A 461,373-nucleotide genomic window follows, 5' to 3' on the forward strand; every position below is an offset into this window, starting at 1 on the left:
ATTGTTCGCACTCACCCGGAAAACGGCCGCAAGGCGTTGTTCGTCAGCGAGGGGTTCACCACCCGCATCGTTGGTTTGCCGGCAGACGAAAGCAAGCAACTGCTCGACGAGCTCTACGCCCACAGCGTGCTGCCGCAAAACATCTACCGCCATCAATGGCAGGCCCACGACCTGGTGTTCTGGGACAACCGTTCGCTGATTCATCTCGCCGCCGGATGCCCAAGCTACCTGCGCCGCAAGTTGTATCGCACCACCATCCAGGGCGACGCGCCTTTCTGATTTGTCGGAGAAACTCTCATGTCCAAACGTCTTCCATTTGCACCGCTGGCCGCGGCCATTGGCCTGGGTTTCAGCCTGATCGCCGGCGGCCTGGTGGCGCCGACCGTGGCCCACGCTGAAGGTGAAATTCGCATCGCTGAGCAGTTCGGCATCGTTTACCTGTTGCTCAATGTGGTGCGCGATCAAAACCTGATCGAGAAGTACGGCAAGCAGGAAGGCATCGACATCAAGGTCGACTGGACCCAGCTCTCCGGCGGGGCGGCAGTCAACGATGCGTTGCTCTCCGGTTCCATTGATATTGCCGGTGCGGGCGTCGGTCCGCTGCTGACCATCTGGGACCGCACCCACGGCAAGCAGAACGTCAAAGCCGTCGCCTCCCTCGGCAACTTCCCGTACTACCTGGTGAGCAACAATCCCAAGGTCAAAACCATCGCTGACTTCACCGAGAAGGACCGCATCGCGGTACCGGCGGTCGGCGTGTCGGTGCAGTCACGCATCCTGCAATACGCGGCCGCCAAGCAGTGGGGCGACAAGGAATTCAATCGCCTCGACAAGTACACCATCGCCGTTCCGCACCCCGACGCCACGGCGGCGCTGATTGCCGGCGGCACCGAGTTGACCGGACACTTTTCCAACCCGCCGTTCCAGGATCAAGAGCTGGCCAACCCTAACGTCCACGTTGTGCTGAACTCCAATGACGTGCTCGGCCCGAACTCGCCGACGGTGCTGTTCGCCACTGAGAAATTCCGCGACGAGAACCCGAAAACCTACAAGGCGTTCGTCCAGGCGCTGACTGAGGCGGCCGAGTTTGCCCAGAACGATAAAGGTGCGGCGGCGGACACGTACATCCGTGTCACCAAGGCCAAAATCGATCGTGCCGCGCTGCTGAAAATCATCGATAACCCGCAGTTCGAATTCAGCGTCACGCCGAAAAATACTTACCCGCTGGCCGAATTCCTCTACCGCGTCGGCGCGATCAAAAACAAACCGGACTCGTGGAAGGACTACTTCTTCCAGGACGCCAAACCGCTGCAAGGGAGCTGACCGAGATGAACGCCCCTTTGCAAGGCCACACGGTCAGCAAACCGATCGCGGCAGCCCAAGCGCTGCTGTCGGTCGACAACGCCAGCCTCGAATACCGCACGCCTCAGCGGGTGGTTCGTGCGACCCATCAGGTCAGTTTTGAAATCGATCCGGCGGACCGCTTTGTGCTGCTCGGTCCGTCCGGTTGCGGCAAATCAACGTTGCTCAAGGCGGTCGCCGGGTTCATTCAGCCGTGTGAAGGGGAAATCCGTCTTCAGGGGCAAACCGTTCATGCCCCGGGGCCGGACCGGATCGTGGTGTTCCAGGAATTCGATCAACTGCCGCCGTGGAAAACCGTCAAACAGAACGTGATGTTTCCGCTGCTTGCCTCGAAAACCCTCAAGCGCAAAGAGGCCGAGGAGCGAGCGCTGCACTACCTGGACAAGGTCGGTCTGGCGGCGTTTGCCGACGCCTACCCGCATACCTTGTCCGGCGGCATGAAAGCGCGGGTGGCGATTGCTCGTGCGCTGGCCATGCAGCCGAAAATCCTCTTGATGGACGAACCCTTCGCCGCCCTCGATGCGCTGACTCGCCGCAAGATGCAGGAAGAATTGCTGCTGCTCTGGGAAGAAGTGCGCTTCACGCTGCTGTTCGTCACGCACTCCATTGAAGAAGCGTTGGTGGTGGGCAATCGGATTCTGCTGCTGTCGCCGCATCCGGGGCGGGTGCGGGCGGAAGTCCACAGCCATCAATACGACTTGCACAGCCTCGGCGGCGTGGCCTTTCAGGAGTCGGCGCGGCGCATTCATCGGTTGTTGTTCGATGAAGGTCAGTCCCCGCAAACCGAGCGTGAGCTGGATTTCTCCGACATCCGCATCGCTTATTGAGCCATTGAGAGGAGTGCCCGATGAGCCTTTTATCATCCCCGCGTGAAGAGTTTGAAACGGTGTTGCCGCCGCTGACGAGCGTGCCGCTGGAACGTGAATTACCGCTCGGTCAGCGCCTCTGGCAACAGGGCTGGGTGCGTAAAAGTCTGATCCTGATTTTGCTCGCGGTGCTTTGGGAAGTGGTTGCCCGTGTTCAGAACAACGACCTGTTGCTGCCCAGTTTTCTGCAAACCGGCAGCGCGCTGTATGACGGTTTGCTCAGTGGCGAGTTGCTGGGCAAGGTGTGGATTTCCCTGGTGGTGCTGCTCAAGGGCTACCTGATCGGCATCGTCCTGGCGTTTGCCCTGACCACCCTGGCGGTGTCGACGCAGTTCGGTCGCGATCTGCTGAGTACGTTGACCTCGATGTTCAACCCGCTGCCGGCGATTGCGCTGTTGCCGTTGGCGCTGCTGTGGTTCGGCCTGGGACAGAACAGTCTGATTTTTGTGTTGGTGCATTCGGTGCTCTGGGCGCTGGCCTTGAACACCTATGCCGGGTTTCTTGGCGTCTCGGAAACCCTGCGCATGGCCGGGCGTAATTACGGCCTCAAAGGCATGCGCTTCGTGCTGTTCATTCTGATCCCGGCAGCACTGCCATCGATTCTCGCCGGGCTGAAAATCGGCTGGGCTTTTGCCTGGCGCACGCTGATCGCCGCTGAGTTGGTGTTCGGTGCCACCAGTGGCAAGGGCGGCTTGGGCTGGTACATCTTCCAGAACCGCAATGAGCTGTACACCGACAAGGTGTTTGCCGGGTTGGCGGTGGTGATCCTGATCGGCTTGCTGGTGGAAAACCTGGTGTTCAGTACGCTGGAGCGGGTCACGGTGAAGCGTTGGGGGATGCAGCGTTGAACAATGTTTGATCTGCTAGCATTGCGTCTGACTCAATCCAGATCAGACACGAGTGCTCAGCATGCAACTCCCGGACATGAACTTGTTGGTCGCCCTCGACGCCTTGCTCGACGAGGGCAGTGTGGTGGGCGCCGCGCGGCGCATGAACCTCAGCCCGGCGGCGATGAGCCGGACGCTGACGCGCATTCGCGAGGCCATCGGCGATCCGATTCTAGTGCGCGCCGGCCGTGGTTTGGTGCCGACGCCCAAGGCGCTGGCGTTGCGCGAGCAGGTGCGTGACGTGGTGGAGCAGGCCGCGCTGTTGTTTCGTTCGGCCGATGCGGTGGAGCTGGGCACGTTGCGCCGTCGGTTCAGCATTCGCGCCAATGACTTTTTCGTCGGTGTTTACGGCGGGAAACTGTTCGACACCCTGGATCGCCAGGCGCCGCACTGCGAACTGCGTTTTGTGCCGGAAGGCGATGGCGATGATGAGGCGCTGCGCGAAGGGCGGATTGACCTGAGCATCAGCAATACCCGGCCATTGACCCCGGAAGTGAAGATTCAGAATCTGTTCTCTACTCATTTCGTCGGCCTGGTTCGTGAAGACCATCCGCTGTTCAACGAAGAGATCACGGCCGAGCGTTTCGCCGGGTTTTCCCATATCAGCATGTCCCGCCGCGGCATCGCCCGTGGCCCGATTGATACCGCGCTCAATGCGTTGGGGCTGGAGCGGCGGGTGGCGGTGATTGCGCCGAGTTTCCATGCCGCGATGTTTGCCTTGCCTGATTCCGATTTGATTCTGCCGGTGCCCAAGGAGGCATTGCTGAGCGTCCTGCGACTGGGCCTGAAGCTGCGTTCCTTCACCCTGCCGATTCCGCTGCCGACCATAATGCTGACCCAGTCTTGGCACCCACGTTTCGACAAGGATCCGGCCCATCGCTGGCTGCGCGAGACCCTCAAAACCTGCTGCGACGAGACGTGGCTGGCCGCACGACCCACCTCAAGCTGATCACGGATCTACTGGGTCGCGAAAGCGGTGTATCAGTCACCATTGATGCTGAATGTGATGGCCCCTTCGCGAGCAAGCCCGCTCCCACAGGGTTCTGTATTGCTGCATCAAACGCACTTATAAGCTGCCAATAAGTCAATTTTCGTAAAGTCCCGCGCTTCTTAAAATGCTTCGGTATTCAAACCCCGGAGCTTGCAGTCATGACTTCCCTCACGGTCACGGCACCTCTCGCCGCGGCCAGCCCGGCTGCCGTCACGCCACTTGTCTTTGGTCCGCGGATCATCATCGGTCTGGTGGGCGTGTTGTTGGCAGTGCTGGTGTCAGGCCTGAACGAAATGGTGACCAAGGTTGCCCTGGCCGACATTCGCGGCGCGTTGGCCATCGGCTACGACGAAGGCACCTGGCTGGTCGCCAGTTACACCGCGACCTCGGTGGCGGCCATGGCTTTTGCGCCGTGGTGCTCGGTGACGTTCTCGCTGCGACGGTTCACCCTCTGCGCCATCAGTGCATTCACCCTGTTGGGCGTGTTGTGCCCGTTCGCTCCAAACTACGAAAGCCTGCTGGTCATGCGCACCTTGCAAGGCCTGGCGGGCGGTGCGTTGCCGCCGATGCTGATGACCGTCGCGCTGCGTTTTTTGCCGGCCAACGTGAAGCTTTATGGTCTGGCCGGTTATGCCCTGAGCGCGACGTTCGGCCCAGGGCTCGGCACTCCGCTGGCCGGGTTGTGGACCGAACACGTCGGATGGCAGTGGACCTTCTGGCAAATCATCGCACCGTGCCTGATCGCCACGGTCGCGGTGGCGTATGGCTTGCCCCAGGACCCGTTGCGCCTGGCGCGCTTCAAACAATTCAACTGGCGCGGTTTGCTGCTGGGTTTTCCGGCGATCTGCATGCTGGTGATCGGCATTTTGCAAGGCAATCGGCTGGACTGGTTCGAGTCGAGCCTGATCTGTGGATTGCTCGGTGGCGGGTTGCTGCTGTTGGTGCTGTTCCTGATCAACGAATGGTCACAACCGATGCCGTTTTTCAAGATGCAGATGCTCGGTATCCGCAATCTATCGTTCGCTTTGCTGACCTTGGCCGGGGTGTTGGTGGTGCTGCTGGCGGTGATCATCATTCCGTCCAGCTATCTGGCGCAGGTGCAGGGTTATCGCCCGGTTCAGACTGCGCCGATCATGTTGCTGGCGGCGTTGCCGCAGTTGATCGCGCTGCCGTTGGTGGCGGCACTGTGCAACCTGCGTTGGGTCGATTGCCGCTGGGTGCTGGGGATCGGCCTGAGCATGCTGGCGCTGTCCTGCATCGGTGGGTCGCAGCTGACGTCGGTGTGGATTCGCGACGACTTCTATGGGCTGCAACTGCTGCAAATCTTCGGTCAGCCGATGGCGGTGCTGCCGTTGTTGATGCTCTCCACCGGCAGCATCAGCCCGATGGAAGGGCCCTTCGCTTCGGCCTGGTTCAACACCGTAAAAGGCCTGGCGGCGGTGATCGCCACCGGTGTGCTGGAGGCGTTGACCACTTCAAGGCTGCATTTCCACTCGATGATGCTGGTGGACAACCTCGGCAACTCACCCCTGGTCGACAGCGACAGCGCGGGCCTTGCCCACCGGCTGCATGAGCAGGCCGTGGTGCTGACGGCATCGGATCTTTATCTGTGCATGGCCGGCGTCGCACTGGCGCTGATCCTGCTGATTTTCTGGCTGCCGACGCGGATCTATCCGCCGCGCGCGCCGACTTGAATGCTTCACTGAAACAGAAGGTTTTTATGACGACTCAATCAAAGCAAAAAGTGGCCGTTGGCGTCGCCGCGGTGGTGGCGCTCGGGGTGCTGGTTTATTGGCTGGCGCCCGGCCTGTTCGGCAAGCGCACCCAGCAGAACACCAATGACGCCTTTGTCTCGGCGGATTTCACGCTGGTGGTGCCTCGCGTGGCTGGCTTCATCAAGGAAGTGCTGGTGGAGGACAACCAGCAGGTCAAGGCCGGGCAGTTGCTGGCGTTGATCGATGACCGTGATCTGCGTGCCGCCGCCCAAGCGGCAGACGCTGAAACCCTGGTGGCCAGGGCGCAACTGCAAAATGCCCGTGCGACCCTTGAACGTCAGGCTTCGGTGATCGCTCAGGCCCAGGCCACGGTCGTGTCGACCAAGGCTGAAATGGCCTTCGCCGAGCATGAACTGAATCGCTACAACCATCTCGCCGGGGTGGGCGCCGGCACGGTGCAGAACGCTCAACAAGCGCGGACTCGCATCGATCAGGCTTCCGCGCGGTTGGCTATCGTGACGGCGATGCTGGCGGCGGAGCGCAAGCAGGTGGAAGTCCTCACCGCCCAGCGTGACGCGGCTGAAGGAGGGTTGAAACGGGCGCAAGCGGCGCTGGAAATGGCCAGCTACGAGCTCTCCTACACCCGCATCGTTGCACCTCAGGACGGTATGGTCGGCGAGCGCGCCGTTCGGGTCGGTGCCTATGTCACGCCGGGGAGCAAAATCCTCGCGGTGGTGCCGCTTGCGCAGGCCTATGTGGTCGCCAATTTTCAGGAGACCCAACTGACCGACGTGCAGCCGGGGCAGGACGTGCAAGTGCGTGTCGACAGCCTCGGCGGCGAGGTCCTGAGCGGTCGCGTCGAGAGCATCGCACCGGCCACGGGTGTGACGTTCGCCTCGGTTAAGCCGGACAACGCCACCGGTAACTTCACCAAGGTGGTGCAGCGGATTCCGGTGAAAATCGTCCTTGATCCGGGTCAGGCATTGGTCGAGCGGTTGCGCGTGGGGATGTCGGTTGAGGCGAGTATTGATACTGCAAGCGCCAGCGCCGATGAGCATGAGGTCGCGCAACGATGAAGGTTTTCATTGATAGGGCTGACGTCTTCGCGAGCAAGCTCGCTCCCACATTGGATCTGTGTAATGCACGCAATCTCTGCACAAGTGGAGATCCCCTGTGGGAGCGAGCCTACTCGCGAAGAGGCCGCCAGCCTCAACTCACCCTTTGTGCCTTGTTCGTCATGAGCCTTTCAGCCTGCACAGTCGGCCCGGATTTTCAAAAGCCTCAGGCACCGCAAATCGCCGAGTGGTCGACACCATCCAAGTCCGCCGCCAGCCAAGCCATCGCCGAGACCATGGACGAACGCTGGTGGGAGGTGTTCCACGACCCGAAACTCTCGGCCCTGACTCAACGCGCCTTGACCGACAACCTCGACCTGAAACTCGCCAGCAGCCGTTTGCAGCAAAGCCGCGCTGTGCGTCAGGTGATCACCGCCGACCGTTACCCGAATACCGCCGCCACTGGTAGCTACGGGCGTAAACGCAACAGCGGCGAAGGCTTGAACGATCCGTCGGGACACAATGGCGACTCGGCTTACAACCTGTGGGACGCAGGCTTCTCCGCGTCCTGGGAACTGGATTTCTGGGGCCGTGTGCGCCGCGAAACCGAAGCCGCCGATGCCACCCTGGAAGTCGCGGAAAACGACCGACGCGGCGTGCTGCTGTCGGTCCTGGCCGAGACCGCTCAGGACTACATTCAGCTGCGCGGTGTGCAACGCACGCGAGCCGTCACCGAGCAGAACCTCGACGTCGCCCGTCATAGCCTGAAACTCTCGCAGCTGCGCCTGGCCGACGGTGTCGCCACCGACCTAGACGTTGCCGAAGCTGCCGCGCAAGTTGCAGCCATCGAATCGCGCCTGCCAGCGCTGGAGCAACGCCAGTCGCAACTGATCAACGCCTTGAGCCTGTTGATGGGCGAGCCGCCGCAAGCGCTGTCTGCCGAGTTATCCACAGACGCCCCGGTGCCACTAACCCCGCGTCAGGTCGCTATCGGCCTGCCGTCGCAACTGGCCAAACGCCGCCCGGACATCCGCCAGGCCGAAGCCCGCCTGCATGCCGCGACAGCGAGCATCGGTGTGGCCAAGGGTGATTTCTATCCGCGGATAACCCTGTCGGGCAACATCGGATCGCAAGCCATGCAGCTCAGCGATTTCGGCTCCTGGGGCTCGCGTTCGTTCGGTATCGGCCCGCAATTCAGCCTGCCGCTGTTTGACGGTGGTCGCCTGCGCGGCGTGCTGCATTTGCGCGAAGCCCAACAACAGGAAGCGGCTATCGCCTACCAGCAAACCGTGCTGCGCGCCTGGCATGAAATCGACGATCAACTGACGGCTTACAACGCCAGCCAACTGCGTCGCGACAGCCTCGCCGAAGCCGTCCGCCAGAACCAGATCGCCCTACGTACCGCGCAACAGCAATATGTGGAAGGGGTGGTGGATTTCGTGAACGTGCTGACGGTGCAAGGCGCGTTGCTGGCGACTCAGGAGCAGTTTGTGGAGAGTTCGACCGGGGTGTCGCTGGCGATGGTCGGGTTATACAAGGCGTTGGGTGGGGGATGGGAGTCGGTGTATCCGTTGGCTAGCGTCGTTACCAGTAATCCGGTTTGATGGCAGGCGTTTTACGGGTAGGCACGCGTTCCGGGAACTGGTGTGACTGCAACTCTTCTGCGGAGATGACTCGACGCATCCAATGGGAATGTTCCTTTAGCGAACCTGGTGAAGGACAGTTCAATTCAGCTCGATGAGGAAGAATGACCCCGATAGTTATGTCAGGAAAATCTTCGCGAATAGCTTTAAGGGCTGGAGTCATGTCTGTGTCGCTGGAAACCAGTACGAGTTGTTCAATACGGTCATGCACTTCAAGAGCGGCTTGCTTGGTAGCAGTGCGGTACATGCTGATCGCGATGTGAACATCCGTTTCTTTCTCTTCAAGCTTCCAAATGTCGACCTTGTCTTGACGTGAAGCACCTGTTTTCCTGTCTATGAAGCGCGGAGCTTTCGCCGGCTCGAGCGAGTGCCGGCCATAGTGCACTGCTACTTTGGTCGCTTTCAGTGCTCGCACATAGGAGTCTTGAGCCTCTTTCGAGATTCTGCCCCGAGTGGCGAGTATCGGTTTGACGGAAGAAGTGAAGTAATCAACGGAGATGATTGAGCTTTGCGGGTTTTCGATATGTGCGACATGGGCCAGCAGGTCTTTGAGGTTGAGCCACTTATAGGGAGTGCCCGCGAGCAACCCGTAAAACAGATTGTAGCCATCAACAAAAAAAGCGGTGCGCACTAACTTAATCCTCAAAAACGAAAAAACCGGCCTAGGCCGGTTTCTTCACCCCAACTGCCAGAGAACTGAATCTCTACGTACGGGGTTGAGTTGGAGCAATCCTAAGTCGTGCTCGCCACGCACGTCAACCACCGATTGACCAGGAGCTGCACGACGGCATGCACTCCAGCGCCGGCGAGTCAGTTTTGATCACCGGCCTAGGTGATGGTCAAGGCGTTGTTGGCCTGATCTATTAGTGATTGCTACAGGAAGAGTGTCGAGGTGCTGCATTTCGATAAAAGTTTGAAGTGTCCACCGCTGCTCTCCGTATCGATTGAATGTATGTTCCCAATTTGATGTGGGATTTATTACCGAAAGGTACTGAAGGAAAGCCCAAGTATCTGTGCTGAGAAATTTGTCTATTTTGAAACAGCACATTTCTATCAAAGGACATCTATCTGCTTGACGCCCACCCACGCTGTCATAGACTCCGCTCATCCGTCAGGGAGATACGGTTATGCGACTTGTTCGTGTGTGGGTTATTGGATTGACCTTTGTAACGTGCGTAGCACAGGCGCAAACACCTGCGCCAGATGATCCGCTGCTGGACAGCAGCGGCAGTGCAAACACCAGCAGCGAGGCCCGTGGCGTGCTGCGTGCCCGGGATCAGGCGGTGCTCGCCAGTGAGTTGTCCGGGCGTATTGTCGAGTTGCCGTTCAGTGAGGGCGAGTCGTTCAAGAAGGGCGACACCCTGGCACGTTTTGACTGTTCGGCTTATCAGGCCCAGCTCAATGCTGCCCTGGCTGCCAGCCGTGGCGCTGGTGAAGAGCTGTCCCACAACAAGCAACTGGCGACGCTGAATTCGGTCGGGCGTTTTGAAGTGGCGCGGGCCGAGGCCAAGGTCAGCGAGACTCAGGCGCAATCCCAGGTTTATCAGGTTCAGGTCAAACGCTGCAGCGTGCTGGCGCCGTTCGATGGCCAGGTCGTCGAGCGCAAGGAAATGGCTCGTCCACTGGTGCCGGTTCGGTGACACCCCGCCATCTTTCATGCGTCTCGGTGCGGCTCGACCCTCATCAGCCAAATGCTCGCTCAACTCGACAACCACATCGTGATCTGTGAAGCACCGCCGCTGGATGCGCTATTGCGCAGCGACTTGCCCGACGTCGAGCGTCGCACATGGTGCCGGGGATGATCGGGGCTAGTGTGCTCGATGATGAGTTGCCGTTTGCTGGTCGAGAGGACTTCATCGCATGGCGGTTGGGGCGGTTGCTGCAAGCAGGGTTGGCGCAATGCCGGACGTTTGGCGGGTTGGCGGTGAATTACAGCGAATTGCCGACGGCTATGGCCGGGCGGTTGGCTGATTTTTGGATTGGATGACGTGCGGCGTGAGCAAGTGTTTGCGGCGGTGGGGCAGCATGCCAAACGGCCTTCAGAAGTGTTTGTCGGGGACAGCGATGACAAGCGTCGCGAGGCCACGGCGCTTTTGCACGAACGTGTGGAGCGTTGGACGCGAGAGCCTTATGAGGCGCTAGTTGCTGAGTCATGTATCGACGGCACTGGCGCCAATGCGAGCAGGCTCGCTTCCACATTGAATCTCGGTCGTACACAGAAGCTGTGTTCACTGAAGATCAACTGTGGGAGCGAGCGCTGCTAGCGATGGCGGTGGTCAATTCACCACAAACCTACCCGACTAAACCTTGACCCGAGCCTGCATGATCTCCGACTCCTCCCAATGATCCAGCGCTCGCTCTACGAGCAACTGCACGCCATCGGCCATTCGGCTGAGCGCCAGGGCTACGGAGCGCCGCGTCCCGTCCACATCGTCCGCCAGATTGGCAGCGATGGCGCTGATGGACAGCAGGTCTTCGGAGGCGTTGGCCAGAAGGGATTCGGTGTTGACATCGGGGGCGACGGTGAAGAGGTTGCCTTTGCGGTGTTTGGGCGGTTTTTCGGCGGTCGGGGGGAAGTAGTGGGCGAAGGCGCGTTCGGCGGCTTCTTTGAGTTTTTCGTCTTCGAGTGATTCTTCGGACGGGGTGCCAGAGTTGTCTGGCGGATTTGGAGATACCTTGAACATATAAAATTCCCTAAACAGTAAGTAGGAACCGTCACCGTTCGTTTGCACGCGAATTGGGTGGCGGCCGTGCGCAGGTGTGCAAGACCGGGACTGTTTAGGACACCCAGCAGATCCGAAGATCTCCTGCGCGCAGCCGCCATAAAGCAATGAGCCATGGCAATTGCGGCCTAAACAGTTTCGTCGGACTTGCACGTCCGTGTCACCGTTTATTCAGTGACAAAGCCAGACTAGACCTGGGTTTGGGCCGGAACAAGTTCACCAACACCGCTACAACTTGAAGGAAATCTCCGATGGGATTACCGGACGTTGGTGTCTGTAGGAAAAGTCAGGGCTTGGACGACAAATCCGCCATCCCCTTGAGCAACTCGATCGGCAGCGGAAAGACGATTGTCGACGTCTTGTCCCCGGCAATCGAACTCAGCGTCTGCATATAGCGCAGCTGCATGGCCCCAGGCTGGCGCCCGAGCATTTCTGCGGCCTGCATGAGCTTTTCCGAGGCCTGCAATTCGCCTTCGGCGTGGATCACCTTGGCCCGGCGTTCCCGCTCGGCTTCGGCCTGTTTGGCGATGGCGCGGACCATCGATTCGTTGAGGTCCACGTGCTTGATCTCGACGTTGGCGACCTTGATGCCCCAGGCATCGGTCTGGGCGTCGAGCACTTGCTGGATGTCGATGTTCAACCGCTCACGCTCGGCCAGCAGCTCATCGAGTTCATGTTTACCGAGCACTGCCCGCAAGGTGGTCTGAGCCAATTGGCTGGTGGCCATGAGAAAGTCTTCAACTTGAATAATCGCTTTCTGCGGATCGAGGACGCGGAAATACAGCACCGCGTTGACCTTGACCGAGACGTTGTCGCGGGTGATCACGTCTTGCGGTGGTACGTCGAGGACCACGGTACGCAAGTCGACGCGAACCATTTGCTGCACCACCGGAATCAGCAGGATCAGGCCAGGGCCTTTGACCTGCCAGAAGCGCCCGAGCTGGAAGACCACCCCGCGCTCGTATTCGCGCAGGATGCGAAAGGTCGACCCCGCCAGTGCAATCACCAGTAACAGCAGCGCGGCAAAACCCAGTTGCAAGCCCATGGTTATTCTCCACCCGGCGCCGCGTCAGCCGCGGCCACTTCCAGCAATAATCCCTTGCGTGCCACCACCCGGACCCTTTGCCCGGGTTGCAGCGGTGTGGCACTGAGTACTTGCCACTTTTCTCCTTGCAGGTGCACCCAACCGTTGTAGGCATTGCCGGTCAGCGACATCACCGGGGTCACGCTGCCCACCAGTCCTGAATCGCCACTGACGTTTTCGCGCGGTCGGGTTTTCAGGGCGTGGATCAGCAGGAAAATCAGCAACAGGGCACTGATCAGGCCCAGGCCGATCATCAACGGAACAGGCACCTCGGTGTTGGTCATAATCACCGCACCGATCACGAACATCACAATGCCGCCCAGACCGATCACTCCGTAATTGGGCAGGGCTGCCTCGGCGATCAGAAACGCGATGCCGAACGTGATCAGCCAGATCCCGATGGGGTTGGGCACCAGCAGGACGACGGTGTCCGCCGCGAGTACCGATCCGCTCAAGGCCAACAGCAGCGCAACTGCACAACAACGAGTGTTCACGTGACCCTCCGGGAGAGTCATTGATGGTTCTTTATACAGTCTAGCTGAGCTCTGAATTGTACGAATTTTGATCAGTTGTTGACGTTGTTCCGGCGGGCAGATTTCCCGCGCGATGGCGTCAGCGGGCCTAGACTTTTAGTGGAGAGAAAAGGTTTAACCATCGTCCGTGAAACGTTAATGCGGACTCCGAGGTGCATCATGCGTATGGCAAGAACTGTGCAGGAAAGCCTCAATAAGGCTCACTGCGAATTTGACGTCGTCACCCATCCGCACTCGGCCAGCAGCCTTGAAACGGCGCGGGTCGCGGGTATTCCTGCCGAACGGGTGGCCAAATCGGTGATCCTCGACGACCACCACGGTCATTTCCTGATGGCTGTGCTGCCGGCGAGCCGTCACCTGGACCTGAGCAAAGTACGCGGCAGTGGCGAATGGCAGATCACCCGGGAAAGTACCCTGGCGCATCTGTTCCAGGATTGCGAACGCGGCGCGGTGCCTGCGTTGGGCGAATCCTATGGCATCGACATGGTCATCGACCCACTGCTGACCCGGCAAAAAGACATCTACCTGGAGGCGGGTAACCACAACAACCTGGTGCACATGAGCGTGCCGGAATTCCTGAAAATGGTGCCGCATGCTGAAGTGTGCGAGTTGAGTCAGTAGTTTTTGCGGCGTCAGTAACATCGCCATCGCGAGCAAGCTCGCTCCCACAGGGTGACGCGATTCCTGTGGGAGCGAGCTTGCTCGCGATTGACCGCGAAGCGGTCACTATTCAGCCAACGCGAAGGAGCTCGACATGGAATCCCCAACCCACAGCCTCCCCAACCTGTTCAAACAACTCGGCCTGCCTGATGACGCCGAAAGCATCGATAAATTCATCGCCACCCATTCACCGCTCAAACCCGAATTGCACCTGGCGGATGCGTTCTTCTGGAGCAAGAGCCAGGCGGATTTCCTGCGTGACGATATTCTGGAGGACGCCGATTGGGCGGAGGTGGTGGATCAGCTGGATGTCTTGTTGAGGAAGGGGCGGGGGGTGTAAAAAAATCTGAGTGAAAATGGCGAAATGTAAAAAAAACTGGTGAGTGGTAAAAAAATCTGAGCTTTAATCGCCCAAAGTGAATTTTTTCTGTGGACGCTCGCCATGCCTGTTGTTGGATACGCCTACCTCCGTGATGCGCTTCGCCTTAAAGCTTTCATACCCAAACGCGCAGCGATGATCAAGCCAGTCACTCGAATCACATTGATCGGTGATTGCTTGGCCGTTCCCCAGTCTGTTGCACCTGCTCAGGGCTCGATGCTTGAGCATATTCTCTTTGCCCTCAAGCACGAAGGCGTCAACCTCTGCATCCTTGCCCAGGCGCTTGAAGCTGTTTCTGCTGAGCAACTGCTGGATGAGTTGGCCAAATCCCCGAATGGCGTGTTCATCCGCAAAGCCTGCTTCTTGTGGGAGAGCTTCACCGGGCAACAACTTGAGTATTCGATGCCGGTTCGGGGCAGTGTTGTTCCACTATTTGATCCCAAGCGCTATGTAACTGGGCCAGCCCTGCGCAATAGCCGCTGGCGCGTTGATTTTAACGGCTTGGGTTCTATGCGCTACTGCGCCACCGTAGAACGAACTCCTGAACTCGAAGCCTTGCTCAGTCTCGACATTCTCGGCCGCGCTAAAGCCTTTATGGCGACATTACCGCCTGAAATGATGGACCGCGCCATCAACTGGGCTTACCTGCACGAAACCCGTGATTCCTTCGCCATCGAGAAAGAAGAACCCAGCGAAGAAAAATCTCGCCGCTTTGTTCAACTGCTGCGCCAGGCCCATGAAGGGCGCGAGTTGAGTGAAGACTATCTGGTCGAACTGCAGAACAGCACGGTTTCCAATCCTTTCGACAAAGCTGTCCTGTTTCGCCACGAACAAAATCATCTGCATAACGGTTTGCGTGGCGCCGCTGGCGTCAGCTATGTCCCGCCTGCACCGGACCTGTGTCGTGAACTGATGGAAGAGTTGATGAACTTCGCCAATCAGTCTTCAAGTCAAGTCGACCCACTGGTGGCGGCTGCTGTGACTGCTTTCGGATTCGTCTTCGTTCATCCGTTCATGGATGGCAATGGCCGACTTTCACGTTTCTTGATTCATCAGACCCTTTGCCATTCCGGCGCCTTGGAAAATGGGTTGCTCCTGCCCGTCTCCGTGGCCATGAAACACGAGGAGGCGAACTACCTGGAAGCGCTGAAGGACTTCTCAAAACCTGCTCGTGATTTTTGGAATGTCACTTGGCTGGACGCTGATCAGATGGTTTTCGAGTTCATCGGCCACCCGTCCATTTATCGCTTCTGGGACGCCACCCGCTGCGTCGAATTCACCTTGCAGATGGCGCGACGCGCGCTGGAAATCGAACTGCGTGAGGAAACTGAGTTTCTGGACCGTTACGACCGTGTAGTCAAAGCGGTAAATCAGCGTTTCGATGTTCGCGGCAGCGATTTGTCGAAGCTGGTGATGATGTGTCTGGACAACGACGGCAAGGTCTCGAAGCACCGACGCAAGCAGTTTCAGTACAGCGTGTCGGAGGAGGTTTTTGCGTTTATTGAGGAGTCTGCAAGTAAACACTGAATTCAAAGCATATGGATGCTCGCTTCTAAAGCGAAAAGATAGACAGGGTGATGGCATAAAGATATTATTGGTGCGTTTGCGTATGGGGTGTATAAATATTACCCGTCGGCGTTGGCAACAATAATATAGTTGTAATACTTTGACAGGGAAAAGTTGATGTTGGATTTTTTGAAAGCTTCGCTCAAAACTGGCGGTGGACTAGCAGTTGTTGCCGCTGCGCTGTTTTATTCTATGCATGTGGAATGGTTGAAAATTGGAATGTTTTCAGCAATGACACCAGATCAAACATATAAGGCTTTTCTCTACAGCTTGGGGGCTACGGTAGTAATTGCATTAATGTTGATGTTAATTCACGCGTCATCAAATAAAAAAGCTAGTATCAGCATTTCGGCCCGTGATAATGCTAATGCGGTAAACAATTCAGGTAGCGGTACGGTCAATATCAACAAGGATAAGTGATAATGGCTTTCGATAACAGTATATCCGCCCAAGATGATGGTGTTGCTGTCCTAAACACCGGTCCTGGAAGCGTTAATCTGAATATTGTTAAGTCTTTATCAGGCCTGCCTTCAGTCCTCAATCCGCTAATTATAAAGATCGTTGAGGTGTACAGACCACAGTTTAATTCGGCAATGCAGGCTCCTAAGTATCCAGAAACTGAAGTGAAAATAACCTTTAATCGCGTCAAGATTTACGCAGAAGATTTGCGAGAGCAAAGCGGTTATATGGCGCTGATAGAAAGTTTAATTGACTGTGTTGACGATGAAAGTCCACTGTCTAAAGAAACCTTTTTGTGGGCAATAAACCAAAAGTACAAAGACGTTAAGAAAAAGATTTTTCTTGAAGGTAATATTGATCCGCTTGATAGTGAAGCGGCTAAAGAAGCCATATGTCAAAACTCAGATAAAATCATCTCTTTGGTGTCATTGGATATTTTGTCTGGAGCACATGTTTCTTCAACCTCTCCCGTTGAGTTAGTGAAAGCAGCCAAGGAGTTAATAGTTTGCTATGGGTTTATAAACTGTAAAATTCTGGAAGAGCCAGTGTGATTATTTCAAGTCTACAGTCCCCCAGCAGAAGCTTGTATGTTATTGGTGGCAATATTCTAGAAATTCTGGCGGCGTTAAAACTTGGCAGTGTTAGCCCCGTGGAGTTATATAGACGATATAAACTGGAGTATGAAGATATTTCACTTTCATACTTGATGTATGGGCTTGACTGGTTGTTTGTTGTTGGGGCTGTGGAGCTGACTGAGACAGGGGATGTTATGTCATGCAACTGATTAATTTTAAAGTTATCAAGAGTGGCAATGTTATTCGAGATATAAATTTCAAGGATGGAATTAATATCATTACTAATGACGGGCATGACGGAAACCAAATAGGGAAAAGCACATCTTTAAGGGCAATAAATTTTTGCTTAGGCTCTGACGGCGAAAGCTTGTGGAAAGATCCTGATAATAACAACATAAATGATAGTGTTCGAGAATTTTTGATTGGTGGTGAAGTATTATTTAAACTCTCCATCTTTGTTGGTGGGCAACAACGTGTAATCACCAGGAAGTTTGAGCAGGTTCAACAAAAAAGTAGAGTTGTCATTAGGCGATTAAACTGGATAGATGATTCTGAATATAAATCTCAGGATGGTTTTAAATTAGCGCTAGCTACGCTGTTCGGCCATACCACGCTAACTCCATCATTTAATACAATAAAGAATAAATTTCTTAGAATCTCCAGAGCTACATCAAACAATTCGCTTCGATATTTGACAAGTTGGACAACAAATGACGAATACACCCTTATTTATTCATATTTATTTGGGTTTGTAGGGCTGGAAAAATTAGCTGCTGAAATAGCACTTAAGCAAGAAATCGAAAGTCTTGAGTTTCGTAAAGAAAGTTTGTTGAATGGGAGTGATGAACGAGACTGTAGAGATAGAGTCGCAGCTCTCGACTTGGAAATAGAGCTTCTGCTGCAAAAAGAGGGAAGCTATGATCTCTCTGGTATTCAGGAGGAAGCTTTAGCTAGATTACGGCGTTCGCGAGAGACGATTGCTTCGCTTTCTACTGAAATAGCGAATTTGGAAGCCAGACTTGTTTACGTAAATCGAACTGTTGAGAAATATGAGGCTAGTATCTCAGACATAGATAGTTCGGTTGTTGAAGCGATATACAATGAGGCAAATATCATTTTGCCAAGTCTGGCGAGATCGCTGGAAGAAACTATTGCTTTTCATAATTCGATTTTTTCACGAAAAGCTCTATATGTTAGAGGCCAGCGACTGGCTTTAGAGGGCGATATTTTTGAGAAAAAAACAGTACTGGAAAAATCGTTAGACCTGGAAAAAAACCTTATTAAAGACCTTTCGCATGAAGGTCATTTCAGTGGGTTTATTTTACTTGAACGAGATATCCAGCAAAAAGTTGAAGAGAGAGGGAAATTTTCCTATCTGGCTGAAACAACGAAATCGATTACAGCGGAAATAAGAGTAAAAAAGACTTCTCTAGACAAGCTTAAGGCTGAAATTGAAGATTTACTAAATGACTTTAATAAGAAGCTTACAGCTTTCAATGAATGCTATGGTCAAATCACTTTAGAATTATTCTCTACCTACAAAAACATATTAAAAGCAGATACAAACTCCGACGGGGAATTATCATTCTCTATAATTAATGAGAACAAAAATACCGGGGATGGAGTTCCCAGAGCTGCGGCGATGGCGTTCGACATGGCATTGGTTGATTTCTTAAATAAAAGCGGAGCTAGATTTATACATTTTAATATTCAGGACTACTTAGAGTCGGCTGATGAAGATAAACTTGTCTCTCTGATTAAGTTGGCAAACGATAGAGGAATTCAGACAGTAATTGCGATTCTAAATGATAAGCTAAGTTTGCTAAGTGATGGTTTTAAGAAGGATAATATCGTACTGAAGTTGTCATCAGTTGATAAATTCTTTTCTTTTTGATGTGTTGTGCAATGTTTAATGGCTAATAAAAGTTAGGGTGGTCAGGGTCGGTTGCAAGACTTAACTTCTCATCTCTGTGAGTCATGCCAAAAAATCGAATACTCAAGGCCGATTAATAGACCATTCCTGCCCTACAGATAGCATTTTTTTATCTTTTGAGAATATTGGCGATTCCGCTAGTTTATATTTGGGGAGCTGGCGATTTGTTATTGGATCATCGACATAAATATTCTGGCGATTGATCCTTCGTGAGTGTCCATATATCTATAAATTGTAACAATAGTTGAAATTTAATACTGTTTCTTAAGCGCCTTCGCTTCGGCATTTACTCATGGTGCTCGCAGGGATTGAAAAAATTTGATTAATGCGTGATCTCCATACAATTTGCGTTGCAATCACTACATTGATAATCGACGTCGGTAACGTCGAAATTTACTGGCAGCGTTGGACCGTTCGTCGGGTCTGCGAGGCCTAGATATCGACGAATTTGTTTCAAAACTTGACCAACTTTCCCCTCAAATGCCATATTGATAGTTAGCAAACTAACAGTGTGTGTTTCCCCTCGTGCCGAAGAACCTCGACGCTCTCCAGATGAACATCAGCAGCTCCATGGTGGTGGCCGCCAGGCATTGGCGGAAGATCTGCCAGACCACGCTGGTCAACTATGGAATCTCCGAAGCCTGCGCCGTTCCGTTGTTGATGATCGGGCGTTTGGGCGAGGGTGTGCGGCAGGTGACGGTGGCGCAGGCGGCCGGGATGGAGAGTCCGTCCCTGGTGCGCCTGCTGGATCAGTTGTGTCATGCCGGTTACGTCTGCCGTACCGAAGACGCCCATGATCGTCGCGCCAAATGCCTGAGCCTGACCGAGACGGGTCGTGAGTTGGTGCAAGCCGTCGAAATCGAGCTGGTGCGCTTGCGCCATGAAGTGCTCGAAGGGATCGATCAGCGTGATCTGGAAGCGGCGTTGCGGGTGCTGAGGGCTTTTGAATCGGCCAATCATCTGCCGGTGATCAACCCTTGAGCGGATTTTTTACCGGCATGCCCCCGGCGCGGGACTGGTTCTACGGTGTGCGAACGTTCGCGGCGTCGATGATCGCGTTGTACATCGCCATGCTCATGCAAATGCCCCGGCCTTATTGGGCGATGGCCACGGTCTACATCGTTTCCAGTCCGTTTGTCGGCCCTACCAGTTCCAAGGCGTTGTACCGCGCCGTCGGCACCCTTCTCGGTGCCGCCGCCGCGGTTTTTTTCGTGCCGATGTTTGTCCAGAGCCCTTATGTGCTGGTGGTGGTCATTGCGCTGTGGACCGGGATTCTGCTGTTCCTGTCGCTGCACCTGCGCACGGCCAACAGTTACGCCCTGATGCTCGCCGGTTACACCTTGCCGCTGATCGCTCTGCCGGTGGTGGATAACCCGTTGGGGGTGTGGGACGTGGCCGAAGCGCGGACGGAAGAAATCTTCCTCGGCATCGCCGTGGCGGCGGTGGTTGGCGCCATGTTCTGGCCCCGGCGGCTGGCGCCGGTGTTCAACGATTCGGTAAGCAAATGGTTTGCCGATGCCTCGACTTACAGCCTGCGTTTTCTCAGCCGCAACGTGCAGCCGGACGAAGTCAGCGCGCTGCGCTCCTCGATGGTCGCGACCTTCAACACGCTGGAATTGATGATCGGTCAGTTGCCCCACGAAGGCGCGCGGCCGCAAACGGTGCGCAACACTAAGGAACTGCGCGGTCGCATGATTCATTTGCTGCCGGTGATTGATGCCCTCGACGACGCACTCTATGCCCTTGAGCGGCGCACGCCCGAGCTTGTGGATAAGTTCGCGCCGTTGCTGGCCGCGACCACCGAATGGCTCGACCACAAAGACGCCGACCTCGAGCGCTGGCAAGCGCTGAAAGATCAACTCGAAGCGCTGCAACCGTCCGCCGAAGCGTTGGATGATCGCAAGCAGTTGCTGTTCTCCAATGCCCTGTATCGCCTCGGCGAATGGATTGATGTGTGGCAGGACTGTCGCAGCCTGCAGTACGCCATCCAGTGCGAAAGCCAGGACAGCTGGCGCGCAGTTTATCGCCACTGGCGGCTGGGTCGGCTGTCGCCGTTTCTCGACCGTGGGCTGATGCTCTATTCGGCGGCGTCTACGGTCACCGCCATCATCGTCGCTTCGGTGCTGTGGATTCTGCTCGGCTGGACCGACGGCGGCGCCGCGGTGATTCTGGCGGCGGTGGCGTGCAGCTTTTTCGCCTCGATGGACGACCCGGCGCCGCAGATCTACCGGTTCTTTTTCTGGACGGCGATGTCGGTGTTGTTCGCCAGTCTTTATCTGTTTCTGGTCCTGCCCAACCTGCATGACTTTCCGATGCTGGTGCTGGCGTTTGCCGTGCCGTTCATTTGCATCGGCACCCTGACGGTCAAGCCGCAGTTCTATCTGGGCATGCTGCTGACCCTCGTCAACACCTCGTCCTTCATCAGCATTCAGGGCGCCTACGACGCGGATTTCCTCAGTTTCGCCAACTCCAACCTGGCCGGTCCCGTGGGCTTGTTGTTCGCGTTCGTCTGGACCCTGATCGCCCGGCCGTTCGGTTCCGAACTGGCGTCCAAGCGCCTGACCCGTTTCAGCTGGCGCGACATTGTCAGCCTGACCGAACCGGCCACGTTGTCTGAGCATCGGCACTTGGGTGTGCAGATGCTCGATCGACTGATGCAGCATTTGCCGCGCCTGGCCATGGCCGGCCAGAACACGGGCATCGCCCTGCGGGAAGTGCGCGTGGCGCTGAACTTGCTGGATTTGCTCGCCTATACACCGCGAGTCCTCGGCGTACCGCAAGTGCTGCTGCACCAGGTGGTGGCCGAGGTCGGCGAGTACTTCAAAGCCTGCCTAAAGGCCGGCGAACGTTTGCCGGCACCGAGTCCGTTGCTGATGACCCTGGACCGCACCCGCCGTGCCCTCAACACGGAGTGCGATGAAGGTGCCCGTTTGCATTTGCTGCACGCCCTGAGCGGTTTGCGCCTGTCGCTGCTGCCGGGGGTTGAATTCGTCGGCACCGGCGAGCTCGAAGAACCGCTTTCCCATGGCATCGATGGAGCGCCTTTATGATCGGTGATCTGGATATCAGCGGGGTGTTTCTGCCCACGCTGCTGGTGCTGATGGGCATTACGTACGTGTTGTTCCTGCTGGTGCACGGGTTGCTGACGCGTCTGCACTTTTACCGTCTGGTCTGGCACCGGGCATTGTTTAACGTGGCTCTCTACGCTTTGCTGCTCGGCGCCGTGGACTCACTCAGTCGATACCTGATGACATGAAAAAACCTTTTTTGACCATCGGTCGCGTGGTGCTGACCCTGCTGATCGTGACCTTCGCCGTTGTCGTGGTCTGGCGCATGGTGATGTATTACATGTTCGCGCCCTGGACCCGGGACGGCCATATTCGCGCCGACATCGTGCAGATCGCGCCGGACGTGTCCGGGCTGATCCAGCGAGTCGACGTGCGGGACAACCAACGGGTGAAACGTGGCCAGGTGCTGTTCAGCATTGATCAGGACCGTTTCAAACTGGCCCTGCGCCAGGCCAAGGCGGCGGTCGCCGACCGTCAGGAAACCCTGGCTCAGGCGCAACGCGAAGCCAAGCGTAACCGCGGCCTCGGCAATCTGGTGCCGGGTGAGCAACTGGAGGAGAGCCAGTCCCGGGTGGCCCGCGCCGAAGTGGGGTTGATGGAAGCTCAGGTGGCGGTGGACAGCGCCCAACTCAACCTTGACCGCTCGACCATCCGCAGCCCGGTGGATGGCTACGTCAACGACCGTGCACCGCGCAATCAGGAATTCGTTACCGCCGGGCGGCCAGTGTTGTCGGTGGTGGACAGCAATTCGTTCCACATCGACGGTTATTTTGAAGAAACCAAACTGGACGGCATTCATGTCGGCCAGAGCGTCGATATTCGGGTGATCGGCGACCGGGCTCGCCTGCGCGGGCACGTGGAAAGCATCGTCGCCGGCATCGAAGACCGCGACCGCAGCAGCGGAAGCAACTTGCTGCCCAACGTTAATCCAGCGTTCAGCTGGGTGCGGCTGGCCCAGCGGATTCCGGTGCGGATCGCCTTCGATGATGTGCCGGCGGATTTCCGCATGATCGCCGGTCGCACGGCGACGGTTTCTATTATGGATGACCACCAGCAGGAGCCCGCGAAATGAGCAGGGCCTCGGGTTTGGCTATCACCGGATTAGGCCTGTTGCTGTCGGCCTGCCAGGTGGTCGGGCCGGATTATCACTTGCCGGACGAGGCCGCCGTACACCGTGAAGACTTGCAGGGCGACTTGGCGGTGAACGGCAAAAATGTCGTCTCGGCACCGGTGCCCAGCGATTGGTGGCGCTTGTATCAGGATCCGCGCCTCGATCAATTGGTCCAGCAGGCCATGGCCTCCAACACTGATTTACGCGTGGCGGCGGCGAACCTTTCCCGAGCGCGCGCGCAGGTCGATGAAGCTCAAGCGGCCGGTGGCTGGAGCGGCGGGGTGAAGATGGGAGCCCAGCGTTTGCAGGAGTCCGGCGAAGCATTCCTGCTGCCGGAGAAAGTGCCGGTGGCCAACGTCGGCGACATTGGCATTACCACCTCGTATCAGTTCGACCTGTTCGGCACGTTGCAGCGCGGTATCGAAGCGGCCAAAGCCAATGCCGATGCGACTCAAGCCGCAGCCGATACCGCGCGGATTACCTTGGTGGCCGATGTCGTTCGGGCTTACACCCAAATCTGCGCGGCCAATGAAGAGTATGAAATCGCCCAGCATTCCCTCGACTTGCAAGCCCAGAGCACCACGCTGACCCAGCGTCTTCGCGACGCCGGGCGTGGCGATGAAACCCAGGTCACCCGCTCGCAAACCCAATTCAAATCCTTGCGCGCCGACATGCCGCGTTATGAGGCGGCGCGTCAGGCCGGGTTGTTCCGGTTGTCGATGCTGTTGGCCAAACCTGTGGATCAACTGCCGGCCGGCACCGACCGCTGCGCGGAGCTGCCAAAGATTGCGCAATTGTTGCCGGTCGGTGACGGCGCCACCTTGCTCAAGCGCCGTCCCGATGTGCGGCAGGCCGAGCGACGACTGGCTGCGTCGACCGCCGGCATCGGCATCGCCACCGGCGAGTTGTACCCGGACATCAGCATCGGCGCGACCGTGGGTACCGTCGGTATCCTGGAAAACCTCGGCAAACCGGCAACCAATCGCTGGGGTTTCGGGCCGTTGCTGACCTGGACCGTGCCGTCCAACGGCTCCCGGGCGCGAATCCGCGAGGCCGAAGCCGCCACCCAAGGCGCACTGGCGCATTTCGATGGCGTGGTGCTCAACGCCATTCGCGAAACTCAGACCGGCCTGGCCCAGTACTCCGCGTTGCTGCAACGTCGCGACGCACTGGCCGACGCCGAGCAATCGGCGCAACTGGCGGCAGACCAGACTCACCGCTTCTTTCAGGCCGGCCGCGCATCGTTCCTGGCGGACCTGCAAGCGACCCGCACCTACACCGACGTGCGGGCGCAACTGGCTTCCGCCAGCACGCAGGTTGCCATGAGCCAGATCGATTTGTTCCTGGCCTTGGGTGGCGGCTGGGAAAGCGGACGAACGCAAGGCACGAACTCCGGCAAACCCTGAGGCCGTTGCTATGCTTTGAGTTGATGAGGTCGCGCGTCGAACTCATCAATCAAGGCTCGCGTTGGTCATGGGGATTCCAATAATGAAAAACCCTTATGCTCCCGGCTTCTGGTGCGCTATAGCGGCATTGGTGTTGCTATCGGCCACTTATTTCTACGGCATCATGCTGGCCCACCAGATCGACAAGGCGCTGGTGTTTCTCGACAGCGCCGTGGCACTGATTGCCGTGATGGCAATCGTGGTGGTGGCCTGGGCTTCGGTTCAGGGTCAGCGCATCAAAAAAAGACAGCTCGAACAAGGCAAGACCCTGGTGCTGATCTGGGACACCAAGGTCGCGCTGCGCCGTGTCGAAACGGTGTTCGATCGGTATTTCTGGGGCAGTTACTGGCAGCCGGGGCGTACGTTCCAGGAAGTCATGGGCGAACTTACCGGCACACCGCTGGAAAAAAGCCTCGAAACCCTGAAAAAACAATGCCAGGCGCTGGACAAGCAAGTGTCCGAGGAGGGCTTGCACTGGCTCAATAACGCCAGGGAACTCTCCGATGTCGCCACCGCCATGGCCCGCGAACGTTATCAACTGGACTTCTGCGACCCGCGCTCGGAATCCCCAAGCGGCACAGCGGTGATCAATCGCGACTTCGAAGTGCTGGTCTATACATGGACCGCACGGCTCAAGAGCTTTGATCATCAGCTGGATGAAATTGAAGTGCAGTATTCATAAGATGGATGGTGTATCGCTATAAAACTTCGGGTTTTAATTCAAAAAAACTATTAATAACTGTCATTTATGACAGTGGTGTGCATCTTTCAAAGGGTCAATGATTAAAGCTCCTAACATCACAATGGAGCAAAAGAATATGGCCTTCACGGACGACTCATTCAAAAATGTTTCACCGGGCGACAGTATCTATTTTCACGACACCGATGGAGCGCGAAGAGGAACCTTCCAGTCAGCAAGTAATGGGAAGTTGAGTATTTATTGGGCGGCCTACTCAAGAGACGCATCGTTCGAGTACTGGACGATTAAGGACATTGAAGTGAACGGCAAAAAACTTGGGGTTGATGGCAGCCTTACTGAAAAACCACAACCTTGGCAACCTTGGCAACCTTCGCAGTATCAATAGCTTTACCCATCAGCTTGATGAAAGTGAAGTGCAGTATTCCTGAACCTGTATTGGCAGGACTGATGCCTTCGCGAGCAGGCTCACTCCCACAATTGACCGCGTGTCCCTGTGGGAGCGAGCCTGCTCGCGATGGCGATTTCATACCCGCCGAAACTCTCAACCCCCGCGCACGGTCCATAGACACTCTTTACCTTTAATCATTGGGTCGCCTGGTGCGCCTGATGCTAATCTCCTTCGCTCTTTTAACGCAGTCGTGACCGTAACCCGTCATGGGTTCAGGGAAGACGACCACACCTTCAACAACGGACATTGATCGGGTCATTCATGAATAAATCTGCAGGCGTGCTTCTTGGAATCGTCGTTGCCATCGGTGCAATCAGCGCCGGCGGTGCCTGGTACACCGGCACCAAACTCGAAGGTGTGCTGAACACCTCGATCGCCGACGCCAACAAAGAGCTGCAAACCGCGCTGGTCGGTTCCAACGGCACGGCGTCGCTGGAGCTGGTGTCGCTGGAACGCCATGTGTTCAGCAGCACCGCGCACTACCGCCTCAAGGGCGAAGGCGAGATGTTCGGTGAAGCACCGGTGGAGTTGCTGTTCGTCGATCGCATCGAGCACGGCCCGCTGCCGTTTTCACGCCTGGTGTCGCTGAAGTGGCTGCCGGTTCTGGCCACCAGTCACTACGAACTTGAAAGAACGCCGACCACCGAGAAATGGTTCGCCGCTGCCAAGGACAAATCGCCACTCACGGGCGTGGTCAACATCGGTTACGACAATGCCACCAACGGCACCCTGAAATTGCTGCCGCTGGACGTGGCGCTTGACGACAAGTCCAGCCTGAAGTTTTCCGGGCTGAACCTCGATGTCGCCGCCAGCGCTCAAGCGCAGAAGGTCAAGGCCGACGGTTACATGGACAGCCTGACACTGAGCACGGTGGCTGAAGATCAGACGCCGGTGAAGGTCGAACTGAACGGTCTGACCCTGGCCAGCAACCTGACAAAAAGTACCTACGGCTACTACACCGGCGAGAACACCGTCGAGCTGACCGACAGCAAGACCACCTTCGGCGCCAAGCAGTCAGTCTTGGGTTTCAAGAAGTTTGAAATGAAGAACCAGACCGAGGAATCCGGCACCAGCGCTTCGGGGCGTGCCGATTACAAGGTGGGGGAGGTGACCCTGAACGGCAAGGCTGTCGGGTCTGCGCAGATGGCCATGAGCCTGAAGAACCTCGACATCCCGGCAACAATGTCGCTGATGCAGATTTACCAGACCAAACTGCAACCGTACGAGAGGGCCGCCGCTGAGGCCGTGGCTGCGGGTGAACCGGCGCCAGAGCTGGTCCTGACCCCGGCCGAAGAGGCGCAGGTCAAAACCGGCCTGGAGAAACTGCTGGCTGCCGGCCCGCAGGTCGCCTTGGAGAATCTGTCGTTCAACACCCCCAATGGCGAAAGCCGCGCCAACCTGGTGCTCGACCTGACCAAACCACAATCCATGGACCTGCCGCCGGACCAGCTGACCCAACAACTGATCGCGCTGCTTGACGTCAACGTGAAAGTGTCCAAGCCAATGCTCGTTGACCTGCTGAGCGTGCAGTCGCAAATCGACGGTCAGACCGACGCCAAGCTCATCGCCGATCAGGCCACCGCCACCGCCGACATGTTTGGCAGCATGGCAGTCGGCACGCAGTTGGCAAAACTGGAGGGCAACGACATCGTCGCCAAACTGCACTACGCCAGTAATCAGGTGGAATTCAACGGCCAGAAGATGACCGTCGAAGAGTTTGTCGGGTTTGTCATGAGCAAATTCGGCGGTAATGTCACCGTCCAGTAAAACCAGGGCTTACAGACCAACGCCCGGCCTCCGCAACGCAGATGCCGGGCGTTTTGCTGTCTGGCGTTTGAAACGGGGGGGAACAGCCGCTAATTCAAGTCCCGAATCAGCCGCCACGCCTCATCCACCGGCAGCGGCTGTTTCATCCGTTCGGCGAGCAGCGCGATTGCACGTTCTTCATCGCATGCCACCGCGGCGACCACCAACCCGTCCTTGCCGAACAGGCCGATAAAGGGTGGATGGTCAGGATCGCCTTTGAACTCGACCTCGTCCCAGGTCGCGGCGTGTCCAAGGTAGTCGTAGTTTTTACCGAAGTGCCAGGTCCAGAAATAAGGCACGTCGAGGTAATGCTCGTCGCCGCCGAGCATGTTCATCGCCGCGATCCGTGCCTGTTGTTGTGCCAGGCGCCAGTGTTCGATCCGTTGGGGCTGGCCGTTGAGCGGGAAGGTCGCGATATCGCCGGCGGCCCAAAGCCCTTCCGTCACGCGCATTCCGCCGTCGACCTTCAGCGACTGGTCCTTTTCCATGGGCAGGCCAGTAAAGGCGCCGGTTGCCGGGCTGACGCCAATGCCGACCAACACCAGATCCGCCGGTATCCGTTGACCATTGTCCAGGCGTACCGCTTCAACCTTGGTCGTTCCTTCGATGTGCGTGGCTTGGCCATCTGTATGAAACACCACGCCGTTGGCTTCGTGCAGGGCAAGAATCGATTTGCCGACGGCCTCGCCAAACTGTTTGGCAAAAGGCACTGCGTGGCGGGCCAGAACGGTGACGTCCAGGCCGTATTGACGCAGGGAGGACGCGGATTCCATGGCGATAAAACTGTCGCCGATGATCACCGCTCGTTGGCCTGGTTTTGCCGAGCCCAGAATCCGCTGCGCCTGATCCTTCGAACGCAGCACGAACACCTGCGGCAGATCGGCGCCAGGCAGCGTAAGCGGATTGGGTGTGCCACCGGTGGAGAGCAGGGCAGCGTCGTAACTCAGTGATTGACCATCAGCCAGGCGCAACGTTTTGTTCGCGTCGTCCAGGCTCGTCACTTCAGCGTTTATTCGCTCAATGCGCTGTTCGCGGTAAAAGTTTTCATCACGCAGCGGCGGGACTTCTTCCAGCGGCATCTCCCCGGCAATCACGAATTTACTCAAGACCGTGCGGTCGTAACCGGCGTCGGTTTCACGGTCGATCAACAGCACCCGGCCACCGAAGCCCTTTTCGCGCAACGCCGCCGCGCACGCCGTGCCTGCCGCACCGGCACCGATGATCACAAACGTTCGCTCGTCGTCCGCCGGTGGTGTGTGAGCGTCCGACATCGGCTGATCGTCGACCCAGACCTCGTCATCGCGTACTTCCAGCGGATAGCGCTTGAGGCTGTCCAGGGCCGGCGGTTCGCACAGCGCACCGTCCTCGATCCGATACGCAGCCTTGTGCCACGGGCAGATCAAACGTCCGTGGCACAGAGCACCGTCGGCCAGCGGCGCCCCGGCATGGGGGCATTCGCCCTGAAAGGCGCGCAGATGATCGCCCACCCGCAGCAGGACAATTTTCGTGTCTGCGATCTGGACCTCAAGGCCCCGGTTTTCGGACACATCGGCGAAACGGGCGACGCGGTGCAGTGCCATGATCACTCTCCAGGCAAGCGTTTCACTTAAGAGTTTGGCGCTTATCTGGAGGTTCAGCCAATTCCCGCTGCCACCGAATGAACGGTCCGGCTATAGTTTGCACGCCGACGACGGCCCCACCCGCACAAGGTGCTCCGGTATGACCCGATTGACCTCTCTGAACCCTTGGCTGGCGGCCGTTGCAGTCGCCTTTTGCGTGCAGTTTCCGGCGCAGGCACAGGAGCGTTTCACCTTGAACATCCCGGGTGTCACCGACGATCGACTGTTCACCTCGGCTGCCGCCAGCGATGCGCCCAATTGTGGTGGGCACAACCAGTCACCCGCCTTGAATTGGAACGCCGGCCCGGCGGGCACCCTCAGTTACGCCATTGTCATGCACGATCCTGACGGCCAAAAAGGCCAAGGCGTTGATCACTGGGTGCATTACGGCATCAAAGCCACGACTCATCAGATTGCCGCCGGTGTCGGCGCAAAATCCGCCCTGGAAGGCGTCGGTGGCACCAACAGCAAAGGCACCACCGGTTATGTCGGTCCTTGCCCGCCGGTCGGCGACAGCGCGCACCACTACATCATCCAGCTCTACGCCCTGGACCTGGCGCCGGAAGCTTTGCCCGCCGGCCTGACACGCGCGCAGCTACTGGAAAAAATCAAAGGCCATGTGCTGAAAAACAGCAGTGTGGTACGGCGTTATCACCGCTGAAGTTTTTTTCAGCGGTCTTAACCCGAATCGACGGGGCTGTCCGTCTCAGAGGATGAATGGATCAATTTCCTCCTGAGGTCAGCCCCCATGTCCCTCCCTCTGCATTTCCTCCGCCCGGCCGCCCAGGGTTTCGCCGCCGGGTTGCTGCTGGCCATTGCCGGTTGCGGCGTTTCATCCAAGCCTGATTCCGCTTCGGTTCCGCCACCGGCTCAAGGTGCGCTGCCGGCTGAAGCATTGGTGCGCAGCGAGGCTGTCATGGCGGACTCCACGATGGCCAAGCGCAGCGTGCGTCCGGCGCCGATGGCGAGCTATGCACTGATGTCCGCGGGCGAGGCATCTCCGAATGGATATCGGGATGAGCAGCGGGAGCAGTATCAAGCGTTGGCGGATAACCCGATTCACAGCGTGGCCGAAGCGCCTGTCTCGACCTTCAGCGCCGACGTCGACACCGGTGCTTATGCCAACGTCCGCCGCTTGCTCAATCAGGGGCGCCTGCCACCGGAAGGTGCGGTGCGACTGGAGGAAATGGTCAATTACTTTCCCTACGATTACGCATTGCCCACCGATGGCTCACCTTTCGGCGTGACCACAGAGCTGGCGCCGTCGCCGTGGAGCCCGCATACCCGATTGCTGCGCATCGGCATCAAGGCCTCGGACCGCTCGGTCGCGGAGTTGGCCCCGGCGAACCTGGTGTTTCTGGTGGACGTATCCGGCTCGATGGACCGACGCGAGGGTTTGCCGCTGGTCAAAAGCACCCTGAAATTGCTGGTTGATCAATTGCGCGAGCAGGACAGGGTCTCGTTGGTCGTTTACGCCGGCGATTCGCGTGTGGTGCTGGAGCCGACGTCCGGACACGAAAAAGCGAAGATTCGTACGGCCATCGATCAATTGACCGCAGGCGGCTCCACCGCCGGAGCGTCAGGCATCGAACTGGCTTATCAGATGGCGCAGCAGGCGTTTATTCCCAAGGGCATCAACCGCATCCTGCTGGCCACCGACGGTGACTTCAACGTCGGTATCAGCGACTTCGACAGCCTCAAGCAAATGGCTGTGGATAAACGCAAGACCGGCGTTTCCCTGACCACGTTGGGGTTTGGTGTGGATAACTACAATGAACACCTGATGGAGCAATTGGCCGATGCCGGCGATGGCAACTATGCCTATATCGATAACCTGCGCGAGGCGCGCAAGGTGCTGGTGGATCAACTCGGTTCGACCCTGGCGGTCGTGGCGAAGAACGTGAAGCTACAAGTGGAGTTCAACCCGGCACAAGTCAGTGAATATAGGCTGTTGGGGTATGAGAATCGTGCGTTGAAGCGTGAGGATTTCGCTAACGACAAGGTTGATGCCGGTGAAGTGGGTGCAGGGCATACGGTGACTGCGTTGTACGAAATTGTACCCAAGGGTGAAAAGGGTTGGCTGGAGCCGCTGCGGTACGGCAATCCTGGGGCCGTTGTTTCCGAAAAGACCGGGGAACTGGCGATGTTGCGAGTGCGGTATCAGCTACCTGAGGGTGGGAGTAGTCGCTTGATCGAGCGGCCGATTGCGGGTGGTTTTGAAGGCAAAGCCAGTGACGACCTAAGATTTGCGGCGGCCGTGGCGGCGTTTTCCCAGCAGCTCAAGGACGGGCGTTATACCGGCGATTTCAGCCTGAAGGACACCGAGGCTTTGGCGCGCGGTGCGCGGGGCGAAGATCGATTTGGTCTGCGTGCAGAGTTCGTGCAGTTGGTGGAGTTGGCGCAAAGTCTGCGAACCACGACTGCATCCAATAGTGAGCCGCTTAAAGGAGGCTACAACTGAAATGTCAGCGCCTGAATCGAGCGACGAATCGCTACTGGCCCGTTATCGCGCAGGCGACGGGCCGGCGTTCGAGATTCTGTACGCCCGTCACCGCCAAGGGCTCTACCGATTCCTGCTTGGCCTGAGTGGCAAGTCCGAGCTGGCGGAAGAGGTTTACCAGGACACCTGGCTGAGCCTGATCCGCAGCACCAGTCAGCCACAAGGCAGGGCGAATTTTCGTACCTGGCTTTACCAGATTGCCCGCAACCGCCTGATCGATCACTGGCGCAAACACGGAATCCACTACCCCTTGCACGACAGCTATGACGAACAGATCCACGCGCTGAGCGATGACGCTACTGATCCCGAACAACTGCTGAGCCTGAGCCGAGACAACCAGCGCCTCGAAGCGGCCCTGCAAAACCTGCCCGCTGACCAGCGCGAAGTGTTCCTGCTGCGCGCTCACGGCGATCTCGACCTGCCGCAGATCGCCACCCTCACCGAAACACCGCTGGAAACCGTCAAAAGCCGCTTGCGCTACGCCCAGCAAAAACTGCGTCGGCTGCTGGCCGAGGAGGTATTGACATGACTGACGCCCGACCTACACCAGAAGACCAAGTGCTACAGCATTTTCGCGAGCATGCGAGCGGCGAACCACCGTCCCATCTCGACGCTTTCATCCTGGCCACAGCGCAACGCGAAGTCCCTGCACAGAAACCAGGTCTGTGGAAACGCTGGGTCCAGGCCTGCCAGAAACCCCGTTGGCAAGTCGCATTTGCCAGCCTCGTCGGTGTGGCCCTGATGCTTGCACTGGTGCAACGTACGGAGGAGCAACTGCCAAGCTACGACTTCGCCCCGGCCCCCAAAGCGTCTGCACCGGCCGCCAAAAAAGAAGCACCGTCATCGGTTGCGCGTTCTCTGGCTGCCCCGGCCGGCGCCATGTCCGCGCCAGAGCTTGCGGCCCCAATGGCCGATCTTGCTGCCCCAGCGCAGAGCGAATCGATCAGCGCTGAAATGGCTGACGAAGCGAAGGTCAGCAAACGCCCGGCGATAGCTCCGGCAAAGTTTATCGACGATCAATTAAGGGAAGTGATCCGCCTGCAAAAGGCTGGTCAGGCTCAAGCGGCCGCTGACCTGATGGCGACATTGCACAAACGCTTTCCCAAGGAAAATCTCACGGCCAGACTCAAGGATTTGCAGAAAAACTGAGAGGCAGAGCGGTCAGTCATTTGGCATCGACACCCGAAAGCGCGCACTATCGGCCTATAGCCGATGCGTTGGAGGAAGCCATGGCGAAAAAAATCGACCGCATCGCCCAAATGCTCAACTGCCCGGTGAAGGGGCAGGAATTACGGCGAGCGGTGACTGAGAGTCGTAAGGAGTTTCTGCTGGCGAAGCAGGCAGAAGAAGCGGTAGAGGAAGACGTTCTTGATGATGAAGTGATCGAGGATGAAGAGGCTGATGAATACGACGAGTTTGATTGGACGACTGAGTGAAAGCGGCGCTTAGAGCACTACTCTTTCAAATTGCAGACCCCGACAAATCAGGACCCGCAATTTGAATGGTGGGTTGCCGCTATTCTTTTGTTTTGTCCTTCCGCGAAGGTTGGTCTCGCGTCAGCACTTTCACAGCGTCATCTACCAACGCCTTACTCAGCGCCGTCAGATAATGTGCAGCCCAGGCATGACGATCGCTTTCTTTGTCGTAGGCTGCATCTCTGGTCAGTGCCTTGGCAAGGAACAAAAAGTCGGAAGCCATGCCTAGCGCGTCGCCGAGAGGCACATCGCGAGTGACGTGGAATACTGTCTTGTCCAAGCAGTAGATGGCAGGCGTTAAACCGATGGTTTTCAGCTCTGATGGGTCGGTCATTTGCCACCTCCGTTGATGGAGGTGTGCGGGGATTGCGATTCGAAATCGCGTTGGGGGATGAACCAAGTTTCGTACGGATTGATGCTGCGCATTGTTCACTTCCTTGATTTAAGAAGTTGCCGCGCATTCGATACCAAGCGAATGGGTGGCAACTGTGCGCAGGTTGGTAAACCGGGGAATCAAGGAAACCGGCACGTCCGAAGACGTCCCACGCACAGCCGCCATAGCACAAGATCACAGACGAAAAAAAACGCCTGCAAACGTGTTTGGGGCGCTGTTGCGCCTTTATTCCATCGGGTTACCAAGCCCGGTCGCTGAATTGGCAGCGACGGCGGAAGGGTATCGCGCAGGCTGATCTCCTGCAACCTCGGATATTGGGGAAATGGCAACGGCGATTGTCAGAGTACCAGTGGCCGTTGACTACCCAAGAAACTACCCAAGAAACGCCCAAGAACTACCCAAGAAATGTACGAAGGCCGGCACGCGTCTGACACTGACGCGTGCCGCAGTTGTAAACTTTTAGTTTACAACTGCCCCTTCAGCCCGCTAACCATCGGCGTATACAGCCCGTAAATGTGACTCGGAGTTGTACTGATGGCCTGATGACGACGCTCACCCAAATTAAGAAGATTCACCTTGAATCTCGAAACAACGTGTCTTCAGTCTTGGTCACTTCCATCCGTCCAGGCCCAGATGGATAGCCATCTTCCAACTGGGAGCATCAATTGGCCGCCATGCGCTAGGATGTGGACAGGGTCGATGAGTCAGAGATTCACGGTTGCTTTCTTTTGCGCGGTATCATAATTTCATACCATGAATAACAAACAGCTCAGCACCCTGAAAGCAGTATTCTCAAGGCCGACCCCAGCCGCGCTGGAATGGGCCCGTATCGAGTCTTTATTCGGTGCCGCTGGCGCCAAGCCCATTGAAGGCAATGGGTCCCGGGTGCGCTTTGAGCTGAACGGTGTGGTCGCCACCTTTCACCGACCACACCCGGACAAAGAAGCAAAGCCCTACCAGGTTCGTGATGCTCGGGCTTTCCTTGAACAAGCAGGAGTCACCCCATGAGCGTAATGAATTACAACGGCTATGCCGCTCGAATTGAATACAGCGAGGAAGATGGCCTGTTTGTCGGCCATATTGCTGGTATCAGAGATATTGTTGGGTTTCATGGCGAGTCAGTACAGGAGCTTCGAGATGCATTTGAAGAGGCCGTCACTGATTATCTGGAGACTTGCGCCAAGCTCGGGCGCACACCGCAGAAGCCCTATTCTGGCCACCTCAGTCTGCGCTTAGCGCCGGCACTCCACGCAACTGTCGCCGTAAAAGCGCAGTTAGCCCATAAGAGTATCAATCAGTGGGTAGCTGAGGTTCTTGATCGTGAGGTGCATGCCTGACCACTGCCATTGCACCTTCCTGAAAAGAAGCCAGAAGGTGAAAACCTTATTCAGGACGAAGCAACGCCCACAAAAAAGCCCCAGACCCTGCGGTCTGAGGCTTTCTCGTTTGTGCGCCAGGCATGGCGCGTTGCGCGCAAGCGCAACCGGCTTGGCTGTGGTGGCCACGCTGGTGACTTGGAGGTGAAAGTCCTCTACACACCCGGCAAGGGGAAGTGTTAGCCAGAGGCAAGGGTGTCGCGGGTGACTGCGAATCTGAAGGAAGCCCGAGGCAAAATGCTGGCCTGACGAACAGGAAGCGGATTAGGCGGCGCAGCGGGGTAAGGGGGCAAACTTCCTCAAAGCCCAATACTTGCACGGAACGTTGCGACGTAGATCCGACAGGCATAAGCAGGAAGGTCACGCGAATTACCCTGGGAGATCTGCACGTTTGCCACTGTGCTACCGAACGCCGAGAGGCGACGGGATGAGCGTGCAGAAGTCAGCCGAGGCCGTAGTAAGTGGCGGATAACCACGTCACCAAGGGCCGAACAGGTTATGCCGCTGGTAGGCGTCAGAGTCTCGTTGGATACCGAAATGCAGAAATTTCTCGCAGAGAAGACTGTTACTCCGAGTCCCGGACAGTATCCGCGGATGACGGCTGACAGCGCACAGGTATCGGCGGCGTCTGTGACGTGGACGAACGCGGAGCCGGACACGCTGATGGAGCGGGTGCTTGCACCCGCCAACCTCAAGCGTGCGTATCAACGCGTAGTCAGCAACAAGGGCGCGCCGGGTGCCTATGGCATGACGGTCGACGAATTGGCAGGCTACGTGAAACAGTATTGGCCGACCCTTAAGGCTCGGTTGCTGGCCGGTGAGTATCACCCACAAGGTGTACGCGCCGTCGACATTCCGAAACCCAAAGGCGGGACACGGCAGCTGGGTATCCCCTGCGTCGTGGATCGCCTGATCCAGCAGGCCTTGCTGCAACAGCTCACGCCGATCTTCGACCCTCTGTTCTCGGATTACAGCTACGGCTTTCGTCCGGGCAGAAGCGCTCACCAAGCCATCGAAACCGCTCGCGGCCATGTGGCAGCGGGTCACCGCTGGTGCGTGGAACTTGATCTGGAGAAATTCTTTGATCGGGTCAACCACGATGTCCTGATGGCTTACGTGGCGCGTCAAATCGAAGACAAGCGTGTGCTCACGTTGATCCGTCGTTACCTCGAAGCGGGAACGATGTCAGGTGGACTCGTCAGCCGACGGCAGGAAGGGACGCCGCAAGGCGGCCCGCTTTCGCCGTTGCTGTCGAACATCCGGCTCAACGAACTCGACAGCGAACTGGAACGGCGGGGTCATCGCTTCGTGCGCTACGCCGACGACGTCAACATTTATGTGCGCAGTCGCCGTGCCGGCGAGCGAGTGATGGTCAGCGTCGAGTGCTTCCTGATCCAGCGTCTGAAACTGACGCTGAATAGGGAAAAGAGCCGCGTGGCAAGGCCTTGGGTCTGTGATTATCTGGGTTATGGGATGAGCTGGCACCGACAGCCGAGACTAAGAGTGGCGACGAGGAGTCTGGGTCGCTTACGCGACCGACTCGCAGAGCTGCTACGCGGCGCGCGGGGTTGCAAGATGGCAACCGTCATCGTGCGGATAAACCCTGTGCTGCGTGGTTGGGCTGGGTACTTCAAGTTAACCCAAGGCAAGCGAGCGCTGGAGAAACTGGATGGCTGGGTGCGTCGTAAGCTGCGCTGCGCCGTATGGCGTCAATGGAAGCAGCCCTCAACAAGGGCTCGTAACTTGATACGCCTGGGGCTCAGTAGGCATCGCGCCTGCATATCAGCGTTCAATGGCCGAGGCCCATGGTGGAACTCGGGAGCGCCACACATGAATCAGGCGCTACCGAAGAAACTGTGGGATCGGCTTGGTCTGGTCTCAATACTGAATACGATAACTCGGCTTAATCGCATAACTTGAACCGCCGTATACGGATCCGTACGTACGGTGGTGTGAGAGGACGGCGGCTGTAAAGCCGCCTCCTACTCGATCTACCCAGGCGTCGTTTGAACTGGAGGCTGTGGTGCCCGGTTTATAAGGGTGCGGCTGGTAGTGTTTTGGTTAGGCATACACGTGAGCATACAAGGTGTATCGCGCTGCTTCCTTTGACGATCTTTGAAAGGCTCGATCGTTAGTCACCGTGACGAACGATTGTGGGCACGTCCTGGTGATTCTCTAGCACGGCATATCCACCTCTCTTCGTAACAAGAGAAATAGGCTGTGAGGATTCGCCCCCATCAATAGAAATGCGAACCTCCAGACTCTGATCCTCGAAAGAACGAAGCTCTTGTATCAACTGTGCGACGGTTTTGCCGCGACCGATCCATTCTGGGGTCATACATATTCCAACTAAAGGTATGCGCTGCTAGGGATATCAGCTGTTGAGCGAAGGCGTTACCGGGGTTCGAAGGATTAAGTGGGAAAAATTCCATGATCCTCGGCCCACTTTCCGTACGCGCTCGCACCCATATTCACAAAATCTGGGAAAACGCCGATCTCGACAGATTGAAAAAAGGCGAGGCAATGACTCCAGTCGGAATCGCTGGGATCGTCCACGACCCAGCACTCGTAACTCAACGACTTCCAGTCAAGCTTAGGGTCTGAGTTGGATGCCCGCAGGACTTCCTCGGCAATACGCTCTGCCCATGCAATTGCTTCACCTGCAGTGGAGGCCGCGACGTAAATACCTGCGGATGACTCAAAGTCTTCAATGATGCCTTTTTGAAACAACATCCAGCGTTCGGGCTCGTGGTAGGTGAACCCTATGAGGAATTTATTCATGTTGAATCCTTGTGGTTCTATCGCCGCCAGCACCGTTACCGTGCTTTCGCGGACCTCAGTAATCGGGTAAAGCTGGAAATCGCGTGATGTATGTCATCTTGGGTATCCCCGTCCCACTCCTCAACCGTGTCCAGCTCTGCTCGTAACCTGGCAATACGCTGTTCGATCTCTTCGATTTCAGGGGCACCACAAAGCCTAGCGATTGCCTGCCAACCGTCATCAGAGATTTTTTCCTGAACAGATAAGCCCGACCGAGCATTTGCGATTAGCTTCTGAAGGTTACTCATCTGAGATCTCGGGCGGGTTGCAGAAAAAGGCGCTGGGGACCCTGACAATATCCTGAGGATACGGGGTCGGAAACCCGCGGCATCGTGTTAGCGACAGGCTACGCAGCTTACTGAAATTTCAAACGTTGAAATTGAAAGGATCTTGAAGAAAAAGGGGCATCGTTACCGTGTCGGTAATGATGCCCCTTTTGTGTTGCTGATAATGCACGCTTGGCGTTGGTCAACCGAGTCAACCGAGTCAACCGAGTCAACGCCGTCAACCTGTCAACCAACTTAAAAAATCCAGCCGCTAACACGAACGCGCGGGTTATCTGCCCGTGTCCTTCAGAAATGCTCAGGGTCCCCCGCAACATCCCAATACCTTGTGCAATTGCACTGGTGAATCATGGTTCACCCGGTTCACCAGTTCACCAGTTCACCAGTTCACGGGAAATGGTCCTGGCTGGGCCTAGGCGGTTACCCCGAAATCAGTGGGTTGCTAGCCAGGCAGAAGGCGGCGCAACTGCGGGATGACGCATCGACTGGTAAAAATCCATTAGTCAGTAAGCAGGCTCGCAAGATTGCTGACCGCGTGGCGGCCAACAATACCTTCGAAGCATTAGGGCGCGAATGATTTGAGGCTAGGCGCTCAAGCTGGGAAGCCGGCACGTCCCGTCGAGTCCTTGGTGCCCACGTCGCACTCTCTGGCTCCAAGCCTGCGAGAGTAGTGTCTGCCAGTGGGCGGCGTTTGATTTCAGTACGCTTTACTGCGTGTATGCCTCCAGTTCAATGAATCTCAAAGCATACAAGTGGGCATACACGGCGTGAAGTTATAGGGGTAGACAGGGAGGGATAGCCAGAAACAAGAAAGCCCGCACAGGGCGGGCTTCTTGGGGTGTTTCGTAGACTGTCTGAGACAGGTCTAGACTGCTATATGGTGCACCAGGCGGGATTCGAACCCACGACCACTGCCTTCGGAGGGCAGTACTCTATCCAGCTGAGCTACTGGTGCAATGCGGGCGCCATGATACTCATATGCACCGCGGGCGTCCATGCTGCTGAATCGCCTGCGGTTTTCCAAAGCGTAACCTGTGATTGCTACGTTGATCAGAAAAATTAGGCAAATGCGGCGTTTTCGTTCTTTTTTTCGAACAGGCTATTGTCCTTTACCCCCTTTGATCCTAGGATTCGTTTGAGATTTCAAACGCTCTTGTCTGGGTGCTGAACCGCACGAGTTTCAATCAGTGCGCTATTTATGTGCTTCAGCCCGGTGAATGATTTCCCTGACGGCAGCCTATAAGGCGCCTTTCTACAATCATAATTCGCTCCGCGCTTGCCGCGGTGCTGTTAAGGAAAGCCGACATGCAGCTTAAAGACACCCAGTTGTTCCGCCAGCAAGCCTTTATCGATGGCGCTTGGGTTGATGCGGACAATGGTCAGACGATCAAGGTCAACAACCCGGCAACGGGCGAAATTCTGGGCACCGTGCCGAAAATGGGCGCTGCCGAAACCCGCCGTGCAATCGAAGCCGCTGACAAAGCGCTGCCGGCTTGGCGTGCACTGACCGCCAAGGACCGTGCGAACAAGCTGCGTCGCTGGTTCGAACTGATCATCGAGAACCAGGACGACCTGGCTCGCCTGATGACCCTCGAACAAGGCAAGCCATTGGCCGAAGCCAAGGGCGAAATCGTTTACGCCGCTTCCTTTATCGAGTGGTTCGCCGAAGAAGCCAAGCGCGTTTACGGTGACGTGATTCCGGGCCACCAGCCAGACAAGCGCCTGATCGTGATCAAGCAGCCAATCGGCGTGACCGCTGCAATCACCCCGTGGAACTTCCCGGCCGCGATGATCACCCGTAAAGCCGGCCCGGCCCTGGCCGCCGGTTGCACCATGGTGCTCAAGCCTGCTTCGCAAACTCCGTTTTCCGCATTCGCTTTGGCTGAACTGGCCCAGCGTGCCGGCATTCCAGCCGGTGTGTTCAGCGTAGTGTCCGGCAGCGCCGGCGACATCGGCAGCGAGCTGACCAGCAACCCGATCGTGCGCAAATTGTCCTTCACTGGCTCGACCGAAATCGGTCGTCAGCTGATGGCTGAATGCGCCAAGGACATCAAGAAAGTGTCCCTGGAATTGGGCGGCAACGCGCCGTTCATCGTGTTCGACGACGCGGACCTGGATAAGGCCGTCGAAGGCGCGATCATTTCCAAGTACCGCAACAACGGCCAGACCTGCGTCTGCGCCAACCGTCTGTACATTCAGGATTCGGTCTACGACGCGTTCGCCGAGAAGCTGAAAGTGGCAGTCGCCAAACTCAAGATCGGTAACGGTCTGGAAGAAGGCACCACCACTGGTCCGCTGATCGACGAAAAAGCCGTGGCCAAGGTTCAAGAGCACATTGCTGACGCGATCAGCAAAGGCGCAACCGTTCTGGCGGGTGGCAAGGTCATGGAAGGCAACTTCTTCGAGCCGACCATCCTGACCAACGTGCCGAAGAACGCTGCCGTGGCCAAGGAAGAAACCTTCGGTCCATTGGCTCCACTGTTCCGCTTCAAAGATGAAGCCGAAGTGATCGCGATGTCCAACGACACCGAGTTCGGTCTGGCTTCGTACTTCTATGCTCGCGACCTGGGTCGTGTGTTCCGTGTGGCTGAAGCCCTGGAATACGGCATGGTCGGCGTCAACACCGGGTTGATCTCCAACGAAGTCGCGCCGTTCGGCGGGATCAAGGCGTCGGGCCTGGGCCGTGAAGGCTCCAAGTACGGCATCGAAGATTACCTGGAAATCAAATACCTCTGCCTGGGCATCTAAGCTCGAAGGGATAAGCCCGGCAAGGCATTGCTTCAAACGCAAAGGGCACGAGAGCGCTGTCCCTTTGCGTGCAACAAACGGAATTTTCTCTGTGGCCGGGAACGCTGTGGCAGTCGATCATCGCATGCTGCCGTAGTTGCCTCCCCGCCGCATTTTCCTTGAACCACGCCGCCCGATGAGCGGTGAATGAGGACTTTATGAGCAAGACTAACGCATCCCTGATGAAACGCCGCGAAGCCGCTGTACCACGCGGTGTTGGCCAGATTCACCCGATCTTCGCCGAGTCCGCGAAGAACGCCACCGTGACCGACGTTGAAGGTCGCGAGTTCATCGACTTCGCCGGCGGTATCGCCGTGCTGAACACCGGGCACGTGCACCCGAAAATCATCGCCGCCGTGACCGAGCAGCTGAACAAGCTGACCCACACGTGCTTCCAGGTGCTGGCTTACGAACCGTACGTAGAAGTGTGCGAAAAAATCAACGCCAAGGTGCCGGGTGATTTCGCCAAGAAAACCCTGCTGGTGACCACCGGCTCCGAAGCCGTGGAAAACTCCATCAAGATCGCACGTGCCGCCACTGGCCGTGCCGGCGTGATCGCGTTCACCGGCGCTTACCACGGCCGCACCATGATGACCCTGGGCCTGACCGGTAAAGTCGTGCCTTACTCGGCCGGCATGGGCCTGATGCCAGGCGGCATCTTCCGCGCGCTGTACCCGAACGAACTGCACGGTGTGAGCATCGACGATTCGATCGCCAGCATCGAGCGCATCTTCAAGAACGACGCCGAGCCGCGTGACATCGCTGCAATCATCATCGAGCCGGTTCAGGGCGAAGGCGGTTTCTACGTCGCGCCTAAAGAGTTCATGAAGCGTCTGCGCGCGTTGTGCGACCAGCACGGCATCCTGCTGATCGCTGACGAAGTACAAACCGGCGCTGGTCGTACCGGCACTTTCTTCGCCATGGAACAGATGGGCGTTGCTGCCGACCTGACCACCTTCGCCAAATCCATCGCTGGCGGCTTCCCGTTGGCCGGTGTTTGCGGAAAGGCCGAATACATGGACGCCATTGCTCCAGGCGGCCTGGGCGGCACTTACGCTGGTAGCCCAATCGCTTGCGCCGCGGCTCTGGCCGTGATGGAAGTGTTCGAAGAAGAGCACCTGCTGGACCGCTGCAAAGCTGTCGGCGAGCGTCTGGTCACTGGCTTGAAAGCCATTCAGGCCAAGTACCCGGTGATCGGCGAAGTCCGTGCCCTGGGTGCGATGATCGCGGTTGAGCTGTTCGTCGACGGCGACAGCCACAAGCCGAACGCTCCAGCGGTAGCCGCCGTTGTGGCCAAGGCTCGCGACAAGGGGCTGATCCTGCTGTCCTGTGGCACTTACGGCAACGTTCTGCGCGTTCTGGTACCGCTGACTTCGCCGGACGAGCAACTGGACAAAGGTCTGGCGATCATCGAAGAGTGCTTCTCCGAGCTGTGATCTCCAAGCTCTGACCGATTTGTGAACTGATCGACAAAAAACCCGCTTCGGCGGGTTTTTTTGTGTCCCTGGAACCCATCGATGGCAAATGCGCTGTATCGAATGGCCAGCATTGACTAAGGTGCAAGCACTACTTTGGAGTGTGTAAATGACTGCTGTGGTGTTACCCGCTGCTCCGCGTGTGCTGATTGCCGAGGCCGACCCCTGGTCCCGCGACCTGCTCAAGCAGGTGTTGTTGAATGTGCGCTGCGACGCACGGCTGGATCTGTGTGCCGATGGTCAGGAAGCGCTGCACCTCTTGGCGGAAAATCCTTACGACCTGGTGATCGTCGACTGGGAGTTGCCCGGCGTCGATGGTTTGAATGTCTTGCGCAATGTCCGTCAACGCAAACGTAATCCACCACTGCCGTTCATTCTGATGAGCAGCCGCAACGACAGCGCCAGTGTGCGCGAAGTCTTGCCCCTGGCGCCTGCGGCGTACCTGACCAAACCCCTGAACATGGAAAGCCTGACCCACCGCCTGCAGGACTTGCTGCTGAACGCCGGTGAAGAGCTGTCTTGCGAAACGCCTTCGCTGTCGCCAGGCACGACGTTGGCGGTTTACCTGGAGCGTCGACGTGAGCTGGCCGACGGTGCACCACTGATGACCGACGTACAGTTGGCGGTCAAACGCAGCCTCAATCCCAATGGCCTCGATCTGACACTGCTGCATGACGAGATCCGTACCGATCCGCAAGTCACCGCTGTGCTGATTGCTGCCGCCAACAGCGCGGCCCAGCACCATGGCGCCGCCGTACAAACCCTGTCCCAGGCGCTGCATCGCCTCGGCACCGGGCAAAGCATGAACCTGATTCTGGGGCTGGCCCTCAAGCGCAGTGCCCGCCTCAGCGATCCGCTTCTGGCCGACTATGCCGAGCGCTATTGGGAGTTGTCGCTGCGCACCGCCGAGTATGGCCGGACCCTGGCGCGCTTGCTGGATCTGGATCAAGAGCGCTGTTATTGCGCCGGTATGCTGCATCGCCTCGGTGACCTGGCGCTGTTGCGGTGTTTGCAGGAATGGAAGCAGGCCGGTGGTGAGCTGGATGAATGGGAGGAGGTTGGCGAGGCGCTGGCCGAATTCGGCGCGGCTTATGGTTCAGCGCTTCGCACTCGCTGGCGCCTGCCGCTGGAGCTGCGAGAGCTGATTGCGGCGGTCTACCAGCTCGGTGGCGGGGTTTACTCCCGCGAAGCGCTGGTGATGAACATGGCTGCGCAACTGGCGCGGCTGACCGAGCATGAGGGCATTGAGGACCTGGCGAAGAGCCGGACGGCGCGGTTGCTCAAGATCGGGTTGCCGGAATTGATGCGTTTGCGCAAGAAATAGATCCAAAAACCTAGCCGGAGATGATGCGGTTCTTGCCCTGGCGTTTGGCTTTGTACATTGCCGCATCCGCGCGGGCAAACAAGCTGTCGACGCTTTCGTCCTCGGCGGTGAGGCTGGTCAGGCCCTGGCTGACGGTAATGCCGAAGGTCTGGTCGCCATGGCTGAAACTCAATCGCTGAATCTCCCGTTGCAGGCGCTCAGCCACTTGCATGGCCATGTCTGGCGCACAGCCGGGAAACACTGCTGCGAATTCCTCACCGCCAACTCGCCCGAACACATCACCTCGACGCAACGTCGCGCGACCGCTCTCGGCGATTCGTTGCAGCACGTTGTCGCCTTCCTGGTGGCCGTAGGAATCGTTGATCACTTTGAAGTCATCGATGTCCAGCAGCAGGAATGCCAGTGGTGTGCCTTGGTGCCGTGCCTGTTCGAATTCACGGTGGGCGCAGTCGAAGAAGTGTCGGCGGTTGCTGCTCTGGGTCAGCACGTCGGTGGTGGCCAAGCGTTGCAGCTCGGTTTCCATCTGCTTCTTGTCAGTAATGTCTTCGGCAATGCCGACGATGATCACCGGTTGCCCCGGTTCGGCTTGACGGTTGATGAAGCACTTGTCACTGAGCCAGCGGACCTGGCCGTCGGCGGCAATGATTCGGTATTCGCGGTCTTCATCGGCGCCTTTGACCAGTACTTCGGCCAGGCTGCGTTCGGCATAGTCCAGATCGTCGGGGTAAATGCTGTCGCGCCATTGGTTGTAGTCGGACAGCAACAAGCCTGCGGAGCGGCCGAAAATCCGTTCATACGCGGGGCTGACATACAGCACCCGACGGGATTCCCAGTCGAAGGCCCAAAGCACCGCGTTGACGCTCACCAGCAGAGCGCTGAACAGCTGCTCGCGTTCGCTCAGGCGCGCCACTTCGCCTTGTGCATGCATCAGCGCCAGCAAGGTTTGCGCGGCCTCGGGCCACTGCGGGAGGGATGAGTCTTGTAGGCTTTTATTGACCATCGACACAAAATCTCAAAGGGCGTGTGCCGCTCGAGGTTCGAAAGCGGCCAATACGCGGGCCTTTTATCAATTTTTTCCGGTGCCACAAGCAGGCACGTCACGCTGTGGTTGGAGGAAATAATTGATAACAGGTCCCTGCCCGCCTGGATGGCGAAGTGTCTTTGAGATAGGGGATTTGGAGCTAAGTTCCGAAGGGTGCGCCCACGAACGGGGCGCACCGATCAACGGCGTCAGACAGCGGCGGGGCGCAGGGAGTAGGTTTTCAATTGATCGGCGAAGTCGCGCAGGGATTGAATCCCGCTGGCTTCGGCTTCGTGTACCCAATCCTTGATGGCGGCCAGCATGTCGTGACCATTTGAGCTGGTCTTGACCCAGATCTGCTGCAAGGCCAGGCGTTTCTCGTAAATTACCTTCAGCGCCTGACTGTGCTCGAGCATGGTCTGGATGCGAATGTGGTGTTTGTCATCCAGCAGGCTGGTTTCCCGCGAGAGCAGGCGCTTGGCACGGTGGAACTGGTGACGGACCGAGTGATCGACCTTTTCCAGCTCTTGTTTGACCAGCGGTGCGATCACCAATTTGCGGTACTGGGCCATGATCTGGAAGCGGTTGTTGAGGATCGCCATGGCGGTGTCCATGTCCAGGTTGCCTTTGCCTTCGACCCGGTGAGCGATTGGCGCAACCCGCTGAACCTTGGCCAGACGCAGGAAGCTGAAGACCTGGATCCAGGCCCAGCCGAGATCGAATTCCCACTTCTTCACCGACAGTTTTGCCGAATTAGGGTAGGTGTGATGGTTGTTATGCAGTTCTTCGCCGCCGATCAGGATGCCCCAGGGCACCAGATTGGTCGCCGCATCGCGGCATTCGAAGTTGCGGTAGCCGATAGCATGGCCAAGCCCATTGACCACGCCGGCAGCCCACACCGGGATCCACATCATCTGGATCGCCCAGATGGTGATGCCGATGGTGCCGAACAGCAGCAGGTCGATGATGCCCATGATCGCCACGCCCAGCAGCGGAAAACGGCTGTACAGGTTGCGTTCGATCCAGTCTTCGGGGCAGTTCTTGCCGTAGATGCGCAGGGTCTCGGGGTTTTCCGCCTCGGCACGGTACAGCTCGGCGCCTTTGCGCAGAACCGTGGACAGGCCCTTTATGACCGGGCTGTGCGGGTCATCGACGGTTTCGCATTTGGCGTGGTGCTTGCGGTGGATAGCGGTCCACTCACGAGTGTTCTGTGCTGTGGTCAGCCACAGCCAGAAGCGGAAGAAATGTTTCAGGCCGGCATTGAGCTCAAGCGAGCGATGGGCTGAATAACGATGCAGATAGACCGTGACGCCAATAATCGTCACGTGGGTCATCAGCAGGGTGACTGCCACCAGTGACCAGGGCGACAAGCCGAGAAAACCTTCGTACCACATAGGCTATTGGGCCCTCGATAAAGAAAAAAACAGCCGTTGCATTATCACTAAGCTCACAGATAAAACCAGTCGCCCTTTCAGATAAGAGTGGCTGGATGTGTCTTTAAACTATAATCCCATCCTTTTTGAAGGGACATGGACAGCCGAATGTCTGCTACCTATCGCGATGCTTTGCGCGCAGCACTGCTTTACCTTCTGGTTTCCGTAGCTTGGCTGCAGTTCAGTGGCCATTTATTGAACAGTTTCTTCGATAGTTCTGCAGCGCTAATGCGCTGGCAACTGATCAACGGTTATGCCTGGGTTGTGTTCAGCACCGGGTTGATTTTCCTAGCTCGGGCGCGATTGTTCCGTTGCCTGGGGATCGGCGCAAAATTGCGTGAGCGCAATGAAGACCACGAGCGTTTGCGTCAGGCGGCCGCGGTGTTCGATTGCACGCGTGAAGGGGTGCTGGTCACCGACAACAAAGGGTTGATCGTCCATGTAAACCGGGCCTTCATGGCAATCACCGGCTATCAGAGCGAGGAGGTGCTCGGCCAGCGCCCCAGTCTGTTCAAGTCTGGTCATCATCCGCCGGCTTTCTACCAGGCGATGTTCGCGACACTCAACAGCATGGGCGAGTGGAGTGGGGAAATCTGGAACCGCCGCAAAAGCGGCGAGATCTACCCGCAGTGGCAGACCATCCGCGTCATTGACGACGAGAGGGGGCGGCGCAGCCATTACGTGGCAGTGTTTTCCGACATTAGCGCAATCAAGAACTCCGAACATGAACTGACGCATCTGGCTCACTACGATCCGCTGACCGACCTCCCCAACCGCTTGCTGTTCACCGACCGCACCGAGCAGGCCCTGGCTGCAGCGCAGATTCACAAGCGCGGCTGCGCGTTACTGATGATCGATCTTGATCACTTCAAGATGATCAACGACAGCCTAGGGCATAGCGTGGGGGACCAGTTGCTCAAGGGCGTTGCCGAGCGTTTGAATGCGATGGTCGGTCCGGGAATCACGCTGGCGCGCCTTGGCGGTGACGAGTTCGCCGTGCTGGCTGAAAGCTGTCCGCAAATGGTGTACGCGGCGGCGCTGGCTCAGCAGATCATCGATGGCCTTAAAGAGCCGTTCCAGATCGACGGGCATCAGTTGTTCGTCAATATCAGCGTCGGCATCAGCCTATTCCCCGACGACGCCTTGAGCTCCGAGCAGCTGTTGCGCAATTCCGACTCGGCGCTGTTCAAGGCCAAGAGTGCTGGCCGTAACGGCTACGCCCTCTATACCGAAGAATTGACCGTCCATGCCCAGCAACGGGTCGAGACGGCATTCGAATTGCGCCGTGCGCTGGAGCAGCAGGAGTTGCGGGTTTATTACCAGCCGGTTCACGACCTCAAGACCAGCCGCCTGATCGGCGTCGAGGCATTGGTGCGCTGGGAGCATCCACGGCGAGGGTTGGTGTCGCCGGCAGAATTCATTCCCATTGCCGAGCGCACCGGTCTGATCGCCGAAATTGATGCCTGGGTTATGCGCCAGGCGTGTGAGCAGATGTGCCAGTGGCAGCAGGCCGGGGTGGTGTTGTCGTTTGTCGCGGTGAATGTTTCTTCTCGATTGTTTGCCCGCCGTGAGCTGTTTGGGCAGGTGGCGAAGGTGCTGCACGAAACCGGGCTGGATCCTGCCTGTCTGGAGCTGGAAGTCACTGAGAGTGCTGTGATGGATGACCCGGAAGTCGGGCTGGAGCAGATGCACAGGTTGCGTGAATTAGGAGTTCGGCTGGCCATCGATGACTTCGGTACAGGCCATTCGTCGTTGCTGCGCCTCAAACGGATGCCGGTACAGAAACTCAAGATCGATCAGGGCTTCGTTGCCGGGTTGCCGTGGGATGAAGATGACGCGGCGATTGTGCGGGTGATCATTGCGCTGGCCCAGAGCATGGAGATGCAGGTTCATGCCGAGGGGATCGAGCAGGTCGAGCAGGCGGGTTTCCTGCTCGAACACGGCTGCGATCTGGGGCAGGGCTACTGGTTTGGGCGGCCGGTGCCGGCCGGGCAGCTGGAGTGGGATCGTGTTCCACAGATTCTCCAGCACTGATCGTTCCCACGCAGAGCGTGGAAATGCTCAGCATTCTGGTTATATAAACATTCTTAAATAGTCTTTTTAAGAATATCCGCACGTCACTACTATTGCTCTCACGCCGCAAGCAGTCTCGCCACTGCCAGGCAACCTCTAGTTGAAGGAGCAGCACCATGAGCGCATCCCTGCGTAGCGTTGACGGCCAGGACGAAGCAACCATTTTGCGTGAGATCCAGAGCGCCCTGCGCGATCTGCGTTTTGGCGCAGTGGAAATCACCGTGCACAACGCCCAGGTGGTCCAGATCGAACGCAAAGAGAAATTCCGGTTGCAGAATCCAAGCAACAAACCGAGTTAGAAAACCGGCAACCCGATTCCAGCACACCATAAGAAAAAGCCAACACAATCAGAATTCCAGGAGCTTTCACCATGTCGTCGATTCGTCATTTCGCTTTGGCCGCCCTGGCCAGTGCCCTTTTTGCGGGTTCCGCGGTTGCCAAGGATTACGAACTGCTCAACGTGTCGTACGACCCGACTCGCGAGCTGTATCAGGACTACAACGCCGAATTCGTCAAGTTCTGGCAGAAAGACCACGCCGGCGACAGCGTGAAAATCCAGCAGTCCCACGGTGGATCAGGCAAGCAGGGCCGGGCAGTGATCGACGGTCTGCGTGCCGACGTGGTGACCTTGGCCCTGGCCGGTGACATCGACGAAATCGCCAAACTCGGCAAGACCCTGCCAGCGGATTGGCAGAAGCGTCTGCCGGAAGCGAGCACGCCTTACACCTCGACCATCGTGTTCCTGGTGCGCAAGGGCAACCCTAAAGGCATCAAGGACTGGGGCGACCTGACCAAAAACGGCGTGGAAGTCATCACCCCGAACCCGAAAACCTCCGGCGGCGCACGCTGGAACTTCCTCGCGGCGTGGGCCTATGGCCTGAAAGCCAATGGCGGTGACGAAGCGAAAGCCAAGGAATACGTGCAAACCCTGTTCAAACACGTTCCTGTGTTGGACACCGGTGCTCGCGGTTCGACAATCACCTTCGTCAACAACGGTCAGGGCGACGTGTTGCTGGCCTGGGAAAACGAAGCCTTCCTGGCCCTGAAAGAAGACGGTGGCGCTGACAAGTTCGACATTGTCGTGCCTTCGCTGTCGATCCTCGCCGAACCTCCGGTAGCCGTGGTCGACAAGAACGCCGAGAAAAAGGGCAACACCGAGATCGCCGAAGCGTACCTCAAGCACCTGTACAGCCCGGCCGGCCAGGAAATCGCGGCAAAAAACTTCTATCGTCCACGTGACAAGGATATTGCCGCCAAGTACGCCAAACAGTTCCCGACACTGGACCTGGTGACCATCGACAAGGACTTCGGCGGCTGGAAAACCGCTCAACCGAAATTCTTCAACGACGGTGGCGTGTTCGACCAGATTTATCAGGCGCAATAACCTGAAATAAGCCATAAACGAGCCTCGAATTCCGATTCGAGGCTTTGCGCGTTCTCAACCAAGGACTTTTATGTCGCGTCGTATCTCCCCCGTCATACCCGGCTTCGGGCTGACGCTGGGCTACACCTTGGTGTACCTCAGCCTGATTGTGCTCATTCCACTGGCGGCGATGTTCGTGCATGCCGCCCAACTCACCTGGGATCAGTTCTGGGCGATCATCTCGGCACCACGGGTGCTGGCGGCGTTGAAGCTCAGCTTCGGCACCGCGTTCTATGCCGCGATCATCAACGGCATCATCGGCACGCTGCTGGCTTGGGTGCTGGTGCGCTACACGTTCCCGGGTCGCAAGATCATCGATGCGATGATCGACCTGCCGTTCGCGCTGCCCACTGCCGTGGCCGGTATCGCACTCACCGCGCTGTACGCTCCTAACGGTTTGGTCGGTCAATTCGCGGCGGACCTGGGTTTCAAGATCGCGTATACCCCCCTCGGCATCACGCTCGCACTGACGTTCGTTACACTTCCATTCGTGGTACGTACAGTACAGCCAGTACTGGCCGATATCCCACGTGAAGTTGAAGAAGCAGCCGCGTGCCTTGGTGCGAAACCCTTGCAGGTTTTCCGCCATATTCTGGTGCCCGCGCTGCTGCCAGCCTGGCTGACCGGTTTCGCGTTGGCCTTTGCCCGCGGAGTCGGCGAGTACGGTTCGGTGATTTTCATTGCCGGCAACATGCCGATGAAAACCGAGATCCTGCCGCTGCTGATCATGGTCAAACTCGACCAGTACGATTACACCGGCGCCACGTCCATTGGTGTACTGATGCTGGTGGTTTCCTTCGTCCTGTTGCTGCTGATCAACTTGCTGCAACGACGCATCGAAACCCCATAAGGAGGCGCGAAAGTGTCCCAATCGTCTATTAGCGCCGCTTCCTCGGCCAACGCTGCCCGCCGTGGCAGTGCCACTTCGCGGCGAATCCTGATCAGCCTTGGCTGGCTGATTTTTGCGTTGTTTCTGTTTTTACCGCTGTTCATCGTGGTGTCCCAGGGCCTGAAAAATGGCCTCGGTGCGTTCTTCACCGCGATCTTTGAGCCCGACGCTTTGTCGGCTCTGAAACTCACGGTGATTGCCGTGCTGATTTCAGTGCCGCTGAACCTGGTGTTCGGTGTCAGCGCTGCATGGTGCGTGAGCAAGTACTCGTTCCGTGGCAAAAGTATGCTGGTCACTCTGATCGACTTGCCGTTTTCGGTGTCGCCGGTAATCGCCGGTCTGGTCTACGTGCTGATGTTCGGTGCTCAGGGCCTGTTTGGTCCGTGGTTGCAGGACCATGACATCCAGATCGTCTTCGCGTTGCCGGGCATCGTGCTGGCGACGATCTTCGTCACCGTGCCGTTCGTGGCGCGCGAGCTGATCCCGCTGATGCAGGAACAAGGCACGCAGGAAGAAGAGGCCGCGCGCTTGCTCGGGGCCAATGGCTGGCAGATGTTCTGGCACGTCACCGTTCCCAACATCAAATGGGGTCTGATCTACGGCGTGGTGCTGTGTACGGCGCGGGCCATGGGTGAGTTCGGTGCGGTGTCGGTGGTTTCCGGGCACATTCGCGGGGTGACCAACACCCTGCCGCTGCACGTCGAGATCCTCTACAACGAATACAACCACGTGGCCGCGTTCGCCGTGGCGAGCCTGTTGCTGATCCTGGCGCTCTTCATCCTGCTGCTAAAGCAGTGGAGCGAAAACCGTATTAACCGCCTGCGCGCCAGCGCCGCGGAGGAATAAGTCATGTCGATCGAAGTGCGTAACGTCAGCAAGAATTTTCACGCGTTCAAGGCGCTGGACAACATCAGCCTGGACATTCAAAGCGGCGAACTCGTGGCGCTGCTTGGCCCGTCTGGCTGCGGCAAGACCACCCTGCTGCGGATCATCGCCGGTCTGGAAACCCCGGATAAGGGAAACATCGTGTTCCACGGTGAAGACGTCTCCGGCCATGATGTGCGTGATCGCAACGTCGGTTTCGTGTTCCAGCACTACGCGCTGTTCCGCCACATGACCGTGTTCGACAACGTCGCGTTCGGTCTGCGCATGAAGCCGAAAAACCAGCGCCCGAGCGAAAGCCAGATCGCGGTGAAAGTCCACGAGCTACTGAACATGGTGCAACTGGATTGGCTGTCGGATCGCTACCCGGAACAACTCTCTGGCGGTCAGCGTCAACGTATTGCCTTGGCTCGTGCCTTGGCGGTTGAACCGAAAGTCCTGCTGCTCGACGAACCCTTCGGCGCCCTCGACGCCAAGGTCCGTAAAGAACTGCGTCGCTGGCTCGCACGCCTGCACGAAGACATCAACCTGACCTCGGTGTTCGTGACGCACGACCAGGAAGAAGCGATGGAAGTCGCCGACCGCATCGTGGTGATGAACAAGGGCGTGATCGAGCAGATCGGCTCACCGGGCGACGTCTACGAAAACCCGGCCAGCGATTTCGTTTATCACTTCCTGGGTGACTCGAACCGGTTGCATCTGGGTGAAGACAACCATGTGCTGTTCCGTCCGCACGAAGTGTCGCTGTCGCGTCATGAGCTGGAAGATCACCACGCGGCCGAGGTGCGGGATATTCGTCCGTTGGGCGCGACGACACGGGTGACGTTGAAGGTCGAAGGCCAGAGCGAATTGATCGAAGCTGAAGTGGTGAAAGATCACGACAGCCTGATCGGGTTGGCGAAGGGCGAGACGCTGTTCTTCAAGCCGAAGGTCTGGCAGAAGCTCGCCAACATCTAAGATCAAAAGCTTCGTCGGAACGCCGCCCGGAGCAAGCCCGTTCCCACATTGGATATGTGTACACCATAGAGCCAGTGTGGGAGCGGGCTTGCTCGCGAAAGCGATCTACGCAGCAGCGCGATTCGGATTGAGCCGCACACCGCCCACCCGCGCCTCGATCTGCTTTTTGAGGTCATGTCGCAACCCCAGCAAAAACGCCAACTCAACCACCACAAACAACGGCCCGACAATCAACCCCGTCACATCATCGACAAACGCCGGTTTGCGTCCTTCGTAGTGATGACCGACAAACTGAATCGCCCAACCCACCACAAACATCCCGATGCCGCTCGCCAGCCAGACCAGCGTGCTTTGCTGCGCGAGCACATGACCCAGCCAAACACAAAGACCCAGCAACACGGTCATCAGCACGCCCAGCCGAAACTCCAGTCGCAGATAAAACCACGCCGAAGCCAGCGCCAAAAGCACTGCCGGTGACACCCAAACCCCGGCCAGCGGCCACTCGGGCCGTGACAGCAGCACCGCAACGGCGACAACGATCAGCGGAATACCGATAAAGTGGCTGGCAATATTGCGCGGGTCACGGTGGTAGGCAGCGTATTGACTGAGATGGTCGACGAGGCTTTTCATTGTTATTCCTCCTGTTGGGTGATGGATCATGCCCCGGGTCCACATTTCGCTCTGTCAGGCAGGCGACAATCTCTAGGAGTTTTCATGGATATGCAGGTCTGGCGTCCACGCCTGATGAGCGGCCAGTGGTTCAGCCATTTACCTGTTTCCTTACAGGATAGTCTGCTGGCCGCCGCCAGGGTGCGGCGGTTGTCGCCAGGCCAGCGGCTGTTCAAGCGCGGCGATCCACCGTGCGGGCTGTACGCGGTGCTCGAAGGTTCGGTGCGGATCGGCGCAGTGAGCGAGCAGGGCAAGGAGGCGCTGTTGAGCCTGGTGGAGTCGCCCCACTGGTTCGGCGAAATCTGTCTGTTTGATGGTCAGCCGCGCACCCACGATGCGTACGGTGCCGATCAATGCGTCCTGCTGCACATCCCGCAAACGGTGTTGTTAAAGCTGCTTGACGATCAACCGCTGCATTGGCGGCAACTGGCGCTGCTGATGAGCCACAAACTGCGCCTGACCTTCATCAACCTTGAACAGCTGAGCCTGATGCCAGCCCCGGCGCGCCTGGCCCATCGCCTGCTGATGATTGCCGAGGGCTATGGCGAAATCGATCCACCGCGCCGGGTCCTGCAACTGCCCCAGGAGCAACTGGCGTCGATGCTGTCGCTGTCGCGCCAGACCACCAACCAGATTCTCAAGGACTTGCAGGGGCAGGGGGTTATTGGCCTGGGCTATGGCGAAATCGAAATCCTCGATGCCGAGCGGTTGTGGGCGCTGGCCACAATCTAACGCCCAACCCCTAACTCCCACAGGGGGAATGTGCTGAAGTTAGTGATGGGCAACCGGGCCGAAGGCGCCTAGCCTATACCCCTGAATAATCGAGGTGTGCCATGCGTGTCCTGTTAGTGGAAGACGAACCTGAAGTCGCCAAGCTCCTGGCCAACGGCCTGAACGAAGCGAGCTATTCGGTGGATGTGGCGGTCAACGGAATGGACGGCCGGCGCTTTATCGAGTCCGGCAAATACGAGCTGATCATCCTCGACGTGATGCTGCCCGGGCTCAATGGATGGCAGTTGCTGCAGCAGATCCGCAAACTCGGCGAGACGCCGGTGCTGTTCCTGACCACCAAGGACGGCATTGAGGATCGCCTGCGCGATCTCGAGTTGCATGAGGATGATTACCTGCTCAAGCCGTTTGCCGTGAGTGAACTGGTGAAGCGAGTGCGCAAGTTGTTGCGGCGGGATCAGGGGCGCTGAGACCGGGTCCGATCAATCTATGAGCTAGACTTCGACTTTGTTATGCATTAAATACAATGCAAATAGGTTATTTCAGTAAATATGCACTGTATATGATGCAGGTGGGTGGGATGGAATACCTCGGCGAATTGATCAGGTTGCTGCGCAAAGAGCGAAAGATGTCTCAACAAGACCTGGCAAAGCAGTACGGCATGAGCCGTTCCACGATTTCGGGTATCGAGAACAACACCATTTCCGAAATTGGCCTGCGCAAGGTTGAAGCGATCCTCAATGGCTTCGGGTACGAACTGACGGCCGTGCCGCGGCGGTCGACGCGTCCTACACTGGAGACCCTCAAAAAGGTCAACTTCCATGGGTGAGCAGCAGGAAAAGGACAGGCTGCACATCAGTGTTTCCGGCACAACGGTCGGAACCCTCGGCCGTGGTCAGTCGCGCATTGATTCAGTGTTTGCCTACGCCGAAGGCGCGCTAGAAGAAAATGCCGTCTCATTGACCATGCCCGCTCGCCTCGAGAGCTACACGTGGGAGCGAGGTGTCCCGCCGGTTTTTGAAATGAATCTACCGGAAGGTTCTCTGCGCGATGAGTTGACTCGTCGCTTCAGCAAAGCGATTCGAGGGTTTGACGACTTCGCGATGCTGGCGATCGTCGGCCCGCACCAGCTTGGGCGAGTGGGGATTGCAAACGCGCAAGAGGTGAGTGACCGGCTTCCAGAAACCAGCCTTGCAGATCTGCTGGTTTATGACGGTGCGCAAGGTTTGTTCGAAGATCTGCTGCACACCTATGGCCAATATTCGGGCGTTTCCGGTGTGCAGCCGAAGGTGCTTATCCGTGACAGTGCGACAACTGTCGACCGATTGACCCATCGAGGGGCAACGCATCTGGTCAAATCGTTTCGGCCTGAGGAATACCCTGAACTCGCTGCCAACGAATACTTCTGCATGAGGGCTGCGCTGCATTCGGGTCTTGAAGTGCCGGTTTTCGAACTGAGCGATCACGGTAAATTTCTGGTCGTCGAACGTTTCGATCTGAATGAAAGAGGTTATCTGGGCTTTGAGGATTTCTGCGTGCTCAATGCCTGGCCTTCGAAGGCCAAGTACGATGGTTCGTACGAAGGCGCCGTGAGGCAGATCAAGGAGTTTGTCTCCCCGCCGTTGCTCAACGACGCCCTTGAGTCTTTTTTCACAATAGTGGCGTTGTCATCCGCTCTGAAGAATGGCGATGCTCACCTCAAGAACTTCGGTGTGCTGTACGAACATTGCGGGGCTGATGCGCAAATCAGACTGGCTCCGGCCTATGACATCGTCACGACTTCGGTCTACATCAAGGCAGACAGTATGGCGTTGCTGTTAGGCGGATCAAAGGCGTGGCCCAAATACAAAATGCTGATGCGTTTTGGTCGGTCGGCTTGCAACCTGACCGAGGGACGGTGCAATGAACTGCTGCAGCAAGTCGCTCATGGAATGGAGGTCGCGAAGGCGGAAATGGTTGATTACATCAGGGAAAATGGCGCCTTTGCCATGGTTGGCGAAGCGATGATCGAGCAGTGGAAATCAGGTGTAGTACGCAGCTTGGTCAAAAGCTGATCACCGCAACCCATCCCGAAATTGCCCCGGTGTCATCCCGGTCCAGCGCTTGAAGGCGCGGCTGAAGCTGCTCGTGTCCGCAAATCCCAGCAGATAGCTGATCTCGCTCAATGAGCATTGCGGATCGCGCAGATGCAGCAGCGCCAGGTTCTCGCGACTCTCGTTGAGCAGCGTATCGAACCGGTAACCCTCGTCCGCCAGATGCCGTTGCAGGCTGCGCAAACTCAGGTGCAAGGCCTGGGCGATGTGTTCGGCGCTGGGCTCACCTTCCGGCAATTGCTCCTCAATGGCGTCGCGAACCTTGCGTTCCCAGGTCAGGGGTTTGAGTTGGGCGAGGGTGCGTTTGAGCACGGCTTCGTTGTGCTCGGCCAGTTCCGGGTTGGCGTCGTCCAGGTGGCTGTCGAAGTCCACGACGGCGAATTCCAGTCGGTCTTCATCGGCGGCGAAATACACCGGTGAGCGGAAGACTTTGTGCCATTGATGCGGGTCCGCCGGCTCCGGGCGGCGCAGGTACACCGCCAGCGGGGCGTAATCGCGGCCCAGGCGATTGCGGCAGGTGCGTACGTAAATCGCCGTGAAGGCGTCGATGGCTTCGAAGGCCGGGGCCGGATTGCCTGGCGGGATCTTCAGGCGGAAGCGGTAGCGGTCCTCGGCGCGAGTCAGTTCCAGATCCAGGGCATCGCTGACCACCTGGTGATAACGCACGATGCGCTCGAACACTTCTCGCAGACTACCACTGGCCACCAGCGCATAACCGAGCGCGTGAAACGTGGTGGGGCTGACGAAGCGCGATACCCGCAAACCAATCGCCGGATCACCGCTGACCTGTACCGCGATTTCCCACAGGCGCGTGGTGCCGGACAACGGGTAACGGGCGTTCGGGTCGTCCATCAGTTGCGGGTCGAGCCCCGCCTGTTGGCACAGGGCGGTGCTGTCGAGGCCCAGCGCATCGAGTTGCTTGCGCAGGGCGCGGGTCCAGCTGGCGAGGGAGGTCGGTTCAGTCATGCTGATTGGCGCTTCCGGTCAACAGGTTGGCGTTCACGGCTACCGCTTTGCGAGGGTTCACAAGGCAGGATGCGAACATCAATAACCAGAGGATGGAAGCATGCACGGTACTTCTGCAAGTCCCCAGCGACTGAATGCAGCTCAGCGATCAGCGCATATTCGCCAAGTGGTGCTGGCCAAGGGGGTCGAACTGCGTCAGCGCTACCCGATTCTCAACCATCAGGACGCCCTGGGCGCGGGCATTCTGGCCTTCGCGCTGGTCGGCATGATTGGCTCGGCAACGCTCTACATGACCGGGCACATGGCGTGGTGGGCATGCCTGTTGCTCAACGCATTTTTTGCCTCGCTGACTCACGAGCTGGAACACGACCTGATTCATAGCATGTACTTCCGCAAACAGCTCGTACCGCACAACCTGATGATGGTACTGGTGTGGCTGGCGCGGCCGAGCACGATCAATCCGTGGATTCGCCGGCATCTGCACCTCAATCACCACAAAGTCTCCGGCGCGCAAGCCGACCTGGAAGAGCGCGCCATCACCAACGGCGAACCCTGGGGTTTCGCGCGGCTGTTGATGGTCGGCGACAACGTGATGTCAGCGTTCATCCGTATGCTGCGGGCCAAGACCTGGGCTCACAAGATCAGCATCATCAAGCGCACCCTGAGGGTATACGCACCACTCGCGCTGGTGCATTGGGGGGCTTGGTACATGTTTCTCGGCTTTCACGCGGCGAACGGCATCGCTCATCTGCTGGGTACGCCTATCGAATGGTCGGCAACTACTTTGTCGGTGATGCAGGTCATCGATATCGCTGCCGTGGTGATCATCGGCCCGAACGTGTTGCGTACCTTTTGCCTGCATTTCGTCAGCTCGAACATGCACTACTACGGTGACGTGGAGCCGGGCAATGTAATCCAGCAGACCCAGGTGCTGAACCCGTGGTGGATGTGGCCGTTGCAAGCGTTCTGCTTCAACTTCGGCAGCACTCACGGGATTCATCATTTTGTGGTGAAGGAACCGTTTTACATCCGTCAGATGACCGTGCCGGTGGCGCATAAAGTGATGCGCGAGATGGGCGTGCGGTTCAATGATTTCGGGACGTTTGGGCGGGCGAATCGATTTGTGCGCAAGGAAACAACAGAGGCGCAGGAGGTTCGTGCCGCTCAGGCTTGATCGATGTTCTCGGAAACTCAAAACGGCAAAGGCGCCCGTCATCAATCTGACCCAAAAGGTCGCTACGTTATGACGCGAGCAGTGGTGCTCAGCGGTCACTGTGGTGTGATTGGTATATGTGTTTTTAATCTAACAAAGTAATTAAATATTCCTTTATTAGATAACCGTTTCAGCCAATCATCGTATCCAGTGATGTTGATCGCGCTAACAGATTTTGAGTTTCCGGGGCCGTCTCCTTGGCAGGGTGCGGTCCCTTTTTTTGTCTATTCAAAACTGCTGCATATTCTATATAGGTCTTAATAAATAGCTTCTTATTCCTTACCGAATATAACTCTCCTCCCTATACTTGCTCAGGAACAGACACGCAGCAGGAGAGTTCCCCCATGCGCAACGAATCAATTCGCTACCTGATTGTGCCGGGTTGGCAAGGATCGCCAGAAGATCATTGGCAAAGCCATTGGCAGAACAGCCTGCCGAACAGCGCGCGGGTGGAGCAGGCCGACTGGCTGACGCCGCGTCGTGAAGACTGGGTCGCGGCACTGGCTGAGGCGATTGCCGCCGACAGCACGCCGGTGATCCTGATCGCCCATAGCCTGGGTTGCATCACTGTCGCGCATTGGGCGGCCACCGCGCCCGTGCAGTTTTTGCGTCAGGTTCGCGGCGCCTTGCTGGTCGCCCCGGCGGACGTCGAGCGTGCGGCCTGCGCACCGGCCCTGCGCAATTTCGCACCGATTCCGACCCACCTGCTGCCGTTCCCGAGTCAGGTTGTCAGCTCCGACAACGACAGCGCCGTGAGCACTTCGCGTGCATTGGAACTGGCACGTCACTGGGGCGCCGAGGCGGGGATATTGTCGGGTGCCGGACACATCAACGTGAAGTCTGGTCACCAACGCTGGGAGCAGGGTTTTGCTTATCTCTATCGCCTGCAAAACCGAATGGAACACCACGCCCTGCGCCGCGCTTGAACCTTTTCTTTTTTGCTTTTGTTTTTTAAAACAACGCCCCCCGTCTCCCGGCGGTTTAGGGCGGGAGTCTGCCATGAGTTTTGAAGCCTTTGGTCAGCCGCTGCTGACCTTCCCCGACGCAGAAAAAAGTCCCCTGAGCATTCGCGCCAAGGCGCTGGTGTTTGTCGATCCGCGTTCCCGTCAGCTTCGCCAGGAGCTGGAGCTATTGGCACCGCGCTCGATCTCGGTGTTGATCCGTGGCGAAACCGGCACCGGCAAGGAGTTGCTCGCGCGGCACATCCATCGCGCGAGTGATCGCGGCGGGTTGTTCGTGTCGGTCAATTGTGGCGCGATCAGTCCGACTTACGCCGATGCGGAATTGTTCGGTTATGCCGCTGGCAGTTACAGCGGATCGGCCAGCAGTCGCGCTGGCTGGTTCGGTTCTGCCAACGGCGGGACGCTTTATCTGGATGAAATCGGCGACCTGCCGCTGCCGATCCAGATCAAATTGCTCGCGGCGCTGGAAAACCACGAAGTCACGCGTGTCGGCGCTCACCAACCAAGCCCGGTGGACGTGCGTCTGGTCGCCGCTACCAGCATCGACCTGGCCCAAGCGGTGGCCGCCGGAAAATTCCATGAGCGGCTCTACCACTACCTCAGCGAAGGCCAGCTCGAACTGCCGGCCTTGCGTGAACGGGTGGGCGATATTCTGTCGCTGTCTGAGTATTTCCTCGGCATCTATAGCCAGCGTCTGGACCTGCCGGTGCCGCTGATCAGCGAAGCCGCGCAGCATTTGTTAGAGCAACACAGTTGGCCGGGCAACACTCGGGAGCTGGAGAACGTCATTCACTTTGCATTGTTGGTCAGCACCGGCGATGAGATTTTGCCGGAGCATTTGAATCTGCCCGAGGCGCCCACCTCACTGGTACAGATCGAGCGGCAACTGAAGCAAATTCTCGGCAGCGGTTCCACCGCAGAGAAAGAATCTTTGAAACAACTCCTCAAAAACACCGCGCTTCTGTAGGAGCGAAGCTTGCTCGCGAAGCAGGCAATGCGGTGTGTCAGGAAGGACGTTTTCGCGGGCAAGCCTCGCTCCTACAGGTAACCCGCGAACTAGAGCTGTATGAACAAAATGGAATATGAAAGTGAATAAAAGATATTGTTCGGGAATAAAAAATCCCGGTATTGTCCGCGTCACGCCAGCGATAGCACTTCACTGGCACTCGTACTAAACAAGCCGTCGTCGATCACGACCGCGATTTTCGATAAGGACACTGCATGAAAAAGGTTCTGTTGTTCACCGCATTGGCGGCTGCCCTGACCGCGGGCCTGGCCCAGGCTGGCGAGAAACTGGTGGTTGCGGCGACCCCGGTTCCACACGCCGAGATTCTGGAACTGATCAAACCCACCCTCGCCAAAGAAGGCGTGGACCTGGAAATCAAAGTCTTCACCGACTACGTTCAGCCGAACGTACAGGTCGACCAGAAGCGTCTGGACGCCAACTACTTCCAGACCCTGCCGTACCTGAAAAGCTTCAACGAAGGCAAAGGCACCAACCTGGTGACCGTGATCGGCGTACACGTCGAACCGTTCGGCGGCTACTCGAAGAAAGTCAAAACCCTGGCTGAGCTGAAAGACGGCGCAACCATCGCTATCCCCAACGAAGGCAGCAACAGCGGCCGCGCCCTGATCCTGCTGCAGAAGGCTGGCCTGATCGAGTTGAAAGACCCGAAAAACGCCTTGGCCACCCCGAAAGACATCGCCAAGAACCCGCACAACTTCAAGTTCAAGGAACTGGAGTCGGCCATGCTGCCGCGTGTTCTGGACCAGGTCGACCTGGACATGATCAACACCAACTACGCGCTGGAAGCAGGTCTGAACCCGGCTAAAGACGCGCTGGTGATCGAAGGTGCAGATTCGCCTTACGTGAACTTCCTGGTGGCTCGTCCGGACAACAAGGACAGCGTTGCCATCCAGAAACTGGCCAAGGCCTTGACCAGTCCTGAAGTGAAAGCATTCATCGCCAAGAAGTACAGCGGCGCGGTATTGCCGGCGTTCTGATTCGCGAGGTAAACCCCTTCAAGGTTTCAAACGCCGACGGCTGATAGAGCGTCGGCGTTTTTTTATTGCGCCAGGATCTTTTGCTTTAAGGTTCAGGCCACCCTGGCCTTCAACGCCCTGCGCAACGCCATCAACAACTTCACGATGTCCTGCGGATCCAGCCGCTGTGGCACTTTTACGTCAGCCATTTTCTCTTCCTTGTGATGGTTCGGCCGGGGAGTCTGGCCAAAAGTTGTGCGTCCTTGGAGGGGTATTCTGAAAAAAAGATCCTTCCTACAACGCAAAGAAAAATAGTCGTCTTCCGTTACCACAGCAAATTCGGTAGATAGTTTTTTGCGTGATATCAATATGCTTTAACGGTATTTAAATTCTTCTTTTTATACCTTTAAAGTCAGTGCCTGCCGGATGGTTATCCACCACTTATGGACTGCACCACCGTCGCTTACCCCGCGGCGTCCAGGATGTTCAATGAACTTCGATTACGCATTTATCCTCAGCACCCTGCCGGCGTTTCTTAAAGCCGTGGGCGTGACGCTGCAGGTTGGCTTCATCGCTATCGGCACGTCGTTGCTGGTGGCGCTGATCAACGTGACGATTCTGGTGTTCCGCACGCCTTACTTGCAGCGTCTGGTCGGGCTGTATGTGGAACTGGCGCGCAACACCCCGCTGTTGATTCAACTGTTCTTCGTCTACTTCGCCTTGCCGGCGCTGGGCATCAAGGTCTCGGGCTTTGCGGCGGCGATCATCACCATGACCTTCCTCGGTGGCGCCTACCTCACCGAAGTGCTGCGTGCCGGCGTCGACGCGGTCCCTCAGGCGCAGCTCGAGTCCGGCCGCTCCATCGGCCTGTCTCACGGGCAATTGCTGCGCTACGTGATCCTGCCGCAAGCCGGCATCCTTAGCCTGCCGTCGCTGTTCGCCAATTTCATCTTCCTGCTCAAGGAAACCACCGTGGTCTCGGCGGTGGCGGTGCCGGAGATTCTCTACACCACCAAAAACTACATCGCGCTCTACTACAAAACCTACGAAATGCTCGCCGTGCTGACGCTGATTTGCGTGCTGCTGTTTCTACCGCTGTCGCTACTGCTCAGCCGTCTGGAAAGGAGGCTCCAGCATGGCCAGTTCGGGTCTTGAGTTGCTCTGGGTGTCACTGCCGCAACTAGGCAAGGGCGCTGCGCAAACCTTGTCGATCTCTTTCCTGAGCATCGCCATCAGCACCGTTGGCGGCGTGCTCTATGGCGTTTTGCGCACGCTGAATTCGAAATGGCTGAACGCAATCCTGCGCGTTTATCTGGAACTGTTCCGCGCGATCCCAGTGCTGGTCTGGCTGTATTTGCTGTTCTTCGGTCTACCGATTTTCTTCGGCCTGAGCATTCCGAGCTTCTGGTGCGCGGTGCTGGTGTTGTCGCTGTGGGGCGCCAGCGAAGTCGGCGAAGTGGTGCGCGGTGCGTTGCACTCGTTGCCACGCGGGCAGCGTGAAGCAGGGTTGTCGATTGGCCTGAACGGTCCGCAACTCTACGGCTACGTGTTGCTGCCACAAGCGCTGAAACGCATGACGCCACCGACCATCAACGTCTACACGCGGATCATCAAGACCAGCTCCCTGGCGGTGCTGATCGGCGTGGTCGACGTGATCAAGGTCGGCCAGCAGATCATCGAGCGCACCTACGAATCAGTGCTGATCTACGGCGCACTGTTCCTGTTTTTCTTTTTCATCTGCTACCCGCTCTCGGCCGCCTCGCGCGTGCTGGAGCGGCGCTGGACGCAAGCATGAGCGCATTGATCGAGTTCAAGGGTTTCAACAAATTTTTCGGCGAGCAACAGGTGCTCAAAGAGATCGATCTGCAAGTGAGGTCAGGCGAAGTGATCGTCATCCTCGGCCCCAGCGGCTGCGGCAAAAGTACATTGCTGCGCTGCCTCAACGGTCTTGAAGTCGCCCACAGTGGCAGCTTGAATTTTGCTGGACGTGAGTTGCTGGACAAAGGCACCGACTGGCGCGACGTGCGGCAGCAGATCGGCATGGTGTTCCAGAGTTACCACCTGTTCCCGCACATGAGCGTGCTCGACAACCTGCTGCTCGGCCCGGTCAAAGTGCAGAAGCGCGAACGCCGCGAGGCGCGCGCCCAGGCTGAAGCGTTGCTTGAGCGCGTGGGCCTTTCGGACAAGCGCGATGCCTTCCCGCGTCAGCTCTCCGGTGGCCAGCAACAACGCATCGCCATCGTCCGTTCGCTGTGCATGAATCCGAAAGTCATGTTGTTCGATGAAGTCACCGCCGCCCTCGACCCGGAAATGGTCAAGGAAGTGTTGGAAGTCATCCAGGGACTGGCCCGCGAGGGCATGACCCTGTTGATCGTCACCCACGAAATGGCGTTTGCCCGCGCCGTGGCTGACCGGATTGTGTTCATGGATGCCGGGCGAATCCTTGAGCAAAACCCTCCCGAGATTTTCTTTACGAACCCCCAAACCGCACGAGCGCAGCAGTTCCTGGAGAAGTTCTCCTACGTCGCCGCACTACCCAAAACGACTCAAACAAAGGAACTGGAACTGCTATGAAAACTGCCAAGACTTCACTGCTACTCCCGCTGCTCGGCCTCGCGTTGCTGGCCGGTTGCAACAAAACCGAAGAACCCACCAAACCGGCGGCCACCAGTGCCAGCTATCTGGAAAAAATCAAAGCACGGGACAAGTTGATCGTCGGTGTCTTCACCGATAAACCGCCGTTTGGTTTCGTCAATGAAGCCGGGCGTTACGTCGGTTTCGATACCGACATCGGCCGTCAATTCGCCAAAGACCTGCTGGGCGATGAGAACAAGGTCGAGTTTGTCGCGGTAGAACCGGCGAGCCGGATTCCGTTCCTGCAAAGCGACAAGGTCGATTTGATCCTGGCCAACATGACCGTTACCCCCGAGCGTAAGGAAGCGGTGGAATTCACCAATCCGAACCTCAAAGTTGCGGTGCAGGCGCTGGTGCCACAGGCAAGCACTGTGAAGAACCTCGATGACCTGGCGACTCGCACCACCATCGTCACCACCGGCACTACGGCCGATATCTGGCTGACCAAGAATCATCCGGACTGGAAACTGCTCAAGTTCGAGAAAAACTCCGAGTCTCTGCAAGCATTGGCCAATGGACGGGGCGATGCGTATGCGCAGGACAATCTGGTGCTGTTCAGCTGGGCGAAGCAGAACCCTGGCTATCGCGTGCTGACCCAGACCTTGGGCGCTGAAGCACCGATTGCGCCGGCGGTGAAGAAGGGCAATATCGAGCTGCGTGATTGGGTGAATGTCGAGTTGGCGAAGCTGGGTGAAGAGAAGTTTTTGCTCAAACTGTATGACCAATATGTGCGTAAAGAGCTGAGCGATGACATCAAGCCTGAGAGCGTGATTGTCGAGGGAGGGAAGTGGCAGGGGTGATCTGCTGATTATTCGGTGAGGCTGGAAACCACCCCTCACCCCAGCCCTCTCCCCACGGGGGAGAGGGGGAAAGGGAGCAGATTGGGGGCCTTTCAGAACCTGAGTTCAACTCGGGCTTTCAGGTCGATGTAGCTCGAAAGTACAACTCGATCAGTCCCCTCGCCCCTTGGGGAGAGGGCTAGGGTGAGGGGGTGGATCTAAAGCCCAGCCAATCAATCCGGCCAATACCACGCCGGCTCATCCAGCATCCGCTGCCCGACAATCCCGGTCTGGCCAAGACTCTTCTCCAGCACAATGCAATTGCACTCCGGGTCCTCCTGCAACGCCGAAATTAACCGCCGCGCATGAGAAACCACCCACACCTGACACTGCTCCGACGCCCGGATAATCAACCGCGCCAACGCCGGCAACAGGTCCGGGTGCAAACTGGTTTCCGGCTCGTTCAGCACCATCAGCGTCGGCGGCCGAGGGGTCAGTAATGCAGCGACCAGCAGCAGATAGCGCAACGTCCCGTCCGACAACTCGGCGGCGGATAACGGCCGCAACAATCCTTCCTGATAAAACTCGATCGCAAACCGTCCACCTTGCAGCGGTTCGATGTTCAGTCGCGCGCCGGGAAAGGCATCGCTGATAGCCGCCTGCAAGGCTTCGGGATCGCCGATTTCGATGATGGTCTGCAAGGCTGCCGCCAGGTCGCGACCGTCGTGGTGCAGCACCGGCGTGCGGGTGCCCAGTTGCGGTTGGCGAACCGGTGCGTCGGCGTCACTGCGAAAGTGATCGTAGAAGCGCCAGCGACGGATGAACTCGCGTAACTCCAGAACCTCCGGCGAAGAACGCAAACTGCCGACCTGATCGAACAGACTGTCGAAATTCGGCGTGTGCTGGGCCAGTACATCCCAGCTGCGATTGGCTCGGGCACGGATCATCGGGCCGTCGCGATCCACCAGCAGGCTGGCCGGCCGATAAATCGGCCCGGCCCAGACGCATTCACGCTTGATTTGCGGGTCGAGGTTGAAGCGTGACGGAATAGGTGAACTGTGTTCGGGCAGCATGAAGTGGCCGTTGGAATCGGGCAGCCCGAGGCTGATCGAATAGCTGAAATCCTCACCGGCAAACCCCAGTCGCAGTCGTTTGACGCCGTGTCTCACCGTAGCCTCGACCGGGACTTCGCCATTACGCATCCGCCGGCTGATGTTTTCCGGCCCGGCCCAGAAGGTCGAATCCAGCCCACCCTCGCGGGCCAATGCATTGACCACGCCGCCCTGAGCGGTTTCCGCCAGCAGGCGTAACGCGCGGTAGAGGTTGGATTTACCGCTGCCGTTGGGGCCGGTGATCAGGTTCAACCGGCCCAGCGGAATCACCAATTTATTGATCGAGCGGTAATTGGCCACCGCGAGGGTTTTGAGCATGGGAAGCTTCCTGCTGCGTGGTGCGCCAGTTTGCCTTATTGTCGGAAACACTGTGCCCCCTGTAGCCGCTGGCGAAGCCTGCGTTCGGCTGCGCAGCATTCGTAAATCCGGCTTGCACGGTCTGCCTGATGGACCGCGAGTTCTGATTTTACGACTGCTGTGCAGCCGAACACAGGCTTCGCCAGCTGCTACAGGGATCGCGGCGTGATCGCTTTATTTGAAGCCGTGAGACGCACCCTTGGAACCCTGTTCTAAGCTCACAGTCGTATCGCCATTGGCACGTTCGTACAACGCAAAGGAGTTTGCATGGCTGGTCCCGGATTGAAAATAGTGGTTGGCCTGAGCCTCCTTGTCCTGCTGAGCGCCTGTGGCGATAAAAAACCGGTCGAGAAGGACCGCCCTCGGGTATTCGTGCAAGAGGTAAAACCTGCGGATTACGCGGCGACGGTGACCCTGACCGGTGATGTTCAGGCGCGGGTCCAGACCGACCTGTCGTTCCGCGTTGGCGGCAAGATCATCCAGCGTACAGTCGATGTCGGTGATCGGGTTTCGGCCAAACAGGTACTGGCAAAACTCGATCCCAAGGACCTGCAAACCAACGTCGACTCGGCTCAGGCGCAGGTTGTTGCCGAACAGGCCCGAGTCAAACAGACCGCCGCCGCATTCGTTCGCCAGCAAAAACTTCTGCCCAAGGGCTACACCAGCCAAAGCGAGTTCGATTCCGCCCAAGCCGCCTTGCGCAGCAGTCAGAGCGCATTGACTGCCGCTCGGGCGCAACTGGCCAACGCCCGTGAACAACTGAGCTACACCGCGTTGGTCGCCGACGCGCCGGGGGTGATTACCGCACGCCAGGCCGAGGTCGGCCAGGTGGTGCAGGCCACTGTGCCGATTTTCAGCCTGGCCCGGGACGGTGAGCGCGACGCAGTGTTCAACGTCTACGAATCGCTGCTGACAGAGCCACCAGAGGGTAAAACGGTAGTCGTCAGCCTGCTCGACAACCCCGCGATCAAAACCACCGGTACCGTTCGGGAAATCACCCCGGCCGTCTCCGCGCAGACCGGCACGGTGCAGGTCAAAGTCACTCTCAACGGACTACCGGAAGGCATGCAGCTCGGTTCGGTGGTGAGTGCCACGGCCAAGACGCCAGGCAAATCGGCGGTCGAACTGCCCTGGTCGGCACTGACGAAAAATCTCAGCGACCCGGCCGTGTGGCTGGTGGACGGCGAGGGCAAGGCACAGCTGCACACCGTCACGGTAGGCCGCTACCTGACTGGCAAAGTGATCATCAGCGCCGGCCTGAAGGGTGGCGAAAAAGTTGTCATCGCCGGCGGCCAGTTGCTGCACCCCGGCGTGAAGGTGGAGATCGCCGAAAACACCTATAAGGATTTAGCCGAGGGAGCCCAGCCATGAAGCGTCTGTTACTGGTTTGCGCCGGTGTGATGCTGGTGGCCTGCTCGGAAAAAGAACCGCCGCCGGAGCCAGTGCGCCCGGTGTTGTCCATCAAGGTTCAGTCCCTGGACGAAGAAAGCCTGGGCCGCTTCGCTGGCAGCATCCAGGCCCGTTATGAAAGCAATGTCGGCTTCCGGGTGCCGGGACGCATCGCCAGCCGTAATGTCGATGTCGGTGCCGAAGTCGGTCAGGGGGCGTTACTCGCCACGCTCGACCCCACCGATCAGCAGAACCAGTTGCGCTCCGCTCAGGGTGATCTGGCCAGCGTCCAGGCGCAACTCATCAACGCCCAGGCCAACGCCCGGCGTCAGCAGGAGTTGTTCGATCGCGGCGTGGGCGCCCAGGCGCAACTCGACGTCGCACAGACCGACCTCAAAACCACCCAGGCCTCCCTCGATCAAGCGAAGTCTGCGGTCGATCAGGCCAAGGACCAGCTCAACTACGTCGAACTGCGCGCCGACCATAAAGCCGTGGTCACCGCGTGGAACGCCGAAGCCGGGCAAGTCGTCAGCGCCGGCCAGCAAGTGGTGACCCTGGCGCAGCCGGACATCAAGGAAGCGGTGATCGACCTGCCCGACACCCTGGTCGACCAGTTGCCGGAAGACGTGGTGTTTCAGGTTGCCGTCCAGCTCGACCCGAGCATCACTACCACTGCCATCGTTCGTGAAATCGAACCCCAGGCGCAAAGCGCGACCCGCACCCGTCGCGCCCGCCTGACACTGACCGACACGCCACCGGGGTTTCGCCTGGGTACGGCGATCAGCGTGACCCTCAGCTCCGCGATCAAACCGCGTATCGAACTGCCCCTGACCGCGCTACAGGAAGTCGATGGAAAATCGCGAATCTGGGTCATCGATCCGCAGACCCAAACCGTTTCCCCGCGAGACGTCAGCCTGGTCAGCCGCACTGACTCAACGATGGTCCTGGCCAGCGGTGTGAAGTCCGGCGAGCGGGTGGTCAGTGCCGGTGTGAATAGCCTGAAACCGGGGCAAAAAGTAAAAATCGATGAGGACAGCCCGCAATGAAAGGGAGTTTCAACTTATCCGAATGGGCCCTCAAGCATCAGTCGTTTGTCTGGTATTTGATGTTCGTCGCGCTGCTAATGGGCGTGTTCTCGTACATGAACCTCGGCCGCGAGGAAGACCCGTCGTTCACCATCAAAACCATGGTGATCCAGACCCGGTGGCCGGGCGCGACTCAGGAAGAAACCCTCAAGCAGGTCACTGACCGGATCGAGAAAAAACTCGAAGAACTCGACTCTCTCGACTACGTGAAAAGCTACACCCGCCCCGGCGAGTCGACGGTTTTCGTTAACTTGCGTGATACCACCAGCGCCAAGGACATTCCGGAAATCTGGTACCAGGTGCGCAAGAAGATCAACGACATTCGCGGCGACTTCCCCCAAGGCCTGCAAGGGCCGGGGTTCAACGATGAATTCGGTGATGTGTTTGGTTCGGTGTACGCCTTTACCGCCGACGGTTTGTCGATGCGCCAATTGCGCGATTACGTCGAGCAGGTCCGCGCCGAGATCCGCGAAGTGCCGGGGCTGGGCAAGGTCGAGATGGTCGGTGAGCAGGACGAAGTCCTCTACCTGAACTTCTCCACTCGCAAACTGGCGGCGCTGGGTATTGATCAGCGTCAGGTGGTGCAGAGCCTGCAATCGCAAAACGCGGTGACCCCGGCCGGTGTAATCGAGGCAGGTCCCGAGCGGATTTCCGTGCGCACGTCCGGGCAGTTTGCCTCCGAGAAAGACCTGGAAAACGTCAACCTGCGACTCAATGATCGTTTCTACCGCTTGGCCGACGTCGCCGAGATCAGCCGTGGCTATGTCGACCCGGCGACGCCGGAGTTCCGCTTTAACGGCCACCCTGCTATCGGCCTGGCCATCGCCATGAAGAAGGGTGGCAACATTCAGGTGTTCGGCAAGGCTTTGCACCAGCGCATGACCGACCTGACCGCGGACTTACCGGTGGGCGTCGGTGTGCACACGGTTTCCGACCAGGCCGAAGTGGTGGAAAAAGCCGTCGGCGGCTTCACCAGCGCACTGTTCGAAGCGGTGGTGATCGTGCTGATCGTCAGCTTCATCAGCCTCGGCGTGCGCGCCGGATTGGTGGTGGCCTGCTCGATTCCGCTGGTGCTGGCGATGGTCTTCGTCTTCATGGAATACAGCGGCATCACCATGCAACGGATCTCTCTCGGCGCCCTGATCATCGCCCTCGGCTTGTTGGTGGACGACGCGATGATCACCGTCGAGATGATGGTCACGCGTCTGGAAATGGGCGAGACCAAGGAGCAGGCCGCTACGTTCGCCTACACCTCGACCGCGTTCCCGATGCTCACCGGTACGTTGGTGACGGTGGCCGGTTTCGTGCCCATCGGCCTGAACGCCAGCTCGGCCGGCGAGTACACCTTCACGCTGTTCGCGGTGATCGCGGTGGCCATGATCGTGTCGTGGATTGTCGCGGTGCTGTTCGCCCCGGTGATCGGCGTGCACATCCTAAGCGCCAAAGTGAAACCTCACGACGCAGAACCGGGACGCATCGGTCGGACTTTCAATTACGGCATGCTCTGGGCCATGCGCAATCGCTGGTGGGCGATCGGCATAACCATTGCACTGTTCGTGGCGTCGGTGTTTTCCATGCAGTTTGTGCAGAGCCAGTTCTTCCCGTCCTCGGACCGCCCGGAAATCCTCGTCGACCTGAACCTGCCGCAAAACGCCTCGATCGCCGAAACCCGCAAGGCTGTGGACAAGCTCGAAGAGACCCTCAAGGGCGACCCAGACATCGTGCGCTGGAGCACCTACATCGGCGAAGGTGCGATCCGTTTCTACCTGCCCCTCGACCAGCAATTACAGAACCCGTACTACGCGCAATTGGTGATCGTCAGCAAAGGCCTGGAGTCGCGCACGGCCCTGAGTCAGCGCTTGCGTGAGCGGCTGCGCAAGGACTTCGTCGGTATCGGCAGCTACGTCCAGGCGCTGGAAATGGGCCCGCCAGTGGGGCGGCCGATTCAGTACCGGGTCAGCGGCAAGGACGTCGATCAGGTGCGTAAACACGCCATCGCCCTGGCCACCGAACTGGATAAAAACTCGCACATTGGCGAGATCATTTACGACTGGAACGAACCGGGTAAAGTTCTGCGCATCGACATCGCGCAGGACAAGGCACGGCAATTGGGGCTGTCATCGGAAGACGTCGCCAACCTGATGAACAGCATCGTGGTCGGTGTGCCGGTGACTCAGGTCGATGACGATATCTACCTGATCAACGTGGTGGGGCGTGCGGAAGACGCCGAACGCGGCACCCCGGAAACCCTGCAGAATTTGCAGATCGTCACGCCGGGCGGCACGTCGATTCCGCTGCTGGCTTTCGCTTCCGTGCGTTATGAACTTGAGCAACCGCTGGTCTGGCGTCGCGACCGCAAACCGACAATCACCATCAAGGCTGCGGTGCGTGACGAAATTCAGCCGACCGACCTGGTGAAACAACTCCAACCCGACATCGATAAATTCGCCGCCAGTTTGCCGGTGGGCTACAAGGTCGCCACCGGCGGCACGGTGGAGGAAAGCGGCAAGGCCCAGGGGCCAATTGCCAAGGTTGTGCCGTTGATGCTGTTTTTGATGGCGACCTTCCTGATGATCCAGTTGCACAGCGTGCAGAAGCTGTTCCTGGTGGCCAGCGTCGCGCCTCTCGGCTTGATCGGCGTGGTGCTGGCGCTGATCCCGACGGGCACGCCGATGGGCTTTGTGGCGATCCTCGGCATTCTTGCGCTGATCGGCATCATCATCCGCAATTCGGTGATTCTGGTGACGCAGATCGAGGCCTTGGAGAAGGACGGTCATGCACCGTGGGATGCCGTGGTGCAAGCCACGGAGCATCGTCGCCGACCGATTTTGCTGACGGCAGCGGCGGCGAGCCTGGGGATGATTCCGATCGCCCGGGAAGTGTTCTGGGGGCCGATGGCCTACGCGATGATTGGCGGGATTATTATTGCGACGTTGCTGACGTTGCTGTTTTTGCCGGCGCTTTATGTGGCCTGGTACAAAATCCGCGAACCGAAGAAAGAGGCGCAATAGCGAGCGCTACGCGCTCATCGCGAGCAGGCTCGCTCCCACAGTTGACCGAGTTGTCTAGGCGGACGCGGGTCCCTGTGGGAGCGAGCCTGCTCGCGAAGGCGTCCTGTCAGACTATGCAAGCTTACGCCAAACACTCGCCAACCAAGGCTGCTGCTCCCGCGGCAACCCCGCCGGCCGGTAGTAATGCTCCAGCTCTACAAACCCCACCGCCGTCAGCAATTGCTGCCACGTCTCAAGATCGTGATACGCCCCATAACGCGGCCCATTCCACCCTTCCTGATTCTCGCCACGCGGATTGGAACTGAACAACACCCCACCCGGCCTCAAAGTCCGACACAATTCCTTCAATACCCGAGGCAATTCCTGACGCGGAACATGAAACAACACCGCATTGGCGAAGATCCCGTCAAAGCGCTCAGCCGGCAAATCCAGCTTCAGAAAATCCTGCTGCCAGACCTCACAGCCGCTGTCTTCGCGCGCCATCTGCGCAAACTTCTCCGAGCCATCAAGCCCGACAGCGGTATGGCCCATGCGCGTGAAGGTTTGCAAATCACGCCCCGGCCCGCAGCCAAAATCAAGAATCTCGAACGGCGCCTTGCCCTGAATATGCCGCAGCAGCGCATCAATGTTCTGGCTGACATCATGATCGCGAGTCCCTTCGCGGAAACTTTCGGCCACCGAGTTGTAATGGCCCAGGGTGGTGGAGGTGATCTGCTCAAGGTCGGTGGGGGTCTGTTTCATGGTCGGCTGCGCAGGCGATTGGGATTTGCCGAATATACGCCATGAGGCAGAAGGCTGCTGCGCAGCCATTCGCGAAAGCGATATCACTGACACCCAATGACTTGAGCCAGACTCAGCGCTTGTTCAATCCCCGAGCCAAACGATCCCCACCCAACTGAATCGCCGCCACCAACACCACCAGCAACACAATCACCGTCAACATGATCTGGCTATCAAACCGCTGATACCCGTACCGATAAGCGATGTCCCCCAGTCCACCCGCACCGATCGCCCCCGCCATGGCCGATGAGTTGATCATGGTCACCAGGGTGATGGTGAAACCACCGACAATCCCCGGCAGCGCCTCAGGCAGCAGCACGTGCCAGACGATATGCCAGCGCCGGCAACCCATCGCCTGCGCTGCTTCGATCAACCCGTGATCAACCTCACGCAAACTGACTTCAGCGATCCGCGCAAAAAACGGTGTGGCGGCGATGGTCAGCGGCACCACGGCCGCCCAAACGCCGTACGTGGTGCCGACGATCAACCGCGTAAACGGAATCAGCGCCACCATCAAAATCAGAAACGGAATCGAGCGAAACAGGTTCACGAACGCGCCCAACGCACGGTTCAGCGCTGGCGCTTCATAGATGCCGCCCTTGGAACTGGTGACCAGAATCACCGCCAGCGGAATGCCCGCCAGCAGCGCGATCAATGACGACACGCCGACCATCAGGAAGGTGTCGATGAAGCCTTGCAGCAAGCGATCAAACCACATAACCCAACACCTCCACCTGTTGCGCCCAGTTGCCGGCGCGTTGACGCAGTTCCTCTGCGCCGAGGGATGAACCGGTCACCGCCAGCAGCAATTGCCCGAGGGCATGGCCCTGAATCCGTTCCACGCCACCTTGCAGCAAACGCACGCGACCACCGAGGGCACTGAACAACGCGGCCAAGTCGGGCTCGTCGCTGGCGCTGCCGGTGAACTGCAAACGCAGCACAACAGCGGCGTCCGAGGACTGTGGATGTGCCTGCAAGCGGCTTTGCAGTTCTTCCGGCAAACCGTGTTGCAACGGCGCGAGCAAGGTTTTGCTGACCTCGTGCTGGGGGTTGCCAAAGACTTCCCAGACCGGCCCTTGTTCGACGATTCTCCCGTGTTCCAGCACGACGACTCGATCACAGATATCGCGAATCACCGCCATCTCGTGGGTGATCAGCACGATGGTCAGGCCCAGGCGCTGATTGATCTCGCGCAGCAGGCCGAGGATTGATTGCGTGGTTTCCGGGTCCAGTGCCGAAGTGGCTTCGTCGCACAGCAGAATCGCCGGGTCATGCACCAAGGCGCGGGCGATGCCGACGCGCTGTTTCTGCCCGCCGGAAAGCTGCGCCGGGTAGGCCTTGTGTTTCTCTTGCAGGCCCACCAGTTCGAGCAATTCGCGGACTTTCTGCTCGCGTTTTTCCTTGGGCACACCGGCGACTTTCAGCGGCAATTCGACGTTCTGCCAAACCGTCTTGGCCGACATCAGATTGAAGTGCTGGAAGATCATGCCGATGCGCCGACGCAGCGCCACCAAGCGGTCTTCATCGAACTCGCCGATGTCGACCTGATCGATCAACACGCGGCCCGTGCTCGGTTGTTCCAGGCGGTTGATGGTGCGGATCAGCGACGACTTGCCGGCGCCGCTGCGGCCGATGATGCCGAACACCTCGCCGCGCTGGATCGCCAGGTCGATGCCGTGCAGCGCGGCGACCGGACCTTGCTGACCGTTGTAGGTTTTGCCCAGGCCGATGAAGCGTACGTGAGCACGGTTCAGGTCTGGGTGCAGTTCGGTTTGTATAGCATGCTCTGGGGTATGGGGGGGCTTTGGAATCTCCAGTCGCCGTAGGGTAGAGGTCGTCATATTCAGCTTTCCCAGCCAGCTTGGTAGAGCTTGCCGTGGGCTTTATCCAGCGCGGCTCGAACGGCCGGCGAATGCTGGTAGATGTCGACGAATTTGATCAGGCGCGGGTCGGTTTTGCTTTTTGGCTGGATCACGAACTGGATCACGTATTCCTTGTGATCGAGGCCGTCGAACAGCAGGGCGGAGCCGGCATCGAAGGTCTTCGACAGGCGAATGTAGGCCGGGTAGCCCTGGACCAGATCGGCGTCGTCATAGGCGCGTACCAGTTGCACGGCTTCGACCTGAAGGATTTTGATCCTCTTCGGATTGGCGATGATGTCTTCTTCGGTGGCTTTGTAGCCGACACCCGGTTTGAGGGTGATCAGTCCGGCTTTGGCCAACAGTTGCAAACCACGACCGCTGTTGATCGGGTCGTTGGCGATCGCCACGCTGGCGCCTTCTGGCAGTTCATCGAAGCTTTTGTATTTCTTCGAGTAGAGGCCGACGTTGTTGATGATCCCCGGCGCGAACGGCACGAGGTCGAAACCGGCGGCGGCCTTGGCGTTTTCCAGGAACGGGACGTGCTGGAAGTAGTTCACGTCGATGTCGCCGGCGGCGAGGCTGACATTGGGCGCGATCCAGTCGCTGAACTCCACCAGGTCGACTTGCAGGCCTTGTTTCTTGGCTTCTTCGACGGCGGCTTCCAGGGGAATGGCGAACGCGGCGGTGGTGCCGACTTTCAGCGGCGCGTCGGCGGCGAAGGTGATGGAGCTGAAAAGGCCGAGGGCCAGGGCCAGTGCTTTGACTGGGTGGGTCAGGAGTTTCTTGGTCATGGTGGGGTTTCCAGTCAGTGCATGAATGTGTGGTGTTTGGGCGGGCCTCTTCGCGGGCAAGTCGGATCGCCGCACCGCTCGCTCCTACGGGGGAACTGTGATCGCACGGGCGATGTAAAACCTGTAGGAGCGAGGCTTGCCCGCGAAGCTTTTAGCGTCGGAACGCAGATCCGGTATGTTGCTCTGGCAAATGCGCTTCACCGTGAAACAGTTTTTCCCGCAGGCTGCCAGGGTCGTAAGCGGTCTTGTACGACCCTCTGCGTTGCAATTCCGGAATCACAAGCTCAATGAAATCCACATAGCTTTCCGGCGTGACAATTCGCGTCAGATTGAAGCCATCCAGCCCGGTTTCCGCGATCCACGATTCCAGCTCATCAGCCACTTGCTCAGGCGAACCGACCACCGTGATGTAGCGACCACCAAGCGCGTGTTGCTCGAGTAATTTGCGGCGGGTCCAGTCGTTGTTTTGCAGGTTTTTGGTGGCGGACTGGATCGCGTTGCTCTTCACGTACTGGATCGGTTCGTCGATGGCGTATTCGGAAAAATCGATCCCGGTGGAGGCCGAGAAATGCGCCACGCCGGCCTCGGCACTGGCGTAGCTCAAGTACTCGGCGTGCTTGGCCCAGGCCAGCTCTTCGGTGGCGCCGACAATCACGTTCAGCCCCATGAACACCTTGATGTCCTCAGGATTGCGCCCGGCCTCAACGGCACTGGCGCGCACCTTGTCCACTTGAATCTTGGTCGATGGTTTGTTCTGGCCGCTGATGAACACGCACTCGGCATGTCGCCCGGCGAACAGCAAACCACGATCCGAACTGCCGGCCTGGAACAGCACGGGTGTGCGCTGCGGCGACGGCTCGCAGAGGTGATAACCCTCGACCTGATAGAACTCGCCCTTGTGCTCGACCTTGTGCACTTTCTCGGGCTGCGCATAGATCCGCTGTTGCGGATCGTTAAGCACCGCGCCGTTTTCCCAGCTGCCTTCCCAGAGTTTGTAGAGCACTTGCAGGTATTCATCGGCCTGGTCGTAACGACGGTCGTGTTCCACCTGTTCACTCAAACCCATGGCCTTGGCGGCGCTGTCGAGGTAGCCGGTGACGATGTTCCAGCCGACCCGGCCACGACTCAGATGGTCGAGCGTGGACATGCGTCGGGCGAACAGATACGGCGGTTCGTAAGTCAGGTTGGCGGTGAGACCGAAGCCAAGGTTTTTGGTGACCGCGGCCATGGCCGAGACCAACAGCAGCGGGTCATTGACCGGCAACTGGATCGACTCTTTGAGCGGTACGTCCACCGAGTTTTGGTAGACGTCGTACACGCCGACGATGTCAGCGATGAACAGGCCATCGAACAGTCCGCGCTCCAGCAATTGCGCCAGTTCGGTCCAGTATTCGATCGTTTTGTATTGGGTTGAAGTGTCCCGGGGATGCGTCCACAGACCATGGTTGATGTGCCCGATGCAGTTCATGTTGAACGCGTTGAGCAGGATCTTCTTTTTGGCATCGGCCATCAGATGGTCCCCCGCAGTGGCGGGTTTTCATCGTTGAGGTAGTAATTGCCGACCGCGTGATACTTCCAGCGCACAGGGTCGTGCAGCGTGTGTACCCGAGCGTTGCGCCAGTGACGGTCCAGACCCTGTTCGATCAGGGTTGCCTGGCTGCCGGCCAGTTCAAACAGCGTGCTGCCAGCGGCGAGGGAAATCTCGGTGCTGATGGCGCGGGCTTCGGCGACGGCAATCGACGCGGCGGCGACGGTCTCGGCGTTGGTCTTGGCCTGAGCCTTGTCGAGGAATTCGCCGGAGCGTTCCAGCAAGGCTTCGGTGGCGTGCAGACGAATGCTCAAGTGGCCGAAGCTCTTGATGGTCAGTGGGTCTTCGGTGGCTTTGTCGTTGCCGGAATCGATCCACGGCCGGGTCTTGGTGCGTACGAAATGCAGCGCATCTTCATAGGCGGCGCGGGCGATGCCGGTGTCGATAGCAGCATGAAGAATCTGCGCCAGCGGGCCGACGGTGGTCGGGCGCTCGAACGCGCTCTGAAACGGGATCACGTCTTCGGCGGCGACGTAGACGTCTTCAAACACCACCGAACCGCTGCCGGTGGTGCGCTGGCCGAAGCCGCTCCAGTCGTCGATCACCGTCAGACCCTTGGCGTTACGAGGGACGAAAGCGAGTTGCTGAACACCGTTTTCGTCCACGACCGACGTCGGAATGCGCTGAGCATAAATAGCGCCCGTGGCGTAAAACTTGCGGCCGTTGATGCGATAGCCGTCACCGCCGCGGGTCAGGCTGGTGACGCGGTCATGGGCGGTTTTGGTCCCCAGTTCCGCGAGGGCATTGCCGAAGCGTTGGCCGGCCAGCACTTCTGCGTACAGGCGTTTTTTCTGCTCTTCGCTGCCATTCACCCGCAACACTTCGAGCGCGTAGAAATGGTTCTGCGGAATCTGGCCGAGGGAACCGTCAGCCTGGGCGATCAGCGCGATCACCTTGGCCAAGGTGACGTTGGAAACCCCGGCGCCGCCATATTCTTTTGGCACGCTGATGCCCCAAAGACCCGAGCGGGAAAACACTTCCAGTTCCGGGTGTGGCAAACGGCGTTCGCGGTCGCGCAGGGCGCTGTCGCGTTTGAAATCTTCGGCCAGGTCACTGGCCACGATCAGGGCTTGCTCATCGCTGGTTATGACCGCGACGTGGTGAGAAAGAGTCATGTGTTTCTCCAGAGATCTGGTCAAAAGTGTTCTGGTCGTTAAATCCAGGAATGCCGAGCGGGCAAAGTGCCGTTCAGGTGATAGGTGCCGACTGCGTGATATTTCCAGCGCACCGGATCGTGCAGCGTGTGCACGCGGGCGTTGCGCCAATGGCGGTCGAGGTTGAATTCGGCGAGGGTCGCGCGGCTGCCGGCCAGTTCGAAAAGCTTTTCGCTGGCCAGCAGCGAGATCTCGGTGGTCAGCACTTTGGCTTCGGCCACGGCAATCGACGCGCGCGCGGCGGACTCGGCGGTGAGGGGCGCGGCGTTGACTTGATCGAGCACTTGCCCGGCTTTGCGCAGCAGCGCTTCGGCGGCGTGCAGTTCGATTTTCAGTTTGCCGATGTCGGCGATCACATAGAGGTCGTCGCTGGCCCGTTCGACCTTGGCGTCGATCCACGGCCGTGCACGGGTTTTCACGAAATCGATGGCGTCGTCGATGGCGCCCCGGGCGATGCCGGCGTCAATGGCTGCTTGAATCAGCTGCGACACGGCACCCTGAATGTTCGGGCTGTCATTGATCTTCCAGTTATCCACCACCAGCTCGGCGTCGACCTGCACGTTGTTGAGCAAAATGGTGCCGCTGGCGGTGGTGCGTTGGCCGAAGCCCGACCAGTCATCCACGATGCGCAGGCCCGGTGTACCGCGGCGGACGAAGGCCAGAACCTGCTTGCCATCGTCGTTCAGCGCCTTGACGGCGACCCAGTGGGCGAACAGGGCGCCGGTGGAATAGAACTTCTGCCCGTTGAGGACGAAGCCGTCGCCGTTGGCGGTGATTCGCGCCTTGAGTTCAAGGGTGTTTTTGGTACCGCGTTCAGGTCCCGCGTTACCGATTCGCCAGCCGTCAAGCACGCTTTTGAACAGCTGTTTTTTCTGCGATTCAGTGGCGCTGCCGAGCACCAGGTTGAGAATGCCGAACTGGTTTTGCGGGATCTGTCCCAATGCCGGGTCGGCAGCGGAAATGATCGCGAATACGTCGGCAACCGTGACGAACGAAACCTGCGGGCCACCGTACTCACGCGGGATGGCAATGCTGCCCAGGCCGCTGCGGGTGAACTGTTCGATTTCCGACCATGGCAGCTTGCGCTGCTGGTCGCGTTTGGCTGCTTGCAGGCGAGCGACTTGCGCCAGCTCATGGGCGGCCTTGATGGCTTGTGCGTCGTTGCGCAAGACCTGCGCGGGCAACAACAGGGGGGCGATATCCAGATCACTCTGGACGATTGCATCTGCCAGACTGGACATCAGTGCCGCTCCTTGGCTGCACGCAATGCCCTGGCGATCTGCACTGGGGTGATTGTGTTCCGGACCATACCTACCTCACATCTCATGGAAACGTCGCGAGGGTTGCGACGAACGAAAACAAGAATGTCCGGTGGTCCGGTACATATACCCTAAGCGTGTATAAAAAATTAATAAACTAACTTTTAGGAATAAGCATAGAAGGGGTCTCACAGATCCTTCTAGCAGCTGGCAAAGCCTGCGTTCGGCTGCGTAGCAGTCGTGAAATCAGGCGTCGCGGTCATTCAGGTTAATCGCGGACTCAGGATTTACGACTGCTGCGCAGCCGAACGCAGGCTTCGCCAGCTGCTACAGGGATCTCAGTGTTTGCGGGGTTCGGCGGCCATGAGTATCTCCTTTGGCCGGGCCTTCAAATAGGGATTGGCGCAACCGATCTTCAGCCTGCGCGGTGGTGCCCAGCGGGAGTTGTTGCCCACCCGGTCGAGGATGCAGTAAGTCACTTCCAGCCGCAGGTCTTCGCCGGCTTCGAGAATGATCGCCGGCGGCACCCAGACCTGGATCGGCTGGCCGACATCGCCGGCCTTGAGTCGTGGCAGATCCATGCGCACATCGCCCCAGCGCAGGGTGATTTCGTCGTCGGCGGCCATGTTCAGGTAAGGCTCGATGGTCAATGGAACGCCGCGCTTGATCTGGTTCGGATTGACTCCCTGACGGCGAATGGTCTCGGGGATATTCACGGGCTCCAGACTCTGGTTTTCATCGCCGCACAGCGCAGACGGTTGGCCGCCGGGGCAGTCGAGTTTGATCTGCACCCGTCTGGCGGCTGAAAGGGTTGGCCCTTGCCCGATCTGCATGATCCGGTAGTGAACGCGTGAGGTGCCATTGGCGATGAAGCTCTCGGGTACACGCAGTTGGACCGGTTGACCGACATCGTCGGCCGTCAGCACTCTGGAGGCCACGTAGCAGTTATCCCAGAACAGTTCGATCAGGTCGCCTTCGTCCATGCCGGAGTAGGGCGCCACATCGATCAGCAGGCGCGCCGCCGAGGTGATGTTGATGCAGGTCTTGTGAGATTGCGCCAGGGTCGGGGCCGCAAGCTCGGGTTTGTTCGAAGTGCTTGTCATGGGGGTTCTCCTTGAAGCCTTGCAGCGAAAGTCCGTTTCTGAAAGTTTGAAAGGCGTGAATTACCGAGCAACAAAACTGTTCGTTGTGTGTGAAATTAAATAGTGAATGAGTGCAAGGTTAAACGCCTGTTGAGACTAGATAAGAGTGCGCTTGAATAGGTGTCAATAGAGTTGGCTAGTTATTTGTGGTATCTAGCGTTATTCAGAAAAATCCTACACATTGAAGTTAATAAGCTCCCCTGCTCTGTCGAACTTGACCTTGTTTTATGGGCTTTCAGTGCGTTACTGACGGCGAAGACCTGTTCGGTGAGGGCGCTGAGTTTGGCGAATTTTAGGCGCGGTTATTCTGTTGCAGAACATATATATGTACCGCACGCAGCAATAAAAAATTATCTATTGTTTGGGTGGATGAATAAGAGAAGAGAATATATCGAGAGGTTTTGTTAGTAGGGGTGGTTGTCACTTCCATCCATGGAAGTTAATAAGTAGTCAGGCGATGTTTCAGTGGTGAGCGTTATTCAGGAACTTGCTGAGAAACTGCTTCGTCCGCTCTTCTTTCGGATTGGCAAACAGTGCCTTGGCTTCGCCTTGTTCGACGATCACACCTTTGTCGAAAAACACCACGCGGTTCGCCACGTCCCGGGCAAAGCCCATTTCGTGGGTGACGATAACCATGGTGCGTCGCTCTTCGGCGAGGCTGCGGATGGTTGCCAGCACTTCACCCACCAGCTCCGGGTCGAGGGCTGAGGTGGGTTCGTCGAACAGAATCACTTCCGGCTCCATCGCCAGCGCGCGGGCAATCGCCACACGCTGTTGCTGACCACCGGAAAGGCGACGCGGGTACGCGTCTTCCTTGCCCGCCAGACCGACCCTGGCCATCAGCTTTTTACCCAGGGCAACGGCTTCGGCGTGCGGGATCTTCTTTACGAAGATCGGGCCTTCGATAACGTTTTCCAGGGCGGTGCGATGAGGGAACAGGTTGAAGTTCTGGAACACGAAACCCACATGCTGGCGCAAACGTCGCACCAGGCCTTGCTGCTGGTTCAGCGGACGGCTGCCATCGATCTCGATGTCACCGACCTTGATCCGGCCGCTGGTGGGTTCTTCCAGAAAATTCAGGCAACGCAGGAACGTGGTTTTACCCGAGCCGCTAGGCCCGATGATCGCTACTACCTCGCCTTCCTTCACTTGCAGATCGATGCCGTTGAGCACCACTTGACCCTTGAACTGCTTTGTCAGTTTTTCCACGACAATCATTGGGTCAGGACTCCAGGTCGTGCCGATTGACCCGTGCTTCCAACTGGTTCTGCAGGTGCGAAAGCACCGTGGCAAGAATCCAGTAGATCAGCGCGGCGGCAAGGTACATGGTGAAAATTTCAAAGGTACGGGCGGTAATCAGCTGCGCCTGACGGAACAGTTCCGGCACCTGAATAGTGGCTGCCAGCGCGGTGTCCTTCACAAGCGAAATGAAGCTGTTGCCCAGCGGTGGCAGGGCCGTGCGCATCGCTTGCGGCAGGATGGCCCGACGCAGGGTCTGCGCACGGGTCATGCCGATACTCGCGGCGGCTTCCCACTGACCGCGCTCAATGGAGCTGATCGCGGCGCGGAGGATTTCGCAGGCATAGGCCGCCATGTTAAGCGAGAAGCCGATCAGGGCCGCCGGCAGCGGATCAAGTTCGATGCCCAATTGCGGCAAGCCGTAATAGATCACGAACAGTTGCACCAGCAACGGTGTGCCGCGAAAGAACGACACGTAGATGCGGGCGATCCAGCTCACCAGTTTGAAGCGCGACAGTCGCATCAATGCCAGGCCGAAGCCCATCACCAGGCCGAAGAACATCCCGCCCAAGCTCAAGATTACCGTGTAATACGCGCCCTTCAGCAGGAAGGGCGCGGAATCCAGCGCGAGTTGGAAAGCTTCTTCCATTATTTAGTGACGTCAGCGCTGAAGTATTTTTCCGAAAGCTTTTTCAGCGTACCGTCGGCACGCAGCTTGTCGATGGCCTTGTTCACTGCTGCCAGCAACTCAGGCTCGCCTTTGCGCAGGGCAACGCCGGCTTCCTGACGGGAGAACGCTTCACCAGCGGCGGAAGTGTCCTTGGCCTTCTTGGCGTATTCCAGCGCGGCGAGGCGGTCGATCAGAATGGCGTCGATACGGCCGACGCGCAGATCCTGGAACTTGGTCGGGTCATCTTCGTAGGTGCGGATGTCAGCCTTAGGCACATTCTCTTTCACCCACTGCTCGTAGTTGGTGCCCAGACCTACGCCTACTTTCTTGCCGGCCAGATCGGCGGCGGTCTTGATGGTGTCTTTGTTCTTGGTCAGGGTCAGCGCCTGAATCCCGGAAACGGTGTAAGGCTCGGAGAAGTCATACTTCTTCTTGCGCTCTTCAGAGATGGTCACCTGGTTGATCACGGCGTCCAGACGCTTGGATTCCAGGGCTGCGAGGATGCCGTCCCATTTGGTCGGCTGCAGTTTGACCTTCACGCCCAGCTCTTTGGCCAGGGCTTCGGAAAACTCGACTTCGAAGCCAGCCAGCTTGCCGTCGGCGTCGACGAAACTGAACGGTGGGTAAGTGCCTTCCAGGCCAACGTTGATCACGCCAGCGTCTTTGATTTTTTGCAGCTGCTCACCGGCAACCGCTTGCCCCAGTAGACCGGCGCTCAGCGCCAGGCCCAGCGAACCTACCAGCAGATTTCGTCGTAGTGCGGAAAAATTCATGACAAGCCCCTGTGTTTTCTTATGAAGACGCTTTTAGGAATGTTGGCAAATTCGGGAATTGAACGACTGCAATATCCTGCCCTAAAGCATCGTATGCGTCTCGCTGCAAATTCGCCTGCGGCGTGACTATATGATGGCGCTTTTAGAATGGAAAATAATGAATAATCAGTTTGTTATTCGTTTATAGAATATAAGGCCAGAGATCAAGATCGTACCCACGCAGGAGCGTGGGTACGATCGGCTACAAAAAATCTTTGTAGGCAAACAGTGCCGGCGCCCCACCGGTATGCAGGAAGATGATCGGGCCGTCATTGAAGCGCTGGCGGCCGATGCCATCGAGCAAACCCGCCATGGCCTTGCCGGTATAAACCGGGTCCAGCAGCAAACCTTCCTGACTCGCCACCAGCTTCACGGCGGCCAACGTCCCGGCATTCGGTTCGCCGTAGCGCGGGCCGAAATACTCGTCCCACAACTCGACCTTGAAACTCGCTGGCAGGCTCACGCCCAGCAGCTCGGCAGTACGTTCGGCGAGGCCTTGGACTTTCGGTCGCTGATCCTCGTCGCTGCGAGAAACCGTGACACCAATCACTGGCAAATCCGGTAGTGCTTCACTCAACGCCAACGCCAGACCGCTATGGGTCCCGGCGCTGCCCGAAGCCAGAACCACGGCCGCGAATGTCAGCCCGGTGTCCTTGATCTGCTCGGCCAATTCCAGCCCGGCGCGCACATAACCCAAAGCGCCCAATGCATTCGAACCACCAATCGGCACCAGATACGGCTTCTTGCCGTTGTTGCATAGACGGTCGGCCAGAGCCTGCAATTGCTCGTCGGCATTGTCGAGGTTCTCCACCAACTCAACCTTGGCATCGAACAGGTCAAGCAACAGTCGATTGCCGTTACCGACATAGTTAGCGTCGTCGGTGCCGAGAGGGTTTTCCAGCAACGCAACGCAGCTCAGCCCAAGCTTGGCCGCAATGGCGGCAGTCTGGCGCACATGATTGGACTGAAGCGCGCCAGCGGTGATCAAGGTGTCGGCGCCTTGTGCCAATGCATCGGCCGCCAGGTATTCGAGCTTGCGCAGCTTGTTGCCGCCCATCGCCAGCGGCGTCAGGTCATCACGCTTGACGTACACGTCGCGGCCCAGCCAGGTCGACAGGCGTTCGAGTTTTTCCAGGGCAGTAGGATGACCGAGCAGGTCGAGGCGGTTAAAGCGGGCAAGCTGTTGTTTGATCATGGGGTCCGTACTGGCGGAGGGAGATGACAGGACTATAGGCACGCCTATTTAGCGGGGCAACTGCCAATCGGCCTTATGCCAAAAAGTGCTGAGCACAGCACAATCGGTTCTTAATTCGGCTTCCAGACCATGCCGTAAAGTAATCGCGGTTAACGCGGCCAGACAGTCCGGCCGCCCGTGAGGAGTTTTTACCGTGAGCGAGCGTTCCAGTCATTGGCAACTGCAGACCATTGTCAGCCAACTGCGCACGGCGCGTGATCAGTGGCGCGTACAAAATGGTCGCGCCAGCACCGAACAGGGCGGTCGCGAGTTGCCTTCCCGAGCGGCCATGGCAGAGATTCTCGAAGCCCTCTGTGGCGCGTTGTTCCCGATGCGCCTCGGCCCGGTGGATTTGCGCGAGGAGAGTGAAGACTTCTACGTCGGCCACACGCTGGACGTTGCGTTGAACGCGTTGCTGGCTCAGGCGCGATTCGAATTGCGCTACGCCGCTCGCCACAGTGCCCAGGCCGACACTGAAGTCGAGGCCAAAACGATTCAGATCATTCAGGACTTCGCCCTCGCATTGCCGGGGCTGCGCAGTCTGCTCGACACCGACGTGCTGGCGGCCTATCACGGCGATCCAGCGGCTCGCAGTGTCGATGAAGTGTTGCTGTGCTATCCAGGGATTCTGGCGGTGATTCACCATCGCCTGGCCCATCATTTGTACAGGTCCGGTTTGCCGCTGCTGGCACGGATCAGCGCGGAGATCGCCCACTCGGCCACTGGCATCGACATTCACCCTGGCGCGCAGATTGGTCGCAGCTTCTTCATCGATCACGGGACGGGTGTGGTGATCGGCGAGACCGCCATCATCGGCGAGCGTGTGCGGATTTATCAGGCCGTGACGTTGGGCGCCAAGCGCTTCCCGGCGGATGAAGACGGTCAGTTGCAGAAGGGGCAGCCGCGACATCCGATTGTCGAGGATGACGTGGTGATCTATGCCGGTGCGACGATTCTGGGGCGGATCACCATCGGCGAGGGGTCGACCATTGGCGGTAATGTCTGGCTGACCCGCAGCGTGCCGGCGGGGAGCAACCTGACTCAAGCGAATCTGCAGCATGATGACGGGACGCAGAAGTAGGGCGGTAGAATCGTTGTCTGATTTGAGATCCACCCCTCACCCCAGCCCTCTCCCCAGTGGGGAGAGGGGGAAAGGGGTGTCGTGGTCAACTAATTCCGGACACCTCGATAGGTGATTTTGATGCCATCGCCCGTTCATAAACTGTCGGTGGCAGATATCCCAGTTTCGAGTGCAGCCGTTCGTTGTTGTAAAACCCAACGATGTACTCAGTGATGTCGCGTATCGCCTCGCCATGGTTGGCGTAATCACGTCGCCATACCCGCTCCATTTTCAAGCTCAGGAAGAAGCGCTCCATCACTGCGTTATCCCAGCAGTTACCTTTACGGCTCATGCTTTGCTGCATGTCACTTCTTGCCAGCAGCGCTCTGTAGCTCGCACTCGCGTACTGGCTGCCGCGATCCGAGTGGGCGATCAAGCCGGGTGGCGGTTGACGTTGAGCAACCGCCAGCTGCATTGCACTGCACACCAGTTCAGCGGGCATGTTCGGCGCCATTGACCAGCCCACTACCTTGCGTGAGAACAAGTCCAGCACCACAGCCAGATACAGCCAGCCACTGCGGGTTCGGATGTAGGTAATGTCTGCTACCCAGGCCTTGTTCGCCGCCTCGGGTTCAAATTGGCGGTTCAATACATTTTCAGCAATCGGCAGGTCATGTTTGCTGTCGGTGGTGTGCACAAATTTACGCTTCCAGGCCGAACGCAGGCCGTTGACGCGCATCATGCGGCGAATCTTGTAAATGCCTACTTCCATACCCTTTGCACGTAACGCTTTACGCAATGGGCGACTGCCATAGCAGCCGCCACTTTCAGCAAACGACGCCTTGAGTTGCAGAGCAACGGGGCAGATCGATGCAGGAGCCTCAGCGCGCTTGTTGGCCTCGTAGAAGCCGGATCGACTAACCCCCAACAAACGACACACATACGCCACCGAATAAGCCTTCTGTTGCAGCTGCCGAACCAAGCGGTACGTTACTTCAGCTCGCGGGCAAAGAAGGCGGTGGCTTTTTTTAGTACATCGTTATCCATCTTGAGTTGACGGTTTTCTTGCTCCAACTGACGAATACGCTGTTGCTCAGAGGTCAGCGGCTTGCCGATCCCGGCTTGTCCCAACTTCTCGGCCTCATACTGTTGTACCCAGCGTCGAACGGCCGTATCACCAATATCAAGATCACGACAAACCTGTGAAACACTCAGGCCCTGGTCCTTGATCATCTTTACAACTTCCAGCTTGAAGCTGTCGTCGAATACTTTACGTTTGTCGGTCATGGAGAACTCCTCAATAGGTGCATTTTCCACCTATCGGGGTGTCCGGGGAAATTAGACCACTGCAGAGTTCGACTCGGGATTTCAGGTCGCAGAATGTCTACTAAGCACCTCGGTCAGTCCCCTCGCCCCTTTGGGAGAGGGTAAGGGTGAGGGGTGGATCTCAGATCTGTACAGAGATAATGGCATTCCGCCAATTTCCACTGAACGAATCCCCCAAACCCCACGTCATACCCTTCCTTGAGCTAGCGTACGAACAGTACCGCCGAGCCTTGCGATTAGTCCTTAGCACCCTATTCATGTTTAACTTGAACGCTCATTCAAGTTAAACCGCCGGTTTGCTGCCCGCTCACAACAGGAGGCTTGCCTATGCCGAGTCCGTTACTGATTGCCCTGTTTCACCCCCTTGAGGTGCATCTTTCATGAGTGCATCGCCCACCCCCGCTAGCGGTCAGGTCCGCATGAATCCGCCGGTGTTTTACTTTTCGGCGACGTTCATTTTGCTGTTCGGCATCATCGTCATCGCCATGCCTGAACAAGCCGGCGCCTGGCTTCTGGAAGCGCAGAACTGGGCGGCCAACACGGTCGGCTGGTACTACATGCTCGCGATGACCCTGTATCTGGTCTTCGTGGTGGTCACCGCCTTGTCCGGCTACGGCAAGATCAAGCTCGGTGCCGACCACGACGAGCCCGAATTCAGTTACCTGTCCTGGGCCGGCATGCTGTTCGCCGCCGGGATCAGCATCACGCTGTTCTTTTTTTGCGTGTCCGAACCGCTGACACACCTGGCGCAACCCCCGCAAGGCGAAGCCGGCACGGCGGATGCGGCGCGTCAGGCGATGCAGATTCTGTTTTTGCACTGGGGCCTGCACGGCTGGGGCGTGTTCGCCTTTGTTGGCATGGCGCTGGCTTATTTTGCCTACCGTCACAACCTGCCGCTGGCCCTACGTTCGGCGCTCTATCCGCTGATCGGCAAGCGCATCAACGGCCCCATCGGTTACGCGGTGGACGGCTTCGGCATCATCGCCACGGTGTTCGGCCTCGGTGCCGACATGGGCTTTGGCGTGTTGCACCTCAACTCGGGTCTGGACTACCTGTTCGGCATCGCTCACACCCAGTGGATTCAGGTCGGCCTGATCACGCTGATGATGGGCGCGGCGATCATCGTCGCGGTGTCCGGTGTCGATAAAGGCGTGCGCGTGATGTCTGACATCAACATGCTGCTGGCCTGCGCGCTGTTGCTGTTCGTATTGTTCGCCGGCCCGACCCAGCACCTGCTCAACACTCTGATCCAGAACATCGGTGACTACCTCGGCGCCTTGCCGATGAAGAGTTTCGACCTGTACGCCTACGACAAACCGAGCGACTGGCTGGGCGGTTGGACGGTGTTCTACTGGGCCTGGTGGATCGCATGGTCGCCGTTCGTGGGCCTGTTCATCGCACGGATTTCCCGTGGCCGGACCATCCGCGAATTCGTCTTTGGCGTGCTGCTGATCCCGCTCGGCTTCACCCTCGCGTGGATGTCGATCTTCGGCAACAGCGCCATCGATCAAGTCCTCAATCACGGCATGAGCGCCCTCGGCATGTCGGCCATCGATAACCCGTCGATGACCCTCTACTTGCTGCTGGAAACCTACCCGTGGAGCAAAACCGTCATCGCGGTCACGGTGTTCATCAGTTTCGTGTTCTTCGTGACGTCTGCCGACTCCGGCACCGTGGTGCTGTCGACGCTGTCTGCCAAGGGCGGCAATCCCGATGAAGACGGGCCGAAATGGCTGCGAGTGTTCTGGGGCGCAATGACCGCGTTGGTGACCAGTGCGCTGCTGTTTTCCGGCAGCATCGATGCGCTGAAGTCAGCGGTGGTGCTGACCTCGTTGCCGTTCTCGATGATCTTGCTGCTGATGATGTGGGGGCTGCACAAAGCGTTCTACCTGGAGTCGCAGAAGCAGATCGCGCAGATGCATTCCCTGGCACCGGTATCCGGATCGAGACGTGGCGGCTGGCGTCAACGCTTGACTCAGGCCGTGCATTTCCCATCTCGCGATGAGGTTTACCGCTTCCTCGATACGACGGTGCGCCCGGCGATTGAAGACGTCTCGGCGGTGTTCGTCGAGAAGGGTTTGAACGTGGTCACTCAGCCGGACCCGGCCAACGACAACGTCAGCCTGGAAATCGGTCACGGCGAGGAGCATCCGTTTATCTATCAGGTGCAGATGCGTGGCTACTTCACGCCGTCCTTTGCCCGTGGCGGCATGGGTTCCAAGGAACTCAACAACCGTCGTTATTACCGGGCTGAAGTGCACTTGAGCGAGGGCAGTCAGGACTACGATCTGGTGGGTTACACCAAGGAGCAGATCATCAACGACATCCTTGATCAGTACGAGCGGCACATGCAGTTTTTGCATTTGGTGCGTTGATCGAACACTCACGTCTCGGTGGTCAACACCATGAACAACACCAGCGCCGCCACCGGTACACCGAACACGGCGCTGCCGACCACCAGTTCCGTGCTGAACGGCTGGCCGGCATTGACCATGCCGACCGCGCCGTTGATCAGCGTCAGCGCCAGCCACAGCACGACAAAGCTGAAGGCCAGGACTTGGCGACTAAAGCCGATTTTCTCGCCGATGAACAGCATCAGCGCCAGGAGGATCAGGCCGAAGGTGATGATGATCGTGGTGTGCATGATGTGTTCCGCCCTTCGAATGTGTGTTGTTTTTGGGGCCGCCTTCGCGAGCAGGCTCGCTCCCACAAGATCGTCGCAATCCTGTGGGCGCGAGCCTGCTCGCGATAGGGGCGCTGCGGTGTCAAGTGAGCATAGTTAAACTAGCCCGCCGCTGACGCGCAGGATTTGCCCGTTGACCCAACCCGAATCCGGGCCGACCAGGAAGGACACAACGCGGGCGATGTCTTCTGGCTGAGCCAGGCGTTCCAGCGGGGCCATCTTGAACGTGCCGCGAGCATGAATGTTGAAGTTCTGATCGAACAGCTCATCCGTGTGTTGCGCCAGCGGCAGGACTTTGAGGATGCCGGCGTTGTTCACCAGCACATCGACTTTGCCCAGTTGCGTTTCGGTCTCGTCGAACATCCGGCGTACGTCGTCGGCGTTCGCTACATCTGCCTTGATCGCACAGTAGCCGCTGGTCTATAGGGAAATCAGGCCTCTGCACGATAGGCTAATATTTATCAGAGTGTGTATGGTGTGTATTGGCATGAAGCTTCGTCGCGTAGTGTACGCAGCAGGTGCTGCCCACAAGGACGAAGGTGATGCGAAGTCGGGAAATGATCAGGATGATCGAGGAGGATGGTTGGTATCTGGTGGCCGTGAAAGGCAGCCATCATCAGTACAAGCATCCGTGCAAGCCAGGGAGGGTGACGATAAAGCACCCGGACTCGGATCTTCCAAAAGGAACGATCAACAGCATATTGAAACAGGCGGGTCTGAAATGAGCCCCGACACCGGATACGAAAGCCCCGAGCGGGCCACATCACAGGAAGGAATTAGCGAAATGAAATTCCCGGTCGTTCTGCACAAGGATGCCGACTCAGAATACGGAGTAATTATCCCGGACGTGCCGGGTTGTTTCTCCGCAGGCGGTACTGTGGCGCAGGCATTTGAAAACGTGAAGGAAGCGCTGTCGTTGCACTACGAAGGCTTGGTGGCCGATGGCGATCCACTGCCGCAGGTGCATGAGATCGACGCTCATCTTGATAACCCTGATTACGCCGGCGGCGTGTGGGGTGTGGTCGAATTCGATATCACGCCTTACTTCGGAAAGTCGGTGCGCTTCAATGCCACACTGCCTGAGCAGTTGCTTGAGCGTATTGATCAAACAGTCAGGCGGGATCAGCGGTACAGCTCAAGGTCTGGCTTTTTGGCTGCCGCTGCCCTGCGTGAGTTGTCGGCGTAAATGTTGATCGCTCCTACGCAGAGTGGAACGATCAACTGGCAGCAAAGATGAAGTATATGAAACGTTTCAGCATTTTATCGAGTCCGAGGTTCATCGGCGTTTGTCTGGGCGTATGCTGGGCAACTTGCGAAGCAGTCGATACCAACTTCAAGACAGACAAGAGAGGATTCGATGACCTACACCGCTGCCGAAAACCGCTACGACTCCATCCCTTACCGCCGCGTGGGTCGCAGCGGTCTGGTGCTGCCGGCGCTGTCCTTGGGCCTGTGGCACAACTTCGGCGACAGCACGCCGATCGACACCCAGCGTTCGTTGCTGCGTACCGCGTTCGATCTTGGTATCAACCATTTCGACCTGGCCAACAACTACGGCCCCCCGTATGGCAGCGCCGAGATCAATTTCGGTCGTTTGCTGCGTGAAGACTTCAATCAGTATCGCGACGAGCTAATTATCTCGAGCAAGGCCGGTTGGGACATGTGGGCCGGCCCTTATGGTCAGGGCGGCGGTTCACGTAAATACGTGCTGGCCAGCCTCGACCAGAGCCTGCAGCGCCTGGGCCTGGACTACGTGGACATCTTCTATTCCCACCGCTTCGACCCGGACACGCCGCTGGAAGAAACCGCCAGCGCACTGGCCACCGCCGTGCAACAGGGCAAGGCGTTGTACATCGGTATCTCCTCGTACTCGGGCGTTAAAACCCGTGAAATGGCCGCGCTGCTGAAAGAGTGGAAAGTCCCGTTGCTGATTCACCAACCGGCTTACAACCTGCTCAATCGTTGGGTGGAAAAAGACCTGTTGGATACCACGGACGAACTCGGTACGGGCGTGATTGCGTTTACGCCATTGGCCCAGGGGTTGTTGACCGACAAGTACCTCAATGGTGTGCCGGCGGACGCGCGGGTCAATCGTCCGGGCGGTGGTTCGTTGCAGACATCGCACCTGTCCGAAGCCAACATCGCTCATGTGCGTGCGCTAAATGAGATCGCCAAGCGTCGCGGTCAGAGCCTGGCGCAGCTGGCACTGGCGTGGACGTTACGCGATCCGCGCGTGACGTCGGCGCTGATCGGTGCGAGCCGGCCGGAGCAGATTATCGAGAACGTCGGTGCGTTGAAGAATCTGAGCTTTAGTGCGGAGGAATTGGCGGAAATTGACCGGTTTGCCCAAGAGGGCGGGGTCAATCTTTGGGAGAAGCCTTCGACGGCTGAATGACCTCTAACTGATCGTTTCCACGCTCTGCGTGGGAACGATCGGGCGATCGGGTTACCGGAAAAACGGCACATCCCCCAACACCGTCGCCCGCTGCATCACCCGCCGAGCCGGCCGGTAATCATCTACGGCGTAATGCTGTGTCACGCGGTTATCCCAAAACGCTACGTCGTCCTTCTGCCAACGCCAGCGAATGGTAAATTCCGGCCGTGTCGCGTGGGCAAACAGAAGCTTCAGAATCACCTCGCTTTCGGTTTCCGACAGCTCATTGATCTTCGAGGTGAAGCCTTCATTGACGAACAACGACCGGCGTCCGCTCACCGGATGAGTGCGAATCACCGGGTGTGACAGCGGCGGGTTTTTCCTGCGCGCTTCTTCCCACTGGTCCAAGGCTTCCGGCGTGTTGCCATAACGCTCCAGCGGGAACGAACGAGTGAAATCGTGGGTGGCCGTCAGCCCTTCGAGCATGTTTTTCATCGGCGCTGAAAGCGCTTCATACGCCGCGATACCGCTGGCCCACAGCGTGTCGCCACCAAACTCCGGTAACAACTTGGCGCTGAGCACCGCGCCCAGGGCCGGAGTCGGCAGGAAGGTCACGTCGGTGTGCCAGATCGCGTTGTCGCGCACGTCGGTGACGGCGGTGTCGAGGATCAGCACTTCGGGCTGTTCCGGCACATTCGGGTAAATCGGGTGAATGTGCAGGTCGCCGAAATTGGCGGCGAAACGTGCCTGCTGCTGCGGTGTGATCGGCTGATCGCGAAAGAACAACACTTGATGTTTGAGCAGCGCCTGCTCGATGGCGTCACGCTGTTCCAGGTTCAGCGGCTGGCTGATGTCGACGCCGCTGATTTGCGCGCCGAGGGCCGAGCTTAGGGGGACGATTGTCAGGTTGCTCATGGTCTTTCTCTTCAATCCGGGGCGCCGAGCTGTCGGCGTAGTCAGTGCGATCAAAACGTCTTAGTGAGCCTGGCCATGCCACGGCACCAGTTTGCGTTGCAGGGCGCGCAAGCCCATTTCCATGGAGAAGGCGATCAGCGCGATCACCAGAATTCCCAGCACCACCACATCGGTGACCAGGAACTGCGCGGCCGACTGCACCATGAAACCCAAACCACTGGTGGCGGCGATCAATTCGGCGGCGACCAATGTCGACCAACCTACACCCAGACCGATGCGCACACCGGTCAAAATATCCGGCAGCGCACTCGGCAGAATCACATGGCGAATCAACTGCGCCCGGGTCGCGCCCAACGACTGTGCCGCGCGCAGTTTGGCCGGGTCGACGGTACGCACGCCGGTCGCGGTAGCGATGGCGATCGGGGCGAAAATCGCGAGGTAGATCAGCAAGACTTTCGATAGCTCACCGATGCCGCACCAAATCACGATCAGCGGCAGATAAGCCAGCGGTGGAATAGGGCGGTAGAACTCGATCAGCGGATCGAGAATGCCGCGAGCGATGCGATTGTGGCCGATGGCGATTCCAACGGGAACGGCGGTCAGCACCGCAAAGCCCAGGCCCAGGCCGATTCGGCTGAGACTCGCGCTAAGGTGCTGCCACAACGTTGAATCCATGTAGCCGGTGGTCACCAGCAGCCAGCCTTTTTGCAGTACGGCGGAGGGTGGCGGCAGGAACAGCGGTTCGATCATTCCAGTGGCGGTGACGGCCCACCAGATAACCACGAGTGCGACGAGTGTCAGCAGACTGATCCAGCGAGTACTGAGGCTGCGACGAACAGGAATCACCGTCGAGTGCGGTTTGACCGTGACGGCCGGAATCTCATAGCTGCTCATACGGTCTCCTGCCGCTGGGCGGTGCTGCGTTGGGAGAACACTTTGGCGAGCACGTGTTCGCGGGTTTCGATAAAGCGCGGGTCGGACTTGATCGATCGAGCCGACTCCCCGGCGGCGTAACGCTGACCGAAATCCAAGCTCAGGCGCTCGACGATTTGCCCTGGGTTTGGCGCCAGCAGAATCAGGTCCGTGGCGAGGAACACCGCTTCTTCGATGTCGTGAGTAATCAGAAATACGGGTTTTGCGGTGCGCTGCCAGACTTGCAGCAGCAACTCCTGCATCTGTTCGCGGGTGAAGGCGTCGAGGGCGCCGAAGGGTTCGTCCATCAGCAAAACGCGCGGATCAGCAGCAAGGGCACGGGCCAGGCCGACACGTTGCTTCTGACCGCCCGAGAGTTGCCAGATTCGACGGTTTTCGAAGCCGGAAAGGTCCACCAGTGCGAGCATTTCCCGGGCGCGCAGTTCACGTTTTTTCCGCGCAATGCCGGCCAGTTCCAGACCGAAACCGACGTTGGCCAGCACGTCCTGCCAGGGCAGCAGGGCATCGTCCTGGAACACCACGCCGCGTTCGGCGCTCGGGCCTTTGACCGGCACGCCATCAAGGGTGATACGCCCGGCGCTAGGCTCGACGAAACCGGCAATCAAGTTCAACAGCGAAGTCTTGCCACTGCCGGACGGGCCGAGGGCGACCAGCAATTGCTGGGGCCCAAGGCTCAGAGAAATATCCGCCAGTACCGGTTCGGCGGCGCCGGGGTACTGTGCGCTGATGCGCTCCAGCTGAAGCAAAGCCATCGCGGTTAACTCCGATCAGTTGGTGATGTATTTTGCGCTGACGTAGGGGGCGTAGTCCGGCAGCACGGCTTCAACCTTGCCTTGTTCTTTCAGGAACGCGGCGGTGTCGGTGATGGCTTTGGTGGTCGGTGCGCCGAGGGTGATCACCTGATCAGCCGCCAGCGGGAAGACGTTGCCTTGCAGCAGCAATGGAATGTCGCTGGCCTTGGCGCCGGAGAGTTTCACCAGCTTGTCGACGTTGGATTGGTTGGCGAGCCAGGCTTTCGGGTCTTTGCGGTAGTCGGCGTAGGCATCGAGGGTCACTTTGGCGAACGCGGTGACGATTTCCGGGTGCTTCTCGGCGAAGTCTTTACGCACGATCCACGCATCAAAGGTCGGCGCGCCGAACTTGGCCAGTTCGCCGGAAGTGATCAGCACTTTGCCGTTTTCCTTGGCGACACCAAGGGCTGGGTCCCACACGTAGGTGGCGTCGATGTCACCGCGTTTCCACGCGGCAATGATGGCAGGCGGGGCAAGGTTGAGGACGGTGACTTTCGATGGATCGATGTTCCAGTGCTTCAGCGCGGCCAACAGGCTGTAGTGGCCGGTGGAAACGAACGGCACGGCGATTTTCTTGCCGATCAGATCCTGCGGGGTTTTGATCCCGGAACCGTCGCGGGCAACCAAGGCTTCAGCGGCGCCGATCTGCGTGGCGATTAGGAAGGTTTCTACCGGGACTTTGCGGGTGATTGCCGCCGTCAGGGGGCTGGAACCGAGGTAACCGATCTGCACGTCGCCAGAAGCGATGGCGGCGATGATGTCGGCGCCGTTGTCGAATTTGCGCCAGTCGATCTTGGCGTTGGTGGCTTTTTCGTACGCGCCGTCGGCCTGGGCGACTTTCGCCGGGTCTACGGTGGTCTGGTAGGCGACGGTGACGTCAGCCGCTTGGGCAAAGAAACTCACCGCAGCCAGAGACGCGGCCGCCAGCAGGCGAAGGGGGAAAGTCAGTTTCATTGAGAAGCTCCTTGTCAGGCGACCGAGAGTCGGCGTGAAAAGGAGACTAAATGATATAAGAATCCGAAAATAAATAACTTTTTCGAATGAGCTTATGAGCGGAAAATTCTAAGAGAGAGTAGTACATCGTTATCCATGTGGGAGCGAGCAAGCCCGCTCCCACAGGTGACCTGCGATTGCAGGTTAGTTGCTGATCGCCAGAATGCTCGCCTGATACGACCCGACAAACACATCGAAATCGCCGACTTCGTTCTGCTCCAGCTCAATCTGCTCGGCCAGCGACGAACGCGCCCGGTCTTCAAATTTCGCCTGATCTTCACTTGAAAGCGGCTCGCTGCGGAAAAACTCCGCATGTGCCTGGCTCTGACGCAGGGAGAACTGAGCAAAGCTCTCCTTGTGCTCAGCCATTGCCACCAGCACCTGGGCCGATGGCGTCAGCGATGGATCCTTGACCTTGGCCAGCTGCGCATCCAGTGCCTTGCTATGTGCATCGCCGCCATGACTCTGATCCAGCATCGCCGCCAGTGGTGCAATCATCTCCAGCAACTCACTGGCCCACTCTTTCAGGTCCACCGGATGGCCGTCGCGTTGCAATTGCAGGCCCGGACGGCGACCTTCCTTGACCACGCTGAGGAAGTTCGAAGTTGCGTTGCCGCACGAGGTATTGGTCAACAGCGGGCTGTCGTTCAGCGCGCAATACAGTAGGAACGCATCGAGGAACCGCGATTCCGGCAGGTCGATGCCCATCGGCAGGAACGGGTTGATGTCCAGGCAACGCACTTCAACGTACTGAATGCCGCGGGCCACCAGCGCCTGGATCGGCCGTTCGCCGGTGTAGGTCACGCGTTTCGGGCGAATGTTGGAGTAGTACTCGTTTTCGATTTGCAGGATGTTGGTGTTGAGCTGAACCCACTCACCGTCCTGATGCGTGCCGATTTCGACGTACGGCGCGTAAGGTGTTGCGACCGCTTTGCGCAGGCTATCGGTATAGCTCGCCAAGTCGTTGTAGCACGGCGTCAGACCGGCCTGGGCGTTGCTTTGGTAACCCAGGTCACTCATGCGCAGGCTGGTGGCGTACGGCAAGTACAAGGTGTCCGGGTCCAGTTGTTCCAACTGGTGCGAACGACCGCGCAGGAAACCGGCGTCCAGCGCAGGCGAAGCACCGAACAGGTACATCAGCAGCCAGCTGTAGCGACGGAAGTTACGGATCAGCGCGATGTAGGCCGACGACTGATAATCGCGGTCGGTGCCGACAAAGCCTTCAGCCTCTTTAAGCAGCGGCCAGAGCTTTTCCGGCAGGGAAAAGTTGTAGTGGATCCCGGCGATGCACTGCATGGTCTTGCCGTACCGCAGGGCCAGGCCCTTGCGGTAGACGTACTTGAGCTGACCGATGTTGGAGGTGCCGTAATAGGCAATCGGGATGTCTTCCTCGGCCGGCAACGGGCACGGCATCGATGGACTCCACAGGTACTCGCTGCCGAGCTTGCTGTAGGCAAAACGGTGGATCTTGTCCAGGCTCGCCAGGGTGTCTGCCGGGTCGGGCAGGGCGGGCGTGATGAACTCCAACAGCGACTCGGAATAGTCGGTGGTGATTTGTTCGTTGGTCAGCGCGGAACCCAATTCTTCCGGGTGCGGCGTTTGCGCCAGGCGACCTTCGCCGGTCACGCGCAGGCATTCACGTTCGATGCCGTGAAGGCACTGTTCGAGCAGAGAGAGGTTAGCGCGCTCGCCGAGCAGAGCCAGGCGGCGGTTGAGAAGTTCGCTCAAGTTGGATTCCTTCACGCGTCAGTCGCCCCAATATGGGGGTGGGCAAGACGGTCTACAAGGGTGAAGTTGAAACTGGCGTTTTCGCCTGGTTTGGGAACCTCTCGGGACTGTTGTCAGCCGGCCAAGGTTTGATCGCCGCAATCCCCTGTGGGAGCGGGCTTGCTCGCGAAGGCGGTGTGTCAGGCGACTTGAATGTTTCCTGAAACACCGCCTTCGCGAGCAAGCCCGCTCCCACAGAAAATCCCGACGCAGCTTTCGTAGCGCCGAAATTAACTCAAATTGATGACATTCATCTACAGGACAGCGAACGTGCCTTGTGCTTTTGCGACGAGTTTGTCGCCTTGCATCACGTCGGCTTCAACCACCAGCGTGCGGCGGCCCGGGTGGATCACCCGCGCCGTGCAAATCACTTCACCGTCTGCGACGGCGCGAATGTAATTGATCTTGCACTCGATGGTCGCGCTCTGCTGGTCAAAACCATGGGTGCTGGAACAGGCCAGCCCCATGGCAATGTCCACCAGACTGAACAAGGCCCCGCCGTGCAGCTTGCCGCCGCGATTGCGCAGTTCTGGCGCAAGCCCGAGGGCGACTTGCGCCACCCCGGCTTCCAGACTGTGCAAGCGACACCCCAGCAACTTGAAAAAAGCGCTTTCGGTCAGCCCGGCCGGGATGTTCATCAGCGTTTCTTCAACTGCTTGGCGTTGGCGAACAGCGAAGCCATGGCGTTGTTGGCCGGAGCCGCCGCCGTGGTTTCTTTACGCGGTGCGGTGTTCTGGGACTGGCGTGGCGCCGAACCCGGACGTGCACCACGGGCACCGTCGATTTTCTCGCCCGGCGTGTCGCTCATGCGCATCGACAGGCCAACGCGTTTGCGCGGGATGTCGACTTCCATGACCTTCACTTTCACCACGTCGCCAGCCTTCACCGCTTCACGCGGATCCTTGATGAACTTCTCCGAAAGCGCAGAGATGTGCACCAAACCGTCCTGATGCACGCCGATGTCGACGAATGCACCGAAGTTGGTCACGTTGGTCACCACGCCTTCGAGGATCATGCCCAATTGCAAGTCCTTGAGGTCTTCGACGCCTTCCTGGAACTCGGCGGTCTTGAACTCGGGACGTGGATCGCGGCCAGGTTTTTCCAGCTCTTGCAGGATGTCGGTGACCGTTGGCAGACCGAAGGTTTCGTCGGTGTACTTCTTCGGATCAAGACGCTTGAGGAAACTGGCATCGCCGATCAGCGAGCGAATGTCGCGGTCGGTTTCAGCGGCGATGCGCTGGACCAGCGGATAGGCTTCCGGGTGAACCGCAGACGAATCCAGCGGGTTGTCGCCGTTCATGACGCGCAGGAAGCCAGCGGCCTGTTCGAAGGTTTTCTCGCCCAGACGAGCGACTTTCTTCAATGCAGCACGAGTCTTGAACGCGCCGTGCTCGTCGCGGTGGCTGACGATGTTCTGTGCCAGGGTCGCGTTGAGGCCGGAGATGCGGGCCAGCAGCGCCACGGAGGCGGTGTTCACGTCCACGCCCACGGCGTTCACGCAGTCTTCGACCACTGCATCCAGGCCACGCGCCAGTTTCAGCTGCGACACGTCGTGCTGGTACTGGCCGACGCCGATGGATTTCGGATCGATCTTCACCAGCTCAGCCAGTGGATCCTGCAGGCGACGGGCAATCGACACGGCGCCACGGATCGACACGTCGAGGTCCGGGAATTCTTTCGAAGCCAGTTCCGACGCCGAGTAAACCGATGCGCCGGCCTCGGAAACCATGACTTTGGTCATCTTCATGGCTGGGTATTTTTTGATCAGCTCAGCGGCCAGCTTGTCGGTTTCACGGCTGGCGGTGCCGTTGCCGATGGCGATCAGGTCCACTGCATGCTTGGCGCACAGGGCCGCCAGAATCGCGATGGTCTGGTCCCATTTGTTGTGAGGTACGTGCGGGTAAACCGTGGCGTGATCCAGCAGTTTGCCGGTGGAATCGACCACGGCGACCTTGCAACCGGTGCGCAGGCCCGGGTCGAGGCCCAATGTGGCGCGCGGGCCAGCCGGCGCCGACAGCAGCAAGTCATGCAGGTTGTGAGCGAACACGTTGATCGCTTCGGTTTCTGCGCCATCGCGCAGTTCGCCCAGCAGGTCGGTTTCGAGGTGGGTGTAGAGCTTGACCTTCCAGGTCCAGCGCACCACTTCGCCCAGCCATTTGTCGGCGGCGCGGTTCTGGTTCTGGATGCCGAATTGCTGGCCGATCATGCCTTCGCACGGGTGCATGGCGCCCGGCAGTTCGTCGCCGACTTTCAGCGCCGAACTCAGAATGCCTTCGTTGCGGCCACGGAAAATCGCCAGCGCGCGGTGCGACGGCATGCTTTTCAGCGGTTCGTCGTGTTCGAAGTAGTCGCGGAACTTGGCGCCTTCCTCTTCTTTGCCGGCGATCACGCGGGCACTCAGAGTGGCTTCCTGCTTGAGGTAGCTGCGCAGCTTGTCCAGCAGGCCGGCGTTTTCGGCGAAACGCTCCATGAGGATGTACTTGGCGCCTTCAAGGGCAGCCTTCACGTCGGCCACGCCTTTTTCAGCGTCGACGAAGCGCGCGGCTTCGACGTCTGGGGTCAGGGTCGCGTCGTTGAACAGGCCGTCGGCCAGCTCACCGAGGCCGGCTTCCAGGGCGATCTGGCCCTTGGTGCGGCGCTTCTGCTTGTACGGCAGGTACAAGTCTTCGAGGCGGGTTTTGGTGTCGGCGAGTTTAATGTCGCGTTCAAGTTGCGGGGTCAGCTTGCCTTGTTCCTGGATGCTGGCAAGGATGCTGATACGCCGTTCGTCGAGTTCTCGCAGGTAGCGCAGACGCTCTTCCAGATGACGCAACTGGATGTCATCGAGGCTGCCGGTCACTTCTTTCCGGTAACGGGCGATGAAGGGCACCGTGGAGCCTTCATCGAGTAGCGCGACGGCCGCTTCGACCTGTTGTGGGCGTACGCCGAGTTCCTCGGCGATGCGGCTGTTGATGCTGTCCATAAAACCACCTGACAAATTGTGAAAGCAGGCTCGCAGGCGCAGAGATAAAGGCTCGGCGAGTCTGGTTGAGCGGCCTGGCCTGCGCCGCTACCTGGATCAACAGGTATCCCGTTGACCCGTGAAATCGAACAATTACTGCCGGCGCCATGAAAATAAAAAACGGCCACCTACAGTAATGATCAGACGTTGCCTGACACAAAAGGCCGCGCATTATAACCAGCGTTCTGTCATTCGGGGGCATCGCAGGCTGTAGGCAGAAAGGCCGGATTCCTGGCGATCAAGGAAAAATCTGCTAACAATGCACACGGTGCGTATAACGGCAGCTACGCCATAATGCGCGCCGAGATCAAAGGAGCATCTAATGAGCAGCACTGCAAACATTGCTGAAGGCGAAAAAATTCTTATTGTTGACGACGATCCAGGGCTGAGCAGCCTGCTGGAACGGTTTTTCGTCAGCAAGGGCTACCGCGCCCGCGCCGTCCCGAACACGGAACAAATGGATCGCCTGCTGGCGCGTGAAGTGTTCAACCTGGTCGTCCTCGACCTGATGCTGCCCGGCGAAGACGGCTTGACCGCTTGCCGCCGCCTGCGCACCGCGAACAACCAGATCCCCATCATCATGCTGACCGCCAAGGGCGATGAGCTGAGCCGCATCAAGGGCCTGGAACTGGGTGCCGACGATTACCTGGCCAAACCATTCAACCCGGACGAGCTGATGGCTCGTGTCAAAGCGGTCCTGCGTCGTCAATCGACTCCTGTGCCGGGCGCACCGGGCAGCGAAGACGAAAGCGTGACCTTCGGTGACTACGAACTGTCCCTGGCCACCCGCGAACTCAAGCGCGGCGACGAAGTGCACATGCTCACCACTGGTGAGTTTGCGGTACTCAAGGCATTGGTGATGAACGCGCGTCAGCCACTGACCCGCGACAAGCTGATGAACCTGGCCCGTGGCCGCGAATGGGACGCGCTGGAGCGGTCCATTGACGTGCAGATCTCGCGTCTGCGCCGGATGATCGAACCCGACCCCTCCAAACCGCGTTACATCCAGACTGTCTGGGGCGTGGGTTACGTGTTCGTTCCGGATGGCGCCGCCACCAAGTGAACGGCGATTTGTAGGAGCGGGTCTTGCGGGCAACGGGTCAGATGACCTTGCTCGCAGACTCGCGATCCGCAATATGCGAGCATCGCTCGCTCCTGCAAGTGTGTAGCGGCTATCCATGAAAACCCCCGTTTGGTTCCCCCAGAGTTTTTTCTCCCGCACCCTGTGGCTGGTGCTGATCGTCGTTCTGTTCTCCAAGGCGCTGACCCTGGTTTACTTGTTGATGAACGAAGACGTGCTGGTGGACCGCCAATACAGCCACGGCGTCGCCCTGACGCTGCGCGCTTATTGGGCGGCCGATGAAGAAAACCGCACGAAGATTGCCGATGCCGCGACCCTGATCCGGGTAGTGGGCGCTGGTGTGCCGGAAGGCGAGCAACATTGGCCTTACAGCGAGATCTATCAGCGGCAGATGCAAGCGGAGCTGGGTGACGACACCGAAGTGCGATTACGCATGCACTCGCCGCCGGCCCTGTGGGTTCGGGCGCCTAGCCTGGGCGATGGCTGGCTGAAAGTGCCGCTTTACCCGCATCCATTGCGCGGCCAGAAAATCTGGAACGTACTCGGCTGGTTTCTCGCGATCGGACTGCTGTCCACCGCCTCGGCGTGGATCTTCGTCAGTCAGCTCAATCAACCATTGAAACGTCTGGTCTATGCCGCGAGGCAACTCGGCCAGGGCCGCAGCGTGCGTCTGCCGATCAGCGATACGCCGAGTGAAATGACCGAGGTTTACCGCGCCTTCAACCAGATGGCGGAAGACGTCGAACAGGCGGGGCGTGAGCGCGAATTGATGCTGGCCGGGGTGTCCCACGACCTGCGCACACCGTTGACCCGGTTACGGCTATCTCTGGAACTCATGGGCGACCACAGCGATCTGACCGACGACATGGTCCGCGATATCGAAGACATGGACGCGATTCTCGACCAGTTCCTGGCGTTCATTCGCGATGGTCGCGACGAGTCGGTGGAAGAGGTGGACCTGAGCGATCTGGTGCGCGAAGTCGCGGCGCCGTACAACCAGAACGAAGAGAAAGTGCGCCTGCGCCTGGAGCCGATTCAGCCGTTTCCGTTGCGTCGGGTGTCGATGAAGCGGCTGTTGAACAACCTGATTGGCAACGCCTTGCATCACGCCGGCAGCGGTGTCGAAGTGGCGGCTTATGTGTCCGGCGATACCAGCGCGCCGTATGTGGTGCTGAGTGTCATGGACCGTGGGGCGGGGATTGATCCGTCTGAGCTGGAGGCTATTTTCAACCCGTTTACTCGGGGTGACCGAGCCCGTGGCGGGAAGGGGACCGGGTTGGGCTTGGCGATCGTGAAGCGGATTGCTTCGATGCACGGCGGGAATGTTGAACTGCGCAATCGGTCTGGTGGTGGGCTGGAAGCGCGGGTGCGATTGCCGCTTGGGCTTATGTTGCCGAGGGATGCCGTCTGACCCGATCGTTCCCACGCAGCGCGTGGGAACGATCAGTGTGTCAACCCTTGCCTTTGGTCCGCGTCATATTCGGCCCACCATTCTTCTCCAGATGCTCGATGATGATCCCCGCCACGTCCTTGCTGGTGGTGGTCTCAATCCCTTCAAGTCCCGGCGAGGAGTTCACTTCCATCACCAGCGGCCCGTGATTGGAACGCAGGATATCCACACCAGCGACCGCCAACCCCATGACCTTCGCCGCACGCAACGCCGTCATGCGTTCTTCCGGTGTGATCTTGATCAGGCTGGCACTGCCGCCGCGATGCAGGTTGGAGCGAAACTCCCCAGGCTTCGCCTGGCGTTTCATCGCCGCGATCACCTTGTCGCCCACCACGAAGCAGCGAATGTCCGCCCCGCCGGCCTCCTTGATGTATTCCTGAACCATGATGTTCTGCTTCAGGCCCATGAACGCCTCGATCACCGACTCCGCCGCCGTCGCCGTTTCACACAGCACGACGCCGATGCCCTGAGTGCCTTCCAGCACCTTGATCACCAGCGGCGCACCGTTGACCATCTCGATCAAGTCGGGAATGTCATCCGGGGAGTGCGCAAAACCGGTGACCGGCAAACCGATTCCTCGGCGCGACAGCAATTGCAGCGAACGTAGTTTGTCCCGCGAGCGGGCGATGGCCACCGATTCATTGAGCGGGAACACCCCCATCATTTCGAACTGACGCAACACCGCGCAGCCATAAAACGTCACCGACGCGCCAATCCGCGGGATTACCGCATCGAAACCCTCCAGCGGCTTGCCGCGGTAGTGGATCTGCGGCTTGTGGCTGGCGATGTTCATGTAGGCGCGCAGGGTGTCGATCACCACCATTTCATGGCCACGCTCGGTACCGGCTTCGACCAGACGACGAGTGGAATACAGACGTGGGTTCCGCGACAGCACAGCGATCTTCATGCAACACCTGTGGAGGAGGTAGATACCGGGAACACCGGCTTGTCTTGTACGTACTTAATGCCCGGGTTGACCACCAACTGGCCGTCGATCAAGGCTTTGGAACCGAGTAACAGGCGATAACGCATGGACTTGCGGCAGGCGAGGGTGAACTCGACCCGCCAGACCCGATCACCGAGGGCCAGGGTGGTGCTGACCACGTAACGCATCTGCGCGTGGCCGTTAGAGCTTTTGATGGTTTTCATCGTCACCAGGGGTGCTTCGCAGCGCCGGTGACGCAGTTGCACCACCGTGCCCAAGTGAGCAGTAAAGCGCACCCACTGCTCCCCGTCGCGCTCGAACGGTTCGATATCGGTGGCATGCAGGCTGGAGGTGCTGGCGCCGGTGTCGATTTTTGCGCGCAGGCCCGCGACTCCCAAATCCGGGAGCGCCACCCACTCGCGCAGACCGACAACGGTCAAATGGTCAAATGTCTTCAATAGGAAAAACCGGCGATTAACGCGTCCAGGTCCCAGGCGTTACCTGGGCCAACGCTTTGAATGCGGGCTTGGCGAACCAGTAACCCTGCATCAGAAAAATTCCACAGTCCGCCAGGAAATCCCGTTCTCCGGCGCTTTCGATCCCTTCGGCAATGACTGTAACGTTCAGCTCCGCACAGATTGTGACAATCCCTCGAACGATAGCCTGACGAACACGATCGCGGTCGACATCGCGGATCAGTGCCATGTCGAGTTTGATCAGGTCCGGTTGGAAATCAGCCAGCAGATTGAGCCCCGAGTAGCCCGCGCCGAAATCGTCGATGGCGGTCTTGAAGCCGAATTCGCGGTATTCACGCAGAATATTGGTCAAATGGCGATAGTTATCTACGTGCTGACTTTCCAGGGTTTCGAAAATCAGCCGGTCGATGGGGAAGTTGTGTTTTTTCGCTGCTTCCAGCGTGCTTTGAATACACAGTTCCGGGCGGTACACGGCGTTGGGCATGAAGTTGATCGACAGATGCGTCTGCATCCCTAGATTCGCCGCGCCTTCAATGGCTCGGGTCCGACAGAGCTGGTCGAAGCGGTAGCGGTTGTCCTCGGTGATCTGATCGAGAACCGACAGTGCACCCTCACCCTTTACACCGCGCACGAGCGCCTCATGGGCGAAAATCGACTGATCTCGCAAATCGACGATCGGTTGGTAGGCAAAGGTAAAATCGAAGCCTAAAGGCTCGCTTTGCTGGCAACCCTGGCAACCGCCCTTGGGCGAGGTCAATGAAGACGGAAATATAGTCACTCAATCACTCCATGCCGGTGAGCCGGCCAAGTCGACATTCTATCTGGAGGGCCGAGTTCTTGCGCCCGACAGAAACGGTAGTACAGTTCCGACTATGGGCTAAAAGAGGAATTCAAGTGGCACAAAAACAGGAAGAGGACGACAAGGTTCGTCTCGATAAATGGTTGTGGGCCGCGCGTTTTTATAAAACACGCGCCTTGGCCAAAGCGGCGATAGAAAGCGGCAAGGTGCATTGCCGGGGCGAGCGCTGCAAACCGGGCAAGGAACCGAGGATCGGCGACGAGTTTCAGATTCGCGCAGGGTTCGAGGAACGCACAGTGGTGGTTCAGGCGCTGTCGATCGTACGCCGTGGCGCACCGGAGGCTCAGGCGCTCTACGCTGAAACCGACGCCAGCATCGCCAAGCGCGAGGCGGCTGCGGCCATGCGCAAGGCTGGTTCGCTGGGCGTGAGCACCGATGGCAAGCCGAGCAAGAAGCAGCGACGGGATTTGTTCAAGTTTCGTGGAAGCAGCAACGACGAGTAAGTCAGTTGCTTCTGTGTTGCCTGTGAAGCAGCCTTCGCGAGCAAGCCCGCACCCACAGTTGACCGCGTACTCCCCGGCGACTCGGTTTAATGTGTGCGGGCTTGCTCGCGAACGAGCGCGCAGCACTCGCCTGGCAGGCGAATTTGGCGAACAACATGCGGATAAACAGCGGAATCACCCCAACCACCGCATTGAGGGACGCAGACTTGCAATTGCCCAAACGTGTAGCCATATCGGGTTAATCGCCAGCAGCGCGTTGGATGGGTGAAAGCGCCACTCGTCGAAAACCAAACACAGCCTCTGATCTGTAGGCCATAACCAAAAGGCCAGCAGTACCAGAGGCAAAAAATTGCATAAGCCAACCGGCGTACATTCCACCTTGCTTGGAACAAACCCGGATTGTTCATAAAATGCGGCTCACGGCTGAACATTGCGCACCCGAGTGGTGCCGCAGAGGCGCAATTTCTCACTGTTTGAATTCATTTTGTCATTACTTCAGATACCCAGACCTATGACCGATTTACCGGATACCGACTACACCCAACGCTTCATCTTCGATGACAGCGACACCCGCGGCGAGCTGGTCGGGTTGGAGCGTAGCTACGCCGAAGTCCTCGCTAAACACCCTTACCCGGAGCCGGTTGCACAACTGCTCGGCGAGCTGATGGCGGCGGCATCGTTGTTGGTCGGCACTTTGAAGTTCGATGGCTTGCTGATTCTCCAGGCCCGTTCCGAAGGCCCGATTCCGCTGCTGATGATCGAGTGCTCCAGCGAGCGCGAAATCCGTGGCCTGGCCCGATACGAAGCCGAGCAGATCGCGCCGGATGCGACCCTCGCCGACCTGATGCCCAACGGCGTATTGGCGTTGACCGTCGACCCGACCCAGGGCCAGCGTTACCAGGGCATCGTCGACCTCGATGGCGAAACCCTGTCGGAGTGCTTCACTAACTACTTCGTGATGTCCCAACAAGTCGGTACGCGTTTCTGGTTGTACGCCGATGGTCGTCGCGCCCGTGGCCTGTTGTTGCAACAACTGCCTGCTGATCGTTTGAAAGACGAAGAAGAACGCGCCGCCAGCTGGCAGCACATCACCGCGCTGGGCAGCACCCTGACCGCCGATGAATTGCTGAGCCTGGACAACGAAACCATCCTCCATCGTCTCTACCACGAAGAGCAGGTTCGTCTTTTCGATGTGCAGAAACTACGCTTCCGTTGCAGCTGCTCCCGCGAACGTTCTGCCAATGCGCTGGTCAGTTTGGGTCTGGAAGATGCCCAGTCACTCGTGATCGAACATGGCGGCAACATTGAGATTGATTGCCAGTTTTGCAACGAGCGCTACCTGTTCGACGCCGCCGATATCGCTCAATTATTCGCCGGCGCGGGTGTTGATACGCCGTCAGATACCCGTCACTAAAACGGTTCAGCGCAGGTAAATTCACTGGTTTGTGCCGGAATAACGCCGTTACGACGGGAGGGCCCTACTATTTTTGGGCTTTTCTGGCATAATCCGGCCCACTTTTTTCGCGGTAGTAGTGCACGACTTTCTACTACAAAACGTTTGGAGCACACTCGGCCAATGGCCGACGGGGAACCTCATGACGCAAGCCAATAACGCCGTGTACACCGATCTGAGTGTTGATGATCTGGTAAAAGAAGCCCTGAGTCGCGGTGAAGGCGAGCTTGCCGATACCGGCGCGCTGGTTGTTCGCACCGGTCACCGCACCGGCCGCTCGCCAGTCGATCGTTTCATCGTTGAAGAGCCGACCACCCAAGCCGCCATCGCCTGGGGCCCGATCAACCGCAAGTTCCCGGCCGACAAGTTCGATGCCCTGTGGGCTCGCGTTGAGGCGTTCAACAACGCGCAAGAGCATTTTGTTTCCCACGTGCATGTAGGTGCGTCCGAAGACCACTACCTGGCCGTGAAGATGACCACCCAGACTGCCTGGCAGAACCTGTTCGGTCGTTGCCTGTTCATCAACCCGGAAAAGTACAACCCGGCTGGCCGTGATGAGTGGCAAGTGCTCAACGTTGCCAACTTCGAGTGCGTGCCAGAGCGTGACGGCACCAACTCCGACGGTTGCGTGATCCTCAACTTCGCTCAGAAGAAAGTGCTGATCGCCGGCATGCGTTACGCCGGTGAAATGAAGAAAGCCATGTTCTCGGTGCAGAACTTCCTGCTGCCGGCTGCCGACGTGCTGCCAATGCACTGCGCCGCCAACATCGGCGAAGCGGGCGACGTGACCCTGTTCTTCGGTCTGTCCGGCACCGGCAAGACCACCCTGTCCGCCGATGAAAGCCGTTACCTGATCGGTGACGACGAGCACGGCTGGGGCGAAGGCGTTGTCTTCAACATCGAAGGCGGCTGCTACGCCAAGTGCATCGACCTGTCCGAGAAGAACGAGCCGGTCATCTGGAAAGCCATCAAGCACGGCGCAGTCCTGGAAAACGTCGTTATCGATGACGCCAAGCACGCCGATTACGACGATGTCAGCCTGACCCAGAACAGCCGCGCCGCCTACCCGCTGGAGCACGTTGCCAAGCGTTCCGAGAAAAACCTCGGTGGCGAGCCAAACGCTGTGATCTTCCTGACTTGCGACCTGACCGGCGTGCTGCCGCCAGTCTCGATCCTCAGCGAAGAACAAGCGGCCTACCACTTCCTGTCCGGCTACACCGCACTGGTGGGCTCGACCGAAATGGGTTCCGGCAGCGGCATCAAGTCGACCTTCTCCACCTGCTTCGGCGCACCGTTCTTCCCGCGTCCGGCCGGCGAATACGCAGAACTGCTGATCAAACGCATCCGCGGCTTCGGCTCCAAGGTCTACCTGGTCAACACCGGCTGGACCGGCGGCGGCTACGGTGTCGGCAAACGCTTCAACATCCCGACTACTCGCGGCGTGATCGCAGCGATTCAGAGCGGCGCGTTGATCGGTGCTGAAACCGAACACCTCGACACCATCAACCTCGACGTGCCATTGGCTGTGCCGGGCGTTGAAACTGGTCTGTTGAACCCACGTAACACCTGGGCTGACAAGGCTGCTTACGATGAAGCCGCTAAAGCGTTGGCTGGGTTGTTTGTTGAGAACTTCAAGAAGTTTGAAGTGAGCGACGCGATCAAGGCTGCTGGGCCGAAGTTGTAAGGCTTGGATTTAGCGAATGAAAAAGCCGCCCTTTGAGGGCGGCTTTTTTGTGGGAGAAAGACGAGTAGTACGGGGTCACTTGGCAGACAGGCGAAACGCGGGAGCCATATTGTTTTGTTCTCGCTTCGACAGCCCAACTGCGCTGGCCACTTTTGCCCACTGACCCACGACCTCTTGGAAGCTCTCAATAATTTCTTCCGCATCTGCACGGCTAACCCGACAGTACCCGGCTACTTCGCGAGCAAGTTCGAGATCCAAAGCATTGTCGGCATCTGTAATGTTGAGCTTTAACCCATCGGCGTGTGCTACCGGGTTCATGTCGTAGGCGTCAGACAGGCGCCACCCCCGGCCGGGGTCAAGGAGAAAACCATGGTTGCGCATGTGGTCGTCTGTATTGGAGACCAGGATGTTGAACACGATACGCGACCACAACTCGCGGAGATCTTTGTCGGGTTCTGAGCCATGCTCCATGAGTACTTCTGCCAGCTCTAGATAGCTGGCGCCCACCGATGCATCGTCACCGTCCACGCGGTCAGTCATGGTCATGGCTGAGGCGAAATGTAGTCGGCCACCCGTTTCGGTACGGTCGAAGCGCTTGACCATGAAGCAGTGTTGGTCGCTCGCATAGCGTTGCGCAATACCCTTCGCTACCCGCAGACCGCATTGATTCGCCAGAACACTCACCACGAATTCCCATCCGCCGACGTCATAGTCGTCCCGAGTGCTCGGAAACTTGGCGATCCACAGATGACCATTTTTGTCAGCAACACTGGCCTTGGGCCTGGCACCGCCCAGTGAACCACCGGGTGCGATCAACATTCTCAGCCACTCGCGTCCATCGAGTGACGTGTTGTCTGGATCGTTCTCCAATGCTCGACTTGCCTGCTCTAACGCGCGTAATTCGACAAAAGGAGGCGCCGCCAATCCATCTCGATCATCCAGAAAATTGCCTTCGTCATTGAGCTTGTAACGAATCGCACCGACTCGATAGAGGTCATGAACGCCTAACAGGAAATCCGACTCATAGAGCTTGGTACCCTTCGGGACCAAGTCGTCACGGATGTCCCGTTCCAGTCGGCGTTTCATCAGCAATTGACCCCAGCGATCCGGGCTTGAGTCGGCAAAAACGCCGAAGCGGGTCTGGTGCTGTCCTGGAAACTGTCGCCCTTCGAAGAGCCTGATGCGGGGATCCAGCGTCGTGAAATTCAACTCGGGATCGGCCAAAGCAGCAGTGTCGTACTCAAACTCGAACACGTTAGTGGAGCGAGCTTTTCCGGCATGAAGAAACCCAAGACGCCTTGGTCCTTGCAGGGTTTCCCAATCGGCATACACCGCGATCAGTGTCATTTTTAATCCGTCTCAGGTTTAGATTTTTTCTTGGTAAATAAATTGGAAAAAGAGTGGGTGTTCAATGGGAAATCAACCTCAAGACTCGAGTCGGAGATGGGGCTTTCCGGTACTTGCGTCGTCCGGTCTTGAATGGGTGACGATGCTTTCGTTGAAGTCACGTTGCGCACTCGTTGGCGTTTACTGGTTGCGGCGCTCGCTCGTGGAGTTAATTGCGCGTCTTGCAGTTGGCGTCCCAACTCATCTGTTGCTGCAAGCTTGCTCAAGTCTTTCTCCAGGCCCAGAACCTGCATCACAGACATATAGGCGCCCATCGTCACGCCTGAGCCGCCGGACTCCAATGAGCGCAGCGTTGTCAGCGACATGCCTGCTCTCTCCGCCACTTGCTTGGCTGTCAGCTTGCGACGTAGCCGAGCGAGTTTGAGTCGTTCGCCAAACTCGGCGAGCAACCTGGATGCAGCCGGCAGCAGGGGGGCTGTTTTTTTAGCCATGTGCCATTATTCCTTCGTTTTTAGGCTTTAACTGCCAGAATAATAGCACTTATGTTGTGATTTGCTGGGCTGCCCAGCGTGTAGCAAGACTCTCGTTGCCAGTACGGCCGCTCCAGATTTACGTGGAAGGCGGATTAGTGAAACTGCCATTATTCCAACTTAAATCGCTAAAAACAGCCAGAATATTGCTACTTAGGTGGTTGGCTAGATCTCTTCCAGAGCTTTTGTATCCCACCGTTGCACCTTGATCGCTTGGTAAAGCATGCCGATGGTCAGTGGGGTTTTGTCGCCACGACCTTTGGCTCGGCGTTTGAGGAACACATCAAACCCTTCCGGCTGAAAGTAGCGATAGGCGTCGTAATCCACGAGGTCGATCCCAAACTGTTCTTCCAGCGCTTCCATCAGATGCCGGGCATGGGCGCCGTCGCAGCCAAGGTCGAAGTTGATTGAAGTGGTGAGGCTGATGGTTCTACGTTCGGGCATGCCGAGTTCTTCGTGCAGCAACTGCATGAGCAGGTGCATGGCATGGCATGGTCGTCGGGGAAGTTGGGGGCAAGGTTCATGGGGCGTCTTCTGTTTAGGGCCATTTCGTGAGACGGATTAAGCCTGATTTTGCGATGTGTTGGATGTCGATCAGAGCTGCAAGCATGGAGTTCGCGGGAAGGCTGGCGCTCACTCCGTACGATCTCGTTCATTTGTTGCACGCTTTCCATCAGCTCATCAAAAAATGTGCTCAAGGTTATGCCTAGGTTTTGGTCGTTCCAAAGCTCTGCGTCCCTTTCGAGAGCTGGAACGCGGAGCGTCCCTTGAGGCGTTCCCACGCAGAGCGTGGGAACGATCTTCGCTCGGCGTCAGGTTGGTGCTTTCCAGCCCATCATGCGTTGTTGGGCGACTTTCAGTAGGTCGCAGCCGTCCTGAGTCAACAGGTAGAGGGCGTGGGTGATATGCGGGATGTCTTCCACGTCACCGTTTTTGAAGCATTGGCAATGTAGGGTTTTGAGTAGGTCGCTGGAGGCTCGGATACGCTGGAGGGCGGCTTCGAGGATGTCTTGCGGATTGGCCTCTGTGTCGATGATCAGGGGCGGGGAATCGGTGAGGTTGGTTTGGAGTGGGCGGTAGCGATCGGGGAACGGGTTCAATTTATTCATTTTATGTATTCTCAAATGCATCAGATGAAACCACCACCATCGTGACCAAGCGATGGAGGCGGACTGTGTTCGGGTTGGTCAGCCGGAGGAATACATAAGACCGGCACGCCATAAGGCGTCCCAAACACAGCCACCATATAGCGTGCAGACACTTGAGGTGCCGGCAGCATACAACGGACGCGTTTATGTATTCCATCGAGTGACCAAGCCCGAGACGCTGATTTGGCAGCGACAGTCCAACTATAGGTGCGAGTCGCCGGCCGGCGATAGTCGACAAGGTGCCTTCTGTTGTAGGACCGGGATGAAGCTTTGATAGGGCGTTGCCTACGGACTTATGCCTTCCGCAATTTCTCTCGCTTTTTCGAGCGGTTGTTGGTGTCGGGCATTTTTATTTTCATCAGGCATACCGCGTTATCGTTCATCGCGAGCAAGCTCGCTCCCACAGGGGATTGTGGTGGGGCTCAATCAGTGGTGAGTTTCGGTAGTCGTTGCCGTGCGACTTCAAGCAATTCATTGCCATCCTGAGTCAGCAGATACAGCGCGTTGACGATGTTGGGAATATCACTCGCATCCGCCTGTTTGAAGCACAGGCAATACAGCGTTTCGAGCAGTTCACTGGCGGCGTGGATGCGTTGGCGGGCGGCGTCGAGGATTTCGTGAGGGTCGGCTTCTGTATCGATGACCAACACGGGGGTGTCGCTGTAGCGGGATTTGAGCGGGCGATAGCGTTCTGTAAACATCGGGGTTCGTCCTGTGCGAAATCGGGAGGTGGCTCCCGGCAGGCCGAGTCACTGTTTTCAGCCGCGCCGCAGACTATAGAAGGGCACGGCGCCGCGCGGCAATACGGCTTCGATGGACAGGGTTTGTAGGGTTTTACCTGCCTTTTCGGACCGAACCTACGCGTTTCCCGAAGGTTTTTACGCCTAAACCCTTAGACGGCAAATTTCCTACGGGTTTGTCAGGCGCAGCGCAACAAACCTCTGTATGGTGCGCGCCAGAATCAGTAGGACGTTTCGAAACGTCCGTCCAACGCTTAAAGGGAATTAAGTATGCAATGGCTACGTATGGCCTCTATTTTGTTGCTGTGGGCCGGGATTTGTCGCGCAGCAGATGCTGCTGACGCCGGTCACTCGATGGTCCTGGCCAATATGGAACGCACCGGTTGGCCGGATGCGCTGACCAGTCAGGCGAGCATGGACACCGCTTTCCGTGCTGAAGTGCTGATGTTCGGCAAGGCATTGCTGGCCAGCGAAGCGCTGGACGAACAGAGCCTGAAACAACGACTGGGCGTGCGGGATGTGAAGCTCAAGTCGGTCAGGCAGGTGCGTGACGGGCTGTGGGACCGGTTGCTGATCACCTACCGCAGCGCCAGTCAGAACTGCGACGGTGAACCCTTCTGCCCCCGCGTGCGAAGCGTCGCTGATTTGCGTCAGTTGGCGGCAGCCTTCACCGGCGAAATCAGCCCGGCCCATGCCATTTGGGCGAGCAAGAGCCAGGTGTTTCACGAGCAGGCGCTTAATGAGCAGCTGCGAGTGGCGGTGTTGGTGCCTTAGCCATCGTCTGCTGACGATCGTTCGAAGCTGTATCATCCCGTATCGTTTTGGTCCCCGACCTTTTCTCGACTTGCTGCGATCGCCGGCTAGGCTTTTGGCATGGCAGCAGTCAACGGAGTGACAGCTTATGCACAACACCCTGGAACAGGTTTTCGGTTATCCACAGTTTCGGCCCGGCCAGGAAGCGGCGGTCAGCGCGGTGTTGGCCGGGCGTTCGGCGGCGGCGATTTTCCCCACCGGCTCGGGCAAGTCCCTTTGTTATCAATTACCAGCCTTGCTGCTGCCGCACCTGACGCTGGTGGTCTCGCCGCTGCTGGCGTTGATGCAGGATCAGTTGGCGTTCCTTCAGCGCCACGGCATTGCGGCGGGCAGTATCGATTCGGCCCAGAGCCGCGATGACGCCAGCGACGTGATGGCTCGGGCCAAGTCCGGCGAGCTGAAGATTTTGATGATCTCCGTGGAGCGCCTGAAGAACGAGCGTTTCCGCAATTTCTTGCAGCAGGTGCCGATCTCGCTGCTGGTGGTGGATGAGGCGCACTGCATCTCGGAGTGGGGCCACAACTTTCGCCCCGACTACCTCAAGCTCCCCGACTATCAGCGTCAGTTCAACATCCCTCAGGCGCTGCTGCTGACCGCCACCGCGACACCCAAGGTGATCGCTGACATGGAGGCCAAGTTCGCCATCGCCCCCGAAGACGTAGTAACCACCGGTTTCTATCGGCCGAACCTCAATCTGTTAGTGGAACCGGTGCGCGGTCAGGACAAACGCCGACGCCTTGTCGAATGGATGAGCCAGCGTCCCGACCAGCCGAGCATTGTCTACGTCACCCTGCAGAAAACCGCCGAGCACATTGCCGAACATCTGGCCCGCAACGGTATTCAGGCCGAGGCGTATCACGCCGGTTTGCCCCACGAACAGCGCGAAGCAATCCAGCGCCGATTCATGGGCGGGCAGTCCAATTGCATCGTTGCCACCATCGCGTTCGGCATGGGCATCGACAAGAGCGACATCCGCAACGTAGTGCATTTTGACCTGCCCAAATCCATCGAAAACTACAGCCAGGAAATCGGCCGCGCCGGGCGTGACGGGCAGCCGTCCGACTGCCTGGTATTGGCCAACCGCGACAGCCTCAACGTGCTGGAAAACTTCGTCTACGGCGATACGCCTGAGCTGGATGGCATCCGCTTTGTGCTCGACGAGTTGCAGGCCGCCGCGCCCGAGGGGCAGTGGGAGTTTCTGTTGGGGCCGTTGGCGGATCAAAGCAACATCCGCCAATTGCCGCTCAAGACCTTACTGGTGCAGTTGGAACTGCGCGGAATCATTGCGCCGCGTTACGCTTATTACGCCGAATATCGCTTCAAGTACTTGCAGGAGCCCGAGGCTTTGCTGGCCCGCTTCGAGGGTGAGCGCAAGGACTTCGTCGCGGCGATCATCCAGACCTCGAGCCGCGCACGGACCTGGGCTACGGTGAATTTCGATGCGCTGTATGAACAGCATCAGGCCGAGCGTAATCGCGTGGTGAAGGCGCTGGATTATTTCCAGGAAAAGGGCTGGGTCGAGCTTGAAAGTAAGCAAATGACCGAGGTCTACAGCCTGCTGCAAACGGACTTCAACAGCCAGGCCCTGAGTGCCGAGCTACACGCCTACTTCACCCGGCACGAGCGCACCGAGATCGCGCGGATTCACGCCATGCTGGATCTGTTCGCCACGGACCATTGCCTGGGTTATCGCCTGGCCGAGTACTTCGGCGATGAAAATGCGCCGCAGCAGTGCGGGCATTGTTCGGTGTGTCACGGGGATGTGGCGCGGTTGCCGACGCCACCGGAACTACCGGCGCTTGTGGATAAAAACTTCGAGGCGTTGTGCGGTGATTTTATCCACAGGCATGAGCAGTACACCGGCAACACGCCGTCGGCGGAACGTGTGACGCGGTTTTTATGCGGCATCGGCGTGCCGCTGTTCACCAAGCTCAAGGCACGGTCGATTCCCGGGTTTGCAGCGCTGGAGGATTATCCATATGCCGAAGTCCGGACGTGGGCCGAGGCGTATTTGCCGGCGTAGATCCATTCGCTGAATGTTGCTCATCACAAGAATAAATTTCAAAAATGCGCGGTGGCTGACTATGGTGAAGGCTGTCTTTGGATCGCCAACAAGAGAACAACCATGAGCCAGACACCGTTCAATATTCAGCGCGCCGCCGTCATTGGCGCCGGCACCATGGGCCGTGGCATTGTCATGTGCCTGGCCAACGCCGGCGTCCCGGTGCAGTGGGTTGATAACAATCCACAGATGCTTGAGCAGGCGCTGGCTGCCGTGGCGGACACCTATGCCCACAACGTGCGTCAGGGACGGATCGATCAGGCCGAAGCGGACGCTCGCATAGCACGGGTAACGGCGGCGGCTGACTACACAGCCGTCCGCGATGTCGATCTGGTCATCGAAGCGGTGTACGAAAACCTCGAGCTCAAGCAGAAAATCTTCCGTGAACTGGACGTTCTGCTCAAACCTGAAGCGATTTTGGCCAGCAATACCTCGGCGCTGGATATCGATGCCATCGCTGCGGCTACTCGCCGCCCGCAACAGGTCCTGGGCCTGCACTTCTTCAGCCCGGCGCACATCATGAAACTGCTGGAAATCGTTCGCGGTGCCCAGACTTTACCGGTGGTGCTTGAGACTGCTCTGGCACTGGGCAAGCGCATGGGCAAGGTCAGCGTGGTGTCGGGCAACTGCCATGGTTTCATCGGCAACCGCATGCTGCATCCCTATGCGCTCGAAGCGCGCAAGATGTTGCTCGAAGGCGCTTATCCCTATCAGGTCGATGCGGTGCTGCAAGGTTTTGGCTTCGCTATGGGGCCGTTCCGCATGTACGACGTGGTCGGCATCGATCTGGAGTGGCGCGCTCGGCAGTTGGCCGGCTTAGGGCAAGATGCGCCTGAGGTTCAGGTGGACAATCGTCTGTGCGAGTTGGGTCGTTTCGGTCAGAAGAGTGGTAATGGCTATTACCACTATGAGCCGGGCAGTCGCCAGGCTGAGCACGATGTTGAAGTCGATGCGCTGGTGTTGAAGGTCAGCGAAGGGTTGGGCTTCCAGCGTCGCGAGATCGGGCCTGAGGAGATTCTGGAGCGCTGCTTGCTGGCACTGGTCAACGAGGGTGCGAAGATCCTTCAGGAAGGGATTGCCGAATCGGCGCACGACATCGATCTGGTGTACCTCAATGGCTATGGCTTCCCGGCGGACAAGGGCGGGCCGATGGCTTGGGCGGACCAACAGGGATTGGTGGATATTCATCAGCGATTGTTGCAGCTGGAAACCAAGCAGGGTGATCAGTGGAAACCGGCTCGATTGATTGGGGAGCTGGCGGCAGTGGGTAAAGGATTTGCGGATCGGTAGACTCTACGACGGGTGATCGTTTCCACGCTCTGCGTGGGAATGCAGCCCGATCATTCGAAACGGGAAGCAGCCATGAATCAACGCACCGACTACCCCCACTTCCAACCCATCACCACCCGCTGGCACGACAACGACGCCTACGGACACGTCAACAACGTCACTTACTACAGTTTCTTCGACACGGCAGTGAACACCTACCTGATCGAAGTCGGCGGCCTGGATATCCATGACGGCGAGGTGGTGGGTTTTGTGGTGAGTTCGGCTTGCGATTACTTTGCCTCCATTGCCTTCCCCGATCGGATCGAGATCGGTTTGCGGGTGGGCAAATTGGGCAACAGCTCGGTGCAATACGAGCTGGCCGTGTTCAAGGTCGGGGAAGACGAAGCCTGCGCGGCGGGGCGCTTCGTGCATGTGTTTGTGGATCGAGTGTCGAATCTACCCGTGGCGATTCCGGCCGGGTTGCGCGATGCAATGGAGCGCTTGGTAGTTTGACAGGCAAAAAAAATCGCAGCCCGAGGGCTGCGATTATTTGATTTACCGGTCCACGAGGCGATTCAAGCCTCAGTCGTCATGGCGATGTTTATGCTTGCGATGGCCGTAGGCATGGCCGCGACCCCGATGTCCGTCACGGTAGTAGCGACGATCATCATGACCACGACGATAGGAGCGACGATCATCGTCGTCATCGCTCTTGTTGCCCATGTAGTTACCCAGCGCGCCACCGGCGCCGCCGCCTGCTGCGGAGCCGATCAGGCTGCCGGTGGTGCCGCCCATGCTGCGGCCGACCACGTTACCGCCTGCTGCGCCCAACGCACCGCCAATGGCTGCTTCGCCACGGCTGCGTTTGTCTGCGCCAACAGCGCTACCACCCGCGCCGCCCAAGGCCGCGCCAATGGTGGAACCTGTACTGCCGCCTAATGACTGACCGACGACTGAGCCCAGAACCCCGCCCAATGCGCCGCCCACACCTGCTTCGGTGGTGCCGCCGGCAGAAGCGATGCCACTGACCAGGCCAAGGGACAACAAGAGAATCGAGGAGAACTTCATTAGAGGAACCTCAAGGGGATGACGGCGCGATCCTGAGGCTGTGTCATGGTCGTGACAATCGAAATCCGACGAGTAACACGACTTGAGCACATTTCTATAAGTTGCTGTTTTTTAGACGGAACTTAAGTGTTTTTCGCCGGTCTTTAGCTACTTCGGATAGGCCGTTTTTATGCAAAAACGGCCTTTTTTGTGGGCGTTTGGAAAGTGTTTGCAGTGACCAGGCTCAGGCCGACGTCGCCATAATCAACCCGGTTTCACTCGCCGCTTCCAACCGGATCGCCACGAACTTCGATGTCGGCGTATGGCTGCCATCCCCGATGCTTTCCAGCGGCACCAGCGGATTCACTTCCGGGTAGTAAGCCGCCGCTTGCCCGGCAGGAATATCAAACGCCAGTAGCGTAAAGCCCTTCACCCGACGCTCGCGGCCATCATCCCAGATCGAAACGATGTCAGCCTTCTGCCCCGGCTTGAACCCCAGGCGAATGATGTCGGCTTCGTTGACGAACAACACATCACGCTGACCTTTCACCCCGCGATAGCGGTCATCAAGCCCATAAATCGTGGTGTTGTACTGATCGTGGGAACGCATCGATTGCATGATCAGGTCCGGCAATACGCCGGTGGCGCGAGTGCGTTCGTGCACCAGATCTTTAGGCAGGACGTTCGGACGGAAATTGGCGCGCCCCGACGCGGTATTCCAGCGGCGAGCACCGGCGCTGTTGCCGAGGTAGAACCCGCCCGGGTTCTGGATCTTCTCGTTGAAGTCCTTGAAACCCGCAACGGTGTCGGCGATCAGGTCGCGGATGCGCCGGTAATCGGCAACCAGCCAGTTCCAGTCTACCGGTTTGCTGCCCAGGGTCGCGGCAGCGATGCCGGCAATGATCGACGGCTCAGAGCGCATCAGGTTCGACAGCGGCTGCAACTGGCCGTTGGAGGCGTGAACCATGCTGAACGAGTCTTCGACGGTCACCGCTTGCGGGCCTTCGGTCTGGATGTCAATGTCGGTGCGGCCCAGGCACGGCAGGATCAACGCGTCTTTACCGTGCGCCAAATGGCTGCGGTTGAGCTTGGTGCTGATTTGCACGGTCAGGTCGCAGTTGCTCAGGGCCTGGAAGGTCCGGGAGCTGTCCGGGGTGGCTTGGGCGAAGTTGCCGCCCAGACCGATAAAGACTTTCGCGCGGCCGTCGGCCATGGCATGGATCGCCTCGACCACGTTGTGACCGTTTTCACGCGGCACCTTGAACTTGAAGCGACGCTCCAGGGAATCGAGGAACGCCACTGGCGGACGCTCGTTGATGCCCATGGTCCGGTCGCCCTGCACGTTACTGTGGCCGCGCACCGGGCACAGACCGGCGCCGGGCCGGCCGATGTTGCCGCGCAGCAACATCAGGTTGGCGATTTCCTGGATGGTCGCTACCGAATGGCGATGCTGTGTGATGCCCATCGCCCAGCACATGATCACGTTCTTGCCTTTGGCGTACATCCGCGCCGCTTGCTCGATTTCAACCAGCGTCAGGCCGGATTGTTGGACGATCTGCTCCCACGAGGTGTCGTCGACGATGCCCAGGTATTCCAGCACGTTGACACTGTGTTCATTGAGGAAGTCGTGGTCGAATACGGCAGGCTCACCCGACTTCTGTGCGTCACGCTCCCACTGCAGCAGGAACTTGGCCATGCCGCGCATGATCGCCATGTCGCCGCCCAATGCCGGACGGAAGTACGCGGTGTTGGTCGGCTTGTCGCCGTTGGTGAGCATTTCGATCGGGTGTTGCGGGTGCTGGAAGCGTTCCAGGCCGCGCTCCTTCAAAGGGTTGATGCATACCACCTGAGCGCCGCGTTTCACCGCTTCGCGCAACGGTTCGAGCATCCGTGGGTGGTTGGTGCCAGGGTTCTGACCCCAGACAAAAATCGCGTCGGCGTGTTCGAAGTCGTCGAAGGTGACGGTGCCTTTGCCGACGCCGACACTTTGCGCCATGGCCACACCGCTGGCCTCGTGGCACATGTTCGAGCAATCGGGGAAGTTATTGGTGCCGTAGGCACGCACGAACAATTGATACAGGTACGCCGCTTCGTTACTGGCGCGGCCCGAGGTGTAGAACTCGGCTTGATCCGGGCTCGACAGGCCTTGCAGGTGTTTGCCAATCAAGGCGAAAGCCGCTTCCCAGCTGATCGGCTTGTAGCGATCGGTCTCGGCGTCGTAGCTCATTGGCTCGGTCAGACGGCCCTGATATTCCAGCCAATAGTCACTTTGTTCCAGCAACGAGCTGACGCTGTGTTTGGCAAAGAACGCACCGTCGACACGGCGTTTGGTCGCTTCCCAGTTCACTGCTTTGGCGCCGTTCTCGCAGAACATCACCATGCCCTTTTCCGGAGAATCACCCCAGGCGCAACCGGGGCAGTCGAAGCCGCCGTTCTGGTTGGTCTTGAGCATTATGCGGAGGTTTTTCAGCGCGTTATCGCTGGTCAACCAGGCCTGGGCGACGCTGATCAGCGCGCCCCAGCCACCGGCTGGGCCTTTATAGGGCTTGTAGCGAGGGACGGGTTTCTGGTCGGCTTGACGATGTTGACTCACGCTTGGTTCTCCGTCGCAGGGCTGTAGACCCGCGGCGCATTTTTCTGCGGCAGGTGGATGAGATTGAGGTTGTGGCGACGGGCCCATTGCACGGCAAGGCCCGTGGGCGACGACAGGCTGACCAGGGTCTGGATACCTGCGCGCAACACTTTCTGGATCAATTCGAGACTGCAACGGCTGGTGACAATCACCAGCCCGCCGGTGGTCGGGATCTTCTGACGGATCAGTCCGCCAATCAGCTTGTCGAGGGCGTTGTGTCGGCCGATGTCTTCGCGGCCCATCAGCAATTGGCCCTGACTGTTCATGAACACGGCGGCGTGCACCGCGCCGGAGTATTGGCCAAGAGGCTGGAACGCACCGATGCGCTGACGTAAACCATCGAGCCATTCGGCGGGTGGCAAGGGTGCGCCGGGCAGGATCTTGAGGTCTGGCAATGCCTGCTCCACCGCTTCCACACCGCAGAGTCCGCAACCGCTGGTGCCAGCCATTTGCCGACGCTGTTGCTTGAGGTTCCAGAAGGCGCGGTTGGCGATGGTCACTTGCGCGTATTGCGCTGAATCCGAGCCGCTGAGTTGCAGGTCATAAATGTCGGAAGCGTCTTCGATGATGCCGCTGCCGAGGCTGAAGCCGACGATGAAGTCTTCAAGATCGGTCGGTGTCACCAACATGACCGCCTGGCTGATGCCGTTGTAAGCAATCGCCAACGCGACTTCTTCGGCCAGCGCGGTGCTGGCCGATTCGGTGTCTTGAAGGTCGCAGTAACTGTACGTCTGGCTTGCGGCGGGCGCTGGCGTTTCGAGGGCTGGCGCCGCGCAGACAGGGTGCTTGGCGTTCATGAGGTATCACCGACGGTTTAGGCTGCTTTAAGCCTAGGCGCGTCAACTTGTCGCGTCTAATCGCTAATACTGATCTACCGATAGATGGCGTCGATCAAGAGCTCGGCAGCGATTGCTGAAGAATCGCGAAACAGGCTTCCGCAAGCGCCGAACGCGGGGCGCTGCGACGCATGATCAGCCCCAGCCGGGCGAGGGTTTGAGCATTTTCGATGGGTTGCAGGCGCAAATGATCGGTGAGTTTTTCCAGGCCTCCGTCCAGCGGCATCACGGCACAGCAGAATCCGCCGTGCACTGCTTGCAACAATTGGTGGACGGCATCGGTCTGCAACAAGGGTTGTGGGGTGAGGCCGCGACTGTGGAAGTTGTGGTCGATGGACTGCCGGAAATGCATACCGCTGGTGAGCATGCCCAGCGGCAGTTCGATCAGCGACTCCCAACTCAGCGGCGCCTCGCCGAAACTGAAGAAGCGCTGATCGTAGAGCAGGCCCATGCGGGTTTCGCTGAACGCCAGGGAATCGAAGCGTTCGCCGTCCAGTCGCTCCAGGTACGAAACGCCGAGGTCCAGGCGATTGTTTGCCAGTTGTTCGAGGATTTGTTCAGAACTCAGGGCTGAGAGTTCGAAGCGCAGGTTCGGGTGTTCGGCGTGCAGGCGTTGCATCAGCGGCAGCGGATCGAAGCTCGACAGCGGCACCACGCCCAGACGCAACGTACCGACCAGATTGCCGCGACAGGCAGCCGCCTCGGCCTGCAAACCGTCGTAGGCCGCCAGCACGGTGCGCGCCCACGCCAGCACCCGTTCACCCGGCGCGGTGAACCCTTCGAAGCGCTGACCGCGATTGACCAGCGGTAACTCGAGTTCTTCTTCGAGGCTGCGCAGGCGCATGGACAGGGTCGGCTGGGTGATGTGACAACGCGCAGCGGCCTGGCCGAAATGCCGGGTTTCGTCGAGGGCGATGAGGAATTTCAGTTGCTTGATGTCCATCTTCGCTCCAGGGCGCGGGAAGGTTCGGATTCTAGCGCTTGGGGGGAAGCGGCGTCATTGGTCGGGTTGGAACCGCAAGTGACAGCCTTGGTCTAGGCTTTTGCGTCTGGACCCTTATCCCATGGAGAGAACACGATGAGCCTTTTCAGCTTTTTAAAAGATGCCGGTGAAAAAATCCTTGATGCGCTGACGCCAGACAAGGCCGAAGCCAACAGCGAAGCGTTAACCAAGCACGTGAAGGATGCGTTGACGGGAATCGACACTTCCAAGATTCAAGTGAAAGTCGAAGGCGATAAAGTCATCGCCAGTGGCGAAGCCGCCAGTCAGGAAGAGAAGGAAAAAATCCTTCTTGCGCTCGGTAACGTGGCCGGAATCAGCGGTGTTGATGACCAGATCACCGTGACCGGACCGGTGGCCACACCCGCGAAATTTGTGACGGTCGAGAAGGGCGACACCCTCAGCGCCATTTCCAAGCGTGTGTACGGTGATGCCAACAAGTATCAAAAAATCTTCGAGGCCAATAAACCGATGCTCAAGGACGTGAACAAGATCTATCCGGGGCAGTCGTTGCGGATTCCTGAGTAAACCTCTAGACCGCTTTCGCGAGCAGGCTCGCTCCCACATTTGATCTACAGTGGACACATCATTTGTGTACGACGCGGATCCGTGTGGGAGCGAGCCTGCTCGCGAAGCAGGCGATAAGGTCTCAAAGCCCTGCAATGAGCTCCCGATAATCCCCCACCGCCGCAAACTCGGCCGTGTCCTTCGGCCCTTTACGGCTGTCCGGCTCACGCACGGCCAACAAATGCGCCACACCAAAATCCCGCGCGCTGCGCAGGATCGGCAAGGTGTCGTCGATAAACAGACTGCGCGTTGGATCGAACCCAATGTCCGCCTGCAAGGCATCCCAGAACTGTGGGTTTTCCTTGGCGAACCCGTAATCGTGGGAACTGATCAACCGCTCGAAGTACGGCGCCAGTTCGATCCTTTCCAGTTTCAATGACAGCGAATCGCGGTGTGCATTGGTGATCAGCACCACGCGCTTGCCGGCTTGTTTGATGGCGGCCAGAAAGGTGTCCGCATCCGGTCGCAAGGCGATCAGGTGCGCGGTTTCCAGTTTCAGTTCGCGCACCGGCAGTTTGAGCTCGGCGCTCCAGAAATCCAGGCAATACCACTGCAACTGGCCGGCGTTGCGTTCGAACAACGGTTGCAACTCCATCTCGGCCATGGCCCGACTCACCCCGTGCAACTCGGCGTAACGCTGGGGCAGGTGTTCCATCCAGAAATGGTTGTCGTAATGCAGGTCCAGCAGCGTGCCGTCCATATCCAGCAGAACGGTGTCGATGTCGCGCCAGGGCAGCAGGGACATAAAAACTTCTCCAGCGGTAAAAAAGATATCCGACGTAAACAATCAGGATAGGCCGGGTATAGTAACGCGCTATCGCCAAGGAGCCGCTCATGCGCCAGAAACCCACCATCCTCGCCCGCGAGATCGTCGCCACCAGCCGTTTGTTCTGCGTCGAAGAGCTGAAGTTGCGCTTTTCCAATGGCGTGGAGCGCACGTATGAGCGACTGGTGGGCAAGGGCGCCGGTTATGGCGCGGTGATGATTGTGGCGATGCTGGATGCGGACCACGCGGTGCTGGTTGAAGAGTATTGCGGCGGCACCGATGAATACGAGCTGTCCTTGCCTAAAGGCTTGATCGAGCCGGGCGAGGACGTGCTGGCGGCGGCCGAGCGGGAGCTCAAGGAAGAGGCCGGGTACGGCGCCCGGCAACTGGAGCATCTGACTGAGTTGTCATTGTCACCCGGTTACATGAGCCAGAAGATCCAGGTGGTGTTGGCCACTGATCTGTACGAAGAAAGCCTTGAAGGCGATGAGCCTGAGCCGATGGGCGTGGACAAAATCAACCTGCGTGAATTGTCGGCCCTGGCCCAGAACCCGCGATTCACTGAGGGCCGTGCATTGGCAGCACTGTATCTGGCCCGTGATCTACTGACTCAGCGTGGAGTGTTCCAGCCATGATTTTCCCCCATCCGTTGATGGCGCCTGTTGTTGAACTGGCGCTGAAAGCCGGTGAAGCGATTCTGCCGTTTTGGCGTGCCAACGTCGCCGTGACTGCAAAATCCGATGATTCTCCGGTGACGGCCGCCGACATGGCCGCTCACCATGTGATCCTGGCCGGGCTGACGGCGCTGGACCCAAGCATCCCGGTGCTGTCGGAAGAAGACGCCAACATTCCCCAGAGCGTGCGCGCCGGGTGGCAGCGTTGGTGGCTGGTGGACCCACTGGACGGAACCAAGGAGTTCATTTCCGGTAGCGAAGAATTTACCGTCAATATCGCGCTGATCGAACAAGGCCGAGTGGTGTTTGGCGTGGTGTCGATGCCGACTAACGGGCGCTTCTACGTCGGTGGTGCGGGTCTGGGCGCGTGGCGTGGCGATAAAGACGCGGCGCCTTCGCCGATTCAGGTTCGCGACGTGCCAGCCGCAGGTGAGGCGTTTACGGTGGTTGCCAGCCGTCGGCATTCGAGTCCTGAGCAGGAGCGTTTACTGGCTGGGTTGAGTGACAGTTTGGGTGAGCTGCAATTGGCCAATATCGGCAGTTCGTTGAAGTTTTGCCTGCTGGCAGAAGGGGCGGCGGATTGTTATCCCCGGTTGGCGCCGACTTCGCAGTGGGACACGGCGGCGGCACAGGGCGTGCTGGAAGGGGCGGGTGGTGAGGTGCTGGATTTGAGCGGTGCGCCGTTCAGTTATCCGGCGCGGGAGTCGTTGTTGAATGCATTTTTCCTGGCGCTGCCGGCGAAGGCTGCGTGGCGCGAGAAATTGTTGACGTTGGCGCGGACCTGAAGATCAAGGGATCGCAGCCTCGTTTCACTCGACAGCTGCTACAGCTGCTACAGCTGCTACAGAGAAACGCGTCCTTGTAGCAGCTGTCGAGTGAAACGAGGCTGCGATCTTTTGCTTCAACGGTGAAGGACGTACTGCCCGGTAAACGTCACCGCATCTTCCTCACTCCCCACATTCACAATCCTTGAATGCAGCTTCAACCGCGCCCGTCCATACCGCTCATACATCGCCAAAAACTTCTTCCACACTGCCGCACTCGGCGCATGGCAAATCGCTGTCGCGTCCATGGTCACTGGCAGCGGATAGCTGATCTGCCCTTCCTGAATCACGATGTGCCCGCCTTCAACCCCTTCTTCACGCAAACGCAAATGCAGCCAACCCCAACCGGCCAGCACGGCGCCGCAATACAGGCTGCCGCCGAACATGGTGCTCTTGTGATTGACGTTGGCCTCCAGCGGCAAGTGCAGGCGCAGTTGCTGGTCGTGCCAATCGAGCACTTTGAGGCCCATATCCCGCGTCAGGGGAATGTCGCGATGGAGGACTGATTCCAGATGACGGCTGTCGCGGCTCATGCATGGATCTCTTGTTTGAAGATGATGAATTGACGGTAGCTCAATCGAGTTCGTCGGTGTGGCTGCTACCACCGTCGGCGAAGTTCAGCCCGTGCTTGCGCAGTTTGTCGTGCAAGGTCTTGCGTGGGATGCCAAGGGCTTCGGCGAGGCTGCGCACCGAGCTGTGAGAACGCGCCAGTTCGGCGGCGATCAAGCTCTTCTCGAAGTTTTCCACTTGTTCGCTGAGACCGCCGCTGACCACTTCGACCGTCATGCCGACAGCGCCATCCGCTGCGTTATTGTCCAGGGCCAGTTCCAGGCCCAGGGCGAAGCGTTCGGCCGCGTTCTGCAATTCCCGCACGTTGCCCGGCCAGGTGTGGCGCAGCAACAGGGCGCGTTGTCCCGGTTGCAACTCGTGGGGTGGCAGACCGTGACGGGCGCTGGCTTCGTCGGCGAAATACTGGAACAGCATCAGTGCATCTTCGCCGCGCTCACGCAGCGGCGGAATACGCAGCGGTGCGACGTTCAGGCGGTAATACAAGTCGGCACGGAAGCGGCCCTGGTCGGCGGATTGACGCAGGTCTTCCTTGGTCGCGGCGATGATGCGGATGTCCAACGGGATCAGCTGATTGCCGCCCAAGCGCTCGACGACCCGCTCTTGCAGCAAACGCAGCAATTTCACCTGCACATCCAGGCTCATGCTTTCGATTTCATCAAGAAATAACGTGCCGCCATTGGCGAATTCGAACTTGCCGATGCGACGCTTTTGCGCGCCGGTAAAGGCGCCTGGCTCGTGACCGAACAGCTCGCTTTCTACTACCGACTCGGCCAGGGCGCCGGCATTGATCGCCACGAACGGACCGTTACGACGGCTCGACAGATCGTGCAATGCACGTGCGACAACTTCTTTACCGGCGCCGGTTTCACCCAGGATCAGCACATCAGCCTTGGTCGCCGCCAATGCTCCGATCTGCTCGCGCAGGCGCAGCATCGATGCCGATTGCCCGACCAGTCGGGTACTCAGTTCATTGCGATCGCTCAGGGCCAGACGCAGGCTGCGGTTGTCCAGCACCAGCCGGCGCAAGGCCAGGGCACGGCGCACGCTGTCGAGCAGGGCGTCGCTGGCGAAGGGTTTTTCCAGAAAGTCATAAGCCCCGGCGCGCATCGCTTGCACGGCCAGCGGCACATCGCCGTGACCGGTAATCAACAGCACTGGCAGATCCGGGTCCTGGGCATGCAGTTCGGTCAGCAGTTCGAGACCGTCCATGCCCGGCATGCGGATGTCACTGACCACCACGCCGGGCCAGTCGCGCTCCAGTTTTACGGCCAGGCCCTTGGCTTCGGCCAGTGGCAGAATTTTCAGGCCGGCGAGGTCCAGGGTCTGGCTCAGGGCTTGACGCAGGTGGGGATCGTCGTCGATCAGCACGACCTGGATGCGGTTGTCGATGGTCATGCACTTCGGTCCTCGGACGGTTGCAGGCTCACACCCGGTGCGCCTGCACGCAATTTCAGGGTAATCAGGGCGCCGCCTTCCTTATGGTTGGCGAACGACAGTTCACCCCCGAAGGCACGCATCAGGGTTTCGCAAATCGCCAACCCCAGACCAAGCCCCTGAGTGCGGGTCTTGGTGGTGTAGAAGGGCTCGCTGGCACGACCAAGGGCTTCCATGCAAAACCCGGGACCATTGTCGCGAATGTACAGATTGACGCCGTCGGCGGTGGATTGGGTACTCAACCAGAGCTTACGCGGCGGGCCTTTTTCCGTCAGGGCGTCCAGGGCGTTGGCCAGCAGATTGCCGAGCACCTGACGCAGACGGGTTTCCCCGGCCTCGACCCACAGGGTGGCGGCCGGCAAATCGCGAATCAGCTCGACTTCCATGCCGCGCCGACGCTTGGCCAGCAGCGCCAGCGCGTCGTCCAGCGCCGGTTGCAGGGCGACGCTTTCCGGGGCGTGGCGATCGCGCCGGGCGAAGGCGCGCAGGTGGGCGATGATCGAGGCCATTCGCCCGGTCAGTTCGCTGATCAGCTTGAGGTTGCCGCGCGCATCGTCGGTGCGCTGATGATCGAGCAGCACTTCGGCGTTTTCGGCGTAGCTGCGGATCGCCGCCAGCGGTTGATTCAATTCGTGGCTGATGCTCGCCGACATGGTGCCAAGGGCCGACAGTTTGCCGGCCTGCACCAGATCATCCTGAGCGCGCACCAGCTCTTGCTGAGCCTGTTCGCGTTCCAGCACTTCCTGTTTCAGTCGACGGTTGAGGCCTTCGAGGTCGCTGGTCCGCTCGGCTACCCGACCTTCCAGCTCGCGACGGGCCTTGGCTTCGAAGGCGATTCGTTCGAGATAATGACGGCGTCGCTGCATCATCAGACCCAGCAGCAACATCAACACCAACAACGTCGCGCCGCCGATGGCGACGACCGTGCGTACCGGGCGATCGATCAAGGTGCGTGGGGCGAGGATGCTGACGTTCCAACCGGTTTCCGCGATTGGCTGGGTCTGCGTCAGCCAGGCGCTGGGGTTGAGCTCCAACGGTTTGGGATCGCGAGTCGGATAGGGTTGCATCGCCGTAATAGCCTTGCGTTCTTCTTCGCTCAACGGGCGGGTCGAGCGGAATCGCCACTCGGGCCGCGACGTGAGAATGACCACGCCGTTATGGTCAGTCAGCAGCAGTTGTTCCGGGGTTTTGCCCCAGAGGCTTTCGGTATGGTCCAGGTCGACCTTGACCACCAGCACACCGATGATCTTTTCGCCGTTACGCACGGCGGCGGCGAAGAAATAGCCGCGCTTGGCCGATGTCGTTCCCAAACCGAAAAAACGCCCAAGCCGGCCGGCCATGGCTTCGCTGAAATACGGCCGGAAGGAAAAATTACGCCCGACGAAACTGTCGTGTTTGTCCCAGTTGGATGCGGCCAGGGTCTTGCCCGTGGTGTCCATCAGGTACATGACTTCGGCGCCGGTCTGGGCGCTGATGTTTTTCAACAAGCGATTGGCGTTGCCCTGAGTGACGCCATCGTCGGGCGCGCCGAGGACGGCTCGCAGGGCCGGAAGATCGCCGAGGATCTGCGGTAACACTTCATAACGGTGCAGGGTGCCCAGCAGGTTGGCGACGTAAAGGTCGAGGGTCTGACGGTTCTGCCCGGCCAGTTCGCTGCGGTAGTAACGCTCGGCCAGATGCTCCAGCGGCCACAGCAATGGCGCCAGGCACAGCGCGAGCAGGGCCAGGCTGCGCCAGCGGGGTCTGCGGGGGAGGGTCGGAGTCATGAGCATCGAGCGCCTGTGGGTACAGGCGCATTATGCCTAGGCTTGCGGGCGCAGTCTGCGCGCCGTGGGTCAGGCACGCCTGTGCGGCGAAGATTCAGACGGTGTTTCAGGAAAAGACGTCAGCGTCCTTGAAGAACGCGGCGGCCTGATCTTTATGGGACAGTTTCGGTGCTTCGTCCAGTTGCCAATCAATGGCCAGGTCCGGATCGTCCCAGCGAATGCAGCGCTCGGCGGACGGGGTGTAGTAGTCGGTGGTTTTGTAGAGGAATTCGGCGAACTCGCTCAGCACCACGAAACCGTGGGCGAAACCCTCCGGGACCCAGAGTTGGCGATGGTTCTCGGCGGACAGACGCACGGCCACCCATTTGCCGAAATGTGGCGAGCTGCGGCGAATGTCTACGGCCACGTCGAGTACTTCACCAACTGTGACGCGAACCAGTTTGCCCTGAGTGTTTTCCAGTTGGTAATGCAGGCCGCGCAATACGCCTTTTTGCGAGCGGGAATGGTTGTCTTGAACGAAACTCGTCTCCAGGCCAGTCGCTTCTTTGAAAGCCTTGGCGTTGAAGCTTTCATAGAAGAAACCGCGCTCGTCACCAAATACCCTGGGTTCGATGATCAGAACACCGGGCAGGTCGGTGGTGACTACTTTCATGGTCTTTCTCCAGCAATAGGCGTTGATGGGCGACATTCTTGCGCAAAGTGGCGGCCGGTGCGAGTGGAGTGATTTTTTTCCTGATCCGGTAACTGATTTGTCGAGCCTCAGGAGGGTTTCAGGCAGGCGAAGGGGTTGCGTATCGCCCCAAGCAGTGGCGATATAAGCGCCTAATAAAATTTCAGGGGTCGTTGTATGCCACTCGCCACGTTGATTCATCGCGCCAGTTTGCCCAGCCCGCAAGTGTCTGCGGAGCAAGCGCTTGAGCTGTTGAAGGGACATTACGGCCTGAGTGGAAGGTTGCAGGCCCTTGGCAGCCAGCAGGATCTTAACTTTCGGGTCGACAGCGACCAGGGGCGTTTTGTCCTGAAAATCTGCCGTGGCGACTACTCGGCGCTGGAGCTGCACGCCCAGCACGCTGGGCTCAAGCATTTGGGTGAACACCCTGATGTGCATGTGCCGCGAGTGATTCCCGCTAAAAACGGCGCAGACCTTCTCTCCCTGGAAGTCGGCGGCCAACCGGTGCATGTGCGCTTGCTCGATTACATCGAAGGCCAGTCGCTCACACACCTGGATCATCTGCCCGGTTCAGTGGTGGCCGGCTTCGGTCGGCTCTGCGGTGAAATGGACCTGGCCCTGGCCGGTTTCGACCATCCGGGCCTTGAGCGCACCCTTCAATGGGACGCCCGTCACGCCAATGCGTTGATCGCTCATTTGCTGCCGGTCATCAAGGACGAGCAGCAACGCCGATTGATCGCCAATGCGGCTGAACAGGCCGAGCGTCATTTGCAGCCGCTTGTGGATAAGCTGCCGGTGCAGGCCATTCACATGGATATCACCGACGACAACGTGGTGTGGCAGCGAGATTCGCAACGCCAGTGGCAATTGCAGGGCGTGATCGATTTCGGCGACCTGGTTCGTACCTGGCGCATCACTGATCTGTCGGTGACCTGCGCGGCGCTGCTGCACCACGCTGATGGCGATCCTTTCTACATTTTGCCGGCGGTGCAGGCCTATCACGCTGTCAATCCGCTCACGCATGAAGAGCTACTGGCGCTCTGGCCGCTGATCGTTGCCCGTGCGGCGGTGTTGGTGCTCAGCGGCGAGCAGCAGGTCAACATTGATCCGGGCAACGAATACAGCCGCGACAACCTCACCCACGAATGGGAGATTTTCCGCGTCGCCACATCGGTGCCGTTGGCGTTGATGGAAGCGGCGATCCTGGCCTCGGTCGGCCAGAACCTGCCGAGCATCGGTAGCGAAGGCTTCGCGCCGCTGCTGCCGAGCCTGGTGGGGCGTGAGTTTGCGTTAATCGATTTGGGCGTGCTCAGTCCGCATTTCGAGGCCGGTAACTGGGAGCAGGAGGGGATCGATCAGCGTCTGCTGACCGAGGCCGCCGCGGCTCATGGTCTGGCGGCCAGTCGTTATGGGCAATATCGCTTGTCCCGCACTCGGCCGGACAGCGCCACTGAGCCGGACACGTGCCCATTGCACGTTGAGTTGCGAGTGCCCCACGGCACGGCGGTCGAGTCGCCGTTTGCCGGGGTGGTGCATCAGCCGGCGGCAGGTGTGCTGCAACTGGACGGCCCGCAACTGAGCGTGCGTCTGTGGGGCGTGACGCCGTCGCTGCACACGGGCGCAGCGCTGGTCAAAGGTCAGGTGCTGGGTTCGGTCAGCGGGCCACTGATCGTCCAGTTGTGCCGAGGCGCTTCGTTCAATGCACCCTTGTTTTGTACGCCGTCTCGCGCCGCGGCCTGGCAAGCGTTGTGCCCGTCACCGGCGGTGCTGCTGGGATTGGCCTGTGACGCCGAAGTGGAACTCGATTCGCAGACGTTGCTGGAGCGTCGTGACGCCAGTTTCGCCCGTACCCAGAAGCACTATTACGTCGACCCGCCGCGTATCGAACGCGGCTGGCGTAATCACCTGATCGACATGCAAGGCCGTTCCTACCTAGACATGCTCAACAACGTCGCGGTGCTTGGCCACGGTCATCCGCGCATGGCCGCTGTCGCCAGTCGTCAGTGGTCGCTGCTCAATACCAACTCGCGTTTTAACTACGCGGCGATTGCCGAGTTCTCCGAACGTTTGCTGAAACTGTCGCCGGATTCCATGGACCGAGTGTTCCTGGTGAACAGCGGCAGCGAGGCCAATGACCTGGCCATCCGCCTGGCATGGGCCTACAGCGGCGGTCGCGACATGCTCAGCGTGCTGGAGGCCTATCACGGCTGGACAGTGGGCGCGGACGCGGTCTCGACCTCGATTGCCGACAACCCCAAGGCCTTGAGCAGCCGCCCGGACTGGGTGCATCCGGTCACCGCGCCGAACACCTATCGCGGCGAATTCCGTGGACCGGATAGCGCGCCGGACTACGTGCGCAGCGTCGAACACAACCTGGCGAAAATCGCCGAGCAGAAGCGTCAGCTGGCCGGTTTCATCTGCGAACCGGTGTACGGCAATGCCGGCGGTATTTCGCTGCCGCCGGGGTATTTGAAACAGGTTTATGCACTGGTTCGTGCCCAGGGCGGTGTCTGCATCGCCGATGAAGTGCAAGTCGGGTACGGTCGCATGGGCAACTTTTTCTGGGGTTTCGAAGAGCAGGGCGTGGTGCCGGACATCATCACCATGGCCAAAGGCATGGGCAACGGCCAGCCGCTCGGTGCGGTGATCACTCGCCGGGAAATCGCCGAAGCGCTGGAAGCCGAGGGTTACTTCTTCTCGTCGGCCGGCGGCAGCCCGGTCAGTTGCCAGATCGGCATGGCAGTGCTGGATGTGATGGAGGAAGAAAAGCTCTGGGAAAACGCTCAGGTCGTGGGCGGGTATTTCAAGGAACGGCTTGAAGCGTTGATCGATATTCATCCGTTGGTGGGCGCGGTGCATGGTTCCGGCTTCTATCTGGGCGTCGAGTTGATCCGCAATCGCGAAACCCTGGAACCGGCGACCGAAGAAACCACGGCGCTGTGTGATCGGTTGCGCGAACTGGGGATCTTCATGCAGCCGACGGGGGATTATTTGAACGTCCTCAAAATCAAACCGCCGATGGTCACCTCGCGCCGGAGCGTGGATTTCTTCGTGGACATGCTGTCGAGGGTGCTCGCAGAAGGTCTGTAAACATATACCCCTGTGGGAGCGAGCCTGCTCGCGAAGGCGGTAAATCATTCAGCATCTGTGTTGATTGATCCACCGCTTTCGCGAGCAGGCTCGCTCCCACAAGGAACATGTTTAATTCGATTATTATCTGGTTATTACGCAAAAAATAAGACAGAAGGAATATTTATCGCTTTAAAAGCCGATTTTTATCGGCTATAAAGTCACCGCTGCCCCGGTGTGGACTCACCACGCCCGGCGCTTCCCATTTCTGTCATTGGTCGATGCCACCTTCGACCCTAAAGCAATTGCCCCGGAGATGATTCATGAGCCGTATCGTTACCGTCGCCGCCACCCAGATGGCTTGTTCCTGGGACCTTGAAGCCAACATCGAGACCGCTGAGAGGCTGGTCCGTGAGGCCGCGGCGAAAGGCGCGCAGATCATCCTGATCCAGGAACTGTTCGAGGCTCCGTACTTTTGCCAGAAGCCGAACCCGGATTACCTGCAGCTGGCCACGACCGTTGAAGACAACGTCGCCATCAAGCACTTCCAGAAAGTCGCCAAAGAACTGCAAGTCGTTTTGCCGATCAGCTTCTACGAACTGGCGGGCCGCGCGCGTTTCAACAGCATCGCGATCATCGATGCCGATGGCAGCAACCTCGGGGTTTATCGTAAAAGCCACATCCCGGACGGCCCTGGCTACCACGAAAAGTACTACTTCAATCCGGGCGATACCGGCTTCAAAGTCTGGAACACCCGTTACGCGAAAATCGGCGTGGGTATCTGCTGGGACCAGTGGTTCCCGGAATGCGCTCGCAGCATGGCGTTGCTCGGTGCAGAAATTCTGTTCTACCCAACCGCCATCGGCAGCGAGCCACACGACAAGACCATTTCGTCCCGCGATCACTGGCAGCGCGTGCAACAAGGCCATGCCGGCGCCAACCTGATGCCGCTGATCGCCAGCAACCGCATCGGCAACGAAGAGCAGGACGGCTACGACATTACCTTCTACGGTTCGTCGTTCATCGCCAACCAGTTCGGTGAGAAGGTTCAAGAGCTCAACGAAACCGAAGAAGGCATACTGGTTCAGAGCTTCGACCTCGACGAGCTGGAGCACATCCGCAGCGCGTGGGGTTCGTTCCGTGATCGTCGCCCGAACCTGTACGGCGCTATCAAAACCCTCGACGGTTCCCTGGAGTCCTGATCGCTATGACCACTTTGAACAGCACCCCTCGCGCTGATGGCTTTTACATGCCGGCCGAGTGGGCGCCACAAACCCAGACCTGGATGATCTGGCCCGAGCGCCCGGACAACTGGCGTTTGGGTGGTAAACCGGCGCAAGCCGCGCACGTCGCGGTGGCCAAAGCCATTGCCCGTTTCGAACCGGTGACGGTGGCGGTTTCCGCCGGCCAATACGAAAACGCCCGTGCCCGTCTGGACGTGCCGAATATTCGTGTGGTGGAAATGTCCAGCGACGACGCCTGGGTTCGCGACACCGGCCCGACGTTTGTCATCAATAACGGTGGCGAAGTCCGTGGTGTGAATTGGGACTTCAACTCGTGGGGCGGTTTCGACGGAGGTCTGTATTCGCCGTGGAATCGCGATTCCCAGGTGGGCGGCAAAATCCTCGAGGTCGAGCGCAGCCAGCGCTACCGCACCGAGGGCTTCGTGCTCGAAGGCGGTTCGATCCACGTCGATGGCGAAGGCACGCTGATCACCACCGAAGAATGCCTGCTGAACCGCAATCGCAATCCGCACATGAACCGTGCAGAAATCGAAGCGGTGCTCAGCGCGAATCTGGCTGTGGATAAAATCATCTGGCTGCCGGACGGTTTGTTCAACGACGAAACCGACGGCCATGTGGATAACTTCTGCTGCTACGTGCGTCCGGGCGAAGTGTTGCTGGCCTGGACCGATGACCCGCAGGACCCGAACTACCCGCGCTGCCAGGCGGCAATGAAAGTGCTGGAAAGCAGCACAGACGCCAAGGGTCGCCCATTCACGGTGCACAAGATGCCGATTCCGGGGCCGCTGTATGCGACCGAAGAAGAGTGCGCTGGTGTTGATCCGGTGGACGGGACTCAGGAACGTAATCCGACCGTTCGTCTGGCTGGTTCCTACGTGAACTTTCTGATCGTGAACGGCGGCATCATCGCGCCGAGCTTTGACGATCCGATGGATGGTCCGGCCAAAGAGATTTTACAGGCGCTGTTCCCGCAGCATGAAGTGGTGATGGTGCCCGGCCGCGAACTGTTACTGGGAGGCGGTAACATCCACTGCCTTACCCAACAACAGCCTGCACCGCACAAGGAGTGAGTGGGGTTGTAACAGCTTGAGTTGATTGCAGAATCGGCCCGGCAACCGTTTTCCCTCCCCCGCCTTGTAGAAAGCCCGCAGCCCATCAGGACCGCGGGCTTTTTTGTATCCGCTTGTCGACAGTTGCGAAACCTTGGCACAGCTCTTGTATCTCTCATGGTGTAAAACAGGGAGGGGGAGAACTGCGATGTTCTGTCATAAACCTTGGATAAGTTAGCCGCTCACAAACCAGGAGAGAGCGCGGAAATGAACGCCGAAATGAATGTGGTGAGCGAGCGGGCGTTGCATCCCCTGGCAGTAAACAGCGAATCGCTCCAGGTCCTGGCGCACTGGTTGAAGTCCAATGGAACGCGTCAGATCAGAGAACCTGATCCGCGCCGGATGATGATCGAACGCTACCCCGCTGGTTTGTTCAGCGAAGCGGAGCTGGAAGCGTTGTGGGATGTGATGGAAGGATAAGAAGAAAAACAACGGATTGGTAAAAGCGCTGCCGGGATGGCGGCGCTTTTTTATGGGCGAAGGTTTTTTGTGATCACTGGAGATCAAAAATGTGGGAGCGGGCTTGCTCGCGAAGGCGATCGATCATTCAACATTAATGTCGACTGACACATCGCCTTCGATCGCAGTGAATTTAGAAGCTGTAGGTTCCAGTCACGACTAGGCTGCGCGGTTCACCTGGCTGAATCTGCGCCGCACTGGTGGCCGATGAGTAATAGGTCTTGTCGCTGATGTTGTTCAGTGCCGCGCGCAAATCCCAATCCTTCTGCCGGAACCCGGCCAACGCATCCCAACGGCCATAACCCGGCAGGACGGTGGTGTTGAGGTTGTCGGCATAACGCTGGCCCACCAGGGTCAGCCCGGTTTCGGCGTACCAGCCCATTTCCGGTTTCCAGGTCAGGAACAGGCTGCCGTTATGCTTGGCCACGTTGCTGATGCGTTTGCCTTCAAAGCCGTTGTTGTCCTTCTCGACCGTCGCGTCCTGCACACCCACGCCACCGCGCACGTACCAGTTGCCGGCGATTTTGCCGGTGCCAGTCAGCTCGATCCCGCGGGAACGTTGCACGCCGGTCATCAAGGTGACGGTCGGATCGTTGGGATCGCTGGTACGGCGGTTGTAGAGTTCCAGTTCGTAGATCGCCAACGTGGTGCTCAGGCGGTCATCGAGCCAGTCGCTCTTCACGCCGATTTCCTTTTGCTTGGTCAGCTCGGGACTCAGGTCGTTGCTGTTGCCGGCGGCACCCGGGGTGATACCGATCAAACCACCGCCGACCGGGGAAAAGGTCTTGGTCCAGGAGGCGTAAAAGGAATGATTCTGCAGCGGCGTCCACACCAGTCCTATACGCGGGCTGGTGCTATGGCTGTCGCGATCTTCGGAAATGTCCCGCAGCTTGTTGGTCGAATCGATGTCGAAGGTGTCGTAACGCAAACCCGCCAGCAGTTGCCATTGATCGTTCAGACGCAGTTGATCCTGCACGTACACCGCACGGCTTTCGACTTCGGTGTGAGAGCTACTGGAAACCTGCATCCGCCCGGTATGGCGCAAATTGCGGTCGGGGTTGTACAGGTCCAGTGCCGGTACAGGCTGAGTCCCGCGTCCGGTGGCCGCGTTGTACAACGTAGGGTCGCGCCGCTGGCTGCCGATTTCGATGCCGGTCAGCAAGCGATGCTCAAGGCCGAACGTGTCGAAACCGCCTTCCAGTTCGACGTTGTTGTAGACGTTGCGGGTGGTCAGGTCCTGTTGCCAGTGCTGGCGCGTGACCTTGTTGGTCGCCGGGGTGTAACCGGTCAGGTAGGTGTTGTCGAAATCGCTGTTGAGCTTGAACACGCCCAGGGTATGGCGCAGCTGCCAGTTGTCGCTGAGCTCATAACTGAGTTTCGAGCGAAGGGATTGCGACTTGTCGTCGATGAAATCGTGTTCGCTGCCGTAAGTCGTATCCCGTCCTACGTCCGCCGGGCGCCCGTTTACACCGGGGATGCCGCGATCCGGCGTACGGTTGTAGCGGCTGTATTCGTACTGCACCAGCCAGTTCAGGTCTGGCGTCAGTTGCCAGCTCATCGATGGAGCGAACAGTTGGCGATTGCCGCTCACGCCATCGCGGAAGCTGTTTTGATCCATGTTGCCCATGTTCAGGCGCAGGCTGATGTTCTCGCTCGGGTCGGTGCTGAGGTCGGCGTAGAGGCTGCGCAAATCATTGCTGCCGCCCTGGGCCTCGAGGGTCGAGCGGCGACCGAATTCGGGCAGTTTGCTGACCCGATTGACGATCCCGCCCTGACTGCCACGACCATATAAAACAGCGGCCGGGCCTTTGAGGACTTCGATGCGTTCGATGTTGTGCAAATCGCGCACGTATTGGCTGTCGTCGCGGATGCCGTCGAGGTAGAAGTCGTTGCTGGCGTCGAAACCGCGGATGCGCAGGCTGTCGAAGCGAGTGTCGGCGCCGCTGCTGACGTTGGGGATGCCGCTCAGCGCGGTGCCCAGATCGTTGGTGCCGTAATCCACGACGTTTGCGGTTTTAATCGAGTCGATGGCTTGTGGAACGTAGCGCACCGGCGTGGCGGTGCGGGTCGCGGTGTTGGTTTCCTTCACGCGCGGGTCATCGGCTTCAGCTTCGGCGCTGATCGACGTCTCGGGTAAAACAGTGGTGGCGGCGCAGGTAAAACCGGCAGAGAGAAATGCAGAAAGCCCAAGGGTGACGGGCGTGAGGCGAAAGGGGGCAGGCATCTGAAGCGCATCCGAAAGGGTGGAGAAATTCGAGGGCGCGAATGGTAATGCTTGCTATTTACTTTCGTTAATTATTCTTGAAAGGTTTCACTGTCTGATTATTTCGAATTGTGTCGAGATGGCTACAGTGGGGCGCTGAGGTCATTTGACCGATTCATGAAACAGACTGAAAGCCATTGCAGCGTTTTTCAGAAACGGGCGGAGGACTAATCTGCCGGCATCTAGTTTTCCTACGCTTTTGCCGGAGTCTTCCCATGATCCTTCACTACATTTACGACCCGTTATGCGGCTGGTGCTATGGCGCAAAACCGCTGGTGCAAGCCGCTCAGGCTGTGTTGCCAGTGATCGCCCACGGCGGCGGCATGATGACCGGCGCCACCCGCCAGACCGTCTCGCCACAACTGCGCAATTACGTGATGCCCCACGACCGTCGCATTGCCGAGTACACCGGCCAGCCGTTCGGCGAGGCGTATTTCGAGGGTTTACTGCGCGATGAAACGGCGGTTTTCGATTCCGCACCGCCGATTGCCGCGGTGCTGGCAGCCGAGCAGATCGCCGGCCGCGGACTGGAGCTGCTGGGGCGTTTGCAGAGTGCTCACTACGAGGAAGGTCGACGCATTGCCGATGAAGCTGTGTTGTTAGAACTCGCGATAGACATCGGTCTGGAACTCCAAGCGTTCCAGGCGGCTTTCAAAGCAGCTGAAACCGATCGCCACATCAAGGACAGTCGAGCATGCTTGGCCGAGGTCGGCGGCCAGGGTTTCCCGACCTTCGCCCTGGAACACAACGGCCAATTTACCCTGATCGATATCAGCCCGTGGCTCGGCAAGCCGCAAGCCTTCGCGGCATGGCTCAGTCAGTCGCTTCCTGCACAAGCGTCATCACCGGAGCTTCAAGCCTGTGGCCTGAACGGCTGCGCCCATTGACGTCGACAAGTGATTTCTTAGACGTTTTTCACCTATTTACAGACGATCCATGAAATTGACACATCGTTAAGGGCGCGGCTAGGATTCGCCCCACGCCTGTGGCTAACCGCCATGACTCATAAAATAACAAATAGGCCCGCCACGATTTTTTCGTGCGCGGGCCTTTTTGTTTGGGGTGAAAAAAGAGTGCGATAGCGCCGTTTCAGCCGTTCGACACAGCGCGTATCAACCAGTCATAAGGAAAAGAACAACATGTTGAACAAGCGAATCAGCCTGATCGCTCTGGGGATGTTGAGTGCTACACAGGTCATGGCTAACGACCAGGCCGAGTCCAAGGGTTTTGTTGAAGACAGCAGCCTCAAAGTGCTTCTGCGCAATGCCTACATCAATCGCGACAAAAAAGACGGCAACGACGACCAGCGTGAATGGGGTCAGGCTGCCATCGGCACTTACACCTCGGGCTTCACCCAAGGTACCGTCGGCGTAGGCGTTGATGCCTTCGGTTTGTACGGCTTGCGTCTGGACCGTGGTAGCCACAGCGGCGGCCAAGGCATCGACTTCTTCAAGGAAGGTGACAGCGGTAACCCGGCCGGCGATCTGGCCAAAGCCGGTGGCGCGGTAAAATTCCGCGTATCCAGCACCGTTCTGACTTACGGCGACCAGATGCCGGTCCTGCCGGTGTTGAGCCACGACAACGGGCGTCTGCTGCCGGAAAGCTACACCGGCACGCTGATCACCTCCAGGGAGATCAAAGGCCTGGAGCTGAACGCCGGCCGCTTCACCGCCGAATCGCGCAAAAGCGCTGAAGGCCATGACAGCGGCGGCCTGAAGTCGATCAACGTGTTGGGCGGTAGTTACCAGTTCACCGAACAGTTCAAGGCTGCGCTGTACGCCTCCGACGTCGAAGACGTGTTGAAGAAGCAATACGTGAACGCCAACTACGTGTTCCCGATCGACAAGGATCAGTCCCTGACCCTGGACTTCAACGGCTACCGCACCAAGCTGGACGATTCCTACGTCCGCGAAAGCGGTGCGACCGGCGACGACAACAAAATCTGGAGCCTGGCCGCCACATTCGCCACCGGCGCGCACTCGTTCACGCTCGCCCACCAGCGCAGCACCGGCGACAGCAACCTGGGCTACGCCTACGGCGGCTACCAGAAAGATCAAGGTCGCGTCGGCGACGGCGGCAATACTATCTACCTGGCGAACTCGTACTGGTCCGACTTCAACGCCGAAGACGAACGTAGCTGGCAGCTCGGCTACGGCCTCGACTTCAGCACCTTCGGCGTTCCAGGCTTGAGCTACAACTTCGCCTACGTGCGCGGCGACAACATCACCACCTCCACCAGCGAAGGCGGTACCGAGCGCGAAATATTCAACCAGTTCAAGTACGTCGTCCAAAGCGGCCCGGCCAAAGACCTGAGCGTGAAACTGCGCAGCTCGATCCTGCGTGTGTCGCAGAAATCGAGTGAGTACAACTCCAGCGGTAATGAAGTGCGTGTGTTCGTGGATTACCCGATCAACATTTTCTGATGATCGGTTGCGCTATCGAGGCCTGATGCAAGGCTGAGAAAGGAAAAGCCCCGACTGGTTCGGGGCTTTTTTGTGGGCGCGATTTAGAGCTCAACGCTCTCAGCTATTTCCTGCGTTGAACCGGGACGGTTCTCGAGTAGGAAAGGGATCAGGCTGATATTCATCGCGAGCTCAAACGGTTGAAATACTCAGCGAGGAATCCATCTGATGATCACGCTTCCTGAGCTTTGGAACCGTCCATCAAACTGAAGTTGACCGAAAAGATCCCGCTCAACCACAATGATCGAGGTAGCGCCAATGTAGCTACAAATTAACGATGAGGTTATTACCATGGGTGCATTACTGAAAACCACAGACGTGCGTTGCCGCATTGATGAGGATTTGAAGGCTCGGGCTACTGAAGTCCTGAGCGCTTGCGGCCTGAGCATCAGTGATGCCATGCGTCTTTTTCTTCGTCAGGTTGTAGCAACTCAGGGCCTCCCGTTTGAGGTACGCGTCCCCTCGGAGAAAACGGCCCGCGCCATGATGGAGGCACGAGACATTCGCCAGCGGTTCGACTCAATAGACGACATGCTGAGGGACGCTGATGGCGAAACTGGAGAAAAAGCAAAAACGCGCTGAGCTGCCAAAACAGTGCACACAAACATCAGAATTCAAGAAGTCGTGGGAACGTTACAAGCGAGCCGGACGCCGTGACATGAATGAAGTCCGTCAGGTGATGGTCACGCTATTTCTGGGAGATCCATTGCCAGCCGAGTATCTGGATCATGCGCTGACGGGGGATTGGGCTGGTTTTCGAGAGTGCCATATAGGCGGTGATTTCTTGATGATTTATGAGCACGCGCGCTCCGATCTGATCACATTCGTTGATCTCGGAAGTCATTCCGAACTGTTCAAGTAGCACCTCTCAACACAAGCCCCGACTGGTTCGGGGCTTGTGTGGGCGCAGCAGCGCTCTGGCTTGCGCCACCGGGCGATTCGAGCTGCCCGTCACAGCCTGGATTTTCCATCGCGAATGATCGAAACGACAATCTCGGTCGTGCGCGGCAACAGCATTGGACGCCGATTGAGCGGGAATGGCGGTCGATTACCGGTGCTACGGCCGATGAAGCGGCACTTGCGCCGTTTCATGCGATCAAGCAAATCACCGTGGAAACCGTGATCGTCGAAAAGCCTTAGAAAATCCGTAAGCGAACAAAAATTAAAAATATATTCGGATCTGTACTACTCTGAAGGCACATCCCTTTGCCCGAAGGAGTCCTTCCAATGGCCACTTCATCCCCTGTCCGCACAGCTCCCCAAGAGCTCGACACCCCGGAGGCCGGCCGTGTGGCGCTCAAGTTCTTCTTCAACCTGATGGAGCGTTGGGGCTGCACTGCTGAAGAACAGCGCACGCTGCTGGGCAAGGTCGGCAACACCACCTTCTACAAATACAAACACCTGCCGCCCAATGTGCGTCTCCCTCACGACACCCTGGAGCGCATCTCCTACCTGATGGGCATCCACAAAGCCCTGAGCATCATCTTCAGCAACAACCGCGACCGCGCCTACAAATGGGTCAGCAGTCCGAACACCGCCGCGCCGTTCAATGGTCAATCCGCGTTGAGCTATATGCTGGCCGGCCGGGTGGTGGACATCGCTGATGTGCGTCGCTACCTCGATGGCGTCCGCGGCTGATGGCCCCGCAAGTCGTGCTCCTCGAGTGGAACCGTGCTTACCGGATGATCAACAGCGCGTTCCCCCCGATCACCCTGTTTGAAGACGTGCTCGACCCCGAGGACCTGCAAACCGCCTACGCCCTGGAAGCCCTGACCAACGACCGGTTGGCGCAAGAAGCCGGCGTGCTCTCCCGCGTGCTGCCCGAAGACCGAATCTCCGGCCCCGGCTCATCACCGGTCATGGCCGCGTTCACCCACATCGGCAAAACCAGCCGCTTCACTGACGGCACCTACGGCGTCTACTACGCCGCCAGCAGCCAGGCCGCCGCCATCGCCGAAACGAGCTATCACCAGGAACGCTTCCTCGCGGCGACCAACGAGCCCGACATCGAGTTGACCCTGCGCACCTACGTCAACAAAGTCGTCAAACCGATGCATGACGTTCGCCAACACTACCCCGAACTGCACAACCCGGATCCTGACGCTTACGGGCCGTCACAAGCGTTTGCCCGGCAACTGCGTGAAACCTTGTCGTGGGGGCTGCTTTACAACAGCGTTCGGCTGCCTGGGCATGAATGTGTCGCTGCGTTTCGTCCGCCGGCCGTGTCTATTCCGAAGCAAGGCAAGCACATTCGGTATGTGTGGAGTGCGAGCAGTCGGAAGATTTCGTTTGTGTTTGAAGTCAGCGAAGTGTGAGCCGGAAACTAAAAAGCCCCGATTGATTCGGGGCTTTTTTACGCGTGCGGCTTGGGTCTACGTGACGACGTCACTGGTTACGATTATTACCCGGTGCATCGAGCACCTTCGCTACGTCATCGATGATCGCCTTACTCATATCCTGCAAAAAATGCGACGCCCAGGCATGCCGGTCGGTGTCACGAACCATGGCGGCGTCTGATGCGAGAAGTTTGGCGATGTGGAGCAGGTCGGAGGCGTGGGAGAGGGCCTGGATGACCGGGACGCCGGCGTTGATGCGGAACAGTGGTTGGTTGGCGTGGTAGGAGAAAGGGGTGAGGCCGATGGTTTTGAGGTCTTGAGGGTTGGTCATTGGGCACCTCCGGTTTTGGGGCGGTGGTGGGCGTGACCCGGTGTAGTAATAGCGAAAATTTTGAATGGATTGCGGGCATACATAAGGAGAACTCCGGTTGGTTCCTACATCGAATTAGAGTTCTCAGGCCCGGTCGCTGAATTGGCAGCGACGGTCTGAAGGTAGCTTGAGGGGGAAGGATGCGCAATCGTGGCTAGGTAGTGGCGTGGTTTGAAGGTTTTAGTGATTTTTATGGCTGGGCAATAATTATTGCCCAGCCATAATTTTCATAATTTGAAGAAGGCGTGCTGATGGCCTTGCCGACTTGCAGAAGGGGCTGAGTCCTACTGCAAAATCGCACAACGTCTAGCAGGCGTTAGCTTGTGAAATTACGATCTGAGGCAAAGCCCCGGCATCGTTGGATGGCAGCGTAAAAGTCGTTCGAAAGCCGAGTTTATCCAGCATGTCCATCATTGCATCGATCGTAAATTTCTCGATCTTGCCAGTGGTGAGTTCTGATACGCGTGATTGGGTCACGTTCAACCTGGCTGCAGCCTCACTTTGTCTGAGGCCCAGGGTTTTGATGTAGTCAGTGATGAATATCGACAGTTCCATCTTCAACGCTTTTTTGCTAGCGACTTCGCTGTCATGCGTGGCATGGAATGGGCTGTCGAAAAATTGAACTGCCATGAACGTCTCCCTCCTTTGGGTTATCTAAAATTTGCGATAAATGCAGGCTAGCCGATTGATCGTTTTTGATGCAAACGTATTGTGTCTTCGAGACATAGCTAATTACACCACGTAACTAATGATGTTCCCGTCCCCACCTTTATCCCCTCCAGCTAACTCCCTACATTGATCTCCAACGCCTACCCATTCATTCCGAAGGGAAGGTCACTGGAGATTCCTCATGCCTTTCGTAAGCGTACGCATCACCCGCGATGGCGTTACCTCTGAGCAGAAAGCTCAGGTGATCGCCGAAATCACTGAAACCCTGGAACGCGTCCTCAACAAGGATCCGCACCTGACCCACATCGTGATCGAAGAAGTCGACACCGATAACTGGGGCTATGCCGGGATCACCACCACCCAGTACCGCAAGCAACTGGCTGAGGCGGAGGGGCAGTCATGACCGCGACCGTCTCCATCGATTTCATCTCCGACGTGGTGTGCCCGTGGTGCGCCTTGGGCGCGACGGCGCTGGAGCAGGCGATCGAGAATGTGGCCGGTGAAGTCTCGGTGGCGCTGACCTACAAGCCCTTCGAGTTGAACCCGGACATGCCGGCAGTCGGCGAAAAAGCGGTTGAGCACTTGATGCGCAAATATGGACGAACCGCCGAAGACGTCGCCGCCGGCAAAGCGATGCAGATCGCTCGCGGTGAGGCTATCGGTTTCAAGTTTGATCTGGAGAAGCGCAGCCACTTCTACAACACGTTTGATGCTCACCGGTTGTTGATGTGGGCGTTACAGGAAGGGCGGCAGGTCGCACTGAAGAAGATCCTGCTGCGCGCTTATTTCACCGACGGCCAGAACCCGAGCGATCGCGAGACGCTGGTTGGTCTGGCTGCTGAAGCGGGACTGGATGCGACGGCTGCTCAAGAGGTGTTGGCGTCCGGAGCGTTCGCCAAAGAAGTGCGTGAGCTTGAAGAGTTTTACCGTCAGCGCGGCATCAATTCGGTTCCGGCCATGGTGCTTAACGGTCGTCACCTTGTGTCCGGTTCGCAGTCGGTCGAGTACTACGAACAGATGTTGAGACAAATGGCGAAGGCCCCCGCCGAAGCCTGATTACTTACTTTTTCAAACCATCATTTATTAGTTGAGGTTCATCATGAGCAATTCGAAAAAAGTCATCGTTATTACGGGTGCTTCCCAAGGTCTCGGCGCAGGCATGGTCAAGGCGTTCCGTGATCTGGATTACAAGGTTGTCGCCACTTCGCGTTCGATCAAACCGTCCACCGACCCGGACATCCTCATCGTGGCGGGCGACATCGGCAACCCGGAAGTCGCCCAGCAAGTCATCCGTGAAACCATCGCACGTTTTGGCCGCATCGACACCCTGGTCAACAACGCCGGGATCTTCGTTGCCAAGCCGTTCACCGCGTATACCCCCGAAGACTACGCCGCGGTGCTGTCGGTGAACTTGAACGGTTTCTTCTACATCACCCAACTCGCGATCACCGAGATGGAAAAACAGGGCAGCGGCCACGTCGTCAATATCACCACCAGCCTGGTGGACCACGCCATCGACGGCGTGCCATCGGTACTGGCTTCGTTGACTAAAGGTGGTTTGAACGCGGCAACCAAATCCCTGGCCATTGAATACGCCAAGCGCGGGATTCGGGTGAATGCGGTTTCCCCGGGCATCATCAAGACGCCGATGCATGGCGAGGAAACTCATGAAGCGCTGGGGAATCTGCACCCGGTTGGGCATATGGGCGAGATCAGCGATATTGCGCAGGCTGTTGTTTATCTGGACAGTGCCAACTTTGTCACCGGCGAGATCCTGCACGTTGATGGTGGGCAGAGCGCGGGTCACTAATACCGCCTTTTCCAAACCGCAGACACAATAAAGCCCCCGTATTTCTACGAGGGCTTTATTATGGTGCGGCACCATGAGTCGAAGAGTAGGGGCAGACGCCAGTAACTACCAGTATCACTCGACAATCATATCAAGCACGCGCTGAGCTTTTGATAAGCTCTTGCTCGGTTGATAGTGAATGCCGCATGTATATTCAATAAGTAAATGCTCTGCATTTCCTTGTTGGGCAATATTATATTTCTGAAAGGGGGACATTGCTCTGCGCACAGGTGATTGATTTAATATGTTTTCAAATATAACACTTGAATCATCAGCAATCCAAAGTCTCCTTACTTTCCTTTTTTTACTACCGTCAATGAATTTATGGCGTGCGTGTAAAACTCTAAGGTTATCCATAACTAGAATGTCCCCAGGCTCAAGACTTACATTAATAATGTAGTCCTCATTGGTGGAGTATTGATTTTGGATGTATTTAAATGCAGCGCTAGCCCACTCAGGAAGAAACGCGGTGCTGTCATATCGATAACGAATTCTTAATTTACTATCATTGATTTTTTCGAATACAGAACAATCCATGGATAATAGGTCGTCTCGACAGTAAGTAACACTGCCGCTGGTCATCAGTGTCTTTAATATATCAGCTTGATTGGCAAGTAAGTCATTGTAGATTTTCTGTCCGTCAACCAAAAAATTATCTCCGCCAAATTCCGGCTTTGATACGCACTGGAGAATGACAAATTTGGGAGGCGTGATTTTTTTTGCCACGCCATCAACATAAGTTATCCCATTCAAAAAAGAACCATCAGTATGAGGGAAAAAATCACTTGATAATTCACCATGATAATCATCTTTGAAGTTTTGCCAATCCTTATTAATGGGCTCTCCACCGCCCACGACTCCGTGTTCATCAGATTTTGTATGAAATTGAATTTGCCCAAATTTGCCAGCGACATCTCTAAATGCTTCCAAAGAGTTATCTTGAGGCTTGATAACACAATATCCGTTCTCATTGAGAAAGTTGGAGATTCCCTGGGTGTCAAAGAAATCAAACTTTTTGCTCGTGGTCATTTCACACTCCCTGTTTTTTTTAATAAACTTCACATGCCCTTGATAAAATGATCCAGAATCATTTTAAAACCAAAAAACGTGACCCCCGCTTTCAAAAGCATGGCGCCTACTCGTTGCGATATTCGATCTCTAAGAAATCCACCCAGATACGAGCCGATAGTGGATGCTGTTATCATGATGATTATGAGTTCTGCGTAGTCCATGAATGCAAAGCCAGCAATAACAAAAGCAGCGACTTTCAACCCGTGCAGTACACTCATTTGCATGGCATGCGTGACGATCACTTCATTTTTATTGATATTCATCTTCATCAAGATGGGCTGTGATATCAAACCGGTTACAGCAACGAAAAGCGAAAGAAATGTTTGAAGAAAACCAACGATGGCAAAGTTTTTAAGCACGAATCCTAATGATGAAACAATCTTGGTCCATGTGATTGCTAGAATAAAAATGCCAAGGATCAATGATAAGTATTTTTCAGGGAAATTCCCTATGAAGAAATACCCAATAAAAGCTCCTGTCAAACAGCCGATGATATATCTGGGAAGGATCTCTATTTTTGCGCTCTTGTAGTCAAATGCGAATCGACTGCCATTGCTCACCATTTGAATCAAGCCGTGAACCGGTACAACCGCAGAGATAGGTATAAATTGAGGCATCACAGCAAGCAATCCAATCCCGCCACCGACACCAATGGCGGCAGTCATAAATGAAGTTATGAAACTGACACCCACCAGAACGTATAAGCCAAAAGAGAGTTCAAACATGTTTAATTCCTGTCCGGTTTTTTAAGATAAAGATTTCATCTCGATACAGCGACTCCCAGTTATGTCGGCGCGCACTTACGCCTCCGATAACGCGAATGACGTCATCAACCGTACCGCACACTGTTTCAAACAAAGTTAGAGGGTCGCCCCTGCCCGGGGCTGTGATAAGCAGCTACAAAATCACTTCTTTGGCAAGGGGAAGTTAGACTGCTAACTTCCCTTCCATCCCGGTCCGACAATGTTATGGAGAGCCTCTTCAGGCAGAACGCAATTTACCTCGTGGGCAGGGCCCAGGCGATGATGCTGTCACCCAGCTTGGTTGGAATTCGGTCATGACCGCCGACCACTGCCACGACGTACTGTCGGCCTTGGCTCATGTAGGTCAAGGGTGAAGCCTGATTGCCCGCGGGGAGGCGTTCTTCCCACAGTAGTTCTCCACTTTCACTGTCGTAAGCCCGCATGAAACGATCGATGGCGGCACCGATGAACGTCACGCCTCCCGCTGTTGTCACGCCCGTCGCGTCACTCGGCGTACCGATTTCGAAGCGCATACGAGAGGCAATTCCCCAAGGCCCGCTGTCGTACCCCGTACCGAACGGGCGACTCCAGACTACATCGCGCGTGCGCAGGTCTATGCCCGTGATGAAGCCCCAGGGTGGCGCAATGCAAGGTTGGTCAAGGGATGACATCCATGGATCTTTGATGGCGCCGTAAGGCAGTCCGGCCTGGACGCGGAAGCCTTGGGTGTTGCCCGGCGCTTCTTGGAATGACTTGGCATTGATGGCGTCGAGTTGTTCGCGAGGAACCAGCCCCTGCATGTAAGGGAGCCGCTGGTTATTGATGATCAGCAGGCCCCGTTTGAGGTCTACCATCACGCCTCCCCAGTTCAAGCCGCCATGATGGCCGGGGAAAATCAGGCTTTGTTGGCCTACGACTGGTGGTGTGAAGATCCCTTCGTAGCGTGCCTGGCGAAACTCGATGCGACATTGCAACTGATCGAATGGCGTTAAGCCCCAGGCATTTGCCTCGGTCAGTACTTCCGGCGTTTTCGATGGGCGCCCCATGGTGCTCGGCATATTGGGCGAAAGCGGCTGGGTGGCCGAGGTGTAGTCGCCAGGAGCGGTTCCCTGTGGGACGGGAGATTGCACGATATCCATCAAAGGCTCACCGGTGGCGCGGTCAAGTACAAACAGCTGGCCGGATTTGGTGGCTTGAATGACGGCAGGGCGTGAGCCCGTTGATGTGGGGAAGTCAATCAGATTGGGTTGCGGGCTCAGGTCGTAGTCCCATAGATCGTGGTGAACTGTCTGGAAATGCCATCTGACCTTACCTGTGGCTGCATCCAGTGCAACCAGGGAGGAGCTGAACTTGTCCTCTTGCTCCGTGCGAGTACCACCATAGAAGTCGCCAGCAGCGTTGCCGGTGGTGACATACACTAATCCTAGTTCATCGTCGGCGGAAAGCGGTGCCCAGGAGTTGGGTGTGCTGAGTGTGTAGTTCTCGTCGTCGCGAGCGGGGGCATTGGTGTCTGGGCGGCCCAAGTCCCAAGCCCATTTTTGTTTGCCGGTAATCGCGTCGTAGGCACGAACCACTCCCGAGGGCGCTGGGCGCACATCTGAATCAAGGACTCGGCCTCCGGTGATCACTACCCCGCGGATTACGATGGGTGCGGAGGTAATCCCGGTCGACCCTTTTCTGAAGGTGCCTAACCCGTCTTTCAAATCCGCAAAACCTGCGTTGCCGAATCCGGGGCACGCTTGGCCAGTCAAGGCGTCTACCGCTCCCAAGCGAATATCGTTGGTGCCCCAGATGATGCGCGAGGCGCACAGGCCACTGGCATTTGGCACTTCGAAATAGGAGACACCACGGCAGTATGCGCCGCCATTGTCGAAGTAGGCTGGGTCGACTTTGGAGTAAAACCGCCAGTTCTCCTTTCCTGTGGTGGCATCCAGAGAAATGATGATTTGCTTCGGAGTGCAGGTATAGAGCGAGTTACCCACCTTGATCGGAGTGGCCTCGTTCAAGTATTTGGTTTTTTCACCTGGTTGCTTCACGTCGCCGTGGTGGTATTCCCAGACTTTCACCAGGCCGGACACATTCGAAGGGATGATTTGCGATGCTGCGGAATAGTGATTGCCCAAGTTGGAGCCTGCATAGGCGGTCCAATTGGTTTCGTCGTGTGACGCAGCAATATTACCGTCCGGTGAAGTTACCGTATTGCGACTGAAAGGTTGTTCAGGACGCGTCGTTGCGAGCGTCGAGTCGGCAAGGTGAACGGTTGTCGGGAAGAACAGGGGTACCAGGATGGTGATCGCCATGAGTATCGGCAGTAGACCCATAATGGTGAAGTAATGGCTTCTTTTGGCGTTGGCAAAGTCACGACGCACCAAAGGCCAAAAAGCCAGAAACGGTACGCTGAGAACGGCCAGCCAGGCTAAGCGTGGAATGAAGGCCCAACCATCGTATCCGGACTCCCAGATCGCCCAGGCGTAGGTGGCCAGGGAGGCCGCACCGTAGAGGTAAATGCCGCGAGACTGTTTCAGGCCGATGAGGATGGCCGATAGCAACAGGGCGGTGCCCATCATGGCGTAATAGGGTGATCCGCCAGTTGCCACCAGAGCCCCGCCTCTATAGGTCAGTGCTACTCCAAGCAGGGCAACAAATATGATGTACACCCCGAACAGAAGGTTCGAGACCCCCGCCCCTCTACCCAACGTCCTGTCGTTCATTGCAATCATCCCTGTGTGATTCGATATGGCTTCATCAAGCGGCGCGCATGATTGCTCATTGTCACAATAAAATACAATATCAGGCGATAAAATTAACTATCTCGTGCGGATGAGTTGTTTTTTGTATCTTGTATTGATTAGAAACAATCGTGCTAAGCTGATTAGCGAATTATTGGAGGGCGCTCTGACGAAGCTTCGATCAGTAATAGGGTGTTAGTGGTGCGCTCTATTTCCCATCATCATTCTGGAGCGACGTCCTGCTGAGTCTTGAGTCGGCTCACTTCGTCCAGATGCCTCCAGAGAAATTGCGCGGCTTCTTCACGCCGATCAGACTCGATGAGGTCGAGCAAATGGATGTGTTCCTGGCATTGCGCCATAAGACGAGTGCGATCGACGTTGGCTTTGTAGCCTATGAAGCGCCTGAGTTGATTTTGCTGGCGTATGGCATCGATGAAAAAGACATTTCCGGAGCACTGCACGATCAGTTCGTGAAACTGGGCGCCAACTTGGAACAGTTGGGCGCGGGACAAGGTGTGAATATCCCCATCGAGCATGGCCTGCTGTTGCTGCCTGGCCTTGGCAAACGCGGCGTGGTTAATCTGATAACCGGGCTCAAGCAGGGCGGCCGGCTCGATGGCCATACGGAAGCGGTAGCTTTGGATGTATGTCTGGGTGTTATGCACGAAGTCTTTGAGACCCCATCCTTGCCCCGGCTTGCGCTCCACCATGGCTTCGCTGGCCAGCCTGTTCAATACCTTAAGCAATTGTCCGCGGGGCACTTCGTAACGGCGCAACAGCTGCGCTTCGAAAAAGTGGGCAGGTATTTCCCCGCCAAGAATGTCGTCGACCACGCGAAGGTAAAAGTCTTCGAAAGGATCACTGGCGAGAGGGAATGTTGTTTCCTGAATCTGCCCTGCGCCTTGTTTCAAAAAGTAGCCACGATTGGGTTCCTGAATCGCGAGATCCCACTCAGCGAGCAAGGCAAAAACTCGCCGGATAGGCGAGCGCGAAACACCAAGCGCTTGCGCGAACGTCTGCTCGCGCAACGGCTCACCGGCTTTCATCGACCGGGCGCGAACCATGTCGATGACACGTGGGGCCAACTGCAAGGCGAGGTCTTTCTTGATCACAGGCTCTATCTCGAATGGTTAGCTTCAGTCCGTTCCCGTTGGGGTAGATACCCCCATCGGACTGGAGTTGGAAAATACCATACGAAGAGGATGTGGGTATCTGCACAAAGAACGCAGGTGGACGTGTCGACCAACCTTGTCGAGGCACATGAGTATGAAGGCTCCACGCATTTTTCTGATCCACGCGACCGCACTGGCGATCGATCCCATCACGGCGGCCTTCGCCCGGCTATGGCCGCAGGCACAGATCATCAATCTGCTCGAGGACTCGTTGTCCCGAGACCGAGTGGAGGAGGTCGGATTAACCACGAGTATGAAGGCGCGCTTTCTGACGCTTTCCCATTACGCAGTACAAAGCGCAGCGGATGCCATTCTGTTTACCTGTTCGGCTTTCGGCGATGCCATCGACCTGTGCAAGCCTGTTGTCTCCATTCCAGTACTCAAGCCGAACGAAGCCATGATCAACCTGGCTCTAACGCAAGCATCGCGTGTTGCCGTGCTAGCGACGTTCGAGCCTACCATCAGCTCGATAATGGCCGAGTTCAAGCAAGTGGCTGAGCGCAGTGGTCGAGCGCTGGAGGTGGTGCCCTATTTTGTCCCTGGTGCAATGCAGGCACTGAGTGAAGGGAACAGAGAAGGCCACGATACCGCCATCGCGGAAATGGCCGGTCAGGTCGGGGTCTGCGATCTGATCTGTTTCGCACAGTTTTCGATGACGAGCGCCGCAGGGCAGGCACAGGCTCGATCGGGTCTACCTGTATTGACCACTCCCGATAGTGCAGTGCTGGAGCTGCGAAGGATGCTCCAGGTTGATGATTTCGTTTCTTCCCAGGATGGATGTTTACCCAATGCTTAAATTCAATGCTCATCTCGGTTTCCAATTCAATGAGTTGCCTTTTCTGCAACGCATCGAAGCCGCCGCCGCAGCTGGTTTTCAGGCGGTGGAGTTCCCGTCCCCCTATGAATTCGACGCCAGCGAACTGGCTGATCACCTGGCTCAATACCGTCTGCCGTTGATTCAGTTCGCCGCACCGGCTGGCGTTACCAAAGGCATCGCTGCCTTGCAGGGCAAGGAAGAAGAGTTTCGCGCTGGCTTGGTCCAGGCCGCCCGCTATGCAAAGGCGCTGGCGTGTTCGGATGTCCACATCATGTCTGGCGTAACAACGCAGGATGAGGCAGCGCTTATCTTCGGGGGCAATCTGGAGTATGCAGTCAAGTACTTCGAAGATCAGGGTTTGCGGCCGCTTATCGAAGTGATCAGTTCGCAGGCGATGCCTGACTATTACATGTCTGACTTCAGCAAGGCGCAACAGGTGCTGGAGACCTTCCCGAGTGTTGGGCTGATTCTCGATCTTTACCATGCCCAGCTTCTGACCGGAGACGCAGCAAATGTTCTGGCTCGGTTTTATGACAGAACCGTCCATGTGCAAATTGCCGACTGCCCGGGTCGTCACGAACCGGGAACGGGGAGTATCGACTTTGCTTCCTTGTTCGCGGCGCTGGAGCAGCGTGGCTACCCAGGATGGATCGGGTGTGAATACCATCCTTCCGGTTCTACCGTTGCGAGCCTTGACTGGATTAAGCGGCTAAGTGCTTAGCGCTTGCGACGCGCGAACGACGTCACCATTGGGTCGGATCTGTTGGTGCGAAATGCCCGCGGTGTCGAACTGACGCCAGCGGGACAATCGCTGTTGTTCTATGCGCGTCATCTACACGATTTGACGTGAGGGGATTCCGAAAGCCAGAAACGACAAAGCCCTCGTATTTCTACGAGGGCTTTGTTTTGTATGGTGCCGGCACCAGGAGTCGAACCCGGGACCTACTGATTACAAGTCAGTTGCTCTACCAACTGAGCTATACCGGCGTGTTAGGGCGACGATTATAGCGATTGGGTTGGTTCTGTAAACCCCTGAATTCAGACTATTTTTGCGCAGGCGTCAGGCCGGCCCCGCGAACGCTTCTGCGGGGCCGGCCAATGCGATTGCTTTAAAGCGTTACACGCCGTTTTTCACCGCGTTGATCAGGTCCTGACTCAGCACCTGCGCGGGCGCCACTTGCACGCTTTGCGTGTAGAACGGCGGCAGGTTCTGGGCCAGTGTCGATAACGCTTGGGCGGTGGTGTTGCCCGGCAGCAGCACGTATTGGAGGTTGGACGGATAGCTCTGCGGCACGGGGCCTTCCATGGTCGAACCGTACGCGCCGAAGGTCATCACGGCCTGCGGTGTGGTGGGATCGGGTGCATAGAGGAAGACGAAGGTGCCGTACTTGGGATGTGTCAGGTATTGCTCGGCCTGGGCGCGAACCGCCGGGTCGGGGTCGTTCATCAGGGTCCAGCGCATGACCGCGTAGTTGCGGGTGGTTTCCATGAACGCTGTACGAATTGGCGACTGGTTCTCGACGCCTCCCAGACACACCAGCAGGTTGCCGAATGGATCGATGAGGGCTACCGAGTTGAACACCGGGCTGTGCTGTGCGGTTTGTAACAGTGGCGGGGCGAGTTCTGCGCCGGGGTCGCGTGGGTTGGCCGATTGCACGGTCAGCGCAAACGGGCTGAGCGCAGTCAGTGCCTGGCGGACTTTGCTGTCGGCCGGGAGGTTTGCCGGGTTTTGCAATTGATCCGGTGGCAGACCGCTGTTGTTGCTGGCCTCGCGTACGGTGTTGACGCTGGCGGAGAAGATCGAGCTGGTGAGGAAGTAAGCTGCCGAGTCGATGGTCTGGCCGCCGAATACCGGGCTGGTCGAACCTTGATAAGCCCGGCTGACAGGCGTCGCAATCGCGTAATAACCCCAGGTGTCCTGCGCCTGTTGGCGGATCTGCGGCGGCAGCGACGGAAAGGTGAACTGGCTGTTGTAGTTGATGCCTGCGTAGTCATCGATCGCACTGACGGCGACGTTAAACCCTGCAGTCAGCAGTGAACCAGCGCACATGGCGCACGGGTCCAGCGTGGTGACGACAGTCAACTGATTGGGCGGTGGCAGGTTCAATGGCGCGACGTTTTCGTAGTACCAGTCCACCAATTGCCGCTCGCCGTGGGCGGTCGGGTCATGAGGTAGAAAGTACGTGGTGCCACTGCCGGGGAAAGGCATCAGCACGTTGTTGTGCAGCGCGGCGATGACTTCGCCCGTTGCGTTGTTGATGATGGCGCCGCCCACCGCGAAGGTTTGCTGCAGCGCAGCATCAATGGCTTGGTTGGCGACGGTATCGACCGCTTCCTGCGCACTGTTCAATGTACTCATGTTTTTCCCAGCTCCTTGCTGTTTGAACGCCAGACAATTCTGGCGTTTGGCAAAGATAGTTGAGGTTTCGCAGGTCGTTTATGTTGTTTTGGCTGAATGCTTATGCACAACGGGATCTGTTCCGCATCTGCTTAGAGGCAAATTTGCGGACCCGTTCTCATTTGCTCGCAAATGCCTGTTTTTCCGCTTTTTTTACAGGTGTACGAAAATTGAACAGTTGTGTTTCAGCCCCGAAACAGCCGTATATATTGGATCCACGATAATTTCATCCCCAGAGTTATCCACAGGCTGAAGCGCTTTAAGGGCGCTCAGCCAGGATCAGGAAATTACGCGGTGTAAGCGGGGTTTCGCAGAAGGTTCCGAGGCGAACCGCATACCCTTGCTCGGCGAGGAAAAGGGCTCGATCGAGTACCAGCCACAGCTCCAATGGGCGTCGGAAAAGTCCGCGCAGTAGCTCGAGATTGCGCACTTCGGCCAGTCGCTGCCAACCGGAAGTTTCGAGCGCTGGCCAATTCTGCGGTCCGATTGTGGATAACTCCTTGAGCGAGGCCAAATGTTGGCAGTAATCGGCGAAAGATTTATCCAGCCAGGCACTGGGCAGCGAAGGGGTGGGCAGGTACTCGTCAACGCCGCGCAGTTGCCGTTGCAGCAGGTCGAAACCCAGGCGCCGGGCCATGGAGGTGTCGCGCTGACGTCGGACGCGAGCGCCGGCGGTGACGGTTTCGTTCATCGGCAGCGAGAGGTCTTCGAGCGACAGTTGTAGGTCGGATCGCATGCCCGCAGAGGAAATGGTCTGATACTCGCCCACACTGATCCGGTTGTAGCAGCAAGGGGCAATGGCCAGTTGCCTGCAACCGGTGGCGCTGGCGAGCTGCATCAGCCGCACATGCAGATCACCGCAGGCGTGCAGCGCTACCGGCGTGTGGTCAGCATTCAATAAAGAGGCGGCACCGGGCGCGAGTACATCTTGCTTGACATGCAGCGCATGCAATTGATGACGCTGGCTGAGTGCCTGACCGCTGGCGACCAGCGCCGGGTCGTATTCCAGGCAGGTTAGTTGTTGTCCGGATTGCAGCAGACGTCGACCCAAGTGGCCTTTGCCCGAGCACCAGTCCAGCCAATGGCTCGGCGCGTCAGCAAACTGCAAACGACTGGCGAAGGCCTCGATCTGCTGCCACTTGCGCCCCGGCACATCGACATTCAACCGATGGCCTGCCGTTTCAAGCGCATGCGCCGGCAACTCATCCACAGCGCTCAGCTCAAGGGACATCGCCGCCAATGAGGCAAACGGCTCCGGTGCGTCCAAAAGAGCTGGGTTGTTATGCGCGTGTTCCGCGTCCTCCAGCGATCGCCCTCGTAGCCAGGTCGCCAACTCAGGGTAGGACACTTCCCAAGGAAGCTGCAGATGAGTAAACGGCCGAGGCTTCCACAGCGCCTGATGCTGGATCAGAAAAGCATCCAGCTCCGCGAAACGGGCGAGTAACGCCTCGCCCGTCAGCACGCAGGCATCAACGCCCTTGGCAGGCATCGACGCGCAGCCAGCGCTCCAGCAGCTTGAAGCCGCGAACCAGCACATAAGCCATCAGCAGATAGAACATGCCCGCCGCGAAGAATATCTCCACCGGCAGGTAGGTCCGGGCAATGATGGTGCGGGCCATGCCGGTCAGTTCCATCAGGGTCACGGTGCTGGCCAGGGCGCTGGCCTTGAGCATCAGGATGACTTCGTTGCTGTAGGCCGGCAGGCCGATGCGCGCTGCGCGGGGCAGGATAATGTAGAACATCGCTTTGGCTCGGGACATGCCCAGCGCCCGGGCAGCTTCAATCTCGCCCTTTGGAATCGCCTGAATCGAGCCGCGCAGGATCTCGGCGATGTAGGCCGCGGTGTGCAGGGTCATGGTCACGGTGGCGCACCAGAACGGACTGCGCAGATACGGCCACATCGAGCTGTTACGGATCGCGTCGAACTGCGCCAGGCCGTAGTAGACCAGGAACAGCTGAACCAGCAACGGCGTGCCGCGGAAAAAGAAGATGTAGCCGTAGGGGAATGCCCGCACGTACCAGAGTCGCGACGAGCGAGCGATGCCTAGCGGAATCGCCAATAGCAAACCGGCGATTACGGCGATGGCCACCAACTCCAGGGTCAGGGTTGCGCCCTGAGCCAGTTTCGGCAGCCACTTGATGATGACTTCCCAGTTCATTGGGTGCTCCTCGCGAAGCCGCGAGCGGCGCGTTTTTCCATGAAGTACATGCCGGTCATGGCGAGAACCGTCAGGCCCAGGTACATGAACGCGGCCACCATATAGAAGGTGAACGGCTGCTTGGACACGGTCACGCCGATTTGCGCGTGACGCATGATTTCTTCCAGGCCGATGACCGATACCAGTGCGGTGTCTTTCATCAGGATCATGAACAAGTTACCCAGGCCGGGCAGGGCGATGCGCCACATCTGCGGCATGATCAGCTTGGTGAAAATACGGAATTTCGACAGACCCAACGCCACACCCGCTTCGCGGTGACCTTTGGGGATAGCCAAAATTGCACCACGAAACACTTCCGTGGCGTAGGCGCCAAAGCACAGCCCCAGCGCAATCACGCCAGCGGCGAAGGCATTGAGTTCGAGGTCGGGGTTGCCGAAGAATTCGCCCAGGGCACGCATCAAGTTGACCGTGCCGAAGTAGATCAACAGCACCCAGAGCAATTCAGGGATGCCGCGAACCAGTGTCGAATAAGTGCCGCCAAGCCATTGCAGCGGCTTGTACGGGGAAGTCTTGGCCAAGGCGCCGAGCAGACCGAGCACCAGCCCCAGGCACAAGGCCGAGAGTGCCAGTTTCACAGTCATCAGCGCACCAGCGGCGAGCGCCGGGCCGAATCCGTAGAGATCGATAGTCATGGATTTCTTTTCAAATCGCGGCAGGCAATGCCAGGGACTGACGCCGTCAAATAACGGCGCCAGCCCGGCAGGTCAGAATCAATAGATGCTGAACGGGAAGTACTTGTCGTTGATCTTTTTGTAGGTGCCATCAGCGACGATTTCTTTCAGTGCGGTGTTCAGTTTCGTACGAATCTCATCGCCTTTACGTACAGCGATACCGATCTTGTCGCTTTCTTCCACCGGGTCGCCTTTGAACTCATAAGAACGGCCGGCGTCGCTTTTCAGCCACTCGTAGTTGACGTATTTGTCCGCGAGGATGCCGTCCAGACGACCGGAGGTCAGGTCGAGGTAGGCGTTTTCCTGGGTGTCGTAGAGTTTGATTTCAACGCCTTCCATGTTGTCTTCCAGCCAGGTGCCAGCGAGGGTCGCACGTTGTGCGCCGATCACTTTGCCTTGCAGGGAAGCTTTGTCGGTTTTGAAGTCGACGTCTTTCTTGGCGATGAATTGCAGCTTGTTGGAGTAGTACGGGTCGGTGAAGTCCACCGCTTGCTTGCGCTCGTCGGTGATCGACATCGAGGAGATCAGGAAGTCGAATTTCTTGGCGTTCAGGGCCGGAATGATGCCGTCCCAGTCGGACGTAACCACGGTGCATTCGACTTTCATCTTGGCGCACAGGGCATCGCCGATTTCTTTGTCGAAGCCGACGACATTGCCACTGGCATCTTTGTTGTTGAACGGCGGGTAGGCCGCTTCGATGCCCATCTTCAAGGTCTCGGCGGCGGCACCGGCGCTGAAGGCCAGGGTGACGGCAGCTGCCAGAAAGATTTTTTTGTAGTTCTGCATGCGGGTAGCTCCGTTAGCGGTTGCTGGACATGAATTGTTTGCAGCGCGCCGAAAGCGGGTTTTCGAACACCTGCTGTGGCGATCCTTGCTCTTCTACCAGGCCCTGGTGGAGGAACACCACCTCGCTGGACACCTGACGGGCAAAGCCCATTTCATGGGTGACCAGCAGCATGGTGCGGCCTTCTTCGGCCAATGCGCGGATGACATTAAGTACTTCCTGGACCATTTCCGGGTCAAGGGCGGAGGTGGGTTCGTCGAACAGAATCACCTTGGGCTGCATGGCCAGCGTTCGGGCGATGGCCGCGCGTTGTTGCTGACCGCCGGAGAGTTGCGCTGGGTAGGCGTGGCGTTTGTCAGCGATGCCGACCTTGGCCAGCAAGGCTTCGGCGACTTCGATGGCCTCGGCCTTGCTCTGGCCGAGTACGCGGCGCGGCGCTTCGATGATGTTGTCGAGCACGCTCATGTGCGGCCAGAGATTAAAGTTTTGAAACACAAAACCAATCTCGCTGCGCAGGCGATTGATCTGCTTGCCGTCGGCAGCGACCAGTTCGCCATTCTTGGCAGCTTTGAGCTTGAGTTCTTCGCCGGCCACCAGGATCTGGCCCTGATGCGGGTTTTCCAACAGGTTGATGCAACGAAGGAAGGTGGACTTGCCGGAACCGGAAGAACCCAGGATCGAGATCACGTCGCCGTCGCGGGCGGTCAGCGAGATGCCTTTAAGCACCTCAAGCTGTCCGTAGCGTTTGTGCAAGTTGCGGATTTCAAGCGCGGGCGTGGCCTCAGCCATGTGCGTTCCTCATAAGTATTTCGCTCCTGCTGTTGGCGGCCTTCCTGGCGAGGCGGCCAAGCTAGCATAGCGTCTGAATGGCAGCCAACAGCGCTATGGGCGGTAAACGGGTGGCCTGTGGCAGGTTGTCGCATCGGTACAGCAGACTGTCGCGCTGCTATCAACCGAACAGGCGTTTGAACCTGCTTTTAAATACAAAACAGCCGCGGGTCCCGTAAAAAAGGGCGCGATGTTGCCAGCTTTGGCGGGGTGTTGGAAGCGCTAACCGGCCAAACGTTCCTGAGCTGCACTTTTATTGTGCGTCGGACCATTTTTGGGTGTGTTTCTGGTGCGCCGCTTCGTTCTTAAAGTGGGTCGCAGGGTAACGCTCTGGCGAATTGCCATTAATCTCAATGACTTGCGATGACTGTCCGGTCCGGCGGAGATCCCCATGCCTGGGCGTTCTGTAACATTTTGGCGCAATTATTGCGTGCAGAATACGGAACGCCCCGTTGGTTTCTTTTTACGAGAGGGAACACCACGCCGGGTGGACGTAATCGCTTTTCCTTACAAAGGTAGTTTCAATGAGCAGTACCCCAAGCTCCAATGGCCTCGAACAGGGGCTCAAACCGCGTCATGTGACCATGCTGTCGATCGCCGGGGTTATCGGTGCCGGCCTGTTCGTCGGTTCGGGCCACGCCATCGCCGCCGCAGGCCCAGCCGTGCTGTTGGCCTACGCTGCCGCCGGTATGCTGGTGGTGCTGGTGATGCGCATGCTCGGCGAAATGGCCGTCGCTTCGCCGGACACAGGCTCCTTCTCGACGTATGCCGATCGCGCGATCGGTCACTGGGCCGGTTTCACCATCGGCTGGCTCTACTGGTGGTTCTGGGTGTTGGTGATTCCGCTGGAAGCCAACGCCGCCGCGACCATCTTGCACGCCTGGTTCCCGAATGTGGCGATCTGGGCCTTCACCTTGGTCATCACCTTGTTGCTGACGGTGACCAACCTGTTCAGCGTGAAGAACTACGGTGAATTCGAATTCTGGTTCGCCCTGGTCAAAGTCATCGCGATCATCGGTTTCATCGGCCTCGGCATTCTGGCGATCTTCGGCTTCCTGCCGACCAGCCAGGTCAGCGGCGTTTCGCACCTGTTCGACACCCAGGGCTTCCTGCCAAACGGCATGGGCGCAGTGTTGGGCGCGATCCTGACCACCATGTTTTCCTTCATGGGCACCGAGATCGTGACCATCGCGGCCGCGGAATCGAAGAACCCTGGCCAGCAAATCTCCAAGGCCACCAACTCGGTGATCTGGCGGATTGGCTTGTTCTACCTCGTGTCGATCTTCATCGTTGTGGCCCTGGTGCCATGGAACGACCCGGTGTTGGCAGCCGTCGGCTCCTACCAGACCGTGCTTGAACGCATGGGCATCCCGAATGCCAAGCTGATCGTCGACATCGTGGTACTGGTTGCTGTGACCAGTTGCCTGAACTCGGCGCTGTACACTGCCTCACGCATGATGTTCTCTCTGGGCAAACGCGGTGATGCACCGGCCGTTTCCCAGCGCACCAACAAGAGCGGCACGCCGTACTGGGCCGTCATGTTGTCCACTGGTGCTGCGTTCATCGCGGTTTTCGCCAACTACGTGGCCCCGGCCGCTGTGTTCGAATTCCTGCTGGCCAGCTCCGGCGCTATCGCGCTGCTGGTGTATTTGGTGATCGCTATCTCGCAATTGCGTATGCGCAAGCAGCGCATGGCACGCGGTGAAAAAATCGCCTTCAGCATGTGGCTGTTCCCGGCCCTGACCTACGCGGTGATCATCTTCATCGTTGCGGCCCTGACCATCATGCTGTTCCAGGAAGCGCATCGCGTGGAGATCCTCGCGACCGGTCTGCTGAGTTTGCTGGTGGTGGCTGCCGGTTTGTTTGTGGCTCGTCGTCGCAAGCTGCAGAAGATGGGTGCGGTGGTGCTGAACTGATTCGTACCGCATAACGCAAACGGCCGCTGTCAGTGATGACAAACGGCCGTTTTTGTTTTTGTCGGTTGTACTGGCTCAATCGGGGTGAACCCAGTCTTCTGCGCGTAGCCCTGGAACCCGTTCAAATTCTCGTAGGTTGTTGGTGACCACTATGAATCCGCGTGAACGTGCGTGGCCGGCAATCATGTGGTCGTAGGGCCCGATAGGCGTTCCGGCCTTGGCCAACTCGGATCGAATCATACCGGTGTGCGCAGCCGCTTCATTGTCGAAAGGCAAGACCTCAAGGCGTGCCACAAAACCCTCGATCACCGCGAGGTTCTTTTCCGGTGCGGCCGATTTTTCGGCGCCGTAGAACAACTCCATCAGCGTGACGGCACTGATGCATAGCTGCCCGTTATGACGATTGAAAGCTTCTCGTACGATTTGCGGTTTGTTCTTGATGGTGAAGATGCAGATGTTGGTATCGAGCATGTATTTGATCATCAGAACGACTCACGCTCCTGATCGGCGGGTTGTTCACGATCGGTCATGAAATCTGCACTTACGCCATCCCCGTCAAACCAGCTGTCCCATGTTTCATCTGCGGGAGTGATGATGCGAGTCCTGCCGATGGCAACTACGTTGACTCGTTTCACGTCGCTTGGCATGGCAACAGCTTTGGGGAGGCGGACAGCCTGGCTTCGATTGCTCATGAAAAGGGTGGTCTGTTCCATTTTGGCCTCCTGCGGTTTTGTAGGTGCTGTGAGCCCAAAGAATAGATTTCTTAAGGGATATGTCAATGGGATATACGCGGTCGCTGACGAGGGGTCATGTCAGATCGTTTTGGGTTATTGGCTTCTCAAACAAAAAACGGCCGCTGTCAGTGATGACAAGCGGCCGTTGTTGTTTCTGAGGTGAGTGTTTACTCAGCCTTTTCTTCCAGCGCGTCCAGCGACTCGCGATAGCTGTCGAGCGCCGTGCCAAAGTCGGTGATGAACTGCGGATCTGTCAGCCAGGCCTGGGCGGTGTCGCGGTCCATGCCGTCGGCCCACATGCGGTAATCGATCAGCATGTCGGCGGCCAGGTGAGTGGGGGCCATGGCTTCGTTGTCGGCGTTTTCCAAGTCCAGCAGTTCTGGATGGTCGCTGATGATGCCGGCGAGGTTCGACAGCAAGGTCAGCAGCATGTCGTTGCGGCTGGTGGCTTCTGCGTCGCGCATTTTGCTGAACATCGCCAGGGTGTATTCCGGGATCGGCTCGCCGATTTCCCCCAGGTCATCGTCCAGCGCGACGGGTTTTCTGCCGTGGATATTGATTTGCTTGGCTTTGATCTTGGCGCGTTTGGCGCGTTTCTGTTGCTTGTTCAGGGAGGCCATGGGAACTCAGTTCGGTTTCTGTTGGTTTTGGGCCGCGATAGCTTCGGAAGCTGCCACGTAATCAATCTGGAAGGCCGGGGATTCGATCCAGGCCAGGGCACTGGCTTCGTCTGCTTCGGTGGACCATTGGCGGTACTCGATCAGCGCAGCGATGATGAAGTCTGTCGCTGTTTCTTCGCCTTCCTGCTCCAGCACCAGCGCGAGCAGCGGGTGTTCAAGAAACGCCGCGCACATAGCTTGTTGGCTGATCTTTTGCGCGTCGATCATTTCTTTGAACAGGTCGGTAAGGTCCACCGATTCAAAGTCGATACGATCATCGTTCGGGTCCAGCTCGACCGGCGCGGCAGCCCGTTGGGTGCGGTTCTGCTTGGCCTTGGCTTTGGCGCGTGTGGCGCGTTTTTGCTGCTTGTTGGCGGAGGCCATGGGCGTCGTTCCGTATTTCGTTGAGTGGGCGCATCAGTCAGTTGCGTGGCACTAGCCGCCCAGGTGTGTCGGGGGTCAGTTCGCCGGTCTGCAGCCAGGACAATGCAATGGGCCATAGTGTGGCTTGGTATGCGCTACGAAAAAAGGCGAAATGTCCGACTTCTTGTTCGCCGAGGTCTTCGGGGGTGATTCGCAAGTGGGCGTTCGTGCTGTTGGTGAAGTAACCGAGCAGGCGTTCGATGGCCGGAATTGTGCCGTAAGGGTCGTCGCTGATGCTGATGGCCAGGTTTTGTGCGGTGACGGATGAGAAGGGCAGTCGCCCGGATTTTGCGTGAAGGACGCGACCGCTGGGGCGTTTCTCGTAGTGCGCGGTGGGCATGCTCCAGTCGCGAACCACGCCAGCGGGGGTGTCCTCTAGCCAGCCGAGACGTTTGCCGGGGAAGTAGCCGTAAAGCAATGTCATCAACGGCATCACCAGATGCCACTTGCCGAACATCCGCCAACGATGGGCCGGCGCGTAATCGCGCCAGTAAGCGAATTGCGCACCGACGGTCACCAGACGTCGAATCAAATGCCCGGAAGCTCCCAGGCCCGCTGCACAGCCTCCAAAGCTGTGGCCTACAACATCGATGGGTTGCCCGGGAAATTCACGCTGAGCGCGCTTGAGCATCGCCTCAAAGTCCAGCGCGCCCCAATCTGACCATGAAGCCCGAAGCCCTTTCAGCGACACGGGTCGCGATTCGCCGATGCCACGGTAGTCGTAAGTGATCACGTCGAAGCCGTTGGCGTACAGGTAATCGGCAAAGCGCGAGTAGTGCCGACAGCGGACCGATGTTGCGGCGTTGATGATCACCACAGGACGGGTCGAGTCTTGATTCGCATGCCGCCAGGTGAAGCCGCCAAGGATGAAGCCGTCGGCGGCGGGTTCCTTGAAAGAGTCACCAGGTGTGCTGGTGGGTAACGGCAATTCAAGTTGCGTCGGGGCCAGTGGGGGCATGTCCTGCAAATTCATCGGCTTTGAACCTTTGCGGTTAGCCAGTCACCATAGTCTTCACGCCGTTTATGAACAATCCACCCGTGCTTGTCGGGGCCTTTGCTTGAGTAACCGCTCCTCAAGCACCGCCCACTCCCGATCCAGTTCTGTGCGAAGTTCCTCCTCGCTCGGCAGTACCAGTCTGTAGGTACTGGCGAACAGTTGTTCGTTGCCTTGCAGTACTGAATAGCGCACCACCGATTCATCTTTTTGCGCGCAGAGAATGAGGCCGACGGTGGGGCCATCCTCCGGTCCGCGCTTGAGGTCGTCGTACATGCGCACGTACATGTCCATCTGGCCGACATCCTGGTGGGTCAGTACGCCGCGCTTGAGGTCGAAGATGACGAAGCACTTGAGCAGGTAGTTGTAGAACACCAGATCGATGTAGAAGTCTTTGCTCTCGGTACTGATGCGTTGCTGGCGAGCGATGAAGGCAAAGCCTTTGCCCAATTCGAGCAGGAAGCCCTGGAGTTGATTGATCAATGCTTGTTCAAGTTCACTTTCCTGGATCAAGCCCGCATTGGGCAAGCCGAGAAACTCCAGTAGCACTGGGTCCCGGATGAAATCCCGAGGGCTGGCGTTCATTTGCTGGATGTTGGTGGCGGCTTCCTGTTTGACGGCACAGCGGTCTCGGCTTGCCAGCAGGCGTTCGTAGTAGAGCGTGTTGATCTGGCGTTCCAATGCGCGGCTTGACCAGTTTTGAACAGCCGACTCGTTCATGTACCAGTGGCGAGCGTGATCGTTTTCAACACGCAGTAACCTACGGTAGTGCGTCCAGCTCAATTCGTGACGCAGTGCGTCACGAATTGGGAATGCTTGATAGAACAGGCGCATGTAGCGAAGGTTGGAGATGTCAAAGCCTTTGCCAAACTCAGCTGTCAGACTCGTCGCCAGCGTCGCCAGCAACTGCTTCCCATATCCCGCCCGCCGAGCGCCTTCCTGCTCGAACTCCACAATATGCCGTCCGATCTGCCAACAGGTTTGCACTTGGACGGTATCGACCGCACGTAACACCTTCTGACGCGCTTCGCGGATCAATTCGCCAAGATTGCCGAGCAGTGAGGTTATTTGTGGATCTTTGTTACCGGGTTTGAGGGAGGTCATGACATTTTCCGCAGCTGAAGGAAACAGGCGGAAGAGGATGGCAAGAGAGTGATAGCCCGCGATGCCGGGCGTTGCTGGTAAATCGGAAGGAAAGGTGGATTTGCTTTGCAGGACCGAGCCGACGGCGGCTCATGCATGAAGAGCACAACACGTAGTCCAATTCGCAGTGACCCCAAGTGCGAATCGATCTAAAACTTGAACATTCAGCAACAAATCTAACGGGAGTAACGATTGGGTTCCGCGCAACCCGGGAGTCGCCATCATGAAGTACATCCATTCACTCTTGCCCATCGCCGCTGTTGGCGTATTGATGTTTCCCGTCATGTTGAGCGCTGCCAGTCTTGAACCCGTCGACAGCTCGGGCGTGCAAGTCCAGCCGCAACAACAAGGCGGGATCACTTACCTGTCCGGGGGGATCGGCGAGGATGAGTCGAAAGCCATCCAGCAAGCTGCCGGCTACAACCTGCACATGACATTCTCTATCGGTGTGGAGAACAAATACGTTCCCGATGTGGATGTGGTCATTCAGAAAGAACCAGGGCAGACGGTGCTGACGCTGAGTCAGGCTGGCCCGCTGGTGTACGTTCAGCTACCTCCCGGCAAGTACACCGTGGTGGCGACGCGTAATGGCGAGGCGAAGCATGACACTGCGGATGTAGGAAGCGGCACGGCCCGTAATCTGGTTTTTCACTGGAGTGGTGAAGAATAAATGGATGAGGTACTTACGTTGATCAGCCTTCCTTTGCCATTACACTCCCGCGCCTCATAAGCGCGTTAGAAGGGATGCTGAACTTGAAAGGGATTTTGCGTGTGGGTTCTGTCGTGAGCCTTGCATTGATGCTCGCCGGTTGCGGAACAATGATCGGCCGAATGGGTAACGCAACGAAAGTCGACTACTACAAAGGCGTCGATGGCAATCTGCAGTTGCTTGGCGTGAGGGGCGGGGATGGAATGCCGGCGGCTGTTATTTGTTACTTCATGATCGTCTGCCCGCTTATCACGGTGGTTTCCCTGCCCGTGGATGCCGCGCTGGACACCGTGTTGCTGCCGGTCGATTACGTCAACACGCTATGAGGCTTGCTTCAGCCTGAAGCGAAGGTTGATCAGCCAAAAGGCGACTCGGCTTTCCGTAAGGGAAGGAAAAAGTACCGTGGATGGGACAGCCGAATCGCGCCTGATCAAATCCAAGACATAAAAAAACCCTGAATCTTGCGATTCAGGGTTTTCGGTATTTGGTGCCCAGAGACGGAATCGAACCGCCGACACGGGGATTTTCAATCCCCTGCTCTACCGACTGAGCTATCTGGGCAACGGGGCGCATTAAACTGGTTTTTCAGGGGGTCGTCAAGAAAGTTTTCAAAAAAATTTTAATTATTACCGTCGCTTACGTTCCGACCCTCGAAAAAGCGGGATTATTCAGCCGGCGGAACGTAGCCGTCGGCTTTGGCGTATTCCTCGCCGGAGAAGTACTTGTCCATCTCGCCCTGAAGATATTTGCGGTCTTCGGTGTTCATCATGTTCAGGCGTTTTTCGTTGATCAGCAGGGTCTGGTGTTTCTGCCAATCTGCCCAGGCCTTGGCCGAGACGTGGTCAAAAATGTCCTGACCTTTTGCGCCTGGAAATGGAGCGCGCTCCAGGGCGGGCAATTCTTCTTTGTACTTGCGGCACATGATGGTGCGGGTCATGACGACTCTCCTGCGTTCAATACGGCAGCCGCGCGTTCGAGCAAGGTTTTGACCGGGGCGGCAAGGCCCAGGCGCGGCGGGGTGGCGAGGTTATACCAGAGCCAGTCGGCCTCGGCCACGTGATGGCCGGCCTCCTGGACCTGAACCAGCCAGGGTTCGATGGACAACTGAAAATGACTGAAGGTGTGTACCAGGCTCGGCAGCGCCTGTTGGCTGCCCAGTTCCAGCGAGTGCTGCGAAGCCAGATGTTGCAGGTCGTCGAGGTCGTCGAGTTCCGGCAGGCTCCATAGACCGCCCCACAAGCCCGTGGAAGGGCGACGGTAAAGCAGAATCGCGCCGTCACCGTTGGCGAGCATCGGCATCAGCGTACGCTTCTGTGGCACGGCTTTACGCGGTTTGGGGATCGGGTAGCGCGTCTCCAGGCCGAGCATGTGCGCTTCGCAGCCCTTTTCGAGCGGGCAGAGCAGGCAACTCGGCTTGCTACGGGTGCAAAGCGTGGCGCCCAGATCCATCATCGCCTGGGTGTAGGCGTTGACCCGATCATGCGGTGTAAAGCGCTCAGCGTTCGCCCATAGCTGTTTGGCGACCTTTGGCTCGCCCGGATAACCCTCTTGCGCGGTAAAGCGCGCCAGCACCCGTTTGACGTTGCCGTCGAGGATCGGCGCCCGCAGACCCATGCTCAGGCTGGCGATGGCGCCCGCCGTGGACAGGCCGATGCCCGGTAGATCCGTGAGTTTTTCCACATCGCGGGGAAACTCGCCACCGTACTGCTCGACGACAATCTTCGCGGTCTTCTGCAAATTGCGCGCACGGGTGTAGTAACCGAGGCCGGTCCACAGGTGCAGAACTTCGTCTTCCGGCGAGGCGGCCAGGGCTTCGACCGTCGGCAACGAGGCCATGAAGCGATCGAAGTAGTTCAGCACCGTGCTGACCTGGGTCTGCTGCAACATGATTTCCGAGACCCACACCCGATACGGGGTGATGCCTTGTTGCCAAGGCAAGTCGTGGCGGCCGTGGCGGTCGTACCAGTCCAGCACCGCCGATGAAAACTGCTCGGCTCTCATCGCTTGAACAGCCCCTTCAACGCGTTTTTCAGTTCAGGGCTGACCTTGTCGCCAAGCTTCTCGTCGATTTTTTCGCTGATCCGTTCGCCGGCCAGTTTGCTCGCGACCTCGCCCATGCGTTCGTTATCGAGGCGGCAAGCCTTGGCGCCCAGTTCCAGCGGACCACGGCAGCGCAGCGGCCACTCGATGCCGACGAACTTCTCGCCGACCTGGCAGGCAGGGTCCGGCATGTCGCTCTTGTCGCCTTCGACGATAACGCCCACGCGATAGTCCATGCCCAGCACCCGCAGATCGACATCGCCGTCGCCGTTGACGGTCATGCCCGGGATGCGCACTTTCAGGTCCGGGTTGCTGGCCACGCCGTTACGGAAGGTCAGGTTGCCCTTGAGTTCCTGGAACGGTGTGTCCTTGCCCCGTGGCTCCCCGCTGAGGGATTTACGGTTCAGGGTGGCGATGCCTTTGCACAGCTGTTGTTCGAGGTTGGCATTGAGCAGCACACCGTTGTTGATGACGAAACTGGCGTTGCCGTTGAGGGTTTCGATCAGCGCTTTCTGGCTGTTGCCGCTGCCGGTCAGGTTGCTGTTGAGCGTCACCAGACCTTTGACCGGTGGAATTTTACCCTGGCTTTCGAGGATTTTTTCCACCGGTACTTTGCTGATGCTCGACTGCATGTTCAGCGCTGGCACTTGTTGGCGCACGTCGAGCGTACCTTTGGCGTCGAAGTTGCCGTCGTACAGGTCGCCGCGAAGGCTTTCCAGTGTCAGCAGACCGCCCTGGCCTGTGGCCTTGAGCGCAGCGTTCTGTATCGGCAATTTATCGAGCGTCAACTGACCGAAGGTGAGGTCAGCGTCTACGTCGAGTTTGCTCAGGCGTTCCACCGGCAGCAGGCGCTCGTTGCTCCACGCGTCTTTGGTCGGTGCTTGCGGCAGCGGTGTGCTGCCCGCGCCAGCCAATGCATCGGCTTCGGTGCTGGCCACTTCGGCCTTACGCACTTGCGTCGCGCTACTGGCTTCGGCGGATTTTGGTGGCAGATAACGGTCGACGTTGAAGGTGTCGGCCTTGAGGTTCGCCCGCAGCGATTGTTTGGCGAAGTCCTCGACGGCGATGCGGCCGCTGAAGGTGCTGTCGTCGACTTTCAGGTTGATGTTGTCGAGCACCACACTGGTCGGCGTGCCAGCCAGGCGGCTGACTAACTCGACTTTGCTCAGGCTACCGTCAGCCATCGCCGGAAGCTTCTGGCCGATGCTGTCGACGAATTTCGCCAGATCGAACTGGGCGATCGACAGGCCGCCGCTGATTTGCGGGGTTTTGTCGAGGTCGTTGACCTTCAGTTCACCCAATGCGCGCAGTTGGTTGGCGGAAATCTTGATGCCAGTCCATTCGGCGACGTTCGCGGCTTTATCCAGCAGCAACTGGCCTTGAGCAGCGAAGGTCATGGTTTTGCCTTGCAGCGGATCGCCAGCCACTTCGCCAGTGAGTTTCATGTCTTCGAGTTTGTAGCGCTGCAGTGCGCGCTCGAAACGCAGCTCGCCGTTGAGCTCGGTACGGACACGCAAGACCGGCTGGTTGGTGCCCAGGAACGCGGTGAGTTTGACCGGGATGTTCGTGGAGTCATGCACCGGCCCGGTGCTCAGCTGGATGCTTTCGGCGCTGAATTGCTTGCCGGTTTTTTCGTCGCTGTATTCAACGCGGGCGTTGTTGACGGTCAGGCTGTCGATGTCCAGGCGAATCGGCTGGGCCGGTTTTTCCGCTTGGGCGGTGGTCTCAGTCGCTGGTTCGCCAGTGGTCGCGGGCGGCGTGGCCGGCGCCGGTGCCTTGCCGATGTCTTGCCAGTTGCCGTGGCCGTCCTTGTCGCGGTTCAGGCGCAGGTTCAGGCCTTCGACGCGCACATCGCTCATCTGCACTTCTCGGCGCAGCAGCGGCAGCACACGGACCGACAGACCGAGCATCTGCAAATCAGCGAACGGCTCGGTGGGCTTGGCCAGGGTCGCGACGCTGGCTTCATGCAATTCCAGGCCCAGCCACGGGAACAGGCTCCAACCGATATCGCCATTGAGCGTCAGCTCGATGTGGGCCTTGTCGCGGGCTATCTGGCGAATCTCGTCTTTATAGTCGTTGGGATCAAAGAGGTGGGTCAGGGCAAAGCCCAACGCCACAATGATCAGCAACAGCCCGAGAAGTACCAGACCCAGGATTTTGCCGAACGCTTTCATGGGCGAGTCCTTGTAGTTAGTCGAATTCGAAATTTAGCCGGGGAGTATAGCGCTCCGCAGCGGACGACCGGTCAGCGATCACGTCGGCAACTCGTCCAGCGGCATTATCAGTTTGGCCGCCAGCGCTTGCGCCTCCAGATGCCCGGCAGGCGCCAGCAAGCGCAATGTCGCGCCCGATTGCGACGCCATTTTCTGCGCTTCGTTCACCAGGCGCTCGGCCACGCCACGCCGACGGGTAATTTTTCGTACGCATAGTTGGGACAAATGCCAGACATCCTGGTGCCGTTGCAGGCGTGCCGCGCCCAAAAGCCGATCGTTGAAGCGGCCGGCAATCAGCGAACCGTCCAGCAGGCAGCTTTCGATCAACTGCAAATCTCCGGCAAACGGGGCAAACAGCCAGTCCGGTGCATCGCGGTAGATCTTCTGCAGATCTTGCTGATCCTGATAAGTGGCTTCGTTTAGCGGCTCGACAATGATCGGCATGAGGGGTCCTTCAGTGGTACGAGAACTGATGACATACAAAAGGTGATATCACTTTGATTTTTCTGTCACGTACAGATGGTAACCTCTGCCGGTTCGTCCGTCCTTCTGCGACGTGATGTCGCATCAAAATGGAGCTTCACCTCAAAAACAGTCATGCGTGCGCATAAAGGCTGGGGGTGAGGAGCGCTGACGAACCATTCTAATAATTGGGGGATACACAATGACCACGAGCATCACGGCGGACGGCCTCAAAGCCGACCAGCCCGCGTTCCTGTCCAAGGAACGCATCATCGCCAAGCCCGGTTTCAACCGTTGGCTGGTACCACCGGCCGCCTTGGCCATCCACCTGTGCATCGGCATGGCCTACGGCTTTTCGGTGTTCTGGTTGCCACTGTCCAAAGCCTTGGGCGTGACCAAGGCAGTGACCTGCGCGCCGGACATGAGCTTCATCTCGCAAGTCTTCTCGTCCCAATGTGACTGGCCGATCTCGATGCTCGGCTGGATCTACACTCTGTTCTTCATCTTCCTCGGTTGCTCGGCCGCCATCTGGGGCGGCTGGCTGGAACACGCCGGGCCACGCAAGGCTGGCGTTGTATCGGCACTGTGCTGGTGTGGCGGTCTGCTGATTTCAGCGCTGGGGGTCTATACCCACCAGATATGGCTGATGTGGATCGGCTCCGGGGTCATTGGCGGTATCGGCCTGGGCCTGGGTTACATCTCGCCCGTATCGACTCTGATCAAGTGGTTCCCGGACAAGCGCGGTATGGCGACCGGCATGGCGATCATGGGTTTCGGTGGGGGCGCGATGGTCGGTGCTCCGCTGGCCGCAGTATTGATGGGCCACTTCGCTTCGCCAACCAGCGTCGGCGTATGGCAGAGCTTCTTGGTGATGGCCGCGATCTACTTCGTGTTCATGATCGGTGGCGCACTGTCCTACCGCGTTCCGCCAACCGGCTGGAAGCCTGAAGGCTGGACGGCTCCGGCGAAAAAAGCTTCCAACGCGATGATCACCCACCGTCACGTCCACGTGAACGTGGCGTGGAAAACCCCGCAATTCCGTCTGGTGTGGCTGGTGCTGTGCCTGAACGTTTCGGCAGGTATCGGCATCCTCGGCATGGCTTCGCCGCTGTTGCAGGAAGTATTCGCTGGCACGTTGTTGGGTAACGGCCTGACATTTGGTCAGCTCGACGCCTCGCAGTTGGCCTCGATCGCGGCGATTGCTGCCGGTTTCACCGGTTTGCTGAGCCTGTTCAACATCGGTGGCCGCTTCTTCTGGGCCTCGTTCTCGGACTACCTGGGCCGCAAAAACACTTATTTCGTGTTCTTCGCGCTTGGTTTTGCCCTGTACGCGTTGATCCCGAACCTCGGTCACCTGGGCAACGTTGCGCTGTTCGTGGCGGCCTTCTGCATCATCCTGTCGATGTACGGCGGTGGTTTTGCGACTGTCCCTGCGTATCTCGCGGATCTGTTCGGTACGCAAATGGTCGGCGCGATCCACGGTCGTCTGTTGACGGCGTGGGCGGCGGCGGGCGTGTTGGGTCCGGTGTTGGTGAACTACCTGCGTGAGTATCAGTTGAGCATCGGCGTTGAACGCGCCGCGGCTTACGACATCACCCTGTACATCCTCGCAGGCCTGCTGGTGCTGGGTTTCATCTGCAACCTGCTGGTGCGTCCGGTGGCTGACAAGTACTTCATGACCGACGCTGAACTGGCCGCCGAGCAGGCGCTTGGCCACGATAAAGGTGCTGACAGCAGCACCGTATTGGAGTGGAAAGCGGATGCGGGCACCAAGCCTTTGGCAGTGGCTGCGTGGCTGGTGGTGGGTATTCCGTTGGCGTGGGGTGTTTGGGTGACCCTGCAGAAAACGGCGGTTCTGTTCCACTAAGTAAACGCATCACTCCTGTGGGAGCGAGCCTGCTCGCGAATGCGGTCTGACATTCGACAGAGATGTTGAATGTAAAGGCCTCTTCGCGAGCAGGCTCGCTCCCACATTTGTTTTGTGGTGTGTACAAATGGCTTGTATGGACATGTCTATCCCCGACAGCATGGGGTTCAGTCCGTCAGTCATATCACCTCCCGTGTTTCTGTTTCCCGCCCGCGCCCCTATAATGATTGCCTTTTTCGCCCAATGATTTTGCGGAGCTGGTGATGGCCGAACGTAAGGCGTCAGTCGAGCGCGACACTCTGGAAACCCAGATCAAAGCCTCGATCAACCTGGATGGCACCGGAAAGGCCCGATTTGATATCGGTGTTCCTTTTCTTGAGCACATGCTGGACCAGATCGCCCGTCACGGGCTGATCGACATGGATATTGTCAGCAAGGGCGACCTGCATATCGACGACCACCACACCGTGGAAGACGTCGGTATCACCCTGGGTCAGGCCTTCGCCAAAGCCATCGGCGACAAGAAAGGCATCCGTCGCTACGGCCACGCCTACGTGCCGCTCGATGAAGCGCTGTCGCGCGTGGTGATCGACTTCTCCGGCCGCCCTGGCCTGCAGATGCATGTTCCCTACACCCGCGCCACCGTCGGCGGTTTCGACGTTGACCTGTTCCAGGAATTCTTCCAGGGCTTCGTCAATCACGCCCTCGTCAGCCTGCACATCGACAACCTGCGTGGCACCAACACTCACCACCAGATCGAAACCGTGTTCAAGGCTTTCGGCCGCGCCCTGCGCATGGCGGTAGAGCTGGATGACCGCATGGCCGGTCAAATGCCGTCGACCAAAGGCGTTCTGTAATGCAGACGGTCGCGGTTATCGATTACGGCATGGGCAACCTGCACTCGGTGGCCAAGGCCCTCGAGCACGTCGGTGCCGGCAAGGTGCTGATCACCAGCGATGCCGATGTGATTCGCGAAGCCGACCGGGTGGTATTCCCCGGCGTCGGCGCGATTCGCGATTGCATGGCGGAGATCCGTCGCCTGGGCTTCGATTCGCTGGTGCGTGAAGTCAGCCAGGACCGTCCGTTCCTTGGCATCTGTGTGGGCATGCAAGCCTTGCTCGACAGCAGTGAAGAGAACGACGGCGTCGACTGCATCGGCCTGTTCCCGGGCGCGGTGAAGTTCTTCGGCAAAGACCTGCACGAAGACGGCGAACACCTGAAAGTCCCGCACATGGGCTGGAACGAAGTGAAGCAGAAGGTGAGTCACCCGCTGTGGCACGACATTCCGGACCTGGCGCGTTTCTACTTCGTGCACAGCTACTACATCGCTGCCGGCAATGCGCGGCAAGTGGTGGGCGGCGGTCACTACGGTGTCGATTTCGCTGCGGCGCTGGCCGATGGCTCGCGTTTCGCCGTGCAGTTCCACCCGGAGAAAAGCCATACCCATGGCCTGCAATTGCTGCAGAACTTCGCCGCGTGGGATGGTCGCTGGTAAATGGCCGTCAAGAAGAAGCCGCCGATCCTGACCCTCACTCCCGAACAGGAGAACGAGGCCAATCACAAGATCAAGCGCTTTATGGAAGATCGCTTCGAACTGGACCTGGGTTCGTTCGAAGCGGCCGAAATCCTTGAGCTGTTTACCCGTGAAATTGCGCCGCACTATTACAACAGGGCGATTTTCGATGTGCAGACGCACCTCAAAGAGAGGTTCGAAAGCATCGAAAGCGACTTGTGGGCGCTCGAGAAAAACTGATTTTCGAGCGAAGCTGAACAATCGAATTTGAAGGTTTGCCAGATGCTGATTATTCCCGCTATCGATCTTAAAGACGGTGCCTGTGTTCGTCTGCGCCAGGGCCGCATGGAAGATTCCACGGTGTTCTCCGATGACCCGGTGAGCATGGCTGCCAAGTGGGTGGAGGGCGGTTGCCGTCGTCTGCATCTGGTCGACCTGAACGGCGCCTTCGAAGGTCAGCCGGTCAACGGCGAAGTGGTGACTGCCATCGCCAAGCGCTACCCGAACCTGCCGATCCAGATTGGCGGCGGTATCCGTTCCCTGGAAACCATCGAACACTACGTGAAAGCCGGCGTGAGCTACGTGATCATCGGCACCAAAGCCGTGAAAGATCCGGCCTTCGTCGCCGAAGCCTGCCGCGCATTTCCGGGCAAAGTGATCGTGGGTCTGGATGCCAAAGACGGTTTTGTCGCCACTGACGGCTGGGCTGAAATCAGCACCATTCAGGTGATCGACCTGGCCAAGCAATTCGAAGCCGACGGCGTGTCCGCGATCGTTTATACCGACATCGCCAAAGACGGCATGATGCAGGGCTGCAACGTTCCGTTCACCGCTGCGCTGGCCGCTGCAACGAAGATCCCGGTGATCGCCTCCGGTGGCATCCACAACCTCGGCGACATCAAGTCGCTGCTCGACGCGAAAGCGCCAGGCATCATCGGCGCCATCACTGGCCGGGCGATCTACGAAGGCACTCTCGATGTCGCTGAAGCGCAAGCTTTCTGCGATTCGTACAAAGGCTGAGGACTGACCATGGCGCTGGCCAAACGCATCATCCCTTGCCTGGACGTGGATAACGGCCGGGTGGTCAAGGGCGTCAAGTTCGAGAACATCCGTGATGCCGGCGACCCGGTGGAAATCGCCCGTCGTTACGACGAGCAGGGTGCCGACGAGATTACTTTTCTCGACATCACCGCCAGCGTCGATGGCCGCGACACCACGCTGCATACCGTCGAGCGCATGGCCAGCCAGGTGTTCATCCCGCTGACCGTGGGCGGCGGTGTGCGTACCGTGCAGGACATTCGCAATCTGCTGAATGCCGGCGCGGACAAGGTTTCGATCAACACTGCTGCGGTATTCAATCCTGAGTTTGTTGGTGAAGCGGCTCAGCATTTCGGTTCGCAGTGCATCGTCGTTGCGATCGACGCCAAGAAAGTTTCCGGTCCGGGCGAAACCCCGCGCTGGGAAATCTTCACCCACGGCGGTCGCAAGCCTACCGGTCTCGACGCCGTTGAGTGGGCGAAGAAGATGGAAGGCCTGGGCGCCGGTGAAATCCTGCTGACCAGCATGGACCAGGACGGCATGAAAAACGGCTTCGATCTGGGCGTTACCCGCGCGATCAGCGATGCATTGGGTATTCCGGTGATTGCTTCGGGTGGCGTCGGCAACCTGCAGCACTTGGCTGACGGCATTATCGAAGGCCACGCCAGTGCAGTGTTGGCGGCGAGTATTTTCCACTTTGGTGAATACACCGTGCAGGAAGCCAAGGCCTACATGGCTCATCGCGGCATCGTGATGCGCTAAACAAACCGATACAGGCCAGTGGACATCATGGCGGGCTCAGGGCACTCTTGGGTACGCCATGGATCTCGGTAGCCAGACATGCTTAAACGCCTTCTTCTTGTCCTCGCCAGTGCCTCTCTATTGCTCATCAATGGGGCGCGTGCCGCAGAAAATACCGGCACCGATCTGGTGTTGCTGACTGAAAATTTCCCCCCCTACAACATGGCGAAGAACGGCAAGAACTTCGCTCAGGACGAGAACATCAATGGCATCGCCGTGGACATCGTCCGCGAGATGTTTAAACGCGCCGAAGTCACCTACAGCCTGACGTTGCGTTTTCCTTGGGAGCGAATCTACAAGCTCGCCCTGGAGAAGCCCGGTTACGGCGTATTTGTGATGGCGCGGTTGCCGGATCGCGAGAACCTGTTCAAGTGGGTTGGCCCGATCGGGCCGGATGACTGGATCATGCTGGCCAAGGCCGATAGCAAGATCAGCCTTGAGTCGCTGGAGCAGGCGCGCAAATACAAGATCGGCGCCTACAAGGGCGATGCGATTGCCGAGACATTGGCCAGCCAGGGATTGAAGCCGATAGTCGTGCTGCGCGATCAGGACAACGCGAAGAAACTGGTCAGTGGCCAGATCGACCTTTGGGCGACGGGTGATCCTGCCGGCCGTTACCTCGCTCGGCAGGATGGTGTGACTGGTCTCAAGACCGTACTGCGTTTCAACAGTGCCCAACTTTATCTGGCGCTGAACAAAGACGTGTCCGACGAAATCGTCGCCAAGCTTCAGGCCGCGCTGGATCAGTTGCGCAAGGAAGGCGTGGTGGACGACATCATGGCGCGGTATCTCTAGGGCTGTCCAATAAGGTCGGTGCGTATCGATGACGGTTGTCCGGAACGATTGCGAACGTAACTGCACAGCATGACCGGCAATTGTTCTTCGGCGAAGGTGATGCTCTCGGGAACAGGCTTGTAACGAGGGTCATCAATGTCGCCACAGTGCTGACCGTCAGCGGGGGCTGAGTAGAAGAAATTGTGGATGAATTCCGCATGCAAGAGTTCCCAGGTGACGCGGTAATCAGGGCTGATGCTGGGCATCAGCTCGGCGGAGGTCAAATACACCGCGTGGGTAAAAGCATTTTTCAACGATGACAGGGTGAGTGGTTGCTCTTGCGAGGCGGCACCGATGATGCATAGCGCATGTGTACCGGGTTGAGGGCCTATATCGTCGTTGATGTAGGCATCTTCGGAGTGAATGGCGTCGCTGTAGTTGCGACGTGTTTGACAGTCTCTGGCGTTGCGCACGGCTTTATAGTGATAGAACGGATCGTCAAGCGAAAACCTGAAATTCCACGTTGGTAAAGTAATTTGTCCAGCAGTGTTTTTTTGCGTGTGCACATAAGGCTTGATGTCCCAAGGCTGCGTAACCGTAAAATTCACAGGCTTGAGTGAACAATCCGGCGCATTGACATCGAAAACACCCGCGATAAAGCACTGATGCAGGAAGTTGGCCGGGTAGCTGTAATTAAAGGTGGCCGCCTGGCAGGCTGCCGTTGTGCAATCAGGCGATGCCTCCTTTTTTAACCTGGCTGCAACTTTGCTGACGATGCCGGTGATTTCATTGGTCTGGCGATCAAGCATCGGGCTTCCAGAGCTACCACCACGCAAATCGCAGAGGTTTTTCATGGCCTGCGAAAATACGCCTGGATGATCAATGAAGGTTCCGGCCGTCTCTTCTGAGCAGGCGCTCAAGCGTAACCCTTTCTCTAGATAGCCCGCGGGTGCACCAAGGTTGAGTACGTCATGGGCTTCGAAGCTTTGATGGCTGGCGAGATTGAGCGGGTTGATACCCTTCTTTATAAGGGTTGCCAGTGAAGTCCCAACCTCGAGTATCGCCAGGTCGGTGCCCACCATGCTGGTCCAGCGAGCAATTCGAACCGGGTAAGTAATGTGATGCTTGGGCGAGTCATGGAAGTAGTTGAAGGTGATGTTCGCTTCGATGGGTTCGTCCGTGCGGGCGGTGCCGTACGCAAAGACAACGCAATGGCCGGCGGTAATCAGATAGGCCGGCCCCACCGCTTTGCCTTGCCTGTTTCTGGTATCAAGAAGAGCAGCGGTGCAGGACGCGCCGGAGCGGTGAGCAAGGCGTCCGATGCCGCTCCAGATTGCGTATTGGTTGTTACTGTTTTGAAGGGCTTTTGAACCTGAGTTGTTGACAGCGCCTTCTCCCAGGTCTCGTGCGTGTGCAGAGGGGCTCGCGGCCAAGAGGCAGGCAAGTCCCCAGGCGGACAGATGACTAACGCATTTCATGGCCATTCCTTGGTGATGAAATTCAGAGTGAGTCCTATCCTGGCACGCATCATTGTGCCCAGAGAGATAGATAGTTATTGCCTCGAGTGCGCTAATGAAGCCGCGTGGAGCAAGCAGACACCGATCTGGTGCTGCTGACGGAAAACATCCTTGGGCGACGCGTGATCCTGCCGGCCGTTACCTCGCTCGGCAGGATGGTGTGACTGGTCTCAAGACCGTGCTGCGTTTCAACAGTGCCCAACTTCATCTGGCACTGAACTGTCGGACGAGATAGTCGCCAAGCTTCAGGCTGCGCGGATCAGTTGCGCAAGGAAGGCGTGGTAGACGACTTCATTGCGCGGTATCTGTGACCGTTGTCGGGGCTTGCACCAGGACTGTGTGTACCTCGGAATTATTAAAATTCCTGTCCTCGATGTAACTGCAAAACGACACCGGAAGAAATTCCAGTGGGATAACGAGTCCATTATCTGTTTGTTCATACTCCCTGCGATCTATATCAGCGCAATTACGTTCGCCAAGGTTGTTATCGTAGAATCGAGTCCAAATGGAACGGGAAGGCTTTTCGAACCAGTCAACAGAAACATATTTCTCTGAGAATCTAAATGTGACAGTTGGTTCAGGTAGTGTGGCGAAAGTCGGTTCGGTTAGCCGGGCAGACAGTATTTGGGTGTTTCTGCGTAATCCGATGCTAGGTCGTTGCTCGGCTGACTCGACACCCACCAGGCAAAGATAATACAAACCTTCCTCTCGGCCGATCTCTGCATCAATTTTCGCATTGGCTGTGCTGATCGGGCGGCTATAGTGATCAGGCAAATAACAAGCGTGTGCGTCGCGTACTGTTTTAAAGCGATAAAAAGCGGTGCTCATCGAAAAGTCGACATCCCAGACAGGTGCTTGATCATTTTGGTCAACGGGTTTTCTATGAAGTGTGATGTCAGCGTTTCTTTTGGATTTGAAGTTGAAGTTTGGGTTTATTGTGCAAGATTGGGCGTCCGTATTAAAACGTCCATTGGTGAAACAGTAAGAAAGATAGTCAACAGGAAAGCTGTGGCTTGCCTGATCAGGCAAGATGGATTTTTTTTGATTATTTCCACAAAGAGCATGCCAGAAACATAAATCATCCGTTGAGATACCATAAGTCGTTCCGGACAATACACCGATAACTTCTCCTGTCGCTGCATCAAGAACGGGAGACCCTGAAGAGCCTGATGCAATACCCTTGCAGTCGTGCTTCTGGTAATCGGTGTGGACGGCCAAGTGCTTGATCAATGTGGTGTTAGTTGGCTCTAGGGTACAGGTTGACAGCCTGAGGCCGGGGGCGATTCCAGGTGCGCCAGGGACTTGAATCGGGCGCGGTTCTGCAGGCGCTTTAGACGCTAGCTTGAGTGGCGTAATTCCGTCTTTCAGCAGTGTATCCAGCGAGTCGGTCAGTTCCAGGATAGCGACATCAGAACTGGCGAGGCTGGCCCAGTTTATCTTGTGGATGTCGTAACGCTTGGCGCCTTCCATCGTATCGTGGAAAAAGTTGAACTGTACCTGGCCGTTGAATGGAGTATCGGCTGCTGTGCCGGAGATGATTGAAGCACAGTGCCCATTGGTCAATAGGTAAGCAGGGCCTGTAGAGGTACCCATGGCGTCGCGAGTATCAAGCAAACTTGCCGTGCAATAGCGGTTGTCATCCTTAAATGTACCTCCAATGCCGTTCCAGTTTGTGTATTGTCCGTCAGCATTACTGAGCAGGACGGGCTCCGGTGGCTCGGGAACAGTGTAGGCGCAAGAGGCTAGGGAGAAGGTGAGTGCTATTAGGGGGATAGTTGTACGTGCAATAGATTTGTAATTCATAACCGATCCTTGGTTGTGAACGTGGATGTTAATAAAGTTGGATGTTGCTGCGGTGCGAAAGAAGTGTAATTGAAGTGGGGGGGAGTTGGTTGTTGATGTGTTTCCGATTGTGAAGAGGTGGCGAGTGGAGGGTGAGTGGGGGTGGTAATTTATCGGCGCTGATTAAGTTTGAAGTTAACTAACTAATTGCAGTGAAATTACTGGGTTTGCGGCAGTCGGTAATGACCGTCCTTCCCATGCGCGGCAGTTGCGCGATTGCCACGCAGGCCGATCATCGACTTGATATCGATCCACTCAATGCCCTGAGCCTTGAGCTTGGGCAGCTCGCGCTCCAGCACCGCCAAGGTTTGCGGATAAGGGTGACCGATCATCACTGCCGAACCCTGTTTGCGCGCCAGGCTGATGGCGGTCTGTAGCTGAGTGAAGATCGCGGCCTCGGTGCGTTCATCATCGAGAAAGACATCTCGCGAGACGCTGGCCAGACCAATCTTCTGCGCCTCGGCGGCGGCGACTGTCTGAGCGCTGGTGCGGCTGTCGACGAAGAGTTTGTGGCGGCGCTGCAACTCGGCCATCAACCACGCCATCGCCACCGGCTGGGCGGTCATGCGGCTGCCCATGTGGTTGTTGATGCCAGCGGTGTACGGCACCTTTTTGAACGCAGCGTTCAGCCGTTTCTCAAGCTCTTCGATGGGCAAGTCGGGATGCCAGGCAAACGGACCGGTGGCCGGGTCCATGGGCATGTGCAGGATGACGATCTTGCCGGCGCGATGAGCCTCGCGGGCGAATTCGGTGGCATGGGGCGTGTCGGGCATGATCGCCGTGGTGACCGGGCCGGGCAGGGCCAGCACGCGGCGATCCCGGGGCAGGTTCTGCCCCAGGTCATCGATGATCAGAGTGATGTAGGCCTTTTGAGGGGCGGGCGCTGCGTGAGCAACACCCGCCAGACAACACAGCAGGCCGAGGAGCAACGGCAGGCGCATCTCAGCGGCCGGAGGTGATGCTCAACCCTTTGAGCAGGCTCAAGGCCTGGGCCAATTGGTAGTCATCATCCTGCGGCATGGCCTTGGCTTTGCCGCTGGCGCTGGTCGGTTTGTCGGCGCCGCCGTTGCCATTGCCCAGGTGACCTTGCAGATCGGCTTCCTTGAAGTACTCGCCGTCCTGCTCGTTGGTGATCTTGGCCCTGCGCACTTCGATGTCCGGGACGATGCCCTGAGCCTGGATCGAGCGACCGTTCGGCGTGTAATACAGCGCCGTGGTGATCTTCAGTGCGCGTTCGTTGTTCAGTGGCAGGACGGTTTGTACCGAGCCTTTACCGAAACTGGTGGTACCCATGACCACCGCGCGTTTCTGATCCTGCAAGGCACCGGCGACAATTTCCGAGGCCGAGGCGCTGCCGCCGTTGATCAGCGCGACCATTGGCACGGCTTCGCTCTCGTCCTTGCCGGTGGCGGAGAAGCGCAGCTCGGAGTTGGCGATACGGCCCTTGGTGTAAACGATCAGGCCTTTGGTGATGAAGTGGTCGACCACTTCCACCGCCGCTTGCAGCACGCCGCCCGGGTTGTTACGCAGGTCGAGGATGATGCCTTTGAGCTTCTTGCCGTTGTCCTTGCGCAGCTTGGCCAGGGCCTTGGAGACTTCGTCGCCGGTCTTGACCTGGAACTGGGTGATGCGGATGTAGCCGTAGCCGGACTCCAGCAACTGGCTCTTCACGCTCTTCACTTGAATGATGGCGCGGGCCAGGGTCACGTCGAACGGTGCACCGCCGTCGCGCACCAGGGTCAGGGTGATTTTCTGGCCGATCTTGCCGCGCATCTTGTCCACGGCTTCGGTCATGCTCTGGCCGCGGGTCGGCTGGCCGTTGATCTTGACGATGAAGTCGCCGGCCTGAATGCCAGCCTTGGAGGCCGGAGTGTCATCGATCGGCGAAACCACCTTGATGAAACCGTCTTCGGCGCCCACTTCGATGCCCAGGCCGCCGAATTCGCCGCTGGTGCTTTCCTGCAATTCAGCGAAGTCTTCCGGGCCCAGGTAGGCGGAGTGCGGGTCGAGGTTGCTGAGCATGCCCTTGATGGCGTTTTCCAGCAGGGTCTTGTCGTCCACCGGTTCGACATAGGCAGCCTTGATCCGATCCATGACCTCGGCAAAGGTGCGCAACTCTTCCAGAGGCAACGGCGCCTTGGTGGTCGCAGCAGTGCCCGCAGGCGCGACTGCCGGGGCCGGTTGAGCGGCGAACGCCAGAGGCGCGCCGATCACCAGGGCGATCGTCAGGGCCAGCGAGGTAAGGCGGGACAAATGCAGCATGTCGAACGAACTCCTGAATTAGGTCGCGTGCTTATCCTTGCGCGCGACACCATTGCGCTGGATCACTCGGGTGACCCTGCTGACGAATAGCGAAATACAGCGCTGGTGTGTCCTGCCCGCCACTGCTGCCCACAGTGGAGATGGACTCACCGGCTTTAACCACGTCACCCGCAGACTTGAGCAGCGTCTGGTTGTGACCATAAAGACTCAAAAAACCGTTGCCATGGTCGAGAATCACCAGCAGCCCGGCGCCTCGCAACCAGTCGGCGAATACCACGCGACCGCCATGCACTGCGTGCACCTGGCTGCCGGCGGAGGCGCTGATCATCACGCCGTCCCACTTGGTGCGGGCGTCGTCGCCACGGGTTTCGCCAAAGCGTGCCAGCAGTCGACCATCAACGGGCCAGGGAAGTTTTCCCCGGCTTGAAGCAAAGGGGCCACCAAAGGTCTCGCCTGAGCTTGATACCAGTGCGCCGGGTGTCGATTTAACGGGTTTGCGTGGGGCATCAGTGGCGTCTGCGTCTGCGTCTGCTGCAGCCTGAGCCTCACGTAAACGCTTTTTTTCGGCTTCCTGCTGGGCGATCAGCGCTTTTTGCCGCGCTTCTTCTGCCTCTCGGGCCTGACGGGCCAAGGTTTCTTCAATGGTTTTAAGGACTTTAGACAGGTCTGCCTGATCCTGCTCGCGGGCTGCCAGTTTCTGATCGCGGACCTTCACGTCGTCGCTGAGCTTGGCCAGGACTTGCTGGCGCTCCTTGCGGACTTTGTCGAGTTCGTCGCGCTGGCTGTCGAGGCTGCTTTTCTGCACCAGCAATTGCGCCTGTTGCATGGCGATGTCTTTTTCGACATTGGCCAGTTGGCGCAGGGTTTCGTTGAAACTCTTCAGCTGCTCCAGGCGGGCCTGGCTCAGGTAGTCGTAATAGGTGAGGGTGCGGGCGAATTTTTCCGGGTTCTGTTGGTTGAGCAGCAGCTTCAAGTACTCCTGACGGCCGTTTTGATAGGCCGCGCGGGCCTGAATGGCGATCAGTCGTTGCTGTTCAATCCGCGCGCTCTGGAGTTTTTTTTTCTCGGTATCGAGTCGCTGCAGCTCGGCTTCGCTTTTCTTAAGCTCTTTTTGCAGGGCGTCGACCTGCTTCTCAAGCTTGCCCATCTCGGTCTCGGTGCCCTTGAGGTCTTTTTGCACACCGGATTTTTCTTCCTGGAGCTTGCCCAGCAGTTTTTTCAGCTCGGCAATGTCCTGACGCGTGGCGTCCAACTGTTGTTGGGTTTGCGCGCGCTCGTCAGCAAAGGCCGGTTGGAGCAGGCATGTCAGAGCAAGGGCTATCAGGACGCGAAGCATAGAGGCGGGTGATACCAGGGAAAGGGACAGCCTAGTATGCCCGCCAAGCGCTGCAAAAAAAACGCCCAATTGGGGCTGTGTGATAACCGGAGTAGGTTCGGGGGTGAAAACACCGCAAGACACAAGCGGGCTTGCTCGCGAATGCGGTGTGTCAGTCGACATCAACGTTGACTGACACACCGCATTCGCGAGCAAGCCCGCTCCCACAGGGTTTAGTGGAGTCTGAGAGACCGATTACACCAGAATCGACGTTCCGGTCATTTCGGTCGGTTTCTCGAGGCCCATCAGCATCAGCATGGTCGGTGCCACATCCGCCAGCACGCCGCCGTCGCGAACCTTGAAGTCACGCTTGCCGACATAGATGAACGGCACCGGTTCGGTGGTGTGGGCGGTATGCGCCTGGCCGGTGGACTCGTCGGCCATCTGCTCGACGTTGCCGTGGTCGGCGGTGATCAGCGCTTCACCACCGACTTTTTCCAGGGCATCGACGATGCGGCCAACACACAGGTCGAGGCATTCAACGGCTTTTACGGCCGCGTCGAACACGCCGCTGTGGCCGACCATATCGCCGTTGGCGTAGTTGACTACGATCACGTCGTAACGCTGGTTTTCGATGGCATCGACGATGCGGTCGGTGACTTCCGGGGCGCTCATCTCGGGCTGCAAGTCATAAGTGGCGACTTTTGGCGACGGGATCAGAATGCGTTCTTCGCCCGGGAACGGTTCTTCACGGCCGCCGGAGAAGAAGAAGGTCACGTGGGCATACTTCTCGGTTTCGGCGATGCGCAGCTGGGTCTTGCCGTTTTTCGCCAGGTAGTCGCCCAGTACGTTGTCCAGGCTGCCCGCGGCGAACGCCGATGGCGCAGGAATACTGGCGGCGTACTGGGTCAGCATGACGAAGCCGGCCAGCTTCGGCTGACGGGCACGTTCAAATTCCTTGAAATCGTCTTCGACGAACACGCGGGTCAGCTCGCGGGCGCGGTCGGCGCGGAAGTTCATGAACACCACGGCGTCGCCGTCTTCGACTTTAACTGGCTCACCGATGCTGGTGGCTTTGACGAATTCGTCGCTTTCGCCGCGTTCGTACGCGGCTTGCAGGCCTTCCTGAGCGGTGGCGGCGTTGAATTCGCCGTTGCCATCGACAATCAGGTTGTAAGCCTGGGACACGCGGTCCCAACGGTTGTCGCGGTCCATGGCGAAGTAGCGGCCGACAATGCTGGCGATCCGGCCTTTGCCGAGGGCCTGGAAGGCCGCATCCAGCAGTTCGATGGACGACTGGGCGCTTTTCGGCGGCGTGTCGCGACCATCAAGGAAGGCGTGCAGGTAGATTTTCTCAGCGCCGCGCTTGAAAGCCAGTTCGGCCATGGCAACCAGGTGGTCCTGGTGGCTGTGAACGCCGCCATCGGACAGCAGGCCCATGAAGTGCACGGCTTTGCCGGCAGCGACGGCTTTATCGACAGCGGCGCAGATGGTCGGGTTCTCGAAGAACTCGCCGTCGCGGATCGATTTGGTCACGCGTGTGAAGTCCTGATACACCACGCGGCCGGCGCCGAGGTTCATGTGGCCGACTTCGGAGTTGCCCATCTGGCCATCCGGCAGGCCGACGTCCATGCCGCTGCCCGAGATCAGGCCGTTCGGCACGGTGGCCCACAGACGGTCCAGTACGGGCTTCTTCGCCGCAAACACGGCGTTGGATTCAGGGCTCTCACTGTGACCGAAGCCGTCGAGAATAATCAGGACCAAAGGTTTAGGCGTGGTAGTCATGGATTCCACTCGTGGCTGAGTTAAAAGAGTGCGATGGAAAAGGGAGTGGCAGTTTAAAGGCAAGTTCAATCCACGTCACCGCCGGACGGGGTTTGGCCCACCATAGTGGCTGTGTATACTGGCCGACATTTTAACGCCCTGGAACCTCCTTCGATGGTTGCTCACCTGATTGAATTTGCCACTAACCACTATCTGCTCGTCGGTATCTTCGTCGTACTGCTGGCGTTGCTGATCGCTTATCAGATGCAAGGCGGCGGCCGCAGCCTGAGCACCGGTGAACTGACCGGGCTGGTCAACAAGGACGCGGGCGTTGTGATCGACATTCGTTCGACCAAGGACTTCGCCGCCGGTCACATTGTTGGCGCAGTGAACATTCCTCACGACAAACTGACCGCTCGCGTCGGCGAACTGGATAAGCACAAGGCCAAGACCATCATCCTGGTCGACGCCATGGGCCAGACTGCTGGCACTCATGCCCGCGAACTGATGAAGTCCGGCTTCACCGCCGCCAAGCTCTCCGGCGGTATTTCCAGCTGGAAAGGCGACAACCTGCCGCTGGTGAAGTGATATGAGCAACGTCGTCGTCTATTCCAGCGATTACTGCCCTTACTGTTCTCGAGCCAAGTACTTGCTCGAGAACAAAGGCGTGGCCTTCGAAGAGATCAAGGTCGATGGCAAGCCGCAGGTGCGTGCCGCCATGGCTCAGAAGGCCGGACGTACGTCCGTGCCGCAGATCTGGATCGGCGAGCGCCACATTGGTGGCTGTGATGATTTGTTTGCCCTTGAGCGCGCCGGCAAGCTCGACGCCATGCTCAAGGCCTGAACGCCTTCCCTGTAAGACCCCAAGATCAGAAAGGATCTGAGATGACTGACCAACAGAACACTGCAGCTAGCGAAGAAGAAACCGCACCGCAATTCTCCTTGCAGCGCATCTACGTACGTGACTTGTCCTTCGAAGCACCGAAAAGCCCGGCAATCTTCCGCCAGCAGTGGGAACCGAGCGTCGGTCTGGATCTGAACACCCGTCAAAAGTCTCTGGAAGGCGACTTCCACGAAGTCGTGCTGACCCTGTCCGTCACCGTGAAGAACGGCGACGAAGTGGCGTTCATTGCTGAAGTGCAACAGGCCGGGATCTTCCTGATCAAGAACCTCGACGACGCTTCGATGAGCCACACCCTCGGCGCGTTCTGCCCGAACATCCTGTTCCCGTACGCTCGCGAAACCCTGGACAGCCTGGTCACCCGCGGTTCGTTCCCGGCCCTGATGCTGGCCCCGGTGAACTTCGACGCGCTGTACGCACAAGAACTGCAACGCATGCAGGCTGCGGGCGAGACTCCAACCGTTCAATAAGCGGCTTTAAGCACCAAAGCAATTTCAATGTGGGAGCGAGCCTGCTCGCGAATAGGGAGTGTCAGATGACATCAATGTCGTCTGACACACCGCTTTCGCGAGCAGGCTCGCTCCCACATTTGTTATGCGGTGTTATTTAAAGCCCAGCTGGCGCCAGCCTTCGTACACGGCGACCGCCACGGTGTTCGACAGGTTCAGACTGCGGCAGCCTTCACGCATCGGCAGGCGCAGGCGCTGTTCGCCGGGCAGGGCATCGAGCACTTCCGCCGGCAAACCACGGCTTTCCGGGCCGAACAGGAACGCATCGCCCTCGGCGAAGCTGGCATCGTGGAACGGCCGCGAGCCCTTGGTGGTGAAGGCGAACAACCGAGGATGACCGAGGCTTTCCAGACAGCTGGCGAGGTCTGCGTGGCGCTGCAGGGTGGCATACTCGTGGTAATCGAGGCCGGCCCGGCGCAGACGCTTGTCGTCCATCTCGAAGCCCAGCGGTTCGATCAAATGCAGGTGGCAGCCACTGTTGGCGCACAGCCTGATAACGTTGCCGGTATTCGGCGGAATTTCTGGTTGGAAAAGGATGACGTGAAACATGCACGGCTCCGAAGGTAAAGATGAGCGGCATTCTACGCCTGAAGCAGACCCACGTTCGAAGCTATTCCCGCGAGTGATGGCTTCGCTGGCGATTGTCGGGGTGATGGTGGGGCTGATGATCGGTCGCCTGACCACGCCCGATCCCAGCGAATTGCAGCAGGTCGAGGTCACGAACGATGGGCTGGTGGTGTGGTTCAACAACGAGCCCAAGGCTCACGGCGAGTTCGTCGACGGTAGCCTCGCGCTGCTGTTCGAGGCTGAAGGCAAGGCGCAGAAAGGTCAGCTCAAAATCAACGACAAGACCGTGAACTGGCGCGTGCGTTTGAGTGATGGAGGATTGTTGCTGACGGTGGTTGCGGCCCGGCCACTGCAGGGCGAGTGGGTCGGTAGCGAAGTCGATGACCGCTGGCGGCTGGAGATCCATCTCCGAGAGCAATAAAAGAGGGAATCCCCGGCCTGCCTGTACCAAGGCCCCCAAAACGGCAGGGCTCGCGCATTGCGTCGTGAGCCCGGTGTAAAGAAGGAACCCCTGACCTGCCTGTATCAAGGGCCCCAAAACTGCCTGGGCTCGTCGCTTGTGCGGTGTGAGCCCGATATAAAGAGGGGAATCCCCGGCCTGCCTGTACCAAGGTCCCCGAAACCGGGTAGTGAACTGAATCACTGAATGGACTATTGCAGGGGGCGTGCCAGGTTTTAACAAGTTGAAACTGAATGTCGCGCTGAAACGTCGAAAGCCCCGTATTCCGGGGCTTTCGTGTTTTTTCGATTGGGGTTCGATTGCGAACGTGGGCGGGATTTCGAAGCTGCTTTCGTGCGCGATTGCGGTTCACGGTGCATTGCGGCGGTGCACGGAGGGGCTCGCGGTGCAGCCTGGAAATGGGACTGACCCTGAATCGACCCCTCACCCTAACCCTCTCCCTGAGGGAGAGGGGACTGACCGAGTAGTACTTTCGAGTTACATCGACCTGATAGTCCGAGTCGAACTCAGGTTTTGAAAAGCATGGTGTCGTGGTCAACTAATTCCGGACACCTCGATAGGTGATTTTGATGCCATCGCCCGTTCATAAACTGTCGGTGGCAGATATCCCAGTTTCGAGTGCAGCCGTTCGTTGTTGTAAAACCCAACGATGTACTCAGTGATGTCGCGTATCGCCTCGCCATGGTTGGCGTAATCACGTCGCCATACCCGCTCCATTTTCAAGCTCAGGAAGAAGCGCTCCATCACTGCGTTATCCCAGCAGTTACCTTTACGGCTCATGCTTTGCTGCATGTCACTTCTTGCCAGCAGCGCTCTGTAGCTCGCACTCGCGTACTGGCTGCCGCGATCCGAGTGGGCGATCAAGCCGGGTGGCGGTTGACGTTGAGCAACCGCCAGCTGCATTGCACTGCACACCAGTTCAGCGGGCATGTTCGGCGCCATTGACCAGCCCACTACCTTGCGTGAGAACAAGTCCAGCACCACAGCCAGATACAGCCAGCCACTGCGGGTTCGGATGTAGGTAATGTCTGCTACCCAGGCCTTGTTCGCCGCCTCGGGTTCAAATTGGCGGTTCAATACATTTTCAGCAATCGGCAGGTCATGTTTGCTGTCGGTGGTGTGCACAAATTTACGCTTCCAGGCCGAACGCAGGCCGTTGACGCGCATCATGCGGCGAATCTTGTAAATGCCTACTTCCATACCCTTTGCACGTAACGCTTTACGCAATGGGCGACTGCCATAGCAGCCGCCACTTTCAGCAAACGACGCCTTGAGTTGCAGAGCAACGGGGCAGATCGATGCAGGAGCCTCAGCGCGCTTGTTGGCCTCGTAGAAGCCGGATCGACTAACCCCCAACAAACGACACACATACGCCACCGAATAAGCCTTCTGTTGCAGCTGCCGAACCAAGCGGTACGTTACTTCAGCTCGCGGGCAAAGAAGGCGGTGGCTTTTTTTAGTACATCGTTATCCATCTTGAGTTGACGGTTTTCTTGCTCCAACTGACGAATACGCTGTTGCTCAGAGGTCAGCGGCTTGCCGATCCCGGCTTGTCCCAACTTCTCGGCCTCATACTGTTGTACCCAGCGTCGAACGGCCGTATCACCAATATCAAGATCACGACAAACCTGTGAAACACTCAGGCCCTGGTCCTTGATCATCTTTACAACTTCCAGCTTGAAGCTGTCGTCGAATACTTTACGTTTGTCGGTCATGGAGAACTCCTCAATAGGTGCATTTTCCACCTATCGGGGTGTCCGGGGAAATTAGACCACTGCAATCGACCCCCTTTCCCCCTCTCCCCACTGGGGAGAGGGCTGGGGTGAGGGGATGGTTCTCGAAGACGACTACGACTTCGAGCGAATTAAGCATTAACCCTCTTCCCCCTCATCATCATCCCCACCATCAACCTTCATCCCCAATTCCTTGATCTTGCGCGTCAGGGTATTACGCCCCCAGCCCAGCAAAACGGCGGCATCGCGGCGGCGGCCGGCGGTGTGTTTGAGGGCGGTTTCGATCATGATCCGCTCGAACGCCGGTACAGCGCTGTCAAGCAGGCTCGACTGACCGCGAGCCAGCGCCTGATCGGCCCACTGGCGCAGCGCTTGCTCCCAGTTGGTCACTGGCGTCGAATCCTGCGGCAGGTTCAGCAGCTCCGGCGGCAGGTCGCTGATGTGCACTTCGCGACCCGAAGCCATCACCGTGATCCAGCGGCAGGTGTTCTCCAGCTGACGCACGTTGCCGCCCCACGGCAGGTTCTTCAGGTATTCCTCGGTTTCGCTTTTCAGCAGCTTCGGCTCCACCGCCAGTTCTTGCGCGGCCCGGCTGAGGAAGTGCTTGGCCAGGGTCGGGATGTCTTCGCGACGGTCCGACAGCCGTGGAATATGGATGCGGATCACGTTGAGGCGGTGGAACAAGTCCTCACGGAATTTCCCGGCGTGCACCAGGGTTTCCAGATTCTGGTGAGTCGCGGCGATGATTCGCACATCGACCTTCACCGGCACATGGCCGCCGACGCGGTAGAACTCGCCGTCCGCCAACACCCGCAGCAAACGAGTCTGGGTGTCTGCCGGCATGTCGCCGATTTCATCGAGGAACAGCGTGCCGCCGTCAGCCTGTTCAAAGCGCCCGCGACGCAGGTTGGCCGCGCCAGTGAACGCGCCTTTCTCATGGCCGAACAGCTCGGATTCCATCAGGTCTTTCGGGATCGCCGCCATGTTCAGCGCAATGAACGGCGAAGCCGCCCGTGGGCTGTGACGGTGCAGCGCGTGTGCCACCAACTCTTTACCGGTACCGGATTCACCGTTGATCAGCACAGTGATGTTGGAGTGGCTCAAGCGCCCGATGGCGCGAAACACTTCCTGCATCGCCGGCGCTTCACCGATGATTTCCGGGGTGCGGGTCAGGGCGACCGGGACTTCCAGGCCTTGCTGTTCCTGGGCGTGCTGGTTCGCGCGTTTGACCAGCGACACCGCTTCGTCAACGTCGAACGGTTTTGGCAGGTATTCAAACGCGCCGCCCTGATAGGACGCGACAGCGCTGTCCAGATCGGAGTGAGCGGTCATGATAATGACCGGCAGCCGTGGGTGTTGTTCGCGAATCCGCGCCAGAAGGTCCAGACCACTGGCACCCGGCATGCGGATGTCGGAGATGATCACGTCCGGCTGCTGGCGCGCCAGGCGGCTCATCACGCCATCGGCGCTGTCGAAGCTTTGCGTGGTCATGCCTTCTTGCTGCAAGGCTTTTTCCAGGACCCAACGGATAGAACGGTCGTCATCGACGATCCACACGGTTTCACTACGGCTCATGTCGATGTGGCTCCTTGTTCCAGTGGCAGAAAGATCGAGAAGGTGGTGTGGCCTGGATGGCTGTCACATTCGATCAGGCCCTGGTGCTGGCTGATGATGTTCTGGGTAATGGCCAGGCCCAGCCCGGTACCGTCCGGGCGGCCGCTGACCATCGGAAAGAAGATGGTTTCCTGCAACTCCGCGGGAATGCCCGGGCCGTTGTCGATGATTTCGATCTTGGTCACCAGGCGATGACGCACATGGCCGATAGTGAACTGGCGCATGGCGCGGGTACGCAGGCTGATGCGGCCCAGGCGCAGCTCGTTCTGGCTGCTGATGGCCTGCATCGCATTGCGCACGATGTTCAGCACGGCCTGAATCATCTGTTCGCGGTCGATCAACACGTCGGGAATGCTTGGGTCGTAGTCGCGCACCAATGTGATGCAGCCCTGGCTTTCGGCCTCCACCAGGTGACAGACGCGCTCCAGCACTTCATGGACATTGCACATGGCCAGCGATGGCAACTTGTTGGAACCGAGCATGCGATCGACCAGATTGCGCAGGCGGTCTGCCTCTTCAATGATCACGTTGGTGTAGTCGCGCAGGCTTTCTTCCGGCAGTTCGCGGGCGAGCAATTGCGCCGCGCCGCGAATCCCGCCCAGAGGATTCTTGATTTCGTGAGCGAGGCCGCGCACCAACATCTTGCTGGTTTCCTGCTTCGACAGCTGCGCCTCTTCCTTGGTGATTCGCAGCAAGCGGTCACGGGGGTGGACTTCCAGCAGCAGCATCGTGGCGCCGTTGGCCAGGATGGGCGTTACCGCGTAGTCGACGGTCAGGGTCTGGCCGGTGAGGGCGGTGAGCATCGCTTCGCGCTTGGTGAACGGATGTGCCTGCTCGACCGCCTGGCGCAGGGAGTTCAGCGCCTCGGTGGACTCGGTGAACAACTCGCTGATGAACTGCCCATGGCTGCGCTGACCGCTGATGGCCAGGAGCATCTCCGCTGCCGGGTTCATGTACTCGAGGCGCAGTTCGGCGTCGAGCAGAATGGTGGCGGTGGTCAGGTTGTCGAGTAGCAAGCGGTGTAGTGCGTCGCTAATGGTCATCAGGACCTCTTTTGGAGCGGAGCGTGCGCAAGAATCAAGCGCTGATACAAGGAAAATGCAAAAACCAAACCAAGGCTCCGAAAAGAAGCGTTAAAGGCCTGAAGCGGGCGTTTGACGCTCGTTTGCGTGGCGTTCTGCCAGCTTTGACGGGTACTTTCGAACCAAAATGGGTTGGGATGTGAGTACGGTGCAACCAATTGCACCAATATAGTGCGCAAACCTGAGCGGCGTTAGAAGAAGCGCAGGAAGGGATTTTTTTCTTCTGCTGGTTTGTCTTTGAGCGGACATTCCGGCCGTTGGCCGTAATCGGGGAGGGCGCAGGGTTTGACCTGACGCTTCTGCGCGAGGGAGATGCGCAGCATGTGGAACGGCTGGTTGGCCGTGCGCTCAACGATGCGGCCTTGCTCGTCGAGGATTTCCACTGAGAGATTATGGCTGCCGCGATCGATGTTGCTCAGGGCGAACACCGGGCTCAGGCCGGGATCTGCGGTAGGTTGGCCGTCGAGTAGCAATCGGTAGCGATGGCCACGTTGCAGGCCGGGTTCGCTGGTGACGCTGACGATAATCTCGCCAGCGCTGCTGCGTACCGTGGCGTCTGGCTCAGGTACCAGGACTCTCAGCATGTCGTAGTGGAACAGTGGTTTTGTTTCGGCCTTTTTTCCAGCCATCACCGGTGCTGCGCCGCCAGGGTTGGCGGACATGCGGTTGCTCGTTGCCATAGGCACGCGCTTGGCGTTGCCGGAGCCTGGCTGGTCGGTGTAGACCCGATTGCCCTGGGCGTCGACGTACGTGAACACCTCGGCCGTCACCGGCAGGGCGATCAGGTAGGTGATCAGTAGCCACCACAGCCTCACGGCTTATGCACCCGTTGTACGGTAAATGTTACGGTAGGACTTTGCTGCACGAGGTTTTCCCCATCGATCACCTGCACCGCAAGGCTATGGGTGCCGCGGTCAATATTGACCAGTTGCAGGATTGCCACGTTGCTCGGCTGGCCGTAAGGCTGATCGTCCAGCAACAGCCTGAACAAATGCGGGCCTTGCAGGCGGGGTTTGATCAGCACGTTGACGGTGAAGGTGCCGTTGTTGGCGCGCAGTGCTTCGGTAGTGGGTAAGTTGGTCAACTCCAGCACCTCGTAAGCGCTGCGCGGCTGTTCGCGGCTGGCGGCTTCGACAGGTGGCGCAGAAGGGGCTTGGGGCTCAACCTTGTTAAGCGGTGGCAACTCGACAGGATGAGCCTTCACGCCATCAGGCGGTTGATTGCTGTAGGCGGTGTTGCCGTCGGCGTCGGTGTACTTATAGATCTGCGCGGCGGCGGGCAGGGCGATCAACAGCAGGATGAATAGAAAACCACGACCCATAAAATTGACCGGAAGCGAAGGCGTTGGGTTGCAGCATAGGTCAGGGGCGGCGGTTGACCCAAGTTGTTAACATTTGGCCATGATTTTGACATGGCCTGTCAGGCGATGCGAAACCCTGTGGGAGCGAGCTTGCTCGCGATGACGGCGCATCAGCCAACATCGATGTTGAATGAAAAACCGCATTCGCGAGCAAGCTCGCTCCCACAGGGGGCATTGTCAGCCGTTGAAATCACGCCCACAAAAAAGACCTCCCGAAGGAGGCCTCTTTTTTGTCACGCCGCTTGCGCAGGCGTTACCGGATCAGCAGCTGTAGTACAGCTCGTATTCCAGTGGGTGTACGAAGGTACGTACTTTGATTTCTTCTTCGCTTTTCAGGGCGATGTAAGCGTCGATGAAGTCGTCGCTGAAAACGCCGCCTTTGGTCAGGAACGCACGACCTTTGTCCAGCTCTTCCAGGGCTTCTTTCAGGCTGCCGCAAACTTGTGGGATCTCTTTCGCCTCTTCAGGCGGCAGGTCGTACAGGTTTTTGTCAGCAGCATCGCCAGGGTGGATCTTGTTCTGGATACCGTCCAGGCCGGCCATTACCAGGGCAGCGAAGGCCAGGTACGGGTTGGCTGCCGGATCCGGGAAGCGGGCTTCGATACGGCGAGCGCGAGGGCTGGACACGTAAGGAATACGGATCGAAGCGGAACGGTTACGAGCCGAGTAGGCCAGCATTACCGGAGCTTCGAAACCTGGGACCAGACGCTTGTAGGAGTTGGTCGACGGGTTGGTGAAGCCGTTCAGTGCCTTACCGTGCTTGATGATGCCGCCGATGAAGTACAGAGCGGTGTCGGACAGGCCGGCATAGCCTTCGCCAGCGAAGGTGTTCTTGCCATCTTTGGCGATGGACAGGTGAACGTGCATACCCGAACCGTTGTCGCCGTACAGCGGCTTAGGCATGAAGGTCGCGGTGCGGCCGTATGCATCAGCAACGTTGTGTACGCAGTACTTCAGGGTCTGAACTTCGTCAGCCTTGGCCACCAGGGTGTTGAACTTCACACCGATTTCGTTCTGGCCAGCAGTTGCCACTTCGTGGTGGTGAACTTCGATGACCAGGCCCATTTCTTCCATGGCGTTGCACATGGAGGTACGGATTTCGTGGTCGTGGTCGAACGGCGGAACCGGGAAGTAGCCGCCTTTGACGCCTGGGCGGTGGCCTTTGTTGCCGCCTTCCACGTCCTGGTCGGACATCCACGAACCTTGTTCGGAGTAGATCTTGAACATGGAGCCGGAGATGTCGGACTTGAACTTCACTTCGTCGAAGATGAAGAATTCAGGCTCTGGACCAACAAATACGGTGTCGCCGATACCGGTCGACTTCAGGTATTCCTCGGCGCGCTTGGCGATCGCACGTGGGTCACGGTCGTAGCCTTGCATGGTCGAAGGCTCGATCACGTCGCAAACCAGGATCAGGGTTGGCTCTTCGGTGAACGGGTCGAGAACGGCAGTGCTGTCGTCCGGCATCAGGATCATGTCGGAGGCTTCGATGCCTTTCCAGCCAGCGATGGAGGAACCGTCGAACATTTTGCCTTCTTCGAAGAAAGCTTCATCCAGCGCGTCGCGAGCCGGCATGGTCACGTGGTGCTGAGTGCCTTTGGTGTCCGTGAAGCGCAGATCAATCCACTTGACGTCATGATCTTTGATGAGTTGAACCGACTTCGACATAGTGTCCTCCGGGTGGCTTCGGGCTTAGTAGTGGATGCCCTTAGAATGTGGGTGATGCCGGCGCGAATACTCTGCCAAGGCAACCTGCCTCACAAGGGAGCAAATTGCATGCCAGTGCCCCACCATGGGTTTTTTGCCCCAATTTCACGCTTATAAAGGAACAAAGCAGCGCATTACTGAAAATCGCGCCCCGTAATGTAGCGTTAAATTCAACAAATGACCTGTTTTGGTGCGCGCAAAACCTTCTGCACATTAACTGGTTAAACCTTGAACAATTTCCGCTATAATCCGCGCCCCCCTTTTTCGGCTGGCCCAGCGCGCGCTGTTTTCATGAAACTAATCGTAAAAGTCTTCCCCGAGATCACCATCAAGAGCCGCCCGGTACGGATGCGTTTCATCCGCCAGTTGGCCAAAAACATCCGTACCGTGCTCCGCGATCTGGACCCGGCTGTGGTGGTGAACGGTGTGTGGGACAATCTCGAGCTGGAAACCCGCGTCAGCGAGCCCAAAGCCCTGAAGGACATGACCGAGCGCCTGAGCTGCATGCCGGGCATCGCGCATTTCCTGCAAGTCGACGAATACCCGCTGGGCGACTTCGACGACATCGTCGCCAAGTGCAAGCAGCACTTCGGTGACGCGTTGGCCGGGAAGATCTTTTCGGTGCGCTGCAAGCGTGCCGGCAAGCATGAATTCAGTTCGATGGACGTCGAGAAATACGTCGGCAGCCAACTGCGTCGTCAGTGCGGCGCCGCCGGAATCTCGCTGAAAACGCCTGCAATCGAAGTTCGCCTCGAAATTCGCGACAAACGGTTGTTCGTGATCCACAGCCAGCACAACAGCATCGGCGGTTATCCGCTGGGTGCCCTGGAACAGACACTTGTGCTGATGTCCGGCGGTTTCGATTCCACTGTTGCTGCTTACCAGATCATGCGCCGTGGGCTGATGAGCCATTTCTGCTTCTTCAATCTGGGCGGACGAGCCCATGAACTGGGCGTTATGGAAGTCGCGCACTTCATCTGGAAGAAGTACGGCAGCTCCCAGCGCGTGTTATTTGTGAGTGTGCCGTTCGAGGAAGTACTGGGAGAAATTCTCGGGAAAGTCGATAACAGTCATATGGGCGTAGTTTTGAAGCGTATGATGTTGCGCGCTGCTTCCCGTATTGCCGATCGGCTGGACATCGATGCGCTGGTCACCGGCGAAGCGATTTCCCAGGTGTCGAGCCAGACGCTGCCGAACCTGTCCGTGATCGACTGCGTGACCGACAAGCTGGTCTTGCGTCCGCTGATCGCCAGTCACAAGCAGGACATCATCGACCTGGCCAACGAAATCGGTACTGCCGACTTCGCCAAGCACATGCCGGAATACTGCGGGGTCATCTCGGTGAACCCCAAGACCCACGCCAAGCGTCCGCGCGTGGAGTACGAAGAACAACAGTTCGACATGGCAGTGCTTGAGCGTGCGCTCGAGAACGCCAAACTGGTGCCGATCGATCGCGTGATCGACGAATTGGGCCAGGACTTGCAGATTGAAGAAGTCAGCGAAGCGCTGGCTGGTCAGATCGTTATCGACATCCGTCACCCGGATGCCGCTGAAGATGACCCGCTGGGCTTGGCTGGCATCGAGGTACAAGCGATGCCGTTTTATGCATTGAACGCTCGTTTCAAGGAACTGGACCCTACTCGCCAGTACCTGCTGTATTGCGACAAAGGCGTGATGAGTCGCCTGCATGCCCACCATTTGCTCAGTGAGGGGCATGCCAATGTGCGCGTTTATCGACCGAGCTAAGAGCCCGGGGCTGTTTGCCTGTGGCCTGCGTCACCGGCCCCCCGACGCCGCCGTCAAGCTGTAACGGCTTTGCCGGACTCTACTGTTAATCGCTGCCAAGACTTGTCAGCACACCGAATCCTCTGATCGAGATACACAAGTGATCGAAAATCTACGCAACATCGCCATCATTGCTCACGTTGACCATGGTAAAACCACCCTGGTAGACAAACTCTTGCGTCAATCCGGCACCCTGGAGCGCAACGAGCTCAACGACGAGCGCGTGATGGACTCCAACGACCAGGAGAAAGAACGCGGTATTACCATTCTGGCGAAAAACACCGCCATCAACTGGAACGGCCACCACATCAACATCGTGGACACCCCGGGCCACGCCGACTTCGGCGGCGAAGTTGAACGCGTAATGTCGATGGTTGACTCCGTTCTGCTGCTGGTTGACGCTCAAGACGGCCCTATGCCGCAAACCCGTTTCGTGACCAAGAAGGCTTTCGAAGCCGGCCTGCGTCCAATCGTGGTCATCAACAAGGTTGACCGTCCAGGCGCGCGTCCGGACTGGGTTCTGGACCAGATCTTCGACCTGTTCGACAACCTCGGTGCTACCGAAGAACAGCTGGACTTCAAAGTTGTCTACGCCTCGGCCCTGAACGGCATTGCCGGTCTGGAACACACCGACATGGCTGAAGACATGACCCCGCTGTACCAGGCGATCATTGACCACGTACCGGCTCCACAAGTTGACCGTGACGGTCCGTTCCAGATGCAAATCTCGGCACTGGACTACAACAGCTTCCTGGGTGTTATCGGCGTTGGCCGTATCGCCCGTGGTCGCGTCAAGCCGAACACTCAAGTTGTGGCTATCGACGCCGACGGCAAGCGCCGTAACGGTCGTATCCTGAAGCTGATGGGTCACCACGGTCTGCACCGTATCGACGTTGACGAAGCAGCTGCCGGCGACATCGTCTGCATCAGCGGCTTCGACCAGCTGTTCATCTCCGACACTCTGTGCGACCCACTGAACGTCGAAGCGATGAAGCCGCTGACCGTTGACGAACCAACTGTTTCCATGACCTTCCAGGTTAACGACTCGCCGTTCTGCGGTCGTGAAGGCAAGTTCGTCACCAGCCGTAACATCAAGGAACGTCTGGACAAAGAACTGCTCTACAACGTTGCTCTGCGCGTTGAAGAAGGCGACACCGCCGACAAGTTCAAAGTCTCCGGCCGTGGTGAGTTGCACCTCTCGGTACTGATCGAAACCATGCGTCGCGAAGGCTTCGAAATGGGTGTTGGTCGTCCGGAAGTGATCATCCGCATGGTTGACGGCGTCAAGCACGAACCGTACGAAAACGTGACCATCGACCTGCCAGAAGAATCGCAAGGTTCGATCATGGAACAGATCGGTATCCGTAAAGGCGACCTGACCAACATGGTTCCGGATGGCAAGGGCCGTGTGCGCCTTGAGTACAACATCCCGGCTCGTGGCTTGATCGGTTTCCGTAACGAGTTCCTGACCCTGACCTCCGGTGCAGGCATCCTGACCTCGATCTTCGATCGTTACGACGTGATGAAGTCCGGCGACATGTCCGGCCGTCAGAACGGCGTGCTGGTTTCGGTTGCTACCGGTAAGGCTCTGACTTACTCGCTGGAAACCCTGCAAGCTCGCGGCAAACTGTTCCTGGGTCACGGTGAAGACGTGTACGAAGGTCAAATCGTCGGCATCAACAGCCGCGACAACGACCTGGGCGTTAACCCAACCAAAGGCAAGAAGCTCGACAACATGCGTGCTTCGGGTAAAGACGAAACCATCGCTCTGGTTCCGCCTATCCGTTTCACCCTGGAACAAGCTCTTGAGTTCGTGCAAGAAGACGAACTGTGCGAAGTCACTCCTAAGTCCATCCGTCTTCGTAAGAAGATCCTGGGCGAAAGCGAGCGTACCCGCGCTGCCAAGAAAGCCGGTAACTGAGTTTCGACTTAGTTAGCAGCTAAAAAAACGCCCCCGACCGCAAGGTCGGGGGCGTTTTTGTTTGTCTGGCTGTAGCAACTCGTTCGTCTCTGTAGCTGTCGAGCTCCAGCGAGGCTGCGTTCGGCTGCGCAGCAGTCGTTAAACCGTGCGCCTCGGTGATTCATGTGCACCGCATTCACAGAGTTTACGACTGCTGCGCAGCCTCGCTGGGGCTCGACAGCTGCTACGGGGATCGAGGTAGGGTTAAAACTTCTCGAGGGTCCGACGGCTCTCGCTGGTCTCGCGCGCCACTTCTTTCGGTTTGTAAGCGCAATACCCCGGCCGCGGCCCGATTTTCGGGTGGTTGCGGCAAGTATCGGGGCGCTTTTCATAAATAGTGCACAGACGGCTCTTACGATCCAGGTACAGGCAATCGTTGTTGCTCATGCGCTGAAGGGTGAATATCTCGGACTTCTGGTTGTAACGCTCGACGATCCCTTCCTTCTGCAGGCGCTTGGCGATGTTCTTCGGCGGCTCGCCGCGCTCGAACTCATCGACGATGCCGATACGGATCAGATCCTTGATCTTGACCTCGACCGGCAGGGTGCAGCAGCTGGAAACGCACGAACCACACATCGGGGCGGAGTACTTGGCCCAGGTATCGAGGCGATCGATCTCCGCGGCGGCGATCAGGTTGGACTTCATCATCGGTTGTTACCAGCGTGCATCAGGGCGCGCGATCATACCGGGACTGGTGGATTTTTGAACAACCTTTCGCCAGATTTTTTCGTGTGCCGCCCAATAACACCTGTAACCCGGCACGGCCCCTGCATTATTTCCGATGCGCGACAAGGTAATGTCGATCTATCTCACTCTAACGGGAAAAACTGCCGAACCAGAGTTCCAACGGCCTGTCAGACCGTCTAGGCTCAACTACTCCACGCTCGCTCGAGGTCCTATCGATGACTCAAGAACCACTTGTTCGCGAAGCAGAGGTGGCCGCATTCCGCGACGCCGTCTTGACCAAACTCACCTATGCGGTGGGCAAAGACCCGGATCACGCCTTCGACCACGACTGGTTCGAAGCCATTGCCCTGGCGGCGCGCGATCACATGGTCGAGCACTGGATGGACCACACCCGGCAGATCTACCGCAAAGGTCAAAAGCGGGTTTATTACCTCTCCCTCGAATTTCTGATTGGCCGTCTGCTCTACGACAGCCTGAGCAACCTTGGCCTGCTGGACGTCGCCCGCGAGGCCCTGACTGAACTTGGCGTCGACCTTGAGCGCATCCGCTTGCTGGAACCCGACGCAGCGCTGGGCAACGGCGGCCTCGGTCGTCTGGCCGCGTGCTTCATGGAAAGCATGTCGACCCTCGGAATCGCCGGCCACGGTTACGGCATTCGTTACGAACACGGCTTGTTCCGCCAGGCCATCGTCGACGGCTGGCAACAGGAACAGACCGAACACTGGCTGGATTTCGGTAACCCTTGGGAGTTCGAACGACCAGAGGTCGTTTACCCGATCGGTTTCGGCGGCAGTGTCGAAACCGTCACCGACGAAGCGGGCAAGTCCAAGCAAGTCTGGACGCCAGCAGAAACCGTTCGCGCGATTGCGTATGACACGCCGGTCGTTGGCTGGCGCGGGGCGAGCGTCAACACGCTGCGCCTGTGGCGCGCTCGGGCCATGGAAGATTTGCACCTGGAACGCTTCAACGCCGGCGACCACTTGGGCGCCGTAGCGGAAGTCGCCCGGGCCGAAAGTATTTCCCGGGTGCTCTACCCGGCGGACAGCACCGAAGCCGGCCAGGAACTGCGCCTGCGTCAGGAATATTTCTTCGTCGCCGCGTCCTTGCAGGATTTGCTGCGCCGCCATCGCAACATGCACACCTCGGTCCTGACCCTGGGCGATCATGCCGCGATCCAGCTCAACGACACCCACCCTTCGATTGCCGTGGCCGAGCTGATGCGGCAACTGGTCGATGTCTATGACGTCGCGTGGGATGCAGCGTGGCAAGTCACCGTCGACACGCTGTCCTACACCAACCACACGCTGCTGCCGGAAGCGCTGGAAACCTGGCCAGTCGGTTTGATGGAGCGGATGCTGCCGCGGCACATGCAGATCATTTACTTGATCAACGCCCAGCACATCGATTCGCTGCGGGCCAAGGGTATCCATGACTTCGAGGTGCTGCGCGCGGTATCGCTGATCGAAGAAGACAACGGTCGTCGCGTGCGCATGGGCAACCTGGCGTTCCTTGGCTCCCACAGCGTCAACGGCGTATCCGGCCTGCACACGCAGCTGATGCGCAAAACGGTGTTCTCCGAACTGCACAAACTCTACCCGGACCGGATCAACAACAAGACCAACGGCATCACGTTCCGCCGCTGGCTCTACCAGGCCAACCCGGAGTTGACCGCGATGATGGTCGATGCCCTCGGCCCGGATCTGCTGGACAACCCAGAAGAACGTTTGCTCGGCTTGGAACCGTTCGCCGAGAAAGCCGCGTTCCGCAAGGCGTTCGCCGAACAGCGGCTGCACAGCAAGAAAGCCTTGGCGTACATCATTCACGAGCGACTTGGCGTGGCGGTCAACCCGGCGGCGATGTTTGACGTGCAGGTCAAGCGGATCCACGAATACAAACGTCAGTTGCTTAACCTGTTGCACACCGTTGCGCTGTATCAGGCGATTCGCGCCGAGCCGGAAATCGATTGGGTGCCGCGGGTGAAGATCTTCGCCGGTAAGGCGGCGGCCAGTTATCACCAGGCCAAGCTGATCATCAAACTGACCAACGACATCGCTCGGGTGGTGAACAACGACCCGACGGTACGCGGTTTGCTCAAAGTGGTGTTCTTGCCCAACTACAACGTCAGTCTGGCGGAGAGCATCATTCCGGCAGCGGATTTGTCGGAGCAGATTTCCACCGCCGGCTTCGAAGCCTCGGGCACCAGCAACATGAAGTTCGGCCTGAACGGCGCGCTGACCATCGGCACCATGGACGGGGCCAACGTCGAAATGTGCGAACGCATTGGCGTCGAACACATGTTCATCTTCGGCCTCAGCGCTCAGCAGGTTGAAGCGCGCAAGCAGAACCATGAGTTCAACGCGACGCCGGATATTGCGGCATCCCACCGGCTCAATGACGTGCTGCAAGCGATTCGCGGCGGGGTGTTCTCGCCGGATGATCCTTCCCGTTACACAGGATTGATCGATTCGCTGATCGACTACGATCGCTTCCTGGTCTGCGCCGATTTCGACTCTTACTGGGACGCGCAGATGCGGGTTGAAGCCCATTGGCACGATTCGAAGGAATGGTGGCGTTCAGCGGTGTTGAGCACCTCCCGGATGGGCTGGTTCTCGTCCGACCGGACCATTCGCGAGTACGCCACGGATATCTGGAAAGCGTTGGAGTAACTTTTAGCAATAATTGCGAGCAAGGCCCGACGGTTGTTGGGCCTGGCCGATATACTGAGCGTCAGTTTGCCGGATTGGCCACTGCGCTTAGGGATATCGACCATGCAATGGATGTTCATGCTGATTGGGCTGGTGCTGGGCTGGGTACTCGACGAGTCTTTCAGTGATGCGCTACTGGGCGGGCTGCTCGGGTTGGGTATTGGCCAGGCCATTCGCATTGGCCGCTTGGGTTCACAAGCTGACCAGCAGCGCCGGCTGCTTGAACAGGCGCAGGTGACGCTGAATGCGGTCGAGCAACGTCTGGCATTGCTGGAGGTGTCAGACGTCAAGGCGCCGCAAACCCTTGAGCCAGTTGCCAGCGAAGCCGCTGCACCTCCCGAATTCACTCTCGACGAAATCCCTGCCGAGGCCCCGGAGCTGATCTGGGAACTCCCTCCCGAACTGGAACCGATCACCGCGGCCGCCGCCGAAAGCAGCCGTCCAGTGCCCGTCGATGCCTGGAAACCCGAACCGGTCGCCCGCGAACCACAACAACCCGCCATCCCGCGCGGCCCGAACTTCATCGACCGCGCCATCAGTGGCGCCCGCAACTGGCTGTTCGGCGGCAACACCGTGCTGCGGGTCGGTGTGGTGCTGTTGTTTCTCGGCCTGGCCTTCCTGTTGCGTTACGCCACCGAAGGCATGGTGGTGCCGATCGAGTTGCGTTACGCCGGTGTTGCGGCGGCGGCATTGGGTCTTCTGGGGCTGGGTTGGTGGCTTAGAACACGCAACAGCCATTACGCGTTGATGCTGCAAGGCACCGGGATCGCGGTGTTGTACCTGACCGTGTTTGCTGCGATGCGCCTGCATCCGCTGCTCGATCCTACGGCGGCGTTAGGTCTGCTGGTCGCGGTGACGGTGTTCTCGGCGATCCTCGCCATCACCCAGGATGCTTTGGGCCTGGCTGCCGCTGCGGCACTCGGTGGTTTCGCGGCGCCAACCCTGACCTCCACCGGTGCTGGCAACCATGTCGCGCTGTTCAGCTATTTCGCCTTGCTTAACGCCGGCATCCTTGCGATCGCCTGGTTCAAGGCCTGGCGGCTGCTCAACCTGATCGGCTTCGTTGGCACCTTCGGCATCGGCTTCGCCTGGGGCCTGCGCTCCTATACGCCGGAGTTGTTGTGGAGCACCGAGCCGTTCCTGATTGTGTTTTTCCTGATGTACCTGGCCATCGGTCTGTTGTTCGCTCGGCGCAAGTTGCTGGAAATGAGCGACGCACCCGAGGACGACAGTCGTGAAGCGCTGCTGCACTGGTCGGCGCGCAAGGGCGATTACGTCGACGGCACGATGCTGTTCGGTCCTCCGTTAGTGGGTTTCGGCTTGCAGTTCGCATTGGTGCAGCACTTGGAATTCGCCGCAGCCTTCAGCGCGTTGGCGTTGGGCATGATTTATATGGGCCTGGCGCGGCGGCTGATGGGTGGACGGGCATTGCTGCTGGCGGAAACCTGTCTGGCGCTGGGGGTGATCTTCGCCAGCCTGGCGATTCCGTTGGGGCTCGATGCGCGCTGGACCGCTGCTGCCTGGGCCGTCGAAGGCGCCGGCATCTTCTGGCTCGGCTTGCGTCAGCAACGACCGCTGGCCAGAGCCTTTGCCTTGCTGCTGCAACTGGGCTCGGCGCTGGCGTTCATCAGCGAACTGCGGATCGGTGAAAGCAGCCTGCTCGACGGTGCGCCGCTCGGTGCGTTGATGCTTGGCGTGGCGTTGTTGTTCAGCTTCTACCAGTTGCGCAAAGCCTTGCCCGAGCAGACGTCGGAATGGGAGCGCAAAGGGCTGCCGGTATTGGCTTGCCTCGGTCTGACCTTCCTCTATCTGCTGGCGCCGTTGTTCTTCTTCACTCACGGCACGGCGATCAGTTGGGCGCTGGCGGGGTTGGCGACGTTGTTTGTTGGCTTGCGTCTGCAATCGCGCACGTTCCTGTTCACCGCATTCGCCGTGCAGTTGCTCGGCGGTGCGTTGTTCCTGCTGCGGCTGCAGGGTTCGAGCGGTGAGTCCGGCGCTGTGTTCAACGCGGGTTGGAACGGTTTGCTGAGCGCGTCGTTGATCGGCCTGGCGCTGATTGCTGGCATGTTGCTGGCGGCGCGCGATGAGATGGTCCGAAGCGACGTGCGATTGCTGCGCGGCTTGTCGGTGGTGCTGCTGGCCGGTCTGGTGTTGATCAATCTGGCGGTGCTGTTCGTCCTGCCTTGGCAAACGGCGAGTGCGGTATGGGCGGCCAGTGGTCTGTTCATTATCTGGCTCAGTCTGTACCTGAAGCAGCGCGTGAGTTTTGTCTTCGGTCTGCTGTTGCAGGTGATTGGCGGCGCGGCGTTCCTGATGGCCGGGCCTGATTGGCTCGGACCGCTTGCGAGCGAAGGATTGAAGCCTCTGGCTCATAGCGGTTTCTGGACGCCGCTGGTGTTGGGTCTGGCTGCGATGGTTGGCGCTTGGCGCTTGCAGCTCGGCAATCATGCTTCGGCCTTCGATGTGCTGAGCTTGCAGCGTTTGTCCGAAGTTTTGCTGGTGTGGGGCGCGGGTTGGTGGGCGCTGGCGTGGGTGAGTGAAGTACTGCGCTTCGCACCGTTGACTCTGCAAGCGACGTTGTTGCTGGCCGTCGCGGCAGTGAGCGTGGCGCTGTGGACAATCTTGGCGCTGCGCCTGAAATGGCCATCGCTGGGCTTGCTCTGCACCTTGCTGATTCCTGCGGCCGGTTTGGTGTTGCTGGCTGCGTGGCACTCGCGTTATCACCCGGCGGCCAACGTCGGTTGGCTGGTGTGGGCGGCCGTGTTCGTTGTGCACTTCATCTCTCTGCGGCGTCTGGCGTCGATGTTGCCGGAGCGCACCCTCAGTACCGCGCACGTGCTCGGCTGTTGGCTATTGATTGGTGTGTTGGCCCTGGAGCTGCGTTACGGCCTGTTGCTGTTGTCCGAGCAGTACAACGCCTGGCGCTGGTTGGGATGGGCGATTCTGCCGAGCGTGTATTTGGTGCTGATGGCGGCACCCCGTGCCTGGCCGTGGCCGGTGTCGGCTTATGCCCGCGAATACCGTTTATACACGGCGGCACCGCTGGCGTTGCTGATGCTCGGCTGGTTCTGGCTGGCGAACGTCGTCAGCGACGGCACCGCCGAGCCGTTGCCTTACGTGCCGCTGATCAACCCACTGGAGTTGGGTCTGCTGTTTGCGCTGTTCGGCGTTTATGTCTGGTCTCGCAGCGCCGTGACGCAACTGGCGATCCGCAAGGACTACTTTGATCACGCCACGCAACTGATCGCTGGCGCCTCGCTGTTTGTGTTCTTTACTGCGCTGGTGATGCGCACTGCCCACCATTGGGGCGGTGTGCCGTTTGAGTTGGATGCGTTGCTCGATTCCATGCGGGTGCAGGCCGGTCTGTCCATCGTCTGGACCTTGATGGCCCTGAGTCTGATGATTGGCGGCCATCTGCGTCATCGCCGCGAAGTCTGGCTGATCGGTGCGGCGCTGATTGGTGTGGTGGTGGCCAAACTGTTCTTTGTCGAATTGAGTAACCGCGGCGGACTCGCCCGGATCGTCTCGTTTATCGGCGTTGGCGTGTTGCTGTTGGTGGTGGGCTATTTCGCCCCGTTGCCGCCCAAGCGCTTTGATGCTGTGCCGGAGGCTGAAAAACCGGCCCCGCAAACCGAAGGAGTGTCGTCTTGAGTCAGAAGCTGAACCGTGTCTGGTTGGGCGCTGTTGCGCTGGGTGTGGCGCTGTCGGCCAGTGCTCAGGAAAAATTGGCGGACTTCGCCACGCAGGTGCCGTTGCCGGTCAGTGGCGAAGGTCCGTGGTATCGCCTCGAATTGCCGTTGAGCGTGCAATTGAATGCGCGACAAACCGATCTCAGCGATGTGCGCGTGTTCAATGCCGCCGGTGAGGCTCAGGCGTATTCCTTGGCGCGCGCGCCGGCGCAGACCAGCGACAACCGTACCCTGACCAACGTGAAGTGGTTCCCGCTGTACAACTCGGCGGACTCCACCGAGCACGCACCGAGCGTGCGGGTGCAATCGAGCGCCAACGGCACGCTGGTCGAAGTGCAACCGTCCAGTCAGCTGGAGGCGGGCGAAGAAATGCTGCGCGGTTGGTTGCTTGACGCCAGCGCCATCAAAGCACCGTTGCAGCAGTTGATTCTCGACTGGACCAGCGAACGCGATGGCTTCCAGCGTTTCACCATCGAAGCCAGCGACGACCTGCAGCATTGGCAGTCGTGGGGCGAAGGGCAGGTGGCACGCCTGACGTTCGCCGACGAGCGGGTCGAGCAGCATGAAGTCGCCTTGCCGGGGCAATCGGCCCGTTATCTGCGCTTGCTGTGGAACACGCCGCAATCGGCCCCGACGTTGACTTCGGCGCAACTGCAAAGCGCCAAGACCCGCAGCCTGCCGCTACCGCTTGTCTGGTCGCAACCGCTGGCTGGCAGCAGCGTAAAGGCCGGTGAATACACCTGGCAATTACCCATGGGGCTGAATGTCGAGCGCTTGCAAGTCGAGTTGAGTCAGCCCAACAGTTTGGCGCCCGTGACATTGTCCGGTCGTCGGGAAAGCAGCCTGCCGTGGCAGCCGCTGAGCAGCGGTTTGCTCTATCGCCTGACCCAGAGTGGCCAGGACGTGGTGCAGAACGAATTGCAGCTGTCGGGGCAAACCGTGCAGCAGTTGAAGCTGACGGTGGACGAGCGCGGCGGCGGCTTGGGTGTCGAGGCACCGACTGTGCGGTTCGCCGTGCGCTCCATTCAATTGGTGTTCCTGGCGCGCGGAGCAGGGCCTTATACGCTCGCGCTGGGAAGTGCCACGGTGAAGGCGGCGAACCTGCCGCTGTCGACGTTGATTCCGGATTACAGCGCTGCAAAGTTGGCGACATTGGGCAAGGCTACGGTGGAAGGCGGGGCGGTGGCCACGCCAGCGTCAACAGTGACAACGGCTGCGACGATGGACACAAACTGGAAGAAGTTCGGGTTGTGGGCGGTGTTGCTGCTCAGTGTTTTGTTTCTGGGCGCGATGGCGTTCAGTCTGTTGCGCAAGCCACCAGTCAAACCTTGAAACTGGCAGCAACGCCCGGTGCACATCCGGGCGGTTTCGATCTACGCTCAACCGGGCGCATGAACTCTATTGGGTGTAACACGTCTGATAGGAGGAAATGCGCCCCGACTCGCGTTAAACTGCGCGGGTTTTTAGCCCCCCATTCCACCGGAGCCTTCCATGTCCCGCGTTACCCTGAGTCGCTATTTGATTGAGCAGACCCGTAGCAACAACACCCCTGCCGATCTGCGTTTCCTGATCGAAGTGGTGGCGCGCGCCTGCAAGGAAATCAGCCACGCCGTGTCCAAAGGCGCCCTCGGTGGTGTTCTGGGCAGCATGGGCACCGAAAACGTCCAAGGCGAAGTGCAGAAAAAACTCGACGTGATCTCCAACGAGATCCTGCTCGAAGCCAACGAATGGGGCGGTCACCTGGCCGGCATGGCGTCCGAAGAAATGGACAATGCCTACCAGATTCCGGGCAAATACCCGAAAGGCGCGTACTTGCTGGTATTCGACCCGCTGGACGGTTCGTCGAACATCGATATCAACGCGCCGGTCGGTACTATCTTCTCGGTGCTGCGTTGCCCGAGCGAATACCTGAGCCAGAACGAAGCCTTGAACGAAAAGGCCTTCCTGCAGCCAGGCACCGAGCAGGTAGCCGCCGGTTATGCCATCTACGGCCCGCAGACCATGCTGGTACTGACCTTGGGCGATGGCGTAAAAGGCTTCACCCTGGACCGCGAAATGGGCAGCTTCGTACTGACCCATGAAGACATCAAGATCCCGGAGTCCACTCAGGAATTCGCGATCAACGCGTCCAATCAGCGTCACTGGGAAGCTCCGGTACAACGCTACGTCGGCGAATTGCTGGCTGGCGAAGAAGGCCCGCTGAAAAAGAACTACAACATGCGCTGGGTCGCCGCGATGGTCGCGGACGTGCACCGCATCCTGACCCGTGGTGGCTTGTTCATGTACCCACGCGACAGCCGCGAGCCGTCCAAGCCGGGCAAGCTGCGTCTGATGTACGAAGCCAACCCGATGTCGTTCCTGGTTGAACAGGCCGGCGGCGCTTCAACCGATGGTCACCAGCGCATCCTCGACATTCAACCGGAAGGCCTGCACCAGCGCGTAGCGGTGTTCCTCGGCTCGAAAGAAGAAGTCGCACGCGTCACGGCTTACCACAAGGAATAAACCATGACCGCGCCCTGGCAGCCGTTGCTCGAATGGTGGTTCGGAACGCTCGAATCCCCCAACGAAATAGCGGCTGACAAGGGCAAGTTATGGTTCGGCAAGCGCGACAGCCAGGACCTCGAAGCGCGCACGCGTTTCGGGGACTGGGTCGAGCAAGCACTGGCCGGCGGATTGACCGAGTGGGCGCAACGCCCTGAAGGTTGGCTGGCTCTGGTGCTGCTGCTCGATCAACTCCCGCGAATGATCTTTCGTGACACTCCCAAATCCTTTTCAGGCGATCTCAGGGCTCAGGCACTGGTAGCGCAAGGTATTGCTGCGGATTTCGATCGGCAGTTGCGGCCGATTCAGCGTGTATTCATCTATCTGGTGTTTGAGCATTGCGAGAATCTGGCGGTGCAGAACGAAGCGGTTTCACGATTTATCGAGTTGGTGGCGCAGCAACCTGAGGGTGATCGGGCGGTGTTTGCCGATAACCTGGATTATGCCGAGCGGCATCAGAAAGTGATTGCGCGGTTTGGACGGTTTCCGCATCGCAATGCGGTGTTGGGAAGGGAGTCTACGGCTGAGGAGTTGGAGTTTCTTTCAGGGCCTGGATCCAGGTTCTGATTCTTTGTTGTTCCTGATGTCGCCATCGCGAGCAGGCTCGCTCCCACAGGGGATTTGTGCATGACACAAATCAAGTGTGGGAGCGAGCCGGCTCCGGGCGGCGTTCCGACGATGAGGCCTTTAAAAGCGCTTTAGATCCGGAAACTACCCACCAACTGCTTCAACCGCGCCGCCTGCTGCTCAAGATCCGCACACGCGCGCAAGGTCGACTGCAAGTTCTCCACGCCTTCCTGATTTAGCGTGTTGATTTCGGTGATGTCGACGTTGATCGACTCCACCACCGCCGTCTGCTCTTCCGTCGCAGTGGCCACCGACTGATTCATCCCGTCGATCTCACCGATACGCTGAGTCACGCTGCCCAGACGTTCGCCAGCCTGGTTGGCGATGCCAACGCTGCTTTCGCTCTGGCGTTGGCTGTCGGTCATGGTGATCACGGCTTCCCGGGCGCCGACTTGCAGTTCCTCGATCATCTTCTGCACTTGCTGCGCTGAATCCTGAGTACGGTGCGCGAGGTTGCGCACTTCGTCGGCCACTACGGCAAAACCACGACCGGCTTCACCGGCACGGGCCGCTTCGATGGCTGCGTTGAGTGCCAGCAAGTTGGTCTGCTGAGAGATGCTGGTAATCACTTCCAGAATCTGCCCGATGTTCACGGTGTTGCTGTTGAGCGTTTCGATGTTGCCGCACGAATCGCTGATCTTCGCCGAGAGCTGCTGCATCGCCGCGATGGTTTTATCGACGACTTGCTGACCGTCCTCGGCCAATGCGCGAGCATCGCTCGAATGCTGAGAGGCGAGGGCGGCGTTCTGGGCGATTTCCTGGGCGGCGGCGCCCAGTTCGTTGATGGCGGCTGCCACGCTGCTGGTGCGCGAGGCTTGCTGGTCGGAGTTGAACATCGACGAGTTCGACGCGGCAACCACACGCAAGGCGACTTCGTTGACCTGGCCGGTGGCCGAGGACACTTCGCGAATCGAGGTGTGAATACGCTCCACAAAACGGTTGAACGAGGTGCCTAGGGCACCGAATTCGTCCTGGCCGTGGATGGTCAGTCGTTTGGTCAGGTCACCTTCGCCTTCGGCGATGTCATGCATGGCGCGGCCCATAGTCAACAGCGGCTGCATCAAGAAGCTGATCAGCATGCCCAGCAGCGCGATGATGATCACCACGGCAATGACCATGGCGATGATCGCCGAGGTGCGAAATTCGCTGAGCATCGAGAACGCGGTGTCCTGATCCAGCACCAGCGCTACGTACCAGTCTGCCGAGGGCACACCATTGACGTGGGTAAAGGAGATGAATTGAGTCTTGCCGTCGATCTCGACTTCTTTCATGCCCGGGCTGACTTTCGGCGCGCCGTTCGGGTAGGCATCGGTCAGGCTCTTGAGCACCAGTTTGCTGTCCGGGTGAATCAGGATCTTGCCGTCGGCGCTGACGATAAACGCATGGCCGTGGCCGCCGAAGTTCAGCGAGTTGATGATCGCACTGACGCTGGACAGGTCGATGTCTGCGCCAGCGACGCCGATCATTTGATTCTGATGTTTCACCGGGGTGGCAACGGTGATCACCAGTTTGCCCGACGACGCGGCGATGTACGGTTCGGTGACGATGGTCTGTTGCGCACCGTTGGCCGCCTTGTACCAGCCACGGGCGCGGGGGTCGTAATCCGCGGCACGATTGCCAGCCGGAACCGAGAACATCACGCCGTCGGTGCCACCGAAATAGCTCAACTGAAAATTACTGGTGTAGGCCGGCAGGTCGATGGCGCGCTTGAGGTTGGCCTGGGCGCTGCCGTCCACGGCGATCTGCTGGGACAGCGATTGCAGCAACTGAATGCGGCTTTCCAGCCAGGTCTGGATGTTGCTGGTGGTCAGGCTGCCGAGTTCCTGCATCGAGGATTCGGTACTGCTGCGCAGGGTTTGCCGCTGGCGGTAGTCGTTGAAGAGGATGAAGCAAGCGAATGCAACGGCCACCACGAGGGCGGCAGCCAACAAGATCTTGTGGCTGAACTTCATGTTTTTGGTCATTAAATGAACTACCGCGAAGAGGCTGGTCAACAAAGGGGCGTCAATTTGCCACAGTCGTGGGCTTTGCGCTGCTTTTATGTCGACTGAGCGGTGCCAAAGATTAGGCGGCTTTTGCGAAAACCGACGAAATGTTCAACAGCAAACAAAAGTTCCTTATATTTCACGAAAGGCGGACGAGCGGCCCGAAAATAGGCGGCCGGCCACGGAACCAGATAGGGGTTTTCTCTTCTAAGCTTCTGCTTGGCAGTCCTGCCATTCCCCTTCGCCCCAGGAGCTACACAATGTCGCTGCGTTCAATCGCCCTGCTTTCGTTCTGCGTGTTGCTGGCCGCGTGCAGCAAGGTCAATCAGGAAAACTACTCGAAGCTGTCGTCAGGCATGCCCAAGGCCGAAGTAGAAACCTTGCTGGGCAAACCCACCGACTGCTCGGGCGCGCTCGGCATGTCCAGTTGCACTTGGGGCGACAAGAACAGCTTTATCAGTGTGCAGTACGCCGGTGACAAAGTGCTGATGTTTTCCGGCCAAGGCCTGAAGTAATCCGGGGCTATACGCCCACGGGAGAAAAATAATGAAGCGGTTACTGATAGTCCTTTTTGCCGGCCTGGTATTGGCCGGCTGCGCCACTTCCGGCGTAGATCCGTTGGCACCGAAAACCGTCAACAGCGTCAATCTCAAGAAGTACCAAGGGACCTGGTACGAGTTGGCTCGTCTGCCGATGTATTTCCAGCGCAACTGCGCACAATCCGAAGCCCATTACACGCTCAAGCCTGACGGCAAGGTATTGGTGCTCAATCGCTGCCTGACGGCAGACTGGCAATGGGAAGAGGCTAAAGGCACGGCCTGGCCACAGGAGTCGGGCAAAACCGACAAGCTGTGGGTCGAGTTCGATAACTGGTTTTCGCGGCTGATTCCGGGTGTGGCGAAGGGCGAGTATTGGGTGTTGTACGTCAGCGATGACTACAAGACCGCCATTGTTGGCGATCCGAGCCGCAAGTATCTGTGGCTGCTGTCACGGACCCCGACGGTCAATGGTGTAGTGCGTGAGGAACTGCTGAGCAAGGCACGTCAGCAGGGTTACGACACTACGCGGCTGATCTGGCGCGCGACCGATACGCAGATGGCCAAGACTTCGAACTAACGGTGCGGCTGAAAAAAAGATCGCAGCCTGCGGCAGCTCCTACAGGGATCGAGTGATTCTGTAGAAGCTGCCGCAGGCTGCGATCTTTTGCTTTTAACCGAGCAAGTCGCGCAGGACTTGGGTGAAGGCGCGGTTACTTTCTTCTTCGCCCGCATGACGCCCGTCGCGCACAACCCACTGGCCATTGACCAGCACATCGCGTACCTGACGATCACCACCGGCAAACAACCAACGATTGAGAATCCCGTCGCCGCTGGCTGTCGCCAGGTACGGATCGTTGCCATCCAGCACCAGCCAATCCGCACGCTTGCCAACTTCCAGTGCACCAATCGGCTGACCCAGCGCCTGAGCGCCGCCATCCAGCGCCGCGTCGTACAGCGTGCGGCCAACCATCGGCTGATCCGCGCCATACAAACGGTTACGTCGTTGGTCGCGCAGACGTTGGCCGTATTCCAGCCAACGCAATTCTTCCACCACGCTCAATGACACATGGCTGTCGGAACCGATGCCCATGCGCCCGCCCTGAGCGAGGAAATCCACCGCCGGGAAGATCCCGTCGCCGAGGTTGGCTTCGGTGGTCAGGCACAAGCCGGCGATGGCGCGACTCTTGGCCATCAGCGTAACTTCTTCCGGGTTGGCGTGGGTCGCGTGAACCAGGCACCAGCGCTGATCGACCTCGGTGTTTTCGTACAGCCATTGCAGCGGACGGCGGCCGCTCCAGCTCAGGCAGTCATCGACTTCCTTCTGCTGCTCGGCGATGTGAATGTGCACCGGGCACTGCTGGTCGCTGGCCGCCAGCACTTCGCTGATTTGCTGCGGTGTTACCGCGCGCAACGAGTGGAAACACAAACCCAACGACTGCGCCGGTTGCTGCGCCAGGATTGGCTGCAAGCGCGATTGAAGCTTGAGGTAGTTTTCGGTGCTGTTGATAAAGCGGCGCTGGCCTTCGTTCGGGGCCTGGCCGCCGAAACCGGAATGGCTGTAGAGCACCGGCAGCAGGGTCAGGCCGATCCCGGCGGAACTGGCGGCCTGGCTGATACGTAGCGCCAGTTCGGCCGGGTCGGCGTAAGGCTGGCCGTTGGTGTCGTGGTGTACGTAATGAAATTCCGCGACCGAGGTGTAACCGGCCTTGAGCATTTCGATGTACAGCTGACGGGCGATGACGCCGAGTTGATCCGGGCTGATTTTTCCGACGAGGCGATACATCAAATCGCGCCAGGTCCAGAAACTGTCATTCGGATTCCCTGCCACTTCCGCCAGCCCGGCCATGGCCCGCTGGAAGGCGTGGGAGTGTAGATTCGGCATACCCGGCAGCAGCGGACCGCTCAGCCACTCGGCGCCATCTGCATTGGAATCGGCCTGGATATGGGTCAACACGCCATCGGCGCTGACCTCAAGACGTACATTGTTGGCCCATCCACTAGGCAGCAGCGCGCGTTCGGCAAAGAAGGCGGACATGGTTCAGCACCCCATCGTGTGTTATTTGTATATACATATACAGACGTTTGCCTGCTCGGTAAACTCCGGCAAGCTAGCAACCTCTAACAGATGATCAAGGATTAACCGTGCCGACTCCGCCTGCCACATTGCCGCCGAATGCCAATCTGAGCGCCAATCTGGGCGACAGTCCGGCGCCCTTGTACGCCCGCGTCAAACAGATGATCACCCAGCAAATCGACAGTGGAAACTGGCCGCCGCACTACCGCGTTCCGTCGGAGAGCGAGCTGGTCAACCAGCTGGGTTTCAGCCGCATGACCATCAACCGCGCCCTGCGCGAAATGACCGCTGACGGTCTGTTGGTGCGCATGCAGGGTGTCGGGACTTTTGTCGCCGAACCGAAAAGCCAATCCGCGCTGTTTGAAGTGCACAACATCGCCGACGAAATCGCCTCCCGTGGCCATCGTCATACCTGCAAGGTCATCACCCTTGAAGAAGAGGCCGCTGGTTCCGAGCGCGCCTTGGCGCTGGACATGCGTGAAGGCCAGAAAGTCTTTCATTCGCTGATCGTGCATTTCGAAAACGATATCCCGGTACAAATCGAAGACCGTTTCGTCAACGCGCTGGTGGCGCCGGATTACCTCAAGCAGGACTTCACCCTGCAAACGCCATACGCCTATCTGAACCAGGTCGCGCCGCTGACTGAAGGCGAGCATGTGGTCGAGGCGATTCTGGCCGAGGCCAGCGAATGCAAGTTGCTGCAGATTGAAAAGGGCGAGCCGTGCCTGCTGATTCGTCGTCGTACCTGGTCCGGCCGTCAGCCAGTGACCGCCGCCCGTTTGATCCACCCCGGTTCCCGTCATCGTCTGGAAGGACGATTCCATAAATAGAGAGCATAAATGAGTCAGTTCAAGGTTCTACGCGCAGTTGATTACCCGCGCATGCCGTGGAAAAACGGCGGCGGCAGTACCGAAGAAATCACCCGTGATGGAGGTGCCGGCCTTGAGGGTTTCGGCTGGCGTCTGTCGATTGCCGATATCGGCGAGTCGGGCGGCTTCTCGACGTTCGCCGGCTACGAGCGAGTGATCACTGTGCTGCAAGGCGAGGGCATGACCTTGCGGGTTGATGGCCAGGACACAAAGCCACTGTTACCGCTGGACCCATTTGCTTTCAGCGGCGAGAGCCAGGTTTTCTGCACATTGCTCGGTGAGCCGATTCGCGACTTCAACCTGATTTATGCGCCGCAGCGTTATAGCGCGCGATTGCAGTGGCTGGACGGCGAGCAGCGGTTTTTCAGCTCGGCAGGCACCGTGCTCGTGTTCAGTGTCACCGACGAGCTTGAAGTGAAGGTCGGTAACAGCGCCTCACAACTCGGTCGCCATGATTGCCTGCAACTCGACGGTAACGCCGGCCTGCTGGAAGTCTCCAGCAATGGCGCCTGCTGCGTGATTGAACTGACTGCACGCTGATTCAACACCTCCACTGATCGTTCCCACGCTCCCGCGTGGGAACGATCATCTGATTCGAAACTGCGCACCAACTTGTTACCGAACGCCCCAGCGTGGCGCAAAACCTCGCTCAAGTAACAGCTGTAATCTCCCTCGCAAAATCCCCCCGAAAAATTTCATCTTTGCCAGAACCCTTGATCCAGGCGCTTTCCAGCCCTTTCAATACTTTTCTTGAACACTCATCCAGCAAGTTGGCCGCTTGATTGCATATGCTTGTATGTACAAGTAAAGACGTATGCGTAAGAGTCGATCGAGACTCCTCGCAACGTCCACTGATTCGCTTGTGTCGCTTTGACGCGCACAGGCTGGCTTACCCACCGCCAGGGTTGGTTTGGATTGATCGCTGAGGAGTCTTTTTCGTGACTGACAATACCCAGAAACCTACGACCGCTTCTTTTACAAAGCACCGTAACGTCGAAATCCGCGCTGCCCGCGGTAACAAGCTGACCGCCAAGAGCTGGCTGACCGAAGCGCCGCTGCGCATGTTAATGAACAACCTCGACCCGGAAGTCGCCGAGAACCCTAAAGAACTGGTGGTTTACGGTGGTATCGGTCGTGCGGCACGTAACTGGGAATGCTACGACAAGATCGTCGAAAGCCTGACCAACCTGAATGACGACGAGACCCTGCTGGTGCAATCCGGCAAGCCGGTCGGCGTGTTCAAGACCCACAGCAACGCCCCGCGCGTACTGATCGCCAACTCCAACCTGGTGCCACACTGGGCGAGCTGGGAACACTTCAATGAACTCGACGCCAAAGGCCTGGCCATGTACGGCCAGATGACCGCCGGCAGCTGGATCTACATCGGCAGCCAGGGCATCGTTCAGGGTACCTACGAAACCTTCGTCGAAGCCGGTCGCCAACACTACAACGATGACCTGAAAGGTCGTTGGGTCCTGACCGCAGGCCTCGGCGGCATGGGCGGCGCTCAACCTCTGGCCGCGACCCTGGCCGGCGCTTGCTCGCTGAACATCGAATGCCAGCAGGTCAGCATCGATTTCCGCCTGAACAGCCGTTACGTCGATGAGCAAGCCACCGACCTCGACGACGCGCTGGCCCGCATCGCCAAATACACTAAGGAAGGCAAAGCGATTTCCATCGCCCTGCTCGGCAACGCAGCTGAAATCCTTCCGGAACTGGTCAAGCGCGGCGTGCGCCCGGACATGGTCACCGACCAGACCAGCGCCCACGACCCGCTGAACGGTTACCTGCCAGCCGGCTGGACCTGGGAAGAGTACCGCGCTCGCGCCAAGACCGAGCCAGCCGCTGTCGTCAAAGCCGCCAAGCAATCGATGGCCGTGCACGTTAAAGCGATGCTCGAATTCCAGAAGATGGGCATTCCAACCTTCGACTACGGCAACAACATCCGTCAGATGGCCCAAGAAGAAGGCGTCGAGAACGCATTCGACTTCCCAGGCTTCGTACCCGCTTACATCCGTCCGCTGTTCTGCCGCGGTATCGGCCCGTTCCGTTGGGCTGCACTGTCGGGCGATCCGCAAGACATCTACAAAACCGACGCCAAAGTAAAAGAACTGATCCCGGACGACGCCCACCTGCACAACTGGCTGGACATGGCGCGCGAGCGCATCAGCTTCCAGGGTCTGCCGGCACGTATCTGCTGGGTTGGCCTGGGCCTGCGCGCCAAACTTGGTCTGGCGTTCAACGAAATGGTTCGCAGCGGTGAATTGTCCGCGCCAATCGTGATCGGTCGCGACCACCTGGACTCCGGTTCGGTAGCCAGTCCGAACCGCGAAACCGAATCGATGCGGGACGGTTCCGATGCCGTGTCCGATTGGCCACTGCTCAACGCTCTGCTCAACACCGCGAGCGGCGCGACCTGGGTTTCGCTGCACCACGGCGGCGGCGTCGGCATGGGCTTCTCCCAGCACTCGGGCATGGTGATTGTCTGCGACGGTACTGACGAAGCGGCCGAGCGTATCGCTCGCGTCCTGCACAACGACCCGGCGACCGGTGTCATGCGTCACGCCGATGCGGGTTACCAGATCGCGATCGACTGCGCCAAGGAGCAGGGGCTGAACCTGCCGATGATTACCGGTAAATAACAACGCAAAGCTAACCCCACAAAACAATCCACAGAGGTTGAATCATGGCTGTTAACAGCGATCGTGCAGGCAGTAAACCGTTGATCGAGACACGTTCGATCGACTACATCCCGGAAGCGGAGAGACACGGTCGTCTGTTGAGCCAGTTCACCCTGTGGATGGGTGCCAACCTGCAAATCACCGCGATTGTCACCGGGGCCCTGGCCGTGGTGCTGGGCGGTGACGTGTTCTGGTCGTTGATCGGTCTGTTGATCGGTCAACTGCTCGGTGGCGGCGTAATGGCGCTGCATGCGGCGCAAGGGCCCAAGCTTGGCCTGCCTCAGATGATCTCAAGCCGGGTACAGTTCGGCGTGTATGGCGCGGCCATCCCGATCGTGCTGGTCTGTCTGATGTACCTCGGTTTCACTGCGACGGGCACCGTGCTTTCCGGCCAGGCGCTGGGTCAGTTGTTTGGGGTCAGCGACAGCGTCGGCATCCTGATTTTCGCCAGTGTCATTGTGCTGGTCACGGTGCTCGGTTATCGGGTGATCCACTTCATCGGCCGTGTCGCCAGCGTTATTGGTGTGATTGCATTCGTTTACCTGTTCAGTCGTCTGATGAGCCAGACGGACGTTGGCGCACTCCTGCAGATCCGCCACTTCAGCTGGAGCAGCTTCCTGCTCGCGGTGTCGCTCGCGGCATCCTGGCAGATCGCTTTCGGCCCGTACGTGGCTGACTATTCACGCTACCTGCCGAGCAAGACTTCCTCGGTGAAAACCTTTTTCGCCGCTGGCGCAGGTTCGGTCATTGGCGCACAGGTGGCGATGATCCTCGGCGTGTTTGCCGCCGCCATGGCCAACGGGCAATTCGCCGGCCACGAAGTGGCCTACATCGTTGGTTTGAGCGGCAGCGGTGCCACCGCTGCGCTGCTGTACTTCAGCATCGCGTTCGGCAAGGTCACCATCTCCACGCTGAACTCTTACGGCAGCTTCATGTGCATTGCGACCGTCATCAGCGGTTTTCGAGGTGACCTGCGGGTAACGCGCTTGCAGCGTCTGGTCTTCGTGCTGGTCATCGTCGGCACTGCGACCCTCATCGCATTGCTCGGTCAGCACTCGTTCCTCGGTGCGTTCAAGTCCTTCATCCTGTTCTTGCTGGCGTTCTTTACGCCATGGAGCGCGATCAACCTGGTGGACTACTACTGCATCACCCGCGAACGCTATGACGTGCCGGCGTTGGCCGATCCGAACGGTCGCTACGGCCGTTGGAACCCCCTCGGTATCAGCGTCTATGTCTTCGGTGTACTGGTGCAACTGCCGTTCATCTCCACCAAGTTCTATACCGGTCCGCTGGTGGACGCTCTGGGTGGTGTGGATATTTCCTGGATCATCGGTCTGGTGCTTCCTGCAGTCCTGTATTACGTGTGCGCGAAAAAATGGCACAGCGCAGTACCCGATCACCTGATTCTGCCAGTCGAGCAGGACAGCGATGCAGCACCTATAACAAGCGGGGCCAGTCGCGCTGCGGCGCAGGCCTGATTGGACGTGGACAGGGCTGGATGCCTCTTGACTGCCGTAAGCCAATTCATGATTAGGAGCGTCACACAATGAAATCGAACAAGACCCTGCTGACCACATTGCTTTCCATGGGCCTACTGGCCAGCGCCGGCGCCACTCAGGCAGCCGGTTGGTGCGAGTCGGGCAAACCGGTGAAATTCGCCGGCCTGAACTGGGAGAGCGGCATGCTGCTGACCGACGTGATGCAAATCGTGTTGGAGAAGGGCTACGACTGCAAGACCGACAGCTTGCCGGGCAACTCCATCACCATGGAAAACGCCCTGAGCAGCAACGACATCCAAGTGTTCGCCGAAGAGTGGGTCGGCCGCAGCGAAGTCTGGAACAAGGCCGAGAAGGCCGGCAAAGTCGTCGGTGTCGGCGCTCCGGTGGTGGGTGCTATCGAAGGCTGGTACGTGCCGCGCTACGTGATCGAAGGCGACGCCAAGCGCAAGCTGGAACCCAAGGCGCCGGACCTGAAAAACATCGCCGACCTGGCCAAGTACGCCGCCGTGTTCAAGGATCAGGAAGAGCCATCCAAGGGCCGTTTCTATAACTGCCCGGCGGGCTGGACCTGTGAGCTGGATAACAGCGAAATGCTGAAAAGCTACGGCCTGGAAAGCACCTACACCAACTTCCGTCCGGGCACCGGTCCGGCACTGGATGCCGCCGTGCTGTCGAGCTACAAACGTGGCGAGCCGATCCTGTTCTACTACTGGTCGCCAACCCCGCTGATGGGTCAGGTTGATCTGGTGAAACTCGAAGAGAAACCAGGCGTGGACAAGCGCGTGACCATCAAGGTCGGCCTGTCCAAGACCTTCCACGAGCAAGCCCCGGAACTGGTGGCTGTGCTGGAGAAGGTCAACCTGCCAATCGACCTGCTCAACCAGAACCTCGGGCGCATGGCCAAAGAGCGGATCGAGTCACCAAAACTGGCGAAAATCTTCCTCAAGGAACATCCTGAAGTCTGGCACGCATGGGTGAGCGAAGACGCAGCCAAAAAGATCGACGCGGCCTTGTAGGTCGAGCCTCTCCGACTGCCCTGAGCGGCAGTCGGACGCTTGATCGCAACCCCTTGATTGAGAGTCTCTTATGTTTCCCGAAAGCTTTACCTTTTCCATCGCCGACTGGGTCAACAGTTGGGTCGATTCACTGGTCACCAACTACGGCGATGTGTTCCGCAGCATCTCCGACACCCTGTTGTGGGCCATCGTCAATCTTGAAGGGCTGCTGCGTGCGGCGCCCTGGTGGCTGATGCTGGCCATCGTGGCGGGCGTTGCCTGGCACGCGACCCGCAAAGTCGTGACCACCGCCGTGATCGTAGGCTTGTTGTTCCTGGTGGGTGCGGTCGGCCTCTGGGACAAGCTGATGCAGACCCTGGCGCTGATGATGGTGGCAACCATCATTTCGGTGATGATCGGCATTCCACTGGGCATTCTCTCGGCGCGCAGCAATCGCCTGCGTTCGATCTTGATGCCGTTGCTGGACATCATGCAGACCATGCCGAGTTTCGTGTACCTGATCCCGGTGCTGATGCTGTTCGGCCTGGGCAAGGTCCCGGCGATTTTCGCCACCGTGATCTACGCCGCACCACCGCTGATCCGCCTGACAGATCTGGGTATTCGCCAGGTCGACGGCGAAGTGATGGAAGCGATCAACGCCTTCGGTGCCAACCGCTGGCAGCAACTGTTTGGCGTGCAACTTCCACTGGCCCTGCCGAGCATCATGGCCGGGATTAACCAGACCACCATGATGGCCCTGTCGATGGTGGTGATTGCCTCGATGATCGGTGCCCGTGGTCTGGGTGAAGACGTGTTGGTGGGAATTCAGACCCTCAACGTCGGACGTGGTCTTGAGGCCGGTCTGGCGATCGTGATTCTGGCAGTGGTCATCGACCGCATTACTCAGGCGTATGGTCGGCCACGGCATGAGGTGAGCAAATGAACGACGCAACCGTGAGCAAAATCGAAGTCAAAAACGTCTTCAAGATTTTCGGCAACCGTTCCAAGGATGCGCTGGCCATGATTGGTCAGGGCAAAACCAAAGATCAGGTGCTGGCCGAGACCGGCTGCGTGGTCGGCGTGAACGACTTGTCCCTGAGCATCGGCACCGGCGAGATCTTCGTGATCATGGGCCTGTCGGGCTCCGGCAAGTCCACTCTGGTGCGCCACTTCAATCGCCTGATTGACCCGACCAGCGGCGCGATCCTGGTGGATGGCGTGGACATCCTGCAATACGACATGGAAGCCCTGCGCGAATTTCGCCGGCACAAGATCAGCATGGTGTTCCAGAGCTTCGGCCTGCTGCCGCACAAGACCGTGGTGGATAACGTCGCCTACGGCCTGAAAGTGCGTGGCGAGACCAAGCAAATGTGCTCCGAACGCGCGCTGCACTGGATCAACACCGTGGGCCTCAAGGGCTACGAAAACAAATACCCGCACCAGCTCTCGGGTGGCATGCGTCAGCGTGTGGGCCTGGCTCGCGCCTTGGCGGCAGACACCGACATCATCCTGATGGACGAGGCGTTCAGCGCCCTCGATCCGCTGATTCGCGCCGAGATGCAGGACCAGTTGCTGGAACTGCAAAAGACCCTGCACAAGACCATCGTCTTCATCACCCACGACCTTGATGAGGCGGTGCGGATTGGTAACCGGATTGCGATTCTCAAGGATGGCCGTCTGATTCAGGTGGGTACGCCGAGGGAGATCCTGCATTCGCCGGCGGATGAGTATGTCGATCGGTTCGTACAGCGGCGGGCTGCGGTGGTTTAAGAGCCTTGCGGTGTCTGTTCCGGCCCCTTCGCGAGCAGGCTCGCTCCCACAGGGAAATGCATTCCAATGTGGGAGCGAGCCTGCTCGCGAAGGCGGCGGTGAAGCTGCATCAATATTTGGATGAGGTTGAAGATGTCCCAGGCTGAAAAAATCGTTATCGCAGGCGACCACCTGCGTTGGCAGGATGTGGTCGCCGTCGCCCGTCATGGCGCACAGCTTGAGCTGTCACCACAGGTCTGGGCGCGGATCGAAAATGCTCAGGCGATCGTCCAGCGTATCGTCGTCAGCGGCGAGCGCGCCTATGGCGTCAACACCGGCCTCGGCGCGCTGTGCAATGTCTCGCTCAAAGACGAGCAACTCAGCCAACTGTCGCGCAACACCTTGCTCAGTCACGCCTGTGGCGTTGGCGCGCCACTGGCCGACGAACAGACTCGCGCAATCATCTGCGCCGCTATTCGCAACTACAGCCATGGCAAATCCGGCATTCATCGCCGAGTGGTCGAAGCCCTGTTGGCGCTGCTCAATCGCGGCATTACCCCGCAAGTGCCGTCCCAGGGTTCGGTCGGTTACCTGACCCATATGGCCCACATCAGCATTGCGCTGCTGGGTGTCGGCAATGTCAGCTATCGCGGGCAGATCGTTTCCGCGCAGCAAGCCCTGGCCGAAGAAGGTCTGCAACCGGTTCAACTGGGCGCCAAAGATGGCCTGTGTCTGGTCAACGGCACGCCGTGCATGTCCGGCCTCAGCTGCCTGGCACTCGCCGACGCGACGCGTCTGGTGCAATGGGCCGACGTGATCGGTGCCATGAGCTTCGAAGCTCAGCGCGGTCAGATTGCCGCGTTCGATGCCGAGATCATCGCGCTCAAACCGCATCCAGGCATGCAGCAAGTCGGCATCAACCTGCGGGCGTTGCTCGATGGCAGTGAAGTGATCGCCAGCAGCAAAGGCATTCGTACTCAGGATGCGCTGAGCATCCGCTCGATTCCGCAAGTTCACGGCGCCGCTCGCGATCAGCTTGAGCACGCGAAAAAGCAGATCGAAACCGAACTCAACTCGGTTACCGACAACCCGATGCTGCTAGGCACGCCGGACGACTTCCGGGTGGTGTCCCAAGCCAACCCGCACGGTCAATCCGTGGCCTTGGCGGCGGATTTGCTGGCCATCGCCATGGCTGAAATCGGCTCCATCGCCGAACGTCGCCTGGATCGTTTGATCAACCCGCACGTCAGTGGTTTGCCGGCATTCCTGGTGGCCAATCCGGGTGTGAACTCCGGGATGATGATCGTCCAGTACGTCGCCGCTTCGCTGTGTGCGGAAAATCGTCAGTTGGCGCAACCGGCGGTACTCGACAACTACGTCACCTCGGGCCTGCAGGAAGACCACCTGAGCCTGGGCACCAACGCCGCGTTGAAGCTGCATCGTGCCCTGGAAAACTGCACGCAGATCCTCGCGATCGAGTACCTGCTGGCGTCTCAGGCGTTTGAATTCTTGAAAGAGCAACGCTTCGGCGCCGGTACCGATGCCGCCTGGCGTCTGCTGCGCGAGCGAGTTCCGGCCTACGACCAGGACCGCTGGCTGGCACCGGATATCGCCAGTGCCGCCGCCGTTTTGAAAGACCCGATTTTGCTGCACAAAGTGTTACCGAACCTGAACTGATTTCCACCACACCAGCGTGCCAAGGCGCGGCTCCCCAGAAGGCGAGACGCGACGGACAACGGAAATATCCGGAGCGTCTGGTTAGTCCTCTTCGTTTATGAAGAACAAAACTCTCAAAAGGAGAATGATGTGACTGCGCTTAATTTGATTCCCGGCCAACTGAGCCTTGCCCAACTGCGTGATGTTTATCAGCAGCCGGTCAAAATCACCCTCGACAACAGTGCCTCTGCCCAGATCGAAGCCAGCGTTGCCTGCGTGGAACAGATCCTCGCCGAGAACCGCACCGCTTATGGCATCAACACCGGTTTCGGCCTGCTGGCGTCGACCCGTATCGCCAGCGAAGACCTGGAAAACCTCCAGCGCTCGCTCGTTTTGTCCCACGCTGCCGGTGTCGGCGAGCCGATCAGCGACGCACTGGTTCGCTTGGTCATGGTGCTCAAGGTCAACAGCCTGAGCCGTGGTTTCTCCGGCATTCGTCGTAAGGTCATCGACGCGCTGATCGCCCTGATCAACGCCGAGGTTTACCCGCACATTCCATTGAAAGGTTCGGTCGGTGCGTCCGGCGACCTGGCGCCGTTGGCCCACATGTCGCTGGTGCTGCTGGGTGAAGGCAAGGCCCGCTACAAAGGCGAGTGGATGGAAGCAACCGAAGCGCTGAAAGTCGCCGGTCTGACCCCGCTGACCCTGGCCGCGAAAGAAGGTCTGGCGCTGCTCAACGGCACTCAGGTGTCCACCGCTTACGCGTTGCGTGGTCTGTTCGAAGGTGAGGATCTGTTCGCTGGCGCTGTGGCGCTGGGCGCCCTGACCGTTGAAGCCGTGCTGGGCTCGCGCTCGCCGTTTGATGCTCGCATCCACGCCGCTCGTGGCCAGAAAGGCCAGATCGACGCCGCTGCCGCTTACCGCGATCTGCTGGGCGAGCGCAGCGAAGTGTCCGACTCGCATCAGAACTGCGAAAAGGTCCAGGACCCGTACTCCCTGCGCTGCCAGCCGCAAGTCATGGGCGCTTGCCTGACTCAGTTCCGCCAGGCCGCCGAAGTGCTCGCCATCGAAGCCAACGCCGTTTCGGACAACCCGCTGGTATTCGCCGCTGAAGGCGACGTGATTTCCGGCGGTAACTTCCACGCCGAACCGGTCGCCATGGCAGCCGACAACATGGCGTTGGCCATCGCTGAAATCGGTTCCCTGAGCGAACGTCGTATCTCGCTGATGATGGACAAGCACATGTCGCAACTGCCGCCGTTCCTGGTGGCCAATGGCGGCGTGAACTCCGGCTTCATGATCGCTCAGGTGACCGCTGCGGCACTGGCCAGCGAGAACAAGGCGTTGTCCCATCCGCACTCGGTGGACAGCCTGCCGACGTCGGCGAACCAGGAAGACCACGTTTCCATGGCGCCGGCTGCCGGCAAGCGTCTGTGGGAAATGGCCGAAAACACGCGCGGCGTTCTCGCGGTGGAATGGTTGGCTGCGGTCCAAGGTCTGGATCTGCGCGACGGTCTGAAAACCTCGCCAAAACTGGAAAAAGCTCGCGCGATTCTGCGTGCTGAAGTGCCGTTCTATGAGAAGGACCGTTTCTTCGCGCCGGACATCAATGCGGCGAGCGAGTTGTTGGCCACGCGTTGCCTGAACGAGCTGGTTACGGCGAAGTTGTTGCCTAGCCTGTAATGGCCTTTTCGCGAGCAGGCTCGCTCCCACATTGGAATGCATACCCCTGTGGGAGCGAGCCTGCTCGCGATTCGATTCAACGTCGAATAAGAATAATTAAGGACGAGCAATGCAACAGTCAGAAAAGGGTTTGAAACGCGGGCTCTCTGCCCGACATATTCGCTTCATGGCGCTGGGGTCGGCAATCGGCACCGGGCTGTTTTACGGTTCTGCCTCGGCCATTCAAATGGCCGGTCCTGCGGTCCTGCTCGCTTACCTGATCGGTGGCGCGGCGGTGTTCATGGTCATGCGCGCCCTCGGTGAGATGGCGGTGCACAACCCGGTGGCGGGCTCTTTCGGTCACTACGCCAGCACTTATCTTGGGCCGATGGCGGGCTTCATCCTCGGTTGGACCTACGCGTTTGAAATGGTCATCGTCGGCATGGCCGACGTCACCGCATTCGGTATTTACATGGGCTTCTGGTTTCCGGAAGTCGCCCGCTGGATCTGGGTGCTGGGCATCGTTTCGGTGGTCGGCGGCTTGAACCTGTGCAACGTCAAAGTCTTCGGTGAAATGGAATTCTGGCTGTCGCTGCTCAAGGTCGCGGCCATCGTCGCGATGATCCTCGGTGGCTTCGGCATCATGTTGTTCGGCATCAGCACTGCGCCCGGCGCCCAAGCGACCGACATCAGCAATCTCTGGAGCCATGGCGGTTTCATGCCCAATGGTGTGGGCGGCCTGATCGCTTCGTTCGCGGTGGTGATGTTTGCGTTTGGCGGCATTGAAATCATCGGCGTGACCGCCGGCGAAGCCAAAGACCCGCAGCGCGTGCTGCCCAGGGCGATCAATGCCGTACCGTTGCGTATCCTGCTGTTCTACGTGCTGACGATGTTCGTACTGATGTCGATCTTTCCATGGCAGCAGATCGGCAGCCAGGGCAGCCCGTTTGTGCAGATTTTCGACAATCTGGGGATCAGTTCGGCGGCGACTGTTCTTAATATCGTGGTGATTTCGGCGGCGATATCGGCGATCAACAGCGACATCTTCGGCGCTGGCCGCATGATGTACGGCCTGGCTCTGCAAGGGCACGCGCCCAAGGGCTTCGCCCGGTTGTCGCGCAATGGCGTGCCGTGGCTGACGGTAGTGGTGATGAGCAGTGCGCTACTGCTGGGCGTGCTGCTGAACTACTTGATTCCGGAGAACGTGTTTCTGTTGATCGCCTCCATTGCCACCTTTGCGACGGTGTGGGTCTGGTTGATGATTCTGTTCACCCAAGTGGCCATGCGTCGCTCCATGAGTGCCGAGCAGGTCGCCCAACTGAAATTCCCGGTGCCGTTCTGGCCCTATGCGCCGATGGCGGCGATTGCCTTCATGCTGTTCATCTTTGGCGTGCTGGGCTATTTCCCGGACACCCAGGCGGCTCTGATCGTCGGCGTGGTCTGGATTGTATTGCTGGTGCTGGCCTACCTGACGTGGGTGAAACCGGCGGCAGGCAAGGCAGTACCGGTGGAGCGGGAACCTTCTTTTTCTCATCGATAACCTAACGGAGGCCACGGATGAAAACTCTCTGGCAACACTGCCACGTCGCAACCATGGCGCAAGGCGCCTACTCGATCATCGAGGATGCGGCCATTGTGACGTCAGGAGCGCACATTGAGTGGATCGGCCCACGCGCTGAACTGCCGTCGGGCGAGTACCCGGCAGTCAATGATCTTAAAGGGGCCTGGGTGACGCCGGGCCTGATCGACTGCCACACCCACACGGTGTTCGGCGGTAACCGCAGCGGTGAATTCGAACAGCGTCTGCAAGGCGTCAGCTATGCAGAAATCGCAGCGGCCGGTGGTGGCATCGCCAGCACCGTGCGCGCCACTCGCGCAGCCACTGAAGACGAGCTGTTCGTCAGCGCCGCCAAGCGTCTGAAGAGCCTGATGCGCGACGGCGTGACCACGGTCGAAATGAAATCCGGCTACGGCCTGGACCTGGCCAGCGAACGCAAGATCCTGCGGGTCATCCGCCGTCTCGGTGCCGAGCTCCCGGTCAGCGTGCGCAGCACCTGCCTGGCCGCTCATGCCTTGCCGCCGGAATACGCGGACCGTGCCGACGACTACATCGATCACATCTGCGCCGAGATGCTCCCTGCTCTGGCCGCCGAAGGGCTGGTGGATGCGGTGGACGCGTTCTGCGAATACCTGGCGTTTTCGCCGGCGCAAGTCGAGCGGGTGTTCATTACCGCGCAGAAACTCGGCTTGCCGGTGAAGCTGCACGCCGAACAGTTGTCGTCGTTGCATGGTTCGAGTTTGGCGGCGCGTTACCACGCACTGTCGGCCGATCACCTGGAATTCATGACCGAAGACGACGCCATCGCCATGGCCAAGTCCGGCACCGTCGCGGTGTTGCTGCCCGGCGCCTTTTACTTCCTGCGGGAAACCCAATTGCCGCCGATGGAGGCTCTGCGCAAACACGGGGTGAAAATTGCCATCGCCAGCGACCTCAACCCAGGCACCTCACCGGCGCTGTCGTTACGTTTGATGCTGAACATGGCGTGCACCTGTTTCCGCATGACCCCGGAAGAAGCCCTGGCGGGTGCAACGATTCATGCCGCCACGGCGCTGGGCATGGCTGAAACCCACGGTTCGCTGGAAGTCGGCAAGTGTGCAGATTTCGTCGCCTGGCAAATCGATCGTCCGGCTGACCTGTCGTACTGGCTGGGCGGTGACCTGGAAAAACGCGTCGTGCGTCACGGCGTTGAAGTGAGCATTTAGGAGAACAGTTGTGGATAAGGTTCTGAACTTCAAACAAGGTCGCGTGCCGCTGCTGATCAGCATGCCCCATGCCGGCCTGCGCCTGACCCCGACGGTCGAAGCCGGGTTGATCCCCGACGCGAAAAGCCTGCCCGACACCGACTGGCATATCCCGCAGCTCTATGAATTTGCTGCCGAGCTGGGCGCCAGCACCTTGGCCGCCGAGTACTCGCGTTTTGTCATCGACCTGAATCGACCGTCCGACGACAAGCCTTTGTATGCCGGCGCGACCACCGGTCTGTACCCGGCGACGCTGTTCGACGGCATTCCGTTGTTCCGTGAGGGCATGGAGCCGTCAGCGGCGGAACGCGCGACTTACCTGGAGCAGATCTGGACGCCGTACCACAGCACTTTGCAGAACGAGCTGGCGCGACTGAAAGCCGAGTTTGGCTACGCATTGCTGTTCGATGCGCACTCGATCCGCTCGATCATTCCGCACCTGTTCGACGGCAAACTGCCGGACTTCAACCTCGGCACCTTCAACGGCGCCAGTTGCGATCCGCAGTTGGCCTCTGAGCTGGAAGCCATCTGCGCGCGCCACGGCGATTACAGCCATGTGCTGAACGGTCGCTTCAAGGGCGGCCACATCACCCGGCATTACGGCAATCCGGCCGAGAACATCCATGCCGTACAACTGGAGTTGGGCCAGTGCACGTACATGGAGGAGTTCGAGCCGTTCCGCTATCGCCCGGACCTGGCGGCGCCGACGCAGGTGGTGCTCAAGGAATTGCTGCAAGGGCTGCTGGCCTGGGGCGAGAAACACTACAGCGCATAACCCTTGTGGGAGCGAGCCTGCTCGCGAAGAGGGAGTATCAGTCGACATAAATGTTGTTTGATACACCGCCTTCGCGAGCAGGCTCGCTCCCACAGTTCGGGGTTCTTCTCGATACCTTTCCGGAACAGTCGCCACCGTGCAAAACACGGTCGCTACAGTTCGCTTTTTCCCTCTCGGCGCTGCGTAATGTTCTGGGCACGGTGCACAAAGACACCGGCCCGACAATAATCCGCTGCCGCACGAGAACCTCCCCAATGAAAAGACTGTTTACCCGCTGTCTCTCAATCCTCTGCGGCACCGCTCTTCTGAGCACCAGCGTCCTGGCCAGTGACGACGCTTCCTGCAAGGCCGTGCGCATGGGCGTGGTCAACTGGACCGACGTGATCGCCACCAGTGGCATGGCCGATGTGCTGCTCAATGGCCTCGGTTACGAAAGCAAGCAAACCAGCGCCGTGCAGCAAATCATCTTCGCCGGCATCCGCGACAAGCGCCTCGACATCTTCCTCGGTTACTGGAAACCGGCGATGGACAAAAACATCGCCCCGTTTGTGGCTGCCAATCAGGTGAAGGTCATGGACAAGCCGAGCCTGGCTGACGCCCAGGCAACGCTCGCCGTACCGGAGTACGTCGCCGAAGCAGGCCTGAAAACTTTCGCCGATATCGCCAAATTCAAGGATCAACTCGGCGGCAAGATCTACGGCATCGAGCCGGGCAGCGGCGCCAACACCACCATCAAATCCATGATCGAGACCAATCACTTTGGCTTGAAGGATTTCAAGCTGACCGAGTCCGGTGAGGCCGGCATGCTTGCCGCCGTTCAGCGGGCGGTGAATCGCAAGGAGTTCGTGGTATTCGTCGGCTGGACCCCGCATCCGATGAACATCAACATGAAGATCGCCTACCTGACCGGCAGCGAAGACGTTTACGGCCCGAACGAGGGCGCCGCCACCGTCTCCACCGTGACCGCCCCGGACTACGCACAGCGCTGCCCGAATGTGAATCGCCTGCTGGAAAACCTGACCTTCACCGCGGCCCAGGAAAGCCAGTTGATGGTGCCGATCATGGAGCGCAAGACGCCTCAGGACGTCGCCAAACAATGGTTGCGCGATCATCCCGAGGATCTGCAGCGCTGGCTCGCCGGTGTCACCAGTTTTGATGGCAAGGATGGCGTGGCGACCATTCAGATCAGTTTGAAACTTTGATGAGTTCCTATCCGTTATCCGAGCAAATGGCGGCTTTCGTCGGGAAAACCGTCAGCTACAACAGCACCGACAGCAGCCTCGCCGGTTTGCGTCAGGCCTACAGCGACATGTGCCGGGCGTTCACTCCGTCACGTCCCGCCGGGCTTTATGTGGTGGATTTCGAATTGGCCGGCGTGCCGGTGCGGTCTTATCAGCCGCCGGTTTCGCCACCGACCAGCGGTTGCCCGTGCATCGTGTATCTGCACGGCGGTGGGTGGGTGGTGGGGGATCTGGATTCCCACGACTTCATCTGCGCCGAACTGGCGTCGACGCTCGGTGTGCTGGTGATCGCCGTCGATTATCGGCTGGCGCCGGAGCATCCGTTTCCGGCGGCGTTCGAGGACTGTCTGGGTGTCTGGCGTGCGCTACGGACCGGGCCATTCCGGCTCGATCCTGAACGAACGCTGGTGGCCGGGGACAGCGCCGGTGGCAATCTTGCGGCTGCGTTGTGTTTGGCGTTGCGCGATGCGGGGGAGCCATTGCCGGCTGCGCAGGTGCTGATTTATCCGGGGCTGGGCGGTGATCACCGATTGCCGTCGCGCAGCGAATGCATCGATGCCCCCTTGCTCAGCAGTAGCGATCTGGATTGTTATCACGCCCTGTACTTGCGCGGCACTGGGCAGCCAGGGGCCTATGCGATGCCGTTGCTCGCCGAAGATTTCAGGGGCTTGCCGCCGGCTTTGATCGCCGTGGCGCAATTCGACCCGCTGCGCGATGACGGCGTGCTCTACGCCGAGCGACTGAACGCAGCAGATGTGACAGCGACGCTTTACTACGGCGAGGGGTTGGTCCACGGCTGTCTGCGGGCTCGGGGGCAGGTCGCCGAGGTCGACGCACTCTATGAAACGCTGCTCGGCTATTTGTCTGAAAAAACGGGCTGAAAAACTCTGACTCTGCAAGGCATGCTCATTGGCGTAATTCGGGTTTATGATGCCGGACGGCAGAATAATAGAAGTCCCCCCAGGGATGACCTCGACCCCTTACGGAGCGCGCAATGCAGACTTTGTACCCGCAGATCAAACCCCACGCCCGGCACGATCTGGCCGTCGATGAAACCCACACGCTGTATGTCGACGAAAGCGGTTCGCCGGAAGGTTTGCCGGTTGTATTCATCCACGGCGGCCCCGGCGCCGGGTGTGATGCCCAGAGCCGCCGGTATTTCGATCCAAACCTGTATCGCATTGTGACCTTCGACCAGCGCGGTTGCGGTCGTTCCACGCCCCACGCCAGCCTGGAAAACAACACCACCTGGGATCTGGTCGCCGACCTTGAGCGAATTCGCCAGCACCTTGGCATCGACAAATGGGTGTTGTTCGGCGGTTCGTGGGGTTCGACCCTGGCGCTTGCCTACGCACAAACCCATCCGGAGCGTGTGCACGGTCTGATTCTGCGCGGGATTTTTCTCTGCCGTCCGCAGGAAATCGAGTGGTTCTACCAGTGTGGCGCCAGTCGTCTGTTCCCCGATTACTGGCAGGACTACATCGCGCCGATCCCGCTGGACGAGCGTGAAGACTTGCTCTCGGCTTTCCATAAACGCCTGGTCGGCAACGATCAGATTGCCCAGATGCACGCGGCCAAGGCCTGGTCCACCTGGGAAGGCCGGACCGCTACCCTGCGCCCGAACCCGATGGTGGTCGATCGTTTCTCCGAGCCACAGCGCGCGCTGTCCATCGCCCGCATCGAATGTCACTACTTCACCAACAATGCGTTCCTCGAGCCCAACCAGCTGATCCGCGACATGGGCAAGATCGCTCATTTGCCTGGCGTGATCGTCCACGGTCGCTACGACGTGATCTGCCCGCTGGATAACGCCTGGGAACTGCATCAGAACTGGCCGAACAGTGAATTGCAGGTGATCCGTGACGCCGGCCATGCCGCCTCCGAACCTGGCATTACTGACGCACTGGTTCGCGCCGCCAATCAGATGGCCCATCGTCTGCTCGACCTGGCCCCTGAAGAAGCATGAAGGGCCTGCTGCAACGCGTGCGTGGCGCGCGAGTCGAGGTAGCGGGGGAGGTGGTTGGCGCCGTTGATCAGGGTTTGCTGGTGCTGGTGGCGGTCGAGCCCGAGGATACTCGGGCCAGCGCCGACAAACTTCTGCAGAAGCTGCTTAACTATCGTGTGTTCAGTGACGCCGAGGGCAAGATGAATTTGTCCCTGGCGGATGTAGGCGGTGGGTTGCTGCTGGTCTCACAGTTCACCCTGGCCGCCGATACCAAGAGCGGGTTGCGCCCGAGTTTTTCGACCGCTGCCCCTCCGGCCCTTGGCGAGGAACTTTTCGACTATCTATTAGGCAAAGCGAAACAGGTGCATGGCACTGTGGCATCAGGTAGATTCGGCGCGGATATGCAGGTGCACCTGGTCAACGACGGCCCGGTAACCTTCCTGTTACAGACCTGAAAGCGCTTGAAACATGTTTTTAAGGGCTTTTCGACTGAAAACAGGGGTTTTTCGCGATAAATACTTTGTTACCCCTGATGCGTTGTAACGCGGCCTACTAGATAATCGCGCGCTACGGGGATCAGCGTTCGTTGGTCCATTTTGACTTAGGTAGAGACTTGTCCTGGACTTCTTGGGGAATCATTTAGCCCCATAGGAGTCGGAACAATGCTCGCCAACTTGGCAAGAGTGGTCTGTAGGGTCGGTTTTTCCATGCCGTTCTCCTCACAGGCTCTTTAACTGGCCGTTGGTTTTTTGATCTGTTTTCGGCGAGGGTTGCTCGTGATTGTTAGTCCCTGTAATGCACCAAAATTGTCTGCCAAACGGTTACGAAGCGCTCTGGTAGCGGGCTCTGCACTGCTCTGCCTGCTCAGCGCCGGTCAGCTTTGGGCATTCAATCTGGATGATGTATCGGTCAAAGCAAAAGAGCTGGCCGGGCAGAAGTACGAAGCTCCGCGCAGTAACCTGCCGAACGAGTTCCGCGAGATGAAATTCGCGGACTATCAAAAAATTCGCTTCCTGACCGAAAAAGCCGAGTGGGCCGATCAGAAGACCCCGTTCAAGCTGTCGTTCTATCACCAGGGTATGCATTTCGATACGCCGGTGAAAATCAACGAAATCACAGCTAACACCGTCGAAGAGATCAAATACGACCCAAGTCGTTTCGATTTCGGCGACGTGAAGTTCGATCCGAAAGCCACCGAGCAACTGGGTTATGCCGGTTTCCGTGTGCTTTACCCAGTCAACAAGGCTGACAAGCAAGACGAAATCATGACCATGCTCGGCGCGAGTTACTTCCGCGTTGTCGGCAAGGGTCACACCTATGGCTTGTCCGCTCGCGGCATGGCCATCGATACCGCGTTGCCGTCCGGCGAAGAATTCCCGCGTTTCACCGAGTTCTGGATTCAACAGCCAAAACCGGGTGACAAGCACCTGGTGATCTTCGCCCTGCTGGATTCGCCACGCGCTACCGGTGCCTATCGCCTGACCCTGCGTCCGGGCAGCGACACCGTTGTCGACGTCAAGGCCAAGATGTTCCTGCGTGACAAGGTCACCAAGCTTGGCGTTGCGCCGCTGACCAGCATGTTCCTGTTCGGCGCCAATCAGCCGTCGAAAGTGCTGAACTACCGTCGAGAACTGCATGACTCCAGCGGTCTGTCGATCCATGCCGGTAACGGCGAGTGGATCTGGCGCCCACTGAACAATCCGAAACACTTGTCAGTGAGCAATTTCTCGATCGAGAACCCGCGAGGTTTCGGCCTGCTGCAACGTGGCCGTGACTTCAGCCACTACGAAGACCTCGACGACCGCTACGACAAGCGCCCAAGTGCCTGGATCGAACCAAAAGGCGATTGGGGCAAGGGCTCCGTCGATCTGGTAGAGATTCCGACTGCCGACGAAACCAACGACAATATCGTCGCGTTCTGGAGTCCGGAAAAACTGCCTGAGCCTGGCCAGCCGCTGGACGTCGCTTATCGCATGCACTGGACCATCGACGAAGCTTCGCTTCACGCACCGGACAGCGCCTGGGTCCAACAGACCCTGCGTTCCACAGGTGACGTGAAACAGTCCAACCTGATCCGTCAGCCGGACGGCAGCGTTGCTTATCTGGTGGACTTCGAAGGCCCGTCCCTTGCGGCATTGCCGGAAGATACGGAGGTTCGTAGCCAGGTCAGCGTTGGCGAGAATGCCGAGCTGGTCGAGAACAGCGTACGTTACAACCCTGAAACCAAAGGCTGGCGCCTGACGCTGCGGATGAAAATCAAGGATCCGGGCAAGCCTACCGAGATGCGTGCTGCGCTGGTCAAGAACATCGTGACTGCCGACCTGGCCAAAACATCGTATCCGGCATCCAATTCTTCCGTCGCCAAGGCTGACAAGATTGCCGCTCGGCAGCAGGAGAAGCTGGACAAAGAAGCCAATCAAGCTGAGGCCAAGCAGGTTGAAGCCAAGCCAGCCGCAGATTCCAAGGACAAGGACAACAAAGACGCCAAGCAGCCTGTTGCTGCCGAGGCGGCCCCAGCCACACCGGAATCGGTACCGACTGAAGAAGTCCTGACCGAGACCTGGAGCTACCAGTTGCCTGCCGATGAGTAATTCTCAAGTACAGCCAGAGACTCTTGCCGAGTATCTGGCGCATCTGCCGATGACCGACCAGCAGCGCGCGGAACTCGCGGGCTGCCAGTCTTTCAGCGAATTGCATGAGCGCCTTTCGTCCTCGACGTTCGACGCGCCGACCGAGGCTGCTCAAGCTTCGGTGGGGCGTCGTTTGACGCTGAACACCGCCGAAGAACTGGCCGACGCTGAAATGCTGGTGCTCGACGCCAGCGGCCGGGTTTGCCTGCGGGCAACCCCGCCGATTCGTCGGACCAAAGTCGTGCCGGAGCCGTGGCGCACCAACATTCTGGTGCGTGGCTGGCGTCGTCTGACCGGTCGCACCAATCCGCCGGCCCCGCCGAAGGATGAAAATGTGCTGCCGGCGGCTCGCTGGCGCACCGTCGGTTCGATCCGTCGCTACATTCTGCTGATACTGATGCTCGGCCAGACCATCGTTGCCGGCTGGTACATGAAAGGCATCATGCCGTACCAGGGCTGGTCGTTCGTCGACCTCGATGAAGTCCTGCACCAGCCGTTCCTGCAAACCGTCACCCAAGTACTGCCGTATGCGCTGCAAACCAGCATCCTGATTCTGTTCGGGATTCTGTTCTGCTGGGTGTCGGCCGGTTTCTGGACCGCGTTGATGGGCTTCCTCGAGTTGCTCACAGGCCATGACAAATACCGCATTTCCGGTAAAAGCGCCGGTAACGAGCCGATCCCCACGGACGCGCGCACCGCACTGGTGATGCCGATCTGCAACGAAGACGTGCCGCGGGTGTTTGCCGGTTTGCGGGCGACCTTCGAGTCGGTTGCGGCCACGGGTAACCTGGATCGCTTCGACTTCTTTGTCCTCAGCGACAGTAACGACGCCGATATCTGCGTCGCCGAGCAACAGGCCTGGCTGGACGTCTGCCGTGAAGCCAAAGGCTTCGGCAAGATCTTCTATCGCCGCCGTCGCCGCCGCGTTAAGCGTAAAAGCGGTAACCTCGACGACTTCTGCCGTCGTTGGGGCGGTGATTACAAGTACATGGTCGTGCTCGACGCGGACTCCGTGATGAGCGGCGATTGCCTGACCAGTCTGGTGCGCTTGATGGAAGCCACCCCGGACGCCGGGATCATCCAGACCGCGCCACGCGCTTCGGGCATGGACACGCTGTATGCACGCATGCAGCAGTTCGCCACTCGCGTGTACGGTCCGCTGTTTACCGCCGGTCTGCACTTTTGGCAGTTGGGCGAATCCCACTACTGGGGCCACAACGCGATCATCCGCATGAAGCCGTTCATCGAGCACTGCGCCTTGGCGCCGTTGCCCGGTAAAGGCGCGTTTGCCGGTGCAATTCTGTCCCATGACTTCGTTGAAGCGGCGCTGATGCGCCGTGCCGGCTGGGGCGTGTGGATTGCCTACGACTTGCCGGGCAGCTACGAAGAATTGCCGCCGAACCTGCTGGACGAACTCAAGCGTGACCGTCGCTGGTGTCACGGCAACCTGATGAACTTCCGGTTGTTCCTGGTAAAAGGCATGCACCCGGTGCACCGTGCGGTGTTCCTGACGGGCGTGATGTCTTACCTGTCGGCGCCGTTGTGGTTCTTCTTCCTCGTGCTGTCGACGGCGCTGCTGGCGGTCAACACGCTGATGGAGCCGCAGTACTTCCTTGAGCCACGTCAGCTCTATCCGTTGTGGCCACAATGGCACCCGGACAAGGCGATTGCGCTGTTCTCGACCACCGTCGTGCTGCTGTTCCTGCCGAAGTTGTTGAGCATCATCCTGATCTGGGCCAAGGGCGCGAAAGAGTTCGGTGGCAAGTTCAAGGTGACGATGTCGATGCTGCTGGAGATGCTGTTCTCCATGCTGCTGGCACCGGTACGGATGATTTTCCACACCCGCTTCGTGCTCGCCGCGTTCCTCGGCTGGGCCGCGACCTGGAACTCGCCGCAACGTGACGACGATTCCACGCCATGGAGCGAAGCGGTCAAACGCCACGGTCCGCAAACCTTGCTGGGCTTTTTCTGGGCCCTGCTGGTGATCTGGCTGAACCCGAGCTTTCTCTGGTGGCTGGTGCCGATCGTCGGTTCGTTGATGCTGTCGATTCCGGTGTCGGTGATCTCCAGTCGAGTTGGCCTGGGCCTCAAGTCCCGTGACGAAAGCCTGTTCCTGATCCCTGAGGAATACAATCCGCCACAGGCGTTGGTGGCGACCGACCAGTACACCCACGAAAACCGTTGGCATGCGCTGAACGACGGCTTCGTCCGGGCAGTGGTCGATCCACAGCAGAACGCCTTGGCGTGCTCGCTGGCGACTTCACGCCACCGTGAGGCCGAGCCGATCGAATGGCTGCGGATCGAACGGGTGCGTCATGCGCTGAAAGCCGGGCCTGAAGGTCTGAACAACAATGAGCGCGTGCAACTGCTCAGTGATCCGGTGGCATTGGGTCGTCTGCATGAGCAGATCTGGAACGAAGCTCACCCCGAGTGGCTGGAAGCGTGGCGTAAATCGGTGAAAGCCGACCCCCATGCGCCGCTGTTGCCGCTCAAGCCGCTGAGTGTGCAGCCTCAGTTGGCCTGACAAAAAAACCCGCGAAAGCGGGTTTTTTTTGCGCAGATGATCGTTCCCACGCTCTGCGTTTGAGCAACAAATCCTGTGTAAACCCTTGTGCAAACGAACGAGTGCGTTAGCATCCGTTCCCGAATTGGTGCGCCCGGACAACTTTCTGTTCGTATCTGCCGGTTTCCCAATGGAAACCCGCGGTTTGCGCGCCTCACAACGCGATGGTTTTGGGGACTTGATGATGAAGAAGTATCTCTCGATGCTGCTGGTCGGCGTCACGGCATTGGTTGCAGTCAACGCGGCGTACGCCGGTGCCATCGATGACGCGGTCAAGCGCGGCACGCTGAAAGTCGGCATGGACCCGACCTACATGCCGTTCGAAATGACCAACAAGCGCGGCGAGATCATCGGCTTCGAAGTCGACATTCTCAAAGCCATGACCAAGGCCATGGGCGTCAAGCTGGAGATGGTTTCCACCGGCTACGACGGCATTATCCCGGCCTTGCTCACCGACAAGTTCGACATGATCGGCAGCGGCATGACCCTGACCCAGGAGCGCAACCTGCGCCTGAACTTCAGCGAACCGTTCATCGTGGTGGGCCAGACCCTGCTGATCCGCAAGGAACTGGAAGGCACCATCAAGTCCTATAAAGACCTGAACACCGCGGACTACCGCATTACTTCCAAGCTTGGCACCACCGGCGAGATGGTGGCCAAAAAGCTTATCTCCAAAGCCACATACCACGGCTATGACAACGAGCAGGAAGCTGTGCTCGACGTGGTCAACGGCAAGGCCGACGCTTTCATCTACGACGCGCCCTACAACGTTGTGGCGGTGAACAAGGTTGGTGCCGGCAAACTGGTGTTCCTCGACAAGCCGTTCACCTACGAGCCGCTGGCCTTTGGTTTGAAGAAGGGTGACTACGACAGCATCAACTTCATCAACAACTTCCTGCGCCAGATCCACGAAGACGGCACTTACGATCGCATCCATGACAAGTGGTTCAAAGACACCGCTTGGCTCAAGGATATGGAATAAGGCCCGGTCAGCTAGACCGCGTCGCTCCATTCGCGGGCAAGCCTCGCTCCTACAGGGGGAACGCATTCCAAAGTAGGAGCGAGGTTTGCCCGCGAAGGCGGCCTCCTTGGCGACACAAATTTCGGAATCTGCTTACAGATGAAACAGAAAAAAGCCCAATGGCCGTGGCACGTATTAACCGTGCTGCTGCTGATCGGCCTGGCTGGCGCGTTGTATTACGCCACCTCGCTGATGTCCTACGAATGGCGCTGGAACCGTGTGCCGCAATACTTCGCCTATCACGCCGAAGAATCCCAGCGTGCCGCCGATATCTCCACCGTCAGCGAACTGGTGCGCAAGGGCGACAAGGCTGAAGTCACCCTGCGCAATGATGCCGGCGTCGAGCAACACCTGACCGTCGACGACAACAGCCTGCAAGTCGCCCAAGGTGATGACGTGGCCGAGGGCGATGTGATTGGCGTGACCCGCCATTGGGCCGCCGGACCGCTGATGTGGGGGCTCTGGACCACCTTATGGTTGTCCGTGATTTCAGGTGTGCTCGGTCTGCTGATCGGCCTGGCCACGGGCTTGTGCCGACTATCGAGCAACCCGACCCTGCGCGATCTCTCGACGATCTACGTCGAGCTTGTCCGCGGTACGCCGCTGCTGGTGCAGATCTTCATCTTCTACTTCTTCATCGGCACTGTGATGAACCTCTCCCGGGAGTTCGCCGGGATCGCCGCGCTGTCGCTGTTCACCGGTGCTTATGTGGCGGAAATCATCCGTTCCGGCGTTCAATCCATCGCCCGTGGCCAGAACGAAGCCGCGCGCTCCCTGGGCCTGAGCGCTGGTCAGTCGATGCGCCACGTGGTGCTGCCGCAAGCGTTCAAACGGGTGCTGCCACCGCTGGCCGGCCAGTTCATCAGTCTGGTCAAGGACACCTCGCTGGTGTCGGTGATCGCCATTACCGAGCTGCTCAAAAGCGGCCGCGAAGTCATCACCACCTCGTTCTCGCCGTTCGAAATCCTGTTCTGCGTGGCCGGTCTGTACCTGTTGATCAACCTGCCGCTGTCGAAAATCGCCAGCCGGCTTGAGCGGAGGCTCGCGCAAAGTGATTGAAGTCCGCGATCTGGTAAAAGTTTTCGACACCCGCGGCCACGTGGTTCGCGCGGTGGATAACGTCTCGACGCACGTGGCCAAGGGCGAAGTGCTGGTGGTGATCGGCCCGTCCGGTTCCGGCAAATCCACCTTCCTGCGCTGCCTCAACGGCCTGGAAGAGTTTGATTCTGGCTCGGTGAGCATCGACGGCTTGCAACTGGCCGACCCGAAAACCGATGTGAATGCCTACCGCCGCGAAGTCGGCATGGTGTTCCAGCATTTCAACCTGTTCCCGCACATGACCGTGTTGGAAAACCTCTGCCTGGCCCAGAAAGTCGTGCGCAAACGCGGCAAGAAGGAGCGCGAGGCCAAGGCCTTGGCGTTGCTGGAAAAGGTCGGTATTGCGCAGAAGGCCAACGAGTTTCCGTCGCGTCTTTCCGGCGGTCAGCAGCAGCGCGTGGCCATCGCCCGGGCACTGGCGATGGAACCGAAGGTCATGCTGTTCGATGAGCCGACCTCGGCGCTCGACCCGGAAATGGTCGGCGAAGTGCTGGACGTGATGAAAACCCTGGCGGTGGAAGGCATGACCATGGTTTGCGTCACCCACGAAATGGGCTTCGCCCGGGAAGTGGCGGATCGGGTGCTGTTCTTCGATCACGGCAAATTGCTGGAAGACGCTTCACCGGCCCAATTCTTCGATGCGCCGAAGGATCCACGGGCTCAGGCCTTCTTGCGGCAGGTCCTCTAACCTCAGCGCCGGCCTAAAAGCATCGCGGGCAAGCCTTGCTCCTACAGTTTGATGTTGTGCCCGATTCTTGTGGCAAACATCAAACTGTAGGAGCAGGGCTTGCCCGCGATTGCGTCACCTCGGTCCCAAGCGAGCCGAGGTCATTGAATCGCCTTAAACCTTGAACCTGCCCACCAGCATCTGCAGATGCGTCCCCAGCCGCGCCAGCTCAGCGCTGGACGCCGCGGTCTCTTCACTGGCTGCCGAGGTCTGCTCGGACACGTCGCGCACGTTCAGCACGCTACGGTTGATTTCTTCGGCCACCGCGCTCTGTTGTTCTGCCGCGGCGGCGATCTGCTGGTTCATCGACTGAATCGCCGAGACGGTGCGGGTAATGCTTTCCAGCGAGCCACCGGCGCGGCGGGTCAGTTCGACGCTGCTGTCGGTCAGGCTGCGGCTGTTGTCCATGATGGTCGCCACTTGCTGGGTGCCGGTTTGCAGGCCGACGATCAGCTCTTCGATTTCTTCGGTGGACTTCTGGGTACGCTGGGCCAGGCTGCGGACTTCGTCGGCGACCACCGCAAAACCACGTCCGGCCTCACCGGCACGGGCGGCTTCGATGGCGGCGTTGAGGGCCAGCAGGTTGGTTTGCTGGGCCACGGATTTGATCACGTCGAGCACGCTGCCGATCTTGTCGCTTTCGCGTTTGAGATGAGCCATGGCCTCGGTGGAGTTGCCGACTTCCTTGGCCAGGCGCTCGATCTGGGCGATGGCTTCGCCGACTACTTTGTCACCTTCGCGGGCCTGCTGGTCAGCGGCGACGGCGGCTTCGGACGCTTCTTCGGCGTTACGCGCGACTTCCTGCACGGTGGCGGTCATTTCGTTCATGGCGGTGGCCACCTGGTCGGTCTCGACCTTCTGGCTGTTGACCCCGGCGCTGGTCTGCTCGGTGACTGCCGACAGCTCTTCGGCGGCGCTGGCGATTTGCGTGACGCCGTCACTGATGCCGCCGATCAACTCGCGCAGGCCCAGGGTCATGCTCTGCATGGCGCGCTGTAGCTGACCGAGTTCGTCCTGACGCTCAGAGATAAGGTTTTGGGTCAGGTCACCGGCAGCAACGCGCTCTGCCACTTTGAGAGTCTGGCTCAGGGGAATCACGATCTGGCGAGTGATCGCCCAAGCGGCAAGCAGGCCGAAGGCGAGCGCCAGGACGGTGGCCAGCAGCAGCAGGTTTTTGGCATGCGCGGCGTCAGTGTTACGGACGATGGTTTGCGACACGGTGAGTTTTTTGCTGACGTCGAGCAGGATGTCGCCTTGTACGGCCATGCGTTTTAGCGCAGCGGCGCTGGCAACCTGAGAGTCGCGGAACTGGCCGACGGCGGCGCGATAGGCTTTGAGCGAGTCAGTGGCCTGTTGCAGGTTGGCGATGTGCTGTTCAGGCAGTTTGGAGGGCAGGCTTTCGAGGTTTTTCAACGCGTTGTCGATGGCGTCCAGAGCGGGTTGCTCGGCCTCGGTTTTGCCGCTGTAGGTATAACCGCGAACCTGGAAGCGCGCTTGCTGGATCAGTTTGCTCAAGTCGATCACGCTGTTGAAATCGGCGACGCTGTCACCTTGCAGCATGGATTTTTCGACTTCGGCGACACGGGCCGCGGCGTTGTCGGCGGTGGCGCCGAGTTTGCCGCGGGCGTCTTCGCGGTTGGCGCCGGCCTGGGTCATGGCCGTGAAAGCTTGTTTGTACTCACTGACGGCAGCCAGTTGCTGGTCGATCATCGCCACGTCGGCCGGTTGTTCGATCAACGTGCGCGCGGTTTTCAGGCCGGTATCGAGTTGGCCAAGCAGGTCGTTGACCGCACCGGGGCCTTGGTCGCCACGACGCATTTCGTAATCCAGACGGGCCAGGCGCAGGTCTTTGGTCAGGTCATTGAGGCTGGCAATAAACCCCAGCTTATCGCCGCGACTCATCACACCGCTCAGGCCGGTCCAGCCGGTGAAGGTTATCAACAAGGTAAGCAGCAGCACCAGACCGAAGCCGACACCCAGTTTGCGATTGACGCTGACGTTCCCCAGTTTCTCGGCTAGCCATCGGTACATGCTGCAACTCCCTCGAACCATTCGTTGGTTTTATGGGAGTTGTATCGGCAGGCGGGCGGGAATCTGTAGGTTTTAGAAGAGACGGGCGAGTAGCGCAGTGACAGCGGTTTCGACCCGCAGGATACGGTCGCCGAGCTGCACCGGTTGCAGACCGGCCTTGCCGAGCAGGTCGATTTCGTAAGGAATCCAGCCACCTTCGGGGCCGATGGCCAGGGTCACCGGTTCGGCCAGGCCGCGAGGACAGGGCGGATAATGGCCGGGATGGCCAACGAGGCCGAGGGTACCGTCGGTGATCGCCGGCAGACGGTCTTCGACGAACGGCTTGAAGCGCTTCTCGATGACGACTTCCGGCAGCACGCTGTCCCGGGCCTGTTCCAGGCCGAGGATCAACTGCTCGCGAATCGCCTCGGGCTCCAGAAACGGCGTTTGCCAGAAGCTCTTCTCGACGCGATAGCTGTTCACCAAAATGATTCGGGGCACACCCATGGCCGCCACGGTCTGAAACACCCTGCGCAGCATTTTCGGCCGTGGCAGCGCCAACACCAAGGTCAGCGGCAGCTTGGCCGGTGGTGGCTGGTCGAGAGTGACGCGCAACTCGGCTTCATCGGCGTCCAGGCGCAGCAGTTCGGCCGAGCCCATCAGCCCGCCGATACGCCCGACCCGCAGGCTGTCGCCGACAACCGAACGGTGGACTTCCTGCATGTGCGTCAACCGGCGATCACGCAGGATCGCCCGGTCGGCCGCAATGAAGTCGGCGTCTTCGAGAAGCAGCAGGTTCACGCTTGGGTCGCTGGCGGCTGGTCGTTGTGATCGTCGACCGGCTGGTCGTCCGGATGATCGCCGCGCTTGCTGATCAGGCCACCGAACAGGATGCCGATTTCAAACAGCAGCCACATCGGTACGGCCAGCAACGTCTGCGAGAAAATGTCTGGTGGCGTCAGGATCATGCCGACCACGAAGCAGCCGATGATCACGTACGGGCGGATTTTCTTCAGGTATTTGACGTCGACCACGCCGATCCACACCAGCAGCACCACGGCCACCGGGATCTCGAACGCCACGCCGAAGGCGAAGAACAGCGTCATGACGAAGTCGAGGTAGCTGCTGATGTCGGTCATCATCTCCACGCCGGCCGGGGTGGCGGCGGCGAAGAATTTGAAGATCAGCGGGAACACCAGGTAATAGGCGAACGCCATGCCGGCGTAGAACAGCATGATGCTCGATACCAGCAAGGGCACGGCGATGCGTTTTTCATGTTTGTACAAGCCTGGCGCAATGAAGCCCCAGATCTGATGCAGGATCACCGGGATCGCCAGGAACAGCGACACCATCATGGTCAGCTTCAGTGGAGTCAGGAACGGCGACGACACGTCGGTGGCGATCATCGTCGCGCCCACTGGCAGGTATTGGCGCAGCGGCGTGGAGACGAAGGTGTAGATCTGCTGGGTGAAGGCAAACAACCCGGCGAAGATGATGAAGATCGCCGCTACACAGCGCAGCAGACGGGTACGCAACTCAGTGAGGTGCGAAACCAGCGGCATGTGCTGGTCATTTTCGGGGAGATCGCTCATGAGACTCGCGGCGGCAAAGTGGTGTCGTGAGGAGCCGGCGTTGACGGCACGGCGGCAGGAGCAACAGGTTCAACGGGTGCAGGTTCTACCGCGGCTACAACCGGGGCAGGTTCCGCTGCCATCGGAGCATGAATCGTTTGCTCCGCCACAGGTTCAACCGGCTGAACCGGCGTGGCTTCTTGCTGAGTCGGCGTGAAAATCTTCCGCGCCTCCTGCTCAAGCGACAGAATGTGCTCGTTATGCAGCTGCCGACGAATCTCGTCGGCACCGATTTCACGTTCAACTTCCTGTTTGATCGCGTTGAAGCTGCGCTTCAGACGGCCGACCCACAGGCCGGCGGTGCGCGCAGCACCCGGCAGACGCTCGGGGCCCAGCACCAGCAGGGCTACGAGGCCGACGAGCAGCAGTTCAGGGAAGCTGATACCAAACATTAGTCAGTGCTCACACGTCTTTGCGGATCGGCTCTTCGACTTTTTGCGCCTGCACGTCGATGGTGTGCGGCTGGTTCACGGACTGTGTGGTCTGTGGCTGAGCGGGTGGAACCGGTTGAGCCGGTGTTACCGTCGGGTCGGCTGGCTTGTCTTCATCGTTCATGGCTTTGCGAAAGCCCTTGATCGACTCACCCACGTCAGTGCCGAGGTTTTTCAGTTTCTTGGTGCCGAACACCAGCACGACAACAACCAGGATGACGATCCAGTGTTTCCAGTCAAAAATGCCCATGTCGCTGCTCCTCTCTAATAGTTGTTCAGGCGGACGGACGCGAGGCTTTCTCGGCGTGTCCGGACAGACCGAAACGACGGTCCAGTTCATCGAGTACAGCCTGTGGATGCTGCCCCAGTTGGGCGAGCATGACCATGCTGTGGAACCACAAATCGGCGGTTTCGTAGATCACATCGCTACAGTCACCGCTGATAGCGGCATCCTTGGCGGCAATGATGGTTTCGACCGACTCTTCGCCGACTTTTTCCAGAATCTTGTTCAAGCCCTTGTGGTACAGGCTGGCGACATACGAGCTGTCGGCGGCGGCGCCTTTGCGCTCTTCCAGCACTTCGGCCAGACGGGTCAGAGTGTCACTCATGGCTGTGTCCTGCGGAATAGATGGCGTGCGGGTCTTTGAGCACCGGGTCGACGGTTTTCCAGTCGCCGTTCTCGAAGACGCGGTAGAAGCAGCTCTGACGGCCGGTATGGCAAGCGATGTCGCCGATCTGCTCGACCATCAGGATGATCACGTCGGCGTCACAGTCCAGGCGCATCTCATGCAGGGTTTGCACGTGACCGGACTCTTCGCCCTTGCGCCACAGCTTGCCACGGGAACGTGACCAGTAAATGGCGCGGTTCTCGGCAGCGGTCAGTTCCAGCGCTTCACGGTTCATCCAGGCCATCATCAGGACGCGCCCGGTCTTGTGATCCTGGGCAATCGCCGGCACCAGGCCGTCGGCGTCCCACTTGATCTCGTCCAGCCAGTTTTTCATCTTCGACTCCGACAGCGGTTCCACACCTCATGAGTAGAACCCAAGCGTTGAAACAGTGTGCCAGCGTGCGGGGGCGCTGGCTATCGGCGAACGACCAGATACAAACCGACCGCCACCATGATGCCGGCCGGCCAATGACCCAGTTCGTTCAGCGGCCCACCGGCAGCGAGTATGGTGCCGCCGGCCAGGTGCGCACAGCCGAGCAGTCGCAGCAGCCAATCGTCCTTGCGACGGTGCCACGGTGGCGGCGGGTCGTAAGCGTGAGGCTGGGACATGCGTTCAAGCAGGTCACGGGCCATGTTGGCCAGGTGCGGCAGCTGTTCGAACTGGCTCTGCACGTTGCCGATCAAGGCTTTGGGGCTGACGCGTTCGCGCATCCAGCGTTCGAGGAACGGCTGGGCGGTGTTCCACAAATCGAGGTCCGGGTACAGCTGACGACCCAGGCCTTCGATGTTCAACAGGGTTTTTTGCAGCAGAACCAGCTGCGGCTGCACTTCCATGTTGAAGCGCCGAGCGGTCTGGAACAGGCGCATCAGCACCTGACCGAAGGAAATATCTTTTAACGGTTTTTCGAAGATTGGCTCGCACACGGTGCGGATCGCCGCTTCGAATTCGTTGAGTTTGGTTTCCGCCGGCACCCAGCCCGAATCGATGTGCAGCTGCGCGACACGACGGTAATCACGCTTGAAGAACGCGAACAGGTTGCGCGCCAGGTAATCCTGATCTTCCGGGGTCAGGCTGCCGACGATGCCGCAGTCGATCGCAATGTACTGCGGGCTCCACGGGTTCACGGTGCTGACGAAAATGTTGCCGGGATGCATGTCGGCGTGGAAAAAGCTGTCGCGGAACACTTGGGTGAAGAAGATCTCGACACCGCGTTCGGCGAGCATTTTCATGTCGGTGCGCTGATCAGCCAAGGTCGCTAGGTCAGTGACCTGAATGCCGTAGATGCGCTCCATCACCAGCACTTTCGGCCGGCACCAGTCCCAATAGACTTGCGGCACGTAGAGCAGCTCCGAGCCGTCGAAGTTGCGCTTCAACTGGCTGGCGTTGGCCGCTTCGCGCAGCAGGTCGAGTTCGTCGTAGATAGTTTTTTCGTAGTCCAGTACCACGTCCACCGGGTGCAGCAGGCGCGCGTCGGAAGAGAGCTTTTCGGCGGCGCGGGCGAGGATGAACAGCCACGCCAGGTCTTGGGCAATGATCGGCTTGAGGCCCGGGCGGATCACTTTGACGACGACTTCTTCACCGGTTTTCAGTTGCGCGGCATGCACCTGCGCCACTGAGGCCGAGGCGAGCGGTTCGACGTCGAAGCGGCTGAAGACTTCACTGATCTTTTTACCGAGCTGCTCTTCAATCAGCTTGATCGACACTTGCGAGTCGAACGGCGGCACGCGGTCCTGCAGCTTCATCAGCTCATCAGCGATGTCTTCCGGCAGCAAGTCGCGGCGAGTGGACAGGATTTGCCCGAACTTGATGAAAATCGGTCCCAAGTCCTGCAACGCCAGACGCAATCGCGTGCCACGGCTCAGGTCCAGCGTCTTGCGCGGGAACCAGCGCCACGGCAAGGCGTAGCGCAGCGCCAGCAGAAACCAAGGCAGTGGCAGGGCGAACAACAGGTCATCGAGGCGGTAGCGAATCACAACGCGCTGGATGCGCAACAAACGGCGGACGGCAAGCAGCTTCATGCGTTATCGCTTGGGTCGAGGGATCGGGAAAGGCGCTCGAAACGCGCCTCGAGACGTTCCAGATCGAGTTTGATCTGGTCCAGTTCACTGAAACGGGCCTCGGCTTCGCGCTGACCGACGAGGGTGCGCGATTCTTCGGCCAGGTATTCGCCAAGGTTCTGATTGAGGCTGGCGAACCCTTGCTGATACCAGCGTGCGCGACTGCGCAGATGACCGCCGAGCAGTTGCGTGGCGACAGGTCCCAGCCAGCGCGAGAGTTCGTACTCCCAGTCCAGCTCAAGGTCCTGAAGGATCGCCGCCAGTTCCAGCAGCACGCCGCTGTCGCCGTCGAGTTCGACTTCAGGAGCATGCAGGACGGAAGTCTTGTCCTTGCTCATCGCCAGTTTCAGCAGGCTGGAGGCCGGTGCGCGCAAGGTGCAGTCGGCGCCGGTTTCCCAGTGGGAAGCCAGCATCAAGCCTTCGTCGCTGGGCAGAATGAACACTTGCAGCGCCGGGCTGCGGCAGTCGACGGCAATCACCTTGCCACTCAAATGCGCCAGCCGCGGCAACGCCGTGCTGTCGAGACGCAGCACCCGGTTCAGACCGAGTTCAACGCTGGCGAGCAGACCGGCCAGCAACATCAGGGTTTGATGCCGCGGTGCAGGGCGACGATGCCTGCGGTCATGTTGTGGTAGGTCACGCGGTCGAAACCGGCCTCGACCATCATCGACTTCAGGGTTTCCTGATTCGGGTGCATGCGGATCGATTCGGCCAGGTAGCGATAGCTTTCCGAGTCGTTGGTGATCAGCTTGCCCATCAGCGGCATGAAGGCGAACGAGTAGGCGTCGTAGGCTTTGGACATCAGCGCGTTGGTTGGCTTGGAGAACTCCAGCACCAGCAAACGGCCTCCCGGTTTCAGCACGCGCAGCATCGAACGCAGGGCGTCTTCTTTATGCGTAACGTTGCGCAGGCCGAAAGCGATAGTCACGCAGTCGAAATGGTTGTCCGGGAATGGCAGCTTTTCAGCGTCGGCCTGGACGAATTCGACGTTGCCGGCCACACCCAGATCCAGCAGGCGGTCACGACCGACCTTGAGCATGGATTCGTTGATGTCGGCCAACACCACCTGGCCGGTCGGGCCAACGAGGTGCGAGAACTTCTTGGTCAGGTCGCCGGTACCGCCAGCGATGTCCAGCACGCGATTACCGGTGCGAACGCCCGACAGTTCGATCGCGAAACGCTTCCACAGGCGGTGCATGCCGCCCGACAGGAGGTCGTTCATCAAGTCGTACTTGGCGGCTACCGAGTGGAAAACTTCAGCGACTTTTTCCGCTTTCTGGCTTTCCGGAACGTTTTTGAAGCCGAAGTGAGTGGTGGGTTCGGCATCGCTGCCTTTGCGCTGATCAGTCATATCGCTGTCACCAAAAGAGAATGCGGGACATTCTAATCCCGGTGGCCTGCTTTGTCTTGGCAAGGCTGCAGGTAAGATAGGTAACCACCGGGACGTTTTGCCGCAGTAGCGGTCAAGATGCTTCGGGAAAGTATTCATAAAACAGGAGTCATTCGATGGCCCGTATTAGTGTTGAGCGTGCCCACGGCCTGGGTAAGGAAGCGGCCCGCGAGAAGGCCGACAAGTTGGCGCAGAAACTGTCCGATCAATATGGCCTGGAGCCGCAATGGTCCGGCGACACCCTGAACCTCAAGCGTTCCGGAGTGAAAGGCGCGGTGTATGTGGGCGAGGATTCGATCAAGGTCGATGTCGAACTCGGTCTGTTGATGTCGGCCATGAGCGGCACGATCAAATCGGAAATCGAGAAGGCCCTCGATAAAGCATTGGCTTGACCGGCAGTGGATTTGTGAATGCAATTCCTGTGGGAGCGTTGTACCCAAACGTTTATGTCAGTTGTTAGGGTGCTGTTTCTAATTATTCTCACTACTTTGTGCCTGAGCCCGACTCTTTCGCGGGCAGTTCCTCAAACCTTCTGCGCGTGAGGTGCACCATGGCCAAAGTTATTTTGAAGAAAAAAATCGACGCTTCGACGACTGCTCTGAGCGACGTTAAATCTTACGCCCGCAAGATCTGGCTGGCAGGCCTGGGGGCCTACACCAGGGTCGGCCAAGAGGGCAACGAGTACTTTCAAGAGTTGATCGTCGCGGGTCAAGCTGTTGAAAAGAAAGGCAAAGAAGCAGTTGCCGAGAAACTTGAAGCAGCGAATGCCGAGATCGATGAAGCCAAGAGTGAAGTCACTACTTTCAAAGGTAAGGTCGAAGTTCAACTCGACAAGGTCGAGAAGGCTTTTGACTCGCGTGTCGCAAGTACCTTGAATCGTATCGGCATTCCGTCTAAACATGACGTTGAGACACTCTCTGCCAAGCTCGATGAGCTGACGGCATTGCTCGAACGCGTCGCGCGTAAATCTTAAGGAGAACGGGATGGCTGGTAAAAAGAATACTGAAAAAGAAGGCAGCTCGTGGATCGGGAAGGTTGAAGACTACTCCCGCAAAATCTGGCTGGCTGGTTTAGGCGTGTACTCGAAGATCGACACTGACGGCAGCAAGCTCTTCGATACATTGGTTAAAGACGGCGAGAAAGCCGAGAAGCTCACCAAGAGCGCTGTCGACAAGAAAGTCGATGCCGCCAAGGACTCCGCTTCGTCGGCCAAGTCGCGCATCAGCGGCGTGAAAGATCGCGCACTGGGCAAGTGGGATGAGCTGGAAGGGGCTTTTGACAAGCGTCTGAACAGCGCCATTTCGCGCCTGGGTGTACCGAGCCGCAATGAAGTCAAAGCACTGCACAGCAAGGTCGATACCCTGACCAAGCAAATCGAAAAACTCACCGGTGCCAAGGTGGCGTCTGTTGCGGCGAAAACCGCAGTGGCCAAACCTGCAGCGAAGTCCGCTGCCAAACCACTGGCTAAAGCTGCCGCTAAACCAGCAGCCAAAACTGCCGCAGCCAAGCCAGCGGCCAAAGCAGCAGCAAAACCAGCCGCTAAGCCTGCTGCCAAAACTGCAGCAGCCAAGCCAGCGGCAAAACCTGCTGCTGCGAAGAAGCCAGCGGTGAAAAAGCCGGCAGCTCCGAAAGCGGCTGCACCAAAACCAGCAGTGGCTGCCGCCAAACCGGCAACCCCAGCGCCGGTCAGCGCGTCGAACTCCGCTACCGCGCCGACCCCTGCTGCAACCCCGACTGTCGCGCCAGCTCCTTCGACGCCAACCAGTCAGTCCTGATACTCAGGGCTCAAGAAAACGCCCGGCCTGCAAAGGTCGGGCGTTTTTTTATGCACGGATTAATGAACGCCGCAGATCCACTGTGGGAGCGAGCCTGCTCGCGAAAGCGGTGGGTCAGTCGACATCATTTTTGAATGATAAACCGCTTTCGCGAGCAGGCTCGCTCCCACAGGGGTTACTCGTGTTCTTCGAGGTATTGGAGTGCCATCTGCTCCGTCGCGACCTTGATCGGCGGCAGCAGATGCGGCGCCACCAGCATCATGATCTGATACACCACCAATCTCACCTCACCCTCCCGATCAAGAATCCGCTGATAGTCCAGCGAGAACAGCAGCGTCATGGTGATCTGTTCCACCAGTTGCCCCAACGCTTGGGTATCGCTGACCAATTGCCCCTGAGCCTTCAATCGTGCGAGCAACGAAGCCAGCGTGCGCTTCAACGCATTGAGCAGGTTGCGTATGCCCTTGGCCAGTTTCGGCAAGCGCCCGGCGAGGTTCGACAGGTCCTGGAACAGAAACCGGTAATGGGCCAGGCGTTCGATGATCAGGTGCAGGAACAGCCAGTAATCTTCCGGTGCAAGTTCTACATCGGCCGGTGGATCGAGCAGGGGCGCCAGTTCGGACTGGAAGCGCTCGAACAGTCCGAGAATCAACGGTTCCTTGCCGTGGAAGTGGTAGTAGAGGTTGCCCGGGCTGATGCCCATTTCGTTGGCCACTTCCATGGTGGAGACGTTCGGCTCGCCCTTCTGATTGAACAACTGCAAAGCACATTCGAGAATCCGGTCGCGGGTTTTCATCCAGTCTTCTTAATGGTCGAGTCATGCCACGGCCGGCGCCGGCCGTGGTTCGTTGTCAGTCAGCGCACGCGCACATAAGTGCCGGGTGCCGCTTCCATCGGTGGATAGTTCTGGTTGCCAAGCGCCATGTGGGTTTCTTTTAGCGCGCCTGAACGTTCTTGAATCCAGCCCAGCCATTGGGTCCACCAACTGCCGTCGACTTGCTTGGCGTCGTAATACCAGGCCCGTGGGTCGCTGCTCAGCTTCGTGCTCTCGACGAAGTTGGCTTTCGGGTTGGAGGGCGGGTTGAGAATGCTCTGCACATGCCCGCTGTTGGACAGCACGAAGCGTCGCTCGCCACCCAGCAGCAGGGTCGAGCGATACACCGCATCCCACGGGGTGATGTGGTCATTGATGCCCGCCACGCTGAAGCTGTCGACGTTGACTTTCTGCAAGTCAATCGGCGTGCCGCACACCTCCAGACCTCCCGGATGACTCAGCGGGTTGTGTTTGAAGAAATCCAGCAAGTCGCCATGCAAGGCTGCCGGCAAACGTGTGTTGTCGTTGTTCCAGTAGAGGATGTCGAACGCCGGAGGCTCTTTGCCCAACAGGTAGTTGTTAACGAAATAGCTCCAGATCAAATCGTTGGGGCGCATCCAGGTGAAGACCCTGGCCATGTCACGGCCGTCCAGCACGCCTTTCTGATAGGAGCGACGTTTGGCCGCCTCAAGCGTCTGTTCGTCGGCGAAGAGGGTCGCAGGCGAGTCCATCTGACTGTCGAGCAGGCTCACGAGATAGGTCGCGCTGGACACTCGCCGCAGTTGCCGCTTGGCCTGTAAGTGACCTTGCAGGGCGGCGATGGTCAGCCCGCCCGCGCAGGCGCCCATCAGATTGATCTCACGAGCGCCGGTGATCGCCCGGCACACATTCATCGCTTCTTCCACGGCTTCAACGTATGTCGACAACCCCCATTCGCGATGACGTACATCCGGATTGCGCCAACTGATCATGAAGGTCTGCAAACCATTCTTCAGGGCGAACTGGACGAAGCTGTTGTGCGGACTCAGGTCGAAAATGTAGTACTTGTTGATCTGTGGCGGCACCACCAGCAGCGGTTTGGAATACTGCTTTTCGCTCATGGGCTTGTACTGGATCAACTCCAGCAACTCATTGCGAAACACCACGGAGCCCGTAGTGGTGGCGACCGTTTTGCCGACCTCGAAAGCTTGCTTGGTGACTTGTCTGGGCAGACCGTCGTTGTGCAGGAAGTCGTCGACCAGGTGGCTGATACCTCGCACGAGGCTGTTGCCGCCGGAGTTGAAGATCTCCTTGATCGCCAGCGGATTAAGCAGGCTGTTGGACGGTGCCATGGCGTCGTTGAGCAAGGCGAACGCGAAGTGGGCACGGGCGCGATCGTCCGGGGTCATGTTGCTGTCGTCGATCCAGTGTTTGACCTGCTTCTGCCAGCTCAGGTAGGCCTGCAAACTGCGGCGATAAAAAGGGTTGAGGCTCCACGCCGGATCGGCAAAGCGATTGTCCTGCGGATTGGTCGGGTGCAGGGTTTCGCCCAGCAGTACGCGGCCCAGTTGACCGCCCAGCTTCAAGGCGTGTCGGGCGGTGTGCACCGGGTTGCGCAAACCATGGGCGGCAACGCTGCGCAGTGTGGAAAACAGATCCCGACCACGCAGGCCGGTAATCGCACTCTGTGCGTTGATGAACGCGGCGGGAGTGGGCAAAAATTCCCTCGCTGGTTTTTCGCGCATGAATGAACACTCCTTCGTCTTCAGGCCAAATACAGATACACCGAACCAGAACACCATAGACGCTGTTGCGGATTGTTGCGCGGCGCTGCGTCTTCCCCGACCGACAATGGGCCGATTAGCCGCCCAATGGCGCGGGATGCGGATGCATCACGGCACGCTGACGTTCTTCCTCGAGAAACTTCATGATGATCGGTGCCACTGCTTCGGCCCGAGTAATCAAAAACAGATGCCCGTCATCGATGATGTGCAACTGGGCGTTGGGAATCCGCCAGGCCAGCAACCGCATGTTGACCAACGGAATCAGTGGATCGTCGTCACCGGCCAGTACCAGGGTTGGCTGGTGGATCTTGTGCAACCAGTGAATGCTGGTCCAGCCGAGGCCGGCGAACAGCTGCCAGTAATAACCGAGTTTGCCTGCCGAGCGGACCTTGGCGGCATGGCTGGCGGCGAGGGTTGGATCGCGACGGAACGCACCGCCGTAGATCATCGGCGCAATGCGAATCACGTGAGACGGCTGGATGTAGCGTCGTGGGCTGGCCATCATCCACAGGACTCTCGGCTTGCCCGGCACCATCACCGTGCCAGCCGCCGTGGCCGCCAGAACGAGTTTCTTGCAGCGCTCGGGATAGTCGTAAGCGAACTGCTGGGCGAGGGCGCCGCCCCAAGAAACGCCGATTACGTTGACTTTCCCGTAGTCGAGATAGTCGAGCATCCGCGCCGTGAGTTTCGCCAGGCCCGGAAAGCGATACGGTCGCCTTGGCGTCGACGAACCGCCGACACCAGGGACGTCGAAGGCGATGACTTCCAGGTCCGGGTCCAGCGCCGCGACAAACGGAAACACCAGCTCCAGGTTGGCGCCGATGCCGTTGAAAATCAGCAAGGGCGTCAAGTGAGGCTTGCCGGGGCGTACTGCCGTGCGGAGGGTCTGGCCATCCAGGTCGACGGTACGGAATATGAACGGTTGCGGCATGCTTCAGGCCCTGTGGGTCACTGTCTCAATTTCACCCCCCGATCCCCTGTAGGAGCTGAGCTTGCTCGCGATAGCGGTGGGTCAGGCGCAGCAAATTTGACTGTGCCGCCGCCTTCGCGAGCAAGCTCGGCTCCTACAGGGGCGCGAGGTGTGTCAGTTATCGCTCATGCACATAAGTGCCTGGTGCAGCTTCACCTGCCGGATAAGCCTTGTTGCCCAAACTGCCCGGAGACTTCTTCAGCTTGCCCGAACGCTCGGCTTGCCATGCCTGCCAGTGCAGCCACCAGGAGTCGGTGTGCTTGGTGGAGTTTTCTTGCCACTCCTCCGCCTTGACCGGCATCTCGGTGCTGGTCATGTAGCGTGATTTCGGATTGCCCGGCGGGTTCAGAATGCTCTGGATATGCCCGCTGCTGGACAGCACGAATTCAACCTTGCCACCGAACAGTTGCGCCGACTTGTAGCAGGACTTCCATGGGGTGATGTGGTCGTTGGTGCCGGCCAGGGAGTAGATGTCGGCAGTGACCTGCTTCAGATCGATCGGTGTGCCGCACACTTCCAGTGCATCAGATCGGATCAGTGGGTTGGTTTTGAACATCTCGATCAGGTCGCCGTGGAACGCTGCGGGCAACCGTGTGGTGTCGTTGTTCCAGAACAGGATGTCGAACACCGGCGGCTCGTTGCCCAGTAGGTAGTTGTTGACCCAGTAGTTCCAGATCAGGTCGTTGGGGCGCATCCATGCGAAAATTTTCGCCATGTCGCGGCCTTCCAATACGCCGGCCTGATAGGAGTGGCGCTTGGCGGATTCGAGCGTCTGCTCGTCGACGAATAGTGCTACGTCGCTGTCCAGGGTGGTGTCCAGCACGCTGACCAGCAGCGTCAGGGCGTTGACCTTGTTCTCGCCGAGCGCGGCGTAGTGGCCCAGCAGGGCGGTGCAGGTGATGCCGCCGGAGCAGGCGCCGAGCATGTTGATGTCTTTGCTGCCGGTGATCGAGGTGACCACGTCGACCGCTTCCTTGAGCGCTTCGATGTAGGTCGACAGACCCCACTCGCGCTGCTCCTTGGTCGGGTTGCGCCAGCTGACGATGAACGTCTGCACATTGTTGCGCAGGCAGAAGCGCGCCAGGCTCTTGTCCGGGCTGAGGTCGAAAACATAGAACTTGTTGATCTGCGGTGGCACCACCAGCAGTGGGCGCTCGTGCACTTGCTCGGTGGTCGGCCGGTACTGGATCAGCTCCAGCACATCATTGCGAAACACCACCGCGCCTTCGGTGACGCCCAGGCTCTTGCCGACCTCGAACGCCCCCATGTTGACCTGGCTAGGCATGCCGCCGTTGTGCACCAGATCCTTGGCCAGATGGGAGAGGCCGTCGAGCAAGCTTTTGCCACCGGTTTCGAAGAAGCGTTTGACCGCCGCCGGGTTGGCCGCACTGTTGGTCGGGGCCATGGCTTCGGTCATGAGGTTGATCACGAAATGCCCCCGTGCGACGTCCTTCGGCGAGAGGTTGCTGTCGCCGATCCAGTCGTGGAGCTCCTTGCGCCACGCCAGGTAAGTTTGCAAATAACGTTTGTAGAGCGGGTTCTGGCTCCAGGCCGGATCGGCGAAGCGACGGTCATCGCTTGTCGGTAGAAGCTCGGATTTGCCGAACAACACATTCTTCAGTTCAAGACCGAAATGAGCGACATGCCTGGCGCTGTGAATCGGTTGTCTGATGGCCTGCCTAAGCACCATTCGAGCAGAAGCCAGTAAATCCTTTCCACGCAGCCCAACGACAGGATTCAGCCCCAAGGTGTTTTCCGAGGCCTGATACTTCAAGTCATCGTTATTCTTGTTACTCATCTACGACGCTCCATTGTCCTGAGACGAGTACCTGGGTCCAGCTGTGCAGTCCACAGCCAATGCCAGGTACTACTGCTCGGGTGACCGTTAATTCTGCATCGCTGCTTTTTAGTTCAGAGAGCACTGCAGGTACCTTGCCAGCTCCATTGGTTACCCGAGTTTAATTTTTTTCGCAAGCAGGCCAATCGTCGGCCCGGAAGCGGAGCATTCAAACAGATGGAATTAGAAAATGCCCTCTAATGAGCGAAAGGCCTGAGCTAGAGCATCAGCTTGACGATGGATTCGTTCGGATCACGGGTCTTTCCGGCGGCTTTGAGTTCGGCAAGATAATCGTTCCAGAGATCCTCTTGGCGCACGCCCAGCTGGTACAGATATTCCCAGGTGAACAGGCCGCTGTCGTGGCCGTCGTCGAAGGTCAATTTCAGTGCGTACTGACCGGCCGGTTCGACCTTGGTCAGGCCTACGCCGATCTTGCCAAATTGCAGGATAGGTTTGCCGTGGCCCTGGACCTCGGCGGAAGGAGAGTGCACGCGCAGGTACTCGGCGGGCAGGTGATGTTCCTCACCGGACGCGTATTTCAGCGACAGGGTTTTCGAGGCTTTGTGCAGTTTGATATCGGTGGGGATCATGACCGGATGTCCGTCTTGTGCGGAACCTTGTGGGAGCGAGCCTGCTCGCGATAGCGGTGCAACAGTCAACACAAGGGTTGAATGTACCGCTGTCATCGCGAGCAGGCTCGCTCCCACAGTTCCACTACATCTGTAAGAGTTGCTTACAGAATATAACGGGACAGGTCTTCGTTCTGCGCCAATTCGCCCAAGTGGCTGTTGACGTAATCGGCGTCGATCACGATCGCTTTGTCGTCGTGGGCGCTGGCCAGATCACCGGCGCTGAACGACACCTCTTCAAGCAGGCGCTCAAGCAGCGTGTGCAGGCGACGGGCACCGATATTCTCGGTCTTCTCGTTGACCTGCCACGCGATCTCGGCAATGCGCTTGATACCGTCCGGCTGGAACTCGATCACCAGGCCTTCGGTTTTCAGCAGGGCGCAATACTGCTCGGTGAGCGACGCGTGCGGCTCGCTGAGAATGCGTTCGAAATCTTCAGGCGTCAGCGCCTTCAGTTCGACACGAATCGGCAGGCGACCTTGCAGCTCAGGCACCAGATCGCTCGGCTTGCTCAGGTGGAACGCACCGGACGCGATGAACAGGATGTGGTCGGTCTTGACCATGCCCAGTTTGGTGTTGACGGTGCAGCCTTCGATCAGCGGCAGCAAGTCGCGCTGTACGCCCTCACGGGACACGTCGACGCCACCGGTGTTGCCTCGCTTGGCGACCTTGTCGATTTCGTCGATGAACACGATGCCGTGCTGCTCGACCGCTTCCAGCGCCTTGGCCTTCAACTCTTCTTCGTTGACCAGGCGACCGGCTTCTTCGTCACGCACCAGTTTCAGCGCTTCCTTGACCTTGATCTTGCGGCTCTTGCGTTTGCCCTTGCCCATGTTGGCGAACAGGCTCTGCAACTGGTTGGTCATCTCTTCCATGCCCGGCGGCGCGGAGATATCGACACCGGCCATTTCGGCGACTTCGATTTCGATCTCTTTGTCATCCAGCTGACCTTCGCGCAGGCGCTTGCGGAACAGCTGGCGGGTGTTGGAGTCGGCCGACGGTGCGGCGTCGTCGTTGCTGAAGCCCATGCGTGCCGGTGGCAGCAGGGCGTCGAGGATGCGTTCTTCGGCGGCGTCTTCGGCGCGGTGGCGAACCTTGGTCATTTCCTGTTCGCGCAACAGTTTGATCGCCGCGTCAGCCAGGTCACGAATGATCGATTCAACGTCGCGGCCGACATAACCGACTTCGGTGAACTTGGTTGCTTCGACTTTGATGAACGGCGCATTGGCCAGTTTCGCCAGGCGACGAGCAATCTCGGTTTTACCAACACCGGTCGGGCCGATCATCAGGATGTTCTTGGGGGTCACTTCAACGCGCAGCTCTTCAGGCAGCTGCATCCGGCGCCAGCGGTTACGCAGCGCGATGGCGACGGCGCGCTTGGCATCGTCCTGGCCGATGATATGGCGATTGAGTTCGTGGACGATTTCACGGGGAGTCATGGACATAGTAATTGGCGGTCCTCAAGTAAAAGTGAGCCGTGGCGTGTTGGCCAAAACAGGCTTACTCAGCGAGGTCCTGCTCCTCAATGGTGAAGGTGTGGTTGGTGAATACACAGATGTCGCCGGCGATGCCGAGGGCGGTTTCGACGATTTCCCGGGCCGACAGATCGGTTTTCTTCAGCAGTGCGCTGGCGGCGGCCTGGGCGTAACCGCCGCCGGAACCCATGGCGATCAGACCTTCTTCAGGTTCGACCACGTCGCCGTTGCCGGTGATGATCAGAGAGGCATCTTTGTTCGCGACCGCGAGCATGGCTTCGAGGCGGCTGAGGGAGCGGTCAGTGCGCCATTCTTTGGCGAGTTCGACAGCGGCGCGAACCAGGTGGCCTTGATGTTTCTCAAGCTGGCCCTCAAAACGCTCGAAGAGGGTGAAGGCGTCAGCGGTGGCCCCGGCAAAACCGGCGATCACTTGGCCGTGGTACAGGCGGCGAACTTTCTTCGCGTTGCCTTTCATCACGGTATTGCCGAGAGAAACCTGGCCGTCGCCGCCCATGACGACTTTGCCGTGGCGGCGAACTGAAACGATGGTGGTCAAGGGAGAGTCTCCACGCAGCGGGGCGAAAATGCCTTATGCCAACTCATATGGGGGTGGTGGAGCGTATTTCAACTCTAGGACGCGGCGGGGGACGAGCGGTGCGCGTATTGATCGTTCCCACGCAGAGCATGGGAACGATCAGTGGAGGGTCAGCGGCTTTGGCGTTGTTGTAACAACAGGTTGCTGAACCCGCTGCCGGCCAGTTGTTTCTGGGCGGTGGTCAGTTGCTCGCGGTTGCTGAACGGTCCGACCAATACCCGATACCAGGTTTCGTCTTTCACGGTGCCGGATTCAACCGCCACAGCCTGACCGAGCAGGATGATCTGCGCCCGAACCTTGTCCGCATCAGCCTCCTTGCGGAACGAGCCGGCCTGCAGGAAGAACTTGGTCACTGGCGCCGCTTTGGACACCGGTGGCGCTGGCGGCGGGGTAATCCCGGCCAGTGCCGCCTGAGCCCGCGCGGTATCGATCTTCGCTGCTTGCTCTGGCGTGACCGGCGTCGTCGGAATGGCCGGCACTTGTGGCGTCGGCAGGGTTTTCTCCGGCACGGCATCCGGCGGCACGATGACTTCCGATTCCGGCAACAGGGTGTAGAAGTCGTACTTCGGCTTCACCGGTTGCGTCGGGCTCGGCGGGGTCTTGTTGGCCTCGGCGATCTTGGCTTTCTGCTGCTCGATCTTCTCGCGCTTGACGCTCTCGCTGCCCTTGCCCGGTTCCAGTTTCATCAGGAACACAATAAACGCGCCGACCGTCAGGCCGATGGCCATCCACAGCCAACCCGGGATCGGTTGCTTTGCAGGAGCTTGGTAACGGCTGGCGCCACGCTTGGGTGCTGGTTTTTTCTTGGCAGCCAACTTACATACGCTCCAGAGTTTCCAGACCCAACAGTTCCAGGCCTTGCTTGAGTGTGCGGCCGGTCAGCGCGGCGAGGCGCAGACGGCTTTGCATTTGCGCCGGAGTGTCGGCACTGAGGATCGGGCAGTTCTCGTAGAAGCTGGAGAACAGGCCGGCAACATCGTACAGGTAGGTGCACAGGATGTGCGGCGTGCCTTTGTCGGAAACGTTGTTCAGCACTTCGCCGAACTGCGCGAGCTTCGCCGCCAGCTCGTGTTCATGCGCGGCTTCGAGGACGATCTGGCCTTCGACTTCGCTGAAGTCCTTGCCGAGTTTGCGGAACACACCGGCCACGCGGGTGTAGGCGTACAGCAGGTACGGTGCAGTGTTGCCTTCGAAGTTCAGCATCAGGTCGAAGTTGAAGCTGTAGTCGCTGGTGCGGTGCTTGGACAGGTCGGCGTATTTCACCGCGCCAATGCCCACCACCTTGGCGATGTTGCGCAACTCGTCATCGGCCAGCTCTGGGTTCTTGTCCTTCACCAGGGTGTAGGCGCGTTCCTGGGCTTCGGTCAGCAGGTCGATCAGCTTCACGGTGCCGCCATCACGGGTTTTGAATGGGCGGCCATCTTTACCGTTCATGGTGCCGAAGCCCATGTGCTCCATTTCCATCGGGTGCGTCACGAAGCCGGCCAGGCGCGCGACCTGGAATACTTGCTGGAAGTGCAGGGCCTGGCGCTGGTCGACGAAGTACAGCGCGCGATCAGCCTTCAACTTGCCGCTACGGTAACGCACGGCCGCCAGGTCGGTGGTGGCGTAGAGGTAGCCACCGTCAGCCTTGACGATGATCACCGGCAGCGGGTCGCCGTCGGCATTCTTGAACTCGTCGAGGAACACGCACTGGGCGCCGTTGCTTTCGACCAGCAGGCCGGCGGCCTTGAGGTCGTTGACCACGTTGATCAGGTCGTCGTTGTAGGCGCTTTCACCCATCACGTCAGCCATGGTCAGTTTGACGTTCAGCAGTTCGTAGATTTTCTGGCAGTGCGACAGCGAGATGTCTTTGAACTTGGTCCACAGCGCCAGGCAGTCCGGGTCGCCGGCTTGCAGCTTGACCACCAGACCACGGGCGCGATCTGCGAACTCTTCGGATTCGTCGAAGCGTTGTTTGGCCGCACGGTAGAAGTTTTCCAGGTCCGACAGCTCATCGCTGGTGATCGGGTTTTCCTGCAGATACGCCATCAGCATGCCGAACTGGGTGCCCCAGTCGCCGACGTGGTTCTGACGGATCACTTCGTCGCCGAGGAATTCCAGTACGCGCGCCACGCCGTCGCCGATGATGGTCGAGCGCAAGTGGCCGACGTGCATCTCTTTGGCCAGGTTCGGTGCCGACAGGTCGACGACGGTGCGCTGCACCGGGCCGGCCTTACGCACGCCGATGTGCTCGTCGGCCAAAGCGGCGTCCAGGCGAGTGGCCAGGGCTTGGGTGTTCTGGAAGAAGTTCAGGAAGCCAGGGCCGGCGATTTCGGTCTTGGTGACGTTTTCGTCAGCCGGCAGCGCGGCGATGATTTTCTCGGCCAGGTCACGCGGCTTCATGCCGGCCGGTTTGGCCAGCATCATCGCGATGTTGCTGGCGAAATCGCCGTGAGTCTTGTCACGGGAGTTTTCCACCTGGATCGCCGGCGACAGGCCTTCAGGCAACACACCTTCGTTGACGAGTTGGGTGATGGCTTGTTGGATCAGCTGGCGAATGGTGTCTTTCATGGTGTTCTCTTTCGACCGCAAGCGCGGCGGCGCCTGGATGCGCTAGTGGAAAAACTGGGCATTATCCGTTGCGAAGACGGGCTTGCCAACTATAGCGGTCAGGTTATGGATATGTGGTGACTATTAGGGCCTCTTCGCGAGCAAGTCGAATCGTCGCACCGCCGCTCCCACAGTTAATCAGCGGTGTTCATACATTATGTGTCTGGCACAAAACCACTGTGGGAGCAACTGTCTTGATGACCTTTATTTTGAAAGCATATTGATAGACGGCTGAACTCCCACAGCTTTAGGCCATGCGATGCCCTACAGGAACACCGCGACCCGTTTAGGCCAAGGGTTCTTTCCACTCGGTTCGGTCTCGGATCATGGCGTTCAGCCGTATCAACAACACACGCATACAGGCGATGAGCGCTACTTTTGCGCATTTACCCTTATGACGCAGTGCGTCATACCGCGCTTTGAACTCAGGCTGTCGCTGAATCACCACCCAGCACGCCATGTACATTGCCCGACGCGCAGCAAACCTGCCGCCGCTAATGTGGCGGGGGCCTTCATGCTTGCCACTGTCGTCGTTGTAGGGGGCTATGCCTGCCAGCGCTGCAATCTCGTGCCGTCCAACCTCGCCCAGCTCGGGTAAGTAGGCCATCAAGCTGGCTGCCGTCACGAGCCCTATACCCTTGACCGAGCACAAACGGGCCGTTTTATCACTGTCCAGGTCTTTAGCAGTTTGACGGATCAGCTTTTCTATCGACTTTATGGCTTGGCATAAATAGTCGATATGACTTCGCAGACAGGGTTTTACCGTGTCAGCAGAGGCTGTTTTAAGGCGCCGTATATCGTCGCCTTGCTGCTGAACAAAATTTTCGCGCTGCTGTACCAGCGCACGCAAATTGTCCTGTTCAGGGCTGGTGATTCGGTTGCTTGGCGACTTTATGACTTCGGCAAACTGCGCGAGCAGCCGCGCATCTATCGGGTCGGTTTTAGCGCGCTGCCCCATGGCCTTGGCAAAATCCCTGGCTCGGCGAGGGTTGATCCGCAAGACTTCGAAGCCGGCAGCCTGAAGCGCTTTCATGACCTCTCGCTCATAGCCGCCGGTGGCTTCCAGCAATACGCGGCTGACCTGATAGCGCTTTAACCAGTCAATCAGCGCAAGGAAATCACTGGCGGTATTGAGGTGACTCGCGCCAACGTCTTGCGGGTTAATCCGAACTTCAAGGGTATCTTTGGAAACATCGATGCCTGCGCAGGAAAACATAGCCGATCCCTCTTACACTCAAAGGTGAGAGCGCTCTGGCTGGGCACCACGCTTGTAATGTTCGAGGTCGGCTCGTTCAACTGTTCGGGCTCAATAACCAGAGCGGAGAGGTGAATGGCAGCATGGGCTCCCACACGTGCTTTAAGCACTCCGGGCATTCAGCTTGCCACTCACCGCTCTCACCCTCAGTCTAATTCCTGCGCAAGACACAAGCGGGCTTGCTCGCGAAGGCGATCTCTAATTCAATACAAATCCACAGGATCGACATCCAGCGACCAACGCACCGCCCGCCCACTCGGCATTTGCTCCAACACCAGCAGCCAGCTGCTTAATAGTCGATGCAGCGGCGCCCGCGCCGTCGCTTGCAGCAACAACTGCGCACGATAACGCCCGGCCCGGCGTTCCATTGGCGCCGGCACCGGCCCGAGCAACTCGATCCCGGTCAGGTTCTGTTCGGCCAGCAAGCGCTCGGCCTCGCTGCACGCCTCATCAAGAAAGCCTTCAGCTTGTCCCGGTTTGTGCGCTTCGGCCCGCAGTAGCGCCAAGTGCGCAAACGGTGGCAGCCCCGCCGAGCGACGTTCGCTCAACGCCTGCTCGGCAAAGGCGAAGTAGCCCTGTTCAGTCAATTGCACCAGCAGCGGATGGTCGGCCAGGTGCGTCTGGATGATCACTTTGCCCGGCTCTTCAGCGCGTCCCGCACGCCCGGCAACCTGGACGATCAACTGCGCCATGCGCTCGCTGGCGCGGAAGTCGCCGGAAAACAGCCCGCCGTCGGCATCGAGAATCGATACCAGGGTCACCCGTGGAAAGTGGTGCCCTTTGGCAAGCATTTGCGTGCCCACCAGAATGCACGGTTGGCCCTTCTGGATGGTCGCGAACAGTTGATTCATCGCGTCTTTGCGCGAAGTGCTGTCGCGGTCGACCCGCAGCACCGGGACGTCCGGGAATAGAATCCCCAGCCGTTCCTCGGCGCGCTCGGTGCCGGCGCCGACTGGCCGCAAATCGACCTTGCCGCATTTCGGGCAATGGCGAGGGACGCGTTCGACGTAGCCACAATGGTGACAACGCAGTTCGCCGGAGCGCTGGTGCACGGTCATGCGCGCATCGCAGCGCTGGCACTCGGACATCCAGCCGCAGTCGTGACACAGCAAGGTCGGGGCAAAACCGCGACGGTTGAGGAACACCAACACTTGTTGGCCAGCGGCCAGCGTCTGGCCGATGGCCTGCTGCATCGGCCCGGAAATGCCGCTGTCCAGTGGGCGGCTTTTCACGTCCAGGCGTAGGAAACGCGGTTGCTTGGCGCCACCGGCACGCTCGTTTAATCGCAGGAGGCCATAACGACCGGTGTAGGCGTTGTGCAGGCTTTCCAGCGAAGGCGTGGCGGAGCCGAGGACAATCGGAATGTTTTCCTGGCGTGCGCGCACCAGTGCCAGGTCGCGGGCGTGATAGCGCAGGCCTTCCTGCTGTTTATAGGAACCGTCGTGCTCTTCATCGATGATGATCAGGCCGGGGTTCTTCATCGGCGTGAACAGCGCCGAGCGGGTGCCAATAATGATGTCGGCGTCACCGTCCCGGGCGGCGAGCCAGGCTTCGAGGCGCTCGCGGTCGTTGACCGCCGAGTGAATCAGCGCGATGCGTGCATTGAAGCGCTGCTCGAAGCGCGCCAGGGTCTGCGGGCCGAGGTTGATCTCCGGGATCAGCACCAGCGCTTGTTTGCCAGCCTCGAGCGTTTCGCGGATCAGCTGCAAATAGACTTCGGTCTTGCCACTGCCGGTGACGCCGGCCAGCAGGAACGCGTGATAACTGTCGAACCCGGCGCGAATCGCCTCATAGGCCGCACGCTGCTCCGGGTTGAGCGGCAGTTCCGGCTGCGCCAGCCAGTGTTCGTGGCGGGCGCCGGGGGCGTGCTTGCGGATTTCGACTTGCACCAGATCCTTGGCCAGCAGCAAATCCAGGCTGTCCTTGCTCAGCATCAGTTTGCTCAACAACTGATGAGCGACGCCGTGGGGATGTTGGGCGAGGGTCGCCAGGGCCTCCCGTTGACGCGGGGCGCGAGCGATGCGCGGGTCATCAAGGCTGGCGCCGGGCGCGGCGGACCAGAAGCGTTCCTGCCGTGCTTCGGCCAGTTCGCCTTGTCGCAACAGTACCGGCAGCGCCCAGCTCAACGTGTCGCCGAGGCTGTGCTGGTAATACTGGGAGGTCCACAGGCACAGTTTGAACAGCGCTGGCGGCAGCGGCGGGGTGGCATCGAGCAGGGCCAGGGCCGGCTTGAGCTTTTCTACCGGCACTTCGCTGCGATCGGTCACCTCCACCAGAATCCCGATCATCTCCCGTCGGCCGAACGGCACCCGCAGGCGCATGCCCGGCTGCAACTGGGCACGCAGGATTCCGGCCGGGGCACGGTAATCGAACAGGCGGCGCAGGGGCGAAGGCAGGGCGAGGCGCAAAATGGCGTCGGGCACGCGGGGGGATCTCGATAAACGGGCAGTAAAAGAAGTCGGACGCATATTAATTGTGGGAGCGGGCTTGCTCGCGAATGCGGTGGATCAGACATCTTATCGCTGCCTGACACACCGCATTCGCGAGCAAGCCCGCTCCCACAAGGGGCGCATATCAGGCCGGGAGCCTAGCAGACGGTCGGTGTAAGGGACAGCTTGCGTGATTGCAAAGGTCTGGTAGAATCCGCGGCCTAATTATGTGCGGTATTCAACAATAGTGTTGAGTGGCGGCACGCTAGCCTGAGGAATACACCATGAAAGCCGATATCCATCCAGCGTACGAAACCATCGAAGTAACTTGCAGCTGCGGCAACAAGTTCGAAACTCGTTCGAACCTGTGCAAGCCACTGGGTACTGACGTATGCAACGAGTGCCACCCGTTCTACACCGGTAAGCAGAAGACTCTGGATACTGGCGGCCGTGTACAGCGCTTCGCAGACCGTTTCGGTGCTTTCGGCAAGAAAGCTCCTGCTGCTGCAGAATAAGGTTGCAAAGCCCCATGGGCTTTACCTTGCTGATGAAAAAGGCGTCCCTCGTGGGCGCCTTTTTTGTGTCTGCGATTTGGTTTTCCGGTGCCCAGGCCTTCTGCCCGGCGCCGAGCGGGCTGACATCGGTCGCGGTGCAACGGGTAGTGGATGGTGACACGCTGCGCCTGAGCGATGGCCGCAGCGTGCGCATGATCGGTTTGAATACGCCGGAGCTGGGCAAGAAAGGTCGCTCCGACGAGCCGTTCGCGGTGGCGGCACGCCAACGCCTGGAAGCACTGGTGGCTGCCAGCGACGGACGGGTCGGTTTATTGCCCGGTAAAGAAAGCCAAGACCATTACGGTCGCACCTTGGCCCATGTCTACAGCGCCGATGGCGCCAACCTTGAAGCGCAGATGCTCGCTGAAGGACTCGGTTTCCAGGTGGCGGTCGCGCCGAATGTCGATCTGGTCGACTGCCAGCAAGCGGCGGAACACAACGCCCGTCAGGCCGGACTCGGGTTGTGGCGTCAATCCCCTGTACTGAAAGCGGAGCAGATCAACACTTCCGGTTTCGCTGTGCTCAGCGGTCGTGTGAGCAAGGTTCAGCGCAATCGCGGTGGGGTTTGGATCGAGTTGCAGGATTCGGTTGTACTGCGCGTTGCGCCCAATTTGCTGGGGCAGTTCGATGTGGCGAATCTCGAGCGGCTGAAGGGCAGGCAGATCGAGGCCCGTGGCTGGGTGCTGGACCGTTCGCGGCGTGGCGGACTGAAAGAAGGGCAGGCACGCTGGCTTCTGCCATTGACCGACCCAGCGATGCTTCAGATAGCGCAGTGATAAAAATTGTAGACATTTTTTATGTCGATTGTGAACAGTATATCCCTTATGTTTCGCGGCTCTTGGTCCAAAGTCGTAGGGCCGGGCGCTTGACAGGGGTGACTGGTCAGTCTTGTGGGGACTTTGCGACACGCGTATCCTCGGCGGTCCGTCTGTCCAACAGTAAAAGCGGAATGCCCACATGTCTGATTTGAAAACTGCCGCTCTCGAATATCACGCCCATCCTCGTCCAGGGAAGCTGAGTGTCGAGCTCACCAAGGCCACCGCTACCGCCCGCGATCTGTCGCTGGCCTACAGCCCCGGCGTAGCCGAACCAGTACGCGAAATCGCCCGCGACCCTGAACTCGCCTACAAGTACACCGGCAAGGGCAATCTGGTTGCAGTCATTTCCGATGGCACCGCAATTCTCGGCCTGGGTAACCTCGGCCCATTGGCTTCCAAGCCAGTAATGGAAGGTAAAGGCGTGCTGTTCAAGCGCTTCGCCGGCATCGACGTTTTCGACATCGAAGTCGACTCCGAAAGCCCGCAAGCCTTCATCGACACCGTCAAGCGTATCTCCATCACCTTCGGTGGCATCAACCTGGAAGACATCAAGGCACCAGAGTGCTTTGAGATCGAACGCGCTCTGATCGAGCAGTGCGACATTCCGGTATTCCACGATGACCAGCACGGCACCGCGATTGTTACTGCGGCCGGCATGATCAACGCCCTGGAAATCGCTGGCAAAACCCTCGCTGACGCCAAGATCGTCTGCCTGGGCGCCGGTGCGGCCGCCATCTCCTGCATGAAATTGCTGGTGAGCATGGGTGCCAACATCGAAAACATCTTCATGGTTGACCGTACCGGCGTGATCCACTCCGGCCGTGACGACCTGAACCAGTACAAGGCTGTTTTCGCTCACGCGACTGAAAAACGCACGCTGGCCGACGCCCTGAAAGGCGCGGACGTGTTCGTCGGCCTGTCCGGCCCGAACCTGCTGAGCGCTGAAGGCCTGAAATCCATGGCGGCCAACCCGATCGTGTTCGCGTGCTCCAACCCGGACCCGGAAATCTCCCCGGAACTGGCTCACGCCACCCGTGACGACGTGATCATGGCGACCGGCCGTTCGGACTACCCAAACCAGGTCAACAACGTGCTGGGCTTCCCGTTCATCTTCCGTGGCGCCCTGGACGTTCGCGCCAAGCGCATCAACGAAGAAATGAAAGTGGCTGCGGCCAACGCCCTGCGTGAACTGGCCAAGCTGCCGGTTCCTCAGGACGTGTGCGACGCCTACGGCGGCATCAAACTGGAATTCGGTCGTGAGTACATCATTCCGAAACCAATGGATGCCCGTTTGATCACCGTGATCTCCGATGCTGTGGCCAAGGCTGCGATCGAGACCGGCGTAGCGACCCTGCCGTATCCGAAGAACTACCCGCTGAAAAGCGTGGATGATGTGTTCAACGGCTAAGTCGTTGTAGCGCTTCAACAGAAAGCCCCGGCTCTAACAAGTCGGGGCTTTTTTATGACTTAGCGTTTTGCAGCGGTAGTAATGGCCTCATCGCGAGCAGGCTCACTCCCACATTTGACCGATGTGTACGTGAATCCCGGGTACACCCAAATCCACTGTGGGAGCGAGCCTGCTCGCGATGGGGCCATCACAGGCGGTGTAGGGATTGCAGGCACAAAAAAAGCCCCGCTCTTCTTTCAAAGGCGGGGCTTTTTGCAGCTTCAGGCGATCAGAACAAATCGATCGGCGCCGCTTCATCCGCAGGCAGTGGGCTACCCGGCGCAGTGCCGTTGCCCAGCTCGTTCGCCGACGGTGGCGTGTCTTCGGCCTTGAACAGCTCGAAGTAGGCGCCTGGCGTGCCTGGGGTGGCTGCACGGCCGCTGATCGGGTCGACTCGCAGGCTGAGGATGCCTTCCGGCTCTGCCTGCGTATGAGGCGGCATACCTTTGAGCGCGGCGCCCATGTAGTTCATCCAGATCGGCAGGGCGACGGTACCGCCGAACTCCTTGCGGCCCAGGCTTTCAGGCTGGTCGAAACCGGTCCAGACAGTGGTCACATAATCGGCGTTGTACCCCGAGAACCAGGCGTCCTTGGACTCGTTGGTGGTACCGGTCTTGCCCGCAATGTCGCTGCGGCCCAAGGCCAGGGCGCGGCGGCCGGTGCCGAGTTTGATGACGTCCTCGAGCATGCTGTTGAGGATGAAAGTGGTGCGACCATCGACGATGCGCTCGGCCACGGCCGGCGTTTGTGGCGCTGGCTGGGCAGTCAGCGCTTCGCCCGGGGTTGCGTTGACGGTGAAGGCGTTGGCGGCGACAGGGGCGGCGATGCCGTCGGTGACGACGTTGCCTTTCGGGACGCTCGGCGGGTTGGCGACGAACAGCGTGTCACCATTGCGGCTTTCGATCTTGTCGATGATGTAGGGGCTGATCTTGTAGCCGCCGTTGGCGAAAGTGCTCCAGCCGGTGGCGATTTCCATTGGCGTCAGCGTCGCGGTGCCCAGCGCCAGTGACAGGTTGGGCGGCAGGTCCTGCTTGTTGAAGCCAAAGCGCGTGATGTAATCGATGGTCCTGCCAACGCCCATGGCTTGCACCAACCGGATCGAAACCAGGTTACGCGACTTGTACAGGCCTTCACGCAAGCGGATCGGGCCGAGGAACGTGTTGGTGTCGTTCTTCGGGCGCCAGACCTTGTCCAGGTATTCGTCGACAAACACGATCGGTGCGTCGTTCACCAGGCTGGAGGCGGTGTAGCCGTTATCCAGCGCCGCACTGTAGACGAACGGCTTGAAGCTCGAACCCGGCTGACGCTTGGCCTGCATGGCGCGGTTGTAGTTGCTCTGTTCGAAGGCGAAGCCGCCGACCAGGGAGCGAATGGCACCGTTCTGCGGATCGAGGGAAACCAGCGCGCCCTGAGCCTGGGGGATCTGACTGAATTTCAGCGAGTTGTCCGGCTGGCGCTGCACACGAATCAGGTCGCCGACCTGGGCGACGTCCGAAGGCTGTTTCGGGTTGGGGCCCATGCTGTTGGTGTTCAGGAAGGGGCGCGCCCATTTCATGCTGTCCCAGCCGACATGTTCGTCACCGGTACGGGTCATCACTTGCAGGCCGGTCTTGTCGACCTGGGTGACGATGGCAGGTTCAAGGCTGCTGATGGTGCGCTGTTTGGTCAGCTCGATTGTCCAGGCCTCGCGAGTCTTGCCCGGCAGGCGCGACTCCGGTCCGCGATAACCATGACGCTGGTCGTAGGTCATCAACCCTTCGTGGACCGCGGTGTTGGCCATTTCCTGCAGGTTGCTCGGCACCGTGGTGGTGACGCGGAAACCCTCGGTATAAGCGTCGCTGCCATAACGGCCGACCATTTCGGCGCGGGCCATTTCAGCGATGTACGGCGCATTCACTTCCGGGGTCGGCACGTGATAACTGGCGTTCAGCGGCTCGTTGATCGCGGTGGTGTAATCGGCTTCGGTGATTTTGCCGAGCTTGTACATGCGCCCAAGGATCCAGTCGCGACGTTCCTTGCTGCGCGCCGGGTTGGCCAGCGGGTTAAAGCGCGAGGGGGCTTTTGGCAGGCCGGCGATCATCGCCATCTGCGCGAGGCTGACGTCACGAATCGACTTGCCGTAGTAAACCTGTGCAGCGGCTTCGATGCCGTAGGCGCGGTTGCCCAGATAGATCTTGTTGACGTACAGCTCAAGAATCTCGTCCTTGGTCAGCTGCCGTTCAATCTGCAGGGCCAGGAGAATTTCGGTGGTTTTGCGCGAGAAGCTGCGTTCGCTGGTCAGGAAGAAGTTCTTCGCCACCTGCATGGTGATGGTGCTGCCGCCGGACTGAATGTGTCCGCTTTTTACCAACTGGGTGGCCGCGCGCATCAGGCTGCTGGGGTCGACACCGTAGTGGTTGGCGAAGTTGTCGTCTTCAGCACTTAGTAACGCATTAATGAAATTGGGGGGAATGTCGGCGAACCGGATCGGTGTGCGGCGCATTTCGCCAAATTCTGCGATCAGCTTGTTGTCGCTGCTGTAGACCCGCAAAGGAATCTGCAACTGGATGCTTCTCAGCGCCTCCACGGATGGTAAACCCGGACTAAGGTAGAGAAAGGCGCCGCTAAGACCAAGGAGCAGTCCGCAGAAAACGGCGACGATGGACCAACCGAAAAATTTCAGCAGACGAATCAAGGCTTTTGGACATCCAGGGCAAAGAATGAATTAGGCATCAGGGTTCAGATAAACAGGGAACGACCCGCGCTTGAAGTAAAAACCGGAAAAAAACGCTGGGCATTATAAGCATTTTTCCGTCGGGGGCGTCATTTGCGCTGCTGTCAAGACGGGTGGTTTGAACGCAACGGATATTACAGAGTCCGTAAGACACGGATAGTCATAGGGAATTGGTAGTGCTAGGACTCTTCAATAAAAAGGCCAATACGCTTCTGGGGATCGACATCAGCTCCACGTCGGTCAAGCTTCTGGAGCTAAGCCGCCAAGGCGACCGTTATCGGGTCGAGGCCTATGCGGTGGAACCTTTACCCACCAACGCGGTGGTCGAGAAAAATATCGCCGAGCTCGAAGGCGTAGGGCAGGCACTCGCGCGCGTGCTGCTCAAGGCCAGAACCAACCTCAAGAACGTCGCCGTGGCCGTGGCCGGTTCGGCGGTGATCACCAAGACCATCGAGATGGACGCCGGTCTTTCCGACGACGAAATGGAAAACCAGCTGAAGATCGAGGCCGATCAATACATCCCTTATCCATTGGATGAAGTGGCCATCGACTTTGAGGTCCAGGGCGTTTCTGTGCGCAACCCCGAGCGAGTCAATGTGCTGCTGGCGGCCTGTCGCAAGGAAAACGTCGAGGTCCGGGAAGCGGCCCTGGCCCTGGCCGGTCTGACAGCCCGCGTGGTCGACGTCGAGGCCTATGCGCTGGAGCGTTCCTACGGATTGCTGGCGAGCCAACTGGCTGCTTCTCAGGAGCGTCTGACGGTAGCGGTGGTCGATATCGGCGCAACCATGACCACCCTGAGCGTGCTGCACCAGGGGCGGATCATCTACACTCGCGAGCAATTGTTCGGCGGTCGTCAACTGACGGAGGAAATCCAGCGACGTTATGGCCTGACCCTTGAGCAGGCAGGGCTGGCGAAGAAGCAGGGTGGTTTGCCGGACGATTACGTCAATGAGGTGTTGCAGCCGTTTCGCGATGCGCTGGTGCAGCAGGTGTCGCGTTCGTTGCAGTTTTTCTTCGCCTCCGGTCAGTACAACTCGGTCGACCACATTCTGTTGGCCGGCGGTACCGCATCGGTCCCGGGGCTGGACCGGTTGATCGAGCAACGATTGGGTACGCCGACGCAGGTGGCTAACCCATTCTCCGACATGACCCTGAGCAGCAAGGTCAACGCCGGTGCCTTGGCCAGCGATGCGCCGGCACTGATGATCGCCTGCGGGCTGGCCCTCAGGAGTTTCGACTGATGGCACGGATCAATCTTTTACCCTGGCGCGAAGAGCAGCGTGAAGCGCGCCGCAAACGCTTTTTGCTGGCGTTGGTCGGTGTGATGGTGGGGGCCGTGGGCGCGGTGCTGATCGCGAACCAGGCCATCAGTGGCGCTATCGATCGGCAAGTGGCTCGTAACGATTACATCGGCAAACAGATTGCCGTGGTCGACGAGCGGATTCAACAGATCAGCGATTTGAAGGCTCGTCGCCAGCAACTGGTCGAGCGCATGCGCATCATTCAGGACCTGCAAGGCAACCGGCCGATCAGCGGGCGTATTTTCGATCAACTGGCGCGGACGCTGCCTGACGGCGTGTATTTCACTGAGGTGAAAATGGCCGGCAAGTCCTTGTCCATCACCGGAGCGGCGGAGTCCAACAATCGTGTGTCAGACCTGATGCGCAATCTGGATGCGTCCGACTGGTTTGATGCGCCCAGCCTCACGGAAGTCAAAGCGACGACCGCCGGTCAACTGGTTCAGGCCAACGTCTTTCAGCTGACCGTTCGTCAAACTCAGCCCGCCGCTGCGGAGGGTGCCAAATGAGGCTGTCTGACTGGTTCGAAGGCCTGCGCAAGATCGACATCAATGACCTGGACACCAATAACATGGGTTCCTGGCCGCCAGCAATCAAGGCACTGGCGGGTATCCTGCTCATGATTCTGGTGCTTTCACTGGGCTACAGTTTTTCCATCAGCGACCTTCAGAGCCATCTCGAACTCAAGCGCGAGGAGGAGTCGACCCTCAAGGAGCAATTCGCCAACAAAGCCCGCATGGCGGCGAATCTGGAGCTGTATACGCAGCAGATGAAGGAAATGGAGAACTCCTTTGGCGTGCTGCTGCGGCAATTGCCCAGTGACACCGAAGTGCCCGGTCTGCTGGAAGACATCACTCGCACCGGCCTGGGCAGTGGCCTGGAGTTCGAAGAGATCAAGCTGCTGCCGGAGAACACGCAGCAGTTCTACATCGAGCTGCCGATCCAGATCACCGTCACCGGTGCCTATCATGACCTGGCCACCTTCGTCAGCGGCGTCGCCGGGCTGCCACGGATTGTCACCCTGCATGACTTCGACCTTGCGCCGGCCAACCCGGAAGGTGGTCCGAAGTTGCGCATGAGCATCCTCGCCAAGACCTACCGCTACAACGACAAGGGGCTGCAAAAATGACCCCGATTCGTTGTTTTTCGATGGTGGTGTTGGTCGCCGGCCTGGCCGGTTGCGGCAGCGACAATGACTTCAGCGACTTGGATGCATACATGAACGAAATGCGTTTGCGTGCGCCCGGCAAGATTGAACCAACGCCGACATTTCGATCTTACCCAACATTCACCTACAGCGCCGCCAACCTGCGAAGCCCGTTTTCCCGACAGATCAGAGTCGATCTGGCCGGCCAGAAACACGGTTCGCGTAACGTCAAACCTGACCCGAATCGGGTCAAGCAGTACCTCGAAGGTTTCAACATCGAGCAGTTTGAAATGGTCGGAACGATCGCCAATGCGACCGGCTCCTTTGCGCTGCTGCGCGGGGCGGGCGGGGTGCATCGGTTGAAAGTCGGCGATTACCTGGGACGTAACGATGGGCGGATCGTCGCCATCAATGGCTCGCAGGTCGATGTGGTCGAAATCGTTCCCGACGGCGAAGGCGCCTGGCTGGAGCGGCCGCGGACCATCCCTTTGAAAGAGCACTCATAGTGGAACTCGAATAATGAACAGGATTTTCTCAACCTTCGGTATTTCGCTATGGATAGCGTTGCTGTCGCCGATGGTACTAGCGGCCAACCTCAAAGCGCTGGATGTCGCCGCGCTACCGGGGGACCGCATCGAGTTGAAGTTGTCGTTCGATGGGCCGCCACCGCCGCCCCATGGTTACACCACCGAATCGCCTGCACGAATTGCGCTGGATCTGCCTGGTGTCGTTAGTCAGCTAAAAAGCAAAAATCGTGACCTGGGCGGCGGAAATGCCCGCAGCGCCACGGTGGTGCAAGCCAAGGACCGTACGCGGCTGATCATCAATCTGACCCAGTTGACGCCGTATAACGCACGGGTCGAAGGCAATACTCTGTTCGTGGTGGTCGGCCAAGGCGCCAACAAAACGGCCTCCAGCCCAGCGCCCAAAACGCCGCGCGCAGCCACTGCAACGCCAGCCCCGGCGAAAGCCTATGCGCCGGTAGGCAAGGCCATTCGGGGTGTGGATTTCCAGCGCGGTACTCAGGGCGAAGGCAATGTGGTCATCGATCTGTCGGATCCCTCCATCGCCCCAGACATTCAGGAGCGCGACGGCAGGATCATCCTCGGTTTCGCCAAGACCCAGTTGCCTGAGCCGTTGCGTGTCCGTCTGGACGTCAAGGATTTCGCCACGCCGGTGCAGTTCGTCAACGCCAGTGCCACGGGTGATCGGGCCACGATCAGCATTGAGCCCAGCGGCGCATTCGATTATTCGACTTACCAGACTGACAACAAGCTGACCGTCAGCATCCGGCCAATGACGGTCGATGACTTGCAGAAACGCAACACCGAACGCTTCGCCTACACCGGTGAAAAACTCTCGCTGAATTTCCAAGACATCGATGTGCGTTCGGTGCTGCAACTGATCGCCGATTTTACCAACCTGAATCTGGTGGCCAGCGACACGGTGCAGGGCGGCATCACGCTGCGTTTGCAGAACGTGCCGTGGGATCAGGCGCTGGATCTGGTGTTGAAAACCAAGGGCCTGGATAAACGCAAGATCGGTAACGTTTTGCTGGTGGCGCCAGCCGATGAGATTTCCGCCCGCGAGCGTCAGGAGCTGGAGTCGCAGAAGCAGATTGCCGACCTGGCTCCCTTGCGTCGCGAGCTGTTGCAGGTCAACTACGCCAAAGCTGCCGATATCGCCAAGCTGTTCCAGTCGGTGACCAGTGCCGAGGCGAAAGTCGACGAGCGGGGCTCGATCACGGTGGATGAGCGGACCAACAACATCATTGCCTACCAGACCCAGGATCGCCTCGACGAACTGCGCCGTATCGTCGCGCAACTGGATATCCCGGTGCGTCAGGTGATGATCGAGGCGCGCATCGTCGAAGCCAACGTCGACTATGATAAAAGCCTCGGCGTGCGCTGGGGCGGTTCGTTGCAGAACAAAGGCAACTGGAACACCTCAGGTGTCAGCAACGGGGCGAATGCTTCATCGACCATAGGTACGCCTGGCAGCACCAGCACCAACTCGCCGTTCGTCGACCTAGGCACCGCCGCCAACACCTCGGGGCTCGGCATCGCCTTCATCACCGACAATGTGCTGCTGGATCTCGAGCTGACGGCCATGGAGAAGACCGGCAACGGCGAAATTGTCTCGCAGCCCAAGGTGGTCACCTCGGACAAGGAAACCGCGAAAATCCTCAAGGGCACGGAGATTCCCTACCAGGAAGCCAGCTCCAGCGGTGCGACCTCGGTGTCGTTCAAAGAGGCCTCGCTGTCTCTGGAGGTGACGCCGCAGATCACTCCGGACAACCGGATCATCATGGAGGTCAAGGTCACCAAGGACGAACCGGACTACCTGAACAAGGTGCAGGATGTGCCGCCGATCAAGAAAAACGAGGTCAATGCCAAGGTCCTGGTCAACGACGGCGAGACCATCGTGATTGGCGGGGTTTTCTCAAATACTCAGAGCAAGGTTGTAGATAAGGTGCCATTTCTCGGTGATGTGCCGTATCTTGGCCGCCTTTTCCGGCGTGACGTGGTTTCGGAGAAAAAATCCGAGCTGCTGGTATTTCTCACTCCGCGTATCATGAATAACCAGGCGATTGCTGTGAGTCATTGATTCTGTGCGAAATTTGATTCTTGTTGGACCGATGGGGGCTGGAAAAAGCACCATCGGCCGGTTGCTGGCCAAAGAGCTGCGCCTGCCATTCAAAGATTCCGATAAGGAAATTGAATTGCGCACGGGCGCCAATATCCCGTGGATTTTTGATAAAGAAGGCGAACCGGGCTTTCGTGACCGCGAGCAGGCGATGATTGCCGAGTTGTGCGGGTGCGACGGCGTGGTGCTGGCGACCGGTGGCGGCGCGGTGATGCGCGAGGCCAATCGTCGGGCGCTGCACGCCGGGGGGCGGGTGGTCTATCTGCATGCGTCTGTCGAGCAACAGGTGGGCCGCACTTCCCGTGATCGCAATCGACCCCTCTTGCGTACTGCCGATCCGGCCAAGACCCTTCGGGATCTGCTGGCGATCCGCGATCCGCTTTATCGGGAAATCGCCGATCTGGTGGTGGAAACCGATGAGCGGCCGCCGCGAATGGTGGTGCTCGATATTCTCGAACGCTTGCAGCAGCTACCTCCCCGTTAAAGCGCGGCGCGAAATGCGCTATCCTCGGCGTCCTGTCATGGCCGCTCAAGGTTGTGGCGGAGGGCTACCGAACGGCGTCACACCAGCAGACGCCGTGGACATTCGTTAACTCAAGGCAGGACGCCTGATTCCATCTTCACTGTGGGGACACATGCAGACACTCAAGGTCGATCTAGGCGAGCGCAGCTACCCGATTCATATTGGCGAAGGTTTGTTGGATCAGCCTGAGCTGCTGGCCCCGCATATCCGCGGACGGCAAGTGGCGATCATCTCCAACGAGACCGTTGCGCCGCTCTATCTCGAGCGTCTGACCCGCAGCCTTGCACAGTTCTCGGTGGTTTCCGTGGTGCTGCCGGACGGCGAAGCGTTCAAGACCTGGGAAACCCTGCAACTGATTTTCGACGGTCTGCTGACCGCGCGACACGACCGCCGTACCACGGTCATCGCCCTCGGTGGCGGCGTGATTGGTGACATGGCCGGTTTTGCTGCCGCCTGCTACCAGCGGGGTGTCGATTTCATCCAGATCCCGACCACGTTGCTGTCGCAAGTCGACTCATCGGTGGGCGGCAAGACCGGGATCAACCATCCGCTGGGCAAGAACATGGTCGGCGCTTTCTATCAGCCGAATGTGGTGCTGATTGATACCGCCACCCTCAATACCCTGCCGGCCCGCGAACTGTCCGCCGGGCTCGCTGAAGTCATCAAATACGGGCTGATCTGCGACGAGCCGTTCCTGACCTGGCTTGAAGAAAACGTCGATCGCCTGCGCGCCCTGGACCAGGTCGCCCTGACTTACGCCATCGAGCGCTCTTGCGCGGCCAAGGCTGCGGTGGTGGGTGCCGACGAACGGGAGACCGGTGTTCGCGCCACGCTCAACCTGGGTCACACCTTCGGCCACGCCATCGAAACCCACATGGGCTATGGTGTCTGGCTACATGGTGAGGCGGTTGCTGCTGGCACCGTAATGGCCTTGGAAATGTCCGCGCGCCTGGGCTGGATCAGCGAACAAGAGCGCGATCGCGGCATTCGTCTGTTCCAGCGTGCCGGCCTGCCGGTTATCCCGCCTGAAGAGATGACTGAAGCCGATTTTCTCGAACACATGGCAATTGACAAGAAAGTGATCGACGGTCGTTTGCGCCTGGTGCTGCTGCGCCACATGGGCGAAGCGGTGGTGACCGACGATTATCCGAAAGAGGTTTTACAGGCCACGCTGGGAGCGGATTACCGCGCTCTGGCTCAGCTTAAAGGTTAATAAGATCCCGATGACTAGTTTGCACGCCGACGAGGCTTTCCTCGGCCATTACCAGTTGAGTCATGACCCTTTTTCTCCACGGGTGCCTGGCTTCAAATTCTTCCCGGCCCAGCGCAAACCGGTGCTGGGGCAACTGCATCACCTGGCACGCTACAGTCAGTTGCTGCTGGTCGTCACCGGCCCGCAAGGCAGTGGCAAGACGCTGTTGCGTCAGGCCCTGGTGGCCAGCACCAACAAACAGTCGGTGCAGAGCGTGGTGGTTTCCGCCCGTGGCGCCGGTGATGCGGCCGGCGTGCTGCGTCAGGTGGCTCAGGCGCTGAACGTCGCCCAGCCCGAGATCGGCGCGATTCTGGCTCAAGTGGTGCAGCTTGCACTGACGGGGCAGGAAGTCTATTTGCTGGTGGATGACGCCGAGCAACTCGACGAGTCCGCGCTGGAAGCCTTGCTCGCCCTGGCCGCCGGTGCACCGGAAGGTCGCCCGCATGTGTTCCTGTTCGGTGAGTCGTCGCTGATTGCTCAACTGGAGGCGCTGAGCCTCGAGGAAGAGCGTTTCCACGTCATCGAATTGCAGCCTTACACCGAAGAAGAAACCCGCGAATATCTGGACCAGCGGCTCGAAGGCGCCGGCCGGGGTATCGAACTTTTCACTGCGGATCAGATCTCTGATATTCACGAAAGCTCCGACGGTTGGCCTGGCACCATCAACCAGGTTGCCCGCGATGCAATGATCGAAGCCATGATTGCCAGCCGCTCAGCGGTGAAGCGTCCAAGTATGGGGTTCAACATGCCGAAGAAACACGTATTGGCGATTTCCGCCGTTGTCGTGGTCGCGGTAGCCGCCGCCTGGTTGATGCCGGGTCGCAGCAAAGCACCGACCACTGGCGCACCTGCCAACGAACAGGCGCAACTGCCGCTCGGCCAGGGCACGCCACAACCTGACAGCGGCGGCGCGCCTGCCGTCGAATTCGCCGGTAACTCGCAACCGATGCCATTGCCGCTGGTCGGCAACTCGCAGCCGGTCATGCGCGGTCCGTTGGCCGAAGCCGCCGGTGGCATCACCGAAGGCGATGACGGCGTGCCGGTCGAAGGTTCGAGCGCTACGCCGCCGACCGTGACCACCACCGCGCCGCCTGCGGGCATCCAGCCTGGCCCGGCACCGACACCTGCCGCCAAGCCTGTACCTGCTCCGACTCAGGTCGCGACTGCCAAGCCAGTCCCGGTGGCGCCTGCCGTGAAGCCAGCTCCAGTGCCAGCCAAACCAGCCGCCGCCACCGCTGCCGCCAAACCTGCCGAGAAACCAGCCACCGTGGCCAAGGCCGCCGGTGGCACCTGGTACGCAGGGCAGGCGCCGGGTAACTACGTGGTGCAGATCCTCGGCACCAGCTCTGAAGCGGCCGCGCAATCCTTCGTCAAGGAGCAGGGCGGCGAGTACCGTTATTTCAAGAAAGTCCTCAACGGCAAGCCGCTTTACGTCATCACTTACGGTAACTTCGCCAACCGCGATGCAGCCGTTACTGCCATCAAGGCCTTGCCAGCGAAGGTTCAGGCTGGTAAACCTTGGCCTCGCACTGTCGCCAGCGTCCAACAGGAACTGGCAACAACTCGCTGAAGATTCGGCGGCCTTACCCAGGCCGCCTCTCCAAGCACCTCAAAATTTCTGCAAGCGCATGCCGTCTCTCAAGACCGCGTGCCTTGTGGTGTCTGCGTTACAGTAGTCTTTGAGTCGTTGCGGTCAAAATTAAAAAAGTTTTGACTAGCACAGCATATCGCTTTAAACCTTTCACAAATGCGACATAGATTTGCGACAGTTCGTCGTCAAATTTGTGAGCCTCTGTGTCGCTGTGTACAATGACCACCCTTTTGCCCCCGCTAAGCCGGCGTACGTTCGGCGCGGATGGTAAGTGGTTGAATTGAAAAGAAATTTGCCTCGACAAGAGGCAGCCTGGTGAGAAAGTGTCTATGAAAGCAGGTCTGTACCAACCAGATGAATTCAAGGATAACTGCGGTTTCGGCCTGATAGCCCATATGCAGGGCGAGCCCAGTCATACCCTTTTGCAAACGGCCATCGAGGCCCTGACCTGCATGACCCACCGCGGTGGGATCAACGCCGACGGCAAGACCGGTGACGGTTGCGGTCTGCTGATTCAAAAGCCGGATGTGTTCCTGCGAGCCATCGCCCAGGAAACCTTCGGCGTCGAACTGCCCAAGCAATATGCCGTGGGCATGGTCTTCTTCAACCAGGACCCGGTCAAAGCCGAAGCCGCTCGCGAGAACATGAACCGCGAGATCCTCGCTGCTGGCCTGACCCTCGTCGGCTGGCGCAAAGTGCCGATCGACACCAGCGTCCTTGGCCGCCTGGCCCTTGAGCGCCTGCCGCAGATCGAACAGGTGTACATCGGCGGTGAAGGCCTGAGCGATCAGGACATGGCCGTCAAACTGTTCACCTCCCGTCGTCGCTCGTCCGTGGCCAACGCCGCCGACGCCGATCACTACGTCTGCAGCTTTTCGCACAAAACCATCATTTATAAAGGCCTGATGATGCCGGCGGATCTCACCGCCTTCTATCCAGACCTCAGCGACCAGCGCCTGCAAACCTCGATTTGCGTGTTCCACCAGCGCTTCTCGACCAACACTCTGCCGAAATGGCCGCTGGCTCAGCCGTTCCGCTTCCTCGCCCACAACGGCGAGATCAACACCATCACCGGCAACCGCAACTGGGCCGTGGCTCGTCGCACCAAGTTCACCAATGATCTGATGGACCTGGAAGAACTCGGCCCGCTGGTCAACCGCGTCGGTTCCGACTCCTCGAGCATGGACAACATGCTTGAATTGATGGTCACCGGTGGTATCGACCTGTTCCGTGGCGTGCGGATGATCATTCCGCCTGCGTGGCAGAACGTCGAAACCATGGACCCGGACCTGCGTGCGTTCTACGAATACAACTCGATGCACATGGAACCGTGGGACGGCCCGGCCGGCGTGGTAATGACCGACGGTCGTTACGCGGTGTGCCTGCTCGACCGTAACGGTCTGCGTCCCGCGCGTTGGGTCACCACCAAGAACGGTTTCATCACCCTGGCCTCGGAAATCGGTGTCTGGAACTACCAGCCTGAAGACGTGATCGCCAAGGGCCGCGTTGGCCCGGGTCAGATCTTCGCCGTGGACACCGAAACCGGCCAGATCCTCGACACCGATGCGATCGACAACCGCTTGAAGTCCCGTCATCCGTACAAGCAATGGCTGCGCAAGAATGCCCTGCGCATTCAGGCGACCATGGAAGACAACGACCACGGTTCGGCGTTCTACGACGTCGACCAGCTCAAGCAGTACATGAAGATGTACCAGGTCACTTTCGAAGAACGTGATCAGGTGCTGCGTCCGCTCGGCGAGCAAGGTTACGAAGCCGTTGGCTCAATGGGCGATGACACGCCGATGGCCGTGCTGTCCCAGCGCGTGCGCACGCCGTACGACTATTTTCGCCAGCAGTTCGCGCAGGTCACCAACCCGCCGATCGACCCGCTGCGCGAAGCCATCGTCATGTCGCTGGAGATCTGCCTCGGTGCCGAGCGCAACATCTTCCAGGAGTCGCCGGAACACGCCTCGCGCGTGATCCTCAGCTCGCCGGTCATTTCCCCGGCCAAGTGGCGCTCGCTGATGAACCTCGATCGTCCGGGCTTCGAGCGCGCGATCATCGACCTCAACTACGACGAAAGCGTCGGTCTCGAAGCGGCGATCCGCAACGTTGCCGATCAGGCGGAAGAAGCTGTGCGCTCCGGTCGTACCCAGGTCGTGCTGAGTGACCGTCACATTGCCCCGGGCAAGTTGCCGATCCACGCTTCCCTGGCCACCGGCGCGGTGCACCACCGTTTGACCGAAAAAGGCCTGCGTTGCGACTCCAACATCCTCGTGGAAACCGCCACCGCTCGCGATCCGCACCACTTCGCGGTATTGATCGGTTTCGGCGCCTCGGCGGTCTATCCGTTCCTGGCTTACGAAGTGCTGGGCGACCTGATCCGCACCGGTGAAGTGCTGGGCGACCTCTATGAGGTGTTCAAGAACTACCGCAAAGGCATCACTAAAGGTCTGCTGAAGATTCTGTCGAAGATGGGCATCTCGACCATCACGTCGTACCGCGGTGCGCAACTGTTCGAAGCCATCGGTCTGTCTGAAGAAGTCTGCGACCTGAGCTTCCGTGGTGTTCCGAGCCGCATCAAAGGTGCGCGTTTCGTCGACATCGAAGCCGAGCAGAAAGCCCTGGCTGCCGAATCCTGGAGCCCGCGCAAGCCGATCCAACAGGGCGGTCTGCTGAAGTTCGTCCACGGTGGCGAATATCACGCGTACAACCCGGACGTGGTCAACACCCTGCAAGCCGCTGTGCAGCAGGGCGACTACAGCAAGTTCAAGGAGTACACGGCGCTGGTGGACAACCGTCCGGTGTCAATGATCCGCGACCTGTTCAAAGTCAAAACCCTGGACACGCCGCTGGACATCAGCGAGATCGAACCGCTGGAATCGGTGCTCAAGCGCTTTGACTCCGCGGGCATCTCCCTCGGCGCCTTGTCGCCGGAAGCTCACGAAGCCCTGGCCGAAGCCATGAACCGCCTCGGTGCGCGTTCCAACTCCGGCGAAGGTGGCGAAGACCCGGCGCGTTACGGCACCATCAAGAGCTCGAAAATCAAACAGGTTGCGACTGGCCGCTTTGGTGTGACCCCGGAATACCTGGTCAACGCTGAAGTGCTGCAGATCAAAGTCGCTCAGGGCGCCAAGCCCGGCGAAGGTGGTCAGCTGCCAGGTGGCAAGGTCAACGGTCTGATCGCCAAGCTGCGTTACGCAGTGCCGGGCGTGACCCTGATTTCGCCGCCGCCGCACCATGACATCTATTCGATCGAAGACTTGTCGCAGCTGATTTTCGACCTGAAACAAGTCAACCCGAAGGCGCTGGTCTCGGTGAAGCTGGTGGCAGAAGCGGGCGTCGGCACCATCGCCGCCGGTGTGGCCAAGGCCTACGCGGACTTGATCACCATCTCCGGCTACGACGGCGGCACCGGTGCATCGCCGCTGACCTCGATCAAATACGCGGGCGCTCCGTGGGAACTCGGCCTGGCCGAAACTCACCAGACCCTGCGCGGCAATGACCTGCGCGGCAAAGTGCGGGTACAAACCGACGGCGGCCTGAAAACCGGCCTCGACGTGATCAAGGCTGCCATCCTCGGCGCTGAAAGCTTCGGCTTCGGCACCGCGCCAATGATCGCGCTGGGCTGCAAATACCTGCGTATCTGCCACCTGAACAACTGCGCCACCGGTGTCGCGACTCAGAACGAGAAGCTGCGCAAGGATCACTACATCGGGACCGTCGACATGGTGGTGAATTTCTTCACCTACGTCGCCGAAGAAACCCGCGAGTGGCTGGCCAAGCTGGGCGTGCGCTCCCTCGAAGAGCTGATCGGTCGTACCGATCTGCTGGACATCCTCGAAGGGCAGACCGCCAAGCAGCAACACCTGGACCTGACGCCATTGCTGGGCAGCGATCACATCCCGGCAGACAAGCCTCAATTCTGCCAGGTCGACCGCAACCCACCGTTCGACAAAGGCCTGCTGGCCGAAAAAATGGTCGACATGGCCACCTCGGCCATCAACGACATGAGCGGCGCTGATTTCGCCCTGGATATCTGCAACTGCGACCGTTCGATCGGCGCGCGGATCTCCGGTGAAATCGCTCGCAAACACGGCAACCAAGGCATGGCGAATGCGCCGATCACCTTCCGCTTCAAAGGGACGGCCGGTCAGAGCTTCGGTGTGTGGAACGCTGGCGGCCTGAATATGTACCTGGAAGGCGACGCCAACGACTACGTCGGCAAAGGCATGACCGGCGGCAAACTGGTCATCGTTCCGCCGAAGGGCAGCGTCTACAAGACTCAGGACAGTGCCATCATCGGCAACACCTGCCTGTACGGAGCCACTGGCGGCAAGCTGTTCGCGGCCGGTACCGCGGGCGAACGTTTCGCGGTGCGTAACTCCGGTGCTCACACCGTGGTTGAAGGCACTGGCGATCACTGCTGCGAGTACATGACCGGTGGTTTCGTCTGCGTGCTGGGCAAGACCGGTTACAACTTCGGCTCAGGCATGACCGGCGGTTTCGCCTACGTGCTCGACCAGGACAACACTTTTGTTGACCGGGTCAACCATGAACTGGTGGAAATCCAGCGGATCAGCGGTGAGACGATGGAAGCCTATCGCAGCCACCTGCAACGCGTGCTGAACGAATACGTCGCGGAAACCGACAGCGAGTGGGGCCGTAACCTCGCTGAAAACCTCGACGACTATCTGCGTCGTTTCTGGCTGGTCAAGCCCAAGGCTGCCAACCTGAAATCGTTGCTTTCCAGCACCCGTGCCAACCCGCAGTGATATGCGCCTGAAGAGTTTGATGAGGTTTTAACAATGGCTGAACGTCTGAATAACGACTTCCAGTTCATCGATGTCGGGCGCAAAGATCCGAAGAAGAAACTGTTGCGTCAACGCAAGAAAGAGTTCGTGGAGATCTACGAACCCTTCAAACCCCAGCATTCGGCCGATCAGGCCCACCGCTGCCTGGGTTGCGGTAACCCGTATTGCGAATGGAAGTGCCCGGTGCACAACTTCATTCCAAACTGGCTGAAGCTGGTGGCCGAGGGCAACATTCTTCAGGCCGCCGAGCTGTCGCACCAGACCAACACCCTGCCGGAAGTGTGCGGCCGGGTGTGCCCGCAGGATCGTCTGTGCGAGGGTGCCTGCACCCTCAACGACGGCTTCGGCGCGGTGACCATCGGTTCGGTCGAGAAGTACATCACCGACACCGCGTTCGCCATGGGCTGGCGCCCGGACATGTCCAAGGTCATACCGACCGGCAAGCGTGTTGCGGTGATCGGCGCAGGCCCGGCGGGCCTGGGCTGTGCCGACGTGCTGGTACGCGGCGGCGTGACCCCGGTGGTGTTCGACAAGAACCCGGAAATCGGCGGTCTGCTGACCTTCGGCATCCCCGAGTTCAAGCTGGAAAAGACCGTGCTGAGCAATCGCCGCGAAGTCTTCACCGGCATGGGCATCGAGTTCCGTCTGAACACCGAAGTGGGCAAGGACGTGACCGTCGAGCAACTGCTCGAAGAATACGATGCCGTGTTCATGGGCATGGGCACCTACACCTACATGAAGGGCGGCTTTGCCGGTGAAGATTTGCCGGGCGTGCATGACGCGCTGGACTTCCTGATCGCTAACGTCAACCGCAACCTGGGCTTTGAAAAGTCGCCGGAAGATTTCGTCGACATGAAAGGCAAGAAGGTGGTGGTACTGGGTGGCGGCGACACGGCGATGGACTGCAACCGCACTTCGATTCGCCAGGGCGCCAAGTCGGTGACCTGTGCTTATCGTCGTGACGAAGCGAACATGCCGGGCTCGCGCAAAGAGGTGAAGAACGCCAAGGAAGAAGGCGTGAAATTCCTCTACAACCGCCAGCCGATCGCGATCGTCGGTGAAGACCGCGTCGAAGGCGTGAAGGTGGTCGAGACCCGTCTCGGCGAACCGGACGCCCGTGGCCGTCGCAGCCCCGAGCCGATCCCGGGTTCCGAAGAGATCATCCCGGCCGACGCCGTGGTCATCGCGTTCGGTTTCCGTCCGAGCCCGGCGTCGTGGTTCGAACAGCACAGCATCCAGACCGACAGCCAGGGCCGCGTTGTGGCCCCGGAGCAAGGTCAGTACAAGCACCAGACCAGCAACCCGAAAATCTTCGCCGGTGGCGACATGGTTCGCGGTTCTGACTTGGTGGTAACGGCGATCTTCGAAGGCCGCAATGCCGCCGAAGGGATCCTGGATTACCTGGGCGTTTAACCAAACGACGGAAAAACCTGTGGGAGCGAGCCTGCTCGCGATAGCGGTAGATCAGTCAGCAGAGATGTTGAATGTGAAGCCCTCATCGCGAGCAGGCTCGTTCCCACATTGGTTTCAGGGTGTTACCAAGAACGGTATTCCATTGCGACAAATTGACCCGATAGACAAAAGGCACGGCTCTTGCCGTGCCTTTTGCCTCGCGCTCTGAGAAAATGCCCGCACTTTTTTTCCGGATGCCGACATGACTGCCCTGAAGAACGACCGTTTCCTTCGCGCCCTGCTCAAGCAACCCGTAGACGTCACGCCTGTCTGGATGATGCGTCAGGCCGGTCGCTACCTGCCGGAATACCGCGCCAGCCGTGCCAAGGCCGGCGACTTCATGAGCCTGTGCATGAACCCGGAGTTCGCTTGCGAAGTCACGATGCAGCCGCTCGACCGCTACCCACAACTGGACGCGGCGATCCTGTTCTCCGACATCCTGACCATCCCGGACGCTATGGGCCAAGGCCTGTACTTCGAAACCGGTGAAGGTCCGCGCTTCAAGAAAGTCATCAGCACCCTGGCTGACATCGAAGCCCTGCCGATTCCTGATCCGCACAAAGACCTCGGCTACGTCATGGATGCGGTCAGCACCATCCGCCGCGAACTGAACGGCCGCGTGCCGCTGATCGGCTTCGCCGGCAGCCCATGGACCCTGGCCACCTACATGGTCGAAGGCGGCTCGTCGAAAGACTACCGCAAGACCAAAACCATGCTCTACGACAACCCGCAAGCCTTGCACCTGCTGCTGGACAAACTCGCGCAGACGGTCACCAGCTACCTCAACGGCCAGATCATGGCCGGGGCGCAAGCGGTGCAGATCTTCGATAGTTGGGGCGGCAGCCTCTCGGCGGCGGCGTACCAGGAATTCTCCCTGGCCTACATGCGCAAAATCGTCAGAGGTCTGATCCGCGAACATGAAGGCCGCAAGGTGCCGGTCATTCTGTTCACCAAGAACGGCGGCCTGTGGCTAGAAAGCATTGCCGATGCTGGCGCTGATGCACTCGGCCTGGACTGGACCTGCGACATTGGCGAAGCCCGTCAGCGTGTTGGCAGCAAAGTCGCGCTGCAAGGCAACATGGACCCAACTGTGCTGTACGCCAAGCCAGAAGCCATTCGCACCGAAGTCGGCCGCATCCTCGCCAGCTACGGCAAAGGCAGCGGCCACGTGTTCAACCTCGGCCATGGCATCACGCCTGAAGTCGACCCGGAACACGCTGGCGCCTTCCTGCGCGCGGTGCATGAACTGTCGGCGCAGTATCACGAGTGATGTGACGGACTAACCAACACCCGACTTCTCTGTGGGAGCGAGCCTGCTCGCGAAGGCGGTCTGTCAGCCAACGTCTCTGTTGGATGTGCCGGCCTCTTCGCGAGCAGGCTCGCTCCCACAGTTGTTTGTGGTGGAGCGAATTCAGGCCTTCACATTCTCTAACGGTGGCAACTTCGCCAGCTTCAACGCCACCAGCAGCGCAATCACCAGCAACCCGCCAATGAACAACCCGATCCCGTTCCACCCGCCCATGTGCCAGAACACCCCGCCCGCCGTCCCGGCGATGCTCGACCCGGCGTAATAGCTGAACAGATAGAGCGAAGACGCTTGCCCCTTGGCTTTGATCGCACGACGCCCAATCCAGCTACTCGCCACCGAATGGGCGCCGAAGAAGCCGAAGGTGAAGATCAGCATGCCAATGATCACCACCGGCAGCGGCGTGAGCATGGTCAGGGCGAGGCCGGCGATCATCAGCACGATGGTTGCCCACAGCACTTTGCGACGGCCGAGTTGGTCGGCCAGGGCGCCGATTTTCGCTGAGCTGTAGATACCCGACAGGTACACCACCGAGAGCAGCCCGACGAAGGCCTGATCCATGTGGTACGGCTCGGCCAGCAGGCGATAGCCGATGTAGTTGAAGAGGGTGACGAACGCGCCCATCAGCACGAAGGCTTCAAGGAACAGCAGCGGCAGGCCTGCGTCGCGAAAGTGCATGGTGAAGCCGTCAATCAAACTGCGCGGGTGCAAAGAGCGGGCGCGGAAGTTGCGCGACTCGGGAAGGATTTTCCAGAACACTGCCGCTGCGATCAGGGACAGGCCGCCGATCACCAACATCGCCGTGTGCCAGCTGACGAAATCGATCAACACGCCAGTGATCAAGCGTCCGCACATCCCGCCAATCGCGTTGCCGGCGATGTACAAACCCATGGCCAGGCCGATGTGTTGCGGGTGGATCTCTTCGCTCAAGTAAGTCATGGCGACTGCTGCCAGACCGCTTAATGACAACCCTATCAGCGCCCGCATCACCAGCACGCCGTGCCAGCTTGGCATCATTGAACTGGCAATTGTGCAGAGCGCGGCGGCGAACAGCGCGGCGACCATCACCGGTTTACGCCCGATGCGGTCGGAGATGGGGCCGGTGATCAGCAGACCAATGGCGAGCATGCCGGTGGCGACCGACAGGATCAGGCTGCTCTGGGCCGCATTGATGGAGTACTCATGGGACAGCAGCGGCATCATCGGCTGCACGCAATAGAGCAGAGCAAAGGTCGCGAAGCCGCCGGAGAATAGTGCCAGCACCGTGCGCATGAACATCGGCGTGCCCTTTTCGATATAGATCTCCTTTAGTTCGGCGACAACATCGTCAACCGCTGCGGGCGGAACTTCATGGGCAAGTGGAGCGACAGCAGTTTTCACTTCGGACCTCGGAGGACGCAGCCGGTCAGGCAATGAAAAAAGCATATAGCTGCCTAATGATTCAATCCAATATATTGTTCGACCTGTTTGATAGGTTTAACGACCTAATGGAGTTTTCATGGAATTGCGTCACCTGCGCTACTTCATTGCTGTTGCCGAAGAACTGCACTTCGGCCGCGCTGCCCAGGTACTGGGCATCTCGCAACCGCCGCTGAGTCAGCAGATTCAGGCGCTGGAGCAGGAGGTGGGCGCGCGATTGTTCGAGCGCACCAATCGTCGGGTCGAGCTCAGTGAAGCCGGCCGGCTGTTTCTGGAAGAGGCGCGGCTGGTGTTGGCGCAGGTCGACAAGGCGGCGGATGTTGCACGGCGGGCGCAGTTGGGTGAGCTGGGTGAACTAAAGATTGGCTTCACCTCCTCAGCTCCCTTCAACTCGACCATCCCTCAGGCGATTTTTTCGTTTCGCCAACGATTCCCGGCGGTGCACCTGAACCTGCGGGAGATGAGCAGCACCCAAGTGGCCGATGCGTTGGTGGATGAGTCGATTGAAGTCGGGATCATGCGGCCGCTTGGGTTGCCGGACTCGCTCAGTGTGGTGGAGCTGATGCGTGAGCCGCTGGTGGCGGTGCTCAGCTCGAAGCATCCGTTAGTGACCGATAGTGAGGAAGGCTTGTTTCTGTCAGCTCTGGCCCTCGAACCCTTCGTATTTTTCCCACGCAGTTATGGCAGTGGTCTGTACGCACAATTGCTCAGCCTGGCACGGGATGCCGGTTTCAGTCCGCACTTTGCTCAGGAGGCGGGCGAGGCGATGACGATCATCGGGTTAGTGGCGGCGGGGCTGGGTGTATCCGTGCTGCCGGCGTCTTATCAGCGAATGCGCATCGAAGGGGTGGTCTATCGGCCGTTGCTCGATCCAGAGGCGGTGTCGGCTGTTTGGCTGGCGCAGCGCAAGGATCAGAAATCGCCGATGGCCAAGGCGTTTGTGGAGTTGTTGACGCGTAAGGTTGAGCCGCTGAAGGCGTGACTGCTTCGCAGTCAATCGCGAGCAGGCTCGCTCCCACAGTGGATGGGAGGTGGAACAAAAATCGGTTCACACCGCAAATCCCTGTGGGAGCGAGCCTGCTCGCGATTGACTGCGGGTTCACCAAAAAAGGTGCAGTTGCCTATGCCATAGCGGACGCTTCGCTGAAGGATGTAGGACATTTCCGAACTACCTTGAACGGGCCACAGCGCCTTGCGGCATTGCCTACAACTACTCCAGAATCCGCCGGCTTGTGCGATTTGGGGGCCATCGGTAACTTCGTTCGCATCACTGATTTCCAGTGATCGGGTTTAGTAGCCCGGTTTTCCTTCCCAAACGAATGCACAAGCGTCGTTCAGTCAGGCATACACCTGCATTTGATGGTAGCTGTGCGCATGGCGCCCTTGGGTGCGCCGGATTTGGGTCGGTGTCCGGTCTACTAACTTGCGCACAGCTGCCACCCTTCCGTTTAGTAGCGAGACAGGTTGCGGCACTACTGACAGGAAGACCTTCCCAATGTTCAAGCCAACTCCGAACCCGCCGAATTCCGATCCGGTCACTCCATCCGAATCAACAGATTCCGAAACACGCCAACCAAGCAAAATCTTCCTCATCGCCCCCGATATCGACAACCAAACTTTGCTGGAATACGCCTGTGAATCCCTGGCATCAGCGAACGTCATGGCGAGTGATTTCGCGAGGTATCTGGAAGGATCGCAGTGCAACACACTGCTGGGGATTCAACAGTCGATCATGCTGGGAGAATTGGCGGTGAACCGGGTGCTGGATAACCTCGATCCACCCTAGTGGATACCTTGAACATCAAAAGATCGCAGCCACGGTGTTCCTACAGTGGAATGTGTACACCTGTAGGAGCTGCCGAAGGCTGCGATCTTTTGATCTTACTTACGACCAGCGCTTAAAAATCAGCGACGTATTAACCCCGCCAAACGCAAAGTTGTTGTTCATCACGTACTGGTTGCTCATCTTTCGGAACTCGCCGCGCAGGTAATCGAGTTTGCCGCAGTGCGGGTCGACGTCGTCGAGGTTGAGGGTGTGGACGTACAGGTCGCGGTTCATCATTTCGATGCTGAACCAGGATTCCAGCGCACCGCAGGCTCCGAGGGTGTGACCGAGGAAACTCTTTTGCGAGCTGATCGGCATGTGCTCGCCGAACAACGCGCTCGTTGCCAGTGTTTCGGCAATGTCGCCCTGTTCAGTGGCCGTGCCGTGACCATTCACGTAGCCGATGTCAGAAGGCTGTAACCCGGCGTCTTCCAGGGCCAGTTCCATGGCCCGGCGCATGGTGACCTGCTCTGGGCGGGTGGCGTGCTGGCCGTCGGCGTTGCTGCCGAAACCGACGAGTTCGGCGTGGATGTGCGCACCGCGAGCCAATGCGTGTTCGAGTTCTTCGAGCACCAGCATGCCGCTGCCTTCACCGATCACCAGGCCATCGCGGCCGCTGTCGTACGGGCGTGGGGAAGTCTGCGGCGCATCGTTTTTCAGGCTGGTGGCGTAGAGCGCATCGAAGACCATCGCTTCGGTGGGGCACAGTTCTTCGGCACCGCCGGCGAGCATCAATGGCAGGCGACCAAACTTGACCGACTCGTAGGCATAACCGATGCCCTGACTGCCGCTGGTGCAAGCGCTGGAGGTCGGGATCAGCCGACCGGTGAGGCCGAAGAAGATGCTGATATTCGCCGCCGTGGTGTGCGGCATCATGCGCACATAGGAGTTGGCGTTCAGGCCCTCGGCCACCGAGTTGAGCAGCATGTTGCCGAACGCCTTGATCTCGTCGGTGCTGCCGGTGGATGAGCCACAGGAAACGCCCATGCGCCCGTCCTTGATCGACGGGTCACCCAACAGACCGGCATCGGCCAATGCCTGTTCCGCCGCACCGACCGCCAGGCGCGAGACCCGGCCCATGCTCCGCAGTTGTTTGCGGGTCCAGTGGCTCGGCACTTTGAAGTCATCGATCGGCCCCGCCAGGCGCGTGTTGAGTTCGGTGAAGCGATCCCACTCGTCCATCCGGCGGATGCCGCTGCGGTTGGCCGCGAAGTTAGCGGCGATGGTGTCCCAATCGCTGCCCAGTGAGGTGATGCCGGCCATGCCGGTGACGACGACGCGCTTCATCAACACAGGCCTCCGTTAACGGCCAGAACCTGCCGGGTGATGTACGACGCTTCCGCCGACATCAGGAAATTCACCGCGCTGGCCACCTCTTCCGGGGTGCCCATGCGTTGTGCGGGGATCATTTTCATCATTTCTTCCACCGGCACGTTTTCATCGAGCATCGCGGTGTCGATCAAGCCGGGTGCGACACAGTTAACGGTAATTTTGCGCTTGCCCAACTCGATCGCCAACGCCTTCGCCGCGCCGATCAACCCGGCTTTGGAGGCGCTGTAGTTGACCTGGCCACGGTTGCCGATCAACCCGGAAACCGAGGTGATGCAAACAATCCGCCCGGCCGCGCGACGACGAATCATCGGCATCATCACCGGGTGCAGCACGTTGTAGAAACCGTCGAGGTTGGTGCGCATCACCACATCCCAATCATCCTCGCTCAGGGCTGGAAAAGCACCGTCGCGTGTCAGGCCGGCGTTCAGCACCACACCGTAATAGGCGCCATGGGTTTCCACGTCGGCTTCGAGAATGGCTTTGCAGTTGGCGCGATCGGACACGTCGAATTGCAGAATGCGCACATTGCGCCCCAAGGCTTCGATTTCGGCCTTCACGGCTTCAGCGTCCGCCAGGCCGCTGCGGCAATGCAGCACGATGTCATGCCCGGCCTGAGCCAGACGCAAAGCGATGGCGCGGCCGATGCCACGGCTGGAACCGGTGATCAGTACGGATTCAGTCATGGCTGGGTTCCTTGGGTTTCATGAAGGTATTGAGCGGCCTGAGGCGGACGGAACACGTTCAGACGAGCGGTGGCGTGAATGCCGGGGGCGGTGATGTGGCATTCGAACACGCCCATGCCGTTGTCGTCTTCCAGCGAGCGGATGCCGTGGATGGTCAGCTCGGTGCCGGCGGGAAAGTGCTCGACGTTGCATTCGAATTTGCGGGTGCCGAGCAGAAACCCCAGCTCCACCGCATCGCCACGCTGGCGCGCATGGCAACCGGCGTAGGCGGCGACGCTCTGGGCCATCAGTTCGATGCCGACCCAGGCTGGCAGGCTGCCGTCCGGGCGGTTGAACAGGCCATCGGGTTTGACCGTGAGACGGGTGTGAATCTGCTCGTCATCGAACGACAGGATCTGTTCGATGAAGATCATGTCGCCAGCGTGCGGCAGCAGTTCGGCGATCGGCCAGTCAATCATGGGGCGTCTCCGATAATCAGGCTGACGTTGTTACCACCGAAGGCAAAGGAATTGCTCATCAGATAGCGAGGTGCAATGGACGTCAGGCGATCGGCCGGGGTCACCCAATTCAGGGCTGGCAATTGGGGATCCGATTGGCCGTCCCAGACGTGGGGCGGCAGGGCGTGGTCGCGGTTGCCTGCACTCAGGCTCAACCAGCAGAACGCCGCTTCCAGAGCGCCGGCCGCGCCGAGGGTGTGGCCGGTCATGGGTTTGGTCGACGAACACGGCACGCCCGCCGGGAACAACGTCGCCACCGCCAGGCTTTCCATGGCGTCGTTGTGTTGGGTGGCGGTGCCGTGCAGGTTCAGGTAATCGATCTGTTGCGGTTGCAGTTGTGCTTGGCTCAAGGCTTTGCGCATCGCTTGCAGGGCGCCACGGCCGGTCGGTTCCGGCGCAGAAATGTGATGTGCATCGGAGCTGGCGCCACTGCCGAGCAGGGCAATCGGCTGGCTGTCGCCGACATTTTTGCTCATCAAAAACAGCACCGCCGCTTCGCCAATGTTGATGCCGTTACGGTTCACCGAAAACGGGTTGCAGCGTTGTTCAGACACCGCTTCCAGCGCCGAGAACCCATTGAGGGTCAACTTGCACAGGCTGTCGACACCGCCACACAGCACCGCGTCGCACACGCCCAGGTCCAGCAGTCGCTGAGCACTCATCAGCGCTCGGGCGCTGGAAGTGCAGGCCGTGGAGATCACATAGGCCGGGCCGCTCAGTTGCAGCCAGTCGGCGAGGAAGTTCGCCGGAGCGCCGAGTTCCTGTTGCTGGTAGTCGTAATCGGCCGGGAACTGATGCTCGCGGATGTAATGGGCCAGGCCACTGCTGGCTTCGTCGATGCCCGAGGTGCTGGTGCCCAGAACGATACCAATGCGGTCGCGGCCGTAGGTCTGGATCGCCTGGTCGATGTCTTCGCGAATTTGCAGCGCTGCTTCCAGCAGCAATTGATTATTGCGGGTGCCTTGCGGCGCAAGCTCAGCCGGGATCGGCGCCAGTTCGCCGTGGACCGCGGCCACGGGCAACGACCGTTCCGCCACCCAGCCGGCCTCATAGCGCATGCCCGAACAGTCACCGGCAAACAGGTTGCGGGTGACTTCGGACTTGTCACGGCCCAGGGCGCAGATCACCCCGAGGGCATTCAGGTAGGCCGTCATGGCGTGTCCCCGCTGAGCGGCGTGACTTGATATTTCGGGCCTCTGGGCAGGTTCAATTCAAAGCTCATGGGTTGTGAGTAACGGACGTCCCAGTGCGCTGGCAAGGACCGTTGCGAGCCATGCTGCCACGCGGCGGGATAGTTGCCCGACAGTTCATCTTTGGGGGTCAGCGCAAACAGCAGCGCGGCGAACAGCTCTCGCGCTTCCGGATTGGGCGGCAGCAGACCGTCAGCCTGCCACTCGCCATCGACCAGTTTCTGGCGTGCCTGTGGAATGCCCAGCAAGTCCATCATCGACCAGCGAATGCCAGGGCCTTCACGCTGGATCACCAGCACCCAGTCCAGTCGTTGGTCGGCCACCAGGCGCTGGATGTGCAATTGCAGTGGCAACGACAGGTTCGGGGTTTGCTCGGGCAGCGGCGCCCGGCTGGCACAGGCGCTCAGCAACAGGACTGCGCCGAGGAGCAAAAATCTCAGGATGCCCGCTATCCCTGTGGGAGCGAGCCTGCTCGCGAATGCGTCAGCAGATCCAACACCATTGTTGACTGATACAACGCTTTCGCGAGCAGGCTCGCTCCCACAGGTTTGAGTTGCACTGAACATCACACGGCACCTTCAAGGGGTTTGCGCGCGACCACATTGACCAGGGTTTCTTCCCGTTGGCCAAAGGGCTTTGGCTGGCGCAGACCCAAGCGTTCAAACAGGCCGAAATCCTTGGCGCGGCTCCACCACAAGTACGGATAAGACACGTTTTGCGGGCCGAGTTCGAAACCCTGCTGGCGAATCATGTCCAGATACCCGGCGGCGCTCTTCTGCACGTGCATCGGATGGCGGAATAACCAGCGGATCACCCAGGTATCAATGTAAGCCTCGGTGGATTCGGCGAACAGCAGATAGCCACCGGGCTTGAGCACGCGGTAGAACTCGGCCAGTGCCTGTTCCTGCTGCACCAGATGATGGAAGGTCTGGTGACAGAACAGCAGATCGACGCTGGCGTCCGGGACGTTGATGCTCGCGCAGTCGCTGCCGATCATCTCCACCGCCATGCCCTGACGGACGGCTTCTTCGCCGGCCAGCTTCAGACTGTGAGGGTCGGCGTCCAGACCGATCAGGCGCTGGGGGGCAAAGGTCTGGCGCAAGTACTGAAACGACTTGCCCTGACCGCAACCGGCATCCAGCAGCACCGGGTTGCTCGGCGGTGTTTCGCCGAACAGGCTGCGCAAATCGGTGATTGCCACTCGCAGTACATGGTGCTGCCAGGTGTGGCTGCGCAGGAACCAGAAACCGAAACGGGTTTCTTCGACGTAGGTGTCGCTCAAGTAGCTCATGTGGCGTCCCTTGCACAGAGCTCCGAGAGCATCCGCAGCCGGCGCTTGGGTTCGGCGACGAACGGATTGCGCTCGTCCCAGGCATAACCGGCCAGAATCGAGCTGATCATGCGGCGAATATCGGGCGAGCCGCCCTCATGGTAAATCACATCCTGGAACGTCCCGGCGTACCAGCCTTCGACGTAGCAACGGAACGTGTCGACGCCGCGCTTGAGCGGGATGGCGAATTCAGTCTGCCAATCGACATGTTCGCCTTGCAATTGGCGATGCAGAACCCCGGCGGCCATGCTCGCCGAGCGCATGGCGATGGTCACGCCGGAGGAGAACACCGGGTCGAGGAATTCCGCTGCGTTGCCAAGCAGGGCAAAGCCTGGCCCGTGGAGGGTTTTGACGTTGGCTGAGTAGCCGCCGATGGTTCGAGCAGGCGTGTCCCACACGGCGTTGTTCAGCACACCGGCCAGGCTTGGGGTTTCAGCGATAAACCCACGCAGGCACTCGTCCAGGTTCTCCATGCGGCCTTCGAAGTGTTCGGCTGCCGCGACCACGCCCACCGAACAACGGCCATTGCTGAACGGGATGGTCCAGAACCAGATATCGCGGTGGATCGGATGGGTGGTAATGAGGATTTTTTCCCGCTCGAAGGCCGGATTGTCGATGTGGTCTTCGACGTGGGTGAACACGGCCTGGCGCACCGGGAAATCCGACGGTGCTTCAAGGTCGAGCAAGCGCGGCAGCACACGCCCGTAGCCGCTGGCATCCAGCACGAAATCGGCTTCGACGCGGTACTGATTGCCGTCTTCGCGAAGCACGTCGAGCTGCGGTTTCGGCAGGGTGAAATCGACGCTGACGATGGCTTCGCCGTAACGAACGTCGACGCCTTGCAGTGCGGCCTGATCGGCCAGCAGCTTGTCGAAATCGGCACGCAGGACCTGGAAGGTGGTCGGCTTGCCGTTGCTGAAAGTCTCGCCGAAATCAAAAGCGCTGTATTGCTCGCCCCAAGCGAATGCCGCACCGTTTTTCAACTGGAATCCGGCGGCGTTCACCGCCTCGAGCATGCCGGCTTCTTCGACGAAATCCAGGCAATGGGACAGCAGGCTTTCACCGATGGAAAACCTTGGGAAGTGCTGGCGTTCGATCATCAATACGTCATGACCCTTGCGCTTGAGCAACGCGGCGGCGATGGCGCCCGATGGACCTGCACCGATAACCACGACCTGGCGATGTTCCATTTCAACTGTTGGCACGGGGGCTCCTTGCCGGGACGGCGATGTTCAGAGGGGGGCGGTGCATGCCGGCGAGTGCCGGCAGCAGTGTCGCGATCAGGCCCATCACCATCAGCGCGAAGTACAGCGCCGGGCTGATGAGTTGTTGTTGCAGCAGCAGGTTGAGAAAGACGATCTCGCTCAAGCCACGAATATTCAGCAAGACACTTTCCCGCCAGCGGCTGGCGCCTTCAAACGACGCGCCGGCCCAGCCGAGGCCCAGCCAGTTGCCCAGCAGTTTACTGGCAATCGGAAACAGCAGCAGTGCCGCCAGTTGCACCCAGCTGAGGCTGGCCATGGCCGCGTGGACGTTGATTTGCACGATGCCGAACGTGAGGATCAGCGGGATCGCGATATACGTCTGCAAGTGACTCATCCAGATCACCGGCAACGGCAGCACCAGCGGCACTTTGAGCGCGGCCATCCACAGCAGGTAACCGATGCCGAAAATCAGCGCATTGAGCTTGAAGTGTTCCGCTACGACCAGCAGTGCGAAGAAGCAACCGCTGTGCAGCAACGGCTGGCGCAATCGGAGCAGGCGCAGCAGCAACGGCAGGCAGGCGCCGGCCAGCGGCAGCAAGAGACTGCTCAGGTGCAGGCTGCCCTGGGCGATGGCAAACAGGGTCCAGCAGGTGAGGTCGATGAGGATGGCGGTCTGCACCAGTCGCCGGGTAGCGGCAGGCGGGTATTTGATGTGCCGCAGGTACAGATACAACACCGGAATCGCCGTGATGGCGAACAGCAGGCCGACCGCCAGCGAACTGATCCAGGGTTGCGGCGGTAACAGCCAGACCGCTGTCGCGAGGCCGCAGGCAAATGGAATGCAGAAACTCGGCAGGGCGATTTTCAGGCTCTGACGGTCGAGTCGCAGGTCGATCACGTCACTGAGAATGTGCCCCAGCAACAACGCAAAACTCAGGCTGTAGACGTTTTTCAGCCAGGCCGGCGCGACCAGCGCGGCGCCGCTCAATTGCCACTGGGGTTCGATCCAGAAGTACATCAGCAGCGGCAGGCCGAAGGTGGCCAGCAGTAACTGGCTGACAATCGGGATCACGCCGAAGTGACGACCGACACGGGTGGCCACGGCGAACAGCGCCAAGGCCATGACCCAGAACACGGCGATCATCATGTGGCTGACTCCGTGACCGGGGCGGCATGAACCTGGCGTCCTGCCCATGGCGCAAGAATGAAGCTGAACGCCAGGCCGAGGCTCACCGACAGACCGAAGTTGCTCACCGCCGGCGTGCTGGACACCGCCAGTAAACCGAACGACAGCCAGGTGGTCAGCGCCGCCAGCAAGGTGCCCAGCAGGCTCACGGCAGCGCCGCCGACCTGTTCACGCATGAGGATCGCGTAATCGACGCTGATGGCCGTCACCAGCAGCAGGCCGAACAGGCTGAACAGCGTCAGCGGTTGCCCCAGCCAGCCGAGACTGGCCAGGCTGCACAGCGCGGCCAGCAGCGGCAGGGCGACGATCCGCAGCGCGCCGCCGAAACCGAACGGCAGGATCAGCACCAGCACGATCAGCACACAGGAAGCGAGTTTCAACTCTGCGGCACTGATCTGGGTGTCGGCGAACACCTTGTTCAACTCACCGAGGCGGTCCACCAGTTCCACGCCCGGCAAATCCAGCGCCTGGACGCGCAGTAGGGCAGGATTGTTCAGCCCTTGCAGGCTGACCATCGCCGCTACGCCGTCATCGGTCGGTCCCAGCCACAGCGCGCGATAGGGTTCCGCCAACGGACCGGCCAGCGCCGCGTCGATGTCTTCGGTGGGCAGTGCCTGCAACTTCGTGAGCTCTGCTTGCAGCGCCTCGGCCGGCACGCCGACATCGAGCAGCGGTTGCCAGAACTGCGGCAACTTGTTCAGCGCTTCACGCACTTTCCGCTGTTCGGTGGGCTGGCTGACCAACTGATTGAGCGACAGATAACCCTTGAGTTTTTCCAGGTTGACCAACTGATCCAGTCGCTCGCTCAGCGCAGTTTGGCGTTCCAGCAGTTGCTGCTGATTGGCCGCTCGCACCAGGAAGAACTGGCTGGTGGGTTGATAGCCGGTGATGCGCGCAATGGTTTGTGCTTCGTCAGTCAGTTGCTGCGGTGCACCGACCCACTGGCGAATGTCGTTTTTGGTGTCGAGCTGCAACAGACCGCCCACACAAAACGCAATCAGCAGCGCCAGCAGCACCGGCGTGCTCGCGAGTTTGAGCAACGCTTCACGGCGCCCCAGCAAATACTCGGAAACCCGCAGTGGCCATTGTGCCGGACGTAGATCTACGCCTTTGAGCAGTGCCGGCAGCAGGCACACCGCGGATAAATAAGCGCCGAGCAGACCGGCGGCAGAGAACACGGCAATTTGGGTCAGCGCCGGGAACGGTGTCCAGGCCAGGGCCAGGTAACCGATGCAACTGGTGATCAGGCTCAGCGTCAGGCCCGGCAACGTCAGGCGCAGGGCCGGCCAACTGTGCCAGGGTTTCAGGCTCCAGCTCTTGGACAGGTAATGCAGCGGGTAGTCGACCGCCACGCCGATCAGGCTCGAACCGAGCACCAACGTCATCACATGCATATGGCCGAACAGCGCCACACAGGCCACCGCGCCGAAGAGCATACCGACCAGCACCGGGACGAAGGCCAGCAACACCCGCCAGCGCCGGAAGGCCAGCAGCAACAGCAATAGAATGCCCGCCGTGGCGCCACCACCGACCCAGGTCATTTCCCGGGTGGCTTGCTTTTGCCCACTGGCCGCATAGAGCAAGCCGCTGGCGGCAAGCAATTGAACGTTCGCCTGGGCGGCTTGTTCGCGGCTGTGCTGGAGCAGGTCGGCCACTTGCAGCGGCAGGTTCATGTCGAAGGCGTTGCCCGTGGTGCGCGAGCGCAGCAGCACCCAACTCTTGCCGTCGGCATCGGCGACCAGCGCACCGCTGCCGATGTCCAGTTGCACCGAACCGTGCTGCGGCTGGCTGTTCTGGATGCGCCCGGTCAGGCCCAGCCAGTCATCCTGGCTCGGCACCAGGCTGAAACCGGTGAAGGGGTCGAACAGCGCTTGCACCCTCTGCTGGATAAACGCGTCGGGATGCTCGATCAGTTGCTGCCGGTCGACCGCCGAGAGCATGGCCAGTCGGCCTTGCAGCAATTGCGTGCGCAGCGCCGGGAGGTCGGCTTGCAGGTTCCATTGGACCTTTTCGAACAAGCCGCTTGCCTGCCATTGCTCACCCAGTTTCTGGGCCATGGCGACGGCTTGCTGGCGATCCGTATGACCCACCAACACCAGCATTTCGCGGTTCAGCGGTTCTTGCATGCGTTGTTCGGCGCGCAGTTCCAGCGCGTCCGGCGCCGTGCCTGGCACCAGCTCCATCAGGTTGGCCGACAGCGGGGCGCCGTCACGCCATTGCCAACCGGCAAGTGCAAGCACCGCCAGCAGCAGGATCAGAAACAGCCGTGGAAGCCTCCGTTCACTGGGCAAAGTCATGTTGCTCCGCATCGCTCAACGGTTGGGCGCTGGTGCTGTCTTGCATGCGTAAAAGCGTGCTGTCGCCCTGGGTTTCGAGCAGCTCGATGCTGTGCACCAGTTCGCCGCCGGCAATGTTGATCTGAGTGAACACCTGCTTGAGCAGCATGGAACGCGGGGTCAACGTCAGCTTCCAGTGCTGTGCGTCGCCGCTCAGTGAAAGCTCGAAGTCTCGTTGCAGCCCGCTGCTGTCGCCTTGCAGTACGGCGAGGAACAAGCGGTTCTGCTCGGCGCCGGCACTTTTGCTCGGCAGCATTTGCCAACCGTTGGCGTCACGCCGGGCAATGCCTTTGGCGCTGATGCGGTAATCCTGTTGCAGCGGGGTTTTCAGCAGCCAGAGCAAACCGTGGTTTTTAGCGAGAACGAAAGTGCCCTTGCTGGTCAGCGGCTGGGGCAGGGCGCGCAGGTGTTTTTCTTGAATGAAGTTGCCGTGGATCACATCAGGTTTTGCCAGTTGATCGCTGAGCTGTTGCAGATCGAATGCCTGCGCCAACGAAGAAAAGCCAACCATCAACATCAGCCCCACCACGAACCTGCAGCTGGCGAAGCCTGCGTTCGGCTGCGCAGCAGTCGCCCTGCGGTTCTTGTGATGTACCGCATGTGCAGGTTTTGCGACGGCTTCGCCGCCGAACGCAGCCTCGCGGGCTCGCCAGCTGCTACAGACGGTTTTCAGCAGGTTCATGCGAGCATCCTTTCAACTGCATCGGTGAAGACCTTGGGTGAGGCCAACTGCATTTCGCGGCTGCTCATGTCGACGGCGACCTGCACGGAACTGGCGCGGGTCAAGCGTTCGCCGGTTTCCAGATCGCTGATCAGGTAGTTGATCTTCAGACGGTTCTCCCATTCCACCAGATTGGCGCGCACGTTGAGCTTTTGGCCGAACACGGCGCCGCGCACATAACGCAGTTGCAGATCGATCACCGGCCACGCGTAGCCCGACTCGACCATGGCCGTGTAGTTGTGGCCTATCTTGTCCAGCAACGCGCAGCGGGCGACTTCCAGGTATTTGATGTAATGGCCGTGCCAGACGACGTTCATCGTGTCGACATCAAAGAACGGCACAAGGATTTCCGTATCGGTGTGAAGCACTCCCTTGCTACGCATGCAGCCTCCAGTGTTGCTCGGCAATACGCTTCAGGCACAGGCGCAGTTCACCTTCCAGCGCGCGGTCTTCGATGACCGGCGGGAAGTCTTTCGCCAACTCTTCGTGCATGGCGGCCAGGGCTGGCGGCAATGGACGTGCATCTTCGGCCTTGCTGCGCAGCCAGACGCCTTGGTTGGCGGCCAGCAGGGTGGCAGCGGCAACCTGTTCGGTCAGTTCCAGCACGCGAATCGCATCGCGGGCGGCGATGGTGCCCATGCTCACTTTGTCCTGGTTGTGGCACTCGGTAGAACGCGAGAAGACGCTGGCCGGCATGGTGTTTTTCAGCGCTTCGGCGGTCCAGGCACTGGTGCCGATCTGCACGGCTTTGAAGCCATGGTTGAGCATCGCGCGATCCGCAGTGGCTCCGGACAGGTTGCTCGGCAAACCATGGTTGTAACGCTCGTCCACCAGCAAGGCGAGTTGACGGTCGAGCAGGTCGGCGACGTTGGCCACCAGGTTTTTCAGGCTGTCCATGGCGAACGCAATGTGGCCGCCGTAGAAGTGCCCGCCGTGCAGCACGCGTTCGGCTTCGGCGTCGATAATCGGGTTGTCGTTGGCGCTGTTGAGTTCGATCTCGATGAACGAGCGCAGCCAGTTCAGGCTGTCGGCCAATACGCCGAGGACGTGGGGTGCACAACGCAGGGAATAACGGTCTTGCAGGCGATGCAGCGGCGCGGTCGGCGCGTCGATCGCCAGATCCTTGCGCAGCCACGCGGCGACTTGCATTTGCCCCGGATGCGGTTTGGTGGCGAACAGGCGCTCGTCGAAGTGCTCGGGGTTGCCTTGCAACGCGACTACGTTCAACGCGGTGATGCGCGTCGCCAGTTGCAGCAGGTAATCGGCGCGGGCATAGGCCAGGCACGCGAGACCGGTCATGACGGCGGTGCCGTTCATCAGCGCCAGCGCTTCTTTCGGGCGCAGTACCAGCGGTTCCCACCCCAGTTCGCGGTGTACGTCGGCCGCTTGGCGGCGTTCGCCACGGAACATCACTTCGCGCTCGCCGGACAACGTCGCGGCGACATAGGACAACGGCGTCAGATCACCGCTGGCGCCCACCGAGCCCTCTTCCGGGATCAGCGGCAGGATGTCGTGTTCGAGGAAGGCTTGCAGGCGTTCCAGCAGTTCCACACGCACCCCGGACACGCCGTGGCACAGCGACTGCAAACGCGCCGCCAGCACCGCGCGAGTGGCCTGTGCGTCGAGCAGTTTGCCCAGGCCGCAGCCATGGAACGTGTACAAATGACGGGGCAATGCCTCGACGTGATGCAGCGGCACCGCGACCACGCAGGAATCGCCGTAGCCGGTGGTCACGCCGTAGATCACGCCTTCCTTGTCCAACAGGGAGTCCAGGAATCGCGCACCCTTGGCGATACGCTCGCGGTACGCAGGGTCGCTTTGCAACTGCGTCGGCACCTGACGGTTGGCCAGGGCCAGCACGTCTTCGATGCGCAAAGGGAGTTCGCCGAAGGTTACCGGCTCAAGCGTTGGCGTCGTCATCGGTCTTCCAGAAAGGGTAAAAGTTGAACCATTGTTGGGGCGCTTCAAGGCAATAGTGACCCAAGCGCTCGGCATAGCGGGAGGCCCACTGATGAATGACCTGCTCGCGGTCGCTGCGCTTCCACACCACAGCCTCGGCGAACGGTTCGAGGGTCAGTCGATAGTCGCCCGCCGGCTTCTTCAGGCACAGCATCAGGTTGATCGGGCATTTCAGCAGACCGGCCAGCAACCATGGCCCCTGAGGGAACGCGGCTTGATGGCCGAGGAAGTCCACCGTCACGCTGCGCCCGCCGTGCAGCGGCACGCGATCGCCGGCAATCGCCAGCCATTCGCCGCGCTCCAGGCGTTCATGGAGTTGCAGCATGATCAGCGGGTCCAGCTCGCTGACCTGAATCAGTCGCAAATTGGTCGCGCCGGCTTCACCCAGCAAGCGATTGAATTGCTCAGCATGCTTGGTGTGCACCAGCACGTTCATCGTGACTTTTTCGCCGATCTCGGCCAGCGCACGGCAGACCTCGAGATTACCCAAATGCGCGCCTACCAGCATCTGCCCGCGGGTGCCGCGCAGTTGATTGCGCAGCAATGCCGGGTCGATGATTTCGATCTGCTCGATGCTCAGTTTGCCGTTCCATACGTCGAGCTTGTCGAGCATGGAATCGGCGAAGGCCATGAACTGTCCGAAGACTCGCCAATGGGTCGGGCGCAATTCATTGCGACCACTCCAGTCAGCTAGCCGCTGCTGGTATTGCCAGGCGCTGTGACGGGCGCTGCGCCCGAACAGGAAAAAGTACAGGACGATGCCGTACAGCAGCGGGCTCAGCAGCCGACGGCCCAAGACTTTTGCGCAGAGCGCGGTGAACTTCATCAGCCAGAAACTACCGCGCTCCTGGCGGTCAGCCCAGTGTTCCTTGTCTGCGCTCATGCTCGCCACCGTCGCCAGAGAATCACTGGAGCCCGCAGCAACATGCCGAAGAACAACCGGGTGTGCATGCTCGTAATCAGCACGTTGTCGTGGAACAGGCGGAAATGCGAGACGCCATCCAGCGGGTAACGGACTTTGGTTTGCAGCCATTGCATGGGGAGATTGCGCCAGGCCAGTCGTACGAGAATGTCCGAGTCGAAGTCCATGCGCTTGCCGATCTTGGCCGAATCGATCAGCGCCAGGGTCGGTGGTAACGGATAGACGCGGAAGCCGCACATGGAATCGCGAATCTGCAACGAGAGGGTGTTGATCCAGACCATGACGTGGGTCAGGTAACGGGCGTACAAACGACCTTTCGGCACGCTGGCGTCGTATCGCGGATAGCCGCAGATCACCGCCTCGGGATGGGCACGTGACAGTTCAATGAAGGTCTGGACGTCTTGCAGATCATGCTGGCCGTCGGCATCCACCTGCAAGGCATGGCTGAAGCCCAGGCGCGAGGCTTCGCGCATGCCAGTCATGACCGCGCCACCCTTGCCCTGGTTGGCGCCGAGCCGGATCAGGAACACCTTGTCGCGCCGGGCCAGTTGATCGAGCACCTTTGCGCAGGCCGGGCTGCTGGCATCGTCCACCAAAATGCATGGCAGGCTGCTGGCGAGCAGCGCATCAACCACCGTGGTGATGGCGGTTTCGTGGTTGTAGACCGGGATGATTGCGCAGGGGTTATGCATCGCCTGCAGCCTCCAGCAAGATCCGCCCACTGGAGCAGGTCGCGGTCTCGTTGCGATAGGCGAAATACAACTTGTTGCGCGTCGGATCGAAGCGCAGGTGCAGCTGGACTTCATCGCCCGGGCGCACCAGTTGCTGGAATTTCAGCACTTCCATGCCCGCGAATTTTGCTGGCAGTTCCATCAATTGCTGGCCCAGCGTGAGCGCCCATTCCACTTGCACCACGCCGGGTAATACTGGCGCCTGGGGGAAGTGACCGCTGAAGTAGGCGAGGTCGGGAGGTACCACCAGTTGCAGGCTCCATTCGCCATCGACTTCGACTTGATCCAGCACTTCCGGCGCCTTTGGACGCGGCGCCAGCAGCAGGGCTTCAACGGTGGCCTGGGGCAGTTTGCCCTGAGCGTTCAGCGGCAGTTGCCGCAGCAGGCGCCAGCGTCGTGGCAGGGCCAGGGCTTCGCAATGCTGGCTCAAATGCTGACGCAGTTCTTGCGTGAGGGTGCGTCGACCCTGATTGCGCAAGGCATGCAGGCCTGACTCGGTCAGCACCAGCAGCGCCCCTAATGAGGCGCGGTTTTCCTGGACCACGCCAAGACGCGCTTCGGCGACCCAGTCGTGGGCTGTGAGTGCCTGTTCCAACATCGGTAGCGAGATACGTTTTTCTTCCAGTTTGACGATCCGATCCAGCCGTCCGAGCAGTTCGAATCGGCCGTCGGCAGCGATTCGCGCGGCATCCGCGGTGTGTTCGATATGCCCGGGCGGCAAGTAAGGCGAAGCAATGAGCAGGGCGCCGTCGCTGTCCTGGCTCAACTCGATGTCAGCAAAGGGCTGCCAGAGCGCGTGGCCTTGACGCCAGGCGATGCCGCCGGTTTCCGAGCTGCCGAGGATTTCTGTGGGCCATTGCTGCAGGCGTTGCTGAAGGCTTTGTGCGGCCTCGGCCGGCAGGGCGCCGCCGGAGGAAAACACTCGGCGAACTGCACTTAATGCGGGCCAGTCGAGGTTGTCGCCCATGCGCTTGAGCAGCGCCGGGCTGGCGACCCAGGCGAACACCGGGTGTTCGCGGCTGGCGCGCTGCAGGTCTTCAGGGAATGCCAGCTGCTTGCGCACAAACGAGCGCCCGGCGCACAGCGGCCAGAGCACTCGAAACAACAATCCGTAAATATGCTGAGTGGCGACGCTGCCGATGATGCAAGCCGCGCCAAGATCGGCGCCCCAGAGCAGTTCCAGCGCTTCGACTTCATTGGCCAGTTGGCGCAGGGTTTTGTCGATGCGCTTGGGTTCGCCACTGGAGCCGGACGTGCACAGGCTCAGCGAACAGCGATCCAGATCCAGTGCGGCCGCCATCAATGGCGGTTGCCGGTAATCGCTAAGGTGTGCGTCATCGGCCTGATCGGTCAGCCATAGATCGACTTCGGTCGACCAGCGCTGGCGAGTCTGGGCTTGCAGGTCTGCGGGCAGCAGCACGCTGACTCCGGCGCGCCAGGCACCGAGCAGGGCAATCGCCAGGTCAGCGGCGTCCTCAAGGTGCACGGCAATACGCCGCGCCCCCTGGGCTTTCAGGCCGGCGGCGAGGCTTAACGCCTGTTCGCACAGTTGCGCGTGATTCAGAGCCGGTTCGGCCGTCACGGCACGTTCCGGTTGCGCCTTGAGCAACAGGTGCTCAAGTTTTATCCAATTCATGGGTGGCCTCGTACCCGTTGTCGTATAAGCCATTCAATGGCAAACAGCAGGCCCATCAATCCGTAGGAAATCAGGCCGGTGTACAACATCCACCAACTCAGCGGCGCCCAGAGGGTCAGGGCGGCGGCGAGCAAACCGTTACAGAAGAAAAACACGCACCAGACGATCGTCACCTGGCGGGTATAAACAATCGCCTTGGCCGGCAGTTGCGGTTCGCGCAATCGCGCCAGGCGTTCGATGATCGGTGGGCCATATTTCAAGCTCAGGCCAAACAGCCCGAGCATGAACGCGCTGATCAGCACCGGGTACCAGCGCAGCAGCAGCGGGCTGTCGAACAACGCCAGCAACAGGCAAAAAGCAATCGCGGTGACCGCCATCCACAAACTGCCGGGCTTGCGAGTACCGAGCAGTGCCCGGGCCAGCCACAGGCTGCCCAATAGCAGACCAAACTGCCACGGCGCGAAATGTTCCATGCCGAAATACACCGCAAAGGGGTACAGCAGGCCCGCCAGCAGCAGGCCGAGGCCGATCAGTCGGCTCATGCGGCCGGCTGAACCAGACGGTAGACCGCCTCGACCACGTCGCTGACGGTACGCACCGATTTGAACTCTTCGGCAGCGATTTTCTTGCCGGTCTGACGTTTGATGTGATCGATCAGGTCGACCGCGTCAATGCTGTCGATTTCCAGATCCTGATACAGGTTGGATTCGAGGCTTACGCGCTCGGGGTCCAGCTCGAAGAGTTCGACCAGAGCATCGCGCAGGGTGTTGAAGATGTCGTCACGAGTTTGCATGGTCCGGTCTCAAGCTGCCTGTTTTGCAGTGACGAACGCCGCAAGGCTCGCCACGTTGCTGAAGTGATTGCGGGTGTCTTTGGCGTCGGCGTCGATTTTGATGCCGTACTTTTTCTGGATTGCCAGACCGAGTTCCAGAGCGTCTACCGAATCCAGGCCCAAGCCTTCGCCGAACAGCGTCTGGTCGTCGCCGATGTCTTGTGCGCTGATGTCTTCAAGGCCCAGGGCGTCGATGATCAGTTCTTTGATTTCACGGTGTAGATCGCTCATCTTCGGCGAGCTCCTTAATATAGTAATGATGCAAATAGTCATTGAGCTTGCGCGAGGCCTGAGGAGCTGGGCCCAGCGCGGCGAAGGCTTGTGGGTCTATATCGGCCCCGACACGGAAACTGAAGTGCACACGTCGTTTTGGGATCCGATACCAGGGCTCGGCCTTGGTCAGCGTGGTCGGGCTGACCTTGATGATCACGGGGGTGAGGATTTTCGCACCCCGCAGAGCGATTGCCGCAGCACCCCGATGAAAGGCCGGCGCCTGACCGGGCTGAGTGCGGGTGCCTTCAGGAAAGATGATCAGGGTCTGGCCGCTTTTCAGCGCGTCGGCAGCGGCATCGAGCATGTCCATGCTGCCGTCGTTGCTGATGTAGTCGGTGCGGCGTAGCGGGCCACGGGTAAAAGGGTTCTCCCAGAGGCTTTGCTTGACCACGCAGTTGGCGTGGCGCACCAGGCCGATCAGGAACACCACATCAATCAGCGACGGGTGATTGGCAATGATCATTTGCCCCGGTCGACCGAGTTTTTCGGCGCCCTGGATGTCGTAAGTCAGCACCCCGGTGCGAGCCATGAATCGCACAAAAAACCAGAACAGACGGGCGACGGTGTGCCGCGCTCGCCGCCGGTGTGTCCGGGCATCGCCGGGCAGGCAGTTCAGCAGCGGGAAAACCACAAGCCGCAGGCACAGCCCGCCCAACCCGAACAGGGTGAAGCTTGCGGCGGTAGCCAGCAGACGCCAGTAATAGGCGTCGCGGTTTTTTTCGGTTACAGGTTGCGTTGCCAGGTCCATACACGATTTTTCCAGGCATGTTGGCAGGTTGTCTGCTGGCCGAGCAGGGTACTCAATAGGTTCAGGGCGTGGGGCCAGTGGGCTTTGGACAACTCATCCGAGGCGCTGTTCAGGGACAGCTGCCAGTCGTTTCCGGGGGTGATCAGCAGGCCAACCGCGTAAGGGAACGGCACGTCGTCGATCCAGGTCGAGTAGGCTTCGGGCGGTTGCTCTTCGGTGACGATCAGCAGTACCGCGGGAGCACCCTCGGAAAGCAAGGCCGCGGCCTCTAGCATGCCGTGTTCAAGGCCATCGCCGGCTGCAGCGAGGGCAGTCATTTCGCTGGTTTCACCCCGCATGATCGACCACAGGCCGATGATCGCGTTGTGCACGGACAGGCTGAATTGAGTCGGCGACAGCGGTTGATCGGCAGCCAGATCGCTGAGGATATCGAAAGTGCGCGGGGTTTCGCCGTGGCGAGAAATAAAGACCAACGGTAGGTCCTGGCGGCCATCGGCCAAGGGCCAGCCGACACTGAACGCCATCCGCGCCAGACGACTGAGTCGCCGGCGCTGCATGGCCGGCAAAAACGAGACGTCGGGTGCGGCATCGCTGCTCGCAAGCACGACCGGTTGTCGGCTCCAGGCCTGCCAATCGTCCACGCTTTCGAGCCCAGGGGCCCACGCGCGCCATTGGGCGATGTTGAAATTGATCACAGACATTCTTCCCGCCCCTGCGGGCTTCCTTGACGCGGCGAGTCGCAAAAAACGCGAACTACCTTACGTAGCGCTTAGCGCCGAGTGGCGCGCATTATCCCGTTGCGGCGGGCGTGTAGCAAATGATGGTTACATTTTGCTCAATGAAATGTACCGGTTGGTTCGTGCATGGCTATCGTTTGGCCATTATCCACATTTCGGCCGGCCGATCTGCCGGCTCTGTCAGCAAGCAGTGCACGAGTCCACGGTTTTTTCCGAGCGAGATTGCACCTGACTGTGTAGTCCCGATGCCGGCGAGGTAGCTAAGCAGCGCCGTGGACTACTACACTCGGTCATTCTTTGATACACGGAGGTTTTGACATGCGGCGCGTGGTGTTCAATCAGAAAGGTGGCGTAGGCAAATCCAGCATTGCCTGCAATCTGGCGGCGGTCAGCGCCAGCGAGGGCTATCGCACCCTCTTGGTGGATCTCGATGCCCAGGCCAACTCCACTCAGTACCTGACGGGGCTCACCGGTAATGACATTCCTATGGGCATTGCCGACTTTTTCAAACAGACCCTGTCTTCCGGACCGTTCGCGAAGAAAAACCAGGTCGATATCTACGAAACCCCGTTCGACAACCTCCACGTCATCACTGCCACTGCCGAGCTGGCTGACTTGCAGCCCAAGCTTGAGGCCAAACACAAGATCAACAAGCTGCGCAAATTGCTCGAGGAACTGGACGGCGATTACGACCGGATTTACCTCGACACCCCGCCAGCGCTGAATTTCTACGCGGTATCTGCGTTGATTGCCGCTGATCGTGTACTTATTCCCTTCGATTGCGACAGCTTCTCGCGTCAGGCGCTGTACGGCCTTTTGGCGGAAATCGAAGAATTGAAGGATGACCATAACGAGGGGCTGGAAGTCGAAGGTATCGTAGTCAACCAGTTCCAGGCTCGCGCCAGTCTGCCCCAGCAAATCCTCGACGAACTGATCGCCGAAGGCCTGCCGGTATTACCGGTGTACCTGAGCAGCTCGGTGCGCATGCGTGAATCCCACCAGGCCAACACGCCGCTGATCCACCTCGATCCGCGTCATAAGCTGACGCAGCAATTCGTCGATCTGCACAACCTGCTGGAAAATGCCTGACTGCTCTTCAGATCCCTTGGCTACGTAACCAGCTCATCAACTGCGGTAACGGGAAGGCGCCGCTCTGTCGTGCCACTTCCCGACCGTTCTTGAACAGAATCAGACTCGGGATCGAACGGATCCCCAACTGCGCCGACAGCTGCTGGTTTGCCTCGCTGTCCAGCTTGGCCAGTCGACACTTGCCCGCCAATTGCACCGCCGCCTGCTCGAACACCGGCGCAAACGACTTGCACGGCCCACACCAATCCGCCCAAACGTCCACCAGCAGCGGCAGATCACCTTTGATCTGGCTGGCGTAATCGCTTTGCTTCAGTTCGAAGGGTTTATTCAGCAGGACTTCGGCTTTGCAGCGGCCGCATTTTGGATGGTCGTTGAGGCGTTCGGCGGGGATGCGGTTGAGGCCGTTGCAGTGGGGGCAGGGGACGAGGAGTGGGTCGGTCATGCGGATGATCCTGTAAAGAAGCCGATGACCCCTATGTGGAGACGTTTGCTCATATTTTCAATCGTGCAGCGTCTGGCGATAAAACTAGGCTGAGTTGTACTGGGCGAGACCGTTGGTCTGCTCAGTATTATCGCAACTTGCGATATTTTTTGTCTGTGATTAACTCCCCATAGCAGAATGCGATAAGGATGTTGCATGCATGTGTTCACCGAAAAACCAATCCATGAAGCCAAGGAAAAGTGGCCGCGGGCAGCCAATGCACTGGAGCAGTGGTATCGACTTGCCAAAGGGAGTAACCCGGGAGATTTCGCGGCGATGAAGTCGATTTTCCCCGCGACTGACAAAGTCGGCGAGTTTCATGTGTTCGACATTGGTGGCAACAAGTTGCGGCTGATCGCTTTTGTCAGGTATCGGTCTCAAAAGCTTTATATAAAGCATGTGCTGGATCACCGCGAATATGACCGCGGTAAATGGAAGGAGGGAAGGGCATGAGTGTTCTGATCAAAAAAGCTGCCGAGCATTGGGAGTTCGTCTCGCCATTGCTTCGAAAACCGAAAAACGAAGACGACTATGACATTTTGGCGCAGGCACTTGATGAATTGCTTGAGATGACCGGGGATGATGAGTCGCACCCGTTGATGAGCTTGGTGGACATCATCGGCGACTGGATTGCAGAGTGGGATCGTGAGCATCACCCCATGCGCGAGGCCTCTGGTGCAGAGGTTCTCGGCTACATGATGCGCGAACACGGATTGAGCCAAAGCGATCTGCCCGGCGTCGGCACCCAATCGGTGGTATCCGAGATCTTGAGCGGCAAGCGTCAGCTCAACCTGCGGCAGATCCGCTGGTTGGCCGAGCGCTTCGGAGTGTCGGTGGAGACCTTTATCTGAGCGGGTTCAGGAAGAGCAACTGATCTCCAGATGCTTGCCCCACTCCGGTGGCCGCTCGGCATAGCTCTCCATCCCCGGCTGCTCCTCGAACGGATTACTCAGCACCGCGTGCAGACGACGAACCTCAGAATAGTCGCCACTTTCTGCCGCATCGATGGCTTTCTGCGCCAGGTAGTTGCGCAGGATGTAGAGCGGATTGACGGCGTGCATCCGTTTGCGGCGTTGTTCTTGATCAACCTCGCCTTCACGCGTTACCCGGGCGATGTAGAGCTCACCCCATGCATCGAATCCCTTGATGTCGACGAAGTCATCGCGCAAACGGGCGACGGCCAGTTCAGGTGATTCTTCCCCCAAACGGCGGAAGAACAGGCTGTAGTCGACGCCGCTGTTCTGCATCAATTGCAGCAGCTGTTCCAGCAGTTTTTGGTCATCGTCTTCGGCCGTGGTGAAGCCGAGGCGGCGGCGCATCAGGTCCAGGTAATGGGTCTGGTACAGCGGCAAATACAGGCCGAGGGTTTCGCGCAGGGCTTCGACGCTGATGAACGGCGTCAGGGCCTGGGCCAGGGCGCTGAGGTTCCACTGGCCGATCGGCACCTGGTTGCTGAAGGAGTAACGGCCCTGGTCATCGGAGTGGTTGCAGATGAAGTTAGCGTCGAAATCATCGAGGAAGGCGAACGGGCCGTAGTCGAAGGTAATGCCGAGGATCGACATGTTGTCGGTGTTCATCACGCCGTGGCAGAACCCATAGGCCTGCCATTTGGCGATCAGTTCAGCGTTGCGCTCAACGATTTCACGGAACATCGCCAGGTACGGTTCCGGCTGTTCCAGGCATTCCGGGAAATGCATGGTCAGCACGTGCTCGCCGAGCTCTATCTGCTTCTCGGGACGTTTGGTGTAGTAGAAATATTCGAAATGCCCGAAACGCACATGGCTCGGCGCCATGCGCAGGACCATGGCCGCGCGTTCCTGCTTCTCGCGCCACACCGGCGTGTCGGAGCCGATTACGCATAGGGCGCGGGTGGTCGGGATGTTCAGGGCATACAGCGCTTCGGAGGCAAGAAATTCGCGGATCGAGGACCGCAGCACCGCCCGCCCATCACCCATGCGCGAAAAGGGCGTCTGGCCGGCACCCTTGAGGTGCAGGTCCCAATGCTCGCCGGCCTCGTTGTAGATCTCGCCCAGCAACAGGCCGCGACCATCGCCCAACTGTGGGTTGTAGGAACCGAACTGATGACCTGAATAGACCATCGCCCTCGGGATCGCGTCGGCCCAGAGCTTATGGCCGCTGAACAGTTCGGCGAACTCAGGGGTTTCGGCCTCGGCAGGGTCGAGATCGAGCAGCGCCATGGCGGCAGGGCTTACCACCACCAGGCGCGGGTTGTCGATCGGCTCGGGCAGCACGTGGGCGGAAAACGTATCGCCCAGGCGGGCGAAACGATTATCGAAGGTCAGTTCGTCGAGGGCTTTCAACGGCCATCTCCAGCAGAATGTCCGAGCATTCTGCTAGGGATAAGCCGGTTAGTCGAGCGTGGCGGCTGGCGGCTCTTGCAGCGGTTTGCCATCGGGTTTGGACACAATGGTTTTGGCTTCCGGATCGACGGGCACCATTCTGTATTCCTGGCCCTGGATGTTCTTGAGGTAAACCTCCATCTGCCGGAACGAGATGTTGATGTGCTGCTTCTTGAACTCGCGGTTGATGAAGCGGTTGACCTCATCGAGTACCGGGTTACGGTCGCCAAGGTCGCGCACATGCATGCGCAGTTCATGATCGAGGGTGCTTTCGCCGAAGTTCAGGAAGTACACGTGAGGTTCAGGATCCTTCAGCACACGTGGGTTTTCACGGGCAGCCTTGAGCAGCAATTCCTTGACCAGGTCCAGGTCCGAGCCGTAATCGACACCGAGCTTGAGGGTCACTCGGGTGATGGTGTCGGTCAGGGACCAGTTGATCAGTTGTCCTGTAATGAACGTTTTGTTCGGGACGATGATGTCCTTGCGGTCGAAGTCGGTGATGGTCGTGGCGCGGATGCGGATCTTGCTCACCGTACCGGACAGGTTACCAATGGTGATGGTGTCGCCAATCCGCACCGGACGTTCGAACAGGATCATGATCCCGGAGATGAAGTTCGCGAAGATTTCCTGCATCCCGAAGCCGAGACCCACCGACAGCGCCGCCACCAGCCATTGCAACTTGTCCCAACTCACGCCGAGTGTCGACAGGGTCGAGACGAAACCGATGCCCGCGATCACGTAAGACAGCAAGGTGGTGGTGGCATAGGCACTGCCCTGAGCCAGGTTCAGCTTCGACAGCACCAACACTTCCAGCAACCCCGGCAAGTTGCGCGCGAGGGCGAAGGTGATGCCGATGATGATCAGCGCGCCGAGCATGTCGCCAATGCTGATCGGCACCATGTTCATGTTGGCGCCGGTGCCGCTGGTGTATTCGTAGAGGGTGACGTTATCCAGGTACGAAAACACCGAGATCAGGTCCGACCAGACCCAGTACAACGCCGCGATGAAACCGCCAAGCAGTGCCAGGCGGATCAGGCGCAGGGACTGTTCGTTGACCTTCTCGATGTCCAGGGTTGGCTCTTCGATGACCGCTTCGCCGTCGCCGGCCTCTTTCGCGGCCTGGCGTTTGGCCAGGGCGCGCTGGTAGGCCAGACGGCGTGCCGCAACGCTGAGGCCGCGCACGAAGGTGGCCTCGATCACCAGCCAGAACATCAGCAGGTAAAGGGTGTTGATCAATCGGTCACTGAGCTTCAGTGCGGTGTAGTAATAGCCGAAGCACACCGCCACGAACAACGCGACAGGCAGGACGGTGAACATGACCCCCACGGCCTTGCGGAACAGCGAAGCGTTCTGGTGCGTCGGGCTGCTGATCAGCAAGCGGCTGAGCAGCCAGGCCATCAACGCGTAGCAGGTCAGCACCACCGGCATGCCGAGTACGTCATCGGCCAGGGTCGCGGGTTGCAGCTCGGCAACCGCCACCACCGCGACCAACGCCATGACCACCAGCCCGAGTCGACGGACCCAGCCCTGCAGGAATTCGACCTGAGGTTTTTCCCAACGGAAATGCAGTTCGGCCACGCCACCCGGCGCAAGGATCCGGTAAGCGGTGTAGAACACGAGCCAGGCCTGGGCCATTTGCAGCAGCGCCGCGCCCATGTTCGCGTTCTGTCCGCGGGCGTCGATTTGCAAGGCCAGGCCACACAAGGCCAGGCCCAGGGAGACCGGCATCGCCAGCAGAATGTTGATCAGGATTGCCTGCGGCGTGTGCCACTGGCTGTCGCGTTTGAAGTGGCCGATGTCCTGGTGAACCTTGTTCAGTCGGGCATAGAGGTTCTTGCGCCGCCACAATAGGGCACCGATCAGCAACGCCAGCGGCAGGAACAACAACGGCCGCTGGGTCAGCCCGTCACTCAATTCGCTCAGGCTCGAGGCCCAGGGCAGGGTGGTGACCTGACGCTCCAGGCGTTCCGGTACGGCGCGTATCCATTCTAGGTCCAGTGGCTTGTTGCTGGGAATCCAGAACATTTGCTCATCGAGGGTCGCCCGCAGGCTTTGCGCGGTGCTGAGCAGTTGCTTCTGATTGAGTTGCAACGTGATGGATTCGTTGAGCACCGCGCTGAGTTCGCGGTTCAGCCGCTCCAGCAGGTCGGCGCGGGTCGTGGCCAGTTCCAGCAGGCTCTTGCGCAGTTGCGGGGTGACTTGTTCGGGAGGCTGAGTCGACAGCAGGTTGTCGACGTAGGTCGCCGGGTTGCTGAGCAGTTCCCGTTGCTGGCTGACTTCGAATTGATAGAGGCGAATGTCGGCGATCTGGTCGGCCAGGTCACGGTCGAGCTTGAGGAGTGGCAGGGCCTGTTTCTGTTTGTAGAGAATCTTGGAGAGCAGCAGGCTGCCCTTGAGCACGTTGATTTGCTCGTCCAGCGCCGAGTCGCTCTGGGTCACGTTGTCCAGTTGCTGCTTGGTCTGCATGTTCTGCTGGGTGACTTCGTTGAGGCGGTCAGTACTTTTGAGCAGGTAGTCAGAAAGCTTAAGGTTGGCCGCGCTTTCGGTCGCCAGCAGGCTGCTGCCGCCGGATTTCTGCGCTTCGATGGACTGCTGCGTCACCGTCTCCTGGGACTGGGCCAGGCGCTTCTGGTTGATCAGGGTTTGCAGCTCCTGGATTTCCTGATCCAGACGATCGGATTTTTCCGAGAGCAAGTCATGCTGGCTGTTGCCCAAATCCTGCAGTTGATTGTTGCCGGCCAGTTCCTGGCGACGCAACGGGATCAGGGCATTCAGTGCCGCGAGTTCGGCGTTGAGCAGGTCGCGTTGCTCGGGGGTCAAGGTCTTGCCGGCGTCCTTGCCTGCCTTGAGGATGTTGTTGATCTGCTGGATGCGTGTCTGGCTGGTGGAAATTTCGGCCTGTGCGCGCTCGGGGCGGGTCTGGGCAGTAATCACCAGACTGTTGGCGTCAGCCAGGGCTTTCTGCAGATCGCTTTGCTGGGTGGAGCGCTCGGTGAGCATTTGCTCCAGTTGCTGAATAGGCTCTTTGGCATAGCGCTGCGGTACTGGCAGCACTTTGCTGGCTTTGAGCTTGGTCAGTTCTCGCTGGTTCTCAATGTTCTGCTTTGGGGCGTTGGCCAGTTGCTGCTTGAGATCGGCCAGTTTCTGCTCGTAATCACGCTGGTTGTTGAGCTGTGTCAGCGTGCTTTGCAGGATGCTCTGCAGGGCTTTCTGATCGGCTTCCGGCAATTTGCGGTCGGCGATCTTGTTCAGGTTTGCCTGCACGGCTTCGCTGGACGGCGGTTCGGCCGCTTGCAATGTACCGACAGAAAGACTCAAGCCCAGCAGGGCGATGATGAAAAAGGTGCGCAGGGTTGACATAGAGACCGATCGAAAACGAGACGAAGAATGGAGTTTAGAGGAACAAGCCCGGACCGGGGCGACTTCCTTCGGGGAATCTGACGCCCACTTTACCGATCTTGTTCCCTTCCATGACCGCGACGGTCCAAATGGTGTTGTTCCACTCCACCTGGTCACCAACTACGGGTGCACCGCCCACTTTCTGGGCAATGAAATGGCCGAGCGACATGTCCGGATCGATGCCTTCCACTTTCAACCCGTAAAGCGCCGCAACCGCGGCCAGCTGGGCGTCTCCTTCGAGTACGAAGTCGCCGAAGAAGCGCAAATCGAGGCCCCGTTGCGGTGCCTGACTGAAGAGTTTTCCGAGGGCCGGAAGGTTGTGTTCATGGCCGATTACGCACAGCAAATCGCCGACTTCGAGCACCGTACTACCCGACGGATGGAGCAGTTGCTGGCCACGAAACAGTGCTGCAATCCGGGTGCCTTCGGGCATTTTCAGCTCGCGAAGGGGTGAGCCGATGCACCATTTCTCGGCACCGAGGCGATAAACGAACAGCTCCCACTCACTGGTGACGTGGACTTCCAGGGCTGAGCGGGAGATTGGCGCCGGCTCCGGCGGAACGGTCACTTTCAAAAGCTTCGCCACCCACGGCAGGCTCGTGCCCTGAACCAGCAGCGACACCAACACGATAAAGAAGGCGAGGTTGAAATACAGCTGGGCGTTGGGCAGGCCGGCCATCAGCGGGAACACCGCGAGAATGATCGGGACCGCGCCGCGTAACCCAACCCATGAAATGAACGCCTTCTCGCGCCCATGGAACGCCTTGAACGGCAGCAGACCGACCATCACCGACAACGGCCGGGCAAACAGAATCATCCACAGCGCCAGACCCAGAGCGGGCAAGGCAATCGGCAACAAGTCGTGAGGTGTCACCAGCAGCCCCAGTACCAGGAACATGCCGATTTGCGCCAGCCAGGCCATGCCGTCGAGCATGTGTAAAATGCCGTGGCGGCTGCGCACCGGGCGGTTGCCGATGACCAGGCCGCACAGGTACACCGCCAAAAAGCCGCTGCCATGCAAGGCGTTGGTCAGGGCAAACACGACCAGTCCGCCAGCAATGACCAGGATCGGATACAGGCCGGTGGCCAAGTGGATGCGGTTGACCAGCTGCAGCATGACCCAGCCACCGCCCAGGCCGATGACGGCACCGATACCGAACTCACGCATAAAGTGCCCGAGCAGGCTCCAGTGCAGACCGGTCTGGCCGCTGGCGAGCATGTCGATCAGGGTCACGGTGAGGAACACTGCCATCGGGTCGTTGCTGCCGGACTCGATCTCGAGGCTGGCGGTGACCCGTTCGTTCAGGCCTTTGCCGCCGAGCAGCGAGAACACTGCCGCGGCGTCCGTCGATCCGACGATAGCGCCGATCAGCAGGCCCTGAATCAGGTTCAGGTTGAAAAGCCAGGCGGCTGCCATGCCGGTCAGCCCGGTGGTGATCAACACCCCGACCGTCGCTAGCGACAGCGCCGGCCATAACGCCACGCGGAAGCTGGAAACCCGGGTGCGCAAGCCGCCGTCGAGCAGGATGACTGCCAGGGCGAGGTTGCCGACCAGATAAGCCGTTGGGTAGTTATCAAAAACAATGCCGGCACCGTCGACGCCGGCCGACATGCCCACCGCGAGGATGATCACCAGAATCGGGATACCGAGGCGCGATGAAAGTGAGCTCACCAGAATGCTCGCACCTACCAGCAACGCGCCGATCAAGAACAGGCTGTTGATGGTCGTCGCATTCAAAGGCAGTACTCCAGAAAGCTGAAAGGCGGGCACAAACTGACCATGCAGTCTGCGTGCCAGCGATTCTAACCTGTTGAAATGTGATGCTGTCAAAAAGGTTTGCAGCAGCGGTAGGCACAGGGAGGGTGATCATTCCCACGCGGGAGCGTGGGAACGATCAGTTACGGGTTAGAGGCTAAACCGCCCAACCATATTGTTCAGGTCCAGCGCCAACCGCGACAACTCATTGCTGGCAGCACTCGTCTGATTCGCCCCGGTCGCCGATTGCACCGACAGATCACGGATATTCACCAGATTGCGGTCCACTTCGCGGGCCACCTGCGCCTGCTCTTCGGCAGCGCTGGCGATCACCAGGTTGCGTTCATTGATTTCGACGATGGCACTGTTAATAGTGTCGAGCGACATGCCTGCACCACGGGCGATGTTCAAGGTCGATTCAGCACGCTCGGTGCTGTTGCGCATCGAATCCACCGCGTGTTCGGTACCGCTCTGGATGCTGCCGATCATGCGTTCGATTTCGCTGGTCGATTGCTGGGTTCGATGGGCCAAGGCACGAACCTCGTCCGCCACCACGGCAAAACCACGACCGGCCTCACCGGCACGGGCAGCTTCGATCGCCGCGTTCAATGCCAGCAGGTTGGTCTGGTCAGCCAGACCGCGAATCACGTCCAGCACTTTGCCGATGTCACGGGACTCATTAGCCAGGTCGCCGATCAGGGTCGCGGTGCTCTGCACATCGGCGCTCATGCGTTCGATGGCGCTGACGGTTTCCTGCACCAGGTCACGGCCATCACCGGCGGAGGTGGTGGCATTTTTCGAGGCTTCGGACGTGCTGACGGCATTGCGCGCGACTTCTTCCACGGCGCTGGTCATTTCGTTGACGGCGGTGGCGGCCTGTTCGATTTCGTTGTTTTGCTGGGTCAGGCCACGGGCGCTTTCGTCGGTGACGCTGTTGAGCTCTTCAGCGGCGGACGCCAGTTGCGTGGCGGAACCGGAAATCCGTTGCAGGGTGTCGCGCAGCTTGTCCTGCATCTTCGACATGGCAAGCAGCAAACGGCCGGCTTCGTCTTCGCCATCGACATGGATCGGACGAGTCAGGTTGCCTTCGGCGATTTCTTCGGCAGCGCTCAGGGCGTTGGCGATCGGCTTGGTGATGCTGTTGGTCAGCAACCAGGCGAAAAGCAGGGTCAGGCCAGTGGCGATGACCAGTAGGGTCACCACCAGGTTGAAGGCTGACGAGTACTGGTCGGCGGCTTGCTGGTTGGTGTCAACGGTCTGCTGGGTGTTGATTTCCAGCAAACGGTTGAGCACGGAGTTAACGGCTTCAGAGTTAGTCAGCAAATCGGTATTGAGCAGCGTGCGCAGCTCCTCGACCTGATTGTTGCGCGACAGGCTCTTCATGCGGTCTTCGATCTGGCGGTACTGACCCAGCAACTGTACATACTGATCATAGGCTGCACGTTCCTGCGGGCTGGCGATCAGTTTTTCGTAGACCGTCTGAGCCACTCGGATCTGCTGATTACGGGTTTCCAGCAGGTCCAGGGTTTTCTGCTGGACGTCCGGCTCGCGGTTCACCAGCAGGCGATAGGACAGAACGCGCAGGCGCAGGGTCAGTTGCGTGAACTCGTCGAGGCTTTTGATGCTCGGTACGCTGTTCGAGGTTATCTCCTCGGCGGCGCCGCGAATCTTGCTCATCTGGTTCAAGGCGAACACACCCAGGATTAGCAGCATGGCGCCAATCAGGGTGAAGCCGAGGAACGCCCGCGGTGCGATATTCATATTTCGTAAGGACATGGTGTTCACCGAAAAAAGCGCATCCGTGCGGGGCTGAGACTGCTGTATGCATGACTTATCGGTCATACGACTAAAGTCTTGAGGCCCTGCGCGTTTTTGTCGCACAAAGGCTCCGGCGACGAAGTGCAGGAACCAGATCCGCCAATCACAGTCTTTAAAGTCCGCGAGGAAGGTCGCCCGCCAGGAAAATCAAGGCCTTGCGCCCCAATAACCCTGGCATCCGTGGTGACTTTTCTTTATCGTACGCGCCCTTTGAAAATGCTTGGAAAATCAAAATGTTGGAAGCATCCCTAAGCCAATTGGAACAGCTGGTCAGCGACCTGGTGCAACAGAACCAGACCCTGCTCGGCACTAACCAAACCCTGAGCGCAGAACTGGCCCAGGCCAAGGATGAAAACGAAAGCCTGCAGTTGAGCCTGATGGAGCAGGAAGAGAAACAAGGTGCCACCGCTGCACGCATTCAGGCCCTGGTTGAGCGCGTCAGCGCCGGCCCAGTCAGCGCATGAATCACGGCGCCGCAGGGGTAAAAGTCGTCTCGATCCTGGGGGAGGACTATTCGATCAAGGCGCCGGCCGGGGAAGAGCAAACCCTGCTGGACGCCGCGTTAATGCTGAAGGCTGCCCTGGCTGACACCAAAAAGAAGTACCCGACACTGATCGGTGACCGCTTGCTGGTGCTGGCCGCGATGAATCTGTGCTCCCAGCAGATCGAAATGCAGAAACAGCACAAGCAGGAACTCGACCGTTACCAAGAGCAAGTCAGCGCCACGGTTGAAGTGATCGCCAAGACGATCAGTCAGGCCTGATCGGCTTTGCGCACAACCAAAGAATAAATTGTCGTTTGCGTTGTATACAATCGGCACGGCTGTTGCAGTGTTTCAGCCTCTTATTCTTTGGGGGTGCTCCATGCAGTTCTGGCGACGCAGTATTCAATGGCAGTTGATCCTGAGCATGGGCACCGCCCTGCTGGTCAGTATTCTGATCGTGGTTGGCATTTATACCCTCGTGGTCAACCGTCTCGCCGAGCGCTATCTGGTCGAACAAGCGCTACCGTCGAGCATCGAAGCGATGCGCAACGACATCGAGCGAATCCTCGTTCAACCCCTCACCGCCGCGAAGGACATCGCCAGCAATAGCATGGTGCGCGACTGGTTGGCCGGGGGTGAAAACAGTGCTCAGACCGCCACGTTCGTGAAGTATCTGGAAGGCATTCGCGCCGAGCACAAAGCCTTTACCGCGATTATTGTCGGCACCGCGTCCAACCATTACTTCACTGAAAAAGGCCTGGACCGGACCCTCAGTCGCTCCAATCCAAAGGACGCCTGGTTCTATGCTTTCCTCGACAGCAGCCAGCCGCGCACCCTCAATATCGACAATGACACCGCCACCGGCGAATTGGCACTGTTCATTGACTTCAAGGTCGAGCAGGCCGGTAAAGTTGTGGGCGTTGCCGGGCTTGGCCTGAGCATGAAAGAGCTGTCGGAGCTGATCCATAACTTCAACTTCGGTGAGCGCGGCAAGGTCTATCTCGTGCGTTCCGACGGTTTGATCCAGGTTCACCCCGAAGCGCAGTTCAGCGGCAAGCGCACACTCGCTGAACAGATCGGTGCCTCGGCGGCGCAAGCGGTCATGGCTCAAAAAGCCGCCACCCACAGCAGCTTCGATCGCGATGGCGAAGATTTCCTGGCATTGAGCCTGCCGTTGCGGGATCTGGGCTGGACCTTGGTGGCCGAAGTGCCACAGTCGCAGATCTACGCCGAAGCCCGCCGCGCCATGTGGATGAGCAGCGGCATCGGCCTGGCGGTAGCGCTGGTTTGCCTGATGCTGGTGGTGTGGTTGGCCCGTGGATTGGTGCGGCCGATCCGTCAGGTAACAGCAGCACTGGTAGCCATCGGTAGCGGTGGTGGAGATTTGACCCACAGGTTAGATTCCAGTCGCGCCGATGAACTGGGCGACCTGGCTCGCGGCTTCAATCGGTTCCTGGAAAGTCAGCGCGACATGATCGGCGAAGTGCTGACCACCAGCGAGCGTTTACGCACGGCAGTCGGCCAGGTGGCGCGGGTGGTGGACAACACGGCCGAACGCTCCGGCCGCCAGCAAGAAATGACCGACATGGTCGCCACCGCCGTCCACGAAATGGGCCTGACCGTGCAGGAAATCGCCCAGAATGCCGGCAACGCTGCGGTGGCTTCGCAAACTGCCCGGGATGAGGCGATGCAGGCGCGGGAAGTGGTGGGCGGGTCGATCCGGCATATTGAAAGCATGTCCGATGAGATTGGCCTCGCTGCCAGTGCGGTGGGCGAGTTGGCCCATCAGGTGGCATCCATCGATCAGGTGCTGGCAGTAATTCGGGGGATTTCCGAGCAGACCAATTTGCTGGCGCTCAACGCGGCCATCGAAGCGGCGCGGGCCGGGGACATGGGGCGTGGGTTTGCGGTCGTCGCGGATGAAGTGCGGACCTTGGCGCGGCGGACGCAGTCGTCGACTGATGAGATTCAGCAGATGATTGGCAGCCTCAAGCAAGGCGCGGAGAACGCGGTGTCGTCGATGCATTCCGGACAAGCGGCGACCGGCACAGGCGTCGAATCGAGCCAGCGGACCGGGGAGTCGTTGACGGCGATTACCGGCCAGGTGGAGCGCATCAGCGACATGAACCATCAGGTGGCGGCGGCGACGGAAGAGCAGTCGGCGGTGACGGAAGAGATTAACCGGAACGTGCAGGGGATTTCTGATCTGGCCCGTGCCACCGCGGGGGAGGTCAGAGCGTGCCGTGAAGACTGTCAGACGTTGCAGCGGTTGGCGGATGATTTGGCGCGGCAGATGGGTAGCTTCAAGCTGAGCTGATAAATGTATCGCCTGCACTGACGCCTTCGCGAGCAGGCTCGCTCCCACATTATTTGAACGCGTTGTCTGGTTAAACGCGGACCACTGTGGGAGCGAGCCTGCTCGCGAATGTTTTCAGCCGCGCCAAAGTGTTCGGATTAGAACCACTCATCCTGCATTGTCAGACAAACATCATCCCGAGCCTCAAGAATCGCCAGCTCGTGATGACAACCCGGCACTTCCCACGTCAGAAAATACCGCGCCGCCTGCAGCTTGCCTTTATAGAAGCTCACATCCGCCGCATTCCCTTTGGCCAGCCCTTCCTCAGCGCGAATCGCCTGCTCCAACCAGCGCCAGCCAATCACCGTGTGCCCGAACACTTTCAGGTACAGTGCCGAGTTCGCCAGGCTGCTATTAACCTTGCCTTGCCCCAGATCCGTCAGCAGGCCAATGGTCACCGTTTGCAGACGCGCCACCAATTTCTCCAGCGGCTCACGCAGCGCGGTCAACGATTCATACGCTTGAGCGCGCTCGGCGGTATCGGCAATCAGACGGATCAATTGCTTGAGCCCCGCACCACCGTTCTGCGCCAGTTTGCGGCCCAGCAAATCCAGCGATTGAATGCCGTGAGTCCCTTCGTGAATCGGGTTCAAACGGTTGTCGCGGTAATACTGCTCCACCGGGTATTCGCGTGTGTAGCCATGGCCGCCGAGTATCTGGATCGCCAGTTCGTTGGCCTTCAGGCAAAACTCCGACGGCCAGGATTTGACGATCGGCGTGAGCAAATCCAGCAGTTCATGGGCCTGTTTGCGCTCGGCTTCAGTCTCAAGTGTCGTGGTGTCGTCAAACAGCCGCGCCGCGTACAGCCCGAGGTCGAACGAGCCTTCGACGTAGGCTTTTTGGGTCAGCAACATGCGTTTGACGTCGGCGTGCTGAATGATCGCCACTGGCGCGGTATTCGGGTCCTTGCTGTCCGGCACGCGACCTTGCGGACGCTCGCGGGCGTACTCCAGGGAGTACAAATACCCGGCGTAACCGAGCATCACCGCGCCCATGCCGACGCCGATCCGCGCCTCGTTCATCATCTGGAACATGTAGCTCAAGCCGTGATGAGGCTTGCCCACGAGGTAGCCGACACACTCGCCGTTATCGCCGAAGTTCAGCGCGGTGGAGGTAGTGCCACGCCAGCCCATCTTGTGGAACAAGCCCGCCAGCAGCACGTCGTTACGTTTGCCCAGACTGCCGTCTTCGTTGACCAGGAACTTGGGCACTATAAACAGCGAAATCCCTTTCACTCCGGCCGGTGCATCCGGCAGTTTGGCCAGCACCATGTGCACGATGTTTTCCGACAGCGGGTGATCACCGCCAGAGATAAAGATCTTGTTGCCCTTGAGTCGATACGTGCCGTCAGACGCAGGCTCTGCGCGGGTACGAATATCCGATAGCGACGAGCCAGCATGCGGTTCGGTCAGCGCCATGGTGCCGAAGAAGCGTCCGTCGATCATCGGTTGCAGGAAGCGTTGTTTCTGCTCCTCGGTGCCGAAGCTTTCGATCAGGTTCGCCGCGCCCATGGTCAGGAACGGATAAGAGGTCGACGCCGCGTTGGCCGACTGAAAGTGCGCGAAGCAGGCTTGGGACAACAGCGTAGGAAGTTGCATGCCGCCGGCGTCGAAACTGCGCGCGGCGTTGAGGAAACCGGCTTCGAGGAAGGCGTCCACCGCCGGTTTCACCTCCGGAATCAGAATCGCCTGACCGTCCTCATAGCGCGGTTCGTTCTCGTCGCCCTTGCGATTGTGTGGGGCGAAGAACTTCTCGGCGATGGTGCGGGCGGTGCCGATGGCCGCGTCGAAGGTCTCGCGGTTGTGCTCGGCGAAACGCTCACGCTGGGTCAGGCCTTCGGCATCGAGGACTTCATACAGCTCGAAAGCCAGATTGCGGGAACTGAGCAACGTCTCGGACATGGCGGCCTACCTTTTTTTGGAATGGACCGAGTCTAGGCGTGGGAAGGGCGGGGTGAACAGGATGATTGATGAGCGTGATGGTAGATCAGAGCAGCGACTTACCAGACACCCCAAAACAATTGTGGGAGCGAGCCTGCTCGCGATAGCGGTGTGTCATCCAATACAGGTGTCGGATGACATGCCGCTATCGCGAGCAGGCTCGCTCCCACAGGGGATATTGCATACCGGGCGTCCATTGCGGGCGCCCGGTGGTATTACGGTTTAACCGATGGTCATCAGGCTCGCATTACCACCCGCAGCAGCAGTGTTGACGCTCAACGCCCGCTCAATCACCAGACGTTCCAGCGCAATGTTGGTTTCGCCTTGCGACAAGCCATGAACCCCAACAATCGCGCCAGCACGCTTGGCGACTTGCTGACAGACCGCACGCAGCTGATCGGAATGGCCATGATGCAGAACCGCATCAATCACCACTTCGTCCTTGTTCCAGTCGGAAACCAGTTTGATCTTCGCCTGAATATCCTTCGGCAAACGTGCGAACAAGGCCTTGGTCAATTCCGCTTCCGGCCATACGGCCGAACCGCCCACCGCCAATACCGCGGCCAGTTGGGTCAGCAGATCGCCTTCGACTTCCGCCAGGCACAGCACGTGTTCGCGCGGCAGGATGGCGTAGCTGTTGCGCTCGCCGGTCGGGCCAGCGAGAACACGGGTGATCCCGCTTTGCGATTGCGCCGCGAATTGCACGCACAGGGTGCTCAAGTCAGCGAACTTGTTGCTGTCGGCCCAAGCCTTCAAGGCGGTCAGCGGTTTACTCATGGCATCACGCAAACGGACATCCGGTGCCACGATGGCGTCGCCGCGAGCGAAGGATTGTTCGATCGCATCGGTAGGACGCGTCGACAGCAGACGGTACAGGTACAGCGGACCACCCGCCTTCGGACCAGTGCCCGACAGACCTTCGCCGCCGAACGGCTGCACGCCGACCACGGCACCAACAATGTTGCGGTTTACGTAGACGTTACCGGCGTTGACGTTGTCGATCACCTTGGCGATGGTCTCGTCGATGCGGGTGTGCACGCCCAAGGTCAGGCCGTAACCGGAAGCGTTGATCTGACCGATCAATTGATCAATGTCTTTGCGCTTGTAGCGAACCACGTGCAGCACCGGGCCGAAGATCTCACGTTGCAGCTCGTCGAAGCTTTCAAGTTCGATCAGGGTCGGCATCACGAAGGTGCCGCGTTTGACTTCTTCGGTGTTGGCGATTGCCACCTGGTACACGCTGCGACCTTTGTCACGCATGCCCTGGATGTGCTTCTCGATACCGGCCTTGGCTTCGGCGTCGATCACCGGGCCGATGTCCACGGACAGGCGCTCTGGATTGCCGAGACGGCATTCAGCCATGGCACCTTTAAGCATTTCGATGACACGGTCAGCGGAATCTTCCTGCAGGCACAGCACTCGCAGTGCCGAGCAACGTTGACCGGCGCTGTCGAAAGCCGACGACACCACGTCGATCACAACTTGTTCGGTCAGTGCCGAAGAGTCGACGATCATCGCGTTCTGGCCACCGGTTTCGGCGATCAGCGGAATCGGGCGACCTTGAGCATCCAGACGACCCGCGACGTTGCGTTGCAGCAAACGAGCGACTTCGGTGGAGCCGGTGAACATCACGCCTTTGACCCGATCGTCACCGACCAGACGCGCGCCAACGGTTTCACCACGGCCCGGCAGCAATTGCAGCACGCCTTCCGGAATCCCGGCTTCGAGCAGCAAGCGCACGGCTTGAGCAGCGACCAACGGGGTTTGTTCCGCAGGCTTGGCCAGTACCGGGTTGCCGGCAGCCAGTGCCGCAGCGACTTGACCACTGAAAATTGCCAGCGGGAAGTTCCACGGGCTGATGCAGACCACCGGGCCCAATGGGCGGTGGGCGTCGTTGGTGAAATCGTTGCGCGCCTGCACCGCGTAATAACGCAGGAAATCCACGGCCTCACGCACTTCGGCGATGGCGTTGGCGAAGGTCTTGCCTGCTTCGCGAGCCAGCAGACCCATCAGCGGCTGGATCTCACCTTCCATCAAATCGGCAGCACGTTCGAGAATCGCGGCGCGTTCGGCGGGCGGAGTGGCCTGCCAGATCGGCGCAGCGTTCAGGGCGCACTGGATCGCGTTGTCGACGTCTTCGACGGTGGCTTCCTGTACGTGGCCAACCACGTCACGCAGATCGGACGGGTTCAGAACCGGTGCAGGGGTTTCAGTGCTGGACGCGCAACCGAGCATCGGCGCAGCTTTCCAGTGGTTATGAGCGGTTGCCAGCAAAGCACAGGACAGCGAAGCCAAACGATGTTCGTTGGCCATGTCGATGCCGCTGGAGTTGGCGCGCTCGGCACCATAAAGGTCACGCGGCAGCGGGATGCGCGGGTGCGGCAGGCCGAAGCCGCCTTCCAGCGTCGCCATCTGCTCGATGCTGGCCACTGGATCGGCCACCAGCGCCTGAATAGAGATGGACTGATCGGCGATCTGATTGACGAACGAGGTGTTCGCGCCGTTTTCCAGCAGACGACGGACCAGATACGCCAGCAGCGTTTCGTGAGTACCTACCGGTGCGTACACGCGGCACGGACGGTTCAACTTGCCTTCGGAAACTTTGCCTACAACCTGTTCGTACAGCGGTTCGCCCATGCCGTGCAGGCACTGGAACTCGTACTGTCCGGGGTAATAGTTCTGACCGGCGATGTGGTAAATGGCCGACAGCGTGTGGGCGTTGTGCGTGGCGAACTGCGGGTAGATGACTTCCGGTACCGACAACAGTTTGCGGGCGCAGGCGATGTAGGAAACGTCGGTGTACACCTTGCGGGTGTAGACCGGATAGCCTTCCAGGCCTTCGACCTGGGCGCGCTTGATTTCGCTGTCCCAGTACGCGCCTTTTACCAGACGGATCATCAGGCGATGACGGCTGCGGCGAGCCAGGTCAATCACGTAGTCGATTACATACGGGCAACGCTTTTGATAAGCCTGGATCACGAAGCCGATGCCGTTCCAGCCGGTCAGTTGCGGCTCGAAGCACAAGCGCTCCAGCAGATCCAGCGACAGCTCGAGGCGGTCGGCTTCTTCGGCGTCGATGTTCAGGCCGATGTCGTATTGCTTGGCCAGCAGGGTCAGCGACAGCAGGCGCGGGTACAACTCGTCCATCACGCGCTCGTACTGGGCGCGGCTGTAACGCGGGTGCAGGGCCGACAGCTTGATGGAGATGCCGGGGCCTTCATAAATCCCACGACCGTGGGACGCTTTGCCGATCGAGTGGATGGCTTGTTCGTACGAAGCCAGGTACTTCTGGGCGTCGTGCTCGGTGAGTGCGGCTTCACCCAGCATGTCGTAGGAATAGCGGAAGCCTTTAGCTTCGAACTTGCTGGCGTTGGCCAGGGCTTCGGCGATGGTTTCGCCGGTCACGAACTGCTCGCCCATCAGGCGCATCGCCATGTCGACGCCCTTGCGGATCATCGGCTCGCCGCTCTTGCCGATGATGCGGCTCAAGGACGAAGTCAGGCCGGCTTCGTTGTGGGTGGCGACCAGTTTGCCGGTCAGCAACAAACCCCAAGTGGCGGCGTTGACGAACAACGACGGGCTGTTGCCCAAGTGCGGGTGCCAGTTGCCGGTGCTGATCTTGTCGCGGATCAGTGCGTCACGTGTGCCTTTGTCCGGGATGCGCAGCAGCGCTTCGGCCAGGCACATCAGCGCCACGCCTTCCTGGGACGACAGGGAAAATTCCTGCAACAGGCCCTGTACAATTCCGGCACGGCCGCCGGCGCTCTTCTGATTGCGCAGTTTTTCGGCAATCGAGGCGGCGAGTTTGTTGGTGGCTTGGGCCATGGCGACCGGCAGGCGAGCCTGCTCGATCAGCATCGGCACTACTTCCGGCTCAGGGCGACGGTAGGCGGCGGTGATCGAAGCGCGCAGCACCGATTGCGGCAGGATGCTTTCAGCGAATTCCAGGAAGCACTGGTGCGCGTGGTCAGCGTGGAACTCGCCGGCGTCGTCAGCGTCTTTGCTGATCAAACCGCTCAGCTCGGTCAGGGTTGCACCACCCTCGAGTTTTTCCAGGTAATTGAAAATTGCCTGCTTGATCAGCCAGTGCGGCGTGCGATCAATCGAGGTCGCGGCAGCCTTGAGGCGCTCGCGGGTCGGGTCGTCAAGTTTGACCCCAAGGGTGGTGGTAGCCATATTTTTATCCTCATGTTTGCCACGACCGCGTGGCATCAGCTGGCGGCAAGATTAGCCGTGCAACCGCCGAGGTGCAACCGGGTGCAACCCTTTTTTTGTCGGAATAATAAGCAGCTTGTCAGGAAATAAATTCCGGTACGAACGTACCGCACCTACTTGGTGCTTTTGCTTCTAGTAAATAGCCAGGACTGCCACAAAAGGGAGCAAAAACAGGGCTTTTTCAAGTAAATCCGACTAGGTGCAACTTATTCTCCAGAAACTGGTTGCACCTTATTTGCTTTGTTGAATAGCATTCGCGCCCAAGGTGCAACCGGTCAAAAAAGACAGGTGCACCGGCTGATGGCTTTCCTGGGGAAACATCAGTCATAAATGCGCGGGCCCCGAAATCGTCTGAACAAACGTTGTCGTTTGTCGGCGGTTTCACACTCTGCCGCTACATAAAAACAAAGCCAGGGCATCACTCAATGAGCGTAAGCAATCCAACACTGATCACGTTCGTGATCTACATCGCAGCAATGGTGCTGATCGGCTTCATGGCCTATCGCTCCACCAACAACCTTTCTGACTACATTCTGGGCGGTCGCAGCCTGGGCAGCGTCGTGACTGCATTGTCCGCCGGCGCCTCCGACATGAGCGGCTGGTTGTTGATGGGCCTGCCGGGCGCTATCTACATGTCCGGTCTGTCCGAAAGCTGGATCGCCATCGGCCTGATCGTCGGTGCTTACCTGAACTGGTTGTTTGTTGCCGGCCGTCTGCGCGTGCAGACCGAGCACAACGGCGATGCGCTGACCCTGCCGGATTACTTCTCCAGCCGTTTCGAAGACAAAAGCGGCCTGCTGCGGATCATCTCCGCGGTCGTGATCCTGGTGTTCTTCACCATCTACTGCGCTTCCGGCATCGTGGCCGGTGCCCGTCTGTTCGAAAGCACCTTCGGCATGTCCTACGAGACAGCGCTGTGGGCCGGTGCTGCGGCGACGATTGCCTACACCTTCGTCGGCGGTTTCCTGGCAGTGAGCTGGACAGACACCGTACAAGCTACGCTGATGATCTTCGCCCTGCTGCTGACGCCGATCATCGTGCTGCTGGCTACCGGCGGCGTCGACACCACGTTCCTGGCCATCGAAGCGCAAGACGCCAGCAACTTCGACATGCTGAAAAACACCACCTTCATCGGCATCATCTCGCTGATGGGCTGGGGCCTGGGCTACTTCGGCCAGCCGCACATCCTCGCGCGTTTCATGGCGGCGGATTCGGTCAAGTCGATCGCCAACGCTCGCCGTATCTCCATGACCTGGATGATCCTGTGCCTGGGCGGCACCGTCGCGGTAGGTTTCTTCGGTATCGCTTACTTCTCGGCGCACCCTGAAGTGGCCGGTCCTGTGACCGAAAACCACGAACGCGTGTTCATCGAACTGGCCAAAATCCTGTTCAACCCATGGATCGCCGGTATCTTGCTGTCGGCCATTCTGGCGGCTGTGATGAGTACCCTGAGCTGCCAACTGTTGGTGTGCTCGAGCGCCCTGACCGAAGACTTCTACAAAACCTTCCTGCGTAAAACCGCTTCCCAGCTGGAACTGGTCTGGGTCGGTCGTGCCATGGTGCTGCTGGTTGCCCTGATCGCTATCGCGCTGGCCGCTAACCCGGAAAACCGCGTACTGGGTCTGGTCAGCTACGCCTGGGCCGGTTTCGGTGCAGCTTTCGGTCCGGTTGTCCTGATCTCCGTGATCTGGAAAGACATGACCCGCGACGGCGCACTGGCCGGCATCCTGGTCGGCGCGATCACCGTGATGGTCTGGAAACACTTCGAACTGCTGGGCCTGTACGAAATCATCCCGGGCTTCATCTTCGCCAGCCTGGCCATCTACATCGTCAGCAAACTGGGCGAGCCGACTAAAGGCATGCTTCAGCGCTTCGCTGCTGCCGAGGCAGATTTCCGCCTGAACAAGTGATGGGGATGAGCTGATGCTCTGACCTTTCGCCGAACATGAAAACGGCCCGCGTCCTTTTGGAGGCAGGCCGTTTTTTTTCGTATGTACGACCAATCTGACGGGTATGTCTGTAGTTCTCTTTTCCAATTTTTGAAGGATAAATCTCTAAAAAAGTAGGGGAAATCTGATTTCCCTGTCCCTCCATCAACACCCCTTGTCGCTCATGCAGAATCGCCCGCCTTCATTCTGCAGAGACACATCGGATGTTCGCTCCTGCCAATCAACCGCGTTTCACGTTGACGATCGACGGCGTCCAGAATGAGCTCAAGGTACTTGAGTTCTCGGGCGCGGAAGCCATCAGCCAGCCCTACCGTTTTGACCTGGAACTGGTCAGCGAACGGCCCGACATAGAGCTTGAAAGCCTCCTGCATCGTCAGGCGTTTCTGAGTTTTGATGCGCAGGGTTCCGGCATTCATGGCCAGATTTTTCGCGTCGGCCAAAGCGATTCCGGACAACGCCTGACGGGCTACCAAATCAGCCTCGTGCCGCGTCTGGCCTACCTCGGCCAGCGTATCAATCAGCGGATCTTCCAGCACAAAAGCGTGCCGGCGATCGTCGCGCAAATTCTCAAGGACCACGGCATCCAGCGCGATGCTTTCGAGTTTCGGCTCGGCAGCGACTACCCAGCGCGCGAGTACTGCGTGCAATACGCCGAAAGCGATCTGGCGTTCATCCAGCGGCTGTGTGCCGAGATCGGCATTCACTACCACTTTCAGCACAGCCTCGACGGGCACCTGTTGGTATTTGGTGATGACCAGACGGTTTTCCCTCGTCTGCCCGAGCCGACGCTATACCTGCCGGGCAGCGGAATGGCGGCGGATGCACCGGCCATCAAGCGTTTCAACGTGCGACTGGAAACCCGGACGACAGCGGTAACCCGTCGCGATTACGACTTCCGCAAACCGCGTCTGCAACTTGAGAGCCGCCTCGACAGTGAGCTGCGACCGGTGCTCGAGGATTACCACTTCCCGGGTCAATTCACCGACCGCGAACACGGCAAGCATCTGGCCCAGCGAGCACTCGAACGCCACAACGCCGACTTCCGTCAGGCCGAAGGTCGTGGCGACGAATCGGCTTTGGTCAGCGGGCACTTCCTGCACCTGGCCGAGCATCCGCGTCAGGCATGGAATGACCTGTGGTTGATCACCGAAATCGAACACCGTGGCCGCCAGCCGCAAGTGCTGGAAGAGTCGGTTACCAGTGACGGCCCGGATGATTTCCAGGGCTATCGCAATACCTTTCTGGCAACACCGTGGGACGTTTCGTTTCGCCCTCCACTCGGGCCGGAAAAACCACGCATGCTCGGCTATCAACCCGCCGTGGTCACCGGCCCGACCGACAGCGAAATCCATTGCGACGAGTTCGGTCGAGTCAAGGTTCAACTCGCCTGGGACCGCGACGGTCAGCTCGATGAACACTCCAGTTGCTGGCTGCGCGTCGCCACCGGCTGGGCGCACGACCGTTATGGCAGCGTGATGATCCCGCGAGTCGGCATGGAAGTGCTGGTGGGATTCGTCGACGCCGACGCCGACAAACCGCTGGTGATGGGCTGCTTGCCGAATGCCGCAACCCCAGTGCCGCTCGATCTGCCCGCCGACAAAACCCGCAGCATTTTCCGCAGCCAGAGCAGTCCCGGTGGTGGCGGTTACAACGAATTGCGCATCGAAGATCGCAAAGGCGCCGAGGAAATCTACCTGCGCGCCCAGCGAAACTGGACCCAGCACGTGCTGAATGATCAACAGGTGCAGGTCGATAACGCCCGCAGCATCGTCGTCACCGGCACCGCTCGACATGAGCTGAAGGCTGACGAGCAACGCATCACCCATGGTCAGCGCCAGACCGAAGTGAAACGGGACGATCACCTAGTGGTGGTCGGTGACCGACACATTCGCGTGACCAGCCAGGCGCTGAATGCCAGTCAGCAATTCCATGTCAGCGCCGGTCAGCAAGTGGTGATCGACGGTGGGGCCAGCGCGACGATTCAGGCGGGCGGGCAGTGGATCAATATTGGCCCCGGCGGGATTTTCAGCAGCGTGCCGATTCAGGTGGGGGGCGCGTTGATGTCGGCCATGGCTGCTTCGCCGACCTTGCCGGATGCGCCGTTGAAACTCGTCGCCGCCCCGGCGGCGCTGCTGAGTGCCGCACAGATTCTGAGCCTGAAAAGCGACGCGCCGTTCTGTGAGGAATGTGAGCGTTGCAAGGAGGGTGTCTGTGCAGCCTGATGCCTTGTCACCCCACGCCTGGTTGGATCGCCAACCGCTCAAACCTTCCGAGCAGTTGTTCGCGGTTTTCAGCAACGCGAGTGCCGCTGAACCGTTTAAAGCCTGGCAGCGTTCGATCTCCGCTCAAGCACCCAGTCCGATCTGGTCCGGCACCGCTTACGCCGAGTGGGAACCGGTGATGCCCTATGTCGGAATCGTCGCTGCTGACAGTGAGTTTTTGCAGTGGGTCGCCACAACCGAGTCTCGCGATTGGGGTTGGTTGGCGGTTTCTTCTGCCCCTCAGGAGGTGTTGGTCGAGCATCTTCGCAGCCTCACTCAAGTTCTTTTGCCCAACGGTAACGCAGTGTTTTTTCGCTTTTGGGATGGGCGTTATTTGCTGTCGATCCTTCAGTCTGCCGAGGTTAACGCTACGCAGCTGATGCCGGTGATCGGGCGCTGTTTGATCAATGGTCAATCGCTCGAAATCGGTGGCCAAGCGCTAAACAGTTCCCGTGTTTTTCCGTGGTGGGAAGTTTCCGAATCGCTGCTCAAACACCTCGGTACCGAGTTCGCAACGACCCGAATCAGCAACTTGCTGAAGTGGCTGAGCGAAGAGCGCCCTGACCTTTACGAGGCGTCTTCCGACAGCGTTTTGCGCCACAAGGTCGCGATCTTTCTTGAGGCATCGGATCTGCCTCAAGCACCCAAAACAGCCTTGGTGGAATACCTGATGGCGGAGCTGAACTGATGGATCAGATTGTACGAATCGAGCAGGAGCTCGACGGCTTTAAAGACACCTTGAGTCTGTATCGCCAACAACTCGGCGGCTTCCTAAGCAGGAATGCGGACAAGGTCAGCCGAGCTACGGACATGCCATCGCTGATGGCCATGGAGCGGAAGATCAAGCTGGGCAATACCAGCAAGTCTGTAAGCAGTGGTGATGAAGACTTTTTCTCCAGTGTTGCGCGTTGTCCGAAGAGCGGGATTCTAGAGATCGAAAGCAAGTTCGAGTCGGTCTACGACATTCCGTTAGGAAACATCCAGGTCGATGTGATTGCCATTGATGGTGGCAAGAGCACACCGGTCAAGCTCGATGAAAACGGTAAGGGGCAGTTCACAGGCACGCCTGGAAAGTTCTATCGCGTGCATGTTCAGAGTGAAGTCACCCCGGATCAAATCAATGATCTTTTTTCCTCTTACGACGGCCTCACCGAAGAGTTGGAAGGCTGGCTGCGCAAAGAGTGGGAAGGTTTCAAACCGCAGTGGTCGCAGCAGTCGGCGTCAGCTTCGTTGGCGGCGGTGGGTAATGGAATGCGCGCAGGAAGTTGGGACGCGATTCAGGCTGTTTGGGATGGCATCGGTGAACTCACTGACATTCTGAAAGACCCTAACGCCTTTGCTGAGAAACTGGGTGAAAGCACAGGAGAACTCGCAAGACTCGCAGTAAGCGCTCCAGACATGATGGAAAAAGCCATGTTGCTGGCCACCGACGAAGCGGCGCTGTGTCTGCTGATGCGCACCGCAGTGCTATGGCTCGAAGCATTGCCACCTTCGCAACTGACCGGGTCCTCGGCCGAGGCTATTTCCAAAGTCGTGGTTGGTTTGGTCATCGACTTGTTAATTGGCTTGGTGTTGAGCCTGGTCGGGGTTGGCATTGCCTGGCTGATAGTGCGCCTGGCCAAGTACAGCGCGCAGATTTTTCAGGCAGCAATGGGCTTCGTGAAGTCGATGGTCACGATCATCAATAACTTTATGGAGTATGTAGATCGCTACAAAAAAGTCGCCGCGCGCGGTGTTGCTGCGGGACTAAAAAAAGGTCGGATGCAACTTCGCTGGAATGGCCGCAAAAACACCACACTGAAAAAAGACGAGCACCACGACAACGTCCCGGATCAGGCGAAAAACCCCAACGGTGACAGCGCCGATTCCGTTGATAAAACCGCCACCAACAAATGTCCGGTGTCGATGGTCACCGGCGAAGAACTGCTGACCCTCACCGACGGTTTACTGGACGGGATTTTGCCGTTCGACTTCACCCGGCTCTATCGCACCAGCGCCGCCGAGATCGATATCGGCCTCGGATTCGGCTGGAGTCACAGCCTTGCGCATCGACTGGAAATCGACGGCGACACCGTCATCTGGATCGACCACGAAAACCGCCGCACCTCCTTCCCGCTGCCGAACCACGAACGTCCGGCGATCCACAACAGCCTGTCGCGTGCGGCGATTTATCTCGGCGATCAACCCGAAGAACTGATCCTCGCCCAGGCGGGTGACGACGCACGGTTCTATCACTTTCATAACGGTCGGTTGACGGCGATCAGCGACGCTTACGACAACCGTCTGCGCATCACCCGCGATCGACAAGACCGCATCAAACGCCTCGACAACGGTGCCGGTCGCGCCTTGTTGCTGCGCTATGACCGCAGCCATTTGGTCGCCGTCGAGTATCAGCGCTTTCATCCGGCCGACACCCTCGACGAGGCCTGGCACACCGAACAGACGCTGGTCACGTATCACTACGACGAACGCGATCAACTGATCGAAGCCACCAACGCCGCCGGCGAAAGCGAACGCTACGACTACGACGATCAGCACGTCATCTTGCAGCGGCAACTGACCGGTGGGGCGAGTTTCTTCTGGGCGTGGGAAAGGTCCGGCAAGGCGGCCCGATGTGTCCGCCATTGGGCGTCGTTTTCACAGATGGACGCGCGTTATGTCTGGGATGAGCAGGGCAGTGTCACCGTCCAGAACATCGACGGCAGTGAAGAGGTTTACGTCCACGACGATCGGGCGCGGCTGGTGCGCAAGGTCGAACTGGATGGTGGCGAACACCTCAAGGCCTACGACGATAAAGGTCGGTTGATTGCCGAGCAGGATCCGCTCGGCGCCGTCACCGAATACCGTTACGACGAAGTCGGACGGCTTATTGCGCTGATTCCACCGGAAGACGAACCGACGGCCTACGAGTACCGCAACGGTTTCCTGCACGCGCGGTACCGCGGTAAAGCGGTCTGGACTTCTCAGCGCAATGCTCAGGGCGCTATCACCGAAGCGACCGATCCCGACGGCCATGTCAGCCACTACCACTACGACAAAAAAGGCCAGCTGCTGTCGATCCGTTACCCGGACAACAGCCGGCATCTGTTCGTCTGGAGCGCCTTAGGCCAATTGCTCGAAGAGACCTTGCCGGACGGTGGCCAGCGGCGGTTTTCCTACGATGCGATGGGTCGGCAGCTTACCCGTCAGGATGAACACGGCGCCGTCACCCAGTACCAATGGGATGCCGTTGGCCGACTGATTCAGACGACGCTTCCTACCGGTGCCAGCCGCGCGTTCAGCTACAACGCCTACGGCAAGATCACCGCCGAGCGCGACGAACTGGGGCGTTTCACGCGTTACGAATACGTCGACGATCTGCACCTGGTCAGCCGCCGCCTCAACGCCGACGGCACCCAGCTGAAGTACCGCTACGACAACGCCCAGCTGTTGCTCACCGAAATCGAAAACCAATACGGTGAAAAATATCAGCTGGACTACACGGCCAACGGCCTGATCCGACAAGAAACCGGGTTCGACGGCCAGCGCACGGCGTATGCCTACGACCTCAACGGCCATCTGCTGGAGAAAACCGAGTTCGGCGAGGACGACTCGCAGCTGGTGACGGCTTATCAGCGGGATTCGGCAGGACGCCTGCTGGTCAAAACGTTGCCCGACGGCGTCAAGGTCGAGTATCGCTATGACAGCCTTGGCCGCCTGGTCAGCGTCGACGACGGCCACGATCATCCGCTGGAATTCGAGTACGACCCACAGGACCGCCTGATCACCGAACATCAGGGCTGGGGCACCTTGCGCTATGGCTACGACGCCTGCGGTCAGCTGAATCGCCTGCGCCTGCCGGACAACAGCAAACTCGACTACCGCCACGCCAAGGGTGGCGTGCTGGCCGCCATCGACCTCAACGGTGCGCGACTCACCACTCACCAATTCGCCTTCGGTCGCGAACAGCAACGCCAGCAAGGCCTGTTGCTCAGCGAATATGCCTACGACGATCAGGGACGCCTGAAGGCCCACGCCGTCAGCCAACGGCAACAACCGCTGTATCGCCGCGACTATGCCTACAACGCCAACGGCAATCTCGACAGCATCGCCGACACCCGCCAAGGCCAGCGCAGCTATCAGTACGATCCACTCAACCGCCTGACCCGCGTGCGCCACAGCCGCGACGACCCAGCGGAAAGCTTCGCCCACGACCCGGCCGGCAACCTGCTGATGCAGGACCGCCCCGGTGCCGCGACCGTCAAAGGCAATCGCCTGCTCATGCAAGGCGATCGCCATTACGACTACGACGCCTTCGGTAACCTGATCCGCGAACGCCGCGGCACCGCGCAAAAACTCGTCACCGAATACCGCTACGACTGCCAACACCGCTTGGTCGGCGTCACAACCCCTGACGGCCGCAGCGCCAACTACCGCTACGACGCCTTCGGCCGCCGCATCAGCAAAACCGTCGACGGCAACATCACCGAGTTCTTCTGGCAAGGCGACCACCTCATCGCCGAAAGCAGCCGCGAGCACTACCGCAGCTACCTCTACGAACCGGGCAGCTTCCGCCCACTGGCCATGCTCGACGGCAAAGGCCCGCGCAAGGCTTGCCCGTTTTACTACCAGCTCGATCACCTGGGTACGCCGCAGGAACTGACTGATTTTGGTGGCGAGATTGTTTGGTCGGCGAAGTACAACGCCTACGGCAAAGTCACTCGCCTCGCGTTCGGTGGGGGAGAGCAGCTCGAGCAACCGTTGCGGTTTCAAGGGCAGTACTTCGATGCCGAGAGTGGTCTGCACTACAACCGGCATCGGTACTATGATCCAGAGGTGGGTCGGTACCTGACGCCGGACCCGATCAAGTTAGCGGGTGGGCTGAACCAGTATCAGTACACACCGAATCCGACGGGGTGGGTTGATCCGTTGGGGCTGAGCGGGAATTGCCCGCCGCCGAATAAACCAGGGTGTGGGGCGCCGGATGATACGACTGGCGCTAAGGTTAATGAGGGTGAGCCTGAGTTACCGAAGCCTAAACTGAGTGCTGCGGAGCTTGCCAAGAAAGAAGTTAAAAGATTAAACGACAGTCAAGGCATGCATATGGTTGGAAAGCATGACCCTGAAGTTCCTCGTGCGGCTCATAAGCAAAGGGCAATTGATGGCACAGATCCTATTACAGGGGTGACACCTAAAGACAAGATAGGGAATCCAAGCTCTAGATTCTATAGCTGGGAGCTACAATTGGAGGCTTATAAGATGGCAACTTCTCGAGAGGCAAACGGTCTACCGAAATTTACAGGGACTGATAAAAAAGGTCGGAAAATTGTGAGAATGAGGTTTCCTGACGGCGGTGAAGGTTATATACCAAATTCGAAAAATAAAAATGAACCTAAACTGGTAAAGATGAACGGAATAGAAATGAAATTCAGCAAAAAAGAAAAACCATTCACATTGTATCCAATCAAGTAGGTGGCGTTTTGATAGAGCCTAGTACCGGCTATTCATATATCCCTACGCCTTCATATTTTTTAGGCGGATTTGATATATATGACAGGGAAGAAACGTTAGGTGAGGAGTTGGGTAGGTTTAACCCAAATGACCCAATAGATCGAAAGACTTTGGTGCTTCATTATTGTTTGGTTGAATTTTCAGAGCTTTCATACAGGCATAAGTATTTGCTTGTGGGTTGTCTAGATAAAGCTCTGCGAGATGCCAGTTATGATTTCCAAGCTTTGTTAGAAAATGATCCTGAAGAGTACTCATCGTTACCTTCGGGGTGGGACAAAATGGACAATCCTCGAGCTTTTTTCGAAGAGGTTTTTCGGTTAGCAACTGTGGAGTGGAAAGACGACCTTCAAAAAGCCAGTCTTGAAGATCAATCCACTTGGTAGAGGACGTCTCTGAGCGGAAGCGAAATTTCTGGGCAAGGTCGTCGGAAGTTTCCTTCAAGTTGTAGCGGTTTTCATGAACTGGTGCGCAACGGACCTCATCGATAGTCTCTTAGCTGTCTCTGCAAACTCAGTGACAGGGCGTGGAAGCCCTTCTATCGTTAGGCGCATCAAGCGCCACCAGTTCGGCGTGTTTTATCGTCTGTGTTTTATGGTGGCTGTGCGCGGGGCGCTTTCGAGTGCGCCGGGTGCCTAACGTCCCGGTCTTCCACACCTGCGTACAGCCGCCACCCATTGCGTGGAAGCGATTTCTGGCGGCGTCAATCCATACGTTAGGACTAAAATCGATGAAAACACTTCACCCCGATCCTCCCTACGAAAAACCAACCCCCCATCCCCAAAGCCGCTTCATGGCGCTCACCAGCAATTGCGACGACATGCCAACCCTGTTCGTCGACACCCAAGCGCCGCTGGATGTTTTATATGACGCTGCCAACTACCGAATTCGCGCCGTCACCCAAGTGATGGAGAACTTGTCCATGCGCGGTTCGATCGAGTGTCAGTCCTTCATTCTTAGTGATTTTGCTTTGCTCTGTGCCATTCCGTTGCGGGATGGGTGTGATGTGCTGGATGTGTTAGGGCGACGATTGAAGGCTCGGTCTTCGGAGTAGCGCCGGGGGCTTTCGCTGATGCTGTTCAGTTAAGTTGATACGCACGTTTTTGTAGCAGCTGGCGAAGCCTGCGTTCGGCTGCGCAGCAGTCGTAAACCCTGCCTGCACGGTGCACCTGAAACACCGCAAGCTCTGATTTTACGACTGCTGCGCAGCCGAACGCAGGCTTCGCCAGCTGCTACAGATCGTGTTGCGGCCTAGCTGAGGTGTGTTTTCCCCTTTATGCGTGCTGCAACTGCCCGCTCGGCTGTGAGGCCCTGACGTTCGCCGCTGTACAAGGTAAACTTCCCGCCCTTCGCAGGAGCAGCCATGAATTATCGTCACGCCTTCCATGCCGGCAATCACGCCGATGTGTTCAAACACCTGACTTTGACCCGCATCATCGCCTTGATGTCGCGCAAGGAGCAGCCGTTTGCCTATCTCGACACTCACGCCGGCATTGGTCTGTATGACCTGCAGGGTGATCAGGCGAGTCGTACCGGTGAGTACCTGGAAGGTATTGCGCGTTTGTGGGATCAGCCGGATCTGCCGGCGTTGACCGCGGATTACATGAAGGTGCTGCACGACATGAACCCGGATGGCCAGTTGCGCTATTACCCAGGGTCGCCTGAGTTGGCGCGGCGTCTGACGCGGCCGCAGGATCGGGTGATGCTCAACGAAAAGCACCCGGAAGACGGTGTGTTGCTCAAAGATAATATGGCGGGCGACCGTCGGGTGAAGGTGCATCTGGGTGAAGGCTGGCATGTGCCGCGTGCGATGTTGCCGGTGCAGGAGAAGCGGGCGGTGATGTTGATTGATCCGCCGTTCGAGCAGCTGGATGAGATGCAGCGCTGTGCGGCGTCGCTGAAAGAGGCGATTGGGCGGATGCGGCAAACCGTGGCAGCGATCTGGTACCCGGTGAAGGATCAGCGCATGTTGCGTCGTTTTTATCAGGATCTGGCGGGTACGGGCGCGCCGAAGTTGTTGCGGGTCGAGTTGTTGGTGCATCCGCTGGATACGCCGAACAGTTTGAACGGGTCCGGGTTGGCGATTGCGAATCCGCCGTGGGGGCTGGAAGAGGAATTGCGTGAGTTGCTGCCGTGGTTGTCCAAGAAGTTGGGGCAGACCCAGGGTGGTTGGCAGATGGATTGGTTGATTGCTGAGAGTTGATCGCCTGATCAGATGCATTGATGGCGTTTGAGAGGACGCCTTCGCGGGCAAGCCTCGCTCCTACAGGTCGGTGTGACCGTAGGCGCGAGGCTTGCCCGCGATGCTTTCAGGGCCCGAAAGTCAGATTGGGCAAGTCACGCCCGTACCGCCAATCCCGCAATACCCTTCAGGGTTTTTCGCCAGGTATTGCTGGTGATAAGCCTCGGCGAAGTAGACCGTCGGCGCTTCTTCGATTTCGGTGGTGATGGTGCCTTTGCCTGCCTTGGTCAGTTCGACCTGGAACACCTGCTCGCTGTGCTTGGCGGCAGCCAATTGCGTCGGGTTGGTCGCATAGATCACCGAGCGGTACTGCGTGCCGATGTCATTGCCCTGACGCATGCCCTGAGTTGGGTTGTGCAATTCCCAGAACATCTTCAGCAGCTCTTCGTAGCTGACTTTTGCCGGCTCGTAGACCACCAGAACCACTTCGCTGTGACCGGTCAGGCCCGAGCAGACTTCTTCATACGTCGGGTTCGGCGTAAAACCACCGGCGTAACCCACCACCGTACTGACCACGCCTTCACGCTGCCAGAACTTGCGTTCCGCGCCCCAGAAGCATCCGAGGCCGAAGATCGCGAAATCCACATCGGTGACGAACGGGCCCAGCAGCGGGGCGTCGTGGACGAAGTGTTTTTCCGGCAGGTTCATTGGGGTTTCGCGGCCAGGCAGAGCTTGTTCTTTAGTCGGGAGCACGTTTTTGTTCACCAGAATTTCCGAGCGCAGAACCATGATCAGTCCTCTCAGTCAGGTTGGGGATGTAGGTAGACAGACCGCCAGTTTGCCCAATTATCCCTGTGGGAGCGAGCCTGCTCGCGAAAGCGGCGTGACAGTCGACATCATTGTTGCCTGACACACCGCTTTCGCGAGCAGGCACGCTCCCACAGGGTTTTGTGCAATGACTGAAGAATGTCAGGCGATCGGGCCACGCGGATAGCGCTTGAGCTTTTCGATCAGCTCGGTGCCCGGGATCGGTCGGTCGAACAGGTAACCCTGGCCGACGTCGCAGCGGTGACGGCGCAAGAAAGCCAACTGCTCGGCAGTTTCGATGCCTTCAGCCACGACCTTGAGTTTCAGGTTGTGGGCCATGGCGATCACCGCGGAGGTGATTTCCATGTCGTCCTGATTGTCGGGGATTTCGTGGATGAAGCTTCGATCAATCTTAATGATGTCGATCGGGAATTTTTTCAAGTAACTGAGCGACGAGTAACCGGTGCCGAAGTCATCCATGGCCAGGGTCAGGCCCAGGCGCTTGAGCTGATCGAGCTGCAAGTGGGTGTCTTCGGTGGCTTCCAGCAGCAGGCCTTCGGTGAGTTCGAGTTCCAGCAGGTTTGCCGGCAGCGCTTCTTCCTTGAGGATGTTGGCGATGGACGACACCAGGTCCGGATCGGAGAACTGCTTGGGCGACAGGTTGATTGCCACCTGAAGATTGCCCAGGCCTGCGGCGGTCAGGTCTTTGCTCATGCGGCAGGCCTGGCGGGCGATCCATTTACCGATGGGGATGATCAGCCCGGTTTCTTCGGCGACACTGATGAACTGGTCCGGGCGGATCATGCCTTTTTCCGGATGGTTCCAGCGAAGCAGCGCTTCCATCCCCAACAGTCGACCGCTGCGCAGGCAGAGCTTGGGCTGGTAGAACACGTCCAGCTCGTTCTGGGTCAGGGCGCGGCGCAGGTTGTTTTCGACGAACAGTTTGTAGCTGGCTTCGGCGTTCAGCGCTTCGGTGAACACTTGGACCTGATGTTTACCGTTGGCCTTGGCCTTGTGCAGCGCGAGGCCGGCATTGCGCATCAGGGTTTGCGGATCGCGACCGTGCAACGGCGCGCAGGCCAGGCCCACGGAGCCGGTGACGCTGATCAGCTGGTTGTCGACGAACATCGGTTTGTCGAGGGTCGCCAGCAATTGATTGGCAATCTGTTGGCCCGCACGCAGGTCGGTGTCGTCCAGCAGCACGGCGAATTCGTTACTGGCGAACCGCGCCAGGCTGCCACTCGGGCTCAGGCTGTTGCGCAGGCGTCGGGCCAGGCTGATCAGCAGTTTGTCACCGGTCTGGTGGCCGAGGCTGTCGTTGATTCGCTTGAAGTTGTCGATGTCCACCAGCAACAAGCTGATCGGGGTATCGCTGTCTCGGGCGAAACGTTCATCGAGGTTGCGGATGAAGGCCGGGCGGTTGCCGAGGTTGGTCAGGTTATCGGTGTAAGCCAGACGCTCGATGCGCTGCTGAGCGAGCTTGGTCTGGGTAATGTCTTCGTAAATGCCGATGTAATGCGTCAGCTCGCGGTTGTCGCCGTAGACTTTGGAAATCGACAACTGGCCCCAGTAGGGTTCAAGGTTTTTGCGGCGGCTTTTGAACTCACCCTGCCAGCTGTTGCTCTTGGCCAGCGCCGAGTGCGCGTCGAATAACAGTTCGCTGAGGTTTTCCAGTGCCGGCAGTTCCGACAGCCGCTGGCCGTGAACTTCTTCAGTGGTGTACTGGGTGATCGCCGTGAAGCTCGGGTTGACGTATTCCACCACGCCATCGCAATTGACCAGCAAAAAGGCGTTCGCGCTTTGCTCTACCGCACGCTGGAACAGGTGCAGGGCGCTGGTGGCGGTGCGACGGTTGTGGTTGTTGATGACTTGGGCAAACTGATCCGCCAGCTCACCGGCGAAAGCAATTTCGTCCGATTGCCAGGCGCGGGTCGTACCGGTCTGCTCCAGGCAGAGTACGCCGACCACTTGGCCATCGACGCGGATGCTGGCGTCGAGCATCGCATTCACATCGTGTGGGCGCAGGTGTTCGGCCATTTCCCGGGTGCGCGGGTCGCGCATGGCGTTGTGGGCGTCGATGGCGCGGCCGGTGTGCAAGGCTTCCACGTAGTCGGGGAAGTTACTGACGTCGATCGGCTCCGGCAGCAGGTATTCCTGGTTGGCGCGGTGATAGGCCGAAATCGGCACGAGCAGCGAACCTTCGAGGTTCCACAGACTGGCGCAGTCGATTTCGTAAATGTCACAGGCACTGCGAGTGATCAGTTCGGCGGCTTCTTTCAGGGAGTTGTTGCTGCTATAGCGCTGGCGGGTCAGCAGCAGGATCAAGTCTTGCTGGGCGCGCACTCGGTCCAGGTGCAGGAGCTGTTCCTGCTGCGCGCGCTGATTGAGTTCCAGAGCGATTTGCAGGCGAGAGTTCTGGGTTTCGAGGTCCAGGACCGGCAGCAGTTGCTCGCCCTCGAACAGGCCGTCGACCACTAGCAGATAGCCGCGCAGCAGGTGTCGATTGTGTTGTTTGTAGGCTTCGCCCAGCTCCAGCAGGTTCAAGGAGCCTGCGGCGGTGTGCAGGGTGTAGCGGATCAGGTAATGCGGGCTTTCGGTGAGTTGCTGCTGAACCGCGTCATGCAGCTGATAGCGCGCTTCGGGCTCCATCAGACTGGCGTAGGGCGAGCCGACCAGAGCACAGAGCTCCACGGCCGGCAGGCCGAACTGTCGTTCGCAATTGGGATCAAGAAACAGCAGCGCCCAGCTCGCTTCATTCAGCCGTTCGAAACGCAGCATGCCAAGCCGCGAGGGCACAGGCAACTGCGTCACTACCTCGGCCACCATACGGCTGGCGGCATCGGGTTGGCTCTTCATATGGAGGGAAACTCGCTTCGAATAGGCTGAACGCGCCGGGCTCTCGCCCTCTTTACTGTTACCTGCGGCAAGGTTGCATCATTGCGACACTGACTGACAAGAGACATGAAGGCCAAGTGCTATAAGAATATGTCGGCAGGCGCGAAGATTTCTCCAGCGCAGGGCCGAAACTAATGTTTTTGACCGAAAAGATCGCAGGCTTCGGCAGCTCGTTGGGATGGTGTACAGCCTGTAGGAGCTGCCGAAGGCTGCGATCTTTTTGGGATCACCGAAGTGCTATGCCGACCGACTGCAAAAGGTTGCCATCCCGGTCGTGATAGCTGACACGAACCTGTTCGGCATCGACGATCATATGGGCAAAGTTGTCCTGGCTGACCACCTGGCTGGTCAGTTCATGCTGATAGTCGCCGGCGGCTGTTCGCGCCAATGGTTGATCGAGGATGAAGGTGGAGGCCTTGGCGTACGGCAGTAGTTTGCTGTTGCACAAGGGTGAGGAGACGATGGTGTGCACCTCGAAGTCCGGGTCTTCGCTGTGGGTCAGACGACTCGTCAAAGAGCCGTGGACATCGCCGGAAACGAAGAAGACGTTCTTGATGTGGTGTGTACGAATGGTCTCCAGCAGCCGCAGACGCTGTTCGGGAAAGGCTTTCCACGCGTCATCGCCGTGAGCTTTGCGGTCGGGGTAGAACATCACGCTGGTGACCACGAACTTCACCCTGGCCGGGCTGTGAATCAGCCATTTGCACAAGGCCTGTTCCTGTTCTTCGTCGAGGATGCGTCGATCATTGGCCGACAGGTTGCGTCGGGTTCGACTGTCAGTGACAAACCATTCGATATCGCCTTCGGCGAATTGATACCAATACTGTTCCAGCTTTCTGTTTATTTGCCCATTGGGAAGAAGTTCATGCGCCGGGCTGTGACTGGCTTGATACAACTCATACGCCGCCATGGCATTTTTGTATAAATAGGCATCGGCCTTACTTTCGTTGGCGGGCCAGTTGTCTTCAATTTCATGATCATCGAGGATCATGTAAGTCGGCACGCTGGACATTAACTTGGCAATATTGGGTTGGGAAAAAGCTGCTCGGTACTTATTGAGTATTTCCTTATATTCCCGGTCGGGAGCAATGACGTTCAGGTCATCGACATAGATTTGATCGCCGGTCATCAGCATGGCGCTGATGGGCGGTTCGGCCTGCTGCGCCAGATTCGAGATCGAGGCGAAAATCCTGTCCCCCAGATGCGGTGCAGACGGGACGCCCGCGGTCATGCGCAGGTAACGACATGAGCCGACGATATAGGCCCTTGGAATCTTGGATTTGCTGGACTGCGTGCGAAACCGGTAGATATCCCGCGGCCATTGCAGCGGCAGTTCCTGAATCGTTTCCACGGTGTGCACCGGGCTCATGGGGCTGAACCAGCCTGCCTGGTATTCGTACTCGGTATCGGTGGCAAGGTCGTTGAGTGCAATCACATCGGACATATCACGCAAGATCGTCAACTTTGCAAATACACCTTGGGACCAGCGCTCTTCGCCAGGCCGGCGATAACGAATGCCTGCAAATACCGGCGCATGGTTTTGAAGTTCGCCGCGCAAGAAGATGCGTGCATGATTAGTTGTAGTGTGGCCAATAATAGGGCCGACAGTCGGTTTGAACATGTTCGAATCCATTCGAAGTAATGCTAACTAAGCAAAATAAGTTGATAAGGGTTTTAGCGACAATTAGTTGAAATAAGCTTAGTTATTGGTTCGCAAAAAATATCGAGAAGAAGTGGACTGGAGTTGTGGGCGACGTAAGCCGCGAATGTAGGAAAGGGGTGTTGGGTGACTTTCTTCCAGGCAAAAAAAGCCCCGCCAAACTGGCGGGGTTGAGGTACGAGCGTGGCGCTCGGAAAACGTGGAACGCGACGGGCCCTCCGGTGAGGGAGGGCCGGCCGGTGTTACAGCAGGATGGTGCGGATGTCTGCCAGCAGGTCGCTCAGACGCTTGGTGAAGCGTGCAGCAGCGGCGCCGTTGATCACACGGTGATCGTAGGACAGCGACAGCGGCAGCATCAGTTTCGGCTGGAAGGCTTTGCCGTCCCAGACTGGCTGGATGGTTGCCTTGGAAACACCGAGGATCGCCACTTCCGGCGCGTTGACGATCGGCGTGAAGCCGGTGCCGCCAATGTGGCCGAGGCTGGAAATGGTGAAGCAGGCGCCTTGCATGTCGTCAGCGGTGAGCTTTTTGTCGCGGGCTTTGGCGGCCAGCACGGCGGCTTCGGCTGCCAGTTGCAACAGGCTCTTCTGGTCGACGTTCTTGATGACCGGTACCAGCAGGCCTTCAGGGGTGTCGACGGCGAAGCCGATGTTCACGTACTTCTTGCGGATGATCGCCTTGCCGCTTGGTGCCAGCGAACTGTTGAAGTCCGGCAGTTCCTTGAGCAGGTGCGCGCAGGATTTGAGCAGCAGCGGCAGGATGGTCAGCTTGACGCCAGCCTTCTCTGCAACGGCTTTCTGAGCGATACGGAACGCTTCCAGGTCGGTGATATCAGCCGAATCGAACTGAGTCACGTGCGGAATGTTCAGCCAGCTGCGGTGCAGGCTCGACGCGCCGATTTGCATCAGGCGAGTCATCGGGACTTCTTCGGTTTCACCGAAGCGGCTGAAGTCCACGACCGGAATCGGCGGGATGCCAGCGCCGCCAGTTGCGCCAGCCGCAGCGGCCGGTGCTTCCTTGGCCTTGTGCATCATGGCTTTGACGTAGACCTGAACGTCTTCTTTCAGGATGCGACCGTGCGGGCCACTGGCGCCGACGGCGTTCAGCTCGACGCCGAATTCACGGGCCAGTTGGCGTACAGCCGGGCCAGCATGAACCTTGGCGCCCGGCTTGGCCGGTGCAGCAGCCGGTGCGGCCGGTGCCGGAGCGGCAGGCGCTGCGGCGGCTGGAGCTGGAGCGCTAGGTGCAGCAGCGGCTGGAGCCGGGGCAGCAGCAGGCGCAACGCCTTTGACTTTCAGCTTCAGGATCAGGTCGCCGGTACCGACTTCGTCATCCAGCTTGATGGAAACGCTTTCCACCACGCCAGCGGCAGGCGATGGAATTTCCATGCTCGCCTTGTCAGATTCCAGGGTGATGAGCGACTGATCGGCTTCAACGGTATCGCCGGCCTTGACCAGGACTTCGATGATCTTGGCCTTGCCCGCAGAGCCAATGTCCGGGACATGGATGTCCTGAACGCTGTCGGCAACCGGTGCAGCCGGAGCCGCAGCGACTGGCGCTGGAGCAGCGGCAGCAGGTGCCGCCGCCTGAGCTGGCGCGGCCGCAGCCGGTGCCGCGGCACCTACCACTTTCAGCGCCAGAATCAGGTCGCCAGTGCCGACTTCGTCGTTGAGCTTGACGCTGATGCTTTCGACCACGCCAGCGGCGGGCGAAGGGATTTCCATGCTGGCCTTGTCGGATTCCAGGGTGATCAGCGACTGATCAGCCTCGACGGTGTCGCCGACCTTGACCTGGATCTCGATGATCTGGGCCTTGCCTGACGAACCGATATCCGGCACGTGCACTTGCTGGGTGGTTGCAGCAGCAGGCGCGGCAGCTGGCGCTGGAGCCGCGGCGGCAGGAGCAGTCGCCGGTTTCGCTTCAGCTTTTGGCGCCTGCGCAGCGGCAGCCGCAGGGGCGGCAGCAGCGGCACCTTCGACTTCCAGCTCCAGCAGTTCGTCGCCTTCTTTCAGGCGATCGCCGATTTTTACTTTCAGGCTTTTGACGATGCCGGCCTTGGGCGCAGGAATTTCCATGCTCGCCTTGTCCGACTCAAGCGTCAGGATGCTCTGGTCGGCTTCGATGCGGTCGCCGACCTTCACAAATAGTTCGATTACTTCACCTTCACCGCTGCCGATGTCAGGTACGCGAATGAGTTCGCTCACAGAGTGTCTCCTCAGCAGTCCAGTGGGTTGCGTTTTTCCGGGTTGATCCCGAACTTGGCGATGGCTTCAGCCACCACCTTAGGTTCGATATCACCACGGTCAGCCAAGGCTTCCAGGGCTGCCAACACCACGAAATGACGGTCGACTTCGAAGAAGTGACGCAGCTTCTTACGGCTGTCACTGCGGCCGAAACCATCGGTGCCCAGGACTTTGAATTCCTTGGACGGGACCCACTGACGAATTTGCTCAGCGAACAGCTTCATGTAGTCGGTAGACGCGATGACCGGACCTTGACGGCCGTTCAGGCACTCTTCGACATAGCTCAGTTTAGGCTTCTGGCCCGGGTGCAGACGGTTGCTGCGCTCGACGGCCAGGCCATCGCGCCGCAGTTCGTTGAAGCTGGTAACGCTCCACACGTCAGCGCCGACGTTGAACTGTTCACGCAGGATTTTCGCCGCTTCGCGAACTTCGCGCAGGATGGTGCCGGAGCCCATCAGCTGAACGTGGTGCGCCGCTTCGCGGGTGTCTTCCTCGAGCAGGTACATGCCCTTGACGATGCCTTCCTCGACACCGGCCGGCATGGCTGGCTGCTGGTAGGACTCGTTCATCACGGTGATGTAGTAGAAGATGTCCTGCTGCTCTTCGGTCATCTTCTTCATGCCGTCCTGGATGATCACCGCCAGCTCGTAGCCGTAGGTTGGATCAAAGGTGCGGCAGTTCGGGATGGTGCCAGCCAGGATGTGGCTGTGACCGTCTTCGTGTTGCAGGCCTTCGCCGTTCAGCGTGGTCCGGCCGGCGGTGCCACCGATCAGGAAGCCACGGGTACGGCTGTCGCCTGCGGCCCAGGCGAGGTCGCCGATACGCTGGAAGCCGAACATCGAGTAGAAGATGTAGAACGGCAGCATTGGCTGGTTGTGGCTGGAGTACGAAGTACCGGCAGCGATGAAGGAGCTCATGGCGCCCGCTTCGTTGATGCCTTCTTCGAGGATCTGGCCCTTCTTGTCTTCGCGGTAGAACATCACCTGGTCTTTATCGACTGGCTCGTAGAGCTGGCCGACGGACGAGTAGATGCCCAACTGGCGGAACATGCCTTCCATACCGAAGGTACGGGCTTCGTCCGGGATGATCGGGACGATGCGCGGACCGATTTCCTTGTCCTTGACCAGTTGCGCGAGGATCCGCACGAACGCCATGGTGGTGGAAATTTCACGGTCGCCCGAACCATCAAGAATGGCCTTGAGGGTGTCCAGCGATGGGGTCGGAATGCTGAAGCTCTGCGCGCGACGCTGTGGTACGAAACCGCCCAATGCAGTACGGCGCTCGCTCAGATAACGGGCTTCGGCGCTGTTGGGTTCTGGCTTGAAGAACGGCAGGCTTTCCAGCTCGGAGTCTTTAACCGGAATGTCGAAACGATCGCGGAACAGCTTCAGGCTTTCAACATCCACTTTCTTGGTGTTGTGCGCAGTGTTCTTCGCTTCGCCGGCACCGGTGCCATAACCTTTGATGGTCTTGGCCAGGATGACGGTCGGTTGTTCTTTGTGGTTGACCGCTTCGTGGTACGCCGCGTAGACCTTGTACGGGTCGTGACCGCCACGGTTGAGTTTCCAGATCTCGTCGTCGGACAAGTCTTCAACCATCGCCTTGAGTTCTGGCGAGTTGAAGAAGTGTTCACGAACGAACGCGCCGTCTTTGGCTTTGTAGTTCTGGTACTCGCCGTCGATGACTTCGTCCATGCGGCGTTGCAGGATACCGTCGACGTCTTTGGCCAACAGTGGGTCCCAGAAACGGCCCCAGATGACTTTGGTCACGTTCCACTGAGCACCGCGGAACACGCCTTCGAGTTCCTGAATGATCTTGCCGTTGCCGCGAACCGGGCCATCAAGGCGCTGCAGGTTGCAGTTAATAACGAAGATCAGGTTGTCGAGCTTCTCGCGGCCAGCCAGCGAGATCGCGCCCAGGGATTCCGGCTCGTCGCACTCGCCGTCGCCCAGGAAGCACCAGACTTTTTGCTTGCCTTCAGGGATAAAACCACGGGCTTCCAGGTACTTCATGAAGCGTGCCTGGTAGATCGCCTGGATCGGGCCAAGACCCATGGATACGGTCGGGAACTGCCAGAAATCAGGCATCAGCCAAGGGTGCGGGTAGGACGACAGGCCCTGACCGTCGACTTCCTGGCGGAAGTTGTTCATCTGGTCTTCGGTGATGCGGCCTTCCATGAACGCACGGGCGTAAACGCCTGGCGAGGTGTGACCCTGGAAGTAGATCAGGTCGCCGCCGTGTTCGTCGGTCGGGGCCTGGAAGAAATAGTTGAAGCCGATGTCGTACAGGGTTGCGCTGGAGGCGAAGCTGGAGATGTGACCGCCCAGGTCAGAATCTTTCAGGTTCGTACGCATCACCATGGCCATCGCGTTCCAGCGTACCAACGAGCGAATGCGGCGTTCCATGAACAGGTCGCCAGGCATGCGTGCTTCGTGGGTAACGGGAATGGTGTTGCGGTATGGCGTGGTGATGGCGTAAGGCAATTGCGAACCGCTACGGGTTGCGAGTTCGCCCATACGGGTCATCAGATAGTGAGCGCGGTCTTCGCCTTCTTTGTCGAGAACCGATTCCAGGGCGTCCAGCCATTCCTGGGTTTCGACGGGATCGAGGTCTTGCATGGCTTGCTCCAGGGCGGAAAGGCTTCCAGAATCGGTTGCCTGAGTTTGCGACTGGCCTTGTGGGCAGACGATATAAATTCTTGGATTGCCGAGAGGTTGTTCCGGCGGCGTGTAGTTTTACTACAAATCATCGGGCATTTCAGCCTTTCGAATGTATATACGAGTAGTAAAACTACAGATGAGCGGCTTGTGGCCTCTAGCTGCGTTGTGAGAATAATCGTTAAGGTTGGTCTTTTGCCAACCAGAAAAGGTGAAAGCTTGATGCTGTCTGCCAAAAATAAAGAAATTTCAGCTATTTCTAACCTTTGTTCGACAGTCGATCAGGTAGTGCATTCTCGCGAATCACTACATGCAGCCCTCTACACGCCGATCAAGGATAGACCATGAGCCTCCCTTCGCTTGCCGAACTGCCTGGCATCCTCCTGCCGTTTGTCACCCGCGCCGAGCAGTCGTTCCGTACGGCCGTCGCGGTGCTTCCCGACGATCATGGCCTGGCCGGCTGGACGCCTGAACGCTGGGCACAATTTGCCCGCGTCACCGCTGCCAGCGACTTCGTGATTGAACAAAGTGTCCGTGACCCACTGATGTTGCTGGAGCTGGTGCAGTCCGGTGAGCTGGACCGAAGTTTTGCGCCCGGCGAGCTGTGCGCACAGATGGCGGCAGCGGTGAATGCAGCAGAAACCGACGATGGGCTCGGTCGCGCCCTGCGTCGTCAACGTACCCGTCATCAAGTGCGGATCATCTGGCGCGACCTGACGCGTCAGTGTGATCTGATCCAGACCTGCCGCGACCTCTCGGACATGGCCGATGCCAGCATCGATCAGGCCTATCAGTGGTTGTACTCGCGGCACTGCCAGCAGTTCGGCGTGCCGACCGGCCGGCGCAGCGGCGAGCCGCAGCAAATGGTCATTCTCGGCATGGGCAAGCTCGGCGCGGTGGAACTCAACCTGTCGTCGGACATCGACCTGATCTTCGCCTATCCCGAGGGCGGCGAAACCGTCGGCGTCAAACGCTCGCTGGATAACCAGGAGTTCTTCATTCGTCTCGGCCAGCGCCTGATCAAGGCCCTGGACCCGATGACTGTCGACGGTTTTGTATTCCGCGTCGACATGCGCCTGCGGCCTTACGGTTCGGCCGGCGCATTGGTGCTGAGCTTCAACGCGCTGGAGCAGTATTACCAGGACCAGGGCCGTGACTGGGAACGCTACGCGATGATCAAGTCGCGGGTGGTGGCCGGCGATCAAGTGGCCGGCGCGCAATTGCAAGACATGCTGCGGCCGTTCGTTTACCGGCGTTACCTCGACTTCTCGGCGATCGAGGCGCTGCGCACCATGAAGCAGCTGATTCAGCAGGAAGTCCGGCGCAAGGGCATGGCCGACAACATCAAGCTCGGCTCCGGTGGCATTCGTGAAGTCGAATTTATCGCCCAGGCATTCCAGCTGATCCACGGTGGCCGCGACCTGAGCTTGCAGCAACGTCCTCTATTAAAAGTACTGAGCACCTTGGAAGGTCAGGGTTACCTGCCACCGGCGGTGATCAGCGAACTGCGCGAAGGCTACGAATTCTTGCGGTACACCGAGCACGCGATCCAGGCGATCGCCGACCGCCAGACCCAGATGCTGCCGGACGGCGCTCAGGATCAGGCGCGCATCGCCTTTATGTTGGGCTTCGCCGATTGGGCGGCTTTCCACGAACAACTTATGTATTGGCGAGGTCGCGTGGCCTGGCACTTCGGGCAGGTGATTGCCGACCCCGACGAAGAGGAAGGCACCGAAAGCGAAGTGGTGGTCGGCGGCGAATGGCTGCCGTTGTGGGAAGAGGCTCAGGATGAAGAGGCCGCTTGCCGCCAGTTGGAAGAGGGCGGCTTCGCCGATGCCACCAAAGCCCTGAAAGCGTTGGCTGGCTTGCGCAGCAGTCCGCAATTGCGCGCGATGCAACGATTAGGGCGCGAACGCCTCGATGCCTTTATTCCGCGGCTGCTGGCTCAGGCCGTAGAGCACGCCAATCCGGATCTGGTGCTGGAAAGGGTATTGCCGCTGGTGGAAGCCGTGGCCCGCCGTTCCGCGTATCTGGTGTTGCTGACCGAGAATCCCGGCGCGCTGCGACGTTTGTTGACCTTGTGCGCCGCGAGTCCGTGGATCGCCGAACAGATCACCCGCTTCCCGCTGCTGCTCGACGAATTGCTCAACGAAGGTCGGCTGTTCAAGCCGCCGCTGGCGCCGGAACTGGCCGCCGAGTTGCGCGAGCGTTTGACGCGGATTCCTGAAGACGATCTCGAGCAACAGATGGAAGCGCTGAGACATTTCAAACTGGCGCACCGTTTGCGGGTCGCCGCTTCGGAAATCGCCGGCAGCTTGCCGTTGATGAAGGTCAGTGATTATCTGACTTGGCTCGCCGAAGCGATCCTGGAACAAGTGCTGGCCCTGGCCTGGCGCCAGACCGTGGCCAAATACGGTACGCCGCTGCGTACCGACGGCACCTTGTGTGATCCTGGCTTCATCATTGTCGGTTACGGGAAAGTCGGCGGTCTGGAACTGGGGCATGGTTCGGACCTGGACCTGGTGTTCATCCACGATGGCGACCCGCAGGCGGAAACCGACGGGCCGAAGCCTATCGACGGCGCGCAATTCTTTACTCGGCTGGGCCAGCGGATCATTCACTTGCTCACGGCCCAGACCAACTCTGGTCAGCTGTATGAAGTGGACATGCGTCTGCGGCCGTCCGGCGCGTCGGGGTTGCTGGTGAGTTCGCTCGGTGCGTTTGCCCGGTATCAGGAAAATGAAGCCTGGACCTGGGAACATCAGGCGCTGGTGCGGGCGCGGGTGCTGGTGGGCAGTCCGGACGTCGGCCAAGCGTTCGAGAAAGTCCGCGCGGCGGTATTGGGCAAGCCGCGGGACCTGGCGACCTTGCGCCAGGAGGTCAGCGAGATGCGCGCCAAAATGCGCGATAACCTTGGCAGCAAGAGCACCGCGGCGGGCACCGGAGCAAATGCCTTCGAGGCCACGGCGCCGTTCGATCTCAAGCAGGACGCCGGAGGTATCGTCGATATTGAATTTATGGTGCAATACGCGGCCCTGGCGTGGTCCGAATCGCACCCGCCATTGCTGCGCTGGACTGACAATATCCGCATTCTGGAAGGGCTGGAGGAGGAGGGGCTGATGCCCGCCGAAGACGCCAGCTTGTTACGCGAGGCCTATAAAGCCTATCGTTCAGCCGCTCACCGGCAGGCCTTGCAGAAGGACGTCGGGGTGATACCGGGCGACCAGTTCGTGGACGAACGGCGGCAGGTAGTGCGGATCTGGCGCGAGCTGGGGCTAAGCTGATTCTCGAGACGGGGAGGCATAAAGCCTCCCCGGCTCGTTTATGGAAACCACATGAAAATTCTGATCGTTGGGCCCAGTTGGGTCGGTGACATGGTGATGGCGCAGACACTGTTTCAGTGTCTCAAGCAGCGCCACCCGCAATGCGAAATCGACGTGCTGGCCCCCGAGTGGAGCCGGCCGATTCTTGAACGCATGCCCGAAGTACGCCAGGCCTTGAGCTTTCCGCTCGGTCACGGTGCTTTGGAGCTGGCGACGCGTCGGCGCATTGGCAAATCCCTGGCCGGCCAGTACGACCAGGCGATCCTGCTGCCCAATTCCCTGAAGTCGGCATTGGTGCCGTTCTTCGCCGGGATCCCGAAACGCACCGGCTGGCGTGGCGAATTCCGCTACGGCCTGCTCAATGACGTGCGCACGCTGGATAAAGAACGTTACCCGTTGATGATCGAACGCTTCATGGCCCTGGCTTACGAGCCCGGTGCCGAGTTGCCGACACCTTATCCACGGCCGAGCCTGCAGATTGACCCGGTCACTCGCGAAGCGGCAATGGCCAAGTTCGGCCTGGCTCTCGACCGCCCGGTGTTGGCACTGTGCCCCGGTGCCGAGTTTGGCGAGTCCAAGCGCTGGCCGTCCGAGCACTATGCCAAGGTTGCCGAAGCGAAGATCCGCGAAGGCTGGCAAGTCTGGCTGTTCGGTTCGAAAAACGATCACGCCGTCGGCGAAGACATCCGCTCGCGGCTGATTCCCGGCTTGCGTGAAGAGTCGGTGAACCTCAGCGGTGGCACCTCCCTGGCCGAAGCCATCGACCTGATGTCCTGCGCCGACGCGGTGGTGTCCAACGACTCCGGCCTGATGCACGTCGCCGCTGCGCTGAATCGCCCGTTGGTGGCAGTCTACGGCTCGACGTCACCGGGTTTCACGCCGCCACTGGCCGAGCACGTCGAGATCGTGCGCCTGGGCATCGAATGCAGTCCGTGCTTCGATCGCAAGTGTCGCTTTGGTCATTACAACTGCCTGCGCCAGCTCATGCCGCAAGCGGTGAACGAAGCCTTGCAGCGTTTGCAGGGCACTGTGGTCGAGGTCAAATAGTTTGCGGGTACTGCTGATCAAGACTTCTTCGCTGGGCGACGTGATTCACGCGTTGCCGGCGCTGACCGACGCGGCACGGGCGATCCCCGGCATCCAGTTCGATTGGGTGGTGGAAGAAAGCTTCGCCGAAATCCCGACCTGGCACCCGGCCGTGGGCAAGGTTATTCCGGTGGCGATCCGTCGCTGGCGCAAAAACATCTGGCAGACCATCAAGAGTGGCGAGTGGAAGCGCTTCAAGCAAAGCGTTCGCGCCAACAAATACGACTTGGTGATCGATGCCCAGGGCCTGCTGAAAAGTGCGTTGCTGACCCGATACGCCAAAGCCCCGGTGGCCGGGCTGGATAAAAACTCGGCTCGTGAGCCGATTGCCGCACACTTCTATTCGCGGCGTCTGGCCGTGGCCCGTGGGCAACACGCGGTGGAGCGAGTGCGTCAGCTGTTCGCCGTGGCCCTGGGTTACGACCTGCCCAAAGGCTTGGGCGATTACGGCCTGAACGTCGAGCGACTGGTGGAATTGCCGCGCAAGAATTCTTACGTGGTGTTCCTGCACGGCACCACATGGGACACCAAGCACTGGCCTGAAGCCTACTGGCGCGAGTTGGCCGAGCGCGTCGGCTATCTCGGTGTCGCGGTGAAGCTGCCGTGGGGTAATCCGATCGAGAAAGCCCGGGCCGAGCGCATCGCCAAAGACATGAGGCATGTCGAAGTGCTGCCCAAGCTGAACCTGGCCGGTGTCGGCAAAGTGCTGGCCGGCGCGCAAGCCTGCGTGGCGGTGGACACCGGTCTCGGTCATCTCGCCGCTGCGCTGGACGTGCCGACGATATCGCTGTTCGGCCCGACCAACCCGGGTCTGACCGGTGCCTACGGTAAAGCGCAGATTCACATCGCCAGCGATTTCCCCTGCGCGCCGTGTATGCAAAAGAAATGTACGTATCAACCGACGGCTGAAGATGCCCGTCAGTTTGACGTTAAACGCGAGTGGCCCCTGTGCTTCACGCGTCTGAATCCCGAGCGTGTCGCGACCCGACTGAGCACGTTGTTACTGGCTGAGGAGCTGCGCTGATGCAATTGGCATTCGTCTTGTACAAGTACTTTCCATTCGGGGGCTTGCAGCGCGATTTCATGCGCATCGCCCTGGAATGTCAGCAACGCGGCCATCAGATTCGGGTCTACACGCTGATCTGGGAAGGCGATATTCCACCGGGCTTCGAAGTGTTGGTGGCACCGGTCAAGGCGTTCTTCAATCATCGACGCAACGAGAAGCTCAGCGAATGGATGGTGGCGGATCTGGCCAAGCGTCCAGTGGACCGTTTGATCGGCTTCAACAAAATGCCGGGGCTGGACGTCTACTACGCCGCCGACGGCTGCTTCGAAGACAAGGCGCAAAACCTGCGTAACTCGCTGTACCGTCGTTGGGGCCGCTACCGGCACTTCGCCGAGTACGAGCGCGCCGTGTTCGCCAAGGATGCCAAGACCGAAGTGCTGATGATTTCCGAAGTCCAGCAGCCGCTGTTCATCAAGCATTACGACACGCCGCTTGAGCGCTTCCATCTGCTGCCGCCGGGCATCTCTCAGGACCGTCGTGCGCCGGCCAATGCCGCCGAGATTCGTACCGAATTTCGTCGCGAATTCAACCTGAAAGACGATGACCTGCTGCTGGTGCAAATCGGCTCCGGGTTCAAGACCAAAGGCGTGGATCGCAGCCTCAAGGCGCTGGCCGCATTGCCCGCTGATCTGAAGAAACGCACCCGACTGTTTGTAATTGGCCAGGACGACCCCAAATTATTCCAGATGCAGAGCGCCACACTGGGGCTCGGCGATAACGTGACGTTCCTCAAGGGCCGTAGCGACATCCCGCGTTTTCTGCTCGGCGCCGATCTGTTGATTCACCCGGCGTACAACGAAAACACCGGGACTGTGTTGCTCGAAGCCCTGGTGGCAGGGTTGCCGGTGCTGGTGAGCGCGGTGTGTGGTTACGCCCATTACATCGCCGAGGCCGACGCCGGTCTGGTGCTGGATGAACCTTTCGATCAGGTGCAGCTGACTCAGTACCTGACGGGTATGTTGAACGACGCTCAAGCACGGGCGGCCTGGGGCCGCAACGGTCTGGCCTTCGCCGAGACGGCCGACCTCTACAGCATGCCGCAGCACGCGGCCGATGTGATTCTGGCGGAGCACGCTTAATGAAGTTGATGCTGGCTGAACCGTTCAAGAGCCTCTGGGCCGGACGTGACCCGTTTGCCGAAGTCGAGGGTCTCCAGGGCGAGGTATACCGCGAGCTTGAAGCGCGCCGGACCCTGCGTACCGAAGTCAATGGCAGTGGCTTTTTCGTGAAGATCCACCGTGGCATTGGCTGGGGCGAGATCTTCAAGAACCTGCTCACGGCCAAGTTGCCGGTGCTCGGTGCTGGCCAGGAATGGAAGGCCATCCAGCGCCTGCAAGAAGTCGGCGTGCCGACCATGACCGCCGTGGCTTACGGCGAGAAGGGCAGCAACCCGGCGGACCAGCATTCGTTCATCGTCACCGAAGAGCTGGCGCCCACTGTCAGCCTCGAAGACTTCAGCATCGACTGGGTCAAACACCCGCCCGAGCCAAAACTCAAGCGCGCGCTGATCGCCGAGGTCGCGCGCATGACCGGCATGATGCACCGCGCCGGCGTCAACCATCGCGACTGCTACATCTGCCACTTTCTGCTGCACACCGACAAACCGGTGACGGCCGACGATTTCAAGCTCTCGGTGATCGACCTGCACCGTGCCCAGACCCGTCCGACGATTACTCAGCGCTGGCGCAACAAGGACCTGGCGGCGCTGTATTTTTCGGCACTGGACATTGGCCTGACTCGTCGCGACAAGTTGCGTTTCCTCAAGGGCTATTTCCAGCGGCCCCTGCGCCAGATCCTGGGTGAGGAAGCCGGGTTGCTGACCTGGCTCGAAGGCAAGGCCAACAAACTCTACGACCGTAAACAGCGATACGGGGATGCGCTCTGATGGCGGGTTGGAAACTGGAGCCTGCATACAGCGATCTGGCAGAAGATTTCGGCAGCCTTGATGCTGTGTTTTCGCTTCAGGGCGAGCGCTTGACCCGCGACCCGTTGTCCGAGGTCATTCGCGTCCAGCGCAATGGCGTCAACTATTACGTCAAACGCTACGTGGGTGCCGGCAAAGGTCTGCGTCGCTACCTGGGTAAACCCCGGGTGAAGGCCGAGTGGCAGAATCTCAAACGCTTCGCCAAGTGGGGCATTCCTACCGCTGAAGTGGTGGCCTGGGGCCTGGAGCGTCGCGGTGCGGCGTACGATCGCGGTGCAATGATTACCCGTGAACTGCCCAATACCGAAGATTTGTCGGCCCTGGCCGAGCGGCATGATCCGAAACTGGCGGACCGCGCCTGGGTCGACAATGTCAGTCGGCAGCTGGCGGGTTATACCCGGACCATGCACGACCACCGCTTCACCCATAACGATTTGAAGTGGCGTAACCTGCTGATCGACGATGAGCCTCGGCTGTTTTTGATCGACTGCCCGAACGGCGATTTCTGGCGCGGCTTTTGGCTCAAGTACCGGATCACCAAGGACCTGGCCTGTCTGGACAAGGTCGCCAAGTATCACTTGTCGGCTACCCAGCGCCTGCGCTTTTACCTGCAATACCGCCAGTGTGATCGGCTGGATGCCGCCGACAAAAAACGGATCCGGCACGTGGTGAGATTTTTCGAGGGACGCGAATGACTGATTTTCTGGCCGCTGAAGACCGTGCGCTGCTTGAGCGTCACGGCCTCGGCACCTTCGACGCACTCTGGGCCAAGCAGCTCGACGCTGTGGACGAGCCCAACACCGCTCGCGGTGGCTGGAGCAGCGTGTTTCGGCTGGATCTGGAAGGTCATGGCTACTACCTCAAACGCCAGAGCAACTACCAGATGCACACCTTGCATGCGCCCTTTGGCGAGCCGAGCTTTGCCCGTGAATTTCGCAATATCAGTCGCTATGAAAGGTTCGGTATTCCGGCGTTGAAAGCGGCGTTTTTCGGTGAGCGCAAAGTCGACGGCGAAGTCCGGGCGATTCTGCTGACCCGTGCCCTGGACGGTTGGGATGACCTGGATTCGCTGTTGCAGCACTGGTCGGACCTGAGTTCGGCGCAGCATTCGGCCATTCTGAAGGCCTGTGGGCAATTGGCTCGGCGCCTGCACGGCGCGCGTCAGGTTCACGGTTGCTTCTACCCCAAGCACATTTTTCTCCAGGCCACCGGCGACGGTTACCTGGCCCAACTGATCGACCTGGAAAAGACCCGGCCGTTGCTGTTTGGTCTGCGTGATCGGGCCAAAGACCTGGAACCGTTGCTGCGTCGGGCGCCTGAGTGGAGCGAAGCGCAGTTGCGCGAGCTGTTGGCCGCCTATCTGGATCAATCGCAAGACAGTTCGCTGATCGACAGCTGGCTTGCGCGACTGACCGCGCGGCGCACTCATAAGGAGACGCGCTGATGCGTTTGTCTGAGCTGAAAAACGCTGGCCGCAGCCCAAGCCTGCCGCTGAACATTTCCCTGGCCGATGCCGCCGGGCCTGCCGAGTTGCAGTTGCTCAGTCTGCTGCGGGTATTGCCCGGTCAGCGTTACGTCGGTGCCGGCGTCTGGCGTGGCCGGCCGGTGCTGGCCAAGTTGCTGGTCGGCAGCAAAGCGGCGCGGCATTTTCAGCGGGAACGCAACGGTGTGCATTTGCTCGCCGCACAGGGCCTGACCACGCCGCAACTGTTGGCCGACGGCCTGAAGGACGGCGAGGGCGGCTGGCTGCTGTTCGAGTTCATCGAGGGCGCCGAAAGCCTCGGTGAAACCTGGAAACAGGTCGAGCATTTGCCGGTGCTGGCGGATATGCAAGGGGCTGTGCTGGCCGAGGCGTTGGGCGCTATCGGCCAAATGCATCGCAAGGGACTCTGGCAGGAAGACCTGCACCTGGACAACCTCTTGCGCCAGCGCGGCCGGTTGTATTTGATCGATGGCGGCGGCGTCTGCTCCGAAACCCCTGGCCAACCGCTCTCGCGGCAGAAAGTCCTGGAAAACCTCGGGGTGTTTTTTGCCCAGTTGCCCAAGTCGCTGGAACCCTACACCGAAGAATTGCTGGTGTATTACCTGCTGAGCAACGGCGAGCATGCCCTGCCCATGGAAGCGTTGCAGAAGCAGATCAGCAAGGTGCGCAGCTGGCGCTTGAAGGACTTCCTGATCAAGGTCGGCCGCGAATGCACGCTGTTCAGTGTCCAGCGCGGAGCGTTCGGCTTACGGGCGATTCGCCGCGAGGAAGAGGCGACGATGCTGCCGGTGCTGGCGCAGGCCGATGCGTTGCTCGATCAGGGCCATCTGTACAAGACTGGCGGCGCGGCGAGCGTCGGCAAGGTCGAGGTGGCTGGTCGTACGCTGGTGATCAAGCGCTACAACATCAAAGGTTTTGCCCACTGGCTCAAACGCTTCTGGCGCCCGAGCCGTGCCTGGCACTCCTGGCATGAAGGCAATCGCCTGGCGTTTCTCGGCATCGCCACGCCCAAACCGTTGGCGTTGCTGGAGAAGCGTTTTCTCTGGTTGCGCAGTCGGGCTTATCTGGTGACCGAGTATTTACCGGGACCGGACATCATCGAGCGGTTTGCGCCTTATGTTGAAAGCGGTGAGGCACCGGAAGCCGAATTGCTGGCGCTGGATCATTTGTTTGCCGAGCTGATTGGCGAGCGGATCAGTCACGGGGATTTCAAGGGGCATAACCTGTTCTGGCAGCATGATCGCTGGGCGCTGATTGATCTGGATTCGATGTGTCAGCATGCCTCGCTCAGCAGCTTCGCCGCGGCCTATGCGCGGGATCGGGCAAGGTTCATGCGTAACTGGCCTGAGAGCAGTGCGCTGTATCGGCTCATTGATCAGCGTCTTCCCAAAGATGCCGACAGCGCCGCGTAAGTCGGAGCTTGCCCACAACCCTGTAGTACCGAGCCCGCCTTGTGCGGGCTTTTCGATGTCATGGGAGACAGGTTTTTATGAATCGTCCTACATGATCTACAGAGCCCATGAACTGTGCCCTGAATAGCCGCGATGCTAGTTTGCCTGACGTTCACGGAGGGCAGATTTTGACGATAAAAATGACGGTGTTACTGAGCACTTTTGCACTGGTTTTATCAGGCTGTGGGACCGCTGTTACGGTGCTGCAGGATGACGAAGACGCGGCTCGTAGCCTTAGAAAGCAAAAGACCTATTGTCAGTCCATCCCACGTATCTACAGTGGTCTGGCGTTCGACTTTTGCGTATTGAATGCAGCGCCTGATCCCACGGGTATTCTTTTGCCGTTCGTATTGGTGGATTTCACCCTGTCGGGTGTTTTCGACACCGTCCTCCTGCCCTATACGGTTTACCGGCAGGCTACTGACGGCAATATCAGTATTTACTGGAGAGCAGGCCGCTGATGAGCAATGCCGCCTGCTTTCGCCCGGGTCATATTTACAGGGGTAATAAGCGCTGGGTCATTCCCGCCATGTTTACGCTATAATCCCGCCCTTTAGCTGCCACTCGCCCTTTGCGAGGGCACATTAATCTTTGAGGCGCCTTGCGCCTGCATGCAGACTAAAGAGGCTAGACCCCTGTGGCATTGACGATTCTTGGCCTGTCCGGCGCCCTTAGCCATGATCCTTCCGCAGCGTTGTACATCGACGGCAAGCTGGTCGCGGCGGCTGAGGAAGAGCGCTTTGTGCGCGATAAACATGCAAAGAACCGCATGCCTTACGAGTCGGCGAAGTTCTGTCTCGAGCAGGCCGGCATCAAGCCATCCGACGTTGATGTGGTAGCGATTCCGTTCGCGCCGATCAGCCTGTTCGGCAAGGCTCGCTGGCATTACGCCAAGCGTTACTGGTACGCCCCGGACCGTGCGCTCGACGCGATCCTGATGGGTAACCGTCGCTACAAGCGCTATCGCAACAAGATTGTCTGGTGCCTCGAGCAATTGGGTTTCGATCCGAAGAAAATCAAGATCGAGCCGGTCGAGCATCACCTGGCCCACGCCTCCAGTGCTTACCACTGCTCCGGTTTCAAAGAGAAAACCGCGATCCTCGGGATCGACGGCAAGGGTGAGTACGCCACGACCTTTTTCGGTTACGGCGAAAACGGCAAGATCCACAAGATCAAGGAATTCTTCGATCCGGACTCCCTCGGCGGCTTGTACGGCGCGATCACCGAGTTCCTCGGTTTCGAGATGCTCGACGGTGAGTTCAAGGTCATGGGCATGGCGCCGTACGGCGATGCCAGCAAATACGATTTCTCTCGCCTGGCCTCGTTCGAGAACGGCGAGCTGGTGATCAACACCGACTACGCCAACGTCATCGGCCTGCGTCGTTATAAAGAGAAGGGCAAAGGTTTCTACTTCTCGCCGAAGCTGATCGAGTGGCTGGGTCCGAAGCGCGAAGGCGACATCGCCGACGAGCCGTACATCCATTACGCCGCGAGCATGCAAGCTCTGTTCGAAAAGATCTCGCTGCAGATGATCGACCATTACCTGGGTGACGTGCTCAAGGAAACCGGCAAGCTGGCCTTCGCCGGTGGCTGTGCGTTGAACGTCAAGCTGAACCAGAAAATCATCGCCCGCGATGACGTTAAAGAACTGTTCGTGCAGCCTGCGTCCGGCGATGCCGGCACCGCGGTTGGCGCGGCGGCCTATGTGTCCCACGCCCGTGGTGTGCCGGTCGAGAAGATGGAACACGTCTACCTCGGTCCGTCGTACACCAACGAAGACGTCCTCGCCGCGTGTGCCCGTCACCCGAGCAAGCCGGTATGGCGCAAGCTTGAGAACATGCCGGAAAACATCGCCAAGATCATGGTCGATGGCAACCCGGTGGCCTGGTTCCAGGGCCGCATGGAATTCGGTCCGCGCGCCTTGGGCGGTCGTTCGATCATCGGTTGCCCGAGTGCGACTGGCGTGGCTGACCGCATCAACCACCAGATCAAGTTCCGCGAGCGCTGGAGGCCTTTCTGCCCGTCGATGCTCGACACCGTTGCACCGCAGATGATCAAGATCGATCACCCGGCGCCGTTCATGACCTTCACCTTCGAAGTGGCGGAAGAGTGGAAAACCCGCGTGCCGGAAGTCGTCCATGAAGACGGTACGTCCCGGGCCCAGGTGCTCAAGCGCGAATACAACCCGCGCTACTACGACATGATGAAGGCGCTGGAAGTGCTGACTGGTAACGGCGTGTCGCTGAACACCTCGCTCAACCGTCGTGGCGAACCCATGATCTGTTCGCCGACGGACGCCCTGAACATGTTCTTCGGTTCCGATCTACAGTATCTGATCATGGAAGACATCCTGGTGGTCAAAGAGGGCGCGGACGCATATGACACGCTCGGCTGAACGCCATGTGCTGCAGTTCTGTCACGGCTATGACGGGCCGTTTCTGGACTGCGCCCGGCAGTACGCCAGCCTGTTCGCGGGGACCGGTTATCGAGTGACCACGGTGTTTTTGACCGGGGCTGCCGATGCTGAAGTCGCCGCGCGCTGCGCCTCTGATGAAGTGCTTTTCATGGAATACAGCTCCAAGGCCATTCGTGGCCTGAAGCTGGGCGCCATCGGCGATCTGCGTAAGATCGCCGCCTCGCGCAATTTCAGTTTTTGCATCGCTCACCGTTTCAAGCCTATTTATATCGCCCTGCTCGGTACGTCGTTGCCGGTGATTGGCGTGCATCACGCGTTTGACGATTACAAGCGCGGCACACGCAAACTCTTCGCGAATATTTTCCGCAAGCGCCTGAGCCTGCTCGGGGTTTCCGATGCCGTGCGCGACGACATGCGCCATTGCCTGCCGAAGTGGCCGGCGGCGCGGATTCAGACGCTCTATAACCGTATCGATGTGCAGACCTTGCAGGACAGCCAGGTCTCGGTTCGCGAGGCCCGGGAATCCCTCGGCCTGGCGCCGGATGCCTGGGTTGTCGGCAATGTCGGACGGCTGCATCCGGACAAGGATCAGACCACGCTGCTGCACGGTTTTGCTGCGGCGTTGCCGGGTTTGCCGGCCAGCAGCCAGTTGGTAATGCTCGGTGCCGGTCGACTGGAACAGGATCTCAAGGCCCTGGCCCGTGAGTTGGGTATCGGCGACCGCGTGCTGTTCCTCGGTCAGGTGCCTGAAGCCCGACGTTATTTCCGTGCCTTCGATGTGTTTGCACTGAGTTCCGATCACGAACCGTTCGGCATGGTGCTGCTGGAGGCCATGGCTGCCGGTGTGCCCTTGCTCGCCACGGCGTGTGGCGGGGCGAAGGAAGTGGTCGAGGGCGTCGGTATTCTGTTCCCGCTGGGCGATGCCGAACACTTGGCTCAAGGGCTGCAACATCTGGCCGCGATGGACGAGCAGCAACGTCACCAGTGCGCCGAGCTGATGCTCGATCGCTTGCGTGAGCGCTTCTCCGACCGCGCGGTGCGCGATGCTTTCTGGCGTTTGCCGCACGTTACCGAACTGGCACCGAGGGGCTGATGCTCAACCGATTTCAAGGCTGGCGCGAACGTGGCTGGGCGGTAGTCGACGCATCGACATATGCCGATGCCTGGCAACGTTATGGCGGCAGCGTCGCCACTCATCCCATGGTGGTCGAGCGGCTGGCGCAGTTGGCCGACATTCCTGTGCGCTACCTGGCCTGGGAGCAAAACGGTGAAGTCAAAGCCGCGATCCCGACCTGGGGCCGCGACCTCGCCTTGTCCAAGGACGTGCTCAAGCGCTGCGGAAAAAAAGGTCTGTTCGACCTCGGTAATGCCGAGTTCATCCTGCCGGCCGCTGCCGATGCACAAGCGCCGCTGCGTCATCGTGGGCGCTACCTGTCGGCTCTGAATGAAGGCCGCTTCACCGGCATCAAGTTGCAGGCTGAACAGCTGGCGATGGCCCGCACTCCCGAAGAACTGTCGAAGAAGTTTCGCTACAACCAGCGCCGTGAATTGCGATTGCTGGAAGAAGCGGGCGGAGTGGTCCGGCCGGTCGCGGAGTTTTCCAGCAGTGAACTGGCGGCGATCTATTGCGACCTGTTCCAGCGTCGCTGGGGCTTCCCGGCGACGGGGGCCGAGCGCATGGCTGAGGTCATCGAGTTGCTGCGTGATTTGCTGATTGGCTCGGTGATTTTCCTCAACGATGCGCCAATAGCGATTCAACTGGTCTACCGTGTCGAGACACCGCAGTGGATCAGCGTCGAGTACATCAATGGCGGCGTCGATCCCGAAACCCGCGAATTCAGTCCGGGCAGCGTGCTGAGCTTTCTCAATACGCAAAGCGCCTGGGAGCATGCCCGGGCGTTGGACAAACCGTTGCGCTTTTCTTTCGGTCGCGCCGACCGTGAGTACAAGGATCGCTGGTGCAATCCTGTGCCGGTGTTCACCGTATGAGTCAGCCCATGAACCGCAAACAACAATTGCTCAAGCGCCATCGGCGCAACAAACGCATTGGTCTGCTCATCGCGCTGGTGCTATTGATTGCCATGGGTGTGCTGGTGACCTGGTGGCTGCCGTTGGTGCTCGCGGTTCTGGGTTGGATTGCCCACGAGGCATGGTTTGCCGACCATTTGTTTTATTCGCCCAAAGACGATTATCAGTACAGCTTTCCACCGTATACCCAGCAGCCCAAGGTTCACCTCGACGGTGAGCGTTTGCGCCTGGACGACGGCGTCATGCTGGTCGACGACGCCACCCTGGTGTTGGCGCTGCGGATAAAAAGCACTTGGCTGGGACGCTTCATCGATCCTGTGGTCGAGTTGTCGGGGGGGGATAACCCGGACCGACAAACCTTCGAACGGGGAGTGAACGGCCTGCGTTACCTGAACCTCAGTGGTCAGGCGCAGGTTCTGTCGCAAGGCGAGTTACGTCTGCGCGGGCGTTTCTGCCGATTGCTGGGGGAGCCGGTGCTCTGGGCGTTCGAGCATCCGGATTACAGCCGTCAACGGGTGATGGTGATCGCGCCCCACGCCGACGATGCCGAGTTGGCCGCATTCGGGTTGTACAGCAGCGCCAGTCAAAGCTGGATCGTCACTATGACCGCCGGTGAAATCGAGGCCGGGCACTATCAGCAGATGGGGCTCAATGGCGTCGAAGCGTCCCGGTTGAAAGGCTCGCTTCGCGCCTGGGATAGCATCAGCGTGCCGCTGTGGGGCGGCGTACCTCAGGAGCGCTGCATGCAGTTGGGGTATTTCTGCCTGCAATTGTCCGCCATGCAAAGCGCGCCGGCCGAGGCCGTGGTGTCCCGTGAGGCACAGCTTGGCGATACTCGATATTTTCGACGGTTCAATCCGTTTGCCCTGGGCAGTGACGTCGATGGCCTACCGTCCTGGAACAATCTGCTGGCCGACCTGAGTGAGTTGATCGAGCGTATCCAGCCTCAGGTCATCGTTTTGCCACATCCGCGTTTCGACCCGCACCCAGACCATCTATGCTCACAGCAAGCAGTGATGCAGGCACTGAACGCTACAGCCTGGCAGCCCGAAACCTTGTTGCATTACGCCAATCATCTACACGACAACGATCGCTGGCCAATGGGTGATGCCGGTACCGGTTTGACACTGCCGCCACAGATCAATAATCACGAACCGTTGCGTCCTTGGGCGCTTTGCCTATCGGCCGAAAAACAGTGGCACAAGGCTATGTCGTTGGGCATGATGCACGACCTTCAGCCCCGACTTCCCCTCAAGCGTCTACTTCGCCGGGCGATACAACGTTGTCTGGCGGCCCGACGCTGGCCGGCTTTCGGCGAAAACGAGTTCTTCCGTAAAGCGGTGCGACGCCACGAATTATTCTGGGTCCAAGAGCTGTCTGGAAAGAGAGAGACCAATTGAAAGTTCTGTTTCTGGTGCAGAAAGAGCAGCGAGCGATCCTCGATCGACTGTATGAGGGTATCGCCGAGCACTGCGACTGCGACAAGCGCGAGCTGACCAGCGCGGAGCAGGACGACTTGCGTGGATACTTTCGCAAGCATGTCGATGTGGCCCGCTACGACCGGATTGTTTTTTTTCTGCGTTTCAAAAAAGAAATCAGACAGGTGAGGTTCATCCAAACCCTGCCCAATCTGGTTATTCTGGAACACGATGCGTACCAGAATTACATCCCGTGCAAGTACACCGGCAAGTTCAGTGCGCATTACCGCAAGCTGCCTTGGGCGCGGGTGATCAGCTCGGGTTTCATGGTCGCAGACCGCCTGCGCGAGGAAGGTTTCGATGCGGTGTTTGTTCCCAAGGGCTACGACCAGTCGCTGCTGCAAGATCAAGGTCGTGAGCGAGATATCGAACTGGCATTTGTAGGCAGTACCAACAGCGTCGCCTATAGCGGCCGCAAAGCACTGCTCGATGAGTTGGCGCGCGTCGAACCTCTGGTGGTGACGCGTACCAAGTCGGGTGAGGAATACTGCGATACGCTTAACCGTATCCGCTACTTCGTCAGCGCCGACGTCGGTATGGGCGAATTCATGATCAAGAATTTCGAGGCCATGGCGTGTGGTTGTGTGCTGCTGGCCTATGATCAGGGTGCGGCTGAAAGCAGCGCGCTGGGTTTGCACGATATGCACAACGTTGTTTTCTATCAAAGTATCCCGCAGCTTCAGGAAAAACTCGCGAGGCTACGGGCTGACCCGGAGCTGGCGCAGCGTATCGCTCGCAATGGTCGTGAACTGGTGGTTGGCCAGTTCAGCTTTGCGCGTATCGGGAAGCGTATCGTCGAGGAACTCGAACCAGCATTGCGTCCTCACGCGCCGTTGAGTCTGCTGGAAAAAGTGCGTCTGAAGCTGGGCGTTTGACAGGGTTTCTGTGGCGCTGGAAGGAGATGTCGTTCGGCATGCCGGTTTTGGCCTCCACGTACAGGCTGTCGATTGAGCATCAGCGCAAGGCGCGCGTTCGTCGCGAACACATCAAGTTTGCATTGCCTCTAATGCCGGGAGTCTGCATTGGTTGTTTTATCAATTAAGTGCGCCGCTGCGTACCTGCATAGTTCCATGCGTTGGCTTGTTGCCTTATGAGTATCCTTAACGTTATGTGGTCTGGCGGTGCGCCGTTCGCATCGATTCACAAGGTTCATCAGCAAATACTGTCGCAGGCCGGCCCTGCCGCATCGGTCAAGACCTGGTTGCTTCAGGGCAGCGCGTCAGGGTCTGGAGTGAATGTTGGCGAAACCCGGGAATGGAAACTGTCCTCCGCCCGTTTGAAAGGGCGGCATTTCTGGCGGCTGATGACGCCTTGGACGCAGGCCTCTTTCAAGAGAGCCCTCAAGCAGAGTGGGGCGCACCTTTTGCTGCTCGATGGCTTGGGAGTAGCTCGCACACTTTTACCCCTTCTCAAAACATTGCCAAACATCCATGCGGTGGTGATTGTTCATGGTTCCACGCGAGTTCGTACCGGAGATCGAGCGCTCTTCCACCAGTTCTCGACGTCCCAGCTGACATTGGTCGCAGTGTCGAACACCTTGGCGGCCTCGCTGGGCCGAGACCTTCAAATGCCGGTCATGACATTGCGTAGTGCGTTCGACCCTGCCGCGTTTCGCTCCTCGGTACTCCCTCGCGAGGAGGCCCGAGCCCGGTTGGGGTTGCCCCTGGATGACACGCCTGTGCTCGGTGCGGTGGGGCGATTGGTGGAAAATAAGGGGTTTGCCTGTCTGATTGAGGCCTTTGCCTCTGCATTGAAGCAGCGACCCGATCTGCGATTGGTGATTATCGGTGAAGGGCCTTCCAGAGACGCGTTGCAAGCACGCATTGATCACTTGGGGTTGCGCGCGAGTGTCTCCTTGCCCGGCCATCTGAATGATGCCGCGCGGCTTTACAGGGCCTTCGACTGGGTCGCTATCCCTTCACTGGACGAGGGCCTGGGACTGATTATGCAAGAGGCGGTGATGGCGGGTGTCCCCGTAATTTCCAGCGAATTGCCAGTGTTTCGCGAGCAGTTGGCCGACACGGGTTGGTATGCCCCCGTAGAGGATGTCAGTACCTGGAGCGATATTATTGTGCGAGCGTCCAGCGCTTCTGCGAAAGATATCGCGGCAGGCCAATATCAGGAGCTGGCCCCTGACCAGGCCTGGCTGAACTTCAGCCAGACGGCCCGTGCATTGCTTTCATGATGCCAGAACAGCTTGCTCGAGTGCCTGCATTGGAAAGCTGTCGTTCAGGTTTTCGCGCGCAATATAGCGAGCGAAATGCTGCAGGTTGCGCTTGATCAGATGCTTGGGCAGTGGCGCCCGCAAGAAACGCATATCCGCTACATCGATCAGGCCCATTCGGTTGTCCGGTGTGACTACGATGTTGCCCAGGTGCAGTGAGCGAAAGTAGATCCCCGACATATGAAGGCTACGTATCAGCCCCGTCAGAGCCGGCAGTGTCTGCTGCCAGTTGAACCCTTCCTTGCTGGCGATCTGGCGCAGGGTTTCTCCCGGCAGGGGCTGGTAAAGCACCGCCGTCATGCCTGGGGTTTGCAGTCGATAGAACTGCAGGACCTGAAGGGTGGGTACGCCAAGCTTGTGCAGTTCGGCGGCATTGTCGATGAAGCGTTTCGAGTACGGACGAAACAACGCGGAAGATAAAATACGCTTGCGACGAAACAGTTTGAGGATATTCCCATCCTGCAACAGGTAAACTTTCGGGCCGTAGCTGTCGGCCTCCAGTACTCTGGCGGCTTCAATCATTTGATTTAAAGCGTCTTGCGGAAGCCGGGAGCATTGCATCATAGAAAGCCTTGTTGGAATTGCGCGGGCACTGTGGCGGGCAATGATGCCGAAAAGTTTCAGTTTTAACCATGCCGGGTTAGGTAGGGTGGGTTGTCTAAGGAGCAATTTGATGCAAGAAACACGTTGGGCGCAAGTATGGATGACGTCAGGTCTGTTGTGGTTTCTGATGGCTATCGCCGTTGCGCCTACCAACAAACTTTATCAGCAAGGGCTGGTCGCACTGCTATGGCTGCCGGCCATGGTGTTCAGCTGGCCAGCGCGGGCTCGGATCAGAGAACTCCTATATGAGCAGCGCTGGGTCTACCTGCCGATGCTCGGTCTGCTGGTCTGGTCATTGATTAGTCTCTCTTGGACGAGCGACGAGGTGCCGAGTCGCGAAGTCAAGCGGTTGTTGTACATCGGCGTATTCCTGCTTTTTTTTCCGGTTTTTGCCAATACCCGGCCCGACCGAATCATTCGTATCATGCAATGGGGCGGTATTGGGCTGGCGTTGACTGCGTTGGTTGCCACCGTCAAATTTTATGGGGTCGATGGCAACGTCTGGTACGCGCGTGTTGAAGGTTTGGGCGAGTTGTCTCACCCGATTCTGGGTGGCTACGTTATTGGATTGGCGGCCGTGTGGCTTGTTCATTGGGTACCGCGCGGGCGCTGGATGCAAGCGGTCTGGGTCGTAGCGCTGGGTTTCCTTGGCGTGTTTGTCGTGCTTAGCCAGAGTCGTGGTGCTGCCTTGGCGTTGTTCCTGACGTTGCTCGTCATGCCGATCTGGTGCCGCGATCGACGCAGTCGCGTCGTTGCGGTATCTGCGTTGACAGTGGCGATGTTGGCTTTCTGGTTCTTCGAGCCTTTGGTTATGGCTCGCGGTGTTTCCTATCGTCCACAAATCCTGATGGCAAGCTTGCAAATGATTGCCGAGCACCCATGGCGCGGTCTGGGCCTTGGCGGCAGCTATAAAGTGCTCGCCGAAGGCTTGTCCTTTGACCACGCCCATAACCTCTTCACTCATGTCGCCATCGAACTGGGTCTGCCGGGGCTGTTGTTGTGGTGCGCGGTATGGCTTGCAGTTTTACGGGAGGCCTGGAAAGCCCGGGAAACGCTATATGGTCAAGGCGTCATCGGCATATGGGTATTTTCATCCCTGGCCATGCAATTCGATGCGGCCAGCCTGGCCGGAACGCCAAGGGCCGAGTGGTTCATCAGTTGGTTACCCGTTGGCCTGGCCAGTGTGTTGGTATGGGCGCGGGTCAATTCCGACGATTGTGATAAAATTTCGCGTTCTTCCTAACGAGTGAGCTCTACGATGAGTGACGCACCGCCCAAAGCGGGACAGGATTCCAGCCTGAAAATCTATTTTCGGCTATTGGGGTATGTAAAACCCTATATCGGCCTATTCCTGGTGAGTATCGTCGGCTTCGTGATCTTTGCCTCGACGCAGCCCATGCTCGCAGGGATTCTCAAATATTTCGTCGATGGCTTGAGCAACCCCGAAGCGGTGCTCTTCCCGACTGTTCCCTATCTGCAAGACTTGCAGTTGCTGATGGCCGTGCCGCTGCTGATCATCCTGATCGCCGCCTGGCAAGGCCTGGGGTCTTTCCTGGGTAACTATTACCTGGCCAAAGTCTCCCTTGGGCTGGTCCACGACTTGCGTGTCGAACTGTTCAACAAATTATTGGTATTGCCCAACCGTTATTTCGACACCCATAACTCCGGGCACCTGATTTCGCGCATCACCTTCAACGTGACCATGGTCACCGGTGCGGCCACGGACGCTATCAAAGTGGTCATTCGTGAAGGCCTGACCGTGGTGTTCCTGTTTGCTTACCTGTTGTGGATGAACTGGAAACTGACCCTGGTGATGCTGGCGATCCTGCCCATCATCGCGATCATGGTGAGCAGCACCAGCAAAAAATTCCGCAAGCAGAGCAAGAAGATCCAGGTGGCGATGGGCGACGTGACTCACGTAGCCTCCGAGACCATCCAGGGCTATCGCGTGGTGCGCAGCTTCGGTGGCGAAAGCTATGAAGAGCGTCGTTTCGCCGAAGCCAGTCAGAGCAACACTGACAAGCAACTGCGCATGACCAAGACCGGCGCGGTCTACACGCCGATGCTGCAACTGGTGATCTACACCGCCATGGCGGTGCTGATGTTCCTGGTGCTGTTCCTGCGCGGTGACGCCACCGCCGGTGACCTGGTGGCCTACATCACCGCAGCGGGCCTGTTGCCCAAGCCGATTCGTCAACTGTCGGAAGTCAGCTCGACAATCCAGAAAGGCGTTGCCGGTGCCGAGAGCATTTTCGAGCAACTGGACGTCGAGCCAGAGATTGACCAGGGTACCGTCGAGCGCGATCGCGTCAGCGGCCACCTGGAAGTGCGCAACCTGAGCTTCACCTATCCAGGGACCGAGCGTGAAGTGCTGAAGAACATCAGCTTCACGGCGGCACCGGGGCAAATGATCGCCCTGGTCGGTCGTTCGGGTAGCGGCAAGTCGACCCTGGCCAGCCTGATTCCGCGTTTCTATCACCACGAAACCGGCGAAATCATGCTCGATGACGTGGAAATCGAAGACTATCGTCTGCGCAATCTGCGTCGACACGTGGCGCAGGTGACACAGCATGTGACCCTGTTCAACGACACCATCGCCAACAACATCGCTTACGGTGACCTGGCCGGCGCCCCACGTGCCGACATTGAAAAGGCCGCGACGGATGCTTACGCGATGGACTTCATCTCGGAAATGCCGCAAGGCCTGGACACCCAGGTCGGGGAAAACGGCGTGTTGCTGTCCGGTGGTCAGCGTCAACGCCTGGCGATTGCCCGGGCCTTGTTGAAGAATGCACCGTTGCTGATTCTCGACGAGGCAACGTCGGCGCTCGATACCGAGTCCGAGCGGCACATTCAGGCGGCACTGGATCAGGTCATGAAAGGTCGCACCACGCTGGTGATTGCTCACCGGTTGACGACCATCGAGAAAGCCGACCTGATCCTGGTCATGGATCATGGCGAAATCGTCGAGCGCGGCACCCACGCTCAACTGCTGGCGCAAAACGGCTACTACTCGCGCCTGCATGCGATGGGCCTCGACACCCCGGTTGGCGACATCGCCTGACCCCACAAAAGGGGTGAGCCTGGCTCACCCCTTTTGCACACCTGGCGTGCAATGCGTCCGGTGATTTGTACCCAGACCTTTACCCTACTTGACCAAGCCTGAATAAATCTGCGCACCGCGGACGGATTTTCTGATCAATAAATGAGCAGAAAGCCCCGCCGAATCATCCCATTGCAGCCGTCACACAAGCCCACGCCAACCCTGTGTTAATATCGCGCCCCTGTTCATTTTGTATGTGGGTTGCTCCATGAAGTTGTCCATGCCGCGATTCGATCAAGCCCCTGTCTTGGTGGTCGGCGATGTCATGCTCGACCGTTACTGGCATGGTGGTACCTCACGGATTTCCCCTGAGGCGCCGGTACCGGTAGTCAAGGTCGAGCAAATCGAGGACCGCCCGGGCGGTGCCGCCAACGTTGCGTTGAACATTGCCGCCCTCGGCGCCCCAGCCTCGCTGGTCGGCGTGACCGGCGACGATGAAGCCGCCGACAGCCTGGCCAATAGCCTCAAGGGCGCTGGCGTACGAGCGTTGTTCCAGCGCATCGCGCACCAGCCGACCATCGTCAAGCTGCGGGTCATGAGCCGTCACCAGCAACTGTTGCGTATCGACTTCGAAGAACCTTTCGCCACCGACGCCCTGGCGTTGGGCGCGCAAGTCGACGAGTTGCTCGAAGGCATCAAGGTGCTGGTGCTGTCCGACTACGGCAAAGGCGCGCTGAAAAACCATCAAGCGCTGATCCAGGCAGCCCGTGCCCGTGGCATTCCGGTGCTGGCCGACCCCAAGGGCAAGGATTTCTCGATCTATCGGGGTGCGAGCCTGATCACCCCGAATCTCAGTGAGTTCGAAACCATCGTCGGCGGTTGCGCCGATGAGCACGAGCTGGTGAGCAAGGGCGCGCAGCTGATGCACGACCTCGACCTCGGCGCATTGCTGGTGACCCGCGGCGAACACGGCATGACCCTGCTGCGTCCGGATCATCCGGCGCTGCACCTGCCGGCCCGTGCCCGTGAAGTGTTCGATGTGACCGGTGCCGGCGACACGGTGATTTCCACCCTGGCGGCCGCCATTGCCGCGGGCGAAGAACTGCCCCACGCTGTGGCCCTGGCCAACCTGGCGGCGGGCATCGTGGTCGGCAAACTGGGTACGGCGGCCATCAGCGCACCGGAACTGCGTCGCGCGATCCAGCGTGAAGAAGGTTCCGAGCGCGGTGTGCTGGGCCTCGAGCAGCTGCTGCTGGCGGTCGATGATGCGCGTGCGCATAAAGAGAAGATCGTCTTCACCAACGGCTGCTTCGACATTTTGCACGCCGGCCACGTGACCTACCTCGAACAGGCACGGGCCCAAGGCGATCGCTTGATCGTCGCGGTAAACGACGATGCGTCGGTCAGCCGCCTGAAAGGGCCGGGTCGTCCGATCAACAGCGTCGACCGTCGCATGGCCGTACTGGCAGGTCTGGGCGCCGTGGATTGGGTGATCAGCTTCGCTGAAGGCACTCCGGAAAACCTGCTGCGCGAGGTCAAGCCGGATGTGCTGGTCAAGGGTGGGGACTACGGAATCGAGCAGGTTGTCGGCGCGGACATCGTGACCGCTTACGGCGGAACGGTGAAAGTGCTGGGGCTGGTGGAAAACAGCTCGACTACCGCGATTGTCGAGAAGATCCGCAAGTCCGAGTAACGCGTTGATCGTTCCCACGTCGAACTGTCCGCGTGGGAACGATCAAGCTCAGGAGCTGACTTTTTTACGCGGTACGATTCTCTTCAGCAATTGCTTCGCCTTCCCACGCAACCGCGCCAAACCTGAATCTTTCCCCGGCGGGCTCAAGCCCTGCTGCCGCACCCAATCCTTCCAGCGAATCCGCTCTTCCCTCACCAGCCAGCCTTCCTGCTGGGCAAAACTCTCTGCCAGGTACAACCCGCGAGTACTCGCCGGGTACAGCTGATCCTTTTTCAAGGTATAGAGCTCGGCCATCGGTTGGCCGTCCTGCAGCGGCATCAAGTACAAATCGGGACGTTTTCGATCGAGCCGGGCCACCAGTTGATCGCCTTCCAGTCGTTCGTCGACATGAAACAAACTCAGGGATTTGGCTTCCTTGGGTACGTCCAGACGCAAGTCATAGATCAATTGCAGCGAAGCCGTCGGCAAATGCACGTAAGCCCTCGGGCGTTCGATCAACTGCATCTTGGCGCACCGCACCGGCCGCGCCGAACCGGACAACGGCGTCAGGCGAAACGGCAGGGCTTCGCGATAATGCAGCGCGGACGAGTAGGGCGCCGGCAGCCAAGTGTCGTTGAAGCGCCCGCCGAGCCAGCCTTCCGGGGTTTCCAGCAGGCACTCTTCGGCAATTTCCTGAATCGCGGTGTGCAGCGGCAGGTTCAGCTCATGGGCGGGCACGTAACCGGAGATCAGTTTGAGCACCACGTCGCCGCGGTCTTGCCGACGCTGACGCACTAACACCCAATAATCGCGGTTTTGCCAATGCAGGGTCAGGCGCACCGAAACCCCGAGGTTGGCCAGCTCCAGCGAAAACCGCTGAGTGTCGGTGACCGTCACCGGGCGGCGACGTTGCAGCGTCTGAGAGAAATTGAGCGGCATCCCGACGCTTTGATAACTCAGGCCTTCGGGAGTCGCTTCGACGAATAACGGCAGGGTCTTGAAGTTGCTCGGGTTCTTTCTTATGAGCGTACGCGGCATGTCGGCTCCTGCTTAAGGCCGCGTGGGCGGCATCAGTTTCTACGTAGGACCTGGGCAACGGTCGCGACGTTGTGGGCGAGGTGCAGCGGATTGATGGTCCCGACAATAGCACTGGCAACACCCGGATGTTCAAACAACAACTCAAAGCTGGCGCGCACCGGGTCCACGCCCGGACTCAGGCAGACGTGGCCGCTGGCGAGGGCTTTTTTGACCAGAATGGCTTTGCCGTGAGCAGCAGCATAGTCAATGACTGGCTTCTCGTTCTGCTCGTTCAGATTGTAGGTGACCATGGCGCAATCGCCTTGTTCCAGAGCCTTCAAACCGCCTTCGACGGTTTTGCCGGAAAAACCGAAGCCGCGAATCTTGCCCTCGCTCTTCAGCGCCGCGAGGGTCGCATAGACTTCGCTGTCGTTGAGGATCGCCAGGTCGTTGCCGTCGGAGTGCACTAGCACCAGGTCGATAACATCCGTTTCCAGGCGTTGCAGGCTGCGCTCCACCGACAATCGCGTGTGGGCGGCGCTGAAATCGTGGCTCGACTGGCCGTCGGTAAACTCTTCGCCAACCTTGCTGACGATCACCCACTCCTGACGCTGCCCTCGCAGCAATGGGCCGAGTCGCTCTTCGCTACGGCCATAAGCCGGGGCGGTGTCGATCAGGTTGATGCCCATGTCGCGGGCGAGTTTGAGCAGCATGCGCGCTTCGTCATCGTCGGGAATCTGGAAGCCGCTGGGGTACTTCACGCCTTGATCGCGGCCAAGCTTGACGGTGCCCAGGCCTAACGGCGAGACCAGCAGGCCGGTGCTGCCCAAAGGGCGATGCAGATTGTGCAAGGTCGGTTGGCTCATGGCAGCAGTTGCTCCCAGGCAGGCACGCCCATCGGCGGTTTTGGCAGGTCGGGCAGCGGCGCCGGATGGCTTGGCTGGATGCCGTCGCGCTGCAAGGACGCGATGACGCGATCAGCAAAGTCCGGAGCCAGCGCCAGTTTGGTTGGCCAGCCGACCAGCAGCCGGCCTTCTTCGGCAAGGAATGCATTGTCAGGACGAGTCAGTCCCGATTGCAGTGGCTCGGCGCGATCCACTCGAAGGGTGGCCCATTGCGCGGTGCTCAGGTCGATCCAAGGCAGCAACTGGCCGAGTTCTTTCTGCGCCGTGGCAATTTGCTCGGCGGGATCTCGGGCAACACCTTCGGCTTCGGCAATGTCGCCGCCCAGATACCAGACCCACTGACCATCGGCGGCCGGATGGGTAGTCACGGTAATGCGCGGCTTGGTGCCGCCGCCCAGGCAGTGGGCATACAGCGGTTTGAGGCCAGGACCTTTGGCGATGATCATGTGCAACGGCCGGCGTTGCATGGCGGGTTGGCTCAGCCCCAGCGCTTCGAGCAGCGCTGCCGTACCGGCACCGGCACTCAAGACGATGCGCTGGGCGCGAATCTCGCGCTCGTCAACCTTCAGGCCGACCAGTACTCCACCCTCCAGCAACGGTTCGATCTTCTGGCCGGCGAGCAAACCGTCGCCGGCCAGGTCCGCCAAGCGCTGGATCAGGCTCGGCACGTCGATCACCAGTTCCGCCAGACGATAGACCTTGCCCTTGAAGCGTTTGTCTTGCAGGGCTGGCGGCAGTTGCTCGCCCTTGACCTGATCGACACGGCCGCGCACGGCCTTGCTGGCGAAGAAACTGGTGAGATTGCCGGCGATCGTGCCGGGGGACCAGAGGTAATGAGCTTCGGACAGCAGGCGCACGCCGGTCAGGTCCAGTTCGCCGTCACCGGCCAAGGCTTCACGCCAGCGCCGAGGCATGTCGGCGATGGCTTCCGAGGCGCCGGTCAGTGCGCCATGCAGTGCGTACTTGGCGCCGCCATGGATGATGCCTTGGGATTTCACGCTTTGCCCGCCACCGAGGCTGGCGCTTTCCACCAGCACGGTCGAAAAACCCTGGAGGCGCAGGCGCGCATTCAGCCAGAGGCCGGCGACACCAGCGCCGACAATCAGAACGTCGGTGGAAATAACGGATGGCATGCAGCGACCTCAGTGTTCAAGACGAGGGCGCAGTATACAGACTCGACGAATAGGGGATTTGTTGATGATCAACAGGGCAAATGCAAAACCCTGTGGGAGCGGGCTTGCACCAATGGATTGCACTTCGAACCTTAATGGCCGGCGGTTTTGGAGAAGAGTTGAATCACTACGACGCCCAAGACGATGAGCGCCATCCCCAGCATTGCCGGCACATCCAGTTTCTGCCCGTAGATAAACAGCGCCGCGACGCTGACCATCACGATCCCCATGCCGGCCCACACCGCGTAAGCCACGCCCACCGGAACGCTGCGCACCACCAGCGTCAGCATCCAGAAGGCGATGCCGTAGCCGACAATAACCAGAATCAGCGGCAGCGGGGTGCTGAAGCCTTTGACCGCTTTCATCGAAACGGTGGCGATCACTTCGGCGCAGATGGCAATGGCCAGATAGTAGTAAGCGGTCATAGGTGCATCCTCGTGTGAAGTGTTGCTTTCTGAGGTCGGCATTTTAGAGATTCTCCAGATGCGGTAAAGTCATTACCTATCTGTTCTGAAGATGGGTTGAGCCATGAACACGCAATGGAATCTGGAGCAGCTGCGGCTGTTTGTCAGCGTAGCGGAGCAGCGTTCGTTTTCTGCGGTAGCGCGGGATCAGCGCAAGGCGCAGTCGGCGGTCAGCAGTTCGATTGCGCTGCTGGAAGAGGACTTGGGCGTCAGCCTGTTCGACCGTAGCAGCGGCCGCCAGCCGAAACTCACCGAGGCCGGCAACGCATTGCTGGATGAGGCGCGGGAAGTGCTGCGCCAATGCGAACGCCTTAACGGTCGGGCGTTGGCCATGATGCGCGGCCAGGAGGCGCGTTTGCGTGTGGCCCAGGATGAGGCGATGCCCTATCAGCCGATCATCGAAAGCTTCGAAGCCCTGGCTCAACAATTTCCCAGCCTTGAAGTGCAATTGACCAGCGCCGCCCAAGGTGATGTGGCGCGCAAACTGGTGGAGCGTCGGGCCGATCTGGGGTTGCTGTTTTATCACGACCAGATTCCCGAAGCGCTCGAGCGGCGGGTGTTGGGCAGCGTCGAAATGGTCACGGTGTGCGGCGTCGGCCACCCATTGGCGCAACAGGCTCAGGTTGATTGTCAGCAACTGGCGCGGCATCGTCAGTTGCTGATGTCCACACAGTCGAGTGTCTATCCCGGTAGCGAACCTGCCAGCCCGCAAGTCTGGCGGGCCGACAGTTTCTACGTGATGGCTGAATGGCTGGTGCGCGGCCTCGGTTGGGCCTGGCTGCCGCGCCACGTGGTGCAGTACCCGGCGTATCAGGATCTGATGGTCGAACTGGTCAGCGAATGGACCCCGCCAGCGCTGGTGGTGGAGTTGGTCTGGCGCCGCGATGAGCCTCTGGGGCCGGCAGCTCGTTGGTTGGCCGAACGTTTTGCCGTGCACTTGCAGACGATCGGTGAAAAAAGCCGATAAACTCCGCCGCCATGAATAGAACTCTCTACACCGCGCTGTTTTACCTGGGGCTGCCATTGGTAGCGATTCGGCTTTGGCTGCGGGCGCGCAAGGCGCCGGCGTACGCCAAGCGCATTGGCGAACGTTTCTCCGTCGGGTTACCAGCGATGAAAACGGGCGGCATCTGGGTGCACGCGGTGTCGGTGGGCGAAAGCATTGCCGCGGCGCCGATGATTCGCGCCTTGCTGCAGCGTTATCCACAGTTGCCCATTACCGTGACCTGCATGACCCCGACCGGTTCGGAGCGCATTCAGGCGCTGTTCGCCAATGAGCCGCGCATCCAGCACTGCTATTTGCCTTACGACTTGCCTTGCGCAGCGAAGCGATTCCTTGATCGGGTCCAGCCGAAACTGGCGGTGATCATGGAGACCGAACTCTGGCCGAACCATATCCATCAGTGCGCCAAGCGCGGGATTCCCGTGGCCCTGGCCAACGCTCGACTGTCCGAGCGTTCTGCCAGGGGCTATGGCCGCTTCGGCAAACTGACCCAGCCGATGCTTGCCGAGATGAGCCTGTTCGCGGTGCAGACCGAGGCCGAGGCGCAGCGCTTCCGCGATTTGGGTGCGCGTTCGCAAACCGTGGAAGTGACCGGCTCGATCAAGTTCGACCTGACCATCGACCCGGCACTGCTTCAGCGTGCCGCCGAGTTGCGTATGCAATGGCAGACTCAGGAACGTCCGGTGTGGATCGCTGCCAGTACCCACGAAGGCGAAGACGAAGTGGTGCTGGCGGCTCATAGTCAGTTGCTGGCCAATCATCCCGATGCGTTGCTGATTCTGGTGCCGCGCCATCCAGAGCGTTTCAACCCGGTGTTCGAGTTGTGTCGGCAGCAGGGGTTCGCCACGGTGCGTCGGTCCACTGGTGACCCGGTCACCGCGCAAACTTCGGTGCTGGTGGGCGACACCATGGGTGAGTTGCTGTTTCTGTATGCCTTGGCCGACAGCGCTTTTGTTGGCGGCAGTCTGGTGCCGAACGGCGGGCACAACCTGCTGGAGCCGGCGGCTCTGGCCAAACCGGTGTTGAGCGGGCCGCACCTGTTTAACTTCCTCGAAATCGCCGCGCAGTTGCGCAGTGCCGGGGCGTTGCAGGAAGTAGAGGATGCCGAAGGTCTGGCGCTGGCGGTGCAGCGACTGTTCGAATTGCCGCGCGATGCGCAGCGGATGGCGGAGGCGGGGTTGAAAGTGATGCGCACCAATCAGGGCGCGTTGCAGCGATTGCTGGATGGGTTGGGGCGGTTGATCGAGCGTTAGACCGGGTTGTCTTCATTCGCGAGCAAGCCCGCTCTCATCCTCAGTCTAATTCCTGCGCAAGACACAAGCGGGCTTGCTCGCGAATGCTGTTTGCTTTTGCTGTCAGGGACGGGCGTTGAGTTGCTCTGCCGCAGCCTTGGCCAGGTCCGGCGGCAGGAAGTCTTTATCCGGGTTGTAGTCGGCCTTGAGATAACGCGCCAGGTCCTGCAAATCCCCTGGGTTCAAGGTGCCCGCGGCCTGTTTCAAGCGCAGGTTGTCGAGGATGTAGTCGTAACGGGTGTTGTTGTAGTTGCGCACCGATGTGTACAGCTGACGCTGCGCATCCAGCACGTCGACGATGTTTCGCGTACCCACCTGATAACCGATTTCGGTCGCTTCCACCGCGCTCTGGTTGGAGATGATCGACTGCTTGCGCGCTTGCACCTGCTCCACATCAGTGTTCACCGCGCGGTGCAGGTTGCGGGTGTTTTCTACCACTTGCCGACGCAGGGATTCGCGCTGTTGTTCGGTTTGATCCAGGCGCGAGTAAGACTCGCGAACCTGTGAAGTGGTCAGGCCGCCGCTGTAGATAGGGATACTCAATTGCAAGGCCAGCGTGCGTTGCTCGACGTTACCGCCGTAAGGCGTACCGAAGGCGTTCGGGTTGCTGAAACCCATGGCGTCGTTGTCACCCTTCTCGTATTTCGCCACGGCATCCAGGGTCGGTGCGTGACCGGCCTTGCGCTGCTTGAGGGTTTCTTCGGCGGCGCTGACGGCGTAGTTGCTGGCCAGCAAATTCAGGTTCTGTTTGGCGGCGGTGTCGACCCAGGCTTTGGCGTCGTTCGGTGCCGGAGGCAGAATCGGCAAGGTGTGGACGATGCCCTGGATCGAGTTGTACTGACGATTGGTCAGGGTGATCAACGCTTCAAACGCATCATCGACCTGACGCTGCGCGACGATCCGGTTGGCTCGCGCGGTGTCGTAACTGGCTTGCGATTGCAGCACGTCGGTCTTGTCCGAGAGGCCGACGTCGAAGCGCTCGTTGGACTGATCGAGCTGACGCTTGAACGCTGCCTCTTCGGCCTTGGTCGAGGCCAGATTGTCTTGGCTGCGCAGCACGTTGAAATAGCTTTCGGACGTTTGCAGGATCAGGTTCTGCTCGGTCGCCGAGAGTTGCAGTGCAGCCTGTTCGTTGACGTCCTTGGCGGCCTGATACTGGAACCAGCGATCGGCACGGAAAAGTGGCTGGGCCAAGGTCGCCTGATAGGAATGGGCGCTGCGATTGGCAACGGCTGACGGTTGATCGAGGTCGGTGCGCACGTTGGCCACCTGGGCACCGCCAGAGATGTTCGGTAACAAACCGGCGCGGGCTTGGGGCACGACTTCTTTCTGCGCGCCGTACTGAGCGCGAGCGGCAGCCAGGTCGGCGTTGTTGTCCACCGCTTCCTGATAGACGCTGACCAGATCGGTTTTGGTCGATAAGGGCGCTTCTGCTGCCCAGGCCATTCCGTTGGACGCACAAGACACGGCAAGGGCCAGTGAGAGTTTGCGCAGCATGAGGCCATCCCTAAAAAATTACGCTGATAATTTGAGCGCCAAGGCTACGGCGCGGCTCATACAGCGTCAAGGCGCGGTATGGCGTAGCGAGTGTAGTTGTGAGCAACGACGGCAACAATCCTGCAATTGCGCCATTCATCATGGTGTTTGCCGCGGTGTTGGCGTTCTTTGCCAGTTGTGTCTAGACTGGCCGGGTTCTTGTCGGGGTGCCTTGCTATGAGGCTGAGATCGAATAATTTCGGATCCCGTTGAACCTGATCAGGTTAGCGCCTGCGTAGGGAACAAGATTTCTCGTCACCCGGCGAGTCCTCTTGTGCTTCGTCCGGGATGTTGTTCGACAATCGAACACCCCTCGAGCACTGAGCACAGCACAGCTGGTTTTCCCAGCGCGCGTGCGTCCATTCGATGACAGGTTCGCTCCGACAAAAAATCCACTGCCTGGATGTGTTCGGAGAGCCCGTGATGACTACAAAACCAAAAATCGCAACCAATCTGAGTGACTCGGCCAAGGTCGATCAGCAATCGGTTCAGCCTTTTACTCGCTCGCAAAAAATCTATGTTCAGGGCACTCGCCCGGACATCCTCGTGCCGATGCGCGAAATCAGCCTTGATGTAACCCCGACCGACTTCGGCGGCGAGATCAACGCGCCTGTCGTTGTGTACGACACTTCGGGCCCGTACACCGACCCCAACGTCATCATCGACGTACGCAAAGGCCTGGCCGATGTGCGTTCGCCGTGGATCGAATCCCGTGGCGACACCGAGCGTCTGCCGGGTCTGAGTTCCAACTTCGGCCAGGAACGCCTCGCCGATGCGGAGCTGACCAAGCTGCGTTTCGCCCACGTGAACAACCCGCGCCGCGCCAAGGCCGGTGCCAACGTGAGCCAGATGCACTACGCCCGCAAAGGCATCATCACCGCCGAGATGGAATACGTCGCCATCCGCGAAAACATGAAGCTTGAAGTGGCGCGCGCCGCTGGCCTGCTGGACCAGCAACACGCCGGTCACAGCTTCGGCGCCAGCGTGCCGAAAATCATCACCCCCGAATTCGTCCGTGAAGAGATCGCCCGCGGTCGCGCGATCATTCCGGCCAACATCAACCACACCGAACTGGAACCGATGATCATCGGCCGTAACTTCCTGGTGAAGATCAACGGCAACATCGGCAACAGCGCGTTGGGTTCGTCCATCGAAGAAGAAGTGGCGAAACTGACCTGGGGCATTCGCTGGGGTTCGGACACGGTCATGGACCTGTCCACCGGCAAACATATTCACGAAACCCGCGAGTGGATCATCCGTAACTCGCCGGTGCCGATCGGTACTGTGCCGATTTATCAGGCTTTGGAAAAAGTCGGCGGCGCTGCCGAAGACCTGACCTGGGAGCTGTTCCGCGACACGCTGATCGAACAGGCCGAGCAGGGCGTCGACTACTTCACCATCCACGCCGGCGTGCTGCTGCGCTACGTGCCACTGACCGCCAAACGCGTGACCGGCATCGTTTCCCGTGGCGGTTCGATCATGGCCAAGTGGTGCCTGGCGCATCACAAAGAAAACTTCCTCTACACCCATTTCGAAGACATCTGCGAAATCATGAAGGCCTACGACGTCAGCTTCTCGCTGGGCGATGGCCTGCGTCCGGGCTCGATTGCCGACGCCAACGACGCGGCACAATTCGGTGAGCTGGAAACCCTCGGTGAGCTGACCAAGATCGCGTGGAAGCACGACGTGCAGTGCATGATCGAAGGCCCGGGCCACGTGCCAATGCAGTTGATCAAAGAGAACATGGACAAGCAGCTGGAATGCTGCGACGAGGCGCCGTTCTACACCCTCGGCCCGCTGACCACTGACATCGCGCCAGGCTACGACCACATCACCTCGGGCATCGGTGCGGCGATGATCGGCTGGTTCGGTTGCGCCATGCTCTGCTACGTGACGCCGAAGGAACACTTGGGTCTGCCGAACAAGGATGACGTGAAGACCGGGATCATCACCTACAAGATCGCCGCCCATGCCGCCGATCTGGCAAAAGGGCATCCGGGTGCGCAGATTCGCGACAATGCCTTGAGCAAGGCGCGTTTCGAATTCCGTTGGGAAGACCAGTTCAACCTGGGCCTTGATCCGGACACTGCGCGTTCGTATCACGATGAAACCCTGCCGAAAGATTCGGCCAAGGTCGCGCACTTCTGCTCCATGTGTGGGCCGAAATTCTGTTCGATGAAGATCACCCAGGAAGTCCGCGAATACGCAGCCAACCAGCGTATCGAAACCGTCGACGCCGAAGTCGCCCAGGGACTGGCGGAACAGGCCGAGCGGTTCAAACAGGAAGGCAGTCAGCTGTACAAGAAGGTTTGATCTGACCTGAAAAGGTGGGGCCAGAAAGGGCCCCATCGCCAGCAGGCTGGCTCCCACACTGGATTTGTGGTGTTCACAAGTCCCCTGTGGGAGCCAGCCTGCTGGCGATAGCGATCACATAACAACAAATGTCCCTCTGAGATAACACCCTTGAGCATTCAACCCAGCACGTATTCCCCTGATATTGCGGTGCCCACAGACAAACGTGTCTTCGGCGGCCGCGATCTGTTTTCCCTGTGGTTCTCCCTCGGCATCGGCCTGATGGTCCTGCAGACCGGCGCTCTGCTCGCACCAGGTCTGGGCCTGTCCGGCTCATTGCTGGCAATCTTCCTCGGCACCCTGGTCGGCGTTTTGCTGCTGGCCGCCGTCGGCGTGATCGGCAGCGACACCGGCCTGTCATCGATGACCGCGCTCAAGCTCAGCCTCGGTGCAAAAGGCGCGAGCCTGCCGGCTGTGCTGAACCTGCTGCAACTGATCGGTTGGGGCTCGTTCGAAATCATCGTCATGCGCGATGCCGCCAGCCTGCTCGGCGCGCGTGCGTTCAGCGAAGGCAGTCTGTTGTCCAGTCCATTGCTCTGGACTGTGTTCTTTGGTGGTTTGGCGACCTTGCTGGCCGTCAGTGGTCCGCTGACATTCGTGCGACAGATCCTGCGCAAGTGGGGCATCTGGGTGCTCCTGGCCGCGTGCATCTGGCTGACCTGGAACCTGTTCGCCAAGGCTGATCTGGCGACGTTGTGGGCGCAGGCCGGTGATGGTTCGATGTCGTTCGCCGTGGGCTTCGACATTGCCATCGCCATGCCGCTGTCCTGGCTGCCACTGATTGCCGACTACTCGCGTTTCGGCAAGCGTGCGAAAAACGTGTTCGGCGGCACGGCAGTGGGTTTCTTTGTTGGTAACTTCTGGCTGATGAGCCTGGGCGTGGCCTACACCCTGGCGTTTGCGCCGAGCGGAGAAGTGAATGCCTTGCTGTTGGCATTGGCCGGTGCTGGCCTCGGGATTCCGCTGCTGCTGATCCTGCTGGATGAGTCGGAAAATGCCTTTGCCGATATTCACTCGGCAGCGGTGTCCAGCGGAATTCTGTTGCGCTTGAAAGTCGAGCATCTGGCCTTGGCCATCGGCGTGATCTGCACACTGATCGCGTGCCTGGCGCCATTGGCCCAGTATCAAAACTTCCTGCTGTTGATCGGTTCGGTGTTTGCGCCGCTGTTCGGCGTGGTGCTGGTGGATCACTTCATCCTGCGCAAACGCAGTGCTCGCGTGGCGTCAGCCACATTGCGCTGGCCTGCGTTGCTCGCCTGGTTGGGCGGAGTAAGCACCTATCATTTGCTGGCTAATCTGTACCCGGACATCGGCGCAACCCTGCCGTCACTGATTCTGGCAGGGCTGCTGCAACTCGTGCTGGGTCAGGCCTTCAGTTACGGCCAGGAAACAGCTCGGGCTTGATGATGCCGTTCAGGCGAGGGTAGGGGATCTTCAGTTCGATGTGGCCCAGCGCGTAAGGCGCGATGGTGCTGGTTTCGTACTTGAGGATCACGCCGCCGTAGGTCAGCGCCACGTTTTGGGTTTTCTGGAATTGCCAGTTCTTCAGGAACTCCGGTTCCTGATCGAGCTTGGTGCTGATCAGCCAACTGTTGTGTGCCACCTGCGCGGCTTTCCAGAACGCCTCTTCCTGCCCGGGCACTAACATGTCCGACAGCGTCAGCACTTTGTGTTGCTGGCGTGAATAGTTGATGAAGCTGCGGCCCGGCGTGCCATGGGCGCCGCCGGTGTCCAGGTAGCTGGAGAATTCAACGATCACCAAGCCGTCATGCTGCTCACGTACCTTGGCTTGCAGATAACTGCTGTAGCGCGGGCCGGCACTGCTCAAAAACTGCTCGCGATACGCTGCCAGCGTCGGCGCTACCGGGGCATCGGGCGAGGTGCGGGTCATTTGCAGCAGGCGTTTTTCGATAATGCCGTCCAACTGCGGTTCGTCTGGGAAGCGCAGCGTATCGATGTTCACCAGTGGGCAGTCAGGTGTTGTGCAACCCGGTTTCAGTTGTTCGGAAGCGTCGCGGGTGGTTTCCAGCGGCGTCCGGTAGTTGGGTTGGAACAAACTCTGGCAGGCGCCCAGGGTCAGGGCGATTGCGGCCACGGAGGCGATTTTAAAAAGCGACATGGGCGTCCTTCATAAAACAGGGAAAGGCAAAAAGTTATCCGCTTCGACTCTCAACGAAGCAGTCAGTTCGCCACTAAGCTAATTAGAGTTGGTTTCGCCCTCACCGTCTATCCCGCTGACTGTAAAGGGGCTGCATCAAAGGTCGCGGGCGCGTTAGGATGGCGCGAAGTCGAGGTTGCAAGTAACAAAAAGGAGCCTCGTAACGGATTTGCAGTAAAGAGGATAGTCATGACTGATTTTGCCAACGCCATTCCGACCGCCGTTGATATCGTCCGGCGCGAAAAGTGCTACGAGGGCTTCTATAAGCTTGATCGTGTGCACTTGCGTCACGAATTGTTCGCCGGTGGCATGAGTCGCGAGATCAATCGTGAAGTGTTTGTTCGCCACGATGCGGTGTGCGTACTGCCTTACGATCCGCAGCGTGACGAAGTGGTGTTGATCGAGCAGTTTCGCGTCGGCGCCATGGGCAAGACCGACAATCCATGGCTGATCGAACTGGTCGCCGGTCTGATCGACAAGGATGAAGTGCCGGAAGAAGTTGCTCACCGCGAGGCGCAGGAGGAAGCTGGGCTTGTGTTCGGGGCGCTCTGGCCGATGACCAAGTACTTTCCATCGCCGGGCGGCAGCAATGAATTTGTGCACTTGTACCTGGGGCGTTGCGACAGCACCGGCGTCGGCGGCCTGCATGGGCTGGAGGAAGAAGCAGAAGATATCCGCGTCACGGTCTGGGCGTTCGAAGATGCCCTGCAGGCTGTACGCGACGGACGAATTGCCAACGCGGCCAGCATCATTGCCTTGCAATGGCTAGCTTTGAACCGCGTTGAAGTGAGGGGGTTATGGTCGTAAACAAACTGCGCGATCGTTATCGGGTCGACCTCGTGGGGCTGCAAGCCTCCTGCGAGGCCAACTACGCGCGCCTGATGCGACTGCTGCCGGACATGCGCAACGAGCCGGAGGCGCGGCGCATTGCCGTGACCCACGGCGACCAGATGCTCGGCGTGCTGGCCCTTGAAGTCCTTCAAGTCTGCCCGTACACCACAACCTTGCAAGTGCGCCAGGAACACAGCCTGCCGTGGCTGCCGGTGCCGCAACTGGAAGTTCAGGTTTATCACGACGCGTGCATGGCCGAAGTCGTCAGCGCCGAACATGCGCGACGCTTTCGCGGCATCTATCCTTACCCGAATGCCTCAATGCATCAGCCGGACGAAAAGGCCCAGCTGAATATGTTTCTGGGCGAATGGCTGAGCCATTGCCTGGCCTGCGGGCACGAGTACGCCGTTGTGCGCTGAGTGTGAACTGCATCAAGTTCACAAGTTTCCCCTTTTGATCATCCCCCAGCATAATTGCGGCACTCATCCAATCCCGTGATTCAGCCCTGGGAGAACGCCTTGCCGAGCGTATCCACATCGACCACCGCCGATTCGGCGTTGCTGGTGCAACTTTCCGACAGTCATCTGTTTGCCGAGACGGACGGGACGTTGTTGGGCATGAATACCTGTGACAGCCTGCAAAAAGTCATTGAGCTGGTGCGGCTTCAGCAGCCGCAGATCGACCTGATTATTGCCAGTGGCGATCTTTCTCAGGACGGGACGCTGGAGTCCTATCAGCAATTTCGCGACCTGACGCGGCAGCTCGATGCGCCGGCGCGCTGGATTCCCGGTAATCATGATGAGCCGCGGATCATGGCGGAGGCCGCCGTGCAGAGCGCGTTGCTTGAGCCGGTGGTGGATGTCGCTAACTGGCGCGTCACATTGCTCGATTCGGCCGTACCGGGTTCGGTGCCGGGGTATTTGCAAGATGAGCAGCTACAGTTGCTGGCCCGTTCGTTGAGTGAGGCGCCGGAGCGCCATCATCTGGTGTGCTTCCATCATCATCCGGTGTCGATTGGCTGTGTGTGGATGGAGCCGATTGGATTGCGCAATCCAGACGCGTTGTTTGCCGTGCTGGATCGGTTTCCGCAGGTGCGCGCTGTTTTATGGGGGCATGTGCATCAAGAGATCGACCAGGTTCGCAAGGGTGTGCGGCTGATTGCCTCGCCTTCCACGTGTATTCAGTTCGAACCGGGCAGTGATGATTTCAAGGTCAGTGACCAGGCGCCGGGGTATCGCTGGTTGCGGCTTTTGCCTGATGGCCAGCTGGAAACCGGCGTGGAACGCGTTACCGGGTTCGACTTCGAGGTTGATTACGGCTCCAACGGCTATTGATCACCCCGTCCCCCTGTAGGAGCACGGCTTGCCGGCGATGGCGTCTTTGAAGTCGCCATCGCGAGCAAGCTTTGCTCCTAAAGGTGCGCGTACATTTCGATGGATGCTGGCGCCCAACATTTTCCGGCACCCTGTAAACTGCGCCTCTTTACCTGACGCACAGGGAGCTCAAATGTCTGGTTCGATCCTTTATATCCACGGTTTCAACAGCGCGCCCTCGTCTAAAAAGGCTACGCAGTTGGTACAAGTGATGGAACGTCTGGGCTTGAGCGATCAGTTGCGCGTTCCGGCCTTGCATCACCATCCGCGTGAGGCCATCGGTCAGCTAAACAAGGCGATTGAGGAGCTTGGGCGACCACTGCTGGTCGGCAGCTCACTCGGCGGCTACTATGCGACTCACTTGGCCGAGCGCCATGGCCTCAAGGCCCTGTTGATCAACCCTGCCGTCAGTCCGCACCGGATGTTCGACGGGTATCTGGGGACGCAGAAAAACCTGTATACCGATGAGGCCTGGGAGTTGACCCACGACCACGTGACGGCCCTGGCCGAGCTGGAAGTGCCGGCGCCCCAGGACCCGCAGCGGTATCAGGTGTGGTTGCAGACCGGCGATGAAACGCTGGACTATCGCCTCGCCCAGCAGTACTACCGGGCCTGTGCCTTGCGTATCCAGGCCGGCGGCGACCATAGTTTTCAGGGTTTTGCCGCGCAACTTCCGGCAATGCTCAGTTTTGCCGGCATCGGCGCAGATTTGTATCAGGCGATTGATTTCACTGCACTGTGAGTCGTCGCCTCTTTTTCACAGAACACTCTTTTTACAGGCGGACGACGAGACCCCATGGCCACTCCCAGCGCTAGCTCTTATAACGCAGACGCCATCGAAGTCCTCTCGGGCCTCGACCCGGTGCGCAAACGCCCCGGCATGTACACCGACACCAGTCGGCCGAACCACCTCGCCCAGGAAGTCATCGACAACAGCGTCGACGAAGCCTTGGCCGGGCACGCGACCTCGGTGCAGGTCATCCTGCACGCCGATCACTCCCTGGAAGTCAGCGATGACGGCCGCGGCATGCCGGTGGATATCCACGCCGAAGAAGGCGTGTCGGGCGTCGAGCTGATTCTCACCAAGCTCCATGCGGGTGGCAAGTTTTCCAACAAGAATTACCAGTTCTCCGGCGGTCTGCACGGGGTGGGTATTTCCGTGGTCAACGCCTTGTCGAACGAAGTCCGGGTGCGCGTAAAGCGTGACGGCAACGAATACCAGATGACCTTCGCCGACGGTTACAAGAAAACCGAGCTGGAAATCATTGGTACCGTCGGCAAGCGCAACACGGGTACCAGCGTATTCTTCGCGCCGGACCCGAAATACTTCGATTCGCCGAAATTCTCCATCAGCCGCCTCAAGCACGTACTCAAGGCCAAGGCCGTTCTGTGCCCGGGGCTGCTGGTCAGTTTTGAAGACAAAGCCACCGGCGAGAAAGTCGAATGGCATTACGAAGACGGTCTGCGCTCCTATCTGGTGGACGCGGTCAACGGATTCGAGCGTCTGCCGGACGAACCGTTCTGCGGCAGCCTGGCCGGTAACAAAGAAGCGGTCGATTGGGCGCTGCTGTGGTTGCCGGAAGGTGGCGACAGCGTTCAGGAAAGCTACGTCAACCTGATCCCGACGGCGCAGGGCGGTACCCACGTCAACGGTCTGCGTCAGGGTTTGCTCGACGCGATGCGCGAGTTCTGCGAATTCCGCAGCCTGCTCCCTCGTGGCGTGAAACTGGCGCCGGAAGACGTCTGGGAGCGCATCGCTTTCGTGCTGTCGATGAAGATGCAAGAGCCGCAATTCTCCGGCCAGACCAAAGAGCGTCTGTCGTCCCGTGAAGCGGCCGCGTTCGTTTCCGGTGTGGTCAAGGATGCCTTCAGCCTGTGGCTCAACGCCAACCCGGAAACCGGCATGTTGCTGGCGGAACTGGCGATCAACAATGCCGGCCGTCGTCTGAAGGCCAGCAAGAAGGTCGAGCGCAAGCGCATCACGGCGGGGCCGGCACTGCCGGGCAAACTCGCCGACTGCGCCGGACAGGACCCGATGCGTTCCGAGCTGTTCCTGGTGGAAGGTGATTCCGCCGGCGGTTCGGCCAAGCAGGCGCGAGACAAAGAATTTCAAGCAATCCTGCCGTTGCGCGGCAAGATTCTGAACACCTGGGAAGTCGACGGCAGCGAAGTGCTGGCCAGCCAGGAAGTGCACAACATCGCCGTGGCCATCGGTGTCGATCCGGGCTCGGCGGACATCGCCCAGCTGCGTTACGGCAAGATCTGCATCCTCGCCGACGCCGACTCCGACGGTCTGCACATCGCCACGTTGCTGTGCGCGTTGTTCGTCCAGCATTTCCGCCCGTTGGTGGATGCCGGTCACGTCTACGTCGCGATGCCGCCGCTGTACCGTATCGACCTGGGTAAAGAGATTTACTACGCCCTGGACGAAGCCGAGCGCGATGGCATCCTCGATCGTCTGGTGGCCGAGAAGAAACGCGGCAAGCCGCAGGTCACACGATTCAAAGGTCTGGGTGAAATGAATCCGCCGCAGCTGCGCGAAACCACCATGGACCCGAACACTCGGCGTCTGGTGCAGCTGACGCTGGACGATTTTGAAGCGACCTCGGAAATGATGGACATGCTGCTGGCGAAGAAACGCGCCGGCGACCGTAAATCCTGGCTGGAATCCAAAGGCAACCTGGCCGAGGTTCTTGGCTGATGCGGGTTGGCTTTGCCCTGGCGTGTGCGTTACTTCTGACCTCGATTTCGGTGTTTGCCGAACCGGTGCCGGAACTGCGCCTGTTGTCCGAGCATCCCGTTGACGGTATGCGCGGCGGCAACCTGTCCGGGCTGGCGCAGTGCGGCAAGGATCTATGGACGGTTTCCGATCGCGACGATGATCAGATCTACCGTCTCGATACTCGCGACATTGTCTGGCACGCCGAAACCGTGGGCATCGGCGTGCCGCCGGTGCCAGACAGCGGTTTGCCCTGGGGCTTGCGTTCGCGGACCTGGGTGGCGTCGCTTGTCCGTGGCGGGGATCTGGATTTTGAAGGCATCACCTGCGACAACGCCGGTAATCGCTACATCGTCAGCGAATCCCACGCCGCGATTCTGCAAGTGCCACCCGTTGGGCCATCGTCCTGGCTGAAGATCTCGCCGATGCTGATTCGCGAAGCCCGGGCCAGCGGCATGCTGCTGCACTTCAATGCGTTGTTCGAGGGCCTGGCGATCAATCCGGCGGGTGATCAATTGTGGCTCGCCGCCGAGCGTCAAAGCCGTGGATTGTTGCTGATCAAGCGCAAACAAACGGTATGGGATTGCGATGGTGGCTGTGTGTTGCTGAGCGAAGCCGGGAAAGAAATGCAGCCGGCGCAGTTTCCCCGAGCCAAAGCGGTATCCCGAGACTTTGCCGACCTGTCGCTGTTCAACGGCAAGCTGTTCACCCTTGAGCGCAACGCTTACCAGATCTGCCGCCGTGATCCGGTGACGGCCAAGGTCGAGCGCTGCTGGTCGTTTGCCGATGAAGCCTTGCAGGCGCATCGCCGCTATTCAAATCCTTACGGCCTGACCGAAGCGTTGATTATTGACGCCGAGGGCGCGTGGATTGGCACTGACAACAACAACGATGCCCGCGCCGATGGCGAGGAACGTCCGATCGTCTGGCGCTTCGCCGCGCCTGAAGGTGGCTGGAGTGCCAAGTCATGAGTCAGCAACCGCCAGGCAAACGCGCCGGTCGAGTGTTTATGGTGCTGGCCTGGTGCGCGGCGCTGTTTCTGGCGACGCGTTTTTTCGGCCAGTGGGAAGTGCGTCAGCAGAATCCCAACACCGTCGTCAGCTCTGAGCAGGGCGAAGGTTTTATCGAAGTGAAACTGGCCAGCAACACGCAGGGTCACTTCGTCGCCAGCGGCCAGATCAACGGCCAACCGGTGGATTTCATGCTCGATACCGGGGCGACCGACGTGTCGATCCCGGCGGAAATGGCCGAACGGCTGAAACTGGAAAAAGGCTTTGGGGTGACCCTGAGCACAGCCAACGGTCGCACCCAGGGTTACCGAACCCGCATCGACCGGCTGCAACTGGGTGACATTGTGCTGCGCGATGTGCGCGCCCTCGTCGTGCCAGGCCTGGATGGCAAACAAGTGCTGCTCGGAATGAGCGCGCTGAACAAACTTGAATTTACCCAGCGCGGTGGCACCATGCTGCTGCGCCAGACAACGAACCGATGAGGCCCGCATGAGCGACTCCCTTGATCTCAGCCTGGACGGTGTAGAACGCCGGTCACTGGCTGACTTCACCGAAAATGCCTACCTCAACTATTCCATGTACGTGATCATGGACCGTGCCTTGCCGCATATCGGCGACGGCCTGAAACCGGTACAGCGACGCATTATCTATGCGATGAGCGAGTTGGGGCTGGACGCCGATTCCAAGCACAAGAAGTCGGCGCGTACCGTCGGTGACGTGCTCGGTAAGTTCCACCCGCACGGCGACTCGGCCTGCTACGAAGCCATGGTCCTTATGGCCCAGCCGTTCAGCTACCGCTACACGCTGGTCGACGGCCAGGGTAACTGGGGTGCGCCGGATGATCCCAAGTCCTTCGCCGCCATGCGTTACACCGAAGCGCGGCTGTCGCGTTATTCCGAAGTGCTGCTCAGCGAGCTGGGCCAGGGCACAGCGGATTGGGGCCCGAACTTCGACGGCACCCTCGACGAGCCGCTGGTGTTGCCGGCACGTTTGCCGAACATCCTCCTCAACGGCACCACCGGCATCGCCGTAGGCATGGCCACCGACGTACCGCCGCACAACCTGCGCGAAGTCGCCACGGCTTGCGTGCGTTTGCTGGATGAACCGAAAGCCACGGTCGAACAGCTCTGCGAGCACATCCAGGGTCCGGATTATCCGACCGAAGCGGAAATCATCACGCCACGTGCCGACCTGCTGAAAATGTACGAAACCGGCAAGGGCTCGGTGCGCATGCGCGCCGTGTACCACATTGAAGACGGCGACATCATCGTCACCGCGCTGCCGCATCAGGTATCCGGCGCGAAGGTGCTGGAACAGATCGCGGCCATGATGCAGGCCAAGCCGTCCAAGGCCCCGCAGATCGCTGACCTGCGAGACGAATCCGACCACGAAAACCCGTGCCGGATCGTGATTATTCCGGGCGCACGCAAAAACTTTGACCATGACGCGCTGATGCAACACCTGTTCGCCAGCACCGAGCTGGAGTCGAGCTACCGGGTCAACATCAACATCATCGGCCTCGATGGTAAGCCGCAGCTGAAAAACCTGCGTGCGCTGTTGGTCGAGTGGCTGGAATTTCGGGTCCAGACTGTGCGTCGTCGCCTGCAATTCCGCCTGGACAAGGTCGAGCGTCGCCTGCACCTGTTGGACGGTTTGTTGATCGCTTACCTCAACCTGGATGAAGTGATTCACATCATCCGCACCGAGGAGCACCCGAAAGCCGCGCTGATCGAGCGTTTCGCCCTGAGCGAAATCCAGGCCGACTACATTCTCGACACCCGTTTGCGTCAGTTGGCGCGACTGGAAGAAATGAAGCTGCGTGCCGAGCAGGATGAACTGCTCAAGGAACAAGCCAAGCTGCAAGCCCTGCTGGGCAGCGAAGCCAAGCTGAAAAAACTGGTCCGCACCGAACTGATCAAGGACGCCGAAACTTACGGCGACGACCGTCGCTCGCCAATCGTCGAGCGCGCCGAAGCCAAGGCCTTGACCGAACACGATCTGCTGCCGAACGAGAAAGTAACCGTCGTCCTGTCGGAAAAAGGCTGGGTTCGTTCCGCCAAGGGGCACGAAATCGATGCCACCGGGCTTTCCTACAAGGCCGGGGATGGTTTCAAAGCCTTGGCGCCCGGCCGCTCCAACCAGTTTGCGGTGTTTATCGATTCCACCGGTCGCAGCTATTCGGTGGCTGCGCACACGCTGCCATCGGCCCGAGGCCAGGGCGAGCCGCTGACCGGTCGTCTGACACCGCCGCCAGGGGCGAGCTTCGAGTGCGTGCTGATGCCGGAAGACGATTCGCTGTACGTGATCGCGTCCGACGCCGGTTATGGTTTCGTGGTCAAGGGTGAAGACCTACAAGCCAAGAACAAGGCTGGCAAGGCACTGTTGAGCCTGCCGAACAACGCCAAGGTGATTCTGCCGCGTCCGGTGGCTGATCGTGAGCAGAACTGGCTGGCCTCGGTGACCACCGAAGGTCGCCTGCTGATCTTCAAAATCAGCGATCTGCCACAATTAGGTAAGGGCAAAGGCAACAAGATCATCGGGATCTCCGGTGAGCGTGTGGCCAGTCGCGAAGAATATGTCACGGACATCGCCGTATTGCCGGATGGCGCCACGTTGGTGCTTCAGGCCGGAAAACGTACCTTGTCACTGAAAGCTGACGACCTCGAACACTACAAAGGTGAGCGTGGACGTCGTGGTAACAAATTGCCACGTGGCTTTCAGAGGGTAGATGCGCTGCTCGTCGAAAACCTCAATTAAGCGTCCTAGAGCGCTCGATCTACGATTTAACGCGTAGATCGACGCTTTGCCGCTGGAGTCGGAACGCATATTCACGGATGATATGGCCTTTCAAGCGCCGGCGTGGTCGAGCGTTCTTCATATTTATTGAGTATTTTCATTGTGGTTAGCCTTGTGGCAACCACCTGGATGGGACGATGACTGCTCTGCGCCTTCCTTTTATTTTGATGCTCGCTGGCGTTCTTGGCCTGGCGGGTTGCAGCGTTCACCAACCGGTGTCGCTGTATCAGCTGGACAGCGGAAGCCCGGCTCAGCCTGCGCAAAGCGCGGGCATGGCTGTATTGCTGGGTCCGGTAACGGTCGCTGATTACCTGCAACGCGAAACGTTGTTGCAGCGCCAGCCGGATGGCAGCCTGCAAGCTTCGACTGATGGTCGTTGGGCGGGTAGCCTGTCGTCGGATATCGATCAGCTGCTGCTGCGTCAGATCGCCGGTCATCTGGACAGTCAGCGCGTAGTGCTGGCGCCAGCGACAGTGGGCTTCACGCCGGATGTGCAGGTTCTTCTGACGATTACTCGCCTGGACTCGGGTGAGGCGCAACCGGCGATCCTTGATGCGCAATGGCGTCTGATCGACCGTCGTGGCCATGTTCGTGATAACCGCATCATTCACCTGCAGGAACAGCATGCCGGTGGCACGGCGGCTCAGGTTCAGGCTCAGGGTGTATTGCTGCAGCGTCTGGCCGAGCAACTGTCGACGGCGCTCAAGCCGCTGGCCAATCAGCCACCGATCGCCGAAGCGCCAAAAAAGCCGGCTGCCAAGCCTGTGGCGCCTGCGGCAGAAAAGGATAAGCAACCGAAGATTCCGATGGCTTCGCCGATCCGGACCGATATGGAAGTGTTCAGGTTCTAAGCCTGGATTGATCCGAAGCAAAGCCCGCATTGATGCGGGTTTTGTTGTTTCTGAGGATTGATTGGTGAGTGCCTCGAATATGTGTACGGCTTGAGATCCACCCCTCACCCCAACCCTCTCCCCAGAGGGGAGAGGGGGAAAGGGAGCGGATCTTCAAGCTTTTCAAGCCTGAGTTCGACTCGGAATCTCAGGTCGATGTACCTCGAAAGACACCTCGGTCAGTCCCCTCGCCCCTCTGGGGAGAGGGTTAGGGTGAGGGGTGGCTCTAGAGGCAAGCGCATTTTTCAGAATCAACAAAAAGCCCGCAGACGATTACTCGTCTGCGGGCTTTTTCATAACGGGGCTACTTACGCCCGACGTTCGTGCATCCGCGCCAGTTGCCGCTCAAGCATCGACGGATAAGGTTCCATCAGTCGCTCTACGCAACAAGCGCCTTCCGGGCTTGCGATCGGTCGGATTCGTGCGCGCTGGCGGATCAGCGCGTCGTCACCGATCTTGCGCTCCACCAGCAACAGGTTGCGGCTGTGTTGCGACAGCGCCAGCGCATCCTGAGCGGTTTCGGTCAGCAGCAGATCAATCTGGCTCAGACCGAACAGCTCGTCACCCAGGGTCAGGCCCAGTTGCAATTGCAGGGTGATGCCGCTGTCGGCGACTTCGATCTGTAACTGATGGCCCAGAGCTCGCAACAATTCACCGCAGCAGATGGCGTTGGTCAGGTAGTCGTCGCCGCTGTCTTCGGTGTGGAACAGCATCAGCGTGCTGCCATCGTTCAGGGTGTGCAGCTCGCTCTGGTAGAGCGAGGCGGCCTGATCGAGGCAGTCGCGATAGCGTTTGAGCAGTTCTTCCAGACGTGTGCGGGGCAGGCGACGCAGCTGATCTTGGGCGCCCAGTTGTACGGCCAGCACCGCGCTGTGCTGCGGCACGTTCGATAGTTGCGGTTTTGCTACCGGTTTCGGCGCGGTCAACGCTGATTCATCACGCAGGTCGGCAAATGCATCGTCGTCATCATCGTCTTCAACGGTGCTGACAATGCGCCGTGGCGCAGGTTTGAGGCCGGCCACAGGCTTGGCTTCATCGAAACTCGGGTCACGCAAATTGCGCATTTCGAAGGTGGGCTCGTTATCGTCAGCGTCTTCGTAGTCGCTTTCGTCGTACTCAGGCTCTGGAGCAGGTTCCGGCTCGGCGGGCTCTGGCGCGAAGTCGGCGTGCAGCTGGCGAGCCAGATCGCCGATCTCATCCTGACGCTCGGTGGCCGGGGTGTATTCGTCGATATGGCGCAGCCACACCCGCAATTGCAGTAACGGCGTGGAGATGTGCCGACCCAGGCGCAGGCTCAAGGCCAGGGACAGCGCCAGCAGAATCGCGCTCAAAATGCCCATGCTTTGCAGGCTGATGGTCATCGGCTGCTGGAACTGATCCATGTCCAGGCTAATGCGCAGTTGCCCGGCGGTCACGTCCTGGAAAGTGATCTTGCTCTGGTACATGCCTTCGGCTTCGCCCAGCAGGCTATGTTTGGGGCGCTGACCGGCTTCGGCGAGGATGCGGTTATCCACGCTGTAGATGGCAGCGTGAGCCACCAGCTTGTTTTTGGTCAGGTTATTGAGCAGCACGTTGAGACTGAGGATGTCGTTGGACACCAGCAGCTCCGTGGCGGACGTGGCAGTCTGCGTGGTCAGGCTCTCGCCCAGGGCATCTGCCTGCTCGTGCATGGCCTGCTTGAACTGCAAACCCATCACACAGGCATAGATCACCAGGGCCAGAGCGACCAGGATCACGTTATGGCTGGCGATGCGCAATGCAATCGGTACACGGCGATGGCGCAGTGCACGGAAGATCAGCAGAAAGAAGTTATCGGTTTTTACTGGCGTGGGCCGGTTCACTTGAGCTCGGCTCTTTTGTCCGTGAAGTTGACGCGCAGTATAGCGACAGGCCCTAGACCGTCAAAGCGCTCACGGTGCCCGATGGTCACTGAATGTGGGTAGAATGCGGTTTTTTTCCACTTGCGGGGGTGCGCCTTGCGCGAAATCGTCCTGATAAACATCACGGGAGTCGACCGTCCGGGTCTGACTGCGGCCATTACCGGCGTTCTGGCCCAGGGTGGTGTGAACATTCTCGACATTGGTCAGGCGGTGATCCACGACACCTTGTCGTTCGGCATCCTGGTTGAAATTCCTGACACCGAGCAAGGCAAGTCGGTGCTCAAGGACATCCTGTTCACGGCTTACAAGCTCGATCAGCAGGTGCGTTTCACGCCGGTGTCCGAAGAGGATTACCAGCAGTGGGTTGGCAATCAGGGCAAGAAACGCCACATCGTGACCCTGTTGACCCGCAAAGTGACTGCCGGGCAATTGCAGGCCGTGAGTTCGATCACCGCTAAATATGGCCTGAACATCGACCATATCGATCGTCTGTCCGGGCGCATGCCGCTGGACACCCCGGCCGATCAGGGCAAGGGCTGCATCGAGTTTTCCGTTCGTGGTGAAGCGGCTGATCCGCAAGCGCTGCGGGCCGAATTCCTCAGCGTCGCGCAGGAACTGAACGTCGACATCGCCTTCCAGGAAGATTCACTGTTCCGCCGCAACCGTCGTCTGGCGGTGTTCGACATGGACTCGACGCTGATCGAAGCCGAAGTGATCGACGAACTGGCCAAGGCTGCCGGTGTGGGCGATCAGGTTTCTGCGATCACTGAACGGGCGATGGCCGGCGAATTGGACTTCCGCGCCAGCTTCAAGGAGCGCCTGGCCTTGTTGAAAGGGCTGGACGTCAGCGTGTTGGACTCCATCGGCGCCTCCCTGCGCCTGACCGAAGGTGCCGAAACCCTGTTCGCCGAACTCAAGCGTCTGGGCTACAAAACCGCCATCCTGTCGGGCGGCTTTACCTACTTCGCCAAGCAATTGCAGGCCAAGTTGGGCATCGACTATGTGTTCGCCAACGAACTGGAAGTGGTCGACGGCAAGGTTACCGGCGTGGCGGTCGAGCCGATTGTTGATGCGCAGCGCAAGGCGGATCTGCTGAAGGAACTGGCGCACAAGGAAGGTTTGCGTCTGGAGCAGACCATTGCGGTCGGCGACGGCGCCAACGATTTGCCAATGCTGGCGATTGCCGGGTTGGGCGTGGCGTTCCGTGCCAAACCGCTGGTCAAGCAGTCGGCGAAGCAGGCAATTTCTACCCTTGGGCTGGATGGCGTGCTGTATCTGCTGGGTTTCCGGGATCGCGACGGGCAACTTTGAGGTATTTGCTGCCTGATCTGGCCCCTTCGCGAGCAGGCTCGCTCCCACATTGATCGTGTTATAGACATTGATCAATTGTGGGAGCGAGCCTGCTCGCGAAGGAGGGCGCCGCGGTTTTACAGATTCACCCTCAAAGCGTTTTCCACAACGAATCAAAATCCTCCTCAGCGCCGCTCACCGCGGCGTTGTCGTTTCTGACGGTTTCCAGTGGACGGTAGGCGAACTGATTAAAGCTGTTGGTGCTCGCCACCTGCCGCTCCAGCCCGACCCGGCGTTCCTCGCCGTGGGTATTGATCATGACCTTGTTGCCCTCCTGAAAGGGCAGGCGCGGTGCGAGCAGAGTGGCCGGCAGGTCGATGGCGCTGATTTGCGGCAGCAACAGACCGCGAAGGTATTGGCTGTGGTCATCACGGGTGCGCACCAGTTGCAGGCCGCAAGGCTCGGCGAAGGGGGCAACCTGCTCGATGCCCATCTGCGTGCCACCGCCGCGCACCTGGCGGATCCAGCGCACCACCGCGATGCTCCAGCCCTGACTGGCAGAATCCTCGATACCGACCATCTCACCCGCCTGTAACTCGGCCGGTACAGCGCCAGGCCAGGCCAGGCAGTAACCGCCGGGGCTGTGATTGACTACTGACAGGACATGGGTCGGGAAGTGCTGATTGCGGTCGGATGCTTCGTGGCTGTCGTCATTCTGAAGCTGCGGGTATTCGATCTCTTCGTAGGGCAATAGAGCGTCTGCATTGACTTGGGGGGCGGCGTCGAAGGCCTGGTGCCATTGGTCCTTTTCCCGGCCGGACGCCGACGTTACCGAAAATTGTGCAGGCCGGGCGCCGTGGTTTTTCAGGATGTCGCTGAATGAGCGTTGCCCACCCAGATAAAAGTGCAGCGCGCTCATGCCTATGCACAGGGTCAACGTGCCTTGGCCGACGGTGCGCTGGAAACTGCGCTCGGCAGTCTGGCCCCAGGCGGCATGAAGGTGTTGCAACGTATCCAGGCTTAACCCTGCTGGCACGGGCAGCGGTGATGAACTGTCATTTTTTTGCAAATGAGCTTCAATCGCCGCGACCAACGGCTGCGGATCAATCCCCAATAAGCTCTCTTGCTGTTCGGCCCGGAACTTGGTGCGGTAACGCGGTCCGGTGTCGAGGTCTGGCACGACGGCGAACAGCCCGGTGGCCGGGTTGCCGGGTTGCAGCTTGATCCACTGGCTCCAGGGCTCCAGCACCTCGGCTACCCGGGCAATCTGGTGCTGGCGCAGTTGGTTGCAGCGTGAGGCGCCCAGCAGTAAGGCGACCACGTAAGTCTGTTCGATACTCAGGTTTTGCGTCTGGCTGGCCAGCTCATCGCGCAGGCTCGTGTGCTGGAGCCGGTGCGCGCAGGCGATCCGGTAAAGCTGATGCAGCTCCAGCCACAAGCCTTCCGGCACCGGGCAATAGAGTTTGGTAGCGCGAATCAGCGGCCCGTTCAGGCAATGGATCGCCCGTTGCAGCGCCTGGGTCAGCAGCGGCGCACGGTCCTTGCTGAACTTCGGTGTGATGCGCACGACAATCTGTTTATAACCAATGGCCAAGTGACTTTGCAGCGCCTGGCAGAGGTTGGCGATCTTGCGCGAACGCTCCTCGAGGACAATCGACTGATGCAGGAAATGCTGCTCAAGGTGTTTGCAGACGTAATACACCTCGGGCCGCAGCAGTTCGAGCAATTGCAGGCGATTGTCGCTGGGCGTGAGCAGCTGGTTGAGTTCGCTCAAGCCTTGATACAGCTGGCGAGCGGTTTCGCCGATGTTGGCTTTGGGTAGATTGGCGATCCAGCGCTTGAGATCACGCGGGGTGGCTTCACAGAACGACAGGCGCAACTGCGTCGGGATCGGGGCGCGTAGCAGGAGGTGGGGGCTGGTCTCATTCATGCCGTGGAAAAACTCCAACCGGTAAATGGGCAGTGAATGACCTGACTGTAGCAGCTATGGGTTTCTACCGTTTGTCTGTCAGTCGAGTGCCCTCCGGGCGTACTACTAATCTGACAGTCGTGCGACTGGAAACGCAAAGTCGTATGGCCTGCTGCCTACGCAGGGCAGGTCTCTTTGTAACTTCAAGGAGATGAAGTTTATGTCTAGATATGTAGTGGCAAATCAATGGGGCGGTAGTTCGGCACCTTGGCATCCGGGCGGAGACTGGACGCTAGGCGCGCGGGACAACCAGAACGTTGTCGCGATCGAGATCAAATCGGGCGATGGCGGGAAGAGTTTCACTGGCACCATGACGTATGCGGGTGAAGGTCCCATTGGCTTCAAGGCTCAGCGCACGGGCCAGAACCAGTACAACGTTGAAAATCAGTGGGGCGGCAACGATGCCCCGTGGCATCCGGGTGGCAAATGGGTCATCGGAGGCCGGGATAATCAGAACGTTGTGGCGTTGAGCGTGACCTCCAGTGATGGAGGGAAAAACCTCAGTGGCACCAATACCTACGCCAACGAAGGGCCGATCGGCTTCCGTGGACAGATAGAGTAACGGCACCACCGAAATGTCCGACCCCGCGAAGACGTTCGCGGGGTCGGATCAGCGATCAGGCTTTTGCCAGGCCCATACCCTGGCCCATTTGTACCGGCGAACCGGCCGCCAGTTCTTCAGCCCACTGCACTTGATCAGGCCCGAACAGCACGACAGCGGTCGAACCCAGTTTGAACCGACCCAGCTCTGCACCTTTCTCCAAATAGATCGGCGCACGGGCAGCTTCGTCGTAGCGGAAGGTTTTCAGCTCGCGTTTAGGCGGGGTGACCAACCCGGCCCAAACGGTTTCGATCGACGCAACGATCATCGCCCCCACCAGCACCACGGCCATCGGCCCGCGCTCGGTGTCGAAAATGCACGCCACACGCTCGTTGCGGGCGAACAGTTCCGGAACGTTTTCGGCGGTGGTCTGGTTGACCGAGAAGATCCGGCCCGGGATGTAGACCATTTCGCGCAGGGTGCCAGCCAGCGGCATGTGCACGCGGTGGTAGTCCTTCGGCGACAGATAAATAGTCGCGAAATCACCGCCCATGAACGGCGCCGCGTTGGCAGCGTCGCCGCCCAGCAATTCCAGCACGCTGAAGCTGTGGCCCTTGGCCTGGAACACGCGACCGTGTTCGATCGGGCCGAGTTGGCTGACCGCACCGTCGGCCGGGCTGAGGATCGCGCCTGGCGTCTCGTCCAGCGGGCGAGCGCCGTCCTTCAAGGCGCGAGTGAAGAATGCATTGAAGTGCTCGTAGGCCGTCAGGTCTTCAACGAGCGCCTGCGACATGTCCACCTGATAACGCTTGGCGAACCAGGCGGTGAAGGCATTCTTGAACCAGCGCACGCGGCATTCGGCAATGCAGCCGGCCAGTCGCGACAACAGGTGATGGGGCAGCAGGTATTGGCTGAGGATAAACAAACGCTTATTCATTAACTGTCCTTAAAAACCTTAAATCTCTACGGGCGTATCGGGGTGGTTGCCCCATTCGCCCCAGGAACCGGCGTAGCCTTTGACCCGCGGATAACCGAGGGATTTGGCCACCAGATAGGTGAAGCCAGAACGGTGGTGAGTCTGGCAGTGGGTAATCACTTCTTTGTCTTTGCTGATCCCGAGTTTTTCCAGGATCTGCGGCATGTCGGTGCGGATGCGCAGGTGGCGCGACTGATCCATGCCCGCGGTCCATTCGAAATTGACCGCGCCGGGAATGTGCCCGGCCTTGGCCGCCAGGACTTTCTCGCCGGAGTACTCCAGCGGCCCACGTGCGTCCCAGATTGCCAGGTCGGCGGCACCGAGACGGCTTTGCAGGTATTCGCGGGTGGCAGTGGGTTCGTCGTGCAGGGTCAACGCAACCGGGCCGCCGACCGGAGCCGGGATCTGGATCGACATGGGCGAGCCTTCTGCCAGCCAGGCATGCAGGCCGCCATCGACATAGTGGTAGTGGCTGTGGCCGATGACATCCAGAAGCCAGATAAAGCGACCGGCCCAGCCACCGCCTTCGTAGTCATAGACCACGTAGACCGCGTCCTTGTTGTGGCCCAGCTCACCGAACAACGCTTCGAGTGCCGCTTGCGGCGGCATCAGTCCCGGCGCAGGCGCCTGGCCGAGTTGCGTGCGTTTCGGATCGACAAAACGCGCACCGGGGATATGCCCTTCGGCATAGCGGGCGCTGCTGGTCAGGTCCACCAGAATCAGTTCGCGGGCGTCGAGACGGGCGAGCAAGTCGCTCGGCTCGATCACCAGCGCCAAGCCAGAGAAGTCAGACATGTGAGGTCTCCAGAACACAAAGGGGAGGATTGTATAGCAGCGTCATTGGCCGCGGTGACTAAAGCTGTGCAGTGCCTTTTCGATGCACTGTGCGGTTTTGCCGAAGGCTTGCACGGTGATTTCCGAGAACGGCCCGCCGCCCTGATCCGCCACCACAATCATGATCACCCGACCATTATTGACCAGTGAGCGCAACAGCAAGTGTTCGCCGCCGAACTGTGAGCGCAGGCTGGCCGGCAACAGAGCGGAAAATTGTGCGTTGTTGGCCGGTGTTAGGCGCACCTGGGCTTGTTGCGAGAGCAGGCGTTGCAGCACGGTGCTCTGGCTGACGACGAAGTTCAGACCGGCCACTTCTTTTGGCAGCCCGGCCGTCTGGTGCACCCGCAGATTGTCATGGGTGCGGTCGGCCATCAGGATCATCACCCGACGCATGCCGCACGCGACCAAAGCGTCCCGGGCAGAGGTGGTCAAGTGCATGGCATTGGTGAAGCGACTCGGCTCAACCAGCAACTCGGCACACTGTCTGCGCCATTTCGCCAAGTCTTCGGCAGTCGGTGCCGGGGCTGGCAGCAATCCGGCGTGAACGCGGTTCATGCCCCACGGCCAGATCAGTGAAACGGCCGGGTGCCAAAGGTCCGGCATGGCGTGATGGCGGGCGCTGTTGGCGGCCTGTTGGTGCAACTGCTGCTGCACTTCATCCATCGGCATTTGCAGGTAAAGGCTGGTCAGGTACTGCCAGCGTTCGCTGTGCGGACTGTCCCAAGCCTGTTGTGCCGACAGCGCCAGTCCGTTGGCCAGCAGCACCGTGTTGGCCGGTTGATTGAGCCAGCGGCGCAGGGTCGGATCGTCATCGAGGCGGTTCTGTTGGCGCAATGGATGATCGCTGTCGCGCGCGATGCGCAGCACTTTCACCAGCTCACGTTGCTCGTTGAGCAGCAGCCGATAACCCTGTTGCACCCAGATTGGCAGGCGCCAGATGTCCACGAGCGCCAGGCAGATGTCCAGCAGGCGCGCGCCGAACAATTGCTTTTCGACTTTGCGCGCTGACTCGCCTTTGTGGATGACCCGCAGCTCCCACTCTTCGAGCAGCTGCGGATGGGTCAACGCCATCGGCCAGAGCGGCGAGAGAAACAGCAGGCTGCCCCAGTGGATGTCCTGCCACAGCCGCGCCAGGCGACTGGCGAAAAAACCGTTGGCCTGTTGGGTCGCGTGCTGGCTGATCAGCTGCAGCTGACGCAGGGCGATCGGGATCTCCGATTGCGGCTGGGCAGGCAGGCGGGCTAGCAGTTCTTCGGTGCGCTTCAAACCGAGGCGATTGATCGCCACCTCAAGGTTCTCCGCAGGCTCGGTCATGCTGCCATGGGTGTGGCGATTGGCTTCGCGAATCACGCTCAGCGCCAGCGCCGGGCTGTCCTGTATCAGTTCGGCGATATCGCGCAGGGAGCTGCGACTGTTGGCGATGGCTTTGCAGACACGGTCATGACTGACTTGCGGAACCGGCAGGCGCACGCCATCGAGAAGCTTGACCCAGCCTTCGAGAGTGGTTGGTTTTGGAGTTGGAACGTTCGTTTCGTTAGCCATGGTTGGACGCGATCATCGTCTGCATTACCTATGCCCGGAGCGGGCCAAATTGGCTTTTCGCCTGAACTGGCTATAGTCTGGCGCAGTTTTGCCGATAAGTAGAAGAAGAGATTTTTTAACTTCCGAATATGACCTTGAACCCGACTCAGTAAGTGCTCTCCTACCTATGGCTAAAATAATCGGCATCATCGTCGTATTCGCGAGCGTGCTCGGCGGATACGTGCTCTCCCATGGCAAAATTGCCGCCCTGATTCAGCCCTTCGAGGTGTTGATTATCGGTGGTGCGGCCCTCGGTGCATTCCTGCAGGCCAACCCCGGTTACATGACCATGCACGTGCTCAAGAAGTCCTTGGGCATGTTCAGTTCGCGCTTCAACCACACGTTCTATCTGGAAGTGCTGGGCCTGATCTACGAGATCCTCAACAAGAGCCGTCGCGAAGGCATGATGGCCATCGAAGGCGACATCGAAGATGCCTCCGCGAGCCCGATCTTCGCCAAGTACCCGGTCGTGCTCAAAGACGAGCGCATGACCGCGTTCATCTGCGATTACCTGCGGATTATGTCCTCCGGCAACATGGCTCCCCATGAGCTTGAAGGCCTGTTCGACATGGAGCTTTACAGCCTCAAGGAAGACCTGGAACACCCTGCCCACGCGGTGAACGGCATTGCCGACGCCATGCCGGGTTTCGGTATCGTCGCGGCGGTGCTCGGTATCGTGGTGACCATGGCCTCCCTGGGCGAAGGCGACCAGAAATCCATCGGTTTACACGTGGGTGCAGCCCTGGTCGGTACCTTCTTCGGTATTCTCGCGGCATACGGCTTCTTCGGCCCATTGGCCACTTCCCTGGGCCACGATGCCAAGGAAGAACTTAACGTCTACGAAGCCATCAAGGCCTCGCTGGTCGCTTCGGCCTCCGGCATGCCGCCATCGCTGGCGGTAGAGTTCGGCCGCAAGGTTCTGTACCCGGCGCACCGTCCTAGCTTTGCTGAGCTGGAACAAGCGGTTCGCGGTCGCTAAGCCATGGAAAATAACCAGCCGATAATCATCAAGCGCGTCAAGCGCATCGCCGGTGGGCATCACGGGGGCGCCTGGAAAATCGCCTTCGCGGACTTCGCAACGGCGATGATGGCGTTCTTCCTGGTGCTGTGGCTGCTGTCCACCGCAACACCTGAACAGAAGATCGCCATCGCCGGCTACTTCAAGGACCCGGTCGGCTTTTCCGAAAGCGGCACGCCGTACATCATCGACCTGGGCGGCTCGCCGACCCTGGCGCCGGAGAACACCCTCAACCCCGAGGTGAAATCTCAGCCGCAGCCGGACAAGGTGACCATCGACGCCGAGCAGGTTGAAGGCATGGCCGAGCAGGTCGAGAAGGAACGTCTCGAACTGTTGCTGCAAGAACTGCAGAACAAGGTCGAAGAGAACCCGCAACTCAAGAAATTCAAAGACCAGATCCTGTTCGAAATCACGCCGGACGGTTTGCGCATCCAGATCGTGGACGCCGAAAACCGGCCGATGTTCGACTCCGGCAGTGCCCGTCTGAAGCCGTACTTCGAAGATATCCTGCTGGCCATGGCCGACACCATCAAAGCGGTGCCGAACAAGATCAGCATCAGCGGCCACACCGATGCCAAGCCGTACACGGGCACCGGTGACTTTGGTAACTGGGAGCTCTCGGCCAACCGTGCCAACGCGGCACGTCGTGCGCTGATCGCTGGCAGCTATCCGGATGCACAGGTGGCGCGGGTCGTCGGTTATGCCTCGTCAGCACTGTTCGATCGCGAGAACCCGTTCAATCCGGTCAATCGCCGTATCGACATCGTGGTGCTGACCAAGAAAGCCCAGCGTGCCATTGAAGGTTCGCAAGGTGCCGAACCGGCTCCAGAACCAACGCCGACGCAAGGGCAGGGCGGCCCGGGCGAAGTGCCCGCCACGCCAGCCGACCCGAACGCGTTGCCGGCAGATAAAGAGCCGTTGCCGGCACATGAGCTTCGCGAGCGTTTGAATTTGTTTGATGCTCCGAAGCCAGCAGAACCACCGAAGCAGTGACCCGCAAAAAAGCCGACAGCGATGTCGGCTTTTTTGTGCCTGCAAGAATGTAATTAGATCTACCTGATCGCGGTAAAAATCAAGGAATGAGGGCATGTCCGAGAAAGGTGTAGGAAGTCTCCGAGACATATAAACCGGGTTTTTCTTCGCTTAAGGCTCGCCTATAGTTTGTCCGTCGCCGACGAATCGGTGATCGACTTTAGCCGGTCGTATCAGATGATGCACAAGCGCCCGTATAATCGCGGCGCTTTTTGCTGCCTGGCAACTACATGTCTATGGTGGCTGTGTGTGGGACACCTTCGGGTGTACCGGGTCATCTGTCCGGTCGGCTAAACCCGCGCACAGCTACCACCTAATTCGTTTAGCCGCGAAAGGGTGGGAGCTTCACCTATCAGATGAGATTCAAGCCATGCCTAAATTCCACCCCCTCCAAGGCAACTTCAGCGTCGGCCCGACGCTGTACATCGACACCGAAGCCCGCGCTTCCGATCTTCTTGAAACCGCCGTCCACCGACTCAAAGCCGCGCGTAATCTGCTCAACAGCGTCACCTGCCTGTGCGTGAAGGATGCCGAAGGTCATGATCTAGAGCATTTCGCCAATGCTGCTCACATATTGATACAGGATGGCTGCGACGCCTTGGATGCGCTGGGCTGGAGGCTGGAAAAAGCAACGCGCTGAAGATCAGAAAGCCGCGGTATTCGCGGCTTTTTTGTGAGCTGTCAGAAACCGCGTCGGATGCGGTTCTTGAGTTGGTCGTGGAACAGGTCTGCATTTCCTTTGTAGATGCCGCGAACCGACTCACTGATCGATTCCAGTCCTATCGAGCGTTTGGTTATCAACTCCTCACGATAAGCATCAATGAAAAAATTGATGTCCGTATCGCCGCTCAGTTTCGGCCATTTGTCGAGGTACAACGGTAAAGCGCTGGGGCCAACCTGGTACGAGCAGATGCGGCGATTGCTGATGGTCGCTTCTCCGATCTCGAACGGCACCCACCAGGACTGTGCGGTGTTCTCCGAAATCACGGCGAGCAAGTGCGTGCACGCGGTGATGTTGCGGGTGATGACCCCGGTGATGTCGTCAGTGGTCTGTGATTCCGGATCCAGCACGTCGAAGTACGTCTTGATGTTGGCCTGAATAAGACGGGTGTTGATGGCGATGGCGTGGGGCCGATCGCTATGGCGATAGCTGATAAACACAGGCATCAGAAATGTCCCTTGATCGCGAGTTCGCGGTAATAGGCGCCGAGGGCGGTGAGGCGGCAACCGGTGGAGTGGATGGCCGCGTAGTACATGTGCTCGGCGTCCACCGGTTCGATCAGGCTGTGGCGGTTGCACTTTTGCAGTTGGGAGAAGACTTCGCCGTGTTCTGGATCGAACGTGGCTTCGGTAGGTTCGTAGCTGGGGTCGAGGGCAAACATTGATTCGGCTTCGGCGAACCAATCAGGCAGTTTGCGCAGAATCTCTTTGGGGATCAGCGGCGAGACTTCTCGCAATGAAATGAACTGCGACACATTGGTCTTGAACACCGGGCGCTGTTCCCACGCGTCGAGAGCGTTGTCGACGAATGAATAGAGGCTGCCTGGGGTTATCTTTCCCAATATGTTTGCGGCGCCGCCGTGCAGTGCTTGCAGCAACAGCCCCGTGAAAACCCCGTGGTTGGCGCCTTCCATCGCCGGCTCTTCCTTTTTGCACGCGGTGAGGATGGTCATGCCTTCGCACACCATGCTGCTTTCGCTGCGTAGCGCCCGCACTTCGCCCGCCGAGCCCGCCTGGCAGCAGTCGAGAATAATTACTTTGTTTTTGATTTTTACCGCTTTGGTCGCCCAATTCAGGATGTCGCTGATGCGAATTCCATCCTTGGCGGATTTGTAGTCCTGGGGGATCAGCATGCCTTCGTCCGTGTCGACGTCGAAGTTGCCGTGACCGGCGAAGTACAGCAGTGCAACGCTGCAATCGCCTGAAAACAATTCCTGGATATGCCCTTCGAGCTTTTCGCGGCTCAGGTAATCTTCGGCGGAGGTCAGGACCAGGTTCTTGAAATTCGGATCGCCATTGGCGTCGGTTTTCAGCACCGAAGCCATGGCCATCGCGTCGTTGTTGCAGCCACTCAATTGCGAAACATGGCTGTAGTTATTAATGCCGATGAACAATCCCTTGCGCATGGTTCAACCCGCCGCGTGAGTGCGAATGGCACTGATGATGCTGTTGGTGTTCCACGCACACTCTGCGTGTGCTGCCCGGCGCACCACGGTAGAAATCCGTTCCGCACCAAACGGCTTCACCGCAATGATCACCTTGCCCATTCGCCTGGCGATCTCGATTTCCTTGTTGATCCACTTGCTGTAGGTCGAATACATCCCCGCCATGATCAGCACTGCCGAGCAGGGCCGGATTTTGTTTTCGATGGCTTCTTCGAGTTGTTTGTCGGTTTTCGCACCGGTGATCGGGTTATCCGGTGGCACCGAAAAATTCTTGAACGTGAAGCCGGGCTTCGCGTTGAGCAGGCGGACCAGATTGTCGTGGGCGTCTGAGTAGTTCCACGAATGGCTGATGAACAAATGATAGGTTTGCATGGGTATCCCTCGGTATCGCCAAAATGCGAAGAGGGCTCGAATGTATGCACTTGAGTGGTCGCAACAAGACCTGCACGGATAAAGAGAATTCCCCTACAAACAGGCGTGCAAGAGCCTTACAGAAGTCTCTGACGTTTAAAGGGTGAGGATATTTGTAGGATGCTACAAGCGGCGCGCCGCCCCGTCAGTGTCGAGGCAGCGGGCGCGTCTGTTTAGTAGCTGGTTTCCGGCAGGCTAGCGATGATCGAGCGGTAGCTGTTCATCCGTTGCTGCTGCACGCGGCCTTCTTCGAGAGCTTTGAGCAGAGCGCAACCCGGCTCGCGGTCGTGCTTGCAGTCGCGGAAGCGGCAGGTGCCGATCAGGTCGTTGAACTCGATGAAACCGGCCTCGACGTCGGAACGGCTGACGTGGCCCAGGCCGAATTCGCGGATACCCGGGGAGTCGATCAACTCACCGCCACCGGGGAAGTGGAACAACCGCGCGGTAGTGGTGGTGTGAGTGCCCTGGCCGGACAACTCGGACAGCGGGCCGACACGGGCTTCGACTTCAGGCAACAGGCTGTTGACCAACGACGACTTGCCGACGCCGGACTGGCCGACGAACACGCTGATGCGTCCGTCCAATTGCTTTTGAAGTTGCTCCATGCCGTTGCCGTGGTGCGCCGAGACTTCCAGCACCGGGTAACCCAGGGTGCGGTAAACCGCCAGCAAGGCGTTCAACGCGGGGGCGTTCTGCTCGTCGATCAGGTCGAACTTGTTGAGCAACAGCAGCGGCCGGATGCCGGCGTGCTCTGCAGCAACCAGATAACGGTCGATCAAGTTGGCATGGGGCTCGGGCAGTGGCGCGAAGACGATGACGATCATGTCGACGTTGGCGGCTACAGGTTTGAGCTGACCACGGCTGTCCGGACGGCAGAGTTCGGTTTTACGCGGCAGTTGCGCCACGATCACACCGATGCCCTGGTTGCCGGCACGCCAGACCACTTGATCGCCGGTCACCAGCGCTGGCAGGTTGGCGCGCAAGTGACAGCGGAACACCTGGCCGGCCAAATCGCCATCGAGGGCTTCGACTTCGACCTGCACACCGAAGTGCGCAATCACCAGGCCTGTCTGTTCCGGACCCAGATCGCCACCCTCAAGTGCCTCGACAGCCGAGGACTCGCGTTTGGCGGCGCGGGCAGCGCGTTCGCCCTGAATCTTTTCGATGCGCCAGTTTTGACGACGATTGAGTTGGCGTTTGGCCATAGGTGTTCCGTATCAAGAATGCAGCGATTAGGTAAAACGGCCGCGAGTTTAGCACGCCCGGCTGCCGCCCTAGGCTAAACTGCGCAGCATTGCCTAGGAGCCGACACATGCAAAACCCGCAGAATCTGATCTGGATCGACCTGGAAATGACCGGTCTGAACCCTGATACCGACGTCATCATCGAAATGGCCACCATCGTCACCGACAGTGACCTGAACACCTTGGCCGAAGGTCCGGTGATCGCCATCCATCACAGCGACGAAATTCTCGCCGGCATGGACGAGTGGAATACCCGTCAACACGGCGGCTCCGGGCTGACCCAGCGCGTTCGCGACAGCCGTATCAGCATGGCCGAAGCTGAAGCCGAAACTATCGCTTTCCTGGAGAAATGGGTGCCGAAGGGCAAGTCACCGATCTGCGGCAACAGCATCTGCCAGGATCGTCGCTTCCTTTATACCCACATGAAATCGCTGGAAAGCTTCTTCCACTACCGCAACCTCGACGTCTCGACGCTGAAAGAGTTGGCCGCACGCTGGGCGCCGGACGTGCGCGACAGCTTCAAAAAGGGCAGCACTCACCTGGCCCTGGACGACATCCGCGAATCGATCGCCGAGCTGCAGCATTACCGCAAGCATTTCATCAAGTTCTGATGGAATTGAGGGCTGCACGGAATGTGCAATGCCCTCTTTTGGTGCCGTCCCTAAATGGCTAGACTGCGCGCCTTCCTGCAAGGACCGCCGCCATGTTGCTGATGCTTTACCTGATCGCCATTACCGCCGAAGCCATGACCGGTGCCCTGTCTGCCGGTCGTCGCGGGATGGACTGGTTTGGCGTGGTGCTGATCGCCTGCGTCACGGCGTTAGGTGGAGGTTCGGTGCGTGATGTGCTGCTCGGCCACTACCCGCTGACGTGGGTCAAACACCCGGAATACCTGGTGCTGACCTCGGTGGCGGCGATGTTCACGGTCTTCGCTGCGCGCTGGATGCGCCACCTGCGCTCGCTGTTTCTGGTGCTCGACGCCGTGGGCCTGGTGGCGTTCACCCTCATTGGCTGCATGACCGCGCTGGAAATGGGCCACGGAATGCTCGTAGCGTCCGTCAGCGGTGTGATCACCGGGGTTTTCGGCGGCATCCTGCGCGACATCTTCTGCAACGACATCCCGCTGATCTTCCGCCGCGAACTCTACGCCAGCGTCTCGTTCGCTGCGGCGTGGTGCTACATGCTCTGCATTTACCTGCAATTGCCGGGTGAACAGGCGATTCTCATCACCTTGTTTGGCGGCTTCCTGTTGCGGTTACTGGCAATCCGTTTTCACTGGGAAATGCCGAAATTCGTTTACAACGACGAAGCCTGACTTCAGCACGGTCCCTGTAATTGGATGGACTCGCCCAAGCCGAGGCGTCAATGCGCCACGGTGGCAGTCTAAACAGCCAACGACAGCGAGGGCGAGTCCATGAAAAAGCATACTTCGATTGATCAATTCCTGTCTTCTTCCGATTTGTCGGCCTGCACAACCGTGGCGGTCGATCTGGCCAAGCAGGTCTTTCAGGTCGCCGGTGAAGACGTCCTCGGCCAGGTGCACTACGAGCAACGGATCAAGTCGCGCGAGGCGTTTTATGAGTTTCTACGCCAGTTGCCGCCTCATGTCGTGGTTCTGATGGAGACCGGCCCGGGTGCTCAAGCCTGGGCCCGGCAGCTGCAAGACCAAGGCAATCTGGCGCGGATTCTTCCAGCCGGCTTGGTGACCACACATCGCAGCGGGCCTAAAAATGATCGCAACGATGCGCTGGCGATCCTGCGGGCTGGTCGCGATGAAAAGATCTGCGCAGTGCCGGTCAAAAGCGTTGCGGCGCTGGCAATGCAGGCACTGCATCGCGCTCGTCAAGGTTACGTGCGTCGCCGCACCGCCGTGAGTAATCAGATGCGCGGCCTGCTGCTCGAGCATGGCGTGGCCTTGGCGCAGGGCGATGTTGCGATCAGCCAGAAAATTCCGCGGGTACTGGAAGATGCCACCCAGCCGGTGCCGGGTCTGCTGCGTGAACTGATCGACGAACTGTTGGCCGAGTGGCGCCATTTGGGCGAACGCATCAGCGTGCTGACGGGGCGCCTCGAAGTGGCCGCCAACGCCGACATGACGGCGAAGCGACTGATGACTGTGCGCGGCATCGGCCCAGTCACTGCCACGGCACTGGTGGCCAAGGAAACCAAGCCTGAGCGATTTCCCAATGCCCGCAAGTTTGCCGCGTACTTTGGCATGGTGCCTGACCAGCACAGCAGCGGGCAGACGGTCCGGCTGGGGGACATGACCAAGCGAGGCGATGTTTATTTACGCAGCCTGATGATCCAGGGAGCCCATGCGGTACTGCAACAACTACGACCTGATTCCCAGCAACCCGATGACCGCCGCTTGTTGCGCTGGATGAGCCGACTGGGCCGTAAGGAGGCTGCGGTCAGGTTAGCCAACCGCAACCTGCGAATCGTCTGGGTGCTTCTACAGAATGACCAGACTTATCGTCGCCAGGCTGGTGATGGCCGGCAAGCGACGATGAGCCACTGAGCGACAGAGTTCTGCCACCGAGGTACTAACTGTCCGGCCCTTTGCTGAAAAAAAATTGACCCCAGGTAAGACCGGCGTGGATTGATGCCTTAGCTGCTACTGGCCTTCGAGGCCTGACTGTAATCGGCATACCACGAGCTCTTCCAATTTTGGCCAGAAGCCGAAGACGGCTTCCTCGAATAGGCCTAATACATAGATGCAACGGGGCGGCGGTTTTTCAAAAGCGGGTAGACAGTGGGGGCGAGTCCATACATAGCAGCTGCCGAAGGCTGCGTTCGAGTCCGCAAGACTCCCTTTGCAGGATGACAACTGCTCCGCAGCCGGACGCAGCCTTCGGCAGTTGCTACAGGAGTCCGTGTTGTTTCAGGGCCCACTCGACGTGTTCTCGGACCAATTCAGATGGATAGTCGCGCCGCGCCTTCAGCGCTTCCAGCACCGGAATGCTTGACGGCGCGTTCCCCAGGCCTACCGCCAGGTTTCGCAGCCAACGCTCGTAACCTGCTCGGCGTAACGGCGAACCTTCGGTGCTGCTGAGGAACTTGTCCTCGTCCCACATGAACAGCTCGGCCAGTTCGGCGTTGTCCAGGTTGTGCCGTGGCTTGAAGTCGCTTTCGCCGGACGGACGGGCGAAGCGGTTCCACGGGCAGACGATCTGGCAGTCATCGCAACCGAACACCCGATTGCCGATCAATGGCCGCAAATCCTCCGGGATCGCGCTTTTCAGTTCGATGGTCAGGTAGGAAATGCAGCGTCGGGCGTCGAGTACATAAGGGCCGACGAAGGCGTTGGTCGGGCAGATGTCGAGGCATGCGGTGCAACGGCCGCAATGTTCGGTGCTGTGTGGCGGGTCAACCGGCAGCGGCAAGTCGACAAACAGTTCGCTGAGAAAGAAATAACTGCCCGCCTTGCGATTCAGGACCAAGGTATTTTTGCCGATCCATCCAAGACCGGCCTGTTCCGCGATGGCTTTTTCCAGCACCGGCGCGCTGTCGACGAAGGCGCGGAAACCAAACGGGCCGATTTCGGCCTGAATTTTATCGGCCAGTTGTTGCACGCGTTTACGGATCAATTTGTGGTAATCGCGGCCCAAGGCATAACGCGAGACGTAGGCTTTTTCCGGTTGTGCCAGACGTTTGGCCATTTCGGTGTCGCCCGGCAGGTAGTCCATGCGTAGGGAAACCACCCGAAGTGTGCCGGGCACCAGGTCTTCCGGATGTGAGCGTTTGCTACCGTGGGCGCCCATGTAGTCCATTTCGCCGTGGTAGCCGGCCGCGAGCCAGCGCTCCAGGTGCTGCTCATGCTCGGCCAGGTCGAGGCCGCTGATGCCGACTTGCTGAAAGCCCAGCTCGCGGCCCCAATCCTTGATGGATTGGGCGAGGGCGGGCAGGTCTGTGGTAATTGCGGGCATGAGGCGAGAGAAACCGGAGCTGAGATGCGTATAATTCTGCCAGACATCGGAGCCCGAAGACGCATGCTGCACACTAAAGATGATTTACCCGACGCGCTGTATAGCGCCGCGCAAGTGCGAGCCCTCGATGCGAGCCTGATCGCGGCCGGTACACCGGGCTTCGAATTGATGCAGCGCGCGGCGCGGGCGACCTGGCGTGCGCTGGTCCGTCATTGGCCAACGGCGAACGAATTGAGTGTCGTGGCCGGCCACGGCAATAACGCCGGCGACGGTTATCTGGTGGCCGTGCTGGCCAGACGTGCCGGCTGGCATGTGCGGGTGTTGGCGGCCGGTGATCCCAAGCGTTTGCAGGGTGATGCGGCATTGGCCCATGCCGAGGCGGTGTCCGAAGGTGTCGCGGTTCAAGCCTGGAGCGCACAGTCCGAGTTGCGGGGTATCGTGCTGGATGCCTTGCTCGGCACCGGTCTGACGGGAGAGGTGAGAGAACCCTACGCGGGCGTCATCTCAGCGATCAATGGCAGCGGGCTGCCGGTTGCGGCAGTGGATATCCCTTCGGGGTTGTGTGCTGATACAGGCCGAATACTCGGCGCTGCGGTGCGGGCTGACCTGACCGTGACGTTCATCGGCCTGAAACTGGGTCTGTTCACCGGCGATGCTGCAGACGTGGTCGGCGAGTTGGTGTTCAACGATCTGCAAGCCTCCCCCGAGTCGTTTAACGGAGTCGCCATCAGTGCACGTCGCCTGACGGCCAGTTCCTTGCCGCGTCTGGCGAGCCGGGCTCCAACCTCCCATAAAGGCAAATTCGGCCATGTATTGCTGATCGGCGGTGATCGCGGCTTTGGCGGCGCCATCCTGCTGAGCGCGCAAAGTGCGCTGCGTAGTGGTGCGGGAATGGTGTCGGTGGCGACGCGCAGTGAGCATGTTCCGGCCGCGCTGGCGAGAATCCCCGAAGCCATGGTGTTGGGCACTTCGTCGGCCAATCAACTGATGGAACTGCTGCAAAAGGTTTCCGTGCTGGTTGTCGGCCCAGGCTTAGGTCAGGCTTCCTGGGGGCGCAGCCTTTTGTCGGCGGCTGCCAACGCGCCGCTGCCGCAAGTCTGGGACGCCGACGCATTGAATCTGCTGGCCACAGAGCACCTGAGCTTGCCCAAGGATTGTGTGATCACTCCGCATCCGGGCGAAGCGGCGCGCTTGTTGGGGATGAGCACTGCCGAAGTTCAGGCTGACCGCCCCGCTGCGGCTCACGCATTGAGCAAAAAATATACAGCTGTCGTGGTGCTGAAAGGCACCGGCAGCCTGATCGCCAGCCCCGATGGGCGCCTGGCGTTGTGTCATCAGGGCCATCCGGCCATGGCCACCGCCGGTTTGGGTGATGTGCTGGCCGGTCTGGTCGGCGCGTTGCTGGCGCAAGGCATGGAGGCGTTCGACGCCGCCTGCCTGGCCGTCTGGCTGCACGCCAATGCTGGCGCGCAAGAAGGTAAATCGGGCCGTGGGCTGGCGGCCAGTGATCTGATCCCGGCCATTCGTCAGTTGTTGGAGGAGCAAGCACCGTGTCTGAAGTAACCCTGTACCTGGCTGATGAAGAGGCGATGACCGCATTTGGCGTACGCATTGCACAAACCACTGAAGGGCACGGTCTGATTTTTCTCGAGGGAGATCTGGGCGCGGGGAAAACCACGCTGTCCCGGGGCATCATCAGGGGGCTGGGGCATGAAGGGTCGGTAAAAAGCCCTACGTTTACCTTGGTCGAACCCTACGAGATTGGCGACATCCGGGCCTTTCATTTCGATCTCTATCGCTTGGTCGACCCTGAAGAGCTGGAGTACCTCGGTATCCGCGACTACTTCGAAGACGACGCGTTGTGCCTGATCGAGTGGCCCGAAAAGGGTGCAGGCTTTTTGCCAAAGCCCGACCTGACCATTACCATTAGCCCGCAAGACAGCGGGCGTTCGCTGAAAATTTTGTCCCAGGGCTCGCGTGGCGAGTTGTGGTGTGCCGCTTTGGCATTGGAAACCAATTAAATGATGGGGTTAGGTATGCGCTTTCGCGCGATGGTAGCTGCCGTAGGATTGTTGTTTTTGGCGGTGACCGTCGACGCTGTGGCCGAGACAAAGGTCAACAGCGTTCGCCTGTGGCGGGCTCCAGACAACACACGACTGGTGTTCGACCTGACCGGTCCTGTCCAGCACAGTGTCTTTACCCTGACCGCCCCGGATCGGCTGGTCATCGACATCAATGGCGCGTCACTGGGGGCGCCGCTGAACGTCAACAGCTCGAACACTCCGATCACCGCCATGCGCTCGGCTCAACGTACGCCGACCGACCTGCGGGTAGTCATCGACCTGAAAAAAGCCGTGACGCCGAAAAGTTTTACCCTGGCGCCAAACGCCCAGTACGGCAATCGCCTGGTGGTCGACTTGTTCGATAACGCCGCCGATGCCGCGCCAATTCCGGTGCCGACCAACGTCGCGACGGTCGCCCCGGTGCCGGTCACTCCGGTGGAGCCTGCGGTGAAGCTGCCGCCAGCCCCAGCCGGCAAGCGCGACATCATTGTGGTCATCGATGCCGGTCACGGCGGCGAAGACCCGGGTGCCTCGGGCTCTCGCGGCCAGCGTGAAAAAGACGTGGTACTGGCCATCGCCCGCGAACTGCAGCGTCAGGTCAATGGCATGAAAGGCTTCCGCGCCGAACTGACCCGCACCGGCGACTATTTCATCCCACTGCGCGGCCGTACCGAAATCGCCCGCAAGAAGGGCGCCGACCTGTTCGTTTCGATTCACGCCGACGCCGCGCCTTCGGCCGCAGCCTTCGGTGCCTCGGTGTTTGCCCTGTCTGATCGCGGCGCGACCTCGGAAACGGCTCGTTGGCTGGCCGACAGCGAAAACCGTTCCGACTTGATCGGTGGTGCTGGCAACGTCAGCCTCGACGACAAGGACCGCATGCTGGCCGGCGTGTTGCTCGACCTGTCGATGACCGCGTCGCTGACCTCCAGCCTGAACGTCGGCCAGAAGGTGCTGAGCAACATCGGCCGCGTCACGCCACTGCACAAACAGCGCGTAGAGCAGGCCGGGTTCATGGTGCTGAAGTCGCCGGACATTCCATCGATCCTGGTGGAAACCGGCTTCATCTCCAACGCTAACGAAGCTTCCAAGCTTGCCGCAGCGAACCACCAGCAGGCGCTGGCGCGCTCGATCAGCAGCGGCGTCCGCCAGTTCTTCCAGCAGAATCCGCCACCGGGCACCTACATCGCCTGGCTGCGTGATTCCGGTGGGATCGCACAAGGTCCTCGTGACCATCGGGTGAACCCCGGCGAGACGCTGGCGATGATTGCCGTGCGATATCAGGTGTCTCCGGCCACGCTGCGCAGCGCCAACAAGCTGTCGAGTGATGAGCTCAAAATCGGTCAGCACTTGACCATCCCCGGCACTGAACTGGCGGCCAAAGAATGAACCAGGTGCTGACCAACACAGCTCGCATCGAGCTGCTCAGCCCGCGATTGGCGAACCAGATTGCCGCCGGTGAGGTGGTTGAGCGCCCGGCTTCGGTGATCAAGGAGCTGCTGGAAAACAGCCTCGACTCCGGCGCCAAGCGCATTGATGTCGATGTGGAACAGGGCGGCGTCAAGTTGCTGCGGGTTCGCGACGATGGCAGCGGCATTTCGGCCGATGACCTGCCGCTGGCTCTGGCGCGTCACGCCACCAGCAAAATCCGCAATCTGGAGGACCTCGAGCAGGTCATGAGCCTCGGGTTTCGCGGTGAAGCACTTGCCTCGATCAGCTCGGTGGCGCGTCTGACCCTGACATCCCGTACCCGTGATGCCGATCAGGCCTGGCAGGTCGAGACCGAAGGCCGGGACATGGCGCCTCGCGTGCAACCAGCGGCCCATCCGGTGGGCACATCGGTGGAAGTGCGCGACCTGTTCTTCAACACCCCGGCACGACGCAAGTTTCTCAAGACCGAAAAAACCGAATTCGATCACCTGCAAGAAGTGATCAAGCGTCTGGCGTTGGCGCGTTTCGACGTGGCGTTCCATCTGCGCCACAACGGCAAGACCATCCTCAGCCTGCACGAAGCCCATGACGACGCGGCCCGTGCCCGGCGTGTGGCGGCAATTTGCGGTTCGGGTTTCCTCGAGCAGGCGCTGCCGATCGAGATCGAGCGCAATGGCCTGCATTTGTGGGGTTGGGTCGGTTTGCCGACGTTCAACCGCAGTCAGGCGGACTTGCAGTATTTCTTTGTGAACGGCCGTGCCGTCCGCGACAAACTAGTGGCCCACGCGGTGCGTCAGGCCTATCGCGACGTGCTGTTCAACGGTCGGCACCCGACATTCGTGCTGTTTTTCGAAGTCGATCCGGCAGGCGTTGACGTCAACGTGCACCCGACCAAGCACGAAGTGCGCTTCCGTGACGGGCGCATGGTTCACGATTTCCTCTATGGCACCCTGCACCGCGCCTTGGGCGATGTGCGGCCGGAAGACCATCTGGCCGCTCCTGTCGCGACGGCCATCGTTCGACCTACCGGCATTGATGCTGGCGAGTTCGGTCCACAGGGCGAAATGCGTCTGGCGGCCAATGCCTTGCTGGAACAGCCTCAGGCTCAGCGGTCGTTCAATACGCCGGCAGGCTCGGGCGCTGGTGCTGGTTATCAGTATCAGTACTCGCCGCGCCCTCAATCGGGTGTGCCTGCGGCTGAAGCTCAGGCTGCCTACCGTGAGTTTTTTGCGCCGCTGCCAGAAGCTAACGCGGTCGCGCTGCCGGCCGGACAGGACGACATTCCGCCGCTGGGTTATGCACTGGCGCAGCTCAAAGGCATCTACATTCTTTCGGAAAACGCCCAGGGCCTGGTGCTGGTGGACATGCATGCCGCTCACGAGCGGATCATGTACGAACGCCTGAAAATCGCCATGGCCAGCGAAGGCCTGAGCGGTCAGCCGCTGCTGGTGCCGGAGCCTCTGGCGGTTAGTCAGCGTGAAGCCGATTGCGCCGAAGAACACGTCGCGTGGTTTCAGCGCCTGGGCTTTGAATTGCAGCGTCTGGGCCCGGAATCCCTGGCCATTCGGCAGATACCGGCCTTGCTCAAGCAAGCTGAAGCCAATCGATTGGTCAGTGACGTTCTGGCGGACCTGATGGAATACGGCACCAGCGACCGGATTCAGGCGCACCTGAACGAATTGCTCGGGACCATGGCCTGCCATGGCGCGATTCGTGCGAATCGGCGTCTGGCCCTGCCGGAAATGAACGGTCTGCTGCGGGATATGGAAAACACCGAACGCAGCGGTCAATGCAACCATGGCCGACCGACCTGGACCCAACTGGGTCTGGACGATCTGGACAAACTGTTCTTGCGCGGTCGTTGATGAAACAGCTCCCTCCTGCGATTTTCCTGATGGGGCCGACCGCCGCCGGCAAGACCGACCTGGCCATCGAACTCACCAAAGTCTTGCCTTGTGAGTTGATCAGCGTCGATTCGGCGCTGGTCTACCGTGGCATGGACATCGGCACCGCCAAGCCTTCAAAAGAACTTCTCGCTGAATTTCCACACCGTTTGATCGATATTCTTGATCCGGCAGAGAGCTATTCGGCCGCCGATTTCCGTCGTGATGCCCTCGAAGCCATGGCCGAGATCACCGCGCGGGGCAAAATTCCGCTGCTGGTGGGCGGCACAATGCTCTATTACAAGGCTTTGGTTGAAGGTCTGGCAGACATGCCGGCGGCTGACCCGGCCATTCGCGCACAGATTGAAGAAGAGGCTGCACGCCTTGGCTGGCAAGCCTTGCACGAACAATTGGCAGTCATTGATCCGGAATCTGCGGCGCGTATTCACCCGAGCGATCCACAACGACTCAGTCGAGCGCTGGAAGTTTATCGCGTCAGTGGTCAGAGCATGACTGCGCTAAGGTTGCGACAATCTGCGCAAAGTACTGAAGCAGCCGCTTCGGGACTGCAACAATTGCCCTATACTGTCGCGAACTTGGCCATTGCTCCGGCAAATCGCCAGGTATTGCACGAGCGAATTAAACAAAGATTCACGAATATGTTGGAACAGGGATTCATTGACGAGGTCGTAGCCCTGCGTAAGCGAAGTGACCTGCATGCCGGGTTGCCGTCTATACGTGCAGTAGGCTATCGACAAGTCTGGGACTACCTGGATGGCAAGCTGACGCAAGCCGAGATGCAGGAGCGTGGAATCATTGCCACGCGCCAATTGGCGAAGCGCCAGTTCACCTGGCTGCGCAGTTGGGCTGATTTACACTGGTTGGACAGCCTGGATTGCGACAATCTGCCGCGCGCCTTGAAATACCTGGGGACCATCTCCATATTGAGCTGAGTCTTTGCAATTGCCGTCTATCCTTGGGGGTCTGACGGCCACAAGCCATCTGTTTACCTATTTTTTATATTGAATCCTTAAAGGAGTGCGGCACATGTCAAAAGGGCATTCGCTACAAGACCCTTACTTGAATACTTTACGTAAAGAGAAAGTGGGGGTTTCCATCTACCTGGTCAACGGGATCAAACTGCAAGGTACGATCGAATCTTTCGACCAGTTCGTTATCCTGCTGAAAAACACCGTCAGCCAGATGGTTTACAAACACGCTATCTCTACAGTGGTGCCGGTTCGTCCAATTCGTCTGCCTAGCGCAACCGAATCCGAAGCAGGTGACGCTGAGCCAGGTAACGCCTGATAGGAGTCTCCTTTGTTCTTTGAGCGCCACGGTGGTGGTGAGCGAGTAATCCTCGTTCACTTGGATGGACAGGACCCTGAGGCGCGCGAAGATCCGCAGGAGTTTCAGGAACTGGCTAATTCGGCGGGCGCCGAGACCGTTGCGTTTTTTAACGTGCCGCGTCATCGGCCAACCGCCAAATTCCTCATTGGCAGTGGCAAGGTCGAGGAACTACGCGACCTGGTCAAGGCCGAAGAGGCCGATCTGGTGATTTTCAATCACATCCTCACGCCCAGTCAGGAACGTAACCTCGAACGTGTTTTCGAGTGTCGCGTGATCGACCGCACCGGTCTGATTCTCGATATTTTCGCCCAACGCGCCCGTACCCATGAAGGCAAGCTCCAGGTAGAACTGGCCCAGCTTGACCACATGAGCACTCGGCTGGTTCGTGGCTGGACTCACCTTGAACGCCAAGGTGGCGGTATCGGCATGCGTGGCCCGGGTGAAACCCAATTGGAAACCGACCGCCGTTTGCTGCGGGTTCGCCTGCGACAGATCAAGGGCCGACTGGAAAAAGTGCGCAGTCAGCGCGAACAGTCGCGACGCGGTCGTTCGCGTGCGGATATTCCTACCGTGTCCCTGGTGGGGTATACCAACGCCGGCAAATCCACGCTCTTCAATAACGTGACGAAATCCGACGTGTACGCGGCTGACCAGTTGTTTGCCACGCTGGACCCGACCTTGCGCCGTCTGGAACTCGACGATCTGGGGCCGATTGTCCTGGCCGACACGGTGGGTTTCATACGCCACTTGCCCCACAAACTGGTCGAGGCGTTTCGGTCTACGCTCGAAGAGTCGAGCAACTCGGACCTGCTGTTGCACGTGATCGATGCGGCCGAACCGGATCGCATGTTGCAGATAGAGCAGGTGATGGTGGTGCTGGGCGAGATTGGTGCCCAGGACTTGCCGATACTCGAGGTCTATAACAAACTCGATTTGCTTGAAGGCGTTGAGCCACAAATCCAGCGCGACGAAAACGGCAAGCCCCAACGGGTCTGGCTGTCGGCGCGTGATGGCAGTGGTCTGGAATTGCTTGAGCAAGCCATTGCCGAGTTGCTGGGCGGTGATTTGTTTGTTGGCACCTTGCGCTTGCCGCAACGTTTTGCTCGACTGCGTGCGCAGTTTTTCGAACTCGGTGCGGTGCAGAAAGAAGAACACGACGAGGAAGGCATCTGCCTGCTGGCCGTTCGTTTGCCACGGATCGAGTTGAATCGACTGGTGAGCCGCGAAGGATTGCAGCCGATGGATTTCATCGAGCAACACACTTTGCAATAAAAGCCTGAGAAAGCGGTTGTGCCGCGGTGACAGGCATTCTGTAGCATTGGTCGGCGCGCCGTGGGTGCGTCTTTGCTTTATCAGATGGAGAGCGCTATGGCTTGGAATGAGCCGGGTGGCAACTCGAATAATCAGGATCCTTGGGGTGGCAAACGCCGCAATAACGGCGACCGCAAGGGACCACCGGATCTCGACGAGGCCTTTCGAAAGCTGCAGGAAAGCCTGAACGGGTTGTTCGGTGGTGGTAAAAAACGCGGTGATGACGGTGGCGGTTCGGGCAGGAGTGGCGGCTTCGGCGGTCTGCTCGGCATCGGCCTGGTCGTGTTGGCGGCCGTGTGGCTGTACAGCGCGGTCTATGTCGTCGACGAGCAGGAGCAAGCCGTGGTGCTGCGCTTCGGCAAGTACTACGAAACCGTCGGTCCGGGCCTGAACATCTATTTCCCGCCGCTTGATCGCAAGTACCTGGAAAACGTCACGCGTGAGCGTGCCTATACCAAGCAGGGTCAAATGCTGACTGAAGACGAGAACATCGTCGAAGTGCCGCTGACCGTGCAGTACAAGATCAGCAATCTGCAGGACTTCGTGCTGAGCGTCGATCAGCCGGAAATCAGCCTGCAGCATGCGACCGAAAGTGCCTTGCGCCATGTGGTGGGTTCCACCGCGATGGATCAGGTGCTGACCGAAGGTCGTGAATTGATGGCCAGCGAAATCAAGGAGCGTCTGCAACGCTTCATGGATACCTATCGCACCGGTATCACCGTCACTCAGGTCAACGTGCAGAGCGCAGCGGCACCGCGTGAAGTGCAGGAAGCCTTCGATGACGTGATCCGCGCCCGTGAAGACGAGCAGCGTTCGCGCAACCAGGCTGAAACCTACGCCAACGGCGTCGTGCCGGAAGCCCGTGGTCAGGCCCAGCGCATCATCGAAGATGCCAATGGTTACCGTGACGAAACCGTCTCGCGCGCCAAAGGTGAGGCCGATCGCTTCACCAAGCTGGTCGCCGAGTACCGCAAGGCACCCGAAGTCACCCGCGAGCGTCTGTACCTGGACACCATGCAGGAAGTTTTCAGCAATACCAGCAAGGTTCTCGTGACCGGCAACAAGAATGGCCAGAGCAATCTGTTGTACTTGCCGCTGGACAAGATGGTCGAAGGTAGTCGCAATACCAGCACTCCGGTGACCGGCGCGGCAGCCACCAGCAATGAAGCGAGTGCGCGTGCGGCAGCCGATCTGCAGCAACAGCCAGCACGTACCAGGGAGAGTCGCTGATGAGCAATAAATCGCTGATCACCCTTATTGTCGTCGTCGTCGTGGCGATCGCAGCCTGGAACTGCTTCTACATCGTGGCTCAGACCGAGCGTGCGGTGCTGCTGCAGTTCGGTCGTGTGGTGCAGACTGATGTTCAGCCGGGCCTGCATGTGAAAGTGCCTTACGTTAACCAGGTGCGCAAATTCGACGCACGCCTGATGACGCTGGATGCACCGACGCAACGCTTCCTGACGCTGGAAAAGAAAGCCGTCATGGTCGATGCCTACGCCAAGTGGCGCGTGAAAGATGCCGAGCGCTTCTACACCGCGACGTCCGGCCTCAAGCAGATTGCTGACGAGCGTCTTTCACGTCGTCTGGAATCGGGCCTGCGTGACCAGTTCGGTAAGCGCACGCTGCACGAAGTGGTTTCCGGTGAGCGCGATGCGCTGATGACCGATATCACGGCTTCGCTGAACAAGATGGCGGAAAAAGAGCTGGGCATTGAAGTTGTCGATGTTCGGGTCAAGGCCATCGATCTGCCGAAAGAAGTGAACCGCAGCGTGTTCGAGCGCATGAGTTCCGAGCGTGAGCGTGAGGCTCGCGAGCACCGCGCCAAGGGTAACGAACTGTCAGAAGGCATTCGTGCCGACGCTGATCGTCAACGCCGCGTGTTGTTGGCTGAAGCCTATCGTGAATCTGAAGAGGTTCGCGGTGATGGTGACGCCCAGGCCGCTGCGATCTACTCCAAGGCCTACGGCCAGGATCAGGAGTTCTACGGTTTCTACCGTAGCCTGCGTGCCTACCGTGAAAGCTTCGCGAACAAATCCGACGTCATGGTCCTGGACCCAAGCAGCGACTTCTTCCGTTACCTGGAAAAAGCCAAGCCTTGATACGGCGTTGAACTGAATCATCCCCCGCCTGACGGCTAACACCTCGGGCGGGGTGATCCTTTGGGAAAACGTGTGTATGATGCGGCAGCCGGGAAATTCCCGGCTTTTTTGCGTCTGCACGTTTGATTGCTGTTTTTTATGCAGGCGTCCGAGTTGAATGACTCGACAGATTTTTCGAGGAAAGTGGTTGGCGAAGCCGATTTCAGGCTTTTCGCCCCGTTGTTCATGCGCGTGGTTTGTGCGCATGAGCCGATCATTTTCTGCTTCACTCAAGGCTCGCCCAAAGGCTTGCCGCCCGGATCATAGGGGAATGGCGTAATGGCAACGGTAGACCGCTGGCTGCTGCCAGATGGCATCGAAGAAGTACTGCCACCAGAAGCGGCGCGCATTGAAGTCGCGCGTCGTCAGGTGTTGGATCTGTTCCAGAGCTGGGGTTACGAGTTTGTCGTGACTCCCCATATCGAGTACCTGGAATCCCTGCTGACCGGCGCGGGCCAGGACCTCGATCTGCGTACCTTCAAGGTCATCGACCCGCAATCGGGTCGGCAAATGGGTTTCCGTGCCGACATCACGCCGCAAGTGGCGCGCATCGATGCGCACACCTTGCGTCGCGAAGGCCCGAGCCGTCTGTGCTATGCCGGGAGCGTGCTGCACGCTCAGCCGCGCGCCTTGTCGTCCTCGCGCAGCCCGATCCAGCTGGGTGCCGAGTTGTACGGCGATGCCAGCCCGAGCAGCGACGTGGAAGTCATCAGCCTGATGTTGGCTATGCTGCAACTGGCCGATGTGCCGGATGTGCACATGGACCTCGGTCATGTGGGTATCTACCGCGGCCTGGCTCGCGCCGCCGGTTTGTCCGGTGAAGTTGAACAGCAGTTGTTCGATGCGTTGCAACGTAAAGCTATCGACGAGGTCATTACCTTGACCGAAGGCCTGCCTGCCGATCTGTCGGGCATGTTGCGGGCGCTGGTTGACCTGTGTGGCGGCCGTGAAGTATTGAGCGCTGCCCGCGAGCGTCTGGCGAATGCGCCGGCGCCGGTTCTGGCAGCTCTGGACGATTTGCTGGCGATTGCCGAGCGTCTTTCCACGCGCTTCCCTGAGTTGCCGTTGTATTTCGACCTGGGCGAGTTGCGCGGCTACCACTACCACACCGGTGTGGTATTCGCGGTGTTCGTACCGGGTGTTGGCCAGTCCATTGCTCAGGGCGGTCGTTACGACGACATCGGTGCCGACTTCGGTCGCGCCCGTCCGGCAACCGGCTTCTCTACCGATTTGAAAACCCTGGTGACCCTGGGGCGTGCTGAGATCGAGTTACCGTCTGGCGGTATCTGGATGCCTGACAGTACGGATGCGGCACTCTGGCAGCAGGTTTGCCAGTTGCGCAGTGAGGGTCAGCGTGTCGTTCAGGCGTTGCCTGGGCAACCTTTGGCCGCCGCCCGTGAAGCGGACTGCGACCGGCAATTGATTCAGCAGAACGGGCTTTGGCAAGTATCGCCACTGGCTTCTTGAGTTTTCCTGCCGGCCGCGGCCGGCACCAAGTTTGCGCGAATGAGGACAAGTGTTATGGGTAAGAATGTCGTAGTCCTGGGCACCCAATGGGGTGATGAGGGCAAAGGCAAGATCGTTGATCTGCTGACCGAACATGCTGCCGCCGTAGTGCGCTACCAGGGTGGCCACAACGCGGGTCACACCCTGGTGATCGATGGCGAAAAAACCGTCTTGCACCTGATCCCGTCGGGCGTGTTGCGCGAAGGCGTGCAGTGCCTGATCGGCAACGGTGTGGTGGTTGCACCCGACGCTCTGCTGCGGGAAATCATCAAGCTGGAAGAGAAAGGCGTACCGGTGCGCGAGCGCCTGCGTATCAGCCCGTCCTGCCCGCTGATCCTGTCCTATCACGTAGCGCTGGACCAGGCGCGTGAAAAGGCCCGTGGCGAGTTGAAGATCGGTACTACCGGTCGCGGCATCGGCCCGGCGTACGAAGACAAGGTTGCACGTCGTGGCCTGCGCATCGGTGACCTGTTCCACCGCGAGCGTTTCGCCGCCAAGCTGGGCGAGTTGCTGGATTACCACAACTTCGTTCTGGTCAATTACTACAAAGAGCCTGCGATCGACTTCCAGAAAACACTCGACGAGTGCATGGAATACGCCGAGCTGCTGAAGCCGATGATGCTCGACGTCACCGCTGAGCTGCACGAGCTGCGTCGCGCTGGCAAAGACATCATGTTCGAAGGCGCCCAAGGCTCCCTGCTGGACATCGACCACGGTACCTACCCGTACGTCACCAGCTCCAACACCACTGCGGGCGGCATCGCTACCGGTTCGGGTTTTGGTCCGATGTACCTGGATTACATCCTCGGCATCACCAAGGCCTACACCACTCGCGTCGGTTCGGGTCCGTTCCCGACTGAGCTGTTCGATGATGTGGGTGCTTTCCTGGCCAAGCGTGGCCACGAGTTCGGCGCTACCACTGGCCGTGCCCGTCGTTGCGGCTGGTTCGATGCCGTCATCCTGCGTCGCGCTATCGACGTCAACAGCATCTCGGGCCTGTGCCTGACCAAGCTGGACGTGCTGGACGGTCTGGAAACCATCAACATCTGCGTTGGCTACAAGAACCAGGATGGTGCAGTGATCGACGCACCGACTGACGCCGACAGCTACATCGGCCTGGAGCCGGTGTACGAAGAGATGCCGGGCTGGACCGAGTCCACCGTCGGTGCCAAGACCCTGGAAGAGCTGCCACAGGCTGCACGCAACTACATCAAACGCGTCGAAGAGCTGGTCGGTGCGCCGATTGACATTATTTCGACGGGCCCGGACCGCAACGAAACCATCGTTCTGCGTCACCCGTTCGCTTAATAAGTCGTTGATGTAAAACACGAAGGCCCCTTAATTGGGGCCTTTGTCGTTTCTGTCTGTCGGACGGCACGACCCTTGCTGTGAACTTCATTAAGCGCATCGCTTCCAGCGTGCCATCAATTTAATGGCGTTAAAGCAGAGGGATTCTAAGTGTCGGCCGTTCTCTCACTGTTACAAAGCCGTCTATTGCGGCCCGTGTTCGTTACTCTAGGTATCGCACTGTTGGTGCAGGTGCTGGTGGCTGTCGCCCTGACCCGGAGCACAGTGACCGCACTGGAAGCCGATCTGGGTGTGCGCCTGGGTGCCGACAGTCAAAAACTTTCCGGAGAGTTGGAGCAAGCGGGGCGTGAAGTCACGTCGAGTCTCGACAGCCTCTCCACCAGTACTCGTCAGCGCCTTACGGCGGGCTTGTCCTCGCGATTGAAAGACGAGCAGGCACAACTGCGTGCGACGCTGGAGAAGGATCTGAAGGACTCCGCCAATGATATGGCGCAGCTTTTGGCTTCGGTCGCACCTCGCGCCATGTGGGACAGCGACGTTCCAACCCTGTCCGAATTCGCCCGCCGGGCTCAGCGTAATCCCAACGTGCTATTCGTGGTCTACGACGACGCGACGGGGCAGCACCTGACGCGCTACCTCAACCGCGAGAACCCGATCAACAAAGCCCTTCTGGAAAAAGGCCAGGGCGAACGTGCGCTGGACAAGGTGCTGGATGCGGCGAAGAACGATCCATCGGTCTATTACCTGGAAGCCTCGATCAATCCTAACGGCGTGGAAATCGGCAAGGTCTTGATGGGCGTTTCGACCGCCTCGGTGGAAACCGATCTGGCGGCCTTGGACAAGCGCTTTACCACGCTGATCGCCAGCAGTGATCAATTGGTGGGTGACAGCCTCAAGGGCGCGGCAGCTGATAGCGCAGCCGCGATGGGCGCGCGCTTGCAGTCGGCGCAATCCACGGCCTCTGAAATGCAAGTCAACACCACCAGCACTGTTCAGGAAGCGGCGGGCACTTTGCGCTGGCGCATCGGCATGGGCCTGGCGCTGGTAGGGTGCGGTGTGCTGCTGTTGCTCGCGGTGGTACTGGGTCGTCGGGTGGTCAATCGCTTGAAATTGCTCATCGCTGCCATGGATGACCTGGCGGCGGGCGAGGGCGACCTGACCAAGCGTGTGCAGATCAACAGCAAGGACGAAATCGGCGACATGGCCTCGGCGGTCAATCGCTTTGTGGATAAGTTGCAGCCGATCGTGCGCGAAGCGGGCGATGTGGCTCAGCGCACTGGCGTGGAAATCGGCGCCATGACTTTACGCAATGCCGGGGCCGATAAAGCGGCGGGCATGCAACGCGATGAAGTGGCGGAGAGCCTGCGTGCGTTGTCGCAAATGGCTGACGAAGCCCAGTCTGAAAGTCATGCCATGCAGGCAGCCTTGCAGCAAGTGGTGGATATTCGTTCGGCCACGGATGAAAACACGCGGACTTCGGCAAAAGTCGGCAGCCTGATCGAGGCGTTGGCCGGGCAGGTCGACACCGGGGCGAAAGTCATCGAGCGGCTGGCGCAGCAGAGTGAGCAGATTGAAGTGGTGCTGACGGTGATTCACGGGATCGCCGAGCAAACCAACCTGCTGGCGCTCAACGCGGCCATCGAAGCAGCGCGTGCGGGCGAGACCGGTCGCGGGTTTGCTGTGGTGGCGGACGAAGTGCGGGCGCTGGCGAGCAAGACGCAAAGCTCTACCGGCGACATTCAGGCGCACATCGTTGCCTTGCAACAAGGTGCGCGTGAGGCGGTGGCAGCGATCGGTCAGGCCGGGCGCCAGGCCAGCGAAGGTTTGCTGGTGTTGCGTGACAGTGCGCGGTTGCAGCAATCGGTGCAGGCGTCGGTCGAGCAAGTGCATGCGGCAATAGGTCTGGCAACGCAGGCAGCGGCGCATCAGGCGCAAGGCGCGCAAGCGGTGCGCGGTCGGGTTGAAACTATTCATGCACAGGCTGAGAAAGCGGCTCAAGCGGTGGTGGAAACCACGGCCAGCGGCAAGGTGCTGGATGGATTGGCGGCGCAGTTGAAGGCGAGCCTGGGGCAGTTCCGGGCCTGATCGGTTTTCTGGTCTGGCCCCTTCGCGAGCAAGTCGAATCGTCGCACCGCCGCTCCCACATTAGACCGCGATCAAATGTGGGGGCGGGCTTGCTCGCGAAGGCAATGTCAGCGGCTCAAATACATCCGGGTAGTAAGCAGATAAACCGGCAACCCCGACACCAAAATCAACAACGCCGCATAAGGCGCCGCCGCCGCAAACTCCACATTCGCGGTATGCGCCCAGACTTCCGTCGCCAGCGTATTGAGTCCGGTCGGGCTCAGCAGCAACGTCGCCGTCAATTCCTTCATCGCATCCAGAAACACCAGCGCAAACGCCGCGCCGAGCGCTGGAAAGATGATCGGCAACGTCACCCGGCAAAACGCACTGAAGGACGATGCGCCCAGCGTGCGTGCAGCCTCTTCCAGTTGCGGCGCAGCCTTGTTCAGCGCCGTACGAATCGGTGCCTGCGCCAGCGGCAGAAACAACAGCGCATAAGCAATCAGCAGCAGCGCAGAAGTCTGGTACAGCGCCGGCACATAGTGCAGGGCGAAATACACCAGCGTCAGCGCGATCACCAGTCCTGGCAGCGCATGCAGTAGATACGGCAAGCGTTCGGCCCAGATCGCCAATTGGCCCTTGTGGCGCACCACCAGCAATCCCACCGGCACTGCCAGCACCAGGCACAGCGCCGCGCCGCCCAGTGACAACGCCAGGGAGGAGAGCAGCGCCTCGCTGATCGCCGCCACCGGGAATGCTGCCGACGAACCCACTGCCAGCCAGTACGCCAGCATCCCGAGCGGAATACCGCTGCCGATGATCGCCAGCGCCAGGCAGTAAAGTTGTCCGGCAGCAGCCCAAGGTCCCAGCCGAACCTGTTCCGCATGCCGAGCCGCGCCCTGGCCGGTACGCACGTGTCGGCCCTTGCCGCGTACGCGCAGTTCCAGCCACAGCAGTATCAGACACAGCGCCAGCAAAACCGCGGAAAGCATCGCAGCATTCGCGTTACTGAATTCCAGTTCGAACTGTTGATAGATCGCGGTGGTAAAGGTTTGCAGTCCAATGATCGACAGCGCACCGAATTCCACGAGCATGTGCAGCGCGATCAGCAGCGAACCGGCGAGCAGTGATGGCCAGAGCAGCGGCAGGGTAATTCTGAAAAACACACCCCAGCGATTCTGGCCCAGAGTGCGGGCGGACTCTTCGAGGGAGGGATCGAGATTGCGCAGGGTCGCCGCGACCGGCAGAAAGATCAGCGGATACTTGGAAAGGGTCATCACCAGGATCGCGCCGCCCAAGCCTTCGAAATGAGCGCTCAGCGAGACCCAGGTAAAGCTGCTGACAAATGCCGGTACCGCGAACGGTAGGCACAGAATCACGCCCCATAAGCGCCGTCCGGGCAAGTTGCTGCGCTCAAGCAGCCAGGCCAGCGACAGGCCGATCACGCCACAGGCGAGCGTCACACCGACCATCAGCGCCAATGTGTTGCGCAGCAGGCCGAACACATAAGGGCGCCACAACAAATGCAGCGCCTCGGCCCAGCCGGCCTGCCAGGTTTTGAGCCCTACATACGCCAGCGGCAACAGGCTGAGCACCACCAGCAGCAAAACCGGTAGCAACAGCCAGATCGATGGCCGCTTGCGCCGTGGCACATAACCCCCGCGCGCGACGGGGGCGGATAACGATGCGCTCATCAGTTCAAGCCAACGTCACGTTCCAGGTCCAGGGCTTCTTCGGCATTGCCGAGGTCGGCTGGCGTGACTTTCGGTGCTTCCAGCTCGCTGAACGGCTTGAGCCCACGATTCGATTCCATGCCTTTGTGCAGCGGGTATTCGGCGGTGGTCTGGGTGATCACGCGCTGACCTTCTTCGCTGGCCATGTAAGCGAGGAATTGCTGGGCTTCTTTTGGGTGCTTGCTGGATTTCAGCACGGCCGCACTGGAAACAGTGATCAGCCCGCCGACGTCGCCGCCGGTGAAATAATGCAGTTTCGAATCGAGCTGGCCTTTTTCACGTTGTAAGGCGAACCAGTAATAGTTGTTCACCAGCACGGTAGCGACTTCGCCGTTTTCCACCGCCTTCAGTGCAACCATGTTGTTGCTGTAGGTCTTGCCGAAAGCACGCAAACCGGTCAGCCATTCTTCGGCCGCGTCCATGCCGTGTACTTTGATGATCGCCACGGCCTGTTCCTGAAACGCGCCGCTGGTAGGCACGAAGCCGACCTTGCCTTGCCATTTCGGATCGGAGAACTCCATGACCGACTTTGGCAGGTCTTTTTCATCGATCAGTTTAGGGTTGAAGGCGACCACGCGGACCCGTGCGGTGACACCGATCCAGGTGCCGTTGCCGGCGACGTAGTCTTTCGGCAGAACGGCTAGGGTGGTGGCGTCGGTCTGTGCCAGCAGGCCTTGTTCGCCGAGTTTGTTCAGTGGTGGCGATTCTTCGGTGTAGATCACGTCGGCAGGGGAGCGATCGCCTTCTTCGACGACCTGGCTGGCGAGCTGGTTACTGCTGCCTTTGCGCACATTGACGTGAATCCCTGTCTTGGCTTCGAAGGCTTTGGCGATGGCATCGCCGACTTCTTTGTGTTGACCGTTATAGAGTGTCAGGGAAATCGGTTCGGCGGCTTGGGTGAGGGGAGTGGCGAGTGCCAGGCCGAGCAGGGTTATGGTCAGGCCGCGGCGCAGGGTATTTCGAAACATCATTCGCAAGGTTCCTCACTGTCGCATTGCAAAAACTTGAAACAATGATAAACGATATTGTTTCTCAAGTGCGCCTTGCGGGGTCGAGAAGGTTTTGCTGGAGCGTCCGGGATTAAACTCTCAAACCCCAGAAACGCAAAAACCCGCTTTCGCGGGTTTCTGTGAAATTCAAGATCGTGACCTTGAATTTGAATTGGTGCCCAGAAGAAGACTCGAACTTCCACGACCTTGCGGTCACCAGCACCTGAAGCTGGCGTGTCTACCAATTTCACCATCTGGGCATAATCTTCAGCGTTGCCGCTGTTGATGTGGCGCACTATACGGAGAGCTTTTTGATCTGTAAACCCCTGATTTAGTTTTAATAAATCAGAGGCTTAGAATGCAAAAAACCCGCTTTCGCGGGTTTTTGTGTGAGCCTTGAAATTGATCTAATCTCAAGCTCGAAATTGGTGCCCAGAAGAAGACTCGAACTTCCACGACCTTGCGGTCACCAGCACCTGAAGCTGGCGTGTCTACCAATTTCACCATCTGGGCATTATCGACAATGCGTCTGCTTCGTCGATGGCGCGCACTATACGGAGCGTCTTTTTAACTGTAAACCCCTGAGGTCGAAAAAACCTGGAAAATTTTACCAGTGGCATTTAATTCAGCTTCGCGCTGTCGATAAAGGGCTTTAGATGGGCTGTCATAACCTGAAATTTCCCGTTTCATTACGCCTATGCCAAACTAACCCGCATATAGACAAGGTGAAAACTCTCTAATGGCCGATTGGCAGTCCCTCGATCCCGAGGCCGCTCGTGAAGCGGAAAAATATGAAAACCCTATTCCTAGCCGCGAACTGATCCTTCAGCACCTTGCTGATCGGGGTTCGCCTGCTAACCGCGAGCAGCTGGTCGAAGAGTTTGGTCTGACGACAGAAGACCAGATCGAAGCCCTGCGCCGCCGCCTGCGCGCCATGGAGCGCGACGCTCAACTCATCTATACCCGTCGCGGCACCTATGCGCCGGTGGACAAGCTCGACCTGATCCTGGGCCGCATCAGCGGTCACCGTGACGGCTTCGGCTTCCTGGTCCCGGACGACGGCAGTGACGACCTGTTCATGAGCCCGGCGCAAATGCGTCTGGTGTTCGATGGCGATCGTGCCCTGGCCCGTGTTTCCGGCCTTGACCGTCGCGGTCGCCGCGAAGGCATGATCGTCGAAGTGGTCTCCCGTGCCCACGAGACCATCGTCGGTCGTTACTTCGAAGAGGGCGGTATTGGTTTCGTCGTTGCGGACAATCCGAAGATCCAGCAAGAAGTGCTGGTCACGCCGGGCCGTAACGCCAACGCCCAGATCGGTCAGTTCGTCGAAGTGAAGATCACTCACTGGCCGACACCACGCTTCCAGCCGCAAGGTGACGTGGTCGAAGTCGTGGGCAACTACATGGCGCCGGGCATGGAAATCGATGTCGCCCTGCGCACCTACGATATTCCTCACGTCTGGCCTGAGGCTGTGCTGAAAGAAGCCGCCAAGCTCAAGCCGGAAGTCGAAGAGAAAGACAAAGAGAAGCGCATCGACCTGCGCCATCTGCCGTTCGTGACCATCGACGGCGAAGATGCGCGCGACTTCGATGATGCGGTCTACTGCGAAGCCAAGCCGGGCAAGCTGCGCCTGTTCTCCGGCGGCTGGAAGTTATACGTGGCGATCGCCGACGTTTCCAGCTACGTGAAAATCGGTTCGGCTCTGGACAATGAGTCCCAGGTTCGCGGCAACTCGGTGTACTTCCCCGAGCGCGTCGTGCCGATGCTGCCTGAGCAGTTGTCCAACGGCCTGTGCTCGCTGAACCCGCATGTCGATCGCCTGGCCATGGTTTGCGAGATGACCATCTCCAAATCCGGCGAGATGACCGACTACTGCTTCTACGAAGCGGTGATTCACTCCCATGCTCGCCTGACCTACAACAAAGTCAGCGCGATGCTGGAAACGCCGAAAATCACCGAGGCGCGTCAGCTCCGTGGTGAGTACAACGACGTTCTGCCGCACCTCAAGCAGCTTTACGCGCTGTACAAAGTGCTGTTGGCCGCTCGTCACGTGCGTGGCGCGATCGATTTCGAAACGCAGGAAACCCGGATCATCTTCGGGACCGAGCGCAAGATTGCCGAAATCCGTCCGACCGTTCGTAACGATGCGCACAAGCTGATCGAGGAATGCATGCTGGCGGCCAACGTGGCCACCGCCGAATTCCTGAAAAAGCACGAAATCCCTGCGCTGTACCGCGTCCACGATGGCCCGCCACCGGAGCGTCTGGAAAAACTGCGCGCTTTCCTTGGCGAGCTCGGCCTGTCCCTGCACAAAGGCAAGGACGGCCCGTCGCCGAAGGACTACCAGGCATTGCTGGCGAGCATCAAGGATCGTCCGGATTTCCACCTGATCCAGACCGTTATGCTGCGTTCGTTGAGTCAGGCGGTGTATAGCGCTGATAACCAGGGCCACTTCGGCCTGAATTACGAAGCCTATACCCACTTCACCTCGCCGATCCGCCGCTACCCGGACTTGCTCACGCACCGGGCGATTCGCAGCGTCATCCATTCGAAAATGGACACCCCGCACGTTCGCCGTGCTGGCGCGATGACCATTCCTAAAGCGCGCATCTATCCCTACGACGAAGCGATTCTTGAGCAGCTCGGCGAGCAGTGCTCGATGAGCGAGCGCCGTGCCGACGAAGCGACCCGCGACGTTGTGAACTGGCTCAAGTGCGAGTTCATGAAAGACCGTGTGGGCGAGTCGTTCCCGGGTGTGATCACTGCCGTGACCGGTTTTGGTCTGTTCGTCGAGCTGACCGATATCTACGTCGAAGGCCTGGTGCACGTCACCGCGCTGCCGGGCGATTACTACCACTTCGATCCTGTGCACCACCGCCTGGCCGGTGAGCGTACCGGTCGCAGCTTCCGTCTTGGCGATACCGTTGAAGTACGCGTCATGCGCGTCGACCTCGATGAGCGCAAGATCGACTTCGAGATGGCTGAAAAAACCATCAGCGCGCCGATTGGCCGCAAGAAACGCGGGACTGAAACCGCTGCACCAGCTACCAAAACGGCTGCAGAGCCGGCCCCGGCGAAAACCGGTCGTCGTCCTGCCAAGGAAAAAGCCGCAGAGGCCTATCGCCCGAGCGATGCCGCGGCGAAAAATGCCGAGTTGCGCAAAAGTCGTGAGATGAAGCAGGCGTTGCTGTCTGAAGCGAAAAGTGGCGGTAAAGCGGCGTCTGGGGGAAAGACCGGACGGTCGGCGCCTGACAAGGCTCCCGGCGGCAAGCCAGCCAAACCGAGCAAACACCGTAAAGGCCCGCCAAAAGCGGGTTCTGCTCCAGCCGCCAAAAGCGGCGGGGCGCGTAAACCGAAGGCCAAGTCATGAGTCAGTTGGAAAAGATCTACGGCGTGCACGCTGTAGAAGCGTTGCTGCGTCACCACCCAAAACGCGTCAAGCAGATCTGGCTGGCTGAAGGCCGCAGCGATCCGCGGGTCCAGACGCTGATCCAGCTGGCGAACGAAAATCGCGTAGCCGTCGGCAACGCCGAGCGTCGCGAGCTGGATGCCTGGGTCGAAGGCGTGCACCAGGGCGTGGTCGCGGAGGTGAGTCCGAGCCAGGTCTGGGGCGAAGCAATGCTCGACGAGCTGCTCGATCGCACCGAAGGCGCGCCGCTGCTGCTGGTGCTCGACGGCGTGACCGACCCGCACAACCTCGGTGCCTGCCTGCGTTCTGCCGATGCGGCGGGCGCACTGGCGGTGATCGTTCCGAAGGACAAGTCAGCCACGCTGACCCCGACGGTACGGAAAGTTGCCTGTGGTGCGGCGGAAGTGATTCCGTTGGTCGCCGTGACCAACCTGGCGCGCACCCTGGAAAAACTCAAGCAGCGTGGCTTGTGGGTCGTCGGTACGGCGGGCGAAGCTGAGCAGAGTCTGTATCAGCAAGACATGACCGGCCCGACCATCCTGATCATGGGTGCTGAAGGCAGCGGCATGCGTCGCCTGACTCGCGATCTTTGCGACTACTTGGTGCACCTGCCGATGACCGGCAGCGTCAGCAGTCTCAACGTCTCCGTGGCGACCGGCGTCTGCTTGTTCGAGGCTCAGCGCCAACGCAGCGTTAAAGCTGCCGGCCCCGCCAAAAAGTCCTGATCCTGCTCAATAGAGCATTCCCACGCTCCGCGTGGGAATGCATCCATCGACGCTCCGCGTCATCCAATTGTTGATTGTTCAAATAATCACCAATTGCCTTGCACCTCTTCTGTCCCTTCTCTACAATTGCGCCCCTTGCTGTGACGGCAGGCACGCATGTGTCTATCGCAAGCAAGTCCATAAGTGTCATTCACTCCTTGTCTGACCGCTTTTGAGCGGCAGGCTACAACCCGTAAGGAGCATTCATGCGTCATTACGAAATCATCTTTTTGGTCCACCCGGATCAAAGCGAGCAAGTCGGCGGCATGGTAGAGCGTTACACCAAGCTGATCGAAGAAGACGGCGGCAAAATCCACCGTCTGGAAGATTGGGGCCGTCGTCAACTGGCCTATGCAATCAACAATGTTCACAAGGCTCACTACGTGATGCTGAACGTTGAGTGCACTGGCAAGGCCCTGGCCGAGCTGGAAGACAACTTCCGCTACAACGATGCAGTGATCCGTAACCTGGTCATCCGTCGCGAAGAAGCCGTTACCGGCCAATCCGAGATGCTCAAGGCTGAAGAAAACCGCAGTGAGCGCCGTGAGCGTCGCGACCGTCCTGAGCACGAAGGCGCTGAAAGCGCTGATAGTGATGACAGCGACAACAGCGATAACGCTGACGAGTAATCCACGGACCTTTTGAGGAGCCTATTACATGGCACGTTTCTTCCGTCGTCGTAAATTCTGCCGCTTCACCGCTGAAGACGTGAAAGAGATCGATTACAAAGATCTCAACACTCTGAAAGCTTATGTATCCGAGACCGGCAAAATCGTTCCAAGCCGCATCACCGGTACCAAAGCACGTTATCAGCGTCAGCTGGCCACCGCTATCAAGCGCGCCCGCTTCCTGGCCCTGCTGGCCTACACCGACAGCCACGGCCGCTGAGACCGGGCAGTCGACACGTAGCAAAGGATTGAAAGCATGCGTGCCATAGCTGAGTTCATCATGCGCGGCCGTATGCAGGCCACTCTGGTAGTGGCTGGATGCGCAACATTGCCGTTGTTGTATTGGTTGGGTGCTGCCGCTGGTTGCCTTGTGCTCCTGCGGCGCGGATTGAAGGACGCCATTGGTGTTCTTGCTCTGGGACTGCTGCCGGCGTTGATCTGGTGGCTTTACTCCGATGACCCACGGGCACTTCTGGTGCTGCTGGGGTCTTGGAGCCTTGCGTTGGTTTTGCGCGCAAGCGAGTCCTGGAACCGCGTGCTGCTGGTCAGCATAGCGATGGGAGTGGTGTTTTCAGTGGTGCTGGGGACGGTTTTTGGTCCCCAAATCGAGATGCTGGCGCAGGCTTTGATAAAAGTCATGCCGTCGCTACTTGGTGATGTCTACCAGAAGTTGTCGGTAGACGAGCAAGCGCATTTTGCGTCCCTGATCGCACCGGTCCTGACCGGCCTGATTGCGGCCTTGTTGCAAATCGTCAGTGTGCTGAGCCTGATTGTCGGGCGCTACTGGCAGGCGTTGTTGTACAACCCGGGTGGTTTTGGTCGCGAGTTTCGTGCCATCCGATTCCCGCTGGGGCTGGCGATGTTACTGCTGGCGTTCATGCTTCTGGGACCGAACATCGGTCCGCAGATGGCCATGTTGACGCCGTTGTGCAGTGTGCCGCTGGTGTTCGCCGGGCTGGCCCTGATTCACGGGCTGGTGGCGCAAAAGCGACTGGCCAGGTTTTGGCTGGTGGGGTTGTACGTCACGCTGTTGCTGTTCATGCAGCTGATCTATCCGTTGCTGGTGGTCTTGGCCATCGTCGACAGCCTGATTGATTTTCGCGGTCGTTCGACGCCGAAAGACGTCGATAGCGCGAACGGTGAAGGTTAAAAGTTAAGAGGATTTTCACATGCAACTGATCCTTCTGGAAAAAGTCACCAACCTGGGCAACCTGGGTGACAAAGTGAACGTTAAGGCTGGTTACGGTCGTAACTACCTGCTGCCTTACGGCAAAGCTACCGCTGCGACCGCTGCCAACCTGGCTGCGTTCGAAGAGCGTCGCGCTGAGCTGGAAAAAGCCGCAGCAGATCGTAAAACTTCGGCTGAAAGCCGTGCCGCCCAACTGGCTGAGCTGGAAGTGACTATCACTGCCACCGCTGGTGACGAAGGCAAGCTGTTCGGTTCGATCGGTACTCACGACATCGCTGATGCACTGACCGCCTCTGGCGTTGAAGTTGCAAAAAGCGAAGTTCGTCTGCCGAACGGCACCATCCGCAACGTAGGCGAATTCGACGTAGCCGTGCACCTGCACGCCGAAGTTGAAGCCACCGTACGCGTTGTCGTGGTAGCAGCTTAAGCAGCACTTGTCGGCTGGCACCCTCGGGTGCTTGCCGGTAACATCGGGCACGATCCTGTTTACAGGTCGTGCCCTTTGTCTTTCTGCAGTTCCTGATTTTCACAAAACTATTCAAGTGGCCATGAACGATATCTCCGCTCCCGAGCAATACGATCTGCAAACCGCTTCCCTGAAGGTGCCGCCGCATTCCATCGAGGCCGAACAGGCCGTGCTCGGTGGTCTGATGCTGGACAACAACGCCTGGGAACGCGTGCTCGATCAAGTCTCCGACGGCGATTTCTATCGGCATGACCACCGTCTGATCTTCCGCGCGATCGCCAAGCTCGCCGACCAGAACTCGCCGATCGACGTCGTGACCCTTGCCGAGCAATTGGACAAGGAAGGTCAGACCTCGCAGGTCGGCGGCCTTGGTTACCTTGGTGAGCTGGCGAAAAACACGCCGTCCGTCGCCAACATCAAGGCCTATGCGCAGATCGTTCGCGCACGAGCAACGTTGCGGCAGTTGATCGGCATCGCCACCGAAATCGCCGACAGCGCCTTCAACCCGGAAGGCCGCTCGGCTGAAGAGATTCTCGACGAAGCCGAACGCCAGATATTCCAGATCGCCGAGGCCCGGCCAAAAACCGGCGGCCCGGTGAGCGTGAATGACCTGTTGACCAAGGCCATCGACCGTATCGATACGTTGTTCAACACTGACAACGCGATTACGGGCCTCTCCACCGGTTACACCGATCTCGACGGCATGACCAGCGGCTTGCAGCCGTCCGACCTGATCATCGTCGCCGGCCGTCCATCCATGGGTAAAACCACCTTTGCGATGAACCTGGTGGAAAACGCCGTGTTACGCAGCGACAAGTGCGTACTGGTCTACTCGCTCGAAATGCCAGGCGAATCGCTGATCATGCGTATGCTGTCGTCCCTTGGTCGGATCGATCAGACCAAAGTTCGTGCCGGTCGCCTGGACGACGACGATTGGCCGCGCCTGACCTCGGCGGTCAACTTGCTCAACGATCGCAAGCTGTTCATTGACGATACGGCCGGTATCAGCCCTTCGGAAATGCGAGCGCGGACTCGGCGTCTGGTGCGTGAGCACGGCGATGTCGGCCTGATCATGATCGACTACCTGCAATTGATGCAGATCCCGGGTTCGAGCGGTGACAACCGGACCAACGAGATTTCCGAGATCTCCCGTTCCTTGAAAGCCCTGGCCAAGGAATTCAACTGCCCGGTGGTGGCGTTATCCCAGCTCAACCGCTCCCTGGAGCAGCGCCCGAACAAACGCCCGATCAACTCCGACCTCCGGGAATCCGGAGCGATCGAGCAGGATGCCGACGTGATCATGTTCGTGTACCGGGACGAGGTGTATCACCCGGAAACGGAGCACAAAGGCATCGCCGAGATCATCATCGGCAAGCAGCGGAACGGTCCGATCGGTACGTCACGCCTGGCGTTCATCGGTAAGTACACCCGCTTCGAAAACCTGGCGCCGGGCAGCTATAACTTCGACGACGAGTAACCTTGTGGGAGCAACTGTCTTGGTGATCTTTATTTTGAAGGCATATTGATAGACAGCTGAATTCCCACAGCTTTACGCCATGCGATGCCCTACAGGAACACCGCGACCCGTTTTAGGCCAAGGGTTGTTTCCACTCAGTTCGGTCTCGGATCATGGCGTTTAGTCGTATCAGCAGCACGCGCATACAGGCGATGAGCGCTACTTTTGCGCATTTGCCCTTACGACGCAGTGCGTCATACCGCGCTTTGAACTCAGGCTGTCGCTGAATCACCACCCAGCACGCCATGTACATCGCGCGACGCGCAGCAAACCTGCCGCCGCTAATATGGCGCGGACCTTCATGCTTGCCGCTGTCATCGTTGTAGGGGGCTATGCCTGCCAGCGCTGCAATCTCGTGCCGTCCAACCTCGCCCAGCTCAGGCAAATAGGCCATTAAGCTGGCTGCCGTCACGAGCCCTATTCCCTTGACCGAGCACAAACGGGCTATTTTATCACTGTCCAGGTCTTGGGCACTTTGACGGATCAACTTCTCTATCGACTTTATTGCTTGGCATAAATAGTCGATATGCCTCTGCAGACAGGGTTTTACCCGGTCTACAGAGGCTGTTTTGAGGCGCCGAATATCATCGCTTTGCTGCTGAACAAAGTTTTCACGTTGCTGTACCAGCGCACGCAAATTGTCCTGTTCAGGGCTGGTGATGCGGTTGCTTGGCGACTTTATGACTTCTGCAAACTGCGCGAGAAGTCGCGCATCTATCGGGTCGGTTTTAGCGTGCTGCCCCATCGCCTTGGCAAAGTTCTTGGCGCGACGAGGGTTGATCCGCAAGACTTCGAAGCCCGCGGCCTGAAGCGCTTTCATGGCCTCTCGCTCATAGCCGCCGGTGGCTTCCAGCAATACGCGGTTGACCTGGTAGCGCTTTAACCAATCAATCAGCGCAAGGAAGTCACTGGCGGTATTGAGGTAACTTGCGCCAACGTCTTGCGGGTTAATCCGAACCTCAAGAGTATCTTTGGCAACGTCGATGCCTGCGCAGGAAAACATAGCTGAATCCTCTTACACTCAAAGGTGAGAGCACTCTGGCTGGGCACCACGCTTGTAAATGTTCGAGGTAGGCTCGTTCAACTGTTCGGGCTCAATAACCAGAGTGGAGAGGTGAATGGCAGCATGGGCTCCCACACGTGCTTTAAGCACTCCGGGCATTCAGCTTGCCATTCACCGCTCTCATCCTCAGTCTAATTCCTGCGCAAGACACAAGCGGGCTTGCTCGCGAAGAGGGAGTGTCAGTCGACATCAATGTTGGTTGATGTACCGCTTTCGCGAGCAAGCCCGCTCCCACATGGGTTACGCGCAATTTCCGACCATAGCCGTCGGAATTGGTTATTTTTTGTGCTATATTCCGCGCCCGCGATTTTTCATCTCAACACCGGTCATCGTCATGCAAACAGCCAAGCCGTTATTTGACTATCCCAAGTACTGGGCCGAATGTTTCGGTCCAGCGCCATTCCTGCCGATGAGCAGGGAGGAGATGGATCAGCTTGGCTGGGATTCATGCGACATCATCATCGTCACCGGTGATGCGTACGTTGACCATCCGTCGTTCGGCATGGCAATCATCGGCCGGCTGCTGGAGTCGCAAGGCTTCCGCGTCGGGATCATTGCCCAGCCAAACTGGCAGTCCAAAGACGACTTCATGAAACTCGGCGAGCCGAACCTGTTCTTCGGCGTCGCGGCCGGCAACATGGACTCGATGATCAACCGCTACACCGCCGACAAAAAAATCCGTTCCGATGATGCCTACACCCCCGGTGGCCTGGCGGGCAAACGTCCGGATCGCGCGAGCCTGGTTTACAGCCAGCGCTGCAAGGAAGCCTACAAAAACGTGCCGATCGTTCTCGGTGGCATTGAAGCTTCCCTGCGCCGCATCGCCCACTACGATTACTGGCAGGACCGGGTTCGCAACTCGATCCTGATCGACGCCTGTGCCGACATCCTGCTCTACGGCAACGCCGAGCGTGCGATCGTCGAAGTCGCCCAGCGTCTGTCCTACGGTCACAAGATCGAAGACATCACCGATGTGCGCGGCACCGCGTTCATCCGTCGCGACACGCCGAAAGACTGGTACGAAGTCGATTCCACGCGCATCGACCGTCCGGGCAAGATCGACAAGATCATCAACCCGTACGTCAACACCCAGGACACCCAGGCTTGCGCTATCGAGCAGGAAAAGGGTCCGGTTGAAGACCCGAGCGAAGCCAAGGTCGTGCAGATTCTGGCGAGCCCGAAAATGACTCGCGACAAGACCGTGATCCGTCTGCCTTCGGTTGAGAAAGTCCGCGGTGACGCGGTTCTTTATGCTCACGCCAACCGCGTGCTGCACCTGGAAACCAACCCGGGCAACGCCCGTGCGCTGGTGCAGAAGCACGGCGAAGTCGACGTCTGGTTCAACCCGCCTCCAATTCCGATGACCACCGAAGAAATGGACTACGTGTTCGGCATGCCCTATGCGCGCATTCCGCACCCGGCGTACGGCAAGGAAAAGATCCCTGCATACGACATGATCCGCTTCTCGGTGAACATCATGCGTGGCTGCTTCGGCGGCTGCACCTTCTGCTCGATCACCGAGCACGAAGGCCGGATCATCCAGAACCGTTCCGAAGAGTCGATCATTCGCGAAATCGAAGAGATCCGCGACAAGGTCCCCGGCTTTACCGGCGTCATTTCCGACCTCGGCGGCCCGACCGCGAATATGTACCGCATCGCCTGCAAGACCCCGGAAATCGAATCCGCGTGCCGCAAGCCTTCGTGCGTGTTCCCGGGCATTTGCCCGAACCTGAACACCGACCATTCGTCGCTGATCCAGCTGTATCGCAGCGCCCGTGCCTTGCCGGGTGTGAAGAAGATCCTGATCGCTTCCGGTCTGCGCTACGACCTAGCAGTCGAGTCGCCGGAATACGTCAAAGAGCTGGTGACCCACCACGTTGGTGGTTACCTGAAGATCGCCCCGGAACACACCGAGGAAGGTCCGCTCAATCAGATGATGAAACCGGGCATCGGCAGCTATGACAAGTTCAAGCGCATGTTCGAGAAGTACTCCAAGGAAGCCGGGAAAGAGCAGTACCTGATTCCGTACTTCATCGCCGCTCACCCGGGCACCACCGACGAAGACATGATGAACCTGGCCTTGTGGCTCAAGGGGAACGGCTTCCGTGCCGACCAGGTGCAAGCGTTCTACCCGTCGCCGATGGCCACCGCCACCGCGATGTACCACTCGGGCAAGAACCCGCTGCGCAAAGTCACTTACAAGAGTGACGCCGTGACCATCGTCAAGAGCGAAGAACAGCGTCGTCTGCACAAGGCGTTCTTGCGGTATCACGACCCGAAAGGCTGGCCGATGCTGCGTGAAGCGCTGACTCGCATGGGCCGCGCCGACCTGATCGGGCCGGGCAAGAACCAGTTGATCCCGCTGCACCAACCGGCGACCGACAGCTACCAGAGCGCCCGTCGCAAGAACTCGACACCGGCCGGCAGCCATAAAGTGGCAGGGGAAAAGACCACCAAGATCCTGACCCAGCACACTGGCTTGCCACCGCGCGCCAGCGATGGCGGCAACCCGTGGGACAAGCGTGAACAGGCCAAGGCAGCGGCATTCGCCCGCAACCAGCAGGCGGCCAAGGATCGCAAGGACGCGGCCAAAGGCAAAGGGCCCAAGCCTGCGCGTAAGCCGGTAGTGCCGCGCTAAGCCACGTTTGAGCTGAACAGAACGCCAACCTTCGGGTTGGCGTTTTTTTTGTCTGCTGATCGTTCCCAGCCCTCCCTCCGCAACATTTCCGTGCAACTCCCCCAAACCAAATTCCCGCATCGCCCGATTTTGGTGCTGTACTGCCTCAAGCAACCGGAGAAAGCGCCAGCGCTGCTGGATGGCATAAGTCTTGCGCGCTTTCCAATACGCTTAAGGCTCGCAGGAGGCACGCCGTGTCGATTCATGTCGCATTGCACCACGTCACGCATTACCGCTACGACCGCGCCGTCGAGCTCGGTCCGCAGATCGTTCGCCTGCGCCCGGCCGCCCACAGTCGCACGCGGATACTGTCCTACGCGCTGAAAGTCTCGCCGGAGCAGCACTTCATCAACTGGCAGCAAGACCCCCAGGGCAATTACCTGGCGCGATTGGTGTTCCCGGAGAAAACCGATGAACTGCGGATCGAAGTCGATCTGCTGGCAGAGATGGCGGTCTTCAATCCGTTCGACTTCTTCCTTGAGCCCTACGCGGAAAAGATCCCGTTCACCTACGCCGCGGATGAGCGCAAGGAACTGGCACCGTACCTGGAAACCTTGCCCCTGACGCCGAATTTCAAGGCGTACCTGGACGGCATCGACCGCACGCCGCTACCCAGCGTCGACTTCCTCGTCGCACTTAACCAGCGCCTGAGCGAAGACATTGGCTACCTGATCCGCATGGAGCCAGGTGTGCAAACGCCCGAACACACCTTGGAACATGCCTCCGGTTCCTGCCGCGACTCCGCGTGGTTGCTGGTGCAGCTGTTGCGCAACCTCGGTCTGGCGGCGCGTTTCGTCTCCGGCTATCTGATTCAACTGACCGCCGACGTCAAAAGCCTCGACGGCCCGTCGGGCACTGACGTGGACTTCACCGACCTGCACGCCTGGTGCGAGGTCTATTTGCCCGGTGCTGGCTGGATCGGCCTGGACGCGACGTCAGGGCTGTTTGCCGGTGAAGGACACATTCCGTTGGCCTGTAGCCCCGATCCTGGCTCTGCGGCACCGATCAGTGGCTTGGTTGAACCGTGCGAGTGCGAATTCACCCACGAAATGTCGGTGGAACGGATTTGGGAAGCACCACGGGTAACGAAGCCCTACAGCGAAGACCAATGGCTGGCGATCCAGGCGTTGGGTCGGCAGATCGATGCCGACCTGCTGGAGGGTGATGTACGCCTGACCATGGGCGGCGAACCTACGTTTGTTTCCATCGACGATCCAGACGGCGCCGAGTGGAACACGGCGGCACTTGGGCCAGACAAGCGGCGTCTGTCCGCCGAACTGTTCCAGCGCATGCGCAAGCGCTACGCACCCAAAGGCCTGGTCCATTTCGGTCAGGGCAAGTGGTACCCCGGCGAGCAATTGCCGCGCTGGTCGCTGAGCTGCTACTGGCGCCGCGACGATGTGCCGATCTGGCACAACAGCGCGCTGATTGCCGATGAGCAGGAAGACTACGGTGCCAATGGCGAATTGGCCGGGCGTTTTCTGGCCAGCGTCGCCGAACGCCTGAAAATTCCGACACGCTTTGTATTTCCGGCCTACGAAGACAATTTCTATTACCTCTGGCGCGAAGGCACTTTGCCGCAGAACGTCAGCGCCGAAGACTCGCGTCTTGAAGAGCCTCTGGAGCGTGCACGCCTGCGCAAAGTCTTCAGCCAGGGTCTGGACAAAGTCATCGGTCAGGTCCTGCCGCTGGCGCGCACCGCCAAGGGTGATCAGTGGCAAAGCGGCCGCTGGTATCTGCGCGATGAGCATTGCCGACTGGTGCCGGGGGATTCGCCGCTGGGCTATCGCTTGCCGCTTGGCTCGCAGCCTTGGGTGAAAGCGGCGGAGTATCCGTTCATTCATCCTGTGGACCCGAACCAGGATTTCCCCGCACTGCCCGATACGGCACAACTTCAGAGCCAAGGTGAGCCTGCGGTTGCTGATGAACGCACGCCAAAGCTCGACGAATCCGCCGACTGGCTGACCCGCACGGCGTTCTGCGCCGAAGCGCGAGAAGGGCGGTTGTACCTGTTCATGCCGCCGCTGGAACGGGTCGAGGATTACCTGGAACTGGTCAGCGCCATCGAAGCCACCGCCGAGGAATTGCATTGCCCGGTGTTGCTGGAAGGCTATGAGCCGCCGAGCGATCCTCGGCTGAGCAACTTCCGCATCACGCCCGATCCGGGGGTGATCGAGGTCAACGTGCAGCCGTCCGCCACGTGGGATGAACTGGTCGAGCGCACCGAGTTTCTTTACGAAGAGGCACGCCAGACCCGACTGACCACCGAGAAATTCATGATTGATGGCCGGCACACCGGCACCGGCGGCGGTAACCACTTCGTCCTGGGCGGCGCGACACCGGCTGACTCACCGTTTCTACGCCGTCCCGATCTGCTGCGCAGCCTGATCAGCTATTGGCATAACCATCCGTCCTTGTCCTATCTGTTTTCCGGATTGTTCATCGGCCCGACGTCTCAGGCGCCACGGGTCGATGAAGCGCGTAATGATGCGTTGTATGAATTGGAAATCGCCTTCGCCCAGATGCCTGAGCCGGGTGAGGAGTGCGCGCCGTGGCTGGTGGATCGGCTGCTGCGCAACTTGCTGATCGACGTGACCGGCAACACGCACCGTGCCGAGTTCTGCATCGACAAACTTTATTTACCGGATGGCGCGACGGGGCGTCTGGGGTTGCTCGAATTGCGCGCCTTTGAAATGCCGCCCCATGCGCGCATGAGCCTGGCGCAACAGTTGTTGCTGCGGGCGTTGGTGGCTCGATTCTGGCGCGGGCCTTATGCGCCGCCGAAACTGGCGCGCTGGGGCACAGAGCTGCACGATCGTTTCCTGTTGCCGCACTTTATCGAACAGGATTTCGCCGACGTCATCGTCGACCTCAATGCCGCCGGTTATCCCGTGCGCGCCGAGTGGTTTGCGGCACATCTGGAGTTCCGTTTTCCCAAAGTCGGCGATTACGCCGTCAGCGGGATCGAACTGGAATTGCGTCAGGCGCTGGAACCCTGGCATGTGCTGGGCGAAGAGGGCGCAGTCGGCGGCACGGTGCGTTATGTGGATTCGTCGCTGGAACGCTTGCAGGTCAAACTCACGGGCCTGGCGCCGCAGCGTTATCTTCTGACCTGCAATGGCATCCCGGTGCCGTTGCAACCCACCGGGCGGGTCGGCGAATTTGTGGCCGGCGTGCGTTTCCGCGCCTGGCAACCGGCCAACTGCCTGCAGCCGACCATCCCGGTCCACGCGCCGTTGGTGTTCGACTTGCTCGACACCTGGATGCAGCGTTCGCTGGGTGGCTGTCAGTACCACGCCGCCCATCCGGGCGGGCGCAACTACGACAGCTTGCCGGTGAACGCCAATGAGGCAGAGAGCCGGCGCATGGCGCGTTTCTTCCGCATCGGACACAGCCCTGGGAAACTTCCTATACCGAATGTGGAAATTAACGACGAGCTGCCGATGACACTCGATTTACGACGTTTCTAAACCGTACGCGACGCTCGGATTTTTCGTATATCCGGGCGTCATGAGCCTGCGTTAGTCTGACCGTTCTTTGCTGTCTGCCGAGCTTTCCATGCCTGACCTGCTTGACCGCTACCCGCTGACGGCGGGCACTTATCACGAACTGCTCGACGACAGTGGTGCTGTACGCCCGCACTGGCGGGGGTTGTTCGATCAACTGCAACGCAGCACGCCAACGCAATTGGTGCAGCGTCAGGCGCTGCTGACCCGGCAGATCCAGGAAAACGGCGTGACGTACAACGTCTACGCCGACCCCAAGGGCGCCGATCGGCCGTGGGAACTCGATCTGCTACCGCACGTGATTGCTGCGGATGAATGGCAGCAGTTATCGGCCGGGATCGCCCAGCGGGCACGCTTGCTCAATGCTGTGCTGGCAGATTTGTACGGCCCGCAACGCTTGATCGCCGAGGGCCTGCTGCCTGCTGAGCTGGTTTTCGGTCACAACAATTTCCTCTGGCCCTGTCAGGGCATCAGGCCGCCCGACGGGGCTTTTCTGCATCTGTATGCCGTGGATCTGGCGCGTACACCCGACGGTCGCTGGTGGGTCACGGCGGACCGGACGCAAGCGCCATCCGGTGCCGGTTACGCCCTGGAAAACCGCACCATCGTGTCCCGGGCCTTTCCCGAGTTGTACCGAGATTTGAAAGTGCAGCACCTGGCCGGGTTCTTCCGCACGCTTCAGGAAACCCTGGCCCGTCAGGCGCCGAGTGATGACGAAGCGCCGCTGATCGTGCTGCTGACACCGGGACGTTTCAACGAAAGCTATTTCGAACACCTCTATCTGGCGCGTCAGCTCGGTTACCCGCTGGTAGAGGGCGGCGACCTGACCGTCCGGGATGCCACGGTCTACCTGAAAACCTTGAGCGGACTGCGCCGGGTCCACGCGATCATGCGGCGCCTCGACGATGACTTCTGCGATCCGCTGGAGCTGCGCACTGACTCGGCCCTTGGCGTGCCGGGATTGCTGGAAGCGGTACGTCGAGGGCGGGTGCTGGTGGCCAACGCCCTCGGCAGCGGCGTGCTGGAGTCGCCGGGGTTGTTGGGCTTTCTGCCGAAGATCAATCAATTCCTGTTCGGCGAAGAACTGATTCTGCCCTCCATCGCGACCTGGTGGTGCGGTGAAGCACCGGTGCTGGCTCAGGCCCTGGAAAAATTGCCGAAGTTGTTGATCAAACCGGCGTTCCCGTCACAGAGCTTCACGCCAATATTTGGTCGCGATTTGAGTGAAAAACAGCGTCAGGAACTGGCCGAGCGCATGCAGGCCCGGCCTTACGCCTATGTTGCGCAAGAATTGGCTCAGCTCTCTCAAGCCCCGATCTGGCAGGCTGAAGACGGTCATCTGCAACCTCGGGCCATCGGCATGCGCGTGTACGCAGTGGCCAGCCGTGAGGGTTATCGGGTTCTACCTGGCGGCCTCACCCGGGTTGCCGCCGAAGCTGACGCCGAAGTGGTGTCGATGCAGCGTGGTGGCGCGAGCAAAGACACCTGGGTGTTGGGCGATCGCCCGCCGAGCGGTGAGCAATGGAAAACCCAGCGCACGATCGGTGTGCACGACCTGGTGCGACGGGATCCGTATCTGCCTTCGCGAGTGGTGGAAAACCTGTTCTGGTTCGGCCGTTATTGCGAGCGCTGTGATGACAGCGCGCGGCTGCTGCGAATCATGCTGGCACGGTATGTCGATGGCGACGACCCGCAAGCCCTGGAGGCGGCAGTCGACTTGGGCGAGCGGTTGATGTTGTTGCCTGATGAAGGCGAGTTGTCGGAGCGTTTACTGGCGGCATTGCTCGGTGATGACTGGTCGTTCAGCCTGCGCTCCAACCTGCAACGTTTGCAGTGGGCGGCCTCGCAGGTGCGCGGCAAGCTCTCGCGGGAAAACTGGCAAGCGCTGGTGGAGTTGCAGCGCGAAGCCATGGAGCTGGAAGCCGAAGAGCCGGATTTCGGCGAATTGCTGGATTTCCTCAACCGTTTGGTGATGTCCCTGGCGGCTTTATCCGGTTTCGCCCTCGACGACATGACCCGGGACGAAGGCTGGCGCTTCCTGATGATTGGCCGCCGGATCGAACGTCTGCAATTTCTCAGCGCCAGCCTGGCGGCATTTCTGCGCGGTGCCGGTGCTTTCGATCAGGCCGGCCTGGAATGGCTGCTGGAACTGGGCAACAGCAGCATCACTTACCGTTCGCGGTATCTGGCGGTGGCGCAACTGATCCCGGTGCTTGACCTGTTGCTGCTCGACGAGCAGAACCCCCACGCCGTGCTGTTTCAGTTGAAACTGGTGACTCGAACCTTGAAACGCTTGAATGACGACTTCGGCGTGCCTCGCGAAGCGGGGTTGCCACAGTTGGTGGAACGCTTGGCACAGTTCGATCTGGGATGCCTGGAGAACTCGCTGTTCGGCGAAGCCAGCGTTCGGGCGGCCATTGAGGGGCTGGCCGACCTGTTGCAAGAGATCGCGGACGCCAGCGGGCAAGTGTCGGATCGTCTGGCCTTGCGCCATTTCGCCCATGTCGATGACGTCAGCCAGCGCACGGTGTCCGTCTGATGAGCGCCCATTACCAGATTCTCCACGATACCCATTATCACTACGACAGCCCGGTCTCTCTGGCTCAGCAGCTCGCGCACCTGTGGCCGCGGTCGTGTGCCTGGCAGCGCTGCACCGAACAGCAACTGCAGATCAGTCCCGACCCGACGACCCGCCGCGATGAACTGGATGTGTTCGGTAATCCGCTGACCCGGTTGGCGTTCGAGCGGCCGCACGATGAATTGCTGGTCAATGCCCGGCTCACCGTCGAAGTGCTGGCCCGGCCTGCGCTGGATTTCAATCAATCCCCCGCGTGGGAAGAAACCCGCAACGCGCTGACCTACAGCAGTCAGCCGCTTCCCCCCGAATTGCTGGAAGCGTGTCGTTACCGGTTCGAATCGCCCTACGTGCATTTGAAGCGCAACTTCGTCGAGTTTTCCGAAAGCTGTTTTCCACCGGGTCGGCCGCTGCTGTTGGGTGTACAGGCGCTGATGGAGAAGATCTTCAGCGAGTTCACCTTCGATGCCGAGGCGACCCAAGTGGCGACGCCGCTGGTGGAAGTGCTGGAGCGCCGGCGCGGTGTTTGTCAGGACTTCGCTCACCTGATGCTCGCGTGTGTGCGCTCCCGTGGGTTGGCGGCGCGGTACATCAGTGGCTATCTGCTGACCCAGCCACCACCGGGCCAGCCGCGACTGATCGGCGCCGATGCGTCACATGCCTGGGTTTCAGTGTTTTGCCCGGTGCTCGGTTGGGTGGATTTCGACCCGACCAATAACGTGCAGCCGGCGCTGGAACACATCACCTTGGCCTGGGGCCGGGATTTTTCCGATGTCTCGCCGTTGCGTGGGGTGATTTTGGGCGGCGGCAACCATGACCCCGAAGTCCGTGTCACCGTGATGCCACTGGATTAACGCAGATCAAATTGTGGGAGCGAGCCTGCTCCGGGCGGCGTTCCGACGATAGCGGTGTATCAGTCAAATAATTGCTAAGTGTGCCGCCGTCATCGCGTGCAGGCTCGCTCCCACATGGGGATGTGCAAGTCAGTTCTGGAGGGGGTATTTCAGATTGGCCTGTGAGGGTCAGCAACATCGTTGCTGACCCTGGACACAGATCCGGTGGGCCTGATCAGATCATCGGGCCCTGAGGGTCTCAGGCGTCGGGCGCCTGATCTTTCGGTGCTTCAACATCATCTTCTGCGGCCACTTCACCTTCTGCATCCGGGTTCAGTGCGGCGGCTTCTTCTTCAGCTGTAGCTTTCTTGCGCTGAAGCTTTTCCTCTTTCTTCTGCTCCTTGGCCAAGTCTCTCTGACGTTTGGCGAAGGAATAATTGGGTTTAGCCATGGGCGATCCTCTGGGGTCGAAGGTGAGGTTGAGCGGCGCGTATTCTGCCCTGTATCGATGCCCAGCCGTTAGCTGGGTTTTTGCTCGATCCACTTTGGCACCACTGTCGGCTGCCAGGCATCCAGTTCATCAAGCAGGGTTTGCGGCGACTCGCTCACTTGCAGCATGTCACGGTGCGGTTCGCGAACGAAGCCTTCGCCGACGATATGATCGAGAAAAGACGTCAGTTTGCTGTAAAAACCGTTCACTTCCAGCAGCCCCAGCGGTTTGCCATGGTATCCGAGCTGGCCCCAGGTCCAGACTTCGAACAGTTCTTCCAGTGTGCCCAGGCCGCCGGGCAGGGCGATAAAGGCGTCACTGAGCTCGGCCATCCGCGCCTTGCGCGCATGCATGCCGTCGACCACTTCCAGACGAGTCAGGCCGCTGTGACCGATTTCTTTGTCTTTGAGGCTTTGCGGGATGATCCCGATCACTTCACCGCCGGCTGCCAGCGCAGCATCGGCGACGATGCCCATCAGCCCGACGGCACCGCCGCCATAGACCAGAGTCAGCTTACGCTCGGCCAATGCTCGCCCCAAGGCGACAGCCGCTTCACGATAAGCCGGGTTGGTGCCAGTGCTGGCACCGCAAAATACACAAACGGACGCTAAAGACATGCCTTACTCCATGGTCAGGATGGTCACAGAGTAAAGGCAGGCACACGGCGTTCCAAGGTCTAAACTTCGCGTTTAGGTGTTTCATAGGTACCGCTGGCGCCACAGGCGTAGGCGGCAAGCAAACTGCACAACAGGCTATTGATCGACATGACAGACGCTCCATATGAGTGAGTACGACCTGATGATAGGGCCGCCCCAGACGTCTGGTTGGTAGATTGTTTCGATAGGTGTCATAGCCCGAAAGTTGTATACAATTTATGATTCAGGTCATAGGAACTTGCGACGTTTTCAGGCAGTCTTCTGTCCATTAGCACTTTTGTTAACCCTGCCTTGGAGATTCACCATGTTTGCCAAACTTGTTGCGGTATCCCTGCTGACACTGGCCAGCAGCCAATTGATGGCTGCCGAATGCAAGGTCACTGTCGACTCGACTGATCAAATGTCCTTCGATACCAAGGCCATTGAAATCGACAAAAGCTGCAAGACGTTCACCGTGGAGCTGAAACACTCCGGCAACCTGCCAAAAAACGTCATGGGTCACAACTGGGTGCTGAGTAAAGAGGCTGATATGCAGCCAATCGCTACCGCTGGCTTGGCCGCTGGCATCGACAAGAACTATTTGCCGGAAGGCGACGCGCGCATCATCGCCCACACCAAAATCATTGGCGCCAAGGAAACCGACTCGGTGACCTTCGACGTGTCGAAGCTCGATGCTGGCGAGAAGTACGGCTTCTTCTGCTCGTTCCCTGGCCACATCTCGATGATGAAAGGCACGGTTACCCTGAAGTAATCGAATCGAGCTCATAAAAAAAGCGTCCACCGGACGCTTTTTTTGTGCCTGTCTGTTCGCTCAATCAAGGCGCAAACGGCATCACTCGCTTGTGATGAGTCTTTTTATACGTTTCACAAATGATCTTGAACGCTTCCTCACGCACCGGCTCGCCATGCAAAAACGCGTCGATCTCGGCGTAGGTCACGCCGTGGGACGCTTCGTCCGGCTTGCCGGGCGACAGGTCTTCAAGGTCGGCCGTCGGGATCTTTTCCACCAGCGACTCCGGCGCGCCGAAGCTGCGGGCGATGTCCCGGACCTGGTTTTTCACCAGACCGCTCAGTGGCGCCAGGTCGCAAGCGCCGTCACCAAACTTGGTGAAGAAACCCATCACCGCTTCCGCCGCGTGGTCAGTGCCGATCACCAGGCCATGGGCCGCGCCGGCGATGGTGTATTGGGCCACCATGCGCATCCGAGCCTTGGTGTTGCCCAGCACGAAATCCACCGAGACCGCGTGCTTGCCTTCGAAGGCTGCGACTTCACTGGCCAGGGATTTGACTGCCGGGCCGATGTTCACGGTGTGGCGCTCGTCCGGGGCGATGAAATCCACCGATGCCTGGGCGTCGTGTTCGTCGAACTGGGTTTCGTACGGCAGGCGCACGGCGATGAACTTGTAGCTGTCGTCGCCTGTGCGGGTGCGCAGTTCGCGCATGGCACGCTGGGCCAGCAGGCCGGCGGTCAGGGAATCGACGCCGCCGCTGATGCCGAGTACCAGGCTCTTGAGCCCGGAATTGACCAGGCAGTCCTGGATGAAGGTAATCCGCCGGGCGACTTCAGCCTCGAGGGCGGCCTGGTCGGCGAACGGCGGCTGGACCTTGAGCTGTTCAGCAATCTCACGCTGTTCGGCTTGCATGAATTCACTCCTTGCTAGATGTGCTTGATGTACTGGAAAGGGCGGCAGGTACTTTGAAAACGTGTCGCAAATAGGCGACGAAATTCGGGTCTTTGCAGTGAGTCTTGCCAGGCTCATCGGAGATCTTTGCCACCGGCTGGCCGTTGCAGGCGGCCATTTTAAGCACGATGCTCATCGGTTCGACACCCGGAATATCGCACGTCAGGTTGGTGCCGATGCCAAAGCTGACATTGATCCGACCGCGCAACGCCCGGAATATTTCCAGAGACTTGGGCAGCGTCAGGCTGTCGGAGAACACCAGCGTCTTGCTCATCGGGTCGATGCCGAGCTTGTGATAGTGAGCGATGGCCTTTTCCGCCCAGAGTACCGGATCACCGGAATCATGGCGCAGGCCGTCAAACAGCTTGGCGAAGTACAGGTCGAAATCGCTGAGAAAGGCATCGGTGGTGATGCAGTCGGTGAGGGCGATCCCCAACAGGCCACGGTACTCGCGGACCCAGCAATCGAGGGCGGCAATCTGACTGTCGATCAGCCGCGGGCCGAGTTGTTGGTGGGCCATGATCCATTCGTGGGCCATGGTGCCCAACGGCTTCATGTCCAGCTCACGTGAAAGGTGCACGTTGCTGGTGCCGACAAAACGACCGGGGAAATCGTGCTTGAGCACGTTCACCACTTCTTCCTGCACGCGGTACGAGAAGCGACGGCGAGTACCGAAATCGGCGACCTGCAATTCAGACAATTCCTCCGCGCTGGCGTTGGCGGTGAGCCAGTCGAACTTACGGTAGAGCTGCTCGCGCGCCTGCTCCAGGACGATCTCGCGGTAGCGATAGCGGTTGCGCACTTCGCTGACGATGGACAGCAGCGGCACCTCGAACAAGATCACGTGCAGCCATGGCCCGCGCAGGCGGATGAACAGCTCGCCGTTTTCGATACCGGTGTGGATGTAGCGCAAATTGAAGCGGAACAACCCGAGAAAGCGCAGAAAATCCGGTTTCATAAAGCTGATGCGCTCCATGAAACTCAACTGGTCAGCGCTCAGGCTCAACTCGGCAAGGCGCTCAATCTGGAAGCGGATTTCCGCCAAGTACGGGCGCAAATCTTCACTGTTACGGCAACGAAACTCCCATTCGACTTCCACGTTCGGGTAGTTGTGCAGCACCGCCTGCATCATCGTCAGTTTGTAGAAGTCGGTGTCGAGCAGGTTCTGCACGATGCGATCGCCAAACACGCTCTCGCTCATAACGGGGTTCTCCAGGCTGGCCGCAGCCCGTGGCAGCGACGTTGCAGCTGTTTCAATGAATGGGGCTAGTGGCGCATATCCGCGCAGGGTATTGCCAGCAATTTTTGTATCGACGAGTCACTGTGTAGGAGCTGTCGAGTGAAGCGAGGCTGCGATCTTTTGATTTTGCTTTTAAACAGCCAGATCAAAAGATCGCAGCCTCGTTTCACTCGACAGCTCCTACAGGGGGTTAGTCGTTAGGTGTTGGATGATTTAGTTGCTCCAGCATCCACTTCACAAAATCCCGCACCTTCGGCACTTCCGCCGAATGCTCCGGATACGCCAGGTAATAGGCATCGGTGCTCGGCATCGCGTGCTGCCAGGGTATGACCAGTTTGCCGTCGGCCAATTCCTCTTCCACCAGAAACCGCGGCAACAGCGCCACACCACAACCGACCTGGGCCGCACGGATGCACATGTAAAAGGTTTCGAAACGCGGGCCGTGGTAGCTGTGTTCGGTGTGGTAGCCCTGACTGTCGAACCAGTCGTGCCAGGCTTGGGGCCGGGAGGCGTTTTGCAGCAGGACCAGGTCGGTGAGTTGCGTAGGATCGGTGAACGGCGTGTCCGGCAGACTGCCCGGTGCGCAGACTGGCACCAGCTCTTCGCCGAACAGCTTCAGGCATTCAGTGCCGGGTCGTGAGCCTTGGCCGAAATAAAACGCCAGGTCGCTGCGACCTTGCAGCAGATCGTCGGCTTCCTGCTCGCTGCACAGGTCCAGATGGATCGAGGGATGGCGCAGGCGCCAGCCTTTCAAACGTGGCACTAGCCAGCGCGCGCCGAAGGTTGGAGGCGTCGAGACGCGCAGGACTTCAGTTTCACCGCCGTAGGAGCGCAGGTAGTGGGTCGACATCTCGACCTGCGTGAGGATTTTTCTTACCTCCACCAGGTACAAGTCACCGGCCGGGGTCATTTGCAGGCGTCGGCGAACCCGGCGGAACAACAGGTGCTGCAGCAATTCTTCGAGTTGCGCGACCTGTTTGCTGACAGCGCTCTGGGTCAGGTTCAGCTCTTCAGCCGCCCGGGTGAAGCTCAAATGCCGGGTTACGGCCTCAAAACACTGCAGCGCGGTGATCGACGGCAAGTAGCGTTTATTCAGCATTGGTTGTCCTTTTGCTTGTTTCTTTCTTACCAGCAATTCGCAGCATGAATAAACGGAATGATATCTCTCTTAAAGGTCGTTTGTTGGGTAACCTCCGGAGCGCTAAAACTACAGGCCTCACCAGCCGAATCAATCCGGCTGCACGTTTTCTGTTTTTCGCTTGAGGAGTGACCCATGGTTGCCGCATTGCTTGATCGTCTTGGTGTGAACCCGGCCCTGTACCAGAACGGCAAAGTGCCGGTGCATTCGCCGATCGATGGCAGCCAGATCGCCGCCGTGAACTGGGAAGGCGCCGCTGAAGTCGAGCAGCACATCAGTCGTGCAGATCATGCGTTCGAATTGTGGCGCAAGGTCCCGGCCCCGCGCCGTGGCGAACTGGTCCGCCAACTGGGCGATATCTTGCGTGAATACAAGGCCGACCTCGGCGAGCTGGTGTCCTGGGAAGCCGGCAAGATCACTCAGGAAGGTCTGGGTGAAGTTCAGGAAATGATCGACATCTGCGATTTCGCCGTCGGCCTGTCCCGTCAGCTGTACGGTTTGACCATCGCTTCCGAGCGTCCTGGCCACCACATGCGCGAAACCTGGCACCCGCTGGGCGTCGTTGGCGTCATCAGCGCGTTCAACTTCCCGGTGGCGGTCTGGGCCTGGAACACCGCGCTGGCGCTGGTCTGCGGCAACCCGGCGATCTGGAAACCGTCGGAGAAAACTCCGCTGACCGCACTGGCCTGTCAGGCGCTGTTCGACCGCGTATTGAAGAACTTCAGCGACGCGCCTCCGCACCTGAGCCAAGTGATCATCGGCGGCCGTGATGCCGGCGAAGCCCTGGTCGATGACCCGCGTGTCGCGCTGATCAGCGCCACCGGCAGCACCCGCATGGGCCGCGAAGTGGCACCGAAAATCGCCGCACGTTTCGCTCGCAGCATTCTGGAACTGGGCGGCAACAACGCAATGATCCTCGGCCCAAGCGCCGACCTGGACATGGCCGTACGAGCCATCCTGTTCAGCGCCGTCGGCACTGCCGGTCAGCGTTGCACCACGTTGCGTCGCCTGATTGCCCATGAATCGGTGAAAGAAGAAATCGTCACCCGCCTGAAAGCCGCTTACTCCAAAGTGCGCATTGGCAATCCACTGGAAGGCAATCTGATTGGTCCGCTGATCGACAAGCACAGCTTCGAAAACATGCAGGATGCGCTTGAGCAGGCCTTGAGCGAAGGCGGCCGGGTGTTTGGCGGCAAGCGCCAGCTGGAAGACAAATTCCCTAACGCTTATTACGTCTCGCCGGCCATCGTCGAAATGCCGGAGCAGAGCGACGTGGTTTGCAGCGAAACCTTCGCACCGATTCTGTACGTGGTCGGTTACAAGGATTTCGCCGAAGCGCTGCGCCTGAACAACGCCGTGCCACAAGGCTTGTCCTCGTGCATCTTCACCACTGACGTACGTGAAGCCGAACAGTTCATGTCGGCGGTGGGCAGTGACTGCGGCATCGCTAACGTCAACATCGGCCCGAGCGGCGCGGAAATCGGCGGGGCGTTTGGCGGTGAAAAAGAAACGGGCGGTGGTCGTGAATCTGGTTCCGATGCATGGCGCGGCTACATGCGCCGTCAGACCAACACCGTGAACTATTCGCTGGAGTTACCGTTGGCTCAGGGCATTACGTTCGACTAAATCTCGAGTCGAACAGTGATCCCCCTGTGGGAGCGGGCTTGCTCGCGAATGCAATCTGTCAGTCGACATTGATGGTGACTGACAGGCCGCTTTCGCGAGCAAGCCCGCTCCCACAGGTAAATGGTGTGTTGGTTAGGTTTCTGTTGGAGTCTGGCAATGCCGTTACGCGAAGAGTGTCTGTGGGAAAAACTGACGCCGCAAAGGCCTGACAACGCGGCGCTCAAGGGCGAGGTGACGGTGGATGTCTGCGTCATCGGCGCCGGTTTCACCGGTCTGTCGGCGGCGGTGCATCTGCTGGAAAAAGGCAAAAGCGTCTGTGTACTGGAGGCCCATCGCGCCGGTCATGGCGGATCGGGGCGCAATGTCGGGCTGGTCAATGCCGGAATGTGGATTCCACCGGACGAGATCGAAGCTGGGTTTGGCGAGGCGGTCGGCAGTCAGCTTAATCGCATGCTCGGTGCAGCACCGTCCCTGGTGTTCAGCCTTGTGGATAAGTACAACATCGATTGCCAGTTACGCCGTGAAGGCACATTGCACATGGCGCACAACGCCCGTGGCGAAGCGGACTTGCGCAGTCGTGAAGAACAATGGAAACGTCGCGGCGCGCCGGTTGAACTGCTGACCGGTCAAGCCTGCGAACAAGCGACGGGTACCAAAAAGATCGCCGCTGCGCTGCTCGATCGACGTGCCGGCACGATCAACCCAATGGCTTACACGACGGGGCTGGCCAAAGCGGCCATCGGTCTCGGCGGTCAGTTGTTCGATCATTCCCCGGTGACCCGACTCGAACGTCAGGGCCAGCGCTGGTCGGTACAAACCGCTCAGGGTTCAGTGCTTGCCGAGCAAGTCGTGATTGCTTCTAACGCCTACACCGAAGGTGACTGGACGGAATTGCGGCGTAACTTCTTCCCCGGTTATTACTATCAAGTGGCGTCGGTCCCGCTGACCGAAGAGGCTGCGCAGCAAATTCTCCCGGGTGGCCAGGGTTCCTGGGACACCCGCCAGGTCCTCAGCAGTGTTCGTCGCGATAAGGATGGCCGTCTGCTGCTCGGCAGTCTCGGTAATGGCAATCAGAAGCCGACCTGGTTCCTCAAAGCCTGGGCCGACCGGGTTCAGCAGCACTACTTTCCTTATCTCAAACCGGTGGAATGGGAATGTACCTGGACCGGTTGCATCGCCTTCACCCCCGATCATTTGATGCGTTTGTTCGAGCCGGCGCCCGGTTTGGTGGCAGTCACCGGTTACAACGGCCGGGGCGTCACTACCGGCACAGTCGTCGGCAAAGCCTTTGCCGATTATCTGTGTAACGGAAATCCTCAAGCACTGCCGATTCCCTTTGCGCCCATGCAGCCATTGGCGGGCGTGGGATTGCGCAGCTGTCTGTACGAGGCCGGATTCTCGCTGTATCACGCAGGCCAGTGCCTGCGGATCGTTATTTGATTGTTGAAATTTGTTGCTGAAAGCGGCGCTTTTTCGCGCAGCGACTAGCCTGTAAAAGGTGCGGGTTGTAGCAGTTGCGCACCAGCAGTGTGCACTTCGGTGACGCACGTTGTTACAGGCTGGTTGCACGTCGTTTGGCGCCGCGGTTGCAATGATGGCGCGCTAGGGTTGCGCCTTTAAAAATAAATGGTTTCACCTTCCGCGGTTTAGACGGTTGCACGCCCAATGAAAATGGGATCGAAACAGTCGAAATAACAATAAAGCAGCGACTTTTTTCAGAATAAAAAACCGATGGCACGGCCCTTGCTCTGAGCATTCAGGAAGTCGCAGTGCTAACTAAAAAAAACCTTGGAGCACCACCTCATGTCCCAGACGTTTTACAAAAAAGGCTTTTTGGCCCTCGCAGTGGCAACTGCGTTGGGTGTTTCTGCGTTTGCACAGGCTGATGTGAAAATCGGTGTGGCGGGACCAATGACAGGCGCCAACGCGGCATTTGGCGAACAGTACATGAAGGGTGCACAGGCTGCGGCCGATGCGGTCAACGCAGCGGGCGGCGTAAACGGGGAAAAAATCGTACTGGTCAAGGGCGATGACGCCTGCGAACCGAAACAGGCTGTGACGGTCGCCAAGGACCTGACCAACCAGAAAGTCGCTGGCGTAGTCGGTCACTTCTGCTCCTCCTCGACCATCCCGGCTTCGGAGATCTACGACGAAGCGGGCATCATCGCGATCACTCCTGGCTCCACCAACCCGGCTGTTACCGAGCGCGGCCTGAGTGCCATGTTCCGTATGTGCGGGCGTGACGACCAGCAAGGCATCGTGGCCGGCGACTACATCGTCGACGTGCTCAAGGGCAAGAAAGTCGTGGTCCTGCACGACAAGGACACCTACGGTCAAGGCCTGGCGGACGCTACCAAGGCCCAGCTGGAAAAACGCGGTGTGAAACCGGTGCTGTATGAAGGCCTGACCCGTGGCGAGAAAGATTTCAGCACCATCGTCACCAAAATCCGCGGCGCTGGCGCCGACATCGTCTACTTCGGTGGTCTGCACCCGGAAGCCGGTCCTCTGGTTCGCCAACTGCGTGAGCAAGGCCTCAAAGACGTCAAGTTCATGTCCGACGACGGCATCGTAACCGACGAACTGGTGACCACCGCTGGTGGCCCGCAATTCGTCGACGGCGTACTGATGACCTTCGGCGCTGACCCGCGCATGCTGCCAGACAGCAAGACCGTGGTTGACGCGTTCCGTAAAGCCGGTACCGAGCCTGAAGGCTACACCCTGTACGCCTACGCTTCGGTTCAGACCCTGGCAGCTGCCTTCAATGGCGCCAAGTCCAACAAAGGCGAAGAAGCTGCCAAATGGCTGAAAGCCAACACGGTCAAAACCGTGATGGGCGAGAAGGCCTGGGATTCCAAGGGCGACCTGAAAGTCTCCGACTACGTGGTTTACCAGTGGGACAAGGACGGCAAATACCACCAACTGGAAAAACAGAAGTGATATGAACAGCTGATTGCCCGGCGCCTTGCGCCGGGCAATCAATCAACATGTCCGTGCAGTACCTGTCTTTTCTCGTAGAGCTGCACACAACCGTGTTACGCCGGCGGCTGAACCCCGGTCCGTCGTACCCGGCTTCTGTGCAGTCTCTCAAATGCGTGAGATTGCGTTATGGATGGTATTTTCCTGCAGCAACTGGTCAACGGCCTGACCCTCGGGTCGGTCTATGGCCTGATCGCCATCGGCTACACAATGGTCTATGGCATCATCGGCATGATCAACTTCGCCCACGGCGAGGTTTACATGATTTCCGCTTACCTCGCGGCGATCAGTCTGGCTCTGCTGGCATACTTCGGTATTGAATCCTTCCCTCTGCTGATGCTTGGCACACTGATCTTCACCATCATCGTCACGGCGGTGTATGGCTGGGTCATCGAACGGGTTGCCTATAAACCCCTGCGTAACTCCACCCGACTGGCACCGCTGATCAGCGCCATCGGCATTTCACTGATCCTGCAAAACTATGCACAGATCGCTCAAGGCGCGAAGCAACAAGGGGTTCCGACCTTGCTCACGGGTGCCTGGCGCGTCGAAATCGGTACAGGTTTTGTGCAGTTGACCTACACCAAGATCTTCATTCTGGTCGCAGCGTTTGCCGGGATGGCCCTGCTGACCTACGTCATCAAGTACACCAAGCTCGGCCGCATGTGCCGCGCTACCCAGCAAGATCGCAAGATGGCCTCGATTCTGGGGATCAACACCGATCGGGTGATTTCCTACGTGTTCATCATCGGTGCAGCGATGGCGGCCCTGGCCGGCGTGCTGATCACCATGAACTACGGCACGTTCGACTTTTACGCCGGCTTCATCATCGGGATCAAAGCGTTCACCGCAGCGGTACTCGGCGGGATTGGCTCGCTACCCGGTGCGATGCTCGGCGGGATCATTCTCGGGATTTCCGAGTCGTTGTTCTCAGGTCTGGTGAACTCGGACTACAAAGACGTTTTCAGCTTCTCGCTGCTCGTTCTCGTTCTGGTCTTTCGGCCCCAAGGCCTGCTCGGCCGTCCTCTTGTGTCGAAGGTGTAAGCGATGTCTTCAACCACTAAAAAAACCATTGATCTCAAAAGAAGCCTGGTTGACGCGATTCTTGCCGGCCTTGTCGCCCTGATTGTGTTCGGCCCGATTGTCGGCGTGGTCCTCGATGGCTATGGCTTCAACCTGGAAACGACCCGTGTGGCGTTGATTGTCGCCATCGTCATGGCGGGCCGCTTCGCCCTGAGCCTGTTCCTGCAAACCCCCAAGGGCCTGAGAATTCTCGAAGGCTTTGAAAGCACCGGTTCCGGGGTGCATGTATTGCCGCCTGACTATAAATCCCGGTTGCGCTGGATCATTCCGGTGTTGATCGTCGTAGCCGTGGTGTTCCCGTTTTTCTCCAACTCCTACCTGCTGGGCGTGGTCATCCTCGGGCTGATCTACGTGCTGCTGGGCCTGGGGCTGAACATCGTGGTCGGTCTGGCTGGCCTGCTCGACCTGGGTTACGTGGCGTTCTACGCCATCGGTGCTTATGGGTTGGCGCTCGGTTACCAATACCTTGGCTTGGGCTTCTGGACGGTGCTGCCGCTGGCGGCGATCATCGCTGGCCTTGCCGGCTGCATTCTCGGTTTTCCGGTGTTGCGCCTGCACGGTGACTACCTGGCAATCGTGACCCTGGGCTTCGGTGAAATCATCCGGTTGATCCTCAATAACTGGCTGTCCCTGACCGGCGGCCCGAATGGTATGGCCGCTCCGTTGCCAACCTTCTTCGGCATCGAGTTCGGCAAAAGGGCTAAAGAGGGCGGGGTGCCGTTTCATGAGTTTTTCGGCATCGCCTATAACCCGGACGTGAAGTACTTCTTCATCTACGCGGTGTTGTTCCTGGTGGTGCTGGCCGTGCTGTACGTCAAGCACCGCTTGACCCGCATGCCGGTCGGCCGCGCCTGGGAAGCCTTGCGTGAAGACGAAATCGCTTGCCGCTCTATGGGCCTGAACCATGTACTGGTCAAACTCTCGGCGTTCACCATCGGTGCATCGACGGCCGGTCTGGCCGGTGTGTTCTTCGCCACCTACCAAGGCTTCGTCAACCCGACCTCGTTCACCTTCTTCGAATCGGCATTGATCCTCGCCATCGTGGTACTCGGCGGTATGGGCTCGACCATCGGCGTGGTGATTGCGGCCTTCGTGCTGACCGTCGCCCCGGAACTGTTGCGGGGTTTCGCGGAATATCGCGTGCTGCTGTTCGGCATCCTGATGGTGTTGATGATGATCTGGCGACCGCGCGGCCTGATTCGGATCAGCCGTACCGGTGTGACCCCGCGTAAAGGAGTAGCGCCATGAGCGAAGTCGTACTCTCGGTCGAGAAGCTGATGATGCACTTCGGTGGCATCAAGGCGCTGAGTGATGTCAGCCTGAAGGTGCACCGCAATTCGATTTTCGCCCTGATCGGCCCCAACGGCGCCGGCAAGACCACGGTGTTCAACTGTCTGACCGGGTTCTACAAAGCCTCCGGCGGCAAAATCGAACTCAACATTCGCGGCGAGGAGACCAATGTCATCAAGCTGCTGGGTGAATCGTTCAAACCGACCGATTTCGTCTCGCCGAAATCTTTCGCCAGCCGGATGTACTACAAAATGTTCGGCGGCACCCATCTGGTGAACCGGGCCGGCCTGGCGCGGACGTTCCAGAACATTCGCCTGTTCAAGGAAATGTCGGTGCTGGAAAACCTGCTGGTGGCCCAACACATGTGGGTCAACCGCAACCTGCTGGCCGGTATCCTCAACACCAAGGGCTACCGCAAGGCCGAAAGCGATGCGTTGGACCACGCCTTCTACTGGCTGGAAGTCGTCGACCTGGTGGACTGCGCCAACCGTCTGGCCGGTGAACTGTCCTACGGGCAGCAACGCCGTCTGGAAATCGCCCGGGCCATGTGTACCCGTCCGCAGATCATCTGCCTCGACGAACCGGCCGCTGGCCTCAACCCTCAGGAAACCGAAGCGCTGAGCGCGATGATCCGGCTGCTGCGCGACGAGCACGATCTGACCGTGGTGCTGATCGAACACGACATGGGCATGGTAATGAGCATTTCTGACCACATCGTGGTGCTGGACCACGGTATCGTCATCGCCGAGGGCGGCCCCGACGATATACGCCGCGATCCGAAAGTGATTGCGGCCTATCTGGGCGCCGATGAAGAGGAAGTGGTGCTATGAGCCAACCCATCCTCGAACTCAAGGAACTGGACGTGTTTTACGGGCCGATCCAGGCCCTGAAGAAAGTCTCGCTGCACATCAATGAAGGTGAAACCGTCAGCCTGATCGGCTCCAACGGTGCCGGAAAATCTACCCTGCTGATGTCGATTTTCGGTCAGCCGCGGGCGGCGGACGGGCAGATCATCTATCAGGGTGTGGATATCACTCACAAGTCATCCCACTACATCGCCTCCCACGGTATCGCTCAATCGCCGGAAGGCCGGCGGGTATTCCCCGACATGACCGTCGAGGAAAACCTGTTGATGGGTACCATCCCTATCGGTGACAAGTACGCCACCGAGGACATGCAGCGCATGTTCGAGCTGTTTCCGCGGCTCAAGGAGCGACGTACCCAGCGGGCCATGACCA

General features: G+C 59.0%; 401 protein-coding genes, 5 tRNA genes, 8 pseudogenes and 1 riboswitch (2 of these 415 running past the window's edge). Of the genes and pseudogenes, 237 read left to right on the forward strand and 177 right to left on the reverse strand.

Annotated elements, in window-relative coordinates; translation table 11 throughout:
• The 8 genes from QFW87_RS00735 to QFW87_RS00770 all read left to right on the forward strand — a co-directional run.
• Positions 1-279, forward strand: the end of a protein-coding gene (locus QFW87_RS00735; protein WP_283182435.1) for a TauD/TfdA family dioxygenase. Its footprint begins 618 nt before the window's first position; the window shows 279 of its 897 coding nt (coding positions 619-897); the start codon falls outside the window, past its left edge; its stop codon occupies positions 277-279.
• 18 nt (positions 280-297) lie between these two features.
• Positions 298-1,323, forward strand: a complete 1,026-nt coding sequence (locus QFW87_RS00740) for an ABC transporter substrate-binding protein (RefSeq protein ID WP_283189573.1) — start codon at positions 298-300, stop codon at positions 1,321-1,323.
• 5 nt (positions 1,324-1,328) lie between these two features.
• Positions 1,329-2,189 carry an ABC transporter ATP-binding protein gene (locus QFW87_RS00745; RefSeq protein ID WP_283182437.1) on the forward strand — a complete coding sequence of 287 codons (861 nt, stop codon included), beginning with the start codon at positions 1,329-1,331 and terminating at the stop codon, positions 2,187-2,189.
• Between the two features lie 20 nt (positions 2,190-2,209).
• Entirely contained in the window at positions 2,210-3,076 is an 867-nt protein-coding gene (locus tag QFW87_RS00750) for an ABC transporter permease (RefSeq protein WP_283182438.1), read from the forward strand.
• Between the two features lie 61 nt (positions 3,077-3,137).
• Positions 3,138-4,064: a LysR family transcriptional regulator gene (locus QFW87_RS00755; RefSeq protein ID WP_283189574.1), complete on the forward strand. Its 927-nt coding sequence runs from the start codon at positions 3,138-3,140 to the stop codon at positions 4,062-4,064.
• Between the two features lie 200 nt (positions 4,065-4,264).
• Positions 4,265-5,800 carry an MFS transporter gene (locus QFW87_RS00760; protein ID WP_283189575.1) on the forward strand — a complete coding sequence of 512 codons (1,536 nt, stop codon included), beginning with the start codon at positions 4,265-4,267 and terminating at the stop codon, positions 5,798-5,800.
• Between the two features lie 26 nt (positions 5,801-5,826).
• A complete protein-coding gene (locus QFW87_RS00765) occupies positions 5,827-6,897 on the forward strand; it encodes an HlyD family secretion protein (protein WP_283189576.1) in 1,071 nt (356 codons plus the stop codon).
• Complete coding sequence (locus QFW87_RS00770; protein ID WP_283189577.1) at positions 6,894-8,480, forward strand: efflux transporter outer membrane subunit; 1,587 nt, start codon at positions 6,894-6,896, stop codon at positions 8,478-8,480. Before QFW87_RS00765 ends, QFW87_RS00770 begins: the two co-directional genes overlap by 4 nt.
• On the opposite strand, the gene QFW87_RS00775 is transcribed toward QFW87_RS00770, so the two are convergent.
• Positions 8,461-9,150, reverse strand: coding sequence for an NYN domain-containing protein (locus QFW87_RS00775; protein WP_283189578.1), 690 nt, complete (start codon positions 9,148-9,150; stop codon positions 8,461-8,463). The two genes, QFW87_RS00770 and QFW87_RS00775, sit on opposite strands and share 20 nt — an antisense overlap.
• 496 nt (positions 9,151-9,646) lie before the next feature.
• Between QFW87_RS00775 and QFW87_RS00780 the strand changes: the two are divergent.
• Positions 9,647-10,126: pseudogene (locus QFW87_RS00780) on the forward strand (biotin/lipoyl-binding protein); the annotation flags it as partial.
• A 42-nt stretch (positions 10,127-10,168) separates the two neighbouring features.
• A pseudogene (locus QFW87_RS00785) lies at positions 10,169-10,783 on the forward strand (hypothetical protein); the annotation flags it as partial.
• A gap of 36 nt (positions 10,784-10,819) precedes the next feature.
• Here the strand turns inward: QFW87_RS00785 and QFW87_RS00790 are convergent.
• The 3 genes from QFW87_RS00790 to QFW87_RS00800 form a co-directional block, all read right to left on the reverse strand.
• Positions 10,820-11,203, reverse strand: a complete 384-nt coding sequence (locus QFW87_RS00790) for a DUF6124 family protein (protein ID WP_283182444.1) — start codon at positions 11,201-11,203, stop codon at positions 10,820-10,822.
• A 325-nt stretch (positions 11,204-11,528) separates the two neighbouring features.
• A complete protein-coding gene (locus QFW87_RS00795) occupies positions 11,529-12,287 on the reverse strand; it encodes a slipin family protein (protein WP_283182445.1) in 759 nt (252 codons plus the stop codon).
• Positions 12,288-12,289: 2 nt separating this feature from the next.
• A complete protein-coding gene (locus QFW87_RS00800; protein WP_283189579.1) occupies positions 12,290-12,820 on the reverse strand; it encodes an NfeD family protein in 531 nt (176 codons plus the stop codon).
• A 198-nt stretch (positions 12,821-13,018) separates the two neighbouring features.
• On the opposite strand from QFW87_RS00800, the gene QFW87_RS00805 reads away from it, so the two are divergent.
• From QFW87_RS00805 to QFW87_RS00870, 14 genes are all read left to right on the forward strand, one after another.
• Positions 13,019-13,480: a YbaK/EbsC family protein gene (locus tag QFW87_RS00805; RefSeq protein ID WP_283189580.1), complete on the forward strand. Its 462-nt coding sequence runs from the start codon at positions 13,019-13,021 to the stop codon at positions 13,478-13,480.
• 133 nt (positions 13,481-13,613) lie between these two features.
• Entirely contained in the window at positions 13,614-13,859 is a 246-nt protein-coding gene (locus QFW87_RS00810) for a DUF2789 domain-containing protein (protein ID WP_283189581.1), read from the forward strand.
• A 102-nt stretch (positions 13,860-13,961) separates the two neighbouring features.
• A complete protein-coding gene (locus QFW87_RS00815; protein WP_283189582.1) occupies positions 13,962-15,425 on the forward strand; it encodes a Fic family protein in 1,464 nt (487 codons plus the stop codon).
• 156 nt (positions 15,426-15,581) lie between these two features.
• Complete coding sequence (locus QFW87_RS00820; RefSeq protein ID WP_283189583.1) at positions 15,582-15,884, forward strand: hypothetical protein; 303 nt, start codon at positions 15,582-15,584, stop codon at positions 15,882-15,884.
• Positions 15,885-15,886: 2 nt separating this feature from the next.
• The gene (locus tag QFW87_RS00825; protein ID WP_283189584.1) at positions 15,887-16,474 is read left to right on the forward strand and encodes a hypothetical protein; all 588 of its coding nucleotides are present in this window, start codon (positions 15,887-15,889) and stop codon (positions 16,472-16,474) included.
• Positions 16,475-16,697: 223 nt separating this feature from the next.
• The gene (locus QFW87_RS00830) at positions 16,698-18,392 is read left to right on the forward strand and encodes a DUF2326 domain-containing protein (protein WP_283189585.1); all 1,695 of its coding nucleotides are present in this window, start codon (positions 16,698-16,700) and stop codon (positions 18,390-18,392) included.
• Positions 18,393-18,983: 591 nt separating this feature from the next.
• A complete protein-coding gene (locus QFW87_RS00835; protein ID WP_056745708.1) occupies positions 18,984-19,412 on the forward strand; it encodes a MarR family transcriptional regulator in 429 nt (142 codons plus the stop codon).
• On the forward strand, positions 19,409-21,481 hold the full coding sequence (locus QFW87_RS00840; RefSeq protein WP_283189586.1) for an FUSC family protein: 2,073 nt from the start codon (positions 19,409-19,411) through the stop codon (positions 21,479-21,481). The genes QFW87_RS00835 and QFW87_RS00840 overlap by 4 nt, the downstream gene beginning before the upstream one ends.
• The gene (locus tag QFW87_RS00845; RefSeq protein ID WP_008148151.1) at positions 21,478-21,687 is read left to right on the forward strand and encodes a DUF1656 domain-containing protein; all 210 of its coding nucleotides are present in this window, start codon (positions 21,478-21,480) and stop codon (positions 21,685-21,687) included. The genes QFW87_RS00840 and QFW87_RS00845 overlap by 4 nt, the downstream gene beginning before the upstream one ends.
• Positions 21,684-22,571 carry an HlyD family secretion protein gene (locus tag QFW87_RS00850; protein WP_283189587.1) on the forward strand — a complete coding sequence of 296 codons (888 nt, stop codon included), beginning with the start codon at positions 21,684-21,686 and terminating at the stop codon, positions 22,569-22,571. The genes QFW87_RS00845 and QFW87_RS00850 overlap by 4 nt, the downstream gene beginning before the upstream one ends.
• Positions 22,568-24,016 carry an efflux transporter outer membrane subunit gene (locus QFW87_RS00855; RefSeq protein WP_283189588.1) on the forward strand — a complete coding sequence of 483 codons (1,449 nt, stop codon included), beginning with the start codon at positions 22,568-22,570 and terminating at the stop codon, positions 24,014-24,016. Before QFW87_RS00850 ends, QFW87_RS00855 begins: the two co-directional genes overlap by 4 nt.
• A gap of 82 nt (positions 24,017-24,098) precedes the next feature.
• The gene (locus QFW87_RS00860; RefSeq protein WP_283182454.1) at positions 24,099-24,737 is read left to right on the forward strand and encodes an NADH:ubiquinone oxidoreductase subunit N; all 639 of its coding nucleotides are present in this window, start codon (positions 24,099-24,101) and stop codon (positions 24,735-24,737) included.
• A gap of 136 nt (positions 24,738-24,873) precedes the next feature.
• A complete protein-coding gene (locus QFW87_RS00865; protein WP_283182455.1) occupies positions 24,874-25,140 on the forward strand; it encodes a hypothetical protein in 267 nt (88 codons plus the stop codon).
• 324 nt (positions 25,141-25,464) lie between these two features.
• A complete protein-coding gene (locus tag QFW87_RS00870) occupies positions 25,465-26,970 on the forward strand; it encodes a YdgA family protein (RefSeq protein ID WP_283182456.1) in 1,506 nt (501 codons plus the stop codon).
• Between the two features lie 89 nt (positions 26,971-27,059).
• Here the strand turns inward: QFW87_RS00870 and QFW87_RS00875 are convergent, their stop codons facing one another.
• The gene (locus QFW87_RS00875) at positions 27,060-28,589 is read right to left on the reverse strand and encodes an apoptosis inducing factor family protein (RefSeq protein WP_283189589.1); all 1,530 of its coding nucleotides are present in this window, start codon (positions 28,587-28,589) and stop codon (positions 27,060-27,062) included.
• A 139-nt stretch (positions 28,590-28,728) separates the two neighbouring features.
• Between QFW87_RS00875 and QFW87_RS00880 the strand changes: the two genes are divergently transcribed.
• The 5 genes from QFW87_RS00880 (at position 28,729) to QFW87_RS00900 (ending at position 32,564) form a co-directional block, all read left to right on the forward strand.
• Entirely contained in the window at positions 28,729-29,289 is a 561-nt protein-coding gene (locus QFW87_RS00880; protein WP_283182458.1) for a YbhB/YbcL family Raf kinase inhibitor-like protein, read from the forward strand.
• An 87-nt stretch (positions 29,290-29,376) separates the two neighbouring features.
• Positions 29,377-31,089 carry a VWA domain-containing protein gene (locus QFW87_RS00885; protein ID WP_283189590.1) on the forward strand — a complete coding sequence of 571 codons (1,713 nt, stop codon included), beginning with the start codon at positions 29,377-29,379 and terminating at the stop codon, positions 31,087-31,089.
• A gap of 1 nt (position 31,090) precedes the next feature.
• Complete coding sequence (locus QFW87_RS00890) at positions 31,091-31,657, forward strand: RNA polymerase sigma factor (RefSeq protein WP_283182460.1); 567 nt, start codon at positions 31,091-31,093, stop codon at positions 31,655-31,657.
• Positions 31,654-32,277: a hypothetical protein gene (locus QFW87_RS00895; protein WP_283189591.1), complete on the forward strand. Its 624-nt coding sequence runs from the start codon at positions 31,654-31,656 to the stop codon at positions 32,275-32,277. The genes QFW87_RS00890 and QFW87_RS00895 overlap by 4 nt, the downstream gene beginning before the upstream one ends.
• 20 nt (positions 32,278-32,297) lie before the next feature.
• Entirely contained in the window at positions 32,298-32,564 is a 267-nt protein-coding gene (locus QFW87_RS00900) for a hypothetical protein (RefSeq protein ID WP_283189592.1), read from the forward strand.
• A gap of 79 nt (positions 32,565-32,643) precedes the next feature.
• Here QFW87_RS00900 and QFW87_RS00905 read toward each other — a convergent pair whose 3' ends face one another.
• Positions 32,644-32,937 (reverse strand): DUF3077 domain-containing protein, encoded by a 294-nt coding sequence (locus tag QFW87_RS00905; protein ID WP_283189593.1) that lies wholly within the window; start codon positions 32,935-32,937, stop codon positions 32,644-32,646.
• 813 nt (positions 32,938-33,750) lie between these two features.
• On the opposite strand from QFW87_RS00905, the gene QFW87_RS00910 reads away from it, so the two are divergent.
• The 3 genes from QFW87_RS00910 to ltrA all read left to right on the forward strand — a co-directional run bounded on the left by QFW87_RS00910 (position 33,751) and on the right by ltrA (position 36,293).
• Positions 33,751-34,005 (forward strand): type II toxin-antitoxin system HicA family toxin, encoded by a 255-nt coding sequence (locus tag QFW87_RS00910; protein WP_283189594.1) that lies wholly within the window; start codon positions 33,751-33,753, stop codon positions 34,003-34,005.
• Complete coding sequence (locus tag QFW87_RS00915) at positions 34,002-34,334, forward strand: type II toxin-antitoxin system HicB family antitoxin (protein WP_283189595.1); 333 nt, start codon at positions 34,002-34,004, stop codon at positions 34,332-34,334. The genes QFW87_RS00910 and QFW87_RS00915 overlap by 4 nt, the downstream gene beginning before the upstream one ends.
• 537 nt (positions 34,335-34,871) lie before the next feature.
• Positions 34,872-36,293 (forward strand): group II intron reverse transcriptase/maturase, encoded by a 1,422-nt coding sequence (gene ltrA / locus QFW87_RS00920; protein ID WP_283189596.1) that lies wholly within the window; start codon positions 34,872-34,874, stop codon positions 36,291-36,293.
• Positions 36,294-36,785: 492 nt separating this feature from the next.
• Here the strand turns inward: ltrA and QFW87_RS00925 are convergent, their stop codons facing one another.
• Complete coding sequence (locus QFW87_RS00925) at positions 36,786-37,154, reverse strand: hypothetical protein (protein WP_283189597.1); 369 nt, start codon at positions 37,152-37,154, stop codon at positions 36,786-36,788.
• 714 nt (positions 37,155-37,868) lie between these two features.
• Between QFW87_RS00925 and QFW87_RS00930 the strand changes: the two are divergent.
• Positions 37,869-38,051: pseudogene (locus tag QFW87_RS00930) on the forward strand (integrase); the annotation flags it as partial.
• Between the two features lie 304 nt (positions 38,052-38,355).
• On the opposite strand, the gene QFW87_RS00935 reads toward QFW87_RS00930, so the two are convergent.
• Positions 38,356-38,432: transfer RNA gene (locus tag QFW87_RS00935), tRNA-Arg, on the reverse strand.
• Between the two features lie 350 nt (positions 38,433-38,782).
• On the opposite strand from QFW87_RS00935, the gene gabD reads away from it, so the two are divergent.
• The 3 genes from gabD (at position 38,783) to QFW87_RS00950 (ending at position 43,063) form a co-directional block, all read left to right on the forward strand.
• Positions 38,783-40,225 carry an NADP-dependent succinate-semialdehyde dehydrogenase gene (gabD, locus tag QFW87_RS00940; RefSeq protein ID WP_008148203.1) on the forward strand — a complete coding sequence of 481 codons (1,443 nt, stop codon included), beginning with the start codon at positions 38,783-38,785 and terminating at the stop codon, positions 40,223-40,225.
• A 197-nt stretch (positions 40,226-40,422) separates the two neighbouring features.
• Entirely contained in the window at positions 40,423-41,700 is a 1,278-nt protein-coding gene (gabT, locus tag QFW87_RS00945; RefSeq protein ID WP_033058568.1) for a 4-aminobutyrate--2-oxoglutarate transaminase, read from the forward strand.
• 148 nt (positions 41,701-41,848) lie between these two features.
• Positions 41,849-43,063 (forward strand): response regulator, encoded by a 1,215-nt coding sequence (locus QFW87_RS00950; RefSeq protein ID WP_283189598.1) that lies wholly within the window; start codon positions 41,849-41,851, stop codon positions 43,061-43,063.
• Between the two features lie 10 nt (positions 43,064-43,073).
• Here the strand turns inward: QFW87_RS00950 and QFW87_RS00955 are convergent, their stop codons facing one another.
• Positions 43,074-44,063, reverse strand: coding sequence for a sensor domain-containing diguanylate cyclase (locus tag QFW87_RS00955; protein ID WP_283189599.1), 990 nt, complete (start codon positions 44,061-44,063; stop codon positions 43,074-43,076).
• A gap of 230 nt (positions 44,064-44,293) precedes the next feature.
• The gene (gene desA, locus QFW87_RS00960; protein WP_283189600.1) at positions 44,294-45,478 is read right to left on the reverse strand and encodes a delta-9 fatty acid desaturase DesA; all 1,185 of its coding nucleotides are present in this window, start codon (positions 45,476-45,478) and stop codon (positions 44,294-44,296) included.
• A gap of 147 nt (positions 45,479-45,625) precedes the next feature.
• Here desA and dibA point away from each other — a divergent pair, with 147 nt between their 5' ends.
• The 6 genes from dibA (at position 45,626) to QFW87_RS00990 (ending at position 51,741) form a co-directional block, all read left to right on the forward strand.
• On the forward strand, positions 45,626-47,551 hold the full coding sequence (gene dibA, locus QFW87_RS00965; RefSeq protein ID WP_283189601.1) for a phosphodiesterase DibA: 1,926 nt from the start codon (positions 45,626-45,628) through the stop codon (positions 47,549-47,551).
• Positions 47,552-47,706: 155 nt separating this feature from the next.
• On the forward strand, positions 47,707-47,889 hold the full coding sequence (oscA, locus tag QFW87_RS00970) for a sulfur starvation response protein OscA (RefSeq protein ID WP_007945260.1): 183 nt from the start codon (positions 47,707-47,709) through the stop codon (positions 47,887-47,889).
• A 71-nt stretch (positions 47,890-47,960) separates the two neighbouring features.
• Entirely contained in the window at positions 47,961-48,974 is a 1,014-nt protein-coding gene (locus tag QFW87_RS00975; protein WP_283182467.1) for a sulfate ABC transporter substrate-binding protein, read from the forward strand.
• 70 nt (positions 48,975-49,044) lie between these two features.
• Positions 49,045-49,863: a sulfate ABC transporter permease subunit CysT gene (gene cysT / locus QFW87_RS00980; protein WP_283182468.1), complete on the forward strand. Its 819-nt coding sequence runs from the start codon at positions 49,045-49,047 to the stop codon at positions 49,861-49,863.
• Positions 49,864-49,875: 12 nt separating this feature from the next.
• Complete coding sequence (cysW, locus tag QFW87_RS00985) at positions 49,876-50,748, forward strand: sulfate ABC transporter permease subunit CysW (RefSeq protein WP_129439493.1); 873 nt, start codon at positions 49,876-49,878, stop codon at positions 50,746-50,748.
• Between the two features lie 3 nt (positions 50,749-50,751).
• Entirely contained in the window at positions 50,752-51,741 is a 990-nt protein-coding gene (locus QFW87_RS00990) for a sulfate ABC transporter ATP-binding protein (protein ID WP_046047288.1), read from the forward strand.
• A 105-nt stretch (positions 51,742-51,846) separates the two neighbouring features.
• Here QFW87_RS00990 and QFW87_RS00995 read toward each other — a convergent pair whose 3' ends face one another.
• Positions 51,847-52,371 carry an Mpo1-like protein gene (locus tag QFW87_RS00995; protein WP_283189602.1) on the reverse strand — a complete coding sequence of 175 codons (525 nt, stop codon included), beginning with the start codon at positions 52,369-52,371 and terminating at the stop codon, positions 51,847-51,849.
• Positions 52,372-52,455: 84 nt separating this feature from the next.
• On the opposite strand from QFW87_RS00995, the gene QFW87_RS01000 reads away from it, so the two are divergent.
• The 4 genes from QFW87_RS01000 to QFW87_RS01015 all read left to right on the forward strand — a co-directional run bounded on the left by QFW87_RS01000 (position 52,456) and on the right by QFW87_RS01015 (position 55,193).
• Positions 52,456-53,142 carry a Crp/Fnr family transcriptional regulator gene (locus QFW87_RS01000; protein ID WP_283189603.1) on the forward strand — a complete coding sequence of 229 codons (687 nt, stop codon included), beginning with the start codon at positions 52,456-52,458 and terminating at the stop codon, positions 53,140-53,142.
• Between the two features lie 101 nt (positions 53,143-53,243).
• Entirely contained in the window at positions 53,244-53,609 is a 366-nt protein-coding gene (locus tag QFW87_RS01005; RefSeq protein ID WP_283189604.1) for a response regulator, read from the forward strand.
• Between the two features lie 110 nt (positions 53,610-53,719).
• A complete protein-coding gene (locus QFW87_RS01010; protein WP_283182472.1) occupies positions 53,720-53,968 on the forward strand; it encodes a helix-turn-helix transcriptional regulator in 249 nt (82 codons plus the stop codon).
• Positions 53,961-55,193, forward strand: a complete 1,233-nt coding sequence (locus QFW87_RS01015) for a type II toxin-antitoxin system HipA family toxin (RefSeq protein WP_283182473.1) — start codon at positions 53,961-53,963, stop codon at positions 55,191-55,193. The genes QFW87_RS01010 and QFW87_RS01015 overlap by 8 nt, the downstream gene beginning before the upstream one ends.
• Here the strand turns inward: QFW87_RS01015 and QFW87_RS01020 are convergent, their stop codons facing one another.
• Positions 55,194-56,198, reverse strand: a complete 1,005-nt coding sequence (locus QFW87_RS01020) for an AraC family transcriptional regulator (RefSeq protein ID WP_283182474.1) — start codon at positions 56,196-56,198, stop codon at positions 55,194-55,196.
• A gap of 100 nt (positions 56,199-56,298) precedes the next feature.
• Between QFW87_RS01020 and QFW87_RS01025 the strand changes: the two genes are divergently transcribed.
• The 8 genes from QFW87_RS01025 (at position 56,299) to QFW87_RS01060 (ending at position 63,790) form a co-directional block, all read left to right on the forward strand.
• The gene (locus tag QFW87_RS01025; protein ID WP_283189605.1) at positions 56,299-57,372 is read left to right on the forward strand and encodes a fatty acid desaturase; all 1,074 of its coding nucleotides are present in this window, start codon (positions 56,299-56,301) and stop codon (positions 57,370-57,372) included.
• Between the two features lie 383 nt (positions 57,373-57,755).
• The gene (locus QFW87_RS01030; protein WP_283182476.1) at positions 57,756-58,337 is read left to right on the forward strand and encodes an alpha/beta hydrolase; all 582 of its coding nucleotides are present in this window, start codon (positions 57,756-57,758) and stop codon (positions 58,335-58,337) included.
• Positions 58,338-58,410: 73 nt separating this feature from the next.
• Positions 58,411-59,340 carry a sigma 54-interacting transcriptional regulator gene (locus tag QFW87_RS01035; RefSeq protein WP_283189606.1) on the forward strand — a complete coding sequence of 310 codons (930 nt, stop codon included), beginning with the start codon at positions 58,411-58,413 and terminating at the stop codon, positions 59,338-59,340.
• Between the two features lie 254 nt (positions 59,341-59,594).
• Positions 59,595-60,377, forward strand: a complete 783-nt coding sequence (locus QFW87_RS01040; protein ID WP_046052269.1) for a MetQ/NlpA family ABC transporter substrate-binding protein — start codon at positions 59,595-59,597, stop codon at positions 60,375-60,377.
• 468 nt (positions 60,378-60,845) lie between these two features.
• Positions 60,846-61,511 (forward strand): amino acid ABC transporter permease, encoded by a 666-nt coding sequence (locus tag QFW87_RS01045; RefSeq protein WP_283189607.1) that lies wholly within the window; start codon positions 60,846-60,848, stop codon positions 61,509-61,511.
• The gene (locus QFW87_RS01050) at positions 61,492-62,151 is read left to right on the forward strand and encodes an amino acid ABC transporter permease (protein WP_223415282.1); all 660 of its coding nucleotides are present in this window, start codon (positions 61,492-61,494) and stop codon (positions 62,149-62,151) included. Before QFW87_RS01045 ends, QFW87_RS01050 begins: the two co-directional genes overlap by 20 nt.
• Positions 62,148-62,930: an amino acid ABC transporter ATP-binding protein gene (locus QFW87_RS01055; RefSeq protein WP_283189608.1), complete on the forward strand. Its 783-nt coding sequence runs from the start codon at positions 62,148-62,150 to the stop codon at positions 62,928-62,930. The genes QFW87_RS01050 and QFW87_RS01055 overlap by 4 nt, the downstream gene beginning before the upstream one ends.
• Positions 62,927-63,790 (forward strand): transporter substrate-binding domain-containing protein, encoded by an 864-nt coding sequence (locus tag QFW87_RS01060; protein WP_283189609.1) that lies wholly within the window; start codon positions 62,927-62,929, stop codon positions 63,788-63,790. Before QFW87_RS01055 ends, QFW87_RS01060 begins: the two co-directional genes overlap by 4 nt.
• Before the next feature lie 212 nt (positions 63,791-64,002).
• On the opposite strand, the gene QFW87_RS01065 is transcribed toward QFW87_RS01060, so the two are convergent.
• Complete coding sequence (locus tag QFW87_RS01065) at positions 64,003-65,199, reverse strand: AAA family ATPase (RefSeq protein WP_283182479.1); 1,197 nt, start codon at positions 65,197-65,199, stop codon at positions 64,003-64,005.
• A gap of 306 nt (positions 65,200-65,505) precedes the next feature.
• On the opposite strand from QFW87_RS01065, the gene QFW87_RS01070 reads away from it, so the two are divergent.
• From QFW87_RS01070 to QFW87_RS01080, 3 genes are read left to right on the forward strand one after another with little or no spacing between them, the layout of a single operon-like run.
• Positions 65,506-66,609 (forward strand): efflux RND transporter periplasmic adaptor subunit, encoded by a 1,104-nt coding sequence (locus QFW87_RS01070; protein WP_283182480.1) that lies wholly within the window; start codon positions 65,506-65,508, stop codon positions 66,607-66,609.
• Positions 66,606-67,673 carry an efflux RND transporter periplasmic adaptor subunit gene (locus tag QFW87_RS01075; protein WP_283189610.1) on the forward strand — a complete coding sequence of 356 codons (1,068 nt, stop codon included), beginning with the start codon at positions 66,606-66,608 and terminating at the stop codon, positions 67,671-67,673. The genes QFW87_RS01070 and QFW87_RS01075 overlap by 4 nt, the downstream gene beginning before the upstream one ends.
• Positions 67,670-70,723, forward strand: coding sequence for an efflux RND transporter permease subunit (locus tag QFW87_RS01080; RefSeq protein ID WP_283189611.1), 3,054 nt, complete (start codon positions 67,670-67,672; stop codon positions 70,721-70,723). The genes QFW87_RS01075 and QFW87_RS01080 overlap by 4 nt, the downstream gene beginning before the upstream one ends.
• 111 nt (positions 70,724-70,834) lie before the next feature.
• On the opposite strand, the gene QFW87_RS01085 is transcribed toward QFW87_RS01080, so the two are convergent.
• From QFW87_RS01085 to QFW87_RS01140, 12 genes are all read right to left on the reverse strand, one after another.
• Positions 70,835-71,464: a class I SAM-dependent methyltransferase gene (locus QFW87_RS01085; protein ID WP_283189612.1), complete on the reverse strand. Its 630-nt coding sequence runs from the start codon at positions 71,462-71,464 to the stop codon at positions 70,835-70,837.
• A 112-nt stretch (positions 71,465-71,576) separates the two neighbouring features.
• The gene (locus QFW87_RS01090) at positions 71,577-72,221 is read right to left on the reverse strand and encodes a methionine ABC transporter permease (protein WP_033058513.1); all 645 of its coding nucleotides are present in this window, start codon (positions 72,219-72,221) and stop codon (positions 71,577-71,579) included.
• Positions 72,211-73,344: an ATP-binding cassette domain-containing protein gene (locus QFW87_RS01095; protein WP_283189613.1), complete on the reverse strand. Its 1,134-nt coding sequence runs from the start codon at positions 73,342-73,344 to the stop codon at positions 72,211-72,213. Before QFW87_RS01095 ends, QFW87_RS01090 begins: the two co-directional genes overlap by 11 nt.
• A 2-nt stretch (positions 73,345-73,346) precedes the next feature.
• Positions 73,347-74,156, reverse strand: a complete 810-nt coding sequence (locus QFW87_RS01100; RefSeq protein ID WP_283182486.1) for a MetQ/NlpA family ABC transporter substrate-binding protein — start codon at positions 74,154-74,156, stop codon at positions 73,347-73,349.
• A gap of 151 nt (positions 74,157-74,307) precedes the next feature.
• Positions 74,308-75,666, reverse strand: a complete 1,359-nt coding sequence (locus QFW87_RS01105; RefSeq protein WP_283189614.1) for an LLM class flavin-dependent oxidoreductase — start codon at positions 75,664-75,666, stop codon at positions 74,308-74,310.
• A complete protein-coding gene (locus QFW87_RS01110) occupies positions 75,666-76,859 on the reverse strand; it encodes an SfnB family sulfur acquisition oxidoreductase (RefSeq protein WP_283182488.1) in 1,194 nt (397 codons plus the stop codon). Before QFW87_RS01110 ends, QFW87_RS01105 begins: the two co-directional genes overlap by 1 nt.
• A gap of 38 nt (positions 76,860-76,897) precedes the next feature.
• A complete protein-coding gene (locus QFW87_RS01115; protein WP_283182489.1) occupies positions 76,898-78,139 on the reverse strand; it encodes an SfnB family sulfur acquisition oxidoreductase in 1,242 nt (413 codons plus the stop codon).
• A gap of 356 nt (positions 78,140-78,495) precedes the next feature.
• Positions 78,496-79,260, reverse strand: coding sequence for a hypothetical protein (locus tag QFW87_RS01120; protein ID WP_283189615.1), 765 nt, complete (start codon positions 79,258-79,260; stop codon positions 78,496-78,498).
• A 501-nt stretch (positions 79,261-79,761) separates the two neighbouring features.
• Positions 79,762-80,517 carry an L-cystine ABC transporter ATP-binding protein TcyN gene (gene tcyN, locus QFW87_RS01125; RefSeq protein WP_283189616.1) on the reverse strand — a complete coding sequence of 252 codons (756 nt, stop codon included), beginning with the start codon at positions 80,515-80,517 and terminating at the stop codon, positions 79,762-79,764.
• Between the two features lie 4 nt (positions 80,518-80,521).
• On the reverse strand, positions 80,522-81,187 hold the full coding sequence (gene tcyL, locus QFW87_RS01130) for a cystine ABC transporter permease (RefSeq protein ID WP_033058489.1): 666 nt from the start codon (positions 81,185-81,187) through the stop codon (positions 80,522-80,524).
• The gene (tcyJ, locus tag QFW87_RS01135) at positions 81,187-81,981 is read right to left on the reverse strand and encodes a cystine ABC transporter substrate-binding protein (RefSeq protein ID WP_283189617.1); all 795 of its coding nucleotides are present in this window, start codon (positions 81,979-81,981) and stop codon (positions 81,187-81,189) included. The genes tcyL and tcyJ overlap by 1 nt, the downstream gene beginning before the upstream one ends.
• A 241-nt stretch (positions 81,982-82,222) precedes the next feature.
• Entirely contained in the window at positions 82,223-83,215 is a 993-nt protein-coding gene (locus QFW87_RS01140; protein ID WP_283189618.1) for a D-cysteine desulfhydrase, read from the reverse strand.
• Positions 83,216-83,408: 193 nt separating this feature from the next.
• Between QFW87_RS01140 and epsC the strand changes: the two genes are divergently transcribed.
• Complete coding sequence (gene epsC / locus QFW87_RS01145; protein ID WP_283182494.1) at positions 83,409-84,335, forward strand: serine O-acetyltransferase EpsC; 927 nt, start codon at positions 83,409-83,411, stop codon at positions 84,333-84,335.
• Positions 84,336-84,420: 85 nt separating this feature from the next.
• Here epsC and QFW87_RS01150 read toward each other — a convergent pair.
• Positions 84,421-85,601, reverse strand: a protein-coding gene (locus QFW87_RS01150; protein WP_283182702.1) for an IS3 family transposase whose coding sequence is annotated in 2 segments (ribosomal slippage) — positions 84,421-85,346 and positions 85,346-85,601 — 1,182 coding nt in all. Because the reading frame shifts where the segments join, the coding sequence is not laid out codon by codon here.
• 458 nt (positions 85,602-86,059) lie between these two features.
• Here QFW87_RS01150 and betT point away from each other — a divergent pair.
• Complete coding sequence (gene betT, locus QFW87_RS01155) at positions 86,060-88,015, forward strand: choline transporter BetT (RefSeq protein WP_283190869.1); 1,956 nt, start codon at positions 86,060-86,062, stop codon at positions 88,013-88,015.
• Between the two features lie 8 nt (positions 88,016-88,023).
• On the opposite strand, the gene QFW87_RS01160 is transcribed toward betT, so the two are convergent.
• Both QFW87_RS01160 and QFW87_RS01165 read right to left on the reverse strand, forming a co-directional pair.
• Complete coding sequence (locus QFW87_RS01160; protein WP_095127627.1) at positions 88,024-88,284, reverse strand: hypothetical protein; 261 nt, start codon at positions 88,282-88,284, stop codon at positions 88,024-88,026.
• Between the two features lie 135 nt (positions 88,285-88,419).
• Positions 88,420-88,725 (reverse strand): SDR family oxidoreductase, encoded by a 306-nt coding sequence (locus QFW87_RS01165; RefSeq protein WP_283184500.1) that lies wholly within the window; start codon positions 88,723-88,725, stop codon positions 88,420-88,422.
• 140 nt (positions 88,726-88,865) lie between these two features.
• On the opposite strand from QFW87_RS01165, the gene QFW87_RS01170 reads away from it, so the two are divergent.
• The 3 genes from QFW87_RS01170 (at position 88,866) to mgrA (ending at position 90,718) form a co-directional block, all read left to right on the forward strand.
• Positions 88,866-89,048, forward strand: coding sequence for a type II toxin-antitoxin system HicA family toxin (locus tag QFW87_RS01170; RefSeq protein WP_046045491.1), 183 nt, complete (start codon positions 88,866-88,868; stop codon positions 89,046-89,048).
• A complete protein-coding gene (locus tag QFW87_RS01175; protein WP_283189619.1) occupies positions 89,045-89,509 on the forward strand; it encodes a type II toxin-antitoxin system HicB family antitoxin in 465 nt (154 codons plus the stop codon). The genes QFW87_RS01170 and QFW87_RS01175 overlap by 4 nt, the downstream gene beginning before the upstream one ends.
• A 171-nt stretch (positions 89,510-89,680) precedes the next feature.
• Positions 89,681-90,718, forward strand: coding sequence for an L-glyceraldehyde 3-phosphate reductase (gene mgrA, locus QFW87_RS01180; RefSeq protein ID WP_283189620.1), 1,038 nt, complete (start codon positions 89,681-89,683; stop codon positions 90,716-90,718).
• A 51-nt stretch (positions 90,719-90,769) separates the two neighbouring features.
• Here mgrA and tauD read toward each other — a convergent pair whose 3' ends face one another.
• From tauD to QFW87_RS01215, 7 genes are all read right to left on the reverse strand, one after another.
• Entirely contained in the window at positions 90,770-91,612 is an 843-nt protein-coding gene (gene tauD / locus QFW87_RS01185; RefSeq protein ID WP_283182497.1) for a taurine dioxygenase, read from the reverse strand.
• A gap of 60 nt (positions 91,613-91,672) precedes the next feature.
• Positions 91,673-92,506, reverse strand: a complete 834-nt coding sequence (gene tauC, locus QFW87_RS01190; protein ID WP_283189621.1) for a taurine ABC transporter permease TauC — start codon at positions 92,504-92,506, stop codon at positions 91,673-91,675.
• Complete coding sequence (gene tauB, locus QFW87_RS01195) at positions 92,503-93,297, reverse strand: taurine ABC transporter ATP-binding subunit (RefSeq protein WP_283189622.1); 795 nt, start codon at positions 93,295-93,297, stop codon at positions 92,503-92,505. Before tauB ends, tauC begins: the two co-directional genes overlap by 4 nt.
• A 15-nt stretch (positions 93,298-93,312) precedes the next feature.
• The gene (gene tauA, locus QFW87_RS01200; RefSeq protein WP_008149275.1) at positions 93,313-94,290 is read right to left on the reverse strand and encodes a taurine ABC transporter substrate-binding protein; all 978 of its coding nucleotides are present in this window, start codon (positions 94,288-94,290) and stop codon (positions 93,313-93,315) included.
• Positions 94,291-94,473: 183 nt separating this feature from the next.
• Positions 94,474-96,057: a glutamate--cysteine ligase gene (gene gshA, locus QFW87_RS01205; protein ID WP_283182500.1), complete on the reverse strand. Its 1,584-nt coding sequence runs from the start codon at positions 96,055-96,057 to the stop codon at positions 94,474-94,476.
• 293 nt (positions 96,058-96,350) lie between these two features.
• On the reverse strand, positions 96,351-96,734 hold the full coding sequence (locus QFW87_RS01210; protein WP_283189623.1) for a PaaI family thioesterase: 384 nt from the start codon (positions 96,732-96,734) through the stop codon (positions 96,351-96,353).
• Entirely contained in the window at positions 96,734-99,058 is a 2,325-nt protein-coding gene (locus QFW87_RS01215) for a Tex family protein (RefSeq protein WP_283182502.1), read from the reverse strand. The genes QFW87_RS01210 and QFW87_RS01215 overlap by 1 nt, the downstream gene beginning before the upstream one ends.
• Before the next feature lie 361 nt (positions 99,059-99,419).
• Between QFW87_RS01215 and ompR the strand changes: the two genes are divergently transcribed.
• Together ompR and QFW87_RS01225 are read left to right on the forward strand one after the other, a co-directional pair.
• Positions 99,420-100,160, forward strand: a complete 741-nt coding sequence (ompR, locus tag QFW87_RS01220) for a two-component system response regulator OmpR (RefSeq protein WP_027922237.1) — start codon at positions 99,420-99,422, stop codon at positions 100,158-100,160.
• A 115-nt stretch (positions 100,161-100,275) separates the two neighbouring features.
• A complete protein-coding gene (locus QFW87_RS01225; protein ID WP_283182503.1) occupies positions 100,276-101,589 on the forward strand; it encodes an ATP-binding protein in 1,314 nt (437 codons plus the stop codon).
• Between the two features lie 40 nt (positions 101,590-101,629).
• On the opposite strand, the gene rimK is transcribed toward QFW87_RS01225, so the two are convergent.
• The 3 genes from rimK to QFW87_RS01240 are packed head-to-tail and all read right to left on the reverse strand — an operon-like array spanning position 101,630 to position 103,807.
• Positions 101,630-102,535, reverse strand: a complete 906-nt coding sequence (gene rimK / locus QFW87_RS01230; RefSeq protein WP_283182504.1) for a 30S ribosomal protein S6--L-glutamate ligase — start codon at positions 102,533-102,535, stop codon at positions 101,630-101,632.
• Positions 102,532-102,993 carry an ATP-dependent zinc protease gene (locus tag QFW87_RS01235; RefSeq protein ID WP_176471525.1) on the reverse strand — a complete coding sequence of 154 codons (462 nt, stop codon included), beginning with the start codon at positions 102,991-102,993 and terminating at the stop codon, positions 102,532-102,534. Before QFW87_RS01235 ends, rimK begins: the two co-directional genes overlap by 4 nt.
• Positions 102,994-103,027: 34 nt before the next feature.
• On the reverse strand, positions 103,028-103,807 hold the full coding sequence (locus QFW87_RS01240; protein WP_283189624.1) for an EAL domain-containing protein: 780 nt from the start codon (positions 103,805-103,807) through the stop codon (positions 103,028-103,030).
• 116 nt (positions 103,808-103,923) lie between these two features.
• Between QFW87_RS01240 and QFW87_RS01245 the strand changes: the two genes are divergently transcribed.
• On the forward strand, positions 103,924-104,331 hold the full coding sequence (locus QFW87_RS01245; protein WP_129439414.1) for a S4 domain-containing protein: 408 nt from the start codon (positions 103,924-103,926) through the stop codon (positions 104,329-104,331).
• A 172-nt stretch (positions 104,332-104,503) separates the two neighbouring features.
• Here QFW87_RS01245 and QFW87_RS01250 read toward each other — a convergent pair.
• Positions 104,504-104,738 (reverse strand): annotated as a pseudogene (locus tag QFW87_RS01250) (phosphoesterase); the annotation flags it as partial.
• A 104-nt stretch (positions 104,739-104,842) separates the two neighbouring features.
• Here QFW87_RS01250 and hslO point away from each other — a divergent pair.
• Together hslO and QFW87_RS01260 are read left to right on the forward strand one after the other, a co-directional pair.
• The gene (gene hslO / locus QFW87_RS01255) at positions 104,843-105,745 is read left to right on the forward strand and encodes an Hsp33 family molecular chaperone HslO (protein ID WP_283182507.1); all 903 of its coding nucleotides are present in this window, start codon (positions 104,843-104,845) and stop codon (positions 105,743-105,745) included.
• Between the two features lie 181 nt (positions 105,746-105,926).
• Complete coding sequence (locus QFW87_RS01260) at positions 105,927-107,468, forward strand: phosphoenolpyruvate carboxykinase (protein ID WP_283182508.1); 1,542 nt, start codon at positions 105,927-105,929, stop codon at positions 107,466-107,468.
• Between the two features lie 75 nt (positions 107,469-107,543).
• Here QFW87_RS01260 and QFW87_RS01265 read toward each other — a convergent pair whose 3' ends face one another.
• The 6 genes and pseudogenes from QFW87_RS01265 to QFW87_RS01290 form a co-directional block, all read right to left on the reverse strand.
• Entirely contained in the window at positions 107,544-108,815 is a 1,272-nt protein-coding gene (locus QFW87_RS01265; RefSeq protein ID WP_283189625.1) for a HipA domain-containing protein, read from the reverse strand.
• Between the two features lie 2 nt (positions 108,816-108,817).
• Positions 108,818-109,306 (reverse strand): helix-turn-helix transcriptional regulator, encoded by a 489-nt coding sequence (locus tag QFW87_RS01270; protein ID WP_283189626.1) that lies wholly within the window; start codon positions 109,304-109,306, stop codon positions 108,818-108,820.
• A 204-nt stretch (positions 109,307-109,510) separates the two neighbouring features.
• Positions 109,511-109,869 (reverse strand): annotated as a pseudogene (locus QFW87_RS01275) (DUF1493 family protein).
• Between the two features lie 84 nt (positions 109,870-109,953).
• A pseudogene (locus tag QFW87_RS01280) lies at positions 109,954-110,043 on the reverse strand (transcriptional regulator); the annotation flags it as partial.
• A 114-nt stretch (positions 110,044-110,157) separates the two neighbouring features.
• On the reverse strand, positions 110,158-110,454 hold the full coding sequence (locus tag QFW87_RS01285; RefSeq protein ID WP_008149304.1) for a hypothetical protein: 297 nt from the start codon (positions 110,452-110,454) through the stop codon (positions 110,158-110,160).
• A gap of 461 nt (positions 110,455-110,915) precedes the next feature.
• Positions 110,916-111,194 carry a hypothetical protein gene (locus tag QFW87_RS01290; RefSeq protein WP_283189627.1) on the reverse strand — a complete coding sequence of 93 codons (279 nt, stop codon included), beginning with the start codon at positions 111,192-111,194 and terminating at the stop codon, positions 110,916-110,918.
• Positions 111,195-111,503: 309 nt separating this feature from the next.
• Between QFW87_RS01290 and QFW87_RS01295 the strand changes: the two genes are divergently transcribed.
• From QFW87_RS01295 to QFW87_RS01310, 4 genes are all read left to right on the forward strand, one after another.
• Positions 111,504-112,007 carry a polysaccharide deacetylase gene (locus QFW87_RS01295; protein ID WP_283189628.1) on the forward strand — a complete coding sequence of 168 codons (504 nt, stop codon included), beginning with the start codon at positions 111,504-111,506 and terminating at the stop codon, positions 112,005-112,007.
• 127 nt (positions 112,008-112,134) lie between these two features.
• Positions 112,135-114,069, forward strand: coding sequence for an ATP-dependent DNA helicase RecQ (locus QFW87_RS01300; protein WP_283189629.1), 1,935 nt, complete (start codon positions 112,135-112,137; stop codon positions 114,067-114,069).
• 102 nt (positions 114,070-114,171) lie between these two features.
• Positions 114,172-115,398, forward strand: a complete 1,227-nt coding sequence (locus QFW87_RS01305) for a 3-hydroxyacyl-CoA dehydrogenase (RefSeq protein ID WP_283189630.1) — start codon at positions 114,172-114,174, stop codon at positions 115,396-115,398.
• 72 nt (positions 115,399-115,470) lie between these two features.
• The gene (locus tag QFW87_RS01310; protein WP_283189631.1) at positions 115,471-115,890 is read left to right on the forward strand and encodes a thioesterase family protein; all 420 of its coding nucleotides are present in this window, start codon (positions 115,471-115,473) and stop codon (positions 115,888-115,890) included.
• Positions 115,891-115,959: 69 nt separating this feature from the next.
• Here QFW87_RS01310 and QFW87_RS01315 read toward each other — a convergent pair whose 3' ends face one another.
• The 4 genes from QFW87_RS01315 to QFW87_RS01330 form a co-directional block, all read right to left on the reverse strand.
• The gene (locus QFW87_RS01315) at positions 115,960-116,445 is read right to left on the reverse strand and encodes a glycine zipper domain-containing protein (protein ID WP_283189632.1); all 486 of its coding nucleotides are present in this window, start codon (positions 116,443-116,445) and stop codon (positions 115,960-115,962) included.
• Between the two features lie 223 nt (positions 116,446-116,668).
• Positions 116,669-119,017: an FdhF/YdeP family oxidoreductase gene (locus QFW87_RS01320; RefSeq protein WP_283189633.1), complete on the reverse strand. Its 2,349-nt coding sequence runs from the start codon at positions 119,015-119,017 to the stop codon at positions 116,669-116,671.
• The gene (gene fdhD, locus QFW87_RS01325) at positions 119,014-119,853 is read right to left on the reverse strand and encodes a formate dehydrogenase accessory sulfurtransferase FdhD (protein WP_283189634.1); all 840 of its coding nucleotides are present in this window, start codon (positions 119,851-119,853) and stop codon (positions 119,014-119,016) included. The genes QFW87_RS01320 and fdhD overlap by 4 nt, the downstream gene beginning before the upstream one ends.
• A gap of 94 nt (positions 119,854-119,947) precedes the next feature.
• Entirely contained in the window at positions 119,948-120,835 is an 888-nt protein-coding gene (locus QFW87_RS01330) for a LysR substrate-binding domain-containing protein (protein WP_283189635.1), read from the reverse strand.
• Between the two features lie 135 nt (positions 120,836-120,970).
• Between QFW87_RS01330 and lysM the strand changes: the two genes are divergently transcribed.
• Positions 120,971-121,420 carry a peptidoglycan-binding protein LysM gene (gene lysM, locus QFW87_RS01335; RefSeq protein WP_283189636.1) on the forward strand — a complete coding sequence of 150 codons (450 nt, stop codon included), beginning with the start codon at positions 120,971-120,973 and terminating at the stop codon, positions 121,418-121,420.
• Between the two features lie 121 nt (positions 121,421-121,541).
• On the opposite strand, the gene yrfG is transcribed toward lysM, so the two are convergent.
• Positions 121,542-122,204: a GMP/IMP nucleotidase gene (yrfG, locus tag QFW87_RS01340; RefSeq protein WP_283189637.1), complete on the reverse strand. Its 663-nt coding sequence runs from the start codon at positions 122,202-122,204 to the stop codon at positions 121,542-121,544.
• Between the two features lie 89 nt (positions 122,205-122,293).
• Between yrfG and nudE the strand changes: the two genes are divergently transcribed.
• Together nudE and cysQ are read left to right on the forward strand one after the other, a co-directional pair.
• A complete protein-coding gene (nudE, locus tag QFW87_RS01345) occupies positions 122,294-122,860 on the forward strand; it encodes an ADP compounds hydrolase NudE (RefSeq protein WP_033058385.1) in 567 nt (188 codons plus the stop codon).
• Complete coding sequence (cysQ, locus tag QFW87_RS01350) at positions 122,857-123,684, forward strand: 3'(2'),5'-bisphosphate nucleotidase CysQ (RefSeq protein ID WP_283189638.1); 828 nt, start codon at positions 122,857-122,859, stop codon at positions 123,682-123,684. Before nudE ends, cysQ begins: the two co-directional genes overlap by 4 nt.
• 116 nt (positions 123,685-123,800) lie before the next feature.
• Here the strand turns inward: cysQ and QFW87_RS01355 are convergent, their stop codons facing one another.
• From QFW87_RS01355 to rfbC, 4 genes are all read right to left on the reverse strand, one after another.
• Positions 123,801-124,256, reverse strand: coding sequence for a YiiD C-terminal domain-containing protein (locus tag QFW87_RS01355; protein ID WP_283182525.1), 456 nt, complete (start codon positions 124,254-124,256; stop codon positions 123,801-123,803).
• Between the two features lie 40 nt (positions 124,257-124,296).
• Positions 124,297-125,688 carry a sigma-54 dependent transcriptional regulator gene (locus QFW87_RS01360; protein WP_283189639.1) on the reverse strand — a complete coding sequence of 464 codons (1,392 nt, stop codon included), beginning with the start codon at positions 125,686-125,688 and terminating at the stop codon, positions 124,297-124,299.
• Positions 125,685-127,493, reverse strand: coding sequence for an ATP-binding protein (locus QFW87_RS01365; RefSeq protein WP_283182527.1), 1,809 nt, complete (start codon positions 127,491-127,493; stop codon positions 125,685-125,687). The genes QFW87_RS01360 and QFW87_RS01365 overlap by 4 nt, the downstream gene beginning before the upstream one ends.
• Positions 127,494-127,599: 106 nt before the next feature.
• Positions 127,600-128,145 carry a dTDP-4-dehydrorhamnose 3,5-epimerase gene (rfbC, locus tag QFW87_RS01370; RefSeq protein ID WP_283182528.1) on the reverse strand — a complete coding sequence of 182 codons (546 nt, stop codon included), beginning with the start codon at positions 128,143-128,145 and terminating at the stop codon, positions 127,600-127,602.
• 195 nt (positions 128,146-128,340) lie between these two features.
• Here rfbC and QFW87_RS01375 point away from each other — a divergent pair, with 195 nt between their 5' ends.
• The 4 genes from QFW87_RS01375 (at position 128,341) to QFW87_RS01390 (ending at position 134,005) form a co-directional block, all read left to right on the forward strand.
• Positions 128,341-131,253: an aminotransferase gene (locus QFW87_RS01375; protein ID WP_283189640.1), complete on the forward strand. Its 2,913-nt coding sequence runs from the start codon at positions 128,341-128,343 to the stop codon at positions 131,251-131,253.
• A gap of 302 nt (positions 131,254-131,555) precedes the next feature.
• On the forward strand, positions 131,556-132,434 hold the full coding sequence (gene aguB, locus QFW87_RS01380) for an N-carbamoylputrescine amidase (RefSeq protein WP_283182530.1): 879 nt from the start codon (positions 131,556-131,558) through the stop codon (positions 132,432-132,434).
• Positions 132,435-132,439: 5 nt separating this feature from the next.
• The gene (gene aguA / locus QFW87_RS01385; protein WP_283189641.1) at positions 132,440-133,546 is read left to right on the forward strand and encodes an agmatine deiminase; all 1,107 of its coding nucleotides are present in this window, start codon (positions 132,440-132,442) and stop codon (positions 133,544-133,546) included.
• 246 nt (positions 133,547-133,792) lie between these two features.
• Positions 133,793-134,005 (forward strand): hypothetical protein, encoded by a 213-nt coding sequence (locus QFW87_RS01390; RefSeq protein WP_046045525.1) that lies wholly within the window; start codon positions 133,793-133,795, stop codon positions 134,003-134,005.
• A 172-nt stretch (positions 134,006-134,177) separates the two neighbouring features.
• On the opposite strand, the gene QFW87_RS01395 is transcribed toward QFW87_RS01390, so the two are convergent.
• Positions 134,178-136,268, reverse strand: a complete 2,091-nt coding sequence (locus tag QFW87_RS01395; RefSeq protein ID WP_283189642.1) for a TonB-dependent siderophore receptor — start codon at positions 136,266-136,268, stop codon at positions 134,178-134,180.
• Between the two features lie 254 nt (positions 136,269-136,522).
• Between QFW87_RS01395 and QFW87_RS01400 the strand changes: the two genes are divergently transcribed.
• The 6 genes from QFW87_RS01400 (at position 136,523) to QFW87_RS01425 (ending at position 141,084) form a co-directional block, all read left to right on the forward strand.
• A complete protein-coding gene (locus QFW87_RS01400) occupies positions 136,523-137,194 on the forward strand; it encodes a DsbA family protein (protein ID WP_283189643.1) in 672 nt (223 codons plus the stop codon).
• A 252-nt stretch (positions 137,195-137,446) separates the two neighbouring features.
• Positions 137,447-138,730 carry an OprD family porin gene (locus QFW87_RS01405; RefSeq protein ID WP_283189644.1) on the forward strand — a complete coding sequence of 428 codons (1,284 nt, stop codon included), beginning with the start codon at positions 137,447-137,449 and terminating at the stop codon, positions 138,728-138,730.
• A gap of 330 nt (positions 138,731-139,060) precedes the next feature.
• On the forward strand, positions 139,061-139,351 hold the full coding sequence (locus tag QFW87_RS01410) for a type II toxin-antitoxin system RelB/DinJ family antitoxin (RefSeq protein ID WP_056745544.1): 291 nt from the start codon (positions 139,061-139,063) through the stop codon (positions 139,349-139,351).
• On the forward strand, positions 139,317-139,631 hold the full coding sequence (locus QFW87_RS01415) for a type II toxin-antitoxin system YafQ family toxin (protein WP_283182535.1): 315 nt from the start codon (positions 139,317-139,319) through the stop codon (positions 139,629-139,631). Before QFW87_RS01410 ends, QFW87_RS01415 begins: the two co-directional genes overlap by 35 nt.
• 365 nt (positions 139,632-139,996) lie before the next feature.
• Entirely contained in the window at positions 139,997-140,407 is a 411-nt protein-coding gene (locus QFW87_RS01420) for an MbcA/ParS/Xre antitoxin family protein (protein WP_033058347.1), read from the forward strand.
• Complete coding sequence (locus QFW87_RS01425; RefSeq protein WP_283189645.1) at positions 140,407-141,084, forward strand: RES family NAD+ phosphorylase; 678 nt, start codon at positions 140,407-140,409, stop codon at positions 141,082-141,084. The genes QFW87_RS01420 and QFW87_RS01425 overlap by 1 nt, the downstream gene beginning before the upstream one ends.
• Before the next feature lie 70 nt (positions 141,085-141,154).
• Here the strand turns inward: QFW87_RS01425 and QFW87_RS01430 are convergent, their stop codons facing one another.
• Positions 141,155-141,436, reverse strand: coding sequence for a DUF3077 domain-containing protein (locus tag QFW87_RS01430; RefSeq protein WP_056745530.1), 282 nt, complete (start codon positions 141,434-141,436; stop codon positions 141,155-141,157).
• A 345-nt stretch (positions 141,437-141,781) separates the two neighbouring features.
• Positions 141,782-142,105: a helix-turn-helix transcriptional regulator gene (locus QFW87_RS01435; RefSeq protein ID WP_283182537.1), complete on the reverse strand. Its 324-nt coding sequence runs from the start codon at positions 142,103-142,105 to the stop codon at positions 141,782-141,784.
• 220 nt (positions 142,106-142,325) lie between these two features.
• Here QFW87_RS01435 and QFW87_RS01440 point away from each other — a divergent pair, with 220 nt between their 5' ends.
• From QFW87_RS01440 to QFW87_RS01450, 3 genes are read left to right on the forward strand one after another with little or no spacing between them, the layout of a single operon-like run.
• Positions 142,326-142,547 carry a 4-oxalocrotonate tautomerase family protein gene (locus tag QFW87_RS01440; protein ID WP_046045533.1) on the forward strand — a complete coding sequence of 74 codons (222 nt, stop codon included), beginning with the start codon at positions 142,326-142,328 and terminating at the stop codon, positions 142,545-142,547.
• Positions 142,544-143,200, forward strand: a complete 657-nt coding sequence (locus QFW87_RS01445; protein WP_283189646.1) for a DsbA family oxidoreductase — start codon at positions 142,544-142,546, stop codon at positions 143,198-143,200. The genes QFW87_RS01440 and QFW87_RS01445 overlap by 4 nt, the downstream gene beginning before the upstream one ends.
• Positions 143,201-143,243: 43 nt before the next feature.
• Complete coding sequence (locus QFW87_RS01450; RefSeq protein ID WP_283189647.1) at positions 143,244-143,954, forward strand: SDR family NAD(P)-dependent oxidoreductase; 711 nt, start codon at positions 143,244-143,246, stop codon at positions 143,952-143,954.
• Positions 143,955-144,068: 114 nt separating this feature from the next.
• Here QFW87_RS01450 and QFW87_RS01455 read toward each other — a convergent pair whose 3' ends face one another.
• From QFW87_RS01455 to QFW87_RS01470, 4 genes are all read right to left on the reverse strand, one after another.
• Complete coding sequence (locus QFW87_RS01455; RefSeq protein WP_283189648.1) at positions 144,069-145,022, reverse strand: TauD/TfdA family dioxygenase; 954 nt, start codon at positions 145,020-145,022, stop codon at positions 144,069-144,071.
• Positions 145,023-145,051: 29 nt separating this feature from the next.
• Positions 145,052-145,789, reverse strand: coding sequence for a TSUP family transporter (locus QFW87_RS01460; RefSeq protein WP_283189649.1), 738 nt, complete (start codon positions 145,787-145,789; stop codon positions 145,052-145,054).
• Positions 145,790-146,061: 272 nt separating this feature from the next.
• Positions 146,062-148,518 carry a membrane-bound PQQ-dependent dehydrogenase, glucose/quinate/shikimate family gene (locus QFW87_RS01465; RefSeq protein WP_283189650.1) on the reverse strand — a complete coding sequence of 819 codons (2,457 nt, stop codon included), beginning with the start codon at positions 148,516-148,518 and terminating at the stop codon, positions 146,062-146,064.
• Positions 148,519-148,757: 239 nt separating this feature from the next.
• Positions 148,758-149,648, reverse strand: coding sequence for a GntR family transcriptional regulator (locus QFW87_RS01470; protein WP_283189651.1), 891 nt, complete (start codon positions 149,646-149,648; stop codon positions 148,758-148,760).
• Positions 149,649-149,802: 154 nt separating this feature from the next.
• Between QFW87_RS01470 and QFW87_RS01475 the strand changes: the two genes are divergently transcribed.
• Both QFW87_RS01475 and QFW87_RS01480 read left to right on the forward strand, forming a co-directional pair.
• Positions 149,803-150,504, forward strand: a complete 702-nt coding sequence (locus tag QFW87_RS01475; RefSeq protein WP_283190870.1) for an aspartate/glutamate racemase family protein — start codon at positions 149,803-149,805, stop codon at positions 150,502-150,504.
• Positions 150,497-151,246, forward strand: coding sequence for a TIM barrel protein (locus QFW87_RS01480; RefSeq protein ID WP_283182545.1), 750 nt, complete (start codon positions 150,497-150,499; stop codon positions 151,244-151,246). The genes QFW87_RS01475 and QFW87_RS01480 overlap by 8 nt, the downstream gene beginning before the upstream one ends.
• A 190-nt stretch (positions 151,247-151,436) precedes the next feature.
• On the opposite strand, the gene QFW87_RS01485 is transcribed toward QFW87_RS01480, so the two are convergent.
• From QFW87_RS01485 to QFW87_RS01515, 7 genes are all read right to left on the reverse strand, one after another.
• Positions 151,437-151,512: transfer RNA gene (locus tag QFW87_RS01485), tRNA-Thr, on the reverse strand.
• Positions 151,513-151,642: 130 nt separating this feature from the next.
• A complete protein-coding gene (locus QFW87_RS01490) occupies positions 151,643-152,884 on the reverse strand; it encodes a nucleoside deaminase (RefSeq protein ID WP_283189652.1) in 1,242 nt (413 codons plus the stop codon).
• A 298-nt stretch (positions 152,885-153,182) separates the two neighbouring features.
• A complete protein-coding gene (locus QFW87_RS01495; protein ID WP_283189653.1) occupies positions 153,183-154,412 on the reverse strand; it encodes a methyltransferase in 1,230 nt (409 codons plus the stop codon).
• On the reverse strand, positions 154,393-155,082 hold the full coding sequence (locus QFW87_RS01500; RefSeq protein ID WP_283182548.1) for an ABC transporter permease: 690 nt from the start codon (positions 155,080-155,082) through the stop codon (positions 154,393-154,395). The genes QFW87_RS01495 and QFW87_RS01500 overlap by 20 nt, the downstream gene beginning before the upstream one ends.
• Positions 155,079-155,774, reverse strand: coding sequence for an ABC transporter permease (locus QFW87_RS01505; protein WP_149416717.1), 696 nt, complete (start codon positions 155,772-155,774; stop codon positions 155,079-155,081). Before QFW87_RS01505 ends, QFW87_RS01500 begins: the two co-directional genes overlap by 4 nt.
• A gap of 78 nt (positions 155,775-155,852) precedes the next feature.
• Complete coding sequence (locus tag QFW87_RS01510; protein WP_095127574.1) at positions 155,853-156,599, reverse strand: ABC transporter substrate-binding protein; 747 nt, start codon at positions 156,597-156,599, stop codon at positions 155,853-155,855.
• A gap of 13 nt (positions 156,600-156,612) precedes the next feature.
• Complete coding sequence (locus tag QFW87_RS01515) at positions 156,613-157,386, reverse strand: ABC transporter ATP-binding protein (protein ID WP_007897462.1); 774 nt, start codon at positions 157,384-157,386, stop codon at positions 156,613-156,615.
• Positions 157,387-157,949: 563 nt separating this feature from the next.
• Between QFW87_RS01515 and gabP the strand changes: the two genes are divergently transcribed.
• Positions 157,950-159,341, forward strand: a complete 1,392-nt coding sequence (gene gabP, locus QFW87_RS01520) for a GABA permease (RefSeq protein WP_283189654.1) — start codon at positions 157,950-157,952, stop codon at positions 159,339-159,341.
• A 75-nt stretch (positions 159,342-159,416) separates the two neighbouring features.
• Here the strand turns inward: gabP and vapC are convergent, their stop codons facing one another.
• From vapC to QFW87_RS01550, 6 genes are all read right to left on the reverse strand, one after another.
• Entirely contained in the window at positions 159,417-159,824 is a 408-nt protein-coding gene (gene vapC, locus QFW87_RS01525; RefSeq protein WP_283189655.1) for a tRNA(fMet)-specific endonuclease VapC, read from the reverse strand.
• The gene (gene vapB / locus QFW87_RS01530) at positions 159,824-160,054 is read right to left on the reverse strand and encodes a type II toxin-antitoxin system VapB family antitoxin (RefSeq protein ID WP_283189656.1); all 231 of its coding nucleotides are present in this window, start codon (positions 160,052-160,054) and stop codon (positions 159,824-159,826) included. Before vapB ends, vapC begins: the two co-directional genes overlap by 1 nt.
• A gap of 188 nt (positions 160,055-160,242) precedes the next feature.
• Positions 160,243-160,695, reverse strand: coding sequence for a hypothetical protein (locus QFW87_RS01535; RefSeq protein ID WP_283189657.1), 453 nt, complete (start codon positions 160,693-160,695; stop codon positions 160,243-160,245).
• A gap of 6 nt (positions 160,696-160,701) precedes the next feature.
• Positions 160,702-161,118: a hypothetical protein gene (locus QFW87_RS01540; protein ID WP_283182552.1), complete on the reverse strand. Its 417-nt coding sequence runs from the start codon at positions 161,116-161,118 to the stop codon at positions 160,702-160,704.
• Positions 161,119-161,155: 37 nt separating this feature from the next.
• Positions 161,156-162,130: an alpha/beta fold hydrolase gene (locus tag QFW87_RS01545; protein ID WP_283189658.1), complete on the reverse strand. Its 975-nt coding sequence runs from the start codon at positions 162,128-162,130 to the stop codon at positions 161,156-161,158.
• A 48-nt stretch (positions 162,131-162,178) separates the two neighbouring features.
• On the reverse strand, positions 162,179-163,255 hold the full coding sequence (locus tag QFW87_RS01550) for a PDDEXK nuclease domain-containing protein (RefSeq protein WP_283182554.1): 1,077 nt from the start codon (positions 163,253-163,255) through the stop codon (positions 162,179-162,181).
• A 262-nt stretch (positions 163,256-163,517) separates the two neighbouring features.
• Here QFW87_RS01550 and QFW87_RS01555 point away from each other — a divergent pair, with 262 nt between their 5' ends.
• Positions 163,518-163,964: a carboxypeptidase regulatory-like domain-containing protein gene (locus tag QFW87_RS01555; RefSeq protein WP_283182555.1), complete on the forward strand. Its 447-nt coding sequence runs from the start codon at positions 163,518-163,520 to the stop codon at positions 163,962-163,964.
• Between the two features lie 161 nt (positions 163,965-164,125).
• Entirely contained in the window at positions 164,126-164,329 is a 204-nt protein-coding gene (locus tag QFW87_RS01560; RefSeq protein WP_349294103.1) for a hypothetical protein, read from the forward strand.
• Positions 164,330-164,488: 159 nt separating this feature from the next.
• On the opposite strand, the gene QFW87_RS01565 is transcribed toward QFW87_RS01560, so the two are convergent.
• The 5 genes from QFW87_RS01565 to QFW87_RS01585 form a co-directional block, all read right to left on the reverse strand.
• Positions 164,489-164,564: transfer RNA gene (locus QFW87_RS01565), tRNA-Phe, on the reverse strand.
• Between the two features lie 103 nt (positions 164,565-164,667).
• Positions 164,668-164,940: an oxidative damage protection protein gene (locus QFW87_RS01570; RefSeq protein WP_283182557.1), complete on the reverse strand. Its 273-nt coding sequence runs from the start codon at positions 164,938-164,940 to the stop codon at positions 164,668-164,670.
• Complete coding sequence (mutY, locus tag QFW87_RS01575) at positions 164,937-166,004, reverse strand: A/G-specific adenine glycosylase (RefSeq protein ID WP_283189659.1); 1,068 nt, start codon at positions 166,002-166,004, stop codon at positions 164,937-164,939. The genes QFW87_RS01570 and mutY overlap by 4 nt, the downstream gene beginning before the upstream one ends.
• Positions 166,001-168,217, reverse strand: coding sequence for an AsmA family protein (locus tag QFW87_RS01580; protein ID WP_283189660.1), 2,217 nt, complete (start codon positions 168,215-168,217; stop codon positions 166,001-166,003). Before QFW87_RS01580 ends, mutY begins: the two co-directional genes overlap by 4 nt.
• A gap of 78 nt (positions 168,218-168,295) precedes the next feature.
• Entirely contained in the window at positions 168,296-168,700 is a 405-nt protein-coding gene (locus QFW87_RS01585) for an acetyl-CoA sensor PanZ family protein (RefSeq protein ID WP_283182560.1), read from the reverse strand.
• 220 nt (positions 168,701-168,920) lie between these two features.
• On the opposite strand from QFW87_RS01585, the gene QFW87_RS01590 reads away from it, so the two are divergent.
• The 7 genes from QFW87_RS01590 to QFW87_RS01620 all read left to right on the forward strand — a co-directional run bounded on the left by QFW87_RS01590 (position 168,921) and on the right by QFW87_RS01620 (position 174,732).
• Positions 168,921-170,585 carry an OFA family MFS transporter gene (locus tag QFW87_RS01590; RefSeq protein ID WP_283182561.1) on the forward strand — a complete coding sequence of 555 codons (1,665 nt, stop codon included), beginning with the start codon at positions 168,921-168,923 and terminating at the stop codon, positions 170,583-170,585.
• A 263-nt stretch (positions 170,586-170,848) separates the two neighbouring features.
• A complete protein-coding gene (hisB, locus tag QFW87_RS01595; protein ID WP_123367004.1) occupies positions 170,849-171,442 on the forward strand; it encodes an imidazoleglycerol-phosphate dehydratase HisB in 594 nt (197 codons plus the stop codon).
• Positions 171,442-172,080 carry an imidazole glycerol phosphate synthase subunit HisH gene (gene hisH / locus QFW87_RS01600; RefSeq protein WP_059181795.1) on the forward strand — a complete coding sequence of 213 codons (639 nt, stop codon included), beginning with the start codon at positions 171,442-171,444 and terminating at the stop codon, positions 172,078-172,080. The genes hisB and hisH overlap by 1 nt, the downstream gene beginning before the upstream one ends.
• Entirely contained in the window at positions 172,081-172,338 is a 258-nt protein-coding gene (locus tag QFW87_RS01605; protein WP_008024930.1) for a DUF2164 domain-containing protein, read from the forward strand.
• 42 nt (positions 172,339-172,380) lie between these two features.
• Positions 172,381-173,118 carry a 1-(5-phosphoribosyl)-5-[(5-phosphoribosylamino)methylideneamino]imidazole-4-carboxamide isomerase gene (hisA, locus tag QFW87_RS01610; RefSeq protein ID WP_033058290.1) on the forward strand — a complete coding sequence of 246 codons (738 nt, stop codon included), beginning with the start codon at positions 172,381-172,383 and terminating at the stop codon, positions 173,116-173,118.
• Between the two features lie 9 nt (positions 173,119-173,127).
• Entirely contained in the window at positions 173,128-173,898 is a 771-nt protein-coding gene (gene hisF / locus QFW87_RS01615; protein ID WP_007972752.1) for an imidazole glycerol phosphate synthase subunit HisF, read from the forward strand.
• 78 nt (positions 173,899-173,976) lie between these two features.
• Complete coding sequence (locus tag QFW87_RS01620) at positions 173,977-174,732, forward strand: ABC transporter substrate-binding protein (protein ID WP_283182563.1); 756 nt, start codon at positions 173,977-173,979, stop codon at positions 174,730-174,732.
• Here QFW87_RS01620 and QFW87_RS01625 read toward each other — a convergent pair.
• The gene (locus tag QFW87_RS01625) at positions 174,729-176,189 is read right to left on the reverse strand and encodes a serine protease (RefSeq protein WP_283189661.1); all 1,461 of its coding nucleotides are present in this window, start codon (positions 176,187-176,189) and stop codon (positions 174,729-174,731) included. The two genes, QFW87_RS01620 and QFW87_RS01625, sit on opposite strands and share 4 nt — an antisense overlap.
• Before the next feature lie 151 nt (positions 176,190-176,340).
• Here QFW87_RS01625 and QFW87_RS01630 point away from each other — a divergent pair.
• Positions 176,341-176,539: pseudogene (locus QFW87_RS01630) on the forward strand (amino acid ABC transporter substrate-binding protein); the annotation flags it as partial.
• Here the strand turns inward: QFW87_RS01630 and QFW87_RS01635 are convergent.
• The 5 genes from QFW87_RS01635 to gpmI form a co-directional block, all read right to left on the reverse strand.
• Positions 176,520-178,031, reverse strand: a complete 1,512-nt coding sequence (locus QFW87_RS01635; protein WP_283189662.1) for a serine protease — start codon at positions 178,029-178,031, stop codon at positions 176,520-176,522. The pseudogene QFW87_RS01630 and the gene QFW87_RS01635 sit on opposite strands and share 20 nt — an antisense overlap.
• Before the next feature lie 197 nt (positions 178,032-178,228).
• Complete coding sequence (locus QFW87_RS01640) at positions 178,229-179,011, reverse strand: divergent polysaccharide deacetylase family protein (RefSeq protein ID WP_283189663.1); 783 nt, start codon at positions 179,009-179,011, stop codon at positions 178,229-178,231.
• Between the two features lies 1 nt (position 179,012).
• Positions 179,013-180,332 carry a S41 family peptidase gene (locus QFW87_RS01645; RefSeq protein WP_283182567.1) on the reverse strand — a complete coding sequence of 440 codons (1,320 nt, stop codon included), beginning with the start codon at positions 180,330-180,332 and terminating at the stop codon, positions 179,013-179,015.
• 31 nt (positions 180,333-180,363) lie between these two features.
• Positions 180,364-181,668 (reverse strand): murein hydrolase activator EnvC, encoded by a 1,305-nt coding sequence (locus QFW87_RS01650; RefSeq protein WP_283189664.1) that lies wholly within the window; start codon positions 181,666-181,668, stop codon positions 180,364-180,366.
• Between the two features lie 234 nt (positions 181,669-181,902).
• Positions 181,903-183,432, reverse strand: a complete 1,530-nt coding sequence (gene gpmI / locus QFW87_RS01655; RefSeq protein WP_283189665.1) for a 2,3-bisphosphoglycerate-independent phosphoglycerate mutase — start codon at positions 183,430-183,432, stop codon at positions 181,903-181,905.
• A gap of 153 nt (positions 183,433-183,585) precedes the next feature.
• Between gpmI and QFW87_RS01660 the strand changes: the two genes are divergently transcribed.
• From QFW87_RS01660 to secB, 3 genes are read left to right on the forward strand one after another with little or no spacing between them, the layout of a single operon-like run.
• Entirely contained in the window at positions 183,586-183,999 is a 414-nt protein-coding gene (locus tag QFW87_RS01660; RefSeq protein ID WP_283182570.1) for a rhodanese-like domain-containing protein, read from the forward strand.
• Between the two features lies 1 nt (position 184,000).
• Positions 184,001-184,255 carry a glutaredoxin 3 gene (gene grxC / locus QFW87_RS01665; protein ID WP_010464569.1) on the forward strand — a complete coding sequence of 85 codons (255 nt, stop codon included), beginning with the start codon at positions 184,001-184,003 and terminating at the stop codon, positions 184,253-184,255.
• 41 nt (positions 184,256-184,296) lie between these two features.
• Entirely contained in the window at positions 184,297-184,782 is a 486-nt protein-coding gene (gene secB, locus QFW87_RS01670; protein ID WP_150656772.1) for a protein-export chaperone SecB, read from the forward strand.
• Positions 184,783-184,914: 132 nt separating this feature from the next.
• On the opposite strand, the gene QFW87_RS01675 is transcribed toward secB, so the two are convergent.
• Entirely contained in the window at positions 184,915-185,370 is a 456-nt protein-coding gene (locus QFW87_RS01675) for a tRNA (cytidine(34)-2'-O)-methyltransferase (RefSeq protein WP_007949025.1), read from the reverse strand.
• On the opposite strand from QFW87_RS01675, the gene QFW87_RS01680 reads away from it, so the two are divergent.
• Complete coding sequence (locus QFW87_RS01680) at positions 185,369-185,809, forward strand: hypothetical protein (protein WP_283189666.1); 441 nt, start codon at positions 185,369-185,371, stop codon at positions 185,807-185,809. The two genes, QFW87_RS01675 and QFW87_RS01680, sit on opposite strands and share 2 nt — an antisense overlap.
• 573 nt (positions 185,810-186,382) lie before the next feature.
• On the opposite strand, the gene QFW87_RS01685 is transcribed toward QFW87_RS01680, so the two are convergent.
• The 6 genes from QFW87_RS01685 to glnA all read right to left on the reverse strand — a co-directional run bounded on the left by QFW87_RS01685 (position 186,383) and on the right by glnA (position 193,305).
• Positions 186,383-187,563 (reverse strand): IS3 family transposase gene (locus QFW87_RS01685; protein WP_283182702.1). Its coding sequence is split into 2 segments (ribosomal slippage): positions 186,383-187,308 and positions 187,308-187,563, totalling 1,182 coding nucleotides; the frame shifts between segments, so codons are not numbered across the junction.
• A 156-nt stretch (positions 187,564-187,719) separates the two neighbouring features.
• On the reverse strand, positions 187,720-189,156 hold the full coding sequence (gene ntrC / locus QFW87_RS01690; RefSeq protein ID WP_283182572.1) for a nitrogen regulation protein NR(I): 1,437 nt from the start codon (positions 189,154-189,156) through the stop codon (positions 187,720-187,722).
• Positions 189,153-190,238, reverse strand: a complete 1,086-nt coding sequence (gene glnL / locus QFW87_RS01695) for a nitrogen regulation protein NR(II) (RefSeq protein WP_008024908.1) — start codon at positions 190,236-190,238, stop codon at positions 189,153-189,155. Before glnL ends, ntrC begins: the two co-directional genes overlap by 4 nt.
• 230 nt (positions 190,239-190,468) lie before the next feature.
• Positions 190,469-191,092 (reverse strand): DUF4124 domain-containing protein, encoded by a 624-nt coding sequence (locus QFW87_RS01700; RefSeq protein WP_283189667.1) that lies wholly within the window; start codon positions 191,090-191,092, stop codon positions 190,469-190,471.
• On the reverse strand, positions 191,089-191,598 hold the full coding sequence (locus QFW87_RS01705) for a DUF4124 domain-containing protein (RefSeq protein WP_283189668.1): 510 nt from the start codon (positions 191,596-191,598) through the stop codon (positions 191,089-191,091). Before QFW87_RS01705 ends, QFW87_RS01700 begins: the two co-directional genes overlap by 4 nt.
• Positions 191,599-191,898: 300 nt before the next feature.
• Complete coding sequence (gene glnA, locus QFW87_RS01710; RefSeq protein WP_046045568.1) at positions 191,899-193,305, reverse strand: glutamate--ammonia ligase; 1,407 nt, start codon at positions 193,303-193,305, stop codon at positions 191,899-191,901.
• A gap of 330 nt (positions 193,306-193,635) precedes the next feature.
• Here glnA and thiI point away from each other — a divergent pair, with 330 nt between their 5' ends.
• Both thiI and typA read left to right on the forward strand, forming a co-directional pair.
• On the forward strand, positions 193,636-195,090 hold the full coding sequence (gene thiI / locus QFW87_RS01715) for a tRNA uracil 4-sulfurtransferase ThiI (RefSeq protein ID WP_283189669.1): 1,455 nt from the start codon (positions 193,636-193,638) through the stop codon (positions 195,088-195,090).
• A gap of 139 nt (positions 195,091-195,229) precedes the next feature.
• Positions 195,230-197,050: a translational GTPase TypA gene (gene typA, locus QFW87_RS01720; RefSeq protein ID WP_283182578.1), complete on the forward strand. Its 1,821-nt coding sequence runs from the start codon at positions 195,230-195,232 to the stop codon at positions 197,048-197,050.
• A 243-nt stretch (positions 197,051-197,293) separates the two neighbouring features.
• On the opposite strand, the gene QFW87_RS01725 is transcribed toward typA, so the two are convergent.
• A complete protein-coding gene (locus QFW87_RS01725; protein WP_008149447.1) occupies positions 197,294-197,737 on the reverse strand; it encodes a YkgJ family cysteine cluster protein in 444 nt (147 codons plus the stop codon).
• Between the two features lie 254 nt (positions 197,738-197,991).
• Between QFW87_RS01725 and QFW87_RS01730 the strand changes: the two genes are divergently transcribed.
• From QFW87_RS01730 to QFW87_RS01750, 5 genes are all read left to right on the forward strand, one after another.
• A complete protein-coding gene (locus tag QFW87_RS01730) occupies positions 197,992-200,442 on the forward strand; it encodes a glycogen/starch/alpha-glucan phosphorylase (RefSeq protein ID WP_283182579.1) in 2,451 nt (816 codons plus the stop codon).
• Between the two features lie 102 nt (positions 200,443-200,544).
• Positions 200,545-204,132, forward strand: coding sequence for a DUF2339 domain-containing protein (locus QFW87_RS01735; RefSeq protein ID WP_283189670.1), 3,588 nt, complete (start codon positions 200,545-200,547; stop codon positions 204,130-204,132).
• Positions 204,129-205,502, forward strand: coding sequence for a DUF3999 domain-containing protein (locus QFW87_RS01740; protein WP_283189671.1), 1,374 nt, complete (start codon positions 204,129-204,131; stop codon positions 205,500-205,502). The genes QFW87_RS01735 and QFW87_RS01740 overlap by 4 nt, the downstream gene beginning before the upstream one ends.
• Before the next feature lie 159 nt (positions 205,503-205,661).
• The gene (locus QFW87_RS01745; RefSeq protein WP_283182582.1) at positions 205,662-206,672 is read left to right on the forward strand and encodes a class 1 fructose-bisphosphatase; all 1,011 of its coding nucleotides are present in this window, start codon (positions 205,662-205,664) and stop codon (positions 206,670-206,672) included.
• A 3-nt stretch (positions 206,673-206,675) separates the two neighbouring features.
• Entirely contained in the window at positions 206,676-207,278 is a 603-nt protein-coding gene (locus QFW87_RS01750) for a DUF924 family protein (RefSeq protein WP_283182583.1), read from the forward strand.
• A gap of 131 nt (positions 207,279-207,409) precedes the next feature.
• Here the strand turns inward: QFW87_RS01750 and QFW87_RS01755 are convergent, their stop codons facing one another.
• Positions 207,410-209,302: a methyl-accepting chemotaxis protein gene (locus QFW87_RS01755; protein WP_283189672.1), complete on the reverse strand. Its 1,893-nt coding sequence runs from the start codon at positions 209,300-209,302 to the stop codon at positions 207,410-207,412.
• A 281-nt stretch (positions 209,303-209,583) separates the two neighbouring features.
• Here QFW87_RS01755 and QFW87_RS01760 point away from each other — a divergent pair, with 281 nt between their 5' ends.
• Complete coding sequence (locus QFW87_RS01760) at positions 209,584-209,838, forward strand: lipoprotein (RefSeq protein WP_045061982.1); 255 nt, start codon at positions 209,584-209,586, stop codon at positions 209,836-209,838.
• Positions 209,839-209,869: 31 nt separating this feature from the next.
• Complete coding sequence (locus QFW87_RS01765) at positions 209,870-210,439, forward strand: lipocalin family protein (RefSeq protein WP_283189673.1); 570 nt, start codon at positions 209,870-209,872, stop codon at positions 210,437-210,439.
• Between the two features lie 93 nt (positions 210,440-210,532).
• On the opposite strand, the gene QFW87_RS01770 is transcribed toward QFW87_RS01765, so the two are convergent.
• The gene (locus QFW87_RS01770; protein ID WP_283189674.1) at positions 210,533-211,897 is read right to left on the reverse strand and encodes a formimidoylglutamate deiminase; all 1,365 of its coding nucleotides are present in this window, start codon (positions 211,895-211,897) and stop codon (positions 210,533-210,535) included.
• 200 nt (positions 211,898-212,097) lie between these two features.
• Between QFW87_RS01770 and hutC the strand changes: the two genes are divergently transcribed.
• From hutC to QFW87_RS01875, 21 genes are all read left to right on the forward strand, one after another.
• Positions 212,098-212,766, forward strand: coding sequence for a histidine utilization repressor (hutC, locus tag QFW87_RS01775; RefSeq protein ID WP_236713266.1), 669 nt, complete (start codon positions 212,098-212,100; stop codon positions 212,764-212,766).
• 9 nt (positions 212,767-212,775) lie between these two features.
• On the forward strand, positions 212,776-213,345 hold the full coding sequence (locus tag QFW87_RS01780) for a HutD family protein (RefSeq protein WP_283182587.1): 570 nt from the start codon (positions 212,776-212,778) through the stop codon (positions 213,343-213,345).
• 398 nt (positions 213,346-213,743) lie between these two features.
• Entirely contained in the window at positions 213,744-215,447 is a 1,704-nt protein-coding gene (gene hutU, locus QFW87_RS01785) for a urocanate hydratase (RefSeq protein WP_283182588.1), read from the forward strand.
• Positions 215,448-215,491: 44 nt separating this feature from the next.
• Positions 215,492-216,964: a cytosine permease gene (locus tag QFW87_RS01790; protein ID WP_283182589.1), complete on the forward strand. Its 1,473-nt coding sequence runs from the start codon at positions 215,492-215,494 to the stop codon at positions 216,962-216,964.
• Between the two features lie 68 nt (positions 216,965-217,032).
• Positions 217,033-218,001, forward strand: coding sequence for an ABC transporter substrate-binding protein (locus tag QFW87_RS01795; RefSeq protein ID WP_283182590.1), 969 nt, complete (start codon positions 217,033-217,035; stop codon positions 217,999-218,001).
• Positions 218,002-218,071: 70 nt separating this feature from the next.
• Positions 218,072-218,923 (forward strand): proline/glycine betaine ABC transporter permease, encoded by an 852-nt coding sequence (locus QFW87_RS01800; RefSeq protein ID WP_283189675.1) that lies wholly within the window; start codon positions 218,072-218,074, stop codon positions 218,921-218,923.
• Complete coding sequence (locus QFW87_RS01805) at positions 218,920-219,750, forward strand: glycine betaine/L-proline ABC transporter ATP-binding protein (protein WP_283189676.1); 831 nt, start codon at positions 218,920-218,922, stop codon at positions 219,748-219,750. The genes QFW87_RS01800 and QFW87_RS01805 overlap by 4 nt, the downstream gene beginning before the upstream one ends.
• 132 nt (positions 219,751-219,882) lie before the next feature.
• Entirely contained in the window at positions 219,883-221,406 is a 1,524-nt protein-coding gene (hutH, locus tag QFW87_RS01810; protein ID WP_283189677.1) for a histidine ammonia-lyase, read from the forward strand.
• Positions 221,407-221,535: 129 nt separating this feature from the next.
• Entirely contained in the window at positions 221,536-223,068 is a 1,533-nt protein-coding gene (hutH, locus tag QFW87_RS01815; protein ID WP_283182593.1) for a histidine ammonia-lyase, read from the forward strand.
• Between the two features lie 109 nt (positions 223,069-223,177).
• On the forward strand, positions 223,178-224,587 hold the full coding sequence (locus QFW87_RS01820) for an amino acid permease (RefSeq protein WP_283189678.1): 1,410 nt from the start codon (positions 223,178-223,180) through the stop codon (positions 224,585-224,587).
• Between the two features lie 17 nt (positions 224,588-224,604).
• A complete protein-coding gene (gene hutI / locus QFW87_RS01825) occupies positions 224,605-225,810 on the forward strand; it encodes an imidazolonepropionase (RefSeq protein ID WP_283189679.1) in 1,206 nt (401 codons plus the stop codon).
• Positions 225,811-225,820: 10 nt separating this feature from the next.
• Positions 225,821-226,624 (forward strand): N-formylglutamate deformylase, encoded by an 804-nt coding sequence (gene hutG / locus QFW87_RS01830; protein ID WP_283182596.1) that lies wholly within the window; start codon positions 225,821-225,823, stop codon positions 226,622-226,624.
• 254 nt (positions 226,625-226,878) lie between these two features.
• Positions 226,879-227,826 carry a choline ABC transporter substrate-binding protein gene (locus tag QFW87_RS01835; protein ID WP_283189680.1) on the forward strand — a complete coding sequence of 316 codons (948 nt, stop codon included), beginning with the start codon at positions 226,879-226,881 and terminating at the stop codon, positions 227,824-227,826.
• On the forward strand, positions 227,826-228,746 hold the full coding sequence (locus tag QFW87_RS01840) for an alpha/beta hydrolase (protein ID WP_283189681.1): 921 nt from the start codon (positions 227,826-227,828) through the stop codon (positions 228,744-228,746). The genes QFW87_RS01835 and QFW87_RS01840 overlap by 1 nt, the downstream gene beginning before the upstream one ends.
• Positions 228,747-228,859: 113 nt before the next feature.
• Positions 228,860-229,831 carry a prolyl aminopeptidase gene (gene pip / locus QFW87_RS01845; RefSeq protein WP_223431133.1) on the forward strand — a complete coding sequence of 324 codons (972 nt, stop codon included), beginning with the start codon at positions 228,860-228,862 and terminating at the stop codon, positions 229,829-229,831.
• Positions 229,828-230,265, forward strand: coding sequence for a D-aminoacyl-tRNA deacylase (gene dtd, locus QFW87_RS01850; RefSeq protein ID WP_008149496.1), 438 nt, complete (start codon positions 229,828-229,830; stop codon positions 230,263-230,265). Before pip ends, dtd begins: the two co-directional genes overlap by 4 nt.
• Before the next feature lie 321 nt (positions 230,266-230,586).
• Positions 230,587-232,401: a glucan biosynthesis protein G gene (locus tag QFW87_RS01855; RefSeq protein ID WP_283182599.1), complete on the forward strand. Its 1,815-nt coding sequence runs from the start codon at positions 230,587-230,589 to the stop codon at positions 232,399-232,401.
• Positions 232,394-234,964 (forward strand): glucans biosynthesis glucosyltransferase MdoH, encoded by a 2,571-nt coding sequence (mdoH, locus tag QFW87_RS01860; RefSeq protein ID WP_283182600.1) that lies wholly within the window; start codon positions 232,394-232,396, stop codon positions 234,962-234,964. The genes QFW87_RS01855 and mdoH overlap by 8 nt, the downstream gene beginning before the upstream one ends.
• Before the next feature lie 223 nt (positions 234,965-235,187).
• The gene (locus QFW87_RS01865; RefSeq protein ID WP_283182601.1) at positions 235,188-235,985 is read left to right on the forward strand and encodes a transporter substrate-binding domain-containing protein; all 798 of its coding nucleotides are present in this window, start codon (positions 235,188-235,190) and stop codon (positions 235,983-235,985) included.
• Between the two features lie 138 nt (positions 235,986-236,123).
• Entirely contained in the window at positions 236,124-237,083 is a 960-nt protein-coding gene (locus tag QFW87_RS01870) for an amino acid ABC transporter permease (RefSeq protein WP_283182602.1), read from the forward strand.
• Positions 237,076-237,810, forward strand: coding sequence for an amino acid ABC transporter ATP-binding protein (locus QFW87_RS01875; RefSeq protein ID WP_283182603.1), 735 nt, complete (start codon positions 237,076-237,078; stop codon positions 237,808-237,810). Before QFW87_RS01870 ends, QFW87_RS01875 begins: the two co-directional genes overlap by 8 nt.
• Positions 237,811-237,963: 153 nt before the next feature.
• Here the strand turns inward: QFW87_RS01875 and QFW87_RS01880 are convergent, their stop codons facing one another.
• The 10 genes from QFW87_RS01880 to ubiE all read right to left on the reverse strand — a co-directional run bounded on the left by QFW87_RS01880 (position 237,964) and on the right by ubiE (position 245,998).
• Complete coding sequence (locus tag QFW87_RS01880; protein WP_283189682.1) at positions 237,964-239,880, reverse strand: methyl-accepting chemotaxis protein; 1,917 nt, start codon at positions 239,878-239,880, stop codon at positions 237,964-237,966.
• Between the two features lie 72 nt (positions 239,881-239,952).
• Positions 239,953-240,660, reverse strand: a complete 708-nt coding sequence (locus QFW87_RS01885; RefSeq protein WP_283189683.1) for a 16S rRNA (uracil(1498)-N(3))-methyltransferase — start codon at positions 240,658-240,660, stop codon at positions 239,953-239,955.
• A complete protein-coding gene (tatC, locus tag QFW87_RS01890) occupies positions 240,657-241,451 on the reverse strand; it encodes a twin-arginine translocase subunit TatC (protein WP_008025235.1) in 795 nt (264 codons plus the stop codon). Before tatC ends, QFW87_RS01885 begins: the two co-directional genes overlap by 4 nt.
• Positions 241,448-241,882 carry a Sec-independent protein translocase protein TatB gene (gene tatB, locus QFW87_RS01895; RefSeq protein WP_283189684.1) on the reverse strand — a complete coding sequence of 145 codons (435 nt, stop codon included), beginning with the start codon at positions 241,880-241,882 and terminating at the stop codon, positions 241,448-241,450. Before tatB ends, tatC begins: the two co-directional genes overlap by 4 nt.
• A gap of 10 nt (positions 241,883-241,892) precedes the next feature.
• Complete coding sequence (locus tag QFW87_RS01900; protein WP_283182607.1) at positions 241,893-242,171, reverse strand: twin-arginine translocase TatA/TatE family subunit; 279 nt, start codon at positions 242,169-242,171, stop codon at positions 241,893-241,895.
• Between the two features lie 25 nt (positions 242,172-242,196).
• Entirely contained in the window at positions 242,197-242,529 is a 333-nt protein-coding gene (locus QFW87_RS01905) for a phosphoribosyl-ATP diphosphatase (protein WP_008047820.1), read from the reverse strand.
• On the reverse strand, positions 242,522-242,923 hold the full coding sequence (hisI, locus tag QFW87_RS01910; RefSeq protein ID WP_008149521.1) for a phosphoribosyl-AMP cyclohydrolase: 402 nt from the start codon (positions 242,921-242,923) through the stop codon (positions 242,522-242,524). The genes QFW87_RS01905 and hisI overlap by 8 nt, the downstream gene beginning before the upstream one ends.
• A gap of 80 nt (positions 242,924-243,003) precedes the next feature.
• Positions 243,004-244,608 (reverse strand): ubiquinone biosynthesis regulatory protein kinase UbiB, encoded by a 1,605-nt coding sequence (gene ubiB / locus QFW87_RS01915; protein ID WP_283189685.1) that lies wholly within the window; start codon positions 244,606-244,608, stop codon positions 243,004-243,006.
• Entirely contained in the window at positions 244,605-245,228 is a 624-nt protein-coding gene (locus QFW87_RS01920; protein WP_111449382.1) for an SCP2 domain-containing protein, read from the reverse strand. The genes ubiB and QFW87_RS01920 overlap by 4 nt, the downstream gene beginning before the upstream one ends.
• Complete coding sequence (ubiE, locus tag QFW87_RS01925) at positions 245,228-245,998, reverse strand: bifunctional demethylmenaquinone methyltransferase/2-methoxy-6-polyprenyl-1,4-benzoquinol methylase UbiE (RefSeq protein WP_007948968.1); 771 nt, start codon at positions 245,996-245,998, stop codon at positions 245,228-245,230. Before ubiE ends, QFW87_RS01920 begins: the two co-directional genes overlap by 1 nt.
• 155 nt (positions 245,999-246,153) lie before the next feature.
• Here ubiE and QFW87_RS01930 point away from each other — a divergent pair, with 155 nt between their 5' ends.
• The 4 genes and pseudogenes from QFW87_RS01930 to QFW87_RS29820 form a co-directional block, all read left to right on the forward strand.
• Complete coding sequence (locus QFW87_RS01930) at positions 246,154-246,429, forward strand: polyhydroxyalkanoic acid system family protein (protein WP_149631020.1); 276 nt, start codon at positions 246,154-246,156, stop codon at positions 246,427-246,429.
• A 158-nt stretch (positions 246,430-246,587) separates the two neighbouring features.
• The gene (locus QFW87_RS01935; RefSeq protein WP_283182609.1) at positions 246,588-247,010 is read left to right on the forward strand and encodes a phasin family protein; all 423 of its coding nucleotides are present in this window, start codon (positions 246,588-246,590) and stop codon (positions 247,008-247,010) included.
• 10 nt (positions 247,011-247,020) lie between these two features.
• Positions 247,021-247,812, forward strand: a complete 792-nt coding sequence (locus QFW87_RS01940; protein ID WP_283182610.1) for a phasin family protein — start codon at positions 247,021-247,023, stop codon at positions 247,810-247,812.
• 58 nt (positions 247,813-247,870) lie between these two features.
• Positions 247,871-247,984, forward strand: a pseudogene (locus tag QFW87_RS29820) (metal ABC transporter ATP-binding protein); the annotation flags it as partial.
• 3 nt (positions 247,985-247,987) lie between these two features.
• On the opposite strand, the gene QFW87_RS01945 reads toward QFW87_RS29820, so the two are convergent.
• The 11 genes from QFW87_RS01945 to QFW87_RS01995 form a co-directional block, all read right to left on the reverse strand.
• Complete coding sequence (locus tag QFW87_RS01945) at positions 247,988-248,608, reverse strand: TetR/AcrR family transcriptional regulator (protein ID WP_283182611.1); 621 nt, start codon at positions 248,606-248,608, stop codon at positions 247,988-247,990.
• Between the two features lie 59 nt (positions 248,609-248,667).
• The gene (phaC, locus tag QFW87_RS01950) at positions 248,668-250,350 is read right to left on the reverse strand and encodes a class II poly(R)-hydroxyalkanoic acid synthase (RefSeq protein WP_283189686.1); all 1,683 of its coding nucleotides are present in this window, start codon (positions 250,348-250,350) and stop codon (positions 248,668-248,670) included.
• Between the two features lie 115 nt (positions 250,351-250,465).
• Positions 250,466-251,320, reverse strand: a complete 855-nt coding sequence (gene phaZ, locus QFW87_RS01955) for a poly(3-hydroxyalkanoate) depolymerase (protein WP_283182613.1) — start codon at positions 251,318-251,320, stop codon at positions 250,466-250,468.
• A gap of 157 nt (positions 251,321-251,477) precedes the next feature.
• Positions 251,478-253,157: a class II poly(R)-hydroxyalkanoic acid synthase gene (gene phaC, locus QFW87_RS01960; RefSeq protein ID WP_283182614.1), complete on the reverse strand. Its 1,680-nt coding sequence runs from the start codon at positions 253,155-253,157 to the stop codon at positions 251,478-251,480.
• A gap of 257 nt (positions 253,158-253,414) precedes the next feature.
• Positions 253,415-253,786 (reverse strand): DUF971 domain-containing protein, encoded by a 372-nt coding sequence (locus QFW87_RS01965; protein WP_283189687.1) that lies wholly within the window; start codon positions 253,784-253,786, stop codon positions 253,415-253,417.
• A 143-nt stretch (positions 253,787-253,929) separates the two neighbouring features.
• A complete protein-coding gene (hslU, locus tag QFW87_RS01970; RefSeq protein ID WP_283189688.1) occupies positions 253,930-255,270 on the reverse strand; it encodes an ATP-dependent protease ATPase subunit HslU in 1,341 nt (446 codons plus the stop codon).
• A 55-nt stretch (positions 255,271-255,325) separates the two neighbouring features.
• Positions 255,326-255,856, reverse strand: coding sequence for an ATP-dependent protease subunit HslV (hslV, locus tag QFW87_RS01975; RefSeq protein WP_007899242.1), 531 nt, complete (start codon positions 255,854-255,856; stop codon positions 255,326-255,328).
• Positions 255,857-256,005: 149 nt separating this feature from the next.
• Positions 256,006-256,710, reverse strand: coding sequence for an SPOR domain-containing protein (locus QFW87_RS01980; protein WP_283189689.1), 705 nt, complete (start codon positions 256,708-256,710; stop codon positions 256,006-256,008).
• A gap of 1 nt (position 256,711) precedes the next feature.
• On the reverse strand, positions 256,712-258,448 hold the full coding sequence (gene argS, locus QFW87_RS01985) for an arginine--tRNA ligase (protein WP_283189690.1): 1,737 nt from the start codon (positions 258,446-258,448) through the stop codon (positions 256,712-256,714).
• 325 nt (positions 258,449-258,773) lie between these two features.
• Positions 258,774-259,703 (reverse strand): transposase, encoded by a 930-nt coding sequence (locus tag QFW87_RS01990; RefSeq protein ID WP_283180508.1) that lies wholly within the window; start codon positions 259,701-259,703, stop codon positions 258,774-258,776.
• 242 nt (positions 259,704-259,945) lie between these two features.
• Positions 259,946-262,165 (reverse strand): primosomal protein N', encoded by a 2,220-nt coding sequence (locus QFW87_RS01995; RefSeq protein ID WP_283189691.1) that lies wholly within the window; start codon positions 262,163-262,165, stop codon positions 259,946-259,948.
• A 290-nt stretch (positions 262,166-262,455) separates the two neighbouring features.
• Between QFW87_RS01995 and rpmE the strand changes: the two genes are divergently transcribed.
• The 3 genes from rpmE (at position 262,456) to QFW87_RS02010 (ending at position 264,951) form a co-directional block, all read left to right on the forward strand.
• Positions 262,456-262,686 (forward strand): 50S ribosomal protein L31, encoded by a 231-nt coding sequence (rpmE, locus tag QFW87_RS02000; protein WP_008080648.1) that lies wholly within the window; start codon positions 262,456-262,458, stop codon positions 262,684-262,686.
• A gap of 14 nt (positions 262,687-262,700) precedes the next feature.
• Complete coding sequence (locus QFW87_RS02005) at positions 262,701-263,501, forward strand: thermonuclease family protein (RefSeq protein WP_283189692.1); 801 nt, start codon at positions 262,701-262,703, stop codon at positions 263,499-263,501.
• A 181-nt stretch (positions 263,502-263,682) separates the two neighbouring features.
• On the forward strand, positions 263,683-264,951 hold the full coding sequence (locus QFW87_RS02010; RefSeq protein ID WP_283182620.1) for a malic enzyme-like NAD(P)-binding protein: 1,269 nt from the start codon (positions 263,683-263,685) through the stop codon (positions 264,949-264,951).
• Positions 264,952-265,219: 268 nt separating this feature from the next.
• Here QFW87_RS02010 and QFW87_RS02015 read toward each other — a convergent pair whose 3' ends face one another.
• A complete protein-coding gene (locus tag QFW87_RS02015) occupies positions 265,220-267,664 on the reverse strand; it encodes a penicillin-binding protein 1A (RefSeq protein ID WP_283182621.1) in 2,445 nt (814 codons plus the stop codon).
• Between the two features lie 215 nt (positions 267,665-267,879).
• Between QFW87_RS02015 and QFW87_RS02020 the strand changes: the two genes are divergently transcribed.
• The 11 genes from QFW87_RS02020 (at position 267,880) to hemE (ending at position 283,696) form a co-directional block, all read left to right on the forward strand.
• The gene (locus QFW87_RS02020) at positions 267,880-268,944 is read left to right on the forward strand and encodes a pilus assembly protein PilM (RefSeq protein WP_283189693.1); all 1,065 of its coding nucleotides are present in this window, start codon (positions 267,880-267,882) and stop codon (positions 268,942-268,944) included.
• Positions 268,944-269,510 carry a PilN domain-containing protein gene (locus QFW87_RS02025; protein ID WP_283189694.1) on the forward strand — a complete coding sequence of 189 codons (567 nt, stop codon included), beginning with the start codon at positions 268,944-268,946 and terminating at the stop codon, positions 269,508-269,510. The genes QFW87_RS02020 and QFW87_RS02025 overlap by 1 nt, the downstream gene beginning before the upstream one ends.
• The gene (gene pilO / locus QFW87_RS02030; RefSeq protein ID WP_283182624.1) at positions 269,507-270,130 is read left to right on the forward strand and encodes a type 4a pilus biogenesis protein PilO; all 624 of its coding nucleotides are present in this window, start codon (positions 269,507-269,509) and stop codon (positions 270,128-270,130) included. The genes QFW87_RS02025 and pilO overlap by 4 nt, the downstream gene beginning before the upstream one ends.
• The gene (locus QFW87_RS02035; protein WP_283182625.1) at positions 270,127-270,654 is read left to right on the forward strand and encodes a pilus assembly protein PilP; all 528 of its coding nucleotides are present in this window, start codon (positions 270,127-270,129) and stop codon (positions 270,652-270,654) included. Before pilO ends, QFW87_RS02035 begins: the two co-directional genes overlap by 4 nt.
• Positions 270,655-270,667: 13 nt before the next feature.
• Positions 270,668-272,755: a type IV pilus secretin PilQ gene (pilQ, locus tag QFW87_RS02040; RefSeq protein ID WP_283182626.1), complete on the forward strand. Its 2,088-nt coding sequence runs from the start codon at positions 270,668-270,670 to the stop codon at positions 272,753-272,755.
• A 4-nt stretch (positions 272,756-272,759) separates the two neighbouring features.
• Positions 272,760-273,278, forward strand: a complete 519-nt coding sequence (gene aroK, locus QFW87_RS02045; protein WP_010464421.1) for a shikimate kinase AroK — start codon at positions 272,760-272,762, stop codon at positions 273,276-273,278.
• Positions 273,279-273,429: 151 nt separating this feature from the next.
• Positions 273,430-274,530 carry a 3-dehydroquinate synthase gene (gene aroB, locus QFW87_RS02050; protein ID WP_111449365.1) on the forward strand — a complete coding sequence of 367 codons (1,101 nt, stop codon included), beginning with the start codon at positions 273,430-273,432 and terminating at the stop codon, positions 274,528-274,530.
• Between the two features lie 10 nt (positions 274,531-274,540).
• Positions 274,541-276,139, forward strand: coding sequence for an AAA family ATPase (locus QFW87_RS02055; protein ID WP_283182627.1), 1,599 nt, complete (start codon positions 274,541-274,543; stop codon positions 276,137-276,139).
• A gap of 350 nt (positions 276,140-276,489) precedes the next feature.
• The gene (gene gltB, locus QFW87_RS02060; RefSeq protein WP_283189695.1) at positions 276,490-280,935 is read left to right on the forward strand and encodes a glutamate synthase large subunit; all 4,446 of its coding nucleotides are present in this window, start codon (positions 276,490-276,492) and stop codon (positions 280,933-280,935) included.
• Between the two features lie 33 nt (positions 280,936-280,968).
• A complete protein-coding gene (locus QFW87_RS02065; RefSeq protein WP_008149580.1) occupies positions 280,969-282,387 on the forward strand; it encodes an FAD-dependent oxidoreductase in 1,419 nt (472 codons plus the stop codon).
• A gap of 241 nt (positions 282,388-282,628) precedes the next feature.
• A complete protein-coding gene (gene hemE, locus QFW87_RS02070) occupies positions 282,629-283,696 on the forward strand; it encodes a uroporphyrinogen decarboxylase (protein ID WP_283189696.1) in 1,068 nt (355 codons plus the stop codon).
• Positions 283,697-283,837: 141 nt separating this feature from the next.
• Here the strand turns inward: hemE and QFW87_RS02075 are convergent, their stop codons facing one another.
• On the reverse strand, positions 283,838-285,112 hold the full coding sequence (locus QFW87_RS02075) for an MFS transporter (RefSeq protein ID WP_283189697.1): 1,275 nt from the start codon (positions 285,110-285,112) through the stop codon (positions 283,838-283,840).
• Positions 285,113-285,230: 118 nt separating this feature from the next.
• On the opposite strand from QFW87_RS02075, the gene QFW87_RS02080 reads away from it, so the two are divergent.
• Both QFW87_RS02080 and QFW87_RS02085 read left to right on the forward strand, forming a co-directional pair.
• Positions 285,231-286,133, forward strand: coding sequence for a LysR family transcriptional regulator (locus QFW87_RS02080; protein ID WP_283189698.1), 903 nt, complete (start codon positions 285,231-285,233; stop codon positions 286,131-286,133).
• Between the two features lie 513 nt (positions 286,134-286,646).
• Entirely contained in the window at positions 286,647-286,937 is a 291-nt protein-coding gene (locus QFW87_RS02085) for a DUF6124 family protein (RefSeq protein WP_283182632.1), read from the forward strand.
• A 99-nt stretch (positions 286,938-287,036) separates the two neighbouring features.
• Here QFW87_RS02085 and QFW87_RS02090 read toward each other — a convergent pair whose 3' ends face one another.
• From QFW87_RS02090 to QFW87_RS02185, 20 genes are all read right to left on the reverse strand, one after another.
• Positions 287,037-288,263, reverse strand: a complete 1,227-nt coding sequence (locus QFW87_RS02090) for a beta-ketoacyl-ACP synthase (RefSeq protein ID WP_283189699.1) — start codon at positions 288,261-288,263, stop codon at positions 287,037-287,039.
• On the reverse strand, positions 288,263-288,991 hold the full coding sequence (gene fabG / locus QFW87_RS02095; RefSeq protein ID WP_046045628.1) for a 3-oxoacyl-ACP reductase FabG: 729 nt from the start codon (positions 288,989-288,991) through the stop codon (positions 288,263-288,265). Before fabG ends, QFW87_RS02090 begins: the two co-directional genes overlap by 1 nt.
• Positions 288,988-289,449, reverse strand: a complete 462-nt coding sequence (locus QFW87_RS02100; protein ID WP_283182635.1) for a hotdog family protein — start codon at positions 289,447-289,449, stop codon at positions 288,988-288,990. Before QFW87_RS02100 ends, fabG begins: the two co-directional genes overlap by 4 nt.
• On the reverse strand, positions 289,446-290,642 hold the full coding sequence (locus QFW87_RS02105) for a beta-ketoacyl-[acyl-carrier-protein] synthase family protein (protein WP_283189700.1): 1,197 nt from the start codon (positions 290,640-290,642) through the stop codon (positions 289,446-289,448). The genes QFW87_RS02100 and QFW87_RS02105 overlap by 4 nt, the downstream gene beginning before the upstream one ends.
• Positions 290,639-291,244: a hypothetical protein gene (locus QFW87_RS02110; protein WP_283182637.1), complete on the reverse strand. Its 606-nt coding sequence runs from the start codon at positions 291,242-291,244 to the stop codon at positions 290,639-290,641. Before QFW87_RS02110 ends, QFW87_RS02105 begins: the two co-directional genes overlap by 4 nt.
• The gene (locus tag QFW87_RS02115; protein WP_283182638.1) at positions 291,244-291,969 is read right to left on the reverse strand and encodes a class I SAM-dependent methyltransferase; all 726 of its coding nucleotides are present in this window, start codon (positions 291,967-291,969) and stop codon (positions 291,244-291,246) included. The genes QFW87_RS02110 and QFW87_RS02115 overlap by 1 nt, the downstream gene beginning before the upstream one ends.
• The gene (locus QFW87_RS02120; protein WP_283189701.1) at positions 291,966-293,213 is read right to left on the reverse strand and encodes an NAD(P)/FAD-dependent oxidoreductase; all 1,248 of its coding nucleotides are present in this window, start codon (positions 293,211-293,213) and stop codon (positions 291,966-291,968) included. Before QFW87_RS02120 ends, QFW87_RS02115 begins: the two co-directional genes overlap by 4 nt.
• On the reverse strand, positions 293,200-294,360 hold the full coding sequence (locus tag QFW87_RS02125; protein WP_283189702.1) for a sodium:proton antiporter: 1,161 nt from the start codon (positions 294,358-294,360) through the stop codon (positions 293,200-293,202). The genes QFW87_RS02120 and QFW87_RS02125 overlap by 14 nt, the downstream gene beginning before the upstream one ends.
• Positions 294,357-296,696, reverse strand: a complete 2,340-nt coding sequence (locus QFW87_RS02130) for an MMPL family transporter (protein ID WP_283189703.1) — start codon at positions 296,694-296,696, stop codon at positions 294,357-294,359. The genes QFW87_RS02125 and QFW87_RS02130 overlap by 4 nt, the downstream gene beginning before the upstream one ends.
• Entirely contained in the window at positions 296,680-297,252 is a 573-nt protein-coding gene (locus tag QFW87_RS02135) for an outer membrane lipoprotein carrier protein LolA (RefSeq protein ID WP_283184506.1), read from the reverse strand. Before QFW87_RS02135 ends, QFW87_RS02130 begins: the two co-directional genes overlap by 17 nt.
• A 161-nt stretch (positions 297,253-297,413) precedes the next feature.
• Entirely contained in the window at positions 297,414-297,839 is a 426-nt protein-coding gene (locus QFW87_RS02140) for an acyl-CoA thioesterase (RefSeq protein ID WP_283189704.1), read from the reverse strand.
• Entirely contained in the window at positions 297,832-299,376 is a 1,545-nt protein-coding gene (locus tag QFW87_RS02145; RefSeq protein WP_283189705.1) for an aromatic amino acid ammonia-lyase, read from the reverse strand. The genes QFW87_RS02140 and QFW87_RS02145 overlap by 8 nt, the downstream gene beginning before the upstream one ends.
• Positions 299,357-300,298, reverse strand: a complete 942-nt coding sequence (locus QFW87_RS02150) for a glycosyl transferase (RefSeq protein WP_283182644.1) — start codon at positions 300,296-300,298, stop codon at positions 299,357-299,359. The genes QFW87_RS02145 and QFW87_RS02150 overlap by 20 nt, the downstream gene beginning before the upstream one ends.
• Entirely contained in the window at positions 300,295-301,029 is a 735-nt protein-coding gene (locus QFW87_RS02155) for a glycosyltransferase family 2 protein (protein WP_283189706.1), read from the reverse strand. Before QFW87_RS02155 ends, QFW87_RS02150 begins: the two co-directional genes overlap by 4 nt.
• Positions 301,022-302,704, reverse strand: a complete 1,683-nt coding sequence (locus tag QFW87_RS02160; RefSeq protein WP_283182646.1) for an acyl-CoA synthetase family protein — start codon at positions 302,702-302,704, stop codon at positions 301,022-301,024. Before QFW87_RS02160 ends, QFW87_RS02155 begins: the two co-directional genes overlap by 8 nt.
• Positions 302,701-303,246: a hypothetical protein gene (locus tag QFW87_RS02165; protein WP_283182647.1), complete on the reverse strand. Its 546-nt coding sequence runs from the start codon at positions 303,244-303,246 to the stop codon at positions 302,701-302,703. The genes QFW87_RS02160 and QFW87_RS02165 overlap by 4 nt, the downstream gene beginning before the upstream one ends.
• Entirely contained in the window at positions 303,243-303,497 is a 255-nt protein-coding gene (locus QFW87_RS02170; protein ID WP_007992314.1) for an acyl carrier protein, read from the reverse strand. The genes QFW87_RS02165 and QFW87_RS02170 overlap by 4 nt, the downstream gene beginning before the upstream one ends.
• A 9-nt stretch (positions 303,498-303,506) precedes the next feature.
• On the reverse strand, positions 303,507-303,767 hold the full coding sequence (locus QFW87_RS02175; protein ID WP_008149626.1) for a phosphopantetheine-binding protein: 261 nt from the start codon (positions 303,765-303,767) through the stop codon (positions 303,507-303,509).
• Positions 303,748-304,557: a lysophospholipid acyltransferase family protein gene (locus QFW87_RS02180; RefSeq protein ID WP_283182649.1), complete on the reverse strand. Its 810-nt coding sequence runs from the start codon at positions 304,555-304,557 to the stop codon at positions 303,748-303,750. The genes QFW87_RS02175 and QFW87_RS02180 overlap by 20 nt, the downstream gene beginning before the upstream one ends.
• Entirely contained in the window at positions 304,533-305,258 is a 726-nt protein-coding gene (locus QFW87_RS02185; protein ID WP_129439116.1) for a beta-ketoacyl synthase chain length factor, read from the reverse strand. The genes QFW87_RS02180 and QFW87_RS02185 overlap by 25 nt, the downstream gene beginning before the upstream one ends.
• A gap of 354 nt (positions 305,259-305,612) precedes the next feature.
• On the opposite strand from QFW87_RS02185, the gene QFW87_RS02190 reads away from it, so the two are divergent.
• Entirely contained in the window at positions 305,613-306,383 is a 771-nt protein-coding gene (locus tag QFW87_RS02190) for a ParA family protein (RefSeq protein ID WP_283182650.1), read from the forward strand.
• A 7-nt stretch (positions 306,384-306,390) separates the two neighbouring features.
• Here the strand turns inward: QFW87_RS02190 and trxC are convergent, their stop codons facing one another.
• The gene (gene trxC / locus QFW87_RS02195; RefSeq protein ID WP_283182651.1) at positions 306,391-306,825 is read right to left on the reverse strand and encodes a thioredoxin TrxC; all 435 of its coding nucleotides are present in this window, start codon (positions 306,823-306,825) and stop codon (positions 306,391-306,393) included.
• 195 nt (positions 306,826-307,020) lie between these two features.
• Between trxC and QFW87_RS02200 the strand changes: the two genes are divergently transcribed.
• A complete protein-coding gene (locus QFW87_RS02200; protein WP_134419711.1) occupies positions 307,021-307,317 on the forward strand; it encodes a type II toxin-antitoxin system HigB family toxin in 297 nt (98 codons plus the stop codon).
• Positions 307,314-307,715, forward strand: coding sequence for a transcriptional regulator (locus QFW87_RS02205; protein ID WP_283182653.1), 402 nt, complete (start codon positions 307,314-307,316; stop codon positions 307,713-307,715). Before QFW87_RS02200 ends, QFW87_RS02205 begins: the two co-directional genes overlap by 4 nt.
• A gap of 6 nt (positions 307,716-307,721) precedes the next feature.
• On the opposite strand, the gene selO is transcribed toward QFW87_RS02205, so the two are convergent.
• The 4 genes from selO to QFW87_RS02225 form a co-directional block, all read right to left on the reverse strand.
• Complete coding sequence (selO, locus tag QFW87_RS02210) at positions 307,722-309,185, reverse strand: protein adenylyltransferase SelO (RefSeq protein ID WP_283189707.1); 1,464 nt, start codon at positions 309,183-309,185, stop codon at positions 307,722-307,724.
• A gap of 48 nt (positions 309,186-309,233) precedes the next feature.
• Positions 309,234-312,584: a mechanosensitive channel MscK gene (gene mscK / locus QFW87_RS02215; protein ID WP_283189708.1), complete on the reverse strand. Its 3,351-nt coding sequence runs from the start codon at positions 312,582-312,584 to the stop codon at positions 309,234-309,236.
• Between the two features lie 34 nt (positions 312,585-312,618).
• Positions 312,619-314,361, reverse strand: coding sequence for a potassium/proton antiporter (locus QFW87_RS02220; protein ID WP_283182656.1), 1,743 nt, complete (start codon positions 314,359-314,361; stop codon positions 312,619-312,621).
• Positions 314,362-314,529: 168 nt separating this feature from the next.
• Positions 314,530-316,155 (reverse strand): methyl-accepting chemotaxis protein, encoded by a 1,626-nt coding sequence (locus tag QFW87_RS02225; RefSeq protein WP_283189709.1) that lies wholly within the window; start codon positions 316,153-316,155, stop codon positions 314,530-314,532.
• Positions 316,156-316,430: 275 nt separating this feature from the next.
• Here QFW87_RS02225 and QFW87_RS02230 point away from each other — a divergent pair, with 275 nt between their 5' ends.
• The 3 genes from QFW87_RS02230 (at position 316,431) to QFW87_RS02240 (ending at position 318,998) form a co-directional block, all read left to right on the forward strand.
• Positions 316,431-316,661 carry a hypothetical protein gene (locus QFW87_RS02230; protein ID WP_008149645.1) on the forward strand — a complete coding sequence of 77 codons (231 nt, stop codon included), beginning with the start codon at positions 316,431-316,433 and terminating at the stop codon, positions 316,659-316,661.
• On the forward strand, positions 316,658-316,960 hold the full coding sequence (locus tag QFW87_RS02235) for a cell division protein ZapA (RefSeq protein ID WP_283182658.1): 303 nt from the start codon (positions 316,658-316,660) through the stop codon (positions 316,958-316,960). The genes QFW87_RS02230 and QFW87_RS02235 overlap by 4 nt, the downstream gene beginning before the upstream one ends.
• Before the next feature lie 100 nt (positions 316,961-317,060).
• Entirely contained in the window at positions 317,061-318,998 is a 1,938-nt protein-coding gene (locus QFW87_RS02240) for a methyl-accepting chemotaxis protein (RefSeq protein WP_283189710.1), read from the forward strand.
• Positions 318,999-319,135: 137 nt separating this feature from the next.
• Here QFW87_RS02240 and QFW87_RS02245 read toward each other — a convergent pair whose 3' ends face one another.
• Together QFW87_RS02245 and putA are read right to left on the reverse strand one after the other, a co-directional pair.
• Positions 319,136-320,938: an acyl-CoA dehydrogenase gene (locus tag QFW87_RS02245; protein ID WP_283189711.1), complete on the reverse strand. Its 1,803-nt coding sequence runs from the start codon at positions 320,936-320,938 to the stop codon at positions 319,136-319,138.
• 261 nt (positions 320,939-321,199) lie between these two features.
• The gene (putA, locus tag QFW87_RS02250; protein ID WP_283189712.1) at positions 321,200-325,153 is read right to left on the reverse strand and encodes a trifunctional transcriptional regulator/proline dehydrogenase/L-glutamate gamma-semialdehyde dehydrogenase; all 3,954 of its coding nucleotides are present in this window, start codon (positions 325,151-325,153) and stop codon (positions 321,200-321,202) included.
• 464 nt (positions 325,154-325,617) lie between these two features.
• Between putA and putP the strand changes: the two genes are divergently transcribed.
• The 7 genes from putP (at position 325,618) to rlmJ (ending at position 337,092) form a co-directional block, all read left to right on the forward strand.
• Positions 325,618-327,102 carry a sodium/proline symporter PutP gene (gene putP / locus QFW87_RS02255; protein WP_283189713.1) on the forward strand — a complete coding sequence of 495 codons (1,485 nt, stop codon included), beginning with the start codon at positions 325,618-325,620 and terminating at the stop codon, positions 327,100-327,102.
• Between the two features lie 242 nt (positions 327,103-327,344).
• Positions 327,345-329,363 (forward strand): type VI secretion system tip protein VgrG, encoded by a 2,019-nt coding sequence (locus tag QFW87_RS02260; protein WP_283189714.1) that lies wholly within the window; start codon positions 327,345-327,347, stop codon positions 329,361-329,363.
• Positions 329,353-330,090 carry a DUF4123 domain-containing protein gene (locus QFW87_RS02265; RefSeq protein WP_283189715.1) on the forward strand — a complete coding sequence of 246 codons (738 nt, stop codon included), beginning with the start codon at positions 329,353-329,355 and terminating at the stop codon, positions 330,088-330,090. Before QFW87_RS02260 ends, QFW87_RS02265 begins: the two co-directional genes overlap by 11 nt.
• Positions 330,090-334,853 carry an RHS repeat-associated core domain-containing protein gene (locus tag QFW87_RS02270; RefSeq protein ID WP_283189716.1) on the forward strand — a complete coding sequence of 1,588 codons (4,764 nt, stop codon included), beginning with the start codon at positions 330,090-330,092 and terminating at the stop codon, positions 334,851-334,853. The genes QFW87_RS02265 and QFW87_RS02270 overlap by 1 nt, the downstream gene beginning before the upstream one ends.
• An 8-nt stretch (positions 334,854-334,861) precedes the next feature.
• Complete coding sequence (locus QFW87_RS02275) at positions 334,862-335,275, forward strand: hypothetical protein (RefSeq protein ID WP_283189717.1); 414 nt, start codon at positions 334,862-334,864, stop codon at positions 335,273-335,275.
• A 344-nt stretch (positions 335,276-335,619) separates the two neighbouring features.
• Positions 335,620-335,943, forward strand: coding sequence for a hypothetical protein (locus QFW87_RS02280; RefSeq protein WP_223432808.1), 324 nt, complete (start codon positions 335,620-335,622; stop codon positions 335,941-335,943).
• 309 nt (positions 335,944-336,252) lie between these two features.
• On the forward strand, positions 336,253-337,092 hold the full coding sequence (gene rlmJ / locus QFW87_RS02285; RefSeq protein ID WP_095127455.1) for a 23S rRNA (adenine(2030)-N(6))-methyltransferase RlmJ: 840 nt from the start codon (positions 336,253-336,255) through the stop codon (positions 337,090-337,092).
• Between the two features lie 120 nt (positions 337,093-337,212).
• Here the strand turns inward: rlmJ and msrA are convergent, their stop codons facing one another.
• The 5 genes from msrA to aceE all read right to left on the reverse strand — a co-directional run bounded on the left by msrA (position 337,213) and on the right by aceE (position 347,294).
• Positions 337,213-337,860 carry a peptide-methionine (S)-S-oxide reductase MsrA gene (gene msrA, locus QFW87_RS02290; protein WP_283182668.1) on the reverse strand — a complete coding sequence of 216 codons (648 nt, stop codon included), beginning with the start codon at positions 337,858-337,860 and terminating at the stop codon, positions 337,213-337,215.
• Positions 337,861-338,040: 180 nt separating this feature from the next.
• Positions 338,041-340,734, reverse strand: coding sequence for a GGDEF and EAL domain-containing protein (locus QFW87_RS02295; RefSeq protein ID WP_283182669.1), 2,694 nt, complete (start codon positions 340,732-340,734; stop codon positions 338,041-338,043).
• A 265-nt stretch (positions 340,735-340,999) separates the two neighbouring features.
• Positions 341,000-342,394, reverse strand: a complete 1,395-nt coding sequence (locus QFW87_RS02300; protein WP_283189718.1) for an alkaline phosphatase D family protein — start codon at positions 342,392-342,394, stop codon at positions 341,000-341,002.
• 281 nt (positions 342,395-342,675) lie between these two features.
• Positions 342,676-344,637 (reverse strand): dihydrolipoyllysine-residue acetyltransferase, encoded by a 1,962-nt coding sequence (aceF, locus tag QFW87_RS02305; RefSeq protein ID WP_283189719.1) that lies wholly within the window; start codon positions 344,635-344,637, stop codon positions 342,676-342,678.
• 11 nt (positions 344,638-344,648) lie between these two features.
• The gene (gene aceE, locus QFW87_RS02310; RefSeq protein ID WP_283182672.1) at positions 344,649-347,294 is read right to left on the reverse strand and encodes a pyruvate dehydrogenase (acetyl-transferring), homodimeric type; all 2,646 of its coding nucleotides are present in this window, start codon (positions 347,292-347,294) and stop codon (positions 344,649-344,651) included.
• Between the two features lie 383 nt (positions 347,295-347,677).
• Between aceE and glnE the strand changes: the two genes are divergently transcribed.
• From glnE to QFW87_RS02385, 15 genes are all read left to right on the forward strand, one after another.
• Complete coding sequence (gene glnE / locus QFW87_RS02315) at positions 347,678-350,617, forward strand: bifunctional [glutamate--ammonia ligase]-adenylyl-L-tyrosine phosphorylase/[glutamate--ammonia-ligase] adenylyltransferase (RefSeq protein WP_283189720.1); 2,940 nt, start codon at positions 347,678-347,680, stop codon at positions 350,615-350,617.
• A 51-nt stretch (positions 350,618-350,668) separates the two neighbouring features.
• Complete coding sequence (gene waaF / locus QFW87_RS02320) at positions 350,669-351,703, forward strand: lipopolysaccharide heptosyltransferase II (protein ID WP_283189721.1); 1,035 nt, start codon at positions 350,669-350,671, stop codon at positions 351,701-351,703.
• A gap of 1 nt (position 351,704) precedes the next feature.
• Positions 351,705-352,766 (forward strand): lipopolysaccharide heptosyltransferase RfaC, encoded by a 1,062-nt coding sequence (gene rfaC / locus QFW87_RS02325; protein ID WP_283182675.1) that lies wholly within the window; start codon positions 351,705-351,707, stop codon positions 352,764-352,766.
• Positions 352,766-353,887 (forward strand): glycosyltransferase family 4 protein, encoded by a 1,122-nt coding sequence (locus QFW87_RS02330; protein WP_283189722.1) that lies wholly within the window; start codon positions 352,766-352,768, stop codon positions 353,885-353,887. Before rfaC ends, QFW87_RS02330 begins: the two co-directional genes overlap by 1 nt.
• Positions 353,887-354,693 carry a lipopolysaccharide core heptose(I) kinase RfaP gene (rfaP, locus tag QFW87_RS02335; RefSeq protein ID WP_283182677.1) on the forward strand — a complete coding sequence of 269 codons (807 nt, stop codon included), beginning with the start codon at positions 353,887-353,889 and terminating at the stop codon, positions 354,691-354,693. The genes QFW87_RS02330 and rfaP overlap by 1 nt, the downstream gene beginning before the upstream one ends.
• Positions 354,693-355,427, forward strand: a complete 735-nt coding sequence (locus QFW87_RS02340) for a lipopolysaccharide kinase InaA family protein (protein WP_283189723.1) — start codon at positions 354,693-354,695, stop codon at positions 355,425-355,427. The genes rfaP and QFW87_RS02340 overlap by 1 nt, the downstream gene beginning before the upstream one ends.
• Positions 355,424-356,176, forward strand: coding sequence for a lipopolysaccharide kinase InaA family protein (locus QFW87_RS02345; protein ID WP_283189724.1), 753 nt, complete (start codon positions 355,424-355,426; stop codon positions 356,174-356,176). The genes QFW87_RS02340 and QFW87_RS02345 overlap by 4 nt, the downstream gene beginning before the upstream one ends.
• Positions 356,176-357,627, forward strand: coding sequence for a lipopolysaccharide kinase InaA family protein (locus QFW87_RS02350; protein WP_283189725.1), 1,452 nt, complete (start codon positions 356,176-356,178; stop codon positions 357,625-357,627). The genes QFW87_RS02345 and QFW87_RS02350 overlap by 1 nt, the downstream gene beginning before the upstream one ends.
• A 167-nt stretch (positions 357,628-357,794) precedes the next feature.
• Positions 357,795-358,127 (forward strand): YceK/YidQ family lipoprotein, encoded by a 333-nt coding sequence (locus QFW87_RS02355; protein WP_283184507.1) that lies wholly within the window; start codon positions 357,795-357,797, stop codon positions 358,125-358,127.
• Positions 358,128-358,303: 176 nt separating this feature from the next.
• Positions 358,304-360,061 carry a carbamoyltransferase gene (locus tag QFW87_RS02360; protein ID WP_008146248.1) on the forward strand — a complete coding sequence of 586 codons (1,758 nt, stop codon included), beginning with the start codon at positions 358,304-358,306 and terminating at the stop codon, positions 360,059-360,061.
• A complete protein-coding gene (locus tag QFW87_RS02365; RefSeq protein ID WP_283189726.1) occupies positions 360,045-361,175 on the forward strand; it encodes a glycosyltransferase in 1,131 nt (376 codons plus the stop codon). Before QFW87_RS02360 ends, QFW87_RS02365 begins: the two co-directional genes overlap by 17 nt.
• The gene (locus QFW87_RS02370; protein WP_046045681.1) at positions 361,175-362,071 is read left to right on the forward strand and encodes an antimicrobial resistance protein Mig-14; all 897 of its coding nucleotides are present in this window, start codon (positions 361,175-361,177) and stop codon (positions 362,069-362,071) included. The genes QFW87_RS02365 and QFW87_RS02370 overlap by 1 nt, the downstream gene beginning before the upstream one ends.
• Positions 362,072-362,079: 8 nt before the next feature.
• Positions 362,080-363,510: a PIG-L family deacetylase gene (locus tag QFW87_RS02375; protein WP_283182682.1), complete on the forward strand. Its 1,431-nt coding sequence runs from the start codon at positions 362,080-362,082 to the stop codon at positions 363,508-363,510.
• Positions 363,507-364,463: a glycosyltransferase gene (locus tag QFW87_RS02380; RefSeq protein ID WP_283182683.1), complete on the forward strand. Its 957-nt coding sequence runs from the start codon at positions 363,507-363,509 to the stop codon at positions 364,461-364,463. Before QFW87_RS02375 ends, QFW87_RS02380 begins: the two co-directional genes overlap by 4 nt.
• Before the next feature lie 215 nt (positions 364,464-364,678).
• The gene (locus QFW87_RS02385; RefSeq protein ID WP_283182684.1) at positions 364,679-365,773 is read left to right on the forward strand and encodes a glycosyltransferase; all 1,095 of its coding nucleotides are present in this window, start codon (positions 364,679-364,681) and stop codon (positions 365,771-365,773) included.
• Here QFW87_RS02385 and QFW87_RS02390 read toward each other — a convergent pair.
• Positions 365,768-366,373 carry a toluene tolerance protein gene (locus QFW87_RS02390; protein WP_283184508.1) on the reverse strand — a complete coding sequence of 202 codons (606 nt, stop codon included), beginning with the start codon at positions 366,371-366,373 and terminating at the stop codon, positions 365,768-365,770. The two genes, QFW87_RS02385 and QFW87_RS02390, sit on opposite strands and share 6 nt — an antisense overlap.
• A 112-nt stretch (positions 366,374-366,485) precedes the next feature.
• On the opposite strand from QFW87_RS02390, the gene QFW87_RS02395 reads away from it, so the two are divergent.
• From QFW87_RS02395 to hldE, 3 genes are all read left to right on the forward strand, one after another.
• Positions 366,486-367,658 carry an O-antigen ligase family protein gene (locus tag QFW87_RS02395; RefSeq protein ID WP_283182685.1) on the forward strand — a complete coding sequence of 391 codons (1,173 nt, stop codon included), beginning with the start codon at positions 366,486-366,488 and terminating at the stop codon, positions 367,656-367,658.
• Positions 367,659-367,673: 15 nt separating this feature from the next.
• Positions 367,674-369,479: a lipid A export permease/ATP-binding protein MsbA gene (gene msbA, locus QFW87_RS02400; protein ID WP_283189727.1), complete on the forward strand. Its 1,806-nt coding sequence runs from the start codon at positions 367,674-367,676 to the stop codon at positions 369,477-369,479.
• 247 nt (positions 369,480-369,726) lie between these two features.
• Positions 369,727-371,151 carry a bifunctional D-glycero-beta-D-manno-heptose-7-phosphate kinase/D-glycero-beta-D-manno-heptose 1-phosphate adenylyltransferase HldE gene (gene hldE / locus QFW87_RS02405; protein WP_283182687.1) on the forward strand — a complete coding sequence of 475 codons (1,425 nt, stop codon included), beginning with the start codon at positions 369,727-369,729 and terminating at the stop codon, positions 371,149-371,151.
• Positions 371,152-371,199: 48 nt separating this feature from the next.
• Here the strand turns inward: hldE and QFW87_RS02410 are convergent, their stop codons facing one another.
• The 4 genes from QFW87_RS02410 to QFW87_RS02425 form a co-directional block, all read right to left on the reverse strand.
• Positions 371,200-372,168 carry a metal ABC transporter ATPase gene (locus QFW87_RS02410; RefSeq protein WP_283182688.1) on the reverse strand — a complete coding sequence of 323 codons (969 nt, stop codon included), beginning with the start codon at positions 372,166-372,168 and terminating at the stop codon, positions 371,200-371,202.
• A gap of 32 nt (positions 372,169-372,200) precedes the next feature.
• Complete coding sequence (locus QFW87_RS02415; protein WP_283182689.1) at positions 372,201-373,013, reverse strand: aldo/keto reductase; 813 nt, start codon at positions 373,011-373,013, stop codon at positions 372,201-372,203.
• Positions 373,010-374,185, reverse strand: coding sequence for an FAD-dependent oxidoreductase (locus QFW87_RS02420; RefSeq protein ID WP_283189728.1), 1,176 nt, complete (start codon positions 374,183-374,185; stop codon positions 373,010-373,012). The genes QFW87_RS02415 and QFW87_RS02420 overlap by 4 nt, the downstream gene beginning before the upstream one ends.
• A gap of 131 nt (positions 374,186-374,316) precedes the next feature.
• A complete protein-coding gene (locus QFW87_RS02425) occupies positions 374,317-374,649 on the reverse strand; it encodes a multidrug efflux SMR transporter (RefSeq protein WP_008027887.1) in 333 nt (110 codons plus the stop codon).
• Between the two features lie 103 nt (positions 374,650-374,752).
• On the opposite strand from QFW87_RS02425, the gene QFW87_RS02430 reads away from it, so the two are divergent.
• Positions 374,753-375,655, forward strand: coding sequence for a LysR family transcriptional regulator (locus QFW87_RS02430; protein ID WP_283182691.1), 903 nt, complete (start codon positions 374,753-374,755; stop codon positions 375,653-375,655).
• 11 nt (positions 375,656-375,666) lie between these two features.
• A complete protein-coding gene (waaA, locus tag QFW87_RS02435) occupies positions 375,667-376,944 on the forward strand; it encodes a lipid IV(A) 3-deoxy-D-manno-octulosonic acid transferase (protein ID WP_283189729.1) in 1,278 nt (425 codons plus the stop codon).
• 102 nt (positions 376,945-377,046) lie between these two features.
• Here the strand turns inward: waaA and QFW87_RS02440 are convergent, their stop codons facing one another.
• Positions 377,047-378,480, reverse strand: a complete 1,434-nt coding sequence (locus tag QFW87_RS02440; protein ID WP_283182694.1) for a TolC family outer membrane protein — start codon at positions 378,478-378,480, stop codon at positions 377,047-377,049.
• A 192-nt stretch (positions 378,481-378,672) separates the two neighbouring features.
• Positions 378,673-378,778, forward strand: a riboswitch (TPP riboswitch).
• 164 nt (positions 378,779-378,942) lie between these two features.
• Between QFW87_RS02440 and thiC the strand changes: the two genes are divergently transcribed.
• Together thiC and cytX are read left to right on the forward strand one after the other, a co-directional pair.
• Complete coding sequence (thiC, locus tag QFW87_RS02445; protein WP_282376652.1) at positions 378,943-380,832, forward strand: phosphomethylpyrimidine synthase ThiC; 1,890 nt, start codon at positions 378,943-378,945, stop codon at positions 380,830-380,832.
• Positions 380,833-380,982: 150 nt separating this feature from the next.
• Complete coding sequence (gene cytX, locus QFW87_RS02450) at positions 380,983-382,275, forward strand: putative hydroxymethylpyrimidine transporter CytX (protein WP_283189730.1); 1,293 nt, start codon at positions 380,983-380,985, stop codon at positions 382,273-382,275.
• On the opposite strand, the gene QFW87_RS02455 is transcribed toward cytX, so the two are convergent.
• Positions 382,244-382,990 carry an RsiV family protein gene (locus QFW87_RS02455; RefSeq protein WP_283182696.1) on the reverse strand — a complete coding sequence of 249 codons (747 nt, stop codon included), beginning with the start codon at positions 382,988-382,990 and terminating at the stop codon, positions 382,244-382,246. The genes cytX and QFW87_RS02455 overlap by 32 nt on opposite strands.
• A 228-nt stretch (positions 382,991-383,218) precedes the next feature.
• Between QFW87_RS02455 and QFW87_RS02460 the strand changes: the two genes are divergently transcribed.
• The 9 genes from QFW87_RS02460 (at position 383,219) to QFW87_RS02500 (ending at position 392,609) form a co-directional block, all read left to right on the forward strand.
• Positions 383,219-383,836 carry an NUDIX domain-containing protein gene (locus tag QFW87_RS02460; RefSeq protein ID WP_283182697.1) on the forward strand — a complete coding sequence of 206 codons (618 nt, stop codon included), beginning with the start codon at positions 383,219-383,221 and terminating at the stop codon, positions 383,834-383,836.
• The gene (locus QFW87_RS02465) at positions 383,827-384,279 is read left to right on the forward strand and encodes a DUF1249 domain-containing protein (protein ID WP_008153350.1); all 453 of its coding nucleotides are present in this window, start codon (positions 383,827-383,829) and stop codon (positions 384,277-384,279) included. Before QFW87_RS02460 ends, QFW87_RS02465 begins: the two co-directional genes overlap by 10 nt.
• Before the next feature lie 99 nt (positions 384,280-384,378).
• Positions 384,379-385,194 (forward strand): 3',5'-cyclic-AMP phosphodiesterase, encoded by an 816-nt coding sequence (cpdA, locus tag QFW87_RS02470; RefSeq protein WP_283182698.1) that lies wholly within the window; start codon positions 384,379-384,381, stop codon positions 385,192-385,194.
• A gap of 172 nt (positions 385,195-385,366) precedes the next feature.
• A complete protein-coding gene (locus QFW87_RS02475; RefSeq protein ID WP_046056736.1) occupies positions 385,367-385,975 on the forward strand; it encodes a YqiA/YcfP family alpha/beta fold hydrolase in 609 nt (202 codons plus the stop codon).
• 54 nt (positions 385,976-386,029) lie between these two features.
• Positions 386,030-387,934: a DNA topoisomerase IV subunit B gene (parE, locus tag QFW87_RS02480; protein ID WP_046045699.1), complete on the forward strand. Its 1,905-nt coding sequence runs from the start codon at positions 386,030-386,032 to the stop codon at positions 387,932-387,934.
• On the forward strand, positions 387,934-388,923 hold the full coding sequence (locus QFW87_RS02485) for an esterase-like activity of phytase family protein (protein ID WP_283189731.1): 990 nt from the start codon (positions 387,934-387,936) through the stop codon (positions 388,921-388,923). The genes parE and QFW87_RS02485 overlap by 1 nt, the downstream gene beginning before the upstream one ends.
• Complete coding sequence (locus QFW87_RS02490) at positions 388,920-389,444, forward strand: TIGR02281 family clan AA aspartic protease (RefSeq protein ID WP_283189732.1); 525 nt, start codon at positions 388,920-388,922, stop codon at positions 389,442-389,444. Before QFW87_RS02485 ends, QFW87_RS02490 begins: the two co-directional genes overlap by 4 nt.
• A 7-nt stretch (positions 389,445-389,451) precedes the next feature.
• The gene (gene parC / locus QFW87_RS02495; protein WP_283189733.1) at positions 389,452-391,719 is read left to right on the forward strand and encodes a DNA topoisomerase IV subunit A; all 2,268 of its coding nucleotides are present in this window, start codon (positions 389,452-389,454) and stop codon (positions 391,717-391,719) included.
• Between the two features lie 176 nt (positions 391,720-391,895).
• The gene (locus QFW87_RS02500; RefSeq protein WP_283189734.1) at positions 391,896-392,609 is read left to right on the forward strand and encodes an ABC-type transport auxiliary lipoprotein family protein; all 714 of its coding nucleotides are present in this window, start codon (positions 391,896-391,898) and stop codon (positions 392,607-392,609) included.
• Between the two features lie 347 nt (positions 392,610-392,956).
• Here QFW87_RS02500 and QFW87_RS02505 read toward each other — a convergent pair whose 3' ends face one another.
• Complete coding sequence (locus tag QFW87_RS02505) at positions 392,957-394,489, reverse strand: AhpA/YtjB family protein (protein ID WP_283182703.1); 1,533 nt, start codon at positions 394,487-394,489, stop codon at positions 392,957-392,959.
• 135 nt (positions 394,490-394,624) lie between these two features.
• On the opposite strand from QFW87_RS02505, the gene serB reads away from it, so the two are divergent.
• Positions 394,625-395,839 carry a phosphoserine phosphatase SerB gene (gene serB / locus QFW87_RS02510; RefSeq protein WP_008153333.1) on the forward strand — a complete coding sequence of 405 codons (1,215 nt, stop codon included), beginning with the start codon at positions 394,625-394,627 and terminating at the stop codon, positions 395,837-395,839.
• 130 nt (positions 395,840-395,969) lie between these two features.
• Here serB and QFW87_RS02515 read toward each other — a convergent pair whose 3' ends face one another.
• Positions 395,970-397,748 (reverse strand): molecular chaperone, encoded by a 1,779-nt coding sequence (locus tag QFW87_RS02515; RefSeq protein ID WP_283189735.1) that lies wholly within the window; start codon positions 397,746-397,748, stop codon positions 395,970-395,972.
• Positions 397,749-397,947: 199 nt separating this feature from the next.
• Here QFW87_RS02515 and QFW87_RS02520 point away from each other — a divergent pair, with 199 nt between their 5' ends.
• On the forward strand, positions 397,948-398,349 hold the full coding sequence (locus tag QFW87_RS02520; protein ID WP_042932429.1) for a hypothetical protein: 402 nt from the start codon (positions 397,948-397,950) through the stop codon (positions 398,347-398,349).
• Positions 398,350-398,404: 55 nt separating this feature from the next.
• Here the strand turns inward: QFW87_RS02520 and asd are convergent, their stop codons facing one another.
• Genes asd through QFW87_RS02535 form a run of 3 tightly spaced genes read right to left on the reverse strand, consistent with a single transcriptional unit; the run spans position 398,405 to position 401,680 of the window.
• A complete protein-coding gene (asd, locus tag QFW87_RS02525; protein ID WP_283189736.1) occupies positions 398,405-399,265 on the reverse strand; it encodes an archaetidylserine decarboxylase in 861 nt (286 codons plus the stop codon).
• Between the two features lie 18 nt (positions 399,266-399,283).
• Positions 399,284-400,099: a rhodanese-like domain-containing protein gene (locus QFW87_RS02530; RefSeq protein ID WP_283189737.1), complete on the reverse strand. Its 816-nt coding sequence runs from the start codon at positions 400,097-400,099 to the stop codon at positions 399,284-399,286.
• 42 nt (positions 400,100-400,141) lie between these two features.
• On the reverse strand, positions 400,142-401,680 hold the full coding sequence (locus QFW87_RS02535; RefSeq protein WP_283189738.1) for an HDOD domain-containing protein: 1,539 nt from the start codon (positions 401,678-401,680) through the stop codon (positions 400,142-400,144).
• Positions 401,681-401,846: 166 nt separating this feature from the next.
• Here QFW87_RS02535 and motA point away from each other — a divergent pair, with 166 nt between their 5' ends.
• The 3 genes from motA (at position 401,847) to QFW87_RS02550 (ending at position 404,409) form a co-directional block, all read left to right on the forward strand.
• The gene (gene motA, locus QFW87_RS02540) at positions 401,847-402,698 is read left to right on the forward strand and encodes a flagellar motor stator protein MotA (protein WP_283189739.1); all 852 of its coding nucleotides are present in this window, start codon (positions 401,847-401,849) and stop codon (positions 402,696-402,698) included.
• A gap of 3 nt (positions 402,699-402,701) precedes the next feature.
• Positions 402,702-403,730 carry a flagellar motor protein MotB gene (motB, locus tag QFW87_RS02545; protein ID WP_283189740.1) on the forward strand — a complete coding sequence of 343 codons (1,029 nt, stop codon included), beginning with the start codon at positions 402,702-402,704 and terminating at the stop codon, positions 403,728-403,730.
• 409 nt (positions 403,731-404,139) lie between these two features.
• The gene (locus QFW87_RS02550; protein WP_283182710.1) at positions 404,140-404,409 is read left to right on the forward strand and encodes a hypothetical protein; all 270 of its coding nucleotides are present in this window, start codon (positions 404,140-404,142) and stop codon (positions 404,407-404,409) included.
• Between the two features lie 41 nt (positions 404,410-404,450).
• Here QFW87_RS02550 and QFW87_RS02555 read toward each other — a convergent pair whose 3' ends face one another.
• The 4 genes from QFW87_RS02555 to rsgA all read right to left on the reverse strand — a co-directional run bounded on the left by QFW87_RS02555 (position 404,451) and on the right by rsgA (position 407,550).
• Positions 404,451-404,936 (reverse strand): toll/interleukin-1 receptor domain-containing protein, encoded by a 486-nt coding sequence (locus QFW87_RS02555; RefSeq protein ID WP_283182711.1) that lies wholly within the window; start codon positions 404,934-404,936, stop codon positions 404,451-404,453.
• The gene (locus tag QFW87_RS02560; protein ID WP_283182712.1) at positions 404,936-405,895 is read right to left on the reverse strand and encodes a caspase family protein; all 960 of its coding nucleotides are present in this window, start codon (positions 405,893-405,895) and stop codon (positions 404,936-404,938) included. The genes QFW87_RS02555 and QFW87_RS02560 overlap by 1 nt, the downstream gene beginning before the upstream one ends.
• A gap of 3 nt (positions 405,896-405,898) precedes the next feature.
• Complete coding sequence (locus QFW87_RS02565; RefSeq protein ID WP_283189741.1) at positions 405,899-406,306, reverse strand: TIR domain-containing protein; 408 nt, start codon at positions 406,304-406,306, stop codon at positions 405,899-405,901.
• A gap of 212 nt (positions 406,307-406,518) precedes the next feature.
• Positions 406,519-407,550 carry a small ribosomal subunit biogenesis GTPase RsgA gene (gene rsgA / locus QFW87_RS02570; protein WP_283182713.1) on the reverse strand — a complete coding sequence of 344 codons (1,032 nt, stop codon included), beginning with the start codon at positions 407,548-407,550 and terminating at the stop codon, positions 406,519-406,521.
• 107 nt (positions 407,551-407,657) lie between these two features.
• Between rsgA and orn the strand changes: the two genes are divergently transcribed.
• From orn to QFW87_RS02585, 3 genes are all read left to right on the forward strand, one after another.
• A complete protein-coding gene (orn, locus tag QFW87_RS02575; RefSeq protein WP_008035288.1) occupies positions 407,658-408,200 on the forward strand; it encodes an oligoribonuclease in 543 nt (180 codons plus the stop codon).
• A gap of 92 nt (positions 408,201-408,292) precedes the next feature.
• On the forward strand, positions 408,293-408,904 hold the full coding sequence (locus QFW87_RS02580; protein ID WP_008153267.1) for a trimeric intracellular cation channel family protein: 612 nt from the start codon (positions 408,293-408,295) through the stop codon (positions 408,902-408,904).
• Between the two features lie 144 nt (positions 408,905-409,048).
• The gene (locus QFW87_RS02585; protein ID WP_283184626.1) at positions 409,049-410,107 is read left to right on the forward strand and encodes an IS110 family transposase; all 1,059 of its coding nucleotides are present in this window, start codon (positions 409,049-409,051) and stop codon (positions 410,105-410,107) included.
• 343 nt (positions 410,108-410,450) lie between these two features.
• Here the strand turns inward: QFW87_RS02585 and queG are convergent, their stop codons facing one another.
• Entirely contained in the window at positions 410,451-411,515 is a 1,065-nt protein-coding gene (gene queG, locus QFW87_RS02590; protein ID WP_283189742.1) for a tRNA epoxyqueuosine(34) reductase QueG, read from the reverse strand.
• 63 nt (positions 411,516-411,578) lie between these two features.
• Between queG and QFW87_RS02595 the strand changes: the two genes are divergently transcribed.
• The 12 genes from QFW87_RS02595 (at position 411,579) to QFW87_RS02650 (ending at position 426,587) form a co-directional block, all read left to right on the forward strand.
• Positions 411,579-413,078, forward strand: coding sequence for an NAD(P)H-hydrate dehydratase (locus QFW87_RS02595; protein ID WP_283189743.1), 1,500 nt, complete (start codon positions 411,579-411,581; stop codon positions 413,076-413,078).
• Positions 413,066-413,536, forward strand: a complete 471-nt coding sequence (tsaE, locus tag QFW87_RS02600; protein WP_283182716.1) for a tRNA (adenosine(37)-N6)-threonylcarbamoyltransferase complex ATPase subunit type 1 TsaE — start codon at positions 413,066-413,068, stop codon at positions 413,534-413,536. The genes QFW87_RS02595 and tsaE overlap by 13 nt, the downstream gene beginning before the upstream one ends.
• On the forward strand, positions 413,537-414,964 hold the full coding sequence (locus tag QFW87_RS02605; protein ID WP_283189744.1) for an N-acetylmuramoyl-L-alanine amidase: 1,428 nt from the start codon (positions 413,537-413,539) through the stop codon (positions 414,962-414,964). It abuts the gene before it with no gap.
• Positions 414,965-414,972: 8 nt separating this feature from the next.
• Positions 414,973-416,871, forward strand: coding sequence for a DNA mismatch repair endonuclease MutL (gene mutL, locus QFW87_RS02610; RefSeq protein WP_283190871.1), 1,899 nt, complete (start codon positions 414,973-414,975; stop codon positions 416,869-416,871).
• On the forward strand, positions 416,871-417,842 hold the full coding sequence (gene miaA / locus QFW87_RS02615) for a tRNA (adenosine(37)-N6)-dimethylallyltransferase MiaA (protein WP_283190872.1): 972 nt from the start codon (positions 416,871-416,873) through the stop codon (positions 417,840-417,842). The genes mutL and miaA overlap by 1 nt, the downstream gene beginning before the upstream one ends.
• A gap of 94 nt (positions 417,843-417,936) precedes the next feature.
• Entirely contained in the window at positions 417,937-418,197 is a 261-nt protein-coding gene (gene hfq, locus QFW87_RS02620) for an RNA chaperone Hfq (RefSeq protein WP_007902656.1), read from the forward strand.
• A gap of 12 nt (positions 418,198-418,209) precedes the next feature.
• Complete coding sequence (gene hflX, locus QFW87_RS02625; protein ID WP_283189745.1) at positions 418,210-419,511, forward strand: ribosome rescue GTPase HflX; 1,302 nt, start codon at positions 418,210-418,212, stop codon at positions 419,509-419,511.
• A gap of 96 nt (positions 419,512-419,607) precedes the next feature.
• Positions 419,608-420,780, forward strand: a complete 1,173-nt coding sequence (hflK, locus tag QFW87_RS02630) for an FtsH protease activity modulator HflK (RefSeq protein WP_283182719.1) — start codon at positions 419,608-419,610, stop codon at positions 420,778-420,780.
• Entirely contained in the window at positions 420,780-421,649 is an 870-nt protein-coding gene (gene hflC, locus QFW87_RS02635; protein WP_283182720.1) for a protease modulator HflC, read from the forward strand. The genes hflK and hflC overlap by 1 nt, the downstream gene beginning before the upstream one ends.
• Positions 421,650-421,967: 318 nt before the next feature.
• On the forward strand, positions 421,968-423,155 hold the full coding sequence (locus QFW87_RS02640) for an ATP phosphoribosyltransferase regulatory subunit (protein WP_007939588.1): 1,188 nt from the start codon (positions 421,968-421,970) through the stop codon (positions 423,153-423,155).
• Positions 423,156-423,209: 54 nt separating this feature from the next.
• Positions 423,210-424,502 (forward strand): adenylosuccinate synthase, encoded by a 1,293-nt coding sequence (locus QFW87_RS02645; protein WP_010464193.1) that lies wholly within the window; start codon positions 423,210-423,212, stop codon positions 424,500-424,502.
• A gap of 150 nt (positions 424,503-424,652) precedes the next feature.
• A complete protein-coding gene (locus QFW87_RS02650; RefSeq protein ID WP_283182721.1) occupies positions 424,653-426,587 on the forward strand; it encodes a methyl-accepting chemotaxis protein in 1,935 nt (644 codons plus the stop codon).
• A 107-nt stretch (positions 426,588-426,694) separates the two neighbouring features.
• On the opposite strand, the gene QFW87_RS02655 is transcribed toward QFW87_RS02650, so the two are convergent.
• The 4 genes from QFW87_RS02655 to QFW87_RS02670 form a co-directional block, all read right to left on the reverse strand.
• Entirely contained in the window at positions 426,695-428,260 is a 1,566-nt protein-coding gene (locus QFW87_RS02655) for an iron ABC transporter permease (protein WP_283189746.1), read from the reverse strand.
• Positions 428,260-429,270: an iron ABC transporter substrate-binding protein gene (locus QFW87_RS02660; protein WP_283189747.1), complete on the reverse strand. Its 1,011-nt coding sequence runs from the start codon at positions 429,268-429,270 to the stop codon at positions 428,260-428,262. The genes QFW87_RS02655 and QFW87_RS02660 overlap by 1 nt, the downstream gene beginning before the upstream one ends.
• Positions 429,271-429,461: 191 nt before the next feature.
• Positions 429,462-429,548: transfer RNA gene (locus tag QFW87_RS02665), tRNA-Leu, on the reverse strand.
• Positions 429,549-429,714: 166 nt separating this feature from the next.
• Positions 429,715-429,801 (reverse strand) — tRNA-Leu (locus QFW87_RS02670).
• Positions 429,802-430,027: 226 nt separating this feature from the next.
• Between QFW87_RS02670 and rnr the strand changes: the two genes are divergently transcribed.
• The 7 genes from rnr (at position 430,028) to dnaB (ending at position 437,261) form a co-directional block, all read left to right on the forward strand.
• Entirely contained in the window at positions 430,028-432,658 is a 2,631-nt protein-coding gene (rnr, locus tag QFW87_RS02675; protein ID WP_283189748.1) for a ribonuclease R, read from the forward strand.
• A complete protein-coding gene (gene rlmB, locus QFW87_RS02680) occupies positions 432,655-433,422 on the forward strand; it encodes a 23S rRNA (guanosine(2251)-2'-O)-methyltransferase RlmB (RefSeq protein WP_283189749.1) in 768 nt (255 codons plus the stop codon). The genes rnr and rlmB overlap by 4 nt, the downstream gene beginning before the upstream one ends.
• A 245-nt stretch (positions 433,423-433,667) precedes the next feature.
• Positions 433,668-434,090 (forward strand): 30S ribosomal protein S6, encoded by a 423-nt coding sequence (gene rpsF / locus QFW87_RS02685; protein WP_003217491.1) that lies wholly within the window; start codon positions 433,668-433,670, stop codon positions 434,088-434,090.
• Positions 434,091-434,118: 28 nt separating this feature from the next.
• The gene (gene rpsR, locus QFW87_RS02690) at positions 434,119-434,349 is read left to right on the forward strand and encodes a 30S ribosomal protein S18 (RefSeq protein WP_002551829.1); all 231 of its coding nucleotides are present in this window, start codon (positions 434,119-434,121) and stop codon (positions 434,347-434,349) included.
• Between the two features lie 36 nt (positions 434,350-434,385).
• A complete protein-coding gene (locus QFW87_RS02695) occupies positions 434,386-435,279 on the forward strand; it encodes a hypothetical protein (RefSeq protein ID WP_283189750.1) in 894 nt (297 codons plus the stop codon).
• Between the two features lie 19 nt (positions 435,280-435,298).
• The gene (gene rplI, locus QFW87_RS02700) at positions 435,299-435,745 is read left to right on the forward strand and encodes a 50S ribosomal protein L9 (RefSeq protein WP_003197251.1); all 447 of its coding nucleotides are present in this window, start codon (positions 435,299-435,301) and stop codon (positions 435,743-435,745) included.
• Between the two features lie 121 nt (positions 435,746-435,866).
• Positions 435,867-437,261 carry a replicative DNA helicase gene (gene dnaB / locus QFW87_RS02705; protein ID WP_282376703.1) on the forward strand — a complete coding sequence of 465 codons (1,395 nt, stop codon included), beginning with the start codon at positions 435,867-435,869 and terminating at the stop codon, positions 437,259-437,261.
• A gap of 112 nt (positions 437,262-437,373) precedes the next feature.
• On the opposite strand, the gene QFW87_RS02710 is transcribed toward dnaB, so the two are convergent.
• Positions 437,374-438,303, reverse strand: a complete 930-nt coding sequence (locus QFW87_RS02710; RefSeq protein ID WP_283188224.1) for a transposase — start codon at positions 438,301-438,303, stop codon at positions 437,374-437,376.
• Positions 438,304-438,697: 394 nt separating this feature from the next.
• Between QFW87_RS02710 and QFW87_RS02715 the strand changes: the two genes are divergently transcribed.
• The 4 genes from QFW87_RS02715 to QFW87_RS02730 all read left to right on the forward strand — a co-directional run bounded on the left by QFW87_RS02715 (position 438,698) and on the right by QFW87_RS02730 (position 447,975).
• Positions 438,698-441,001 (forward strand): YgiQ family radical SAM protein, encoded by a 2,304-nt coding sequence (locus tag QFW87_RS02715; RefSeq protein WP_033055554.1) that lies wholly within the window; start codon positions 438,698-438,700, stop codon positions 440,999-441,001.
• A 233-nt stretch (positions 441,002-441,234) separates the two neighbouring features.
• The gene (locus QFW87_RS02720) at positions 441,235-444,510 is read left to right on the forward strand and encodes a transglutaminase family protein (protein ID WP_283189751.1); all 3,276 of its coding nucleotides are present in this window, start codon (positions 441,235-441,237) and stop codon (positions 444,508-444,510) included.
• An 88-nt stretch (positions 444,511-444,598) separates the two neighbouring features.
• The gene (locus QFW87_RS02725) at positions 444,599-447,085 is read left to right on the forward strand and encodes a circularly permuted type 2 ATP-grasp protein (RefSeq protein ID WP_283189752.1); all 2,487 of its coding nucleotides are present in this window, start codon (positions 444,599-444,601) and stop codon (positions 447,083-447,085) included.
• Positions 447,085-447,975 carry a transglutaminase family protein gene (locus QFW87_RS02730; RefSeq protein WP_283189753.1) on the forward strand — a complete coding sequence of 297 codons (891 nt, stop codon included), beginning with the start codon at positions 447,085-447,087 and terminating at the stop codon, positions 447,973-447,975. Before QFW87_RS02725 ends, QFW87_RS02730 begins: the two co-directional genes overlap by 1 nt.
• A 238-nt stretch (positions 447,976-448,213) precedes the next feature.
• Here the strand turns inward: QFW87_RS02730 and QFW87_RS02735 are convergent, their stop codons facing one another.
• Both QFW87_RS02735 and QFW87_RS02740 read right to left on the reverse strand, forming a co-directional pair.
• Positions 448,214-448,405, reverse strand: a complete 192-nt coding sequence (locus tag QFW87_RS02735) for a hypothetical protein (RefSeq protein ID WP_018928487.1) — start codon at positions 448,403-448,405, stop codon at positions 448,214-448,216.
• 68 nt (positions 448,406-448,473) lie between these two features.
• A complete protein-coding gene (locus tag QFW87_RS02740; RefSeq protein ID WP_008157022.1) occupies positions 448,474-449,061 on the reverse strand; it encodes a TIGR00730 family Rossman fold protein in 588 nt (195 codons plus the stop codon).
• A gap of 343 nt (positions 449,062-449,404) precedes the next feature.
• Here QFW87_RS02740 and azu point away from each other — a divergent pair, with 343 nt between their 5' ends.
• Positions 449,405-449,851, forward strand: a complete 447-nt coding sequence (gene azu, locus QFW87_RS02745; RefSeq protein WP_283182729.1) for an azurin — start codon at positions 449,405-449,407, stop codon at positions 449,849-449,851.
• 64 nt (positions 449,852-449,915) lie between these two features.
• On the opposite strand, the gene nadE is transcribed toward azu, so the two are convergent.
• The 3 genes from nadE to QFW87_RS02760 all read right to left on the reverse strand — a co-directional run bounded on the left by nadE (position 449,916) and on the right by QFW87_RS02760 (position 453,121).
• Positions 449,916-450,743 (reverse strand): ammonia-dependent NAD(+) synthetase, encoded by an 828-nt coding sequence (gene nadE / locus QFW87_RS02750; RefSeq protein ID WP_283182730.1) that lies wholly within the window; start codon positions 450,741-450,743, stop codon positions 449,916-449,918.
• Between the two features lie 4 nt (positions 450,744-450,747).
• Positions 450,748-451,983, reverse strand: a complete 1,236-nt coding sequence (gene pncB, locus QFW87_RS02755) for a nicotinate phosphoribosyltransferase (protein WP_283182731.1) — start codon at positions 451,981-451,983, stop codon at positions 450,748-450,750.
• Between the two features lie 229 nt (positions 451,984-452,212).
• On the reverse strand, positions 452,213-453,121 hold the full coding sequence (locus QFW87_RS02760) for a LysR substrate-binding domain-containing protein (protein WP_283189754.1): 909 nt from the start codon (positions 453,119-453,121) through the stop codon (positions 452,213-452,215).
• 174 nt (positions 453,122-453,295) lie between these two features.
• Between QFW87_RS02760 and QFW87_RS02765 the strand changes: the two genes are divergently transcribed.
• The 7 genes from QFW87_RS02765 to QFW87_RS02795 all read left to right on the forward strand — a co-directional run.
• Complete coding sequence (locus QFW87_RS02765) at positions 453,296-454,786, forward strand: aldehyde dehydrogenase family protein (protein ID WP_283189755.1); 1,491 nt, start codon at positions 453,296-453,298, stop codon at positions 454,784-454,786.
• A 156-nt stretch (positions 454,787-454,942) separates the two neighbouring features.
• Positions 454,943-456,226: an FAD-binding oxidoreductase gene (locus QFW87_RS02770; protein WP_008153371.1), complete on the forward strand. Its 1,284-nt coding sequence runs from the start codon at positions 454,943-454,945 to the stop codon at positions 456,224-456,226.
• A gap of 363 nt (positions 456,227-456,589) precedes the next feature.
• Complete coding sequence (locus QFW87_RS02775) at positions 456,590-457,723, forward strand: ABC transporter substrate-binding protein (RefSeq protein ID WP_283182733.1); 1,134 nt, start codon at positions 456,590-456,592, stop codon at positions 457,721-457,723.
• A gap of 168 nt (positions 457,724-457,891) precedes the next feature.
• Positions 457,892-458,806 carry a branched-chain amino acid ABC transporter permease LivH gene (locus QFW87_RS02780; protein WP_283182734.1) on the forward strand — a complete coding sequence of 305 codons (915 nt, stop codon included), beginning with the start codon at positions 457,892-457,894 and terminating at the stop codon, positions 458,804-458,806.
• Between the two features lie 3 nt (positions 458,807-458,809).
• A complete protein-coding gene (livM, locus tag QFW87_RS02785) occupies positions 458,810-460,093 on the forward strand; it encodes a high-affinity branched-chain amino acid ABC transporter permease LivM (RefSeq protein ID WP_283182735.1) in 1,284 nt (427 codons plus the stop codon).
• On the forward strand, positions 460,090-460,965 hold the full coding sequence (locus QFW87_RS02790; RefSeq protein ID WP_283189756.1) for an ATP-binding cassette domain-containing protein: 876 nt from the start codon (positions 460,090-460,092) through the stop codon (positions 460,963-460,965). The genes livM and QFW87_RS02790 overlap by 4 nt, the downstream gene beginning before the upstream one ends.
• On the forward strand, positions 460,962-461,373 hold the 5' portion of the coding sequence (locus QFW87_RS02795; protein WP_283182737.1) for an ABC transporter ATP-binding protein. The gene runs 305 nt beyond the window's last position; 412 of the gene's 717 nt are visible here — the first part of the coding sequence; the start codon lies at positions 460,962-460,964; its stop codon lies off the right edge, out of view. The genes QFW87_RS02790 and QFW87_RS02795 overlap by 4 nt, the downstream gene beginning before the upstream one ends.

Origin of the sequence: Pseudomonas sp. PMCC200344, assembly GCF_030053095.1 — a bacterium.
Taxonomy (GTDB): Bacteria; Pseudomonadota; Gammaproteobacteria; order Pseudomonadales; family Pseudomonadaceae; genus Aquipseudomonas; species Aquipseudomonas svalbardensis.

Coding starts and splice junctions, on each gene's coding strand:
- QFW87_RS00740 (WP_283189573.1), top strand. CDS start 298: ATGTCCAAACGTCTTCCATTTGCACCGCTGGCCGCGGCCATTGGCCTG.
- QFW87_RS00745 (WP_283182437.1), top strand. CDS start 1,329: ATGAACGCCCCTTTGCAAGGCCACACGGTCAGCAAACCGATCGCGGCA.
- QFW87_RS00750 (WP_283182438.1), top strand. CDS start 2,210: ATGAGCCTTTTATCATCCCCGCGTGAAGAGTTTGAAACGGTGTTGCCG.
- QFW87_RS00755 (WP_283189574.1), top strand. CDS start 3,138: ATGCAACTCCCGGACATGAACTTGTTGGTCGCCCTCGACGCCTTGCTC.
- QFW87_RS00760 (WP_283189575.1), top strand. CDS start 4,265: ATGACTTCCCTCACGGTCACGGCACCTCTCGCCGCGGCCAGCCCGGCT.
- QFW87_RS00765 (WP_283189576.1), top strand. CDS start 5,827: ATGACGACTCAATCAAAGCAAAAAGTGGCCGTTGGCGTCGCCGCGGTG.
- QFW87_RS00770 (WP_283189577.1), top strand. CDS start 6,894: ATGAAGGTTTTCATTGATAGGGCTGACGTCTTCGCGAGCAAGCTCGCT.
- QFW87_RS00790 (WP_283182444.1), bottom strand. CDS start 11,203: ATGTTCAAGGTATCTCCAAATCCGCCAGACAACTCTGGCACCCCGTCC.
- QFW87_RS00795 (WP_283182445.1), bottom strand. CDS start 12,287: ATGGGCTTGCAACTGGGTTTTGCCGCGCTGCTGTTACTGGTGATTGCA.
- QFW87_RS00805 (WP_283189580.1), top strand. CDS start 13,019: ATGCGTATGGCAAGAACTGTGCAGGAAAGCCTCAATAAGGCTCACTGC.
- QFW87_RS00810 (WP_283189581.1), top strand. CDS start 13,614: ATGGAATCCCCAACCCACAGCCTCCCCAACCTGTTCAAACAACTCGGC.
- QFW87_RS00815 (WP_283189582.1), top strand. CDS start 13,962: ATGCCTGTTGTTGGATACGCCTACCTCCGTGATGCGCTTCGCCTTAAA.
- QFW87_RS00820 (WP_283189583.1), top strand. CDS start 15,582: ATGTTGGATTTTTTGAAAGCTTCGCTCAAAACTGGCGGTGGACTAGCA.
- QFW87_RS00825 (WP_283189584.1), top strand. CDS start 15,887: ATGGCTTTCGATAACAGTATATCCGCCCAAGATGATGGTGTTGCTGTC.
- QFW87_RS00830 (WP_283189585.1), top strand. CDS start 16,698: ATGCAACTGATTAATTTTAAAGTTATCAAGAGTGGCAATGTTATTCGA.
- QFW87_RS00835 (WP_056745708.1), top strand. CDS start 18,984: ATGAACATCAGCAGCTCCATGGTGGTGGCCGCCAGGCATTGGCGGAAG.
- QFW87_RS00845 (WP_008148151.1), top strand. CDS start 21,478: ATGATCGGTGATCTGGATATCAGCGGGGTGTTTCTGCCCACGCTGCTG.
- QFW87_RS00850 (WP_283189587.1), top strand. CDS start 21,684: ATGAAAAAACCTTTTTTGACCATCGGTCGCGTGGTGCTGACCCTGCTG.
- QFW87_RS00855 (WP_283189588.1), top strand. CDS start 22,568: ATGAGCAGGGCCTCGGGTTTGGCTATCACCGGATTAGGCCTGTTGCTG.
- QFW87_RS00860 (WP_283182454.1), top strand. CDS start 24,099: ATGAAAAACCCTTATGCTCCCGGCTTCTGGTGCGCTATAGCGGCATTG.
- QFW87_RS00865 (WP_283182455.1), top strand. CDS start 24,874: ATGGCCTTCACGGACGACTCATTCAAAAATGTTTCACCGGGCGACAGT.
- QFW87_RS00870 (WP_283182456.1), top strand. CDS start 25,465: ATGAATAAATCTGCAGGCGTGCTTCTTGGAATCGTCGTTGCCATCGGT.
- QFW87_RS00875 (WP_283189589.1), bottom strand. CDS start 28,589: ATGGCACTGCACCGCGTCGCCCGTTTCGCCGATGTGTCCGAAAACCGG.
- QFW87_RS00880 (WP_283182458.1), top strand. CDS start 28,729: ATGACCCGATTGACCTCTCTGAACCCTTGGCTGGCGGCCGTTGCAGTC.
- QFW87_RS00885 (WP_283189590.1), top strand. CDS start 29,377: ATGTCCCTCCCTCTGCATTTCCTCCGCCCGGCCGCCCAGGGTTTCGCC.
- QFW87_RS00890 (WP_283182460.1), top strand. CDS start 31,091: ATGTCAGCGCCTGAATCGAGCGACGAATCGCTACTGGCCCGTTATCGC.
- QFW87_RS00895 (WP_283189591.1), top strand. CDS start 31,654: ATGACTGACGCCCGACCTACACCAGAAGACCAAGTGCTACAGCATTTT.
- QFW87_RS00905 (WP_283189593.1), bottom strand. CDS start 32,937: ATGACCGACCCATCAGAGCTGAAAACCATCGGTTTAACGCCTGCCATC.
- QFW87_RS00910 (WP_283189594.1), top strand. CDS start 33,751: ATGAATAACAAACAGCTCAGCACCCTGAAAGCAGTATTCTCAAGGCCG.
- QFW87_RS00915 (WP_283189595.1), top strand. CDS start 34,002: ATGAGCGTAATGAATTACAACGGCTATGCCGCTCGAATTGAATACAGC.
- ltrA (WP_283189596.1), top strand. CDS start 34,872: ATGCCGCTGGTAGGCGTCAGAGTCTCGTTGGATACCGAAATGCAGAAA.
- QFW87_RS00925 (WP_283189597.1), bottom strand. CDS start 37,154: ATGAATAAATTCCTCATAGGGTTCACCTACCACGAGCCCGAACGCTGG.
- gabD (WP_008148203.1), top strand. CDS start 38,783: ATGCAGCTTAAAGACACCCAGTTGTTCCGCCAGCAAGCCTTTATCGAT.
- gabT (WP_033058568.1), top strand. CDS start 40,423: ATGAGCAAGACTAACGCATCCCTGATGAAACGCCGCGAAGCCGCTGTA.
- QFW87_RS00950 (WP_283189598.1), top strand. CDS start 41,849: ATGACTGCTGTGGTGTTACCCGCTGCTCCGCGTGTGCTGATTGCCGAG.
- QFW87_RS00955 (WP_283189599.1), bottom strand. CDS start 44,063: ATGGTCAATAAAAGCCTACAAGACTCATCCCTCCCGCAGTGGCCCGAG.
- desA (WP_283189600.1), bottom strand. CDS start 45,478: ATGTGGTACGAAGGTTTTCTCGGCTTGTCGCCCTGGTCACTGGTGGCA.
- dibA (WP_283189601.1), top strand. CDS start 45,626: ATGTCTGCTACCTATCGCGATGCTTTGCGCGCAGCACTGCTTTACCTT.
- oscA (WP_007945260.1), top strand. CDS start 47,707: ATGAGCGCATCCCTGCGTAGCGTTGACGGCCAGGACGAAGCAACCATT.
- QFW87_RS00975 (WP_283182467.1), top strand. CDS start 47,961: ATGTCGTCGATTCGTCATTTCGCTTTGGCCGCCCTGGCCAGTGCCCTT.
- cysT (WP_283182468.1), top strand. CDS start 49,045: ATGTCGCGTCGTATCTCCCCCGTCATACCCGGCTTCGGGCTGACGCTG.
- QFW87_RS00990 (WP_046047288.1), top strand. CDS start 50,752: ATGTCGATCGAAGTGCGTAACGTCAGCAAGAATTTTCACGCGTTCAAG.
- QFW87_RS00995 (WP_283189602.1), bottom strand. CDS start 52,371: ATGAAAAGCCTCGTCGACCATCTCAGTCAATACGCTGCCTACCACCGT.
- QFW87_RS01000 (WP_283189603.1), top strand. CDS start 52,456: ATGGATATGCAGGTCTGGCGTCCACGCCTGATGAGCGGCCAGTGGTTC.
- QFW87_RS01005 (WP_283189604.1), top strand. CDS start 53,244: ATGCGTGTCCTGTTAGTGGAAGACGAACCTGAAGTCGCCAAGCTCCTG.
- QFW87_RS01010 (WP_283182472.1), top strand. CDS start 53,720: ATGGAATACCTCGGCGAATTGATCAGGTTGCTGCGCAAAGAGCGAAAG.
- QFW87_RS01015 (WP_283182473.1), top strand. CDS start 53,961: ATGGGTGAGCAGCAGGAAAAGGACAGGCTGCACATCAGTGTTTCCGGC.
- QFW87_RS01020 (WP_283182474.1), bottom strand. CDS start 56,198: ATGACTGAACCGACCTCCCTCGCCAGCTGGACCCGCGCCCTGCGCAAG.
- QFW87_RS01025 (WP_283189605.1), top strand. CDS start 56,299: ATGCACGGTACTTCTGCAAGTCCCCAGCGACTGAATGCAGCTCAGCGA.
- QFW87_RS01030 (WP_283182476.1), top strand. CDS start 57,756: ATGCGCAACGAATCAATTCGCTACCTGATTGTGCCGGGTTGGCAAGGA.
- QFW87_RS01035 (WP_283189606.1), top strand. CDS start 58,411: ATGAGTTTTGAAGCCTTTGGTCAGCCGCTGCTGACCTTCCCCGACGCA.
- QFW87_RS01040 (WP_046052269.1), top strand. CDS start 59,595: ATGAAAAAGGTTCTGTTGTTCACCGCATTGGCGGCTGCCCTGACCGCG.
- QFW87_RS01045 (WP_283189607.1), top strand. CDS start 60,846: ATGAACTTCGATTACGCATTTATCCTCAGCACCCTGCCGGCGTTTCTT.
- QFW87_RS01050 (WP_223415282.1), top strand. CDS start 61,492: ATGGCCAGTTCGGGTCTTGAGTTGCTCTGGGTGTCACTGCCGCAACTA.
- QFW87_RS01055 (WP_283189608.1), top strand. CDS start 62,148: ATGAGCGCATTGATCGAGTTCAAGGGTTTCAACAAATTTTTCGGCGAG.
- QFW87_RS01060 (WP_283189609.1), top strand. CDS start 62,927: ATGAAAACTGCCAAGACTTCACTGCTACTCCCGCTGCTCGGCCTCGCG.
- QFW87_RS01065 (WP_283182479.1), bottom strand. CDS start 65,199: ATGCTCAAAACCCTCGCGGTGGCCAATTACCGCTCGATCAATAAATTG.
- QFW87_RS01070 (WP_283182480.1), top strand. CDS start 65,506: ATGGCTGGTCCCGGATTGAAAATAGTGGTTGGCCTGAGCCTCCTTGTC.
- QFW87_RS01075 (WP_283189610.1), top strand. CDS start 66,606: ATGAAGCGTCTGTTACTGGTTTGCGCCGGTGTGATGCTGGTGGCCTGC.
- QFW87_RS01080 (WP_283189611.1), top strand. CDS start 67,670: ATGAAAGGGAGTTTCAACTTATCCGAATGGGCCCTCAAGCATCAGTCG.
- QFW87_RS01085 (WP_283189612.1), bottom strand. CDS start 71,464: ATGAAACAGACCCCCACCGACCTTGAGCAGATCACCTCCACCACCCTG.
- QFW87_RS01090 (WP_033058513.1), bottom strand. CDS start 72,221: ATGTGGTTTGATCGCTTGCTGCAAGGCTTCATCGACACCTTCCTGATG.
- QFW87_RS01095 (WP_283189613.1), bottom strand. CDS start 73,344: ATGACGACCTCTACCCTACGGCGACTGGAGATTCCAAAGCCCCCCCAT.
- QFW87_RS01100 (WP_283182486.1), bottom strand. CDS start 74,156: ATGACCAAGAAACTCCTGACCCACCCAGTCAAAGCACTGGCCCTGGCC.
- QFW87_RS01105 (WP_283189614.1), bottom strand. CDS start 75,666: ATGGCCGATGCCAAAAAGAAGATCCTGCTCAACGCGTTCAACATGAAC.
- QFW87_RS01110 (WP_283182488.1), bottom strand. CDS start 76,859: ATGACTCTTTCTCACCACGTCGCGGTCATAACCAGCGATGAGCAAGCC.
- QFW87_RS01115 (WP_283182489.1), bottom strand. CDS start 78,139: ATGTCCAGTCTGGCAGATGCAATCGTCCAGAGTGATCTGGATATCGCC.
- QFW87_RS01120 (WP_283189615.1), bottom strand. CDS start 79,260: ATGACAAGCACTTCGAACAAACCCGAGCTTGCGGCCCCGACCCTGGCG.
- tcyN (WP_283189616.1), bottom strand. CDS start 80,517: ATGATTGTCGTGGAAAAACTGACAAAGCAGTTCAAGGGTCAAGTGGTG.
- tcyL (WP_033058489.1), bottom strand. CDS start 81,187: ATGGAAGAAGCTTTCCAACTCGCGCTGGATTCCGCGCCCTTCCTGCTG.
- tcyJ (WP_283189617.1), bottom strand. CDS start 81,981: ATGAATTTTTCCGCACTACGACGAAATCTGCTGGTAGGTTCGCTGGGC.
- QFW87_RS01140 (WP_283189618.1), bottom strand. CDS start 83,215: ATGATCAAACAACAGCTTGCCCGCTTTAACCGCCTCGACCTGCTCGGT.
- betT (WP_283190869.1), top strand. CDS start 86,060: ATGAATCCGCCGGTGTTTTACTTTTCGGCGACGTTCATTTTGCTGTTC.
- QFW87_RS01160 (WP_095127627.1), bottom strand. CDS start 88,284: ATGCACACCACGATCATCATCACCTTCGGCCTGATCCTCCTGGCGCTG.
- QFW87_RS01170 (WP_046045491.1), top strand. CDS start 88,866: ATGCGAAGTCGGGAAATGATCAGGATGATCGAGGAGGATGGTTGGTAT.
- QFW87_RS01175 (WP_283189619.1), top strand. CDS start 89,045: ATGAGCCCCGACACCGGATACGAAAGCCCCGAGCGGGCCACATCACAG.
- mgrA (WP_283189620.1), top strand. CDS start 89,681: ATGACCTACACCGCTGCCGAAAACCGCTACGACTCCATCCCTTACCGC.
- tauD (WP_283182497.1), bottom strand. CDS start 91,612: ATGAGCAACCTGACAATCGTCCCCCTAAGCTCGGCCCTCGGCGCGCAA.
- tauC (WP_283189621.1), bottom strand. CDS start 92,506: ATGAGCAGCTATGAGATTCCGGCCGTCACGGTCAAACCGCACTCGACG.
- tauB (WP_283189622.1), bottom strand. CDS start 93,297: ATGGCTTTGCTTCAGCTGGAGCGCATCAGCGCACAGTACCCCGGCGCC.
- tauA (WP_008149275.1), bottom strand. CDS start 94,290: ATGAAACTGACTTTCCCCCTTCGCCTGCTGGCGGCCGCGTCTCTGGCT.
- QFW87_RS01210 (WP_283189623.1), bottom strand. CDS start 96,734: ATGAACATCCCGGCCGGGCTGACCGAAAGCGCTTTTTTCAAGTTGCTG.
- QFW87_RS01215 (WP_283182502.1), bottom strand. CDS start 99,058: ATGGACAGCATCAACAGCCGCATCGCCGAGGAACTCGGCGTACGCCCA.
- ompR (WP_027922237.1), top strand. CDS start 99,420: ATGAGCAGCACTGCAAACATTGCTGAAGGCGAAAAAATTCTTATTGTT.
- QFW87_RS01225 (WP_283182503.1), top strand. CDS start 100,276: ATGAAAACCCCCGTTTGGTTCCCCCAGAGTTTTTTCTCCCGCACCCTG.
- rimK (WP_283182504.1), bottom strand. CDS start 102,535: ATGAAGATCGCTGTGCTGTCGCGGAACCCACGTCTGTATTCCACTCGT.
- hslO (WP_283182507.1), top strand. CDS start 104,843: ATGACCGATTTACCGGATACCGACTACACCCAACGCTTCATCTTCGAT.
- QFW87_RS01260 (WP_283182508.1), top strand. CDS start 105,927: ATGACGCAAGCCAATAACGCCGTGTACACCGATCTGAGTGTTGATGAT.
- QFW87_RS01265 (WP_283189625.1), bottom strand. CDS start 108,815: ATGACACTGATCGCGGTGTATGCCGATTGGGAAACCCTGCAAGGACCA.
- QFW87_RS01270 (WP_283189626.1), bottom strand. CDS start 109,306: ATGGCTAAAAAAACAGCCCCCCTGCTGCCGGCTGCATCCAGGTTGCTC.
- QFW87_RS01285 (WP_008149304.1), bottom strand. CDS start 110,454: ATGAATAAATTGAACCCGTTCCCCGATCGCTACCGCCCACTCCAAACC.
- QFW87_RS01290 (WP_283189627.1), bottom strand. CDS start 111,194: ATGTTTACAGAACGCTATCGCCCGCTCAAATCCCGCTACAGCGACACC.
- QFW87_RS01295 (WP_283189628.1), top strand. CDS start 111,504: ATGCAATGGCTACGTATGGCCTCTATTTTGTTGCTGTGGGCCGGGATT.
- QFW87_RS01300 (WP_283189629.1), top strand. CDS start 112,135: ATGCACAACACCCTGGAACAGGTTTTCGGTTATCCACAGTTTCGGCCC.
- QFW87_RS01305 (WP_283189630.1), top strand. CDS start 114,172: ATGAGCCAGACACCGTTCAATATTCAGCGCGCCGCCGTCATTGGCGCC.
- QFW87_RS01310 (WP_283189631.1), top strand. CDS start 115,471: ATGAATCAACGCACCGACTACCCCCACTTCCAACCCATCACCACCCGC.
- QFW87_RS01315 (WP_283189632.1), bottom strand. CDS start 116,445: ATGAAGTTCTCCTCGATTCTCTTGTTGTCCCTTGGCCTGGTCAGTGGC.
- fdhD (WP_283189634.1), bottom strand. CDS start 119,853: ATGAACGCCAAGCACCCTGTCTGCGCGGCGCCAGCCCTCGAAACGCCA.
- QFW87_RS01330 (WP_283189635.1), bottom strand. CDS start 120,835: ATGGACATCAAGCAACTGAAATTCCTCATCGCCCTCGACGAAACCCGG.
- lysM (WP_283189636.1), top strand. CDS start 120,971: ATGAGCCTTTTCAGCTTTTTAAAAGATGCCGGTGAAAAAATCCTTGAT.
- yrfG (WP_283189637.1), bottom strand. CDS start 122,204: ATGTCCCTGCTGCCCTGGCGCGACATCGACACCGTTCTGCTGGATATG.
- nudE (WP_033058385.1), top strand. CDS start 122,294: ATGCGCCAGAAACCCACCATCCTCGCCCGCGAGATCGTCGCCACCAGC.
- cysQ (WP_283189638.1), top strand. CDS start 122,857: ATGATTTTCCCCCATCCGTTGATGGCGCCTGTTGTTGAACTGGCGCTG.
- QFW87_RS01355 (WP_283182525.1), bottom strand. CDS start 124,256: ATGAGCCGCGACAGCCGTCATCTGGAATCAGTCCTCCATCGCGACATT.
- QFW87_RS01360 (WP_283189639.1), bottom strand. CDS start 125,688: ATGACCATCGACAACCGCATCCAGGTCGTGCTGATCGACGACGATCCC.
- QFW87_RS01365 (WP_283182527.1), bottom strand. CDS start 127,493: ATGACTCCGACCCTCCCCCGCAGACCCCGCTGGCGCAGCCTGGCCCTG.
- rfbC (WP_283182528.1), bottom strand. CDS start 128,145: ATGAAAGTAGTCACCACCGACCTGCCCGGTGTTCTGATCATCGAACCC.
- QFW87_RS01375 (WP_283189640.1), top strand. CDS start 128,341: ATGCCACTCGCCACGTTGATTCATCGCGCCAGTTTGCCCAGCCCGCAA.
- aguB (WP_283182530.1), top strand. CDS start 131,556: ATGAGCCGTATCGTTACCGTCGCCGCCACCCAGATGGCTTGTTCCTGG.
- aguA (WP_283189641.1), top strand. CDS start 132,440: ATGACCACTTTGAACAGCACCCCTCGCGCTGATGGCTTTTACATGCCG.
- QFW87_RS01390 (WP_046045525.1), top strand. CDS start 133,793: ATGAACGCCGAAATGAATGTGGTGAGCGAGCGGGCGTTGCATCCCCTG.
- QFW87_RS01395 (WP_283189642.1), bottom strand. CDS start 136,268: ATGCCTGCCCCCTTTCGCCTCACGCCCGTCACCCTTGGGCTTTCTGCA.
- QFW87_RS01400 (WP_283189643.1), top strand. CDS start 136,523: ATGATCCTTCACTACATTTACGACCCGTTATGCGGCTGGTGCTATGGC.
- QFW87_RS01405 (WP_283189644.1), top strand. CDS start 137,447: ATGTTGAACAAGCGAATCAGCCTGATCGCTCTGGGGATGTTGAGTGCT.
- QFW87_RS01410 (WP_056745544.1), top strand. CDS start 139,061: ATGGGTGCATTACTGAAAACCACAGACGTGCGTTGCCGCATTGATGAG.
- QFW87_RS01415 (WP_283182535.1), top strand. CDS start 139,317: ATGGCGAAACTGGAGAAAAAGCAAAAACGCGCTGAGCTGCCAAAACAG.
- QFW87_RS01420 (WP_033058347.1), top strand. CDS start 139,997: ATGGCCACTTCATCCCCTGTCCGCACAGCTCCCCAAGAGCTCGACACC.
- QFW87_RS01425 (WP_283189645.1), top strand. CDS start 140,407: ATGGCCCCGCAAGTCGTGCTCCTCGAGTGGAACCGTGCTTACCGGATG.
- QFW87_RS01430 (WP_056745530.1), bottom strand. CDS start 141,436: ATGACCAACCCTCAAGACCTCAAAACCATCGGCCTCACCCCTTTCTCC.
- QFW87_RS01435 (WP_283182537.1), bottom strand. CDS start 142,105: ATGGCAGTTCAATTTTTCGACAGCCCATTCCATGCCACGCATGACAGC.
- QFW87_RS01440 (WP_046045533.1), top strand. CDS start 142,326: ATGCCTTTCGTAAGCGTACGCATCACCCGCGATGGCGTTACCTCTGAG.
- QFW87_RS01445 (WP_283189646.1), top strand. CDS start 142,544: ATGACCGCGACCGTCTCCATCGATTTCATCTCCGACGTGGTGTGCCCG.
- QFW87_RS01450 (WP_283189647.1), top strand. CDS start 143,244: ATGAGCAATTCGAAAAAAGTCATCGTTATTACGGGTGCTTCCCAAGGT.
- QFW87_RS01455 (WP_283189648.1), bottom strand. CDS start 145,022: ATGACCACGAGCAAAAAGTTTGATTTCTTTGACACCCAGGGAATCTCC.
- QFW87_RS01460 (WP_283189649.1), bottom strand. CDS start 145,789: ATGTTTGAACTCTCTTTTGGCTTATACGTTCTGGTGGGTGTCAGTTTC.
- QFW87_RS01465 (WP_283189650.1), bottom strand. CDS start 148,518: ATGAACGACAGGACGTTGGGTAGAGGGGCGGGGGTCTCGAACCTTCTG.
- QFW87_RS01475 (WP_283190870.1), top strand. CDS start 149,803: ATGAAGGCTCCACGCATTTTTCTGATCCACGCGACCGCACTGGCGATC.
- QFW87_RS01480 (WP_283182545.1), top strand. CDS start 150,497: ATGCTTAAATTCAATGCTCATCTCGGTTTCCAATTCAATGAGTTGCCT.
- QFW87_RS01490 (WP_283189652.1), bottom strand. CDS start 152,884: ATGAGTACATTGAACAGTGCGCAGGAAGCGGTCGATACCGTCGCCAAC.
- QFW87_RS01495 (WP_283189653.1), bottom strand. CDS start 154,412: ATGCCTGCCAAGGGCGTTGATGCCTGCGTGCTGACGGGCGAGGCGTTA.
- QFW87_RS01500 (WP_283182548.1), bottom strand. CDS start 155,082: ATGAACTGGGAAGTCATCATCAAGTGGCTGCCGAAACTGGCTCAGGGC.
- QFW87_RS01505 (WP_149416717.1), bottom strand. CDS start 155,774: ATGACTATCGATCTCTACGGATTCGGCCCGGCGCTCGCCGCTGGTGCG.
- QFW87_RS01510 (WP_095127574.1), bottom strand. CDS start 156,599: ATGCAGAACTACAAAAAAATCTTTCTGGCAGCTGCCGTCACCCTGGCC.
- QFW87_RS01515 (WP_007897462.1), bottom strand. CDS start 157,386: ATGGCTGAGGCCACGCCCGCGCTTGAAATCCGCAACTTGCACAAACGC.
- gabP (WP_283189654.1), top strand. CDS start 157,950: ATGAGCAGTACCCCAAGCTCCAATGGCCTCGAACAGGGGCTCAAACCG.
- vapC (WP_283189655.1), bottom strand. CDS start 159,824: ATGATCAAATACATGCTCGATACCAACATCTGCATCTTCACCATCAAG.
- vapB (WP_283189656.1), bottom strand. CDS start 160,054: ATGGAACAGACCACCCTTTTCATGAGCAATCGAAGCCAGGCTGTCCGC.
- QFW87_RS01535 (WP_283189657.1), bottom strand. CDS start 160,695: ATGGCCTCCCTGAACAAGCAACAGAAACGCGCCAAACGCGCCAAGATC.
- QFW87_RS01540 (WP_283182552.1), bottom strand. CDS start 161,118: ATGGCCTCCGCCAACAAGCAGCAAAAACGCGCCACACGCGCCAAAGCC.
- QFW87_RS01545 (WP_283189658.1), bottom strand. CDS start 162,130: ATGAATTTGCAGGACATGCCCCCACTGGCCCCGACGCAACTTGAATTG.
- QFW87_RS01550 (WP_283182554.1), bottom strand. CDS start 163,255: ATGACCTCCCTCAAACCCGGTAACAAAGATCCACAAATAACCTCACTG.
- QFW87_RS01555 (WP_283182555.1), top strand. CDS start 163,518: ATGAAGTACATCCATTCACTCTTGCCCATCGCCGCTGTTGGCGTATTG.
- QFW87_RS01560 (WP_349294103.1), top strand. CDS start 164,126: ATGGGTAACGCAACGAAAGTCGACTACTACAAAGGCGTCGATGGCAAT.
- QFW87_RS01570 (WP_283182557.1), bottom strand. CDS start 164,940: ATGACCCGCACCATCATGTGCCGCAAGTACAAAGAAGAATTGCCCGCC.
- mutY (WP_283189659.1), bottom strand. CDS start 166,004: ATGAGAGCCGAGCAGTTTTCATCGGCGGTGCTGGACTGGTACGACCGC.
- QFW87_RS01580 (WP_283189660.1), bottom strand. CDS start 168,217: ATGAAAGCGTTCGGCAAAATCCTGGGTCTGGTACTTCTCGGGCTGTTG.
- QFW87_RS01585 (WP_283182560.1), bottom strand. CDS start 168,700: ATGCCGATCATTGTCGAGCCGCTAAACGAAGCCACTTATCAGGATCAG.
- QFW87_RS01590 (WP_283182561.1), top strand. CDS start 168,921: ATGACCACGAGCATCACGGCGGACGGCCTCAAAGCCGACCAGCCCGCG.
- hisB (WP_123367004.1), top strand. CDS start 170,849: ATGGCCGAACGTAAGGCGTCAGTCGAGCGCGACACTCTGGAAACCCAG.
- hisH (WP_059181795.1), top strand. CDS start 171,442: ATGCAGACGGTCGCGGTTATCGATTACGGCATGGGCAACCTGCACTCG.
- QFW87_RS01605 (WP_008024930.1), top strand. CDS start 172,081: ATGGCCGTCAAGAAGAAGCCGCCGATCCTGACCCTCACTCCCGAACAG.
- hisA (WP_033058290.1), top strand. CDS start 172,381: ATGCTGATTATTCCCGCTATCGATCTTAAAGACGGTGCCTGTGTTCGT.
- hisF (WP_007972752.1), top strand. CDS start 173,128: ATGGCGCTGGCCAAACGCATCATCCCTTGCCTGGACGTGGATAACGGC.
- QFW87_RS01620 (WP_283182563.1), top strand. CDS start 173,977: ATGCTTAAACGCCTTCTTCTTGTCCTCGCCAGTGCCTCTCTATTGCTC.
- QFW87_RS01625 (WP_283189661.1), bottom strand. CDS start 176,189: ATGAAATGCGTTAGTCATCTGTCCGCCTGGGGACTTGCCTGCCTCTTG.
- QFW87_RS01635 (WP_283189662.1), bottom strand. CDS start 178,031: ATGAATTACAAATCTATTGCACGTACAACTATCCCCCTAATAGCACTC.
- QFW87_RS01640 (WP_283189663.1), bottom strand. CDS start 179,011: ATGCGCCTGCCGTTGCTCCTCGGCCTGCTGTGTTGTCTGGCGGGTGTT.
- QFW87_RS01645 (WP_283182567.1), bottom strand. CDS start 180,332: ATGCTGCATTTGTCCCGCCTTACCTCGCTGGCCCTGACGATCGCCCTG.
- QFW87_RS01650 (WP_283189664.1), bottom strand. CDS start 181,668: ATGCTTCGCGTCCTGATAGCCCTTGCTCTGACATGCCTGCTCCAACCG.
- gpmI (WP_283189665.1), bottom strand. CDS start 183,432: ATGACTACCACGCCTAAACCTTTGGTCCTGATTATTCTCGACGGCTTC.
- QFW87_RS01660 (WP_283182570.1), top strand. CDS start 183,586: ATGGTTGCTCACCTGATTGAATTTGCCACTAACCACTATCTGCTCGTC.
- grxC (WP_010464569.1), top strand. CDS start 184,001: ATGAGCAACGTCGTCGTCTATTCCAGCGATTACTGCCCTTACTGTTCT.
- secB (WP_150656772.1), top strand. CDS start 184,297: ATGACTGACCAACAGAACACTGCAGCTAGCGAAGAAGAAACCGCACCG.
- QFW87_RS01680 (WP_283189666.1), top strand. CDS start 185,369: ATGCACGGCTCCGAAGGTAAAGATGAGCGGCATTCTACGCCTGAAGCA.
- QFW87_RS01675 (WP_007949025.1), bottom strand. CDS start 185,370: ATGTTTCACGTCATCCTTTTCCAACCAGAAATTCCGCCGAATACCGGC.
- ntrC (WP_283182572.1), bottom strand. CDS start 189,156: ATGAGCCGTAGTGAAACCGTGTGGATCGTCGATGACGACCGTTCTATC.
- glnL (WP_008024908.1), bottom strand. CDS start 190,238: ATGACCATTAGCGACGCACTACACCGCTTGCTACTCGACAACCTGACC.
- QFW87_RS01705 (WP_283189668.1), bottom strand. CDS start 191,598: ATGGGTCGTGGTTTTCTATTCATCCTGCTGTTGATCGCCCTGCCCGCC.
- glnA (WP_046045568.1), bottom strand. CDS start 193,305: ATGTCGAAGTCGGTTCAACTCATCAAAGATCATGACGTCAAGTGGATT.
- thiI (WP_283189669.1), top strand. CDS start 193,636: ATGAAACTAATCGTAAAAGTCTTCCCCGAGATCACCATCAAGAGCCGC.
- QFW87_RS01725 (WP_008149447.1), bottom strand. CDS start 197,737: ATGATGAAGTCCAACCTGATCGCCGCCGCGGAGATCGATCGCCTCGAT.
- QFW87_RS01730 (WP_283182579.1), top strand. CDS start 197,992: ATGACTCAAGAACCACTTGTTCGCGAAGCAGAGGTGGCCGCATTCCGC.
- QFW87_RS01735 (WP_283189670.1), top strand. CDS start 200,545: ATGCAATGGATGTTCATGCTGATTGGGCTGGTGCTGGGCTGGGTACTC.
- QFW87_RS01745 (WP_283182582.1), top strand. CDS start 205,662: ATGTCCCGCGTTACCCTGAGTCGCTATTTGATTGAGCAGACCCGTAGC.
- QFW87_RS01750 (WP_283182583.1), top strand. CDS start 206,676: ATGACCGCGCCCTGGCAGCCGTTGCTCGAATGGTGGTTCGGAACGCTC.
- QFW87_RS01755 (WP_283189672.1), bottom strand. CDS start 209,302: ATGACCAAAAACATGAAGTTCAGCCACAAGATCTTGTTGGCTGCCGCC.
- QFW87_RS01760 (WP_045061982.1), top strand. CDS start 209,584: ATGTCGCTGCGTTCAATCGCCCTGCTTTCGTTCTGCGTGTTGCTGGCC.
- QFW87_RS01765 (WP_283189673.1), top strand. CDS start 209,870: ATGAAGCGGTTACTGATAGTCCTTTTTGCCGGCCTGGTATTGGCCGGC.
- QFW87_RS01770 (WP_283189674.1), bottom strand. CDS start 211,897: ATGTCCGCCTTCTTTGCCGAACGCGCGCTGCTGCCTAGTGGATGGGCC.
- hutC (WP_236713266.1), top strand. CDS start 212,098: ATGATCACCCAGCAAATCGACAGTGGAAACTGGCCGCCGCACTACCGC.
- QFW87_RS01780 (WP_283182587.1), top strand. CDS start 212,776: ATGAGTCAGTTCAAGGTTCTACGCGCAGTTGATTACCCGCGCATGCCG.
- QFW87_RS01790 (WP_283182589.1), top strand. CDS start 215,492: ATGGCTGTTAACAGCGATCGTGCAGGCAGTAAACCGTTGATCGAGACA.
- QFW87_RS01795 (WP_283182590.1), top strand. CDS start 217,033: ATGAAATCGAACAAGACCCTGCTGACCACATTGCTTTCCATGGGCCTA.
- QFW87_RS01800 (WP_283189675.1), top strand. CDS start 218,072: ATGTTTCCCGAAAGCTTTACCTTTTCCATCGCCGACTGGGTCAACAGT.
- QFW87_RS01805 (WP_283189676.1), top strand. CDS start 218,920: ATGAACGACGCAACCGTGAGCAAAATCGAAGTCAAAAACGTCTTCAAG.
- hutH (WP_283189677.1), top strand. CDS start 219,883: ATGTCCCAGGCTGAAAAAATCGTTATCGCAGGCGACCACCTGCGTTGG.
- QFW87_RS01820 (WP_283189678.1), top strand. CDS start 223,178: ATGCAACAGTCAGAAAAGGGTTTGAAACGCGGGCTCTCTGCCCGACAT.
- hutI (WP_283189679.1), top strand. CDS start 224,605: ATGAAAACTCTCTGGCAACACTGCCACGTCGCAACCATGGCGCAAGGC.
- QFW87_RS01835 (WP_283189680.1), top strand. CDS start 226,879: ATGAAAAGACTGTTTACCCGCTGTCTCTCAATCCTCTGCGGCACCGCT.
- QFW87_RS01840 (WP_283189681.1), top strand. CDS start 227,826: ATGAGTTCCTATCCGTTATCCGAGCAAATGGCGGCTTTCGTCGGGAAA.
- pip (WP_223431133.1), top strand. CDS start 228,860: ATGCAGACTTTGTACCCGCAGATCAAACCCCACGCCCGGCACGATCTG.
- dtd (WP_008149496.1), top strand. CDS start 229,828: ATGAAGGGCCTGCTGCAACGCGTGCGTGGCGCGCGAGTCGAGGTAGCG.
- mdoH (WP_283182600.1), top strand. CDS start 232,394: ATGAGTAATTCTCAAGTACAGCCAGAGACTCTTGCCGAGTATCTGGCG.
- QFW87_RS01865 (WP_283182601.1), top strand. CDS start 235,188: ATGAAGAAGTATCTCTCGATGCTGCTGGTCGGCGTCACGGCATTGGTT.
- QFW87_RS01870 (WP_283182602.1), top strand. CDS start 236,124: ATGAAACAGAAAAAAGCCCAATGGCCGTGGCACGTATTAACCGTGCTG.
- QFW87_RS01880 (WP_283189682.1), bottom strand. CDS start 239,880: ATGTACCGATGGCTAGCCGAGAAACTGGGGAACGTCAGCGTCAATCGC.
- tatC (WP_008025235.1), bottom strand. CDS start 241,451: ATGAGCGATCTCCCCGAAAATGACCAGCACATGCCGCTGGTTTCGCAC.
- tatB (WP_283189684.1), bottom strand. CDS start 241,882: ATGTTTGGTATCAGCTTCCCTGAACTGCTGCTCGTCGGCCTCGTAGCC.
- QFW87_RS01900 (WP_283182607.1), bottom strand. CDS start 242,171: ATGGGCATTTTTGACTGGAAACACTGGATCGTCATCCTGGTTGTTGTC.
- QFW87_RS01905 (WP_008047820.1), bottom strand. CDS start 242,529: ATGAGTGACACTCTGACCCGTCTGGCCGAAGTGCTGGAAGAGCGCAAA.
- hisI (WP_008149521.1), bottom strand. CDS start 242,923: ATGAAAAACTGGCTGGACGAGATCAAGTGGGACGCCGACGGCCTGGTG.
- ubiB (WP_283189685.1), bottom strand. CDS start 244,608: ATGAAGCTGCTTGCCGTCCGCCGTTTGTTGCGCATCCAGCGCGTTGTG.
- QFW87_RS01920 (WP_111449382.1), bottom strand. CDS start 245,228: ATGTTGCTGGCCGGTCTGCTCGCCAGCGTTGAACTCGGTCTGAACCGG.
- ubiE (WP_007948968.1), bottom strand. CDS start 245,998: ATGACTGATCAGCGCAAAGGCAGCGATGCCGAACCCACCACTCACTTC.
- QFW87_RS01930 (WP_149631020.1), top strand. CDS start 246,154: ATGGCCCGTATTAGTGTTGAGCGTGCCCACGGCCTGGGTAAGGAAGCG.
- QFW87_RS01935 (WP_283182609.1), top strand. CDS start 246,588: ATGGCCAAAGTTATTTTGAAGAAAAAAATCGACGCTTCGACGACTGCT.
- QFW87_RS01940 (WP_283182610.1), top strand. CDS start 247,021: ATGGCTGGTAAAAAGAATACTGAAAAAGAAGGCAGCTCGTGGATCGGG.
- QFW87_RS01945 (WP_283182611.1), bottom strand. CDS start 248,608: ATGAAAACCCGCGACCGGATTCTCGAATGTGCTTTGCAGTTGTTCAAT.
- phaC (WP_283189686.1), bottom strand. CDS start 250,350: ATGCGCGAAAAACCAGCGAGGGAATTTTTGCCCACTCCCGCCGCGTTC.
- phaZ (WP_283182613.1), bottom strand. CDS start 251,320: ATGCCGCAACCGTTCATATTCCGTACCGTCGACCTGGATGGCCAGACC.
- phaC (WP_283182614.1), bottom strand. CDS start 253,157: ATGAGTAACAAGAATAACGATGACTTGAAGTATCAGGCCTCGGAAAAC.
- QFW87_RS01965 (WP_283189687.1), bottom strand. CDS start 253,786: ATGATCCCCACCGATATCAAACTGCACAAAGCCTCGAAAACCCTGTCG.
- hslU (WP_283189688.1), bottom strand. CDS start 255,270: ATGTCCATGACTCCCCGTGAAATCGTCCACGAACTCAATCGCCATATC.
- argS (WP_283189690.1), bottom strand. CDS start 258,448: ATGAAAGACACCATTCGCCAGCTGATCCAACAAGCCATCACCCAACTC.
- QFW87_RS01990 (WP_283180508.1), bottom strand. CDS start 259,703: ATGTTTTCCTGCGCAGGCATCGATGTTTCCAAAGATACCCTTGAAGTT.
- rpmE (WP_008080648.1), top strand. CDS start 262,456: ATGAAAGCCGATATCCATCCAGCGTACGAAACCATCGAAGTAACTTGC.
- QFW87_RS02005 (WP_283189692.1), top strand. CDS start 262,701: ATGGGCTTTACCTTGCTGATGAAAAAGGCGTCCCTCGTGGGCGCCTTT.
- QFW87_RS02010 (WP_283182620.1), top strand. CDS start 263,683: ATGTCTGATTTGAAAACTGCCGCTCTCGAATATCACGCCCATCCTCGT.
- QFW87_RS02025 (WP_283189694.1), top strand. CDS start 268,944: ATGGCACGGATCAATCTTTTACCCTGGCGCGAAGAGCAGCGTGAAGCG.
- pilO (WP_283182624.1), top strand. CDS start 269,507: ATGAGGCTGTCTGACTGGTTCGAAGGCCTGCGCAAGATCGACATCAAT.
- QFW87_RS02035 (WP_283182625.1), top strand. CDS start 270,127: ATGACCCCGATTCGTTGTTTTTCGATGGTGGTGTTGGTCGCCGGCCTG.
- pilQ (WP_283182626.1), top strand. CDS start 270,668: ATGAACAGGATTTTCTCAACCTTCGGTATTTCGCTATGGATAGCGTTG.
- aroB (WP_111449365.1), top strand. CDS start 273,430: ATGCAGACACTCAAGGTCGATCTAGGCGAGCGCAGCTACCCGATTCAT.
- QFW87_RS02055 (WP_283182627.1), top strand. CDS start 274,541: ATGACTAGTTTGCACGCCGACGAGGCTTTCCTCGGCCATTACCAGTTG.
- gltB (WP_283189695.1), top strand. CDS start 276,490: ATGAAAGCAGGTCTGTACCAACCAGATGAATTCAAGGATAACTGCGGT.
- QFW87_RS02065 (WP_008149580.1), top strand. CDS start 280,969: ATGGCTGAACGTCTGAATAACGACTTCCAGTTCATCGATGTCGGGCGC.
- hemE (WP_283189696.1), top strand. CDS start 282,629: ATGACTGCCCTGAAGAACGACCGTTTCCTTCGCGCCCTGCTCAAGCAA.
- QFW87_RS02080 (WP_283189698.1), top strand. CDS start 285,231: ATGGAATTGCGTCACCTGCGCTACTTCATTGCTGTTGCCGAAGAACTG.
- QFW87_RS02085 (WP_283182632.1), top strand. CDS start 286,647: ATGTTCAAGCCAACTCCGAACCCGCCGAATTCCGATCCGGTCACTCCA.
- QFW87_RS02090 (WP_283189699.1), bottom strand. CDS start 288,263: ATGAAGCGCGTCGTCGTCACCGGCATGGCCGGCATCACCTCACTGGGC.
- fabG (WP_046045628.1), bottom strand. CDS start 288,991: ATGACTGAATCCGTACTGATCACCGGTTCCAGCCGTGGCATCGGCCGC.
- QFW87_RS02100 (WP_283182635.1), bottom strand. CDS start 289,449: ATGATTGACTGGCCGATCGCCGAACTGCTGCCGCACGCTGGCGACATG.
- QFW87_RS02105 (WP_283189700.1), bottom strand. CDS start 290,642: ATGACGGCCTACCTGAATGCCCTCGGGGTGATCTGCGCCCTGGGCCGT.
- QFW87_RS02110 (WP_283182637.1), bottom strand. CDS start 291,244: ATGTTCAGTGCAACTCAAACCTGTGGGAGCGAGCCTGCTCGCGAAAGC.
- QFW87_RS02115 (WP_283182638.1), bottom strand. CDS start 291,969: ATGAGCTACTTGAGCGACACCTACGTCGAAGAAACCCGTTTCGGTTTC.
- QFW87_RS02125 (WP_283189702.1), bottom strand. CDS start 294,360: ATGATGATCGCCGTGTTCTGGGTCATGGCCTTGGCGCTGTTCGCCGTG.
- QFW87_RS02130 (WP_283189703.1), bottom strand. CDS start 296,696: ATGACTTTGCCCAGTGAACGGAGGCTTCCACGGCTGTTTCTGATCCTG.
- QFW87_RS02135 (WP_283184506.1), bottom strand. CDS start 297,252: ATGTTGATGGTTGGCTTTTCTTCGTTGGCGCAGGCATTCGATCTGCAA.
- QFW87_RS02140 (WP_283189704.1), bottom strand. CDS start 297,839: ATGCGTAGCAAGGGAGTGCTTCACACCGATACGGAAATCCTTGTGCCG.
- QFW87_RS02145 (WP_283189705.1), bottom strand. CDS start 299,376: ATGACGACGCCAACGCTTGAGCCGGTAACCTTCGGCGAACTCCCTTTG.
- QFW87_RS02150 (WP_283182644.1), bottom strand. CDS start 300,298: ATGAGCGCAGACAAGGAACACTGGGCTGACCGCCAGGAGCGCGGTAGT.
- QFW87_RS02155 (WP_283189706.1), bottom strand. CDS start 301,029: ATGCATAACCCCTGCGCAATCATCCCGGTCTACAACCACGAAACCGCC.
- QFW87_RS02160 (WP_283182646.1), bottom strand. CDS start 302,704: ATGAATTGGATAAAACTTGAGCACCTGTTGCTCAAGGCGCAACCGGAA.
- QFW87_RS02165 (WP_283182647.1), bottom strand. CDS start 303,246: ATGAGCCGACTGATCGGCCTCGGCCTGCTGCTGGCGGGCCTGCTGTAC.
- QFW87_RS02170 (WP_007992314.1), bottom strand. CDS start 303,497: ATGCAAACTCGTGACGACATCTTCAACACCCTGCGCGATGCTCTGGTC.
- QFW87_RS02175 (WP_008149626.1), bottom strand. CDS start 303,767: ATGAGCGATCTACACCGTGAAATCAAAGAACTGATCATCGACGCCCTG.
- QFW87_RS02180 (WP_283182649.1), bottom strand. CDS start 304,557: ATGGACCTGGCAACGCAACCTGTAACCGAAAAAAACCGCGACGCCTAT.
- QFW87_RS02185 (WP_129439116.1), bottom strand. CDS start 305,258: ATGTCTGTGATCAATTTCAACATCGCCCAATGGCGCGCGTGGGCCCCT.
- QFW87_RS02190 (WP_283182650.1), top strand. CDS start 305,613: ATGCGGCGCGTGGTGTTCAATCAGAAAGGTGGCGTAGGCAAATCCAGC.
- trxC (WP_283182651.1), bottom strand. CDS start 306,825: ATGACCGACCCACTCCTCGTCCCCTGCCCCCACTGCAACGGCCTCAAC.
- QFW87_RS02200 (WP_134419711.1), top strand. CDS start 307,021: ATGCATGTGTTCACCGAAAAACCAATCCATGAAGCCAAGGAAAAGTGG.
- QFW87_RS02205 (WP_283182653.1), top strand. CDS start 307,314: ATGAGTGTTCTGATCAAAAAAGCTGCCGAGCATTGGGAGTTCGTCTCG.
- mscK (WP_283189708.1), bottom strand. CDS start 312,584: ATGTCAACCCTGCGCACCTTTTTCATCATCGCCCTGCTGGGCTTGAGT.
- QFW87_RS02225 (WP_283189709.1), bottom strand. CDS start 316,155: ATGTCCTTACGAAATATGAATATCGCACCGCGGGCGTTCCTCGGCTTC.
- QFW87_RS02230 (WP_008149645.1), top strand. CDS start 316,431: ATGTTGGAAGCATCCCTAAGCCAATTGGAACAGCTGGTCAGCGACCTG.
- QFW87_RS02235 (WP_283182658.1), top strand. CDS start 316,658: ATGAATCACGGCGCCGCAGGGGTAAAAGTCGTCTCGATCCTGGGGGAG.
- QFW87_RS02240 (WP_283189710.1), top strand. CDS start 317,061: ATGCAGTTCTGGCGACGCAGTATTCAATGGCAGTTGATCCTGAGCATG.
- QFW87_RS02245 (WP_283189711.1), bottom strand. CDS start 320,938: ATGTCCGAGACGTTGCTCAGTTCCCGCAATCTGGCTTTCGAGCTGTAT.
- putA (WP_283189712.1), bottom strand. CDS start 325,153: ATGGCTACCACCACCCTTGGGGTCAAACTTGACGACCCGACCCGCGAG.
- putP (WP_283189713.1), top strand. CDS start 325,618: ATGAGCGTAAGCAATCCAACACTGATCACGTTCGTGATCTACATCGCA.
- QFW87_RS02260 (WP_283189714.1), top strand. CDS start 327,345: ATGTTCGCTCCTGCCAATCAACCGCGTTTCACGTTGACGATCGACGGC.
- QFW87_RS02270 (WP_283189716.1), top strand. CDS start 330,090: ATGGATCAGATTGTACGAATCGAGCAGGAGCTCGACGGCTTTAAAGAC.
- QFW87_RS02280 (WP_223432808.1), top strand. CDS start 335,620: ATGAAAACACTTCACCCCGATCCTCCCTACGAAAAACCAACCCCCCAT.
- rlmJ (WP_095127455.1), top strand. CDS start 336,253: ATGAATTATCGTCACGCCTTCCATGCCGGCAATCACGCCGATGTGTTC.
- msrA (WP_283182668.1), bottom strand. CDS start 337,860: ATGGTTCTGCGCTCGGAAATTCTGGTGAACAAAAACGTGCTCCCGACT.
- QFW87_RS02295 (WP_283182669.1), bottom strand. CDS start 340,734: ATGAAGAGCCAACCCGATGCCGCCAGCCGTATGGTGGCCGAGGTAGTG.
- QFW87_RS02300 (WP_283189718.1), bottom strand. CDS start 342,394: ATGTTCAAACCGACTGTCGGCCCTATTATTGGCCACACTACAACTAAT.
- aceE (WP_283182672.1), bottom strand. CDS start 347,294: ATGCAAGACCTCGATCCCGTCGAAACCCAGGAATGGCTGGACGCCCTG.
- glnE (WP_283189720.1), top strand. CDS start 347,678: ATGAGCCTCCCTTCGCTTGCCGAACTGCCTGGCATCCTCCTGCCGTTT.
- waaF (WP_283189721.1), top strand. CDS start 350,669: ATGAAAATTCTGATCGTTGGGCCCAGTTGGGTCGGTGACATGGTGATG.
- QFW87_RS02330 (WP_283189722.1), top strand. CDS start 352,766: ATGCAATTGGCATTCGTCTTGTACAAGTACTTTCCATTCGGGGGCTTG.
- rfaP (WP_283182677.1), top strand. CDS start 353,887: ATGAAGTTGATGCTGGCTGAACCGTTCAAGAGCCTCTGGGCCGGACGT.
- QFW87_RS02340 (WP_283189723.1), top strand. CDS start 354,693: ATGGCGGGTTGGAAACTGGAGCCTGCATACAGCGATCTGGCAGAAGAT.
- QFW87_RS02345 (WP_283189724.1), top strand. CDS start 355,424: ATGACTGATTTTCTGGCCGCTGAAGACCGTGCGCTGCTTGAGCGTCAC.
- QFW87_RS02350 (WP_283189725.1), top strand. CDS start 356,176: ATGCGTTTGTCTGAGCTGAAAAACGCTGGCCGCAGCCCAAGCCTGCCG.
- QFW87_RS02365 (WP_283189726.1), top strand. CDS start 360,045: ATGACACGCTCGGCTGAACGCCATGTGCTGCAGTTCTGTCACGGCTAT.
- QFW87_RS02370 (WP_046045681.1), top strand. CDS start 361,175: ATGCTCAACCGATTTCAAGGCTGGCGCGAACGTGGCTGGGCGGTAGTC.
- QFW87_RS02375 (WP_283182682.1), top strand. CDS start 362,080: ATGAACCGCAAACAACAATTGCTCAAGCGCCATCGGCGCAACAAACGC.
- QFW87_RS02385 (WP_283182684.1), top strand. CDS start 364,679: ATGAGTATCCTTAACGTTATGTGGTCTGGCGGTGCGCCGTTCGCATCG.
- QFW87_RS02390 (WP_283184508.1), bottom strand. CDS start 366,373: ATGCAATGCTCCCGGCTTCCGCAAGACGCTTTAAATCAAATGATTGAA.
- QFW87_RS02395 (WP_283182685.1), top strand. CDS start 366,486: ATGCAAGAAACACGTTGGGCGCAAGTATGGATGACGTCAGGTCTGTTG.
- msbA (WP_283189727.1), top strand. CDS start 367,674: ATGAGTGACGCACCGCCCAAAGCGGGACAGGATTCCAGCCTGAAAATC.
- hldE (WP_283182687.1), top strand. CDS start 369,727: ATGAAGTTGTCCATGCCGCGATTCGATCAAGCCCCTGTCTTGGTGGTC.
- QFW87_RS02410 (WP_283182688.1), bottom strand. CDS start 372,168: ATGCCGCGTACGCTCATAAGAAAGAACCCGAGCAACTTCAAGACCCTG.
- QFW87_RS02415 (WP_283182689.1), bottom strand. CDS start 373,013: ATGAGCCAACCGACCTTGCACAATCTGCATCGCCCTTTGGGCAGCACC.
- QFW87_RS02420 (WP_283189728.1), bottom strand. CDS start 374,185: ATGCCATCCGTTATTTCCACCGACGTTCTGATTGTCGGCGCTGGTGTC.
- QFW87_RS02425 (WP_008027887.1), bottom strand. CDS start 374,649: ATGACCGCTTACTACTATCTGGCCATTGCCATCTGCGCCGAAGTGATC.
- QFW87_RS02430 (WP_283182691.1), top strand. CDS start 374,753: ATGAACACGCAATGGAATCTGGAGCAGCTGCGGCTGTTTGTCAGCGTA.
- waaA (WP_283189729.1), top strand. CDS start 375,667: ATGAATAGAACTCTCTACACCGCGCTGTTTTACCTGGGGCTGCCATTG.
- QFW87_RS02440 (WP_283182694.1), bottom strand. CDS start 378,480: ATGCTGCGCAAACTCTCACTGGCCCTTGCCGTGTCTTGTGCGTCCAAC.
- thiC (WP_282376652.1), top strand. CDS start 378,943: ATGACTACAAAACCAAAAATCGCAACCAATCTGAGTGACTCGGCCAAG.
- QFW87_RS02455 (WP_283182696.1), bottom strand. CDS start 382,990: ATGTCGCTTTTTAAAATCGCCTCCGTGGCCGCAATCGCCCTGACCCTG.
- QFW87_RS02460 (WP_283182697.1), top strand. CDS start 383,219: ATGACTGATTTTGCCAACGCCATTCCGACCGCCGTTGATATCGTCCGG.
- QFW87_RS02465 (WP_008153350.1), top strand. CDS start 383,827: ATGGTCGTAAACAAACTGCGCGATCGTTATCGGGTCGACCTCGTGGGG.
- QFW87_RS02475 (WP_046056736.1), top strand. CDS start 385,367: ATGTCTGGTTCGATCCTTTATATCCACGGTTTCAACAGCGCGCCCTCG.
- parE (WP_046045699.1), top strand. CDS start 386,030: ATGGCCACTCCCAGCGCTAGCTCTTATAACGCAGACGCCATCGAAGTC.
- QFW87_RS02485 (WP_283189731.1), top strand. CDS start 387,934: ATGCGGGTTGGCTTTGCCCTGGCGTGTGCGTTACTTCTGACCTCGATT.
- QFW87_RS02490 (WP_283189732.1), top strand. CDS start 388,920: ATGAGTCAGCAACCGCCAGGCAAACGCGCCGGTCGAGTGTTTATGGTG.
- parC (WP_283189733.1), top strand. CDS start 389,452: ATGAGCGACTCCCTTGATCTCAGCCTGGACGGTGTAGAACGCCGGTCA.
- QFW87_RS02500 (WP_283189734.1), top strand. CDS start 391,896: ATGACTGCTCTGCGCCTTCCTTTTATTTTGATGCTCGCTGGCGTTCTT.
- QFW87_RS02515 (WP_283189735.1), bottom strand. CDS start 397,748: ATGAATGAGACCAGCCCCCACCTCCTGCTACGCGCCCCGATCCCGACG.
- QFW87_RS02520 (WP_042932429.1), top strand. CDS start 397,948: ATGTCTAGATATGTAGTGGCAAATCAATGGGGCGGTAGTTCGGCACCT.
- asd (WP_283189736.1), bottom strand. CDS start 399,265: ATGAATAAGCGTTTGTTTATCCTCAGCCAATACCTGCTGCCCCATCAC.
- QFW87_RS02530 (WP_283189737.1), bottom strand. CDS start 400,099: ATGTCTGACTTCTCTGGCTTGGCGCTGGTGATCGAGCCGAGCGACTTG.
- QFW87_RS02535 (WP_283189738.1), bottom strand. CDS start 401,680: ATGGCTAACGAAACGAACGTTCCAACTCCAAAACCAACCACTCTCGAA.
- motA (WP_283189739.1), top strand. CDS start 401,847: ATGGCTAAAATAATCGGCATCATCGTCGTATTCGCGAGCGTGCTCGGC.
- motB (WP_283189740.1), top strand. CDS start 402,702: ATGGAAAATAACCAGCCGATAATCATCAAGCGCGTCAAGCGCATCGCC.
- QFW87_RS02550 (WP_283182710.1), top strand. CDS start 404,140: ATGCCTAAATTCCACCCCCTCCAAGGCAACTTCAGCGTCGGCCCGACG.
- QFW87_RS02555 (WP_283182711.1), bottom strand. CDS start 404,936: ATGCCTGTGTTTATCAGCTATCGCCATAGCGATCGGCCCCACGCCATC.
- QFW87_RS02560 (WP_283182712.1), bottom strand. CDS start 405,895: ATGCGCAAGGGATTGTTCATCGGCATTAATAACTACAGCCATGTTTCG.
- QFW87_RS02565 (WP_283189741.1), bottom strand. CDS start 406,306: ATGCAAACCTATCATTTGTTCATCAGCCATTCGTGGAACTACTCAGAC.
- rsgA (WP_283182713.1), bottom strand. CDS start 407,550: ATGGCCAAACGCCAACTCAATCGTCGTCAAAACTGGCGCATCGAAAAG.
- orn (WP_008035288.1), top strand. CDS start 407,658: ATGCAAAACCCGCAGAATCTGATCTGGATCGACCTGGAAATGACCGGT.
- QFW87_RS02580 (WP_008153267.1), top strand. CDS start 408,293: ATGTTGCTGATGCTTTACCTGATCGCCATTACCGCCGAAGCCATGACC.
- queG (WP_283189742.1), bottom strand. CDS start 411,515: ATGCCCGCAATTACCACAGACCTGCCCGCCCTCGCCCAATCCATCAAG.
- QFW87_RS02595 (WP_283189743.1), top strand. CDS start 411,579: ATGCTGCACACTAAAGATGATTTACCCGACGCGCTGTATAGCGCCGCG.
- QFW87_RS02605 (WP_283189744.1), top strand. CDS start 413,537: ATGATGGGGTTAGGTATGCGCTTTCGCGCGATGGTAGCTGCCGTAGGA.
- miaA (WP_283190872.1), top strand. CDS start 416,871: ATGAAACAGCTCCCTCCTGCGATTTTCCTGATGGGGCCGACCGCCGCC.
- hfq (WP_007902656.1), top strand. CDS start 417,937: ATGTCAAAAGGGCATTCGCTACAAGACCCTTACTTGAATACTTTACGT.
- hflK (WP_283182719.1), top strand. CDS start 419,608: ATGGCTTGGAATGAGCCGGGTGGCAACTCGAATAATCAGGATCCTTGG.
- hflC (WP_283182720.1), top strand. CDS start 420,780: ATGAGCAATAAATCGCTGATCACCCTTATTGTCGTCGTCGTCGTGGCG.
- QFW87_RS02640 (WP_007939588.1), top strand. CDS start 421,968: ATGGCAACGGTAGACCGCTGGCTGCTGCCAGATGGCATCGAAGAAGTA.
- QFW87_RS02645 (WP_010464193.1), top strand. CDS start 423,210: ATGGGTAAGAATGTCGTAGTCCTGGGCACCCAATGGGGTGATGAGGGC.
- QFW87_RS02655 (WP_283189746.1), bottom strand. CDS start 428,260: ATGAGCGCATCGTTATCCGCCCCCGTCGCGCGCGGGGGTTATGTGCCA.
- QFW87_RS02660 (WP_283189747.1), bottom strand. CDS start 429,270: ATGATGTTTCGAAATACCCTGCGCCGCGGCCTGACCATAACCCTGCTC.
- rnr (WP_283189748.1), top strand. CDS start 430,028: ATGGCCGATTGGCAGTCCCTCGATCCCGAGGCCGCTCGTGAAGCGGAA.
- rlmB (WP_283189749.1), top strand. CDS start 432,655: ATGAGTCAGTTGGAAAAGATCTACGGCGTGCACGCTGTAGAAGCGTTG.
- rpsF (WP_003217491.1), top strand. CDS start 433,668: ATGCGTCATTACGAAATCATCTTTTTGGTCCACCCGGATCAAAGCGAG.
- rpsR (WP_002551829.1), top strand. CDS start 434,119: ATGGCACGTTTCTTCCGTCGTCGTAAATTCTGCCGCTTCACCGCTGAA.
- QFW87_RS02695 (WP_283189750.1), top strand. CDS start 434,386: ATGCGTGCCATAGCTGAGTTCATCATGCGCGGCCGTATGCAGGCCACT.
- rplI (WP_003197251.1), top strand. CDS start 435,299: ATGCAACTGATCCTTCTGGAAAAAGTCACCAACCTGGGCAACCTGGGT.
- dnaB (WP_282376703.1), top strand. CDS start 435,867: ATGAACGATATCTCCGCTCCCGAGCAATACGATCTGCAAACCGCTTCC.
- QFW87_RS02710 (WP_283188224.1), bottom strand. CDS start 438,303: ATGTTTTCCTGCGCAGGCATCGACGTTGCCAAAGATACTCTTGAGGTT.
- QFW87_RS02715 (WP_033055554.1), top strand. CDS start 438,698: ATGCAAACAGCCAAGCCGTTATTTGACTATCCCAAGTACTGGGCCGAA.
- QFW87_RS02725 (WP_283189752.1), top strand. CDS start 444,599: ATGCCTGACCTGCTTGACCGCTACCCGCTGACGGCGGGCACTTATCAC.
- QFW87_RS02730 (WP_283189753.1), top strand. CDS start 447,085: ATGAGCGCCCATTACCAGATTCTCCACGATACCCATTATCACTACGAC.
- QFW87_RS02735 (WP_018928487.1), bottom strand. CDS start 448,405: ATGGCTAAACCCAATTATTCCTTCGCCAAACGTCAGAGAGACTTGGCC.
- QFW87_RS02740 (WP_008157022.1), bottom strand. CDS start 449,061: ATGTCTTTAGCGTCCGTTTGTGTATTTTGCGGTGCCAGCACTGGCACC.
- azu (WP_283182729.1), top strand. CDS start 449,405: ATGTTTGCCAAACTTGTTGCGGTATCCCTGCTGACACTGGCCAGCAGC.
- nadE (WP_283182730.1), bottom strand. CDS start 450,743: ATGCAAGCCGAACAGCGTGAGATTGCTGAACAGCTCAAGGTCCAGCCG.
- pncB (WP_283182731.1), bottom strand. CDS start 451,983: ATGAGCGAGAGCGTGTTTGGCGATCGCATCGTGCAGAACCTGCTCGAC.
- QFW87_RS02760 (WP_283189754.1), bottom strand. CDS start 453,121: ATGCTGAATAAACGCTACTTGCCGTCGATCACCGCGCTGCAGTGTTTT.
- QFW87_RS02765 (WP_283189755.1), top strand. CDS start 453,296: ATGGTTGCCGCATTGCTTGATCGTCTTGGTGTGAACCCGGCCCTGTAC.
- QFW87_RS02770 (WP_008153371.1), top strand. CDS start 454,943: ATGCCGTTACGCGAAGAGTGTCTGTGGGAAAAACTGACGCCGCAAAGG.
- QFW87_RS02775 (WP_283182733.1), top strand. CDS start 456,590: ATGTCCCAGACGTTTTACAAAAAAGGCTTTTTGGCCCTCGCAGTGGCA.
- QFW87_RS02780 (WP_283182734.1), top strand. CDS start 457,892: ATGGATGGTATTTTCCTGCAGCAACTGGTCAACGGCCTGACCCTCGGG.
- livM (WP_283182735.1), top strand. CDS start 458,810: ATGTCTTCAACCACTAAAAAAACCATTGATCTCAAAAGAAGCCTGGTT.
- QFW87_RS02790 (WP_283189756.1), top strand. CDS start 460,090: ATGAGCGAAGTCGTACTCTCGGTCGAGAAGCTGATGATGCACTTCGGT.